Below are 450419 nucleotides of genomic sequence, written 5' to 3'. Positions count from 1 at the left end.
CGCCAAGAAGTCCTTCGAAGACGGCTTTGTCGACAAGGACGGCGTCAAGCACCTGAAGGGTTCCGAAGCGCACAAGGCTTCGGTGACCGGCGACACGGTCGGCGATCCCTACAAGGACACCGCTGGCCCGGCCGTCAATCCGGCGATCAAGATCACCAACATCGTGGCGCTCCTGCTGCTGGCCGTGCTCGCGCACGGCTAAGCAAGCTTCGCTCGAAAACAAAACCCGCGGGGAGCGATTCCCGCGGGTTTTTGTTTGGCTCGGATCAGGCACGGTGCTTCAGCCACCGTTCGGCTTGGCTCCATCGCTCTCGGCAAGCTTGCGGTAGCGGGCCAACAAGTCGTCCAACCCAGGTTCTCGCGAGGGCATCGCCGGCAGGCCGCGTATCTCACGTAGCCTGGTGACGAAGGCGCCGCGCCCGTATTTGCGGCGAAACTCGACGGATCTCGGATGGATACCGCACGCGGCCCAAAGCCTGCGTTTCAGATAGCTGGATTTCTTCAGGCGAGAGGGGGCCGCCGCTGCGGCCAGAACTTTGATGCGCAGATCGTTCGGCATTAGCATGTCGTTGGCAAGTTCTTCCTGTTCCACCGCCGTGTCTTCGACGTAGCTGCCACTGCGCTGGCCGGAGAAGATGCTGAGCACCGTCAGATGTGGCATGGTCGCGATCACGGCTCCCTTTCGCCAGGCCCGGAAGAGCCAGTCCTGCGAACTTTCGCAGGAGCATTCGCTGGCAGGGCGCCAGGGGCCGAGCCAGCCCAGCGATGCCCGCCTGGCCATCTGTGCCGATCCGTATCCGGCTGTGATGACGGGATCATAAAACCCGCCATTGCCCATCCCATAGATTGAGGTCTTGAGAGGATCGCTTTTCGTCCGCGCTGGTTCGATGATGGCTCCGCGAGCAATGACGATATCGGCGCCGGTCGCATCGATCCAGCCGGTCATCGCCGCGAGATGGTCCGGAAACCAGAGGTCGTCATGGTTGAGCAAGGCCACGAACCGGCCGCGTGCCCTGGCAAGGCCGATATTGTTGGGGCCGGATTGCTCGCCGAAATTGACCGGCAGGTCGACATAGACGATGCGCGGATCGCCAAATTCGGCGATGACCGCCGCCGTGTCTGGGCGACAGGCATCGCCAATCACCAGAATTTCAAAGTCCTGCAGGGTCTGGCCCAGCACGCTGCGCAGCGCCTGTCGCAAGGCGGCGGGGCGGTTATGGGTTGCGATCACCACGGAGGCGAGCGGCGTGTTCTGCCCGGTTGCATCGGATTGGCCGGGTCGTTCCACGCTACACCAGCTTATAGGGGATGTGATCCGTGTCCGGCGGCAGGCGCCAATGGTCCGGCGCGTCATACGCATAGGCCTTGTCGACGAGATTGAGCAGCAGGGCGATCTCCGGCCCGAGCGCCGTCACACCATGCCATACGCCTGGCGGGATGACGACGATCGCTGGTCGCAACGCGCCGACGATCTTGTGCCAGACCGTGCCGAAGCTGGGCGAAGCCCTTCGTCCGTCATAGAGCGATATGCGCACACTGCCGACACAACAGAAAAGTCGATCCAGCGTCACCTTGTGTGCATGCCAGCCGGTCACCGCACCCGGATACATCGTGCGCTGGAAGACCTGGCCGACGGGCAATTGATCGAGGTCCCACTCATCCCGGAACACCTCGGTCAGGTAGCCGTTGGATGTCGCGACCGGCCTGATTTCCTTGATCCTGACGCCGTCGATTGGCGGAGGATCGATGGCAAGCCAATCGGATGTCACGATCTGCCGGTCAGGCGTCCCCGTGGCCATCCAGCCGTCCGGTGCTACGCGTTCGCCACTGTTCATTTTCAAAACCCCAAAAGCCCGGGATTTGATACGGGCTTGCCCCATTGCTGGCAAGCCGGGCTTGCCTTGGCCATAACAAAAACCCGCAGGATTGCTCCCGCGGGTTTTTGGTCGCCTGAGATGTTACTGCGTTCCCGAAGGGGAACTTCAGAGTCTGGAGATCAGGGTGTGCCGCCGCCGGGAATGCCGGGGGCCAGCTTGCTGGCGCCGTTGATGATCTGGCTAAGGAAGTTCTGGTCCTTGCCGCCGGTCGGTGTGGTGCGCGAGATGAAATCGAACATCTTGCCATCCTTCAAGCCGTAATTGGCGATCTGGGTGACGCGGCTATCGCTGCCGAAATAGACTGCCAGCACATGTTGGTCGACCAGCCTCGGCTTGTCGAAAGCAACGTAGCGTTTGCGCGTCTGCGAGATGTAATAAAACGCCTCGTTGTCGAACGTGGCCGTGGTCGACGGCGTGCCAAGAGCCAGGATCACTTGCTCGCGGCTGGAGCCGACAGGCACCGAATCGACTGCCTGCTGGTCGATGACGTAACCCTGCGTCAGCGTCTCGCTGGGGCTGAGGTCACCGATCATCTTGTTGGTGTGGCAGGCCGACAGCGCCGAAACAATCACCAGCAGCGAGATTGCGCCAGCGGGCCTGGACGAGAAGGTCGACTTGAAATTCAGCGCGCGCAACAACAACTCCATTACCTGGCCGCAACTTGCGCTGGGCCGCAAAACCGGTAAACCAGCTTGCTTGCCGATGCAACAAGGCCACTTCAACAAACGGTCCCCGGGAGACCATCCCCAATGTTCCAGCGCTTTTTTGGCCGCGAACGCCACGCCAACCGCGCTATCACCGAGGCGCTTTACGCACAAATCGTGGCGGCGGCGCGGCAGACCGTGTTTTATTCCCACTGGAATGTGCCTGACACGCCGCTTGGCCGTTTCGAGATGCTGTCGCTGCACATGTTCCTGTTCCAGCACCGGTTGCGCGGTGAGGCTGGCGTGGCGCAAGAGGTCGCTCAGGTGCTGATCGACGAGTTCTTCCTCGACGTCGATCATTCGCTGCGGGAGTTGGGCATTGGCGACGTTGGCGTGCCCAAACGCATGAAAAAGCTGGCAAAGATGTTTTATGGCCGAACCGCCGCCTATGACGACGCCCTGGAAAGAAACGATCTCGACGGGCTCACCGCGGCCCTTGCCCGCAATGTCCGGCCCGATGCCGGCGCCTGGTCGGAAGCCCCACTGCTGGCCAACTATGTCACCGACGCCTGCAGCCGGCTGGCCGCGCAGACACCCGAATCGATTGTTTCCGGCACGCTGGCCTTTCCCGCCGCCAAGGGAGGTGAACAATGAAGCACGTTGACCCGCAAAGCCCGGTATCCTTCCGCGCCAATGTCACGCGCCTGCCGCAGAAGGGTCTGCCGGTGACTATCGAGGCCGATGCCGCACAGCGTGCGGCACTGGCCGAGGAGCACGGGCTGATTTCGGTCGAATCCTATCGTGCCGAGCTTCTGGTTGCGTCATGGAAGCGCAATGGCGTGAAGATCAGTGGTCGCGTCGAAGCCGACATCACCCAGGCCTGCATCGTCACGCTCGAGCCTGTCGAAGCGCATATCGACGAACCGGTCGAAGCTCTGTTGCTGCCCGAGGACTCCAAGCTTGGACGGCAGGGTTTTGATGGCGGCGGCGAGATCCTGCTCGACGCGGAAGGCCCTGACAGTCCCGAAACATTTTCCGGTGACACGATCGATGTCGGGGCACTTGCCGAGCAGTACTTCGGATTGGCCATCGACCCTTATCCGCGCAAGCAGGGCGCCTCGTTGAATGCCGGCAGCGAGACCGAACCGGCAGAGAATGAATTTCAGCAAAAACTGCGATCCTTGCTGGGAAAATCCTGAAAACCTCGGCCGCGACGGAAAAGTCGGTTGTGCGGCAGCCCAAAACCGTTATTTTCGCCGAACCTTCGCGGTCGCTAAAGCGACCTGCCGCCTAACCGTGAGATAAATACCGCGTGATCAGGATTTCCATCGATGCCATGGGCGGCGATCACGGACCAGCCGTGGTTATTCCGGCGCTCATGACGGTCGCGACCCGCCGTCCCGACATCCGCTTCGTTATCTACGGACGTGAGGAGGTCGTGCGCCCGGAACTCGCCAAGTTCCCCAAGCTCGCCGAGGTCAGCGAGTTCTTCCATTGCGAAATAGCGGTCAGGATGGACGACAAGCCGAGCCAGGCGCTGCGCCACGGCCGCTGGAAGTCGTCGATGTGGAAGGCCGTCGAAGCGGTCAAGGCCGGCACGGCGGACGCCTGCATCTCGGCCGGCAACACTGGCGCGCTGATGGCGATGTCGAAATTCTGCCTGCGCACCATGGCCACCATCGATCGCCCGGCGATCGCAGCCCTTTGGCCGACATTGCGCGGTGAGAGCGTGGTACTGGACGTCGGCGCCACCATCGGCGCCGATGCGCACCAGCTGATCGACTTTGCCATTCTCGGCACCGGCATGGCGCGCTCGGTCTTCGGCATCGCCCGGCCCAGCGTCGGTCTGCTCAATGTCGGGGTTGAGGAGATCAAGGGCCAAGAAGAGGTCAAGGAGGCCGGGCGCATGCTGCGCGAAGCCAATATGGCCTCAATGAACTATCATGGTTTCGTCGAAGGCGACGACATCGGCAAGGGCGTGGTCGACGTTGTCGTCACCGAAGGCTTTGCTGGCAACATCGCGTTGAAGACGGCGGAAGGCACTGTGCGCCAGATCAGTGGCTATCTGCGCGCGGCAATGAGCCGGACTCTGATGGCCAGGATCGGTTATATCTTCGCCAAGGGCGCCTTCGATCGCTTGCGCGAAAAGATGGATGTCGGTCGCTCCAATGGCGGCGTCTTCCTGGGGCTGAACGGCATCGTGGTAAAGAGCCATGGTGGTGCTGATTCGGACGGTTTCGCCGCGGCGATCGAGCTTGGCTACGACATGGTGCGCAACAATTTGCTTGACCGTATCGAGGCCGACCTCGATCTGTTCCATGCGCGCAATCCGCATGCCCAGGCAAACAGGAAATCCGACGTCGTTAGCGACGCAAAGGAATAGGAACGAGCTTTGATCAGATCAGTCGTGCGCGGCACGGGCGCCGCGCTGCCCCGCCGAATCATGAAGAATGCCGATTTCGAAGGCATGGTCGAAACCTCCGACGAGTGGATCGCCCAGCGCACCGGCATTCGCCAGCGCCATATCGCAGCTGATGACGAGACGACGGCTTCGCTGGGAGAGGCGGCGGCGCGTGCCGCCCTTGCCAATGCGGGTCTTACGCCGGCCGACATCGATCTGATCGTGCTGGCGACCTCGACGCCCAACAACACATTTCCAGCCACGGCTGTCGAGATCCAGAACCGGCTCGGCATGCATCACGGCTTTGCCTTCGACATGCAGGCGGTCTGCTCGGGCTTTGTCTATGCGGTAGCCACCGCCGATCTCTACATCCGGGGCGGCCAGGCCAAACGGGTCCTGGTGATCGGCTCGGAAACATTCTCGCGCATCCTCGACTGGAGCGACCGCTCGACCTGTGTGCTGTTCGGCGACGGCGCCGGCGCCTTGATCCTGGAAGCAGGCGAGGGCGCTGGCACGATCGCCGACCATGGCGTCCTGGCGGCCAGCCTGCGCTCCGACGGAACCCACAAGGACAAGCTTTTCGTCGATGGCGGGCCGTCGACCACGGGCACCGTCGGCCACCTGCGGATGGAGGGCCGCGAAGTCTTCAAGCATGCGGTCGGCATGATCACCGACGTCATCGAGGCGACGTTCTCGCAAGCCGGCATATCGGCCGATGATCTCGACTGGTTCGTGCCGCACCAGGCCAATAAACGAATTATTGACGCTTCCGCCAAGAAGCTCGGGATAGCTGAGCAAAAGGTGGTGGTTACGGTCGATTTGCACGGTAACACCTCGGCAGCTTCCGTGCCGCTGGCGCTTTCGGTGGCCGTCGCCGACGGCCGCATCAAGAAGGGCGATCTCGTCCTCCTGGAAGCGATGGGTGGCGGCTTCACCTGGGGCGCTGTTCTGGTTCGCTGGTAAGTGCCGAACGGTCCGGTTTCGGTCCTTGACCTTGCCGGATCAATTACTTAGGCTCTGCCTTTGTTGTGCCGAATTTTATGTTTTGAGCTGATGGGACGGACGCATGGGGGGAAAGACACTTACGCGCGCCGACCTTGCCGAGGCAGTTTACCGCAAGGTCGGCCTGTCGCGCACTGAATCGGCCGAACTCGTCGAAGCGGTGCTGGACGAAATCTGTGAAGCGATCGTCCGCGGCGAGACGGTGAAGCTGTCGTCCTTCGCGACATTCCACGTCCGCTCCAAGAACGAGCGCATCGGCCGCAACCCCAAGACCGGCGAAGAAGTGCCGATCCTGCCGCGCCGGGTGATGACCTTCAAGTCGTCGAACGTGCTGAAGAGCCGTATCCTGCGCTCCCACCAAAGCGGCAAGGCCAAAAGCGGCAAGTAGCCCCACTGCGCGGTTGAAAACCGCCGCCGCCATGACGCCGGGCTTGAATATTGCTTCATAAACCGCTGAAATAAGACCCGATTCGGCAGGATAGGCCGGATCATCGTCCAGCGTGAGGATTCGCCCATGGACAAGAGCCCCGACGCCTTTCGTACCATCAGCGAGGTCGCCGAAGATCTCGACCTGCCGCAGCATGTGCTGCGCTTCTGGGAAACGCGTTTCAACCAGATCAAGCCGATGAAGCGCGGCGGTGGCCGTCGTTACTACCGGCCGCAGGATGTCGAGCTGATCAAGGGCATCCGCCACATGCTCTACGACCAGGGCTACACCATCAAGGGCGTGCAGAAGCTGTTGCGCGAGAACGGCAATCATTTCCTGGTCGCCATCGGCAATGGCGACATGGCCGCCGTCGAGGCGATCTCGCAGCGCAGGCAGGCCGATCAGGTGCCACTGACGCCGGCTGCCCAGCCGCGCGGCATGGACGACGAACTGGTTGGCCAGCCGCGGGTCAAGCCAAGCCGCCGCTTTTTCGGCTTGGGCAAGAGCGACGAGGACGGTCCGGTGCAGCCGGATGCATCGAAACTCTCGCGCGACAATCGGGCCTTGCTGCAGGAGGCGCTGTTCGACCTCCTGGAATGCAAGCGCCTGCTTGACCAGGTGCGCTAAAGCAATTCCAGGAAAAGTGTGAAACGGTTTTCCCGGGAAAAGCGCATAGCGCTTTCCCTTGCGAATTGCGTAAAAAACAAAGAGATGACCCAAGCGACGCCGATATTTCGAAAACCGGAACCCGCCTTCCGGTGGGGCGTTACGTTTTCTTCTGCAAGTGAAGGAAACACATCATGGCATCATTTTCGACCCTCTCGGACATCGATCTCGACAAGCAGGTCGCGGCTCTCACGAAGGAATTGGCCAGCTTGAAGAAGGCCGTGGCCAGGCGTGGTGGCGCCTACTACGAGGACAGTCGCGATGCCGCGCTCGACACCTATTCCGATCTTGCCGGGCGACTGCGCGATGCCATGCCGGCAATCCGCAAACAGGGCAGGGTGATCGAGAAGTCGGCCCGCGACCATCCGGCGGCCGCCGCTGCGGTCGGCCTTGTGGTGGTCGGGCTTGTTGCCAGCCTGCTGTTCAGCCGGCGCTGACGCGTAGGTCCGGTCCTTCGGACTGGGGATACCTGGCCCCGGTTATCCATTGCGGTATCGCGAATTGCCCTCGCGCAAAAGATTTCGCGGTATCGGGATTTGCGCCAAAATCCTCACGTGGTCATTCGACGAACTGGGCGAGCCCGAATCCTGTCGAGCCTCGCGTCGCATTGCCAAGAGAAGGCCAGCCTCGAACAGGAAGCCAAGGCCGGTCTTCTCGTTGGCAGTCTGGTATGCCTAGTAGGTCTTCTTCACCTGGTGATGATGGTGGTGGTGGTGAACGGGGTGGTGGTGATGGTGACGATGGTGGTGGCGATGATGCTTGGTCATCGGGGCCGCATCCGCGCTCGTCGCGCCGATCACCGGCACCGTGAAAGCCAGTGCAACTGCAAGCCCGAGGGCCGAGAGGAGGGACTTCTTCATGGATCGTTTCCTTTTCTTTCGCGGGCGTCTATGAATCGGGGCGATAGCCCGACCGCCGCGAATGGGATTACGCTCCCAATTTTTTTCGTCAGTATTTCCCGATTGTAGAATTTTGTTTCCGGACTGTTTCCGGGGAAGCCGGGGCTGCCACCACCATTCCGCGGCAAGATCGAAGGGCGGCGACGTGGCCGCCCTGTTCGACTACATCGGCGGAACGACACCATTGTTTCCGACCACCACGCGACTGCTGCTCAGCATGCCGCCAGTGTCCCGCTGAGCGGTAACGAAGACCGTAGCGCCCGGCTTGAGGTCGCTCGGTGTGGCCGGCGCGAAGGTGACGACAGGCGTGTTGTCGGGGATCGAAATCTTCTTGGTCTGGCCATTGTCATAGGTCAGCGTGACCGCTCGCCCGCTTATATCGGTGACGTCGGCGACGGTGCCGTTGGTCATCCGGCTGTTTGGCTGCAGGTCCCAGGGGCGGTCACCCTCGCCAGTGCCTTTCAACGCGGCAGGGAAAACCACCACCTCCAGGGCACCGCTGCCGCCATCTGCTTTCGACACGGAGGCGATGCCGAGGAAATCGCCCTGCTTGATGTCCTTTACGGATGCGTTGGCGACGCCTGAGATCTTCCAGTCGGCATTGAGCTTGATTGCCGAAGTATCGCCCTGGCGGGTCTTCACGGTGAGCAGCATTGGCTCGAAACTGACCACCGTGCCGCGCACGCGCTGCGCGTCCGCCGCTTGAGCGCTGCCCACACCGGCAACAGAAAGGCTGGAGATCGTGCCGAGCACGACCATGACTGTCTTCAAGTTCATTGCAGAAATCCTTCCGGGAACGGCTGGCTGGGACCGGATGGTTTTGACGCCAGCGACCTGGGGATAACGAACGAGCGGGGCGAAACTGCCGGCAAAAGCCCAATCGGGCCTTCAAAACAACTTGATCGCGACGTGTGCGCGATCCCGCGTAAGCGCGTAGGCATCCCCACGTAGCGTGCAGGCGGTTGATCGCTCATTTTCAGCATGAATCATGCGGAGAATCCTATGAGCGACAGTATGAGCCATCATCGAACATTCGAGATTTTGACGGCGGAGCCTGTGCCGTCCCGACGCAAGCCGCGCCATCGGTCGGACGAAGAGAAGGCACGGCTTGTCGCCGAAGCGTTCTCGCCAGGGGGCAATGTCTCGGCGGTTGCGCGTTCCGAGGGGCTGGACCCCTCGCAGCTCTATGCGTGGCGCCGCAAGGCGCTTTCGTCGGGCATGGTTGCGCCACTGACGGAGGGAGCGAGCAAGCCGGCGAAGTTCACGCGCTTTGAAGCGGTGGGCAGCGACACGGTGGAAATCGTCATTGGCGACGCAGTGGTGCGCGCCGGCGGCGATGTCGATCCCGATCGCCTGGCGAGGATCATCCGCGCGGTTCGTAAGGCATGATCGCTTCCGGTGTGGTGGTTTACGTGTCGTGCCAGCCGGTCGACTTCCGCAAGGGCGCGGCATCTTTGATGGCGCTGGTCAGGGATGGCGGCCTGGACCCATTCTCGGGGGCACTTCACGTATTCCGTTCGAAGCGTGCGGACCGGGTTCGCATCGTGTGGTGGGACGGCAGCGGGGTTTGTCTTTATTCGAAGACTCTGGAAGATCACAGCTTCTGCTGGCCGGGGATATCGGCCGCGCGCATGCGTCTCGACCACGCCCAGTTGATGGCGCTTCTGGCCGGACTGGACTGGAAAAAGATTCGTCCGGCCAGGGTCAGGCGGCCGTTATCGACGGGCTGAAACCGGCCTGCGGCAAGATGAATCATGCGGCTGGAACGGTTGGGAAAGCGGCTGTTTTTGTGCTCTGTTGCTTGCCATGGTTCTACCGGGTCTTGCCCTTCCCGACGACGTTGATGCGCTGAAGGCGATGATCCTTTCCATGGCTCGCGAGCAGGCTGCAAGCGAGGCCCGGATCGCAGTCGCCGACGCTCGGATCGCAGCATCTGAGGCGGAGGTCGCCCGGCTGAAAGCTGTCGAGAAAAGCGCCAGCGAGCGGATCGCCAATCTCACGTCAATCCTGAAAGTTTTACAGCGCACGCAACATGGCACGCGTTCCGAGCGGCTACGCCTGGCCATCGACGACGAGCAGGCCTCCTTTGCCTTCGAAGAGGTCGAGACCGGCCTTTCGGAAATCCGGAGCGAACTCGACCGCGCGGTCGGGAACAAGCCGAAGCGCGCCCCGCGTCCGCGCAAGGGCTTTGCTGCCCACCTCGAACGCATCGAGGAGGTCGTCGAGCCGGAAATCCCGGCCGACTGCGAGGGGCTTGAAAAGGTTCTGATCGGCGAGGATCGATCCGAGCGGCTGGACGTCGTGCCGCCGAAGTTCCAGGTCATCGTCACGCGCCGTCCCAAATACGCCTTCCGGGGCCGTGACGGCGTGGTCCAGGCTCTGGCGCCGGCGCACATCATCGAAAGCGGCCTGCCGACGGAGCGGCTGCTCGCCTATATCGCCGTCTCCAAATACGCCGACGGCCTCCCGCTTTATCGGCAGGAGGCGATCTATCTGCGCGACGGCGTCGAGATCAGCCGGTCGTTGATGGCGCAATGGATGGGGCATCTGGGCTTCGAGCTGCAGATGCTTGCTGATTACATACTGGAGCGCATCAAGGAGGGCGAAAGGGTCTTCGCCGACGAGACGACCTTGCCCACCCTTGCCCCTGGTTCCGGGAAAACCACGAAAGCCTGGTTGTGGGCCTACGCACGGGATGACCGACCCTATGGCGGAACCAGTCCGCCAATGGTTGCCTATCGTTTTGAAGACAGCAGAGGTGCGGATTGCGTGGCGCGCCACCTCGCCGGATTCAGCGGTATCCTGCAAGTGGATGGCTACTCGGCCTATACCAACCTGGTCAAGGCACGGGCCAAAGCCGGCAGCAATGAAACAATCCGGCTCGCCGGGTGCTGGGCTCACCTGCGGCGCAAATTCTACGACCTGCACATCAGCGGGGTCTCGCAGGCCGCGACGGATTCGATCATCGCCATGACCGAATTGTGGAAGGTCGAGGACGAGGTTCGCGGCAAGGATGCCGGAAGCCGCGCCGCGCTGCGTCAGGAAAAGTCCGTGGCCATTGTCGCGAGCCTCTTCGATCTATGGGAAGCGGAACTGGGCAAGGTCTCCGGAAAATCCAAGACCGCCGAGGCGATCCGCTACGCGCTCACCCGGCGGGAGGCGCTGGAACGCTTTCTGATGGACGGTCGCATCGAAATCGACTCCAATATCGTCGAGCGTGCAATCAGGCCCCAGACGATCACGCGAAAGAATAGTCTATTCGCCGGCAGCCACGGCGGTGGACGAACCTGGGCGACGGTAGCCACCTTGCTGCAAACCTGCAAAATGAACAGCGTCGATCCGCTCGACTGGCTCTCGCAGACCTTGACCCGCATCGCTCAAGGCTGGCCGGCATCCGAAATCGAAATGCTCATGCCTTGGAACTTTAGGCCTGACGTTATCGGCTGACCGCTTACGATCCCGCGGTTCACGATCCCGTGACGGTCCGTTTGGCTCTTGGCAAATCGCTGTCGAGCAGGCATCTTCCCGGTCGTCTCAGGCAACACTCCTCATTTGATCAAACTCTTTCAGTCATGGAGTTGCCAATGCCCCATAATGCGAAAAGCGAAACCCTCTCCGAACCGGCAACCAACGGGAGCGGGCCTGATTACAGCACCCTCAGAGCGATGCGGGAGACCCGCGGCTACAGCGTGGAGAAGCTCTCCCTGACATGCGGTCTGGCGGTCGACGAGATTGAGGATATCGAGAACGGCAGAGTGACGGATCCGTCGAAGCTGCGTCGTATTGTGTCCGCGCTTCGACTTCCCCAGGAGGCCCTGATCACCCCGGCGGCGCCGACGCCGGCGGCGCAAGGTCGATCCCTGGCATAGATCAGCACCAGGCATTCCAGAGAACCCGCCAAGGCCCCTTGGCGGGTTTCTTTGTGCCTGCCGCAGCGTTCTGCTTCAGCCTGGGGCTTGCCGATCTGTCTATCGCACGTGCTTATGCGTGCTGCGGCCCCTGGCTGCCGGACCGTAATCCGCCATCCATCAAGTTTTTGAACCATGGGTTTTTCGATATGAGCCTGGACTCCGTTCGTGCCTTCTTCGCCGCCCACGCACCCGACATCGACGTCATCGTCACGCAGGCGAGCTCGGCGACCGTGGCCTTGGCGGCTGAGGCGCATGGCGTGCTGCCGGCGCAGATCGCCAAGACGATCTGCCTGCGCGTCGGCGACCGCACCATGCTGGTGGTGACCAGCGGCATCGCCAGGCTGGACAACCGCAAGTTCAAGGACCAGTTCGGCGGCAAGCCGCGCATGCTCGACGCCGCGGAGGTTGTCGAAGCGACCAGCCACCCGGTCGGCGGTGTCTGCCCGTTCGGCCTGCCGGCGCCGCTGCCGGTCTATTGCGACGTATCGCTGCGTGAATTCGAAGAGGTGGTGCCTGCGGCCGGCGCCACCAATGCTGCGATGCGGATTGCGCCACAGAGGGTGGTTGAGCTTACCGGCGCTGAGTGGGTGGATGTGTGCCAGGGGTAAGGTCGAATCTCAATCGGTATTGTTCCCCTGGCTAGGCGCGCCAAGGGGGCAACGGCGCTGGAGTGTAGCCGTCGTGAGTCGGCAGTCCCTGAGCGCGTCACCGGACCTACACAGGCTATCTTCTTCAGCATTTCACCTGCAGTTTGTCACGTGCGATCCGAATAGTGACTGGTTTGCCTCTCGCCCGCTTGATTGCAAATTCAAACAGATCGAGCACTTCCTTCAAACGTGTGACGCCTTCTGGTTCCGGGCATGAAAACCCGACGCGGCTGAGGCTCTCATAGCGAGGCGCCAAGAACCGCTGATGATTAAAATCCTTATCCCAGCTGACTAGGATGCGTCTGGCCTCCATCGCAGCTTGAGCAACGACAGGATCTGGGGAGTCCGTGGCCATAAAATCGCGGACCCTCGCAACATCGTGCCCCTTGCTTGATAAAAAATCCCCTACTGAATCCGGCACATTCACATCGGTCATAAATGCGAATACCGGCCGCTTTGGCATCTGCTAGGCTGCGCTGGCCGGAGTGGTGAATTTCTGAGCTGCAATGATGTCCTCTACCGTTAGCAACGGAAATTCCTTGATAATGGCATCAGCAGAATAGCCCGCCGCCAAATATCTCTGTACCGCCGCAACAGGAATTCGGGTTCTATCGAATACAGGCTCGTTCTGCATAACGAACTTCGCCCGTACGATGTTTCCCGTCTCTTTGGCGCCACGAACATTGAGGTCTTGAATGGCCTTCCGAGTATCGGAGATTGCGATCCTCAAGGGGATATCAAAGACACGCTGGCCACTGACCACTTCCTTGCGCTCGTTTGTCCGCGGATCGGTGAAGACAACTCGTCTTCCCAGAACATACAAAGTGGTGGCAGTCCACTTGGCATCACCGAGGTGAGCCAGCGTGTGAGACACTTTCCGCAAGTGCTGCATGGGAACGTTGTAGGTATTGCGGAGCTGTCCCAGGACCCGCAACGATACGATATCCCGAAACGAATATACCCGGCTGTAGGGAAGGTGCCTATTATCGGGAGCATAGCTGGGTTTTAAGAAAGCTGAGCGGTCCCAAAGTTGGAGTTGCCCAACTGACAGGCCGGTGAGTCGAGCGGCGTCTTCCTCGCTGAACGCGCCGATGACGTTGTTGTCGTCCATTGCCCGACTCCTAAAGCGATGTAATCTTCGTCCAACCTGCCAAAAACACAAGAAGTCCTTTTTACAGGACAGTTCTTGACGATTTGGGCGCAGCAACCTGGACCGCGATAAGCACGATTGGCGTCGTATGTGCTGATGAGTAGGACTTTGGGGGAAAGTCCTGCCTAAATTGGTCGGAGTGGCCGGATTCGAACCGACGACCCCTTGACCCCCAGTCAAGTGCGCTACCGGGCTGCGCTACACTCCGGACCGGTCGCGATGTATCGTGATAACCCAGTGCGGGTCAACCGAATTCCGCGACTTTTATCCCGCTGCGATTGCGGGTGCGGATGAGCGCTGCAAGGCAGGCCGCAACAGCCGCTGGTGCCTGTACTCCAGCGCGATGGCGCCCCAGATCAGGCCGAGCAGCAGATAGACGTGGCGCCGGTGGTCGATGTCGATGAATGTTCGCGTGCATTAGAGAGAGAATATATAGTCCACCTGGAACAGTCTCGGGATCTCGGGCGGGGGAGCCAAACAGTGTGCATCAATTGCGACGGTGAAGGGTTTGGCCGGAGGGATTTCCTCAAGCTCGGCGCGGGGTTCCTTGCGATCGGTCTTGCCGGAGCGTCGCGGTCGGCGCGCGCGGCAGAGAGTGTTGCGCCGGGACTGTCGCCCGATGCAGCGCTCGCCGCGCTGAAATCCGGCAATGAGCTCTATGTCAGCCATCCGGAACTCTGCTCGATCGACCTTGCCGCGCAGCGGAACGCCGTCGCCGGGCACCAGGCACCATGGGCCACGATCATCAGTTGCGCCGATAGTCGCGTTCCGCCGGAGCTGATCTTCGGCGGCCATGGCGTTGGGGAACTGTTCGTCGCCCGCAATGCCGGCAATCTCGTCGACACCGCGACACTTGGCACTGTCGAATACGGCGCGGTGGTTCTCGGTTCTCCCTTGATCGTCGTCCTGGCACACACAAGCTGCGGCGCCGTCAAGGCGGCGTGCGACGTGGTCACGAAGAACGCGACCTATCCTGGCGCCATCGGCCCGATGATCGAACCGATCCTGCCCGCGGCGATCTCGGCGCGGAGCGAAGCGGGCGATTTCGTCGACAACACGGCTAGGGAGAGCGCACGCAGGACCGCGAGGCGTCTGACAGCGTCGAGCAAGGTATTGGCTGGTCTCGTCGGGTCGCAGAAGCTGAAGATCGTCGCGGCGATCTATGATCTCCAGACGGGTGCGGTGACCTACATCGACTGACACAATTTCCCGGCCGGTGCGCCAGAAACCCGGCCAGCTCAGCCAAATTTCAAATCGCGTCGGCCTTCACCTTGGGCTTGAACCGGGGCAGGCCGCAACAGCCGCTGGTGCCTGTATTCCAGCGCGATGGCGCCCCAGATCAGGCCGAGCAGCAGGTAGACATGGCGCCAGTGGTCGATGTCGATGAAGGTGCCGAGCCCGATATTGCCTATGAAGGCGACATAGGCGCACAGGAGATAGGGCTGCCACGGCCGGTCGCGCAGCAGGATGCGGAATCCGGCTGCCATCGTCCAGGCGACGAGGGTCAGGAACGACACGAAGCCGAGCCAGCCATAGTCCATCAGCATCTTCAGCCAGATGTCGTGGGTGTCTTCACCAAAGATCGTGCCGAAGACCAGCGGGCCGATGCCGAACGGATGCTCCATCGCCATCTGGAAGCCGATGCCGTAGCGGGCGAAGCGGCCGAGGCGGGCGGTATCGTAGCTCTGCTCGAGATGGGCGCGGTTGGAAAACATCTCCGACACGCCCGGCAGTTGCAGGATGACGATCATGGCGACGACCAGCAGCGCCAGCGCCGCGATCGTCATCACCACCACGCGCAGCCGGAATTTTCCGCTGGCGCTTTGCAGGAACAGGCAGCCGGTGAGCAGGACCGCCGAGACCGCGAACATGCCCCAGGCGCCGCGCGAGAAGGAGAAGAAGATGCCGGCGGCGATGATCAGCAGCGGAACCGCCAGCAGCGGCATGCGCGTCACCGGTCCGGTCAAAAGCAGATAGAGCAGATAGATGCCGGGCAGCACCAGGAACGGTCCGAACACGTTCGGGTCCTGGAAGGCGCCGGCGGCTCGGTCGTATTTGGTGAACATCTCCGCGCCCGGAAAGGCGTGGAAATAGCCTGCAATGCCAAGCAGCGAGGTCGCCACGGCAGAAACCACATAGGCAATGAAGATCAGTCGGTAGAGGTTTGGCCGCACAGCGGTGATCGATGCGAAGAACACCGCGCTGAAGGCGAGAAACAGCGATACGGCGAGATAGAGCGGCGTGTTGGCGAGGTCTGCCATCTGCGTCATGGAGATCATGCCGCCAATGTTCATCGTCACCAGCAGCACCAGGAGCGGCGTTGCCGCGCGGGAAATCCGCAAGCCGAAAAGCGCCCAGATGGCGATCAGCCCGGCCATGTAGAGTTCATAGGGTGCCGGCTCGCTGATGACGAAGCCGGACAGCAGAATGCCGAGGAAGACCGCGCCCGAGGAAATCAGCGCGATCAGCTTGGCGTTGACCGCCGCGCGCGGCACATCATGGCTGATGGCGCTCAATAGGCGTTTTCCGTGTTCAAGAGCCGGAGCGGCGTCAGGAACAGGATCCGCAAGTCGAACAGCAGCGACCAGTTCTCGATGTAATAGAGGTCATACTCCGTGCGCATGCGGATCTTTTCATTGGTGTCCATCTCGCCGCGCCAGCCATTGATCTGCGCCCAGCCGGTGACGCCGGGCTTGACCTTGTGGCGGGCGAAATAGCCGTCGACCACTTCGTTGTAGAGCAAATTGTGCGATTGCGCGGCGATGGCATGCGGGCGCGGACCGACCAGCGACAGCGAACCGAGGAGCGAGTTGAAGAACTGCGGCAGCTCGTCGATCGAGGTCTTGCGGATGAAGCGGCCGACGCGGGTGACGCGCGGATCGTTCTTGGTCACCGTCTGCTTGGCGGTCGGATCGGCCTTGTCCGTATACATCGAACGGAACTTGTAGACTTCGATGATCTCATTGTTGAACCCGTGCCGCTTCTGATGGAACAGCACCGGCCCCTTGCTGTCGAGCTTGATGGCGATGGCGGTCGCCAGCATCACCGGTGAGAACACGACGATGCCGATCAGACTGAAGATGATGTCGAAAGCGCGCTTGGCGACCGAATCCCAGTCGTTGATCGGCTTGTCGAAAATGTCGAGCATCGGCACCGCGCCGATGTAGGAATAGGCGCGCGGGCGAAACTGCAGTGCGTTGGAATGCGCCGACAGCCGGATGTCGACCGGCAACACCCACAGCTTCTTCAGCAACTGCAGCACGCGCGATTCGGCGGTCAGCGGCAGCGACACGATCAGCATGTCGATGCGGGCGATGCGGGCGAACTCGATCAGTTCCGAAATGGTGCCGAGCTTGGGATAGCCGGCGACGATGGGCGGCGAGCGCTTGTCGCCGCGATCGTCGAAGATGCCGCAAATGCGGATATCATTGTAGGGTTGTTTTTCGACCGAGCGGATCAGGATTTCCGCCGCCTTGCCGCCGCCGACGATGACGGCGCGCCGCTCCATGCGGCCATCGCGCGCCCAGGCCCGGATCAGCTTCGACATCACCAGCCTGAGGCCGAAGATGAGAACGAAGCCGGTGACGAACCAGGTGCCGAACAAAAGGCGCGAATAGTCTTCCGACATCTTCATGGCGAACGCGGTCAGCGCCATCAGCGCGAAGGCGCCAGCCCAGGCCAGCAGGATGCGGCTGAAATTGGCGATGGGCCGCATCAAGGCGACGATCTGGTAGCAGTCGGTGACGTCGAGCAGCACCACGGCAAGGAACGACGCGGCCGCGATCGTCAGCGGATATTGCCAGGCGAGATAGTTGAAGAACCCGACAAAATGGAAATAGACGACGAGGCCGGACAACAGCAACAACCCGAATTCGACCATGCGCAGCACGCCGCTGACCATGATCGGCGACATGGTATCGCGCCGGTACTGCGAGGCGACCTGGCGGGCGACATCGTTCATGCCGCTTGGCGTGTCGCCATCGGCCGGGCCGTCGAATTTACGCACCGCCTCTGGTGAAAAGCGGCGCGCTGGGTCGATCTCGTTCATGGGGCTTTCCGCAAGCTTCCCTACGGTGAATAGCAAAAGAGAGCTAAGAAACCCTTGAAACAACCCGTGGCTTTGAAAAGGCTATTGCATGTCGCCCAAAAGTGGCCCCGGTTTTGGGAGAACGACATGCATAAGTACAAAGACCTAAAGCGCGTCGCCTGAGTCCGTTCAAACGCGACGCGCTTTAGGCCTTGCGCCTATTTGCCGAGCGCGGCGAAGTAGGCCTTCTCGATGTCGGCGGCCATCACATCGGCGCCGAAGCGCGCCTTGAGGTCGGCACCGTCGGGCATCAGTTCGCGATAGGCGGCGGGGTCGGCCAGCGCCTGGCTCATCTTGTCGGCAAGCTCGACCGGGTCGGGCCGGATCAGGGCAGGGGAACCGGTGCCGAAGATCTCTGGAATGCCGCCGACCGCGGTGGCAATCATCGGCTTTCCCGCGGCAAGCGTTTCCAGCACGATATAGGGCATGGCTTCGGCGCGCGAGGGAACGATGACGAGCGCCGCCAGCGCAAACGCCTCCCTGGCCGGCATCGGCGGCAGGAAGCGGACATGGCGCTCAATCCCGAGGCGCTTCACTTGCGCGTGGTAGCGCGGCAGGTCGTCGCCGTCGCCGACCATGACCGCGGTCAGCGCGCGAGCGAACTGGGAGCCGGCGAGGGCGAGTGCATCGATGAAGATGTCCGGTCCCTTCAGGTCGCGCATCATGCCGATATAGAGCAGATCGGCCGCGTCGGGCTCGGTGATCGCCGGCTCGAATTCGGTGGCGCGCAGGCCGTTATAGACCAGAGTGTTGGGAATGGGCGGCTCGCCGACCTTCCTGCGATAGGTTTGCCGTTCATAGTCGGAGACAAACAGCAGATAGTCGGTGAAGCGGGCCATGAAGCGCTCGAGCGCGAAGAACAGCTTTCCGGTGGTCGTGTTCTCGTCATAGTGGAGAGAGCCACCATGCGGTGAATAGAGGCGGGCTACGCGAGACCTTGATACCCGCAACAATGAGCCGAACAGACGGGCATAGGCGCCACCCTTGGCGCCGTGCCCGTGCAATACATCCGGCCGCAATTCCTTGATGATCCTGTAGGTGCGCCAAGCCGAGGCAAGGTCGCCGGGACCGACATGACGCTGCATCGGCGTGCGACGGATGCCGAGCGCCAGCATATCCTTCATCTGCTCGAACAGGCGTTCCTCGAACGCGCCACCCGTCGTCGAATCGCAGACGATACCGACGGAATGCCCGGCGGCGACCTGCGCCTCGGTCAGATCGCGCACATGCCGGAAGATTCCTCCGACGGGTGAACGAAAGCAATGGACGATCCTGAGTGTGTCCGCCACTTGGTATCTGTCAGAACAGACGTTCGCGGACGTAGACGGTATCGCCCGGCAGCAGCGGGTCGGAGGTGACCACGCGGCCGGTCATCACCTTGCCGTTGATGTCGCGGGTGATGTCGACGCTTTCCTGATTGGCGCGCGGCGAGAAACCGCCGGCAATGGCGATTGCCTTCTGCACCGTCAGGCCGGGGACGTAAGAGTATTGGCCGGCGGCTCCGACTTCGCCCATGACGAAGATCGGCCGGTAGCGGTCGATCTCGACCGAGACGTCGGGATCGCGCAGGTAGCCTTGCCGCAATTTGTCGGCGATTGCCTTTTCCATCTGCTGCGCGGTGTGGCCGCGCGCCGGTATGGCGCCGACAAGCGGGAAGGAGAGGTAGCCGGATTGGTCGACACTATAGGTGTTGGTCAACCCGTCCTGCTCGAACACGGTGACGCGGACGCGGTCGCCGGCGCCAAGACGATAGGGCTGATCGAGCACCTCATGGAAGGCCGCCGGCGTCGGCCGGTAACTGGAACAGCCGGCAAGCATCGATACGGCAAGCAGAGCGCGAAACAGGGAAGCAGTGCTTTTCATGACCGGACAGGTACCTTCGACTGGCCGCTGCAGCGTCGCAGCAAACATCAGGGATCGAGGTCCGTTATCATCCTGTTAGGGTTAATGGCCGGTAAAGGGAGCGGCTGACACGCGGTGCATCGGCAAGAGTTTTACGATTTTTTGGCGGTTTTGTTTGTCGCCCGCCAGTAAACCCTAACGGAAGCTTACCGCGATCTTAACGGCTGAGTTACCATAGTTGTTTACGGTGCGTGCTGACCCAGTATCGGAGTAGGGATGCATGTCCGTTCAGTCCGCGGCCGCAGATGTCGACGTCGATCTCAGGCAGCTCTTCGCCAGCCTGGCGAGGAACTGGCTGCGTATAGTCGTCGTCGTCCTCGTGGTGACGGGGCTGGCGTTCGCCTTCGCCTCGCTGGCAACCCGGCACTACAAAGCCGAGACGCAGGTTGAGATCGCCCCGCGTGAATCCGTCTATACGCGGCCGGCCAGCAACAACAACGACACCGACAAGCCAATCCTCGACGAACAAGGCGTCGCCACCCAGGTCCAGATAATCTCCTCCAACGAGATCCTCAAGCAGGTCGCGCAAAAGCTTGGTCTGGAAAAACTGCCCGAGTTCGACGAAGCGCTCGATATGTCGCCGTTGAGCCGCGCTCTGGTTCTCGTCGGCTTGAAAAGCGACCCGATGGAAATTCCGACGGAAGAGCGCGTCCTCAAGAAAATGCACGAGAAGCTCAACGTCTATGGCGTCGAGAAGACCCGCATCATTGCCATCGAGTTCTCATCGGAAGATCCCAAGCTGGCGGCCGCCATACCGGACGCCATTGCCGCCGCCTATATAGCCGGGCAGGGGGCGGCCAAGCTGGAATCGAACAACGCCGCCGCCGACTTTCTGGCGCCCGAGATTGCCGATCTGCAACAGCAGGTCAAAGCCGCCGAGGCGAAAGTCGCCGCCTACCGCTCACAGTCCGACCTTCTGATGGGTGGCAACAATTCGGTGCTGGCCACCCAGCAGCTTTCGGAACTGTCGAGCGAACTGTCGAAAGTGCGCGCCAATCGCGCCGCGGCCGAAGCGACAGCTGACGGTGTGCGCAGGGCGCTGCAGAATGGCGGTTCGCTGGATGCCGTGCCGGAGGTTCTGTCATCGGACCTGATCCAGCGCTTGCGCGAGCGGCAGGTCGAATTGCGCTCCAACATCGCCGACCTGTCGACGACGCTGCTTGGCAATCATCCGCGTATTAGGGCGCTGAAATCGCAACTGGCCGATCTCGACGCGCAGATCCGCAGCGAGGCCCAGAAGATCATGAAAGGCCTGTTGATGCAGGCCGAGACGGCAAAGGCCCGCGAGAATCAGCTTGTCGCCGACGTCAACACGTTGAAGGCGGCTTCGGCGCAGGCCGGTGAACAGCAGGTCGATCTCGACGCGCTGCAGCGCGACGCGACCGCCAAACGGCAGCAACTCGAACTGTACCTGACCAACTACCGCGAAGCGGCTTCGCGCCAGGATCGCAACTATCTGCCGGTCGACGCCCGGATCGCTTCAAAGGCGTCGGTTCCCTCGGAGGCCTATTTCCCGAAGGTCGGGCCGATCGTCGGCGCCGCTTTCGCCGCATCGCTGCTGATCATGGCCATCGTGACGCTGCTGCGGGAGCTGTTTTCAGGCCGCGCGATGCGCCCGGCGACCGGTTCCCGCTTCGAACGGATCGATGAGGTCGCGATGCCCCAGGTGGCGCAGGCGCCCGGTGGGGTCGCAATGCCGGTTGTCCGCCAGGAACCTGCCATCCTTCAGGATTCCGTCGTTCGCCAGGAAATGGGGGACCGTCTGGCTGAAGCGGAGGCCGAGCCCTACATGCCCTATCGGGCCGAGGCGCCTGATATGGTCGCGATGCCAGAGGCAACGGCCGAACAGACGGCTGCCGAGCCCGAACCTGTGCGTTCCACCCTGGGCGAGATCGACGTCGAGAAGGCTGCCGAAAAGCTGATCGCCAGCGGTGCGGCGCGCGCCATATTCGTCTCGCCGGAGGGCGACGAGGCAGCCGCATCCGCGGTCCTGGTGGCACGCGAGGTCGCGGACGCCGGCTTGCGCGTGCTGTTGCTGGACCTCACCGCTTCGGGGGCGGCCTCACGGCCGATGCTGGACAGCGGGCTTTTCCCCGGCATCACCAATTTGCTCGCTTCGGAAGCGCAGTTCAGCGACGTCATCCACGCCGATCTCTATTCGGACTGTCACGTCATTCCGGTCGGCACCGCCGATCCGGTCCGCGCCATGCGCGCCGCCGACCGGCTGCCGATCATCATGCAGTCGCTGACCACAGCCTATGATCTGGTCGTGGTCGAGTGCGGGCCGGCCGACGCGCAAGGCATCAGCCGTCTGGCCGGCGATGCCACCGAGGTCTTTCTCTCCATGCTGGAGCCGGACGACGAGGTGACGCAGGCCGCGGTCAGGCTGATCGAGAACGGCTATCCCGACCTGACGCTGGTGACGCCGCTCGGCCACGAACCGCCCAGCAATCCGGTGCCGGGACGGCGCACTGCCGCCGCCTGAGAGGGCCGCGGATCGCTTGGTGGAGGCCTGTTCCGTTTGATCTCTATCCCAGTTCCAGGGTCGTTACGCCGAACAGCCGCTGCAGCCCAAGCTTCGGAGCCGGACCCTTGTACATGCGGGTGGTGGTGAAGGTCGGCGCAAAGCCGGCCACCTCGAGCGCCGCAATGAAGCCGGTGTTCTCGGCGGGAACGTCGATGTGCAGGTCGCCGCCCTCGCAGGCACCGGCCAGCCCGTCCAGCAGCTGCAGAGCGATTTCCAGGTCGTCGGCAAACAGCGGGCCGATCTTGAAGCCGGAACGGCACGGCCGCGCCACCGCGTAGCCGGTGGTGCCGCGCGAACTGATCGCCGCCAGCCCGTGATGCGGCGCCTGCAGCCATCGCCGCAGGAACGCCCGCCGCGGCGCCGGAAAACAGTATGAGTCATAGGCGATGATATCGGGCACGAGCTGCGTCGTTATCATGCGCAACCCATCGGCCCTGACCGCCGGGCCTGCCGTGCGCCCGCTGAAGCGGATGGTCTCGTAAGCCGGCCTGAAACCCTTGCTCCGGTAATTGGCTTGCTGCTCGGCGACGCCGTCGAGGCCGATGGTGCGACCGGCAAGTCTCGTCATTCCAGCGTTCCACACCGCCTTGCCATAGCCCTTGCCGCGTCTGTCCGGCCGGCAGATGTAGAGGCCGATGAAACCAAACGCGCTTCCATAGGCCACTGCCGAGATCGCGGCGACCATTTCGTTGCCGACAAAGGCGCCGATGAAGCCTTCGGGGTCCGCAGCCTGGAACATCGCCGCATCTTCAAGGCCGGGGTTCCAGCCTTCCGCCGCCGCCCAGTCGACGAGAACCGCCAGCTCCTGCAGCGACAATGTGCGGATGGTCGGCTTCATGGCGCTCACTCCGCGGCAACGGCTCCGGGTGAGAAGGATTTCAGCACACCACGATAGGGCTTGGCCAGCGGGCTCGCATAGGCGCCGCGCTTCGATGTCGACAGGCCGAGTGCGATCAGCGCCTCGGCCTGCTTGAGTGCGGCGCCGACGCCGTCGATGACCGGCAGTCCGAATTCCGCTCGCAGCCGGTGCGCAAGATCGGCCATGCCGGCGCAGCCGAGCACGATGGCCTCGGCGCGGTCCTCGTCGATGGCCCGGGCGATTTCGTCGCGCAGCTTGCCGACCGCGCCCGATGCCGGATCTTCGAGCGCAAGCACCGGGATGTCGGCGGCGCGCACACGGGCGCGTCCCGCCATGCCGTAGCGCTGCACCAGTGCTTCGACAGGGACACGCGAGCGTTCCGTGGTGGTGACAACAGTGAAGCGCTGGGCGATGAAGGCAGCCATGGTGAGCGCTGCCTCGCAGATGCCGATGATGGGGATATTGGCCATCGCGCGCGCGGCATCCAGACCGGTATCGTCGAAGCAGGCGATGATGGCAGCCTGCGCGCCGCGCCGTTCGCCGGCGGCGATCTCCATCAAAAGGCCGGGCACGGCCAGCGCCTCGTCATAATAACCTTCGATCGAGGCCGGTCCCATGGACGAGGTGACGGCGATGACCTCCGTCGAGGCGCCAGCGACGCCGCGCGCCGCAGCGCCTATGGTCTCGGTCATGCTGGCCGTCGTGTTGGGGTTCACTATCAATATCTGCACGATCAGGCCCTGGCCCTGCGGCGGCCGACATAGAGGATGGCGCCCAGCGTCGCCAGGATAACCAGGAACGAGAACACGGTCGTCACCGTGCCCAGCGCGTACAGCACCGGTGTCGTCACATTGGTGGTCATGCCGTAGATCTCGAGCGGCAGCGTGTTGAAGGTGCCTGAGGTCATCAGCGTGCGTGCAAACTCGTCGTAGGAGAGCGTGAAGCCGAACAGGCCGACGCCGATCAGGCTGGGCGCGATCATCGGCAGCACGACATGGGCGAAGGTCTGCCAGGAGGTGGCGCCGAGGTCACGTGCGGCTTCCTCATAGGCTGGCGAGAAGCGGTTGAAGACGGCGAACATGATCAGCACGCCGAAGGGCAGCGTCCAGGTCAGATGCGCGCCAAAGGCCGACGTGTACCAGGCCGGGCGCAAGCCGATCTGCTGGAAGACGACGCCGATGCCCAATGAAATGATGATCGAGGGCACGACGAGGCTGGCGACCGCCAGGTAGAACAGCGCGGTGGCGCCGCGAAATTTCCGGCGGAAGGCGAGGCCGGCGAGCAGCGAGACAACGACGGTAACGATCATCACCATGACGCCCAGCACCAGCGAGCGCTTGAAGCTGCCGCCGAAATCGCCGACCGCCTGGCGCTCGAACAGGTTGGCGAACCAGTGCAGCGACACGCCGTTGAGCGGGAAGGTGAGGCCGCCGGTTTCGCCCTGGAAGGACAGGATCAGGATCGCCGACAGCGGGCCATAGAGGAACAGCACGAAGAGCGTGAAGAACACCGCCAGCACATAGAATTCGAAGCTGCGTTTTTCGTGGTTCACGTCAGAGCTCCTTGCGGATGTCGACGATGCGCAGGATGCCGGCGACCATCAAAAGCACCAGCACCAAAAGCACCACCGCGTTGGCGGCGGCGGCCGGATATTGCAGCAGCGACATCTGGTTCTTCATCATCAGCGCGACGGACGCGCTCTGCCCGCCCGATATCACCTGCACGGTGGAGAAGTCGGCCATGACGAGGGTGACGACGAAGATGGTGCCGATCGCCATGCCGGGCTTGGCCAGTGGAAGGATGACGTTCCACAGCACCTGCCAGCCCGAGGCGCCGGCGTCGCGCGCGGCCTCGACCAGCGAGCGGTCGATGCGCATCAGCGTGTTGAAGATCGGCGTCACCATGAACAGCGTGTAGAGATGCACCATGGCCAGCACCACCGCGAATTCCGAATAGAGCAGCCATTCGATCGGCTTCGGCACCAGGCCCAGATGCACCAGCGTCGAGTTGATCAGCCCGTTGCGGCCGAGCACCGGGATCCACGAGATCATGCGGATGATGTTGGAGGTCAGGAACGGTACGGTGCAGACCAGGAACAGCACCATCTGCATGGCCGTGGTGCGGATGTGGAAGGCGAGGAAATAGGCGACCCAGAAGCCGATGAACAAGGTCAGCACCCAGACGATGGCCGCGAATTTGATGGTGTTGAGATAGGTCTTCCAGGTGACCCAGGAGCCCAGCACGTCGGAGTAGTTGGTGGTCAGGAAATCCGGATACATGGCGGCGAAGTCGTAGTCCCAGAAGGAGACGACGACGATCATGAGGATGGGCAAGAGCAGGAATGCGCCGAGGATCAGCGCCAGCGGAGCCGACTGCAGGTAGGGCGTGACGGCGCTGAGGGAGAAGCCACGGCGCCTGGCCGGTTTGGCGGCGGCAATTGCGGGGCGTTCGAGAGCCACGGTCATGCGGGCAACCTTCGCAGTGCGGTGGGAGAATGATTTTTTAGGTTGCGTTCCTTGGCGCCCCCCTCTGCCCTGCCGGGCATCTCCCCCTCAAGTGGGGAGATCGGCAGTTTCGCGGCCGCCGCCACCCTTGCAACGCCAGTGGTTGGCGAAAACGGCATTGAGCGCGCAATCTCCCCCTTGAGGGGGAGATGCCCGGCAGGGCAGAGGGGGGCGCCAAGGAACGAGGCATATCCAGTTAATGCTTTCCCTTACGCCGCGATGAACTCGTTCCAGCGCTTCACCATGTATCGGTCTTCGTCCATGACCGAGTTCCAGCAGGCGACATGGCCCATGCGCTCTTCGAACGAGCCGCCGTCACGCAAGGCACCGGCCTTTTCCATGACCGTGCCGTCGGGCGCCTTGATGTCGCCCTTGGCAGGCTTGCCTTCGATCCAGTAGCCCCACTCGTCCTCGGTCATGAACTTCTTGGCCGAGACCATGTTGGCCGAATAGTAGCCTTGGCGGTTGAGATAACCGCCGACCCAGCCCGACGTGTACCAGTTGATGTACTCATAAGCCGCATCGAGCTGCGCGCCCGAGAGATGTGCCGCCAGGCCGAGGCCGCCGCCCCATGAGCGGTAGCCTTCCTTGAGCGGCTGGAAGCGGCAGGCGATGCCCTTGGAACGGACGGCGGCGACCGCCGGTGACCACATCGACTGGATGACGACTTCGCCCGACGCCATCAGGTTGACGCTCTCGTCGAAGGACTTCCAGAAGGCGCGGAACTGGCCGTCCTGCTTGGCCTTGATCAGGAAGTCGATCGTCTTGTCGATCTCCTCCTTGGTCATGTTGCCCTTGTCGGCATATTTGATGTTGCCCATGGCTTCCATGATCATCGCCGCGTCCATGATGCCGATGGAGGGGATGTTGAGGATCGCGGTCTTGCCCTTGAAGGCCGGATCCATGATGTCGGCCCAGGTGGTGATGTCGCGGCCGACGAGGTCGGGGCGGATGCCCAGCGTGTCGGCGTTGTAGATGGTCGGCACCATGGTGAACCAGTTGGTCGGCGCCTTGGCGAAGACCTTCGAGTCCTGCGCTTCGACAAAGCCGACCGTGTGCGGCGCGGTGCCCTGGGCGATGACGCTGTCGGGCGTCAGCTTGCCGGTTTTGAACAGCGGCACCAGCTCGTCGTAATATTTCAGCTTGCTGACATCCATCGGCTGCAGCACGCCGCTCGGGAACACTTTCTTGCAGATCCAGTATTCGATGTCGGCGATGTCGTAGCTGTCGGGCTGGGTCACGGCGCGCTGGGCGGCCGCGTCTGAATCGGTCGCGGTCATTTCCAGCGTGATGCCGAGGTCGGCCTTGCACTTGTCGGCGATGGCGTTGAGGTTCGACACGCCGGTGCCGAACTGGCGCAGCGTGATGTTGGACTGCGCCCAGATGGTCGGAAAGCCTGTTATGGCGCCTGAGCCGGCGGCCAGGCCGACGGCAGCGGCACCCGTCTTGAGCAACGAACGGCGCGAAATGCCGGTCTTGGTTTCTTTGGTGTTTGTCATAGCTATTCCCCTGTCTTGTTTTGCTTCGTTGACGTCATGAATGAAGGCGGCCGAGGACGATGGCGTCCTCGCAATCCCAGGCCAGCGGTACGGCGTCGCCTATGGCGACGGGTCTGGCGAAGAAGTCGGAATCGTCGACGATGACGGTGAAGTCGTCGATGCCGGCGCCGGTGACGGAGAGTTTTACCGTGGCGCCGCGATATTCGATGTTGGAGACGATGCCGGTGAAGCCGAGGCCGGGCGAGGGCGGCTCGCCGATGCGCACATGGTCGGTGCGGATGGCGATGTCGATCGGCGCCCCCACTTCCTGTGGCTGGCCGCTGGCGGCAAGCGAGGCGCCGCCATTGACGTCGAAGACGACCATGCCGTCGCGTTCACCGGTGACCCGGCCGGAGATGACGTTGTGGTCGCCCATGAAGCGCGCGACGAAGGCCGTCGCCGGCCGCTCGAACACATCGCGCGGCGGGGCCGCCTGTTCGATGCGGCCGTCATTCATCACCACGATCAGGTCGGCGAGAGCCATCGCCTCCTCCTGACTGTGAGTGACGTGGACGAAGGTGATGCCGAGCGAGGTCTGCAGCTTCTTCAGTTCGGCGCGCATGCGGATCTTCAGGAACGGGTCGAGCGCCGACAGCGGTTCGTCGAGCAGCAACGCCTCGGGATCGGTGATCAGTGCACGGGCCAGCGCGACGCGCTGCTGCTGGCCGCCGGAAAGCTGCGCGGGTCGGCGCGTGGCATAGGCCTCCATCTGCATCAGCTTGAGCATGTCCAGCGCCTTGGCACGGCGCTTTTCCTTGTCGACGCCCTTCATCTTCAGGCTGAAGGCGACATTGTCGATCAGGTCGAGATGCGGGAACAGCGCATAGGACTGGAACATCATCGCCGTACCGCGCCTGGCCGGCGGCAGGTCCGTCACCACCACATTGCCGAGGCGGACATCGCCTGATGAAATGCTCTCATGGCCGGCGATCATGCGCAGCGTCGATGTCTTGCCGCAGCCGGAAGGACCGAGCAGACAGCAATAGGTTCCCGCCGGGATCTTCAGGCTGATGGCCTCGACGGCGGTCGTCGTTCCATAGACTTTCGAAACGGACACAATGTCGATTTCGGCGGCTTTGGACATCAGGCTTCCCCGTTTGATCGCATTAACCAATGCATCATGCGTGCCAATCGCGAGATGACCGGCCAAGCACTTGAATCGTCGGGAAAATCAGGATTTCTGGGCGATGCCTATCAGGCGGGCTGCCTTGTGCATTGCACAAATTATGGGCGATTGTTGGCGACATGCACATAAATCGTATGCAATCTTTTTTACCTTCGTATCCACTTTGCCTCTCGTGCTGGCGTCAGGATTAGCGTTAGAAGGGGGACGGAAAGAATTGCCGCCATGAACATCGCCGACCAGATCTATTCCGCGACCGACAGCGCCACGCAGGACCGCGCGCAAGCGATCCGCGACCAGTTGCGCGACGCCATCGTCGACCGCCGGCTGGCCCCAGGCACCAAACTGTCGGAAGGCGAGGTCGGCACGCTGTTCGATGTCAGCCGCACCGTTGCACGCGCGGCCCTGCAAATGCTGTCCTTCGAGGGCCTGGTGCGCACCGAGCGCAACCGTGGCGCCTTCGTCGCCAACCCGTCGCCAGAGGAAGCGCGCCAGGTGTTCGCCTCGCGCCGGCTGATCGAACCAGGCATTGCCATCGCCGCCTGCGGGCGCGTCACCGCCGCCGACATCGCTGCCTTCAAGGCGCAACTCGACGAGGAGGGGCGCTTCATCGCTGAGCGCGGCCCGACCGCGCGGCGTTCCGAAATCAAGGCGTCGGGCGACTTCCACCTGTTGCTCGCCGCCGTTGCCGGCAATGCCATCCTGCAGCGCTTCATGGAGGAGCTGGTGGCGCGCTCGTCATTGGTCATCGCCCTTTACGGACGGTCTGGCATATCGGCCTGTGGGCACAGCGAGCACACGGAAATTGTCGGCGCACTGGGCAGCGGCGATTGCGGGCTGGCGAGCCGGTTGATGCTGCACCACATCGATCACATCGAGGCCGATCTCGATCTGCGTGTCAGGGCCGGTCCGGCGCTCCGGGAAGCCCTCAATTTCTGAGGCCCGGAGCAAGCAAACAGATAGGGCCCCAACCCGATCCCATCGGGATGGGCCCCTAGCTTTCGTCCTCGGCCGCCGCCGCGGTTTGTCCGGCCGCCTTGCGGCGCAGCATCTTGGTCAGCTTCCAGATCGTCGGGCTGTTCTTGATGAAGGCCTTGAGCCGCGCACCTTGCCGAAGTATCAGCGCCAGCGCGCGGCCCTTGACCGTCAAGGGGATCAGCACCTCGAAATGTTGGGTTTCGAGATCGCACCACAGCCGCTTGTAAGGCTCGTCGCCGACGGAGAAATCATAGACCTCGAAACCGGTCTCGCAGGCTTCGTGGATGTTGTCGAAGAACAGGAAATCGCCGGGGCTGGTGTGGCCGAGATCGTCCTCGGCGATGGCGCCGAACTCGCAGATCAGCCGCTTGCCTGAACGGCTCGACCCGGTGATGGCGCGCAGCTTTCCGGCAACCTCGAGCCCATGCAGGACGAAGGAAGGCTCGTCCTCGGCAAGCGCTTGCGCAAACAGCGCGCGGAAGAAGCCGCGCACCTGCCCGTCGCCGAAGACGTTGGCGATGCCCATCTTGCGGAAGCGGAGCTCCTTCATCTCGAAAAAGGCATCGAGCAGCCTGCCCACCTCGTCAGCGGTGCGCGCCTCGATGCGCCGGTGGCTGCCGACAGCCTCGAACTTCCGGATCTGCGAACGGTGCTTCTTGCGCTTGCGTTTGCCGCTGGCGCGCGAAAGCAGCGCATCGAAGCCGCCGGCAAGGTCGACGGCCAGCGACAGATTGGGGCTGGCAAAATGGTCAAGCGCGGCGAGGGGATTGGCGACGCCGTCGAGATCGGGCAGCAACCGTTCCAGCGCGACGAGATCGATGTCGCGACGTGCCTTGGCGATGGCCGTCAGCATCGATCGGATGGCCGCAACATCCGCTCTTGCCAGCCAGTGCGGATCCGCGGCGACGAAGTTGCCATTGGCGTGGCGGCCACCCATGAAGCGGGCGACACGGAACGGACCGCTGGCAGTGACCTCCAGGGCCAGCGAAAAAACCGGCTTGCCTTCGGCGCTCAGCGTCGCGACGAGCAGATCCGGTTCGGCCTCAGCCGCCCAGTTCAGGATCCACGCAGCACTCTGCGGCGGCGCAAACAGGGCCGAACGGCAGAACTCGGCATAGGCCGCGAGCCCGTCCGTCGACACCACTGAAATCGGCAGGCCGGCATGGTCCCGTGGCAAGGCGCGCGACGACGCCTCGGTCGCCGCAAGCCGATTGCCGTCAAATGACGCAGCAGCGTCAACCATACCTCAATCCTTAGGGCGTATTGATCGCGATTTGGGGGTTCGCGCAGGCGCATTCCGTGCTTGGATCAGCCTAGGCGCAAAAGGTGAATGAATGATCGACGGCGGGGAGGCAATCCGGAAACTGGCGCTGAACGTCGCCCGCTATACCGGTCTCGCACCGCTGGCCAAACCATTCATCGGCGGCATTGGCGCCATCCTGATGCTGCACCGCGTGACCGCGACGCCGGAACGGCCCGACAGCGTCAACCGGCACCTCAACATTGCCCCCGGTTTCCTCGACGCCATGATCGCCGACATGAAGGCGCACGGTTATGCCTTTGTTTCCATGGACGAAGCGATTGAGCGCATCAAGGCAGGCGGCAAGGGCGGCGAGTTTGCCACCATCACCGCCGACGACGCCTATCGCGACAACATGACCGAGGCGCTGCCGGTGCTGGAGAAGCACGGCGCGCCAATCACCATCTATGTCGCGCCCGGGCTGATCAACGGCACGGCCGACCTGTGGTGGGATGTGGTTGAGGATGTCGTCAAGGCGCGTGATAGCCTCACTCTGACGCGTCCGAATGGTCCCCTGACGATCGATTGCTCGACACCTGCGAAGAAACTGCAGGCCAATGCACGCCTGCACGCCTATCTCACCTCGGAAGTCCGCGAGGAGGACCTGCAGGGGGTGTTGCGCGATCTGGCTCGCTCGAATGGCGTCGACGCCGACGGCCCGCGCCTGCGGACCTTGATGAACTGGGACGAAATCCGCCGCATCGCCGCGCATCCGCTGGTGACGATCGGCGCCCATACGATCAACCACAGCAATCTGAAGCGGCTTTCCGAAGCCGATGCCCGGCACGAGATCGGCGCCGTGCGCGGCATCTTGCAGGCCGAACTGGGCGAAAAGCCTAGCCATTTCGCCTACCCCTATGGCTATGCCAGCGCTGTCGGCTGCCGCGAAGTCGGCTTTGCCCGCGACGCCGGTTACACCTCCGCGGTGACGACACGCCACGGTGTGCTGCGCGCCGAACATGCCGGCTTCCTGCATGCCTTGCCGCGCATTTCAGTCAACGGCCGCTACCAGAGCCTCGCCCACATCCGCACCATGCTGTCGGGTGTGACGACGCCGCTCGCCAACGCCGGCAAGATGGTCGTCACCATCTGACGGTGGTGGGTTCAGCTCAGCGCTTGGCCCTCGGCTCCAGCATCAGCCATTTGATGATGCCCATCGCCGGCAGCACCCAGAGCAGGCCGCTGAGCAGGAAGAACAGGAAATGCACCCACGGGCCGGACTCTGAGAGCCGGGCGACCGCGAAGATCGATGCGACCAGCGCATAGATGATGACCAGCGCCACCAGCAGGAACATTCCGATCAGCTTTTTCAGGCGCAGGGGCATGGTTGGTCTCCTGGTCGAGGATGCCGGGCAATTCGGACAAGCCGCCCGGCAAGCTCAGGACGTTGGCCTCGCATAGGCCTTGGCGCGAAGCTGTGCAACCGGTGAGGCGCGGCGCGACGGCGTGCCGCGCCGCATGGCCTTGCCAGCACGGGTGCGATGGTCCACCAATCCGCCAAACCAACCTGCCGGGACAAGATCATGGCTGCCATACCAGCTGCCGCGCCATACGTCGCCCGCGACCGTGACCTACGCAACAGGGCGCTGCTGCGCGGCTGGCTCTATGTGGTGCTTCTGGTGCTGTTTGCGCTGGTGCTGGTCGGCGGCGCCACCAGGCTCACCGATTCCGGCCTGTCGATCACTGAATGGAAGCCGATCCACGGCGTGATCCCGCCGCTCAACGACGCCGAGTGGCAGGAGGAATTCCAGCTCTACCAGCAGATCCCGCAATATGCCGAGCTCAACAAGGGCATGAGCATCGAGGCGTTCAAGTCGATCTTCTGGTGGGAATGGGCGCACCGCATCCTGGCCCGCAGTGTCGGCCTGGTCTTTGCTCTGCCGCTGCTGTTTTTCTGGGCGACGCGCCGCGTCGAGCGCGGCCTGGGCCCGAAACTCCTGGGCATTCTCCTGCTCGGCGGCCTGCAGGGCGCCATCGGCTGGTGGATGGTGGCCTCAGGACTGGTCGATCGGGTCTCCGTCAGCCAGTATCGGCTGGCGACGCATCTGACGCTTGCCGCGCTGATCTTCACCGCGACCATGGTCGTGGCGCGAGGACTGGCGCCGCATTCCGAGCCCGCAGCCGATCGGTCGACACAGAGGTTGGCCGGCTTCATCGTGTTTTTGGCGCTGGTCCAGATCTATCTCGGCGGCCTGGTCGCCGGGCTTGATGCCGGCCTGAGCTACAACACCTGGCCGTTGATGGACGGCAAGATCATCCCGGGCGATCTGCTGATCCTCGAGCCGGCATGGCGCAACTTCTTCGAGAGCCCGAAGACGGTGCAGTTCGTCCATCGGCTCGGCGCCTATACGGTTTTCGTCGTGGCCTTGTGGCATATGATCGCCACGCGCCGGCGGCTGCCAGGCTCAACGCATGCGCGGCGCGCGACGCTGCTGTTTCTACTGGTGCTGGTGCAGGCCTCGATCGGCATCGGCACGCTGCTGATGCATGTGCCGCTGCATATGGCGCTGACCCATCAGGGGTTTGCTCTGGTCGTGCTGGGCTTTGCATCAGCCCATTGGCGCGGCACCAAGGGGGCCTATCCCTTGCCGCACGATATCGCGCTCAGGACCTGATCCCGAGCTGATCGGCCAGTCACATCCAGAATTCGCCGGTCACATCCAGAATTCGTTTGAAGATGTCGTCTTCTCGCCGTCGAATTCCGCCTGCCGCAACGCCGCGGCGGATGGAGCGGACTGACCCTGATCGGCCTTGGCTGCCTTGTCAGCGGCCTTGAGCGCATCAAGCTTGGCCTGGGCCACGGCGATATCCTGCTGCACCTGGGCGGCCTTGACCTGATCCGTGATCGCCTTGGCCTGGTCTTCCAGGTCCTGGATCTGCTTTTCGAGCGCGGCCTCCTGGGCTGCATTGCTCGACGAACTGGACGAGGAATACTGGGTTGCCTGGGAGGAACCCGAAATCGCGCTGACCATCACAAATCCCGAAGTGGAGCCGAGACCAGTCAGTAGCCTATCGTGGTGAACAAGCGGTTACCGCGCCGTTGCCTGTGCGATCAGAAGCTTGCCCGCACCGCTCGGACCGCCTCGGCGATCGACAATTCGCGATTCTCCTCGATCGCGTTGTCGTCCTCATGATGCCAGGACGCCGACAGGCATCCGTAAGCGATGGCATGGTCAAGGATCGCTGACGGTGTCTGGCCCAGCGTTTTGGCAAAAATCTCGGCCATATGTGCGATCCGCTCCTGATCAAGGCAAAGGTCATCCCGGTCGAGCGGGTTGTAGAGCATGTTCGCGGCGTCGAAGCCGGGGTCGCCGAGAACGCCCTTGGGATCGATAGTCAGCCAGCCGCGCGGCCCGTGCAGGATGTTTTCGTGATGCAGGTCACCATGCAGGGGCCTGACATCGTGCGGATTGGCCAGCAACCGGTCGGCAATGATGGCGGCCTCGACATAGAGGCTGTCATGGCCCGAATCGCGGTCGGTTGCGGCCTTCTTGAACAGGCTTGAAAACCGTTCTCTCAAGGGCTGAAGTTCGGGCGGGAAGGGGTCTTTCCCAGGCGAAAACAGCTTTGCCATCACATCGGCCGCGATTTCAGTAGCGGCGTTGTCGCCCTGTTCGTCGAGCACCTGCTGCAGCAGGGTTTCACCCGCATATTCGAGCAGCATGCTGTGGCCGTCGCGGCCGAGCAGGCGCACCGCGCCTTCGCCGCGCCGCCAGGCGAGATAATGCTCTCCGCGCAACTCGTCGGCGACATCGTCGAAAGGCTTGAGTGCCTTGACGATCGCCGGCGAGCCGTCTTCGCGCAAAACCTTCCAGATGCGGCTCGAAAAGGTCTCGGCAATGAGTTCGGCCGCGCTGACTTTCCAGCGCGCCGGAAATGCTGGCGTGTCCATCAAAGGCCGAGCATCAGGTCCATGTTCTGCACGGCGGCGCCCGAGGCACCCTTGCCGAGATTGTCATAGACCGCCAGCAGCAGGGCCTGCGCCCGTTTGTCGTTGGCGAAGACATAGACCTTCATCCGGTTGGTGCCGTTGTAGATCTCCGGATCGATCTCCGGCATGCGCTCCGAATGCGCATAGGGCGCCACCTCGACCACACCACCCTTGATGGCGGCGAAATGGTCGGCAATCGCCGCATGCAGTTCCGCACCGGTCGGCACATGGTCGAGGCCGCCAAGCTGCAAGGGCACCACGGTGATCATGCCTTGCGCGAAATTGCCGACCGCCGGCTGCATGATCGGATCATGCGACAGCCTTGCATAGGCCCTCAGTTCCGGCACGTGCTTGTGCTGCAAGGTGAGGCCGTAGGGCAGGAATTCCGAGGCGTCCTCGCCCTTGGCGACATAGTCCTCGATCATCGGCCGTCCGCCGCCCGAATAGCCCGAAATGCCGTTGACGGTGATCGGGAAATCGGCAGGCAACAACCCTGATGTGACCAGCGGCCGCAGCGTTGCGATCGGTCCCTGCGGCCAGCAGCCGGGGTTGGCTACGCGTTTTGCCGAGGCGATCGTCCTAGCCTGCGTCTTGTCCATCTCGGCGAAACCATACGCCCAGCCTTCCGCCACGCGATGCGCCGTCGACGCGTCGATGACCTTGGTTGTGTCGTTGGCGATCAGCGAAACACTCTCCTTCGCCGCATCGTCTGGCAGGCACAGGATCGCGACATCGGCGGCGTTGAGGAACTCGGCGCGTGCAGCCGTTTCCTTGCGACGCTCAGTCGGGATGGAAATGATCTCCAGATCATTGCGCTCAGCCAGCAACGCGCGGATCTGCAGGCCGGTGGTGCCGTGTTCGCCGTCGATGAAGATTTTCGGTTTCATGGATCGATCAAATTCCCTGATATTCTAGGACTATATGCCGTTGCCGTGATTCACTGCGGCACCGTTGTGATGGCCGTTGTTCAGCTCTTCAAGCCGTGCCTTTCGCTCCGCCAGCAGGCCGAGATATTGCATGGCCACCATCGAGCCGGCGATTGCCGTTATATCGGCGTGATCATAGGCCGGCGCAACCTCTACGACATCGGCGCCGACAATATCGATCTGGTTGAGCTGGCGCAGCGTCGACAGGATTTTTGCCGAGGACGGTCCGCCGGCGACCGGCGTGCCGGTTCCCGGCGCATAGGCCGGGTCGAGGCAGTCGATGTCGAAGGTGAGATAGGTCTTCTTGCCGCCGGTGCGGTCGACGATGGCGTAGGCGATATCAGACGCCCGCATCTCCTCGATTTCATGGCCGTAGAGGATCTTGATGCCGAACGTGTCGGGCGCATGGGTGCGGATGCCGATCTGGATCGAACGGTCGGGATCGATGATGCCTTCCTTGACGGCGCGGCCGACGAAGGATCCGTGGTCGATGCGCTTGCCGTCGTCCGGCCAGGTATCCTGGTGGGCATCGAACTGCACCAAAGCGAGCGGACCATGGATGGCGGCATGCGCCTTGAGGAGCGGCCAGGTGACGAAATGGTCACCGCCGAGCGTCAGCAGGAAGGCGCCCGACTTCAGGATCTTGGCCGCTTCGCGCTCGATCGTGCCGGGCGTCTTCTGGTGGTTGCCCGAGTCGAGCAGGCAATCGCCATAGTCGACGACCGCGAGATGCTCGAACAGATCGCGCGAAAACGGATATTGCGGGTCGTTGTCGAGGATCGCCGAGGCGCGGCGAATCGCCTGCGGCCCGAAACGAGCGCCTGGCCGGTTGGTGACGGCGGCGTCGAAGGGAATACCCCACACCACCGCATCCGCGCCCTTCACGTCCTTGGTGTATTTGCGCCGCATGAACGACAGCGCGCCGGAATAGGTCGGCTCGAACGCGGCGCCCGTTTTGGAACGGGCGGTGAAGGCGTTGTCGATGTTGTTGTTCGCCATTACGGATCCTCGTTTTTCATCGGGGTGCAACAACTACAGAACCGGCACGGAAGATGCCAGTCACAGCTTGGCGAGACGCCATGGCGCTGCGCGAGTGCCACGGCAAGACAGGATTTGTATCATCATGACGCAGACGGCGTTTCTCAATCCCACCCGTGCCGCGGCGTCGACCCACACCGGTACGATCGCGGGGGAACGCTTCCTGGTCCTCGATTCGTGGCGTGGCATCTGCGCGCTCCTGGTGGCGCTGTTTCACTTCCCGACCGGTTCGACGGTTTCGCAAAGCGCCTTCATCGGTTCGTCCTACCTCTTCGTCGATTTCTTCTTCGTTCTGTCCGGTTTCGTCATTGCCAGCAGCTACGGTGATCGGCTCAATCAGCCGGAACAGGTCGCGCGCTTCGCCCTGGTCCGTTTCGGCCGCATCTACCCGCTGCACCTGCTCATGCTCGCCGCCTTTGCCGGCTTCGAGCTGCTGCGGCTGATGTTGCCGCAACTGCATGGAACCGGGGCTGCTCCCTTCACCGGCGGCTTCGACCTTAGGAGCCTGCTTGCCAATCTTTTCCTGCTGCAGGGTATCGGCTTCGAGGATCAATTGACCTGGAATGCGCCAAGCTGGAGCATTTCGGCCGAGTTCTTCGCCTATCTCTTGTTTGCCGGCGTGGTCTTCGTCGCCGGCGCGCGCGCCTGGATATGGTTCGTCGCCGCCGCCGTCACCGCGCCGCTGTTCCTGCTCGGCTTCTCGACCCATCATATGGATGTGTCCTTCGATTTCGGCTTCATCCGCTGCCTGTACGGCTTCTCGCTCGGCGCCTTGCTGGCGTGGTTTCAGCATGATTCCATTGCAGGCGCGCGACAGGTCCTCGCCAGAAGCGGCCCACGAATGGACTGGACCCTTGCCGAGATCGTCATGGTGGCCGTCATCGTGCTTTTCGTTTCGCTGGCCGGCGGCAATGATTTCGGCATCGCGGCACCCCTGGTGTTCGCGCTGGCGCTGTTTCTGTTCGCCCATGAGGGCGGCTGGATCAGCGCCTTGCTGAGAGCCCCGTTCATGTTGACGCTCGGCGCGCTGTCCTACTCGATCTACATGGTCCACATCTTCGTCCAGGCACGCCTGATCAACGTCGCCGGGCTCGTCGAGCGCAAGCTCGGTCTCGGCCTGATCGGCGACTTCATGCTGCGCGGCCACCCTGCCACCGGTTTTGGCGCCGGCTGGACGGGAGCGGTGGCGATCGTCGTCATGCTCGCCGCCACCATTGCCGCCTCCTGGATCACCTGGCGTTTTGTCGAGATGCCGGCCATGGCGTGGTTCCGCCGCCTCTCGAAACGCATCTGATGCACCTGCTGCGAGTATTCCGCTAGCCGGCTTCGTTCACCTCCCTGTCACGGGCGTCGCCTATCCCGATTTCGATCCGGCAAGGAGCGATTCTCGATGCGGACCATCTGGCTGAGCCTTCTGCTTTCCGCGATCCTGGCGGCCGCCTCTGGCCAAGCCTTGGCCGGCGAGACCCGCGCCAGACAGATCCTCGACCGCTTCGAGCATGCCAACCAGTGGCGCGACCACGTCATGGTGGCCGCGCATCGCGCCGGCAGCATGCAGGCCGGCAAGACGCTTTACGCGGAAAATTCGATTGCCGCCGTCGAAGGCTCGATCGCCATGGGTGCCGAGATCGTCGAGGTCGATATCAGGCGCTCCAAGGACGGCGAGCTCGTCGTCATGCATGACAGCTGGCTCGACCGCACCACGACCTGCAAAGGCGAGGTGGTCAAGTATACGGTGGCCGAGCTGAGGACCTGTCGGCTGGTGATCGAGGGTACCCGCGCCGTCACCAACGAGAGGGTCTCGACACTGCGCGAGATGCTGATGGCGACCAGGGACAGGATCCTCATCAACCTCGACAACAAGCTCGAAGTCGGCGATCTCCCAGGCATGATCGCGGTCGCCCGCGATCTCGGCATGGCCGAGCAGGTCATCGTCAAGGAGAACCTGTGGAATTCACAGCGGATTTCCACGGTGAAGGCCGCCATGGCCGCCATCGGCGGCGGCTTCCAGTTCATGCCCATCATCGCCGATGACGCGGTGCATGATGCCGGTTTTGCCGAGACGGTCGACCATGCCTTTTCACCGCGCGCGATCGAACTGATCAACTGGCGGGCAGGCGCCGAGACGCTGACCGAGACCGGTGGACCGCTGTTCAGCACGCGCATGCGGGCCGCTGCCGTGCGGGGCAACTGGCACATCTGGGCCGACACCTACGCCATCGTCAACAAGCCGGGCGGCTTTCTCGCCGGCGGCCGCGGCGACGAGCTGGCGGTGCAGGCCAGCCTGCCGCGCGAAAGCTGGGGTTTTTGGGCCGACCGTGGCGCCACCATCATCCAGACCGACGAGCCAAAGGCGGCCATCGACTGGCTGGCGGCGAACGGTTTTCGCGTACCTTATGCCGACGAGGCGCGGCCGGCTGAGCCGGCGAATACGGCGAGTATTAATTAGGAACGCTGGCGCCGTCACCCCACCCGGCGCTACGCGCCGACCTCCCCATCAAGGGGAGGTAGGGCGCCGCACTTCACCTTCATTCGGACCGTTCCAAACGGCTGTTGGGCTTCGCGGAACACGCTGGGAAATGGCGCATTGCCGCGACCTTCTACCTCCCCTTGATGGGGAGGTCGGCGCGTAGCGCCGGGTGGGGTGATAGCCGAACCCTAACAGGCAACCCGTGCCGCGCCCTCAAGCGGCCATTGCCACCCCATCCAACTCCCCGAGCACATCGTCCGAGAGCTCCAGTTCTGCCGCACTGAGGTTCTCCCGCAAATGCCCGACCGAAGATGTCCCGGGGATCAGCAGGATATTGGGCGCGCGGCGCAGCAGCCAGGCGAGCGCGACCTGCATGGGTGTGGCGCCGAGTCGCGCTGCGACTCCCGACAGGGTGGAGGATTGCAGTGGATTGAAGCCGCCGAGCGGAAAGAACGGCACATAGGCGATGCCGTCGCGGGCAAGATCGTCGATCAGGGCATCGTCGCCACGATGCGCCAGATTGTACTGGTTCTGCACGCAGACGATCTCGGCGATCCCGCGTCCTTGCGCGATCTGCGCCGTCGTCACGTTGCTCAGGCCGATGTGCCTGACCAGCCCCTGTTGTTGAAGCCCGGCCAGCACGGTGAGCGGCGCTTCGATCGATCCTTCGGCTGGGCCATGGGTATCGAACATGATGCGCAAATTGACCAGATCGAGCACTTCGAGCCCGAGATTGCTTAGATTGTCGTGCACCGCCTGGGTCAGCGCTTCGGGCGAAAAGGCCTGCAGCCACGATCCATCCGTGCCGCGGCGGGCGCCGATCTTGGTGACGATGACGAGATCGTCCTTGTAGGGCGCCAGCGCCTCGCGGATCAGCCGGTTGGTGACGTGCGGACCGTAAAAGTCGCTGGTATCGATATGGTCGATCCCTTGCGCAACCGCCTCCCGCAGCACGGCCAATGCAGCGTCATGATCCCTCGGCGGCCCGAACACGCCGGGACCGGCGAGCTGCATGGCACCGTAGCCGAGCCGCTTCACGGTATGGCTGCCAAGGGTGAAGGTACCGGCCTGCTGAATATTGGACATGAGTGATCTCCTTTGAGGAGGCAGAGATAGGCGCTGCTCAACCTCGTGATAATCAGGTACAATCCACACAGGCTGTGCGGAATTACGGACAATGATGGACCTTAGCGATCTGAACGCCTTCGTGGCGGTGGCGCGCGCCGGCGGCTTTCGCGATGGCGCACGCGCCAGCGGCGGCAGCGCTTCAGGCTTGAGCGAGGCGGTGCGTCGCCTGGAGACACAGCTCGGCGTCAGGCTGTTCAACCGCACGACACGCAGCGTTGTCCCGACCGAGGCAGGCCTCAGCCTGCTGGAACGGCTCGGCCCGGCGCTGTCGGAGGTGGAGGCGGCGCTCGACGTGGTGAACGGCTTTCGCGACAGGCCGGCGGGGTCGTTGCGTCTCAATGTGCCGGTCAGCGCCGCGCGGCTGATCTTGCCCGACATCGTGCCGGGTTTCCTCGCCGCCTATCCCGGTATCCGGCTGGAGGTGATCGCCGACGAGAATTTTGTCGACGTGCTGGCAGCCGGCTGCGACGCCGGCATCCGCTATGACGAGCGGCTGGAACAGGACATGATCGCGGTGCCGATCGGACCGCGCGTGCAGCATTTCGCAACCGCCGCCAGCCCTGCCTATCTGGCTCGCCATGGGCGGCCGGAACACCCGAGCGACCTACTTGGCCATTCTTGCGTGCGCGGACGCTTTGCCAGCGGTGCGATGCTGCCTTGGGAATTCGAGCGCGACGGTGAGGTGGTGCGGGTCGATCCGACGGGGCCGTTGATCGTGCGGATCGGCGGGGCGACCGATCTTGCCGTCGACGCGGCCATCGCCGGCACCGGCATCATCGGCCTGTTCGAGGGCTGGCTTCGCCCTTACTTCGACAGCGGCGCGCTTGAACCCGTGCTCGAACCGTGGTGGCAAAGTTTCCCAGGACCGTTTCTCTATTATCCCGGCCGGCGCCTGGTGCCGGCCCCGCTGCGCGCGTTCATCGATTTCATCAAGGCCGGCAAGGCCTGACCTGTTTTATGCCGGCGCCATCACCCCACCCGGCGCTACGCGCCGACCTCCCCACCAAGGGGAGGTAGGGCGCCGCGCTCTTCGTTCTGGTGCCTGCCGATTTTGCCGATTTCTCGGCAAGTGGAATTGCGGCGCTCTTCTACCTCCCCTCGATGGGGAGGTCGCGCCGTAGGCGCGGGTGGGGTGACTGCCGTGCCGCAAACGACAAGCCCCAAGCAAAAGGCCGCCCGGAGGCGGCCTTTCGACGATGCAGTTGCGGAACGCTTAGCGCTTCGAGAACTGGAACGAACGACGGGCTTTCGCCTTGCCGTACTTCTTGCGCTCGACGACGCGGCTGTCGCGGGTCAGGAAGCCACCCTTCTTGAGCACGGCGCGCAGCGTCGGCTCGTAGTAGGTCAGCGCCTTGGAGATGCCGTGGCGCACGGCGCCGGCCTGGCCGGAGAGACCACCGCCGACAACGGTCGCGACGATGTCGTACTGGCCGGCGCGGTTGGAGGCGATGATCGGCTGGTTGAGGATCATCTGCAGGACCGGACGCGCGAAATAGGTCGCGAATTCCTTGTCGTTGACGATGATCTTGCCGGAACCCGGCTTCACCCAGACGCGCGCAATGGCGTTCTTGCGCTTGCCGGTGGCATAGGCGCGGCCCGACTTGTCGAGCTTCTGGACGTGGACGGGGGCCGCCGGCTGGGTGTTGGTGTTGCCGGTGGCGGCGCCCAGTTCTGCGAGCGAGGAAAGCTCAGCCATCTTATGCGACCTTCTTGTTCTTGGCGTTCAGCTTGGCCACGTCGAGCACGACGGGCTGCTGGGCGACATGCGGATGCTCGGCGCCTGCATAGACGCGCAGGTTCTTCATCTGGCGACGGCCGAGCGGGCCACGCGGGACCATGCGCTCAACGGCCTTCTCGACGACACGCTCGGGGAAACGACCCTCGAGCAGCTGGCGCGCGGTGCGCTCCTTGATGCCGCCGGGGTGGCCGGTGTGCCAGTAGTAGACCTTGTCGGTGAACTTCTTGCCGGTGAACACCACCTTGTCGGCATTGATGACGATGACGTTGTCGCCGTCGTCGACATGCGGGGTGAAGGTCGGCTTGTGCTTGCCGCGAAGATGATTGGCGATGACAGTGGCCAGACGACCGACGACGAGACCTTCGGCGTCGATCAGGATCCACTTCTTCACCACATCCGCAGGCTTCTGCGAAAAGGTTGTCATGTTTTCTGCTCTCGGTTCTGACCTTCACGAGGGAAGGCGTTTCTTGTTGCTTGGATTGGCGTAAAGCGCTTGCCCGCCGCCAATAACAAAACGGCGGCCTTTGCGGGCCGCTGCTTCGTGAGGGGCTTATAGGCGAGGGTGGATGTGGCGTCAAGGCGCACGGCAAGGCTGATAGCAGGTAAAGTGCTGCGAAAACAATAGCTTATGGAAAAGGTATTATTTTACCACATCGCCATTTCGCTTCGGCGGGATCGAATAGGTGCCGGTGGCGTGCGCCACCGTGTGCCCGTCCGGGCCGGCAACGATGTCGATGTCGAACACCATCAGGCTCTTTCCCAGCTTCAGGATGCGGCAATGGCCGTCGATCGGTCCGGCCTCGGCCTTGCGCACGAAATTGATGTCGAGGTTGACGGTAACGGAAAGCGCGTCCGGCCCGGCATGTGACAGAACGCAGACATAGCCGCCAATATCGGCCAGCGTGAACAGCGACGGGCCGGATACGGTGCCGCCGGGACGCAGGTGCCGCTCGCCGGCATTGAGCCGCACGGTGCAGCCGCCAGGGAACACGTCGATCGCCTCGAAATATTTGAACTGCTCATTGAGCTGCGGATAAACGGTTTCCATCAGCGCATTGACTTGTTGCGCGGTCAGCACCGGCTTCAGGTTGGTTTGGGCGGGCATGTCGGTCTCTCGTTTTGTGCGCACCTGTATGGGCGCAGCGCGGCATTTCTGGCAACCTTCGTCCCCTGGCGCAAGCGATGGGGTGTTGGATGAAACCCGATCCGATATTAGATAGTCTGCCAGCCCCGAGCGGAATCGCGGAGACCTATCCATGGCCGAAATCCTTGCCATCAAGCCTGCTGCCGTTGAGGGTCCGGTTGTCGCACAACTGGACAAGGGCGTGCTGCGCCTCACGCTCGCCAATCCGCCCGCCAACGCCCTGTCGCTGGCGGTGATGGCGGCGCTGACGGCGGAACTCGAGCGTGCCAGGGCCGACAAGGCCGTTCGCGTCATCGTTTTGTCGGCGGCTGGCAAGGTGTTTTGCGCCGGCCATGATCTCAAGGAAATGACCGCGCGCCGCACTGACGCCGATCATGGCAAGGCCTTCTTCGCAGAGACGTTTGCGGCTTGTGCCACACTGATGCAGGCGATCGTGCGGCATCCTTTGCCGGTGATCGCCGAAGTCGACGGCCTGGCCACCGCCGCCGGCCTGCAACTGGTCGCCAGTTGCGATTTGGCGATCGCCTCGCATGAGGCGACCTTCTGCACGCCGGGCGTCAATATCGGCCTGTTCTGCTCGACGCCGATGGTGGCGCTGTCGCGCAACGTATCGCGCAAGCACGCGATGGAGATGCTGCTGACCGGCGAGACCATCGATGCGGCGACCGCCAAGGAGTTCGGCCTGGTCAACCGTGTGGTGCCGCGCGAATACCTGAATCAGATCGTCACCAAATACGCGCAAACCATTGCTTCCAAATCATCTTTGGTGATCAAGACCGGCAAGGAAGCTTTTTACGCGCAGGCCGAGATGGGGCTGGCCGACGCCTATGCCTATACCGGCCGCATCATGGTCGAAAACATGCTCGCGCGCGACGCCGAGGAAGGCATTGGCGCGTTCATCAACAAGCGCAAGCCTGAATGGACGGACGAGTAATCGTGGAGCCGCGCATCTCCATCATAACGATCGCGACCGACGATCTCGACCGCGCGGTGCGATTCTATGAGGCAATGGGGCTCAAGCGCCATGCCGGCATTACCGATGGTGTCGCCTTCTTCCAGATGGGCGGCGTCATTCTTGGCTTGTTCCCGCGCGCCAGTGCTGAAGAGGATTCCGGCATTGCTTTCGCTGGGGCGCCGTCCGCTGTCTACCTCGCCTACAACACCCGCTCCGACGCCGAGGTCGATGAGGTGCTCGCCATGGCGGAAAAGGCCGGCGGCCGCATCGTCAAGCCGGCCGGCCGTGCCTTCTGGGGCGGCTGGTACGGTTATTTCGCCGATGCGGACGGACATGTCTGGGAAGTGGCGCACAATCCGGCCTTTCCGATCGCGAAAGACGGTACGATTTCGCTGCCTGGCTGATGGCCTATCGCAAGCAGCTGACGCGGCTCAAGGCCCCCTATCTCAAGCGCATCCTGCTTGATCCGGCGCGGGTCGAGGATTGGGAAAAATATCCCTGGAACCTGCCGCTGTTTCGCGGTCACGAGTTCGAACTCGAGTTCACCACGCCGATCACCATCATCGTCGGCGAGAACGGCACCGGCAAATCGACACTGCTCGAGGCGATCGGCGCACTGGCCGGCTATGACGAAGCCGGCGGCGGCAAAGGCTACCGGCCGGTCGACCATTCCAGCGCCATCGACAAGAGCGGTGCCGCATTGGCAAACACGTTCCGTGGCCACTGGCTGCCGAAAGTCACCGCCGGCTGGTTCTTTCGCGCTGAATCCTTTTATTCCGTGGCTCGCTATCTCGATCAGGCGGCGCTGGAAGACCCTTTCAGGCCACCGCCGCCGGATTTCCTGTCCTGGTCGCATGGCGAGGGATTTATCCGCTTTTTCGAAGAGCGCTGCCGCAGGCAGGGCATCTACATCCTTGACGAGCCTGAGAGCGCGCTGTCGCCGTCACGCCAGATCGAACTGCTCAAGATGCTGCGGCGCATGGACCAGTCGGGCACCGCGCAAGTGATCATGGCGACGCATTCGCCGCTGCTGATGGCTTGTCCCGGAGCGCGGCTGTTCCGCATCAGCCGCTTCGGGCTGGACCCGACTGATTTCAGCGATACCGATCATTTTCGCATGATGCGCGACTTCTGCACCGATCCGCAGGCCTTTATGGAGGAAGCGCTGAGGGAGGATGACGCGTGAGCGCCGGCGACGATGATCTCAACTGGCGCATCGAGCAGGCGTGCCGCGAAGGCTGGCCCGCGGCGACCGAGACGGTTGTGGATGGCTGGCTTCTGCGGCGATCGGGCGGACGCATCCGCCGCACCAATTCGGCCAATCCCCTGCGCGGCAAGCGCGGCGCGCCTGATGCTGTCATCGACGTCGCCGAGTCCTTCTACATCGGCCACGGCCAGACGCCCTTGTTTCGGGTTCCCGACATCGCTGGCGAGCTCGAAGCAGCACTCGACCATCGCGGCTACCAGCCGGAAGGCGGAACGATCCATCTCTATGCAGGGATCGGAGACCTGGCTGAAGTCCGCGACGAGCAGGTCACCGTGTCGAAGGTGCCGGACGAGGACTGGCTCGCGGCACGCTTTCGCATGGGCGCCTTTGACGACGCCGATCGCCGTATCTTTCGGCAGATGACTGGGCTGATTGTCGGTGAGCGGGCATTCGTGTCGTGTGAACGCGACAGCGAAATTGCCGCCTTGGCCTATGGTGTCGTGCGCAATGGCCTGCTTGTGGTGGAATCGGTTGAAACCGATAGCCGTTTCAGGCAGCAAGGCCTGGGCCGCAAGACCGTCGGCGGCCTCATCGACTGGGCGCGGCGGGCAGGGGCTCACGCCGCATGCTTGCAGGTGGTGGCCGACAACACGCCGGCTCGCGCCCTCTACGCCTCACTTGGGTTCAGCCGTGAACTTTACCGATACCACTACCGCAGGAAGCCGCATGAACCACGATAGCTACGACAACACTTACATCGCCGGCATCCTCAATTCGGTGAAGACCGTCGCGATGGTCGGCGCATCCGCCAACGATGTGCGACCGAGCTATTTCGTGCTGAAATATCTGCTGGCCAAGGGATTTTCGGTATTCCCGATCAACCCTGGCCAGGCCGGCAAGGAAATCCTCGGCCGGATGACCTATTCCAGGCTCGCCGATATTCCAGAGCCGATCGACATGGTTGATATTTTTCGCGCGCCAGCGGCTGTGCCTGGCATCGTCGACGAGGCGTTGCGGCTCGATCCCTTGCCGAAAGTCATCTGGATGCAGCTCGGCGTGCGCCATGACGAGGCAGCCGCGCGCGCCGAGGCCGCCGGCATCAAGGTGGTGATGAACCGCTGCCCCAAGATTGAATATGGCAAGCTGTCCGGCGAGATCGGCTGGACCGGCGTCAACTCCGGCGTGCTGTCGTCGAAGAAGCCGCTGATGCGCGCCGGATTCCAGAGTTTCGGCGTTCGCCAGAAATAGGCGAGGGGCGAAAGCGCAAAATTATTCCGGCAAACGCGGTATTTTCCTGCCGCTTCATAAAAGGTCCTGCACGGAAGGGTATTTTCTTCTTTGCATTCGAGGCCGGGCTTCGCCAAGAATGCCCGGCGAATTTCAGAAGGTTTTTCAGGGAGGTTTTCAGTGACCCGCACGCCAGGTTTCAATACGCTCGCCGTCCATGCCGGCGCCAAACCAGATCCGGCGACCGGCGCACGCGCCACGCCGATCTACCAGACGACCTCCTTCGTCTTTGACGATGCCGACCATGCCGCCTCGCTGTTCGGGCTGAAGGCCTTCGGCAACATCTACACCCGCATCATGAACCCGACGCAGGCGGTGCTGGAAGAGCGCATGGCGGCCCTTGAAGGCGGCACGGCTGCCCTTGCGGTCGCATCCGGCCATGCCGCGCAGGTGATCGTGTTCCACAATCTGATGCAGCCGGGTGACAATTTCGTCGCCGCCAACAAGCTCTATGGCGGTTCGATCAACCAGTTCGGCCACGCCTTCAAGAATTATGGCTGGGAGGTGCGCTGGGCCGACACCAATGACATCTCGACTTTCGAAAGCCAAATCGACGACAGGACCAAGGCGATCTTCATCGAGAGCCTCGCCAATCCGGGCGGGACCTTCGTCGACATCGAGAAGATCGGCGACATCGCGCGCAGGCATGGCCTGCCGCTGATCGTCGACAACACGCTGGCCTCGCCCTACCTGATCCGGCCGATCGAGCATGGCGCCGACATCGTCGTGCATTCGCTGACCAAGTTCATTGGCGGCCATGGCAATTCGATCGGCGGCGCCATCGTCGATGGCGGCACCTTCGACTGGTCGAAATCGGGCAAGTATCCGATGCTGTCGGAACCGCGCCCCGAATATGGCGGCCTCGTCCTGCACGAAACCTTCGGCAATTTCGCTTTCGCCATTGCCGCGCGCGTGCTCGGCCTGCGCGATCTCGGCCCGGCGATCTCGCCGTTCAACGCCTTCCTCATCCTGACCGGCCTGGAAACCTTGCCGCTGCGCATGCAGCGCCACTGCGACAACGCGGTCACGGTTGCCGCCTGGCTGTCCAATCATCCCAAGGTCGCGTCGGTGAATTACCCGGGCCTGCCCAGCGACAAGAACAATGCGCTGCAGAAGAAGTACTCACCACTTGGCGCCGGCGCCGTGTTCACCTTCGCTCTCAAGGGCGGCTATGACGCCGGCGTGAAATTCGTCGAGGCGCTCGAACTGTTCTCGCACCTCGCCAATGTCGGCGACACCAAGTCGCTGGTCATCCACCCGGCCTCGACCACGCACCGCCAGCTTTCCGACGAGCAGAAGGTCAAGGCCGGCGCGGGACCGGACACGGTGCGGCTGTCGATCGGCATCGAGGATGTCAACGACATCGTCGCCGACCTCGAACAGGCACTCGCCAAAGTCTGATCTTTTTACCCTCCCCCAAGGGATCCCAAGTGGGGAGGGTCGGCGCACAGCGCCGGGGTGGGGGTGAGCCGGCGCGAAGCCGGCTCTTTTCATGGAGGCAAGCCTTGTCCGCGCACTACCTGACAATAGCGACTGACGGCGTCGAGCCTGAATCTGGCGCGCCGGCGCCGGATCGGCTGATCTCGGGCGATCCGAAATTCCACACCTGGAATGTCGAGGAGCGCGACGGCGGCCTCTATGCCGGCATCTGGGAATCGACACCCGGCAAATGGCGCATCGTCTATGACGAGTGGGAGTTCTGCCACATCCTGTCCGGCGTTTCGGTGATCGCGGAGGACGGTGGGCAGGCGCGCACCGTCAAGGCCGGCGACAGCTTTGTGCTGAGGCCCGGCTTCAAGGGAAGCTGGGAAGTGCTTGAAACGACTCGCAAGGAATATGTGATCAAGCTCTGAACGGATCAGACGACGCGATCGATATCGCTGTCCGAAAATCCGTATCGCGCCATCATCGGCCGGTGCCAGTCGCTGCCCAGCAACGCTTCAAGGCAGGAATCGATACGCCGGAGCAGGGCGCTGTTGCCCTTGGCGATCGCGAAGGCGCCGGCCGACGGCTGCTTTTCAACCCGGGGAACCTCGACAAGCCCAAGCGGGATATCGGGCCGCTGCGCCAGATAGCCTCGATGCGCCATCGCGACGCTGGCATAGGCGTGCACCGTGCCGTCGGCGACAGCCTGTGCCGCATCCGCCTGGGTAGCAAACATCCTGACCTGCTCAGGCGCGATTCCGTTGTGCAACGCCGTTAGATGCTGAACCTGATCGGTTATGACGCCGATCAACGCCCTCCGGTCCTCGGCGATGGATTGGTAGCCGCGAAAGCCGCGCGGATTGTCTTTCGCGACCAGCAACCCGTCCTGCAATGCCCAGATCGGCCGTGTGAAGTCGACAAGCTGCCTGCGCTCTTCTGAGACGAACAGGCCGGTCGTCATGGTCCAGCGGCCCTCGACCAAGCCTGGCAGCAGTTCAGCGAATTCGGTTTCGATTGGCTCGAAACTCGCCAATCCGAGCATGGCGCCGAGGCGGCGCGCAAGCTCGACGTCGCAGCCGGAAACCTCGCCCGATGTGCCGATGAAGCAGAATGGCGGCTCCTCCAGGAAGGCGAATTTCAACTCGGTCATGTCAGGCAAAGCATCGCCGTCCTATTTTGCTGGAAACTGGCTGAGGCAGGCTTCCGACGCCTTGTCGTGAAAGGCCAGGATGTCGACATCCTGTGCCTCGATATCCGCGTCGGAGATCTCGTCGCGATAATACTGTGCCATGAGATCGAGCCCCTCCTGGCTGATGCCTTGCGTCGGCATCTCGCGGGCAAGGCAGCCGCACAGGCTGAGCGCACGATCCGGTGAGCCGATTTTGTGGTTGGAGAGGATAAAGGTCTGTGCCGGACAGGCATCGAGAAAGTCGACGAAATTCAGCCTCTGTTGCGGCTGGTCGCCATGATTGAAATAGGCTGGCGGCCATTGGCTCTTGCCGCTGGCGACATCGCAGCCGGTGCCGACATCCTTGGCGTTGTTCTGGACGGCCAGCAACGCGGTCCACTTCTCACCCGTCGGATATTCGAAGTTTTCTGCCAGCGACGCGGTGTACATGTCGAGATCGGCCTGACTGAAGCTGGTTACCTGAAACCGGTTGAGCTGGCATTGGCATTCGGTGTTTACGCGTTCCGCTTCGCCTTCCGCCGGTTGCTCGTTGGATTTGCTTTTCTGGCAAGCGGCCAGGAAGGCCGCGCCGTCGAGCGACGAAGCTGGAAAGCTGGAGGCGTCTAGATAGCGCTTGCCGTCCCAACCGATCGTCATCTGGTCGGACTGGATGTCGAGAAAACCGTTCCGCTTGAAGGCGCTGAGCCCGATCTTGTCCTGCGGCACCAGCCTAGCACCCGGAATGTCGCCGAGAACCTCCTGATAGCTGTCGCCTTCCAGGACAAACAGGAAGTTGCCGCAGTTGACGCCATCACAGCCGGGCGCATAGCGATAGGCGAAAATCTCCGGAAAACCGTCAAGGTTGAGATCGACCTCGATGGCAAACGATGTCAGCGGTAGGCCTTTCGACCCGGTCTGCCGCTCCAGCAGGACCGTCGCCATTTTCTGGGCGATGGCCGTGCTGTTTTCCCACGGGATGTTTTCCGGCTGCTGCTGCGCGGCCGCGATCTCAGGGAATGCGCACGCCAGCGCCAGGGCGAACACTATCGCCCGTATCGAAAACAGTCTCATCTCGCAGCCCCAGGCCCGCGATCGTCAGAAGCCGACGGCGAGCGTTTCCAGCCCATGGAAGTGATAAGTGTCGCGGAAGCTCGGCCTTTCGGCAAGATGCAGCCTTGGGTGCCGTTCGAACAGCGTTTTCAGCGACACCTGCAATTCGAGCCGGGCGAGCGGTGCACCGATGCAGAAATGGATGCCGGCGCCGAAGGACACGTTCTTCTGGTCCGCACGGCCGGGCCGGAAGGCGAGGGGGTCGGCGAAGGCGCGCGGGTCATGATTGGCCATGCCGAGCAGCAGCCCGATCGTTTCCCCCGGCTGCACGACGATGCCGGGCGCCACTTCGATCTCCTGATAGGCGTAGCGCGTGAACATATGCAGCGGCGCGTCGAAGCGCAGGCATTCCTCGACCGTTGCCGCGGTCGCTTCGGGTGAGCCGAAGAAGCGGCCGACATCGCCGCCTTGCGCCAGGATCGAGCGCACGGCATTGCCGGTCTGGTGCACTGTCGCTTCATGACCGGCATTGAGCAGCAGGATCGCCGAGGACACCATCTCGTCCTCCGACAGCCTCTGGCCGTCCTCCTGCGCCGAGATCAGCAGCGAAAGCAGGTCGTCGCCGGGGTTCTTGCGCCGCTCGGTGACATGGAAGCGCAGGAAGTCGGAGAACTCGCCCGCGGCGCGGTTGGCCGTTTCCTCGGTTTCGCGGGTGCGGCCGTGGATGTACATGGCGACCATCTGGTGCGACCAGTCGAGCAGTTGCGGCCCCATTTCCACCGGCACGCCGAGCATTTCGGCAATGATGGTGATCGGCAGCGGCGCCGCGAAGGCCGGCAGCAGGTCGACTTCCTTGCCCGGTTCGAACCGATCGATCAGTTCGTTGGCCAGCGCCTCGACACGCGGCCGCAGCCTTTCGACCTGACGCGATACGAAGGCACGATTGACCAGTGTTCGGAGCCGCGTGTGCACCGGCGGCTCGAGCTCCAGCATCGAATTGGCTTCGATGCCGTCGAAGGCCCTGAGATGGCTGCGATCCTCGCCGATGCCGCGGCTGTCGGGAATGCCGGCCGGGTTCTGGCGGCCGAAGCGGCGGTCGCGCAGCAGCCGGTTGACGTCGTCAAAGCCACCAAAGCACCAGGAGCCGAATTCTTCCCAGAAGAATGCGTTCGATGCCCCGTGCAGAAAGGCATAGGCCTCATAAGGGTTTTGAAAAAATCTGTGTCGTGCGGGTCCAGCCGCAGGTGGCGAGTGGCTGGATCAAAGGCCAAGGTGGGTGGCGTCGATTTGCTCATGCCAGACCAATAGCGCGGCTTGCCAGCCGGGTTCCAGACCGTATGTTGGCGCCCGCAACCCAATGCGTTGAGCCAGCCGACCGGCTACTGAACGCGCGGTCGGCCGGCGCGTTGCCGCCGCCGTTGGCGACGGTGACATCGCCGGCCTGAAGGCATGGCTGCGGGCGGAAGTGGCCTGAGTGCTTTCCGGGCCTAATCCTGACAGTGCCTCGGAATATGCACGCGCCGCCAGCCCGAAGACCCTTCGCGGACCAGCACGCGGCGCGCGACGGTCTGGTAAGAGGCGGGAACATCGATGATGCGTCTTTGTTCCGGCTGCACCAGTACCTCCTCGGCGATGCTGTCATACTGTGCGGGAATGACGACACGGCGCGTGCGTTCTGGCTGGATCACCACGGTTTCGGCGACGCGCTCATAGCGCGCTCTGTGCCAGATCTTGCACAACACCTTGCGGCCGTGGATGACACGCCATTCCCAGGAATAGCCGCCGCCATCGACCCGGACCGTCCGGTAGACGGTGCGGGTGACGGCCGGCACGACCTCGTAGGTCACCTGTGCCGGAACGGTCATCACCACGCGTTCGCGGGTGCCGTAGATAGGGGCAACATAATCGACCTGCTGGCCGGGCGGACTGACCATCACGTCTTCATAGACGGTGTCATAGATCGCCGGCGTTCGGACGGGTTCATAGCATTCGACGGCGCGGCCGCCGGCCGCCGTCTGCGAGATCGTGCCGAGCATGGTCAGCCCGGCAATGGTGAAGCATGCGGTTTTCCCAGACATGACACTCCCCCTGTTGAACTCTAGGCATAAGTTCAACGCTGAATTGTAGGGGAAGCCGCCTCGGAGAAAAGCGGTTTCGGCGCATTTCGTTAAGCGATGCGGTTAAGAAATTGCTACGATGGTGACGACACCGCCGAACGATCACGGCACAGGTCGATGAATCCCGTGAAATGTAACCTTGATTCGACTTACCCAGATGGCTAGGAGGGGTCGGCCTTGCACAAGGATGAGCCGGCATCCTATTTACGGAAGAACGATCCAGAACCGATTCTGCCCGATCTGCCAGCATTCCCGGCGCCGGAATCCCACCGCGAGATAAGAGATATCTGATGAAGAACCCCGTCGAAACCTACATGAACCTCGTTCCGATGGTGGTCGAACAGACCAATCGTGGCGAGCGGGCCTACGACATTTTCTCGCGTCTCCTCAAGGAGCGCATCATTTTCATCACCGGTCCGGTCGAGGACGGCATGGCGACACTGGTCTGCGCGCAGCTGCTCTTCCTGGAAGCCGAGAATCCGAAGAAGGAAATCAATCTCTACATCAATTCCCCGGGCGGCGTCGTGACCTCCGGCATGGCGATCTACGACACCATGCAGTTCATCAAGCCGGCCGTCTCGACGCTCTGCATCGGCCAGGCGGCCTCGATGGGCTCGCTGCTCCTGACCGCCGGCCACAAGGACATGCGCTTTGCCACGCCGAACGCCCGCATTATGGTTCACCAGCCTTCCGGCGGCTTCCAGGGCCAGGCGTCCGACATCGAGCGCCACGCCATGGATATCGTCAAGCTGAAGCGCCGCCTCAACGAGGTCTACGTCAAGCACACCGGCAAGAGCTACGAAGAGATCGAAAGGACGCTCGACCGCGACCATTTCATGACCGCCGACGAAGCCAAGGATTTCGGCCTCATCGACAAGGTCATTTCGTCGCGTGAGCCGCCTGAAGGCGCCGTGGCATAAGGGCTTATTGGCAGTTGGCTGGCGGCATCACGCGCTTTTGGGGCGTCTTGCGGCATTTCGGCCACAATTGGCTGTTCCCTCGGGGGACAGGATTGCCTACGTTAAGGCTATGTTGAGTTTCGGCGGCTTAGCTTTATGCGGGGTTGTCGCGAATCATTGCCACGTTTTCTGATTTGTGTTTCGTACGGAATGCGTTGCGGGAGCCGGGACACACTGGCGGCGGCGGATTCCCGCGATAGATAGAGTATGCGCCCTTTCAGCCAGACCATCGGCGGGCGGCCATGAAAGGACATGAAAATGAGCAAGGTCGGCAACAACAGCGGCGATTCCAAGAACACGCTTTACTGCTCGTTTTGCGGCAAAAGCCAGCACGAGGTGCGCAAGCTGATCGCCGGTCCGACGGTCTTCATCTGCGACGAGTGCGTCGAACTCTGCATGGACATCATCCGTGAGGAGAACAAGACCTCGATGGTGAAGTCGCGCGAGGGCGTGCCGACACCGCAGGAGATACTCAAGGTTCTCGACGACTACGTCATCGGCCAGCCCTACGCCAAGCGCGTGCTGTCGGTGGCGGTCCACAACCACTACAAGCGCCTCGCGCATGCCGGCAAGAACAACGATGTCGAGCTGGCGAAGTCCAACATCCTTTTGATCGGCCCGACCGGTTGCGGCAAGACGCTGCTTGCGCAGACGCTGGCCCGCATCATCGACGTGCCCTTCACCATGGCTGATGCCACGACGCTGACCGAAGCCGGCTATGTCGGCGAGGACGTCGAAAACATCATCCTGAAGCTGCTGCAGTCGGCCGACTACAATGTCGAGCGGGCCCAGCGCGGCATCGTCTACATCGACGAAATCGACAAGATTTCGCGCAAGTCGGACAATCCCTCGATCACCCGTGACGTGTCGGGCGAGGGCGTGCAGCAGGCGCTGCTGAAGATCATGGAAGGCACCGTCGCCTCCGTGCCGCCGCAGGGCGGCAGGAAGCATCCGCAGCAGGAATTCCTGCAGGTCGACACCGCCAACATCCTGTTCATCTGCGGCGGCGCCTTCGCCGGGTTGGACAAGATCATCTCGGATCGCGGCCGCAAGACCTCGATCGGCTTCGGCGCCATCGTCGCTTCGCCCGAGGATCGCCGCACTGGCGATGTCTTCCGCCTGGTCGAGCCGGAGGATCTGTTGAAGTTCGGTCTTATCCCCGAGTTTGTCGGCCGTCTGCCGGTTCTGGCGACGCTGGAAGACCTCGACGAGCCGGCGCTGATCCAGATCCTGACCGAGCCGAAGAACGCGCTGGTCAAGCAGTATCAGCGGCTGTTCGAGATGGAGAATGTCGACCTGACCTTCCACGAGAACGCCCTGTCGGCCATCGCCAAGCGCGCCATCGAGCGCAAGACCGGCGCGCGCGGCCTGCGTTCGATCATGGAAGCGATCCTGCTCGACACGATGTTCGAGCTTCCCGCACTCGAAGGCGTGCGCGAAGTGGTGATTTCGGAGGAGGTGGTGACCGGCAGCGCCCGGCCGCTCTACATCTACTCCGAGCAAAAGGAAAAGAAGGGCAATGTCAGCGCCTGACATGAGCCCGCAGCGAAATTCTGAAACGGCGCCGCAAGGCGCCGTTTTGCTGTCGCCCGGGGTTTTGCGGGCGCGCCCGGTGTTGGCGTCGCAAATGTGTCACTTCAGGGCAAGTTGGAGGTGCGGATTTGTGCTCGCCCCTTGATCTTTGTGGATCGTGCATCCAACTAATTGGAGAAGGCCGAGGTGCCCGATTTCTGTGCTGTAAAACTCCCGTCACAAACGGTGGTAGGCGGAACGATCCCCGGTCGTTAATATAAGATTCGCGGTTGGCTGATTGGCGGCCGCGACATGAAAGGTTGGACAATGGCCAAAGTATCCAAGGCACCCAGCGACGGCGTCTTCGCAGTCCTCCCACTGCGCGACATCGTGGTGTTCCCGCACATGATCGTTCCGCTCTTCGTCGGGCGTGAGAAGTCGATCAAGGCGCTGGAAGAGGTGATGGGTCAGGAAAAGCAGATCCTGCTTGCCACCCAGATGAATGCCGCCGACGACGATCCCGAGCCCGATGCCATCTTTGACATCGGCACGCTCGCCAATGTGCTGCAATTGCTGAAGCTGCCCGACGGCACCGTCAAGGTTCTGGTCGAGGGCGCCTCGCGCGCGAAAATCGTCGCGTTCACCGACCGTCCCGACTTCCACGAGGCTCGCGCCGCGGCGCTGGTCGAGCCGGAAGAGGAGGAGGTCGAGGTCGAGGCGCTGGCTCGTTCGGTCGTCACCGACTTCGAGAACTACGTTAAGCTGAACAAGAAGATCTCGCCCGAAGTGGTGGGTGCCGCCAGCCAGATCGACGACTACTCCAAGCTCGCCGACACGGTCGCCTCGCATCTCGCCATCAAGATCCCTGAAAAGCAGGAAATGCTGGCCACGCTCTCGGTAAAGGAGCGGCTGGAAAAGGCGATGGGCTTCATGGAAGCCGAAATCTCCGTCCTGCAGGTGGAGAAGCGCATCCGCTCGCGCGTCAAGCGCCAGATGGAGAAGACGCAGCGCGAATACTACCTCAACGAGCAGATGAAGGCGATCCAGAAGGAGCTCGGCGAGGGCGAGGACGGCCGCGACGAAGCCGCCGAGATCGAAGCGCGCATCAAGAAAACCAAGCTCTCCAAGGAAGCCCGCGAAAAGGCGGAAGCCGAATTGAAGAAGCTCAGGACGATGTCGCCGATGTCGGCTGAATCGACCGTCGTGCGCAACTATCTCGACTGGATCCTCTCGATCCCGTGGGGCAAGAATTCCAAGGTCAAGCAGGACCTGGCTTTCGCGCAGAACGTGCTCGATACCGATCATTTCGGCCTCGACAAGGTCAAGGAGCGCATCGTCGAGTATCTCGCCGTGCAAAGCCGCCAGAAGAAGCTGAAGGGGCCGATCCTGTGCCTCGTCGGACCTCCGGGCGTCGGCAAGACCTCGCTCGGCAAGTCGATCGCCAAGGCGACTGGACGCGAGTTCATCCGCATGGCGCTGGGCGGCGTGCGTGACGAGGCCGAGATCCGTGGCCACCGCCGCACCTATATCGGCTCGATGCCCGGCAAGGTCATCCAGTCGATGAAGAAGGCTAAGAAGTCCAACCCGCTCTTCCTGCTCGACGAGATCGACAAGATGGGCCAGGACTTCCGTGGCGATCCGTCGTCGGCGTTGCTCGAGGTGCTCGATCCCGAACAGAACTCGACGTTCATGGACCACTACCTCGAGGTCGAATATGATCTGTCGAGCGTGATGTTCGTGACGACGGCGAATACGCTGAACATCCCGGCGCCCTTGATGGACCGCATGGAGATCATCCGTATCGCCGGCTATACCGAGGACGAGAAGATCGAGATCGCCAAGCGGCACCTGATGCCGAAGGTGATCCGCGATCACGCGCTGCAGCCGAAGGAGTTTTCCGTCGGTGAGGACGCGATCCGCGCCATCGTTCAGACCTACACCCGTGAAGCGGGCGTCAGGAGCCTGGAGCGCGAGCTGATGAAGCTCGGGCGCAAGGCGGTGACCGAGATCCTGAAGACGAAGAAGAAGACGGTGAACATCACGGCGGCGAACCTCGCCGATTACCTCGGTGTTGAGCGCTTCCGCTTCGGTCAGGTCGAGGCTGACGATCAGGTCGGTGTCGTCACCGGGCTCGCCTGGACGGAAGTCGGCGGCGAGCTGCTGACGGTCGAAGGCGTCATGATGCCCGGCAAGGGCCGCATGACGGTGACCGGCAATTTGCGCGACGTGATGAAGGAATCGATTTCGGCGGCGGCCTCCTATGTCCGCTCGCGCGCCGTCGATTTCGGCATCGAGCCGCCGCTGTTCGACAAGCGCGACATCCACGTGCACGTGCCGGAAGGTGCTACGCCCAAGGACGGACCGTCGGCTGGCGTCGCGATGGCCACCGCAATCGTCTCCGTGCTGACCGGCATTCCGGTCAAGGCGGATGTGGCGATGACCGGCGAGATCACGCTGCGCGGCAGGGTGCTGCCGATCGGCGGCCTGAAGGAGAAGCTGCTTGCCGCATTGCGCGGCGGCATCAAGAAGGTGCTGATCCCGGAAGACAACGCCAAGGACCTGGCGGAGATTCCGGACAACGTGAAGAACGGCATGGAGATCATTCCGGTCGCACGGGTCGGTGAGGTGTTGCGCCATGCATTGGTGCGTATGCCGGAGCCGATCGAATGGGTCGAACCTGTCAATCCTCCGGCCTCGACCGACACCACGGACGATGCCGGAAAGACGCTGGCGCATTAGAGCGCCGTGCGTCCACCTGGACGCGCAAAAGACGCTCTAACGCTTTGGACTTGCGCATGATCCTTTCCGAAAACCGAGCACGGTTTTCGGGGCCATGCGGCGGTTTTCGCCAAGGTTGCAGTGCACAAACAGAGAGCCGGGCCCAGCGCCCGGCTTTTTTCATGTGAAAAACCCCGGAATTCCGGGCTTTTTCCGTCTTTTTCCTGCCTTTTCGACTTGGTTGCGGGAACGCTTCTTTCTAAAGTCCGTTTCCTGCCGGATGAGTCGTTAGTTCCGGTGTTCTCATGGAAGGGAATTTTTATGAACAAGAACGAACTGGTGTCCGCTGTCGCCGACGCCGCGAGCATTTCGAAGGGTGACGCGCAGTCGGCGGTCGATGCGGTATTTTCCGTGATCACCGGCGAACTGAAGAAGGGCGGCGATGTCCGGCTTGTCGGCTTTGGCAATTTCACCGTGTCAAAGCGTGCGGCGTCGACCGGCCGCAATCCTCAGACCGGCGCCGAAGTGAAGATCCCGGCACGCACCGTGCCGAAGTTCTCGGCCGGCAAAGGCCTCAAGGACGCAGTCAACTAAGCGCCTTTTTCTTTTCAGAGACCAGAAAAGCCGGGCTTGCCCGGCTTTTCATTTTCGTGACCTATGCAGGTACACACGACCAGAAAAGCCGGGCTTGCCCGGCTTTTCATTTTTGTGCCCGACGCCGGCGCGAATGGCGGCCGGCTTATGCGGTCGGCGCCTCGGCGCGCATAAGGCCTTGCTTCTTGAGATCGGCCCAAAGCGCCGCGGGCAGTTTCGCATCGAGCAGCGAGCGGTTGCTCTCGACTTCGCTCGGCCGCTGGCCGCCGGGGATCACCGAGACGACCGACGGGTGCAGCAGCGGGAATTGCAGGGCGGCCTCGATCAGCCTGATGCCATGGCCCTTGCAGACGCTCTCGATGCCGGCGACCTGGTCGAGGATGTCCTTCGGCGCTTCGGAATAGTTGTAGTAGGCGCCCGGCTTCGGCCCTGTTGCGAGGATGCCGGAATTGTAAGGGCCGCCGAGAACGATGCCGATGCCGCGTGCCTGGCAGAGCGGCAGGAAGGATGTCAGCGCCTCCTGTTCCAGCAGCGTATAGCGCCCCGCCAGCAGGAACAGGTCGAAGTCGCCGCGCTCGGCCAGCGTCTGCGCAACCTGCCATTCGTTGATGCCGCCGCCGAACGCCTTGATGACGCCCTGGTCGCGCAGCGAGAGCAAGCCGTAATAGCCCGAGCGCATGAACTCCTCGATACGCCGGTCGGACGCTTCCTTACTGCCATGGGTGAAGATGTCGACATCATGCACGAAGAGGATGTCGATGCGGTCGACGCCGAGGCGCTCCAGCGAGGCTTCAAACGAGCGCATGACGCCGTCATAGCTGTAGTCGTACACCTCGCGGCGCGACGGCGTGTCGAAGAACTTGCCGATGCCTGTACGCTCTTCCGGCGGGCAGGCGCGCATGATGCGGCCGACCTTGCTCGACAGCACATAGTCGTCGCGCCTCTTGCCGCGCAGGAACGGGTTGAGCCGCGTTTCCGATAGGCCGAGCCCGTAGAGCGGCGCGGTGTCGTAGTAGCGGCAGCCGGTCGCCCAGGCGGCCTCCAGCGTGGCGTTGGCGTCCTCGTCCGAGACGGCACGATAGAGGTTGCCGAGCGGCGCCGTGCCGAAGCCGAGCTCGGTGAAACTGATGCCGCCATTGCCGATGCGGTCGAAATGCCGTGTCTTCATATCCTGCCGTTTGCCTCGCTAGATTTGTCTGACATGACACTATCATGCCTACGGTCGGGCAAAAGCATTGCTGCGCGTTGGACACGCATTTTCCCGGTTGCTAGCATGACGAAATCAAGCTGTTCGTGGCAGCAAGAGCGGCAAATCCCAGGGTGATTTTTCATGGCAGGATCGCGGTGAGCGACAAGAGCAAAAGCCTGTTCGAGATCGCACTTGAGGAGCTCGGCGGCGTGCTGGCGCGCGTCGACGAGAGCCGGATCGACGCCACCTGCAGGATGCTGGCCGACGCCCGACAGATCGTCGCCTATGGCTGCGGCCGCGAGGCCTTGCAGGTCAAGGGTTTTGCCATGCGGCTCTACCATTTGGGGCTGCCGGTTTCCGTGGTCGGCGACATGACCACGCCGCCCTTGGGGCCGGGCGATGTCTTCCTGATCAGCTCCGGGCCGGGAGAGACTTCGACCGTGCTGACCCTCATGCAGGTCGCGCAGGATGCCGGTGCGACCAACCTGCTGCTGACCGCCCAGGCCGAAAGCAGTGCCGCACGGCGAGCCGATTTCACGCTGCTCATCCCCGCACAGACCATGGCCAACGATCAGGGGGCGCAGAAGACATCGGTGCTGCCGATGGGCTCGGTGTTCGAAGGCGCGCTGTTCCTGCTGTTCGAGGTGATGGTGCTGAAGCTCAGGGAATTGATCGGCGCGTCGCCCGAAGCGATGCGCGCCCGCCACACCAACATGGAATAGATCATGCGCTACGAACTGATGCTGCCACACCAGATCCGCAAGGCGATCGCCGAGAAATGGCCGGTCGCGCTGCCGCTTGGCGTGCTGGAGTACCATGGCGAGCACATGGCCGTCGGCATGGACACGCTGGCCGTCGTCAAGACACTGGAACTGTTCGAAAAGGAGAGGGACGTCGTCATCCTGCCGCCCTTCTACTACGGTGCCGCGAGTTATGCGGTGGCGCCGCCTGAAGGCAGCGGCTCGGTGCAGGTCGGCGGCAATGCGCTGGCGCCGTTCGGCGAGGAGCTGTTCTACAGCCTGCTGCGCATCGGCTTTCGCAACATCCACGCCATCATCCACCACCAGACCGAGAATTTCGCCGCCGGCATGCCGACCGATCTCGCCTTCAAGACCGCCGGCCGGCAGGCGATCTTCCGCTTTCTCGAGAAGGAACGCGGCGAGGGTTGGTGGGGCTCTCAGGCGATGGCCGACTACTATTCGGGACACGCTGCGGGTGAAAACTTCTTCAACTGGGTGCAGGTGCATCCGCTGATGTCGGCCGACACGAACGGCAAGTACCCGTTCGACCATGCCGGCATCGGCGAGACCTCGCTGATGCTGGCGCTATGCCCGGAGGCTGTCGATGCCAATCACTTTGCTGACAATACCGGCTGGTATACGGCGAGCGCCAAGGAGGCATCGGCCGAGCTCGGGCAGAGGGGTGTGGCGATGATCATGGACCACCTGAGAGCGATCCTAGGGCGCTAGTTACGAGATTGTCGGGTGCTTTAGTGTTTTCGTCATCCTAGGGCGAAGCAGGAGCGAAGCGACGTCGCGGAGCTCTAGGATCCATGCCGTGACCGCAGCCAAAGCACGCTACAGCGCAGGAAAAAGCGGTTCGCAGCGGTCTCTGCTGGTGTCAAAGTTCTTCACCGTAGCGGCGCTTCGATGTCACGGCATGGATCCTAGGGTCTGCGCCGCGTCGCGTCGCTCCTTGCTCCGCCCTAGGATGACGAAGAGATGGAGTTGCCGCCTCCCGCTCTACTTCACCGCTCCCGCGGTCATGCCCATGATCAGATAGCGCTCGAGTGCGATGCCGATGACGGCAAGCGGGGCAATCGCCGCTGTCGCGAGCGCCGCCATCGACCACCAGTTGATGCCTTGCGAGCCGGTCTGGCTCGCCACCATGACGGGGATGGTCTTGGCGTCGGTCGAGGTCAAAAGGGCGGCGAAGAAATATTCGTTCCAGCACAGCACCATCGCCAGGATGAAGGCGGCGACCATGCCCGGCAGCGCGATCGGCATGACGATGCGGAAGAAGGCGCCCCAGATCGACAACCCGTCGACAAGGGCTGCTTCCTCGAGCTCGACCGGGATCGAATTGAACTGGTCGCGCATGATCCAGATGACGATCGGCAGCACCATCAGCGTGTAGAGCAAGATCAGCCCAATGCGCGTGTCGAGCAGGCCGACTTCGCGGTAGAGCACCAGGAAGGGCAGCGCCAGCACCACCGGCGGCAGGATCAGCTGCGACAGGAAGAAGAACGAGATGTCTTCATTCTTGAACCAGGCGAAATGATAGCGATAGCGGGTGAGTCCGTAGGCGGCGAGGCTGCCGATGACGATGGCAAGGCTCGACGCGCCGACCGAAGTGATCACCGAATTCATGAAGCGCTTGAGGAACTCCTCGCGCACCGTCGAGGTCTGGAAGATCGAGTCCGGCGACAGGCCGAGCGAACGCCAGCCTTTCCAGTCCGGCTGGAAGTCGACGAAGGGGATGAGATGGCCCTGCGTGACATCGACCGCGGTCTTGAAGGAGGTCGTGATCGTCCAGTAGATCGGGAACAGGCAGATGAACGCCCAGAAGGCCAGCGCCCCATAGATGAAGACGCGGCTGGCAAGGAAGCTCGCCGGCGAGCGGATCTCCGAGGCGACATATTCGGTGGTCTGAACGCTCATCTCAGCTCAATTCACATTGCGGACAAAACGGTTGGCAAATTTCAACAGCCACGTGACGAACACGACGATGATCACCAGATAGGCCATCGCCAGCATGGTTCCGTAGCCGACATTCGAGCGGTCGCGATATTCGCGGTAGATGAAGCTCGACACGGAATCGGTTGCGCCGCCCGGACCGCCCGACGTCACCGTGATGATGATGTCGGCAAGCTTGAGCTTGAAGATGATGCGCAGGATCAACGCCGTCACCGAAACCGGCAGCATCAGCGGGAAGGTGACCTGCCAGAAGGTCTGCCACGCATTGGCGCCGTCGACGCGTGCGGCTTCGAGCACCTCGCGCGACATCGCCTGAAGCCCGGCCAGCAGCATGATCATCATGAACGGAATGAAGGTCCAGGCATCGAGCACCATGATCGAGATGCGGGCGGTGATAGGGTCCGAGAAAAAGGCCGGATTGTCCCAGCCGAGATGGCGCGCCAGCGTGGCGGCCGGCCCAAAGCGGTACTCCATCAGCGATTTGCCGATCATCCACGACACCGCGACCGGCGACAGCATCAGGGGCAAAAGGAAGACGACGCGGAAGAATTTTCGCGCCCGGATCTGCGCGTTGAGCAGCAGCGCCAGGCCAAAGGCGATCACATATTCGACCGCCACCGCCACCACATAGAGCACCATGTTGAACAGCGCATTGCGGTAGTAGGGATCGCCCAGCATCTGCCAGAAATTGTCGAGCCCGTTGAACCTGCGGCCGCTGAAGGAACTGAGGTTCCAGTCGGTGAGCGCGATGTAGAAGCCGAACAGCGTCGGGAAGATCACCATGGCGATGGTGAACAGCAGCGCCGGCAGCAGGAACAGGGCACGCTGGCCGTCTTCGCCGCGCGTCAGCACCTGGCCGACGCCGAGAGCCACACCCCACAACACATAGGCATAGACGACCGGCTGCCAGCTTTCGAACCCGAGTGTGGTGACTTCGCTCTTGTACAGGATCTGCAGCGCGATGACGGCCAGCAGGCCGAGTGTCGCCGCGGCCATCAAGGCAAAACCGAGTCGCTTGCGGCCCGGTGCGATCAGATCCGCTGGACCGCCGTTTGCCGGCCATTCATTGGTGGGCAAGGTCTGTTCGGCCACGCGTCCCGTCCGTTCACAACAAAGACCCTGACCGGCCTCAGGCCGGTCAGGGTTCACTATAGTATCAGGCTACAGGCCGAGCGAGGCCTTGTAGAGTTCGATCTGCTTCTCGCGGCCAATCTGGTCGGTCAACTTCTCCCAGGCGGCGGCGATGGCGTCGGCGCCTTCCTGTGCCTTCATCTTGCCGGCAAATGTGTTGGCCAGGATGTCCTCGGCGGCGCTGTAGTACTGGAAGATGCCGGGGATGCGTGGCTCGATCGCCGCGTTCGGATGGTTGTAGCTGTCGGCTTCCGACTTGAGATAGGACGTGATGAACGCCTCGTCGTAGCCGGCCGCCACCCATTCCGGAATGTTGAAATGGCTGTTGCGATAGGGCTGGAAGCCCGACGGGTACGCCGCGCACCAGAGCGACAGGTCCTTGCCGCCGAGATGGGCAGCTGCCGACCAGGCCGCCTTTTTCTTCTTTTCGTCGCTATCGACGCGAGCCATGACATAGACGCCCCAGCCGATATAGGCGCAGTTCGGCGCATAGTTCGGGCCGCTGGCGAGCTTGTCCCACTTGCCGGTCTTGGAATTGTAGACATCGTCGGAGCCCGGCAGGATCGAGAAGCCTGTGACGTCCCCGACGACCGAGGAGTCACTGGTCTTCGCATTCGAGCCAGCATCTCCCCACCAAGCCAGCATCGAACCAGTGCCGCCCAGGAATTGGGAGAAACAGGTCTGGTTCGGGTCGGCGTTGATTTGGTCTTGCGGTTCGAAAGGCAGTGCGTCGATCACGTCCTGGATCGCCCGCACCCAAGCCGGGTTGTTGACGCGCGGTTTCATCGTATCCGGATCGAACAGCCACGCTTTGTCATCAGGGTGCTTGGCGTAGGCGGTGGCACGGCTGCCGAGGAAGTAGAAGCCGAACCCGCCCCAGGGCTTTGGCGCATCGAGATAGCCGTAAACGTCCTGGCCCTTGAATTTCTTGCCCTTGAGGAACTTGGTTACGGCCTGCACCTGCTGCCAGGTCTTCGGCACGCCCCACTCACCTTCACCGCCGCCGTCTTTCCACGCCTTGGCGAGGTCGGCATCGACGAACACATCGGTGCGGTAATTGAAGTTGTGCGCGTCCCCGTCGACGGTCACGCGGTACTGCTTGCCGTTCCAGGTGCCGACCGGCGGCTTCAGATAGGCCACAATGTCGTCCATATCGATCTGTTTCTTGACCCAGTCCGGCATCTCAGAGGCCAGCCCCTTGCCACAGACGTCGCCCTCGAACGGCGCGCCCATCTCGATGACGTCGAAATCGACGGTGCCGGTGGCGATCGCCTGCTGCAGGCGCGGATTGTAGTCGGCCTGCGCCAGATCGATCCAGTTGAACTTGGCGCCCGTGTAGTCTTCCCACGCCTTCAGGAAGCCGCGGTACAGCACATTGTGCAGGTTCTGGTTGTTAAGACCCATGAAGGTGAGCTCGACACCGGCGAACTCGCCTTGCTTGACGCTGGCCTTGGTGGCGCCAAGGCACATCTCGCCGACCTTCTGGAAATCGGCGTCGGTTGGCTGACCCTTGCCAACGCCCGGGACCTGCAGGATCTGCGCGCGCAGATCATCGGCGGCCGATGCCGGACGCGTCAACGCGCCGAGACCGGCGCTGGATGCTGCCGAGAGCGCGGCCATGCTGGCCGCACCCTTCAAGAGGTCGCGCCTTGTGGCACCGGCACGGATCAGTTGCTCGTAAAGACCTGTTCTCATCGACTATTCCTCCCAGAACATCAGCGTGAATGGATATGACCAACCTTGTCGGACGCTGGAGCGCCAACGATTCTCCCGGCTCGGAAACGAACTGCGCAGGACCCCACCTGCGCGATTGAAGTTCCGATTTTGCGGATCGGGTAACCGGCATTCGGACCAGCATTCGCCACTATTCTCACAACCAAACGCGGTGTCAACGAGAACAGGTTTTTATCTATAAGGGACTGACTTGCCCTGACCGGTCGCGTTGGTTAGCTTCTGCCTACGGCTAATGGAGCCGATGGGGGAGATATGGCGCAAGTCGCGATCAGCAAGGTGGCCAAAGCGTTCGGAACGGTCAAGGTTCTGCACGAAGTCAGCGTCGATATCGCAGACGGACAGTTCGTTGTGCTGGTTGGTCCTTCTGGTTGCGGCAAGTCCACGCTGCTCAGGATGGTGGCCGGGCTGGAAACCGTCTCCGCTGGCACGATTGCCATCGGCGACCGCGTCGTCAACCATTTGCCGCCGGCCAAGCGCGACATTGCCATGGTGTTCCAGAACTATGCGCTCTATCCGCACAAGACGGTCGAGCAGAACATGGCCTTTGCGCTCAAGCTGCGGAAAACCGATCCGGCCGTAGTCGCCGAGCGGGTCAAGCGCGCCGCCGACATCCTCGACCTCAATCCCTATCTGAAGCGCTATCCCCGCCAGCTTTCCGGCGGCCAGCGCCAGCGCGTGGCCATGGGCCGCGCCATCGTACGCAATCCCCAGGTGTTCCTGTTCGATGAGCCGCTCTCCAATCTGGACGCCAAGCTGCGCGTGCAGATGCGCACCGAAATCAAGGAACTGCACCAGCGGCTGAAGACCACCACCATCTACGTCACCCACGACCAGATCGAGGCCATGACCATGGCCGACAAGATCGTCGTCATGCGCGACGGCCGCATCGAGCAGGTCGGCGCACCGCTCGAACTGTTCGACCGGCCGGCCAACCTGTTTGTCGCCGGCTTCATCGGCTCGCCTTCGATGAACCTGCTCAAGGGCGTCATGCGCAAGGGCGACAAGCCCGGTGTCGAGATCGCGGGCACGCTGTTCCCGATTGCATCGGACAATGCCGCGCAGGGCGGCCAGGCCGTCGTCTATGGCGTGCGCCCGGAACATCTCGAGATCCATCCCGATGGCGTGCCGGCGAAGATTTCGGTGGTCGAGCCGACCGGCTCGGAAACGCTGGTGTTCCTGCGCTTCGGCGACGGCGAGATGGTGGCGCTGTTTCGCGAGCGCCACGACTTCAAGCCGGGTGACACGCTGACGCTGAAGCCGCGCCTCGACCAGATCCACCTTTTCGACGCCGAGACCGGCAAGCGTCTCTGATCTCAACTCACGAGGACTATCATGCTCAAAGGCATCAACCCGCTGCTCAATGCCGACGTGCTGCAGGCATTGCGGGCAATGGGCCATGGCGACGATCTGATCATCGCCGACACCAATTTTCCGTCCGATTCAGTAGCGCGCCAGACCGCGCTCGGCCGCGTGCTGCGCATCGATGCCTCGGCCGCCGAGGTGGTTAAGGCGGTGCTGTCGCTCTACCCGCTGGACACGTTCGTCGATGACTCCGCCGCGCGCATGGAGATTGTCGGCAAGCCCGATGAGATCCCGCCCGTACAGAAAGAGGTGCAGAAGGAAGTCGACAGGGCCGAGGGCAAGTCCTGGCCGATGATAGCGGTCGAGCGCTACGCCTTCTACGAGCGCGCCAAAAAAGCCTATTGCGTCATCCAGACCGGCGAACGCCGCTTCTATGGCTGCTTCGCCTTCCGCAAGGGCGTCGTGCCGCCGGATGCGGAGTAACGGCATGACCTCGGGCAAGCCTGTCGTCATCCTGGGTGTCTTCGTCGCCGACACAGCCTACAGGGCGCAGCGGCAGCCGCGCATGGGCGAAACCATCCTCGGCACATCCTTCACGCTGGGTCCGGGCGGCAAGGGCTCGAACCAGGCGGTCGCCGCCGGCAAGCTTGGCGCCGACGTCACCTTCCTCACCCGCCTCGGCGTCGATCCCTTCGCCGACATGGCCAGGCAGACCTGGGCGCAGGCGGGCGTTAAGAATGCCGTCATCGACACGCCGGAAAGCTACACCGGTGCGGCCTACATCTTTGTCGAGGAGACCACCGGCAACAACGCCATCATCGTCAGTCCCGGTGCCGCCATGCTGATCTCGCCAGCCGATATCGAAGCCAATGCCGCGCTGATCAGTAGTGCCGGCGTCTTTGTCACCCAGCTCGAACAGCCGATCGAAGCAGCCATGCGGGCGCTGGAGATCGCGCGCGGGGCAGGGGTGACGACGATCCTCAACCCGGCGCCGGCGGCAAAGCTTCCCGACCGCATCTACACGCTGTGCGACTATCTCACGCCCAACGAGACGGAGACGGAGGAACTGACCGGAATGAAGGTGTCCTCGGTCGACGTGGCGCGCCGCGCTGCCGATAAGCTGCTCGAAAAGGGCGTCGGCACGGTCATCGTCACGCTGGGTGACAAGGGCGCGCTTTTGCACTCGAAGGAGCGCTCCGACCATGTTCCCGTCATCAGTGCCGGGCCAGTGGTAGAGACCACCGGGGCGGGAGACGCTTTCAACGGTGGCTTTGCCGCAGCACTTTCGCGCGGCGTGGAGCCGCTGCAAGCGGTACGCTTCGCTTGTGCCGTCGCCGGCATTTCCGTGACGCGTCCCGGCACCGCGCCGTCCATGCCGACGCTGCAGGAGGTTGAGGCGCTGCTGGCGAAGGGTTGAGCCATTGAGGCTCGCGGAGCCATCAGGCTGTTTCAGCCCTGATGCATGTCGCCCAAAAGTGGCCCCGGTTTGGGAGAACCACAAGACCCAAAGCGCGTCACATGAATCCGCTTCAACGCGACGCGCTTTGGATGTCCCGCAGGCGATGGCCTGACCACTTACTGCCTGATGTAGCAGCGCTTTCTTTGATCAGGCGCGGGATCGCCGAATGTATCGTTGTCGCATTGGACGCCATTGCGGAACACGTCCTGCGTGAATCGGCCGCGCGCCCCGAATCTGACCACCTTGCGGCCATCGAAGTCGCAGAATTCGCCTTCGTCGGCACAGACCGCCCACCTCTCGCGGGGCGGCGCGTCGTAATCGTCATCCGACTGGTCCCGGTCGCGGATGACAATGAAACACGATTTTGGCCTGTTCGGTGCGGGGTCGCCAAAAACGCGATTTGAGCAAGGTACCGCGTTTCGCTCGAAATAGCGCGAGGTTGTTTGGCCCTGGGCGCCATAGACCACCTCGGCGGGATACGGCAGACGGCAGACGCCGCCCTCGCGCGCGCATCGTTGCAGCCGGTCGGCCGACGCGGTCGCCGGGAAAAGGGCTGTGGCGACCGTCGTTACGGCACCCAGGTAAATGAGCGTGAATATCGTGCGCATAGGAATGTTTGGTGCGATTGACACTATAAGTCCTCCATGCCGTTCAGACCGCATACTGGTGCAGCTCCGCTAACTGCGAAATGAATCGAGCGCTTTGTGGGCAAATCCGCAAGCGGAATTCGCAAGACCAAACGCGGCTCAACCCAGACCGAGTCGGTTCAGGAGCTGCTTTTCAGCCTATTGGAGTGACGTCCCGTTTGCCACACCATCACGCATGCATGACGGTTTTTTTGAAGCCGGCTGTGAAGACAGTCGGCCCCTTGCGATTGGCACGGAATGGTCACCGGCCGCAAGGATACCAAGCTGGCGACCAGGCGAAAAGGCCGCCCCTCGACACTTCATTTCTGAAAGTGGACTTTGACAATTCATGTCGACATTTCCCTTGTGCCAAGGGCTTGATACCCTTGAGAGAAATGGCGCGAGTGACGGGGCTCGAACCCGCGACCTCCGGCGTGACAGGCCGGCACTCTAACCAACTGAGCTACACCCGCGCATGGCGAACACGTGTCAGCCGTGTTCGTCGTTGGGGCGCTGGATAAGGGGTTCGCCACCGGGTGTCAAGCGTGACAGGACAGCATAACAGCAAACAGGAGAAGGTTTTTTGACAGCCGGCGTTTTGTTGGCAAAACCGGCGTCCAACCAGGGCGTCGTTCGCTCATTTGGCCTTGCGAAGCCGATCTCGACCGCTTAAAGGTCCGGCCCGGAGCGGGCGATTAGCTCAGTTGGTAGAGCGCTTCGTTTACACCGAAGATGTCGGCGGTTCGAGCCCGTCATCGCCCACCATTCCAACCAAAGAGAGTAGCGCTCCTCCAGTTCCCAAAAACGCTGGTAGTCCGTTGTTTGCGCACATTGCGGCCTTTTGTCGGGCGTCAAACGACCCTACCTGGTTTAGGTGCTCTGCCGCCGAAATTGGATCGAGACACGCCGCGTTGCGACGCCAGTGTGACCGGCTGGTGCGCCGGAACCAACGGAGTCACGAATTCATCGTACAAACTTTAGTCGATGCGAGATTTTGCTACGCGTTCGTTGGCGATAGTCGGATCGCTCAACACACCCGCGATCCAGGGCACGCTGGTCCCGATCGACAGTGACAACCTTTAGCAAAGCTACGGCATCGTTTTTGAACAAGTTCCTCGCGCAAGCCGTTACGTCACCACAGGCTTCGAAGCGGGCGATATGCTGGAGAAGTGTCAACCCGGCTAATGACCGCGTGAGCAAACTTCGCCGCTAATCCCAACAGACTTGCTCGTGAAACCAATATGATCTACCTCCGCCTAACGGAATCCAAAAACCTTTGAGTGGGCGCCTGAGGGTAGGGGCGGTTGCAGTGGGTTCGATCCCCGCCGCCCACACCTTTTGTGAGCCTTCAGATGCAATATTCTTGGATCGTTTTGGCTTGGGTGGGGCCGGATCTCGAAGACCGATTGCTCAAGAGCGATTTGGCTTCTGTTGAGCCAAATCCGGGCTTTTTGAAACCCCTCGGAATTGTGTCTGAACGCGCGTATCGACCGTGGGTGATCAAGCCATATATTGAAGTCTGGCAAGAAATTAGCCGCAAGATAAATCGAGAAACCGACGGCAAGGTTGTTGGACGAAGTTCCCAGCTCACGATACAAGATTCAACTGGTTCAAAGTCTAGGCACTACAATTTCAATTTGCGTTTTTATCGACCTGGCACGCTATGCGTCGAAGTGCATCTGGTTGAAGATATTGGAAAGTCAACGGAAGATTTCTTCAGCGATCGTGACCTTGCTAACCATCCGTTCGTGTCGACGGTGGTGGACTGTCTAATTGGGATTATCAGCACAGGTCAATTGAGCGGTTATCCGACATCCAACTCCTATTCAGCAAAGCCTGCAATGTTGATGCCTGCGCCCGTAGGAGAGAACGATTTCGAGACCTGGAGGGACAATTCAAAAGACAAAATCGTGGGGCTTTTGATAAACAATAAACATTTCGATCACGCGAGCGACTATTTAGTAAAGAAAATATTCGATAAAAATAAGGAAATGGACGTAAAATACGCAAAATCAGTTCTTTCCTTGATAAGCAAGCAGGGTGTCATAACGACATATCCGGCTGAAGGAGGCGATCTGGCGCGTGATATCAAGCGGGAACACGTTCGCAGATTTCGTTTTCTCGAGTACGCTCTTGCGCTTCAAAAGTTCGTTGAGAAATACCGGGAAATTCGCACAGACAACCGGGAAAGAGCTGAGTTTTTACTTTTCCTATGTACGCCGTTTCTAAGTGAAAAAGCAAACATCCCGAAGACAGTTACTGGTACTAATACCTGGAGGATACTGGCTGAAGAGTTTTCTCTAGAGAGATCGGTTGGATCGTTAGAGAAGACGCACACTTCAGAAAGTGAGGCTAAGGAGGAGTACTATATTTCTATTAAGGGGGAGGGTACGACGCTCTGGATTATATGGAAAACGTTTACAGCGTTACGAGGCCAAGCAGAAACTGGATAGTGAAAGATTTCAGTTCGAGTAAGATTGTTCCTTGGGCTATAACCACTTTAGTCGCAGTAATATTTGGCTTATTGAAGTATTTCTTTTAGTCCATATGCCAAGGCAGTGATTTTTGTTAACCCGACCAAATGATAGATTTTCGCACAGAATTTGCGCAGGACTTAGTGTGGGAGATGGCGAGGCAGATAAGCGATCAGTGCTAACACCATCGCCACAATAGCCTGCTGCGCTAATGAACCCCTTGAGATTTTTTCAAATTCCATTCCCCCTACTGGTTTTTGATCGATATGCCGCAAAACCGAACAGGCTGGCAGCAGTATGACCCAATATGTGCGTGGCCGATGGGAAAGGCGTATTTTAGACCGTGATGATTAATTGTGGTCCCTACTTCTTTCCGGCCATCTCCAAAAGGTCTGACAAATTGGGGGGGCGATCTCAGAGTGAGTACTCCCGTCCACCGGGCGGAACAACGCATTGAAGACAATTGCCAACTCAGCCGGCGTTGCGGCTTGATCTGCAGTAAGAGCGCTATAGGTCGCAGCGATTGTTCCTCGGAGGCGGGCGTCGGCACCTAGCGCAAGGTTCTGGACAATAACCCGGCTGACGTGCCGCAATAACCATGCGAAAGCCAGTGTGGGGAGCGTTATGAAAGCAAGCGGCACTAGCGCGAGCAGACCTGGGTCTTGAACGTTCCCGACAATACGCTGATGAGCGTTTGCTACTAGGTCAACACCATAATGTGTGAGCCAGAATGTTCCGAATCCCAAGCCGAGCAGGAATAGCGCCCCGAACCCGAAAGCTATTTTGACGTGGTCGTTTGCCTTCTTCGACCAATAACTTGTCGGTGCCTCTAGAACGAGGCGATTTCGCACCTTGTCCTCAAGTTCCAGTATACGAGCATTGGAGTCGGCTAGGGCCTGAGCTAGCTGCGCTTGCGCAAATTTGACGGCATCGGCAGAGCTTTGACGGAATTTGTTGATATCGGCGCCGGTATCGGTTTGGGTTTTCTCGCGCCAAGTTTCAAAACCGCGCTTCATCTCCTCCGCCTCGTCTCGATGAGCGAGCGCATCGGACACAACGCTAGCCAATTGCTCCGCCTCAGTCTTGGCCGCTTTCACTGGCACCAACTCTAAGATCGCACCCAGCCCGGATAGCCACACTGCCCAGGGAAATGGCTGACGGCCACTGCCTTGATCGGGCCACGGATTGCTGGGGCCAAGGCGGACAGCTATTGCGGCGACAGCACCGGGGTAGAGGTTGGGCTTTTCAGCCTTGAGGTTGCTGAGCAGGCGTCCGTATAAGCCTTCGCTCAATATCGCGCCCCGCTCTTCCACGATCTTGAGTGCCTCTTCCGGATGAGGGCCGGTGTTTAGGGCGTCTTGGAATATCCTGGTTGTGAGGGGGTCTAGAAATTGAAGTCCCTGGGGTCCCGCCGGAAGCGGAAAATGCCTTGGTTGGTTCTGCTCCTCCCAATGCTTGATTTCGGACGTAAGGAACTTCTGCAGATCTTCCTGAGTGCGGAATACCTTACTCCATCGCTGGTTAGGAACACTGAACCTTACCGGATATCCGCCGTCTGTAGACTTGATAGGCATGTTTCCCCCAAAGGCCACTTGTCACCATGGGCTCAAATGCCCAGGAAGCTTTTAGGATATACTGTCACGAAACGTAGCTGATCGCGCAAGCGGCAAGTAGCAGCGAACCAGGTTGCCACCATGCACTGCCGTGCCTAATTCATCGCCTTGCGCCTCCAATCACACAATCCATCCACGGCCCACGTCAATGGCGAAGCCCACGGTGTGGAGTGACTGGCTGTCCATCGGCCGCCGCATCACAAACCCGGCGCAGGTCGGCATGGATGTTTTTGGAGTTCAACAGCTCGGCGGCTTCCGGATAACCCTCGGCCAGCAATGTGGCCACGATCTCGGCTGGGTGGACACCGCCCTCTGCCAAAGCATGAGCCCGCTGGTAGATATGGCTGGTTCTGATTTCGTTGGCCATTAGCAAACATCCCCCTTGATCAGCACTTGGTGAACAACCTTTGAGACGCGAAGTTGTTCCGCTGCAACTTGTGGGGGAATATTGGCAACTAATGCGCGGGCGATGAATCTGTCGCTTGAAGTACGGCTCTCATTCTCGCTTGTCGTCAGGAGTCTCAGCGGTCCATCGCCATCCCTGCAACGATTACGGCGGCAACAGCCGGAAGTCATTGCCTTCCGGCAGCAGCTGGCCGCCGTCGACGATGATGGTCGTGCCGGTGATGTAGCTGGCATCGTCGGAGGCGAGGAACAGGAAGGCGTTGGCGACGTCGCGCGGGCTGCCGAGGCGGCCGAGCGGGATCGAATCCTCCATGTTCTTGATGTAGGCAGCACCGCGATGCAGCTCGATGGCTTCGGTCAGGATGTTGCCGGGCTCGACCCCGTTGACGGTGATGCCGTAGCCGGAGAATTCGAGTGCCGCCGCACGGATGAAGCCGTTGATGCCGGCCTTGCTGGCCGAATAGTGGCCATGGCCCGGGCTGGTGACATGCGGGCCGGTGATGGACGAGGTGTAGAGCATGCGGCCAAAGCCTTGCGCTTTCATCGGCACCAGGGCCGCGCGGCTGGCGTTGAAGGTGCCGCGCAGATTGACCGCCATGACGCGGTCCCAGTCGTCGGCACTGGTGTTCTCGATCAGCTGCCAGGGATAGATGCCGGCATTCTGCACGATGATGTCGAGGCGGCCATGCTGTTTGAGCGCCAGCGCCACGGCGGCCTCGGCATCGGCCATCAGCGAGATGTCGGTGCGGATGAAGGGGACGCCCAACTCGTCGGCGGTCGCTTGCCCGGCCTCGACTTCTGTGTCGGCCAGCACCAGCCTCGCGCCTTCCTCGGCAAAGCGCAGGGCGATGCCCTTGCCGATGCCGCGGGCGCTGCCGATGATCAGCGCCACCTTGTCTTGTAGCCGATTGGTCATGCGAACCGTCCTGTCATGCCAGCCTCTGTCGAATGGTTTGTTTGAAAGCGTCGAGCAGCACGGCGGCCAGCACCAGCAGGCCATGGATCACCTGGGTGAAGTTGGCCGGCAGGCCCATCAAATTGATCGCTGTGTTGATGGCCGAGAGCAGCAGCACGCCGGCATAGACGCCGGGCAGGGTGCCGACGCCGCCTTTCAGGCTGACGCCGCCGATGACGACGGCGGCGAAGGCGTTGAACAGAAGGCCGACGCCGAGATTGGCGGTGGCGCCCGAGGTGCGGATCGCCAGCAGCCAGCCGGCAAGGCCGGCGATGGCACCGGCGAGAACGAAGGCGATGATGAGATTGCGGTTCACCCGGATGCCTGCGCGGAAGGTCGCCGTCTCGTTGCCACCGATCATCACGAGATGCCGTCCGAATGGCGTCTTGGCCATGATCAGCGAGAAGACGACGAAGCAGCCAACCGCGATCCAGGCCGTGAGCGGCAGGCCGACAAGGCGCTGGATGCCGAACCAGCGGATGGCCGGCGCCAGGTCCTGCGCCGAGCGGCCGCCCGAAACGACCAGCACGAGGCCACGCACCCAGATGTAGGACGCCAGCGTGATGATGAAGGCGCTCATCTTCACCCGCACCACCAGATAGCCGTTGAAGGCGCCGATGAGGCCGCCCACGGCCAGCGCCAGCAGCAGCGACACCGGAACCATCAGCCATTCGGGGTGCAACTGCACACCCATGCCGATGCCCGACGAGCAGAACAGGATGCCGACCGCCATGGCGCTGAGTGCTGCGACGGATTCGACCGACAGGTCCATGTGACCGGCGATGATGACCAGCGCCAGGCCGATCGACATCACGCCAAGCACGCTCGACGCCTCGATGATGTTGGCGAAGATGCCGAGCTGGAAATAGTTCGGGACGAAGATGGAAAACACCACCAGCACGAACAGCAGCATGAACCAGACGAGGTTGTCGAGAACGAACTCCAGGGCTTTGCGTGTGCGCGGGTTCATGAGCTGATCCGGTTGGCGCATGACCCCGAAAATCAAGCTGATTTTCGCAAGGATAAGGCGCGGATTCAAATTCGCCACGGCGTCCCTTCGGACGCGGCGTTGTGAAAGGGCAGGCTCCGGGCCGCTACGGCCCGGAGCGCTTTCAAATGACTATTCGACCGGCTTGACGGTGTCCGTCGGCGGCTTCTGGTTGCCCCAGAAGGCCGGGTTGTCGACGTTTTCCTTGCTGATCGCGGCACCGGGGATCTTGATGTTCGGGCCCCAGGCTTCCTTGGTCACGGTCGATTTCAGGCCGAGCACGTCGTATTCGCCGGGCTTGATCTCTTCCTTCTTGGCGATCTTGTCCATGAACATGGCGACAGCGGCGGCCTGCGCGTAGAGCGGCTGCTCGACTTCGACGTTGAGCCAGCCCTTGCGGATCAGGTCGAGGCCGACCGGAGCGCCGTTCGAGCTCATCAGCATGACGTCGCCCGGCTTCTTGCCGGCGGCCTCGAGCGAGGCGACGGCAGCGACCGAAAGGTGCGCGGCATGGCTGAAGATCAGGTCGATGTCCGGGTTGGCCAGCATCTGGTCGGCAACGATGGTGCCGGCATTGCTGGCTTCCCACTGCATGGCCGGAAGCGAGATGATCTTGACGTCCGGAAACGCCTTCATCTTCTCTTCAAAGCCCTTCTGGATGTCGAGCGTGTAGGGGTCGCCCGGATCGCCGAGCACCTGCAGCACCTTGCCCTTCACCGAGCCGTTCTTTGCTTTCAGCAACTTCTCGGCCTGGTCCGCGGCGACATAGCCGATCTCGACCGTTCCTGCGACCGAGGTGAAGTCGGATAGCGTCGACGTGATCTGGCGGTCGAACTCGACCACCGGGATGCCGGCCGCGCGGGCGGCTTCGATGGACGGCTTCAGTGCATTGAAATCGACGGCGGCAAGGATGATCGCCGCCGGCTTCAGCGCGATGACGTCGTTCATCTGTGATTGCTGGGCGTCGGTCTTGTTGTCGGCGTTCAGCGTCTTCATCTCGTAGCCGGTCTGCTTCAGGAACAGTTCCAGCGCGCTCACCGAGCCGGTCTGGAACTCGTCCAGAAGGGTCGGCACGATGTAGTAGACGATACCCTTGGACTGGGCGAATGCCGGCGTGAGCGTGGCAAAGGCCAGTGCAAGGATACCGAAGACAGCAAGAAGTATTCGCTTCATGTCGTTCGCTCCTCTTAAGCCGGACCCCTCTTTTGTCCCTCAGCCTGTCGGTCCGGCACCGGCAAGCGTCTCACCGGTGATCATGTTGATCACCGCGTCGGGACTTGTTTTGTTGCGTGCGACATCGCCGGCCACGACGCCTTGCCGGATCACCACGATCCGGTCGGCGACCTGGAAGGCCTGCTGCATGATGTGAGTGATGATGACGACGCCGATGCCCTGGTTCGCCACCTGGCGGATCATGTCGAGACCGCGCCGCGTCTGTTCGACGCCAAGGGCTGCGAACGGTTCGTCGAGCAGCACCAGCTTGCCGCCCCAATGCACGAAGCGGTTGAGCTCGATGGCTTGCCGCTGGCCGCCGGAAAGGTGCTCGACATTGGCGCGCAGCGAGGGAATGCGGGTGCCGGCACTGGCCAGCGCCTTTCCGACGACGGCTTCCATGGCGCGCTCGTCGAGCACGGGAATGCCAAGAAACTTCCGGGTGATCTCACGGCCCATGAAGAAATTGGCGACCACGTCGACATTGGTGCACAGCGACAGGTCCTGGTAGACGGTCTCGATGCCCGCCGCCTTGGCCTCGGCGGGCGACCGGGCAAGGAATTCCTTGCCTTCGAACAGCATGCGGCCCGAGGTCGGCTCCAGCCCACCAGCGATGATCTTGACCAGCGTCGATTTGCCGGCGCCGTTGTCGCCCAGCAGCGCCACGACCTCGCCCTTGCCGATCGAAAAGCTGATCCCCTTGAGCGCTTCGATCGCGCCATAGTTCTTGGTGACGTTGTCGAGCACCAGCAGGGGTTCGTTCATGCCGCAATCTCCCTGGCCTTGAGAAGGTCGCGCTCGCGCTCGCGTTCGGCAGCGAACATCTGCCCGAAGCGGGGTGACAGCACCCCCGAAACCGCAAGGGCGGCAGCGCCGCGCAACACCGAATGCTGCCCGCCGCGCGCGACGAGAATTCGAGGCGTCGTGCGGTCCTTCCGTGCGGAAACCGAGTTGTGCAGGCCTCCGGCCGAACCAGCCAGCATTTCGAGCAGATCGGGGGATGCCAGCCCGCCGAGGATGACCGTCTCCGGGTCGAACAGGTTCTCGATGATGGCGACGGCATTGTGGAAGATCGGGCCGACTTCAGCCACCCAATCGGCCTCGCTGCCGTTCCAGCGCCGGAGCGCCTCGAGCGAAAGGTATCTTTCGAGACAGCCGCTGTTGCCGCACGGGCAAGCCTCGCCGCCGGGAACGACGGGAATGTGTCCGATCTCGCCGGCATTGCCCCAGGCACCACGCAACGCGCCGCCGTCATGAACCATGACACCGCCAAGGCCGACGCCGAAATAGAGATAGTAGTATTCGGAAAACTGGGCGCCGAGGCCGTAGAGGCGCTCGCCCATGGCCGCTGCCGCCATGTCGGTTTCAAAGAAGGCCGGCAACCCGGTCGAGGCCGCCAGCCGCTCGCGCAGCGCCACATCCTTCCAGCCGGTCATGGTGGTCGGGCCGACAAAACTCATGGATTCGACGCCGAACGGTCCGGGTAGGGCCAGACCGACGCCCAGCACCCGTCCGCCAGCCCGCAGCCTGGTCAATTCGATCACCATCGCCCCGATCAGGTCGAAGGCATGGTCCGGCGCCGCGTTCGGAGCTTCGCGATAGTTGCTCTCGATCACGTCGCCGCTCAGATTGATCAAGGCGGCGCTGATGCCGAGCGGGGTGATGTGGACGCCGACGGCATAGCCGCCCTCGGGGTTGATGCGCAGGGTCGCCGGGGGCAGGCCGCGCCCCTTCGGCTCCTCGCGCAGCGACAGGATGTAGCCCTGGTCTTCCAGTTCGCGAACGATGGTCGACACCGTCTGGACGGTGAGCCCGACACGCCTTGCGATCTCGCCGCGGGCGATCGGTCCATGCAGGCGGATGGACTCAAGCACGATGCGCCGGTTGTACGGCCGCCCGAACTCCTGATTGGTCCCCCGCAGTGCCATGACGTGCGCCCCCTGGAGTGGGTAACTTGGCACCGCTTATTTATTCAGTCAAATGGAATTCAAAAATAAATGGTGGCGAAACCCGAATCCGGGGAAGGCCGTGAAAGGACGCATCCTGCTCAGGACCTGCCTACGCGCCGCCCTGGCTGATTGCCGCCATGTCGAAACCCCTTCAATGGTGAGCCAACCCCGCGACCGTTGATCCGACAAAGCATGGAGCAAAGATGATCGAATTGCCGTTTGCCCGCGACGAGTACCAACAGCGGCTGCGCAAGATCCGCGCCGAGATGGCCAGGCGCGGTCTCGAGCTCCTTGTTGTCAACGACGTTGCCAACCAGCACTACATCACCGGCTATGATGGCTGGTCATTCTACACGCCGCAGGTGGTGCTCGTTCCAGTCGAAGACGTCGAGCCGGTCTGGATCGGGCGCGCCATGGATGCGGCCGGCGGTCTTCTGACAGCCTGGATGAAGCCAGAAAACGTGGTTGGCTTCCCGGAAGATCACGTTCAGCGTGTCGATCGCCATCCCATGGACTGGATCGCGAACTGGATCGTCGCGAAAGGCTGGGGTGTCAGACACATCGGCATCGAACTCGAAGCCTATTATTTCTCTCCAAAAGCACATGCCAGGCTTGTCGCGGGACTTCCCAACGCAAAATGGCATGATGCCGATCTGCTGGTGAACTGGATCCGAGCGGTCAAATCGGCGCCCGAGATCGCCTATTTGCGCAAGGCGTCGACGCTCGCCGAGGCTGCCGTCACGCGGGCCTTCGAGGTGATCGCGCCAGGCGTGCGCGAGTGCGACGCCATTGCCGCCATCCAGGCGGCGCAGATCGCCGGCAGCCCTGATTTCGCCGGCGACATCACCGCGCTGCCGCCAACTATTCTCGGCGGCGAGAACGCTTCCGCGCCGCACATCATGTGGAGCGACAGGCGGTTCGGGGACAACGAGACGATTGCGCTCGAGCTTGCCGGTGTCTGTCGCCGCTATGCCGCCGGGCTGGCGAGAACCCTGCAACTCGGCAAAACGCCGACAAATGTCAGGGATACGGCAAAGGCGGTGATCGAGGGTATGGATGCGGTGCTCGATGCGGTCAGGCCGGGAACATCAGCCGAAGCCGTCGAAGCCGCCTGGCGCAAGGTCATCCAGCGCTACGGACTGAAGAAGGAGTCGCGCATCGGCTACTCCATCGGTGTCGCCTATCCGGCGGATTGGGGCGAACACACGATCAGCCTCAGGCCGGGCGACAAGACTGTGCTTGAGCCGGGCAACGTCGTGCATTCCATCCTTGGCATGTGGATGGACGGCTGGGGCATCGAGATCAGCGAGACCATCCTGGTCACCGAAACCGGCAATGAGACGCTGACGAGGTTCCCGCGAGAAATCCATGTCAAACCCTGAGGGTCCGGTGATGGCAAGCGGTTCCGCGATCCCCGGCACGATCGATATCGATGCCGGAATTCTCGACCGGATGATCGAGATCCGCCGCCATCTGCACCGCAATCCGGAGCTTTCGAACCGCGAAGCCAACACGCAGCGTTATCTCAGGCAGATGCTGGCCGGTCAGGGAATTGCCGACATTCGCGATGTCGCCGGCTTTGGCCTGGCCGTCGACATTGTCGGCACCGGCAAGCCGTCGAATCGAAAGCTGGCCATCCGGGCCGACATCGATGCCTTGCCGATCGAGGAAGAGTCCGGTGTCGATTATGCATCGATCAATCCCGGTGTGATGCATGCCTGCGGCCACGACGCCCACGCATCGATGGCCTTCGCGGTTGCCGCGCACCTTCACCAATCAAGGGACAGTTTCGGCGGAACCGTCCGCCTGATCTTCCAGCCGGCCGAGGAGGACGAACCGTCGGGCGGACGACGGGTTGTGGAAGAGGGGCTTCTCGACGACATCGACGCCGCCATCTGCGTTCACGTCGATCCGTACACGCCGTCCGGCAAGATCGCCGTGAGTTCCGGCCCGTACACTCTGGCCTGCGATACATTTGACGTTGTCGTCACCGGTTCGGCCGCGCATGCGGCAAAGCCGTATGAGGGCGTCGATGCGATTGCCGTGGCGTGCTCCATGGTGAGCGAATTGCAGAAGATCGTTTCGCGCGAGATCGACCCCTACGATCCCCTGGTCATTTCCGTCACGGGCATCAACGGCGGCAACGCCTACAATGTGATCGCCGGCAAGGTCGCGCTGAAAGGGACCATCCGCAGCGGCAGCGACGCCACCCGCGAGCGGGCATGGCGGCGCGTTCGTGCGATATTGGAGGCAATAGCGACGGCCCATGGCGCGAGTGTGCAGGTCGACATCCACAAGGGCGAACCCGGCGTCGTCAACGATGTCGAGATGACCGAGCTGATTGTCGCCAGTGGCAAGGCCTGCATCGGCGCCGACAATGTTCTCAACACGCCTGGCTGGACCATCGCGGACGACTTTGGCTACTACAGCGAGAAACGCCCGTCGGTCTATTTCCGGCTCGGCATCCGCAACGAAGCGGTCGGATCGGTGTTTCCGCTTCACCATGCCAGGTTTCGCGTCGATGAAGCGGCCTTGAAAGTCGGTGCGGCCACATTGGTTTCGGCCGCCATCTCGTTTCTGTCGACAGGAGCGCCTTAGTCAGTCGTCATGATGGTCATCGGCCACATCGGCCAGGAGCACAAAATCGCTCAGAGGTACTGGGCGACTTTCTTGCCGACAGTCAGGAAGCGCAGGGGATCGATCGCTTCGCCATTGTGGCGGACTTCGTAATGCAGGTGCGGGCCGGTCGAGCGGCCGCTGCTGCCGGTCTTGCCGATGACGGCGCCGGCGTCCAGTTTCTCGCCAACGCTCACGTCGATCTCGCTAAGATGCCCGTAGCGTGTCGCAAAACCATTGCCGTGGTCGACTTCCACCATGCGGCCATAGCCGCCGTTCCAGCCGGCCTTGGTGACGGTGCCGGGCGCCGTGACCTTTGCGGCCATGCCGATCGGTGCCCTGAAATCCATGCCGGAATGGAGTGCTGCGGTGCCGAGGATAGGGTCGGTGCGCACGCCGAACGGGCTGGTGACGGAGTGACCCGGCGCGGGGTTGGTCAGCGGCAGCTGGCGTGCTTCCTTCTTGAGGTGGTCGAGCGCGTCAAGCGCTTCGTCCAACTCCTTGACCTTGCTGTCGAACATCATCGAGGAGTCGAGCGGGATCAGCGGTCCGCCGACGTCGCTATCGCCCTTGCCGAAGTCGCTGTCGACGGGCAGTCCGGCCGCCTCAAGCGCCTGGGTGATGGCATCGGCGCTCTTGTAGGCGTTATCGGCAAGCGTGCTGATGCGGGTGAGCTGGTCGCTTTCAATGGATTTCAGCGACTGGTTGATCGACACGAAGAGCTTGTCGGCACGATCGGCGGCTGAATCGTTGGGCAGCGGATCGGAGCGTGTCGACCACAGCGAGAACGGCCTTGTGTCGCCGGCGCCGAGGTCGGCGCTCAGGCTGGCGACCGCATAGTTCTGCGCAGGCTCCTTGATGCTGCCGGTCACTTCGGCGCGTTTGTCCGGCTTCGCAACCGCTGCCGGATCTTCGGCCGGCGCCGCGCCGACTTCGTTTTCGGCGCGTTCGAGCAGCGGGCCAAGCCGACCGTGACGCTGGCTCAGCTGGCTCTGGCGTTCAAGCAGCTCGCTGACCTTGGTTTCCATCAGTTGCTGGTCGAGCAACTGGCGGCTGGTGATGCGGTCGACCTGGGCGCGAAGCGCCGAAATGCGGTCTTCATAGGCCTGCTGCATGCGCGCCTGCCGCGCCGTGGTGGCGCCAATCAAATCGTCGCGTAGCACGAGATAGGAGGTGGCCATCAGGTAACCGATGGCAATGGCGGCGAGCGCCGAGCCGACAAAAGCCACGAGCCAGGGGCGGATCGTGAAGTGCCTGATCTCGTTGCCCCGGGCGATGATGACCGTATGGGGCTCCTTGCGCCTGCCGAAGACTGCGGACTGACCGGTTGCGTTCACGGGACCAAGCTTTCGTTTACGACACCACGACAGCTTGATTACACATTATTAGGGTTAACAAAGGCTTGCGGCGCCGGCTCGCCGGCGGCGATTGCCCGTCAGGCGGGCATAGGGTTGTAGGAAGTCAGCCGTGCCGGCAAAACCTCAAAGCGCCCGAACGGCCTCCAGCACGTCCTCGGCATGGCCCTTGACCCGGACCTTGCGCCAAATCCTGGCGATCCGCCCGTCACGGCCGATCAGGAACGTCGCGCGCTCGACGCCCATGTATTTGCGGCCATACATCGATTTCTCGACCCATAGATGGTAGGCTTCGATCACCTTGCGCTCCTCGTCGGCGGCGAGGTCGATGGTGAGATTGTATTTCGACTTGAATTTGTCGTGCTTTTTGGCGTTGTCAGGTGAGAGGCCGATCACGACGGCACCGGCCTTCTCGAACTCCGGCTTCAACTGCGAAAAGCTTATTGCTTCTTGCGTGCAGCTCGTCGTGTCGTCCTGAGGATAGAAATAGAGCACGACGGGTTTCCCGGACGAGGCCGCGAGGCTGAGCGACCCACCACCATCGCGGGGCAGATCGAATTGCGGCGCCAGATCGCCTACGTCCAGGTCAGCCATATCGATGCCCTTGTTTGTGGTTACGCGCCAAGCCACACCGATATAGTGTCGAACGGGGATTCGTCCACGATCGAGTTCGTACAACGGAAAATTGCGTGGATCAGGAGCAACCGCAGCACGAGAAGATCCGGTTCAGGCGTGATGAGATCACCGACCTGGGGGCCTTTCCGTCCGCCTGCCGCGTGCCGCCGCTCGGTCAGGCGTCGATCGGACGCGGCTTTCGCATCCTGGCAAGGGTATTCGCCGGTTTCGCCAGCCTGGTCTTGTTGGCGGCAGTCGTTGTCTATCTCATTGGCGCCTCCGGCATCGGTTCCGAACGGCTTCGGACGGAAGCGGAAACCGCCATCGAGAAGGTGGCCGGCGTCGATGTCGATGTTTCGGTCGGGCCGGCGCGCATCACCCTTGACGGATCAAGCTTCATAGCGCTCCAGGTCAGCGACGTCAGCCTGAAGACATCAGACGGCAAGCCGATGGCCGATGCCGGCCGCGTGCGCTTTGGCGTGCGCCTGGTTCCGCTGCTGTGGGGCGATGTGCGGCTGACCAGCGCCAGGGTCTCCGATGCCCGCATTGTCGTGGCGGCGATGCCGTCAGGCGGCGACTGGACCGCCGTGCTGCGCAACGAGGACGGCCTCATCGATCCGGAGAAACTGACCACTGCGGTGTTCGGAAACGTCAACCGCGCACTCGATGCCGTGCGGGAAGATTCGCTGCGCCAGATCGATCTTCACAATGTCGAATTCGTGCTGCCCGAAACTGCAACGATCAAGCTGATCAAAATTACCGACGCCACCGTCGTGCAGTCGGGACCGGGCGGCATGCAATTTTCCTCCACGGCGGATGTCGACGGCAGGTCGGTTACCGTTGCCGCTTCCGCCACCCGCGATATCGCGGCACACCGCGTCACGGCGCTGGATGCAAGCATCGATCTGGCGGACGCCGGTGAAACCACGGCCGCTGCCGGCAAGTTGGGCGCGGTCGCGCTGAAACTGACAGGATCGGAAGGGTTCGGCGTGAATGCATCGCGGCTGACGGCCGCCTTGTCATCGACGGGCTCGATCCTCGATCTCGGCACGCGCGGGCTGCTGCCGGCAGACGTCGATGTCAATGCGACGCTGGTTGCCGGCAGCAACAAGGTCCAGGTCGACAGATTGCTGCTGAAGACCGGCCGCTCGACATTCGATTTCGCCGGTTCGATCGGGCCTAAGCCGGCAACCGGAGCGGCGGGTGAGGAACCCTCCTATCGCTACGACCTGACCAGCGACGGTTCGTCGCTTGCACCTTCGGAGTCGCCCGAGCCGGCGCTCACCTTCCTCGCCCGGATTGCCGGTGTCTACAACACGGTGAGCCACAAACTGGTCGCCGAGCAGATCGCGCTTCGGTCCGCTGCCTCCGGCGAGGTGCTTGGCACCGCCGCCGTGGCGTTCGTCGACGGCAAGGCGCCGGGGATCAATCTGGCGTTCAACATCCACAACATGCAGGTCTCTCACGTCAAGCAGCTGTGGCCGTGGTTTTCAGCGCGCAACGCCCGGCTGTGGGTGCTGGCCAATCTGTTCGGCGGCCGCGTCGTCGACGCCAACCTCCAGTTCCAGGTCGTGCCGGGCCGCCTGGGCAACGGCGTGCCGCTTTCCGCCGATGAAGTGTTCGGCCGCTTCCAGATCGAGGGATCGCGCTTCGACACCGCCGGCCGCATCCCGCCGATACGCGACGCGGTTGGCGTCGTCGCCTTCCACGGCAACGATGTCGATATCTCCTTGTCCTCGGGCACCGTCTATATGCCCAGCGGCCGCACCGTGGCGGCCAGCAATGGCACGCTGACGGTCAAGGCGGCCAACCGCCCGCCGGTCGTCGGCGCGCTCGACATCGACGTTGCTGGCGATGCATCCGCTGTTGCCGAGCTCGCATCCTACGAGCCGATCAACGCCATGCGCCATGTCGGCATTCTGCCGGAAGACCTGTCGGGCGGCGTCACCGGCCACGTCAAGGCCGATATTCCGCTGCAGTCCGGCGTCGACGCCTCGAAGCTCGATTGGCTGGTGTCGCTCGACTACACCGGCATGTCGTTGGCCAAGCCTTTCGAGGGGCAGACCGTGACGGATGCCGATGGCTCGATCACGGTCGACCCCGAAAAGGCGGTGATCTCTGCCAAGGCGTTGCTGAACGGCATTCCGGCCGAACTCGATCTGATCGAGCCGCTCGGGGATGACGGGCCGGCGCGCAGCCGCAAGGTGGCCCTGGTTCTCGATGACAAGGTCCGTGCTGCCGCCATGCCCGGCTTGAAGCCGCTGCTCGCCGGAACGGTGAAGGTCGCGATCGACAAGAGCGGCAGCGGCGACCAGAATGTTTCGGCCGATCTGACCGGTGCCCGGCTGGACATTCCCTGGGCGGGTTGGAGCAAGGGGGCAGGGGTGCCCGCCAACGTCACCTTCGTCATGACCAAATCCGGCGACACCACCACGCTGTCCGATTTCAATCTCGACGGAAAGACGTTCTCCATCGACGGCAGCATCGTGCTGGTCAATGGCGCGCTGTCGTCGGCGCGGTTCGGCAAGGTCACCTTGAACAGGGGTGACGACGTTGCGGTGTCGGTGAAGCGATCCGGCAAGGGCTATGCGGTCGACATATCAGGCAACGCGCTCGATGCCCGCTCGCTCATCAAGCAGTTCACCTCGGATGTCGACACGGCCACCAAGACGACCGGTTCCGATGCCATTTCCGTCAGCGCCGATGTCGATCAGCTGACCGGTTTCCATGACGAACAATTGTCCAATCTGAAGCTCGACTACAGCGCGGCCGGTTCGCGGGTGAACGGGCTGAAGGTCAGCGCCACGGCCAGTTCGGGCGCCGCGATCAGCATCAGCAACACCACCGGCGCCGGCCAGCGCGCGCTCAACATGCAGTCCGCGGACGCCGGCGCCATCCTCAGGTTCCTCAACATCTACGAGCATATGGAAGGCGGAGCGATCACCCTGGCGCTGGCGGGGCCGAGCGACGGATCGCTGAGGGGCAAGGTCGATACCAGCAATTTTTTCGTGGTCAACGAGCCGAAGCTGGCCTCCATTGTCTCGACCACGCCGGCCGGCGACAACCGCAGCCTCAATCAGGCGGTCAAGGGCAAGCTGGACACGTCGCGGGTGAAGTTCGAACGTGGTTACGCCGAGATCGACAAGGGCAGCGGCTACCTGAAAATCGCCAATGGCGTGCTGCGCGGCCCGCGCATCGGCACGACCTTCCAGGGCACGCTCTACGACCAGAACAACAACATGGACATGACCGGCACGTTCATGCCGGTCTATGGCCTCAATCGCATCTTCGGCGAATTGCCCATCGTTGGCGCGCTGCTCGGCAATGGCCGCGACCGTGGCCTGATCGGCGTCACCTACCGGCTCAAGGGCAATGCCAACAAGCCGCTGCTGGACGTCAATCCGCTGTCGGTGATCGCGCCTGGAATATTCAGGTCGATCTTCGAGTACCGGTGATCGAGTTCAAACCGGCCGCACCAGGATGTGCTTTTTCCTGCCGAGTGAGAGCTTTACGACGTTTTCCGGACTCAAATCCTGAGGAGTCACCAGCCGGCGCTCGTCGCTGACCGGCTCGTCGTTCAGGCGCACCGCACCGCCCTGCACATGCCGCCGCGCCTCGCCGTTCGACGCCGCCAGCCCGGCGGTGACGAGCAGCGACAGGACGCCGACGCCGGCTACGAGCGCGGCCTTGTCAACCTCGACGGTCGGCAAAGATTCGGCGAGCGCGCCTTCCTCGAATGTCTTGCGCGCCGTATCGCTGGCTTGTTCGGCAGCTGCGCGGCCGTGCAGCAAGGCAGTGATCTCGGTGGCGAGGATCTTCTTCGCCTCATTGATCTCGGAGCCGCCGAGGCGCTCCAACCGCGTGACCTCGTCCAGCGGCAGCGTCGTGTAGAGTTTCAGGAAGCGGGCAACGTCGGCATCCTCGGTGTTGCGCCAGTACTGCCAGAATTCATAGGGGCTCAGCATTTCCGCATCGAGCCAGACCGCGCCCGAGGCGGACTTGCCCATCTTGGCGCCGGACGAGGTGGTGAGCAGCGGCGTGGTCAGCGCGTAAAGCTGCGCGTCCTCCATGCGGCGGCCGAGATCGATGCCGTTGATGATGTTGCCCCACTGGTCGGAGCCGCCCATCTGCAGGCGGCAGCCGAGACGCTTGTAAAGCTCGACGAAATCAAAGGCCTGCAGGATCATGTAGTTGAATTCGAGGAACGACAGCGACTGCTCGCGATCGAGCCGGAGCTTGACGGAATCGAAGGCCAGCATGCGGTTGACGGAAAAGTGACGCCCAACGTCACGCAGGAAATTGACGTAGTTGATCTCCATCAGCCAGTCGGCGTTGTTGACCATGATGGCGTCGTTGGGACCGCTGCCGAATTTGAGGTAGGGCATGAAGTTGCGGCGGATACCGGCAAGGTTGTCGTCGATGTCCTGCGGGGTCAAAAGCTTGCGCGCCTCGTCCTTGAACGACGGATCGCCGATCATCGAGGTGCCGCCGCCCATCAGCGCGATCGGCCGATGACCGGTCTGCTGCAGCCAGTGCAGCATCATGATCTGGATCAGCGAGCCGGCATGCAGGCTCTTGGCAGTCGCGTCGAAGCCGATATAGGCCGTCACCGTCTCCTTGGCGAAGATTGCGTCGAGGCCGGCATCATCCGAAGTCTGGTGAATGAAACCGCGCTCGCTCATCGTGCGCAGGAAGTCGGATTTGAAGGCGGACATTGTTTCTTTCCCGAAAGCGACCGGCCGCTGTGGCTCAGGCGTGCATGAACGCGCGCGTTTAGCACCCAAGCGCGATCAGCAAAAGTGGTTTCCGGTTTTGCGTCTGATCGCGCGCCTGACAAAGGTCCAGCGATCAGCAAAAGTGGTTTCCGGTTTTGCGGCTCGCGCGGATGGCCAGGCCAGTTCTTGCCTCATTCTTTTGGCTGGCGTATTGAGGCGCCGCGCAGGGGCAGGGCCTGAAGCGCCGCGACGGGGCCATCCCGCAGATCAGATCCGGAAAGCTCCGCGATGAACAGGAACTATCTCTTTCTCTTTCTGTTCAGCCTGCTGATGACTTTCAGTGGGCTGGCGAGCCTTCCACCGGTCGATCGTGACGAGTCGCGTTTTGTCCAGGCCACCAAGCAGATGGTCGAAACCTCAGACTATGTCGACATTCGTTTTCAGGATGCCTCGCGCTACAAGAAGCCGATCGGCATCTACTGGCTGCAATCGGCGGCCGTGGCGCTGAGCGGCGAGGGGGCAGCGGCGCCGATCTGGGTCTACCGCCTCGTCTCCATGTTTGGCATTGCCCTGGCCGTCGTCGGCATCGCCTGGACGGGCACGAAGCTCTTCGGGGCCAATGCAGGTCTCGCCGCCGGCCTGATGATGGCGGCGATCTTCGCCACCGCCTTCGAGGGGCGCGACGCCAAGACCGACGCCATGCTGCTGGCCTGCTGCGTGGCGGCGCAAGGCGCGCTCGCCCAGATCTATCTGGCAGCGCGCCGGAACGAACCGGTAGCCAGCCATCTGCCGTGGATATTCTGGGCGGCGCAAGGCCTGGGGATCCTCATCAAGGGGCCTGTCGCTCCGCTGTTGTCGGTGCTGACGGTTGCCACGCTGTTTGCTTTCGAACGCGACTGGCGCTGGCTTTTGAAGCTGAAGCTCGTGCGCGGTGTCGCCCTGGTGCTCCTCATCGTACTGCCCTGGGTCGTCCTCATCACCTGGAAGAGCGGCGGCGCCTTTCTCACGGATGCCGTCGGCAAGGACATGGTGGCCAAGGTCGCCTCGGGCGAGGAGTCGCACGGCCTGCCGCCCGGTTTCTACATGCTGACCTATTCGCTGTTCATGTGGCCCTTCGGCCTGATCGCGGTCGGCGCCGGGCTCCAGGCCCTCAACCGGTTGCGCGACGATCCGCGGCTGCGTTTCTGCCTCGCTTGGTACATTCCGTTCTGGCTTGTGTTCGAACTTATCCCGACCAAGCTTCCGCACTATGTCCTGCCGGCCTATCCCGGCATGGCGCTGCTGATCGGCTGGCTTTTGACATTGTCGCCGCAGGAGGCGAATGCGCCGCTCAGGCGCTGGCAGGATTGGTTGTGGTGGTCGACCGCCTTCGGTCTTGCCGTGGTCAGCCTGGGTTTGGCGGCGGTCTGCATCGGAGCACCGATCTACCTCACCGGCACCTTCTCCTGGTGGAGCATTCCAGCGGCCGCGGCGGCACTGGCGGCGGGCTATTTCGCCTTTTCGCGGCAGCTGCAAGTGCCACTGCGCCGCATCGGCGCCATCGCGGTCTGTGCGGGCATCACCTATGGCCTGTTGTTCGGCGTCATCGCGCCGTCGCTGAAGCCGATCTGGCTGAGCCCGGCGATCGAGGCGGCGGTCAGCGCCAACAAGCCTTGCGACAGCACGGTGCTCGCCTCGGCGGAATATCACGAGCCGAGCCTGGTGTTCCTGGTGGGCACCAAGACCGTCCTGACCGATGTCGATGGCGTCGCCAAACATCTGCTTGGCGATCCGGCCTGCGCGCTGGCGCTGGCACAAATCGGGGACGAGCAGAAACTGAATGGGCTGCTGGCGGCGCAAGGCAAGTCGGCGACCCGCGTTGCCGAAGTCGCCGGCCTCAACTATTCGTCGGGAGACAAACTGTCGCTCGGCCTTTATCGTGTGGCCCCATGACGGCTCGTCGATGCCCGTGACGGCAACAATGCGGTCGAATTTCAAATGCTGGTGAAATCACGCCCTTCCGTTTCCGCTATGCTCCTTGGAGTGGGGCGTCGATCGGTCGACAATTTTCGCGATACGATGCAGATCGCAAGGAAGCGCTTTGCCACTCGCCCGGCCAGATACCCGAACATTTTGTGGTCGGTCTGGGTGTTGGTGTGGGTTTTGCTGACGGCGGCGGCATTTGTCCGCCTCGACACACCTGCCGGAATGCTTCGCGACCAATGGTCGCCGGGGTTCGTCCATCTGGCCGACTTTTTCACGCAGTTCGGCCTGGGTGGCTGGTATCTCATTCCGTCAGTGCTTCTGCTTGTTGCCGCAAACCTGACGGACTGGCGAAGCCTTTCAAGGCGCTCGCTGATGCTCGCCTACAACTGGACCTGTCTGGCTTTTCTGGTGCTGGGCGCCGCCGGCCTGTCCGGCCTGACCGTCAATGTGCTGAAATACGCGATCGGTCGGGCTCGGCCGATGTATTTCAATGAATTAGGGGTGTTGTCGCTGCATCCGTTCGCTTTCGATGCGCGCTTTGCCGGCTTCCCGTCCGGTCATGCAACGACCATGGGCGCCGTGTTCGGGGTCGCCCTGCTGTTGTTCCCAAGGCGCTGGTACATCGCCCTGGCGATCACCGCCTGCATCGCCTCGACGCGGGTCTTCGTCGGCGCGCACTATCCCAGCGACACCGTCGCCGGCTTTGGCCTTGGCTGCGCCTTCGCGCTTGCCTGTGGGCTGGTCTTTGCCCGGCTCGGCTTCATCTTTCGGCCGATGCCGTCAGGGCTGCCGGTCCGCAAGAGGACGTTTCGCTTGGCATGGTTTGGCCAAGCGAAGCAGGTCAGAACCTAAACCATCCAGGGTTTCTTCACTTCTCCATGCCTACGGGCGGCATCCTGGCGGAGTGCATTGGCTTCCAATGCATACGCACGGCGGAGTCGGCTTCGGCAGTGGGCTGGAGCCGAGCTGAAACGTCGCCTTTCCTTCGAATTTGCACGTTGTGTCGTCCCCGAGAACGTACTGGGTGTCATCCACAGCAATCCACAACCTCCTTACGTGATCCTTCCATTGGAAAACCGTAAGCGTTTTATAGGGAACTGACAGATTGGTGTTTGTTCCGGTGCATTGAAGACTACAGCTTGGCGTCTGGCAATCGTATTGGACGATCCCTTGTATTTCGCTGAGTGCCGCAGCTGGACCCGCCAACAGTTCCACAAGAAGAGCTGCAATCAGAATCCTTCTCATGCCTGCCCCCGACTGTGCCTTGCAGGAGAATAGCATAGTGCACTGTGCGGCGCATGTCCCTGAAGCCTTGCTACAGGGACATTGCTAGACGCCGTCCAGACCGCCATAGGATCTGACCAGGCCGGCCATGTCGGGCGACGAGTGCTGCTCGCTTTCGAGCCCCTGCGCAACGCCGACGCGATCGGCCACAGGCCGGTTCTGGCTGACCTTCCACTTGCCGTGGATTTCGCTGATCTCGATTTCCAGCCCGATAATGCCCTTGATCTGCGACTGGATGAAGGGCGCCGGCGCATCGGTCACCGCCCAGGGCGTCGCGCGAGCGCCTTCCTGGGACACGGTCAGATCGGCGATCTGCTGCGCCAGCCAGTCCTGGTCATCCATCACCTTCACGGTGCCGCGAACCTGCACGATGGCATAATTCCAGGTAGGCACCACCTTGCCGGTCTCGCGCTTGGTCTCGTACCAGGATGGCGTCACATAGGCGTCGCTGCCCTGGAAGACGATCAGCACGGGTGAAGCCGGATTGTCGGCCAGCAGGCGCCATTGCGGGTTGGCCCGCGCCAGATGCGCGCGCAGCCTGCCGTTCGGCCCAATTTCGGCGTCGAGCAGGAACGGGATGGCGTTGGCGACCGGCCCCTCGGGCCCGTTGGAAATCAACAGGCCCAGCGGATGCGTCCGGATCAACCCGTGCAGGATCTCCGGCCGCGTTTCCCTGAAATGAGGAGGCTCGTACATCGCCGCCGCTTCTTCCTTTGGCTATCTCAACCGCTTCGGGCGCGGATCCGACAATTCACCGGCCAGCCGGCGGTCGAGATAGTCAGCGCATTCCTCAAGCAGCAGGTCGGCGTCATTGGAGAAGAAATGGTTGGCGCCGGGCAAGGTCTTCTGCGTGATGGTGATGCCCTTTTGCGTGTGCAGCTTGTCGACCAGCCCCTGCACATCCTTCGGCGGCGCCACCTTGTCGGCGTCGCCATGGATGATCAGGCCCGAGGACGGACAGGGCGCCAGGAACGAGAAATCATAGGTGTTGGGCTGCGGCGCGATCGAGATGAAGCCCTCGATCTCGGGACGACGCATCAGAAGCTGCATGCCGATCCACGAGCCGAAGGAATAGCCGGCAACCCAGCAGCTCTTGGAATCCGGGTGCAGCGACTGCACCCAATCCAGCGCTGCGGCGGCATCCGACAGTTCGCCGGTGCCGTGGTCGAACTCGCCCTGGCTGCGGCCGATGCCGCGGAAATTGAAGCGAAGCGTGGTGAAATCCCGCTTCTGGAACATATAGAAGAGGTCGTAGACGATCTTGTTGTTCATCGTGCCGCCGAACTGGGGGTGCGGGTGCAGGACGATGGCAATCGGCGCGCTCTTTTCCTTGGAAGGCTGGTAACGTCCCTCCAGGCGGCCGGCAGGACCGGTGAAAATGACCTCAGGCATGAAATACTCCACTTGGTATACGAATGCGCGGCGCCCGGAACGTGTCTTCCTCTGGCCTTGACGCAGGGCGAGCGTCTTCTTAGAAGCTAGTTTAGAATTGTTCAAAACTGAGTGGCAAGACATCGAGCCCGGCCACCCGCGCCGCAAGCCGCGTAAATAGGACGGCTCGCCTTGGAATTTCAAGGAAATAACGCGATACGACAGCGGAATGGCTTCTAGCAGGACCAACTGGACGAAAATGGCCGCAATACGCGCCTATCTCGACTATAATGCCAGTGCGCCGCTGCTTGCCGCGGCCCGCGAGGCTATGGTCGCGGCGCTTGATGTCGCCGCCAACCCGTCATCGGTCCACGCCGAAGGGCGCGCCGCACGCCGCCTGATCGAGACCGCCAGGCGTGACGTCGCGACACTGGTCAACGCCAAATCGGAGCATGTCGTTTTCACCTCCGGCGCGACGGAAGCCGCCTCGACGCTGCTTGCGCCCGACTGGCAGATGGGGCGCGGCACTGTGCGCATGAGCCGGCTCTACGTGTCCGAGGCAGACCACCCCTGCCTGCTGAACGGCGGACGCTTTCCGGCAGCACAGGTGACGCGGATCGGCGTCGATGCCAACGGCATTGCCGATCTCGGCGCCCTGGCCGCGGCGCTCGGCCGCCATGACAAGGCCGATGGCCTGCCGCTGGTCGCCATCCATGCCGCCAACAACGAGACCGGTGTCATTCAGCCGATCGATCGCATCGCCGGGATTGTCAAGGCTGCGGGCGGCATCCTTGTCGTCGACGCGGTCCAGGCCGCTGGCCGCGTTTCGATCGATCTGTCAGCGGGTTACGCCGATTATCTGATTCTGTCCTCGCACAAGATCGGCGGCCCCAAGGGCGTCGGCGCCATCGTCGCCGCTTCCGACCTGATGATGCCGAAGCCGCTGATCAATGGCGGTGGCCAGGAAAAGGGCCATCGCGGCGGAACCGAAAACCTGGCCGCCATTGCCGGTTTTGGCGCCGCCGCACGCGAGGCGCTTGCCGGACTGCAGGCAATGGATGCGGTGCGCCAGCGGCGCGATGAGATCGAGGCCATCGTGAAAACGCTGGTGCCGGACGCGGAAATCTTTGGAACCGGCGCGCCAAGGCTTGCCAACACGACATTCTTCGCTATTGCGGGCGTCAAAGCCGAAACCGCGCAGATCGCCTTCGATCTGGCCGGTGTGGCGCTGTCGGCCGGCTCCGCCTGTTCGTCGGGCAAGGTCGGGCCAAGCCATGTGCTGAAAGCCATGGGCTACGGTGACAGTCTTGGCGCCTTGCGGGTGTCGATCGGACCGGCGACCGGCGCGGAAGACATCGAGTTGTTTCGCGTTGCGCTGACGGGAATCGCCGCGCGTCGGGCGGACAGAGAAAAAGCCGCGTAAGCGGTTGGACAATTTTGGGCCCTTGGGCCTGGTAGAGCCGTGCGTTTCATGTTGGCCGGGTGAATTTCCGGTCGGGACGCACTATATGGAACTTACGCTGCCGCGAGCGCTCTTCGGCGTTCATTTGGCGGTGCCATAGTTTGAAAACTGTCGGGCCTTGACCCCGGCGTGGATGGAGAACGCATATGCCTGCTGTGCAGGACACGATCGATCGGGTCCGAAAGATCGACGTCGACCAATACAAATACGGATTCCAGACCGAAATCGCTGTCGACAAGGCCCCCAAAGGGCTGAGCGAAGACATCATCCGTTTCATTTCGGCCAAGAAGGACGAACCGTCCTGGATGCTGGAATGGCGTCTGGAAGCGTATCGCCGCTGGCTGACGCTGGACGAGCCGACCTGGGCGCGCGTCCACTACCCGAAGATCGATTTCCAGGACATCTACTTCTACGCAGCGCCGAAGAGCACGCCCGGCCCGACGTCGCTGAGCGACGTCGATCCCGAACTGCTGAAGGTCTACGAGAAGCTGGGTATTCCGCTGCGCGAGCAGGAAATCCTCGCCGGCGTGCAGAAGACCGACGCGTCGGAACTCGAGGAAGTCAGCGACAATGTCTACAAGTCGGGCCGCGTCGCCGTCGATGCCGTGTTCGATTCCGTCTCCGTCGTCACCACCTTCAAGAAGGAGCTGGCGCAGGCCGGCGTCATCTTCTGCTCGATCTCGGAAGCCATCCGCGAGCATCCGGAACTGGTGAAGAAATATCTCGGTTCGGTCGTGCCGACCTCCGACAATTACTACGCGACGCTGAATTCGGCCGTGTTCACCGACGGTTCCTTCGTCTTCGTGCCCAAGGGTGTGCGCTGCCCGATGGAACTGTCGACCTATTTCCGTATGAACGAGAAGAACACCGGCCAGTTCGAACGCACGCTGATCATCGCCGAGGAGGGGGCTTACGTCTCCTATCTCGAAGGCTGCACGGCGCCGCAACGCGACGAGAACCAGTTGCATGCCGCGGTCGTCGAACTGGTCGCGCTCGACGATGCCGAGATCAAATATTCGACGGTGCAGAACTGGTATCCCGGCGACGCCGAGGGCAAGGGTGGCATCTACAACTTCGTCACCAAGCGCGGCGACTGCCGCGGCGACCGCTCGAAGATCTCGTGGACGCAGGTCGAGACCGGCTCGGCGATCACCTGGAAGTACCCGAGCTGCATCCTGCGCGGCGACGATTCCTCGGGCGAGTTCTATTCGATCGCCGTGTCGAACGGCTATCAGCAGGTCGACAGCGGCACCAAGATGATCCATCTCGGCAAGAACACGTCGAGCCGCATCATCTCCAAGGGCATTGCCGCCGGCTTCTCGCAGAACACCTATCGCGGCCAGGTCTCGGCGCATCGCAAGGCGACCAACGCCCGCAACTTCACCAACTGCGACTCCCTGCTGATCGGCGACCAGTGCGGCGCGCACACCGTGCCCTACATGGAAGCCAAGAATTCGACGGCGCAGTTCGAGCATGAAGCGACGACCTCGAAGATTTCCGAGGACCAGAAATTCTACGTCATGCAGCGCGGCATCCCGGAAGAGGAAGCGATCGCGCTGATCGTCAACGGCTTCGTCAAGGACGTCATCCAGCAACTGCCGATGGAGTTCGCCGTCGAGGCACAGAAGCTGATCGGGATTAGCCTTGAGGGCTCGGTCGGCTGACCGGGCAAATATTCAGGAAACAAAAGAATGCTTGAAATCAGAAACCTGCACGCCCGCATCGTCGATGACGGCACCGAAATCATCCGCGGCTTGAACCTGACGGTGAAAGCCGGCGAGGTCGCCGCGATCATGGGGCCGAACGGCTCGGGCAAATCGACGCTGTCCTACATCCTCGCCGGCCGCGAGGACTATGAAGTCACCGAGGGCGACATCCTCTACAACGGCCAGTCGATCCTCGAAATGGATCCGGCCGAGCGCGCAACGTCAGGCATCTTCCTCGCCTTCCAGTACCCGATGGAGATACCGGGCGTGGCGACGATGGAATTCCTGAAAGTGGCGATGAACGAGCAGCGCAAGGCGCGTGGCGAGGAGCCGCTGAAAATCCCGGAATTCCTCAAGCGCGTGAAGGAAGCCGCTGCCTCGCTCAGCATGGACATGGCAATGCTGAAGCGGCCGCTCAATGTCGGCTTCTCCGGCGGCGAGAAGAAGCGCGCCGAGATCCTGCAGATGAAGCTTTTGGAGCCCAAACTCTGCGTGCTCGACGAGACCGATTCCGGCCTCGACATCGATGCGCTGAAGATCGTGTCCGATGGCGTCAACGCGCTGCGTGCGCCCGACCGCGCGTTCCTGGTCATCACTCACTACCAACGCCTGCTCGAACACATCGTGCCGGATACCGTGCACGTGCTCTACAAGGGCCAGGTCATCAAGTCGGGCGACAAGTCGCTGGCGCTCGACCTCGAGGCCAATGGCTACGCCGGCGTGATCGGCGAAGCCGCGTGAGATGCCAGAGGTAATACCGATGAACATGCACACACAACCGCAGCGGACACCGGCCGAAACTGCGTTGATCGACGCGTTCGGCGACCGGCTGTCGCTGCTGCCGGGCGACGGCGCGGTGATGCTGAAACGCGATGATGCCATCGAGGCGATCAAGCACGGCCTGCCGACGCGGCGTGTCGAATCCTGGCACTACACCGACCTCCGCCGGCTGTTGAATGCGGTGCCGGACTTCGATCCGGCCGCCATGGCCAAAGCCATTGCGCCGATCGTCGGCGGCTCCGCCGTGGTGTCGACCCTGAACGGCAAGTCCGATGCGAAGGTGCCGGTCCTCGAAGGCGTCACCTTCCAGCGCCTGTCGGAAAAGCTGACGGACGGCAGCGCAGCACCTGGGCTTGATCCCTACGGCAGCGACGACGCCATCGGCGCGCTGAACACGGCTTTCGTTGCCGACGGTTACTTTGTCGATATCGCCGATGGCGCCGAGCTGGAAAAGCCGATCGAACTGCAGAACCTGCAGGCTGGTGGCCAGACCCATGTGCGCCTGCCAGTGCGTGTCGGCGCTGGCGCCAAGGCCGTTATCGTCGAGCGTCAGACAGGTGACGGGGCGGCTCTGGTCAGCTCGGTCAGCCAGCTGGTGCTGGGCGAGGGCGCTGAGGTGACGTGGCTGATCGTCCAGGAACAGCCGGAAACGGCGACGCATCTGGCGCAGTTCAAGGCGCATCTCGGCAAGAATTCGAAGCTGACCGTGTTCTTCATGAATGCCGGCGGCAAGCTCGTCCGCCAGGAGATCGTGATCAGGACGACCGGCGAAGGCGCAGACTTCAAACTGCGCGGCATCAACCTGCTCGCCGGCGACACCCACACCGACGTGACCATGGTGCTCGACCATGCCGTGCCGCACACGACCTCGACGGAAGTCATCCGCAACGTGGTGACAGGCAAGGCGCGCGGCGTTTTCCAGGGCCGCATCAACGTCCATCAATATGCGCAGAAGACCAACGCCAAGATGGCCTGCAACACGCTGCTTTTGTCGGACGACGGCGAATTCTCGACCAAGCCGGAACTGGAAATCTTCGCCGACGACGTGGTTTGCGGCCACGGCGCCACGGTCACTGAAATCGACCACGACCATCTATTCTACCTGATGGCGCGCGGCGTCGACGAGAAGACCGCGCGGGGGCTCCTCGTAAAAGCCTTCGTTGCCGAGGTGATCGAGGAACTGGACGACGAGATGATCGTCGAGGCGCTGGAAGCGCGGCTCGACGACTGGTTTGTGGCACACGGGTGATCTGATGAACGCACCGGGCAAGATCGGAGATTTCTACGACGTCGAGGCGATCCGCCGCGATTTCCCGATCCTGTCGCGGGAAGTCTATGGCAAGCCACTGGTCTATCTCGACAATGGCGCCTCGGCTCAGAAGCCGCAGGTGGTGCTCGACACCATCCAGCACGCCTATTCCCAGGAATATGCCAACGTCCATCGCGGCCTGCATTTCCTCTCCAACGCCGCGACCGACGCTTACGAAAAGGCGCGCGAGACGGTGCGCCGCTTCCTGAACGCACCCAGCACCGACAACATCATCTTCACCTCGAACACGACTTCGGCCATCAACACGGTCGCCTATGGCTATGGCATGCCCAACATCGGCGAGGGCGACGAGATCGTACTGTCGATCATGGAGCACCACTCCAACATCGTTCCCTGGCATTTCATCCGCGAGCGGCAGGGCGCGAAACTGGTCTGGGTGCCGGTCGACGATCTCGGCGTCTTCCACATCGAGGAGTTCGAGAAGCGGCTGACCGACCGCACGAAACTGGTCGCCATCACGCAGATGTCGAATGCGCTGGGCACGGTGACGCCGATCAAGGAGATCGTGCGCATTGCGCATGCGCGTGGAATTCCCGTACTCGTCGACGGCAGCCAGAGCGCCGTTCATATGCCGATCGATGTGCAGGATCTCGACTGCGACTTCTTCGTTTTCACCGGCCACAAGGTTTACGGCCCGTCGGGCATCGGCGTGCTCTACGGCAAGAAGGACATTCTCCAGGGCATGCGCCCCTTCATGGGCGGCGGCGAGATGATCGAGGAGGTGACGGAAGACATCGTCACCTACAACGAGCCGCCGCACCGCTTCGAGGCCGGCACGCCGCCGATCGTGCAGGCGATCGGGCTTGGCGCGGCATTGGACTATATGGAATCGGTTGGCCGCGAGCGCATTGCAGCCCACGAGGAAGATCTGAAGAACTACGCGCATGAGCGGCTGCGCGCCATCAACTCGCTGCGCATCTTCGGCGATGCGCCTGGCAAGGGCGCCATCATCTCGTTCGAGCTGCAAGGCATTCATGCGCACGACGTGTCGATGGTGATAGACAGGCAGGGCGTTGCGGTCCGCGCGGGCACGCATTGCGCCCAACCGCTGTTGAAACGCTTCGGCGTAACCTCCACATGCAGGGCATCGTTCGGCATGTATAATACCAGGGCCGAAGTCGACGCTTTGGCCGAGGCGCTTGAAAAAGCGCGCAAATTCTTCGGATGACGATTTTTTTGGGTGACGACCATGGATGATGCAAGCATCGCTGCCGAGACCACTCCGGAAACCGCGCCCAATGCGCTGGTTTCAGGATCGGCCATTCCAGCCGACGAACTGGCGCGGCTGACCGACGACATCGTCTCGGCGCTGAAGACCGTCTACGATCCGGAAATCCCGGCCGATATCTACGAGCTTGGCCTGATCTACAAGATCGACATCGAGGACAATCGCTCGGTCAAGATCGACATGACGCTGACCGCGCCCGGCTGCCCTGTCGCCGGCGAAATGCCGGGCTGGGTCGAAAATGCCGTCGGCGCCGTCGAAGGCGTTTCCGGTGTCGAGGTCAACATGACCTTCGACCCGCCCTGGTCGGCCGACCGCATGTCGGAAGAGGCGCAGGTCGCGGTGGGCTGGTACTAGCGTTGGGCCTGGCATACTTGCGCCGGGGGTAAAACTTCACCATTTTAGGTGAGGAATCATTCGGCAGGCCTTGAACCTGCACGGAATGGAAGGAAAAAGAATGGGACGCTTTGCCGTCATCACGATGACCGAAAAGGCCGCCGACCGGGTGCGCGAGATCGTCGCCACCCGCGACAACGCGCACGGCATTCGCCTCGGCATCAAGAAGGGCGGCTGCGCCGGCATGGAATACACAGTCGATCTGGTGACCGAACCCAACACCAAGGACGACCATATCGAGCGCGACGGCGCACACGTCTATGTGGCGCCTGAGGCTGCCCTGTTCCTGTTCGGCACCGAGATGGATTTCGAGCAGACGACGCTGCGCACCGGCTTCACCTTCCACAATCCGAACCAGAGCTCGGCCTGTGGCTGCGGCGAATCCGTCGAACTGAAGCCAGCCGACCTGAAGGCGCTGGCCGAGGCACGCGCCTCGGCCTGAGTTTTTCCTTCGCCTAGTAGAACGGCTGCATTATGCCCACATCTTCTGTGACAGGCGTGACTGATCGGGCCGAGGCTTGATTGCCACGTGGTTCCCCCAATCCGTCGCTGCTTCGCAGCGCCACCTTCCCCCTCCGGAGGGAAAGGAAGGGAGCGTTGCGGGAGGAGCGTTGACGGCAAAAAGCTTGGCGCCTTTCCTCTACCCCGTCGATCGGGGGAGAGGTGGCTCGGCGAAGCCGAGACGGAGCGGGGGTCGACCAGCGCAGCATAAGACAATGCATGCGCCAAGCTGCCATGCACGCTATCGCCAAAGACCAACTGCTTGGAAATGTGCGCATGCCGTAGCGTAGAACGGGGCGAAGAACGCTAATCCACCCACATGCCCGTCCGCTTGTGCCAGTCGGCGATCGATTCCTCGGGATAGACGTCGAAGACCTTGTCGTGCTTGCCAACGACCGGTTCGACCCAGTTCGCCTTGTATTTCAGCATCAGGTGCACCCGGCTCGGCGGTATGGGCAGGTCGTTGTCGATCGCCGAAGCGAAGGGATGCACCAACTCCGGCCAGGTCGGGTCGTAGAGCCACAGTGCCGACCCGCATTTGCGACAAAAATTGCGCTCACCGGTCGAGATCTCGCACTGCGGATGCTCGTCGTCCTCGATCCTGGCCCGGTAGACGCCAAGGCTCCTTTTGCCCCTGATGTTCAACGTCGCGCTGTTGGCGCCGAGATTGATGGCAAAACCGCCCCCGCCCTGTTGTTTGCGGCAGATCGAACAATAGCACAGCATGAATGGCGCAGGCGTGTGGCTCTCCACCTCGAAACGCACGGCATTGCAGCGGCAGGACCCTTTGAGCAAAAGTGGCATGGTAAAAAACTCCGACGGAATGGCTCTCAACCTGTCAGCATGATTTTGGTTGCGGCGATGACAAGGCCAAATGTCGGTGACATGATCGCGGCATGGACAATGAACGCATCGCCGAACTCTTTGAAGGCTTGGGCCCAGTCAGCATCCGCAAACTGTTCGGCGGCAAGGGCATCTATTTCGACGGTGTCATCGTCGCCATCGTGCTGCGTGGCGAATTGATGCTGAAGGCCGACGAGCAAAGCGCGCCCGAGTTCGAGGCCGCCGGTTGCACCCAATGGACCTATACCGGCTCCCGCCACGGCAAGCTGGTCGCTATGCCCTACTGGAGCATTCCCGACAGCGCCTTCGACGATCCCGACGAGATGACGGCGTGGGCACGCCGGGCGTATGAGGCCGGGCGGCGGGCGGGGAAGTAGATTCCCGCAAGCGCGAGGCCGCCCCCTCATCCGGCCGCTTCGCGGCCACCTTCTCCCCGAGGGGAGAAGAGGTCGATGTCGGCGCTGCAAGCTCCTCTCCCCTCGGGGAGAGGTCGGATTGCCCCGAATTGCCGTTTGCAATTCGGTTTTGGCAATCCGGGTGAGGGGGCCTTTGCCGCGTGAAACCTACAGCGCCTTGGCGATCCTCGCCGCCAGCCGCGCATTGTTCTCCACCAGCGCGATGTTGGTCTTCAGGCTCCTGCCACCGGTCAGTTCGAGGATTTTTCCCAGCAGGAAGGGCGTTACCGCCTTGCCGGTCACGTTGAGCGCCTCGGCGGCCTTCTGCGCGGCTTCGATGTAGCCGGCCATTTCTTCAGCGGGGATTTCGTGGTTCTCAGGCACCGGATTGGCGATCAGCATGCCGCCGGCGAGCCCCAGCGCTGCCCTCGTCCGGTAGAAATGCGCGATCTCTTCCGGCCTGTGCAAGGTCAGCGGCGCGCGGAATGGCGAATGCCGCGACCAGAAGGCCGGCATCGTCTCACAGCCATGGCCGATCACCGGCACGCCGCGCGTCTCCAGCACCTCCAGCGTCTTTTCGATGTCGAGGATCGCCTTGGCGCCGGCAGACACGACAATGACCGGCGTGCGCGCCAGCTCATCGAGATCGGCGGAAATATCAAAGCTCTTTTCCGCACCCTTGTGCACGCCGCCGATGCCGCCGGTGGCGAACACTTTTATGCCGACCATATGCGCCGCGATCATCGTGGCGGCGACCGTGGTGCCGCCGGTGCGCCCTTGCGCCACGGCAAAACCGAGGTCGGCGCGCGACAGTTTCATGGCGTCGCCCGTCATCGCCAGCGATTCGCGCTCGCCGTCCGAAAGCCCGATCTTGATGCGCCCGCCGACCACGGCGATCGTCGCCGGCACGGCGCCGCCATCGGTGATGATCTTTTCAACATCGGCCGCCATGGCGCCATTGTCGGGGTAGGGCATGCCATGGGTGATGATGGTGCTTTCCAGCGCCACCACTGGCCGCCCAGTGGCCAGGGCCTGCGCCACCGGCGCGTGGATGTCGATGAAGGGGCGGGCGGTCTCTGGGGTCATCTGGGTCTCCAATCCGGAGTGCGGCGCGCCCATCGGGACGCTCGGCAGCACTGCGGTACTATGAATTTGCCGGTCTCATGCCACTTCCCTGGCATCCGGCACAAGAGCCAGCGCGTCCGCGAAGCTCGCCGCGGTGAAATCCGGAACAGCGTTGGCGCTTTCGATGGCGAGCGTCGCCGCGGCAATGCCTTCGCGCAAGGCCACCCGCAGCGGCAAGCCGCGCAGCAAGGCAGCGACCGTTGCGCCCGCCAGCGCGTCGCCGGCGCCGGTGACGTCAGCGACCTTTCTTGGCGGCGGCGGCAGGATCGAGAAAGCGCCGGCTTCATCGAAGCCCAGCATGGGGCCGCCGCCCGCCGTCACCACGCCACTCCTCAGCCCTGCGCGTCTGAGCCCGGCGACGATGTCTTGCGGGGAAGTCGCAGCGTCCAAATCTGCCAGTGCGATCGCTTCGCGCCGGTTCATGAAGACGACGGCCAGATTGCCCAGCACCGGCTTCAAGCGCACGATCTTGGCTGGCGAAATGGCAATGGCGAAGACGGGCTTGCCGGCGGCAAGCGGAACCAGCCGTTCCAGCGCCGCCGTTGGCAGGTTGGCGTCGCAGAAGATGGCGTCCGCGGCCGCGATCACCTCCCGGACCTTGGAGCGCCTGATCTGCTTGGGAAAGGCCAGGTCATAGAGCGCCATGTCGGCAAAGCCGACGATCAACTCGCCCTCGCTGTCGATCAGCGCCGTGTAGCTTGGCGTAGTGCGGTCGAGGAACACCGCCGACAGGTCGGCAATGCCCGCCTCGGCGATGGCTCGTGAAACAGTGTCGGCGGCGGCATCGCCGCCGCGCACCGACATGAGCGACGCGGAGACGCCACGAAGCACCGCACTGCGCAAAGCGTTGAAGACGCCACCGCCGACATCCTCGCGCATCGTGCCGGGATTGGAGGCGGCGGGCACGTACGGGCCGGACACCTGCCCACGCCGGTCGATATGGGCGCCGCCTATGGCCAGTATTTTCGCGGATTTCAGCATGCCGGCGATATGACCTTTGTTATTCCAGCCGCACAAGCGCTAGGCTGCGTGACGAAGCTTCGCATGCAAGGCAGCGATTCGGCAGATCGAAACAATCGAGCCGTCTGGCCCAATGCGGGATGCATCTCTGCGCGAGGGGATGTATCCCCTTGAAACATGTAAGGGGCAATACCATATAATTTGGTATGAGCAACAAGCTTCCTACCCTTCGCCAGTTCCAAGAGCGCTTCACGACCGAAGACGCCTGCCTTGAACACCTTATGGTGACACGGTACGGCGAGCGTCACTCCTGCGCCAAGTGTCATCGCGTGGCCAAATTCCATCGTGTGAAGGCTCGGCGCTGCTACGAGTGCGATTTCTGCGGTGCACAGGTCTATCCGACCGCTGGCACGCCGTTCGAGGCCACGCGCACGTCCCTGCGCGACTGGTTTACCGTCATGTTCCTGTTCTGCTCATCCCGCAACGGCGTGTCCGCGAAGGAAGTCCAGCGCACCATTGGCGTGACCTACAAGACGGCTTGGCGCATGTGCAACCTCATCCGCCAATACATGGGCTATGTCGATGGCGACAACACGCTGGGCGGCAAGGATGGCGGCATTGTAGAGGCTGACGAAATGTATTTCGGCGGCGTCGACAAGCGCGGCGAAGACGACAAGGCCGTTGTCTTTGGTGCGATTGAACGTGGCGGCGATGTTGTTACTCAGGTCATCCCTAGCCGCAAGGCTCGCCATATCATGCCGGCCATATTGAAGTGGGTTAAGCAGGGTTCGCGCGTCGCGACCGACGAGCTGCTTTCATACGGTGAGTTGATGGAAAACGGCTATATGCACGGCACCGTGAACCATAGCGCTGGCGAGTATGTGAACGGGCAGGTCCACACCAACAACATCGAAGCTTTCTGGTCGCACGTCAGGCGTTCGATGAGCGGGACTTACGTTTCGGTTTCGAAGAAGTGGTTGCAGACCTATCTTTGGGAATTCGAGTACCGGCAGAACCTTCGTCAGGAACCGCACCTGATGATTGATCTCTTGCTGCAATCGTTCCCGCGCCCTGTTGGGAAGTAAGTGGCGGCTTGGTAGCCATCGCTTTTAGCAGGCGGTCAAAGCGGTGGTTAGGGTTGTCGGTCATATCGTGTCCATGTTGCCGTAAAGCTTATTGTACGTGATAGTCGCCGCTAGGGGAAATTGGGGCGGCGTTTTCTACAATGTCTAACCGCAATTGGGTCGCAGGCGCTGCGCTTGGCGTTGTTGTTGGCGTCGGCATTACCCTACTGTTTGTTGCCTGGTCCGACCCTGGGTTTCGTTATCCACCCTATCGCCACATAGGACAGCCACACACCCAAGAAACACGCACCGATGACAGCGAAAGTCAGCCGGTCAAAACCGTGTATTGGGGCTTGTTCACGGCGCAGGATACGTATGCACAATGGATCGCAGCCATTGCCGCTATCGGAAGTGTAGGCGTTAGTATTTGGGCTGTTCGGCTGGTCAGAAACACGCTGGCTGTCAATCAACGAGCGACCGCCGCCGCCGAAGATGCCGTAGCCACTACGCGCGAGATGGGGGAGTTGCAAACCCGAGCCTACCTTTCCGTGACTGGTGGAACGGTCGTCTATTTCGGCAGCAGGGACCCTCAGGTCTATCTCAAGATACGAAACGCTGGAGACTCCCCCGCCTTCGACGTTGTTGCCTGCTATCAGAGGAACAATGCCGTCGAGTTCTACAGCAAGCCCACTGGCAAACATGTTGAAGGCGTTGTGACCAATTCTCCGCTTGCTGTGGTCATACCGCCCCACAGCGAGGCCGAATACCTGCTCGGCGCATTTGGCAAGACTGACGAGCCCGGCCCCGGCATACGAAGCCCGGGATTCAATGTCGACGGCCTGCTGGAATATCAGACCATCTTTGACCGCAAGACAGGCAACGTTGATATGGACTCGACATACCTGTTCTTGTTCGGACCCAGCAGGGCAGCGATCCTCAAGGCGATGCAGGATGGCAAGGAGTTGAGACTTCCTATGCAACTCATGCCGCAATTCAGTTCCGGCTGGATCGTTGATTATCGCCGCATAGTTCGGTCCGCTCGCGAGAAAGAGCGCCGCGAGCAAAATTCCAAGCGGGAACAAGCGGGCGAGTAGCCAGCGCATAGCTTTCTCTTTCGGTCGGAATTTGCGAAGCTTGACGCCTTCCGAATGGGGAAGGAGACGAAGATGGAAGTTGAGTATCAGGACGATGACATAACAGTCATCTCTCGCAACCCGTTGCGGGGCACGCTGACGTTGGTGACATATGATGAAGACGGCGACCCTTCCGACATTGACTTGACGCTGGACAAGGACGCTGCCGAGGCCCTAGTGAGCGCTCTGATGCAATTCCTGATGGCCGGTGAAGGCGAAGACATGCCCAATCTGCAGATCGGACGGAAATCAAAATGAGGGCGCAAGCACGGCTTGGTGCTCTAGCGACATAGGCCCGACCTGCTATCCAACTAGCGCAAGCCTGCGCATTAGCGCACCATCCGAATCGGAGAGGGGCGGAAGGCTTCTTTTCCTAGCAAAATATTTACATGTTCGAACGGCATACATCCGGCGCGAGTTTCTGGTACGAAAAAAGAACAAATCCGGATAGTGATTGTTTTTCAGTTATTTGACCCCTCTTGCCAAACAAGAACAAAAAAGGTACAAAATGGCAGGGATTACGGATTGTCCGGCCTTCATTGACGACCAAGGGGTGATGTATCATGGCTCAGAATTCTTTGCGGCTTGTAGAGGACAAGGCAGTGGACAAATCAAAGGCTCTGGATGCGGCGTTGTCGCAAATCGAGCGGGCTTTCGGCAAGGGCTCGATCATGCGGCTCGGCGCGAACGAGCAGGTCGTCGAGATCGAAACGGTGCCGACCGGCTCGCTTGGCCTCGACATCGCGCTTGGCGTCGGTGGCCTGCCGCGCGGCCGCATCGTCGAGATTTATGGGCCGGAAAGCTCGGGCAAGACGACGCTGGCCCTGCACACCGTGGCCGAAGCGCAAAAGAAGGGCGGCATCTGCGCCTTCGTCGATGCCGAGCATGCGCTTGACCCGGTCTATGCCCGCAAGCTTGGCGTCGATCTCGAAAACCTCCTGATCTCGCAGCCCGACACTGGCGAGCAGGCGCTGGAAATCTGCGACACGCTGGTGCGCTCCGGCGCCATCGACGTGCTGGTGGTCGATTCGGTCGCCGCGCTGACGCCACGCGCCGAAATCGAAGGCGAGATGGGCGATTCGCTGCCCGGCCTGCAGGCCCGCCTGATGAGCCAGGCGCTGCGCAAGCTGACCGCTTCGATCTCGCGTTCCAACACCATGGTCATCTTCATCAACCAGATCCGCATGAAGATCGGCGTCATGTTCGGTTCACCCGAGACGACGACGGGCGGCAACGCGCTGAAGTTCTACGCTTCGGTGCGCCTCGATATCCGCCGCATCGGTTCGGTCAAGGACCGCGACGAGGTCGTCGGCAACCAGACCCGCGTCAAGGTGGTCAAGAACAAGCTTGCGCCGCCCTTCAAGGTGGTCGAGTTCGACATCATGTACGGCGAGGGCGTGTCCAAGACCGGCGAACTGGTCGATCTCGGCGTCAAGGCCGGCGTGGTCGAAAAGTCGGGCGCCTGGTTCTCCTACAATTCGCAGCGTCTCGGCCAAGGCCGCGAGAATGCAAAGCTGTTCCTGCGTGACAACCCCGACACCGCGCGCGAGATCGAACTGGCGCTCAGGCAGAATGCCGGGCTGATCGCCGAGAAGTTCCTTGAGAATGGCGGCTCTGAAGGTGGCGACGACGGTTTCGAGGAAGAATCCGGCGCGATGTAACAGCTTCGTGCGCGATGTCAGCCGGAGTTCGGCCATAATCGCGGTCTATTATTTCGGGCTTATGTAATCGAGTTCCGCGTTATTGCGTTTTGAAACCGCCGGCCTAGCGCCGGCGGTTTTGCGTTTGGGCTGCGAAACCAGGTCGGTTCGAACAGCGGCAAAGGCTGCTGATTGGACCAATTCCGTGTTTCTGGACAGGGTGAAGCGCGGCGGCTAAAAGGCCAAGTCTTATCTTCTAAGACGCAGAGCCCATTTTCCGTCGGCGGGCCCGGCGGCTCTTCCGAAAAGGCAGCATTCATGAGTGGCGTGAACGAAATCCGGTCGACCTTTCTCGACTACTTCCGCAAGGAGGGTCACGAGATCGTCGCGTCGAGCCCGCTGGTGCCGCGCAACGACCCGACGCTGATGTTCACCAACGCCGGCATGGTGCAGTTCAAGAATGTCTTCACCGGCCTGGAGAAGCGGCCCTATTCGCGCGCCTCGACCGCCCAGAAGAGCGTTCGCGCCGGCGGCAAGCACAACGATCTTGACAATGTCGGCTACACCGCGCGCCATCTGACCTTCTTCGAGATGCTCGGTAATTTCTCCTTTGGCGATTACTTCAAGGAGCGCGCCATCGAGCTTGCCTGGAACCTGATCACCAGGGAATTCGGGCTGAACAAGGACAAGCTGCTGGTCACCGTCTATCACACAGACGAGGAGGCGGCCGGCTTCTGGAAGAAGATCGCCGGGTTTTCCGACGACCGCATCATTCGCATCGCCACCTCGGACAATTTCTGGGCGATGGGCGACACCGGACCCTGCGGGCCGTGCTCTGAGATCTTCATCGACCGTGGCGAACACATCTGGGGCGGACCTCCCGGCAGTCCGGAGGAGGACGGCGACCGTTTCCTCGAATTCTGGAACCTGGTGTTCATGCAGTACGAACAGGTGACGAAAGAGGAGCGCATCGACCTGCCGCGCCCGTCGATCGACACCGGCATGGGCCTGGAGCGCATGGCGTCCATCCTGCAAGGGGTGGAAAGCGTCTTCGAGACCGATCTGTTCCGTCATCTGATCGACGCGGCCTCGTCGGCCATCGGGCATGGTCCCGACAAGGAGACGGTCGCGTCCTTCCGCGTCATCGCCGATCATCTGCGCTCGTCCTCGTTCCTGGTGGCCGATGGCGTGCTGCCGTCGAACGAAGGCCGGGGCTACGTCCTACGCCGCATCATGCGCCGCGCCATGCGCCATGCGCAGTTGCTCGGCGCCAACGAGCCGCTGATGTGGAAGCTGGTGCCGGCGCTGGTGCGTGAAATGGGCCAGGCCTATCCTGAATTGCTGCGCGGCGAACAGTTGATCACCGAGACCCTGAAGCTCGAGGAGACCAGGTTTCGCAAGACGCTGGTGCGCGGCCTCGGCCTGCTCTCCGAGGCGACGGAAACGCTGCATGCCGGCGACATGCTGGACGGCGAGACGGCCTTCAAGCTCTACGACACCTATGGCTTCCCGCTCGATCTGACGCAGGACGCTTTGCGCCAGCGCAGCATCTCGGTCGATCTTGCCGGCTTCACCAATGCGATGGAGCAGCAGAAAGCCGAGGCGCGCAAGCATTGGGCAGGCTCCGGCGACGCGGCCACCGAGACCATCTGGTTCTCCGTGCGCGAGAAGGCGGGCGCCACCGAGTTCCTCGGCTATGAGACTGAAGCTGCCGAAGGCATCATCCAGGCGCTTGTCCGGGACGGCAAGACGGTCGACAGCGCCGGCAAGGGCGATGCGGTGGCGATCGTCGTCAACCAGACGCCGTTCTATGCCGAGTCCGGCGGCCAGATGGGCGATACCGGCGTCATCGCGGGCGAAGGCTTCTCGATCGAGGTCTCGGATACGCAGAAGAAGGCTGATGGGCTGTTCGTGCATGTCGGCAAGGTGGCCAGCGGCACGGTCAAGACGGGCGCTGCCGTCGAGCTGAAGGTCGATCACGCGCGCCGCACCAGGCTGCGCGCCAACCATTCCGCGACGCATCTGATCCATGAAGCGCTGCGTGAGGTGCTGGGCACCCATGTCGCGCAGAAGGGCTCACTGGTGGCACCAGAGCGCCTGCGCTTCGACATCTCGCACAACAAGCCGATTTCGGCCGAAGACCTTGAAGAGGTCGAGCGCATGGCCAACGAGATCGTCGTGCAGAACGGGCCGGTGACCACGCGCCTGATGTCGGTCGACGATGCCATTGCCGAAGGCGCCATGGCGCTGTTCGGCGAGAAATATGGCGATGAGGTGCGCGTCGTTTCGATGGGCACGGGCGTGCATGGCGCCAAGGCCAACAGGCCCTATTCGGTCGAGCTCTGTGGCGGCACCCATGTCCGGGCGACCGGCGACATCGGCCTGGTGCGTGTCGTGTCGGACAGTGCGGTCGCCGCCGGCGTGCGCCGCATCGAGGCGTTGACCGGTGAAGCCGCGCGCAAACACCTTGACGAGCAGGACCGGCGTCTGAAGGCGGCCGCGGCCGTGCTGAAGATTTCGCCGGCCGACGTGCCGGCGCGTGTCGAGGCGCTGCTCGATGAGCGCAAGAAGCTCGAAAAGGAACTGACCGAAGCGCGCAAGAAGCTGGCGCTGGGCGGTGGTGCTGCCGCCGGTGCGCCGTCGGAGAACGAGACGGTCGCGGGCGTCGGCTTCCTCGGCAAGGCGGTCTCCGGTGTCTCGCCCAAGGATCTGAAGCCGCTGGCCGATGCCGGCAAGACCTCGCTCGGTTCCGGCGTCGTCGTCTTCGTCGGCGCCGGTGAGGACAACAAGGCAAGCGTCGTCGTCGCCGTCACCGATGATCTGCTAAGCCGCTTCAGCGCTGTCGATCTGGTGCGCGTGGCCTCCGCCGCATTGGGCGGGCAGGGCGGCGGCGGCCGGCCCGACATGGCCCAGGCCGGTGGCCCGGATGCCTCGAAGGCCAATGAGGCGATCGCGGCCGTCAGGGCGGCGCTGGAGGCGGCCTAAAGCCACCCCATGAAGGTGCTTGTCCTTGGCGGCTACGGACTGATCGGCGAAGCTGTCGTCGGTCGCCTGCTTGGCGACGGGCATAAGGTCACGGGTCTCGGCCGTGATACCAGAGATGCCGAACGGCGTTGGCCGGCGGTACGTTGGGTCGAGGCCGACATGACGTGGCTGCTTGCGGCTAAAGACTGGCTGCCGTTGGTTGCGGGCATGGACGCGGTGGTCAATGCGGCCGGCGCCTTGCAGGACGGCCCGCGCGACAGCCTCGACGCCATCCATCGCGGCTCGGTCGTGGCGCTGGTCGCGGCCTGCTAACAGGTTTTCCAGCCTTTGGCGCGGTGCTAGCGATCCTCTGGCTGATGGTGACCCGGCCAGAAATCAGTATCTAGTGCGCGCCTGCCGCCTGGATGTTTCGAAGGCCGGATCCGGAGAAAGATATGCCAACACTGACCATGTATCAGGCCGACGCTTTTGCCGATCGAATTTTTCAAGGCAACCCCGCGGCCGTCCTCATTCTGGAGAACTGGCTGCCGGACGAGGTCATGCAGGCCGTTGCCAACGAGAACAATTTGGCTGAAACCGCCTTCGCACGACCAAACAGCACGGGTTGGGACTTACGCTGGTTCACGCCGGTGCATGAGGCCGATTTCTGCGGCCACGCGACGCTTGCCACGGCGCACGTGCTTGCCGAAGCCTACAACGTGTCGAGCGACATGGCCTTTGCGACGCGGGTAGGTGAGATCAGGGTTTCGCGACATGACGGCGCCTATCGGCTTGACCTGCCATGCTTCCCACCACAGCCGCTCGATGTCGAATTGACGCGCACGCTCCAGGACAGCGTATCGGCTCGGTCGGTCGCGTGCTTTCGCAATTTCGAGAACCTGTTCGTCGAGCTTGCCGATGAAGCGGCCGTGCGATCCTTCGTTCCGGACCTGTTTAAGATCGCGGCCTTCGACCCGCTTGGTGTCGTTGTCACCGCGCGCGGCGGCGGCCACGATTTCGTGTCGCGCTACTTCGCTCCGGCAGCGGGCATTCCCGAGGATCCGGTGACCGGTTCGATCCATGCGACACTGGTGCCGTACTGGTCAGAGAAACTGGGCAAGACCCGGCTTTCGGCGTTCCAGTGCTCGCAGCGCGGCGGCCATTTGCTGTGCGAACTTGCGGATGACCGCGTGCTGATCAGCGGCCGCGCCAAAACCTTTATGAAGGCCGAAATCTATCTTCCCGATTGACGCGCTATTCGGCTTTCCCGGTGCGGGCAAAGCTCGGACGAGCAGCAATGCGCGCGTACCAGCCTTGGATCTCGGCGAACTCCGCCAGCAGCTTTTGCCCTTCGCCGACCTTGACGAAATAGCCGACGATCGGAGCCGCATGCAGATCGGCGAGCGTCAACTGGTCGCCCAGCAACCACGGCCCCGGCGCCTTGAGCGAGGTGAGCACCCTAAGCACCGTCTCCGCCTGCCGCAGCCCGCCGGCGATCAGGGTCTCATCCGGCTCATCCTTTTCCAGCCGCTCGACAGCAACGTCCCAGACCATGGCGCGGTAGCCATAGGCGTCGAGCATGCCGATGATCTGGGACATCCTGGCGCGGCCGCGCGCGTCGGTAGGCTGCAGCGCCGGACCGTTGAACGCTTCGTCAACATAGCGCGCGATCGCATTTGTCTCGAAGAGGCGGAACCCGTCATGCTCGAAGGCCGGGATGCGGCCGAACGGGTGGTGCTCAAGATACCAGGCTGGGACGCCCTCAGCGGCGAAGATGTCGAGTGGCACGAGCTCGTAGTCGATGCCTTTTTCCTCCAGCACCATCCGCGCGATGCGGACGTAAACACTGTAGTCCGCGCCGTAGAGGATTGGCTTGGTCATCGCTGGACCTTCGTCTCGCTCAGATGGGAGCCCCAAAAATGCGAAGGCTCCTTTCGGAGCCTTCGCATTTGGAACTGCGGAACCTACGCCATCGCTTTCTGCAAATTCTCGTCGATCTTGTCGAGGAAACCGGTGGTCGACAGCCAGGGTTGGTCGGGCCCGATCAGCAGCGACAGATCCTTGGTCATGAAGCCGGACTCGACCGTCTGGATACAGACCTTTTCCAGCGTGTCGGCAAAGCGCTTCAATTCGGCATTGTCGTCGAGCTTGGCGCGGTGGGCGAGGCCACGCGTCCAGGCGAAGATCGAGGCGATCGAGTTGGTCGAGGTTTCCTCGCCTTTCTGGTGCTGGCGGTAGTGGCGGGTGACGGTGCCGTGCGCGGCCTCGGCTTCCACCGTCTTGCCGTCCGGCGTCATCAGCACCGAGGTCATCAGGCCGAGCGAGCCAAAGCCTTGCGCGACCGTGTCGGACTGCACGTCGCCGTCATAGTTCTTGCAGGCCCAGACATAGCCGCCCGACCATTTCAGGGCGGAGGCCACCATGTCGTCGATCAGGCGGTGTTCGTACCACAGCTTCTTCGACTTGAATTCGGCCTCGAATTCAGCCTCGTAGACTTCCTGGAAGATGTCCTTGAAGCGGCCGTCATAGGCTTTGAGAATGGTATTCTTGGTCGACAGATAGACCGGATAGTTGCGCAGCAGGCCGTAGTTCAGCGAGGCGCGGGCGAATTCGCGGATCGAGTCGTCCAGATTGTACATGGCCATGGCGACACCGGCGCCCGGCGCGTCGTAGACGTCATGCTCGATCACCTTGCCGTCCTCGCCGACGAACTTGATCGTCAGCTTGCCCTTGCCGGGAAAGCGGAAATCGGTGGCGCGGTACTGGTCGCCGAAGGCGTGACGGCCGACGATGATCGGCTTGGTCCAGCCGGGCACCAGGCGCGGCACGTTCTTCATGATGATCGGTTCGCGAAAGATGGTGCCGCCCAGGATGTTGCGAATGGTGCCATTCGGCGACTTCCACATCTTCTTCAGCTTGAATTCCTCGACGCGCTGCTCGTCGGGAGTGATCGTCGCGCATTTCACGCCGACGCCCCATTTCTTGATGGCGTTGGCCGAATCGATCGTCACCTGGTCGTTGGTGGCGTCGCGGTGTTCGACGCCGAGGTCGTAATATTCGAGCTTGAGGTCGAGATAAGGGTGGATCAGCTTGTCCTTGATGAACTGCCAGATGATGCGGGTCATCTCGTCGCCGTCGAGTTCGACGACCGGGTTCGCCACCTTGATCTTCGCCATGGAAAGAATGCCTCGTTCGAAAGTTGGGTGAAGGCAGGGAAGGGCCCGCCGAGGTTGGGACTTCGCCTATAGCAAAGCGATCCGGGCGGTGCAAACCAGGCGCAAGCTTCCACGACAGCAATCGAGAATAAAAAGCCCGTGCCACATAGGCCTCGGGCCGCTTAACCAGCTTGCTTCGCGCGGTATCCCGCGCGAAGCGTTTTCGTGGCGTGTGTCGTGCCGTTAGTTATTTCGCCGGGATGGTCGGCGGGTTCGGACCATCCGAGGTGTTGCCGTTGATCTGGTTGTTGGCATAGGACGAGATCACGCCGCCATTGACGATGGCGGTGCCAAGGCCATTTCCGGAGATCGTCGATCTGCCGACGCGCACGGTCGCGTTCGCTCCGTCGACACGCAGGCCACCACTTGCTCCGTTGTTGGCCACCACGACACTGTCGATCATGATGTTGATGGCCGGGCCGGCGGCCGGGTTCAGTATGCTGATGCCGGCATTGGTGTTGCCCGAAACGCTGCTGTTCACGATCGTCGTGTTGGAGCCGCCGGTGTTGCTGGTGCCGTCCGCCTTCACCCCGGCAAGGTTGTTGTTCTCGATCCTGCTGTTGTCGATGATGACCTTCGCGACACCGGTTCCGGTCGGCTGAATGCGAACGCCGTCATTGTTGCGGATGATGGTCGAGTTGTGGATATAGAGCTCGGCCGTGCCCGATGGGGAAAAAATAACACCATTGCCGTTCGGCGCGGCGCCGATGCTGCCATGAATGAGACATTCCTCGATATGCAGGGCGGCGCCGGCAAGAAATCTGACGCCATTGAGACCGGGCGAGGTCGGTGGCGCACCGTTGATATCGAGACCGCGAAGAACGACGACATCGGTCGCCGCCGCGTTGATGACCACGCCATTCGTCGATGAATGCAACACGCCCGCCTCGACCTCGGGGCAAGAGATGGTCATTGCCTTGGTGATCGTCACCGCGCCGTAAGCACCCGAGTCGATGCAGTTGATTTCGCCGCCGGCGGCGGTTTTCGAGATTGCGCCGGCGAAGGTCTTGCAAGGCGCGGTGCGGCTGCACGGATTGGCGTCGTCGCCAACGCCGGAAACCCATGTCCGGGTCGCCTGCGCCGAAGCAGGCGTGACGAGACAGGCCATTACTATGCCGACTAAAATTGAAGAGAGTATGTATCCAAGCGCTTTCATCTTTCTATCCCCTAGTTGAAAAAACCGTGAACCCGGCAATCTTGCCGCAACTCCGTTTCGGCTATGTGTCGGCCCCGGCACAGTCAGGTATCATAGTATAGGCGTCGGGAAGACGATCAGTCTTAGGCCGCGGCTTGAACTTCCTCACGATCATTCCGAGCAGGATATCCGAGACCAACATTGCTGAGACGCCAATGAGGTACAGCTATTTAAACGGGATGATTTGGAGGGTTCGGACCATCTGACGTGTCGCCGTTGATTTGGCTGTTGCCATAGGATGAAATCACGCCGCCATTGACGATGGCCGTGCCGAGGGCATTCCCGGAGATGGGCGTTCAAACACCAGAGCGGTTCCGTTTCTTCTGAACCGCTCTGGCCATTTGTTTTGCCGCACACGCGCATACGCCAAATGATCCATTGGCTGTAAATGCTTGGGTCTTGGGGCGACTTGAATTGCAGCTCCGGTGGTCATCCCGCGTGAAGCATTTACCAATAGTTATTTAAGCGGAATGGTCGGCGGATTCGGACCATCAGCGGTGTTGCCGTTGATCTGATTGTTGCCATAAGACGAAATCACGCCACCATTGGCGATGGCTGTGCCGAGGCCATTGCCGGAGATCGACGATCTGCCGACACGGATGGTCGCATTGGCGCCGTCGACACGCAGGCCGCCGCTTGCGCCGTTGTTGGCCACCGCGACACTGTCGATCATGATGTTGATGGCCGGCCCGCCGCCTGGGTTCAATATGCTGATGCCGGCATTGGTGTTGCCGGAAACATTGCTGTTCACGATGGTTGTGTTGCTGCCGCCGGTGTTGCTGGTGCCGTCCGCTTTGACCCCGGCAAGGCTGTTGTCCTCGATCGAAGAGTTCGAGATGACGACCTTGGCCACGCCAGTTCCGGTTGGCTGGATATGAATGCCGTCCCTGTTGCCGGTGATGGTCGAGTTGTTGACATAGAGCTCGGCCGTGCCCGACGGTGAGAACAAGATGCCGTTGCCCTGCCCGGCGCCGGCAGCAATGTTGTCACGAACGACACAATCCTCGACATGCAAGGCGGCGCCGGCAATAAACCTGATTCCATTGAGACCGGCTCCGGCCGTCGCGCTGTCGATGTCGAGACCGCGAAGAACGACAACATCCGTCGCCGCCGCGTTGACGATGACGCCAGTCGTCAACGCATTCAACACGCCGGCCTCGACGTCCTCGCAAGCGATGGTCATCGACTTGGTGATTGTCACCGCGCCGAAGCCGCCCGGATCGATACAGTTGATTTCGCCGCCGGCCGCGGTCTTCGAGATTGCGCCGGCGAAGGTCTTGCAAGGCGCAGTCCGGCTGCATGGATTGACGTCATCGCCAACGCCAGAAACCCATGTTCGGGTCGCCTGTGCGGAAGCCGGCGTAGCAAGACAGAACATTGCCATGCCAATTAAAATTGAAGAGAGTATGTATCCAAGCGTTTTCATCTCTGGAGCCCCCCACTGGAAAACAGCCACTATTTAAGCAAGCGCTTTGAGTTCTAACTCTGTGCCTTCGAAAAGGCAACGAGGCAGGGAACTGGGCCATGATCTTGGGGAACGCGTGCGGTCCGGTCCGCGATGATTTGAACGGACACCGCGATTGGGAGCAAGGCTCGCCCGCGGTCAACAAACCTGGTCTTCGGGGTAGGCTGCTTCAATCGTTCGCTTGGCGCGGGTGTTACCGCGCCAAGCGTTGCTATCGGCTGTTACCAGCAGTCATTTCAGCGGGATGGTCGGCGGGTTCGGACCGTCGGAGGTGTTGCCGTTGATCTGGTTGCTGCCATAGGACGAGATCACGCCGCCATTGACGATGGCGGTGCCAAGGCCATTCCCGGAGATCGTTGATCTGCCGACGCGCACGGTCGCGTTCGCTCCGTCGACACGCAGGCCACCACTTGCTCCATTGTTGGCCACGGCGACACTGTCGACCATGATGTTGATGGCCGGCCCGCCGACCGGATTCAGTATGCTGATGCCGGCATTGCTGTTGCCCGACACACTGCTGTTCGCAATCGTCGTGTTGGAGCCGCCAGAGTTGCCTGTGCCGTCCGCCTTCAATCCGGCAAGGTTGTTGTTCTCAAGCGCAGTGCCGTCGATCATGACCTTCGCGACGCCGGCTCCTGTCGGCTGAACACGAATGCCGTCATTGTTGCCGTTGATGGTCGAGTTGTGGACATAAAGCTCGGCAGTGCCCGACGGGGCGAACAAGATGCCAGCGCCGTTCGGTGCGGCACCGGTGTTGCTGCGAATGACACAATCCTCGACATGCAAGGCAGCGCCGGCAAGAAACCTGATACCATTGAGACCGGGCGTGGCCGACGCACTGTCGATATCGAGACCGCGAAGAACGATGATGTCGGTTGCCGCCGCGTTGATGACCACGCCATTTGTCGATGAATTCGACACACCCGCTTCGACGTCTTCGCAGGCAATCGTGATTGCCTTGGTGATCGTCACCGCGCCGAAACCACCTGGATCGATACAGTTGATTTCGCCGCCGGGGGCCGTTTTCGAGATCGCGCCGGCAAAGGTCTTGCAAGGCGCCGTTCGGCTGCATGGATTGACGTCGTCACCAACGCCGGAAACCCACGTCCGTGGTGCTTGCGCGGAAGCTGGCGCGATCAGGAAGATTGATGCCAGAAGCAACACAGCGAGTGAAAGAAAGAATCGTATGAAGTTCATTTGCCCCTCCTGAGGTTTTGGCCAACGCCCTCGTTGACCGTTGAAATTCATGTCGAAATGCTTGGGGCATGAGTAGATTAAGGAGCGTGCAAGACGCACCTCGTCGTCCAAAGACCATCGATATACATCCAGCCCAAGCGGCTCGGACATTATAGCGTTATAATTTACCTTCCAGTGATGCTATGAGTCATAGTAAATAAATAGCATTCGGATTGCAGATGATTTTTCCCATGCAAGAATATCGATGATAGCAACAGCGAGTACGAGGCGGCGCATATGCCAGACATCTGGGATGCACTGTGGCGCAACACGGCGGGAAATAGAGTTGGATGACTTAGGCCATATGCAAGGAGCGGTTGCGCCCCGCCATTTTTTCGCACGGCGCAGCAAATCATCCGTCGGCACACAAGCGGTCCGTTTTCGAGCCTGCCGGTCAGCGCAACAATAGCGCGGCTGCCCGATACCTCACGTAACCTCAGGCCCGTTACGTAAACCAAGGAAGCGGCAGATGTGCGCCATGGCTATTTGTCGGCAAAATGGCCAACCACTCTTCAAAAAGCCGTATCGATATGGCAGGACGCGAAGACTTCGCAGCGCAATCATCTGGAACACATGGCAGGAACTGACCTTCAGACCGCTGGCCCGGCGATCATCCTGGTCGAGCCGCAGCTCGGCGAGAACATCGGCATGGTCGCTCGCGCCATGGCCAATTTCGGTCTGTCGGAGCTGCGTCTCGTCAACCCTCGTGACGGTTGGCCGAGCGAGAAGGCACGCGCGGCGGCCAGCCGCGCCGATCATGTCATCGACGCTGTCACCGTCTTCGACGATCTGGCCTCGGCGCTCGCCGACCTAAACTTTGTTTTCGCCACCACGGCCAGGCAGCGCGATGGCTTCAAATCCGTGCGCGGGCCGGTGGAAGCGGGCAGGGTGCTGCGGGCCCGTCACGCAATGGGCCAACGCACCGGCATCCTGTTCGGACGCGAGCGCTTCGGCCTCTACAATGACGAGGTCGGCCTTGCCGACGAGATCGTCACCTTCCCGGTCGATCCTGATTTCTCCTCGCTCAACATCGCCCAGGCGGCCTTGCTGATGTCCTACGAATGGATGAAGTCCGGCCTGGAAGACGAGACGAAGACCAATTTTTCCGGCCCGGACATGAAGCCGGCAAGCAAGGAAGAACTGCACGGCCTGTTCGCCTACCTCGAAGGCGCCCTGGAAGCGCGTGGTTATTTCCGGCCGGCGCCGAAGAAGCCGAAAATGATCGACAATCTGCGCGCGGTGCTGACGCGCGCCGGTTTTGCAGAACCGGAGCTCAAGGTGCTGCGCGGCATCATCTCGTCGCTCGACAGGTTTTCGCCGGCGATGCCGCGCGGCGATGGTTCGCCCGGCGATGATCCACGGCGCCTGCCCGCGGCCGCCGCGCGTGCTCGCAAGGCGGAAGTGGGTCGCCAACCGCCCGACGCCAATGGTGACGACAATGACACGCCGCCGCTAGGTGGCAAGGGAACCGACAATGACTGAACGGCCGATCCTGATGTTCGATTCGGGCATCGGCGGGCTTACTGTGCTGCGCGAGGCGCGGGTGCTGATGCCTGACCGCCGCTTTGTCTATGTCGCCGACGATGCGGCTTTCCCCTATGGCGCCTGGGACGAGCCGGCCCTTAACGCCCATATCCTTGGCCTGTTCGGCATGCTGCTGGAAAAATTCAGGCCCGAGATTTCGGTCATTCCCTGCAACACGGCGTCGACGCTGGTGATTGACGCGCTGCGCCAGAAATTCCCCGGTCATCCCTTTGTCGGCACGGTGCCGGCGATCAAGCCGGCGGCGGAACGCACCCGCTCCGGGCTCGTCTCGGTGCTGGCGACGCCCGGCACGGTCAAGCGTCAATACACGCGCGACCTGATCGGCAAATGGGCGCAGAAATGCCACGTGCGGCTGGTCGGCTCGGACCGGCTGGCGCCGCTGGCCGAGATCTATATGCGCCAGGGGTTCGTCGACGAGGAGATCGTGCGCGAGGAGATCGCGCCATGCTTTGTCGAGAAGGACGGCGCCCGCACCGACATCGTGGTGCTCGGCTGCACCCATTATCCGTTCCTGGCCAATCGCATGCGCAAGACCGCGCCCTGGCCGGTCGACTGGATCGACCCGGCCGAAGCGATCGCCCGCCGCGCCATGTCGCTGCTGGCGCCGGTCGATGGACCGCTGCCGACGGGCGAGCCCGACATCGCCGTCTTCACCTCCGGCAAGGTGGACTTCGCTACCAGCCGGCTGATGCAGGGCTTTGGACTGGTCGTGAGCTAGACGGTGACCGAAACGTCTGCCGTTCAGGCAGGTTCGAACACGATGCTGCGTTGATCCGGATCGGCCGAGACCAACCTTAGCGTCAGGCCATCACCCTGTTCGAGCCCGTCGGCCTTCAAATTGGCAACGACAGGCATGTTGGCAAGCTGGACGCGTACGCCATGGTTGACGTCGGTCACGACGGCCTTGAACGTCTCTCCCTCGCGTCCCCTGAGCATGACCGCCTCGGCAAGATCGATGACCGCATGGTTGATCTGCGAAGCGCGGCTATCTGCACGTCCCATCACCTTCGGCAATCCAGTGAATGCATCGGTGACGGCCTGCGGCACGGGCTGGCCATTGGCGATAGCCAGCGCGCAGCGCACGACGTAGCGATCGGCCAGTCGCCTGAGCGGCGCGGTTGCATGAGCATAGGTCGCAGCCATCGCCTCATGCCAGGGGACAACCCCCTCTTTGTAGGGTTGGTAAGATGCGCCGGGGCTTGCATGGCGGATTTCCAGCATCAGCGCCGCCTGTTGCGGATCGGCCGGGTCAAGGGTTCGCTGATAGTCGCGCAAGCTGGTGGAGGCCGGCCAGGACAGTCCCAGAGCCTGTGCCGCGTTGCGCAGTCTTTGCACCTTGAAAGCATCTGGCTCCGACATCACACGGAACAACCCGATATGGTGCGCAAGCATGGCGTCGGCAATCGCCATATTGGCAGCCAGCGAAAGCGCGGCGTTGTCTTGCTCGGATTGCAGCAGCGGTCTGAACGAAAGCCGGAATGTGCCATCGGCGAGCCGTTCCACCTCCTGCTCGGGCGGATCGACGCGGGACGCGCCACGACCCTTTTCGTTCATCGCCATGCGCCGCGCCATTTCGGCGAAGCCTGCCGGGACATCGGAGGCCCGCACGCTGTCATAGGCGAGCTTCGCGCGGCTTTGAATGATTGCCCGCTCCGCACCGTCCAGTTTCACCAGACCGTCCCCCGCGACCCGAACGGTGAAGATGACAGCTGGACGCGGCCCATCCGGCAACAGGCTCGCCGCACCTTCGGCAAGTGCCGGCGGGTAGAGACCGGCCTTGCCGTCCGGCAAGTAAAGTGTCTCGCCCCGCGTCCAGGCCTCGAGATCGATCGCGTCGCCGTCCTCGACGAACCAGGCTACGTCGGCAATGGCATAATGCAGCAGAAGATCGCTGCCGCTCGTCTCGATTGAAAACGCCTGATCAAGGTCGGTGGAAGCAGCCGGATCGAGCGTGACGAAGGGCATATCAGTTCGATCGGCATGCTGGGTGGGCACACGTTTGGCCGCCGCCTCCGCTGCCGCCATCACGACCAATGGAAATCCATCCGGCACGCGGAATTCGGTGCGGATTTTCGCCAGGCCGGTGGAGAGCGCTTGTGAAGGATCGGTCAGTGATTTCATGCAGCCGTCCTACACTGGCGCTCCCGGCACGGGAAGGTTGCCAACGAAAATCGCCGATGCCGATCGCCTGATGGGCTGGCACTAAGGGGACCGGGAACTGAGCCGCTGGCGACGGAACTACTGTCAAAGCGCGGCGTTTCTTCTGGCAGCAAAGGAGTAGCAACCATGCCAGCCACCTCGAAAGCCCAGCAGAAAGCCGCCGGTGCTGCCTTGTCGGCCAAGCGCGGCGAGACGAAGAAGAGCGAACTCCAAGGCGCTTCCAAGGGAATGTACGAATCGATGAGCGAAAAACAGCTCGAGGAATTCGCCGAGACGAAGCGCAAGGGCCTGCCGGACAAGAAATCGAAAGACTAGGGTTAGGCATCCGGAATCAAAAAGCCCGCGGCCAAAACCGCGGGCTTTGAAATGATCTGTCGGCCGCCCTGGGACCGAACCGGAGCTTACCAGCGCCCCCAGCAGCGCTTGATCTTGTAGCGGATGACCTTCTTGTGGCCGTGCCGCCAGATAACCCTCTTTTTGACCACGATGCGGCAGGTCTCGTGATGCCGTTGGCCATGCCAATGCCGCGCCATTGCGGGCTCCGGCGTCATGACCGCCATCGATCCCGCCAACACCGCGGCTCCCGTCAGGGTAAGGAAGAACTTCTTCATGCGAATTGTGGCTCCTCTGCTCCAGTCCCGTCCTAATGCCGTTGGCGCAACCTCCCGCCACGTCCGGCATCGCACTCAACCCACAGACGGTATATCGTCGCCATCGCCAAGGCCAGCCACAAGCTTGACACCGGTTAAATCTCGGTTTAACCAGCCGCCAACGCCGGGCAGCGATGTCCGGTGTTTATTTTGTATACGCAAGACCGTTGCCTTGGTTTCTGGTCTTGTTTGAACTGACGTGTCCCGTGGGTTTTCCGCCGCGTTGCGTGGGAAAACCCTGTCAGGTCTCGAAAACGGAGGCCAGAGGAGGGCGCGTTTCCTTCACCCGGACCATGAGGTTCCGGGTGTGTTTGTTTTGAAAGGGAATGCGATGAGCAAGCGCGAATCCGCGAAGTACAAGATCGACCGCCGTCTCGGCGAAAACATCTGGGGCCGCCCGAAGTCCCCGGTCAACAAGCGTGAATACGGCCCCGGCCAGCATGGCCAGCGCCGCAAGGGCAAGCTTTCCGATTTCGGCCTGCAGCTGCGCGCCAAGCAGAAGCTGAAGGGTCACTATGGCGACGTTTCGGAAAAGCAGTTCCGTAAGGTCTATGAAGAGGCCGATCGCCGCAAGGGCGACACCTCGGAGAACCTGATCGGCCTGCTCGAGTCGCGTCTCGACGCGGTCGTCTACCGCGCCAAGTTCGTGCCGACCATTTTCGCCGCCCGTCAGTTCGTCAACCACGGCCACGTCAACGTCAACGGCAAGCGCGTCAACATCGGCTCGTATCGCTGCAAGCCGGGCGATGTCGTCGAAGTGCGCGAAAAGTCGAAGCAGCTGGTCATCGTTCTCGAAGCGGTCGGCCTGGCTGAACGCGACGTGCCGGATTACATCGAAGCCGATCACAACAAGATGGTCGCGACCTTCTCGCGCATCCCGGGCCTGGCGGACGTCCCGTTCGCCGTGCAGATGGAACCGAACCTGGTCGTCGAATTCTATTCGCGCTAAACGAGCGCGTTTCGCGATACCAAGCAAAGGCCGCCCGTCGAGGCGGCCTTTTCTTTGTCCGCCTTTTCTTTGTCGGCCATCTCCGCTAATTCCGGGCGCAACGAAGCGCCGGACAGTCGTTGCTCCCGGATTTTGGAACTGACGCCATGAACATGCTGCCAGACGCCGAATCGCTTGAACCAGCCGGCGACATCGAGGGCGGCTTTCATCCGCTGTTTGCCGATGTGCCGTCCTCGGTCGAGTTCAACAAATTGCGCAAGCGGCTGCTGCGGCTGACCCGACAGGCGATCGAGGATTTCTCGATGGTGAAGCCCGGCCAGCGCTGGCTGGTTGCGCTGTCGGGCGGCAAGGATTCCTACGGCCTGCTCGCTATGCTGCTCGACCTCAAATGGCGCGGGCTGCTGCCGGTTGATCTTCTGGCCTGCAATCTCGACCAGGGCCAGCCGAATTTCCCCAAACACATCCTGCCGGACTATCTCGACAGCCACGGAATCGCGCACCGGATCGAATATCAGGACACCTATTCCGTCGTCACCGACAAGCTGCCTGCGGGCAGCACCTATTGCTCGCTCTGTTCGCGGCTCAGGCGCGGCCATCTCTACCGCATCGCGCGGGAAGAGGGGTGCTCGGCTCTGGTGCTCGGCCACCATCGCGAGGACATTCTGGAAACCTTCTTCATGAACCTCTTCCATGGCGGCCGTCTTGCGGCCATGCCGCCAAAGCTGCTCAATGACGACGGCGACGTCATGGTGCTGCGGCCGTTGAGCTACTGCGCCGAGGTCGATCTCGAAAAATTTGCTGCGGCGATGCAGTTCCCGATCATTCCCTGCGATCTCTGCGGCAGTCAGGAAGGTCTCCAGCGCAACGCCATGAAGGCGATGCTCGAGGACCTGGAAAAGCGCATGCCCGGCCGCAAGGACACGATGCTGCGCGCACTGTCCAACAGCAGGCCATCGCATTTGCTCGACAGAAAACTGTTCGATTTCGCTGCCCTCAATGAAACCCTCACAGCCAGGCAAGACGTTCCCGATGACATTTGACGATACTGCGATCGACTGGCTTGCCGGCCTTCTGTCCGATGCGGCTAAAGCCGAGATCATGCCGCGCTTTCGCCGGCTGGGCGACGGCGACATCCGCCAAAAAACCTCGGCCGCCGACCTCGTGACGGAAGCTGACGTCAATGCCGAGCGGCTCATCACCGCCAGACTGCGCGAGCGTTATCCCTCGGCGATGGTCGTCGGCGAGGAGGCCTGTTCCGACAATCCAGCGCTGCTCGATGGCCTGGGCGAGGCCGATCTGGCGTTCGTCATCGACCCGGTCGACGGCACTTTCAACTTCGCCTCCGGCGTGCCGCTGTTCGGCGTCATGCTGGCGGTCGTGGTCAAGGGCGAGACCGTTGCCGGCATCATCCACGATCCGGTCGGCAAGGACTGGCTGATCGGCGCCAGGGGCGCCGGCAGCCATATCCGGCATGCGCATGGCAGCATCGAGAGGGTGCATGTCGCCCCACCGGCACCGATCTCGGAAATGACCGGCTCGGTCTCCTGGCAATATATGCCCGAACCCGAGCGGTCGCGGCTGGCGCGCAATCAGACGAAGATCCTGTCGCAATTCGCCTATCGCTGCGCGGCGCACGAATACCGCCTGTTGGCGAGCGGCTATGCCCACTTCGTCGTCTACAACAAGCTGATGCCGTGGGACCATCTGGCCGGTGTGCTGATCCATGCCGAGGCCGGCGGCCATGCCGCGCGCTTCGACGGCAGCGCCTATCTGCCCTCGCATGTCGGCGGCGGTCTACTTGTCGCGCCCGATCGGGAAAGCTGGCACGAATTGCGCCGCGAACTCTGGGCGCAATAGGATCACTTTCCGCGGCGAGCTGAAAGAGCGATACGATCGCGCGCAAATCCGGAGGCTCTCGAATGAAACCTCGATTCGCAATTGTCGCGCTGGTTCTCGTCATCGCCCTGTTTGCCGGCCCCTACGAAGCAAGCTCGCAAGAGCGCGCCTGTCGAAGTCCAGATCCCGTCGACACAATCAAGGAGATGTCGGACGCTATCTATGCGTGTTGGAAACCGCCGCCCGGAACCGCCGGCATGTCCTTGACGCTGCGGTTCTCGCTTCGCCGCAACGGCACACTGATCGGCAAGCCGCGCGCCACATATTCCGATCTGGGGACCGATGCCCAACTCAGCCGGGCCTTCGTGGCTTCCATCCTCAGGGCACTCGACGAAGCTTTGCCATTGCCCTTTTCGGAGAGCATGGGTGGAGCAATCGCGGGGCGTATGCTTTCCCCTCGCTTCACGGCAGCCCTCGAAGGTGCGTCCTAATGCAGGTCGGTGATATGACCTAGAACCGGTGGGTTCTGCGGCTGGAACATCTTGCCGCGCTCGGCGATGAAGATCATCAGCAGCGCTGCGACCGAGACGCTGCAGAAGCCGGCCGCCAGCGGCGTCACCGTGCCGTTGAATGCCTGACCGATCAGCGTGCCGAGAATGCCGCCGAGAAACGTCTGCATGAAACCCAGGATGGACGACGCCGTGCCGGCCAGTTGGCCGAGCGGCTCCATGGCCAGCGCATTGAAATTCGCGCCGAGCGCGCCGAACGGAAGCATGGCGCTGGCAAAGAAGGTGATGAACAGCCAGAGCGGCATCTTCATTTCCAGCGAAACGACCAGCCAGGCAAGGCTGATGACAAGGAACAGCAGCAGCGCGCTCTGCGACAGGCGGCGCATGCCGATACGGCCGACAAGGCGCGAGTTCAGAAAGTTGGAGAAGGCAAGCACGCCCGCAACCCCGGCGAAGATGACCGGGAACATCTCGCCGACGTTGAATATGTCGACATAGATCTGCTGCGCCGAGGCGATGAAGCCGAACATGGCGCCGAAAACGAAGGTGCTGGCGAAGGCATAGCAGATCGCAATACGGTTGGTGAGCACGATGCGAAACCCACCGACAATGGAGTTCACGGTCAGTGGCCGGCGATGTTCGGGATGCAATGTTTCAGGCAGGCGCAGCAGCGACCAGGCAGAGACAAAGAGCGCGCCGACGGCCATGGTGACGAAGATCCAATGCCAGGTCGCAAACAGCATGATGAACTGGCCGATGCCGGGAGCAATGACCGGTATCGCCATGAACACCATGAAGATCAGCGACATCACCTCGGCCATGCGCCGGCCGTCGAACGTGTCGCGCACGATCGAGACGGCGATGACGCGGGTGGCGGCGGCACCGATGCCTTGCACGGCCCGGCACAGCAGAAGTGTCTCAAAGCTTGGCGCAACGGCAGCCGCCGCGGCCGCGGCGACATAGATCACCAGCCCGGCGACCAGCGGCGCGCGACGGCCGAAGCGATCCGAGATCGGCCCGAAGAACAGCTGGCCGCCGCCGAAGCCCAGAATATAGGCGGTGATCACATATTGCCGGTGATTTTCATTTTCGACGCCAAGCGAAGCGCCGATCTGCTGCAAAGCCGGCAGCATAATGTCGATGGCCAGCGAGTTCAGCGCCATCAGCGCCGCGCACAAGGCGATGAATTCCCAGCGTGGAATGGGCAGTTTGCTCGCCGATTGCGGCGCTGATTTTGGCTGGTCCACGGCAAGTCCGATCTTTCAAACGAAAATGCGCCGGCGGGCCGGCGCATTGGCTCGTCTTGGTCCTGGGTTCAGGACATAAAATTGCCGAGGTGGGGCTGCCCTGGCGTTTGGTGCACGTCACCCGAAACTGTACGGCGGTTTCAGGCGGACGACATGCACGAAAACAGAAATCAGGCGGCGCCTTTGACGCTGACGCCCTTTTCGACAAGGAATGTCTGGAGTTCGCCCGCCTGGAACATCTCGCGGACGATATCGCAGCCGCCGACGAATTCGCCCTTGACGTAGAGCTGCGGGATCGTCGGCCAGTTGGAATATTCCTTGATGCCCTGGCGCAGTTCAGCGGAGTCCAGGACGTTCACGCCTTTGTAGTCGGCGCCGATATAGTCGAGGATCTGGACGACCTGGCCGGAAAATCCGCATTGCGGGAAACCGGGCGTGCCCTTCATGAAAAGGACGACGTCGTTGCCCTTCACTTCATTGTCGATGTAGTCGTTCATACCGCTCATGGAATATCCTTTCCCGCCTGTGGGAGTCAGGCTCGAAACATATCCTTCAAATAAACCCAACGATTGCTCGAAACAAGACGTTAGCCGTGCCGTGGCTGAAATGGCGCAAGAGTTGGCGCGACTTGGGCCAAACCAGGTGACAGCCCTATGCGGCGGATCTAGACATTCTGCTGGCCAGCGGCGGCATGCTTGCGAGACCGGCGAAGAGAAAGACCGCGATAACGCTCATCACCAAACGCTGGTGGTGCGGGGCGTATTGGGGCCGGAGGGATGAGCCGAAGCGCCAGATCAACAAAGGATCGCGCCACAAAAACGATAACCTTCCATGCCGCCGTCAAAATCAGCTGTATCGCCCGATCGCCTCCAATGCGCCTGAACAACATGGAAAAGAGGAGATCGGGTATCCAGGTCATGGATTGCTCTCGCCTAGTCAGGAACGCTGGTCTGCAGCGCCAGTGCGTGCAGCACGCCGCCCATATTGCCCTTCAGCGCGTCATAGACCATCTGGTGCTGCTGCACGCGGCTTTTTCCCCGAAAGCTCTCGGCCACCACTTCGGCAGCATAATGGTCGCCATCGCCGGCGAGATCGCGGATCGTCACCTTTGCGTCCGGAATGCCGTCCTTGATCAGTTTTTCGATGTCGTGGGCATCCATTGCCATGGCAAAATCCTGTTTCGAGCGGCCGGTAGCCGGCCATGAGATGAGAGTCGGGCGAGCCTAAAGCCTTTCCGGTCCGGATTGAAGCCGTTCTGTCCCTCCAAGGGCAAGACGGTCCGATGGTTTCAGAGAAAGACTAGACCGGTGGGCTTGCTTCATCCTCGGCAGCATCCTCGCGTGTCGAGAAGGCGCGGCCAAGGCTGAAGGCCAGCACATAGAGCGGAACGTTGATAACCAGGCTGACTATGGGAAGATAACTCGTCATCTGCCAGGCGGGCGAGAAGAACGGTTGGCCGTAACCGTCGCAGACGAGCGACGAACCATACTCCCACAACGCCCCTACGACGACCGCACCGGCAAAAAGCTTGATGCAGGTGACGATATGCCTTGCCCGTGCCGGATCCGGCGCCAGGCGGCCCCAAACCACCAGGCACACGATCGGGACCGCGTAGATGAGGTTCTGCATCACGAGCATCGGGATGGCGCCGTTGGCCGCGGCAAGGAACTGCGCGCGTGTTTCCAGCCGCGTGCAAACCTCGCTCGAGGTCGTCGACAGCAGGAAAAAGACGAATGGCCCGAGAAACCAGAAGAAGAACAGCGACGGCCAGAAGACGACTGCAAGCAGCGCCCGGGCAGCCAGTTCCCTATGATTGAGCATGATCTTTTTCCGAAAACCGGCTTCCACTTTTCGGGATCATGCTCTGGTCAACTGGCCTGATCCATGAAGCGGGGGAACCAGCCTTCGTGAACCGCGGAGAGTTCGCTGACTGGGATTGCCCGCGCCTCGCCAAGCTTCAGCGCGCTGCCGCCGGTCGAGCCGATCCAAGGTGCGAAGATGCCGAGTTCGCTCTGCTGCTTGCGAATGGCGTCCCATTCATCACTATCCGGGTCGATCGACAACGTCAGCAGATAACGGCCCTGATCCTCGCCGAACCAGACCGGGATCGGGTCGGTGCCGACAAGCCCGGGGACCGTCGCACCGATGCCTGACGCCATTGCCATTTCGGCTAGAGCCACGGCAATGCCACCATCGGAAACGTCGTGCGCCGCCGTGATGATGCCGGATGCGATGAGAGCGCGTACATGGTCACCGACGCGCTTTTCATGGTCGAGGTCGACCGGCGGCGGCGGGCCATCCGTGCGGCCGTGAATGTCTCTGAAATAGACCGACTGGCCGAGATGCGTTCCCCAGGAGGCCGGCGCGCCGACCAGCAGGATCATCTGGCCTGGTGCGGCAAAGCCGGTCCGCACCATCTTCGACCAGTCGGCGATCAGGCCGACGCCGCCGATGGTCGGTGTCGGCAGGATGCCCTGGCCGTTGGTTTCGTTGTAGAGCGAGACGTTGCCGGAGACGATCGGGAAGCCGAGCGCGCGGCAGGCATCGCCGATGCCTTTCACCGCGCCGACCAGCTGACCCATGATCTCGGGCCGTTCCGGGTTGCCGAAATTGAGGTTGTCGGTGGCCGCCAGCGGCAGAGCGCCGGTGGCGGTCAAATTGCGCCAGCATTCGGCCACCGCCTGCTTGCCGCCCTCATAGGGGTCAGCCTCGCAATAGCGCGGCGTCACATCGGAGGAGAAGGCGAGCGCCTTGGTCGCATGGCCTTCAACGCGGACCACACCGGCATCGCCGCCGGGAAGCTGCAGCGAATTGCCCTGGATCAGCGTGTCGTACTGCTCCCACACCCAGCGGCGCGACGAGAGATCCGGTCCGCCGAGCAGCTTCAACAGCGCGTCGGCCACATCGGCCTGCGGAACGTCATTGGCGGCAAGTGGCGCCGGTTTCTTGGATTCGACCCACGGCCGGTCATATTCCGGAGCCTTGTCGCCGAGATCCTTGATCGGCAGGTTGGCGACCTCGTCGCCCTGATGCAGCACGCGGAAGCGCAGATCGTCGGTGGTCTTGCCGACAATGGCGAAGTCGAGCCCCCATTTGTGGAAGATCGCCTCGGCTTCCTTTTCCTTTTCCGGGCGCAGCACCATCAGCATGCGCTCCTGGCTTTCGGAAAGCATCATTTCGTAGGCGCTCATGCGCTCTTCGCGCACCGGCACCTTGTCGAGATAGAGCTCGATGCCGAGGTCGCCCTTGGCGCCCATTTCGACCGCCGAGCAGGTGAGGCCGGCCGCACCCATGTCCTGGATGGCGATGACGGCGCCCGAGGCCATCAGTTCGAGGCTGGCTTCCAACAGGCACTTTTCGGTGAAGGGATCGCCGACCTGGACGGTCGGGCGCTTCTCGTCGATCTTGTCATCGAATTCGGCCGAGGCCATGGTGGCGCCGCCGACGCCGTCGCGGCCAGTCTTGGCGCCGAGATAGACGACCGGCAGGCCGACGCCCTTGGCTTCCGACAGGAAGATCGCATCGGTCTTGGCAAGGCCCGCTGCAAAAGCGTTGACCAGGATGTTGCCGTTGTAGCGGGCGTCGAAATTGACCTCGCCACCGACCGTCGGTACGCCGAAGGCGTTGCCATAGCCGCCGACGCCGGAGACCACACCTGAAACGAGGTGCCTGGTCTTGGGGTGGTCAGGCGCGCCAAAGCGCAGCGCATTCATTGCCGCGATCGGCCGCGCGCCCATGGTGAAGACGTCGCGCAATATGCCGCCGACACCGGTCGCCGCACCCTGATAGGGCTCGATATAGGAGGGGTGGTTGTGGCTCTCCATCTTGAAGACGACGCAGTCGCCGTCGCCGATGTCGACCACGCCGGCATTCTCGCCCGGTCCCTGGATGACCTGCGGGCCGGTGGTCGGCAGCGTGCGCAGCCACTTCTTCGAGGATTTGTAGGAGCAGTGCTCATTCCACATCGCCGAGAAGATGCCGAGTTCTGTGAAGCTCGGCTCGCGCCCGACAAGGTCGAGAATGCGCTGATACTCGTCGGGCTTCAGCCCATGTGAGGCAATAAGCTCGGGGGTGATCGGCACGGTATTGGAAATGGTCATGGGCGGCGATTTATATCCAGGGCGTTGGGATTTGAGTCCCGTCTTATCGCAAGCTTGGGAGCCAATACACCCCATCGGATGCTGAAAAACAGCGGAAAGCCACAAGGTGACGACGGGTGCGACGAGATCGCGGCTTTGGTGAGCCATCGATCCGCGCGTAGCGGCAGTCATGGGGGAACGTTGTTGTTTGTTCGTGAGGGCTTGTGCACCGCCATTGGGGAACGGGATGACATCCCGGCCGTTAGGTCTCCAGCCAATCAGGAGATTTGGACCATGGCCACCAAGCAAGGCAAGAACGACAATCGCCTCTCGGACAAGGAGGCTATGCACATCGCGGAGACCACCGACGTTTCGCCTGGGCAGGCCAAAGAGTTGGCTGAGAAGCACGGGAAAGACAAGGCCGAGAAGGAAGCCAAGAACTTCAAGGCAGAGGGCTGACCCGACAACCCTCAGGAGAAGCTGTCGTAGCCGGCACGGCCTTCATCGAGAAGTCGCCGGATCACCGCAACGCCTTCGGCGATATCCTTGCGCTGTCTCGGCTGCGAAACACCGAAGCGGACGCCATGGAAAACCTGCTCGGAACGGCCCGCCTTGAACTCGTCCTCGTCGTCGATCAGCACGCCATGTTCGAGGCAGGCGTTCTTGAATGTGCCGGAAAGCCAGGGGTCGGGGAGGGTGAGCCAGACAAAGGGCACCCTGTCATGTGACTTGAACGCGAAGCCGGCCAAAGTCTCGCGCACGATGGCGATGCGGGCGCCGATTTCGGCGATGCTGCGCTTGCGTATCTCGTCGGCCTGGCCGGACAGCACCAGCCTCGTATTCACCTCCGCCAGCAGGAAGGGCATGCCGCCGGTCATCATCTTATGGGCGACGCGGATGCGATGCCGATAGGCGGGTGGGCAGGAAAGCCAGCCGCCGCGCACACCGGCTGCGACCGACTTCGACAGGCCGCCGGCGACGATGGTTCTCTCAGGGGCATATTCGGCCAGCAATGGCGTCGGATCATCGGTCAAATTGCCATAGAGATCGTCCTCGATGAGGACGACATTGTATTCGCGTGCGACACGCGCGATTGCTTCGCGGCGCGCCGCCGACAAGGTTACCAGCGTGGGGTTCTGCGCCGTCGGCATCAGGAAGATCATCTTCGGATGCTTTTGCGCGCAGACACGCTCGAAATCCTGGGGATCGATGCCTTCGTCGTCCGACGCCACCAGCGCGGTGCGCCGGCCGATCAGGCCGGCGCTGCGCGAAATCTGCGAGTAGGTGAGGTGCTCGAAGGCAACATAGTCGCCAGGGGTGGTGAGCGCCGCGATGGCCGCCATCACCGCGGCATGGGTGCCGAGCGTGGGGACAATGGTATCGGCATTTGGGCGAAACGAATTGCGCGACAGCCAGCGGGCGCCGGCTTCGTACCAGCGGTCGGGAAAATCCCGCGTATAGCTTGAAATCTCATGCGGATGGTCCTGCGCCGTGCGTGACAGCACATCGGCGACATCGGCGCCCTGGCCGATGTCGGGCGCTGCCGTGCTGTCGAAACGCAATTTGCCTCTAGGCGCATCGATGTAGCGTGTGCCTTCCGCGCTGACGTCCGGTGCCAGCAAGTCCGGCTTCGCGCCATCGGCGCGCTGGCCGAGCACATAGGTTCCACGCCCGACTTCGCCGCTCACCAGCCCACGCTCGCGCAGCAATTGATAGGCCCGGCCGACCGTGCCGACAGTGGTGCCGATGTCATAGGCGAGGTCGCGTTGCGGCGGCAGCTTTGCGCCGGCATCGATTATCCCCCGGTCGATGTCCGTTTCGATGGTATCCGCCAGCCGCTGATACAGCGGGCCGGAGCCGGCGGTGAGATCGGGGAGCCAATTTGTCATGGTGACAATTTTCTATATTGCACCCGAACATGAGTCAATACATATCGATTGTGTGCCAAAAAGGGTACAATTTGGAATTCTGGTAGAAAGAAAATGAATACAATCGCTACAATCCGTCATTCGAGAGCCGGTTCGTCTGGCCAATCGACACGTCCATCGGACCGCAGCGGCTTTGTCAGCCGTCTGGTGCGTCTGGTCAGATCGCTGGCGAGATGGATCGACCATCTGTTGGAGCGCCGCCGCAGCCGGCTGGCGCTGCTGGAAATGACCGATGATCAGCTTAGGGATATCGGCGTCACGCGCTGCGATGCTCACAGCGAGGGCATCAGGCCGTTCTGGGACTGAAGGCTAACGGAGTTTCGAAGCCCTGGTGCGTGCAATGCCACGGTCCGCAAGGACGGCGACCACGCACAGCACGAGAAAAAGTCCGGTGATGGCCGCCGCTGAGATCGCGACGCTGGTCCAGCCATTCTTGGCGGCGTCCAGGAACGGGTAGGGCACCTCGCCGGCAAGCGGTGCCCGCGCCAGCGCATAGATCAGATAGGCGACGGGATAGAGCATCCACCAGGAAATGTCGCTCCAGCGCGTCCGGCCGTCGGCGCCTGATATCAGCCACCACAGCACGAACAGCACCGGTGTCACATAATGCAGCAGAACGTCGCAAAGCAGGAACAGTCCCTGCGGCTGCCAGAGTTGTGCCAGAACCGTGGCATAGATGATGAAAACCAGCGCGATCGAAATCGCGACGCCGGCCCGTATCCGTGTCCCGGCGAAGGCTGGCAGCCAGGCATAGCCAGAGGGCGACAGCACCGACGTGTACACCAGCACCGCGCCGATGTTGGTCAGGATGGTGAAAAAGCTGAGAACGAAAATGATCGAGCCGAACAGGCTGCGGCCGGCTTCCATCGACGCCGGAATGCTGATGCAGAACTGCAGGACGAGCCCGGCCAGACCGATGATCAGACCCGCGATCTGCAGGAACCGGCCCATGGCTAGGCCGTTGCGGCGCAGGCCGGATTGCCGGCTTGCCAGCGGGCAATGTCGGAGCCGATGCGGGCGCCAAGCGGATCGTTCATCAGCGGTCCGAACACGTCAACGCGGCTCGAATTGCCTTGCGCCTGCACGACGAGCAGCGGTTTGCCGCCATAATGCTTGGCCGGCACCAGCAGGAAACGCGGCGTGCCGCTGAACGAATTCAGTTCATTGGCCATCTGATATTGCTTGAAGGCCGGATCCTTGCTGGCGATCCAGCATTTGTGGGCCGCGATCGCCACTTGTTCCATGGCCAGCAGCGCCGCACTTTTGCCTGACGGGACAGGCGTGCTCTTAGGGGTCGATTGGCAGGATGCGAGCGCGAAACCCGCGGCGGCAACCAGCGCGATCGTCTTGCCCTTGATCAAGCGGCACCCATCTCAAGCTCGGACAGGAAGATCTTCAAACCGTCGGTCATTTCGCCCCACACCCGCGACAATGCCGGGTGCTGCGAGGCGATCTGCTCATAGGCATCGAATTTGGGATAGGCGTCGAGCAGGTCGTGGCGTCCTGTCATGGCGCGGAAATTGTTGAAGATGAACCGCGTCGGCGTCAGCCAGGCATCGGCGAAACTGATGTCGTCGCCGAGGGCGAAAGGCCCTTGCGCCATGCGCGCCTCGATTGCCGCCAGTCCGTGATGCAGGCGGGCGAATTGGGTGTCGATCTCGGCATTGTTTCGCTTCGGCACGAAATGAAGCTCGAAAAGCTTCATCATCGGCGTGAGCACATCGAGATCGGTGATGCGGGCGAACATGCGCACCAGCGCGCGGTCCTTGGAATCGGGCGGCAGCAGCGCCGGTTCCGGAAAGCGCTCTTCCAGATACTCGGCGATGACCACCGATTCGAGGATGGTTTCGCCCGAGCCGGTGATCAGCACCGGAATCCGGTTCAGCGGCGAGATGGCGCGGAACGCTTCCGGGATCGGAAAACCGGGTGGCGGCGCGATGATCTTGAGCGGCACGTCCTTGATATAGGCCAGCGCCCGCACGATCGACGAGTAGGGCGACAACGGCCGCGAATAGAGTTTCATGACCGTCTCTCTCCCCAATGAATCGGACTTGCCCTAATAAAGAGACAGGAATGTCCGGCTGTTTTCAAGCTGTTCGCTTCGATGATTTCAGGCGGCGATGCCAAGCGCGCTTTCGAACAGTCCACGGCCGTCCGTGCCGCCATGGGCTGCTTCGATCAGGTTTTCCGGATGCGGCATCAGGCCGAGCACATTGCCGCGCTCGTTGATGATGCCGGCAATGTCGTTGATCGAGCCATTGGGGTTGGTGCCCTCAGCATAGCGGAACACCACCTGACCTTCGCCTTCGAGGCGGGCAAGCGTGTCGGCGTCGGCAAAGTAATTGCCGTCATGATGCGCGACAGGCGAGCGGATAATCTGGCCCGGCTGGTAGCGGCGGGTGAACATGGTGTTGGCGTTGGTGATCTCGAGCTTCACCTGCCGGCAGACGAATTTCAGCGAGGTGTTGCGCATCAAGGCGCCCGGCAAAAGGCCGGCCTCGACCAGGATCTGAAAACCGTTGCAGACGCCGATGACCGTGACGCCGGCGGCTGCCTTTTCGGCCACTGCCCGCATGACCGGCATGCGCGCCGCGATCGCGCCGCAGCGCAGATAATCGCCGAAGGAAAAACCGCCCGGAATGGCGATCAGGTCGACATCGGGGATTTCGGTGTCGGTCTGCCAGACGGTCACCGGCGGTGTTCCCGAAATCTTGGTCAGCGCCGCGATCATGTCGCGGTCGCGGTTGAGGCCAGGCAGAAGGACGACGGCTGATTTCATTTCGGTTCGTAAGGCCTTTGTGTTTCGGCGAGTTCGCGCAGGTCCAGACGTCTGTCTATGCGTTCAAGGCGCTCGTCTTGTCGGGCGAGAATGCCATAAACGTTGTGAATATCGCTTTGCGTGGCCACCATGTGACCCCGCATCACATTCAATTCCCGTTTCGTCTCGGAGACATCCTGACGAAGCTCACCGATTTCGTGATGCACGCGCTTCAAAAGCTCGAACATCAATTCATTCGTGACTTCAGGCATAGTGCCTCCGACACAACCTCAGGTAAGTGTCACACTATAATTCTCAATCACCGTGTTCGCCAGCAGCTTGTCGCACATGGCCTTGAGGTCCGCTTCGGCCTTGGCCTTGTCGCTTTCCGCCAACTCGACGTCGAACACCTTGCCCTGCCGCACCGCGCCGACGCTGCCGAAGCCCAAGCCGGACAATGCGTGTTCGATCGCCTTGCCTTGCGGGTCGAGCACGCCGTTCTTGAGGGTGACGGTAATGCGGGCCTTGATCACGCTGGACATGCTCCTGTTCTGAGTATCGGGTTGCAAGCCGCTATCAGTGCGGCTTGCCTTTGAGGCCGTCGGTCGAGGCGACAAGCACCGGGCCGGTCGGGCGCGGCGGCTCGTTCTCGTTCATGATGCCGAGGCGGCGGGCAACTTCCTGGTAGGCCTCGACGAGGCCGCCCATGTCGCGGCGGAAACGGTCCTTGTCGAGCTTGTCCTGCGTCGCCACGTCCCACAGCCGGCAGGAGTCCGGCGAAATCTCGTCGGCGACGACGATGCGCATCATGTCGCCCTCGAACAGACGGCCGCATTCGATCTTGAAGTCGACGAGCTGGATGCCGACGCCCATGAACAGGCCGGAGAGGAAGTCGTTGACGCGGATGGCCAGCGCCATGACGTCGTCGATTTCCTGCGGGCTCGCCCAGCCGAACGCGGTGATGTGCTCTTCCGAAACCATCGGATCGTCGAGCGCATCGGCCTTGTAATAGAATTCGATGATCGAGCGCGGCAAAACCGTGCCTTCCTCGATGCCGAGGCGCTTGGACAGCGAACCGGCGGCGACATTGCGCACCACCACTTCGAGCGGAATGATCTCGACTTCCTTGATCAGTTGCTCGCGCATGTTGAGCCGGCGGATGAAATGGGTCGGAATGCCCATGCGGTTCAAATGGTTGAAAATGTACTCGGAAATGCGGTTGTTGAGCACACCCTTGCCGTCGATGACTTCATGCTTCTTCTTGTTGAACGCGGTTGCATCATCCTTGAAGAACTGGATAAGCGTGCCCGGCTCGGGTCCCTCATAGAGGATCTTGGCCTTGCCTTCATAAATGCGGCGGCGATTTTTCATCTGATTTTTCTCTGGGGTTCCGGACAGGCGGTATCAGACCATTTCCTGTCCGTCTGCCTGAAATAGTGCGGCTACGGTAGGGTTCAATGCCGGGTCTATCCCAATCACATCGTTTGCTCAATCGGCAAATCCTTCCAATCAACCGCTTTCGGGACTGAAATGCCGCAGCGCAGCATGCGATGAAGCGTATTGACCGGGTCGCGACCTTTTGGTTTGTGCTTTGGCAACACACATATTCACTGCCAACGAATCGAATTTGACCCGGAGGGACGCTATGAGCAGCATGAAAGACCGCGAAGAGGGCTTCGAGCGCAAATTTGCTTTCGACGAGGAACTTCGGTTCAAGGCCTCGGCGCGCCGCAACAAGGCGCTTGGCCTGTGGGCCGCCGAAAAGCTCGGAAAGTCCGGCGCCGACGCCGACGCCTATGCCAAGGAAGTGGTTGTTGCCGACATCGAGGAAGCCGGCGACCACGACGTGTTCCGCAAGATCCGCAAGGATTTCGACGCGGCCGGCGTCGACCAGTCGGACCATCAGATCCGCCGCACCATGGACGAGCTGATGGCGCAGGCGATCGAGCAGATCAAGAACACCTGATCCGGGCCGAAGCAGGTTCCGCAAAAGTGTCCCACGGTTTTGCGACAGAGAACCTGCGACAGACGAAGAATGACTGGACCAATCGACCGCCCGGCCTATCCGGGCGGTTTTTCTTTGCCTTTGCCGCGGTTTCCGGCTGAAACTGCGATCGTTAACGAGGAAAGTGTCCATGTCCCTGAAGTCCCGCCTCGCGGCCGATGAAACACTGTTCACCGCATGGTCCGGCGTGCCGGATGCCTTGACTGTCGAGATCGTCGCCAAGCAGGGCTTTGACGCCGTCACGCTCGACATGCAGCATGGCGGCCATCACGAGGACAGCGTCTTGCGCGGCCTGGTGCCGGTGCTTGCTGCCGGCAAGCCGGCGCTGGTGCGCATTCCTGTCGGCCGTTTCGACATGGCGAGCCGCGCGCTCGACTTCGGCGCCGAGGCGGTCATTGCGCCGATGGTGAATTCGGTGGCCGACGCAAAACTGTTCGCCGCCGCCATGAAATATCCGCCGCTCGGCGAGCGCTCCTGGGGCCCGACTTACGCCTTTCCGCGCCACGGCAAGGGCGACCAGGCCGAGTGGCTGCGCGACACCAACCAGCGCACCATGGCTTTCGCCATGGTCGAAACGCGCGCGGCCCTCGATGCGCTCGACGGCATCCTCGACACGCCGGGCATCGACGGCATCTTCCTCGGCCCGTCGGATTTCTCGATCGCCTGGAGCAATGGCTCGACAGTCAATTCGACGCTGGAAAGCATGATGGAAACGGTCGCTTCGGTCGCCGAGCGAACCCGCAAGGCCGGCAAGCATGCGGCGATCTATGTCGTCGAGCCGGCAATTGCCGGCCGGGTCGTGTCGATGGGCTACCGCCTGCTGGCCATGGGATCGGAACACGCACTCATTGGCCTCGGCGCAAAAACCCTGATCAAGAGCGTCAGGGATTCGATCGGCTCCTGACGCACTCAGGCCTTCAGATCCGTCAGGAATTTGGCGAAGGTCATCGAGCCTTCGGGCCACGGCCCGAAGCCTGAATCCGCGTTGAGATGACCGGTCTCGCCGGCGTCGATGAACAGCGAACCCCACGCTCCGGCAATGTCCTCGGCGACATCGAAGGCGCAGAACGGATCGTTGCGGCTGGCGATCACGATGGACGGAAAGGGCAGCGGCTCGCGCGGGTAGGGACCGAAGGTCATCAGATGCCTCGGCTTGATCTTGGGATTGGCGACATCGGGTGGCGCCACGAAGAAGGCCCCGGCAACCGGCTTGCGGAACTGCGGAACGGCTTGCACAGCCGCGGCGACACCAAGTGAGTGCGCGACCAGGACCACCGGCCGCTCGGCCTCGTTGACGGCCCTGGCCACGCTCGCCGTCCAGTCCTCGCGCACCGGCTTCGACCATTCCGTTTGCTCGACGCGGCGCGCCGTCGACAGCTTCGACTGCCAGCGGCTCTGCCAATGGTCGGGGCCGGAGTTGGTGTAGCCCGGCACGATGAGAATATCTGCGTCTCTAACCTTCATGGCGCTGAGATAGCGAGCGGCGCCGCTTCGTGCAACGGGCATGAACACCGCTCTTGATCACAATAGTGAACACGATGTTCGCTTCTTCACGTCTTGTGTGAACGATGCCGATGGACGATCTGTGGTCAGGAAAAGAAACAGCCGTGTGCGGAAACCCTGACTTTGGAACTGACACGACGTACACTGATTGGCGGCGCGGGGCTTCTTGCCTTGGGAGCTTCACCGCAGGCCGGTCGAACGGAGCCTTTGATGAGCGAATTGCCTTTTGCCGCCACCACCCCGGTCAGCGTTGCCCGCGTCGGGTTGAAGGCGCGCGACGCCGAAAGTCTTGCCGCATATTATCGCAGCGTCGTCGGTCTGCAGGAACTGAGCCGTGCCGATGGTGCGATCACGCTGGGCGCCGCCAACCGTCCGCTGCTGGTCATCGAGGCCGATCCTTCGGCCAAGCCGGATGATCCGCGCAGCGCCGGCCTGTTCCATACAGCCTTCCTGCTACCCAGCCGCGCCGATCTCGGCCGCTGGATCAACCACGCCATATCAGACAAGATCGCCATCGAGGGCGCTTCCGACCATCTGGTCAGCGAAGCGCTGTACCTGACCGATCCCGAAGGCAACGGCATCGAGATCTACGCCGATCGCCTTCCCAAGGACTGGAAGTGGAATGGCGACAAGATTGCCATGGCGACAGAGCGGCTGAACATCCCGTCCGTCGTTGCCGAAGTGCCTGCGGGTGACGCCGGCTGGCAGGGCGCGCCGGAAAACAGCATTGTCGGCCACGTCCACCTGCGCGTCGGCAGGCCGGAAGACGCCGAAGCCTGGTGGAACCAGGAATTCGGCTTCGACACGGTGGCCAAATATGGCGGCCAGGCAGTGTTCCTGTCGTCAGGCGGCTATCACCACCACATCGGCGCCAACGCCTGGCAGAGTTCGGGCGCCGGCCGCCGCGATTCCGCCCGGTCGGGCCTTGCCTGGGTCGAAATGCGTTCGGACAATGTGGCTGATGAAACGACCCGCGAGGATCCCTGGGGCACGGTGATCAGGACTGTTCCGGGCAAGGCTTGATTGCCGGTTCGGACAGAGCGTCTTTCTCCCCGTCACTATACGGGGAGAAATGCCCGGCAGGGCAATGAGGGGCAGCGCCAAAGTCGTGAAATTGTCAAAGCGTGAATGGGTGTGATCGTCGCCGAAGTCGGCGCTGCCCCTCATCCGCCTGCCGGCACCTTCTCCCCGTATAGTGACAGGGAGAAGGAAAGCTCGCCTCAGGCTTCCCCGAACACCCGCTTGAAGATCGTGTCGACGTGCTTGGTGTGATAGCCAAGGTCGAATTTCTCGCGGATATCGGCTTCGGGCAGGGCCGCGGTCACTTCCTTGTCGGCCAGTAATTCCTCAAGAAAGTCAGCGCCTTGCTCCCACACTCTCATGGCATTGCGTTGCACCAGCCGGTAGGAGTCCTCGCGCGACAGGCCGGCTTGCGTCAGCGCCAGCATGACGCGCTGCGAATGGACGAGGCCGCGGAACTTGTTCATGTTCTTCAGCATGTTCTCGGGATAGACGAGCAGCTTGTCGATGACGCCGGTCAGCCGTGACAGCGCGAAATCGAGCGTCACCGTGGCGTCCGGCCCGATCATGCGCTCGACCGAGGAGTGCGAGATGTCGCGCTCGTGCCACAGCGCAACGTTCTCCATCGCCGGCAGCGCCATGGAGCGCACCATGCGGGCAAGGCCGGTGAGGTTTTCGGTCAGCACCGGGTTGCGCTTGTGCGGCATGGCCGACGAGCCTTTCTGGCCCGGCGAAAAATACTCTTCCGCTTCCAGCACTTCGGTGCGCTGCAAATGCCGGATCTCGATGGACAGCCGTTCGACCGACGAGGCGATGACGCCCAGCGTGGCAAAGAACATCGCGTGGCGGTCGCGCGGGATCACTTGCGTCGACACCGTCTCCGGCTTCAGGCCGAGCTTTGCCGCGACGTGTTCCTCGACATAGGGGTCGATGTTGGCGAAGGTGCCGACCGCCCCGGAGATCGCACAGGTGGCGATATCCTCCCGCGCGTGCACCAACCGCTCGCGGCAGCGCGAGAACTCGGCATAGGCCTGCGCCAGCTTGACGCCGAAGGTCGTCGGCTCGGCATGGATGCCGTGGCTGCGGCCAATGGTGACGGTGTCCTTGTGCTCGAAGGCACGGCGCTTGAGCGCGGCGAGCAGGCCGTCGATATCGGCGAGCAGGATGTCGCTGGCGCGGGTAAGCTGCACGGCAAAGCAGGTGTCGAGAACATCGGACGAGGTCATGCCCTGGTGGATGAAGCGGGCGTCCGGCCCGACGAATTCGGCAAGATGGGTCAGGAAGGCGATGACGTCATGCTTGGTGACGCGCTCGATCTCGTCGATCGCCTCGACATCGAATTTTGCCGCACTGCCCTTTTCCCAGATGGTTTTGGCCGCTTGCCTGGGGATGACCCCGAGCTCGGCCAGCGCATCGCACGCATAGGCTTCGATCTCGAACCAGATGCGGAACCGGGTTTCGGGCGACCAGATGGCGACCATTTCCGGCCGGGAATAGCGAGGGATCATCGGTCAGTCCTGACGTATCGATAAGTTTGCCCGCGTCCTAACAGAGGCGCGCAAAATGCTCAACGCTGCTGGCGCGCAAACCAGACGCCCGCGGCAAACAACGCGACGAAACCCAGTGGAAAATAGAGCCGGATGCCCAGCACGACAAACTGGTAGAGCGCAATCAACGTCGTGAAGATGAACTGCAAGACCCAGGTGTGGGTGAAAGCGGGTGCATGCCACTCGGCATAATAAGAACGGTACTGCAAGGCAAACAGCCCGCCGGTCAGTCCGACCGTCGCTGCAGCGAGGCACACGAACGCTGCCGCGAAGGCGACTTCCCAGCGCCTGCCCTGCGAGACCAGCCCCGCCGCAAACAGGCCGATCGGAAAGGCCAGCGCAGCTCCCGCCGCGAACAGCAAGGTGACGATGCGGATTTTCGCCGGCGTCTCCCAGTCGTCCAAAAACAGGGTAACGAGCGCGCTGGCGCCCATCGTCACCGCCCACAGCAAGGCGCCGAAAAGCGCGGTGCGCGGCGTCGGCATCGCGTGGCGAAGGCGGTTCAGGGCACGATTGCGCCTGGCGGGTTGAACAAACGGTGTCACAGGCGGCCAGTCACCGCGATCCAGCGAAAGTCCGGCCCTTCGAAGCCGTATTGGCGCACCGCGATCAGCACCGCATAGGCGCTGAGACTGTCCATCGAAAAGGTCTGCACGGCGCCGATGCGATAGCCGTTCGGGCAACCCCGGCTTTTCGGTATCGCCTTGTCCTCGTGCAGCAGCTTGGTGGTGCCGCCATCCTGCGCCTCGATGCGCAGCAACCGAAAGCCATTGATCTCGCCCTGGCTCTCGCAGCCATCGGTGTTGTTCATGCCGAGCTCATCGAGGCGGAACTCGAGCGGTGGGTCTACCGGCGAAAAGATCGGGCGCGGGTTGACCGCCATCCGGTGCGGATCGGCCGAAAGTTCGGTCACCGGGTTGAAACCGGCGGTGATGCCGCGGTTGGCGCTCAACTCGGCCTGGCTGACAATGGCTTCGCCTTTTTGCCGGGCCTGAAGGCGCGCCGCGTCCAGTTTGGCATTCTCGTCCTCGAGCCGCACTCGGATCGGCGTTCCCTCGAGGAAGCTGTCGGTGCTGGTGTCGATGTAGTAGCGGTTGGCATAGGGAAAGCCCGATCCATCCTGCACGCCATATTCCTCGAAGGCGAAGACGCCGCCGTCCTTGGTGAAGCCGAGGATTTCAAGTTCGGCGACATCGCCGGCACGCGCGGCGATCGAGGTCGCAAACTGTGCAAGCAGGCCAACGGCAAACAGAAAGAGCATTCGCATCGGTCTTCATCCCGTGATCGTCTCAATCCCCTAGCACGACAGAATCAAAACGTCGTGCAGTGCGAAAGCGGATGCATCCAATCGGCCCGTCATTTGTTAATGTCGGCAGTCCCGATGGAGAACCACCATGACCGACACCAGCAAAATTCGCGAGCATATGGAAGTCGTCGGCGCCGATGGCGTGCATGTCGGCACCGTCGACAAGGTCGATGGCCAGCGCATCAAGCTGACCAGGGCCGATAGCGGCGAGGGCGCTCACAAGGGCCATCATCACTACATTTCCCTGGCTCTGGTTGCCGAGGTCGATGGCAAGAAGGTGTGGCTGTCCGCGAATTCCGATGTCGCGGTGACGTTCGAGGAAGAAAAGTCCGACCCGGTCTGATCAACGCCTCCGCTTCATCCCAAGCGTGACGACCAGACCGGAAACAAATCGTTCTCGGCAGGCGTTGCCGCATAGACGCCGCGACTGATGGCGCGCGCCATCGTGGCGCCGGCCGCGGCGTAGAGGTCGATTGCGGCATCGGCGGAGAGTTCGATGCCGCTTGTGCCCGTCGCCAGCGCGAACACAAGGTCGCCGTCGGCCGGCGTGTGCGTCGGCCAGATGGCGCGCACGAACCCGTCATGCGCTGATATCGCCAACCGTTTTGCAGCGGCCTTGGTGAGAACAGCATCGGTGGCAATGACGGCGATGGTCGTGTTGCCGCCGGTCTCCATTTGTCTGCCGACGTGTTTGTCGCGATATTTCAAAAGAATCTGCTTCGCGTCGTCCGGCATCGGCGAGGGATAGCCAAGCCCGCCGAATTCGTTGCCGATTTCGAACGGTGCTGCCCAGAAATGGCGGGTTCGGCCTGTTGTCACCGAGCCGGTCGGATTGACGGCGGCCAGCGCACCGATGGTGATGCCACTGTCCAGCAGCGTCGAGGCGGAGCCGAGGCCGCCCTTCAGCCCCGAAGTGAGCGCGCCGGTGCCGGCACCGATCGTGCCGAGTGGGAAATCGGCGGTGGCGGTTTGCGCCGCCTCATAGCCAAGCTCGCGGTAAGGCGGATAGCGGCCCCAATCCTTGTCGCCGCCATTGCGCAGGTCGAACAGGATCGCCGACGGCACGATCGGCACGCGAAAGCCACCGACCTCCAGGCCGATGCCGCGTTCGCGCAGTGCCGCCTGTACGCCGGAGGCCGCGTCGAGGCCGAACGCCGAACCACCCGAAAGCACTACGGCGTGCACCACCTCGACCGAATTGTGCGGCTCGAGCAGATCGGTTTCGCGGGTACCCGGCGCACCGCCCAGGATCTGAACGCCAGCCACCGTCGGCCCATCGCAAAGGATCGTCGTGACGCCGGATTTCAGCCTCGCGTCGGACGCATTACCGACGCGCAGGCCGGCAACGTCGGTGATCAGGTTGCGTGGGCCGGTGCGAGACATCAGTTGCTTTCCAAAGGCGCAAAGCGCGTGCCGTCGAAGCGGAAGACGCGGTAGGGGCTCTGGCTGAGATCGCCTTTCGCGTCGAAGCGGATCGGCCCGATCGCAGTGGTGAAATCCTGTCCGGTCAGGACCTCAGTCAGCGGCTTGCCCGAGCTTTCGGACAAGCCTGACGCCGCTTTGGCGATTTCAACCGCCGCAAAGGCAGGCAGCGTATAGCCGTCAGGCACGACTTTCTGCGTGGCAAAGGCCGCCAACACTTTTGGATCGGCGACATCGGCCCATTCCGGCGGTGCGATCATCAGTGTGCCCACGGCATAAGGCACGTTGCCCGGCGGTGTGCGCAGATTCTCGCCGCCGGCAAAGACGATGCCCGCCTGGAGCTGTGCGGCATCGCGGCCCATGATGGCTATGTCGTCGCCGTCGCCGCCGGCAAAGACATGCGTGGCGCCGGCCTTCTTCAGCCGACCGATCATGCCGATCTGATTGTCGAGCTGTGGCCGGAACGTGTCTGTGAATACCGGTTTCAGCGCCGCCTGCTCGGCCGCAGCCCGCAACGTCTCGGCGATCTCACGGCCATAGATGGTGCCGTCGTCGATGATGGCGAACAGCTCGTTTTGCCACAGATGGGTGAGGGCAGAGGCGACGGTGTTGCGCTCATCGTCGCCGCGTGGCCCGAGGCGATAGACCGGCCAGCCGGTCTTGGCGCGGCGGTCGGTCAGGCTTTCGGTTCGCACGCCAACGGTGATGACTGGAATGCCGGCGTCCTTGAGGATAGGCATCGCCGCCTCGATCGCCTCGGTGCAGAGGAAGCCGACCACGATATTGACCTTGGCGGCTGCGAATTCCCTGGCCGCAGCAGCGCCACCGTCGGCGGTGCAGGCGTCATCCATGGTCTTGAGTTCGATGCCGTTCGCTTCGGCCGCCAGGCCGGTGCCGGCCTCGATCTGCTTGCCGAGAATGGCCGATGGTCCAGACAGGGGCGCGGCGACGCCGACCAGCAGCGTCTGGGCGCTGGCGGCGCTGGCCATGCACAGCCAGAACAGCGCCGCTATTGTTCTTGTCCTGGGTCGCATTCGAGCGATGAAGTCCTCCGTGCCGGTTCTAAGCTCCTGGCACTATTGCCGCCAAGACCTAAAGGCTGCCCGGCCTTGGTGCAACACGCGAATTTCGGGATGTGGCTCAGGCACTTCGCTTGTGGCGGGCTATGTCTGGCCATATATGTCGGTAGGATTCTGACCATGGAAAATTTCCGGTGCTGAAGAAGAATGACATTGGGCCGCAGGCCTATCGCGACGCGATGAGCCACTTTGCCGGCCACGTCCATGTGGTCACCACCGACGGGCCGGCCGGCAAACGTGGTGCGACGGTGATCGCGGCCTGTTCGGTATCGGACACCCCGCCGACCATTCTGGTCTGTCTCAACCGCGAAAATGCCAAGAACGAGCCGTTCGTGAAAAACGGCAGGTTTGCCTTGAACACACTGGCTTCGCACCAGGAGCCCCTGTCGGTCGGCTTTTCCGGCGTCACCGGCCTGCCGGTCGAGGAGCGCTTCGCGCTCGGCGAATGGGACGTGATCTCCACCGGCGCGCCAACGCTGAAGGGCGCGCTCGCCGTGTTCGATTGCGAATTGATCGACACCAAGGACCTGGCCACCCATCGTGTGCTTTTTGGCAAGGTGACAGGCCTGCGGATGGGCGATAATTTGCGGCCGCTGATCTACCACGCCCGCGGCTACCACGTTCTGGAGAGCGGAGCGGCGGCGTTCACGGAGAAAGAATGACCGAGCTGAAACCGCGCGCCGCGCCGCGGACGATCGACGAGACACTCGATCTCCTGACCGGTGCGGATTATGTGGCGGACCGGTCGCTGGCGACCGTGCTGTTCCTGTCGTTGCGTATGAAGCGGCCGCTTTTCCTTGAGGGCGAGGCCGGCGTCGGCAAGACCGAAATCGCCAAGGTGCTGGCGCAGGCGCTCGGCCGGCGGCTGATCCGCTTGCAATGCTATGAAGGCCTCGACGTCTCGTCCGCCGTCTATGAGTGGAACTACGCCGCGCAGATGATCGAGATCCGCATGGAGGAGGCGGCCGGCAAGGTCGAGCGCGCCGCCATGGAGCGCAACGTTTTCTCCGAAAAATACCTGATCCGCCGCCCGGTGCTCGATGCGCTGACCGGCAAGACGGGCGCTGCCCCGGTCTTCCTGATCGACGAGCTCGATCGCACCGACGAGGCGTTCGAGGCTTTCCTGCTCGAAATCCTGTCCGACTTCCAGGTGACGGTGCCTGAACTCGGCACCATCAAGGCGGAAGAACCGCCGATCGTCATCATCACCACCAACCGCACCCGCGAGATTCATGACGCGCTGAAACGGCGCTGTCTCTATCACTGGGTCGACTATCCCAATGCCGAGCGCGAGCTGGAGATCGTGCGCCGCAAGGTGCCACAGGCCAATCAAAGGCTTTCGGCCGAAGTGGTGTCGTTCATCCAGAAGCTGCGCCAGATCGAATTGTTCAAGGTGCCTGGCGTCGCTGAAACCATCGACTGGGCCGGCGCGCTGACCGAGCTCGACAAGGTCGCGCTCGATCCGGAAACCGTATCCGACACGATCGGCGTGCTGTTGAAATACCAGGACGACATTGCCCGCATCGAACAGGGCGAAGGCCGGCGCATCCTCAACGAGGTGAAGGCCGAGCTCTCGGCGGCGGAGTAGGCGATGCCGCGCCCCGAGCCGAAAGAGGCCATGCCGCACGGACGGATCGCCGACAACATCGTCTATTTCGCCCGCACCTTGCGCAAGGCAGGCATGCGGGTCGGGCCGGCCTCGGTCAAGGATGCCATCGAGGCGGTGCTGGTCGCCGGCATCGGTTCGCGCGACGATTTCTACTGGACGCTGCACGCCGTGCTGGTGTCCCGGCATGAGGATCACGCCATTTTCGACGAAGCGTTCCGGCTGTACTGGAAGTCGCGCGAACTGATCGAAAAGATGCTGGCGATGTTTTCGCCGGTGGCGCCGGATGTCAGAGAAAAGCAGAAGCCCCGTCCTGCCGAGAACCGCGTCAGCCAGGCGATGTTCGAGGGCCACCAGAAGAACCAGCCGGCCCAGGAAATCCCCGAGATCGAGGTCGACGCCCGCTTCACCTTCTCCGGCAACGAGGTGCTGCGGGCCAAGGATTTTGCCCAGATGAACGCCGCCGAAATGGCCGATGCCAAGAAGGCGATCGCGCAGCTGCGGCTGCCTTTCGACATGGTGCGGACGCGGCGCTTCAAGGCCGATGCGCATGGCCGCCGCATCGATCCGCGCGCCATGATGCGTTCGGCCGCGCGCACCGGCGGCGAACTGATCCTGCCGAAATTCCGCTCGGCCCGCGAGGTCCATCCGCCGCTGGTTGTGCTGGCCGACATTTCCGGCTCGATGAGCCAGTACACGCGCATTTTCCTGCATTTCCTGCATGCGCTGACGGAGAAACGCCGGCGCGTGCACACGTTCGTTTTTGGCACAAGGCTGACCAACCTGACCCGGCAGATGCGCCATCGCGACCCCGATGCAGCGCTTGCCGACTGTTCGGCGGCGGTCAAGGATTGGTCGGGCGGCACGCGCATCGGCGACACGCTTGCCGAGTTCAACCTGATATGGTCGCGGCGTGTGCTGGGGCAGGGCGCGGTCGTGCTTCTGATCACCGACGGGCTGGAGCGCGACGATGTCGCCGGCCTGTCGGAGGAAATGGAGCGCCTGCACAAATCCTGCCGGCGGCTGATCTGGCTGAACCCGCTGCTGCGCTTTGACGGTTTTCAGGCGCGCGCCCGTGGTGTCAAGGCGATGCTGCCGCATGTCGACGAATTCCGCTCGGTACACAATCTCGATGCGCTTGCCGATCTCTGCGCGTCGCTGGACAAGAAGTCGGCACAATCCGTCGATCCGCGCAAATGGCTGGACGCTGGCGCGAGGCACGCCGCATAACCATATCTTTCCCATCCGGAAAACGATCCCCGAGAAAAACAGACTTCTGGAGAAACGGTCATGGAAAACAGCATTTATCTGGATGAGGCCCGCGATCCGCTGATCATCGCGGAAGGCTGGATGAAGGACGGCAAGGACGTGGCCATCGCGACAGTGGTCGAGACCTGGGGTTCGGCGCCCCGACCCGTGGGCAGCCATCTGGTGATCGACGCCGACGGCAATTTCCACGGCTCCGTCTCGGGCGGTTGCGTCGAAGGCGCTGTGGTGACGGAAGCCATCGACGTCATCGACAGCGGCAAGGCCAGGATGCTGGAGTTCGGTGTCGCCGACGAAACCGCCTGGCAGGTCGGCCTGTCCTGTGGCGGCCGCATCAAGGTGTATGTCGAAAGGCTCGGCTGATCTCGAATGGACCCCTATGCACTGAAAACACTGAACGCCGAACGACGCGCCCGCCGCGCGGCGGTCCTTGTCACCGACCTCGGTGATGGCCGCGACCGGATCGTGCGCGAGGGCGACCAGGTCGCCGGCGATCTCGGCGCCGCGATCGCCAGGGCGTTCCGCACTGGCAATTCCGGTTCGGTCGAGGCCGAAGGGCGGACCTTCTTTCTCAATGCGCATCTGCCGCAGCCGCGTTTGGTCGTGATTGGCGCTGTCCACATCAGCCAGGCGCTGGCGCCGATGGCGAAAATCGCCGGCTACCCCGTGGAAATCATCGACCCTCGCACAGCTTTCGCCACGCCGGATCGCTTTCCCGACGTGGCGCTTCATGCCGAATGGCCGGAGGATGTGCTGAAGCGTCAGCCGCTCGACAGTTACACCGCGCTTGCCGCTGTCACCCATGACCCGAAGGTCGATGATTTCGCCCTGAAGGCGGCGCTCGACGCCAACTGCTTCTATGTCGGCGCGCTCGGCAGCCGCAAGACGCACGCCAAGCGCGTTGAGCGACTGTTGGCGCTGGGGGCGAGCCCCGACCAGATCGCCCGTATCCATGCGCCGATCGGGCTCGACATTGGTGCTGCCAGCCCGGCCGAGATCGCCGTTGCGGTGTTGGCGCAGGCGATCCACGCCTTCCGCTCGCGCGGGCTGGACGCAAAAGGCGCGGCGGCGTGAAATTCGGCCCGATCCCGATTGAGACGGCGGAAGGCGCGGTGCTGGCGCACTCTACCACAGCGGGCGAGCGCCGCTTTCGCAAGGCGCACAGGCTGAGCGCCGAGGATGTGGCGCTGCTGCGGACCGCCGGCGTTTCGCAGGTTGTTGCGGCTGTGTTGGCCGCCGACGACCTCGGCGAGGATGCCGCCGCGCAGGAAATAGCCGAGAGCATGGCCTTTCGCGGCATCGAGGCCAGGCCGGCCGCGACCGGGCGGGTCAACCTCCATGCCAAAGCGTCGGGCATCTTCACGGTCGATGCCGCAGTCATCGACGCCATCAATGCCATCGATCCCGCCATCACCATCGCCACCCTGGCGCAGCATGCGCCGGTCGAGAAAGGCCAGATGGTCGCGACCGTGAAGATCATCCCCTTCGCGGTCAGTTCGGCACTGGTCGACGCCGCGACGAAAATCTGCGCCGGTGGCGAGATCTTTGCCGTCAACGCCTATCGGCCGGTGCGTGTCGGCGTTATCCAGACAGTTCTGCCGGGCATCAAGCCAAGTGTGCTGGACAAGACGCTGCGCGTCACCGAAGCGCGGCTGGCGCGCACCGGCGGCAGGCTGACGGCGGAGCGCCGCACGCCGCATGAGATCGCGCCGGTGGCGGAAGCCGCGGTCTCCCTGGCGCGCGACAACGACATGGTGGTGATCTTCGGCGCCTCGGCAATGAGCGATTTCGCCGATGTCGTTCCAGCCGCGATCGAGAAGGCGGGTGGTACCGTCGTCCGCGCGGGCATGCCGGTCGATCCCGGCAATCTGCTGGTGCTGGGTACACTCAACGGCAAGCGCGTCATCGGTGCGCCGGGTTGCGCCCGCAGCCCGAAGGAAAACGGCTTCGACTGGGTGCTGGACAGGTTGATCGCCGGCCTTGACGTGACCGCCAGGGATATTGCCGGCATGGGGGTCGGTGGGCTGCTGATGGAAATCCCGACGCGGCCGCAGCCGCGCGAGCCGCTGCCGGCCAAAAGCCAGCTCAAGGTCGGCATCGTGCTTCTGGCGGCCGGCCGGTCGAGCCGCATGGGCGGGCCAAACAAGCTTTTGGCGCTCTTCGACGGCCAGCCGCTGGTGCGCCGCACCGCCGAACGGGCGCTCGGCTCGAAGGCTTCCAGCACGATTGTCGTCACCGGCCACCAGCGCGAGCGGGTGCGCGCGGCGCTGGCGGGCCTCGACGTGACCTTCGCCGACAATCCCGATTTTACCGAAGGCCTGTCCACCTCGCTGAAAGCCGGCATTGCCTATCTGCCCGAGGATTCCGCCGGTGTGATGATCGTTCTCGGCGACATGCCTGATATCACGTCCGACGATCTCGACGGGCTGATCGATGCTTTCCGCAAGGCCGGCGGCAATTCGGTGGTCCGCGCCTCGCATGACGGCAAGCGCGGCAACCCTGTTCTGTTGCCGCGCTCGCTGTTCCCGGCGATTGCCCATCTCGAAGGCGACACCGGCGCACGCCATCTGGTCGAGACCGAAGGGCTCGACGTCATCGATGCCGAAATCGGCGCGGCGGCATCTGTCGATGTCGACACACGCGAAGCGCTGGAAGGCGCCGGCGGCGTGCTGCAGGATTGACAAACCCAAGCCGAATTACGCATGCCTTGGGCATGTCTATTCGCCGCCAAATTTTCTGTGCCTTTGCAGTCGCGACCGCGTTGCTGTCTTCGGCTGCGCAAAGTCAGACGCTGTCCTTAAAACCCTTCAAGGACGATCTCTTCGCCTATCCGGCCACTTTGTCGTCCGACACCAATGGTGCCTACACGGTCATCGATTACCGCGAGATGCGCGACATCAATCAGCGTGACCAGGTGCCGGAGCGCCGGGTGAACGCCCAATACACCGACACCAGCGTTCGCAAGGTGCAGCAGGATTTGTTGCTGAAGACCGATGCCGGCGATGTCAGGCATGTTGCCGTCGGCAAGACCGAGGGCGCCGGCATCATCGTGCTTTACCTGCACGGGCAGGGCGGCAGCCGCAAGCAAGGCGTCGACGACTTCACCTTCGGCGGCAATTTCAACCGGCTCAAGAACCTGATGGCCGGCAATGGCGGCCTTTATCTCAGCCCGGATTTTACCGATTTCGGCGACAGGGGAGCGGCGCAGGTTGCGGCGCTGATCGGTCACTATGCCGAAAAATCGCCAGGCGCGAAGATCTTCGTCGCCTGCGGCTCGATGGGCGGTGCGCTGTGCTGGAAGCTTGCCGCCCGCAATGATACCGGCCGGCGCATCAATGGGCTGCTGCTGCTTGGCTCGCTATGGGACGAGAGTTTCCTCGCCAGCCCCGCCTTCAGGCGTCATGTCCCGGTCTTCTTCGGTCAGGGCAGCCATGACGTGGTTTTCCCGGTGGAAAAGCAGGAAGCCTTCTTCCGTTCGATCATCGCCAAATCGAAAGCCTACCCGTATCCGACCCATTTCGTCCGCTTCGAGACGGGCACCCATGGCACCCCAATCCGCATGACCGACTGGCGCGGCACGCTCAACTGGATGCTGTCGAAGGCGCCTTGACCGACACCGCGGGTAAGCCCGTCCAGACTCAGGGCGCGGTGTTGTAGTCGACAACGGTCTGCGGATTTTCCTCGCCGTCATAGGACGCATCGACGTCGTACTGGACCAGCGAGAAATTGCCATTGCGAAACAGATACGTCCCGGCGTCGGACGCATCGCCGACGCCGCGCCACTTGTTGAACGTGGTGATCGTGTGGGCATTCTCGTCATAGTCGGAATTGACCGCCCAGCCGGACGTCTGGAACCCGACGATGGTCATGCCCAGCAATTTGCCGTCGCTGTCATTGTTCTCGTAGCGGATGTCCATCTTGGGTTCGGCGAACTGCAATTGCTGCACGCCCGAGACCTCGTCGGTCATGTAGTAGACCGAGCTTTCATTGTAGGCCGCGGCCGAGCAGGAAAAATGGAACAGCCGTGTCTCCTTGTCGGGATCGCCGGGCTGCGCATCCTTGTCCTTGTATTTGATCGAAAAAACGGTCGGCTCATCGGCGAGAAACTGCTTGTCGCACTGATCGCCATAGGTCGCCAGAAAGGCTTTCTTGGCCTGCTCCAGTGCGGTGTCTTTCTTCGGCGGCGGCGGACCGTCGCCGCAGCTTGGCGGCAGCGCCTCCTCGAAATCGGCGGTGGAGGGTTTCAGCGCGCCTTTTTCGATGTGGATAGGATCGAAGGGCGGCGCCGCCTGGATCTGGGCATTCACCTGGCGCAGCGTATAGCAGCCGGCAAAGACCTTTTCGCCGCCGGTCTTGTCGGTGGCGCGGATGGCGACGGGGACGTTGTAGAAAATGCTCCCGGCGGCACCTTCATCCGAAATGGCCCCGGTCGCGACCTCGACCTTGTCGGTGCCGTCATAGCCTTTGACGAAACTGTCGAAATCCTTTGCCGGCTTAGTATCGCCGAAATACCCCCAGGCGCGGGCGAATTCGTGGCGGTTGATGGCGCTGTAGAGCGAACGGACGACGGCATCGGCGCTCGACCGGTCGTCGACATAGGGCGCTTCGGGTGCATCTTCGGCGGCCAATGCCGTCTGGCCGATCGGGGCAAGGGAGAGAAAGGCAGTCGCTGCGAAAAGGGCGCGTCTCATCGGGAATCTCCGCTCGATAGGGAGATTCTACTATGGCGATTGCGGCAACGTGGTGACGCGGCGTCGGCGGTCTTGAAAAATCCCGCGCGAAGGCGCTACGTCGCGTCCGCCGGCGTTCGGCCGGGCAGGAGATTTGACGTGACGATATCCATGTATGAGGCATCCGTGCCTGTGTTTTCGGCCAGGCTGAAAGCCCTTTCCAATGTGCTGGCGAGCGCCGAACAGAATGCGCTTGACCGCAAGATCGACCCGCAGGTGTTTTTGACGTCACGACTGGCGCCCGACATGTACGCTCTGACCCGGCAGGTGCAGATCGCCACCGATCACGCCAAGGGCGCGCCGTCACGGCTCGCCGGGCGCGACGTGCCGAGATACGAGGACAACGAGGCGAGTTTTGCTGATGTCCAGGCTCGCATCACGAAGACGCTCGACCTTCTCGCGACATTTTCGGCTGCCGAATTCGACGGCTCCGACGACAAGATCATCGAGTTGAAGCTTGGTGGGCGCGAAAGCTCGATGCCCGGCATGCAGTATCTGCTGCACGTGGCCATGCCCAACTTCTATTTCCACCTCACCACGGCTTACGACATCCTTCGCCACAATGGCGTGCCGTTGGGCAAGGCGACGTTCCTGGGAGCGCGCTAGGGAATTGAGGTTTTGGAGATGTCCCGGACTGAGCCGGGACATCTCGCGACTCGATACTTCTAGCGAACGGACATTTCGCGGGCGATGCGGGGGAAGTCGGCCGGCTTGATACCGATGTCGGCGCGGTCGGCATTGCTCATCGAATGAAGCAGTGCGAGCGCCGAGCGGTATCTCAGATGCTCCTGCGGCCGCGGCCGGGCGAACATTTCAGTGAAGAAACCCATGATTCAAGCCCCTGATTGGTCCTCCACGGCAGCCAATATAGGTGAATCGTGACAATTGTGCAGTGCAGCATTTGCATGCCTGCCATGTGTTGGTGATTTCTTTGGCCATATTTCTGCAACGGGGTGAAACTTTTGGCCGACGCGCATCGTAGCCTCGAATGCTGGCTACATGGCCGGTTTTTCCTCGCCACTCCTGGCGAATTCCGGACTGCATGAAAGTGCAGTCCGGCTTTTTGCTTGGGGATTGCTGATGTTCAAGCGGCGCAAGGCAACGGCTAAATTCGTTAAGATCGATGGCATGCATTTTTAACGAGGCGGTTCTATGCTCGGAAGCTTGCACGGTCGGGCAAGGGGGAGGCTGACATCGCTACTGGCGCCAAGCGGGATTTCGCTGCGTTGCTCGACGACCTTTTCGTCGCCTCCGACAAGGGCGACGCAATTGGGGATGACGGGATCGAGGGCGAACAGGCCGGCGCTCGTCCATCCATCCCGTTCGACTATCTCTCGGTGGCCGATGAACTCCATTCCGGCCGCATCAAGGTTTCGGGCAGCGGCTTTGCCACCGAATATCGCGAGGCAGGTGCCGATCTGGCGACCGAATTCGCCGCCTTGCTCGAACACGCCAGGCTGGCTCTCGCCGGCGAAGAGCCAAAGCCCGAGGAAAAGCTGCCGCCGATCGATCCTGAATCCATCGCCGTCGAACTTGGCCTTAACCAGCCCAAGCAAATCGCCGATTTCAGCCGGATGCGCCGCAGCTTTGCCTTCGCCAACCATCCCGACCGTGTCGCCCCGCATCTGCGCCAGCGCGCCATGATCCGCATGCAGGTGGCCAACATGCTGATCGACGAGGCCAAGCGCCGCGCGCTGGCCGGTGCTCGCCGCTAAACGCCACTGGTTCACGCAAAAGTCGGTCTGCCGAGGCTTGGAGAGCGCCTCTGCTTTCCCTATAGATGCGCTTCCTCCCGCGCTTCCGCGCACGCTTTCCCTCCGGAGCAGAATTTCCATGCACAAGCGCCGTCTCGGTCGGACCGATCTTCTTGTTACCCAGATCTGCCTGGGCTCCATGACCTGGGGCCAGCAGAACACCGAGGCCGAGGGCCACGCCCAGATGGACCTGGCCTTTTCGCGCGGCGTCAATTTCATCGACACTGCCGAGCTCTACCCGATCCCGCCCAAGGCGGAGACGCAAGGGCGGACCGAAAAGATCATCGGCAGCTGGATGAAGGCCAACGGCAACCGCGACAAGGTGATCCTGGCCTCAAAAGTCGTCGGCCGCACGGCCAACCGATGGTTTCGCGGCGACAGGCCGTCGCAACTGGTGCGCGCCGATATCTTTGACGCCATCGACAAGTCGCTGGCCAAGCTCGGCACCGACTATCTCGACCTCTACCAGATCCATTGGCCGGAACGCGACATCCCGTGGGGCGCCAACCCGACGCGCGTCGGAGCCGTATCGCCGCGCGCCGATTCTGTCGGCGCGCCGACCGACGAAACGCCGATCGCCGAGACGCTTGCCGTGTTCGACGAACTGGTGAAGGCAGGAAAGATCCGCCATTTCGGCCTGTCGAACGAGAGTTCCTGGGGCGTGATGCGGTTCCTTGCGGAAGCCGACAAGGGGATCGGGCCCCGCGTCGCGTCGATCCAGAACGCCTACAATCTCGTCAACCGCACCTTCGAGGTGAATCTCGCCGAGGTCTGCGAGCACGAGCAGGTGTCGTTGCTGCCCTATTCGCCGCTGGCGCAGGGCTACCTCACCGGCAAATACGACCATGGCGCACGCCCGCAGGGGTCGCGCTCGCAGCTGTTCAATCGCGGCCAGCGCTACGAGACGCCAGGTGCCGCCGAAGCCCAGCTCGAATACAATGAGCTGGCGCGCTCGTTTGGCCTTGAACCGGCGCTGTTTGCCAATGCCTATGTCTCGAGCCGGCCGTTCGTGACCTCGAACATCATCGGCGCAACGACGCTTTCGCAGCTCGACATGGCGCTGTCTTCCGTGGACGTCGTCTGGACGGAGGAAATGCAGAAGGCGGTGGATGCGATCCACCAGCGGGTCGGCAACCCCTGTCCTTGAACGGGATTGGCTGCGGCCGAATACTCGATAATTCCAACGGAGCCGGGCAATCATGAATTTTCCGATAGAGGTGGTCCGCGAACGATTTCCGGCACTGTCCCTGACCGACAAGGGCCGCCGCCGCATCTATCTCGACAATCCGGCCGGCACGCAGGTGCCGCAACAAGTCGCGGACGCCGTGTCGCGCTGCCTCTTGACCACCAACGCCAATCTCGGCGGCTATTTCGAAACGACGATCGCCGCGCAGGCCGTTGTCGACGAGGCGCACCGGGCAATGGCCGATTTCCTCGGTGCGGCTAGCCCTCAGGAAATCATCATCGGCGCCAACATGACGACGCTGACCTATCATATGTCGCGCACGCTCGGCCGCGCGATGCAGCCCGGCGACGAGATCGTCCTCACCCGCATGGACCATGAGGGCAACGTGTCGCCCTGGCTGCAATTGGCCGAGGACCTTGGCCTCGTCGTGCGTTGGCTGCCGTTCGACGAAAAGACCTGGCAGGTCGAAGAGGCAACGCTGGCTGGCCTGCTTTCCGAGAAGACACGGCTGGTCGCGTTGAACTATGCCAGCAATTTGACCGGCTCGATCAATCGCGTGAAGGCGCTGACCGCCATTGCCAGGAATGCCGGCGCCCTTGTCTATGTCGATGCCGTCCAGTTCGCGCCGCACGGCTTGATCGACGTGCAGGATCTCGGCTGCGATTTCCTGATCTGCTCGGCCTATAAATTCTTCGGTCCGCATATGGGCATATTGTGGGGCCGGCGCGACGTCATCGAGACGCTGGAGCCGTACAAGTGCCGCTGTTCATCCAACGGCCTGCCGGAGCGGTTCGAGCTCGGCACGCCGCAGATCGAGCTGATGGCCGGCCTCACGGCGGCGGTCGACTATTTTGCCGACCTGGGTGCGGCGGTGGGCGAGGGTGGCTCGCGCAGGCAGAAGATCGGCAGGGCGTTCGAAGTCGCCATCGCCTATGAAAACCCGTTGGCGCAAAGGCTGATCGACGGTCTGTATGATATCGAGGGCCTGACCATCCACGGCATCACCGATCCGAAGCGGCTTGGTGATCGCGTGCCGACGGTGTCCTTCACCGTCGACGGCATTGTTCCGGAGACGATCACGCGGCAGATGAACGCCGAAAATATCTTCCTGTGGTCCGGCCACAACTACGCCTGGGAGATCGTCCACCAGCTCGGCATTCCGGCCGAGCATGGCGTCGTGCGCATCGGCATTGCCCACTACAACACTACAGCCGAAATCGACGAGACTCTGGAGAGCGTGCACCGGGTCATCGCCATGCTCAGGCAGCAGCGCTCCTGACGCCAGCTTCTATCATCACCGCGTCTTGCCGCCGAAGCCGGTGAGGAACGCAGTGAGATTGTCGCCGAGTTCGTCGCAGAGGTAGCCGCCCTCCTGGACGATGACCGTCGGCAGGCCGAGCTTTGCGATGGCCTCGCCGATGCGCGAGAAGCCAGGCGTCGTCACCGAAAGCCCGCCGAACGGATCGCCTTCGAACGCGTCGAGGCCGAGCGCTACGACCAGCGCGTCCGGCGAAAACGCGCGGATGCGCTGGAACGCCACCTCAAGCGCTTCGAGAAACGCCGCGTCGGCGGATTTGCGCGGCAGCGGGAGGTTGAAATTGTAACCGAGGCCGGGCCCTTCGCCGCGCTCGTCGGCATGGCCCCAGAAGAACGGATAGAAGCGCACCGGATCGGCATGCAGCGAGACGGTCAGCACATCCGGCCGTGCATAGAAGATGCCTTGCGTGCCGTTGCCGTGATGCAGGTCGACATCGAGGATTGCCACGCGTGCGGCCTGTTTGCGCAGAACCTGTGACGCGACGGCCGAGTTGTTGATGAAACAGAAGCCGCCGGCGACATCGGCAAAGGCATGGTGGCCGGGCGGGCGGCACAGCGCGTAGGCGGCCGGCGCGCCTGACATCACCGCCTCGGCCGCATCGACCGCGCTCCACGCGCTCCACAGCGCGCTCTGCCATGTTTCGCCCGAGATCGGGCAAGCGGTGTCGGCCATGTGGTAACCGGCCTGGCCGACCGCCGAGGCCGGATAGGAGCCGTTGCGCGCGATCGGGTGTATGTTTGGAATCACTTCAGCCGACGCGCCTTCGATGCGCTGCCAGCGCGTGTAGATATGCTCGAGGAAATCCAGATATTCGGGCGTATGCACCGCCGAAACTGGGCCGAGTCCATGATTGCGCGGCCGCTCGATCGTGCAACCCGCAGATAATGCGCCGGCTAATAACCTCTCGACGCGCTCCGGCTTTTCCGGATTGGGTTGCGCCGCACCGCTCGAAAGAAAGGCCTTGGGGTCGTGGCGCTTCTGTTCCTCGGCATAGAAGGCTTTCATTCCTGATCCCCATTTTCGGCCGCATCGGCGAAGGCAAAGAAGGCCTCGCCGATGATTTTTTGGGTCTGTTCGTAGCTCGACCAGGCGATGCCCAGCCTTTCATAAAAGGCCTTGGCGCCCTCATTGTCGGTGTCGACGGACAGCCTCAGATACACACCGCCTTCCTTCCGGCACTGCGCCGCAACGTGCCGCAGCAGCCGCTCGCCGATCTTGCGGCCGCGGAACCGGTCCTCGACATAGAGGTCCTGCACATAGACGCCGGGCCGCCCCATCCAGGTCGAAAAGATCGGGAAATGCAGGCAAAGGCCGGCAAATTCGCCGCCGACTTCGGCGATCAAGGTCGAGAAAGCGGGTTTATCGCCAAAGCCGTAAGTTCTGAGATCGTCTGGAGTCGAGATGATGTCCTCGGGCGCGCCGATATGGGTGCCGAGTTTCAGGATCGCCGTGTGGATGGTTTCGACGTCGTCGATCCGGCCGGGTCGGAGGAGAACGTCATTGGATGCTGGATTGATCACGGTCGTCTCTCAAAACGCCACCCGGTCGCCGCCTTTGAGCGCCAGCATGTCGCGCGCTTCGGTGGGCGTTGCAACCTCCAGCGACAGCCCGTCGAGAATGCCACGAATACGGCGCACCTGATCGGCGTTGGATTTCGCCAGCTGGCGTCCGTCATAGAGACTGTCTTCCAGCCCGACCCGGACATTGCCGCCCATCGCCGCGGCGATCGAGATCAGTGGCATCTGCTGACGGCCTGCGGCCAGCACCGAGAACTGATAGCTGTCACCGAACAATTTGTCGGCGATGCGCTTCATATGGATGAGATTGTCCGGGTCGGCGCCTATGCCGCCGAGAATGCCCAGCACGAACTGGATGAACAGCGGTCCCGACACCAGCCCGCGATCGCGGAAATGCGCCAGCGAATAGAGATGGCCAACATCGTAGCATTCGAATTCGAAGCGCGTGCCGCAGCCCTTGCCCAGTCTTTCCAGTACCCCTTCCATATCGGCGAAGGTGTTCTTGAAGATCGTGTCCCGCGTCGCTTCGAGCAGCTTCGGCTCCCATTCGTGCTGCCATTCCCGTGGCTTGTCGAGCATCGGGAACAGCGCGAAATTCATCGAACCCATGTTGAGCGAGCACATTTCGGGTTCGGCCCTGAGCGGTGCCGCCAGCCGCTGGTCCAGCGTCATCAGCGACGAGCCGCCGGTGGTGATGTTGATCACCGCATCGGTCGCCTGCTTGATGCGCGGCAGGAACTGCATGTAGACGTCCGGATCGGCGGTCGGGCGGCCATCGCTGGGGTCGCGGGCGTGCAGATGCAGGATCGAGGCGCCGGCTTCTGCGGCCGCGATCGCGTCGGCGGCGATCTGGTCCGGCGTCACCGGCAGATAGGGCGACATTGACGGCGTGTGCACCGAGCCGGTGACGGCGCAGGTGATGATGACTTTTCGCGAGGCCATGCTTTTACCCTTCGACCGGTAGGTCGAGTTCGGATGCCAGAACCTCCAGCGAGTCGCCGATGATGGAGACGATCTCTCCGACCTGCTCCCTGGTGACGATCATCGGCGGCGCGACCATGAAATTGTCGCCGTCGACGCCGCCCTTGACCCTGCGGCCATAGATGATCAGCCCGCGCTCATAGGCGAGGTCGAGCAGACGCTGCGTGGCTTTCTTGTTCTGGTCGATCGGCCGGAGCGTCTCGGGATCGGCAACCATCTGGGCGCCGGTCAGCAGGCCCTTGCCGCGCACGTCGGCGATGAACGGAAACCGCTTCGCCAGCCCCTTCAGCCCGTCCATCAGCACATCGCCCATGGCAGCCGCATTGGCGATCAGGTCGAGCCGGTCCATTTCACCGAGCACCGCAAGGCCGGCGGCGCAGGCCAGCGGGTTGCCGGCATAGGTGTGGCCGTGCTGGAAACCGCCCGAGTCGAGCAGCGGCTGCACCAGCCGCATCGGGGCGGCGAGCGCGCCAAGCGGCGCATAGCCCGAGCCCAGTCCCTTCGACAGCGCGACGATGTCCGGCTTGCAGTTCCAGTGGTCACCGCCGAGGAATTTGCCGGTGCGGCCGGCCCCGCTCATCACCTCGTCATGGATGAGCAGGATGCCGTAGCGGTCGCAGATCTCGCGGATGCGCGGATAGTAGCTGTCCGGCGCCACCAGGGCCGCGGTCGCAGCACCCCCGATCGGCTCCATGATGAAGGCAACCACGCTGTCTGGACCTTCCGCCAGAATCTTCTCTTCCAGCATGTCGGCATAGCGGATGCCGCGCTGTTCCATCGAGAGATTGTCGCGGTCGCGCCAGGCGTTCGGCGCCGGCACGGTCGGCATCATCCGCATCATCGGCTCGAACGTTTCGGCCAGCGCATCGTCGCCGGTGACTGACAGCGAACCCAGCGTGCCGCCATGATAGGAGGGAAAGCGCGTGATCACCTTCCAGCGGCTGGCCTGGCCGGTCGCGACCGCCCATTGCCGCGCCAGCTTGATGCAGGATTCTGTCGCCTCCGAGCCGCCCGAGACGAAGAAGATGCGGTCCATGCCTTCCGGCAGCTTGCCGGCGAGTTCCCGCGCCAACTCCTCCGCCGGCTCGTTCTCGAAATGCAGCCGGTAGGCGAAGGTGGCGCGGTCCATCTGCCGCTTCATGGCATCCAGCACATTGCGGTTGGAGTGGCCGATATTGGCGACCATCGGGCCGCTCGAGCCGTCGATGAAGCGGCGGCCGTCCTGCGTCCACATATAGATGCCTTCGGCGCGGTCGATCAGCGGCCGGCGCAGGCTGGACAGATAGAACAGATGCGACTCTCGCCGGGCGTCGGTGTCTTGTATGGCGGTCTGGACTTTCGACATGTCAGGGCTTTCCGAGATAACGATCGAGGACATTTTTTGTGACGCGTTCGACCATCGGGTCTTGTCTTAGCAGGCCAGCGACCCATTCGCAGCTTCCGGCGTGGAACACCTCGCCCTTGCCGCGCGGGAAATTGACGATCATGCCGTTGCCGCGTTTGACTTTTTCCAGATTGGCGTCGCTCGCCTCGCCAAACAGCGTCTCGGCGGTGAAGCGGCCATCTTCGTCGGTGAGGAACTGGTCCTCGATCGGAATGTCGGCGCTTTCCTCGACCTGGGATGCCATGCCGACGGCGAGAACCTGCAGGCCATCCGGCGCACCGCTGGTCGCTGTGGGGTAGGGCAGGCCGCCGCGTATCTCGAACTCGAGCCCGTCGACCTCATAGCCGTAGACATGGCTGTCGGCGCCCAGCAGGTCGCCATAGTAGATGCCGGTGCTGGCAAAGGCCCAGTGCTCGGGCCGGTAGACCGGAAAGCCACGCACGCCGCGCGGCGCGCAGCCGCCCCAACCGGCATAGAGGCCACGGGTCGCATTGAGCCCGAAGGTCGCCGATCCGGGCCGGCCGATTTCCGGCGCTTCCCAGGAATTGGTGGCACGGGCGACGTCGCCGCCAGGGAGATAGGCCGGGTCTTCGGCACGCGAGCGATATTTGTAGCAGACCTGCCGGCGGCCCTCGTCCTCAAGCCGCGTCTGCCACATGAAATTGCCGGCAAAGCGCGCCGCATGGCCGCCGCGCTCGACATAGGTGTCAACGGCATCGCGCATTTCCCAGGTCCAGTATTCGTCATGACCGACGAAGACGGCGCAGTCGTAGCCGTCGAGAATTTCGGGCGAAAAATGCAGATCGTGCTGGCTGGCGAGATCGACTTGATAGCCGGCCTGTTCGGCGAAGCGGAAGAAGTGGCTGTCGTAACTGGCCCAGCCCGACGACGCGTATTTCTTCGAATGGCCGGTGGCGAGCGCCCATTCCATATGGGGATAGCGCGGCACGGTCTTGGGCGGCACGGCGACTTCCAGCGGCACGCGCGGCGCATCCTTCGGCAGCACGACGAAGCCACGGCACCAGGGGCGCTGCGTCGACACGATGGGCGAATACTGGTTGCGCTCCGGCCCGGTGATGCCCTGGTAGTGGTTGGAGCCGCCCCAGGTGTTGTAGGCCAGCCATGTCCCCGTCGCCGCCACGTGCAGCACGCGGCCAGGCTTCTTGCCGGGCTTGGGAGAGACAATGAAAAGATGGTGGCTATGGATCGGCTTACCGTCACGGCCGTCTGCGGTCAGCGTGACCCGATAGGCTCCGGACGGCCAGTCATTCTCGATACGGAATTCAAACGACGCTTCCCAGCCGCAGCCTTCAGCCGAACATTGGTCTGGACTTTCCTGCCAGCGCGCCGCGATGCCCGATTTCTCGAACACTTTGGTCTCGTTGCCGCCATCCCGGGTGATTGTCATGCCGAATGTCGGAGCCGTCGAGCTGACATGCAACGCCACCGTTTCGCCGGCGCGATAGGAAAACCGGTCGCTGTAGCACCAGATCTCGCCGCGCTCGCCGTCCATCCCGGGCCACTCGTAATAGTGGCCGCGCACCGCGTGGCGGCGCTGCTCCGGCGTCAGTCCGAAATCGGGGAATTCCGTGTTTGGTCTGGTCATTGTCATACTCAGGCGGAAAGGTATTTCTTGAGGAAGCTGCGCGTGCGTTCCTTCTGCGGCGCGCGGAACATGTCGGCCGGCGGGCCTTCCTCGACGATTACGCCGCCGTCCATGAACAGCACCCTGTCGGCCACTTCGCCCGCAAAGCGCATCTCATGCGTTACGATGAGCATGGTCATATGTTCAGCGGCAAGCTGTTTCATCACCGCGTTGACCTCGTCGACCAGTTCCGGGTCGAGCGCCGAGGTGGCTTCGTCGAACAGCATCACCTTGGGCTGCATCGCCAGCGCACGGGCAATCGCCACACGCTGCTTCTGGCCGCCCGAAAGCCGCGAGGGGTAGGCGTTGATCTTGTCGGCGAGCCCGACCTTGGACAAGAGCCCATGCGCCAGCGCATGCGCGTCACTTTTGGCCATGCCTTTGAGGATGATCGGTCCCATGGAAATGTTCTCGATCACGGTCAGATGCGGGAACAGATTGAAGTGCTGGAAGACCATGCCCATCTGCTGGCGCACCTTGTTGATGTGCCGCTCGAAAGCCTGGCCGTGCAGCTTCTGGTTGACCTGCACGCCGTCGAGCCAGACTTCGCCGCTGTTCAGGGATTCCAGATGGTTGATGGAGCGCAGCAGCGTGCTCTTGCCGGAGCCGCTCGGCCCGATGATCGCGACGATCTGCCCGCGGTCGACCGACAGGTCGATGCCCCTCAGGACCTCGACCGCGCCGAACGATTTGCGTGCGCCGCGAACCTCGACCATTGGCCGCTGCGTGCTCATCGGGAAGCCTCCACATATCTTTCGAACAGGCGCAAACCCGCCTCGAGCACAAGGTTGAGAATGTAGTAGAGCGCCGCCGCGGTGATGTAGAATTCGAACGGGCGGAACGTTTCGCTGATCGCCAGCTGGGCCGAATGGACCAGCTCGGCGATGCCGATGACTGAGACGATCGAGGATTCCTTCAGCAGCGCGATTAGATTGCCGCCGATCGGTGGTGCCGTGTTGCGAATGGCTTGCGGTATCACGACATGGCGCAGCGTCCGCCACTTGCCGAAGCCGATGCTGCGCGCGCCTTCCGTCTGGCCGACATCGACGGCCACGATGCCGGCGCGGATGATGTCGGCATTGTAGACGGCAAAATGCAGGCCAAGCCCGACAATGCCGGCGGCAAGCGCGGGGATGTCGATGCCGATCTGCACCAGGCCGAAATAGATCAGGAACAGCTGCAACAGCAGCGGCGTGCCCATGAACACCCACATGAATGCGCGCACGGGATAGGCAACGATCTTCGGGGCGTAGAGCACGATGACCGCGAACAGGATGCCGCCGACGAAGCTGAGCGCGCCCGCCGAAACGGTCAGCACCGCGGTCCACCAGGCACCTATCAGCAGAAGGTCCCAGTAGGGCGCGACGACGGTGAAATCCAAGCCTTGCATCGTGCTCTCCGGTCAGACGATGGCGAAGCGTTTGTCGAGCAGGTCCACGACCCGCGCCACCGCATAGACCATGATCATGTAGAGCAGGGCTGCAACGCCGAAGATCTCGAACGGCTTGTAGGTGGAGCCGATGAAGCGCTGGGCGGTGTAGGTCAGTTCGACGACTGAAATGGTCGACACCAGTGCGGATCCCTTCAGCAAAGCAACCGTATTGACCCCGAGCGGCCGGATCATCAGCCGCGCGGCCTGCGGCAATACGACCTTGCGCAGCGTCTGGAAACGGCTGAAGCCGATTGTGCGGGCCGCTTCGGTCTGGCCCCTCTCGACCGCGACCAGCGCACCACGGATCGATTCCGCCATATAGGCGCCGATGTTGAGGCCGAGACCGATGACGCCGGCGGCGAACGGCTCCAGATTGATGCCGATCTGCGGGCCGCCGAAATAGAGCACGAAGAGCTGGATCAGGCACGGCGTGCCGCGAAACAGGCTGACATAGAGCGTGCCGATGGTCCGCAGGATCGCCGATCTCGACATCTTGGCGGCCGCGGCCAATGAAGCAGCCGCCAGACCCAGGATCAGGGCCAGCACCGTGATCTCGATCGTCACCAGGGCGGCTTCCACGAAGAACGGGAAGACGCGCTGCATCAAGGAGAAATCCATGAAAGGGTCCAGCAGGAGTGACACCAGGCCTCAGACGGCTTTGGCCGCCTGAAGCCAGGAGGGGTCAGCGTATGTCGCTGCCGACCCACTTCATCGAGATCTTTTCGTAGCTGCCGTCGGCCAGCATGTCGTCCAGCGCCTTCTGCATGGCAGCCTTGAGCTCCGGATTGTCCTTGCGGATGGCGATGCCGATGGCGACAGCGCCGCCTTCGATGTCGGGCGTGTTGAGCTTGCGGACCTTCTCACCCGTCTCCTTGACGGCAACCATGACTGGAATGTTGTCGACGACGATGGCATCGACGCGGCCGGCCCTCAGTTCCAGCAGCAGTTCCGGCAGGCCCTTATAGGTGCGGATGTCCCAGCCGCCTTTTTCGCGCGCCCATTTCTCGTGCGTCTCGCCCAGCGTCACGCCAATGGTCTTGCCCTTGAGGTCGTCGAGGCTCTGCACCTTGGACGCCTCGCTGACGAAAACGGCGCGGCCGGCGTGGTAGTAAGGCCCGACGAAATCGACCACCTTCTCGCGCTCGGGTGTGATCGTCATCGAGCCGACGACGGTGTCGTATTTGTTGGCGAGCAGGCCGGCGATGATGCCGTCCCAGGCCGTGGTGATGATGGCGCCCTTGACGCCGATGCGCTCGGCGATGGCCTTGCCGATATCGGCGTCGAAACCGACGACTTCATTCTGGTCGTTGACGAAGTTGAAGGGCGGATACTGACCGCTCATGGAAATCTTCAACTCGCCCGCCGTCTTGATCTTCTCGAGGTCGTCGGCCCTGGCCGAAACGGCCGTGAAGGTCGACGCAAGCAGCAGGGCCGCAATGGCGATGCCGGAAAATACTCTGTTCATCTGATTTTCTGTCCTCTGGATGGAGCGCAAGGTCTTGTTCTTGGGAGGCGCGGGACGCTTTCCTGACTTCAATGATTGCCTTTGCGGTATCATTGCGCAAATAGATAATGGGAATAGGGAGCATAGATATCAGGAATGGCACTGCCGCGCCCCGAACGGCTGGTCTGGGATCTGGACTGGAACCTTCTGCGGACATTCGTCGTCATCGCGGAGGTCAAGAGCATCACACGCGCCGCCGAGCGGCTGAACCTCAAACAGCCGAGCGTCAGCAATGCGCTGCGGCGGCTGGAAGACCGGGTCGGCCGGCGGCTGGTCGAGCGCGACGCGACGCGCTTCGAACTGACCGAGGTCGGGCGGCTCCTCTACGAGCAGAGCGTTGAGGTGTTCGGCACCATATCGCAACTGCCGCTGCTGATGCGCGGCATCAGCGACGACGTCACCGGCCATGTGATGATCGCGACGGCCAGCCATGTCGTCTCGCCATTGTTCGATAAGGCGCTGTCTGAGTTCCACCGCAACTACCCGCGCGCCAGCATCACCATTTCGGTCGCGGCAAGCACCGAAGTCGCCAAGCAGGTCAGGGAGCGGCGTGCTTCCTTCGGCATCTGCCTGGTCAGCCAGCGCGATCCGGCGCTGGAATACGCGATGGTCTACCGCGAGTTCTTCGGCTTCTTCTGCGGGCCGCAGCACAGGCTCTACGGGCAAACCGGACTGACGCTGGCCGATCTCCGGGGCGAACCCTCGGTATCGTTCCAGACCGACCATATTTCGGACGCGCTGCGGCCGGTCGCGCTGTTGCGCAGCGAAGCCCGGCTGAACGCCGATGTCGTCGGCGTGTCCTCCAGCCTGGAAGAGGTACGGCGCATGATCGTCGCCGGGCTCGGCATCGGTCCGCTGCCGCTGCACGTCGCGCGGCGCGATGTGGCGGATGGAACGCTGTGGCGGCTGCCACCCTATGACGCGCCGCCGGCCATCGACATCTTCCTGCTGGTCAATCCGGACAAGGCGATGAACCGCGCCGAGAAGGCGCTGCTGTCCGGGCTGCAGACGCTGATTGCCGAGACGCCACTGGAGGACCGTATCTACCAAGGCTGACAGGCCGAGACAGGCTCATTCGATCAGCAAGGCCGCCGCGCGGTTCCGCATCGGCTCGTCCAGCGCCACCGAGGCGCGCGCGGCGAGGTCGAAGCGCACGCTGGTCGTCCGGCTCGATGCACGGACGATGCCGTCGAGCGTGCCCGACATCACCTGTTCGAAGGTGATGGAGGTGCGGCCGATTTTCACGACATGCGAATGGATGCTGATGAGCGCCCCTGCTTTCGTTTCGTGCCGATAGTCGATTTCGGTGCGCACATCGGCCCATCCGATCTGCGACGCCTGGTTGTCGTCCTGTCCGGCGATATGGCCAAGAAGCTGGAAGCTGGCATCGTCGAACATCGCCGCGTAGTGACGCACATTCACGTGCCCCATCACATCGCACATCCAGGGATGAGCGACGCCGACAAAGGTGACGAGAGATTTGCTCATGGGGATTTTTGCCTCCGTGGCCATCGACGATCGCGCAGACGCAATATCGAAACGCACGCCGACAGGCAAACGGTCTGCTGTCCCGGCATCTTCAGGCCGAGAATGGCCTTCGGGCTTCGTATTCGTTAGCCGCGCCCTTGGCCGCCTCCATCAAACGGACTATCTCAGGGGAGGCGGCGTTTCCGCCACGGGGGTCGGCATGCTCAGAGTGCAAAAGGTCAAAGTCGACGAGATCTACGTGCCGACGGCGCGCAAGAAGACGCTGCATCCCGAGACCGTCCGCCATCTGGCCGAGGACATCCTGGAAAACGGCATGAAGACGCCGATCCAGGTCCGCCACGACGGCAAGCGACACATCCTCGTCGAAGGCCTGCATCGGCTGGAGGCGGCAAAATGGCTCGGCGAGACCGAGATCGAGGCCTATCTGGTGCAAGCCAAGCGCCACTGACGCGTCGATAGTACATCCAGTTTCTCGACGCAGATATGCTGCTTTGATAAGCCTAATGCCTCGGCGATTGGCGGAAACGCGCCCATCGCTTCGTCATCCACGGGCGGAGCAAGGAGCGCAGCGACGCGGCGCAGACCCGAGTATCCATGCCGCGACTCCAACGCGTCACAACGGTGCAGGATTCTGCTCCGCTGCATTCCTCGACAAGGTCGCGGCATGGATCCTCGGGTCTCCGCGACGTCGCTGCGCTCCTTGCTCCGCCCGTGGATGACGAAGGTGGGCGACGCCTCGGCCCAATCGAAGACGGTGCCGATATTTTTGTCGCCGGCGGTGTCGGTTCGTGTTTGATCCGTTCGTCTTTGGGACGGAAGCCAGATCAAACCGACACCCGAGGACACCATCATGACCACCAAGCTCGACATCGCCCCCACCAATGACCGCGAACTGGTTCTGGCCCGCATCATCGATGCGCCGCGCGAGAACGTCTATCGCTGCTGGACCGACCCGAAACTGGTGACGCAGTGGTTCTCGCCAAAACCGTGGACGACGCCGCGCGCCGAAATGGATGTGCGCACCGGCGGCTCGACCCTTGTCGTCATGGCAGGCCCCGACGGCAACGAATACCCCAACCCCGGCGTTTTCCTCGAAGTCGTTCCCGGCAAGAAAATCGTTCTCACCGACGCCTACACTCAAGCCTGGGACCCGTCGGAAAAGCCGTTCATGACCGTCGTGCTGACCTTCGAGGACGAGGGCAACGGCAAGACCCGCTACGTCGCTCGCGTTCGGCACTGGAGTGTCACTGATCGCGAGCAGCACGAGAAGATGGGTTTCCACGAGGGCTGGGGCCAGTGCACCGACCAGCTCGAAGAACTCGCCAAAACGCTATGATCAGCCAAACGCCTTGATCGGCATGACGCTTTGATATCGGCAGGAGAGGAGATCGATATGTCCAAAACCTTGTTTTTCGCCATTTTTGCTTCGGTCGCAGCGCTTGTTGGCTGCCCGGGCACCACCAATGCAGAGGAGACGAAACCAGCCATGACGACCGCAACGAACGCATTGCCGAAGCCGGAAAAGTCCGGCCTGCTGCCGATCAACGGCCTGAATTACTATTACGCCATCTACGGCAAGGGCGAACCGCTGCTTCTGCTGCATGGCGGTCTTGGCACCACGGACATGTTCGCGCCGATCCTGCCCAAGCTTGCCGAAAACCGTACCGTCATCGGCGTCGACCTGCAGGGTCATGGCCGCACGGCCCTTGGCGACCGCCCATTCAGCGTGGAGGCGATTGGCGATGACATGGCCGATATCGTCAAGGCGCTCGGCTACGACAAGGTCGACGTCATGGGCTATTCGCTGGGCGGCGGCGTCGCTTTCCGCATCGCGGTGCAGCATCCCGAGGTGGTGCGTCGCCTCGTCCTGGTATCGACCGGCTACGCCACGGACGGGTTCTACGACGAGATGCGCTCGCAGCGGGCGCAGGTGAGCGCGGCCGCGGCCGAGTTCATGAAGGACACGCCGATGTACAAATCCTACGTCGCGGTGGCACCGCATCCCGAAGATTTTCCGAAGCTGCTCGATACGCTGGGCAACTTCATGCGTCAGAACCGCGATTACTCCGCCGACGTCGCCAAGCTGAAGATGCCGGTCATGCTGGTCTATGGCGACAGCGACATGTACAAGCCCGAGCACGAGATCAAGTTCTACCAGATGCTCGGCGGCGGGCTGAAGGACGCTGGCTGGATGCGCGAGAACCAGTCGCGGAACCGCCTGGCGATCCTGCCCAACCGCACCCACTATGACACCTTCTTCGCCCCGGAACTGACCGCGGCGGCGCTGCCGTTCCTCAATGGCGAGACCAAGGTGAAGACCTGGGACGAGGTCGTCAGCGAAACGAAATAGCCGGCTACCTATTGCCATCGGCCATCTCAGAGGAGACGGCCGATGGTTTGGTCTATGAAAGTCTGGCGCGGCGCGGCTGCCTGAGATGCTTGATGCCGCTCATCTCGACGAAATTCGTCGCCGCCTCCCAGAGATAGTCGCCATAGAGAAACGGCTCGAAGGGTTCAGCGCCCACCAGCGGCAACGGCGCGATCTCTGCGTCGACGCGCGGTTCGTAGAAGAACGGGATCGAGAAGCGCGCCGTCTTCGGCGCGATCACCCGGTGCCGCGTCGCCCGGACGCGCCCGCCGGTCCAACGCTCCAGCAACTGGCCAAAATTCACCGCCAGCGTGCCGTTGGCCGGCGGTACGTCGATCCATTCGCCGGCGAGGGTCTTTGCCTGCAAGCCCTCGACGCCGTCTTGCGCCAGCAAGGTGACGAAGCCGGAATCGGCATGCTCGCGGCCGATGATGGTGCGGGTCTCGCCCTTGTGGACAACCGAAAATTCCGGGCCGCTGGTGTCGACCCCGGCATTGGCGTCACGCAGGGGATAGCGGATCAGCCGCAGCGTCGAGATGCCGCCTTCGAAATAGGCATCGAAGATGGTTTCCGGCAGCCCAAGCCCGCGGGCGATCGAGCGCATCAGCGCGTTACCCACGGTCTCTATCGCGCGATAGTAATCGGCTGCCGAACCGCGCCAGCCGGGCAAGGCGTCTTCGGCCGGCAAGGGTGTCGGCTCGCACAGCGGATCGTCGGACGCCGGGGCATCAGCCGCATGGGCGAGATCCGGTCCCATATCGATGCCTTCCTTGTAGGAAACAGCTGTCGGCTGCAGCGGGAACCAGCCGCGATAGACATTCTTCTTCGTCCGGTCGAAATTCCAGCGCAGCAGTTTCTGCTTCTCGGCGTCGGCAAGCGCGAAAATGCGCAGCACTTGTGCGCGTTTGTCCGGCGTCAGCCAATCATCACCGGGAAAGTCCCGGACCGCCATGAAGCCGATCCCCGAGGCAGCCGCCATGATCCTGGCGTCGGTACGGTCGCGAGCCGGCGAGGGCGGTCCAAACAGGTCCGCAATGCCGATGGTTTCGATGTCCGCCGTCATGGCCTCAGTTCCACCCGCATCACCATAATCGATGACGTTGTATCAAAGCTTTTCAATTGACCCAATTGGCCCCGCCGCTACCTTGCCGCTTATTCTCTCCACCAATGGATCCCCGTGATGGCAAGATATGAGGGCGGATGCCTGTGCAAGGCGGTGCGCTACCGCGCGGACGCAGGCCCCATCAACGAACGCATCTGCCACTGCCGGGTGTGCCAGAAGGCGATCGGTGCCGCCTTCAACGCACGCGTGTTGTTTCGCATCGACGACGTGACGGTCGATGGGCCAGTGGCGACGATAAACTCCTCGCCGGACCTCAAGCGCGGCTTTTGCCCGAGTTGCGGCACGACGATGTTCTCCCGGCGCGATTCCGCCGGGATTATCGGCATCACCACCGGCTCGCTCGACGACCCCACGGTTTTCAAGCCGCAAATGCATATTTTCACGGCCTCGAAGCAGCCCTGGCTGGTGCTCGATGACGGCCTTCCGCAGCACGAAGGCGCCCCGCCGCCAGGCTAGGCCTTCCCTTCTCTCCTTGTGGGGTGAGCAGCCGGTTCGCGTAAGCGAATTGATCGTGCCGGTGGCACGATGAAAGGCACGCGAACGCCGGGACGCAGCGAAGCAGCGGGGACCCGGCTGGGCGGATCGTCCACCGCCCGGCCCTTCGCAGGCTCAGGGCGTTCGAAGCTCGAAAAGCCAAGCAATTGGCTTTTCGTCCGCTGCGCGGACCGCTTTTCACCCTGACCAAAATTTAATCCAAATCAACACGAGATAGCCGGCAAAGCGTCATTGGCGGGCCATCTTTGTCTCCCTATTTAAGGGTCGCGGGTACGGCATTCGAGGAGACGACGGATGAACGACAGCATCAGCACCCTGGACGAGCTTTTGAGCGATCCGATGGTCCTGCTTGTGATGGAGCGCGCTCGTGTGCGCCCCGAACAGGTGCGCATGCTGCTCGAACGGGCTCGCAATCCTGCGCCCGATAGCGCACGCTCCGATCAGCCGGTCGTTCCGCCGGCCCATATGGTGTCCAGGAGCTGTTTCCAGCAATGGCTGCTTAGTTAGCGCGGTCAGTTGGAGCTGGCCGGCAAATAGCTGTAATGGCTGCGGAAATAGGCGATTCTGAAGCCCATGCGTGCGTAGTTGCGATAGGCCGGGCCGTCGCGTTCCTCGTGCGGCGCCTCGATGTCGGCGACGAACAGTTTCGCGCCGGCCGCAATCCCGTCGCGCACCAGCGCTTCTCCCAGCACCGCGTCGAGATCGAAGCTCGGCGCCATGATGCCGGGCACCGGCGCTTCGATGCCGCTCCAGGCCGCGCCGTCGGGGCCGATGAACAGCGAGCGCACCGCCACCACCGCGCCGTCCCGCTTGGCCATGTAGTGATGCCAGCCCTCCCGGCCGACCAGAGCCATCAGCCAGGGTGAGGTGGGCAGCCGGTAGCTTCTGTCGATGAAGCCGGCCCATTCGCTTGCCAATGCCTTCGTTACACATTCGACTGAAACCCCGTCAGCCATGAAGAGCGGCTCGGACGGCAGCGGTTCCGCCCCGCGATAAATCCGCTCCCAACCGCCCTGGCGCTGCAGGCCGCGCGCCTCGAGCCAGCATCTGAGGCGCGATGGTTCAGTGTGCGGATTGACATAGAACCATGGCCGCGAAATGCCGGCGGCGCGGTAGTGCGACAGCAGCGCGTCGAGCTGGCTTTCGGTGGCCGGGCTGTCGACTCCGAAATTCTTCACGCAGTTGAAATGGACGAACGGGATCGTCGTGCAGGTGGTCCAGGCGAGGCCGCCTTCTTCCGCTATCGAAAGGCCTTGACTTGCGGCGAAATCGGCAGGCGCGGCGGCATAGAGGTCCAGCCAGGCATTCACCTCTGCGTGCTCGATAATACGGCTGAGGTCGCGAGAGACATCTTCGATGGCGATGCCAGGCGGGTACGGTTCGGGCAGGGGCTGCAATTCTGACAGGGCGGTCTGCATGGCTCTCCTCCGTCATTGCCTTACAGTGTAAGATTAGCGAATCTTAATATGAAGGCGCGGCTTGTCAAGCGGCGCCTTACAAATCCGTAAATTGGATTCAGGGGATCGCCAGACTATTGCTCGGCAGGGATCGCCCCCTACGATTGTTCAACAGAAAGGCTCGACATGGCAGACATCTGCACCCAAGGCGTCGACACCGGCTTCGTCGGCTTGGGATTCGCCAAGGTGGCGTTCCTCGGCGTGGTGCAAGGCATCACCGAATTGCTGCCGATTTCCTCGACCGCGCATATGCGCATCGTGCCGGCCGTGCTCGGCTGGCAGGATCCCGGCTCCGCCTTCTCCGCCGCCATGCAGCTCGCGGCCCTTGCCGCGGTGGTCAGCTATTTCTGGAGTGACGTCAGGGATATCCTGTTTGGTTCGCTCGACGCCCTGGCGCGACGCGATTTCGCTGACCGGCATTTCCGGCTGGCGCTCTGGATCATATTGGCGACGATCCCGATCGTCATCGCCGGCGTTGCCCTGTCGGGCGTGCTCAACGCCTGCAATTCGCCGCTGCGCAGCCTGACGGTGATCGGCTGGGCCTGCATCGTCATGGCCATCCTGCTGGCGCTGGCCGAGATTTTTGCACGCCACCGGCGCAGCATGGGCGAAGCCTCGCTGATTGACGCGCTGCTTGTCGGTATCGCCCAGATCGGCGCGCTTATCCCCGGCGTCTCGCGCTCGGGCTCAACCCTGACCGCAGCGCTGGGGCTCGGCTTCAAGCGGGCCGAAGCGGCGCGCTTCTCGTTCCTGCTCGGGCTGCCGGCGATCGCACTCGCCGGTCTCAAGGAACTCTGGGAACTGCACAAGGTCCATCTCGACGCCCATGGCTGGTCGGTCCTCGCCGTCGGGCTTGTCGTCGCATCAATCTCCGCCTTCTTCGCCATATGGGGGTTGATGCGCGTGCTTGAGCGTTTTTCGGCCTGGCCATTCGTCATCTATCGTGGCGTACTCGGCATCGTTTTGTTGTTGAGCGTCGCCATGGGATGGCTTGTCTAAGCGCCTGAGCCTTCCACAGTATCGCTTGAAACGGGCTATATCCGTACCGGACCTTTTCGATTCTCCGGTACGCGCATGGACTTCTTGACCCTCCTGCAATCACTGCCATTGCTGCTGGCGCTGGCCAAGGGTGCGTTGCCGTCGGTGGCGGCATTTGGCATGGGGTTTGGCCAGTGGGTCGCTTCGCTGCCGCCATGCCGGGACTTCGCCTTCGAGGCGACCAGCTATCTCGTGTGCGAGGTTGATCCGAAACGATATCAGGTCGAGCTGTTCTGGAAGGATCCGGCCGGCAAGCCGTTTCAGTCGCTGCACAATCTCCATGTCTCGCAACAGGCGGCCGGGCGCACCATGCTATTCGGCATCAATGCCGGCATGTATCACCCGAACCTCGCGCCGGTCGGTCTCTATGTCGAGCATGGCCAGGAAATGGCATCGGTGAAGACGGGATCGGGAAGCGGCAATTTTTCGCTGCAGCCGAACGGCATTTTCTACATGCGCGACGGCAAGGCCGCGGTCCGCGCCACCAAGGATTTTGTGAAAAGGCGTCCGAGCGTCGACTATGCGACGCAATCCGGGCCGATGCTGGTGATCGACGGCAAGCTGCATCCGAAATTCCAGGCTGACGGCACCTCGCGAAAAACCCGCGACGGTGTCGGAGTGCGAAAGGACGGCGTCGCGGTGTTTGCGATTTCGAACGGCACGGTCACCTTCCATGCCTTCGCCCGGCTTTTCCGCGACGCGCTCGGCTGCGACAATGCGCTGTTCCTCGACGGCACGATATCAAGCCTGTTTGCGCCTGCCATCGGCCGCAATGACGACTACTGGAATCTGGGGCCGATGATCGGCGTCTTCAGGAAGCCCTAGCTTTTCCAACGCGCTTGTCGCTGCGATAGAAGACTTTGACGACGATCGCCGCGATGGCGGCTGCTACAATGGCTGCGATCGCCGCCAGGCCGAACAGGCTCGATGCGCCGAGCTCGGCGAAGCGGTCGGCCCCCTTGGCCACCAGCCATCCCGGCGACAGCACGGCCGGCGCCCACAGGATTGCCGACAGAACATTGGCGATCTGGAAACGCCGCCGGTTCATGCCCATCATGCCGGCGACCAGCGGCACGGTAGCGCGCAGCGGGCCGAAGAAGCGCCCGAGAAAAATCGCGGCGAAGCCGTAGCGCCGGAAGAACAGGCGCGCTTTGGCGATTTCGCGGCGAAAGCGGTTGAGTGGCCATTTGTGGACGACGCCGCGCCCAAGCCATATGCCGAGAAAATAGGAGATGGTGTCGCCCAGCGCCGCTCCGATCATCGCGGCCAGCAGAACGGGCAGCGGCTCGATGATTCCGGCTCCGACCAGGCCGCCGACGATCACCAGAACGGTGGTGCCCGGCAGCAGGATGCCGATCAGGATCAGCGATTCACCGAACGCCAGCAGCCCGACCACGGCGCCGGCCCAGGCCTGATGGGTCTCGATGAAACATACACTTTGATCGATGAACGATTGCACGCCGGCTCCGGGGCAAGACAGATTGCCGTTTCTCAGCTGCCGCTGTCGAGCAGGCTCTTGAGCTCATCCAGTTTGTCGTTGACGAGCCAGCCATAGTAATTCTCGACCGGCAGCTTGCGGCCTTTGCCGCTTCCTGCGGCCGCGCGCAGTTCGGCGGCCCTGCGCCTGGGCTGGCCGACATTGTAGAGCGTCGCCGTGATGCCCGGATTGCCGGAAATATCGAAGCCCTGTTCCTTGTAGGCATCGATGGCGTCCCGCACGATGGCCGCGATGTAGACGATGCTGCGGTCGGGATCCATGACGTCGCGATAGATCGCCTGCGGGTGGTCGGGCGTCAGCCTGTCATAGCCGCTCACCTTGTTGACGAGATCGGTGACCTCAAGCGCTGTCAGCGGACTGATCTGCCCGAGCCCGAATGTCTGGCCGGCGAAGAAGGGTTGGAAGAAGGCCTGCTGGAAGGTCATCGCGGGAAAAGCGACGCCATCGACCGTCTTGCCGCGAAAATGCCGGATCCAGATATCGTCGCGGCAGCTCCACAAGGCGGCACTGCCCTTGGCTTGCGCGCAAGGCTCGAATTCCGGCCGCTCGACGAAGGTCTGCACCGGCATGCCCTTGTAGCGGAAGGCAAAGTCGAGGCCGGAATAGGACAGCGCCTTGACATAATAGGTCTGCACCGAGCCGACGGCGGTCACATTGTAGGTGTGTTCGCCGACCAGCGCGCCGACGATGTGAACCGGATCGATATCATAGGCCGCCGCCACTTCCTTGATGCGCGCCACCAGCGTCTTCTCGCGCTTCAAAAGCGCGATGATCTTCTCGTATTTTTCCTCATAGGTGGTCTTGAACGCGCGCGTTCGCGTTGCCGAGGCATCCGGGATTTCTGGCTGCGTCTCTGATCGATTGCCTGGAGGCACGACAATGAGTGCGCCAGCACGCGCGCCCTGGGCCGCAAGCGCCTCGCCACAGGGGACGGTCGCGAGCAGGAGGGCGAAAAACAGTCGCTGCAATGCAGTCATCAGGATGCCTTCGGGGATGTGTCGGCGGAAAGGGCGGGGAGGCACCTGTCGTCTCAACAGAGACATCGTGGCACTGTCAAGGCCGGCCTGGCGGTTGGCGCCGGCGACCGGATTTCGGTGTTCCGCATGCACGAAAAAAACTTGATTCAAACTTTATTGGTAATTTCTCGTTCATAACTGATCCGGTTTGTCCGTTGGCTGTCGTTTTGCCCTCGGTCTGTTGTGTTTTGAGTACAGGTCCAGATGCGGATTCCGGGCGTCGTCAGTTTTTTGATCGCATCGCTATGCCTTGCCGGCTGCTCGTCAACGGCCGGCGTCGACGCGCTGGATTTGCAGAAACCGTCCAACGAGACCACCAGTTCCGTGATACGGCCGCCGGCGCCGATCACCGCTGCTCCGGCGGCAAGGGGTAACAGGGCGGCAAGGGCCGAATTGGCTCCCATGTCTGACAACGGTCCGGCGGAAAGAACGCGCCCGTTCGGCTTGGCGGAGGAGGAAGAGACGGGGGTGTTTGCCGCGCCCGATGTGCCTGATCCCCAAGTGCCTGATGTCGGCGGGCTGCCGGTCGAGCCGGCAGCCTTGGTGTCGCCGCCCAAGCTGTTGACCCGCGCGGCACCGGCCATGCTTGCCGGGCCGCTCACCCGTTACGGTTTTCGCGATGCCAAGCCGATCAATTTCGGCAAGGCTTCACCCCGCCACCTTGCCGTGCACGGCGTCGACGTCTCGCGCTGGCAAGGCAACGTCAACTGGGACAAATTGCGCGCTCAGGGCGCCAACTTCGCCTACATCAAGGCGACCGACGGCGGCGACCATCTCGATCCGATGTTCATGAAGAACTGGCGCAATGCCGACACTGCCGGCCTGAAGCGTGGCGCCTACCATTTCTTCTACTGGTGCCGCACGGCCGGTGAGCAGGCCGACTGGTTCATCCGCAACGTGCCCAGGGTAGAAGGCGCGCTGCCGCCGGTCATCGACGTCGAGTGGAATGGCGAGTCCAGTTGCAAGCGGCGGCCGTCGCGCGAAAAGGTGCTGGAGAAGATGCAGGTGTTCATGGACAGGCTGGAGCGCTACTACGGCCAGCGGCCCATCATCTACACCGCGCCCGATTTCTACCGCGACAATCTGCGCGGCGCCTTCCTCGATTATCCGTTCTGGCTGCGGGCAGTCGCGCGGCATCCGTCGAAGGTCTACCCCGACCGCAAATGGCTGTTCTGGCAGTATTCCGGCTCCGGCCTGTCGCATGGCGTCACCGGCCGCATCGACCTCAACGTCTTCCATGGCGACGAACGGCAATGGCGCGCCTGGGCTGGCGGACGGCAGACCGTGGCCGACGCCGACTGAGACAGCCGTCAGGTCCGGCGTACTTCGCTCTCCCTGATGTCCGCCGTCTGGGCCAGCACCCAGTCTCGGAACACCTTGATCTTCGGCGTGTTGCGGCGGCTTTCCAGATGCACCAGCCAATAGCCGTCGCCGTCGGAGCCGAGGACTTCGAATGGCTGTATCAACTGGCCCTTTGCCAGAAGCGCGCTGTAGATGTTGCGGGTGAGGATCGCAGCGCCCTGATCGGTCAGTGCCGCCATCGCATCGTAAGCCTGCGAACCTAGCATTGGACCCGCGATGACGCGATCGGGATCGAAGGGCACGCCGGCTGCTTCGAACCAGATTTTCCACCAGGGATCTGTCGCACAGCACAGCGCTACGTTGTAGAGATCCTCGGGGTGGCGAATACCGCCCACGCTCTCGGCCAGCTTGGGGCTGAGCATCGGCGTGTAGTCCGCCTTGAACAGATAATGCGCTGTCAGGCCGGGCCATTTTCCGGTGCCGGTTCTGATCCCGATATCCATGTCCTCGCGCGTGAAATCGACCAGCCGGGCCGATGTATTCACTTTCACGGCAAGATCGGGATGCATCAGCTGGAATGTACCGAGCCATACGGCCAGCCAGTTCGTTGCGAATGTTTCCATGGTCGTGACGGAAAGCACGCCGGTCGCCCCACCCTTGGTGGCGACCCACGCATCCGCCAGGGCCGAGAACGCGCCCGTTGCGTGCGGCGCCAATTGCTGCCCGGCCTCGGTCAGGGCGATCTGCCTTGTTTTTCTTATGAAAAGCGGTGTTCCGGCGCGTTCTTCCAGCACCTTGATCTGATAGCTGGCGGCAGACTGGGTCATGCCGAGTTCTTCGGCGGCCTTGGTGAAACTGCCCAGTCGTGCCGCGGCTTCAAAGACCCTGATAGCGCCTAGCGGCGGCAGCTCCCAACTCATGATGCATCAATCCTCCTGATGCATGCTACGCGACGTTCGATTGGAATCCAAGGCCGGAAACAGGCATGCTCTGTTCATCAACTCGAACCCGGAAGGACACGGCAATGACCACGACCCTCTACAACACGCTTCGTCGCCCGACGCTCGATCTCTTCATCGCTCCGTTCAGGCCCCGCTCGCGCCGCCTGCTCGATCACCGTTCCCTTTCGGACCATTTCCTGCGCGATATCGGCGTGCTCGACGGACATGTTCCCAACGGCAGCATCCGCTGAGGCAAGTCTCTTTGACCGACGTAGAATGCAAGGGAGGGAAAGATGAGCGTGTCATCGGAGGATCTGGCGAAGAGCCGTCAAACGATCAGCGCTTACGAGGATTATGCGGAACAGTATGACGCCATCGTGAGGCATGTTCCCAACGAAAGGGAGCAGGCATCGCTAAAGCGCCTTGTGGCGATCGCCGGCACGGGCGGCCGGATTCTGGAAGTCGGGTCGGGGCCTGGATACGACGCGGACTTTCTGGAGAATTTGGGCGTCAAGGTTCGGCGCACCGACGCGACCAAGCGGTTTCTGGAGCTGCAGGCCGCGCGTGGCAAGCATGGCGAGCTTCTCGATCTCATCACCGATGATCTCGGCGGCCCCTACGACGCGGTCCTGGCCCTGTGCGTGTTGATCCATGTGCCGCGCGACCAGACCGACCAGGTGCTTGCCAAGATAGCCGGGTCGCTGCGGCCGGGCGGCGTCTTCCTCGTCTCGATGCGCAATGGCGACGGCGAGACATCGGGTGAATATCATACGGTGTATTGGCGCAGGGACGACTTCGCGGCCCGTCTCGAAAGCGCCGGGCTGGTTCTCATCAGGGACGATTTCAACGTCGGCCGCAATAGCGAAGAATGGAACACGTTCCTGGCCGTGAAGCCTGCATGACGCGGCGTGGGCTGTTGTTGTTTGCACTGCTCGCCTCTGTCCGCGATGAACAGTCGCCCCATATGCCAACCTTATCTGCGTGGCCGGCGACGCGATTCATCGAGGGTGGCATAGGCCAGGACTGCGGAGAATGATCCGAAACAGAATAGCACTGCGGTGATAACCATGAGGTCGTAAGTCGACACGCTCGTTCTCCCTTCGATCAGTGTCGAGGAGACAGCATGAGCGGTGCGTGTGCGTTGATCTGGATCAACGGAAGACAGTCTTTTCCTTTCTGGAGAGGCGGCTTTCTCGAAAATACAAGACATTGCCGTCGCCTTGCTGTCTATGTGCAGGCTCCTGCACTCCTGGGGGGAGACGAGTTGGAACTCAAGATTATGCTTGTCGGCTTTGCCTGCGTGGTCGCCGGCATGTTGTCGCTCATCACCTTCCTGAAATGGCGAGAGGTGAAGGCACTCAGCCGCTGGCTGCCGGCGCCGGGAAGGATCATCTCCTCGCGCGTCGAAGCCCGTGAAGTGAGGCGCTCGGGCGTTGGCTCGGACAGCACTGACACCACCGAAATGCGCAATTTTCCGGCGATCACCTTTGAATACAAGGTCGGCGGCAAGAAATTTCAAAGCTCGCGCTACAGCGTGAAGGAGAATTTGGGGAATTTCGAAGTCAAGGAGACCCTTGCGCAGTTTCCCCCGCGGCGCGGAGGTGACTGTCTTCTACAATCCGGCCGATCCGAGCAAAGCCGTGATCGAGCGCACCATGCCCGAAGGCGCCTTCAAGTTCATGGTCCAGCTTTCGGCCGGACTGGTGGTCGGCGCGCTGGTGCTGGTGTTTTCCGTCGGCGGTGTCCTGGAGGCGATCGGGCCGCATCTGCCCAAGCCGCAGAACCTCGGCGCGGGAGCGCTGCTGCTGTTCATGGGCCTGTTCATCCTGCGCATGGGTTTCGCCCAGAAATCGTTGGCCGAGCAGGCGGCAAGATGGCCGGTAACTGCCGGCCGCATCGATTCCTCGGGCCTGCAGGCGCTGCGAAGCCATTCAGGCTATCGACGCTGGCGCACCGTTTTCAAATCCCGCATCGTCTACTCCTATGGCGTCGCCGGCCAGCACTACAGCGCCGATCGTGTCACCTTCGGCGCCACCGTGACGGCTTCATTGCCCGGCCTCGTCAGCGGTCAGGCACGGCAGTATGTCGAAGGCAGTAAGGTCGACGTGCACTATGACCCCGCCAACCCCGGCTCGGCGGTGCTCGAATGCCGGGTGCGCGGGCTCTGGTTGCTGTGGATCTGTTCGGCTGGCTTTCTCGGCGGCGCGGCGTTTCTGGTCGGGCTGTTCTGAGCGGGCAATCGCTTCAGGTTCGTACCTCAACCTTTTCCGGACGTTGGCGCCGCCCCTCATCTGCCTGCCGGCATCTTCTCCCCGTATAGTGACGGGGAGAAGGACGCTTTCGCGACGGATTTCGCCAATCTCCAGCGTTGCAGAATGGGTGCCGAGGTTGCGGCCGGCCCCCTTCTCCCCGTCACTATACGGGGAGAAGTGCCCGGCAGGGCGATGAGGGGCGGCGCCGACTTCGACAATTGGTGGTCTCCGCCACAAGCGATCGCCCTGCTGTTCTGAGGCGCTGGACGCCTTCAGCAGCGGACGAGGGGTCCGCTGTCGAAACCAGGCCAGGTGAACCGCAGCGTGGCGCCATGCCTGACGAGACGGATGACACGCGTGAACGGCTCCTCGAGCGACAGGTCAGAGCCGTAGCATTGGCTTGCCCGCACCACCCAGCCGGTAGCCGTCTTGCGAAATGTCGCGTGTTCGCAGCCGAGCTCGGGAAGCGACAGCGACGCCTGATCCACGGTGAAGACAGTCTGGCGCTGGACGTCGGCGGCCGCACTGCAGTTCAGCCTGTCGCTGGACCACGTCCCGACATAGGGCGCCGCCGCCAGTGCCATGCCGCCCGCGAATGCGGACATTGCCATCGCCATTGCCAAACGCCGCATCACCGGTTTCGTCTCCCTTGCCACTGCGCTCGACCATACAGATTGCTGGGATTTGTGCGGGCAAGTTTTCGTCCGGATATGGATAAGGCGGCCCATTCCGGATTTCGCTTATGCTTTTGCGCGGATGATGCGACTGTGCGGCCCCAGGCAACGCTTTCCCAGAGACATTGATGATCACGCGCACACTGGCCTTCGTTTTCCTGGGCCTGCTCGGCCCGGTGCAGGCGGCCTTCGCAAAAGACTGTCTGCTGAGCCACGCCACCTATCGGGAGCCGCGCTCGGGCGCGATCATGCAATTTCGCCCGCTCGCCAACGAACCGGCGGCACTGACGGCGCAGGTGTTTTCGCTGACCGTGCCCAACACCGGCACAAGCCTGCCGGCCGACATCACCTGGACCAACGGCAAGAATTCATTCCCGCTCGGCACCATCCGCCACGCCTGCACCGACGATGACCGCGAAGCGGGGCTGCAGGACGGCAGCGGGCTGTGCAGGATATGGGATGGCCAAGTCTATGCCTTGACCGGCGGTGGCGCCGAGCAGCTGAATTCGCGCGAAGCGACACCCGCGCCGAAAGGGCTGCTTTTGCCCGATTTCGGCGTGGCTTTCACCGAAGGGGTCGATTTCGCCAATGCCAATCCCGACGGCTCGGCGTGGGATGCTTTCACCTTGACAGGATGCAGCGATGAATAGCGCCATGAGATCGATTATCGGGGCCAGCGCCCTGCTTGCATCCGCGACGATAGCCGCCGTGGCGGACGAGCCGGCGCCATCGCGCCCGCCCATCGACAAATGCGTGTGGGAAAGGCTGACGGACAAAAATGTCGGGCTGGCCGCCTGGGCGCAGCGCTGCGACTTCGGCTTCCGCCAGATCCATTTCGAATTCACCGGCAATGCGCTTGCCATCAAATACAGCGATGGCGGCGCGGCCGATCCTCTTGTCGAGGTCTTCGACATCATATCAGGCGAAACCGCCGAGGCTGCCTTGCGGCGCCTGTTCCTGGAAAAGACCGATAAGGCCGTCAGTGCACGCTGCGTGCTGGCGCCTTACACCGAGGGCACAGTACCCGCCGGCGTCAAACGCTACACATTCAGCCCGGATGCCGCCTACGCGAAAGAGTTGAAAGCGCTTGCCGACCCCAACGAGGTTCCGGAGCCGCCCTGCGGCGACTGGGGCGAAATGCCTGACGGCATCCAGTATTTCGAGGTGCCTGCGGGTGAGGGGCGGAAAGTGCTGTTCGTCCGCATCGGTCAGGACGAGCCATTGTTTGACGAGCAGACGCTGCAGGTGTTGCCGGCGGGGTAGACGTCAGGATTTGAGGCTGATCCGGGCAGAGATTGTGGTTCGGATCCATGTCGTGCGCCGTAGCAAGGGCCGGGTGCGTAATTAAGGTAGTCTATCGCAAACGAATTGAGAAACTAGGTCTATGTCCCAACCTCTCTTCATTAAAAAATTTGAGACGGGTACTAGCAGACGACATATCTATCTTTGCCTTTTTGCTTAGAACTAAGGCGCTGGAGCAACCCTCGATCAAATAGTCGGGTGCCATCAGGCATGTTGCAAATATATCGGCCTGTCGCTCGGGGTCCCTATACAATGGGATTCCGCGTATCCGCAATTCATCTATTGAATGAGCTATATTCGTATATTTGAAGTTAAAGTGCGCCGTTCTATTCGAGTAGTCGCTATGAAGAACCGCATGGCCCAATTCATGCGCAAGCAGTATACGCGCCCATCCGTCACCATTGTAGGCGTCTTCATAAAGATTTTCGGTTACATATATAATTTTTTCGGAAAGTGACGTAAACGCGAGCGAAATATCCTTGTCGGAGCTGGCCCCTAGAATTTTCATCATGTCGTTTGAAGAAATTATCGCTAGAGAAAATCCGGGGGCGAATAATTCAAGTTTAAACTCAATCAAATCCAAAATATCTACGGATTCAACGGAGCCTTTATTAACATATTTCCATCTTGAAGCCAGTTGATCCGCCTCTTTTTTTATGGTTCTGTCACTCAAATCAGGACCAAAAAATCTAACGGCTTCCATCGAGCGCCTCAAATTTCGTTCTGATTCGCTACCGTCTGAATACTGCGACCCAATGCAGCCAAGCCAAACCGCTCTCTATCAACTTTGAGCTTGGACTTCGCGGCTGCAACAAAATCTGGCGTAGGCTCACCGCCACGCTCAACGTAGGACACAAGGGCAAGGCTTACTTTGAAGGCGTTCGCTATGTTTTTATAGCTAAGGCCCCTCTCTGTGCGAGCGCGCTTTATCGCCGCCCCATACCCTAGATCATCAAAATAACGCGGCGTCATCCAAGAACTCCCTAGCGTCGATATACCCGGAGATAGCCCTTCATTCGAATCAGCCGATTCGGATACCAACATAACTAAATAGCGCTAAAATGTCCATGATAGATCAATATGGTGGGTTGTTTTTTGTGGGTGACACAACATGTTGTGGCGGCCTGCTTTTTGGTTATCTCGCCTTCCGTGGTCTGTCGGCCACTGCGTTGCGGCCGACAGATTTTAGTTGGCCTCAGTCGGCAACGTCACTTTTTGCGTGGCGGTTCGTTCTTGGTATCGCCATAGCCTGGCTTAGGGACCCGTTCGACCGTGGTCGTGTTCGGACGGCGCTCTGCTTCCTTCACAGGAATGAATTGGCCGCTCTTCGAGCTTCGTCCAATGTCGAAAGTCTTACGTTCGTTGGTGGTCATTTAGACATCTTTCTTCTGGAGTTGCCTGAGCTACCTCGACTCCGAGAACCGACTCCCCATATGATACCCTTGCACAGGAGATGGGATTTCGATCTCGTCGCCCCGCGTGGGCTCCGGCTTATTCGCGGTATCAAAGCCGGCCCAGCTTGGGTCGGCTTTGGTGCTTCTGGCGCAAGTGCGCGATCTAAATGTTTTAGATGAGTTTCCCTTTTTGTTCCGTTTGCCATTCCGGCCCGATCTTACGACCGGGCCGATGATGTTGCGTTTTAGCGCCTCAGAATTTTCTCAGCTGCACCCGCTCGTCGAACCACACGTGTCGCACTTCTCACAGGTCCCATTCCGCACCATCGTGAAATTCTGGCACTCGGAGCAGGAATTGCCGGTGTAGCCCTGTAGCAGTGACCTGGCGCGGCGGTCGTTGGCGAGTTTCTTGGCTTCGGCCGCCTCGACGGCCGCGGCGTCGGTGAACAATCCCGCCGTGGCGTCGGAAGCAACACCCGCCGCGTCCTCGAAGGCGATGTCCTCGGCCAGTTCCTTCGCCCGCTCCTCATAGTCGCGCTTGTAGGCGACCGCTTCGTCGCTGGCGGGCTTCAGCGCCAGCACGTTGGAGCCGGAGAAGGCGGTCGGTGCCGAGCGGGCAGGGGCGCCCGAGGGAGCCGCAAAGCCTTTCGGATCGTTGCCGCTGACGCGCGACACCAGCTTCACCGGCGAGGCGCCACGGGTCAGGCCCTTGGAGACCGCATCCGTCTTGCCCTCGCTGATGCCACGGCCAAGTGCGGTGTTGGAAAAGTCCGACTGGTCGACATGGGCGAGGTCGTTGCGACCGAGATAGGAGATCGCCAGCTCGCGGAACACGTAGTCGAGGATCGACGTCGCGCTCTTGATGGCGTCATTGCCTTGCACCATGCCGGCTGGCTCGAACTTGGTGAAGGTGAAGGCGTGCACATATTCGTCGAGCGGCACGCCATATTGCAGGCCCAGCGAAATGGCGATGGCGAAGTTGTTGAGAAGGCCACGCAACGTCGCGCCTTCCTTGTTCATGTCGATGAAGATCTCGCCGAGACGGCCATCGTCATATTCGCCGGTGCGCAGGAAGATGGTGTTGCCACCGATCTTGGCCTTCTGGGTGTAGCCCTTGCGGCGGCCGGGCAGCTTTTCCTGCTCGCGCGACACGCGCTCGATGATGCGCTCGACGATCCGCTCGGTGATCTGTGCAGCGCGCGCCGCCGCCGGTGCGGCGATCAGCTGCTCGAGGGCTTCGTCCTCATCGTCCTCGCCATCGGCAAGCAGCGAGGAATTGAGCGGCTGCGACAGCTTCGAGCCGTCGCGGTAGAGCGCGTTGGCCTTCAGCGCCAGCTTCCACGACAGCATGTAGGCGCCCTTGGCGTCTTCCACCGTCGCATCGTTGGGCATGTTGATGGTCTTCGAGATGGCGCCGGAGATGAAGGGCTGTGCCGCCGCCATCATCTGGATGTGGCTGTTGATCGACAGCGAGCGCTTGCCGATCTTGCCGCACGGGCTGGCGCAGTCGAACACGGCGAGGTGTTCGGCCTTGAGGAAGGGTGCGCCTTCCAGCGTCATGGCACCGCAGACATGGATGTTGGCGGCCTCGATGTCCTTCCTGGAAAAACCCAGCGCCGGCAGGATTTCGAACGAGAAATCGTTGAGCTGCTCGTCGGTGAAGCCAAAATTCTCCTTCACCCAGTCGGCGCCGAGCGTCCACTGGTTGAAGACGAACTTGATGTCGAAGGCCGACTTCAAGGCTGCATTGAGCGCCGCGATCTTCTCGTCGGTGAAACCCTTGGCCTTGAGCGCGCCGGGGTTGATGGCGGGCGCCTGGTTGAGGTTGCCGTGGCCGACCGCATAGGCCTCCATCTCGCCGATCTGGGCTTCGGAATAGCCGAGCGTGCGCAGCGCTTCCGGCACGGCGCGGTTGATGATCTTGAAGTAGCCGCCGCCGGCCAGCTTCTTGAACTTCACCAGGGCGAAATCGGGCTCGATGCCGGTGGTGTCGCAATCCATGACCAGGCCGATCGTGCCGGTCGGCGCGATCACGGTCGCCTGCGCATTGCGGTAGCCATGCTCCTCGCCAAGCTCGATGGCACGATCCCAGGCGGCCTTGGCATGGGTGGCAAGGTCCTGCTGCTTCAGGTCGGAAGCGACCAGCGGCACCGGGTTGACGGCGAGCTTCTCATACCCCTGCTTCTCGCCATAAGCGGCACGGCGATGGTTGCGCATGACACGCAGCATGTTCTGCGCATTGCGATCGTAATCGGCGAAGGCGCCGAGCTCGCCGGCCATCTCGGCTGAAGTGGCATAGGCCATGCCGGTCATGATGGCGGTGAGTGCGGCGCAGATCGCGCGGCCTTCGTCGGAATCGTAGGGAATGCCCGACGTCATCAGCAGGCCGCCGATATTGGCATAGCCGAGGCCGAGCGTGCGGTATTCGTAGGACTGCTTGGCGATCTCCTTCGACGGGAACTGCGCCATCATGACCGAGATTTCGAGCACGATGGTCCACAGCCGCACGGTGTGTTCATAGGCAGCGATGTCGATGGTGCCGTCCGCATTGCGGTAGGGCAGCAGATTGATCGAGGCCAGGTTGCAGGCCGTGTCGTCGAGGAACATGTATTCCGAGCACGGGTTGGACGCCCGGATCGCACCAGCGGAAGCGCAGGTGTGCCAGTCATTCATCGTCGTGTTGAAATGCAGGCCCGGATCGGCCGAAGCCCAGGCGGCGTAGCCGATCTTTTCCCAGAGATCCCTGGCCTTCAGCGTCTTCAGCACCTTGCCGTCCTTGCGGGCGGTGAGGTGCCAGTCGGCATCGTCCTCGACGGCGCGCAGGAAATTGTCCTTCAGCGACACCGAATTGTTGGAGTTCTGGCCCGAAACGGTCAGGTAGGCATCCGAATCCCAGTCGGTGTCGTAGGTCTTGAACGACATCGACGAATAGCCCTGCTTGGCGAACTGGATGACGCGGTAGATGTAGTTCTCCGGCACGGCGGACTTCTTGGCCGCCTTGATCTCGCGCTTCAGCGCGGTGTTGATGGCCGGGTCGAAGCAGTCGTCGCCATTGCCTTCGCAGTTGACGCAGGCCTTCATGATCGCTTCGAGATGCTTCTTGACGATCTTCGAGCCGGTCACCAGCGAGGCGACCTTCTGCTCTTCATTGACCTTCCAGTCGATGAATTCCTCGATATCGGGATGGTCGGCGTCGACAATGACCATCTTGGCGGCGCGGCGCGTCGTGCCGCCCGACTTGATGGCGCCCGCCGCGCGGTCGCCGATCTTGAGGAAGCTCATCAGGCCGGACGAGCGGCCGCCGCCCGACAGCTTCTCGCCTTCGCCGCGCAGCAGCGAGAAGTTGGAGCCGGTGCCGGAGCCGTATTTGAACAGGCGCGCTTCACGCACCCACAGGTCCATGATGCCGCCCTCGTTGACGAGGTCGTCCTGCACGCCCTGGATGAAGCAGGCATGCGGCTGCGGATGCTCGTAGGAGGACTTCGACTTGGTCAGCTTGCCGGTGAAGGGGTCGACATAGAAGTGGCCCTGGCTCGGGCCGTCGATGCCATAAGCCCAATGCAGGCCGGTGTTGAACCATTGCGGCGAGTTCGGCGCCACGCGCTGCGTAGCCAGCATATAGGCAAGCTCGTCACGGAAGGCGCGCGCGTCGTCCTCCGACGCCTTGAAGTAGCCGCCCTTCCAGCCCCAATAGGTCCAGGTGCCGGCCAGCCGGTCGAAGACCTGACGCGCATCGATCTCGGAGCCGTAGCGTTCGGCCTCGGGCAGCTTGGCAAGCTCGGCCTCATCGGCGACGGAGCGCCACAGGAAGGAGGGGACGTCGTTCTCTTCGATCTTCTTCAGGCGCGCGGGGACACCGGCCTTGCGGAAATACTTCTGCGCCAGGATATCGGCGGCGACCTGGGAGAACTGCGCCGGCACGTCGATGTTATCGAGACGGAACACCACCGAACCATCCGGATTCTTGATCTCCGAAAGCGCCTTGCGGAATTCGATCTCCGCATAGGCTGATTGTCCTGGCTTGGTGAAACGACGCTCGATGCGCATTGGTCCGGTCCCTTTTGTCTATATATAGCGCTTTTCCCCAGGGATTTCTGCCCCCAATGCGAAACGCGCATGTCCGCCGTCTGCCGGCGTCCGAAAACGGCCGGCTCTCCATTTTGCAGTCTCCGCCGGCCCTGCTGGTCAAACTCCTTGCGAAGTGCCTGTCCAACGCGCCGACGAACCCCGCAGGTCCCTCAAAACTGATTTTTTTCCGATTCCCTCGTTCGAGGGAAATTCACACTATCTAGCGTCGAACCTACCTGCAAACACTAAATATAGTATTAACAGACAATTTATTCCAGTCCGACAATTGTCCCTATCGTCCCCAACCGCCCCACAATCCCAACGCTTCCGCCGGCCTCGTAAACAGGCGGAAATGCGAGCAAAAACGCACATAATCCGGGAAAAAGACCGGGCTCAGAACTTTCCGGTCGCACTCTCAACAGGAGCGCATGGCCTATAAAAGGCGACTCGTTTTGCGCCGTCAAGGATTCGTTTGCGTAGCTTTTGTGACCCCAACATCTTGTGTGTCACATATGTGGATAACGGGGATAGAATGCGGTGCAGCGATCGCGATTTTGTCGCTGGCTGGCAACGCAGATGCGGCAACGATCCAAAGTGTCGTCAAGGGTGGGTCCAGGCGCGAGCTTGCCAACCACCGTGTCCTGGCAGGATCAGCCGTAATGCAGCCGGGGTTTTGGCTCGGTGCTGGTGAACTGTACCCCGATGCGATCGTTGCGCCGCCAGCGGACTTCGCACCGATAGGCAACGCCGTCGAGCGGCACATAGAGAAGAAAGTGATCGGGAACCCGGGCTTCCAGCGGCACTTTCAGTTCGGCGCCACCTACGTGCTGATTGCGCAGCGTGCAACCGACTTCCGAATTCGAAATTCCGGTGATGATTGAACCGCCCTTGAGCACGCGCGGACGATGCTCGCGCTGGGGCTCGTCGGATTCGTTTAGACTTGGATTTGCAGGGTTCGCCATCGACCAAAATACCAAAACTGCCGAATCGTACCCCCGATTCCTTAGCAAAGCATTCATGTCGATGCGCGGCAATGTGTCTTGCGTTTGCAAACCAGCCCTGTTTGCAAGGAGCGCGGTGTGGCCGCCCGTCAGGGGAAGCTGTGCGGGTCGGCGCAGAAATAGGCGATGATCTGGCAAAGATCGGGTTCGTTGATCATGCGCACCGCTTCGCTGGAACTGACCCATTTGCGGGTGCGCGAGTGCTTTTCCTTCCAGCGGTCGGCGATCTTGTCGACGTGCAGCGGGAACACCAGGACCTCGCAGGGCACTTCTTCGCCGGAAGCCAGCATCTTGGCGTAGAAGTAACGGCCGGCTTCGAGATGAGAGACACTGCCGCGCAGCCCGGCTTCCTCGCCGGCTTCGCGCGCCGCGGCCTCGCAGAGCGGCTCCCTGGCCTCCGGCCAGCCCTTGGGCAAAACCCAGCGGCCGGTATCGCGGCTGGTGATCAGCATGATTTCGACGCCGTTCCCGGTATCGCGCCAGGGCAGGGCGGCAACCTGCAGGCGACAGGGTGCGGTGCCGAAGAGTCGCCTGACCCTTTCGACCAGATGGTTGTGCGTCGTTGGCCTCGTCAACATCGGAGAAGCTAGCCCCAGCCTCCAGAATCGTTTGCCGTCTTACGAATCTTACGGCGAATTATGAGCAATAAAAGTAAAAACTTTGATCAGGTTGCCGATTTGCGCCAACAGAGGTCGATTTCACAGGATATCTTGCCCCGCGGAGCCATCCGCGAAAGCAAAATATTGTCGTCAGTGGCGGCTTATCTGGAAAAAAGCGGTTCGTTGCGAATCAGCCAGCGTGGTCGTCGGCGATCGGCTTCTGGTAGGTGAAGCCCATGTCCCACGGGAAATAGATCCAGGTGTCCTGGCTGACTTCGGTGACGAAAGTATCGACCAGCGGCCGGCCTTTCGGCTTGGCGTAGACGGTGGCGAAATGCGCCTTGGGCATCATCGCGCGCACGATGCCCGCCGTCTTGCCGGTGTCGGTGAGGTCGTCGATGATCAGCACGCCGGCGCCGTCTTCGGCGAGCAGGGCAGGGGTGATCTCTTTGAGGACCTGCAACTGCCCCTGGCTGGTATAGTCGTGATAGGAGGCGACACAGACCGTCTCGATGACGCGGATGCCGAGTTCGCGCGAGATGATCGCCGCCGGGACCAGCCCGCCTCGCGTGATGCAGACGATCGCTTTCCACTGTCCCTTGTTGGCGCCGGCCAGCCGCCAGGCGAGCGCGCGGGCGTCACGATGGAACTGGTCCCAGGAGACCGGAAAGGCTTTTTCGGGAAGGGACATGTCGCGCACTCCGCAGCACGCGAGGATCGCGTGAGGACATTTGAAGGATGCGCGCGGAATTAGCCGGAAAGCCTAGGCATTGGCAAGTGGCGGAACCTTCGGTCAAATGGGCGTGGCTACTTCCGGCGTCAGCACAGAAGTCGCGGCCGCGATCGCCCGCTTCACATCCTGCTCGCCGGTGCGCCAGTTGACCACGCTGACGCGCATGGCGCGGCGGTTGCGCCATGTCGTGCCGGAGAAGAAGGCTTCGCCTGTCGCGTTGATTTTTTGAATTGTTTCGTCGGTGAAGACGTCATTTTCCTCGGGGGATGCGCCTGGCCGGCCGAACCTTAGCAGACCCTGATTGAGCGTTGGCCTTGCAAGAATCTCGGCGCCCGGCAGTTTGCCAATCCCCTCGACGATGTTGGCACAATGCGCACAGCAGCGATCCACCAAAGCCTCAACACCGTTGCGGCCGAGTTCCTTGAGCGCGGCATAGACGGGAACGCCGCGCGCCCGGCGAGAGTATTCCGGGTTCCAGTCTATCTGGTCCCGCGCGACAGCTACTGGCGCGACATAGGAGGCGTTCGATGTCATCGCAGTCCGATGCGCGTTGCGATCCGCGATGATCGCGATACCGCAATCGAAGGGAACGTTCAGCCATTTGTGGCCGTCGGTCGCCCAGCTGTCGGCCATTTCCACACCGTCGAGCAGGTGGCGGTACGCCCGGCTCGCGCGGGCGAAAAGACCGAATGCGCCGTCGATGTGAACCCAGGCGCCGGCCGAATGCGCCATTGGGATCAAGTCCTTGAACGGGTCGCATGCGCCGATGTTCAAGTCGGCGGCATTCAGCACGAGTATGGCCGGCTTGGAGTTTTCGGAAAGCGCGCCATCGAGAACCGCGGGAGAGACGCGTCCATCCCCCTCCGTTTTCAATTGTTCAATGGCGTTGCGGCCGATCCCCAGAAAGCGCACCGCGCGGTCTATGGTGACGTGCCGCTGGTCGCTCGTCAGCACTCTGATCCCAGGCGCTCCAAACAGCCCGTCCTCTTCCACATTCCAGCCGACGCGCTTGAGCAGCGCCACCCGCGCGGCCGCAAGGCTCGTCATGTGCGCCATCTGGCAACCGCTGGTGAAAGCAAAAGAGGCGTCGCGCGGCAGATCGAGCAGTTCCTTGACCCATTCGCCGGCTGTTTCTTCGATTACTGCGGACGCAGGACTGGCCGAATAGAGCGCTGCGTTCTGATCCCAGGTGGCAACGAGCCAGTCGGCCGCGAGCGCGGATTCCAGCCCACCGCCAACCACCCAGGCAAAGAAACGTCCGCCTGCGCTGCCATGCATCCCGGCGCCGGCGTCTCTGACGAGTGCCTGGATCACGTCCTTCGCGCTGCGGCCATCGATCGGCAACGGACCGGTGAATGACCGCTTGAGGTCCGGTAGGGTGGCCGTGGCCGCCACCGAACGATCATCCAGCCCGTCAATCCATGCCTGTGCTGCATGGTATGCGAGAGCGAGCGCGGTGTTCATTGAGGGGGGCTCCAAGTAATGACAATGCATATGCCAAGATGCCGACGGTCGGCTGCCACGTCCGTTGAACCAGATCGTCCATTTGGATTTACTCAGTTTGGCCGAAGCCGATTGCTCTGAGAAACGAAAAGGACTTACACTGATCATCAGCCAAATTGGCGAATTGGGGCCAAATTGGCGGATTGGGGTTTGCCACGGATGTCGAACCACGCACGGCCGGATTCAGGCGTTCTGTTGGCGCTGGACAGCGCGCTCCTGCGTACTTTGCTGGCGGTTGTCGACACTGGCAGCTTCGTCGGCGCCGCCCGAACAGTGCACCGGACGCCATCTGCCGTCAGCATGCAAATGAAGCGGCTCGAGACGCAGATAGGACAGCCAATCTTTGTGCATCAAGGGCGCTCCATACTGCTGACGTCAGCAGGAGAAGCGCTTCTGACCTACGCGCGCCGTGTTCTTGGGATCGCCGAAGAAGCGATAGTACGGTTCAACCGCCTGTCGGACGGACGCGCTGTGCGGCTGGGAATGACGGACGAATATGCCGTCGCGTTCCTTCCCTCGGTTCTCGCCAGCTATACGGCTGCGTACCCCCTGGTGGAGATCAACGTGACTTGCCGCACGAGCAGCATAGTGTCGCGGATGCTGGATGAGGGCGAGTTGGATATTGCGCTCGTCACCGCTGGTGCGGCAGGTCGAGCCGGATCATCCGAAACGACCATCCACAGAGACCGGCTTGTGTGGGCAGGCCTCGCGCATGGAACCGCCCACCTGCGCCGTCCGCTGGCGGTTGCCGCAGGTCCGGCGAGTTGTATCTGGCGGAAGTCCGCTATCGATGCGCTCGACGCAGCCGGCATCCCCTATCACATCGTTTGTACAAGCGAGAATCTCGCTGGCCAACTCGCACCGGTACGAGCCGGGTTGGCAGTTGCACCGTTGCCGGTTGCGGCCTTGTCGGGCGAACTGGCGCCGTTCGGACTGGAGCACGGCCTTCCGTCCGTCGGCTATTATGACGTCGCTTTGCGACGCAGCCCTCACGCGGCCCATGACCTGACTTCCGCCGTCATCGACCATGTCGGGGCGTATTTCGCTGCGCGCCAGGGATCCTCGATCCACGCATTCTAACGCGACAGGAAGGCTGCCACCGGCGACGTGCGCAGCACCGTGCGAGTCACGCCACCGAACAGAAGCTGGCGCAGCCATGAGTGGCTGTAGGCGCCGAGCACCAGCAGATCGGCGCCGGTCTCCGCGATCCTGGTCTGGATGATGTCATCGATCGAATTGCCACCCGAATGCTGCACCGAGACGCTGACGGTGGCGCCGTGGCGCGATAGCGCGGACGCGATTTCGGCGCCGGCGGCTTCCGGGCTGTCGTCGAGCGTTTCAGGGGGGTCGATGATCAATATGTCGGTCTTCTCGGCTTCGATGATGAAGGGCAGTGCGTCGAAAGCGGCGCGCGCCGCTTCCTTGCTGCCGTTCCAGGCGAGCAGCACGTGTTTGAAGGTGGTGATCAGCGGACCCGCATGCGGCACCACCAGCACCGGTCGGCCGGCGTCATAGACCAGCGTGTCGACATCCGCGCTCGGGTCACCGCCCGTTTCGCGCTGCGCCGCTATGATGAGGTCGGCGGCCCGCACGCTTGAAATCCCGGTCAGCGCACTGTCGCCCGAAAAACTCTCCAGGCTTCGCCACTCGAAGGAAAGACCGGAATTCTCGATATGCCTGAGAAACACGGCCTGCAGCTTCTCGGCCCGCTCCCGGTTCATGTCGGCCGAAACCTGCAGGAACTCGGTGTCGGGAAAGCCTGTGGCAGAGGTGTAGGGCACAGGAAGCGTTTCGGCGTGGATGCCGATCAGATGGCTCTGGAACCGGGTGGCGAGCGGAATGGCACAGTCGAGCACCCGCTCCGCGTCCTGCTCGTTCTGCAGAATAGCGACGATGGTTTTGAATCGCATGATGATCCCTCAATCTACGAGCTACCGAACTCGTGCCGAGGAAACGTTGCAGCGCCGTGCTTGGTTCCGGTCCGGACCGGATCAACCGGGATTGTTGGCGAACCCGGCGACCATCGCCTCGACATCGGCGCGGGCGGCGTCAAGCGCCTCCTGGCTGCGGGCGCGCACGACCAGTTCGGTCCAGAACTTGCCGTCGCCATATTTCGGGTAGGAGCCGATGATCGTGTCCGGATGCGCTTTCTGGATGTCGCCCAGCGGCCCGCCGATGAGGCCTTCGCCGAACGGGCAGGGCACGGTTGCCGACAGCATTTTCGTGCCGGCCTTCAGCGTCGGCACGACATTGTCGAGCATGGCCTGGAAAATCGACGGCACACCGGCCATGACATGGACGTTGCCGATGCGGAAGCCTGGAGCGACCGACACCGGATTGTCGATGAGATCGGCGCCGCGCGGCATCCGTGCCATGCGCTTGCGGGCCTCGGTGTATTCGATGCCGCGCGCGGCATAGCTCGCTTCCAGCATCGCATAGGCCTTCGCATCGTATTCGCAAGGCACGCCAAAAGCCTTGGAAATGGAATCGGCCGTGATGTCGTCATGCGTCGGGCCGATACCGCCGGTGGTGAACACATAGGTGTAGCGGACGCGCACGGCGTTCACCGCGGCAACGATCTCGTCTTCCTCGTCCGGGACGATGCGCACTTCCTTCAGGTCGATGCCGATCGCCGTCATGATGTCGGCGAGATGGCCGATGTTCTTGTCCTTGGTGCGGCCTGACAGAATCTCATCGCCGATGACGAGCATGGCGGCGGTCACGATTTCAGGCATGGGAAGCTCCGGCAAGACGGGTCGCCTGAGATAGCGCGGCGCGGCAGCGGCCGCAATGCCGGCCGAGCGGTGAATGATCCGTGCCCTATGCCGAGATTGCCCGATGAGCAGCCACGCCAGATGCAAGGTTGCAGCGGCACCGGATGCGGCTAAGCTCAACCAGGCTCTGGTCCGGGTGAACAATGCTCCTGTCGATTCTGTCGTGGCTGCTGGTCGTTCTGTTGTTGCTGGCGGTCCTGGGGATCGCCAGTCTGGTGCTGGCGACGCTGTGGATCGCGGCCAAGGCCGAAAGGCTGGTGCCGCCGGTCGGGAAATTCATCGAGATCGACGGCAACCGCATCCATTATGTCGATCAGGGTGAGGGGCGGCCGATCGTCTTCGTGCATGGGCTTGGCGCTCAACTCCACCATTTCCGCCACACTCTGTTCGGCCGGTTCGGCCCAGGCTACCGGCTGATCGCGCTCGACCGACCGGGGGCGGGCTATTCGGTGCGCGCCGGCGGCGCCACCGGTGGCCTGCCCGAACAGGCCGGAATCGTGCGAGGCTTTATCGAAGCGCTTGGGCTGGAAAGGCCGCTGGTGGTCGGTCATTCCCTCGGCGGCGCCATCGCGCTGACCCTTGCCGTGGAGCATCCTGAGGTGATCTCCGGCATCGCCTTGTTGTCGCCATTGACCCACATGGAAGCCGGTGCGCGCGAAAAGCTGGGCTTGCTCTATATCCCGTCACGCCTGTGGCGCCGGGTCATGAGCTATACGCTGGCGATACCGACGAGCCTCAGATACGCGCGGCCGACAATGGAATTCATCTTCGCGCCACAGGCTTTTCCTGCCGACTACATGGTCGACGGAGGTGGATGGCTGGGGCTGAGGCCAACTCATTTCTACGCCACATCCTCCGATGTCGTGGCAGTCGAACAAGATCTCGGCCGCCTCGAGCAGCGCTATGGCGAGATCGCCATGCCGGCCGGCATTCTTTTCGGAACGGCCGATCGGGTTATCGATATCCGTACCCACGGCGAGCCTATGCAAAACAAGATCGAAAGGCTCGAGTTCGAATCTGTCGACGGCCTCGGACACATGCCGCAATTCAACGAGCCGGAACGGGTCATTGCGTTCATCAAACGCATTGCGGCCCGTGCTTTCCGATCCGACATCAACCCGGCTTCACAGCAATTTCAATGAACCATTCGGCTGATTGGCGGGTTTTACCCGTGTCGCACCCAAGGCGGCCAAGACACGGAGTAATTCAGACGATCGGTCTCGCCACATCGGCGATGGCGCAGTCGTCGAACGGCAACCAGCAAGATTGGCTCCATCACAACTGGCTTTTCGGTAACGAGGATTCATCGTCGGTGGACACGACCACGACCGGTAGCATCAATGGCGACAACTCCGGGCTGAACACCCTCGGCAGCACCGGCGCAATCGGACCCTGCGCCTCCAACACCGCCGGTCCCGATGCGAATGCTCAGGGCAACGTCAACGACCAATACTGCGGCAAATAGTCAGAGCATGATCCCGAAAAGTGGGTACCGGTTTTCGGGATCATGCTCAGAAGATAGAGCCGCGGGCTTCTGCTGCCGCGAGACGTCTTCTCTCCGGGCGTCCGCGGTCGGCTTCCTGACGAAGGGTCAGTCGGAAATCTCTGTCTGTGGCCGGTCCCGGCCGTCGGCCAGTTCCTCATGCCATTTGCCATCGGCGTCCTCATACTGGATGCCGTCCGTGGCTCCGGCGACCTGCTGCTCGGCCGAGGCGATTTCGGCGGCGCGCAAGGCGTCCTTATGGGTGGGAAACGTCTCCGAGAAGGTCGCTCCGACCTTGTAGGCCCAGCCGCCGTCATGCTCGACGATCTTGTAAGTCAGCTTCGCCATGAAAACCTCCAGTTGAAAGGTCCGTCTGCTCAATGCAGCCGGTCGTCGGGCAGTCTGTCGTCGGGCACCAGCACTTCCGATTCCTTGGCGGCTTCAATCAGTGCCCGGCGCGCATCCGCGGTCGAACGATAACCTTCCAGCACTTTGAGGCAAGTGTCGAGGGCATCACGATGGCGCGGGCCTCGATTGAGCGGCCACACGGTCATCAGGCACTCCGCCGCCTCCTGGGCGCTGCGGATATGGCGATATTTGCCGACATGGCCAAGTTCGACGACGACCGGCACTTCAAAAGGTTTGTTGTCCATCATGGCCGCAACGCAAAGCAGCCAATTTGGTTGCAACCATGGCCTTCAGCCTGCGCCCAAAAGTCGCGTCGCGTCTGCGACGCGCCTCAGGTCTTTGTTTGATGCATGTCGTTATCCCAAAACCGGATCCACTTTTGGGTGGCATGCATTGATGTCTCAGTAGCCGCAATCGTTGCGCAGCCAGCGTGCGTTTGCCCAGCCGGTCCGGCCGCCGAGTTCGACCTGATACCAGTTGCCGCGCCGATCGAAGATCTCGGTATGATCGCCATTGAACAGCTGCCCGATCATCCGCGATGACGAGTTCGGCCGCGTCCGCACGGCAAGAAAGCCGCTGCCGGTCGCCAGATTGTAGCGGCCGGACAGGCCGTGCACCGTGCCCTCACAATATTGTGCGCCGGCCGGCGTCGATGTGCCGATCCACAGTCCGGCCACAACGGTCAGCGCTGCAACCGGCAAGAATGCCCTGAACGACATGATATCCTCCCAAGCCCGGCCGCGCCCGCCGCAGCCTCACCTAAGGTAACAGTTTGCGGCGAGAATTGAAGCGAAGCCGTGGCGGCTCTGACGTCGTCATGTTTGCGCCCGTCGGCTGGGCCAATCAACACACCGCTATTGCTTCGAAAGGTGAAAGATGAACATCGAGAACAATTCGGATTGGCTAGAGATATCAAGCTTTTTGGTGAATATTCTTGCGGTGGATCTTGACTGTCCCCTCGGCAATGTTGAGCGCATCCGCAATAGCGGCACTGGAGTGTCCCCGCAGGATCAGCGAGGTGACTTCAATTTCGCGCGGTGTCAGAACGCCGCCTGTCATCCTGTTGAGCGTCGCATTCATCGGATCGATCGGCTCGCCGGTTTCCATGGCGCTCAGGCGGGCATTGCTCCAGTTCCGTTCGATCAGCAGGCGGATCACAGGCTCCGCGTCCTGGATGATCTTGAGATCCCGCCGCCCGAAGGCCGGTGACCCCATTGGGCGGGTGAAGCTGAGGACGATGGCCGCACACCCTTCCGGCCGGCAGACGATGCCCACCTCGTCGCGGATCTTGGTCAGGCCGTAGTGCTGGCGAAAATATTCCGAACTGTAGAATTGATCCGGCGCCATTCTTCTCAACTGCCTGACCCCGATGGCCTTGGGGTCTGTCGCCGCGCGATAGAAGGGGTCAAGCAGATAGGGCCCGCTCGCATAGGCGGTGATCACCGTCGCCGCCCGCACCGGGTCGATGTTGTGGTATAGGCAGACCGGCTTCTCCGCGCCTGAATAGGCAAAGATCATCACGATATCGAGGTCGATGACGGCCCTCAGCGCCTCCTCGACGCGTTGCGGGAAATCGGGCGTTCCAACCTCCTGGATTGCTGCTGCAATCTTTCGATTCCACGGCGCGAACCCTGCGGTTACCACGATCTTGTTGTCCTCCAGCCGGGCTTTGGGAGCCTGTTTGAGGCCGTGCCAACTTTCCCGTCCGTCTATCCCTATCGGGATATTTTGTTGCGGGAAGCCCAAGCCTAGCCTCAAGGCGAGAATACTAGGGCGGGCCTATATGTCGACAGTCAATGAAGCCGGCGCAACGTTCGCGTCGTGCCTGGAAAAGCTTGGTGCCAAGGCCGTGCATATCGGCATGATGGACCCGGCTGGCGAATTTCGAGACAAGCTGGTTTCCGCCGACAAGGCCGTCAAACTGGCCGCCAAGGGTTATCCCTTCTGCGAGGTTCTCTATTTCTGGGACATCGCCGAAAAAACCTTCATCGACGGCGCCTTCATCGACCGGCCTGCGGTCCTCGATGCTGCGAGCCTGCGCAAATATCCGTTTGCCGATGACGCGGCGCTCTGCATCGCCGATTTCTCCGGCGATTTTGGCAAGCGCTCGCCGCGCAATCTCTGCCAGAGGCTGATTGCCGAGGCGGCTGATCTGGGCTTCGACGTGTTCTCGGCGTTCGAATACGAGTTCTTCCTGTTCGACGAGACGCCCGAAAGCCTGCGCGCCAAGGACTATCGCGACCTCACCTATTTCGCGCAGGGCAATCGCACCTACTCCCTGCAGACATCGGCGGTTCATGGCGAGCTCCTGCAGGGCCTGCACGACACCATGACGACGATGGGGATCGGCCTCGATGCCATTCACACCGAGCTCGGGCCTGGATGTTTCGAGGCGCCGCTCACTTACGCCAAGGGGCTGAAATCCCCCGATGACGCGGTGCTGTTCAAGAATTTTGCCAAGGGCTATTTTTCCCGTCACGGCCTGACCGCCGGGTTCATGTCAAAGCTTTCACCGTCGCTGCCGGGCCAGTCGGGACACCTGCATGTCTCGATGCGCGACCGGCAAGGCAATGCGGTGTTCGCCGACCCCGCCGCGCGTGATGGCATCAGCAAGCTTGGGCTCCATTTCATCGGCGGCCTGGTCAGGCTGATGCCAGAACTGCTGGCGATGTGCGCCCACACCGTCAATGCCTACAAGCGCCTGGTGCCCGGCGCCTGGGCGCCGACCTCAGCCAATTGGGGCGTCCAGAACCGCACGGCTGCGGTGCGCGTCATCAATGACGAGCCGGAATCCACCCGCGTGGAGTTTCGCGTGCCCTCGGCCGACGCCAATCCCTATCTCGCACTGGCGCTCTGCATCGGCGCCGGCCTTCATGGCATTCGAAACAAGATCGAACCGCCGGCCGGAAGCGGTGAAAACTTCTATGCCGCCACGCCTTCGCCAGAGGCCGTCTTTCCGTCCGATCTCGGCCAGGCGACGGAGCGGCTCGACGCAAGTGCCGTCGCCCGCGAAATCTTCGGCAACGACTTCATCGACAGCTTCGTCACCGGGCGACGCTTCGAATTTGGCGAGTATCAGAAACAGGTAAGCGAATGGGAGATCCGGCGATACCTCGGCATCGTCTGACCGGGAACTGCGACTGACAACAGAAAGGGAACAGGCAAATGAAAAAACAAACAGCAGAAATCGGAACGCGCGGCGTTGATCGCCGCGCCGTCCTGAAGGGCATGGGCGGCCTTGGACTGGCAGCCGCCGGCGCCGGCATCTTCGGCATGCCAAAGGGCGCATCCGCCGCCGAAAGCCTCAACTATATGTGCTGGGAAGGCTACAACGCGCCATCGATCCTGGATCCGTTCCAGAAGCAGAAGGACGTCTCCATTTCCGTCGACCTGATTACCGATTCCGCTGGCGGCTTCGCCAAGCTCGCCGCCGGCGCGTCGAAGGATTTCGACCTCGTTTCATCCGACAGCCCGTGGATCGCGCGCATGGGGCCGGCCGGCATCTGCCGCTACATCGACGACAAGGATTTCGCCGATCAATATGCCGAGTTCTACCCGCAGTTCCGCGCGCCTTTCACGCCGCTGCAGTTCGAGGGCAAGGCCACGGGCCTGCCGACCCGCTGGGGTTGGGTCGGTCCGACGGTCAACACCAAGTTCGACAAGCTCGAAACCTGGTCGAGCTACGCGCCGGTCTTCGATGCCGCCTACAAGGACAAGATCTGCCTGCTCGACTGGGGTGATTGGCCGATCATGCCGCTGGCGCTCTATGCCGGGGTCAACCCCTATGTCGCGCTCGACCAGGCAGCACTCGATGAAGTACGCAAGGTGCTGCGCGCGGCCTTCAAGAACACCCGCGCCATCGTCGCCGACCTGGCGATCGCCCAGAAAGGCCTGATCGACGGATCGTTCCGGGCGCTGATCGGTGGCGGCACCTATGCCACCTCGTCGCTGCGCATGAAGGGGCACGACTACATCCAGTCGATCGTTCCCGAGCCGAAGAATGGCCTCAAGCAGGGCATCATCTGGATGGAGGCGACGGGCCTGATCGAAAACGGCCGCGACTCCAAGGTCGCCGCCGACTTCCTGAAATACATCGTCTCTCCGGACGTGGCCAAGCAGCTGTCGATCACCGAGGCAACCTGCAATCTCGTGCCGAACCAGAAGGCGGAAGCGCTGTTTTCGGACGCCGAAAAGAAGGCGCTGCAGATGGATTATATGTGGGAAGCCTGGGACAAGAGCCAGTTCCACACCGTCGCGCCGAACATCGACGACATGCTGGCGATCTGGCAGGAAGAACTGGCCGCGCGCTGAGCGTTACCCTCAAGGCCCGCGCGTTCCGACGCGCGGGCTCCATGACATTTTCACCCATATTCAGGGCGGCCGAGTTTTGACAACCGCAATCATCAACGCGTCTGACATCGTCAAGGACTATGGCTCGATGCGAGCCTTGCACGGCGTGTCCCTCGATATCGGTGCGGGCGAATTCGTGGCACTTGTCGGCCCGTCCGGCTGCGGCAAGACCACGCTTTTGAAAATCCTCGCCGGCTTCGAGGACCCGACATCAGGCGTGTTGCAAATCCAGGGCGAAAACATGCAGGGCGTGCCGGCGGCCAAACGGCCGACCCGCATGGTCTTCCAGAAGCTGGCTCTGTTTCCGCACAAGACCGTGTCGGACAATATCGGTTTTCCGCTCAAATTGCAGAAGGTGGCCAAGGCGGAGATGGATCAGCGCATCGCCGCCATGCTCGATCTCATGCATCTCAAGCGCGAATATCTGACGCGCTATCCCGTCCAGCTTTCCGGCGGCGAACAGCAGCGCGTGGCGCTGGCCCGCGCCCTGATTTCACGCCCGAGCGTGCTGTTGCTCGACGAACCGATGAGCGCGCTCGACGCCAAGCTGAAGAAATCGCTGCAGGCCGAGCTGAAGAAGCTGCATCGCGAACTCGGCACCAGCTTCGTGCTCGTCACGCATGACCTGGAAGAGGCCATGATGCTGGCCGACCGCATCTGCGTCATGCGCGCCGGCGAAGTCGTGCAATTGGGCACGCCATCTGACATCTACTACCGGCCGGCCAACATGTTCGTCGCCGGCTTCATCGGCGAAACCAACTTCCTGCCGGTCGCCGTCTCGCGCGATGGCACCGGGGCCAAGGTCACCTCGCCACTGACCGGTGACGATGTCGCGGTCATCGCCGGCGAGCAGGTCTCGCCCTTCCTGGGCAGCAGCCAGACAGCGCTGCTGGTTCGTCCCGAAACCATACGCTTTGTCACCAGCGCGGCCGAGACCGGCGAGTGGGTGCTGAACGGCACCGTCGAGGAATACTTCATCAAGGGCTCGTCGACGCAGTATCGCGTCCGTGTGCCCGGCCTGGAAAAGGCCGTCGTCATGGATCTCGCCGGCTCGCTCGATTTGCCGGCAAAAGTCTCCGACAGCGTCAGGATCGGCTTTCATCCCACCCGCTGCTTCCTGCTTTCGGAGTGACCCGTGCGAACCGATAGCAAGCGCTGGGGTGATCCGATACTGGTGGCAACGGTGGCGCCGCTTGCGATCGTGATGCTGTTGTTCTTCATCATTCCGCTGGTCATGACGGTGATCCTGTCGTTCCAGACGACGCAATTCTATCGCCTGTCCTGGACCTGGGACCTCAAGGTCTGGACCGAGGTGTTCTCCAAGCCGCATTACTGGACGATCATGGCGCGAACCGTCGCCATGGCGCTGGTGTGCGTGGTCGTCTGCGTGCTGATCGCCTTTCCGGCCGCCTATGCGCTGGCGACGCGGCTCAGGGCCTACAATGCGCAGATCCAGATCCTGATCATCTTCGCCTTCCTGACGGACGCGGTGCTGAAAACCTTCGGCTGGATCCTCGTGCTCGACAAGAGCGGCGTTGCCAACTGGCTGCTCGCGCATCTCGGTCTTGGTCCGGAAGCGCTCAATCTCCTCTTCACGCCGACAGGCACGATGATCGGCATGGTCTATGGCCTGGTCGTCTATCCGATGTTCACCATTTACCTCTCGCTGGCGCGCATCGACCGCGACCTGGTGCTGGCCGCTTATGATTCCGGCGCATCGCGACTGCGCGCCTTCTTCGAAGTGACCTTGCCGCTGGCTCGTCCCGGCCTCTACTGTGGCGCCGTGCTGGTCTTCGTGCTCAGCCTCGGCGCCTTCCTCGAACCCAAGGTTCTGGGCGGCGGCACCTCGCCTTTGGCTTCCGAACTGATCCGCCAGAGTTTCGAGACACGCGTCAACTGGCCGCTGGGTGCCGCACTGACGCTGGTGCTGATCGTCATCGGCGCCCTGTCGCTGGCGCTCGCCGCGGTCGTGCTGATGCGCGGCAATCGCGGGAGGACTGTCCAATGATCCCGGAACGGCTCAAGGACAGGTTTGTCGACATTTTCCTCGTCAGCATCGTGGCGCTGCTGATCCTCTTCTTCTACGTGCCGATCCTGACGCTTGTGGTGTTTTCCTTCACCAGCAGCCGGGTGCTGACCTTCCCGATCGAGGGCTTTTCGCTCGAATGGTATGGCGAGCTGTTCCGCAAGCCCGACTTCCTGCCGGCGGTGGCAAATTCCGCGATCGTGGCAATGATCTCGACGGTCTTCGCCACCGTGCTCGGCTCGGCAGGCGCGGTCGCGTGGATCCGCTATCGCTTCCGCTTCCAGAACATTTTTCGGGCCGTGAGCTTCCTGCCGCTGCTGTTTCCCCAGCTGTTGCTGGGCGTGGTCATGCTGCTGTGGTTCTCGGTGCTCGGCAATTGGCTCGGCTTTTCAACTGGGCTGGCGACGGTGATCATCGGCCACATCGTCTACATCACCCCGTTCGCGCTGGTGATCGTGGCCGTGCAGGTCTACGGCTTCGACGAAACGCTGGAGGACGCAGCGCGCGATGCCGGGGCCACCGGCTGGGAGGTCTTCCGCGAAATCACCTTCCCGCTGCTGTGGCCCGGCATCCTCTCCGCCGCGACCTTCGCCTTTCTGCTCTCCTGGGGAAATTTCTACGTCTCCTACTCGCTGGCGGGCACGGCGCGCACACTGCCGATCTTCGTCTACAGCGGCATCGCCGTCGGCTCCTCGCCGATCTATCCGGCACTCGCCACACTCAACTTCATCCCCGCGCTGATCCTGGTGTTCCTGGCCGATTTCCTGCGCCGCCGCGCGCTCAAGCGACAGAAGCTGGCACCGGCCTGATTTCCAGACAATTCCCCAGCCAATTCAAGGTAATGATCCCATGACCGCTTTCACCCCGGCCGTCTCCAGCAACTGGAGCTTTCCGACCTCCGTGCGCTTCGGCAATGGCCGGATCAGCGAACTGGCTGATATCGTGCGCGAACTCGGCGCGAAGCGGCCGCTGGTGGTTACCGATGAGGGCCTCAAGACGCTTTTTCCGGTACAGCGCACGCTTGAAGTCCTCAAAGCTGGCGGCCTCGACCTGGGCTTCTTCCACAACGTCAAGCCGAACCCGACCGGCGGCAATGTCAGGGATGGTGTGGCGTTTTTGAGAGAGGGGCAGCACGACCTTGTCGTTGCCATCGGCGGCGGCAGTGCTCTCGATGCCGCCAAGGCGATCGCGCTGATGGCGACGCAGTCCGTCCCGATGTGGGATCTCGAGGATATCGGCGACAATTGGAAGCGGGTCGACACGTCCCGCCTCATTCCCGTCATCGCCATACCGACCACTGCCGGCACTGGCTCCGAGCTAGGCCGCTCCTCGGTCATCACCAACGAGACGGAAAAGCGCAAGGTCATCGTCTTCCATCCGCGCATGTTGCCGGACGTGGTTCTGATGGACCCGGAACTGACCACCGGACTGCCCGCCCACATCACCGCGGCCACAGGCATGGACGCGCTTTCGCACGCGCTGGAAGCCTATTGCGCCCCGAGCTTCCATCCGATGGCCGAGGGCATCGCACTCAACGCGCTGCGGCTGATCAAGACCTGGCTGCCGATCGCCGTCGAAGACGGACAGAACATCGAAGCAAGGGCGCAGATGCTGATCGCGTCCGGCATGGGTTGTGTCGCCTTGCAGAAGGGCCTTGGCGCGATCCACGCGCTTGCCCACCCGCTCGGCGCCCTGCACGACACCCACCACGGCCTGCTCAATGCCGTGCTGATGCCCTATGTCGTCGAGTTCAACGCGCCGGTGCTGGAAGAAAAACTCAGCCTGCTCGCGCGCTTCCTCGATCTGCCGACCCACGATACTCCAGCGGTTCTCGATTGGATCATCGGTCTGCGCGCCCGCTTGAACATCCCCGCCACGCTGCCGGGCATCGGGCTGACCAACATCGACGAAGAGCGCGTCGCCGCGATGGGCGAGAGCGACCCTTGCGCGGGCGGCAACCCGATCAAGCTCGATCGCGACAAGCTGCGCACGATCCTGCGGGCCGCCATCTCAGGCTAGAGCAATTCCGTCCGGAATTGTGTCAAAACAAAGAGTTAGAGCGGTTCGCCGTTTCCGTGAAACGGTGAACTGCTCTAGCCCGCAAGCGGCCGGTCAGACTGCCGCCTTCATCCAATGCTGCATCGTGGTCACCGAGCGGGCAAGCTGCGGCGCCGGGTGGATCGTCTCGCTGAACGTCGCCGCCGCACGCCATCCCCAGCGCGGATCGGCCAGGAAAGCGCGCGCCAGCGCCACCATGTCGGCGCGGCCCTCCGAGACGATCGCCTCGGCCTGCTTGGGGTCGTCGATCAGCCCGACCGCACGGGTCGGAATGCCGGCACCCTTGCGCACGGCCTCGGCCAGATGCACCTGGTAGCCGGGGCCGGTGGGCAATTTCTGCAGCGGTGAATTGCCGCCACTCGAACAGCAGAGATAGGCGATGCCGACGTCCTTGAGGGCTTTCGCGACTTCGATTGCGTCTTCGACATCGAAGCCGCCATCGACCCAATCCGTCACCGACAGCCGCGCGCCGAGCATCAACTTTGGCACCGCCTTGCGCACCGCCTTGGCGATCTCGACGACAAGACGCATGCGGTTTTCCAGCGAGCCGCCCCAGCGGTCCGTGCGCTGGTTGGACAAGGGCGACAGGAACTGGAAGATCAGATAGCCGTGCGCGGCATGCAGTTCGAGGAAGTCGAAGCCGGCGCGTTCGGCCCGCCTTGCCGCATCAGTGAAGCGTTCGATGAGCTGCAGGATCTCCTCGTCATCCAGCGCGTGCGGCACGTTCCAGCCGGTGTCATAGGCGATGGCCGAGGCCGAGACGGTCTGCCATGGATCCTCGTCTGGCTGCAGCGGTCCGCCGCCCTGCCACGGCTTGCGGTTCGAGGCCTTGCGTCCGGCATGGGCAAGCTGGGAGCCGAATTTCGTGCCGGGTGCGGCGACGCGTCTTGCGGCATCCAGCGTCCGGCGGGCGGCGGCTTCATTGTCTTCGGAATAGAGGCCGAGGCAGCCATGCGTGATGCGCCCGCGCCGCTCGACATCGGTCATCTCGACCGTGACCATGCCGGCGCCGGACATTGCGAGATTCATCCAATGGTAGAGATGCCAGTCGCTCGCCGAGCCGTCTTCGGCGGAATATTGGCACATCGGCGCAACGGCGATGCGGTTGGGGAAGGTGAGGCCGTCGAGGGTGATCGGCTGGAAAAGCGATGCTGTCATGAAAAAAACTCCGGGGAGGGGTTAGCAGCTATTTAGGCAACCGATCGAGCCTGCACCAGACACGGGGCGGTGAAACGGCTTCTGGACCAATCACTGACGGCATTGCCGAAACGCCGGTTCACGACTAGGCCTCGACCCTATAGCCCAATAGCATGGAGACAATGATGGAAGATCGCATTCGCATCCGTTCGGAAGAGATCCTCTCCGACGACTGGGCCGTCCTGAAGAAGACCGTCCTCGACTACCGCCGGCGTGACGGCGAGTGGGAGACGCAGGTGCGCCAGACCTATGATCGCGGCGACGGCGCGGTGATCCTGCCTTACGATCCCGCGCGTTCGACCGTGCTTCTGGTGCGCCAGTTCCGCTATCCCGCCTACGTCACCGGCCACCGCGAGCCGCTGATCGAGGCCTGTGCCGGCCTGCTCGACGAAAACGATCCCGAGACCGCCATCCGCAAGGAAGCCGAGGAAGAGCTGGGTTATCGGCTGAAGGATGTGGAGCGGCTGTTTTCGCCCTATATGAGCCCGGGCAGCGTCACCGAACGGCTCTGGTTCTTCATCGCCCGCTATTCGCCCGCCGACCGCATCTCGGCCGGCGGCGGCGCGCCGGAAGAGGGCGAGGACATCGAGGTGCTGGAAATGCCGCTCGACGAGGCGCTGGCCGGCATCGCCGACGGCCGCATCATCGATGCCAAGACCATCATCCTGATCCAGCACCTGAAGCTCAATCCGATCGTTGCTTGACCCTCGGCGGCTATCCGGCGCCTTGCCGGCATCGGAGCGCCAGGAACGCAGGCGTCATCAAAGCAGGCCATGGATGGCCGCGAGGGCGCTTCTCGAGGACAGAACAGGCGAGGCGGGCTGTCGGCTTTGCTTTTTGGGAACCATTTTAGTGATAGCTAATTGATTCATGGTTTTGCGAGTCAGGCATGCGTTTGAAGTCCATCAACCGTTCACTGCTGGATTTACGGGAAGAAGAGCGCCATGATCCCCATTGATCCGCCGATAGAGCGACGCTCTCACGCTCGTGGGATTGTCCTGAAGGATGCGACCATCATCACGGACGATGCGAAGATCGGTTGCTCCGTTAGAAATCAACACGCTCATGGTGCGGAATTGCGGGTGGACCCCGGCGTCACAATTCCCGACCGTTTCGTCCTGCAAGTGCCTGAAGATGACGCCAGCTATCGAGCTGTGGTGAGGTGGCGAAGGCGTGAGCGCCTTGGCATTCAAATATACTGAGTTGGGAGGTCGTGTGCCTATTCGGAGAAAAGCAACGGAAGCTGGGATCTTTGATCCATCCGAACTGGCCTTGTTGGGGCGCGTTTTTTGAGCAGCTTAAGCTCAACCACCAATCGACTGAAGCGCGCAACGCGCTCGCGTCTCGGATCATCGCAAATTACATGGCCGGCGTGACTGACGAGCTGGAGCTGGTTTCGCTCTCCAGGTACCCCTTGGGCCGCTAGGGCCGGCAGGACTTCAGTCTTAATTGAGCTATGGCTAATATACATGTACGCTGGTCGGTGCGGGGGAAAATCCCAAACCAAGCCCACCCGCAACGGCCCGGCACGACCCCAACGTCCCCCCGACTGCGAGCGTGCCGGGCCGTTTGTTATCTGTCACGCAGCCATCTAGCGCGTGCCCCTGCGGTTCGGCCTGTTTGCCGTTGATTTTGATTTCTGAGAATGCAGTTATCAAAGCCGATAGACCGCAAATCACAGCAGTGGTGCGGACGACGGGAATCGAACCCGTACGATCAGAGATCGAGGGATTTTAAGTCCCTTGCGTCTACCAATTCCGCCACGTCCGCAGGCCAGCCCTTTTCAGACGCCAGACACAGGCCGTCAAGTCGTGTTCTTGGGTCTTGCCGAACCTGCAAACAGACCGGGCGGCTTGGTGATACTGGCGCGATCACGGAATTACCGGCGCCGCGGGTACTGGTACGATGCCTGTATGGTGGATTTGATCCGCCAAGGCCGGCGCCTCTCAGGCCCAACCCATTCCCCCCGCCCACTGGGAGCGTCGGCCGCCCCCATTCCCACCCGAAGTCCGTCCCGGCCTCCAGCGTCACAACAACGGGCTGGTTCAGAACTTGTAGCTCAAATTGATGCCGACGGTGTTCAGCTTCACATCCTGATCGCGGTCCACAAAGGCATCAGGCACGTCATAGTGCTCGGAGCCGAAATCATAGTAGCGATACTGCGCGCCGACGACGAACTTGTCGGTCAGCGCGTAGTCGACGCCGGCCCCGACGGTCCAGCCGACGCTCGTGCGCGTGCTGGCGAACGCCGGACCCGCGACTTGCGATGTTTCGATGCCGGCAAAGGCGACGCCGCCAATGCCGTAGACCAGCACGCGATCCACCGCGTAGCCGGCCTTGGCGTTGACCGACCCGAACCATTTGACGTCGGTGCCAAATGTGCTTCCAAGGCCGGATACCGTCGTGCCGCCGATCGAGGAATAGTTGAGGTCTGCCTCGGCGCCGAGTACCGCCTGGTCGAACTGCCACAGGCCGGCGACATGGCCGCCGACGAAGCCGCCGTCAATGTCGGGCGAGATTGAAAAGGGCTCGCCCTCTGTCCCTGATATGTCGGATCGGCCCCAGCCATAGCCGGCCTGCATGCCGGCATAGTAGCCTGTCCAGTCGAAGCCGGGCGCGGTCATCGGCACGTCGACCGTCGGGTCGGCTGCGAAAGCCGGCACGGCCAGAGCGGCAAGGAAACCGGCACTTGCGACCACCAGGCGACGCATCGAACTCCCCGAAATGACGATTCAGAAAGGTCCCTGGAGGGGAAGGTAGCCTGATTTGCCGTGAAACGGAATTCCATTTCTGACTGCGACCGGTTTGTGGTGAAGACGGCGTAATCAGGTGATCAACAGCCACGCAGACCGTTCAGTGCTGGTCAAAACCACACCGGCTTGGCACAGTCGGGCAAACAGGAGTCTCTCATGGCAAAGAAGCCGTCGGCGCATACGACGAAACCCAAACCCTGGACCGAGATGGCGACACATCTGGTCGATGTCGCCATGGGGCGCAAACCCGCTGACCTGGTCGTGCGCAACGGCCGATGGGTGAATGTCCATTCGGGCGAGATCATCGCCGGCACCGACATCGCCATTGCCGGCGGGCGCTTCGCCTATTGTGGGCCCAATGCCAGCCATGCCATCGGCCAGGGCACCAAGGTGGTCGACGCCGGCGGGCGCTATCTGGTGCCCGGCCTCTGTGACGCGCACATGCATGTCGAAAGCGGCATGGTGACGGTGACCGAATTCTGCCGCGCCGTCATTCCGCACGGCACCACCTCGATGTTCATCGACCCGCATGAGATCGCCAATGTGCTCGGCCTGCCCGGCGTGCGGCTGATGCATGACGAGGCCGTTGCCATGCCCATCAACGTGCATGTGCAGATGCCGTCCTGCGTGCCTTCTGCGCCGGGACTGGAGCATGCCGGCGCCGAGCTGACGGTCGCCGATGTCGCCGAGGCGATGACCTGGGAAAACATTATCGGCCTTGGCGAAGTGATGAATTTCCCCGGCGTCGCCGCCAACGATCCAGTGATGTCGGGCGAGATTGCCGCGACGGTGAAAGCGGGGAAAACGGTCGGCGGCCACTATGCCTCGCGCGATCTCGGCCTGCCGTTTCATGGCTATGTCGCCGGCGGCCCCGAGGACGACCACGAGGGCACGCGAGCCGAGGACGCCATTGCCCGGGTGCGCCAGGGCATGAAGGCGATGTTGCGGCTGGGTTCGGCCTGGTACGACGTCGCCTCGCAGATCAAGGCGGTGACGGAGAGCGGCATCGATCCGCGCAACTTCATCCTGTGCACCGACGACAGCCATTCCGGCACGCTCGTCCAGGAAGGCCATATGGACCGCGTGGTGCGCCACGCCATCAGCCAAGGCTTGAAGCCGGTGACGGCGATCCAGATGGCGACGTTGAACACCGCCCAGCATTTCAAACTGGAGCGCGAGATCGGTTCGATTGCGCCGGGGCGACTGGCCGACCTGCTGATCGTCTCGGATCTCGCCGCAATGACCATCGACGAGGTCTATGCGCGCGGCGTCAGGCTGGCCAAGGGCGGCAAGCTCGAAATCGACATTCCGGCCTATGATTACCCCCGGACGGCGAAGAACACCGTCAAGCTCGGCAAGAAGCTCAAGGCTGGCGACTTCGACATCGCCGCCCCCAAGGGCGCCAATGAAGTCCGGGTGCGCGTCATCGGCGTCATCGAGAACCAGGCGCCGACGCGCGCACTGGAGGCCGATCTGCCGGTAGAGGACGGACTGGTGGCCATGGATCGCCGCAACGATATCTGCCAGATCGCGCTGGTCGAGCGCCACCGGGGCACGGGCGGCGTCACCAACGCCTTCGTCTCCGGCTTCGGCTACATGGGCGACTGCGCCCTGGCGTCCAGCGTGGCGCATGACAGCCACCACATCATCTGCGTCGGCACCAACAAGCAGGACATGGCGCTGGCGGTAAACCGTCTGGGCGAGGTCGGTGGCGGCGTCGTGCTGTTCTCCAAGGGCAAGGAACTGGCGCTGGTCGAAATGCCGATCGCCGGCCTGATGTCGGACGAGCGGGCCGAAATCGTCGCCGCCAAGGCCGAAAAACTCACCGAGGCGATGCGCAAGATGGGCTGTTCATTGAACAACGCCTATATGCAGCACTCGCTGCTGGCGCTGGTCGTCATTCCCGAACTCAGGATTTCCGATGTCGGCCTGATCGACGTGACGACGTTCCAGAAGGTGGATTTATTCGTTTAGGGGTATGTTGATATTCGGGTGAGGCGGGCCTGACCGAATATCAACTAATCCTGGCGCCTGTTGATGGCATTCATCCACCGGTGGCGATGGTCAGCACCTTGAATGGCGTCGTGATGACGATCTCGGCGACCGAGCCGACGGCCTTGCCGAGGCCTTGGCCGAGATTGTTGAGCTGTGTCGGATCAGGTTCGTCCGAGGCGAGGCCGGCCGGCGCCCGCAGCCGGTCGCCGAGCAGTTGCACGAGGAACGGGTTGTCGGCGAACTTGGCGTGGTTCAGCTGGTCGCCGCCCTTGGTCTTGGTCAGGTCGACCACCGACACGCCATAGGCGGCAAGGTCCGCCGCGTTGCCATAGTCGCCGACCCGCGGCTTGTCGCCGGAGATGAAAGACGAGAGTTTCAAAGCCCGGTCGTCGCCTGAAAGCAGGATGGCGAAAGGCCTGGTGGGTTTGCCGTAGCGGATCATCTGCTTCTTGAAGACATCGACATCGATGTCCGGCGAGGCGAGGATGACGTAACCCAGCTTGCCGCCGAGGTCGCGGTCGCCGGTGATCGAAAGCTGGCGCAGGGCCTCCATCGTCACCCAGTTTCCCATCGAGTGCGCGATGATGTCGATGCTCTTGACCTTGGTCTTGGCAAGCATCCGCAGCGTCGCTTCAAGGTCGTCGCGGGCTGCTGTGGCGCTGTCCTTATCATAGAGATAGCCCGTCGTCTTGGCGCTCGAGGCCCAGGAAAACAGCACCGCCGTGCCCGGATATTTGGTGTCGTGGACAATCTGCGTCACGCGATAAATGCCGTCATCGAACCCGTTGTTGAAGCCGTGCACGAAAACCAGCGCACGGTCGCCGCGCATGGAGATGTCGGCGCCGACCGCCTTGGCGAACTGCGGCGCGCCTTCGTAGAAGGTGACATCCTTGGCGGTAAAATCCTTGGCCGGATTGCTGTTTGCCGATCCCTTGGCCCGCTCGATGGCGCCGACCTGATGGCTTTTTGGAACGGTGACGTCGACACGGGCAAAGCTGGTGGTCAGCGAGCGATCGCCGTCGAACACCTGTCGCGGTTCCTTGGTTGCCCTCTGGCGTGTCGTGGCGACGAAGATCTCATGCGTGGCCGCGATGTCGGAAGCGGGCACCGAGACCGTCGTCTTGTTGAGCAGGTCATGCGTATTCCCGCCGGCGCAGCCGGTGACAGCGAGCGCGAATGCAACGACGAGGTAACTCTTCGAACGCACGGTCACACGCTGGCTCCCGCGAAGGGGGACGTCAAACGCATGACGTCGCTGGCTATTCCGATAAAGCCAGAGGCCGACGCGGTCCAGTTCAAAGTGAGTCCATACGTCCGCGATGGTGAACAGGCACGGCGAAAACCGCGAGACCGCATCTATTGTCCAAGCAGGCCGATGCGATCCGTCACGTCACGGTCGCTGGCAAAGCCGTCATCCTCGCGCAGCCGCTGGCCGATCATCTTCACCAGCGTCGGATTGTCGGCGAATTTCGTATGGTTGAAGCTGTCCGATCCCTTGACCTTGGAGAGGTCGACGACCGTCACGCCGTAGGAGGCAAGGTCGGCGGCATCCTTGTAGTCGCCGACGCGCGGCCGCGAACCGGCGATCAGGCCGGAGAGCCTGAGCGCCCGATCGTCGTCGGACAACAGCAGGATGAACGGCTTGTCGGGCTTGCCGTAGCGCCGCATCTGGCTCTTGAACACGTCGACATCGATGTCGGGCGAGGCCAACACCACGTCGCCCAGCTTGCCGCCGAGATCGCGGTCGCCGGTGATGGCCATCTGGCGCAGCGTTTCCATGGTGACCCAGGTTCCGAGCGAATGCGCGACGATGTCGATGCGCCGGGCGCCCGACTGCTCCAGCATCCTGAGCGTCACTTCCAGCTGGTCGCGGGCAGCACTGGCGCTTTCCTTGTCATAGACATAATCGGTGGTCCTGGCGCCCGATGCCCAGGAAAACAGCACAGGCGTGCCGGGATAGCCGGAATCATGGACGATCTGGGTCAGGCGATAGACGGCGGCGTCGAAGCCGGTGTTGTAGCCATGCACGAAGACCATGACGCGGCCGCCACGCGCCGCGATGTCGGCGTTGAGCGCGCTGGAGAATTTCGGTTGTGTGTCGTAGCCGACGACTTCCGAAGCCATGAAATATTTCGCCGGGTCGTCCGACTTGCCGCGCGAGCGCCGCTCGATCTGGCCGGTCTGGTGGAGCCCCGGGACGGTGACGTTGACGCGGGCGTAGTTCAGCGTGGCCGAGCGCTCGCCGTCGAAAACCTTGTTGGGATCGTCGGACTTCTTGCGCGTCGTGGCGATGAAGATGCTGTGATTGCCTGCGATCTCCGTCACCGGAGCGGACACCATGGCGCTACCCAGCAGTTCCTGTGTTTGCGAGCCTGCGCAGCCGGCGACGAACAAGGCTAGGACAACGGTAAAGATCTTCTTCAAAGGCACGCCTGAAATTCCAACTCCGGCCGAAAGGCCTGTCTACCCCCGCGACACCTCCCGGACAGGGAGAGTGCGGCAGAACTAAGTCGTGTCCAGTCGAAATGTGACCAGCGCCCGGTTACAGCCGTCGCACTGTTGCGCGAAAGCCAAAATGGCGGGAGAAACGCCTGCGTGGTGGCGCAACGAGCGGCTTCACCGTCAGCTCGGCGATTCCGGCAAGGACATGGATTTCAGGCCGACCGATGCCGCGGGCATGAACAAACGCCTCCAAGTGTTTGCAGGGGTTTTACGAATGCCCGTTACGGGAGAGCATGAATGGGCGGACAATGGCGCCGCGAGGACGGATATGCAATAGGCTGAGCCGGCTGCGCGAAGGCCGGGCGCGCCACAAAGCCGGCGCGCGGCCCGAACAATGATAGAGGTCCGCACACGACATGCGGCGCGAGGTGGTTTGCGATGAACAGTTTCTCTTCCCGTGTCGCTGCCGCCGCCGCCGCGATCCGCCAGATCTTCCCGGAAACGCCGCTGCAGGAAAACGACTATCTGTCGAAAAAGACCGGAGCGCGGGTGCTGTTGAAGCGCGAGGATCTGTCGCCGGTCCGCTCCTACAAGATCCGTGGCGCCTTCAACTTCTTCCGCAAGACACTGGCGGCCGGCAACGAGGCCGAACTGTTCGTCTGCGCGTCCGCCGGCAACCATGCGCAAGGCTTTGCGTTCGTCTGTCGCCATTTCGGCAGACGAGGCGTTGTGTTCATGCCGGTGACGACGCCGCAGCAGAAGATCGACAAGACCAGGCTGTTCGGCGGCGATTTCATCGAGATCAGGCTGGTCGGCGACTTTTTCGACGACTGCTATCGCGCCGCCTTCGAATTCACCGAAAGCTCTGGCGCCCATATGGTGCCGCCCTTCGACCACAAGGACATCATCGAGGGCCAGGCAACCGTTGCCTATGAGATCGCGGACCAGATGCCGGGCGCCCGCATGCCCGATATCATCATGCTGCCGGTCGGCGGGGGTGGGCTTGCTGCCGGCGTCACCCACTATTTCGCTGATCAGGGCCGGGAAGCACGCTTCGTCTTCTGCGAACCGGCCGGCGCGCCGAGCCTGCGCGAGAGCCTCGCCGCGGGAAAACGCCTGAAACTCGCCAAGGTCGACAATTTCGTAGATGGCGCGGCCGTGGCTGAGATCGGCCGCGAACCGTTGCGGCATCTCAAGGATTTTCCGGCTGACACGGTGCGGCTGATCCCGGAAAACCGGCTGTGCGCCACCATGATCGAGATGCTCAACGTCGAAGGCGTCGTGCTGGAGCCGGCCGGCGCGCTGGCGATAGATGCGCTCAAGGATTTCTCCAGGAAGGAGATCAGGGGCAAGACCATCGTTGCCGTGGTTTCAGGCGGCAATTTCGATTTCGAGCGGCTGCCGGACGTCAAGGAGCGGGCGCTGCGCTTCGAGGGCCTGAAGAAGTACTTCATCATCCGCTTCCCGCAGCGGCCAGGCGCGCTGCGCGACTTCCTCGAACTGCTCGGGCCCGACGACGATATCGCCCGCTTCGAATATCTGAAGAAATCGGCACGCAACTTCGGTTCGGTGCTGATCGGCATCGAAACCAAGGACCGCCGCAATTTCGATCTGCTCAAGGCGAATTTCGAGGCCGAGGGCGTCCAGTATCAGGACATCACCGACAACGAGACATTGGCCGGGTTCATCATATGAGCGGCGCCTGCAAAATTTTCGTTGCGCTGTTTTCCGGCATCAATGTCGGCGGCAACCGCATCGTCAAGATGGCGGAGTTGCGATCGTTCTTCGAGGATCTCGGCTTTTCCGATGTCGCCACCTATGTGCAGAGCGGCAATGCCGTGTTCCGGGCTGACAAGGGCGACGCGGCGACGCTGACGAAACAGATCGAAGCAGCCTTCGAGAAGAAATGGGGTTTTTATTCGCGCATCATGGTGCGCGATCTCTCATGGTTCGAGCGGTTGGTGGGCGAAAATCCCTATCCGGAAGTTGCCGCGGACCACACCAAGCTGCACGCCTATGTGCTGGAGCGCGAGCCGACCGCCGATGAGGTGGCGCGGCTGGCTGAAAAGTGCACTGGCCCCGAACGCTTCGAGATCAAGGGCGATGTGCTCTACCTCAGCGCGCCGGACGGGCTGGGCAAATCGGTGTTTGCCGGGCTGATCCCGCGCACGCTGAAAGTGCCGGGCACCGCGCGCAACTGGCGCTCGGTGCAGGCGCTGCTGGCGATGGCCGCTCAGGCCGGTGAGAAGTAAGTCGCTGACTAGGCCGCCGGAGCGGGCTTCCAGTCGAAGGTCAGTTCTTCGCGGAAAGCAAAACGCTTGATGTGATCGGCGACGACGCTTTCCAGGCGCTCGAGCGATCCACCCTCGTCAGTCGTAACCGCGATATGAAGCGCGGTCGCATCGGCATCCATGACGGTGCGGCCCATTGAGAGATCGATGGTGCCATGGTTGGGATCGAATTCGACCGGGAATTTGTGCGCCCAGTGCTTGCAGAGCTGCTGCAGGTAGCGGCTGGCATGTTCGGTGGCGACATCGGCATGGCTGGTCGGCATGAATGAATTCTCCAGGGGACAAGTGCCCATTTGACGATGCGCTGGCGCAAGGCCGGCGCGACAGTCCGACAGATAGGCGTCGTTTTGTCGAATGCCAAAGGCTGCCGGGCAATTTTACGCCCGGCGTCCGGTCGAGCCTACCAGCTTCCGGTGTTCGCCATCGAAGCCCACGGTTCGGCCTTGGCCTTGGCCGGGCCCTTCTGCAAAAGCTCGATCGAAATGCCGTCCGGCGACCTGATGAAGGCCATGTTGCCGTCGCGCGGTGGCCGGTTGATGATGACGCCATTGTCCATCAGATGCTGGCAGGTGGCGTAGATGTCGTCGACCTCATAGGCGAGGTGGCCGAAATTGCGCCCGCCCTTGTAGTCTTCCGGATCCCAATTGTAGGTCAGTTCGACCAGTGGCGCCTTGTCGGCGATGCCGCTTTGCTCGTCTTCGGAGGCCGCGAGGAAGATCAGCGTGAAGCGGCCTTGCTCGTTTTCGTAGCGGCGCACTTCCTTGAGGCCGAGCTTGTTGCAGTAGAAATCGAGCGAGGCATCGACGTCGGCGACGCGGACCATGGTGTGCAGATAGCGCATGTGATTTCCTCGATAATTGCGTTGCGGTGCAACATAGGGTCGGCGCTTTCAAAGGGCAATCATGCGGCAGTGCGCAATGCCGGCAAAGAACAAATCCGGTATTCCCCCAATGAAGCGTGAAAAAAGGCACGGCAGGTCTTGCACACACCGGAAGCCGCGGTGTTAATCTGGTGTCAAGAATCAGTTGCGGTGTTCTTGAAAAAAGGGGGCATTCTTATGGGGGAAAAGGCCTCCTTCACGGGGCGGGACGGAACCCTTGGCGACGCCTTGCAGCGTGACGAAGGCGGCGACGCCGCTGACCTGCTCGAAGTAGCCGGCGCCATAAAGTGGTTCGATGTGGCCAAGGGTTATGGTTTCATCCTCCCGGATGACGGCATCTCGGGCGACATTCTCCTCCATGTGACATGTCTTCGAAGGGACGGCTTTCAAACGGCCCTGGAGGGCGCACGCGTGGTCTGTCTCGTCAAGCATGGCGACCGCGGATTGCAGGCCTTTCGGGTGCTCTCCATGGATGTCACCACGGCGGTTCATCCCGCCGAGATGCAGGAGCAGCGCACCCATATCGCTGTGACGCCGGAGAGCGGTCTCGAACGCGCCCTGGTGAAATGGTTCAACCGCACCAAGGGGTTTGGTTTCCTCACCCGTGGCGAGGGCACCGAGGACATCTTCGTCCACATGGAGACCTTGCGCCGTTACGGCATCACCGAGCTTCGGCCTGGGCAGGTCGTGCTGGTTCGTTTCGGACGCGGCGACAAAGGCCTTATGGCCGCCGAAATTCACCCCGATATGGGGACCTTGCCGGTCTCGCACTAGGACGATTTCCGGCCGAGGATCTCGAATGGCTCATAGGAACTGGCTGACTGCGGGTGTGATATGCGCCGCAATTGCCGTGGCCGTCGCCGCCGGTGCTTACTTCTATTCCGAAAAACCGACCTCGGCGGACAGCCGGGCGATGATCCTTCCGGCCGATCCGGCGCCGCTGGTCGTGGTGACGAAAGGCGGCGATCGCTCCTTTTCCATTGAAGTCGCCGACACCGCCGCCGAGCGCGAGGCCGGCTTGATGTATCGCCAGGACATGGCGGACGACCACGGCATGCTGTTCGTCTTCGAGGTCCAGCAGCAGGTTGGCTTCTGGATGCACAACACGCCGATGCCGCTTGATCTGGTCTTTGTCGGCCAGGACGGCAAGATCCGGGCGGTCAAGCACGGCGAGCCGCAATCCGATGCCGTTATTTCGCCCGGTGTGCCGGTGCGTTTCGTGCTCGAACTCAAGGCCGGCACGGCCGCCAGGAACGGCATCGAGTATGGCGACCTGCTGCGCCATCCGGCCGTGGGCACAGTGTCTGGCCCGAGCATGCCGCCCGCCGACAATGGCGACGCACCCAATGGCGGCGCCGGTTGAGTGGGCAGGCGGGATCGCTGATGCAGTTTTTCACCCATGACGGCTTCGACCTTGCCTTCCTCGACCGCCAGCCGGCATCGGGCGGGGGCGATCCCGTGCTCATGATCCACGGCTTCGCTTCGAGCCACTATGTCAATTGGGTGTCGCCCGGCTGGTTCAAGACGCTGAACGATGCCGGCTACCGCGCCATTGCCTTCGACAATCGCGGCCACGGCTCGTCGTCCAAGAGCTATGAGGAGGCCGACTACACGCCGGTCAAGATGGCCTCGGATGCCGCCGCCTTGCTCGACCATCTCGGCATCGAGCGCGCCCAGGTCATGGGCTATTCGATGGGCGCGCGCATCGCGGCATTCATGGCACTGTCCGATCCGGACAAGGTGGCGACGCTGGTTTTCGGCGGCCTCGGCATCGGCATGATCGACGGTGTCGGCGATTGGGATCCGATCGCTGCGGCCCTGCTTGCCGACGATCCGGCCGCGACCAGCCATCCGCGCGGCCGGTCGTTTCGCGCCTTCGCCGACCAGACCCGCAGTGATCGCCGTGCCTTGGCCGCTTGCATCGCCAAGTCGCGCGAATTGCTGAGCGAGCAGGATATTGCCCGCATTGCCCAGCCGACGCTGGTCGCCGTCGGCACGACCGACGACATTGGCGGTTCGCCCGATGAACTCGCGGCATTGATGCCGAATGCCAGGGCCTTTCACATCGAAGGCCGGGACCATATGCTGGCCGTCGGGGACAAGACCTTCAAACAGCGCGTGCTGGAGTTCTATGCCGAAAATCCGCTCTGAGCGGACGGCGAGGGGGAGTGGCAGCACCGGCGCGTTGGGGGCGAAATCTCGCCGTCGTCGCGCCGGGTATTTGGCGCTTGCTCAGTCCGGCGCTCTTGCTGCCTGAACCGCCTTCGCCATCACGCAGAGCAGCTCGAACATCATCGTCGCGCCGGCGAGCGCCGTCATTCCACCCAAGTCGAAAGGCGGCGCCACCTCGACGACGTCGGCGCCGACAATGTTCAATCCGTCGAGCAGGCGGACCATCTCCTGCGCCTCACGGGTGGTGAAGCCGCCCAATTCGGGCGTACCGGTCCCGGGGGCCATCGACGGGTCGATGCAGTCGATGTCGAAGGTCACATAGACGGGTGTGTTTCCGACGATGCCGCGCGCCTCTTCCATGACGCTGGCCGCGCCGCGCCTGACGAACTCCTCCATGTAGATGATGCGGATGCCCTGGGCGACCGCCCAGTCATGTTCGCCGGGTTCGTATATCGAGCCGCGGATGCCGATCTGGACGACGCGCTTGGGATCGAGCAGCCCCTCTTCGATGGCGCGGCGGAATGGCGTGCCATGCGTATAGGGATTGTCGCCGAAATAGCGGTCGTTGGTGTCGGAATGCGCGTCGAAATGGATCATGCCGATGGGCGCCTTGCGGGCCACGGCGCGCAGCACCGGCAACGTCGTCAGATGATCGCCGCCCGCAGCAAGCGGAATGGCGCCCGCCGCGACGATCGCCGCGATGCCGTCCTCGATGCGCTTCAATCCGTCCATGAGGTTGATCGGATTGACCGAGAGATCGCCGACATCGGCGACATTGGCGATACTGAAGGGCTCTGTTCCCGAGACGTGATGGGCGCGCCGCATCAGGCTCGACTGGTTGCGGATCTCGCGCGGGCCGTGCCGTGCACCGGCGCGGTTGGTGGTGCCACCGTCCCACGGTATGCCGACGAGCGCGATGTCGAGCCCCTCCGCGCTTGCCACGGCAGGCAGTCTCATGAAGGTCGAAAGTCCGGCGAAGCGAGGAACGGCGGAAGCGTCGATCGGCTGGAAGAAATTGCTGCTCATGGTGTCGGCACCTCAGAAAAATTCACGTTTGACGATTTCCGCAACGCGGGTCTCGCAGTCGTCGAGCAGCCACCGGCCCTTTTCCGCCGATGAGCCCTCGGTCAAGGACAGCACGCCGGACGGTGGCACTTCCTCCGCCGGCCTGGGATAGCGGTCGTAGGGCCTGAACTGCGCGGGACCGTCATGCAGCGCCTTGCCGAGATCGACGAGCTCGGGGCGCAGCGCCATCATCATCGAGGTTTCGATGACGCTCGCATGTTCGAGTTCGATGCCGGGGTAACCGTCAGGGAAGACTTTCGCCAGCGTCTCTGTGCGCACCATTTCCCAATGGTCGATGCGCAGGATCGTCAGATCCGCCGCCCGCTCGCGGCCGATGGCGTCGAGCGCCAGTTCAATGCCCTCGATCGACGGGCCGATGTTCTCGTAGTGACCGTTGATCACAACGATGCGCCGGACCTTCTGGCGATAGAGATCGCAGATCACATCCTTGACCAGCAGCGAAAACGTATGCGCCGTGATGTTGATCGTGCCGGGGAAGGCCGGGCCGCCACCTGTTCTTGGCTGCGAGCGGTTGCCGTAGGCGATGGTCGGCGCGACGAGGCCGCCGACCTGCTTAGCCACCGTCTCGGCGATGGCGGTGGGAAGCACGACATCGACATTCATCGCCATGTGGTGGCCGTGCTGCTCGGTCGCGCCGAGCGGCAGGAAGATGGGGGCGCCGGCGGCGATCCTCTTCTCGGCTTCGGGCCATGGCAGTTCAGCGAGGAAAACTCGGTCTTTCATGATCATCTCATTTCAAAGCATCGCCGCGCCACCATTGGCGCCCAGGCATTGTCCGGTGAAGAAGGTCGCGCCGGGGCCGGCCAGGAAGACCACCGCGCAGGCGATCTCATCTGGCCGGCCGATCCGCCCCAACGGGTGTGTCGTTTCAAGCGCGCGCTGGCTCTCGCTCAGCGCCTCGAAGCCGAGAAGCGGCGTGTCGGTCGGCCCCGGCGCCACGGCGTTGACCAGGATGCGAGGCGCGAGCTCGCGCGCCCAGGAGCGGGTCAGGCCGAGCAATGCCGCCTTGGTCGCGCAATAGACCGAGGCGCTCGCTCGGCCGAGATAGGCGAGCTCGGAGGCGATGTTGACGATGCGGCCGCCATTGGGAAGGTGCGGCAGGACTTCCCGCGCCACGATGATGGCGCCGCGCACGTTGACGGCGAACATACGGTCGACGTGGTCGAGCGAAATCGCCTCAAGCGGCGCTTCCTGGAGGATGCCGGCATTGTTGACCAGGATGTCGTAGCCGCCGATCCGTTGCGCGCCCTGCCTGACCGCGGCAATGATGTCGGCCTCGTTGGCAAGGTCGCAGGCAAGGATCGGGATATCGCCTTCGGATGCCTTGAGATCGAACCCCAGAACCGTGGCTCCGGCGTCCCGCAAGGCGAGCGCGGTCGCGCGGCCGATGCCGCTGGCCGCGCCGGTGACCAGCGCGCGTTTTCCGTGCAGCGGGGTTACCAAGGCACTTCTCCCCTGTCGACGCCGAGCGACTGCCCGGTGATGTTGGCCGCGAGGCTAGATGCCAGGAACAGATAGGTGCCGGCCATGTCGGCCGGCTCCATCAGGCCGGGCAGGGCTTGCGCGCCGACGATGTCTTCGAGCAGCGCTGCTTCGCTGATGGCGCTTTGCTCGGCCATCCGGCCAAGCGAGCGCATCGATGCCTCCGTGCGGACCCATCCGGGACAGACCGCATTGACGCGAATGCCCCTCGAGCCAAGTTCCTTGGCCCAGGTTTTCGTCAGACCGATGATGGCGTGCTTGGAGGCGACGTAGGCGCCGAACCGCGCTTCGGCGACGCGGCCCCAGATCGATGCGGTGTTGATGATCGAAGCGCCGGCCTGCATGCGCGGCAAGGCGCGCGCGGTGACCAGCGCCGTACCGATGATGTTGATCTCGATGATGCGCCGGAAGGCGGCTTCGGCCTCGTCGCTGCTGTCGGTGATCGGCGTCATCAGCTCGAGGCCGGCATTGTTGATGAGCACATCGATCCGGGAGAGCGGTTCGAGTGCCGCCCTGACCGCCTCGCGGTCGGCGATGTCGGCCTCCATGCCGATGGCGCCCAATTCATGGGCCCGTTCGTGTACGGCCGCGTCGTTGGCAATGAGGTGCAGGTTGGCGCCGGCCTGGGCGAAGCCCTTGGCGATGCCGAGCCCGATGCCACGGCTCGCTCCGGTGATCACCACCGTCTTTCCGGAAAAGGAGAGGCTCATACGGCCACTCCGGTTTCGTTGCGGATCAGATGCAGGACCTTGTTGCGCAGTTCGAAGAATTTCTGGGTTTCCCGGATCTCCAGCGGCCGGTCCGGGCCAAGCTCTGTCGCCACGTCGATATCGGCGACGATCGAGGCCGGGCGGCGTGAGAACAGGATGATCCGGTCGGCGAGAAACACCGCTTCTTCCACGTCATGGGTGACGAAGATGATGGTCTTTTCCTCGCGGATCTGGATCTGCCGCAGCTCGACCTGAAGCCGCTCGCGCGTCAGCGCGTCGAGGGCGCCGAACGGCTCGTCCATCAACAGCACGTCCGAACCCGCGGCGAGCGTGCGGGCTATGGCCACGCGCTGGCGCATGCCTCCCGAGATCCGGTTTGGATAGGAGTCGGCAAAGTCGGCGAGCCCGAACAGCTTGAGATAGTGGCTGATACGCTCGGCCCTTTCGGCTGCGCCGAGGTCCTTCCTGTAGCGCATGCCGAAGGCGATGTTGTTTTTGACCGTCAGCCAAGGAAACGACGAATAGGACTGGAACACCATGCCGCGCCGACGGTCCGGCCTGACGACCTTTTCCCCACCAAGCAGGATCGAGCCCGAACTCGGTTCGTCGAGGCCGCCGACCATGCGCATCAAGGTGGTCTTGCCGCAGCCCGACGGACCAAGGAAGACGACCAGTGAATTGCGGTCGAGGCCAAGGCTGGTCTTGCGCACGACATCGACGGGGCCGAAGGACTTGGCCGTGTCAACGAATTGAACGTATCCGGTCATGTCATGCCCTCACAGATACCGGAACAGCCGGCGGTGAAGCAGGCGAAGAAGCTGGTCGGTGACCAGGCCGATCAAGCCGATGACGACGACGCCGGCCATGACTTCCGGCGTCTTGACGAAGCGCCGAGCTGTCCAGATCACATAGCCGATGCCGGAATCGGCGGCGACGATCTCGGCGATGATCAGATAGGTCCAGCACCAGCCAAGGGTGATGCGCAGATTGTCGAGCAGCGTCGGCCCCATCCAGCGCAGGGCGACGTCGATCATGACCTGCCTCGAATTGGCGCCGACGGTGCGGGCGACCTCGACGAACTCCTGCGGCACGCGCCGCATGTCGTCGGCGACCAGCAGCACGAGCTGGAAGAACGTGCCCAGCCAGAGCAGGAAGATCTTGGTTTCCTCGCCGACGCCGAACCAGATGATGGACAGCGGCACGAGTGCGGGAACGGGCAGATAGCGGATGAAATCGATCATCGGCTCCAGGGCGGCGCCGACGATCCGGTAGCTGCTCATCATGATGCCGATGGGGATCGCCATGACGGCGGCCAGCAGGAAGGCAATCCAGACACGGGTGGTCGAAACCGCGACGTGCCAGAGCAGGTTTTGCTCGGTCAGCATTGTCCACAGGGCGATGACAACGCGGCTCGGCGACGGCAGGAACTGTGGCGCAATGATGCCCGCGCGCGCCGCCAGCTCCCACAGGGCAATGACGAGCACGGCCGCCGCGACGCTGACGGCGAACTCCAGCATAGGCGACGCGCGACCGCGGAAGACAAACAGGCTGCTGAACAAATCACTATCCCCGGATGATCGAAAGAACGGCGGTCACCGGCGGCAAGCCGGAACGACATCGCTGCCGACCGCCGAACGTGGCTGCCGGCCTGGCTATGCGACCGTTATTTTGCCGGGACCTTGTTGATTGCCGAATTGTCGATCTGGTCGGCCGCCACCAGTTTGTTGTCGGCGGCGCCGTTCTCCAGGTTGAGATCCATCACCGTGTCGAAGATTCCGTGCAGCGTGCCTTTTTCTCCCGGCTTGCCCATATAGGCGAGGGATTCGGCAAGCGTCGTATAGGACAGGCTGGAGTTGACGATGTCGGTCACTTCGGCAGGCGTCAGGCCGAAATGCTTGGATGCCATGTCGGCGAATTTTTCCGGTTCGGCCTTGATGAAGTCGACCGCCTCATAGATGCAGCCGAGGAATTTTGTGTACTTGTCCGGGTTTGCCTTGAAGTCGTCGTTGCGGGCGATGATCGCGTCGATGATGATGCCGCGATGATCCTTGGACGAGATCAGCATGCGGGCGCCGGGGCGGGTCGAGGCCTTCAGCGCCTGCGACATGAACGGTTCGTAGGTCGCGATCGCGGCGATCGATTCATCGACGAAAACCGCGCCCGTATCGGCCGTCGCGATGTCCTTGATCTGGAGATCCTTCAACGACAGACCGGCCTGCTTCAGCTCCATCTGCAGCAGCAGGCGTGAGGGAATGTTGGGCTCGGCCGCGACGACCTTGCCCTTGAGATCGGCCACTGACTTGATCTTCTCGTCGGTGATGACGCCGTCGCCGCCGACGGATTCATCGATCGTGCCGATGATGATGCCGGGCGTCGAGGCATCGCGCGGGCGCCCCTGATATTCGCCGACCGAGCGCATCTGCATCTCGATGTCGCCGCGCGCCATCGCTGCCATGACGTTGGTCAGGTCGTCCTCGAATTTGATGCTGACGTCGAGGCCCTTGGCCGTGAAGCAGCCGAGGTCGCTGGCGATATGGACAGGCGCGAATCCCAGCCATGTCGGCGCCAGGATGCGTATTTGGTCGGCGCTGAGGGCGAGCTGCGAACTGGCGAGTAGGAGGGCTGCGGACAAGGCGGTGCCGAGTAGCGGTTTCATGATTGTTCCCCAATTTTGTTCCGCGCAGGCTCGCGATTTCTTACATTGATGTAAATGAGTTTATTTAGAACGATACATCGAATAATGTCGATGTATCGTTCCGTGCATCATGGGGGACTGGCATGCGCCGGCTGGACAACATCGATATCCGCCTGCTGCGCGTTTTCGTGGCGCTGGCCGATTCAGGCGGGTTCGCCGCCGCGCAAATCACCCTCAACCTGTCGCAGCCGACGCTCAGCACGCATCTGGCGGAACTGGAGAAACGCATCGGCGCCCAGCTCTGCCATCGCGGGCGCAAGCAATTCCGGCTGACCGAGGTCGGACAGGCGACCTATGACGCGGCGCAGAAGCTGTTCCGTGACCTTGACGATTTCGGGCATCGCATCAATGCAGCCAGCGGCAGCCTGTCGGGCCGCTTGCGGGTCGGAACGTCGGACGGTGTCTTCACCAGCCGTGAACTGGGTATCCAGCACGCTCTCAGCCGCTTCATGGGCCCGGATTCCGACGTGTTCATCGACCTTTCGGTGGGCACGCCGTCCGAACTCGAGCAGCAAGTCGCCGATGGCGGCCGCGACATCGTCATCGGGCCGCTGTCGCAGAAGGCGCCCGGCGTCGTCTATCGGGATTATTGCGGCGAACCGCATCTTCTCTATTGCGGCCGCCGGCACCCGCTCTTTGCGGTGCCCGATTCAAGGATCGATCAAGGCGCCGTCGACGCTGCGCGGTTCTCGGTGCGCAGCTATCGACATTTCGACGACCTCTACCTTGTCGGCCATCCCAGGGCGAGTGCATCGGTCGTTCACATGGAAGCGCAGTTGATGCTGATCCTGTCGGGCAACTTCATCGGCTTTCTGCCGTGCCATTTTGCCGATCCCTGGGTCGCCGCCGGAGACATGCGGGCCATCAAGCCAAGGGCCTATGCGTTCAGTTCCATACACCGCGTCGCCTATCGCAAGACCGACGCCCAGCGCTCGCTAGTTCAGGCGTTTCTCAGCGCATTGTTCGATGCAACGCCCGTGCCAGGATAGGGCCAAGAGCAAGCGCGCCTCCGGTGAAGATCATGACGGGGTTTGCAAGGCCTGCAATGACCGCGTCATGTTTTCCCGGGCCTGCGGTTCGAAACGCTGGCGAAATTCTTGCGTGTGGAAGATGTGGGGGCGGGCGAGGAAACTCTGCAGGACCGCACTGCGTCCGGCCCGCCACATCGGCTCTTCCACCCAACGATACTCGCGCCGCACGGCGCGCTCATAGGCGTCGAAGGCAGCCGGCGCGGCACCCAGGATCGACAGATCCATGTCGAGGAAAAGACTTGCGTCCCGTGTGGCCGTGGCGTCGTCGAACGGCGGCACCTGGTGCGTGGCGGTGGCGACGATCATCGCCGAGATGCGGTTGAGACGTGAAGGATCCGCGCGGCCCGCCAGCCGTTTCTCGGCAAGGGTAGCGCTTTGCGCCTCGTTGTCCTTGGCCTTGCTGTCATAGATGGCATCGTGGAACCAGATCGCAGCGTCGATCGCCTCGGGATCGCCGAGCGACCCTCGATAGTCGCCTGCCAGCGCCAGCATCGCCTCGATATGGGCAAGGTTGTGGTAGTGGCGGCCTGGCGCCCGGTAAAGCGCCGAGAGCTCGCTTTTCAGCGCGTCGTCGATCAAGGGTTCGGTTTCCATGGCTGCTTGAATTCCCGCGAACCAAATCCATTTGACAATGCACTAAGGAAAATTGAGTTCAATCGTGCTATGATCTGGCTTATATGTGCGGCCGGACAACAGGCAAGCGCAACAGGCAAGCCCGGCAGGGCGCAGGACGAGACGGCGATGAACAGCATCAGCATTTCCCGACACAGCGCATTGCAGCCGGTCGATCCGATCTGGCGTTCGATCCGCGACGAGGCGATGGAGGCGGTCAATCGCGACCCGCTGCTCGCCGCATTCCTCTATTCGACCATCCTCAACCAGGACAGCCTGGAGGAAGCGGTTATCCATCGGCTGGCCGAGCGGCTGGACCACCAGGACATCGGCTCCGATCTCATCCGCCAGACGTTCAAGTCCATGCTGGCCGACGACAAGGACTGGCCAACGACCGTGCGTGTCGACATCCAGGCCTATTACGATCGCGATCCGGCCTGCGACCGCTTCATCATGCCGGTGCTCTATTTCAAGGGTTTCCACGCTATCCAGACCCATAGGCTGGCGCATTGGCTGTGGAACCAGGGCCGCAAGGATTTCGCCCTCTATCTGCAGAGCCGCTCGTCCTCGGTGTTCCAGACCGACATCAACCCGGCCGCCCGCATCGGCAAGGGCATCTTCATCGACCACGCCACCGGCCTTGTCGTCGGCGAGACGGCGGTCATCGAGGATGACGTGTCGATCCTGCACGGCGTGACGCTGGGCGGCACCGGCAAGGCCGGCGGCGACCGTCATCCCAAGATTCGCTACGGCGTGCTGATCGGCGCCGGCGCCAAGATCCTCGGCAACATCGAAATCGGCCATTGCTCGAAGATCGCGGCAGGCTCGGTGGTGCTGTCGCCGGTGCCGCACAACAAGACGGTTGCCGGCGTGCCGGCCCGCGTCGTCGGCGAGACCGGCTGCGATCAGCCGTCGCGCCAGATGGACCAGCTTCTGCCGTCGCAGACGATGGATCAGGTCGTCAGCTTCGACATCTGATTTTCACGAGGCCGCCGCCTGCTGCCGGATTCCGGCCGCTTGCATGAGCGGGTGGTTGTCTCGTCTTATCAGGCCGCTTGCCTTTACATCGCCATTGTCGACGTGCCAGAAGCGCGTTCGAACGAGCAAGCCCGATGATCGGAGAAGACTGTTGAAGCCGGACGAAATCAGAAAGCTGGACGCGTATTTCAAGCGCGTCTTCCAGAACCCCAAGATCGAGGTCAAGGCACGGCCGCGCAAGGACGATTCGGCCGAGGTCTATGTCGGCGACGAATTCCTCGGCATCGTCTTCAAGGACGAGGACGACGGCGACTACAATTTCTCGATGGCGATCCTCGACATCGATCTGGCCTGAGCCAGCAATCTTGCGCTTGATCGGACCTGCTTTGATGCAGGTCGATCAACACATACGGCTCTACGAAGGATTGACGCGTGTTCGTGCGGCCCGAGTGTATAGTTGGTTTTGGGGATCACCGTGAAAGATATTTATCGCGGCTGGGTCCATTTGCGCTTTACCTACTTTGGCTCGGAGCGTTCCGTTTGAGTCGGACGCAGTCATAGGCGACAGTCTCTCGCGCGCACTGATTGATCCAGCCGTTGCATCAATTGAAGCACACGGGTGGGCAGGCGAAGCATCTCGGACTGGTGCTATTTCTCATGTCGCGCGGCTTCTCGGTCGCACTGTAACAATTGCCAATTACAAATACAATTTCGAGGACAAACGCGGGGAACTGGGAAGTGAGCCTCGACCGGCGTTGACAAATAACAATCCGCCGCCTGGTGCTACGAGAAGTGACGCGTAGACAAACATACTGTAAGGTGTTCCAGATACGCGCCGCAAAATAGGTGACTCCTGTGCACGCTCTGCTCTTCAGTGTCGGGTTCCTCTTGGTTATCCCCTTGGGACACGCTAGTGCGCAGGAGGTCGAAGAGAGCCGCGGGCAGAGCAACAACCAAGTGCTCGGACCAATTCCCGCCGAACAAGTAAAGAACTATTGCTTCTTCGGCGGTCGGCCTTTCAGCCCAGGTATTTTTATCTGCGTTGCACAGGGGGTCGGAGCGGATTGCTACGCGGCGGAGACCATGGTGCCGGATGCTGACGCTCGTGACCCTGCAAAGAAAGCGGCAAAGCAAAATCGAGCCTATTGGAATACCATATTTGAGATGACGGCTTGCAAAGGGAATCCGGGAGTTTCCCCCTAGGAAATATGCTCACACATGCAGAGTCGAATGCGCTGTCCTCTCTTAGCAACCCTTGCGTTGTTGATATCGATTGCCAACTCGAACGCTGAGGGGCGACAGCCAATTGAAGGGAACAGCGTCGGCAACGATGTCATCGGGCGCTGGATTTGGGAATATGCAATGTTCGCCGAACAGCACAAGGACGCGGACACAATGATAGAAGCTGCGATCAATGCGATGATGACAGATCCGGAAACTGCTGGCGTAGATCGTTTTGTGGAAAATATGGAGCAGCTGGGGAAGTCCCTTGCCTCTGAGGGCCTCGAGCGAGTTCGCCAGGAAAGCGCTCGCGAAGATAGGAAAATCAAATCGGAAGCAGACGAAAGCAAGCCTCACGGGGGCGATTTACCTATGACTCATGATGACATCCCTCAGGGTACGGTTACAGTGATCGAGGGTCCTTCCAACCCTGAAAAACCTAAAGATGTGGAGTTTTCTCCGAATCTAAATTAGCCGGCGATTTTGCGAGACTGGGGTCGGTGAATACTCCAGCTACATTGTCGATGTTGGATGAACTGTTGCCTGCACGTGCTGGCATGCGGATGCGCACGCGGGAAGGGGCTATTTGGCCAATCCCCAAGTCCAGTTGTGGTCGTACCTGGGGTGCGGGCCCAACGCTGTTTGTCGGGAGGGCAAATCTAGTGTCCTGTCTTCAGGATGCGCGCAGCCGCCGTGGCGATTGCGGCGTCGAGCGCCTGCCAATCACCCAGAAACTCCCTTGGAAAGCGATAGGTGAGGCTGAGCTCGTCGCCGACCTGGATGTCGCGCTCGCAGGGCGCCAGCGATTGCTCGGCACTCGGCCCGCTCAGGCAGCGGGCCACGAACGGCTCCTTGCCGGGGCGCTTGCCGACAACCAGTACCTCGTTCAGATAGCCTGATTTCTCATTGAATGCGTACACCGTCGTGCCGCCGGGCCCCGCAATGCCGGGTTGGGTGATCAACGCGCTGTAGATCGGCGCGAAGCGACCACTCATGTCACGCGACATCATCTGCTGTTCGAAGGACAGGAAGATGATGTTCTTGGCAGCGCCTGTATGGTTGAAATCGTCGCGCGCGGCCTCGCTGTAACCGTCCATCCGGGGATAGCGCAGATAGAGGTCGAGCCGCGAGGCGATGCCGTCGCGCCGGGCCTGGGCGAAACGGATGGCGTTGGCCGGCACGGCAATGACATTGTTGCCGATCACCACCTGGTGGACCGTTGCGTCGTCGGTGTATCCGGCCATGGCGATCGAATGGCCGAACCATTTGCCGCCAAGGCTGATCGCCACCGACAGCAGGGCCAGCGCCGCAAATCCGTAGAACACCCGCTTCATCAGTCTCGAATCGACCACGGTGAGTTCGGGGCCGTTGGCGAGCGTTGCCTGCTTCATCTCAGTCCTCGGATCTCGGGCCGCCTGGCCGCCACTGGTGTCCCTGGGCGGCACACATCGCACGGCACGGCTTTTGCAGCCTTCATGGAACGACTGTGCAATTTCATGGTAAATGGAAAGTTAAGATGGGACCGCTGGAACTCACACTCTACGCTTTTGTCGTTGGGCTGACGGCCTGCGGGCTGGCCGGATCGGCCATGGAGCTGGTGTCGGGCCGCAAGGTCGCCTTCACCGAACCCTATGTGTCGCCGTCACATGTCTTGCGATCGCTGCTCGCCACTGCTTGTGCCGGGCCCTTCATGCTGGTCAACGATGCCGTCGATGCCTGGCGCGAGCACCGCATTTCGATGATGGCGCTGATGTCCTGCGGCTGCACGGCGATTGCCTGGTCCTTGGCGCTGGGCGTCGTCGTGCTTGCCATTGCCTCATGGACGGTCCGTCTCCTAGGGTCCGAATTGCCAGCCTGAGACGATTCTGGAGACCAAAGAATGCCGCTCTATGCGATCGATGGAACGGAGCCCAGCTTCGCGGATGCGGACTCGAACTGGATCGCGCCCGATGCGACCCTGATCGGCGATGTGCGCGTTGGCCGCAATGCCGGCTTCTGGTTCGGCACCGTCATTCGCGGCGACAATGAGCCCATCATCATCGGTGCCGACACCAATGTGCAGGAGCATACGGTGATGCACACCGATCCCGGCTTCCCGCTGACCATCGGCGAGGGCTGCACGATCGGCCACCGCGCCCTCCTGCATGGTTGCACGATCGGCGACAACAGCCTGATCGGCATGGGCGCCATCGTGCTGAACGGCGCGAAAATCGGCAGGAATTGCCTGGTCGGCGCCGGCGCGCTGGTAACCGAAGGCAAGGAATTCCCGGACAATTCGCTGATCGTCGGCTCACCTGCCAAGGCAATCAGGGTGCTGGACGACGCGGCCGTGGCAAGGTTGCGCGGCTCGGCGGCGCACTATGTTGCCAACGGCAAGCGCTTCAAGGCGGGGTTGAAGAAGGTCTGAGGCCAGCTTTGGCCGATCCCTGTCGCCGGCGGTTTCATCGCGGGCCCACTCATTGTCCGTTAGAGCCGCGCTTGGCCATCGCATCGCGCAGCAATGAAGCACCGGCTTCAAAGCCGGCAAGCTCGGCTTCCTCGGTGGCTGTCCTGTAGTCATCGATGCGGGTTTCGAGCGCCGGGTCGGCGCCCGCCGCCAAAAGCAGGCGGATCGCATCGACACTGCGGATGACCACCGAATAGTGAAGCGGCGTCCAATCGTTCACGCCCCGCATGTTGGGGTCGGCACCGCCGTCGATCAATATCCGCACGATGTCCAGCCTGTCGGCCCGGTCGGTGGACAGCGCCGCAATGATCGACGGAAACCCGCCATGGTCCTGATAGTTCGGATCCGAGCCGGCATCCAGCAGGGTCGAAATGAAGCCGACCGGGCTCCAATAGATCGCATATTCCAGCGGATGCCCAAGGCCGAGCTCAAACGGCATGCGCTCGTCGAACCAGCGGGAAGAGCCGCCTAGCGCTTTGCCAAGGCCATCGAAGTCACCGGCCTTGAAAGCATCGTCGATCGCCTTGAACAGGCGATGACGTTCGCACCGATCTTCCGGGATTTCCAACATCGCGGTGATCCAGAAGGCGAAACTGACGGCCTATAGTGCCCCGATCCCCTGCGCTTGGGAAGGCGGTCGTCCGATGCGTCCAGGCGGTGAACCCATAGTCTGCCGGTCAGTCAGCTTGCCAGAGTCCGCTATGCTCCGATAGCGACCCATCCGCAGCACAGCGAAATGATGCGATGGGCCAAAACCGGAAGTCGTCAACTCACCAGGAATACCGCGCCATGCCCTTGCCGGCATAGCTGGTGGTGACGTCGGAGAACTCGCCCTCGAAGGTGGCAGCGGCGGACCAGCCGTTCAGCCATTTCTTTTCGGCAGAGACGGTGACGAGCGCGGAGTCGCTGGCCTGCGCGGCGCCGCCAACGACAAAGGATGCGCCCGGCAATGTCTGGAACGTCGCACCGATATTGCGGTCGGGGTTGAAATCATGCGCCCATGCCAGGCGCCCCCGCAGCGTGAAGATTCCGTCCGGCATCGCATATGATTTGTCGCCGCGAAGGCCGAGTTCACTGCGCGTATCAGTGACACTCTTTGATGCGTAGGTCAGCGCAAAGGTGTTGACGCCGGTTGCCGCCTGCTCGGCATAGGCAGGCAGGTCGAAGGTCGTGAACTGTCCTGCTGCGTAGGGCGTGATGCCGATGCCGCCCATCCACGGGCTAACAAAGCGATAGCCGCCTTCGACGCGGCCCGAGAAGGCATTGGCGTTGAACTGCGCGCGCAACTGGTCGATGCCGGCCACCGTCACGGTGCGGTTGGTTGTGATGTCCTGCCAGCCATAGGCCAGCGCGCCGGAGAAATACGCGGCACCAGCATCGTGCCGGATGAAGGCGCCGGCCTGGAACATATCAGATCGGCCAGAGCCGCCATTGGCGACGCTGAAGTTCGTACCACCGCCGGCCAGCGCAAAGCCTGCCAGCGTATTCGGCGAGATACGGTAATCGGCGCCGACCGCGATGCCTGCGATGCGGCTGGTCGTGTCGTTGGAGCCGAGTGTCGTGTTGCCGTCCGTGGTCTGCGAGCCGCCATAGCCTGCCGCCCACACGCCCCAGCGCTGCGCGAGCGGATCGGCCATCACGGGCGCCTTGGCGAACATCGCATTGGCGTCCCGCGCCGCACTGGAGCGCGGCTCCTCCGTCGAGGCGTAGGCCGATGCGCCCGCCGATGATCCCGCTGAAACCGGATCGCCGCGACCGTCGATGAAGGGATCGGTCAGCAATCCCAAGAACAGGTTCATCGCGTTGAAGGTCGTCTGCTGCGAGCCGGTCGCGGTCTCGCCGGAGGTTTGCGACAGCGCGGCTGAGAGATTGCCTCCGCTCAATCCGAACAGACTGACGAAGCCTGGCGGCAGCGCGCCGCCATTGTTGAAGAAGTTGTTGAGCGTGGATGCGACGGCCTGCGGATTGCCCGGCAGCGAGGTGCCGGCGCCGAGCGAGGCCGTGAGGTTCAGCAACACATCGGACGGCGTGTAGCTCAGGCCGACGTTGAAACCGGGCAAACCGCCGCTCACGCCGCTGAAGGTGGTGCCGCCGAGGCCGTCGGCCGCCGACAGGATGGTGTAGCTTTTGCCGACATAGGTTCCGGGCAGGAACGTGGTCTGCACGGTGCCGCCGGTCAGGCTCGCGATGCCCGTGACGTTGGTGCGGTCGGCGGCCGATGGCGAGACCTCTACGCGGTAGACGCCGCCGGCGCCGAACGCCAGATTGCCGCCGACCGTCAGCGTGCCGATCGAATTGCCGGGCGCGAGCACGCCGCCGGCGTTGATGGTGGTATTGCCGACGGTGCCGTTGCCGCCGAGCGTGCCACCGGCATTGACCGTCACCGCCGAATTGGCGATGGAACCGTTGACCGCCAGCGTGCCGCCATTGACCACGGTCGCCCCGCTATAGGTGCTGGTTGCGGTCAGGATGGTGGTGCCGTTCTCTACCGTCACCGACCCCGCGCCGGAGATAATCGGGGCGAAGTCGTAGTTCGAGGCGGTGTGGTTGAAGACGATGCGGCCGGTGCCTGCCCCGAACGCGACCGAGGGCGTGGTCAGCGTGCCCGGCGCGGCCGCCGCCTGACCGGAGGCGGCGCCGATATTGAGCGTGCCGGTCGAGCCGGCAAAAGCGGCGATCTGCATGCCCGAACCTGCCGAGACGGTGCCGCCATTGGCGATCGTCAGCATGCCGGTGCCGTATTGGCCGACGACGAGCGTGTCGGAATTGGTCCAGGCCGAGCCGGTGCCATCAACCGTCACGGTGCCGGTCGAGCCGGGAACCAAGCCGATCCAGCTGCTGACGCTGCTCACCTTGCCGCCGTTCTGGATCGTCAGCGTGCCGGTGCCGCCACTGGCAACAACGAGCCCGGCGGAATTCCAGACCGAGCCGGCGCCATCAACCGTCGCCGTGCCGGTCGAGCCGACATCGGTGCCGATCCAGCCGATGCCGGCGTTGCTCACCTTGCCGCCGTTCTGGATCGTCAGCGTGCCGGTGCCGCCACTGGCAACAACGAGCCCGGCGGAATTCCAGACCGAGCCGGCGCCATCAACCGTCGCCGTGCCGGTCGAGCCGACATCGGTGCCGATCCAGCCGATGCCGGCGTTGCTCACCTTGCCGCCGTTCTGGATCGTCAGCGTACCGGTGCCGGAATCGCCGACATAGAGGTCGCCGGAATTGATCCACGACGAACCGACGCCATCAACCGTCACGGTGCCGGTCGAGCCGACCTTGTAGCCGAGGAAGCCGTTGCCGAGGTTGCTCACCTTGCCGCCGTTCTGGATCGTCAGCGTGCCGGCGCCGCGATTGCCGACATAAAGGGAGCCGGAATTGGTCCAGGCAGAGCCGGCACCAACAACCGTCACGGTGCCAGTCGAGCCGGCATTGGCGCCGAGATAGCCGTTGGTGGCGCTCACCTTGCCGCCGTTCTGGATCGTCAGCGTGCCGGTGCCGCCCCTGCCGACATAAAGGGAGCCGGAATTGGTCCAGGACGAGCCGGCGCCATCAACCGCCACGGTGCCGGTCGAGCCTGAATTGTAGGCGAGGAGGCCGTTGCCGACGTTGCTCGCCTTGCCGCCGTTCTTAATCGTCAGCGTGCCGGTGCCGCTAGTGCCGACACCGAGGTCGCCGGAATTGGTCCAGGACGAGCCGGCGCCATCAACCGTCGCGGTGCCGGTCGAGTCGGCATTGATGCCGAGGATGCCGGTGACGTTGCTCACCTTGCCGCCGTTCTGGATCGTCAGCGTGCCGGTGCCGCCATTTCCGACGTAGAGGTCGCCGGAATTGGTCCAGGACGAGCCGGCGCCATCAACCGTCGCGGTGCCGGTCGAGCCTGAATTGTAGCCGAGGAAGCCGCCGGTGGTGCTCATATTGCCGCCGCTCTGGATCGTCAGCGTGCCGGTCGAGCCCGCATTGACGCCGAGATGGCTGGTGGTGGTGCTCACCTTGCCGCCGTTCTGGATCGTCAGCGTGCCGGTGCCGTTATAGCCGACATGGAGCGTGTTGGAACTCGTCCAGGACGAGCCGGCGCCATCAACCGCCACGGTGCCGGTCGAGCCTGAATTGTAGCCGAGGAAGCCGAGGCCGGAATTGCTCACCTTGCCGCTGTTCTGGATTGTCAGCGTGCCAGTGCCGCCATTGCCGACAGCGAGGTCGCCGGAATTGGTCCAGGACGAGCCGGCGCCGTCAACCGTCACGGTGCCGGTCGAGCCGACGTTGTAGCCGAGATTGCCGGTGGTGGCGCTCACCTTGCCGCCGTTCTGGATCGTCAGCGTGCCGGTGCCGCCATAGCCGACAACGAGGTCGCCGGAGTTGGTCCAGGTCGAGCCGGCGTCACCAACCGTCGCGGTGCCGGTCGAGCCGGCATTGAGGCCGAGATAGCCGTTGGTGGTGCTCACCGCGCCGCCGTTCTGGATCGTCAGCGTGCCGGTGCCGCCATTTCCGACAGCGAGGTCGCCGGAATTGGTCCAGGTCGAGCCCGCGCCATCAATCGTCGCGGTGCCGGTCGAGCCCGCATCGACGCCGAGATTGCCGGCGGTGGTGCTCACCTTGCCGCCGCTCTGGATCGTCAGTGTGCCGGTCGAGCCCGCATTGATGCCGAGATAGCCGGTGGTGGCGCTCACCTTGCCGCTGTTCTGGATCGTCAGCGTGCCGGTGCCGCCATAGCCAACAGCGAGGTCGCCGGAATTGGTCCAGGTCGAGCCCGCGCCATCAACCGTCGCGGTGCCGGTCGAGCCGGCATTGAGGCCGAGATAGCCGTTGGTGGCGCTCACCGCGCCGCCGTTCTGGATCGTCAGCGTGCCGGTGCCGCCATTGCCGACAGCGAGGTCGCCGGAATTGGTCCAGGTCGAGCCCGCGCCATCAACCGTCGCGGTGCCGGTCGAGCCCGCATCGACGCCTAGATTGCCGGCGGTGGTGCTCACCGTGCCGCCGCTCTGGATCGTCAGTGTGCCGGTCGAGCCCGCATTGACGCCGAGATCGCCGGTGGTGGCGCTCACCTTGCCGCCGTTCTGGATCGTCAGCGTGCCGGTGCCGCCATAGCCGACATAGAGGCCGCTGGAACTGGTCCAGGACGAGCCGGCGCCATCAACCGTCGCGGTGCCGGTCGAGCCGGCATTGAGGCCGAGGATGCCGGTGACGTTGCTCACCTTGCCGCTGTTCTGGATCGCCAGCGTGCCGGTGCCGCCATAGCCGACGTAGAGGTCGCCGGAATTGGTCCAGGACGAGCCGGCGCCATCAACCGTCACGGTACCGGTCGAGCTGGCATTAAGACCGAGATAGCCGGTGAGACCGCTCAGGTCGCCGCCGTTCTGGATCGTCAGCGCGCCGGTGCCGGAATCGCCGACAACCACACCGTACGCTTGCGCGCCGGTCGCTCCGACCACCGTGGCATTGGGCGCGACCGTGTCGATATACGCGTCCGTAGCGGTTGGAACGCCGGACGACCAGTTGGTGGCGGTGAACCAGTCGGTTGAGGTAGCGCCGGTCCAGTCGGTGGCGCGCGATGGCGTCGATGTCGCCAGGACCAGTCCGAGCGCCACCATGGAGCTGGTGCCCAGCAGGCGACGGAACAACGCGGTCAAGGTCAGCGCCGCAAAGCGGCTATTCGATCGCTTGCGCGCAACAACGGCCGCACCGGTTTCCAGCGCGCCTTCAGACGCTACAAAATAAGACAAGCCAAATCCCCCCGCAGCCCAGATAGCGACACTTGAAATTTCGTTGCGCCTTTGTGGCGCCGGTCGCGCATGGACCCGTTGAGCGGGGCTCTGCAGTATCAGGTTTAGCGGAGGAACATCGCGGAGTCCGACCAATATCGGTCATCCGACAAAGCGCGCGCCATATTTGGCCGACTGCGTCATTAATATCACAGGAGGAACGCGGACAGGATATGAACGTCACCAGTTGGCCTAAGGGGTGAGGTCCGTTGCGGGTCATTCGCGACCGGGTCGAACCAGTTAGCGGCGCCTCGCAGGGCCAATGCGGCTTGATGGTATCACCGCGGACATGAATACCAAGGCCATGCGCATCACCAGGGCGCAGCAGCAGCACGTGATGCGGTGAAAAAGGAAGCCCTGCGACGTGCTGGCATCAGTTACCATGAGATCGTCGGCGGTCACACGACACCTTCGGAGCTCAGGCGACTGGTTGAGAAGCTCGTGGACAAGCCCGCGGCGCCGCAATAGCTGGCCTTTGCAATGTGGATATCTCGGAACCTGATCGGTTTTCGAGCCTCCGCCAGAAATGGCGGAGCCGGCCCGGGGACGGGGCCGGCTCCTTTGACCCGGTCGTTGGGGACGGGGAGGGTGGGGACTCGACCGGGTTTCTCCTGAAGCGCCTCGCACTCATGCGACGCGCTTGATCTCTGTTTTAGCGGACGCTGGCGACCGCGTCGGAGCGGCCGTCGTTGATCGTCACCCAAACGCCGGAATTCTGGTCCGACTGGCGCTTGAGATAGGTGTAGTCGGTGTCCGTCCAGGACATGACCTTGGTCTCCAGATTGTCGAGGATGAATTCGCCCAGGCTGGTGCGCACGGTCAGCACCGCGTGGCCGTCGCCATTCGGCTGGCGTGCGACCGTCATCAGCAGGTTGCCGGCGGGCACGCCCGCATCCATCAATTCGCGGCGCTTCTCCAGCGCGTAATCCTCGCAATCGCCATAGCCATTGTCGGGATAGGCCCAGTATTCCTCGACACCGTAGTTTTCCATGTCGGTGCGCGGCTTGATGCGGGTATTGACCGAATTGTTGATGTTGACGATCGTCGCCCACAGTTTACGGGTCAGTTCGACCGGCGCGCCCTTCGGGGTCCGTTCGCTGCATTCGCCGGGAATGCGCTGGCAGAATTCATAATGGCCAACAGGCTGCGTGGTGCGTCCGCCGGTGTGCATATAGGCCGGTCCCGCGGCATATGCTGATCCCCAAGCGGAAAGCTGCATCGCCATTGCCGCCAGCAACAGCTTGCCCCTCGTTTTCTTCATTGTTGTAGTCTCCCCGTTCGAAGGAGACATTGCCACATGTGGATTTATTTGACGCAAAAGCGCGAAGTAGATTTTGAGTAAAACGCCAGTAGAATAAACATAAAATTTGAATCATTTGAGTATTAAATCGTTTGGGATTTTGAAGTCTCGACTTTCATGCATTGATGTCACGCAGGCTTCGCCGGGGCAGCCGAGGCGCGACGGTCGTGGGCATAAAAACAAAAAACCGGCCGCAAAGGCCGGTTTTCTGAAGTTGCTGCCGGGCCTTGTCAGGCGCGTGGCGTGTTGAATTCGGAATCGAGTGTCTCGGGGCGCTGGATGACGGCGAATTCGATGGCGACGCCGTCCTCGAAATGGCGCACGACCTGCCCGCGCATGGTGCCGAGCATGACCTGGACGCCGATCGCCGGCTTGACGTCGATCTCGACGGCCGCGCCGGAAAGCGACAGGTCGATGATGCGGCACTGATACTGACGCCCATCGGCGAGCTGCAGCACGCTGGTCGGATTGCGTGGCGCGACGCGCTCATGGCGGCGGTCCTCCGGCAGGTCGAGTTCGTGCTTGTTCGCAAGCCAGGTCAATTGCGCGGCAAGCTTGTCCTTCTTGCGATCCGACGCGATGACGGTCATCGCGAAACCGTCCTGCAAGGTGCGCGTGACGACACCTTCGATGCGGCCGATATGATCGATGTAGGCGATAATCTTTTCGCCTGGCATGCCGATGCGGTCGGTGCGAAACGCGACATTGCCCGGCGACATGTCGACGACCTGGCAGGGGTGCTCTGTGCGGTCTTCCAGCATGAAGCGCCCGTAAATCTTGACCCGGACGCGCTGAAAGTTACGCCTTTCAGCTTGGGACGGTGCGTAGTCGACCGCCGCTGACCTCATGACTGCCTACACCCCGTTTGGCATCCCACGCATCGATGCGAGGAACTTCATCGCAGAAGTACAACAAAGCGGGTTAACAAAGGGGAAAAGCGGGCGCTTCAGCGCGTTTGTTTTGTGCACCAAGCCGCGGAATTGCGGACTATTCCTCGCGCCCGCCATCGAAGACGACGAGATGGCGGATGCGGCGGGCCCGGCCGAGCGCCGAGATCGTCTCGGGTGCCCCGAGTTCATCGGGAACGAGCGAGGGAACATCGATCGCCGGGCGGTTGTTCAGCAGCTCCTTCTCCGGATCGATGACGCGGATCGAATCGATCAATGCGTCGGTGATCGGATCGGCGCCAAGCCAGAAGGGCTTCTCCACGGCGCTGATGACGCCCAGGCAGCGCGGATTTTCGACGCCGCCGTCAAGCGGCAAGGCAAGCAGCTCGAATTTGTTGGAGCGTCCGTTTCGGCTGAAGCCCTCATAGCTGATGAGCACGACCGACTTCTGGTCGAAGACGCCATGGATCAGCCGCGAAACGAGCCGCTGATCCTTCTCGCGCCACAGCGACGGAAAGGAAAAACCCTTGAGCTCGCGGCCATAGCAGGCGCAAAGCCTTGTGCCGGCGAGCCGGAATACGGCTTGCCCGCGCGTGTCCCGTTCCAGGATAAAGGTGTCGGCCAGCAGCGACTTGATGTCGGCCGGCTCGACCTCCGAACGCTTCGGGGCAGGGCGTCCGTCACGCAGGCGGTTCCAATATTGGAACAGCGTGATCGATCCGTTCTGGTTCATGCTATGCTGCTCCGCGCGATCTGTCGTCTGATGTCCCATCGGTGAACAGAAGGGCGCCCTCCGATGACCTACATGCGTTGCAGAGCAGGAAGCGTGCCAGCGTCGTTAACACTTGTTCACGGGTCGGGGCCGTTAAGGTTAACAAGTGGTTTACATTGCATCGAAGCCAGCCTCGTGGCACATAAAAACCACTCCAGAAGCGGTCGTTTCGCGACGATCGGCAGCACTTCAGTCAAGAGTTTTAGGGGAGCAGGGGGCTCGACCAGCCGTTCAAGGGAAACCTTGAACGGCTTCTTTTTGATTCGCGCCCAGCGATTCGCGGTTTGCTGTTCGGTCCGCGGTGATCTAGATGCTCGAACCCCTAATCCCGCAGTGAGTGCAATTTCAAATGAGTGAACCGGTAACTCCCTCGGAACTCGACCCGGTCGAGGACGCGCCGCCACAGCGGCGCGAGCCGGTGTTCAATCTGCCGCCGGTCGTGCTGGCGGTGATCGGCATCTGCGTGGCCGTCTATCTGCTGCAGCAGTATGTGTTGAGCGAGACCCAGCAGATGACGCTGCTGTATGACGGGGCCTTCATCCCTGTTCTCTACACCGGCCAATACGGCTTCGACTGGTTCCTTTTTTCCCGGCCCTTCACCTATGCCTTCATGCATGGTGGCCTTGCCCACATTGCCATCAACATGGTGTGGCTCGCCGCTTTCGGTTCGCCGTTGGCAAATCGCCTGGGCACGCTCTGGTTCGCTCTGTTCTTTGCCGTAACGGGGTTGGCTTCGGTCGCGCTTTTCTGGGCGATGCATCCTTACGGAGAAGCGCCGCTGGTCGGCGCTTCCGGCGCGATTTCGGGCATGATGGGGGCTGCGGCGCGTTTTGGTTTTCGCACCGACCGTTCGGTCGGCAAGGCTGCCTTCGCCGGTCCTGTGCTGCCGATCGCATTCGTATTGCGCTTGCGCGGTGTCGTCATCTTCCTCGCCATGTGGATGATCATCAACCTGGCCACCGGCCTTCTCGGCTTTGCCCCGGGGGTAGACGGCCAGATCGCCTGGGAGGCCCATATTGGCGGCTTCGTCGCGGGCTTCTTCGGCCTGCGCTGGTTCGACAGGCGATGGCAGGCGCCCGAGTGGGAGACGACCGACCACCGCACTTGAAATGCAACCGATCACGGCGCACGATGTTCACTCTTATGTGAAGGCCGGTCAGGGCAGGAACCGGCAGGCAAAGCAGAGGAGGACGCCATGACGGTTAAGGCAATTCTCGAGAAAAAAGGCCATGACGTGTTCACGCTCGGGCCGAACGAAAAGCTGAGCGAAGCCATCCGCATCCTGGCAGAGCACAAGATCGGCGCGCTGGTCATCACCAATGGCGATCGCAAAATCGTCGGCATCCTTTCGGAGCGCGACATCGTGCGGGTAGTCGCGCGCGAAGGTGGAGCCGCGCTCGATATTGCCGTGCGCTCGGCGATGACGCCGAAGGTGAAGATCTGCAACGAAAACCACACCGTCAACGAGGTGATGGAAATCATGACCCGAGGCCGTTTCCGCCATCTGCCGGTGGAAAAGGACGGTATGCTCGATGGCATCGTATCCATCGGCGACGTGGTCAAGCGCCGCATCGAGGATGTCGAACGCGAGGCCGACGAGATCAGGGCCTACATCGCCACCGCCTGAGCGGTGAAGGGAACCGCCGGCCGGAGGACCGACCGGCGGAGCCGTATTCTACCTGTTGTCGAGTTCGGAACGGACGAGTTCGAGCCCGCGCCGGGTGATGCGGTAGGGTCCGCCGCCCGACGAAGAAACAGCCTTCTTCCGCTTCAGCTTTCGAAACATGTCGAGATCGACATCCGGATAGTGCCAGCCGTCGCGGGTCAGGCATTTGACGGAGGCGATCCGCTTCTTTTCGTTCTTTTCGATTTCAATGCGTCCGCCCTGCGCGAGCAGGTGCAGGATGCGCTGTTCAGTGCGCGAAATATCCATGGGAGAGTTTCCGGGAAAACAAAAAATGCCGCCGCCGCGAAGCTTCGCGGCACGGGGTTTCAGGTCTTCTGCCCTGCCTCGCTAGGAGGTCAGGGCCTTACCGGGACTGAGCGTAAGTGGACATCCACTCTCCATTGGAATGGGCGTCCTATAGGCGAAAACAGCTGAAAAGGCCAGTCCGTGGCTTTGCGCTTGTCTCGTTGACCGGTTTGCACTAGCGAAGTTGCACACCAAAATATGCGTAACGCATAATCCGTAGTTCCAATACGCAGGCCACTATGTCCCTCATCGACACCCGCACGCTCGACGCCAAGCGCCTTGTTTCCGGTGCCACCGGCGACTGGGAGATCATCATCGGCCTCGAGGTCCATGCGCAGATCACCTCGGAAGCAAAGCTGTTTTCCGGCGCCTCGACCGCCTTCGGTGCCGCACCCAACGCCAATGTCAGCCTGGTCGACGCGGCTATGCCGGGAATGCTGCCCGTCATCAACGAGGAATGTGTCAAGCAGGCGATCCGCACCGGCCTTGGGCTGAAGGCGCAGATCAACCACAAATCGGTCTTCGACCGGAAAAACTATTTTTATCCCGACCTGCCGCAGGGCTACCAGATATCGCAGTTCAAGCAGCCGATCGTCGGCGAGGGCACGGTGATCGTCTCGGTCGGCCCGGACCGCCAGGGCGAATTCGAGGACATCGAGGTCGGCATCGAGCGGCTGCATCTGGAGCAGGATGCCGGCAAGTCGATGCACGACCAGCATCCGACCATGTCCTATGTCGATCTCAACCGCTCCGGCGTGGCGCTGATGGAGATTGTCTCCAAGCCGGACATGCGCTCGGCCGACGAAGCCAAGGCCTACGTCACCAAGCTGCGCACCATCGTGCGATATCTCGGCACTTGCGACGGCAACATGGACGAAGGTTCGATGCGCGCCGACGTCAACGTCTCGGTTCGCAAGCCGGGCGGCGAGTTCGGCACGCGCTGCGAGATCAAGAACGTCAACTCGATCCGCTTCATCGGCCAGGCCATCGATTACGAGGCGCGCCGGCAGATCGCCATCCTCGAGGATGGCGGCAAGATCGACCAGGAAACGCGGCTGTTCGACGCCGTCAAGGGCGAGACGCGCTCGATGCGCACCAAGGAAGAGGCGCACGACTATCGCTATTTCCCCGATCCCGATCTTCTGCCGCTGGAATTCGACCAGGCCTATGTCGATGCGCTGGCCAAGGAATTGCCGGAACTGCCCGATGACAAGAAGGCGCGGCTGATCGCATCGCTCGGCCTGTCGACCTACGACGCGTCGATCCTGGTGTCGGAAAAGCCGATCGCCGACTATTTCGAGAAGGTGGCCGCCGGCCGCGACGGCAAGCTCGCCGCCAATTGGGTCATCAACGATCTGCTCGGGCAACTGAACAAGGCCGGAAAAGACATTGAAAACGCCCCGGTTTCGCCCGATCAACTCGGCGCGGTCATCGACCTGATCAAGGATGGCACCATCTCCGGCAAGATCGCCAAGGACCTGTTCGAGATCGTCTGGAACGAGGGCGGCGATCCGCGCCAGCTGGTCGAGAGCCGTGGCATGAAGCAGGTCACCGACACCGGCGCCATCGAGAAGGCTGTCGACGAGGTGATCGCAGCCAACCCGGACAAGGTCGAACAGGCGCGCGCCAAGCCGAGCATGGCCGGCTGGTTCGTTGGCCAGGTGATGAAGGCGACCGGCGGCAAGGCCAACCCGCAAGCGGTCAACGACCTCGTCAAGGCCAAGCTGGGCATCGAGTAGGGCCGTGTTCGTCCGCACCGCAGGCGAACGCGACCTTGCCGCTGTGCGGACGCTGCTGGTGGAAACCTGGCATGCGACCTATGACGCCATTTATGGCGCTGCAAAAGTCACCGAGATCACCGATGAATGGCACTCGATTGCCTCGCTCCGCTCACGGCTGACACGGCCGAACTCGGAATTCCTGGTGGCCGATGATGGCAAGCGCATCGGCGGCATGGCTTTCGCCGCCGCAACCGCGGATGCGAAAATCATCCTGCTGAACCAGCTCTACGTCCATCCGGACTGCCAAAGGCGAGGGATCGGGCAAGCACTGCTCGACGAGGTCGAAACCAGTTTCCCGGAAGCGCGAACGCTGCGCATCGAGGTCGAGGAGGCCAATGGCGCCGCCATTGCTTTCTACCGATCGAAAGGGTTTTTGCCCGTCAGCGCTGCCGCGAAGTCCCATGAAACCTCAAAGCCGACGACGCTGAGTTTCGAGAAGCCGCTCGGATAGACAGCCCCCGGCCAGCAATTGTCTCGCGTTTTTGATTTGACCGCTCCCTGCAGCCGTATCAACGCTGCCTGAGCCCGCGACCGCATGCAAGGGACGCGACGGCCGAGGGGGATGTTCATGCCAAGCTTGCCGGAATTGATGCCGACACAGGTGTCGGACGAGACCTTTGGCGGCGTTACCTATCACATAGCGGGCGAGCTGGTGCCGGTGCTTTCGGTCGATGTCACGCGCATGCCGGTCTATTTCGAGCACCACATCCTGCTGTGGAAGAATTCCACCATCACCATCGGCCTGAAATCACTGAAGGGTGCGCTGAAGCGCATGATGGCCGGCATGCAGATCTTCGTCACCGAGGCGTCGGGGGCGGGCATCATTGCCTTCAGCCGCGATGGGCCGGGCCACATCGTGCCGATCCATCTGAGGCACGGCGAGGAGATCCAGGTGCGCGAGCACCAGTTTCTCGCGGCCACCGGCAATGTCGACTACACTTTCGAGCGTGTGCGCGGCCTGGCGACGATGCTGTTTGGCCAGAGCGGCTTCTTCATCGACCGTTTTCGCGGCGATTCTGGCGACGGCATCGTCTGGCTGCACGGCTATGGCAACGTCTTCGAAAAGACGCTCGCCGCCGGCGAAACCATCGACATCGAACCGGGTGGCTGGCTGTTCAAGGATGTCTCGGTCAGGATGGAAACCAAGGTCGACCGCCTGTCGAGCGGCTTCTTCGGCGCCAACATGAATTTCATCGTCAACCGCTTCACCGGGCCGGGCAGGGTCGGCATCCAGTCGATGTATCTGCATATGCCGACCGAGGAATAGTTCGACGAAGGTCACTGGCGGGCAGCACCGCATGGCGGCACCGGTCCGGCCATGCGTCATCCCGGCATTTGCTGTGCCGGCTCACGACGGATATGCAAGACTATGACCAAACTGTCCCGGACCGCAGCGCTGGCGCTGCTCGCCATCATCATTTTCGCGACCTTGTCGCCGATCCAGATGCGGCCACACATCGCCGAAGCGAATGTCGAGCGTGCCTTGGCTTATGTCCTGTTGGGCTTCGCCCTGGCGCTCGGCTTCCCCAACCGACTCTATCAAGCCGTGATCTTTGTGGCTGTGACCGCCGGCATGCTGGAGCTGCTTCAGATCATTGATCCCGGTCGTCACGCACGCCTCATCGATGCATTGGTGAAAGCCTTTGCCGGGGTGGTTGGGATCGTCGCGGGACACCTGATCGTCAGGGCCGGTGGACAAAAGAGCGAGAGGTAGGCGCGGCAGCAATCCGCCGCGGAGGATCGAGCCCTCCGCGCTAGTCAGAAGGAACCTCCACATTGTCGATCAGCCTGGTCTTGCCGAGCCAGGCGGCTGCCAGCAGGCGCCCTTCGCGGTCCTGACGCCAAGGTGCCAGCGTCAGGCTTTCGCGGGCCTCGACATAGTCGACTTTTTGGAAGCCGGCGGCGATGAGGGCGCGGCTGGCCTCTTCGGTTGCGTCGCTCTGGTCGGCGCCTGCCGCCAGGGCCACTGCTGTGTTGCGCAATATCACGTTGAGCTGGCGAGCGATCTTCAGTTCGGCCTCACTGAGATAGGCATTGCGTGACGACATGGCGAGACCATGCGCGTCGCGTATCGTCGGTGCGCCGATGATCTCGACGGGCAGGTCGAGGTCGCGGCAGAGTTGCCTGACGACGCAAAGCTGCTGGTAGTCCTTCTCGCCAAAGACCGCACAGTCGGGCGTTGCCTGCAGGAGGAGTTTTGCCACCACGGTGGCGACGCCGTCGAAAAAGGTTGGCCGAAAATCTGATTCGAGCCCGACGGAGGGGCCGCCGACCGAGATTTTCGTGGTGAAGCCGGCAGGATACATCTCGCCAACCGTCGGTGTGAAGGCAAGATCGGCCTTTGCCACGCCCAGCCTGTCGAGGTCGCTGGCGAGCTGGCGCGGGTATTTGTCGAGGTCTTCGGTCGGCGCGAACTGCGTCGGGTTGACGAAGATCGACACGACGCAGCGCTCGGCCCTTTCGAGCGCGATCCTGACCAGCGAGATATGCCCGTCATGCAACGCGCCCATGGTCGGCACCATGGCGACACGGAGGCCATCGCGCCGCCAGTCGTGGATTTGCGCGCGAAGTGCGGCAACGCTGTCGACGACGGGTTGGTTCATACGTCGTCCCTGCTCTTTGTCGCCGAAAAGACATGGCCGGGGCCGGGGAATGTCCGGCTTCGCACCTCCGCTGCATAACTTTCGGCGGCATGCGAGATCACGCTGCGCAGATCGGCATATTCCTTGACGAATTTAGGCACGCGGTCGACGGTGAGCCCGACCATGTCGTCGATGACCAGGATCTGGCCGTCGCAGTCGCCGCTGGCGCCGATGCCGATGGTTGGAATGGCGAGGCGGCGGGTGATATCGGCGGCGGCCGTCTCGACCGTGCCTTCGATGACCACCGAGAAAGCCCCGGCATTCTCGACGGCAAGCGCATCGCGAAGCAAAGCCGCGACATTCTCGTCGGTGCGACCCTTGATCTTGTAGCCGCCTTCCTTCTCCACCGATTGCGGCAGCAGGCCAATATGTCCCATGACCGGAATGCCGGTGGCGACGATGGCCGCGATTTGCGGGATCATGTCGACGCCGCCTTCGAGTTTCACCGCCTGGCAGCCGGTTTCGTCGATTACCCGCCGCGCCGAGGCAACGGCTTGTGCCGCCGAATCCTCATAGGCGCCAGCCGGCAGGGTCGACGACGACGCAGGCCCTGGTCGAGCCGCGCATCACCGCCTGGCCATGCGCGATCATCATCTCCAGCGAGGCGCCCAGCGTCGTCTTGTGGCCATGCAGGACCATGGCCACGCTGTCGCCGACCAGAAGCAGGTCGACATGGTCGTCGAGCAGACGGGCGACGGGATAGGTGTAGGCGGTCAGGCAGACAATCGGCGTGCCGCCCTTGCGGCGGCGAATCGCCTCAGCGCTGATGCGGATGTCGGTGGTCGGCAATTCCGTGGCCAATCGTCACCTCTTCGGCCTGCAGCCGGGTTGGATACCCCGCATGGCGCGCAGAGCTTTAGAAAGACCGCAAAGGCTTGGCAAGCGCCCATCCTGTCGTCCGGAAGGATCACGGGTTTGTGTCGGGTTTCCGGCAAGCCATTTGCAAGCTCCCCGTGGCAAAACCCTTGCCTTCGGCAAGGCCTGACGCCATAAGCAGGAAACGGGCGCCGCCGGCGCGAGGGTTTTGTGATGAAGACTTTCCTTACGCAGTTTTTCACCTGGTGGAACAGCCAGACGCTGGGAACGCGCCTGCACACCTGGCGGCATGGCAAGAAGGTCGGACAGGACGAAACTGGCAACGTCTATTACGAGGGTGGCATCGATTCGGAAGGGCGCACGCGCCGCTGGGTCATCTACCGGAACTATTCGGAAGCCTCCGCGATCCCGCCTGGCTGGCACGGCTGGATCCATCACCGTGTCGACGTCGCGCCGTCCGGCGAAGACTACAAGCCGCGCGACTGGCAGAAGTCGCATCAGCCCAATCTGACCGGCACTCCGGCAGCTTATCGCCCGAAGGGTTCGGTGCTGACCAATCAGCATCGCCCGCAGGTCACGGGTGACTATGACGCCTGGACACCTGGGTCGTAACGGCCCCGGCCTGTAACGGCGCAAGGTGCAAGCCGGTCCTTTATCGCCACAATTGGTGTTTAGCTGCTTGCTGATCAGAAAACGGCGACTAGCCTTGGCGATCGACAGAATCACCCCGGCGCGAACCACCGGTATCCCTATATGAGCTTTTTCAACCTGACATCGACGGCCGGCCTGACATTGGCCGCCAGCCTTGCCGTCGGCACCGCGGCCTTTGCCGCTTCGCCCGAACCCGCCGCACCGGCGCCGGCGCCCCCCGCGGGATCGGAGCGGGTCACCAATCCCATCGCCGAGTTTGCCGGCATCGACAAGATCACCGGCCGCATCATCACTTTCGATGTCTATATCGACGAGACTGTGCAGTTCGGTGCTTTGCAGGTGACGCCGCGCGTCTGCTATTCGCGGCCGCAGACCGAAGAGCCGAAAACCGATTCCTTCGTCGAGGTCGACGAGATCACGCTCGACCGCAAGATCCGCCGCATCTTCACCGGCTGGATGTTTGCCGAAAGCCCCGGTCTCAACGCCGTCGAGCATGCCGTCTATGACGTCTGGCTGAAGGAATGCAAGCAGAAGTCGGATGTGCCGGCGCCCGATGGCGCCAAGGCCGACGCAACCAAAGCCGACGCTCCCAAGCCCGCTGCGGCCAAACCGAAGCCTGCAGCCACTCCGGATGTGACAGAGCCTGATGTGACAGAGCCGGACACTTCGGAACCCGATACGACCAACTGATCCTCCGGAACCGTCCTGGCCACCACGCGTTGGCCATGGACGACAGCGCATTTGTGCGCAGGGAGGATCTTCCGATGTCAGACAGCAAGCGCATCACGGCCGGAAAGGCCGAATTACTGGAACTCGAAAAGGGGTTCTGGACGGGCGACGCGGCCTACTATGCGGCCAATGCCGACACCGAATGCCTGGTGGCATTTCCGCAGATGGCCAAGGCAATGGACAATGCCGATCTCGCCAAGACCGCAACCAAGCCCAACCGCTGGCGGGACCTGAAGATCGACCTCAAGGGTATTATCGAGCCGGGCAGCGACATCGTCATGCTGACTTACGAGGCGCATGCGACACGCGAGAATGGCGAACCCTACGCGGCACTGGTCAGCACCGGTTACGTCCATCGCGTCAACGGCTGGAAGATGATGTTCCATTCGCAGACGCCGATGGAAGCCGCTGCTGGGAAGTAAGGGCTCGATCGTCAGGGATAGAATACAGCCTCGCCCTTCAGCGCGTCGGCCAGCATCTTTTCATATTTGCCGCGCGGCACGTCGACCGCGCCGAAGCGTTTGAGGTGCTCGGTGGTGAACTGCGTATCAAGCAGGGCAAAGCCGCGCGCCTTCAAGCGCTCGACGAGATAATAGAGGCAGGTCTTGGAGGCGTCCGTCTCCCTGGCGAACATGCTCTCGCCGAAAAACACCCGGCCAAGCGACACGCCATAGAGACCGCCGACCAGCCGGTCCTCGCGCCACGCTTCGACCGAGTGACAATGCCCTATCCGATGCAGTTCGACATAGGCTTCGCGGATCGGCGCATTGATCCAGGTCGACCTCCGCTCCGCGCGCTTTTCGGCGCAGCCGTCGATGGTGGCTTCGAAATCGAAATCGAAACGAATGTCGAAAGGGTGCTTCTTGATCGTTTTCCGGAGGCTTTTCGGTGCGTGGAACCCATCGAGCGGAATGATGCCGCGCGTCTCCGGTCGCACCCAGAACACTTCCGGGTCGCCGGCGCTTTCGGCCATCGGGAACACGCCCGAGGCATAGGCCTTGAGCAAAAGGTCGGTGGGGATGCGATAGCCGGGCGCGTAGGGGCGGGTCATCGCGTTCCCGCGCTACTCTTCCTTGGCCAGATATTTTTCCAGCCAGTGGATGTCATAGTCGCCATTGGCGATGTCGGCATTGCCGACGAGATCGCGAAACAGCGGCAGCGTCGTCTTGATGCCGTCGACGACGAATTCATCGAGCGCGCGGCGCAGCCGCATCATGCACTCGACGCGGTTGCGCCCATGCACGATCAGCTTGCCGATCAGGCTGTCGTAATAGGGTGGGATCTTGTAGCCGGAATAGACGCCGGAATCGACGCGGATGCCGAGACCACCCGGCGTGTGGAAATGGGTGATCGTGCCGGGCGAGGGGGTGAAGGTGCGCGGGTCCTCGGCATTGATGCGGCATTCGATGGCGTGGCCGTTGAACTTGATGTCCTCCTGCTTCACCGAAAGGCCGCCGCCGGAGGCGACGCGGATCTGCTCGTGCACAAGGTCGATGCCGGTGATCGCTTCCGTCACCGGATGCTCGACCTGCAGGCGCGTGTTCATCTCGATGAAATAGAACTCGCCGTTCTCGTAGAGGAATTCGATGGTGCCGGCGCCGGAATAGCCGAGATCGGCGATCGCCTTGGCGCAGATGCCGCCGATACGGGCGCGCTCTTCGGCATTGAGGGCCGGCGAGGGCGCCTCTTCCCAGACCTTCTGGTGGCGGCGCTGCAAGGAACAGTCGCGCTCGCCGAAATGCACGCCGCCGCCAAAGCCGTCGCCGAACACCTGCACCTCGATGTGGCGCGGCTTTTCCAGATATTTCTCGATGTAGACGGCATCGTCGCCGAAGGCCGCACCGGCTTCCGTGCTCGCCGTTTGCAAGGCGATCTCAAGATCAGCCTCGGTAAGCGCGACCTTCATACCGCGCCCGCCACCGCCGGCCGATGCCTTGATGATCACGGGATAGCCGATCTCGGCGGCAATGCGCCTGGCTTCCTTTTGATCGGTGACGGCGCCGTCCGAACCGGGCACGACCGGAATGCCGAGGCGCTTTGCGGTGCGCTTGGCTTCGATCTTGTCGCCCATGATGCGGATGTGATCGCCGGACGGGCCGATGAAGGTGATGTTGTGCGCGGCCAGGATGTCGGCGAACTTGGCGTTCTCCGACAGGAAGCCGTAACCCGGATGCACGGCGTCGGCGCCGGTGATTTCGCAGGCCGCGACGATCTGATGGATGTTGAGGTAGCTGTCGCGCGATGGCGGCGGGCCGATGCAGACGCTCTCGTCGGCGAGCCGCACATGCATGGCGTCGGCGTCGGCGGTCGAATGCACCACCACCGTCTGGATGCCGAGTTCCTTGCAGGCGCGCAGGACCCGGAGGGCGATTTCGCCGCGATTGGCGATGAGGATCTTCTGGAACATCAGGTCCGCTCTACTCGATCACGACGAGCGGCATGCCATATTCGACCGGCTGCGAATCCTCGAACAGGATCGCCGTCACCGTACCGGCGCGCGGCGAGGGGATCTGGTTCATCGTCTTCATCGCTTCGATGATCAGCAGTGTCTGGCCTTCCTTGACCTTCTGGCCGACCTCGATGAACGCCTTGGCGTCCGGCGACGGCGCCAGATAGGCGGTGCCGACCATCGGCGAGGTGACCGCATTCTTGGAAAGGTCCGCCACAACGGGCACGGCAACGGCGGCAGCTTGCGCTGCTGCCGGCGCATAGGCCGGCTGCGGCGCTGCGATCGCATGAACGGCCGGCGCCTGCCGCGATACGCGCACCTTCAGGTCACCCAGTTCAACCTCGATCTCGGTGAGGTTGGTGTCGTTCAGTATGCCCGCCAGATCGCGGATCAGCTGCTGGTCAACACCGGTCTTCTTTATCGACATTTTCGAGCCTTCTGTTTGTTGGCCGGTCATAGGCGTGCTGCCAGCGCCTGCAATGCCAGCGTGTAGCCGAGCGGCCCAAAGCCACAGATCATGCCGACGGCGACCGGCGCGACCATGGAGACGTGGCGGAATGGTTCCCGCGCATGGATGTTGGAAAGATGAACTTCGGCGACGGGCAGCGGCGCGATGGCGCGGATGGCGTCGTGGATGGCGATCGAGGTGTGGCTGTAGGCGCCCGGATTGATGACGATGCCGACAGCCTTGTCGCCGGCTTCCTGGATCCAGTCGACAAGGTCGCCCTCGTGGTTCGACTGGCGGAAATCGATCTCGAGCCCGAGCGCCGTGCCGGCCGCCTTGCAGTCGTCCGCGATGGCGGCAAGCGTCTTGCCGCCATAGATGCCCGGCTCGCGCTTGCCGAGCGCGTTGAGATTGGGACCGTTCAGGACGAAAACCGTTTTCAAAAAAGCCGACCTTTCCCCGCGCCGACATCAAGCCGGCGCGCTGGGCCCTCTATAATGGGCATAGCCGCCCGCGGAAAGAGCGCAAGTGCGTTCTTTCACTGTCCACAACAGGCGGAAATGTGCCCGTGAGAAATATGCTGGTGAGCAAGATCAAAGCGCGGCCTTCGCCGCCTCGATCTTTTCCGCCAGCACTTCCTGCCCGAGCGCCCCGAACACCACCTCGTTGCCGACCACATAGGACGGCGTTCCGGTGATGGCCAGCTTGTTGGCAAGGTCATAGGTCTTGGCGAGAGCCTCGTTGATTGTCGGGTCCTTCATCTTCTCGCGCAGCACGGCTTCGTCGGCGCCGAGCGACAGCGCGACCTTGATGGCCGCCGCCTCGGTGGCGCGTCCCTGGCCGCCGAGCAGCGCATTGTGGAACTCGCCGTACTTTTCCGGGTGCATCAGGTGGAAGGCCATCGAAACGACGCTCGCCTTCTGCGAATCCGGTCCGAGGATGGGGAATTCCTTGAGCACGAAGCGCAGGTCTTGATCGGACTTGGTCAGCGCCTTCATGTCGTCGATGGCGCGTTTGCAGAAGCCGCAATTGTAGTCGTAGAACTCGACGATGGTGACCTTGCCGTCCGGATTGCCGACAACGCCGTCGAAGGCCGAATTGAAGATTTGATCCTTGGCATTCTTGATCACGCCGAGATGAGCGATGCGCTGCTCTTCCTTCTGCTTCGCCTCGAGCGCATCCTGGACCTCCAGAAGGACTTCCGGGTTCTTCAACAGATAGTCGCGGATGATGCCTTCGACCTCGGCGCGGTCGATCTTGGTGTCGGCCGCAGCCGTCTCGACGGGCTGCGCCGTGCCAGCCCTGGCAGTCTGTGGGCTTCCGGCCACGAATCCGAAAGCCAGCATGGCCAGGGCGACCGCAACCCCCGTGGTGCCCAGCAGCAGTGCCTTTTTCATCGTTCCTGTTCCTTCTACCTGTTTTCCGGTCTGGCTGTGTCGCAGCGCGCGACCGGAAGGTTCACTTGATCTTGGTTGATGCTTTGTAGTTTATGATATCCTGGGCGCGAAGCCAGCGTGGCTCGCCACGCTTCATCTCTTGTTGCGCCCGCATGGCGAAAATCTTCGCATCCTTGTAGTTGCCGGAATAGAAGTGGCCCTCGGCGGTGGCGAGTTCGGCGCCCGGTATGTCGCCCAGCTCGCCATAGGCCTGCGCCAGATAGCGATACCCGGCCGAATTTTCCTTGTCGCGCCCGAGGCCATTGTTGATCTGCACGACGGCTTTCTTGAGCGAGTCGGGTGTGCCGACCGCCATCAGAGCCTGACCAAGCGAGACAGGCAGCAGTCCGGATCGCGCCGGATCGAGGCTGACCGCCTTGGCGTAGGCGTCGGCCGCATCCTTGGGCTTGTTTGCCTTCATCAGGATGTCACCGCGCAGTTCCTGGAAATACGCGTTCTTCGGCTGTGCCTTGATCAGTGCATTGGTCTTGGCGAGCGCGGCGGCGATACTGCCGAACAGGTAGGTCGACTGGGCATCGCCATATTGCGCGGCAAGGGTCCCTTGCATCTTTCGCATCAGCCGCGATGCGGCGGCCTGGCCTTCCATGTAGACGGCGATCTTCACCCGCATCATGTCATGGCGCTGCTGCAGCGCGGGCGGGTCCAGCCTGTCGACATTGGGGCTCTGTTTCACCAGCACTTCGAGATTGGCGATGCGGTCCTGCGGCATCGGATGGCTGATCCGGTAGGGATCGACCTGGGCGCCCGACAGCGACAGCGCCGTCTGGAAGCGGTGGAACGTCTTCAGCATGCCCATGCCGGACTGGCCGGTGGCGTTGAGATAGGTGATCGCCGAGCGGTCGGCGGTCATCTCCTCAGTGCGCTGATAGGCGAGGATGCTGCGCTGTGCCATCTCGCCGCCGCCAGCCGCCACGCCCATGCCGGCGCCGGCGAGGCCGCGGCTGTTGGTGGTCGCACCGGCGACGATGGCGCCCGCACCAAGCAATGTTGCGATGATGGCCATCGTCTTGGCGCGTTCGAGTTGGTCGCGCAGCTTCTGCTGGTGGCCGCCGGCGATATGGCCGGCTTCGTGGGCAATGACGCCGATGATCTCGTTGGGCGTTTCGGCCGTCATCAGCGCGCCGGTGTTGATGAACAGCCGGCGCCCGGTGACAAAGGCGTTGAAACTCTGGTCGTTGACCAGAACGATGTCGATGCCATCATTCGCCAGGCCCGCCGCCCTGAAGATCGGCCGCGCGTAATCGCGCACCAGCGCCTCGATCTCGGCGTCGCGCACCACCGGCATGTTCTGGGCGAAGGCGCTGACCGAACTCGCCATTGCAACGGCAACGCCAAGCGAAAGCGTCGCGAAGACGCGCGCTGCCTGGGCAATCGTCGATCTGGGTCGGCTCAACATGATGGCTCCACTGGTAGACGAGCGGGCGAAAGATGAAAAGTCGGCGCCGGAAACTTCCTCAACTTGTGATCCTCACATCAATCGGGCATTTGTGCGGCGCATGCGCCAGTGCTTGGCGCCGTCAGTCATCGGGAATACTGGTTAAATGGTCGTTTCGCTCTCACGCCGTGGCAATGTCGAGCCCTTCCATGCCATGGACATTCTGGCCGAGGCAAACCGGCTGAAAGCCCAGGGCGTGCCGGTTGTTTCGATGGCCGTCGGCCAGCCCTCCGATCCCGCGCCGGTTCTGGTTCGCGCGGCTGCAGCCAAGGCGCTGCAGGACGGACGCATCGGCTACACCGACGCGCTCGGCCTCGCTGCCTTGCGCAAGGCGATCGCCGGACACTACGCCGATCACTACGGGCTTGATATCGAGCCCGGCCGGATCGCGGTGACGACCGGGTCGTCGGCCGCCTTCAATCTCGCCTTCCTGGCGATGTTCGATCCGGGTGACCGCGTCGCCATCGCGGCGCCCGGCTATCCCGCCTATCGCAACATCATGGCCGCACTCGGCATCGACGTGGTCGAGATCGAGCTTGGCGACGCCGCCTACCTGCATGCCGGCCATCTGGAGACCGCGCATCGTGAAAAGCCGCTGAAGGGTGTTCTGTTCGCCAGTCCGGCCAATCCGACCGGGGCGGTCATTCCGGCCGATGAACTGGCGGCCCTGGTGAGGACGGCACAAGAACTCGGCATCGCCGTCATCTCCGACGAGATCTACCATCGGCTGGCCTATGCCGCCCCCGACACCACCGCACTTGCCTATGGCGGCGACGTGACGGTGATCAACTCGTTCTCGAAATACTATTGCATGACCGGCTGGCGCATCGGCTGGATGGTGTTGCCGCAAGACTTGGTGCGGCCGGTCGAGCGCGTCGCCCAGAGCCTCTACATCTCGCCGCCGGAACTGTCGCAGATTGCCGCGATCGAGGCGTTCAGGGCGACTGACGAGCTCGAGGCGGTGAAAGGCCGTTACGCCTGGAACCGGGAACTCCTGATGAAACGCCTGCCGGAACTCGGCTTTCCGTTGGCAGCGCCCATGGACGGCGCCTTCTATGCCTTCTGCGATGTCACCAGGCATACCAACGACAGCATGGCCTTCGCACGCAAGATGCTGGCTGAGGCGCATGTGGCGGCGACACCCGGCCGCGACTTCGATACCCAGGCGGGGCATCGGACCATGCGCTTCTCCTACGCCGGCAGCCACGACGACATGGTCGAGGCGATGGCGCGCATCGAACGCTGGTTGAGGTAGCGCCATGCCGGAACTCGAACAGGCCCTCAAACTTGATCAGGCATTGGCCGAAGTCGCAGCCGAAATGGCCGATCGCACCGATCGCGGTGACGTCGCTTCCTACATTCCGCAGCTGGGCAAGGTCGATCCGAAGAAGTTCGGTATTGCCGCCGTCACCAATGACGGCCGCGTGCTGACAGCAGGCGATGCCGATCAGGCCTTTTCGATCCAGAGTATCTCGAAGGTGTTCACGCTGACGCTGGCGCTCGGCAATGTCGGCGACGCGCTGTGGCAGCGGGTTGGGCGCGAACCGTCAGGCAATCCGTTCAACTCGATCGTGCAGCTCGAGCACGAGAACGGCATTCCGCGCAATCCGTTCATCAATGCCGGCGCCATCGTCATTTCCGACATCCTGCTTGCCGGCCACCAGCCGCGCGAAGCGATCGGCGAAATCCTGCGCTTCATCCAGTTCCTGGCCGACGACGAGACCATCATCATCGACCGCGAGGTCGCGGCGTCTGAACGGGCCACCGGCTATCGCAACTTTGCGCTTGCCAACTACATGAAATCCTTCGGCAATCTTCACCATGCGCCGGAGCTGGCGCTGGGCGTCTATTTCCACCACTGCGCCATCGCCATGAGCTGCCGGCAACTGGCGCTCGCCGGTCGCTTCCTCGCCAATGGCGGCAAGAACCCGGCGACCGGGCATAGCGTGGTGTCGGCCGAGCGGGCACGCCGCATCGGCGCCATGATGCTGACCTGCGGCCACTATGACGGTTCCGGCGATTTCGCCTTCCGCGTCGGCATCCCCGGCAAGAGCGGCGTTGGCGGCGGCATATTGGGTATCGTGCCGGGCGTGGCGTCGCTTGCCGTCTGGTCGCCCGGTCTCAATGCCAACGGCAATTCCAAGCTGGGTTCGATCGCGCTGGAAAAACTGGCCAGGATGATGAACTGGTCGATCTTCGCGCCGTAGCTCTCACGGTCCATCGGAACGCCAGGTATGAAAAATCCCGCGCCATCTTTCGATGGCGCGGGATTCTTCTTGTCAGAAAATCACTTCAAGTGACTGAAAGGCTTAGAAAAAGCCTTTCCGCTGCCACCAGCCGGCGCGCTTCGGCTTGTCCTCGGTCTTGGCCGCGGGCTCTTCCGCAACGGTCGAAGACACCACCGGCACGACCGGCGCATCGACGGCCGCCGGCTTGCGCCGTGACGGGCGGGCCTTCGGTGCATCCTTGACGGAAGCGACGGCTGTTTCGTCGGGTGCGGCGGCCGGCGTCTCGACCGGTACTTCCGCGACCACTTCGGCAGCCGGCTCTTCGGCGACGATTTCGGCCGCGGCCTTCTTCGGCTTGGCGGCACGACGGGGCTTCTTAGGCTTTTCAGCGATCGGCGCGTCGTCATTGGCCGGCGCAAGCACCACCGGCTCTTCGGCCGGTGCGGCAACGACCGGCTCGGTGGCGATCACCTCGGTTGCCGAGACTTCGACTTCAGATGCGTCGGCTGTTTCGCCGGCGCTTGCCTCGGCCTCGCCTTCACCGTCTTCGCGGCGGTTGCGTTTGCCGCCGCGCTTGCCACGCCGGCGCTTCTTGCCCTGGCCTTCGTCCGAAGTGCCTGGGCCTTCATCCGAAGTGCCCTGGCCTTCGTCCGACGCCTCAACCGTTTCCGATGTTTCGGCGACACCAACGGGGGCGTTGTCGTCCGCTTCCTCCTCGCCGTCCGCCGAGTCGGAGAACTCGCCAGCCGGAGCGGAGACGGAAGTCCCGTCCGCAGGGGCGCCATGTTCGCGGTCGCGGTCCTTGCCGCCGCGACGACGCCGACGCTTGCGGCGCTTGCGGTCGCGGCCTTCGCCGTCCTCACCACCGGCAGCGGGCCGAGGCTGTTGTTGCTGCGGCTGCTGGCGCGGCTGTTCGGCCTGCACCGGCGCCTCGTCGTCTTCCTCGACGACGACGATCTCGTCCTCGGGCTCTTCCGGCTCGACATAGGCCGGGAAGCTGCGTGCCTCGACGAAGCCTTCCGGCTTTTCAGCCAGCGCGCCGCGGAAGATCGCATAGTGCTGCGCACCGACCGAATCGTCGGCCTCGACGGTGATCGTCAGCCCAAAGCGGCTTTCGAGTTCCACCAGCGTGCCGCGCTTGTGGTTGAGCACGTAGAGTGCGGTCGCCGCCGGCGTCCGCACTGTGATGTGGCTGCGCGAATCCTTGAGCAGGAATTCCTCGATCGCCCGCACCACCATCAGCGCGACCGACGAATCGGAGCGCACATGGCCGGTGCCGCCGCAATGCGGGCAGGGCTTCATGGTCGATTCCAGCACGCTGGCGCGGATGCGCTGGCGTGACATCTCCATCAGGCCGAAATGCGAGATACGGCCGACCTGGATGCGCGCACGATCGTTCTTGAGGTGATCCTTCAGCCGCTTTTCGACGGAGCGGTTGTTGCGGTTCTCCTCCATGTCGATGAAGTCGATGACGATCAGGCCGGCGAGATCGCGCAGCCTGAGCTGACGCGCGACTTCCTCGGCCGCCTCCAGATTGGTGTGGAGTGCGGTGTCCTCGATCGAGTGCTCCTTGGTGGAGCGGCCCGAATTGACGTCGATGGCAACCAGCGCCTCGGTCTGGTTGATGATGATGTAGCCGCCGCTCTTCAGCGTCACCTGCGGCTGCAGCATGCGGTCGAGCTGAGCCTCGATGCCGTTGCGCACGAAGATCGGCGTCGTGTCGCGGAACGGCTGAACCACCTTGGCGTGGCTCGGCATCAGCATGCGCATGAAGTCCTTGGCTTCGCGATAGCCTTCCTCGCCGGAGACAAGAATCTCGTCGATATCCTTGTTGTAGAGGTCGCGCACGGAGCGCTTGATCAGGCTGCCTTCCTCATAGACCAGGGCAGGGGCCGTGGACTGCAAGGTGAGATTGCGGACATTTTCCCAAAGCCGCATCAAATATTCGTAGTCGCGCTTGATCTCGGCCTTGGTACGGCTCTCGCCGGCGGTGCGCAGGATGACGCCCATGCCCTGCGGCACTTCGAGATCGGCAACGACTTCCTTCAGGCGCTTGCGGTCCACCGCGCTGGTGATCTTGCGCGAAATGCCGCCGCCGCGCGCCGTGTTCGGCATCAGCACCGAATAGCGGCCGGCAAGCGACAGATAGGTGGTGAGGGCCGCGCCCTTGTTGCCGCGCTCTTCCTTGACGACCTGCACCAGCAGGATCTGCCGGCGCTTGATCACTTCCTGGATCTTGTACTGGCGGCGCACCGGCTTGCGGCGATTGCGCACTTCTTCCAGCGCATCCTCGGCACCGACCGATTCGACCTCGTGATCGTCCGGATGCGAGGACTGTACTTCTTCCAGCATGCCGCGATCATTGTCGCCGGATGTGGCTTCGCTGCCCTGTTCGGCCTGCGGGACGGGTTCGGAAATCACATCGCCTTCGACCACGGCGGCGATCGATGTCGGGCCACCCTCGCGGGTTTCCGTTTCGTCCTGGTCAGCCGAAGCTTCGTCATGCTCGGACGCGCCGGCGTGCCCCGAGGCATCCGAATGTTCCGATGTATCGGCTGCGTGTTCGATGATCTCGGAGGTGTGGGAGATCTCCTCGACAACGATGTCGCCATTTTCGCTGCCTTCGCCTGCCTCGTCGGAATCGGCTGCATCGCGCTTGTGCTCACCGCGGTCGCGGGGCTTGCCGCCGCGCCGGCGGCCGCGCCGCCCACGATCGCGGCTCTGGCGATCATCGCCGTCGCCGTCCTCGTTCTCTTCGTCCTCAGCCTCCTGCGCTTCCGCGCGCAGCAGTGCCTGACGATCGGCGACCGGGATCTGGTAGTAGTCGGGGTGTATTTCACTAAAGGCGAGGAAACCGTGACGGTTGCCGCCATACTCGACAAAGGCTGCCTGAAGGGAGGGCTCTACGCGCGTTACGCGGGCCAGGTAGATGTTTCCTTTGAGCTGCTTCTTGTCCTGGGATTCAAAGTCGAATTCTTCAATACGGTTACCGCGAACGACGACAACGCGTGTTTCCTCCGGGTGGGAGGCGTCTATCAGCATTTTGTTGGGCATTATTTCGTTTCCCCCGGCAGCCGTCAGCCGCAGCTTGCGAGGCAAAGCCTGCTGCTGCGTGTCTGGAATGTGGGTGCCGGATATTTGAACGTCCGCCGGCCGCCGCTTGAGCGCCATGGCGGTGCCGCCCGCAGCCATACTGGCGCGGTTTGATGCGGACCTTTCCATGATTGCGCTTGAAGCCATCGTCACCAGCAGAACCTTTTGAACCAAAGCCCGGACGAACCGGACCAGCTTGTTTGCTCATACAGAGCCGGCACGGGGACAAACCCGGCCGTTTTCCTCACGCAGGCGATTCCCCCGCCACGGGAGCACGCCTGCGAAATTCGTCGCGATCACCTGAACCCTTTTCGCGTGAAGCGAAAGGAGCCGCCTTTACATCTGACCCTGTAGCAAGAAGCTGCGGAGGAGGGCGGTTCCAGGATTGCAGTGATCCACCATCGCTTTTATGATTTGGCGGGGTGGAAGGCAACCCCGATTTCCGATGCCGGCAAAAAGCAGTTCCGTGACGTAAGTCTGGGTTACGACCTGCATGAAAAGGCTTGGTTAACCTTCTCTGGATACCAATCGTTAATCGAGTTCGCGGCCTAACCGGCATTTCGACAAAAACGACCGGGCGCCTGGCGCCAAACCGGGAGCGACTGGAAGAGAGATGGGACTGGCAGACTTCACAGACAAGGGATGTCGTGTTGGCGGCCGGATTCTCGGCGCTTTCTGCCTCTTGCTGCTGGCGATCTGTTCGGGCTTTTCCTCAGTCGCCAATGCCGCCGACGCTCCGCTGGTGGCAAAAGGCTACAAGATGGCCGGCGATGCCACCAAGATGCGCATCGTCATCGATTTCGATCGCGAACCCGATATCAAATGGTTCCTGTTGCGCGGCCCCAGCCGCCTTGTCATCGATCTCGCCAATACGAGATTCGCCATTGACGCCAAGGATTTGAAGGCGCGCGGCCTGGTCAAGGGTGTGCGCCTGGGCCAGCTCGGCGAGGGCGTTTCGCGGCTGATCCTCACCGGCAAGGGGCCGTTCGCCGTCGACAAGCTCGATGTGCTCAAGAACGAGGACGGAACCGGCTACCGCATTGCCATCGACATGTCGGCGGCCTCCGCACGCGAATTCGATGCCGCACTTGCCAATCAGGCGCTGACCACCGGATCGACGGTTTCGACCGACAAGGGAGGGCGGGTCGGCACCGGGCCGGTCTCCAATCCGGGCCATCGTTTCACCGTCGTCATCGACCCCGGCCATGGCGGCATCGACGGCGGCGCCGAGGGCCTGAACGGCACGATCGAGAAGAACGTCACGCTGGCCTTCGCCACGGAGCTGCGCGACAAACTCGCGGCCGTCGGCAATTACGATGTGTTCATGACGCGCGACACAGACGAATTCCTGCGTCTGGACGACCGCGTGCGCATTGCCCGGCAGCATGAGGCCGACCTGCTCATTTCCATCCATGCCGACACGATCAGCGTCAAGGGCATTCGCGGCGCCACCGTCTACACCGTCTCCGACAAGGCTTCGGACCCCGAGGCGCAGGCGCTTGCCGACCGGGAAAACCTCTCCGACCAGTTCGCCGGCATGGAGATCAAGAACGACAGCAAGGAAGTCACCGACATCCTGATCGACCTGATCCGTCGCGAAACGCACAATTTCTCGATGAGTTTTGCCCACACGCTGGTCGGCCAGTTGTCGACCAGCGTCGGCCTTATCAACAATCCCCAGCGTTCGGCGGGCTTCAAGGTGCTCAAGGCGCCCGATGTGCCATCCGTGCTGGTCGAACTCGGTTATCTCTCGAACGCCAAGGACGAGGCGCAGCTGCTCAACGCCGACTGGCGGGGCAAGGCCGCCCAGAGCATAACCAATGCCGTCGCGCTTTTCGCTTCAGCCAAGGCCGGACCGGGAACCGGAGGCTGACATGCAAGGCGGCGGCTGCAACCAGAGGCAGCGTTGCGCGACGACAACACCCGGTGCTTTTATTTCCGGCTCGCGGCCGCGAAATCCGGCATTGCCGTATTTTGTCCACATGGTGGCGACAAGGGTTTTCGATTACGGATTGGGACCGGCTCGAAAGCTTGCGCGAAAGGCGGCTTCGTTTAGGAAATTCCCGAACCAAGGACTGGAGCGGGTATGATTCGTCTCATTGGCTATTTTTTCGGCATCGGCACGACGCTGGCCCTTCTGGTCGCGGCGGGCGTTGCCATTTACATCGGCCATTTGTCGAAGGATCTGCCCGACTACGAGGTGCTGGCCAAATACGAGCCGCCGGTGACCACCCGCATCCATGCGTCCGACGGCGCGCTGATGGCCGAATATGCGCGCGAACGGCGCCTGTATTTGCCGATCCAGGCCATACCGGACCGCGTCAAGGCGGCCTTCCTGTCGGCGGAAGACAAGAACTTCTACAACCATCCCGGCATCGACGTGACCGGCCTTGGCCGCGCCATCATCGTCAACCTGCAGAATCTCGGCTCGGGCCGGCGTCAGGTCGGCGCCTCGACGATCACCCAGCAGGTGGCGAAGAACTTCCTGCTGTCCTCGGACCAGACCTACGAGCGCAAGATCAAGGAGATGATCCTCGCCTTCCGCATCGAGCAGGCCTATCCCAAGGATCGCATTCTCGAGCTCTACCTCAACGAAATCTTCTTCGGCTTCGGCGCCTATGGCGTCGCCGGTGCGGCGCTGACCTATTTCGACAAGTCGGTCAACGAACTGTCCGTGGCCGAGGCCGCCTATCTGGCCTCCCTGCCGAAGGGACCGAACAACTACCACCCCTTCAAGCATGCCGATCGCGCGATCGAGCGCCGCAACTGGGTCATCGACCAGATGGTCGAGAATGGCTACGTCACGCGGGAGGAAGGCAACAAGGCCAAGGCCGAGCCACTGGGCGTGACGCCGCGCCGCAGCGGCACCTATCTGTTCGCCGGCGAGTACTTCACCGAAGAGGTGCGCCGCCAGATCATCGCCCGCTACGGCGAGAATGCGCTCTACGAAGGCGGCCTTTCCGTCCGCACCACACTCGATCCGAAGATCCAGCTCATTGCCCGCAAGTCGATGCAGAACGGGTTGATGAAATACGACACGCTGCGCGGTTATCGCGGGCCGGTGAAATCGATCGACGTGTCGGGCGACTGGGGCGTGCCGCTCGGCGACGTCAAGGGGCTGGAGGATGTTCCCGAATGGTCGCTCGCCGTCGTGCTCGACAGTTCGGCGACAGGCCTGTCGATCGGCCTGCAGCCCGCGCGCCAGGCATCCGGCGACATCGTCAAGGAACGCGTCGAAGGCACCGTCAGCAAGGACGACATGGGTTTTGCCATGCGCCATGTGGTCGACGGCAAGACCGTCAAGGCCAAGTCGCCGGCCGAGGTGTTGAAGCCGGGCGACGTCATCTTCGTGCAGAAGAACGATGGCTCCGATGGCGCCTACAGCCTGCGCCAGGTTCCCGAGGTCGAGGGCGGCCTGATCGCCATGGATCCGCATACCGGCCGTGTGCTGGCCATGGTCGGCGGCTTCTCCTACGCGCAGTCCGAATTCAACCGCGCGACGCAGGCCATGCGCCAGCCGGGCTCCTCGTTCAAGCCGATCGTCTATTCGGCGGCGCTCGACAATGGCTATACGCCGGCTTCGGTGATCATGGACGGGCCGATCACCATCCAGAGCGGCAACACGACCTGGACGCCGAAGAACTACGACGGCACCGTCGCTGGTCCGGCGACCCTGCGCTCGGGCATCGAGAAGTCGCGCAACCTGATGACGGTGCGATTGGCAAATGACATGGGCATGAAGCTGGTCGTCGAATATGCCGAGCGCTTTGGCGTCTACGACCATCTGGCACCCTATCTGCCGATGGCGCTGGGCTCCGGCGAAACCACCGTGATGCGCATGGTGTCGGCCTATTCGATCATGGCCAATGGCGGCAAGTCGATCAAACCATCTCTCATCGACCGCATCCAGGATCGCTACGGCAAGACGGTGTTCAAACAGGATGAACGTGGCTGCCAGGGCTGCAATGCGCCCGAATGGCAGAACCAGCCGGAGCCGGAACTGGTCGACAATTCCGAGCAGGTGCTCGATCCGATGACGGCCTACCAGATCACCTCGATGATGGAAGGTGTCGTGCAGCGCGGCACCGGCGCCACCATCGGTGAACTCGGCCGCCACATCGCCGGCAAGACCGGAACGACGAATGACGAAAAGGACGCCTGGTTCATCGGTTATACGCCCAACCTCGTCGTCGGCCTCTACATGGGCTACGATACTCCGCGCGGCCTTGGCCACGGCGCCACCGGCGGCGGTCTGGCGGCGCCTATCTTCAAGGACTTCATGCGGGTGGCGCTGGACGGCACGCCCAATGTCGACTTCAAGGTGCCCGAAGGCATGAACCTGGTCGCCATCAATCGCAAGACCGGCATGCGTGCCGCATCGGGCGATCCGGGCACCATTATCGAAGCCTTCAAGCCGGGCACTGGTCCTGCCGACAGCTATTGGGTGATCGGCATGGGCGCCGACGGCTCCAATGCCACCGGTGGCGCGCTGTCGCCGCAGGCCAATCAAGCCATCCAGTCCGGCGGCGGCGGCCTCTACTGACGATTTTCAGGAGCGGATGGGCTGGCCTTGCGCCAGCCCATTTTGCTTTACAGCCGGCGGCGGCCTCCCTATGTATCGCGCCGACCGATTTCAGCAAACAGGACAGAACAGCCAGCCATGCGCGCGGAAACGCAGAATATTGTCGACGAGATCAGGCAGGCGATAACCCTGCTGAGGAGGCATCTTTGACTGGGATCAGGCCATAAAGCGGCTTGAATACCTCAATGTGCGCGCCGAGGACGCCAGCCTCTGGAACGAACCGCTGGAAGCGCAGAAGCTGATGCGCGAACGCCAGGGCCTCGAAGAAGGCATCGCCTCGGTGAAAGGTCTGACGCAGGCGCTGGAAGACAATATCGGCCTGATCGAACTCGGCGAGGAAGAACGCGACGAGGGCGTCATCGCCGAGGCTGAAGCCGCGATCCGTTCGATGCAGGGCGAAGCGAAGGCCCGCCAGGTCGAGACGCTGCTGTCGGGCGAAGCCGACTCAAATGACACCTACCTCGAAGTCCATGCCGGCGCCGGCGGCACCGAAAGCCAGGACTGGGCCTCGATGCTGCTGCGCATGTACACGCGCTGGGCCGAGCGGCGGCGCTTCAAGGTCGAGGTGCTGGAAATGCATGACGGCGAAGAAGCCGGCATCAAATCCGCCACGCTGCTGATCAAGGGCCACAACGCCTATGGCTGGCTGAAGACGGAGTCCGGCGTGCATCGCCTGGTGCGCATTTCGCCCTATGACAGCAATGCGCGCCGCCATACGTCCTTCTCCAGCATCTGGGTCTATCCAGTCGTCGATGACAGGATCGAGATCGACGTCTCGGAATCCGACGTGCGCATCGACACCTATCGCTCGTCCGGTTCGGGCGGCCAGCACGTCAACACGACGGATTCAGCGGTCCGTATCACCCATATCGCCACGGGCATCGCGGTCGCCTGCCAGGCCGAACGCTCGCAGCACAAGAACAAGGCCAAGGCCTGGGAAATGCTGCGCTCGCGGCTCTACGAGGAAGAGCTGAAGAAGCGAGAAGCGGTGGCCAATGCCACCGAGGCGTCGAAGAGCGACATCGGCTGGGGTCACCAGATCCGCTCCTATGTGCTGCAGCCCTATCAGCTGGTGAAGGATCTCCGCACCGGCGTCGAGAGCACCAGCCCGTCGAGCGTGCTCGATGGCGACCTCGACGATTTCATGGAAGCCTCGTTGTCGCAGCGCATCGAAGGCGGCGCGGGTGAAGCGGTGGCGGACCTGGACTAGAATCGGGACATACCTGGCGTGGAGGCAAAGGAGGAACGGGTGCCCAGCAAGCTCACCGGAAAGTGCTTTTGCGGCGCGGTTCACTACGAGGTCGCCGACGAATTCGTCTATGCCGCGAATTGCCATTGTTCGAACTGCCGGCGCACCACCGGTTCGGCCTTCAAGCCTTTCGCCGGCATCGAACGCGGCAAGTTTGCCCTCACCGCCGGGCATGACGAACTCCTGATTTTCGGCGACGAAAGCGGCCATGACGCGCATTGCGGCCGCTGCGGCTCCTTGCTTTATTCGCTCGTGCGCGACGGCGCCTACGTTCATGTCGCCATGGGAACCCTTGTCGACGATCCGGCCATTCGTCCAACCGCGCATATTTTCGTCGGCTCGAAGGCCGGCTGGTTCACCATCACCGACGATCTGCCGCAGTATGAAGAGCACGTCGTGGCTGCCGGATCCGTCGGCGAATAGGCTGCGGCCGGCCACACAGCAATTTCTTGCGCCGACTCACATTTGCGCTCACCATCCATGCATTGAGGGGAGACAAAAAGCATTTATGGCCGGTCGCGGCATATCTGCAAGCTGACGATCTGGCCGCTGGGAAGACACGTTCCGGGAACGGGCAAGCGAAACGCTTGACGCTCGTTTGAAAGGAACGTTTCCATGTCTGCCACATCCAGATCGGCCAATGCCGTTCAACCGGCTGGCCGACTTTTGTTTTCCCTGTTGGCAATCGGCGCGACCGCAATGCTGACGGCATCTGCCTTGGCGCACGACGCCACGCCGACGGCGGCAAAGCCGCAAGGCTGGAGTTACCCATTCGCCTGCTGCGCCAACTATGATTGTCGCACCACCCATACCGGCGAAGTGTTGGAGAAACCCGAGGGCTATGTCATCGCCGGGACGGGTGAGGTCGTTCCGATGAGCGACAAGCGTGTCAAGGACAGCCCGGACGGCGAGTTCCACTGGTGCGCGCATCAGGCCGGTCTCGACGCTGGCAAGACGATCTGCCTGTTCGTGCCGCCGCGCTCCTATTGACGACGGGACGGCGGTCGGACATCCACGGTCGCGTGTGACGGGGGCCGCAGTTCGGGTTTGTGCGCTTCGGTGGACGCCTGCTGACAGACAGTTGTCAGGAGCACCTCTTTATGCTGCCTTTGCCGCACAGGGCGGGCGACAGGAGGAATTCGTTGATGACCATCAAGGCAAGCTGTCATTGCAAGGCGACGACATTCGAGGTTTCGCAGGCACCGCAGACGGTGACGCAATGCACCTGTTCGTTCTGCTCGAAACGCGGCTCGCTCTGGGCCTACTACATCCCATCGCAATTCAAGCTCACCAGCCCAGCTGAAAACGTTTCTGTCTACCAGTGGGGATCGAAAACCGTAAAGCACGGTTTTTGCGCCACCTGCGGCTGCGGCACGTTCACGCAAACGCCGGATTGGTCGACCGGCGAGCCGGATTTCGACAATCCCAAGATCAGCGTCAACGCGCGGCTGTTCGACGATTTCGATCTCGACAAGGTCGAACTGGTGATCATCGACGGCAAGAATCTCTGGTAGCCCAGTTCAGGCCATCCCAGCACGAAGATGCGCAATCACGCCGAGGAATTGGCCCTCCGGGAAAAGCCGTGGGCGGCGCTTTTGCCGTTCCGCTTTTCGCCGCATTTCATGGTACAAGTCGCGGGAAGGGCTGATTTGGCGCCACCGCAAGGCGTGACTTGGAGAGGGACGATCCTATGAAAAAGACTGTGCTCGTCGTCGTGGCGACGGCTGTGCTCGTGAGTGCCTGCACCACCACCGATCCGTATACCGGCGACCAGAAGATTTCCAACACGGCGGCCGGCGCCGGCCTTGGCGCCCTGGCGGGTGCCAGCCTTGGCCTGCTTGCCGGCGGCAATGACCGCCGCAACGCGCTGATCGGCGCCGGCATCGGCGCGCTGGCCGGCGGCGCCATCGGCGCCACCATGGACCAGAACGAAGCCGAACTGCGCCGGCAGCTCGAGGGCACCGGCGTCAGCGTCACCCGCAGCGGCGACCAGATCATCCTCAACATGCCGTCGGACATCACCTTCAACTCGGATCAGGATGCGGTGAAGCCCGGCTTCTACCAGGTGCTGAACTCGGTTGCGCTGGTGCTGAAGAAGTTCAAGCAGACCACGGTCGACGTCTTCGGCCACACCGATTCGACCGGCGGCGACCAGCACAATTTCGACCTGTCGCAGCGCCGCGCTCTGGCGGTCGCCAACTATCTGTCCGGCCAGGGCGTCGATCAGCGCCGCTTCGCCGTCACCGGTTTCGGCAAGACGCGTCCCGTCGCATCCAACGCCACGTCCGAAGGCCGCGCCCAGAACCGTCGCGTCGAGATCCAGTTGTCGCCGCTCACCTGAGCTGTTCGGCAAGTCAATGCGAAACGGCCCCCCGATGGGGGCCGTTTTCGTTTGAGCTGATGCCGCCGCTCTTCGATAGGACATCATAAGATTAGCTATTGCTAAAATATAGCTTTCCCGCAGCCATGGAAAGGAATAGCATCATCGCTGTTCCAGAGGGGATGAGGCGGTACAACTGGCCGCGAAATCAGCATTTTTCCGCCTCGGTCTTGCACGGCCAGATCAGTAGTCTGGGAGGAATGCATGGCAAGAACAGCCACCCTTGGGCGCTGCGGCGTCCTCGCTTTTACAAGTCTCGCAAGCGCATGGTTGGGCATCGCTACGGCCCTGGCCGAGGACGCCAACAAGGCCGACATCGATGCCTTGAAAAAGTCCCTCGCCAAATATGAGGACTACACCGCGGCCGTCCGCGACCTTTATCTGTCGACAGTCGGCTGCGTCTATTTCAGCGGCGAAAAGATACCGGGCGCGATGGATTACCCGAAGGGCGCCATGGGTATCCATTTCGTCAATGTCCCGAGTGTCGGCCAGAAACTCGACCCGATGCACCCCAATGTGCTGATTTACGAGCCCACGAAAAAGGGTCTGCGCCTGGTCGGGGTGGAATGGCTCGTGCCGCTGACGCCGGACATCAAGGCGCCGCCGAAGCTGTTTGGCCAAACCTTCATGGGCCCGATGGAGGGACACTACCCGCTCATCCCGAAGGAGTTCGTGCACTATGATCTTCACGCCTGGTTCGGCGACAACCCGAACGGCATGTTCAGTCCGACGAACCCGAACGTGAAATGCAGCAAGGCCGAGTTTCCGATGCTGGAAAAGCCGACCAAGATGATGCCCGGGCCGATGTAACGGGCGAGTCAGGCATGGTTAGATCAAACACGTATGTCTGCTTCCGAGGCGAAGCGGCCATTTTCGGCTACCGTTGCCATGCCCGCCGCCAGCAAGCCCTTGTTCTAAGATAAACCCGTCATGGAACCCTCATCAGAGAGGATACAATGATCAAGCGGGGGCGCATGTGGGTGATAAGGGCTTCGTGGGTCCTGTGGCTTTTTACACTGCCCGCCCAGGCGAGCGACTTAGGTGACCTTGTCAGGAATGGCGACGTCGCAGCGGTGACGTCCGCCTTGGACAAAGGCGCGGCTGTCAACGAAATTGACGGTGTCACGGCGCTCTACATCGCCTGCGAAGCCGGACATGTCGAGTTGGCAAAACTTCTGATCAATCGTGGGGCGGACGTTAACCTGCCCGTCAGTTGGCAAAGAACGCCACTCTACGCCGCCAACAAGGGTGGGTACGCCGACATCGTAAAGCTGTTGCTCGACAATGGGGCTAATCCAAATCAGGTGGCTAAAGCCCAGACCCCGCTGCACGTGGCTGCCGAGAATGGCTGCCTTCAATGCGTCATCCATCTTGTGGATGCCGGAGCAGAGGTCAATGCACTGACATCGAATGGAAATCCGCCCATACATTTGGCCAAGCTCAGTGGTCACGACGACGTCGTGGCCTACTTGCGCAGGCATGGCGCCGCACGGCCGGCCCTAGCGCCGATTTCGCCACGACTTGCATCGGCAAACGCTGAATCGGGCAAAGAAATTTTCGGCAGAACGTGCGGGGTTTGTCATCTTGCAGCGCCGGGGGTCAAGGTTTCCAAAAAAGCCAGTCTGTGGGGCATCGTAGGGCGGCGGAAGGCTTCGCAAAGCGATGTCGAGTATTCGTCAAGCCTGAAGGACGCCGGCGGCGATTGGACTTTCGAGGAACTCAATTTTTTTATCTCAAACCCCGCACTTACTTTGCCTGGAACAGATATGATTTTCCCGGGTCTGCAGGACGAGAAGCAGCGAGCAGACGTCATCGCTTACCTGCGGACCTTGAGTGACACGCCGCTGCCGCTTCCCGACTGATTGCTCCTGTCTGGCGGGTACTGTGATCCGTAGATAACTTGCAGCGGCGCGAGCGGAATCGAGCCACCCCAAGATCAAAAACACACGCGGATGCGAACGTGGCCCTAGGAGCGGGCGGGCTGATCGACGATCATTGCGACGATCCGGCGTACGATTGGAAGGACCATCAGCAGGCTTGGAAACGCGACAAGCCATGATGCTCCCCCACGCATACGACCAAGTCGCCACGAAACCGCTCGCCCAGCCCGTGCCTATTGCGGTCGAAACCGCGGAGACAATGCAGGACATGAGGATTGAAAGAACGAACGGCATCACCACCACGCCGTAGGAAGGCGGTAGTTTTCTCAATTTCAAAACCTTATCGCGTGACATGAAAATCTCCTGGTCAGAAAATGTGAATGGAGCCGTTGTGACGGCGATCAGGCGGCGTGCGCCGTTCGCAGGGTCAGTTCGCGAATGAAGCTTTGCAAAGAGCGTGGCTCGCGGCCCAGGGCGGCACGCAACGCCAGGCTGTTTCCGCCAAGGCCATATTGAGCGTAGTGGGCGTGTACCTTGGCCAGCAACTGCATCTGGCAGTCGCTGTAGGGGGAGGCGGGCATTCGCCGCCCATTCTTCAAACGTCGGCTCGCCGGCAGAGATCGGGCGGCCAAGTTCCTCACCCATCATTGAAACGATCTCGTCGCGGCTGTGCGTACCGGCGCAAAGTTCAAGCGTTGCATAGGACAGTCGCGATTCGGTCAACGCGATCGCAGCCACTTCGGCGACATCGCGGTAATCGACACGCGCCACCTTTGCTGTCGTTGGAAACGGTTCCGAGAAGACGCTATGCTCGATGACCGACGGCCAGGCCGCCTCGATGTTCTGCATGAAATTGGCTGGGTGCAGAATGGTGTATTCCATGTCAGTCGAGTAGAGAGCGGCTTCGACCGGCACTTTGCTCGCGTGGTTTTCCAGTCTCGTATTGGTAGGCTGGATCACTGACGAGAAGACGAATTTTCGAACGCCTGCCCGGCTCGCCGCTTCAACCATGGCAACACCCATCGCGGCTTCATCGGGAGCAAAAGCCGGCCCGATGTGAAAGACGCCGTCGACGCCCTCGACGGCGCTTTCCAGACTCTGATGGTTGCGCAAATCTCCGATCGCGACCTCGGATGCTCCGAGCTTCCTGGCCTTTTCGATGTTGGCGGGATGGTCGCGAACGAGCGCTCGAACATTGGCATTGCGGCGGACAAGTTCAGGCACGACCAGTCCGGCAAATCGACCTGTGGCGCCGACAACCAGGACAGTCGAATTGGGTGCTCGCATGACATTTCCTTCCATCAAGCCTGCCCTTTCGGGCCTTCTTGCTGGGACAATAAAATCTCGCGAACCGCGTTACAATTCATCGATACTGCGATAGATTCTCTCGATCTTCGGGAGAATTCATGAGCCGGATAGATGATTTTGAAGCTTTCATGGCGGTCATCGACCTGGGAAGCCTTACGGCTGCCGCACGCCGGCTGAACCGCTCACTGCAGTCCATCAGCCGCTCCTTGGCGACATTGGAAGACTCCGTCGGGGTCGAACTTGTGCATCGGACAACGCGCCGCTCGACACCAAGCGAAGCCGGAGCGGCCTTTTTCCACCGCGTCAAACCCGCCATCGAGGAAATCAATGAAGCCCGGCTGCAGGCAGCCAACCAGCGATCGGAGCCATCAGGCATCCTGCGCGTGAGCGCACCGGTTCTGTTCGGCCCGGATTTCCTCGTACCTGTCATCGCCGATTACATGCGAACATATCCTCGGGTCGAGGTTGACCTCCAGCTCTCCGATGGATTTGTCGATCTAGGTGCCGAAGGCCTCGATTTGGCGATACGAATCGGCGATTTGCCGGATTCCAGCTTGCGAGCGAAACGCCTGGGCGCGTTGCGGCGCGTCGTATTCGGCGCACCTTCCTACTTTGGACACCGCGGCCGCCCGGCCCATCCCTTTGAACTGAGTGCGCATAGCTGCATCGTTCGAACCGTTGACGAGCGTCCGGGTGAATGGATGTTTCAGATCGAAGGCAAGCCTAGGGCGGTCAAGGTCGCCGGCGCATTTCGGTCCAATTTGATGACGTCCATCTATGCCGCCGCAATCCACGGATTGGGCTTGGGCTACTCGCCCCTTTGGCAGATAGGACATTTGGTGGACGAGGGTCGCGTGGAACTGGTTTTGACGGAATTTGAGCCGGTGCCGGTGCCGATACACGCCTTGTGGCCGGAAGGCAGATCATCTTCCGCCAAGGTTCGCGCGTTCCTGGATTTGTTGGCGGCGCGCCTGGAGCTCAAAAACCTTTAGCGCCGGATCGCTTTCACAATCGGCTATACGCTTTGCGCGTCCAAAAGGACGCGCCGCAATATCAGACCTTGGCGACGATCCGCATGAAGGCCGGCATGTCATCGCCGAAGCCGACGGTGGAATCGTTATCTTCCTGGTGGCGTTGGCGGGCAGGGCGGTTGCTGTCGCGCTGCGGCCTGGTGTCGCCGCGCTCCGGTGCGCGCTGCTCGTTGCGATCGGATGATTTGCGCTCGGTGTTTTCCGAACGGATCGCTTCCTTGCGCGAGCGCCGTTCGCCGATATCGGCGACCGCGGTCTCGGCCACTTCAGGCTGCTCCGCGCGTACCGTTGCCGGTGCCGCATCTTCGCTTGGCTTCGCGTGGCGTTCGCCGCGCGGTTTGCGCTCGCCCCTGTCCTTGCGATCATCGTCCTTGCGGCCGGCACGGCGCGGCGCGCCCTTGCCACGGCGCGGAGCATCGTCCTCGCCGCCTTCGCTGGCAACCACTGTCGACAGGTCACCGTCATGCCATTCGATCTTGTTGCCGATCAGCCGCTCGATGGCATCGATATACTTGGTGTCCGACTTGGTCGCGATGGTGAAGGATTTTCCAGAGCGCCCGGCGCGGCCGGTACGGCCGATGCGGTGGACATAGTCCTCGGCATGGATCGGCACGTCGTAGTTGAAGACGTGGCTGACATCGGGGATGTCGAGGCCGCGCGCGGCGACGTCGGAAGCGACGAGGTAACGCAGCTTGCCGTCGCGGAAATTGGCCAGCATCTGCATGCGCGCGCGCTGGTCCATGTCGCCATGCAACGCACCGGCGTCGAAATCATACTTCAGCAGCGACCGGAACAGCTCCGACACTTCGACCTTGCGGTTGCAGAAGATGATGGCGTTCTTCAGCTCTGCGTCTTCGGCCTTGATCAGGTTGCGCAGCGTCTCGCGCTTGTCCCATGGCTTGGAACCGGACTTGACCAGGCGCTGGATGATGTTGGTCGCGGCGGACGCGGCCTTCGAGACCTCGACGCGCACCGGCGCATGCAGGAACTTTTCGGTGAGCTTGGTGATCTCCGGCGGCATCGTCGCCGAGAAGAACAGCGTCTGCCTGGTGAACGGGATCATCTCGCAGATGCGCTCGATGTCGGGAATGAAGCCCATATCGAGCATGCGGTCCGCTTCGTCGATGACGAGGATCTCGACGCCGTTGAGCAACAGCTTGCCGCGTTCACGGTGGTCGAGCAGGCGGCCGGGCGTCGCGATCAGCACGTCGACGCCGCGCTCCAGCTTCTTGTTCTGTTCGTCGAAGGAGACACCGCCGATCAAAAGCGCGATGTTGAGCTTGTGGTTCTTGCCGTATCGGATGAAATTCTCTTCGACCTGTGCGGCGAGCTCGCGCGTCGGCTCCAGGATCAGCGTGCGCGGCATACGGGCGCGGGCCCGGCCGTTTTCGAGGCGGGTCAGCATCGGCAGCACGAAGGAAGCCGTCTTGCCGGTGCCCGTCTGGGCGATGCCCAGAATATCCTTGCCGAGCAAGGCGTGCGGGATCGCACCAGCCTGGATCGGCGTCGGCTGGGTGTAGCCGGCGTCGGTGACTGCGGAAAGGACCTTCGGCGACAGGCCGAGGTCTGCGAAGGTCAACGCTTCTTGAGCGGTCGTGGTGTCTGAGGACAAGTGTTGTTGTCTTTGGCTGGTTCGGGGAAGCGCAACGGCGTCTGTCGCGGCAAGCGCCACGCGCCTGCAAGATTGGTATTGCGATTAGGCGCAAGCCCGCGATTTGTCAACAGAAACGGGCGGCATTGGCGCGATTGTGAAGTTGTAACCTTAATCGGGATGCTTAATCGAGGTGTTGGTCACTGCGCCGGCTCAATAGCGGAACTGCTCGGCGAGAATGCGCTCGTTCCAGGAATGATTGGGATCGAACAGCAACGTTGCTGTCGCCGTTGGTGATTCCCTGACCGTCACCGAGGTCACCGCCTTGACCTCGGTATGGTCGGCGGCGGCGTTCACCGGCCGCTTTTCCGGCTCGAGAATGTCGAAGCGCACGGTCGCCTTGTTGGAGAGCAGCGCGCCGCGCCAGCGGCGTGGGCGAAAAGGGCTGACCGGGGTCAGCGCCAGCAGTGGCGCATCGAGCGGCAGGATCGGCCCGTGCGCCGAAAGATTGTAGGCGGTGGACCCGGCAGGCGTCGCGATCATCACACCGTCGCAGCTCAGTTCCTCGAGCCGGACCTGCTCGTCGACGGTGATGCGGATCTTGGCCGTCTGATAGGATTGGCGCCACAGCGCCACCTCGTTGATCGCCAGCGCCGAAACCGTTTCGCCTTCCGAGGTGACGGCCAGCATCTCCAGCGGGCGGATCGTTTCGGCGACGGCGGCCGCGAGACGCTCGGTGAGGCCACCGGACCGGTATTCGTTCATCAGGAAACCGATGGTGCCACGGTTCATGCCGTACACCTTCTTGCCGGTCCCCATCGTGTCGCGCAGGGTCTGCAGCAGGAAGCCGTCGCCGCCGAGCGCGACGACGATTCCGGCATCCTCGACGGAGGACTGGCCATAGCGCGCCGACAGGCTTTCGAGCGCCGTCTTGGCGTCAGCGGTGTCGGACGAGACGAAGGCGATGCTGCTGGCGGCTTTGCTCATGGCTCCCCGATGACGACCGGTTGGCGGCGGCCGGTTGCTGGGCCGCGCCAGCGCCGGGGTAGCATGGGCGGGGTGCGTCTGCAAAGGGAGCCGCCATTCCGGATGGCAACGCCATCCCTGATGGTACGCCCATCCCGAATGGCAAGACGACCGCGGAGCGGCGAGATGCGGACTTGCCGTTCGCGTATCATGTCAAAGGCGACGCGAATGTGATGGTTAAGACCGGGCTTAAACTCTCGTAAAGCCGGATCGGTCATGTTAGCCGGCAGTGGATGGGTGGCGTGGGGCCTAGCCATTAGAGGCCGACATATTGCCGGTAACACGCCTGATCATCGTCTTCCTGATGCTGGGAAGCTTCGCGCTTCTCTTTGCCGAACTGGTGCGCCAGTCCGAAGAGACGAGCTTCCGGCCTCAGCCCACGGCGTCGCGCTGTGGTGACGCCGCCGGAGCGCCATGCCCGCAAAGGGCCCTGTAACTCCCGAAGGCATACGGATCATCGGCCTGATGACCAGCGGCGTCGGCGCCTACGCGGCCGAGTATCTGACTGCAAAGAACGGTCGTTCACCGCGCCACCACCTGCAGGTTGGCGTTGCCGTAGAACGTGTAGGCAAGATAGGTCGGGTCGCCGGTTTCATAGAAGCGCTTGCGCACCACTTGCAGCATCTCGGCCAGATAAACCGGTCCGTTCTTGAGGCGCGTACTGATGCCACCATAGAAATCGCTCGAGAAGGCGGCGGCCGCTCGGTCGGTCAACGGCCACATGCCGCCGATGAACCCTGACGCGCCTCCGGCCAGCACCGCCGGACCCCAGCCCTGCACGAAACCGCCGAGCAGCCGAGACTTGCCCGTGTCGCAGGCATTGAAGAAATAGAACGGATTGCCCTTGCCGTGCGCGGCCATGACCAGCGCGCGCCAGGTGTCGGGGTCGAGCGACTGATCGACCAGATCGATGGCAAAGACCGGCCTGCCGCTGCTCGGCTGGTTGACCTCGCCATGGCCGGAAAAATGGATGAAGCCGGTCGAGATCTCGCCGACCAGCCTTTCGAAGGAGACGAAATCACCATCGAAGCGGCGATAGCCGGAGAGCTTGCTCAGAGCTTGGATTTCGACCTCCTGGAACGGCAGCGACTGCTTGTCGACATAGGAAGGAGCCACAGTCGCGACGCCGGTGAAAGCCATCCGATCGAGCGGATTGTCGAGCTGCGAGGAGGTGCTGCGCGGCGCCCAGCGTGCAAGCCGGTAGCTCATGCCGAGGAAACCATCGCGGGTTGCGCCATCCACGCTTTGCGGGCGGATCAGCTCCCAGGGCAGAACGGGGCTGTTCGAAGTGATCTGGATCGAATGCAGTTCGCCCTTGTCGCGCAGCGACCAGAACACATCCTTGAACGCCTCCGGCACATAGTCGCGGTAGAGCGCGTCGCCAAAGCCTTCGGCGGCCAGCGTGACAAAGCGCTTCTGCGCGTCAGGGTCGCTGTTCGCGGCAGGCTGCTGCAGCGACACCGCGCCGCGCAGGTTGAGGCCGAGCTGCAGCAGCCGCAGATATTGCGAGTCCAGCCATGCCGCCATTTGCGGTGGCGTCGAGAACGTATCGGTCACCGGGCCGGCCAGATGCGGCGAATGGATGATGATTTGCCCGGCGCCCAGTCCGCTCGGGTCGTCATAAAGGATGGTGACATCGAGATCGGGGACATCGTCGGGGCTGGCATTGCCAAGCTGGACGCTGCCGGTCAGCGCCGGCTGCGGCGGGGCGGAGGCGAGCATCAGCATGGCAGGCGCGGCAGCACGATTGGCTGTCGCGCTCGGCGCGGCCGCCTCTGCAGGCGCCGTTCGGCGAATGGTCACGGGCCGCGACGCCGATCCCAGGAATTTTCCGGCGCTGTAGATGCGGGCGATGAGCTGGCCTGGCTTGCTGTCCTTTGCAATGGGCCGCGCCTTGAGGTCGAAGCGGACGAAGTCGCTGTCGCCTTCGCGGTAAAGCGTGGTCTGCCGGCTCCATTTGCCGCCATCGGCGAGATCGAAGCCGGAGGCGAACAGATCGATGTCGATGGGCCATTGCTCTGCCCCTGCCGGCATTGCCATGGCCAAGGCGCCATCTTCTGTCACCGACGAACCCGGCGCTGCCTTGACCTTCACTTCGGGCGTCAATTGCTCTTCGGTCAGGGCGATCGAAACAGTCACCGTGTCACCGGCAACTATCTCATCCGGCGCATCGATGGTCGGGTGGCGCACGATTTCGACCGAATTGTTGTCGACGGGTGGAGAAATCGCGACAGCAGGCGACTCCAGTGGCGGCGCTGAAGGCGCATCGGCCGCCACGTCGGGCAAAGGGGAAAGCGGCACAACGACAGGCGGCGGGCCGGGCGCTGGCTCCGGGGCGGGCGGCAATGCCGCCGGAGGTTCTTCGGATGTCGCGGTGTCACGCGGCGGGGCAGGTGGCTCCATCGTCGATGGCGCGTCGGGAGGCGGGGCTGGCTCCGCGCCGCTAGCTTCGCCGTCGCTCTGATAGGGCTCGCCGAGATTGTTCTGCGCAGCGGCCGCGGCCTTGGCGGACTCGTCGTATTGCTGTCGAGCCTGCTCCTCATACTGCTGACGCTGCAGCTCCTGGCGCTTGTATTCCTCGTATCGGGCAGCCTCGTCGGCGCCGTTTCCCGTCGAGGCGTCGGGATTGCCGGTCCCCGGCGCCACATCCATCGGATAGGGCGCCTGGCTGCTGCCATCGGAACCGCCGGAGCCGTATTCACTGCCGTTGTCGCCGCCGCTTGGTAAATCGTAGCCGCTCGGCGGGCTGTCATAGCCGCTGCCGTCCGCGCTCGTCGGCGGCGGTGCCGGCTGCGGCGCGGCTGTCTCGGGCGGCGCCTCGGTTGGCGCCGGTGCAGCGGCGGCCGGCTGGTCCGGCGTCAGCACAAAATTTGTGTCTGCCGAACGGCCATAGGCCACCCATGGCCACTGCGTACCGAATGTCCTTTCGTAAACGGATTGCCTGACAGAGGCGAGGATGGTGCGGATGCCCATGCCTCGCCTGGTCAGCGCTGCCGTGAGCGCATCGGCAAACACCGTGACCGGGCTGGTTTCTTTCAGCGCGACGCTTCCCGGCTTGGCGGAAAGGGCGACGATGGCGTGGGAGAGCGGATCGACGACCGACAGACCTTGCATCACGCCTGGGGTGGGGTTGTTTCCATCGCCGGGATTGTCGAGCAGAACCAACTTCAATGTCGGTGTGGCCTCGAGCGCTTGCATAAACAGATCGAGAGGCAATGCCGTCTGGTCCACGGCTTCCTTCGAATCGGTTCGCGCCCCGCGCGTCAGCAGATAGTTTCGGTCATTGGCCTGAGCCGTATGGCCGACATAGTAGAAGACGCCAACGGAATCGGCGGCGCTCAGCGACTTGGCGAAATCATACATGGCATGCGCCACATCGGCGCGGTCGCCATCGGACACTTGCCGGACGGTGAAGCCAAGCGACCTGAGACATGTTGCAACGAGTTCGGCGCTGAGCTCGGCGTTGGCGATGGCCGATGCGCCCTCATAGGCCGGATTGGCGACGACCAACGCAATACGCTCCTCGCCGCGCGCGGCGGAGAAGAGCGCCATCGTCATCAGCAGCGCGGCCGCCAGAAATAGGCGCATGACCCTGATCCAAGCCCTGCAGGCCGTGGCGATCACGCCACAAACTTGCCCCAATTCATAATGGCCTCGTCCTTGACCATATCATGACGGGTTCACCGGCGCATCGGCCACATCATCGCTGGTCGTGCCGTGGCCATGCTTGCAAAAAGATATTGACTGTATGTTTAGTCATAGTTATTCCTGAGATCGAGGATTGAGTTGGACAGCCGGCGTCAGCCGGTGAATGGCCACCAAGGAGAGGGGAATATCTTGACAGCCATGCGGCCCGCCGTTGAGGCGAAGGGCGTCACCAGGGTCTTTCGGGGAACCGGCCAGGATTCGGTCAGAGCGCTCGACAACGTCTCCGTCGCGATCCGCGAAAATGAATTCTTCACGCTGCTTGGTCCATCCGGCTGCGGGAAGACGACGCTGCTCAGGCTGATTGCCGGCTTCGACTTTCCGACCGACGGCGAGATCTTGCTCTATGGCCAGGACATCGCGCCGCTGCCGCCGTTCAAGCGGCCGGTCAACACTGTCTTCCAGTCCTACGCGCTGTTCCCGCACATGACGGTCGCCGACAACATCGGCTTCGGCCTGAAGATGCTGGGCAGGCCGAAAGCCGAGATCGAAGCGCGTGTCGACGCGATGCTGAAACTCGTCCACATGCAGGATTTGAAGAGCCGCCGCACCAGCCAGATCTCCGGTGGCCAGCAGCAGCGCGTGGCGCTCGCCCGGGCGCTCGCACCGCAGCCGAAAGTGCTGCTGCTCGACGAACCCTTGTCGGCGCTCGACTACAAGCTGCGCAAGGAAATGCAGATCGAATTGAAGCGGCTGCAGCACGAGACCGGCATCACCTTCATCTTCGTCACCCACGACCAGGAAGAGGCGCTGACCATGTCGGATCGCATCGCGGTGATGTCGTCGGGCAACATCCTGCAGGTCGGCACGCCATGGGATGTCTATGACCACCCGGCGGAACGCTTCGTCGCCGACTTCATCGGCGAGACGAACTTCCTGACCGGCACGGTCGAAAATGCCGGCAATGGCCAGGCGCAGGTCGCCTTGCGTTCGGGTGCGAAGATACGCGCGACCGCCGCCGTGGACTTCCGCGCCGGCAGCAACGCAACGCTGATGGTCCGGCCCGAACATGCGAAGCTCGTCGAAGGCCGCGGCGATCTCAGCGGCACGATCGAGAACATCGTCTATTTCGGTACCGACACGCATATCCATGTCCGGCTGGACGAAGGCGATGTCTTCATGGTGCGCCAGCAGAATTCGCGCAGCGCCGGCTGCGGTTTCGAAAACGGCACCAGGGTTGGCATTCAGATCGGCGACAATGCCGCGCAGTTGCTGAAGGATTAGTGGCCATGGCAACCGCGAGTGAGGTCGCCGAAAAGGTCGAACGTGACGATATCCGGTTGCGCTGGCTGCTTTCGGCCCCGGCGCTGCTGATCGTCTTCCTCGCGGCGCTTGGGCCGCTGCTGATCGTGGTCGTCTATTCCTTCCTGACGCCAGGCAATTACGGCGATGTGAAATGGCAGTTCTCGACCGACGCCTGGGTGAGCGTGCTGTTCGAACGCGATGTCTTCGACGACACGCTGTCCTTCGCCACTGCCTATCTGTCGATCTTCTGGCGCTCGGTGTCGCTGTCGCTGGCAACCACTGTGCTGACCCTGATCCTGGGCTTTCCCACCGCCTATTTCATCGCCACGCGGCCGGATCACCGGCGCGACATCTGGCTCTTCCTGATCACCATACCGTTCTGGACGAACCTTCTGATCCGCACCTTCGCCATGCAGGAAGTGCTGCGCAATGACGGCATCATCAATTCGGCGCTGCAGCTGCTTGGCATCACCGACCATCCCGTCCAGCTGATGTACACCAATTTCGCCGTGCTCGCCGGCATGGTCTACGTCTTCCTGCCGCTGATGGTGCTGCCGCTCTACGCCAGCATGGAGAAGATCGACTTCCGCCTTGTCGAGGCGGGCTATGATCTCTACGCGACGCGGTTCGAGGTGCTGAGGCGCATCATCATCCCGCTGGTCACGCCGGGCATCGTCGCCGGTTCGATCCTCGTCTTCATCCCTTCGCTTGGCGCCTATGTGACGCCGCGCGTGCTGGGCGGCGGCACCAATCTGATGATCGGCAATCTGATCGAGCTGCAGTTCGGAGCAGGTCGCAACTGGCCGCTCGGTGCGGCGCTGTCGATCACCTTGATGGTGATCGTCATGGTGGCGCTGCTCTTCTATGTCCGCAACACGGCAAGGTCGGATGGCGCCCATGGCTAAGCGCTTCGACGTCCGGCGGCAGAGCGGCTTCGTCAGCCTGGCGATACTGTGTTTCTTCCTGCTCTATTTGCCGATCGCCACGCTGGTGGTCTACGCCTTCAACGACAATGACTCGCTGGCGATCTGGAAGGGCTTTTCGCTGCGCTGGTTCCATGTGGCCTGGAACAACGGGCTGGTCATCGAATCGTCGCTCCGCTCGTTCCAGATCGCGGCCGTCGCCGCGCTGCTGGCGACGATCTCGGCGACCATGGCGGCGCTGGCGACGACCCGGACCAAACCCTATCGCGGACTGACCTTCAAATACGCCTTCATCAACCAGCCGCTGATGGTGCCGGAGATCGTCACCGCCGTGGCGCTGCTGATCGTGTTTTCGCGCATCAAGATCTGGACCGGCTATTCCGGCCTCGGCTACCTCGTCGCCGCGCATACCGCTTTCTGCGTGCCCTTTGCCTATCTGCCGATCCGGGCACGGCTCGAAAGCATGGATCTGGCGCTCGAAACCGCGGCCGCCGACCTCTATGCGACCAAATGGAAGACGTTTTGGCACGTGACTTTGCCGCTGCTTTGGCCGGGCATTCTGGCCGGGCTGATGCTCGCCTTCGTCGTCTCGCTGGATGACGTCGTCATCACCGAATTCGTCAAATCCGGCGGCCAGGACACGCTGCCCACCTACATGCTCGGCCAGATCCGCCGCGGCGTTACACCCGAGATCAATGCAATCTCGACGGCCTTCCTCGTGCTGTCGATCGGCATCGTCACGGCTTTCTTTTTCGTCAGCAGGAAACGGACCTGAGGCCGTAACGCCGCCGGTCCCAACAATGGGAGCATGGAGCATGAACTGGAAATTGACCGCGACGGCCATCGGGTTGTCGCTGCTGGCTGGCACGGGCGTGGCCCGTGCCGACGGCGAGCTCAACATCTACAATTGGGGCAACTACACCAGCCCCGATCTGATCAAGAAGTTCGAGGAGACCTACAAGGTCAAGGTCACCGTCACCGACTTCGATTCCAGCGACACGGCGCTGGCCAAGATCCGCCAGGGCGGCGCCGGTTTCGACATCGTTGTGCCTTCGGCAAGCGTCGTTCCGATCTGGATCAGTGAAGATCTGCTGCTGGAGACCGATCCCAACAAGATGGAGAATTTCAAGAATATGGACCCGAAATGGGTCGATGTGCCATTCGATCCGGGCCGCAAATACACCGTTCCGTGGCAGTGGGGCACGACAGGCGTGTCGGTCAACAAGTCGGTCTATTCCGGCGACATCAACACGTCCGCGATCTTCCTCGACCCGCCGCCCGAGCTCGTCGGCAAGATCAATGTCGTCCCCGAAATGGGTGACATCATGTTCCTCGCCATCGCCTATGAAGGTGGCCAGTACTGCACGGCCGACAAGGTGGTGCTGAAGAAGGTGCGCGACAAGCTGGTCGAGGCCAAGGCGAAATGGCTGTCCTTCGACTACGGCGCCGTCGACGGCCTGGGCAAGGGCGACATCGCAGCCGGCGTCAACTGGAACGGCATATCGCTGCGTCAGCGGTTGCAGAACGACAAGATCGCCTATGGCTATCCCAGGGAAGGCTACCCGATCTGGATGGACAATGTCGCGGTGCTGAAGGACGCCAAAAACGTCGAAAATGCCAAGCTCTTCCAGAATTTCGTCATGGATCCGCAAAATGCCGCGATGATCTCGGCCTTTGCCCGCTATGCCAACGGCATCAAGGGCTCGGAAGCTTTCATGCCCGCGGACATGAAAGGCGCGCCGGAAGTCGATGTTCCCGCGCAATTCGCCGCCAAGGGCCAGTTCATGCAGGCCTGCCCGTCGGATGTGCAGGCGCTCTACACGAAAATCTGGACCGACCTGCAGAAGTAACCTGATCCGGGTTCTCCGCGCCGCGACACGCGGCGCGGCCACCTCCCGTCCATGCCAAACGCGATCCGCCGATCGCAGGAGACTTCCCATGACCGATCTCGACCTTTGCTACATGCCGGCCAGCGAGGCGCTGCGGCTGTTCAAGGCGAAGAAACTTTCGCCTGTCGACCTGATGCAGGCCACCATCCGCCGCGCCGAGGCAACCAAGCCGACGATCAACTGCTTCACCTTCACGCATTTCGACGAAGCCATGGATCTGGCCAGGAAGGCAGAGGCGAAATATGCCAAGGGCGCCCGCACCGGGGCGCTCGAGGGGCTGCCCATCGGCATCAAGGACGAGAGCTACATCAAGGGCAAGCCGACATCGAACGGCTCGCTGCTGTCGAAGGATGCCGTCGGCGGCCATACCTCGACGATGAACGAACGCATCATCAAGGCCGGCGGCATCGTCCATGCCCGCACGGCGACGCCTGAATTCAGCTGCGCCGGCTACACCTGGTCGAGACGCTGGGGCGTGACGCGCAATCCGTGGAATCGCGATTTCACCCCGGGCGGTTCGTCGGGAGGTTCCGCGGCGACGCTGGCTTCCGGCACGTCGTCGATCGCCACCGGTTCGGACATTGCCGGATCGATCCGTATTCCCGCGTCGGCCTGCGGTCTTGTCGGCTTCAAGCCGCCTTACGGCCGCAATCCGGACGAACCGCCGTTCAACCTCGACTTCTACTGCCACACCGGACCGCTGGCGCGAAACGTCGGGGATGCCATCCTGCTGCAGAATGTCATGTCCGGACCGAGTCCGCTCGACATCGCCACGCTGCGCCCGAAACTGCGCCTGCCGCTCGACTACAAGCCGATCAAGGGCTGGAAGATTGCGTTCTCGATGGACCTCGGCTCCTTTGAAGTCGACCCGGACGTGCGCAAGAACACGCTCGCGGCCTGCGATGTGTTCCGCTCGCTAGGCGCCACGGTCGAGGAAGTCGATCTGGGCTGGGGTGATGACGTGCTGAAGGCCGGCATGGCCTATCTCGAACACCTCTTCGGCGCCTCGCTGTCGCAACTGCTCAAGGAGCACGGCAAGGATATGACGACCTATGCGCGGCAGTTCGCCGAGGACGGGCAGAAGTCCAAGGCCGTGGATTTCGTCGGAACCCTCGACGTCGCGGCCAGAATGTACCAGACGCTGGGGCCGCTGCTGGAGACCTACGATGTGCTGATCTGCCCGACCAACGCGCTGCCCTCTGTGCCGGCGGAGTTCGATCAGACCACGGGTACGGTCGAGATCAACGGCAAGCAGGTGAACCCGTCGCTGGGCTGGGTGATGACGACGCCGTTCAACATGCTGAGCCGCTGTCCGGTTCTGTCCGTGCCGTCGGGCCGGGCGGCAAGCGGCGTGCCGACAGGCATCCAGATCGTCGGCCGCACCTACTGCGATGCCGATGTTTTCCGCGCCGCCATGGCCTATGAGACGGCCAAGGGACAATGGTACACAAACACCAAAACGCGCCCTTCGCTTTAACTGGGCGATGCGGCCCTTGCCGCGAGGGTGCTTGATCTCCGGCTTCGCTTGTGGTGAGCCGACGCCGGACACCTCGAATACACGGATCTGTGGCGGCGCCAGCGATCGCCGCCATAAGGTTCGAAAGGAACTGGACGAAGATGGCGCAACGCAAGGCGACAGCGGCAAAACACAAAGGCGCAATGGCCAAGGACGGGGTTTCGGCAAACGATGCCGCGCCGCCCAAGGACCGTCGGCGCGAACGCGGCGAAGCGAGCGTCCAGCGCATCATCGACGCCACCATCGAACTCATCGCGGAGGAGGGGCTGGCAAGCGTCACCATGCAGCGCATCGCCGAACATGTCGGCTCGTCCAATGCCTTGGTCGTCTTCCATTTTCGCAGCAAGGAGAACCTATTCCGGGCCGTCCTGCAGTATCTCAGCGATCGATACGATGAGCTGTGGGTTACGCTGGTGCGGGCGCCCGGCCTGTCGCCGGTCGAGCGCCTGCTCGGAGCGGTCAACTGCGCGCAAAACTTCGCCCGGCAGCATCCCAAATGGGTTTCGGTCTTTGTCGTGTTCTCCAGCGACCGCAAGAGCATGCAGATCTACAACGAGATCGGCCTGCCGAGCGACCTTGCCTACACCGCCGAGGCGCGCGAGCTGCTGATCGAGATTTCGCGCAGCGGCGGTTATACCGGCGTCGACATAGACACGCTGTCGGAGAGCCTGAACTATCTGGTTCATGGCGCCTGGTATTGGGATCACCTGAACCCTCGCGGCCGTGACACCAACGTGCTGCGCAAGACCATGCTGCTTCTGCTGCATCAGGCGTTTCCGCGGCATTTCGAACTGATGCGCTAAATCCTTAGACGCCCTGCCGCAGATGGCAGCCGGCTTGCCGCTTCTGTTCCAGATACTCGTCGACAAGCTGGCGGTAGCGCACCTTGCCGAAACTCGGAAAATGGCCGCCATGCACGACCGAGACATCGAGGTCCCGCAGGCGCAGCAGCGTTGCCATGTAGTCTAATATGTCCGAGTGGTAGACATCGTCGATCAGTGGGCCGTCATAGATGATGTCGCCGGATAACAGGATGCCCGTCCTGTTTTCGTAGAGCGCGATGCCGCCGGGTGAATGGCCGGGCGTGTGGATCACCTCGAAGGCACGGTCGCCGAGATCGACGACATCACCATGCTCAAGCAGGCGGTCGGCGGGCGCCGGCAGGATGCTGTAGCGCGCATCGTCCCAGCCGTCCGGCTGGCGATCGAACATCTCCTCGGCGGTATAGCTGCCGGCAAACGTCCACTCGTTGCGCGGATCGGCGAGGATCTCAGCCTCGGCCGGGTGCACGCAGCGGTCGGGAAATTCGTGGTGGCAGCCGATATGGTCGAAATGCGTGTGGCTGGCGACGCAGGTCAGCTTGCGCTCGCTCACCAGCGGTACGTGGCGCCTGAGGCTGAAATGACCAAGCCCGGTGTCGAACAGAAGGTCGCGGTCGCGGCCGCGCACATGCCACATGTTGCAGCGGAAGAACGGCTTTATCCATGGCTCGTGGATCAAGGTCACGCCATCGCTCATGCGGATGGTCTCGTACCAGTCTGGTGCCTCGATGAGCGGAAGTGTTGCCATGCTCAATCCGTCAGCAGGATGATCTGGTCGGTATCGCAGGAAATCGCGACCGTGTCGCCCGGCTGGACGGTCGCCGTCGCCGGCAGCCTGGCGATGAAGTGCATCGAAGGATCCTCGACGGAAACCGCAAGCACGCGCTTGAAGCTGCCCTGGAAAACGACGTCGCTCACCCCAGCCGTGCCGAGCTTGACGGCGCCCGCGGCCATGCCGAAGACAAGATGCTCCGGCCGTATGGCCAGCGCAACGGTGGAGCCCACCGGCAAGGCACCCGGCAGCGAAACCGGCCCAACCGGCGTCGCGACAATGCTTGTCCTGTCCTTCGCCTCCGTAACCGTGCCGGCGAGGATCGTGCTTTCGCCCATGAAGGTGGCGGAAAAGCGCGTCGCCGGCCGCGCATAGACGCGCTCGGGCGGACCTTCGTCCTCGATGCGCCCGTCATTCATCACCACGCAATGGTCGGCCAGCGCCATCGCCTCTTCCTGGTCGTGCGTGACATGGATGAAGGCGGTGCCGACGCGCTTCTGGATCGCCTTCAATTCATCCTGCATCTGCCGGCGCAGCTTCAGGTCGAGCGCGCCGAGCGGCTCGTCGAGCAAAAGCACCGCCGGTTCGATCACCAGCGCACGCGCCAGCGCCACGCGCTGCCGTTGGCCGCCGGAGAGCTGGTGCGGCTTCTTGTCGAAGGCGGAGGCCAGTCCAACCAGCGCCAGCGCCTCGCGCGCCTTTGCAGCTCGGGTAACGCCATCGACGCCCTGCATGCGCAGGCCGAAGCCGACATTGCTGCCGACGCTCATATGCGGAAACAGCGCATAGTCCTGGAATACCGTGGTCGTCGGGCGCTTCGCCGGCGGCACCGAAGTGCAGTCCTCGCCGCGGATGAACACCTTGCCTTCGCTGGGCGTGACGAAGCCGCCCAGAATGGAGAGCAGCGTCGTCTTGCCGGAGCCCGAGGGCCCGAGCAGGATCGTATAGCTGCCGGGCTCGATCTGCAGCGAGACATCCTTCAGCACGGTGTGCTGGCCGAAGCGATGCGAGACACTGCTGATGTCGACGAGGGGCGCGCTCATGCCGGCTTTCTCCGCAGCAATGTCAGTTCAAAAAACACCACCAGCACGATGGAGACGGCGAAGACCAGCGAGCCGACGGCGTTGGTCTTCGGGTTGAGGCCGGAACGCAGCAGGTTCCAGATCTCAACCGGCAGCGTGGTGTCGAAGCGGGTGAGCAGGAAGGAGATCACGAACTCGTCCCAGGAAAAGGTCATCGACAGGAAGAAACCGGCGAAGATGGCAGGCGCCATGACCGGCACGGTGATCAACAGCAGCACCTTCCATTCCGGGGCGCCGAGGTCGCGCGCGGCGCGCTCGATGTTGATCTGGTGGTCGCCCATCTGGCTGTAGATGATGGCAAAGCACAGCGGCAGGTTGATCACGACATGGCCGATGCCGGCGGCGAGCAGCGATTTTGGCACGCCGGCCCAGTTGAACAGCACCAGCAGCCCCATGCCGATGATGAGATAGCTGACCGTCAGCGGCAGCGTGATCAGCCCGCGCAGCAAGCCCGAGCCCGGCAGGACGAAGCGCGCAAAACCCCAGGCGGAGAGGAAGCCGAGCGTGACGGCGGCGAGCGACGAGATGGACGCGACCAGCAGCGAATTGACCAGCGCCGAGGTCAGTCTGACGTCGGACAGAACCGCTTCGTACCAGCGCAGCGACGGGCCGGTGAAAGGCGGAATCGGGAAGGAGGTAGACTGTAGGGAGAACAGCACCAGCACGACCACCGGCAGGAAGATGAAGCCGTAGACGGCGATCGCGTAGAGCCAGGAGGCGATGCGGACGATCCTGCGCATCTCAGGCCCGCTCGATCTTCAGCCAGCGGGCGCAGGCGAGGTAGGCGATGGTGACCACCGCCATCAGGATGATCGACAGCGCCGAGGCCAGCGGAAAATCGCCGCGCCGGCCGATCTGCATCATCACCAGCTGCGGCATCAGCAGCTCGTTGTTACCGCCCAGGATCTGCGGCGTGATGTAATCGCCGATGCACAGCACGAAGGTGAGGAAGGCGCCGACCATGATGCCGGGCAAGGTCAGCGGCAGCACGACATGCAGGAAGGTGCGCACCGGTCCGGCGCCGAGATCGGCGGCTGCCTTGCGGTAGCTCGGGCTGAGTTGTTTGAGGTTGGCGAAGATCGTCAGCGTCAACAGCATGACGAAGAAATGCACGAAGCCGGTGACGGTGGCGAAACGTGTGTTGGCGAGCTGCAGCGGCTCGCTGATGAGGCCGGAGCCGGTCAGCGCCCGGTTGACGACGCCGTTCTGCGCCAGCACCAACAGCCAGGAGTAGGAGCGCACGACATAGGATGTCCAGAACGGCAGCACCGCCAGCATCAGTGCCAGCCGCTGCCAGCGCTCCGGCACCTGTTCGGCCAGGATCCAGGCAAAGGGATAGGCGAGCAGCACCGAGATCGCGGTGACGATCGCCGTTACTTGCAGCGAATTCACCATCGCCTGCCAGTAGGAAGGGTTGGTGAAGAACTGGCTGTAGTTGGACGCCGTGAGGCCGCCGCCCTCATGCGCCGTCAGGCTGGAAAACCCCATGGCGATGAAGGGCAGCACGAAGAACAGCAGCGTCCAGCCGAGCGCCGGCGTGACCAGCGCCCAGGGCAGGGCCGCCCGGGGCAGGGGGGTGTTTGCCGAAGTGCTCATGAGCGCTATCGGCTCATTTCGCTTGCAGCATTTCGGTCCACATGTCCTGCATCTTCTTGTCGAGATCGGCGTTCGGCGCCGGATAGGCCTGGGCGCGCGCGAGGAAGCCCGGCTGCTCGTCGAAGCGCAGGACCTTCTTCTGGTCGTCGGTGAGTGCTGCCTTGGTGTTGGCCGGCATGCCCCAGTAGCAGGACGAGGTGGCAAGGCGCGCCTGGCCCTCCGGGCTCATAATGTACTGGATGAATTTCAGCGCCATGTCCTTGTTTTTGGAGTCCTTGAACATGGCCAGCGACTGCGACCACAGCACCGCACCCTCCTTGGGAATGGAGAAGTCGAGCGCCGGGTTCTCCTTGGCCAGCCCCGCCGTCACCCATTCGCCGCCGCCGACCAGGATGTCGACTTCGCCGGTCGCCAGCGCCGTCTGGCTGGCGGTCACTTCGCCGACCAGCTTGGCATTGGCCTTCATCTTGAGAAGCTCGTCCTTGAGGGCGGGAAGATCGGCTTCGGTGAGATCGGCCGTCCTCTTGCCGATGGCGAGTGCGGCCATGCCGATGACCGGCAGGTAGTAGTCGTAGATGGCAACCTTGCCCTTGTACTTGTCGCCGGTCAGCGCCGCCATCGACTGCATGTCGGCCGGATCGACCTTGGTCTTGTTGTAGCCGATCGTGTTGTAGCCGAACTTTTCGGTGATGCCGTAGCGCTTGCCGCCGACCACGGTGGAGCCGTCCATCTTTACCTGCGGGAACAGGTCGGCCAGTGGCAGTTTGTCTTCCGGCAATGGCTCGAACAGGCCCTTTTCGACACCGCGCGGCACGTCGATCGAGTCGATCACCATCACGTCCCAGTCGCCGGGCTGCGACTGTTCGACGATGGCGAGGCCTGCGCCGGTGCCCTCGAACTCCTTGACGTTGACCTTGACGCCATTGGCCTCCTCGAACGGCTGCAGCAGCGCCGGATCGGCATGGTCGCACCAGATCAGCGCGTTGAGGTCGGCGGCCTGGGCAGCGCTGCCGGCCCCGAGCAGCAGCGCCGTGGCGGCGCACGCCGCATGCAGATGGCTTTTGAGAATGGAAAGCGGATTCCTGGATGCGGATATTGCGGACATCGAGTGTTCTCCCTTGCCTTTGTGGCTTCTTGCAAAAAATTGAACCAATTCTAAAATTGAGTCAATTCTGTTTTTATGGCAAGAGGCTGAGATGAGCGGATTGCGGGCAAGGCAAAAGGCGGACCGGCACCGGCGCATCATCGAGGCGGCGGCGGAACTGTTTCGCGAGGCCGGCTATGAAGGCGCCAAGATCGAGGCGATCGCCGCGCAAGCCGAGGTCTCGGTCGGCACCATCTACAATTACTATGAGAACAAGGGCGACATCCTCGGCGCCATCGTCTCGCTGGAGGTCAACGAGGTGCTCAATGCCGGGCAAGGCGTCGTCGCCAAGCCGCCGGCCAATGTCGGCGACGCGCTGGACACGCTGATCGGCATCTATATCGAGCACTCGCTGCACTATCTCAGCAAGGAGATGTGGCGGCAGGCGATGGCAATCTCGACGCAACTGCCCGACAGCCCGTTCGGCCAGGCCTACACCGCGCTCGACCGCGCGCTGACCGAACAGATCCGCGCCCTGATCGCGAGGCTGCAGGCGCTCGGCCTGGTGCGCCAGGACATCGACGGCGCAGCACTCGGCGAACTGATCTTCAACAACATGAACATGATGTTCATCGAGTTCGTGAAGCGCGACGCGGCGAAGATTGCCGAACTGCGCGCGGCGATACGGAGGCAGAACCGGATTCTGGTGGCGGCGATTGCGGTGTGAGGGAGTCAGGAGCAGGCAGGAGAATCGTCGCTTCCGCATAAGATCTGGTTTCAGACGATGGCCGCCTCTTGAGTTGAGTTTGAAATCTGGTACAACCTAGGAGGGTATAAATGGGGGAGGGGTAAATGGGGGCGTTTTCCATCTGGCATTGGGCGATTGTGCTGCTGTTGATCGGCGTGCCTGTTTTCTTTGCTGTTCGATCAGCCGCGAAGCCGTCACGCAATCCTGAGGCTCTTGTGGGCTTCGGCGGCTGGCTGATGCTGCTGGCGATCGGTCAGACATTGTCACCGCTGCGCACACTCGCCGACTTCGCCAATTCGGCGGACGGCTACCAGCAACTCATGACCCTCTCGAATGGGCCGCTGGCGGTGTATGGCGAGCTTGCTCTCAATCTGGCATTTCTGGCGCTTCAGCTGGTTGTGCTCGTTTCGATGCTGCGGCGAAGCCACCGTTTTCCGCAATTGTTTCTGCTCCAGTGGCTCGCCATCCCTGTCGTTTTCGTGCTGGACACGATCTGGGTTGCGTCAGTTCTGGGCGTTCCGGTGAGCCTGGTGCTCGCAGGCGATGCGCTGGTGGCGCCCATAGCCTCGTTTGTGCTGACAGGACTCTGGGTTGCCTACGTCTACAACTCGGTCAGGGTGCGGAACACGTTCACCAGGGTTGGGGCATCCGCCCAGGTTGCGAGCGCGTCGTAGAAGGCGGCACAACTTGGAATATTTTGAGCATCAGCACTCGGCGAACTGATTTTCAACGGCATGAACATGATGTTCATCGAATTCGTGAAGCGCGATGCGGCGAAGATACCGGAGCTGCGCACGGCGATACGAAGGCAGAACCAGATATTGGTGGCGGCGATTGGGGTGTGAGGGAGCAAGAAATCAATAGATATGCAGATCTGGCTTCGATTTCCCTAGCTTTCCGTCCTAGGAAACCTTCTTTCAGCGGCCACGTTTGTCGTCGTCCGTCCCATTTTTTTTACAGACTCCTCAATGACAACAGTTCTGTGTGAGCACCAAATACCCGAACAGAAGCCGGCCCGGTCGCACGGTCGACAAATCGCAACGAATTCAACGATCAGGGTTGCGATCAGCGCAAAGGGGTGGGGCAGGGGTATTCGCAGGGGTTTAACGGCGGAACCAGTCAACCAGCGGCGTTCCCAACGTGCTGTTTTGATAGATCGTCTGACCAAACGTTCCAGCTCCCGCATTTCGAAAGAATCAAAAGCCGCACCACGCTTTGAACGTTGTACACCTCGTAGGGGCCTAAGAGGCGCGCCTTGTCCCCAAACGCATGAGCAGTCATAAAATTTCGCAAGTAGCTGCAGGCGCTAATTGCATCGGTCAGCGAGAATTCAATATCGCGAATTGAACGACCATCGCTATGCCGCGCCAACGTGTTTCGTTTCGGGTGGATTGCAGGTTCGGTCTCATCGCCTCGGACAATCCAATCGACTTTTCTCTTCGGATCGATTCCGGCCTTGTCCAAGCGGGCTTCAATGTCAGCCAAGACTTTTGGGTTCCACTCGAAGGTATCATTGTCCAACCATCGAGGGTTTTGCTGACTTGATCTTATCTCCAAGCCGAGTTCCTCAATTGCAGAATAGGCAAGATTTATGGCAATTGAAGTGCGAACATGATCATGAAATTGTTCAGAATGTTTAGAAAAAATCTGCCCATATCTAGGGTGCATTGACCATGGTGTTATGCTTTCTGTGTCGTAACTACGTGAAAGTTTGTGAATTGCGTACACAAGTTGCTTATCAGGCCACGCTTTGGCGGCGATGGCCACCGCCACAGGCATTTCGCGTTGATAGGTGAATTTCTCAAAGAAACCTCTAGTTTGAAATACATGTTTGAATATGTCGGCTTGTTCCGATGTATCGCTGGGTAACTCGAACCCCGAAAGCGAACGGTTGTCCCTATCTGCAAACCCCTCAACGATGACATAAGCTGAGCTTATCAAGCTGATTATATTGTCGGATTCGCCTTCTGTGCCGTGCAATACTAACAACTGGCCCCGCTTATCCCCCCTTCTTCAGGGCGCTCATTTCACTCAATGCGTGTGGATCTGTAATTTGAGAATAGCCAGTTGCATGAAATTTAAATCGCTTAGAGGGGTCGGGAATAAAGCTGGAATTCCACCCGGCCTGCGAACAGAGGGACGTTACAAGGTCAGTCTGTCTCGGCTCAAATACAAGGAAGCTGCAAAATGACGCCATACACCGCTCGCCTGAAAAACATCCTTCAACAGCTTACATCATTTGCGAGCGGGCAGGGGGAATCGCCGAGGTAAATTCTCCGCCACTGGCGAACCGCGTTTCGTTGATGCACATTCGAAGGCATGTGCAATCTTTACAACATCACCACCAGCCAAGACGCCATCCGCGAATGGACGCGCGCTTTGCGGGACATCATGGGCAACCTTGAACCTTCCGTTGATGTCTACCCGAATATGCCGGGACCAGTTGTGCGCAACGCACCGGACGGCGAGCGCGAGCTAGCGAGGCTGCTTTGGGGAATGCCCACGCCGATAGAACGAGTGAAGGGCAAAGCCGACTATGGCATGACCAACATTCGCAACCCGCAATATGCTCATTGGCAGCAATATGTTGGCGTGAACAATCGTTGTGTCGTGCCAGTGACAAGCTTCGCGGAGCCTAGTCCAACACCCAACGACAAAGACCCGGAGACGGGCATACAGCGCAATTATTGGTTTGCCCGTCCCGACAGATCGCCCTTCTTCTTCGCCGGCATGTGGACGCCGTGGCACGGTGTTCGCCGGGTCAAAGACGGTCCCGGCGACTTCGAACTCTACGGCTTCATGACGACCAAGCCGAACGCGCTGATTGCACCAATCCATGAAAAGGCAATGCCGGTGATCCTGACCACAGCGGACGAAGTGGATGCCTGGCTAACCGCACCGTGGTCCGAAGCACGGCATATGCAACGGACTGCCCCGGATGATGCCTTGGTGATAGTTGAGAAGCCAGCAACGCAGATCAAGTTTCCGCAGCAAGCGCCGGCCCAAGGATCGCTGTTCTAGACGTATGGCGGCCTTCGAGTACTGTTCGACGTTGCGCCGTGGTTCACGCTTGCACTTCTGCTGGCGATTTTGGTCATAGTGATCGTTCGTCGCGTGCGCCGCTAGTCGTCGCGCCAGACGGGGCTTTTCCGAACCTGTATCTTAACCAGACGGCGCACGGTCATCCGCTCGCGCTGGGCTGCGATAGGCACGATGACATCGCATTCCATGTTGTCGTTTCGACCGCACTGCTCGCATTTCATCGCGCGGCTGAGGCGGTTCACGTCGGCATCGCCAAAGAGCTTCATGAGGTCGCCGGGATCGTAATAGCGCCGACCGTACCGGTCATGGCAATACCCGCAATCAACCCATACCAACTGCCCGTTCTGGACCGCGGAACTAAGGAGCAAGATCGTTGTTCGGCGCTTAGGCGGTTGCTCGGGCATGAGATACGAATAGGAACGTATTCCTTGCGGGTCAATTCGACCTTGACAATTTTGTTCCGTTTTTGTTCACTGCAACGATGGACACATTAGGAGTGTTGAAAATGGACCGCATTGTTAGGCTCGACAGCCGTCAAGAGGCGGCACTGCAAGCGACTGCCGACAAGTTCATTGCGCTTCACAAGGGCGATTCCGTGAAGGCGCTAAAGGAAATGATCGTGCTCAATGGGCACCTTCAACAGCGGCTCGATGCGCTTTCAGGATCACGGCAAAAGCCATCGCACGGATGAGCGACGAAATCAGATTGCCGCAACCGGAATTTTCAACGCAGTCCGGCGTACAGCATCATTTCTGCGAACACACAGGCTGCGGCAAGAATGCCGGTTGGGGATTTGCCAAACCGAAGCAGACACCGCATTGGTTCTGCTTCGAACACCGCGATGAAGGCGAAAAGTACCTTTGACGAAGCCATGGGGGGCGAGATGGTTGTATCAATCGGGGAAACTGCACGGGACAATTTCATTATCGGCATCGGGATATGGGTCATTACCGCCTTGAAAACCCGTGTCTATGACATGATGCCGGAACGGCTGATGGCTCACACGGGACAAGAGAACGTTAACATAGCGATTGACGTTATGGTTCAGCAACACCCGACCATCTACACGCTCATGGCCTTCATATTGGTTGGCTTGGTCTACAGCTTTTTCGCTGCTTTCACTTTGAGCTATTTTTTGTGGTCGCAGACGCCTTGGTACGACCAAATGGCGTCTGAAATTTTCCAGCTTCCACGTAACCAAGAAGAAGGCTTGTTTTGGGTAAGGGTGTTTTTCGGAATCGTCACGGTTCCGGTGGTTTTTGTGATTCTTGCCGGACTATATCAACTCGCCAAGCTCGGGCTGTGGCTGGTTTTCTGGTGATCGCCGGGTGGATGGTGCCGCGTGCAGGAATCGAACCCGCAACCTTCGCTTTACAAAAGCGCTGCTCTACCAATTGAGCTAACGCGGCACATTTACCCGTACGTATACCCCTGAAACTCGGCTTTGAAAAACATTGAGGCTTTTCAACACCGTGGCTGATTGATCCAGCGAATTACAAAACCGCTGCTCTACCAGCTGAGCTACAAGGGCACGGCGCTCCGGTTAGCATATTTGTTGCGCCAGTAAAGACAAAACTCCGTTTTTTCCCGGCATGCCGTATGGGCTGTCGGGGAGGGCATCCTGAAAAGCGCCGGATTGCTTCCTACATCTAGGAAGGTGCAATCGCTTCGAGCAGGGGTGTCGCATGATCAGATTTGTCATCATTCTCCCGATCATCTTCGTGGCCTGGATGCTGCTGGTGAAGATCATCAGCGATGTGAAGTAGGCCAATGTCGACTGGACCGGCGTCACCACCATCATCGGCTTCATCGCGCTCGCCTTCTGGCTTCGCCATGTCACGGGGATGGGGTGAGGGGATAGGCAGTAGGCAGTAGGCAGTAGGGCGTAGGGAGTTGCATCGTTCGTATGCGCATGGTGCCTTTCACTACTGCCTACTGCCTACTGCCTACTGCCCCCTCTGAAAAAATCCTCGGCCCTTCGAACCTTTTCCCGCGCTGCGCCGACTGATCTCCGGGGCGAATGGGTCGCCTCGATCAAGGATCCAGGAGATCATCATGTTCAAGCGCACTCTCACCTCAGGCCTCGTCGCCATTTTCGTCGCCACCGGCGCGCTCGCCGGCACTGTCGGCACGTCGTCCGCCCACGGCATGCACGGCCATCATCATCACCACCATCACAAGAAGCACTTCAAGAAATTCTGGTGGAAGCACTACAACCACCACCACAACCATCATCACCACAGGCATGGCAGGGTGATCATTTTCCTTTGATGGAGGGACCCATTCTTCCAAGAGGGCGGCTTCGGCCGCCCTTTTTGCATTGGCGATCACCTTGTGAAGGGGGACGGCAAAGCTGCCGATCTCCCCCCGCTACGGCATGCACACATTTCCAAGCAACTGGTCTTTGGCGATAGGGGGCATGGCAGCTTGGCGCATGCATTGTCTTATGCGGCGCTGGTCGACCCCCACTCCGTCTCGGCTTCGCCGAGCCACCTCTCCCCCGATCGACGGGGTAGAGGAAAGGCGCCAAGCTTTTGCCGTCAACGCTCGTCCAGCAACGCTCCTTTCCTTTCCCTCCGGAGGGGGAAGGTGGCGCTGCGAAGCAGCGACGGATTGGGGGAACCACGTGGCAATCAGGCCTCGGGCCGATCAGCCACCTCAGTCACAGCAGATATGTGCATAGCGTAGCCCCCGCAAGGAGGGAGATCAGCTGCATCAACCTCCTCGCCAAGCTCTCGCAGGTCGCCGTCGCCAAGACCTTGGTCAATCCGACTTCCTCGGCTCCAGAAAAATCGAAAAAAGATTCGAACCTTTTTCCTGGCCGCGACGACTGATGATCAAGAGGCGGATGTCGTCTCGGTCAACGAAGCAAGGAGATCATCATGTTCACACGCACACTCGTTTCCGGCGTCATCGCCACCACCGTCGCCGCCACCATGCTGGTCGGCACCGTCCAGCCCTCGGCCGCCCACAGCCATCACCACAACCGCGAAATCGGCATCGGCATTGCCGCCGGCGTCGGTGGTTTCGTCCTCGGCAGCCTGCTCGCCCAGCAGCCCCGCACCGTCTATGTCGATGAAGACGGTGGTTCGTGGCACGTCCGCCGCTGCTACGATCGCTACGCCAGCTACGACGTGGACTCCGACACCTATCTCGGCCACGACGGCTATCGTCACTACTGCCGGCTCTGAGAGGAGGTGGCGTTTCAATCAGCTGAAAGAGGGGGCTCACGCGAGCCCCTTTTCTGTTGCTTCGATGGTAGCGGGAGCTTGCTCCATCGGTCGACTTTCAACGTCGGTAGCACAGAGCTGAAGCGATTGCCTTTGGCGGCACACCTGGGCGGTGTACAGCGATTTTCCGAGCGTCTATTCTGACCGCGAAACGCGGGGAGAGACCCTTGGACGAGCAGGACCCCAGGGAAGACCTGGTCGAAACGGTTTTCCGCAACGGCACCATCACCACCGTCGGCATCCTGCTGGCGTTTTCGCTGGGCTTCATTACCCATTGGGCCGCCAACCCGATCCCGTGGCAAACCTACCACCTTGTCGCCGTCCTGCCGATCCTGGCCGGCATTGCCTTGCAGATGCGGGCGCTCTCGTTGCTGCTCGACACAAAATGCCTGCAGCGGCGCATCTATGAACGTGCGAACCGCATCTTCATGGCCGGCCTGATATTCACCGCCTGCGGCGTCGGCATGGCCATCCTTCTCGATTTCTTCCATATCGCGACCAGGAGCGCGCTGCCCGGGGCAGGCTGATCAGCCTGCCTTCACGCCGCCGATCATCCTGGTCACCTCGGCGGCGGCATCGCGCACCAGCGGGCCGATCTCGGCCAGCCGCTCCGGCGTCACCCGCACCGTTGGTCCCGACACTGAAACGCCGCCGATCGGCTCGCCGAATTCGTTGAAGATGGCGGCCGCTACGCAGCGCATGCCGGGGTGCCGCTCCTCGTCGTCGACCGACCAGCCGCGCAGCTTGATTCTCGCCAAATCGTGGGCAAGCGCCGAAATGTCGGAAAGCGTCCTGTCGGTGAAGCGCTGCAGGCCGGCCTTGCGCAGGATGGCTCCGACACGCTCCGGCTCGAGATGCGCCAGCACCGCCTTGCCGATGCCGGACGCATGGAAGGGGCTGCGCGTGCCCGGCCGGAAGAAGGCGCGGATCGCCTGATGCGTCTCGACCTGGCTGACGAAGACCACGCAATCATCCTCGGCGACACCGAGATTGGCGGTCTCGCCTGACCTCTCCATCAATTCCTGCATGACGACGCGGGCGCGGTCGACCAGCTTGCGGCGGCGCAGGAAGGCCGCGCCCATGCGGTAGGTCTCGACGCCGATCGACCACAGCTGGTCTGATGTGTCGAATTCGACCATGCCGTGGTTTTGCAGCGTCGTCAGCATGCGGTAGGCGGTGGAGGCGGCCAAGCCGCTCTGCGCCGATATCTCGCTCAGCGACAGGCCGCTGCCTTCCGCGACAATGGCCAGGATGCGCAGCGCCCGATCGAGCGACTGCACCGAACTGGCCTCGGATGGCCCGTTGAAAGCACGCGGCCGGCCGCGCTGGCGTTTTTCGGTCGTGTCCATGGCGCCATTCTCGACCGATTTCGCCAAACGCACAATGAAAAAGTTTTTCATTCGGACAACGAGGTGAATTACTGGAAAACGGAAAATCCAATAAAATCAGAATTCTGACGCCGTTTTCTAGAAATGAAAAAATATTCTGAAAAAATTGAAAAATAGCCGGCTTGCTGACATCCTCAGCCATCCAACAATGACAAACCCCGTGGAGGGCTGGAAAATGGCCAGGATGCGCGCTGTCGATGCCGCGGTTCTCGTTCTCGAAAAGGAAGGCATTTCCTGCGCTTTCGGCGTGCCGGGCGCGGCGATCAATCCGTTCTATTCGGCGCTGAGGGCGAGGGGGACGATCCGCCACGTGCTTGCCCGCCACGTCGAGGCCGCCTCGCACATGGCGGAAGGCTACACCCGCGCCAAGGCAGGCAATATCGGCCTGTGCATCGGCACTTCGGGTCCGGCCGGCACCGACATGATCACCGGGCTCTATTCGGCGGCGGCCGATTCCATTCCGATCCTGTGCATCACCGGCCAGGCGCCGCGCGCGCGGCTGAACAAGGAGGATTTCCAGGCCGTTGACATATCAGCCATCGCTGCCCCCGTCGCCAAATGGGCGGTCACCGTCATGGAGCCCTATCTCGTCCCCATGGCGCTGCAGAAGGCATTTCATCTGATGCGCTCGTCGCGGCCGGGCCCGGTGCTGATCGACCTGCCGGTCGACGTCCAACTGGCCGAGATCGAGTTCGACATCGATGCCTATGAGCCGCTGACGCCGTTCAAGCCGGCGATGACGCGCGCCCAGGCCGAAAAGGCGTTGACCATGCTCAACGCAGCGGAGAAGCCGCTGATTGTCGCCGGCGGCGGCATCATCAATGCCGATGCGTCGGATCTGCTCATCGAATTCGCCGAGATTTCAGGCGTGCCGGTCATCCCGACCTTGATGGGCTGGGGCGCGATCCCCGACGACCACCGGCTGATGGCCGGCATGTGCGGGCTGCAGACCTCGCACCGCTATGGCAATGCGACGATGCTGGAAGCCGACTTCGTCTTCGGCATCGGCAACCGCTGGGCCAACCGTCACACCGGCTCCGTGGATGTCTACACCAAGGGGAAAAAATTCATCCATGTCGATATCGAGCCGACGCAGATCGGCCGTGTCTTCGCACCAGACCTCGGCGTCGTTTCGGATGCCGGTGCGGCGCTGAAAATGCTGCTCGACGTCGCCACCGAGTGGAAGACGGCCGGCAAACTGCGCGACTGGTCCGGCTGGGCGAAGGAATGCCAGGCCCGCAAGAAGACCATGAAGCGCAAGACGCATTTCGACCAGGTGCCGCTGAAGCCGCAGCGTGTCTATGAGGAGATGAACAAGGCGTTCGGCCGCGACGTCACCTATGTCACCACGATCGGCCTGTCGCAGATCGCCGGTGCGCAGTTCCTGCATGTCTACAAGCCGCGCAACTGGATCAATTGCGGCCAGGCCGGCCCGCTCGGATGGACCTTGCCGGCAGCGCTTGGCGTGCGCGCCGCCGATCCCGACCGCACCATCGTGGCGCTGTCGGGCGACTATGATTTCCAGTTCATGATCGAGGAATTGGCGGTCGGCGCACAGCACAAATTGCCCTATCTGCATGTCGTCGTGAACAACGCCTATCTCGGCCTGATCCGCCAGGCGCAGCGCGGCTTCTCGATGGACTTCGAGGTCGACCTCGCCTTCGAGAACATCAACCGGTCGGGCGATCCCGAGGCCGGCTATGGCGTCGACCACGTTGCCGTTGCCGAAGCCATGGGCTGCAAGGCGGTCAGGGTGCGCAAGCCCGAAGAGTTCGCCGGTGCCTTCAAAGAGGCACAGCGGCTGATGAAAGAGCACCAGGTGCCGGTCGTGCTCGAATTCATCCTCGAGCGCGTCACCAACATCTCTATGGGCACCGAGATCGACAAGATCACTGAATTCGAGGACCTTGCCGAGAGCCACGAAGATGCGCCGACAGCGATCGTCATGCTCGATTAGGCTTGGCGGAGAAAAGGAGAAAAAGAATGCCGCGTTTTTCAGCCAATCTCTCGATGCTCTTTGGCGAGCATGAGTTCCTCGACCGCTTCGATGCCGCCGCCCGTGCCGGTTTCAAGGGCGTCGAATATATCGGCCCCTATGACCATGCGCCCGAGGTCGTCGCGGCCCGGTTGAAGAAGAACGGCCTGACCCAGGTGCTGTTCAACCTGCCGGCGGGCGACTGGGGCAAGGGCGAGCGCGGCATTGCGGTGCTGCCGGACCGGGTGCCGGAGTTCCGCCAGGGCATCGCCAAGGCGATCACCTATGCGCAGGCGCTCGGCTGCCAGCAGGTCAATTGCCTGGCCGGCATCGCGCCCGCCGGCGCCGATCGCAAGGTGCTGGAGGATGTCTTTGCCGAAAACCTCGCCTTCGCGGCGGAAAAGCTGGAACAGGCCGGCATCAGGCTGCTGATCGAGCCGATCAACACGCGTGATATCCCGGGCTTCTTCCTCAACTATTCCGACCAGGCGCTGGCGCTGATCGACCGCGTCGGCTCGAAAAACCTGTTCCTGCAATACGACATCTATCACATGCAGATCATGGAGGGGGATCTCGCCCGGAAAATCGAGGCAAACCTTAACCGCATCGCGCATATCCAGCTTGCGGACAATCCCGGCCGTCACGAGCCGGGGACGGGCGAGATCAATTTTCCTTTCCTGTACGAGCACATCGACCGCATCGGCTATTCCGGCTGGGTCGGGGCTGAGTACAAGCCGAAGGCGGGTACAGAGGCTGGGTTGGGATGGTTTCGGGAATTGGCCGGGCTGGGTAGTGCGGCGGCGTAGTCGCTGAGGCTAACAAACTAAATTCGCGTTCCTTCGCGCCCTAACAGAAGACGGAGAACGAAAATGGAAACCATCGGTTTCATCGGCCTCGGCATCATGGGCGCCCCGATGGCGGGGCATCTGCTCGATGCCGGCTACAAGGTCATCGCCAGCAACCATCGATCGAAACCCTCGGCGGACCTCGTCGCCAAAGGGCTGAAGTCAGTCTCCGGCCATGCCGCAGTGGCCAAGGCTGCGGACATCATCATCACCATGGTGCCCGACACCCCGCAGGTGGCCGATGTGCTGTTCGGCGAGAATGGCGTCGCATCGGGATTGTCGAAGGGCAAGCTGGTCATCGATATGAGCTCGATCTCGCCGATCGAGACCAAGATTTTTGCCAGGAAGATCAACGATCTCGGCTGCGACTATCTCGATGCCCCGGTCTCGGGCGGCGAGGTTGGCGCCAAGGCGGCGTCGTTGACCATCATGGTCGGCGGTGAGGAAAAGCCGTTCGACCGCGCCAAACCCATCTTCGAGAAGATGGGCAAGAACATCACCCTGGTCGGGCCGAACGGCGTCGGCCAGACCACCAAGGTGGCCAACCAGATCGTCGTCGCGCTGACCATTGAAGCCGTCGCCGAAGCGCTTGTTTTTGCATCGAAAGCCGGCGCCGATCCGGCCAAGGTCAGGCAGGCGCTGATGGGCGGGCTGGCGGCCTCGCGCATTCTGGAAGTGCATGGCGAGCGCATGGTCAAGCGCACCTTTGCGCCGGGCTTCCGCATCGAACTGCACCAGAAGGATTTGAACCTAGCGCTGGAGGGCGCGAAAGCGCTCGGCGTGTCACTGCCCAATACCTCGACCACGCAGCAGCTGTTCAACTCCTGCGCGGCCAATGGCGGCGCCAAGGAAGATCATTCGGCTTTGGTCAGGGCGCTGGAGCGGATGGCCAATTTCGAGGTCGGCGGCGAGGCCGCCGGCACCCGGGGCAAAGCGGCATAGGTCAGGAGAGGGCGGCGCAACGTTCCCAAGCCGCCAACTCTTGGCCCATCGAAGAACGGGTTCCGGCGTCAGTCGCTGGAACCCGTTTCTCGTTTCGAGATGTTTTTGGCTTAGCCGCGCTTCAAAAATGTCCGCGCCACGTAGAGGCTGATCGCCGCGGCATTCGATACGTTGAGCGAATGGATGGCGCCGGGCATGTCGAGCCGCGCCAGCGTGGTCACCGTCTCGCGTGTCTTCTGGCGCAGGCCCTTGCCCTCGGCGCCGAGCACCAGGGCGATCTTTTCTCCGGCAAAGCTCTTTTCGAGTTCGGCTGGCGCGTCCGAATCAAGCCCGATGGTGCGGAAGCCCGCCTCGTGCAGCTGGCCGAGCGCGTCGGCGAGGTTCTTCACCTCGATCTGGTCGATGTGCTCCAGCGCGCCGGAGGCGGATTTCGCCAGCACGCCCGATTCCTGCGGGCTGTGGCGGGCCGTGGTGATCAGCGCGCCGGCGCCAAAGGCGACCGCCGAGCGCAGGATGGCGCCGACATTGTGCGGGTCGGTGACCTGGTCGAGCACCAGAACCAGCTTTGCATCGCCAAGAGCGTCAAGCCGCTTCGGCTTCAGTGGCTCGGCCTCGATCAGCACGCCCTGATGCACGGCGTCCGATCCGGTGATCTTGTCGATGTCCCTGGGTTCCACCAGCTCCGTCTTGAAGGGCAGGGCGGCGAGATCGGAGATTTCCAGGCGCTCGGCCGCATTGCGCGTCACCAGCATCCTTCTGATCTTGCGGCGCGGATTGTCGAGTGCGGCGCGCACCGTGTGCAGGCCATAGAGCCGCACCAGGCCGTCCGCGGCATTTTCGCCCGGCGGAACCGGCTGTCGGGGCCTGAACGCCGGCGCGCCGCCGCTTTTCTCGTCGCGATAGGCGCGGCGCAGCTTGGCGTAATGGGTGTCTTTGGGAGTGTTGGTTTTATCGCTCATGGCTGGCTTCTATAGCCGTGTCCTCCGGCCAAGGATATGGCCCGTCGCCGCAGCCGGCGAACAACATCGAAAAACCCTGGCTGCGCGGTTGACACCCAATGGGCTTGCCGCCATAAGGCGCTGCGCTGGTTTCGGAGAAGACACAACTCGGGTCCGGATTGGCGCGAATGCCTCGTTGCATGGCTCCGGCGGCAGACTGGAGAGGTGCCCGAGTGGTTAAAGGGGACGGACTGTAAATCCGTTAGCTTAGCTTACGTTGGTTCGAATCCAACCCTCTCCACCACTGCCGGCCCGGAAGCCCTGAAACGCGAAAAGAATCGGACCGAAAAGTGCATGGCGCTTTTCGGGTGAATCCGGTACTTCAGGTAAGGCGCGGGTATAGCTCAGTGGTAGAGCAGCAGCCTTCCAAGCTGAATATGCGGGTTCGATTCCCGCTACCCGCTCCAATTCCCGTAATTTTCCGGATAGGCACTACCCCACCACTAGGTGAACCGTAGAAATTAGCTAATTCAGTCACTTAATTCAGATTCATTGATATTTCGCAAAAAAATACGTATTATATGGATATGACGGATTATCAGGATAACGCCATGTCGGTGATTAGCTCCGTAGAATTTCAGCGCAATCTGGGACGCTATCAAGATAAGGCTCTGGCCGAACCCGTGACCATCACGAAAAATGGCCGCGAAAGGCTGGTGCTGTTGTCAGTCGACGAATATCAGCGCTTAAAGAGGCATCGTGACGATGCTAGTGCGAGGCCTGATAACGCTAATCCTCCCGCTTTGGGAAACAGGCTACAATTTTCGGCCAAGTCCCAGGTTCTAACCGAGCCTCTGAAGGAATCGCTATCGCCCTACTTTCATTCCATCAAATCCGCCTTTGTGTACGGCTCAATCGCCAAAGGTACGGACACTGAGCGCAGCGATATCGATTTGATGGTGGTCGGTGACAACCTAAACTTCTCTGAACTTTACTCAGCTGCCCAAAATGCCGAATTGAAATTGGGACGCAAAGTCAGCCCGACTTTTCTGTCGCCGCAGGAGTGGCAACGAAAGGCTTCACAAAAAGGCTCATTCGTTCGTAGGATAAGTACTCTTCCGAAGATTTTCCTCATAGGCTCGGAGAAAGAGTTGCAGGCGTGGGCAAGCAAGAACTCGACAACCTCGTAAAATACAATCTGATGAAGAAAGAGCCGCCCTCGCGGAGCGAGTATGACGGCATGCTGGATGTCGCCCGCAAGAATTTGGCCGATGCCCAGAAGGACCTTGATCCCGACAGTCAATTCACGCTGGCTTATGGGGCCGCGCATCGTCTAGCTTTGGCAAGTTTGCGCCGCGAAGGGTATCGGCCGGAAAATCGATACTCGATATTTCAGGCGCTCGTTCATACGGTCGGAACAAGCAACGCTGACCTTCAGATATTTCTCTCGGCGCACAACGCTCGAAACCTCTCTGAATACCAAGGCAGCACAGATGTCGACCCCAAACTGCTCGCTGATCTTATTAACTGCACGAAGAGGCTCGAAGTTGCGGTAGCCAAATTGGAACCACCAAAAGAAGACGAGTGATCGGCACGTTCGGCAAAGGCGACACCCTTGACCGTCATGGCCTAACGTCCAATATTCAAAAACACCGCGCGGCAATGCGCGCAGTGTTTCAACTGTGTGGTGTCCGCGCCGCGCTAGCTGTTGAACGCGGATGCGACCTGGTGCTGCTGCGGCACCTGGCCGTTCGGCGTCAGCTTGTCGACGATGCCGGGCAGGGCCGTGGACAGTTGCTTGAGCAGTTCCTGCTCGTCCATTCCGGTCCGTTGCGCGATCTCGCGAATGATCTGCGGGCCGATTGCGGTGCCGAGATCATTGGGGTTGATCGACTGGTTCTGCCCGGTGCCGACCCAGGAGTCCGCGGCATTGCCGTGGCCGGCATTTCTGAGCTTGTCGAGCAGGCCGCCCAATCCGCCGACCAGGCCGCCATCGGCGGACGTGGTTTCCGTCGGAGCGGGGCCGGTCGGAGCAGGAGAGGGAGACTGCTCGGGCTGTTCGGCATTTCTGCCGCTCAGCATTTTTCCGACCAGCAATGCGCCGAGCGCGATCATCAGTGGTTTGGTGATGTTGCCGCCGGGAACGGCATTGTCAAAAAGTCCCATAGTGGATCCTCCATAACGACCAAGCCCGACCCGTCCTCAACAATGGAGCATTCGGGCGGAATTTCAAGTTGGCTTGAGGTTTTGACAATCATATGAAAATGTTCGGCTGGCGTGGGATGGAGAGGAAAAAAATGGGTATCATCAGCTGGATCATTCTCGGCGTGGTCGCCGGCTTCATCGGCAGCAAGATCGTCAACAAGACCGGCCAGGGCATGATCATGGATATCGTGCTCGGCATCGTCGGCGCCATTGTCGGCGGCCTGATCTTCAGCGCCTTCGGCGCGTCAGGCGTCACCGGCCTCAACATCTACAGCCTGATTGTCGCGGTGGTTGGCGCGGTGGTCGTCCTGTGGGCCTACCATCAGTTCAGCGCAAGGCGGACGCTTTAGGCGCCTGTCAGGTCGTCTGAGATTTCGAATTTCTGCTGAGGCAAGACCGGCTTCGGGCCGGTATGTGCAGCGGCTCGCCTATGGCATCAACACGGCGTCGGCGGCGGCGAAAAAGATCAGCGTTCCCGCGATGAACACCGCCCAGCCGACAAGCGACTTGCGGATGGCGGCCTTGTGCTCGGCATCGGAGTTCTTGTCCTGGTCAAAATCGGTCATGGGGAACTCCCTTGGCTGATTGATCATGTCGTCGTCGATTGGACAGGTCTTCGCCGAATAGACGATCTTTTTCGGCTCGGCAACGGCTCGTGAGCGCCTGCCTGGATGCCGAGGCTCTAGGTCTTTGTTTTATGCATGTCGTTCTTCCGAAACCGGGGCCACTTTTGGGCGACATGCATTAGGCGACGACGGCCAGCCGGCGCTGACGCTGATCCAGCGAGACGATGGTCAGCCCGCTGCTGACAACCAGCAGGATGCCGCAGACCGCCAGCGTGTTGGGGAATTGCCCGAACACCAAAAGGCCTGAAATGACCGCCCAGACGGTGAAGCTATAGTAGAACGGTGCCACGGCGCTGGTCGGTCCGACGCGATAGGCCATGAAGATGAAGAAGTGGCCGAAGATCAGGAAAAATCCAGCACCGGCAATCAAAAGCAGGTGGTGCGTCCCGGGCATGACCCAGCGCTCGGAAACCAGATGCGCGGCACCGGCGCCGATCAGCACCACCACGACGGCGGAAATCGCCACGATCATCCCCGGCACCTCGGCCGCGACCCGCCTGCCGGCAAGATCGCGCGCCGCCGCAAGTGCTGCGTTGCCGAGCGCCAGCAGCGCGTAGACCGAAATGCCTTGCATGGTCGGCTGCGCCACCATCAGGGCGCCGATGAAGCCGAGCCCGATCAGCGCCATGCGCTGGCCGCCGATCCGCTCGCCAAACAGGATCGAGGAGCCGACCAGCATCAACAGCGGCGTGATCTGTCCGAGCGCGGTGGAATCGGCGATCTGCATGTTGGCGAGTGCGACGACATAACAAAGGATCGCCGCCATCTCGAGCAGGTTCCTGCGTAGCACTTGGCCGTCGAAGATCAGCGGGATCTGCTTGCCGTAGCCCAACGCGAACAACAGCGGGAAGCCCCAGAGCGCTGCCGCCACGCCGCGCAGAAACAGCACTTCATAGGATGGCAGGCCTGCCGTCGCGAGTTTCATCATCGTGTCGTTGACGAGATACGACCCCGTCGAAACGATCATGAACAGCGGGCCGCGGATGGAGGCAGGGATGAAATGCATTCGATCAGGAGAGCAGACCCCGGTTGCGGCCGCAATGGGCCATGGCCCGGCCTTGAATCAGACAGGGCGGGCGGGCAAGCCAGCGCTATCACGGCTTCGATGCATCGGTCTGTCACCCATTTCAATTCGTCTCCAGCGTTCCTATATCAGCGCCACATCCCCGCAATCGGATCGATGGTTCGGACTGAGTGAGACGGCACCCGGCCAAAAGACGCTTGTGTTTTTTGGCCTTTGTCGCTAATCGCCCCGCATTCGACTGAACTGAAGGTCCAGGCCGTCCAAGGAAAGATACTATGGCAAAAGGTAAATTCGAGCGTAACAAGCCTCACGTGAACATCGGCACGATTGGCCACGTCGACCATGGCAAGACGTCGCTGACGGCGGCGATCACCAAGTATTTTGGCGAATACAAGCGCTACGACCAGATCGACGCTGCCCCTGAAGAAAAGGCGCGCGGCATCACGATCTCGACGGCGCACGTCGAATACGAGACGGCCAACCGCCACTACGCTCACGTCGACTGCCCCGGCCACGCCGACTATGTGAAGAACATGATCACCGGCGCCGCGCAGATGGACGGCGCGATCCTGGTCGTCTCGGCTGCCGACGGCCCGATGCCGCAGACCCGCGAGCACATCCTGCTCGCCCGTCAGGTCGGCGTGCCGTCGATCGTTGTGTTTTTGAACAAGGTCGACCAGGTCGACGACGCCGAGCTGCTCGAACTGGTCGAGCTCGAGGTTCGCGAGCTTCTGACCAAGAACGAGTTCCCCGGCGACGACATTCCGATCGTCAAGGGTTCGGCTCTGGCTGCCTTGGAAGATTCGGACAAGAAGATCGGTGAAGACGCGATCCGCGAGCTGATGGCTGCGGTCGATGCCTACATCCCGACGCCGGTTCGTCCGCTCGACAAGCCGTTCCTGATGCCGATCGAAGACGTGTTCTCGATCTCGGGCCGCGGCACGGTCGTGACCGGTCGCGTCGAGCGCGGCATTGTCAAGGTCGGCGAGGAACTCGAGATCATCGGCATCCGTCCGACGACCAAGACGACCTGCACGGGCGTCGAGATGTTCCGCAAGCTGCTCGATCAGGGCCAGGCTGGCGACAACATCGGCGCGCTGCTGCGCGGCGTTGATCGTGAAGGTGTCGAGCGCGGCCAGGTTCTGGCCAAGCCCGGCACGGTGAAGCCGCACAAGAAGTTCGTGGCTGAAGCCTACATCCTGACCAAGGACGAAGGTGGCCGTCACACGCCGTTCTTCACCAACTACCGTCCGCAGTTCTACTTCCGCACGACGGACGTGACCGGCATCGTGTCGCTGCCGGAAGGCACCGAGATGGTGATGCCGGGCGACAACATCACGGTCGATGTCGAGCTGATCGTGCCGATCGCCATGGAAGAGAAGCTGCGCTTCGCTATCCGTGAAGGCGGCCGCACCGTCGGTGCCGGCATCGTCGTCACCATCAAGGAATAATCGACGCCGGCCTGTGCCGGATCGGTTCGAAACGGAAAGGGCGGTCCTTGGGGCCGCCCTTTTCTTTGCGCCGAGGATCGGTGCCCCGCGTTGTCGCCGGACCCTGTTGCAAGCCTTTGGACCTCGTCTAGTATAGGTTGCATCAAGGGGCTTTTTCCAAATGGTTCCAGGGCGCCTTTTCCATCGTCGGGCATTGTGGTCGCTGCGGCTGATCTGTCTGCTGGCGTTGCTTGTCACAGGGCGTGCCTTTGCGGCGGATACGGCCCCGGATCTCGGCCCGACGATGCGGTTTGGCATTGTCCGCAGCAATGCACCGGGGTGCGAGCCGATCTGCCCGGAGTGGATCTCGGCGGAAGGCTCGATAGAAGCCGGAACGCCGGCCCTGTTCAAACGCATGCTGAAGACGCTTGGCGGGCGAAAGCTGCCTGTTGTCGTCAATTCTCCCGGCGGCAATGTCGAGGCGGCGCTGGCGCTTGGCCGGCTGATCCGCAAGAACAAGCTCGATATTGCCATCGGCAAGACGGTGTTCTCCGGTTGCCAGCCCGACGCGAACGGTTGCCCGGACCGTGACAAGAATGGCGCCCGCTACTTCGGCAATGCCCTTGCCTATAGTGCGATGTGCAATTCCGCCTGCCCCTTGATGTTTGCCGGCGGTGTCCGGCGTCTGGTCGGCGAATGGGCCTATCTCGGCGTCCATCAGATCACCACAACCTACATCCGCACGAAACTGCAATACCGGACCACCTACCGCATCGTGGGCGGCAAGAAGAAGGTCCTCAACACAAAGATCGTCAGCCGTAAGAACGCCGGCAGCTACAAGACCTACGAGATGAGCAAGTCGGTGGAGAAAAGACTGGCGGCCTATCTCGACGAGATGGGTATCGAACAGAGCGTGCTCGAAACGATGAAGAGCACCCCGGCCAGCGAAATCCACCAGATCGCCCTCGACGACATGCTGGCGATGAAGTTGGTCACCGGTGCGGACGCCGTAGACCTGTTGACCGCCGCAAGCCTGTGCAGGCCGGACCGGTTGGCCGCGAATTGCCGCGAAATACCGGGGAACAAGCCAGCCGATGGCCCGACGGCCGCAGTCAGGCCCACCCCGCTACCGGTGGAGCCCGAGGGCGTGCAGCGCGATGAAGACATGCGCTTTGTCGTGGTTCGCGGCAGCAACCCGCTCTGCAATCCCGACTGCCCGGAATGGATATCGGCGGAAGGCGCGATCACACCTCGGACCCCGCAGAAGCTGCGCCAATTGCTCGCCACGCTCGGCAACCGGCAACTGCCTGTCGTGATCAGCTCAACGGGAGGCGACCTGTTCAGCGCTCTGGCGGCGGGACGGCTTATCCATGAAAAGAAGCTCGACGTCGCCGTTGGCCGCACCGATTTCGTCGGCTGTGACCCGGGAGAGTGGAGTTGCCTGGCCAAAGAGGGCGCCTATGCCGGGCTGAGCACCGATGCGGGCGTGGAGTGCGATTCGGCCTGCGCGCTCATGCTTGCCGGTGGCGTCCGGCGGCTTGTCGGTCCCCGGGCGCGGCTTAGCCTGTATCCGATGGGGCAAAAGCAGATGGTCAAGGCTTATCTCGAGGAGATGGCGATCGATCCCGCTCTGTTCGCAGCCATCGAGCGGCGTTCGGTCGAGCGCCAGCTGGAACCCGACATGATGCTGAAGGTCGGGCTGACGACGGGCCTGCAATCGGTCGACGCGCTGACCGGCGCCACCATCTGCGAGGCGGTCCCGAAACCGCAGAATTGCCGGATCCGGCCGTCCGCCAATGCCGAGGCTGACGCGCCCGCCAAATTGTAGAGCGCGGCGGCGTCGGAAACTGGCCATCGAGGCAGGTTGAGACACTCTCGATCTTTCCGCTATCGTCGTTGCTTGCGGCGCCGGGGCTGGCGGAGGATCGAGAATGAGCCAGGATATCCCGACACTCTACGAGTGGGCCGGCGGCAGCGAGGCCTTGAACCGGCTGACCCAGACTTTCTATGACAAGGTGGCGCAGGATCCGATCGTCGGGCCGGTGTTCAAGACCATGTCGCCGGATCATCCCGCCCATGTCGCGGCCTTCATCGGCGAGGTTTTCGGCGGACCAAAAACCTACAGCGAGCAATTTGGCGGCCACCGCGAGATGGTCATGCACCATCTGGGCAAGCATCTGAGCGAGGAGCAGCGCCGCCGCTGGATCGACCTCCTGGCCGATGCCGCCGACGCGGTCGGCCTGCCCGACGATCCGGAATTCCGTTCGGCCTTCATGGGCTATGTCGAATGGGGATCGCGGCTGGCCAAGATGAATTCCAATCTCGGCGAGACCTGCGATCCCGAGACGGAACCGATGCCGGCCTGGGGCTGGGGCGTGCCGGGCGGCCCCTATCGAGTGCCGGACGCCAAATAGCTCCGGCCGTCCCATCAGGAGGTGCGCGAAGAGGGCAGGCGACATCGCTATGAATCGCGTGTCAGCGACTTCAGGCGGGAACTTGAGATCGACCGCGACGGGCTGGTTGTCAGCTATCCCGATTTCTGGCGCAGGGGTTAAGGCGCCTTTGCTTGCAAACCGCTCTTTACAGAGCGTGCGGAAGCTTTTAGGAAGCGCCTGCTGCGCCGACACGCGCACGATACGGGCATAGCTCAGTTGGTAGAGCGGCGGTCTCCAAAACCGCAGGTCGTAGGTTCGAGCCCTGCTGCCCGTGCCATTTCTCGAAATGGCACTCGACGTGATGTTTCGCCATTTCTCGAAATGACGTTTCAAAACGATATTTCTACGGTCTGCCCTTTGAAAATCGGCGACCCGCTTGCCATATTAGCTCTCTTGGGGCATAAGGGCGCCATAGCCGGGACGGAACGACTGGATGGTTCCGAGGCGGCGTTTGGTCATAAAGCGGACACTTGCCACTTGCGTGGATCAAGAATCGGTTTTATGTAGACGAAACAGACACGCGACGCGTGGAGCTGGGAAGCCGGCTTTACGCGTCTGATTTGCATGGGCGAAATGATTGCGCTGATTCGGCGCGAGATTGGGCTCAGGCGGCACGTCCCGGCCAGCGGGATCATCCAGGAGACCCGGCCAACGGGTCTTGAAGACAGAGCGGCATATGGCTTCGAAAACCACAAATCCTTTCGTCTTTCTCCAGCAGGTCCGCGCGGAGACCGCCAAGGTGACTTGGCCGTCGCGGCGCGAAACGATGATCTCGACGGTGATGGTTCTGGCCTTCGCAGTGATCGCGATGATCTTTTTCTTCACCGCTGATCAGCTCATGGGCCTTGCGGTCGAACAGATTCTGGGCATCGGACGCTAAGTCCGGCGATTACGGAGAAGTCTTGAAATGACCGCGCGCTGGTACATCGTCCACGCCTATTCGAACTTTGAAAAGAAGGTCGCAGAGGATATCGAGAACAAGGCCAAGCAGAAGGGTCTGTCCGCCGATATCCATCAGATCGTGGTTCCGACCGAGAAGGTCGTCGAAGTCCGTCGCGGCCGCAAGGTCGATGCCGAGCGCAAGTTCTTCCCGGGCTATGTGCTCTTGAAGGCCAACCTGACCGACGCTGTGTTCTCGCTGGTCAAGAACACGCCGAAGGTCACAGGCTTCCTGGGTGACTCCAAGCCGGTGCCGATCACCGAGGCGGAAGCGCAGCGCATCCTGAACCAGGTGCAGGAAGGCGTCGAGCGGCCCAAGCCCTCGGTCACGTTCGAGATCGGCGAAGCGATCCGCGTTTCGGATGGTCCCTTCGCGTCGTTCAACGGTTTCGTCCAGGAAGTGGACGAGGAGCGGGCGCGGCTCAAGGTGGAAGTTTCGATCTTCGGGCGCGCCGTGCCTGTCGATCTGGAATTCGGACAGGTCGAAAAGGGCTGATCCGAAATCCCGCCGCCAAGCGCGGCAGGGAAGGGCGGCGCGGAGATCGCGCGGCTTTATAAGAACGGTGGGAGACGAGTGCGGCTTTAGCCGGCCGCATGGATCGCACCACCAGACTGCAACCGCCGGGTTTCCCAGACAGTGGGGGTCGGCATAGACAAAGGCAGGAAAAGAGATGGCTAAGAAAATTGCAGGCCAGCTCAAGCTCCAGGTGAAAGCGGGATCGGCCACGCCGTCTCCCCCGATCGGCCCGGCGCTTGGTCAGCGTGGCATCAACATCATGGAATTCTGCAAGGCGTTCAACGCGCAGACCCAGGAAATGGAAAAGGGATCGCCGGTTCCGGTCGTCATCACCTACTATCAGGACAAGTCCTTCACCTTCGTCATGAAGACGGCGCCGGTGAGCTACTTCCTGAAGAAGGCGGCGAACCTGACGTCTGGTTCCAAGGAGCCGGGCAAGGTCAAGGCTGGCACGGTTTCGCGTGAAAAGGTCCGCGAGATCGCCACCGCCAAGATGAAGGATCTGAACGCAAACGACGTCGAAGCGGCCATGCGCATGGTCGAGGGCTCCGCCCGCTCGATGGGTCTGGAAGTGGTGGGCTAAGATCATGGCAAAGATTGCAAAGCGTGTATCGAAGACCCGCGAAGGCATCGATCCCAACAAGGCTTATGCCCTGGGTGATGCGCTGAAGCTGCTCAAGGACCGTTCCTCGGTCAAGTTCGATGAGACCATCGAAGTCGCCATGAACCTCGGCGTCGACCCGCGCCATGCCGACCAGATGGTCCGCGGTGTGGTCAACCTGCCGAACGGCACTGGCCGCTCGGTGCGCGTCGCTGTGTTCGCACGCGGCGACAAGGCTGACGAAGCGCGCGCCGCCGGCGCCGACATCGTTGGTGCCGAGGATCTGGTCGACATCGTCCAGAAGGGCACGATCGATTTCGATCGCTGCATCGCCACGCCGGACATGATGCCGCTCGTCGGCCGTCTGGGCAAGGTGCTCGGCCCGCGCGGCATGATGCCGAACCCGAAGGTCGGCACCGTCACCACCGACGTTGCCGCCGCCGTCAAGGCATCCAAGGGCGGCGCCGTCGAGTTCCGCGTCGAGAAGGCCGGCATCGTTCATGCCGGCGTCGGCAAGGTCTCCTTCGACGTCAAGGCCCTGGAAGAGAACATCCGCGCCTTCGCCGATGCCGTGACCAAGGCAAAGCCGGCTGGCGCCAAGGGCAACTACGTCAAGAAGGTGTCGGTCACCTCGACGATGGGCCCGGGCCTCAAGCTCGACGTCGCGACGCTCACAGCGTCCTGATACGAACATTTGGATCGGTCGCTAAAGGGCTGATCCGCAAGTGAATTCCGGGCCTCCGACTTGTCGGCGGCCCGGTACCGGAAGCCGAGAGGTTTCCGGACATCCTGTCCGAGATTGCAGGCGGCCCAGAAGCCTTAATTCGATTTGGGCCTGCATGAGACGGGTGAAGACCGGACAACGGAGCGATTGCTCCAATGAAAGGTTCGAACCGTGTTTGCCTTTTGTCTGCGCATCGCCGGCTTGGCCGTCGATGTGGCGAAAGGGGGCAGGATCCTCGAGCGTCGTTCGGGAGATCCGTTACTGGATGGCCCGGCCGACAAAGGCAACCCGACGCCTGTCCCCGTTAATGGGGCAGGGGTCAACTGGAGATAGGCAGTGGACAGAGCGGAAAAACGCGAACTCGTCACGGGCCTGAACGGTGCGTTCTCGAACGCAGGTTCAGTGGTCGTGGCCCACTACGCCGGTATCACCGTCGCGCAAATGAACGACCTTCGGTCGAAAATGCGCGCTGCCGGTGGCACCGTCAAAGTCGCGAAGAACCGTCTCGCCAAAATCGCTCTTCAGGGCACGGACTCCGCATCGATCATCGAGCTGTTCAAGGGACAGACGCTGATTGCTTATTCGGAGGATCCGATTGCGGCGCCGAAGGTCGCGTCCGATTTCGCCAAGGGAAATGACAAGCTCGTCATTCTCGGTGGCGCAATGGGCACCACCTCGCTCAACGCCGACGGTGTGAAGGCACTCGCCACACTTCCGTCGCTCGATGAGCTGCGCGCCAGGCTGGTTGGCATGATCGCCACGCCGGCAACCCGGATCGCCCAGATCGTCAATGCGCCAGCGGCCTCGGTCGCGCGCGTCATCGGCGCTTACGCCCGGAAGGACGAGGCGGCATGAGGCCGTTCCTCGCTATCACAAACACACGTTCGAACCTTATGAAGGAATACAACAATGGCTGATCTCGCAAAGATCGTAGACGACCTTTCGAAGCTGACCGTCCTCGAGGCGGCCGAGCTGTCGAAGCTTCTGGAAGAAAAGTGGGGCGTTTCCGCTGCTGCTCCGGTGGCGGTTGCCGCTGCTGGCGGCGCTGCGGCCGCTGCTGCTCCGGCCGAGGAAAAGACGGAATTCGACGTCGTCCTCACCGAGGCAGGCGCTCAGAAGATCAACGTCATCAAGGAAGTCCGCGCCATCACCGGTCTTGGCCTCAAGGAAGCCAAGGATCTGGTCGAAGCGGCTCCGAAGCCGGTCAAGGAAGCCGTTTCCAAGGCCGACGCTGACAAGTTCAAGGCCCAGCTGGAAGCAGCCGGCGCCAAGGTCGAACTGAAGTAAGCGTAAAAGCGGCGGGCGGCCTCGCGCCGTCCGCCACTCCCTTCGCTGGAAGGGAGGACGCGTAGCGCGAGACGTACGAGAACCTCTTTCCTGAGGGCCGAAAACCGGCCTTCAGGAAACGGGTTTTCTCCCGTTCTAGCCGGCCGCCGACAGGCGCCGGGAAAACAGACAGAGGGTTGCCGCCAAGGTGGCCCAGCATGCAAGGCGAGCCGCGGCGAGGCTCGTCCCGAGTTTAGAGCTAAGGAGCGACGATGGCCCAGACCCAGACTTTCAATGGCCGCAGACGCGTACGCAAGTTCTTCGGAAAGATCCCGGAAGTTGCGGAGATGCCGAACCTGATCGAGGTTCAGAAGGCATCCTATGACCAGTTCCTGATGGTGGCGGAGCCCAAGGGTGGGCGTCCGGACGAGGGACTGCAGGCCGTTTTCAAGTCGGTCTTCCCGATCTCCGATTTTTCCGGCTCCTCGATGTTGGAGTTCGTGAAGTACGAGTTCGAAGGACCGAAATTCGACGTTGACGAATGCCGTCAGCGCGACCTGACCTATGCCGCGCCGCTCAAGGTGACGCTGCGCCTCATCGTGTTCGATATCGACGAGGACACCGGCGCCAAGTCCATCAAGGACATCAAGGAGCAGGATGTCTACATGGGCGACATGCCGCTCATGACCTTGAACGGCACCTTCATCGTCAACGGCACCGAGCGCGTCATCGTTTCGCAGATGCACCGTTCGCCGGGCGTCTTCTTCGACCATGACAAGGGCAAGTCGCACTCGTCGGGCAAGCTTCTGTTTGCCGCGCGCGTCATTCCCTATCGCGGTTCGTGGCTCGACATCGAGTTCGATTCCAGGACGTCGTGCACGCCCGCATCGATCGCCGCCGCAAGATTCCGGTGACGTCGCTGCTGATGGCGCTCGGCATGGATGGCGAAGAGATCCTGTCGACCTTCTACAACAAGATCACCTACAAGCGCGCCGGCGACCATTGGCGCATTCCGTTCAACGTCGAGCGTTTCCGCGGCCTCAAGGCTGTCGGCGACCTGGTCGATGCCGATACGGGCGAAGTCGTTGTCGAAGCCGGCAAGAAGATCACCGCACGCCAGGCACGGGCGCTTGGCGAAAAGGGTCTCAAGGCGATCAAGGCGACCGACGAGGATCTGCTCGGCAACTATCTGGCCGAGGACATCGTCAACTACGGCACCGGCGAGATCTTCCTCGAGGCCGGCGACGAGATCGACGAGAAGACGCTGAAGGTTCTGCTCGGCACCGGCGAAGACGAGATCAAGGTTCTCGACATCGACCACGTCAATGTCGGCGCCTATATCCGCAACACGCTCAACGTCGACAAGAACGAAAGCCGCCAGGACGCGCTGTTCGACATCTATCGTGTCATGCGCCCCGGCGAGCCGCCGACGCTTGAAACCGCCGAAGCCATGTTCAACTCGCTGTTCTTCGACAGTGAGCGCTACGATCTGTCGGCCGTTGGCCGCGTCAAGATGAACATGCGTCTCGAGCTCAAGGCCGAGGACACCGTGCGCGTACTGCGCAAGGACGACATCCTGGCCGTGGTCAGGACGCTGGTCGAACTGCGTGACGGCAAGGGCGAAATCGACGACATCGACAATCTCGGCAACCGCCGCGTGCGTTCGGTCGGCGAGCTGATGGAAAACCAGTACCGCGTCGGCCTGCTGCGCATGGAGCGCGCGATCAAGGAGCGTATGTCCTCGATCGAGATCGACACGGTCATGCCGCAGGACCTGATCAACGCCAAGCCGGCGGCCGCCGCCGTGCGCGAATTCTTCGGTTCCTCGCAGCTATCGCAGTTCATGGACCAGACCAACCCGCTGTCGGAGATCACCCACAAGCGCCGTCTCTCGGCACTTGGACCGGGCGGTCTGACCCGCGAGCGCGCCGGCTTCGAGGTGCGCGACGTGCACCCGACGCATTACGGCCGCATCTGCCCGATCGAGACGCCGGAAGGCCCGAATATCGGTCTGATCAACTCGCTGGCCACCTTCGCACGCGTCAACAAGTACGGCTTCATCGAGAGCCCGTACCGCAAGATCGTCGACGGCAAGCTGACCAATGACGTCGTCTATCTCTCGGCGATGGAAGAGGCCAAGCACCATGTCGCGCAGGCCAACGCCGAGCTCGACAAGAACGGTGGTTTCGTCGACGAATTCGTCATTTGCCGCAGCGCCGGCGAAGTGATGATGGCGCCGCGCGAAAACGTCGATCTGATGGACGTGTCGCCCAAGCAGATGGTGTCTGTGGCCGCGGCCCTGATCCCGTTCCTGGAAAACGACGACGCCAACCGCGCTCTGATGGGCTCGAACATGCAGCGTCAGGCCGTGCCGCTGGTGCGCGCCGAGGCGCCGTTCGTCGGCACCGGCATGGAGCCGATCGTCGCCCGTGACTCGGGCGCCGCCATCGGCGCCCGCCGCGGCGGCATCGTCGACCAGGTGGACGCGACGCGTATCGTTATCCGCGCCACCGAGGATCTCGATCCGGGCAAGTCCGGCGTCGATATCTACCGGCTGATGAAGTTCCAGCGTTCGAACCAGAACACCTGCATCAACCAGCGTCCGCTGGTTCGTATGGGCGACCGGGTCAACAAGGGCGACATCATCGCCGACGGTCCGTCGACCGAGCTCGGTGATCTGGCGCTCGGCCGCAACGTGCTGGTCGCGTTCATGCCTTGGAACGGCTACAACTACGAGGACTCGATCCTCTTGTCCGAACGCATCGTCGCCGATGACGTCTTCACCTCGATCCATATCGAGGAGTTCGAGGTCATGGCGCGCGATACCAAGCTCGGGCCGGAGGAAATCACGCGCGATATCCCGAACGTCTCGGAAGAAGCGCTGAAGAACCTCGACGAAGCCGGCATCGTCTATATCGGTGCGGAAGTTCAGCCGGGCGACATCCTGGTCGGCAAGATCACGCCGAAGGGCGAAAGCCCGATGACGCCGGAAGAGAAGCTTCTGCGCGCCATCTTCGGCGAAAAGGCATCCGATGTGCGCGACACCTCGATGCGCATGCCTCCGGGCACCTTTGGCACCGTCGTCGAGGTGCGCGTGTTCAATCGCCACGGTGTGGAGAAGGACGAGCGCGCCATGGCGATCGAGCGCGAGGAGATCGAACGCCTCGCCAAGGACCGCGACGACGAGCAGGCCATTCTGGACCGTAACGTCTACGCGCGTCTTTCGGACGTGCTCGTCGGCAAGGAAGCGATCGCTGGACCGAAGGGCTTCAAGAAGGGCTCGACGCTGTCCAAGGATACGCTCGACGAGTATCCGCGTTCGCAGTGGTGGCAGTTTGCCGTGGAGAACGAAAAGCTCCAGAGCGAACTCGAAGCCCTGCGTGGCCAGTACGACGACTCCAAGAAGGCGCTCGAACAGCGTTTCATGGACAAGGTCGAGAAGGTCCAGCGCGGCGACGAAATGCCTCCGGGCGTCATGAAGATGGTCAAGGTCTTCGTGGCCGTGAAGCGCAAGATGCAGCCCGGCGACAAGATGGCCGGCCGTCACGGCAACAAGGGTGTCGTGTCGCGGATCGTTCCGGTCGAGGACATGCCTTTCCTCGAGGACGGCACGCATGCCGATATCGTGCTCAACCCGCTGGGTGTGCCGAGCCGCATGAATGTCGGCCAGATCCTGGAAACGCATCTGGGCTGGGCATGCGCGGGCATGGGCAAGAAGATCGGCGAGCTGATCGACGCGTACAAGGTGGCGGGCGACATCAAGCCGCTGCGCAAGACGCTCGAGAGCTTCATCCCGGCCAACGACCGCAACGAGCCGGTTCGCGAATATGACGACGAGAGCATTGTTCGCCTCAGCGAGCAGATGCGCCGCGGCGTCTCCATCGCGACCCCGGTGTTCGACGGCGCGCATGAGGCTGACATCAACATCATGCTGGAGCAGGCGGGCCTGCACACCAGCGGTCAGTCGCAGCTCTATGACGGACGCACGGGCGAACCGTTCGATCGCAAGGTGACGATGGGCTACATCTACATGCTCAAGCTTCACCATCTCGTGGACGACAAGATCCACGCGCGTTCGATCGGTCCGTACTCGCTCGTCACCCAGCAGCCGCTGGGCGGCAAGGCGCAGTTCGGTGGCCAGCGCTTCGGCGAGATGGAGGTCTGGGCGCTCGAAGCATACGGCGCCGCCTACACGCTGCAGGAAATGCTGACGGTGAAGTCGGACGACGTCGCCGGCCGCACCAAGGTCTACGAGGCGATCGTCCGTGGCGACGACACCTTCGAGGCCGGCATCCCCGAGAGCTTCAACGTTCTCGTCAAGGAAATGCGGTCTCTCGGCCTCAATGTCGAGCTGGAGAACACCAAGCTCGACGACAACCCGATCCGGCTGCCCGACGCGGCCGAGTAAAAACAAGACATCCGGTCGCGGGCTCCCGCGACCGGATGCACGAAATTCTTCGGCCAGTGGGCCGACAAGACGGCGGGCGTTTGGCTCGCGACTAGATGCAAGGGGTTTTCGAGGACCCCGAAAAGGAGAACGGCATGAACCAAGAGGTCATGAATCTCTTCAATCCGCAGGCGCCTGCGCAGGTGTTCGATTCCATCCGGATATCGCTTGCCAGCCCTGAGAAGATTCTGTCCTGGTCTTTCGGCGAGATCAAGAAGCCGGAGACCATCAACTACCGCACCTTCAAGCCGGAGCGTGACGGTCTGTTCTGCGCGCGCATTTTTGGCCCGATCAAGGACTATGAGTGCCTGTGCGGTAAGTACAAGCGCATGAAGTACAAGGGCGTCATCTGCGAGAAGTGCGGCGTCGAAGTCACGCTGTCGCGCGTTCGCCGCGAGCGCATGGGCCATATCGAACTGGCCGCGCCCGTCGCCCATATCTGGTTCCTGAAGTCGCTGCCGTCGCGCATCGGCACGCTGCTCGACATGACCCTGAAGGACATCGAGCGCGTCCTCTACTTCGAGAACTACATCGTCACCGAACCTGGCCTCACCGCGCTGAAGGAGCACCAGCTGCTCAGCGAGGAAGAGTACATGATCGCCGTCGACGAGTATGGCGAGGATTCGTTCACCGCCATGATCGGCGCCGAGGCCATTCATGACCTCCTGGCCGGCATGGACCTGGAGAAGATCGCCGGCGACCTGCGTTCGGAACTGGCTTCGACCACCTCCGAGCTGAAGCAGAAGAAGTATCTGAAGCGGCTCAAGGTCGTCGAGAACTTCATGGAATCCGGCAACCGTCCGGAATGGATGATCATGAAGGTGGTCCCGGTGATCCCGCCGGACCTGCGCCCGCTTGTCCCGCTGGACGGCGGCCGCTTCGCCACGTCGGATCTGAACGACCTCTATCGCCGTGTCATCAACCGCAACAACCGTCTGAAGCGGCTGATCGAGCTGCGCGCCCCCGGCATCATCGTGCGCAATGAAAAGCGCATGCTGCAGGAAGCCGTCGATGCGCTGTTCGACAACGGCCGTCGCGGCCGTGTCATCACCGGCGCCAACAAGCGCCCGCTGAAGTCGCTGTCCGACATGCTCAAGGGCAAGCAGGGCCGGTTCCGTCAGAACCTGCTCGGCAAGCGCGTCGACTATTCCGGCCGCTCGGTCATCGTCACCGGTCCGGAGCTCAAGCTGCACCAGTGCGGCCTGCCCAAGAAGATGGCGCTCGAACTGTTCAAGCCCTTCATCTACGCCCGTCTCGACGCCAAGGGTTATTCCTCGACCGTCAAGCAGGCGAAGAAGCTGGTCGAAAAGGAACGTCCGGAAGTCTGGGATATCCTCGACGAGGTCATCCGCGAGCATCCGGTGCTGTTGAACCGTGCGCCGACGCTGCACCGTCTCGGCATCCAGGCGTTCGAGCCGATCCTGATCGAAGGCAAGGCGATCCAGCTGCATCCGCTGGTCTGCACGGCCTTCAACGCCGACTTCGACGGTGACCAGATGGCCGTTCACGTGCCGCTGTCGCTGGAAGCGCAGCTTGAAGCCCGCGTGCTGATGATGTCGACCAACAACATCCTGCACCCGGCTTCCGGCGCGCCGATCATCGTGCCGTCGCAGGACATGGTTCTGGGTCTCTACTATCTCTCGATCGTCAACCAGAACGAGCCGGGCGAAGGCATGGTGTTTGCCGACATGGGCGAACTCCAGCACGCGCTCGAGACCAAGGCGGTGACGCTGCACTCCAAGATCAAGGGTCGTTTCCGCACGGTCGACGCCGAAGGCAAGGTCGTGTCGAAGATCCATGACACCACCCCTGGCCGCATGATCATCGGCGAGCTTCTGCCGAAGAACGTCAACGTGCCTTACGAGACCGCCAACCAGGAGATGACCAAGAAGAACATCTCCAAGATGATCGACACCGTCTACCGCCACTGCGGTCAGAAGGAGACGGTCATTTTCTGCGACCGCATCATGGCACTCGGCTTCAGCCATGCCTGCCGCGCCGGCATTTCGTTCGGCAAGGACGACATGCTGATCCCGGACGCCAAGATCAAGCTGGTCTCCGACACCGAGGCTTTGGCCAAGGAATACGAGCAGCAGTACAATGACGGTCTGATCACGCAGGGCGAGAAGTACAACAAGGTCGTCGACGCCTGGGCCAAGTGCTCGGAAAAGGTCGCCGACGAAATGATGGCCCGCATCAAGGCGGTCGAGTTCGAGGACAATGGCCGTCAAAAGCCGATGAACTCGATCTACATGATGTCGCACTCCGGTGCGCGTGGCTCGCCCACCCAGATGCGTCAGCTTGCCGGCATGCGCGGCCTTATGGCCAAGCCGTCGGGTGAAATCATCGAGACGCCGATCATCTCGAACTTCAAGGAAGGCCTGACCGTGCTCGAGTACTTCAACTCGACCCACGGCGCCCGCAAGGGTCTGGCCGACACCGCCTTGAAGACGGCGAACTCGGGTTACCTCACCCGTCGTCTGGTCGACGTGGCGCAGGATTGCATCGTCAACTCCGTCGACTGCGGCACCGACAAGGGCCTCACCATGCAGCCGATCGTCGATGCCGGTCAGGTCGTCGCTTCGGTCGGCCAGCGCGTGCTGGGTCGTACGTCGCTCGACGACATCACCCATCCGGTGTCGGGCGAGATCCTGGTCAAGGCCGGAACGCTGATGGACGAGCGTGACGTGGAACAGATCGAAAAGGCCGGCGTCCAGTCGGTCCGCATCCGCTCGGCATTGACTTGCGAAGTCAGGGTTGGCGTCTGCGCGGTCTGCTACGGTCGCGATCTTGCCCGCGGCACCCCGGTCAACCAGGGTGAAGCTGTCGGCGTCATCGCGGCGCAGTCGATCGGCGAGCCGGGCACCCAGCTCACCATGCGCACCTTCCACATGGGCGGTACCGCGCAGGTGGTGGACAGCTCGTTCCTTGAAGCCTCGTATGAGGGCAAGGTCGAGATCCGCAACCGCAACGTGGTGCGCAACTCCGACGGCCAGCAGATGGTCATGGGCCGCAACATGGCGGTGCTGATCCTAGACGAAGCCGGCAAGGAGCGTGCCTCGCACCGTCTCACCTATGGTTCGCGCATCTTCGTGGACGATGGCGACAAGGTGAAGCGCGGCCAGCGTATCGCCGAATGGGATCCCTATACCCGTCCGGTCCTCACCGAAATCGAGGGCAGGGTGTCGTACGAGGATCTGGTCGACGGCATTTCCGTCCAGGAAACGGCCGACGAGTCGACCGGCATCACCAAGCGTGAGGTCATCGACTGGCGCTCGACGCCACGCGGCAACGATCTGAAGCCGGCGATTGCCATCCAGGACTCCAAGGGCAAGGTCGGCAAGCTGTCGAAGGGTGGCGACGCCCGCTTCCTGCTCTCGGTCGAGGCCATTCTTTCGGTCGAGCCGGGCTCGCAGGTTCGCCCCGGCGACGTGCTGGCGCGTATTCCGATGGAAAGCGCCAAGACCAAGGACATCACCGGCGGTCTGCCGCGTGTTGCCGAACTGTTCGAGGCCCGTCGTCCGAAGGATCACGCCATCATCGCCGAGATCGACGGCACGATCCGTTTCGGCCGCGACTACAAGAACAAGCGTCGCATCATCATCGAGCCGCATGACTCGACGCTTGAGCCGGTCGAATACCTGATCCCGAAGGGCAAGCCGTTCCATCTCCAGGACGGCGACGTCATCGAGAAGGGCGACTACATCCTCGACGGCAATCCGGCGCCGCACGACATCCTGGCGATCAAGGGCGTGGAGGCACTTGCTTCCTACCTCGTCAACGAGATCCAGGAAGTCTACCGTCTGCAGGGCGTGTCGATCAACGACAAGCACATCGAGGTGATCGTTCGCCAGATGCTGCAGAAGGTCGAGATCACGGTGCAGGGCGACTCGACCTACATCCCGGGCGATCATGTCGACGTGATCGAGCTGGAAGAGGTCAACGAGCGTCTGGTCGAGGACGGCAAGAAGCCGGCCGAAGGCCTGCCGGTGCTGCTCGGCATCACCAAGGCATCGCTGCAGACGCCGTCCTTCATCTCGGCCGCCTCCTTCCAGGAGACGACCCGAGTGCTGACGGAAGCCGCTGTTGCCGGCAAGACCGACATGCTGCAGGGCTTGAAGGAAAACGTCATCGTCGGCCGGCTGATCCCGGCTGGCACCGGCGGCACGATGAGCCAGATCCGGCGCATCGCCACCTCGCGCGACGAACTGATCATCGACGAGCGCCGCAAGGCCTCCGGTGTGGAAGTCGCCGAGCCGATGCTGGCCGACATGACAACCGCCGCGCAGTAAGCGCGGCGGCCAAAAAAAAGATAGAGCGGTTCATCGTTTCGATGAACCGCTCTAGGAATCTCAGGCAACAAGGCCGTCGGGGCAACCCGGCGGCCTATTTGTTTGTGCTATTCGGACTGCCTCTCGAAGCGAAGCAGATCGCCCGGCTGACAGTCGAGGTAGTCGCAGATGCGCTCCAGCGTGTCGAACCGGATACCCTTGACCTTTCCCTGCTTCAAAAGGGAAAGATTGGCCTCGGTGATGCCGACATATTCGGCCAGGTCCTTTGACTTCACGTTTCGTTCGGCGAGGACGACATTGAGCCTGACCCTTATGGGCATGAGCTGATCCTCATCAGATGAACTGCGCGTTTTCTTCGGCGAGTGCCGATGCCTCGGCCATGACCCAGGTGATGACAGCGACGATGCAAGCTGCCAGCAAGGCCAGCATCGTGTCGCTGTCGAGACCGAGCGTCAGCCGGTGCTGGCCGGCAGGCGCGTCCCAGCTCAAGAGAACGGACAATGCCGCCGCCGAAACCGGTTTCAGCAAGGCGGATGCCAGCAGGCCGAGGCCAAAGTATCGCAAATTGCTGATGGCGCCCTGACCGAAGAAGTTTCCGGACGCGAAAGCGCCGAAGCAGCGTCTGACGGCCATGAGCGCGAAGACAAGGCAAGCGAGCGGCACGAACGAGATCGCGAACCCGATCAGTCTTCGACCGAGGCCAAGCTCGCTCAGCCATTCCTGCGGGATCTGCGCATCGGCCGCGATCGAACCGGCGGAAACGCTGAGCCAGTAGAACAGCAGACCAATGGTCAGCAGCATGGCGAGGACGACAAAACACCTCGCCAGCACCAGGCTGAAAAGGCGGATGCGTTTCAATCTGGCTTGGCGGGCAGGATCGGCGGCGGCAGCCGTGATGGCGGGTTCAATCATTGGAAGTCTCGCTCTATCGAAAGAAATTATCGTTTTACAACAATTAATTTATGCACAATGATGATTCTTGTCAATTCCACCTCACAGGAGAAACCTATGCCTTCGTTCAAACGCGAGATTGCGGTGGCCGCCATTGTTGTTGTGACGGCGTTCATGACGCCTTTTGCCGCCGTCGCCCTTCCATCGACCGCGACAGGTCGGATATCGGTGGGGCAGGTGATGGAGATGATCGACAAGGCCGGTACGAGCCCGATCGCCAGGCAAACGCTTGTCGCCTATGTCGCCGGGGTTGGCGAAGCCGCCGGCGTGATCGTCGACACGATCGGCAAGGGCGGCCTCGTCTCCTGCAAGAGTTCTTTCAGCCTGGATACAGGCGCGGTGCGCGCCGCCCTTGAAGCGGGCGCGCCCCGTCAGGGCGACTGGTCCCAGACACCGGCCACGCCATTGATCATTGCCGACATGGTCAAGCGCGCCGGTTGCAGGACCAAGATTTGAGTCAAGCGATCCGCTGGATCTCAGTCGCGCGACAATCCGGTCGCGCGACTATCAGGACCAACTCGGTCGTACTCACTTGTCATCGGCTGTTCGTTCGACGACCGGCTTCCCCCAATCCGTCGCTGCTTTGCAGCGCCACCTTTCCCCCTCGGAGGGAAAGGAAGCCGCGTCGGACGAGCGTTGGTGGCAATAGGTTCGCGCCCTTCCTCTACCCCGTCGATCGGGGAGAGGTGGCTCGGCGTAGCCGAGACGGAGTGGGGGTCGACCTGGCACGAGCGTGCATTCACGCCAGGTCCGCGATCCCGTCGCGTGCACAAATCAATCGAAAAACGCCTCCACCACGTTGCGCTTGCCGAGCATGAAGGCGTCAGCGACATGCTGGAGCGGGGCCAGATCGACATCGGAGACGCCAGCGCGCACGATTTCGGCAAAGCGCCGGTAGAGCATCGGGTACTCGGCCTCCGGCTCGTCATGAACCACCTTGCCATCAACGGCGAGCTTGGTGCCGCCGCCCGAAAGCACCATCGCGCCCTTGTCGGTGTCGGCCAGGATGTCCCAGCTTTGCGGACCTGTTTGCAGCCAGTCGAGGTCCATAGTCACCGGCAACCCATTCGAGGTGCGGAAGGTGACGCGCGCGGCAACCGGGGATGCGCGGTTTTCGGGGAAATCCAGAACCGCCGAAATGATGAACATCGGCGGCAGGATATGGGTGGCAATCGACAGCGCGTTGATGCCGGGATCGAAGACGCCGAAACCGCCGGGGGTCCAGATCCACTCCTGGTTCGGGTGCCAGCGGCGCACGTCTTCCTTCCAGTTGATGGCGGCCGACCTGATCTTGGTCGAGTTCAGGAAGGCACGCGCCGCCTCGACCGCCGGCGCATAGCGCGAGTGCCAGCTGGCGAACAGCGAGACGCCGTTCTGCGCGGCCAACGCCTTGAGGTCCTCGACCTCGCTGACAGTGGCGCCTGGCGGCTTCTCCAGGAAGACATGCTTCTTCGCCATCAGCGCCGTCCGCGCCGCGTCGTAGCGGAACTGCGGCGGCATGCAGAGCGATACGGCCTCGAGCTCGGGCACGGCGTCTAGCATGGCTTCGATATCAGGGAAATTCGGGATGTTTTCCACCTTGCCATGCCGGCTGGCGGCGGCGATGAGGCGATAGTTCGGGTCTTTCGCCAGGGCCGGCAGGTGCTGGTCGCGGACGATCTTGCCGACGCCGACGATGCCTATCTTGATGGGCTGGGACACGGTCGCTCCGTCTGTTGAGTGAGGAAGAGCGTTTCTTATCAGAACACTTGCTCCGGGCAAGCCGGAGCCGGCACGCTTAAGCCGAAAGGTCAGCCCCAGCTTTCCTCGAACTGCAGCGCCAGCTTTTCGCCGGCTAGAAAGGCCTCGATGGCCGCTTCGAAATGAGAGGGGTCGAGGCCGTTCGCGCCCAGCCAGTCGTCGGAATAATAGGTGTTGGCATAGCGGTCGCCCGAATCGCAGATCAACGTCACCAGCGAGCCGGCTTTCCTCGCCTCAACCATGCGCGCCGCCTGAAAGCACATGGCGACGAAGTTGGTGCCGGTCGACCCGCCGACACGGCGGCCAAGCCGGCGCGACAACACCCGCATCGCCGCCAGCGACATCGCGTCCGGCACCCGCAGCATGTGATCGATGACGCCGGGGACGAAGGATGGTTCGACGCGCGGCCGGCCGATACCCTCGATGCGCGACGGCTGCTCGCAGCGGCAGTCACGGTCATGCGTGGCAAAGCTGTCGAAGAAGGCCGAGCGCTCGACGTCCGCGACCGACAGCCGTGTTGCATGCCGCTTGTAGCGCAGATAGCGGCCGATCGTGGCGGTGGTGCCGCCGGTGCCGGCGCTCATGACGATCCAAGTCGGGATCGGATGCTGCTCCTCGCGCATCTGACCGAAGATGGAATCGGCGATGTTGTTGTTGCCGCGCCAGTCGGTGGCGCGCTCGGCATGGGTGAACTGGTCCATGAAATGACCGCCAAGCCGTGCCGCGAGTTCAGCCGACTCGGCATAGATGCGACGGCCGTCGTCGATGAAATGGCACTTGCCGCCATAGTGCTCGATCGCGGTGATCTTTTCGCGCGAGGTCGCTCTCGGCATCACGGCATAGAACGGCACGCCGATCATGCGGGCGAAATAGGCTTCCGATACCGCCGTCGAGCCCGACGACGCCTCGATCACTGGCGAGCCTTCACGGATGAGGCCGTTGCACAGCGCATAGAGGAACAGCGAACGCGCCAGCCGATGCTTCAGGCTGCCGGTCGGATGGGTCGATCTCGTCCTTGAGGTAGAAGTCGATGCCAGCCAGTGCCGGCAGGTCCAGCTTCCAGAGATGCGTATCGGCCGAGCGGTGCTGGTCGGCTTCGATCGCGGCGACCGCCCGATCGGCCCAGGCCCGGGAGGCAGGTCCAACAGCTCTTGATCCTGCCATGATCGGCGCCCTGGTTTCAGATCGGCACGTCGAAGGTGACGATCGACACTTCACCTTCGAGCGCGCCCTGGAAGGCGGAGATATGCGGCTCTTCGTCGGGTATGCCGTCCATGTCGCCGATCTGGTCGAGTTCGGCCTCGGCGTAACCTTCGGCCGCAAGCGATTCGAGTGCCCGGCGCACCGCCGAATCGTCATCGGGCGCGACCAGCATCACATGCACGCCTTCCGGCTTGCCGCCTTTTTTCTTCCACACCCGGCCGGTGATGATGGTGACCGGGCGTTCGTCATTGTCGTTCACGGGTCGATTCCTCTTGGCAAGATTCGGGCGGGCGAGGGGCCTTTGACTGCTCATGCGGCCTTTTCGCATGAAGCAGGGCCGTGCAACAGCCAGAAGCCGGTCACTTTCTTCCTCGTCCTTGCAAAACGGCGAAAGAAAATTACATGCGGTTTTCGCATGGCTGCCAAGCCCCGGCTTCAATGCAATATTTGCCGCGCCGGGCTTGACGGTTCATGGGCTTGCTAGTAGAAGCCGCCCAGTCAGAACCGATGTGAGGCTCTCCCTTCCGAAGCGACACGCTTTGGAGTTTGCCTCAAACAGGGTTCGTTTTACGAGCGAAAAGACATTTCCGGCGTGCACGAAGCGGCTTCCGCTTCCTCTGCCATTTGTTCGGGCAAGACCGCGAGGCGCGGTTTATGGCCCGAATTTGCGTATGGAAATGACGCTTTGAGCGGCCCTGACCGGGCGAGACACGGAATTGAGAGACAAGAGGGTTGAATGCCTACCGTCAACCAGCTGATCCGCAAGCCGCGCATTGCGCCGGTGAAGCGCAACAAGGTCCCGGCCATGCAGCAGAACCCGCAGAAGCGGGGTGTTTGCACGCGCGTCTATACAACGACGCCGAAGAAGCCGAACTCGGCGCTGCGCAAGGTGGCCAAGATCCGCCTGACCAATGGTTTTGAAGTGATCGGGTACATCCCCGGCGAAGGCCACAACCTTCAGGAACACTCCGTGGTGATGATCCGCGGCGGCCGCGTCAAGGATCTTCCGGGCGTTCGCTACCACATCATCCGCGGCGTGCTCGACACGCAGGGTGTGAAGAACCGCAAGCAGCGCCGTTCGAAGTACGGCGCCAAGCGTCCGAAGTAAGATTTTCCGGCCTTGGCGCTCCTTGAGTGCGTCGGGCTATGAGATTGAGAGACAAAAGCCATGTCGCGTCGTCACAGTGCAGAAAAGCGTGAGATCAATCCGGACCCGAAGTTCGGCGATCTGATCGTCACCAAGTTCATGAACGCCGTCATGTATGACGGCAAGAAGTCGGTCGCCGAGACCATCGTCTACGGCGCGCTCGACCAGGTTCAGTCGAAGACCAAGCAAGAGCCGGTCACCGTCTTCCATCAGGCGCTCGACAATGTCGCGCCGCATGTGGAAGTGCGTTCGCGTCGTGTCGGCGGCGCCACCTACCAGGTTCCGGTCGACGTGCGCCCCGAGCGCCGTCAGGCATTGGCCATTCGCTGGCTGATCGCCGCGGCTCGCAATCGCAACGAGACCACGATGGTCGACCGCCTCTCCGGCGAGCTGATGGACGCGGCCAACAACCGCGGCACGGCCGTCAAGAAGCGTGAAGACACCCACAAGATGGCTGAAGCCAACCGCGCTTTCGCGCACTACCGCTGGTAAAGCGCGAACGAGACTGAGAGGCAGCTACGATGGCCCGCGAATACAAAATCGAAGACTACCGCAATTTCGGTATCATGGCGCATATTGACGCCGGCAAGACGACGACCACCGAGCGCGTCCTCTATTACACGGGCAAGTCGCACAAGATCGGCGAAGTCCACGACGGCGCTGCCACCATGGATTGGATGGAGCAGGAGCAGGAGCGCGGCATCACCATCACGTCCGCCGCGACCACGACCTTCTGGAAGGGTCGCAGCGGCAAGATGTACCGCTTCAACATCATCGACACCCCCGGCCACGTCGACTTCACCATCGAAGTCGAGCGTTCGCTGCGCGTTCTCGACGGCGCCATAGCGCTGCTCGATGCCAATGCCGGTGTCGAGCCGCAGACGGAAACCGTCTGGCGTCAGGCCGACAAGTATCGCGTTCCGCGCATGATCTTCTGCAACAAGATGGACAAGATCGGCGCCGACTTCTACCGCTCGGTCGAGATGATCGGTTCGCGCCTCGGTGCGCATGCCGTTGTCATGCAGCTGCCGATCGGCGCCGAGACCGAGTTCAAGGGTGTTGTCGACCTCGTCGAGATGAACGCGCTGGTCTGGCGCGACGAGACGCTGGGCGCTGCCTGGGACATCGTCGAGATCCCGGACGACCTCAAGGCTCGTGCCGAAGAATACCGCGAGAAGATGATCGAGGCCGCCGTCGAAATGGACGAGACGGCGCTTGAGAATTACCTCGAAGGCAAGATGCCGTCGAATGACGAGATCCGCGCGCTGATCCGCAAGGGCACCATCGCGGTGAAGTTCTACCCGATGTTCTGTGGCTCGGCCTTCAAGAACAAGGGCGTACAGCCGCTGCTCGACGCCGTCGTCGAATATCTGCCGTCGCCGGCCGACGTTCCGGCCATCAAGGGCGTCGATGCCAAGACCGACGCCGAGATCGAGCGTCATGCCGACGACAACGAGCCGCTGTCGATGCTCGCCTTCAAGATCATGAACGACCCGTTCGTCGGTTCGCTGACCTTTGCCCGCATCTATTCGGGCAAGCTCACCAAGGGCATCTCGGTCGACAACACCGTGAAGGGCAAGAAAGAGCGCATCGGCCGCATGCTGCAGATGCATGCGAATTCGCGCGCCGACGTCGAAGAGGCTTTTGCCGGCGACATCGTTGCTCTTGCCGGTCTCAAGGACACGACCACCGGCGACACGCTCAGTGATCCGCTGCATCCGGTCATCCTCGAGCGCATGGAATTCCCCGATCCGGTCATCCAGATCGCCATCGAGCCGAAGACCAAGAACGACCAGGAAAAGATGGGCCTCGCCCTTCACCGCCTGGCCGCCGAGGATCCGTCCTTCCGCGTCAAGACCGACGAGGAAAGCGGCCAGACCATCATTTCCGGCATGGGCGAACTTCACCTCGACATCATCGTCGACCGCATGCGTCGCGAGTTCAAGGTCGAGGCCAATGTCGGTGCGCCGCAGGTGGCCTATCGCGAGACGATCACCCGCAAGCATGAGCAGGATTACACGCACAAGAAGCAGACCGGCGGTACCGGTCAGTTCGCTCGCGTCAAGATCGTCTTCGAGCCGAACCCGGACAGCAGCGAGTTCGAGTTCGATACCAAGATCGTCGGCGGCGCCGTGCCGAAGGAATACATCCCGGGTGTCGAAAAGGGCATCAACAGCGTCATGACCTCGGGTCCGTTCGCGGGCTTCCCGATGATCGGCGTCAAGGCGACGCTGATCGACGGCGCTTACCACGATGTCGACTCCAGCGTTCTGGCCTTCGAAATCGCCGGCCGCGCCTGCTTCCGTGAAGCAGCACCCAAGCTTAGTGTGCAGCTGCTCGAGCCGATCATGAAGGTCGAAGTCGTGACGCCGGAAGACTACGTCGGCAGCGTCATCGGCGATCTGAACGGTCGTCGTGGCCAGATCCAGGGCCAGGAAGCGCGTGGCGTTGCAGTGGTCATCAACGCGATGGTGCCGCTCGCCAACATGTTCAAGTACGTCGACAATTTGCGCTCGATGAGCCAGGGCCGTGCGGCCTACACGATGCAGTTCGATCACTACGAGCCGGTCCCGACCGCAGTGGCCCAGGAAGTCCAGAAGAAATACGCGTAAGGGTTCCTTAGCCACCGGGTCGCGCCCCTCGCGCGGTGCCGGATCTGAAGAGCGAATAACAATTTCCCCCAAGCGGGTAGAATAGACGGAGAACGATTATGGCCAAAGGTAAATTCGAGCGTAACAAGCCTCACGTGAACATCGGCACGATTGGCCACGTCGACCATGGCAAGACGTCGCTGACGGCGGCGATCACCAAGTATTTTGGCGAATACAAGCGCTACGACCAGATCGACGCTGCCCCTGAAGAAAAGGCGCGCGGCATCACGATCTCGACGGCGCACGTCGAATACGAGACGGCCAACCGCCACTACGCTCACGTCGACTGCCCCGGCCACGCCGACTATGTGAAGAACATGATCACCGGTGCCGCGCAGATGGACGGCGCGATCCTGGTCGTGTCGGCTGCCGACGGCCCAATGCCGCAGACCCGCGAGCACATCCTGCTTGCCCGTCAGGTCGGCGTGCCGTCGATCGTGGTGTTCCTCAACAAGGTCGACCAGGTCGACGACGCCGAGCTGCTCGAACTGGTCGAGCTCGAGGTTCGCGAGCTTCTGACCAAGAACGAGTTCCCCGGCGACGACATTCCGATCGTCAAGGGTTCGGCTCTGGCTGCTCTTGAAGACACCGACAAGAAGATCGGTGAAGACGCGATCCGCGAGCTGATGGCTGCGGTCGATGCCTACATTCCGACGCCGGTTCGTCCGCTCGACAAGCCGTTCCTGATGCCGATCGAAGACGTGTTCTCGATCTCGGGCCGCGGCACGGTTGTCACGGGTCGCGTCGAGCGTGGCATTGTCAAGGTCGGCGAGGAACTCGAGATCATCGGCATCCGTCCGACGACCAAGACGACCTGCACCGGCGTCGAGATGTTCCGCAAGCTGCTCGATCAGGGCCAGGCTGGCGACAACATCGGCGCGCTGCTGCGCGGCGTTGATCGTGAAGGTGTCGAGCGTGGCCAGGTTCTGGCGAAGCCCGGTACGGTGAAGCCGCACAAGAAGTTCGTGGCTGAAGCCTACATCCTGACCAAGGACGAAGGTGGCCGTCATACGCCGTTCTTCACCAACTACCGTCCGCAGTTCTACTTCCGCACGACGGACGTGACCGGCATCGTGTCGCTGCCGGAAGGCACCGAGATGGTGATGCCGGGCGACAACATCACGGTCGATGTCGAGCTGATCGTGCCGATCGCCATGGAAGAGAAGCTGCGCTTCGCCATCCGTGAAGGCGGCCGCACCGTCGGTGCCGGCATCGTCGTCACCATCAAAGAGTAATTTGGACTTAAACCGATCTGTCGCGGGCGCGGGAGTTGCCCGCGCCGCGCCAGAACAAGGAAGTGACGCATGAACGGACAGAATATCCGCATCCGCCTGAAGGCGTTTGACCACCGCGTGCTCGACGCCTCGACGAAGGAAATCGTGTCGACGGCCAAGCGTACCGGCGCAAACGTCCGCGGCCCCATTCCGCTGCCGACGCGGATCGAAAAGTTTACGGTCAACCGGTCGCCTCACGTCGACAAGAAGAGCCGCGAGCAGTTCGAGATGCGCACGCACAAGCGTCTGCTCGACATCGTCGATCCGACCCCGCAGACCGTCGATGCTTTGATGAAGCTCGATCTGGCCGCCGGCGTCGACGTCGAGATCAAGCTCTAAGGGAATGAGAGCGCGGTAAGGGGCGGTGCCCCTGGCCCGGAACTCTAAAGGAATTGAACCGATGCGTTCAGGTGTGATTGCAAAGAAGGTGGGAATGACCCGCATCTACAACGATGCCGGGGAACATGTTCCCGTCACCGTTCTCCTGATGGAGAACTGCCAGGTCGTGGCCCAGCGCACGCAAGAGAAGAATGGCTACACCGCCGTTCAGCTCGGCGTTGGCCTGGCCAAGGTGAAGAACACGTCGAAGGCGATGCGCGGCCATTTCGCGACCGCTTCCGTCGAGCCGAAGGCGAAGGTCGCCGAGTTCCGCGTCTCCGCCGACAACATGATCGATGTCGGCGCCGAGATCACCGTCGAGCACTTCGTCGCCGGCCAGAAGGTCGATGTGACGGGCACGACGATCGGCAAGGGTTTCCAGGGCGTCATCAAGCGCCACCACATGGGCGGTGGCCGTGCAACGCACGGTAACTCGGTTTCGCACCGTACGCACGGTTCGACCGGCCAGCGCCAGGACCCGGGCAAGGTGTTCAAGGGCAAGCATATGGCTGGCCACATGGGCGACGTCAGGGTCACCACGCAGAATGTCGAGATCGTATCGACCGACGCCGACCGCGGCCTGATCCTGATCCGCGGTGCGGTTCCCGGATCGAAGGGCGCCTGGATCCTGGTCCGCGATGCGGCCAAGGTGGCACTGCCGGCCAATGCGCCGAAGCCTGCCGCGATCCGCGCCGTTGCTGCCGAAAGTGGCGCCAAGAACGAGGCTCCGGCCACAGAGGGAGCGGAATAATGGATCTCAAGATCACAACGCTGGGCGGCAAGGACGCCGGCAAGCTGGAACTCTCCGACGAGATTTTCGGCCTTGATCCGCGCGAAGACATCCTGCAGCGCGTCGTGCGCTGGCAGCTTGCCAAGAAGCAGCAGGGCACGCACAAGACCAAGGGTCGCGCCGAGATCGCGCGCACCGGCGCCAAGATGTACAAGCAGAAGGGTACGGGCCGCGCCCGTCACCATTCGGCACGCGCTCCGCAGTTCCGCGGCGGCGGCAAGGCCCACGGCCCGGTCGTTCGCAGCCACGAGCACGAACTGCCGAAGAAGGTTCGTGCGCTCGGCCTCAAGCATGCTCTCTCGGCCAAGGCCAAGAGCGCGTCGATTATCATCATCGACGAGCTGAAGCTGACCGAGGCCAAGACGAAGGCGCTGATCGCGAATTTCGCGACGCTGGGCCTGACCAACGCTTTGCTGATCGGCGGCGCCGAGCTTGACAAGAACTTCAAGCTGGCGGCGACGAACATCCCCAACATCGACGTGCTGCCCATCCAGGGCATCAACGTCTACGACATTCTGCGCCGCGGCACGCTGGTCCTTTCGAAGGCCGCCGTCGAGGCTCTCGAGGAGCGCTTTAAATGACCGACCTTCGTCACTACGACGTGATCGTCTCGCCGGCGATCACTGAAAAGTCGACCATGGCCTCCGAGCAGAACCAGGTCGTCTTCAACGTCGCCAAGAAGGCGTCGAAGCCGGAAATCAAGGCCGCCGTCGAAGCGCTGTTCGGCGTCAAGGTGATGGCCGTGAACACGCTTGTCCGCAAGGGCAAGATCAAGCGCTTCCGTGGCACGGTTGGCCGCCAGAGCGACGTCAAGAAGGCGATTGTGACGCTGGCCGATGGCCAGTCGATCGACGTCGCGACGGGTCTCTGAGCAAGGCCGCGAGGACAGAACAATGGCACTGAAAAAATTCAACCCGGTAACGCCCAGCACCCGTCAGCTGGTCATCGTCGACCGCTCGGGCCTCTACAAGGGCAAGCCCGTCAAGGGTCTGACCGAAGGCCTGACCAAGTCGGGCGGCCGCAACAACCACGGCCGCATCACCGCCCGCTTCATCGGCGGTGGTCACAAGCGTTCGTACCGCATCATCGACTTCAAGCGCCGCAAGTTCGACGTTGTCGGCACGGTCGAGCGTATTGAATACGATCCGAACCGCACCGCCTTCATCGCGCTGATCAAGTATGACGATGGCGAGCTGTCCTACATCATCGCTCCGCAGCGTCTGGCTCCCGGTGACAAGATCGTGTCCGGTGAATCGGTCGACGTGAAGCCGGGCAATGCGATGCCGCTGGCTTCGATGCCGGTCGGCACCATCGTCCACAACATCGAGCTGAAGCCGGGCAAGGGCGCTCAGGTCGCCCGTTCGGCAGGTGGTTATGGTCAGCTGGTCGGTCGTGACCAGGGCATGGCGATCCTGCGCCTCAACTCGGGCGAGCAGCGTGTCGTTCACGGCTCCTGCATGGCCACTGTCGGCGCCGTGTCCAATCCGGACCACGGCAACATCAATGACGGCAAGGCCGGTCGCACGGTTTGGCGTGGCAAGCGCCCGCACAATCGCGGCGTGACCATGAACCCGGTCGACCATCCGCACGGCGGCGGCGAAGGCCGCACCTCGGGTGGCCGCCATCCGGTTTCGCCCTGGGGCAAGCCGACCAAGGGCAAGAAGACGCGGTCCAACAAGGCGACCGACAAGTTCATCCTGCGCTCGCGCCATCAGCGCAAGAGCTAAGAAGAGGTAACGCCAAGTGACTCGTTCGATTTGGAAAGGCCCCTTCATTGACGGCTACCTTCTCAAGAAGGTGGACAAGGTTCGTGAAGGTGGTCGCAATGAGGTGATCAAGATGTGGAGCCGTCGCTCCACCATCCTGCCGCAGTTCGTCGGCTTCACCTTCGGTGTCTACAACGGCCAGAAGCATGTTCCCGTCTCGGTGAACGAGGACATGGTCGGTCACAAGTTCGGTGAATTCGCTCCGACCCGGACCTATTACGGTCACGGCGCGGATAAGAAGGCGAAGAGGAAATAATCATGGGCAAGGCCAAAGCTCCGCGCAGGCTTGCTGATAACGAAGCGCGCGCCGTATTGCGCACGATCCGTATCAGCCCGCAGAAGCTCAACCTGGTTGCCGCGCTGATCCGCGGCAAGAAGGTCGCGACAGCGCTTTCCGATCTCGAATTCTCGGCCAAGCGGATTTCCGGCACGGTCAAGAAGACGCTGGAATCGGCAATCGCCAACGCGGAAAACAACCACGACCTGGATGTCGATGCACTGATCGTGGCGGAAGCCTATGTCGGCAAGTCGATCGTCATGAAGCGGTTCCATGCTCGTGGCCGTGGTCGCGCCAGCCGTATCGAGAAGCCGTTCTCGCACCTCACGATCGTTGTTCGTGAAGTCGAAGAAAAAGGGGAGGCCGCATAATGGGCCAGAAAGTCAATCCGATCGGTCTTCGCCTCGGCATCAACCGCACCTGGGATTCGCGCTGGTTCGCGAACACCGGCGAGTACGGCAAGCTGCTGCATGAGGACATCAAGATCCGCAAGTATCTTGAGAAGGAACTCAAGCAGGCTGCCATTTCGAAGGTCGTGATCGAACGTCCGCACAAGAAGTGCCGCGTCACCATCCACGCCGCGCGCCCGGGTCTGATCATCGGCAAGAAGGGCGCCGACATCGAGAAGCTTCGCAAGAAGCTGATGGAGATGACGAAGTCCGAGACGCACCTCAACATCGTTGAAGTGCGCAAGCCGGAAATCGACGCGACCCTGGTCGCTCAGTCGATTGCCCAGCAGCTCGAGCGTCGTATCGCGTTCCGCCGCGCCATGAAGCGTGCCGTTCAGTCGGCGATGCGCCTCGGTGCCGAAGGCATCCGCATCAACTGCGCCGGCCGTCTCGGCGGCGCCGAGATCGCGCGCATGGAATGGTATCGCGAAGGCCGCGTGCCGCTGCATACGCTGCGTGCGGACGTCGACTACGGCACGGCCGAAGCGCACACCGCTTATGGCATCTGCGGCGTCAAGGTCTGGGTGTTCAAGGGCGAGATCCTTGAGCATGACCCGATGGCTTCGGAGCGTCGGGCCAGCGAAAGCGATGCAGCGCATGGCGGTGGTGGTGATCGCGAACGCGGTCGTCGTCGCGAAAACGCCTGAGACATTTAGGAATTTGGAGTTAGAACGATGCTGCAGCCAAAGCGCACAAAGTTCCGCAAGCAGTTCAAGGGCCGTATCCATGGTACCGCAAAGGGCGGCACCAACCTGGATTTCGGTGGTTTCGGGCTGAAGGCGCTTGAGCCGAACCGCGTCACCGCACGTGAGATCGAGGCGGCCCGCCGCGCGATCACGCGTGAAATGAAGCGCGCTGGTCGCGTCTGGATCCGTATTTTCCCGGACGTGCCGGTCACTTCGAAGCCGACCGAAGTCCGCATGGGTAAGGGCAAGGGCGCGGTCGATTACTGGGCGGCGCGCGTCAAGCCGGGCCGCATCATGTTCGAGATCGACGGCGTCAATGAAGAAACCGCCCGTGAGGCACTGCGTCTCGGCGCGGCCAAGCTCTCGGTCAAGACGCGCTTCGTGCAGCGCATCGCAGAATAAGGACGGGCTGATATGAAAGCCGAAGACATCCGGACCAAGACCCAGGACCAGCTGACCGACGACCTGGCCAGCCTGAAGAAGGAGCAGTTCAACCTGCGCTTCCAGAAGGCCACCGGCCAGCTCGAGAAGACCGCGCGCGTGAGACAGGTCCGTAAGGACATTGCGCGTATCAAGACCATCGCTGCGGAAAAGTCCGCGGCTAAGAAGGCTTAAGGACGAAAACCATGCCAAAGCGCATTCTGCAGGGCACCGTCGTCAGCGACAAGAACGAGAAGACGGTTGTCGTCAAGGTCGAACGGCGCTTCACGCATCCCGTGATGAAGAAGACCGTGCGCATGACCAAGAAGTACAAGGCGCACGACGAGAACAACGCCCACAAGGTAGGCGATCAGGTGTTCATCCAGGAATCGAAGCCGATTTCCAAGGATAAGCGCTGGATCGTCGTGTCTTCGGACCAGGCGTAAACAACGAATTTTGGACAGACCGGGGAGGGGCTTTGAGCCCATCCCGTTAGAAGAGAAGAAGGCGGCCAGTCATGATTCAGATGCAAACAAACCTCGACGTCGCGGATAATTCCGGCGCCCGTCGTGTCATGTGCATCAAGGTGCTGGGCGGCTCGAAGCGGAAATACGCTTCCGTGGGCGACATCATCGTGGTGTCGATCAAGGAAGCCATCCCGCGCGGCCGCGTGAAGAAGGGCGATGTGATGAAGGCGGTCGTGGTTCGCACGGCCAAGGACATCCGCCGCCCGGACGGCAGCGTGATCCGTTTCGACAAGAACGCGGCCGTTCTCGTCGACAACAAGAAAGAGCCGATCGGCACGCGTATCTTCGGACCGGTTCCGCGCGAACTCCGCGCCAAGAACCACATGAAGATCATCTCGCTCGCGCCTGAAGTGCTGTAAGGAGCCGGACCAATGCAAAAGATTAGAAAAGGCGACAAGGTCGTCGTGCTGGCCGGCAAGGACAAGGGCCGTTCGGGCGAAGTCCTCTCGGTACAGCCGAAGGAAGACACCGCGCTGGTGCGCGGCGTCAACATGATCCGCCGTCACCAGAAGCAGTCCCAGTCCCAAGAGGGCGGGATCATCACCAAGGAAGCGCCGATCCAGCTGTCGAACATCGCGCTGGCCGACCCCAAGGATGGCAAGCCGACCCGAGTCGGTTTCATCTTCCAGAAGGACGGCAAGAAGGTGCGCGTCGCCAAGCGCTCGGGAGAAGTCATCAATGGCTAAGGCTCAAACCACGAAGCCCAAGGCTGAAAGCAAACAGTCCAAGGCTCAGAACACGCCGCGCCTCAAGCAGGTCTACAACGAGACCATCCGCAAGGCGCTGCAGGAACAGTTCGGCTACGACAACGAGATGCAGGTTCCGCGCATCGACAAGATCGTGCTGAACATGGGCGTTGGCGAAGCGACCGCCGATCTCGAAGAAGCCTTCGATCGCGGCCGAAGACCTGGCGATGATCGCCGGCCAGAAGGCCGTCGTCACCCGCGCCCGCAACTCGATCGCCGGCTTCAAGGTCCGCGAGAAGATGCCGATCGGCGCCAAGGTCACGCTGCGCAAGGAACGCATGTACGAGTTCCTCGACCGCCTCGTGAACATCGCACTGCCGCGCGTCCGCGACTTTCGCGGACTGAATCCGAAGAGCTTCGATGGCCGTGGCAACTACGCCATGGGCATCAAGGAACACATCGTGTTCCCGGAGATCAACTACGACAAGGTTGATCAGATCTGGGGCATGGACGTCATCGTTTGTACGACTGCGAAGACGGACGACGAAGCCAGGGCATTGCTCAAGGCCTTCAACTTCCCCTTCCGCCAGTAACGGCAGCGAGAAAAGGAAAAATCTGAAATGGCAAAGACCAGCTCAGTCGAGAAGAACAACAGGCGCCGCAAGCTTGCCGACCAGTACGGTCCCAAGCGCGCTGCCCTGAAGGCGATCATCATGGATCAGTCCAAGCCGATGGAGGAGCGCTTCCGCGCTCAGCTCAAGCTTGCTGCCCTGCCGCGCAACTCGGCCAAGATCCGCATCCGCAACCGCTGCGAAGTCACCGGCCGTCCGCGCGCCTACTATCGCAAGCTCAAAGTATCGCGCATCGCGCTTCGTGATCTCGGCAACAACGGCCAGATCCCGGGCCTGGTCAAGTCGAGCTGGTAAGGAGGACATAACATGTCATTGAGCGATCCTCTCGGCGATATGCTGACCCGCATCCGCAACGCGTATGGCCGCAAGAAGTCGAGCGTTTCGACGCCGGCGTCGCGTCTACGCACCCGCGTCCTCGACGTGCTGAAGGCTGAAGGCTATATCCGCGATTACAGCCAGACCGACTTCGACAACGGCAAGTCCGAAATCGAAATCGAGCTGAAGTATTTCGACGGCGCGCCGGTTGTGCGTGAAATCGCCCGCGTCTCGAAGCCAGGCCGCCGCGTCTATGTTTCGGCCAAGTCGATTCCGCAGGTCGCCAACGGCCTCGGCATCGCCATCCTTTCGACACCGAAGGGCGTGATGGCCGACCACGAAGCACGTGAACAGAACGTCGGCGGTGAGATCCTCTGCCAGATCTTCTGATCTGGCAGTTGACCGCAAAGTGGAATCCGGTCTTCGGATCGTTCCCGAAGACAGAGACCTGAAACAAGAGAAGTGACGAGGACAACAAAATGTCTCGTATTGGAAAGAAACCCGTTTCGCTGCCGCAGGGCGTGACCGCGACCGTCAACGGCCAGACCGTGACGGCGAAGGGCCCCAAGGGTGAGCTGAAGTTCGTGGTGAACGACGAAGTCCTGGTCAAGATGGAAGGCAGCGAGATCGCTGTCCAGCCGCGCGACCAGACCAAGACCGCCCGCTCCAAGTGGGGCATGTCGCGCACGCAGATCGTCAACATCCTGCAGGGCGTCAAGGACGGTTTCGAGAAGAAGCTCGAGATCACCGGCGTCGGCTATCGCGCCGCACTTCAGGGCAAGAACCTGCAGCTGGCACTTGGCTTCAGCCATGACGTCGTCTACGAGACGCCGCAGGGCATCACCATCACGGTGCCGAAGCCGACCGAAATCACCGTGGCCGGCATCGACAAGCAGCAGGTCGGCCAGGTTGCGGCCGAGATCCGCGAGTATCGTGGTCCCGAGCCCTACAAGGGCAAGGGCGTCCGCTATGCTGGCGAGAAGATCGTCCGCAAGGAAGGCAAGAAGAAGTAGTGGGCTTGGCCCCGAAAAGTTGAAGACTTTTCGAAAAGGACCAAGCTGAAGAAGTGCAACGCCGCGGGGAGCGGTCGCGGGAGGCGCATTCGCCTACCGCATATGGCGGCCCCCGTTTTTTGAAGGCAAGGAACTATCATGGCTACCAAGGGATCCATCCAGCGCCGCGCGCAGCGCGTCCGCCGTCAGATCAAGAAGGTCGCCGGTGAGCGTCCGCGTCTGTCGGTCCACCGCACGTCGAAGAACATCTACGTGCAGGTCATCGACGACGCCAAGGGCCACACCATCGCTGCCGCTTCGACGCTTGAGAAGGACCTCAAGGGTTCGCTCAAGACCGGCGCCGACACCGCCGCCGCCGCCGCGATCGGCAAGCTGATCGCCGAGCGCGCCACCAAGGCCGGCGTCAAGGAAGTCGTCTTCGACCGCGGCGCCTACATCTATCACGGCCGCGTCAAGGCGCTCGCCGAAGCTGCCCGTGAAGGTGGCTTGAGCTTCTAAGCATGATCCCGAAAAGTTGCAGACTTTTCGGATAAAGATTATGCGAAGGAAATGATTTCGCCCCCGGTGACCCACAGAGGCACCGGATCTTATCAGCAACCGTGCTTCCGGAAAAAAACAAGGAACAGGATATGGCACAGGAACGTAGGGATGGCGGCCGCGGCCGCGATCGTGAAGAACGCGATGACGGCATGGTGGACAAGCTCGTCCACATCAACCGCGTCGCCAAGGTCGTCAAGGGCGGCCGTCGCTTCGGTTTTGCAGCACTCGTCGTCGTCGGCGACCAGAAGGGCCGCGTCGGCTTTGGTCACGGCAAGGCGCGCGAAGTGCCGGAAGCTATCCGCAAGGCAACTGAATCGGCCAAGCGCGACATGATCTTCGTGCCGCTGCGCTCGGGCCGTACGCTGCATCACGACGTCGAAGGACGCTGGGGCGCTGGACGCGTGCTGCTGCGCGCTGCCAAGCAAGGTACCGGCATCATCGCCGGTGGCCCGATGCGCGCTGTCTTCGAGACGCTCGGCATGCATGACGTGGTCGCTAAGTCGATGGGTTCGTCGAACCCCTACAACATGGTTCGCGCCACCTTCGACGCGCTGAAGAGCCAGATGCATCCCAAGGATGTGGCTGCTGCTCGTGGCATCAAGTATTCGACCCTTCAGGCCCGCCGCGGCACCGCCGTTGCGGCTGAAGAATAGTCGATCTGACCAGGGATTTTGACCATGGCCAAGAAAGCAACCAAGACCATCACCGTTGAGCAGATCGGTTCGCCGATCCGTCGTCCGAAGGAACAGCGCGCGACGCTGGTCGGCCTCGGCCTCAACAAGATGCACAAGCAGCGCACGCTGGAAGATACGCCCTCCGTGCGCGGCATGATCGCTGCCGTCCAGCATCTCGTCCGCGTCGTGGACGAGGGCTGAGCCAGAGCGCAGGAGAACTCAGATGAAACTCAACGATCTGCGTGACAAGGACGGCGCGACGCACTCCAAGAAGCGTCTCGGCCGTGGTATCGGCTCCGGCTCCGGCAAGACCGGCGGTCGCGGTGTCAAGGGCCAGAAGGCACGCTCCGGCGTCGCCATCAACGGCTTCGAGGGTGGTCAGATGCCGCTCTACCGGCGCCTGCCGAAGCGTGGCTTCAACAACATCTTCGCCAAGAGCTTCACCGTCGTGTCGCTGGCCCGCATCCAGGTGGCCATCGATGCCAAGAAGCTCGACGCCAAGGCAACCGTGACGGCTGAATCGCTGGTTGCCGCCGGCGTCATCCGCCGCGTCAAGGACGGCGTGCGCATCCTCTCGGACGGCGAGATCAAGGCTAAGCTCGCCTTTGACGTTGCCGGCGCCTCCAAGGCCGCGATCGAGAAGATCGAAAAGGCCGGCGGTTCGGTCAAGCTGCCGCAGGAAAAGGCAGCTGCCGAGTAACGGCAATTTGAAGCGCGATCGGCAAGAGTGGGATCCGTTTTTGCTCACGATTGCGCTTTGATCTGCTCAACGAGGCGGCCGCGTCAACGCGGCCGCTTGCATGTTTAGAGCCCGGAGCTTATCTCGTGAGCTTCGGTGAAACGCGCCGCCTGACCTCAAGGGCCATCAAGCGTTACCAAGCGGAGAATCAGGCATGGCTTCGGCTGCTGAACAATTAGCCTCGAATCTGAATTTCTCGGCCTTCGCCAAGGCGGAGGATCTGAAGAAGCGCATCTGGTTCACGATCGGCGCGCTGCTCGTCTATCGCCTCGGCACCTACATCCCGCTTCCCGGAATCAATCCCGACGCCTTCGCCCAGGCCTTCTCCTCGCAGAGCAAGGGCGTGCTCGGCATGTTCAACATGTTCGCCGGCGGCGCCGTGCAGCGCATGGCGATCTTTGCGCTCGGCATCATGCCTTACATCTCCGCCTCCATCATCATGCAGCTGATGACCTCGGTCATCCCGTCACTGGAAGCGCTGAAGAAGGAAGGCGAACAGGGGCGCAAGGTCATCAACCAGTACACGCGCTACGGCACCGTGCTGCTTGCGCTGGTTCAGGCCTATGGCATTTCGGTCGGTCTGGAAGGCGGCAACGGCATCGTCAGCGATCCCGGCATGTTCTTCCGCATCTCGACCGTCGTCACGCTGGTCGGCGGCACCATGTTCCTGATGTGGCTGGGCGAGCAGATCACCGCCCGCGGCATCGGCAACGGCATTTCGCTGATCATCTTCTCCGGCATCGTCGCCGGCCTGCCGCACGCCATCTCCGGCACGCTGGAGCTTGGCCGCACCGGCGCGCTGTCGACCGGCCTGATCCTGGCGATCATCGTGCTCGCCATCGTCGTCATTGCGCTCATCGTGTTCTTCGAGCGCGCCCAGCGCCGCTTGCTGATCCAGTATCCGAAGCGTCAGGTCGGCAACCGGATGTTCCAGGGCGATACCTCGCATCTGCCGCTCAAGCTCAACACATCGGGCGTCATTCCGCCGATCTTCGCCTCGTCGCTGCTGCTGCTGCCGGCCACCGTCGCCGGCTTCTCGCAGACGACCAACTTGCCGGCCTGGGCAAGCACCGTGCTCGCCTCGCTCGGCCACGGCCAGCCGCTCTACATGCTGTTTTATGCGGCGATGATCGTGTTCTTCGCCTTCTTCTACACCGCGATTGTCTTCAACCCGAAGGACACCGCCGACCAGCTCAAGAAGCATTCGGGCTTCATCCCCGGCTATCGTCCGGGCGAGCGCACCGCCGATTACATCGATTACGTTCTCACCCGCATCACCGTCGTCGGCGCCATCTATCTGGTGCTGGTGTGCTTGCTGCCGGAGTTCCTGATCTCGGCGACTGGCGTACCGTTCTACCTTGGTGGCACATCGCTTCTGATCGTGGTCAGTGTCACGCTCGATACGGTTGCGCAGATTCAGGGCCACCTGATTGCGCACCAGTATGAAGGCCTGATCAAGAAGTCGAAGCTGCGCGGGGGAAGAAAGCCAGATGAGGTTGATATTGCTTGGGCCGCCAGGAGCGGGCAAGGGGACACAAGCACAAAGACTGGTAGAAAAACACGGCATACCCCAGCTTTCGACGGGCGACATGCTGCGTGCTGCCGTGCAGGCAGGCACCGAAGTCGGCAAGCGCGCCAAGGCGGTGATGGATGCCGGTGAACTGGTCTCCGACGCCATCGTCAACGCGATCGTCGCCGAGCGAATCGATCAGGCAGATTGCGCCAAGGGGTTCATCCTCGACGGATATCCGCGCACCCTGGTGCAGGCGGATGCGGTTGAGCTGATGCTTTCGGATCGCTCGCAGGGCCTCGACGCCGTCATTGAACTTGTCGTCGACGACAAGGCGCTGGTTGGCCGTATAGTCAAGCGCGCCAACGAGGCACAGGCTGCCGGCCTGCCTGTTCGCAAGGACGACAATCCGACCGTGTTCGAGGAGCGTCTGAGAGAATACTACAAGAAGACGTCGCCGCTGATTGGCTACTACTATGCCAAGGGCAAGCTCCGCAGTGTCGACGGCATGGCCGACATCGATGCTGTGACGGAACAGATCGAAGCGGTGCTCAAGGACGCAGCGCGGGGAAATTAACGATTGCACTTGACGGAAGCGGTTCGCTGCGGTATGGCGGCCCGTCTTCCTATCAGGCATGGGCTTTGCTTGTCCGCAAGGGCAAGGCAGCCGCTTTGAACTGGAAACTCCCGCAAGGGCCGGCCTCCACCGGACGCGGGGCAACTTAAGATAGCGCCGGGCCCGCCTTGTTTAGAAGGTTGGCCGGCTCAGATGGAGAAGAGAAGAACATGGCTCGTATAGCCGGCGTCAACATTCCGACCAACAAGCGCGTTGTCATTGCGCTTCAGTACATTCACGGCATTGGCAAGAAGTTCGCCCAGGAGATCGTCGACAAGGTCGGCATCCCGGCCGAGCGCCGCGTCAACCAGCTGACCGACGCGGAAGTGCTGCAGATCCGCGAAACCATCGACCGCGACTACCAGGTCGAGGGCGACCTGCGCCGCGAAGTCTCGATGAACATCAAGCGGCTTATGGACCTCGGCTGCTACCGCGGCCTGCGTCACCGCCGCTCGCTGCCGGTCCGCGGCCAGCGCACGCATACCAATGCGCGCACCCGCAAGGGCCCGGCCAAGTCGATCGCCGGCAAGAAGAAGTAATTTAGGGGAATATGGGAGTAGGGGAGTAAGGCAGTAGGGAATGCCCGGCAATCGGGTGGCATTTTTCCCTACTCCCTTACTGCCCTATTCCCTTACTCCCTTACGAAGAAGGTGGAGCCGCTGGCATTACGGCGGTGTAGAGATCAACTGAAAGGACTATCATGGCCAAGGAAGCCGCTCGTGTTCGCCGTCGCGAACGCAAGAACATCTCGTCGGGCGTTGCCCACGTCAATTCGACCTTCAACAACACGATGATCACCATCACCGACGCGCAGGGCAATTCGATTGCCTGGTCGTCGGCCGGTGCCCAGGGCTTCAAGGGTTCGCGCAAGTCGACCCCGTTCGCTGCCCAGATGGCTGCCGAGGATGTTGCCAAGAAGGCCCAGGAACACGGCATGCGCATGCTCGAAGTCGAGGTCTGCGGACCTGGCTCCGGTCGTGAATCGGCACTGCGCGCCCTGCAGGCGGCCGGCTTCACCATCACCTCGATCCGTGATGTGACGCCGATCCCGCACAATGGCTGCCGCCCGCGCAAGAAGCGTCGCGTCTAAGCAATTTACCGAACGTCGCGCGAGCGCCCTTAGGGTGCGCTCCTCCACGGCATTCCAGGTCGCCCGCCACGATTGGATGGTGGCGGGTCAACGGAAGGAAAGCATCATGATCCAGAAAAATTGGCAGGAACTGATCAAGCCGAACAAGATCGAGTTCTCGTCGAAGAAGAAGACGCTGACCACGCTGGTCGCCGAGCCGCTCGAGCGTGGCTTTGGCCTGACGCTGGGCAACGCGCTGCGCCGCGTGCTTCTGTCTTCGCTGCGCGGTGCGGCTGTTACCGCCGTGCAGATCGACGGCGTTCTGCATGAATTCTCGTCCATCGCCGGCGTGCGCGAGGACGTGACCGACATCGTCTTGAATATCAAGGAAATCGCTATCCGTATGGAAGGCGATGGCCCCAAGCGCATGGTCGTTCGCAAGCAGGGACCGGGTGCGGTTCTCGCCGGCGACATCCAGACGGTTGGCGACGTTGAGATCCTCAACCCCGACCACGTCATCTGCACGCTGGACGAAGGCGCCGAAATCCGCATGGAATTCACCGTCGACACCGGCAAGGGTTACGTGCCGGCCGACCGGAACCGCGCCGAAGACGCGCCGATCGGCCTGATCCCGGTCGACAGCCTCTATTCGCCGGTCAAGAAGGTCTCCTACAAGGTCGAGAACACCCGCGAGGGCCAGGTTCTCGATTATGACAAGCTGACCATGACCATCGAGACCGACGGTTCGATCACCGGCGAGGACGCGGTGGCTTTCGCCGCCCGCATCCTGCAGGACCAGCTCGGCCTGTTCGTCAACTTCGACGAGCCGCAGAAGGAAGTCGCCGCCGAGGCCGTCACCGAGCTCGCCTTCAACCCGGCGCTGCTCAAGAAGGTCGACGAACTCGAGCTTTCGGTGCGTTCGGCCAACTGCCTGAAGAACGACAACATCGTCTATATCGGCGACCTGATCCAGAAGACCGAAGCCGAGATGCTGCGCACCCCGAACTTCGGCCGCAAGTCGCTGAACGAGATCAAGGAAGTCCTCGCGGCGATGGGCCTGCACCTCGGCATGGAAGTGCCGGACTGGCCGCCGGAAAACATCGAAGACCTCGCCAAGCGTTACGAAGACCAATATTGAGCATGAATTCCAAGGATCGGCGGCGTGGGCCGCTCGATCCGACGGTCATGCGGAAAACCATCAGAGGCCGCGGCCTCTTGAGCAACTGAAGAAGGAAAAGAGCCATGCGCCACGGTTTCAAAGGCCGTCGCTTCGCCCGAAGCATTAGCCATCGCAAGTCGATGTTCGCCAACCTCGCCGTGTCGCTGCTCGAGCATGAGCAGATCGTCACCACCTTGCCGAAGGCGAAGGATTTGCGTCCGATCGTCGAGAAGCTGGTGACGCTCGGCAAGCGCGGCGACCTGCACGCCCGCCGCCAGGTGATCGCGCAGATCGGTAACGAAGGCGTCGTCAAGCGCCTGTTCGACACCATCGCCCCGCGCTATGCCAACCGCAATGGCGGCTATCTGCGCATCATGAAGGCGGGCTTCCGCCACGGTGACAACGCCGCGATGGCCGTCATTGAGTTCGTCGATCGCGACGTCTCGGCCAAGGGCGCCGGCGACCGCGCTCGCATCGAAGCCGAAGGCACCGACGCGGACGCCGCAGCCGCATAAGGCTCGGTTTTCCGGATTGAATTCAAAGGGGCCTACGGGCCCCTTTTTTGTTTTCTGGAAGCAGTAAATTGCGGCCAAAGCCGATCTTCTGGCCAGAACCAAGGGCGTTTGCCCAAAATATTCGGATTTCAGCGGCTTAGCCTTTCATTTTGCACAATCGTCGGGACAATGCCCCCGAACTTGCCTTGGAGGATTCGTGAATGCGCGCCAACCGACTGTCCCTTGTTCTGCTCTTCGCCATGCTGGCGTTTGCGGCCGCACCGGTGGCCAGGCAGGCATTGGCCGAGGAGACCAAGACCGATCCCGGCCTGTCGGACGTGCTGACCGACCTGCTGCATGGCGTGGAAGGCGAGAACGCCACCTCCGGCCCCGACAAGCGCGTACCGTTCGGCCGTGAGGAGGTGCAGCTGTCGTTTGCGCCGCTGGTCAAGCAGACGGCGCCGGCGGTGGTCAACGTCTATGCTTCGCAGACCGCCAAGGTGACATCGCCTTTCGACGGCGATCCCTTCTTCGAGGAATTCTTCGGTCGTTCGCAGCCCCGTGCTCAGTCTTCGCTCGGCTCCGGCGTGTTGGTCGATCCGACCGGCGTCGTGGTCACCAACTACCACGTCATCAAGGATGCAGATCAGGTCAAGGTGGCTACCGCGGACGGGCGTGAGTTCGACAGCAAGGTGCTGCTCAAGGACGAGACGCTCGACCTTGCCGTACTCAAGATCACCTCGGACAAGCCGTTTCCGGTTATTGCCATCGGCGATTCCGACGCGCTCGAGGTCGGCGATCTGCTGCTGGCCATCGGCAACCCCTTCGGCGTCGGCCAGACCACCACCAGCGGTATCGTCTCGGCATTGGCCCGCAGCCATATCGGCGTTTCCGACTCAAGCTTCTTCATCCAGACCGACGCCGCCATCAATCCCGGCAATTCCGGCGGCGCGCTGATCAACATGGGCGGCCAGCTGGTCGGCATCAACACGGCCATCTACAGCCGCAGCGGCGGTTCGATCGGCATCGGCTTTGCCATTCCCTCGAACATGGTTCGTGCCTTTGCCGACGCGGCCAAGGCAGGGCTCGACTTCTTCGAACGGCCCTATATCGGCGCCGAATTCGAAGCGGTGACGCCGCAGATCGCCGAATCGCTCGGCATGGAAAAGCCGACCGGTGCGCTGGTCTCGTCGGTCGAAGCGACCGGGCCGGCCGCCAAGGCAGGGCTCAAGCCCGGCGACGTCGTGCTGCAGCTCAACGGCAAGCCGGTCGAGAGCATCGAGGCGCTGGATTACCGGATGGCGACACTGTCGATCGGCACCACTGCCAATTTCGCGGTTCTGACCAAGGGCCAGCAAGCGGCGATGGACATCGCACTGGAGCGCGCTCCGGAAGGCATGAAGGCTGCTGAAGTGACGCTGCATGGCCGCAGCCCGTTCTCGGGCGCCAAGGTCGCGGAACTGTCGCCCCGGCTCGCCCAGCGGCTTGGCCTGCGCACGGACCTCAAGGGTGTCACCGTGGTCGACATCAACCGCGATTCTCCGGCCGCCGATTTCGGCTTCCAGCCGGGCGACATCGTGCGCGAGGTGAACGGCACCGCCATCGACACTGCGGCGACCCTGGAGCAGGCGGCCAAGACGGATACACGCTGGTGGCGCTTTACCGTCGAGCGTGGCGGGCAGATACTGCGTCAGGTGTTGCGTTATTAGGGCAGAGCCCGTCCATTCGGGCTCATGCTCCAACGAAAAAGAAGTGCATGGCCGATCTGTTCAGCGTCGATGAACCGGAAAAGGTGCCGCCCGGGCGGCCGCTGGCTGACAGGCTGCGGCCGAAGAATCTTGGCGAGGTCGTCGGCCAGGAACACCTGACCGGCCCTGACGGCGCGCTGACCCGGCTGATCGGTTCCGGTTCGCTCGGCTCGATGATCTTCTGGGGCCCGCCCGGCACCGGCAAGACCACCGTGGCGCGGCTGCTCGCAGGCGAAACCAGCCTGGCCTTCGAGCAGATATCGGCTGTCTTTTCCGGCGTCGCCGATCTGAAGAAGGTGTTCGAATCGGCCAAATTGCGTCGCGCCAATGGTCGCCAGACCTTGCTGTTCGTCGACGAGATCCATCGCTTCAACCGTGCCCAGCAGGACAGTTTCCTCCCGGTCATGGAGGACGGAACCGTCGTGCTGGTTGGCGCTACGACCGAAAACCCCTCCTTCGAACTGAATGCCGCTTTGCTGTCGCGCGCGCGCGTTCTGGTCTTCCATTCGCTGGGCGAGGAGAGCATCGCCAAGCTGATGGCGCGGGCCGAGGAAACCGAGGGCAGGGCGCTGCCGCTCGACGACGAGGCGCGGGCCATGCTGATCCGCATGAGCGATGGCGATGGCCGCGCGTCGCTTACCCTCGCAGAGGAAGTCTGGCGGGCGGCAAAGCCCGGCGAAGTCTTCGATCAGGAGGGACTGCAGCGCATCGTCCAGCGTCGCGCGCCGATCTACGACAAGGGCCAGGACGGCCATTACAACCTGATCTCGGCGCTGCACAAATCGGTGCGTGGTTCGGATCCCGATGCGGCGCTCTATTATCTCGCGCGCATGTTCGATGCCGGCGAGGATCCGCTCTATCTCGGCCGCCGGCTGGTGCGCATGGCGATGGAGGATATTGGCCTTGCCGACCCGCAGGCGCTTGTTGTCGCCAACGCCGCCAAGGATGCCTACGACTATCTCGGCTCACCCGAGGGCGAACTCGCCTTTGCCGAGGCCACCGTCTATCTCGCCACCGCACCCAAATCCAACGCCGTCTACAACGCTTTCAAGGCGGCCACGCGGGCCGCGAAAGAACACGGCTCGCTGCTGCCGCCCAAGCACATCCTCAACGCACCGACCAAGCTGATGAAAGAGGAGGATTACGGCGCCGGCTATCGTTACGACCATGACGAGCCGGATGCCTTTTCGGGGCAGGACTATTTTCCCGAAAAGATGGGCCGCCAGACCTTCTATGATCCGCCCGAGCGCGGCTTCGAGCGCGATATCAGGAAGCGGCTCGATTATTGGGCGAAGCTGCGCAAAGAGCGGGAATAGCAGGCTTGCGTGACCCGGTCGTCGTCACGCTTCGAAACGAGGCTTCGCCTTGGGGCATTTCCGCCGCGTTCGCTCTCCATGTGCTTCTGGCCGCGATGCTGGCCCTGATGCCGTTGCCGAAACCGCCGAAACGGCTGGAGGAGGAGCGGGTGTCGGTCGACATCCTGACGCCGCACCAGTTCGAAGCCTCAACCAGACCGCTGCCTGCTCCCGTGTCGCCGACAGTGCCCGAAGTGCTCGCAGCGGTGCCGCCGCCCGCTGCGACCCCGCCCGCACCCCAATCGCCCGCCGCGCCGGCGATGATCCGGCCGACCGAGATGCTGTCGGCCAAGACGCTGGCCGATCCGCGCAGCCGGCAGGCGCGCGCCGATCTCGCCACTTTTGCGTCCGACGAGCGCATGGTGCAGTTGTGCAATCTCGAAGCGATGGATCAGATCCGCCGATGGCGCACGGATTATCAGCCGGAGCGGGTCGTACCCTATGCGACGGCGCGGGAAAAAATCACTGGAACGACGATCGCCGCGAATGGTGCGGCTTTCCGCAGTCGCAGAAACTGGTATGGTCTGAAGTTCAGATGCCAACTGGCTGGCGACGGCGAAAGCGTCGTCGGCTTCGAATTCCTGGTTGGCGATCTGGTTCCCAGGGACAAATGGGACGAGCTTGGCCTGCCGGCGGTGCATTGACCTGATACCGGCAGGCTTCATCAGGCAGCCAGCCGGCCGCGATAGCGCGGCCGTTGTGTGGTGACCCAAAAAACCTTATCAAGGCGCACGGCCGGGCGGTGGTCGTTGCCGCGATTTTGGCACCTCATTCGCAACAGGATCGCGCTCCGCGCGTGGAAAAATGACAAAAACCCTTCGCAAATCCCTTCGCAAATTCGCTATTGCCATCCCGCTTCTTGCCCTTGGCTTCTATTTTGTTCCCATCCTGACGACGATCTTCATCGTTTGCGGCCTGATCGACGTGCTGCGCAACGACAGGAGGGATTTGTCGCTATTCTCGGGTTATTTCCTCGGCAACGGCCTGTTCACCTGGCTGCTTTCGCCGTTCAACCTGCTGGTCGACCTCTTGTGCTACAGAAATCCAGGCGTGTGGAAGCTGGAGCAGTTTCCCGCCGACTATCAGCGCGAGGTCAATGAGGTCCTGGACATCTTCAAGGCGCGCAAGGACGAGATCATCGCCGACATCGACGCCAATTTCGGCGCCGGCCGGCGCGGCATGTATGTCTATCAGTGGTACGGCAAGCACAGGATCGACAACGTCGCCGAGTTCAACAAGGATTTCAAATACATCAAGACCATTGCCGTCTCCGTCTTCAGCAAGCGCGAATCGACCTCCTGGCACTTCGGTCCGCTGCGGCTCAGCCTGCGCATTCTCTACAATCTGATCCCGGTGAAATCGGAGATTTTCGTCGAGTGCGGCAACGTCAAGAACTACTGGTACGACAACCCGCTGTTCATCTTCGACGACACGCTGCTGCATCGCTCGGTCAACGAGTATGACGGACGCCGCTACTGCGTGTTCATGGACATCATCCGTCCATCCCCGGTTCCCCGCCTCATCGCAGGCATGCTCGCCGTCGTCTCGGTGAGCGTCGAGCGCATCAATTCCATGTTCTACAAGAACTGGAAGATGATCGGTTCGACCAAGAAGAAGGCCGGGACGACCTGAGGCAAGTCCTCCAATGCAGCCGGCGCTGCAGACCGCATTTCCTTGAATAGGTATGGCAAGCGACGATGTTCAATCTGCTTCTCGTTGTGGTCGGTGGCGGCATCGGCGCCGGTATCCGCCACCTGACCAATATGGGCGCACTGCGCCTTGTCGGCCCCAACTATCCCTGGGGCACGATGGCCATCAACATCGTCGGTTCTTTTGCCATGGGCCTGTTCATCGCCACTTTGGCGCGCCGCGGCGGATCGAACGAGCTCAGGCTGTTCGTTGCCACCGGCATCCTCGGCGGATTCACCACTTTTTCCGCGTTCTCGCTCGATTTCGCGACGCTTTGGGAGCGGGGAGCCACGCTGCCGGCGTTTGGATATGCCCTTGCCAGCGTCATTGGCGCCATTATCGCCCTGTTTCTGGGACTTTGGCTCGCAAGAACCGTTTCATAATGCTATTGCCGCGCCGAGAGCAGGCCGAGCCCTGCTCGGGAAACGGATAAGCGAAAAGATATGGCAGGCGTTGAACAGATTACGGTGGAGGCCGGCGAGGCGGGCATGCGGCTCGATCGCTGGTTCAAGACCCACTTCCCAGGCCTTGGTTTCGGCCACCTGCAAAAGCTGCTGCGCTCCGGCCAGATCCGCGTCGACGGCGGCCGCGTCAAGGCCGACAGCCGTGTCGAGCCGGGCCAGGTGGTGCGCGTGCCACCGCTCGAGGTCGACAAGAAGGGCGAGAGCGCGCTGACCGGTCACTCGATCCGCAACCAGGGCGATGCCGACGTCCTGGCGAAAATGCTGATCCACGAGGATCCCAAGGTTTTCGTCTTCAACAAGCCGGCGGGCCTTGCCGTGCAGGGCGGCTCGGGCGTCACCCGCAATGTCGACGACATGCTGGAGGCCTGGCGCAACCAGAAGGGCGAGAAGCCCAGGCTGGTGCACCGGCTCGATCGCGATACCTCGGGCGTGCTGGTCGTCGCCCGCACCCGCCTTGCCGCCATGAAGCTCGCCGAAGCGTTTCGCGCCCGCGAGACCAAGAAGACCTATTGGGCGCTGGTCAAGGGCGTGCCGCCCAAGCGCGAGGACAAGATCTCGACCTGGCTGATCAAGGAGCCGACGCCGGACGGCGACCGCGTCCGCGTTGCCGCGCATGGCGAAAAGGGCGCCGACCACGCCGTCTCCTATTACCGCATCATCGAACAGGCGGCGCAGACGATGACCTGGCTGGAAATGGAGCCCTATACCGGCCGCACCCACCAGCTTCGCGTCCATGCCGCTTACATCGGCTGCCCGATCCTCGGCGATCCGAAATATTTCGAGGCCGACACCAACTGGGATTTTCCCGGCGGCATTCAAAACCGCCTGCATTTGCATGCGCGCCGCATCATCATTCCGCATCCCGACAAGGGCGTTATCGATGTCACCGCGCCAATGCCGCCGCATATGCGCCAGAGCTGGAACCTGATCGGCTTCGACGACGCCAGCGCGGAGGATTGATCGTGAGCGGCGTCGCCGACACGCTCGACCGGCGCGACACGGTCGACCTGGCGGCCGCCGCCATCATGGTCGGCCTGACCTTTTCCTGGGGGCTGAACTACGTCGCCGCCAAGATCTCCTATGCCGGCTACGACCCGGTCTTCCTGTCGATCGCGCGATCGATCATCGGCGGCCTTTGTGTCTTCGCCTGGTGCCGGTGGCGCGGCATAGCGCTTTTCACCCGTGATGGAACATTGCTCGCCGGCATCATGGTGGGCACGCTTTTCGGCATCGAGTTCCTTTGCCTTTATGTCGGTCTGGAGCACACCACCGTTGCCCGCAACACGCTGCTGGTCAACACAATGCCGTTCTGGATGCTGCTCGGCGGCCATTTCCTGCTCGGCGAGCAGATCACCCTGCGCAAGTTCCTTGGCCTGCTGCTGGCGTTTGCCGGCCTTGCCGCGGTTTTTTCCGACAAGCTCGGTGGTGGCGGAGACATGTTGTTCGGCGATCTCCTGAGTCTTGGCTCCGGATTTTTCTGGGCCTTGACCAACATCCTCATCAAACGCTCGAAGCTGGTCGAGGCGAGTGCTGAAAAGCTTCTGCTCTATCAGCTCGCCGGTGCTGCAATCGTCGGCATTTTGGTGCTGCCTCTCGCCGGTCCGCCTGTGCGCGACCCGACCGTGCTGCCGACCTTGGCTCTGCTTTTCCAGGCGGTCTACATCGTCGCCTTCACCTATGTGCTGTGGTTCTGGCTGCTGCGGCGCTATCCGGCGTCCGGCCTGTCCAGTTTCACCTTCCTGTCGCCGGTTTTCGGCGTTTTGTGCGGCGCCATGTTCTTGAATGAGCCGCTGACCATGCGCATTTTTCTGGCACTTGGCCTGATTGCCGCCGGCCTGATCATCGTCAACCGGCCGGTGCGCAAGCTGACGCCGGTGTGAGAGAGACTTTCATGCGTGATATCCTCAACGACCTCGAAGCGGGCAAATATCTTTCCGATCCCGATCCGGTGCGTCGCGCCCAGATCCAGATGAAGACGCATCTGCCGAAGCGGTTCTACAAAACCGTCTCGGTCGTGCCGGCGGACGATGGTTTTGCCGTGCATCTCGACGGCAAGCCGGTGCGCACGCCGGGCAAGGCGCTGCTGGCGCTGCCGACCGAGGCGGCGGCAGCACTGGTCGCCGACGAGTTCGCCGCACAAATCGAGACTATCGATCCGGTGACCATGCCGGTGATGCGCCTGGTGAACACCGCCATCGATGGTGTCGCCAGCGACCCGCAGGCGGTGCTGGAAGACATCCTGCGCTTCGCCTCGTCCGATCTGCTCTGCTACCGCGCCGACGCGCCGCAGGGGCTGGTGGAGCGGCAGAACCAGCATTGGGACCCGGTGATCGACTGGGCGAGGGCGACGCTCGGGGCTCGCTTCAATCTCGCCGAGGGGATCATCCATGTCGAGCAGCCGCGCGAAAGCATTGCCGTGCTGGGCAGCCATCTCGCCCAGCGCGCCGAGCCGCTGCGGCTCGCCGCCATCCACGTGATGACGTCGCTGACCGGTTCGGCGCTGCTGGCACTGGCTGTCGATTTCGGCGAGCTCGACGCTGAGGCTGCCTGGGCAGCCGGCCATGTCGACGAGGACTGGCAGATCGAGCAATGGGGGCAGGACGCCGAGGCTGTCGCGCGCCGCTCAGGCCGCAAGCGCGATATGATGGCCGCTATCGGCCTGCTCGAAGCGCTCAAGGGCTGACGGGTTTCGCCGCTCGCTCCGCTTCATCCCGCAGCGCACCTAATACCAAAGTCATAATCCCAAAGACGCGCTGCCTTTGGCGGGCGCTTTCTGTCATTTTTTCCGTGATGACTGTCGTTGAGTCCGTGCTCGGAGGAGAGCGCGGACGGGTGTCGCGCAGCATCGAGGGCAACGGGTCTCACGGGAGGACAATTCAATGGCAATGGCATCGACCGCCGGCGGAACCAGCCGCGGCATGACGCGGGAGGAGAAGAAAGTCATCTTCGCTTCCTCGCTCGGCACCGTTTTCGAATGGTACGATTTTTATCTCTACGGCGCATTGGCCGGAGCGATCGGCGCCACATTCTTCGCCTCTTATCCCGAGTCGACGCGCAACATCTTCACGCTGCTGGTTTTCGCCGCCGGCTTCCTGGTGCGCCCGTTTGGCGCGCTGGTGTTCGGTCGCGTCGGCGATCTCGTCGGCCGCAAATACACATTTCTCGTCACCATCCTGATCATGGGCCTGTCGACCTTCCTGGTCGGCCTGCTTCCCGGCTCGGCGAGCTGGGGCCTTGCGGCGCCCATCATCCTGGTCGGGCTGCGTATGCTGCAGGGCCTGGCGCTCGGCGGTGAGTATGGTGGTGCGGCGACCTATGTCGCCGAGCATGCTCCCGACGATCGCCGCGGCTTCTATACGTCGTGGATTCAGACGACGGCGACGCTCGGCCTGTTCCTGTCGTTGATCATCATCCTGATCGTGCAGAATTCGCTGAGCAAGGAGGATTTCGCGGCCTGGGGCTGGCGTATTCCGTTCCTGCTCTCGGCCATACTGCTCGGCATATCGGTCTGGATCCGCCTGTCGCTTGCCGAATCGCCGACCTTCCAGCGCATGAAGGACGAGGGCAAGGGCTCCAAGGCGCCGCTGACGGAAGCCTTCGGCCAGTGGAAGAATGCCAAGATCGCGTTGCTCGCGCTGTTCGGCCTCACCGCCGGCCAGGCCGTGGTCTGGTACAACGGCCAGTTCTACGCGCTGTTCTTCCTGGCGAATGTGCTCAAGGTCGACCCACAGTCGGTCAACATCATGATCGCGATTGCGCTGGCGCTCGGCGCGGTCTTCTTCGTGGTGTTCGGCTGGCTATCCGACAAGATCGGCCGCAAGCCGATCATCATGGCCGGTCTCGCGCTGGCGATCGTCACCACCTTCCCGCTGTTCAAGGCGCTGACATGGGCCGCCAACCCGGCGCTCGCCACCGCCCAGCAGAACACGCGTGCGACGGTGACCGCTGCTCCGGGGGACTGCAAGTTCCAGTTCAATCCAACCGGAACACGCAAGCCTCTCACCTCGTGCGATATTGCGACGGACTTCCTGGCCAAGAGCTCGGTGCCCTATGACATCGTCACGACAGCGGCAGCGGGAACAGCGGCCAGCGTCAAGATTGGCGCCGAGACCGTGACGTCCTACGACGCCGTGGCGGCCGCTGATAAGGCTGCTCCAAGCGATGCGGCTTTCAAGAAGGCGATCAACCTGGCGCTTCAGGACGGCGGTTATCCGTTGAAGCGTGCTGCCGCCAAGGTTGCTGACCAAAAGCTCGACGCCTTTGTCGCGGCCAATCCCGAACTGAAGCTCGACGCGGCAGCTATTCGCACCGGTGAAAAGGCCACTGTCCCGCTCGCCCAGGCGGTCAAGGACAAGCTGCTGACGGCCGATGACGCTGCCGGCGCCACGGACGTGACCGTCTACAGTGTTCCGGCGGCCGGTGCGTTCGCGATGTTTGCCGACCCGGCGGCGGTCAACTGGGCAAAGGTCATCGGCATCCTGTTCATCCTGGTCCTCTACGTGACCATGGTCTACGGGCCGATCGCGGCGATCCTGGTCGAGATGTTCCCGACCCGCATCCGCTACACCGGCATGTCGCTGCCCTATCACATCGGCAATGGCTGGTTCGGCGGCCTGCTGCCGGCGATCGTGTTCGCGCTCAGCGCCTCCAAGGGCGATATCTACTACGGCCTCTGGTATCCGGTGGTGATCGCGGCGATGTCGCTGATCATCGGAATGATCTTCGTCAGGGATACGCTGGGAACCAACCTGCACGACAAGCAGTAGCTGACAGCTCCAGCATACAAAGAAAAAGCCCGGCGCGAGCAATCGCGCCGGGCCTTATCTTTTCAGGCCAGTTTGTTGACGAGGGCCGGTTGCCCCTGTTGTCAGCTCTTGTGGCCCTGGGCCTCTTCCTCGATGGCCGCATCGTGGTACCAGCCGTCGCCGAAATCCGTCCGCACACCGCGCAGCGAGGCAAGCTCTGCCGCAAACTTAGCCTTGCCGCTCAAATTTGAGGCAGTGACGCGCGCTGCCGCCGGGAACATCAGAATTTTGGCCGACGGTTGCGTGGAAATGATTTCCATTGTCGGGTTCCTTTCTTCTGCCGAACCTTGTCGATTCAACTTGTTTCGAAGATAGGGTCTGCAATCAAGATAGGCAATATGCCTACGAAAAGATCAGTATTTGCCTATTATTTGTGCTTGTAGCGACTATGATCGATCCGAGCGCATTGCTTAGGCGGCTTGCCAACTTCAAGCGAATGCCGCGTCAATTTTGCCGCACCCTCCGCGCGAAGAATGGCACACGAATTGCATTTTAAGGATCCGGCAGGGCCGGCTGCTGAGGGCAGACGCATGTCGACGCCGTTCAGTGTTCGGTGATCAAGCAACGAGAGGCTAGAATGACGAAATACAAGCTCGAGTACATTTGGCTCGATGGATACACCCCGGTCCCCAACCTTCGCGGCAAGACGCAGGTCAAGGAATTCGCCGAATTCCCCACACTCGAGCAGCTGCCGCTGTGGGGCTTCGATGGTTCCTCGACCCAGCAGGCCGAGGGGCACAGCTCCGACTGCGTGCTGAAGCCGGTTGCCGTCTATCCGGATCCCGCCCGCACCAACGGCGTGCTGGTCATGTGCGAAGTGATGATGCCCGATGGTGTCACGCCGCATGCCTCCAACAAGCGCGCCACCATCCTCGATGACGAGGGCGCATGGTTCGGCTTCGAGCAGGAGTACTTCTTCTACAAGGACGGCCGCCCGCTCGGCTTCCCCGAGAGCGGCTATCCCGCGCCACAAGGCCCGTACTACACCGGCGTCGGCTATTCCAATGTCGGCTCGGTCGCCCGCCAGATCGTCGAGGAGCATCTCGACCTCTGTCTCGCCGCCGGCATCAATCACGAAGGCATCAACGCCGAAGTGGCCAAGGGCCAGTGGGAATTCCAGATTTTCGGCAAAGGCTCCAAGAAGGCCGCCGACCAGATGTGGATGGCCCGCTACCTGATGCAGCGCCTGACCGAGAAATACGGCATCGACATCGAATACCACTGCAAGCCGCTCGGCGACACCGACTGGAACGGCTCGGGCATGCATGCCAACTTCTCGACCTCCTATATGCGCGAAGTCGGCGGCAAGGCCTATTTCGAAGCGCTGATGGCGGCTTTTGACAAGAACCTGATGGATCACATCGCCGTCTACGGCCCGGACAACGACAAGCGCCTGACCGGCAAGCACGAGACCGCGCCGTGGAACCGGTTCAGCTATGGCATCGCCGACCGCGGCGCCTCGATCCGCGTGCCGCATTCCTTCATCAAGAGCGACTACAAGGGCTATCTGGAAGATCGTCGTCCGAACTCGCAGGGCGACCCCTACCAGATCGCCTCGCAGATCCTGAAGACGATCGCTTCGGTGCCGGCCAGCGCCCAGGTTTCGGCCGCGGCATAAGCATTTCGGTATAGATGACAAGAAAGCCCCGGCGTTCGCGCCGGGGCCTTTTTGTTTGCAACTGCCAGGTAGGCTGACGGAATGGCGCGTGGGCCGGCCTTAGGCGGCGATGGCACCACGCGCCTTCAGCGCAGCAACGACCCTGTCATGCGGCAGGGCAGGCGTGCGGTTGCCGTCGCGGCCGATCATCGCCTGGTTGGCGACCATGGCATTCAGCACGGCCTCCTCGGTCGCCTGCACCACGGCGGCGTAGAAAGCGTCCATGCGCCCCCAGGGAATGAAGTCCATATGGCCGTAGCTCTCTTCGGTGGCCGGGCCTTTCGGGAAGCGGCCGTTGAGCGCATCGGGATTGCCTGTCGAGAAGGCAAGAAAGATGTCGCCGGAAAAATGCGAGCCTGTGGTGCCGGTCCGCGCCAGACCGAGCGGAACCCTGCGTGCCAGCGCCTTGCATTGGCCAGGCAGCAACGGCGCATCGGTGGCGACGATGCCGATGCAGGAGCCGGCGCCTGTCGGCTGGCCGCTGAAATAGGCTTCCATCGGATTGTCGGCCGCCAGTTCCTGCCCAAGCGGCACACCGGCGATGGCGAGTTCGTGGCGTGAACCGAAATTGGCCTGCAGGAACACGCCGACCGTGTAGTCGCGGTGGCCGTAGCCGATCACCCTCGAGGCGGTGCCTGAGCCGCCCTTGAAGGCGTAGCAGTTCATGCCGGTGCCGCCGCCGACTGAGCCCTCCTCGATGCCGCCGGCGGCCGCACTGTCGATCGCCGCCATGGCGTGGTCGACGGTGACATGCGAGCCGTTGATGTCGTTGAGGTAGCCGTCCCAGGTTTCCGCCACCACGGGCAGCAGCCACTGGTTCGCCAAGGCAGGCTTGTTGCGCGCGACCCAGTCGACCACGCCGCGATGGCAGGTGCCGACGGCATGGGTGTTGGTGATCAGGATCGGCAGGCTGAGGCTGCCGGCCTCCTCGATCCAGGATGCGCCGGTCATTTCGCCATTGCCGTTGAAGGAATGATAGCCGGCAGCACAGGCGAGACCGACGCCGTCGCGGCCGAACGGCAGGATCGCCGTCACGCCGGTGCGCACCGGTCCGTGGCCGAGGCTGAGCTTGCCGTCACCCTCGACAATTGTCGAATAGCCGACGAGAACGCCATCGACATCGGTGATGGCGTTGGCGTGTCCGGGCTTGCCTTGCAGGGGATGCCAAGCGCCCGGGCGCGCTGCTTGCCGGCGGGCGTCATGTTGAGAACGGCTCTTTGGTTCATTGTGGTGATGCATCCCTGTGGCGGTGCCGGGTTCAGTCGAGGCGACAGCCCGTCGCAAGCTCGGCATAGTTGGTGAGGATTGTCAGGGCAGCCTGATGATCGACCGCCGGCACGATGTTGGTGAGGTGGAGGCCGAGCCCGTCCTCGAGCGCCACCAGGCTGCGGGCGATGGTGTCGCTGCCGCTTTGCAGCTTGAAGATACCGGTGGCGGCGCCGGCTTCGAGGATGCCGACGTAGATTGCCACCTGTCGCTCGAACAGCGTTATGTGGCGGGCAGCATAACTCGCGTCCGACCGCGAATAGGCGCCAAGCTCGAGCAGCAGGCGGCAGAGCTGGTCGTCCTTGTCGACCGGCAGCCCGCTCTCGATCATCGCCTTCAGTCGTGCGCGGGGATCGCCAATCGCGGCTACCGATGCGGCGCGCAGCGTGCAGAACCGCTCGACCGCCTTGCGCTGCACGTCGTCCAGCAGATCCTTCAATCCGGGATAGTAATAGAGCAGGGCGCTCGAACTCATCCCCGCCTCGTTGGCGACGTCACGCAAAGTGACCTCGGCCAGCCCGCGCCTGGCGATCATCGATTCCGCGGCTGCGACCAATGTCAGGCGGCGGTCGGTCTGTGTTTTGGGTCTGCCCATTTCATGTTTCCTGAATTAAATTCAGTTTAAAACCGGTGCGTGAAATTTTGCAAGCACACATACACCATATTCGTTGACGATTTACGATCGTGTCGATAGGTTCCGCTGCGGAGGATAATTTTTATCTTATTAAAAAAAGGGGAGGACAATGTCTACAAACGAAGCGACTACAGCGGCCAAGGCCGCGCCGGCCGCCAAAGGGCTGGACCGGGCGCTCAACGCGCTGGGCACACTCATGATCGTGCTGTCGGCGGTGACGCCGGCATCATCGGTGTTCATCATCGTGCCGGGCGTCATCGCGCTGGCCGGCACCGGCTCATTTCTCAGTTTTGTCATTGCCGCGGTCATCGGGCTGTTCATGGCGTTCGTCTATGCCGAACTGTCGTCGGCCTATCCGATGGCCGGCGGCGAATACACCATGATCGGCCGCACGCTCGGCCGCTTCTGGGGCTTCGTCACGCTGGTGTTGGTGTTCATCTCGATCGTGCTGATCGTCGCCGTCATCGCGCTCGGCGTCGGCACCTATCTCGGCGTCCTCATTCCCAATCTCAGTCCGCAATGGGTCGGCGTGGTGACGATCGCGCTTGCCGGTACGGTCGCGGCAATGCGCATCAAGCTCAACGCTTTCGTCACCGGCATCTTCCTCGGCATCGAAATGCTGGCGCTGCTGATCCTGACCGGTCTCGGCTTCGCCCATATCGAGCGCCCGCTCTCCAGCCTGTTCACCGCACCGCAGCTGCTCGATGCCACCACCAACTCGCTGGTGCCGGCATCGGCCGGCATCGTGCTGGCGGCAACCGCGGTTGCCCTGTTTGCGTACAATGGCTACGGTGCCGCCGCCTATTTCGGCGAGGAGACGCATGACGCCAAGCGCAACATCGGCAAGGTCGTGGTGTGGGCGCTGGTCATCACGGTTGCGGCCGAACTGATCCCGCTGACCGCGGTGCTGCTTGGCGCGCCGGATCTGGTTGCCTTGCTCGCCGCGCCGCAGAAGATCGAGTATTTCCTCGAGGCACGCGGTGGCCATGCGTTGACGGTGCTGATCAGCCTCGCCATCGCCGTTGCCATCTTCAACGCGGTGATCGCCATCATCCTGCAGGCGGCCCGGCTGCTGTTCAGCTCCGGGCGCGACAAGACCTGGTTCGGCCCGATCAACGCCGCCGTCGCCTCGGTCCATGGCAGCTACGCCTCGCCCTGGATCGCCACCATCGTTGTGGCGGTGCTGGCGGCCGTCGCCTGCTTCATCGACATCAACCTGCTGCTGGTCGTCAGCGGCACATCGCTGGTGGTCATCTATGCCTTGCTGTGCGTGGCGGCGTTTGTCGGTCGCCGCAGCGGCACCACCGATGGCGGGCACTATCGCATGCCGCTCTTCCCTGTCCCGGCCGTCCTCGCCTTCGTGGCGCTGATCTACGTCGCTTACCAGAACTATCTGGACGTCGCCTTCGGCCGTCCGAGCCTGATCGCGACAGGGCTGATCGTGGTCGTGGCGGCGATCTATTACCTGCTGGTCCTGGCCAGGCGAACGGACTGGAACCTGCACGGTCCCGACGAGCTTGCAGGGTAGATCCACGTCCCTCCGACGGTCTGCTCTTGCAAGAACCCCGGCGAAGGCCGGGGTTCTTTTTGCCGCTACCCGGCAGATCGCATCTCGGGCCAAAAGCACCCAGAAAAAGTCAGGCAATTCTGGCGGTCGCGAATCTACCGGAGTCCGGTTCGTCGCCGTGTCCGTTTCCAGTGATGGCTTGTCAGAAAAGCCCGGAAAACAGCCTTTTCCAGTACTTATTTGTGACCTCGGCCCTTCCATAAGCATCTGTTCATGCAACGAAATCGGCCATCCACAGCCCGGTTGGCGGCGTTGACAGGTTGCAGCGCAGCATGCGTATTCGCAGGACTTGGGGTTACGTCACGCAATGCTGTTCGGACGGGCGGGGTTTTCTTGAACGGCGGCATTGGCGGGGGCGCCGGACGAGCGGTCACTGTAGCCTGAGACAGTGCTCCGCTCGCTCCTGGCTTCATGTTGTGATCGAACAGTGATCCGCTTTCCATCCATCGGACTTTGCCGAGCCTGGGACTGACGTCACCGGATTGAGGTGTCGTGTGTGCCAGTGGATCGCGCGCCTATGAACCCAGGCATACGCACGATCGTCGAAAACTCAACGCGGATACGCTGCTTATGTCGCGGCGGCACGCTCTCGCGCGCCGATCGGCAGGCACGCCCCATCCGAGCGCAGCAAAAAGCCCTTGAAAGAGGGAAATCTTTCAAGGGCTTGAATATAATATTGAATCTTAGTCTGAGATTGAGTCTCAGACCGAATAGTACATGTCGTACTCGACCGGGTGCGGGGTCATTTCGAAGCGCATCACCTCGGCCATCTTCAGCTCGATATAGCTGTCGATCTGGTCGTCGTCGAACACGCCGCCGGCTTTCAGGAAGCCGCGATCCTTGTCGAGGCTCTGCAGCGCTTCGCGCAGCGAACCGCAGACGGTCGGGATCTTCTTCAGTTCCTTCGGCGGCAGGTCGTAGAGATCCTTGTCCATCGGCTGGCCGGGATGGATCTTGTTCTTGATGCCGTCGAGGCCGGCCATCAGCAGCGCGGAGAAGGCGAGGTAGGGGTTCGCGCCCGGATCGGGGAAGCGGACCTCGACGCGCTTGGCCTTCGGCGACGAGCCGAACGGGATACGGCAGGAGGCCGAGCGGTTGCGCGCCGAATAGGCGAGCAGCACCGGCGCTTCATAGCCAGGAACCAGACGCTTGTAGGAATTGGTCAGCGGGTTGGTGAAGGCGTTGATCGCCTTGGCATGCTTGATGACGCCGCCGATGAAGAACAGGCAGCTTTCCGACAGGCCGGCATATTCATTGCCGGCGAAGGTTGGCTTGCCGTTCTTCCAGATCGACATGTGGACGTGCATGCCCGAACCGTTGTCGCCGAAGATCGGCTTCGGCATGAAGGTGGCCGTCTTGCCGTAGGCATTGGCGACCTGGTGCACGACGTACTTGTAGATCAGCATCTTGTCGGCGTTGCGCACCAGCGCGTCGAACTTGATGCCGAGCTCGTGCTGGGCAGCCGCCACTTCGTGGTGATGCTTTTCGACGCGCACGCCCATTTCGGCGAGCACGGTCAGCATTTCGGAGCGCATGTCCTGCGCGCTGTCGATCGGCGGCACGGGGAAATAGCCGCCCTTGACGCGCGGACGGTGGCCGAGATTGCCGGTTTCATAGTCGGTGTCGTCGTTCGACGGCAGTTCGGTGGAGTCGAGCTTGAAGCCGGTGTTGTAGGGGTCGGCCTTGTACTTCACATCGTCGAAGACGAAGAACTCGGCTTCCGGGCCGACAAAGATGGTGTCGCCGATGCCTTCCGCCTTCATGTAGGCCTCGGCCTTCTTGGCCGTACCGCGCGGATCGCGGTTGTAGGATTCCCCCGAAACCGGATCGAGGATGTCGCACAGGATGACCATGGTCGACTGCGCGAAGAACGGGTCCATGTGGACCGTGTCCGGATCGGGCATCAGCACCATGTCGGACTCGTTGATGGCTTTCCAGCCGGCAATCGACGAGCCGTCGAACATCACGCCATCGGCGAACATGTCTTCCTCGACCTCGATGACATCCATCGTCACGTGCTGCAGCTTGCCCTTCGGGTCTGTGAAGCGCAGGTCGACGAATTTCACGTCGTTGTCCTTGATCTGCTTCATGATGTCTTTGGCTGTCGTCATGTCATGTATCCCTGTGTGATGACGTTTTTTGATGATGACGTTTTCAGGAGGATGACCGGGTCAGGTCAGACCGCGTCCATGCCCGTTTCGCCGGTGCGGATTCGCACGACTTCCTCGATATTGGAAACGAAAATCTTGCCGTCGCCAATACGGCCGGTCTGGGCCGCCTTGCGGATGGCCTCGATCGCGCCTTCGACCGCATCGTCGCCAAGCACGACCTCGATCTTCACCTTGGGCAGGAAATCGACGACATATTCGGCGCCGCGGTAGAGTTCGGTATGACCCTTCTGACGACCGAAGCCTTTTGCTTCGGTGACAGTGATGCCCTGCAGTCCGGCCTCCTGAAGCGCTTCCTTCACTTCGTCCAGCTTGAATGGCTTGATGATCGCTTCGATCTTTTTCATGTAAAAAGTGGCCTCCACTGCCAAAAAAACGGGTTGTGACCCCCGCTTGCGCCTCCATCAAGCACGAACTGTGCCAATTGGACGGATTCGAAGCGGTCTTATACGATTTCAAAGCCGCGCCGCGCCGGGATGCAAATTCGCGTCATTCGCTGTACCGGAAGCGGCATGGACTGCTGGAGCCTACACAGCGCCAGCAGCGGCGTCCGCACAAAAATTAGGCATATCGCCTATCCCTCAGGCAATTTCGTGCCTGCAATGCCCTCATGCCGACGATATGGCCGCAAATCTCGGCAACTCCCTTTGTTTGCTTCGGATCGAAAATTGGACAATGCTTGATCGCATGCGGATCGGCAATCCATGAGTAACGAACTTCTTACCTCCGCCGAAATGAGCGAGGCCGATCGGCTGACGATCGCCGCCGGTCCAACCGACGGCATCGGCCTGATGCGGCGCGCCGGTGAAGCGGTCGCGGCTGAGATTCTCACGCGTTATCCCTCGGCCACGCACGTCCATGTGCTGTGTGGCCCCGGCAACAATGGCGGCGATGGCTATGTCGTCGCCCGCATCCTGGCCGACAGCGGCGTTAGCACAACGATCTGGGCATCCGGAGCGCCGAGGCCGGAAAGCGATGCGGCGCTCGCCGCCGCGGAATGCCCGATCAAGCCCCGGCCGCTGTCTGATTTCGACGCCGAGCCTGGCTCGATCGTGATCGACGCGCTCTACGGGGCAGGGCTGTCCAAGCCGCTGTCCGGCGATGTCGCGAAAGCCGTCGATACCGTAACAGCCCTGGGTCTGCCTGTGGTCGCGGTCGACCTGCCGTCGGGTGTCTCAGGAACCAGCGGCGACATATTGGGCAGGGCGTTTCGCGCCGAACTCACCGTCACCTTCGCACGGAAAAAGCCTGGCCACTTGTTGCTGCCGGGACGCGGGCAATGCGGTGAAATCGTGCTCGCCGATATCGGCATCGCAGACGGCATGATCGCCCGGCTCGCTGTCTCGACCTTCGAGAATGTGCCGGACCTGTGGTTGAGGGATTTGCCCGTGCCGGCGGTCGATGCGCACAAATACAAGCGTGGTCATGTTGGCGTCTTTTCCGGCGACCCGAGCGCGACCGGTGCGGCGCGGCTGTCGGCTCTCGCCGCTGCAAGAAGCGGGGCAGGGGCGGTCACCGTGCTGTCGCCAGGCAATGCCATGCAGGTGAACGCCATGCATCTGACCTCGATCATGCTGCGAGAAGCGGGATCGCTTGAGGAGGTGCAGGAGTTTCTGACGGCGCGCCATCCCGAAGCGCTGGTGTTCGGACCTGGGCTCGGTCCCAAGCCCAAGGTTGGCGATTTTGCCCTGCAGCTGATCAAGGCTTTGGCGGATGATGCACGCGCATCGGCGGCCGCAAACCACGTCAGCGCAATCGTGCTGGATGCCGACGCCATCACCTCTCTGGCCCATCAGCCCCCGGCGCTGTTCGAAGCTGCCCGTCAGCCGAACGCTCCTGCTTTGGTGATCACACCACATGAGGGTGAATTCGGCCGACTGTTTGCTGATATCGCAGGCGACAAGACCCTGTCGAAACTGGCCAAGGCGCGTGCCGCCGCCGCGCGGGCCAATGCAACGCTCGTCTACAAAGGCGCCGACACGGTCATAGCCGCACCTGATGGCAAAGCGGCGATCAATTCCAACGGCGCGCCGTGGCTGGCCACGGCCGGGTCAGGCGATGTGCTGTCGGGCATCATTGCCGGTCTGCTCGCACAGGGCATGCCGCCCTTCGAGGGCACCTGCGCGGCGGTGTGGCTGCATGCCGAAGCCGGCAGCCGGTTCGGACCCGGTCTGATCGCCGAGGATCTGCCGCTGGCGCTGGTGCCGGTGTTGCGCGAACTCTTCGACGCGCGCACGGCTGCTCCATGAACCGCGCCCTGACCCTGTTGTTTGCCACTCTCTTTGCTGCCTTCGTGGCGTCGATGGCGCGCGCCGAAGGTCCGGTGACGATCGTCGACAATCCGGCGGTGCTCGCCGCGCTCGATGCCAGGGGTTTCGGCTTCGCCGACGTGTTCGGGGTCGACGGCGAGGACGATCTGAAGACGCTCTACGACGAGGCGCCAGCCTATCACGCCGTCGTCGAAACGGTAGCCTCAGATGTTGCGGTACTGCGCGCTGACATGAAGGCCGGGGGGCGGCCGCTCTACGAGGTCACCGACGGCAATGTCGGCCGCATCATGGACATGCGCTGGCTGAAGACCGATGCGGCGCGTTTCCGGCTGGTCGGCGTCGTCAATCGGCTCGACCGTCGCGACTTCGCCGTGCTGCAGGGCGACAAGAGCTGCGGCGAGGTGCGCTTCATCTACCGCCTGGCCTACAGTTTTCGCAAAAACGGCAAGCAGCTGGCGTCGCGCCTGCCGTTCAATTTCAATGCCGTCTACAGTGCCGCACCCGATGCCGATGGCGGCTGCGTCGGCACTGCCGGGCGCTGGACGCCCCAGCTTGACGAGAGCGTCGATGCCGGCTGGCTGACCGGCGGACCGCTGGAGAGGTCCGGGCTGACCTTCAAGCAGCTGGAGCTCAACGCACAGGTGGTGCGCTTTCCCTCCGGCCAGGAAACCGAGTTCGGCGGGCAGGCTGCCTATCTCATGCGGATATTCGGCATCGATGGCGCTGCTACCAGCGAGAAGCCGCTGGAGAACACGCCAGACACCGTACGGCTCTCGCAGGACGCGGCGCTGAAAGCACGGCTCGCCGCTTATGTCGGCGCCAACCTGCCGGCGGTCGACGAAGGCGTCTATCAAATCCCCGACGAGTTCCTGGCCAGGAAAATCATCTCATGGTCGACCTTCGGCAGTGCGCGGCAGGCCAATCATCCGTTTACGCAACAATTCCAACCCAAGGAATTCGCATCGCTCGATTATTCCACGATGAAACTGGTGCGCACGCCGGAAGCGCTTGTCGAGCGGTTGGACAATGGCGCCTGCCAGGGTTGTCATCAGGCCGGCTCCACCGCCGGCTTCCATTTCATCGGCCTCGACGACAAGACCACGTCACCGTTGAACCGCATCGAGGTCGGCATTTCACCGCATCTTCATGCCGAGATTCCGCGCCGCCAGGCCTGGTTGCGTGCCATCGCCGAAGGCAGGCAGCCGAACCGCTTCCGCCCGCTCTCCTTTGCGCCGCCGGCGGCCTGGACGGACGCTGGCGCGGTCGATTATGCGCCGGCCGAGATGGCGATGCCGTGCCTGACGCCTGAAGATGGCGCTCGCTTCGGCGCGACCTGGCAATGCGGCAGTGGCACCGTCTGCACGCCGCTGGCCACAGCGTCGGGCGTGCGGACCAAGCTCGCGCAATGCCTGCTGCCGAAGGATAGCCCGGAGATATTTTCCGGCCATCCTTGCCTGACCGGCTCGATCGCCAGCAACGCGGCGCAGCCTTTCAATGACCGCTACAGCATATCGGGCCAGTTCGCGGCCTTCGCACCGGAGGTCTCGCGCACCGCCTACACCTGCCGCCCGCCGAAGATCGGCGTGCCCGGTGGCATCGCCTATCGCGGCTGCGATGACAAGGATCGTGCCTTCGCGGCGTTCAAAGCCGGCAAGCCGATGCCGAACGAGATCTGCGGCCTGGTCGGCGGCAAGAAGTTCGACATCTGCGTGGCCACCAACAATTTCGACCAATGTCTTGGCGGCGCCGTCAATCGCGGCAACCGGCCGGCCTGTTCGGCCGATCATTTCTGCCGTGAGGACTATATGTGCCAGTCGCTGCCACCGGACACGCCAGGCATCGGCAAAGTGAAAGGCATCGGCTTCTGCTCGCCGACCTACTTCATCTTCCAGATGCGCATCGACAATCACGCGACGCCATGGGGCAGCCCCGTCCGCGCCACCATGGGGGCGGGATTTGGCGCGGCGGAAGAGGAGTAAGCTGCCGACACCTCACAGCGGGATGTTGTCGTGCTTCTTCCAGGGGTTCTGCATGTCTTTGTTGCGCAGCATACGCAGCGCGCGCGCAATGCGGCGGCGGGTCGAGTGCGGCATGATCACCTCATCGACATAGCCGCGTTCGGCGGCGACGAAGGGCGACAGGAAGCGATCCTCGTAAGCCTTTGTATGGGCTGCGATCTTTCCGGCGTCGCCGATGTCTTTGCGGTAGATGATCTCGACCGCGCCCCTGGCGCCCATCACCGCGATCTGCGCCGTCGGCCAGGCATAGTTCATGTCGCCGCGCAGATGTTTTGAGGCCATCACGTCATAAGCGCCGCCATAGGCTTTGCGGGTGATGACGGTGATCTTCGGCACGGTGGCCTCGGCATAGGCGAACAGGAGTTTGGCGCCATGCTTGATCAGCCCGCCATATTCCTGCGCCGTGCCGGGCAGGAAGCCGGGGACATCGACGAAGGTGACGATCGGGATCGAAAAACAGTCGCAGAAGCGCACGAAGCGCGCTGCTTTGCGGCTGGCGTCGGAATCGAGCACGCCGGCCAGCACCATCGGCTGGTTGGCGACGAAGCCGACCGTGCGGCCCTCGACGCGCCCGAAGCCGGTGACGATGTTCTTGGCAAAATTCTGCTGGATCTCGAAGAAATCGCCTTCGTCGGCAACCTTCAGGATCAGCTCCTTGATATCATAGGGCTTGTTGGCGTTGTCAGGGATCAGCCGGTCGAGCGACAAATCGTGGTCGGTGACCGACTGGTAGCATTCGATCTCAGGAAGTTCCGAAGTGTTGGAGGCCGGCAGCAGGTCTACCAGCCGGCGCATCTGCAACAGCGCTTCGACGTCATTGTCATAGGCGCCGTCGGCGATCGAGGATTTGGTCGTGTGAACCGAGGCTCCGCCGAGGCTCTCGGCGGTCACCGTCTCGTTGGTGACGGTCTTCACCACATCCGGCCCGGTGACGAACATGTAGGATGTGTCGCGGACCATGAAGATGAAGTCGGTCATGGCAGGCGAATAGACGTCGCCGCCGGCGCAAGGCCCCATGATGACGGAGATCTGCGGAATGACGCCGGAGGCGAGCACGTTGCGCTGAAAGATCTCGGCATAGCCGCCGAGTGCCGCGACGCCCTCCTGGATGCGCGCGCCGCCTGCATCATAGAGGCCGATGATCGGCGCACGGTTGCGCAGCGCCATCTCCTGCACCTTGATGACCTTCTCGGCATGGGCTTCGGATAGTGAGCCGCCGAACACGGTAAAGTCCTTGGCGAAGAGGTAGACCGGGCGGCCGTTGACCGTGCCCCAACCGGTGACGACGCCGTCGCCGGCGATCTTGGACTTCTCCATGCCGAAATCGGTCGAACGATGCTCGACAAACATGTCGAATTCCTCGAACGAGCCCTCGTCGAGAAACACCTCGATGCGTTCGCGCGCGGTGAGCTTGCCCTTCTTGTGCTGGGCATCGATGCGAGCCTGGCCGCCACCCATGCGGGCGATCTCGCGGCGCCGCTTGAGTTCCTTCAGAACGTCTTTCATGGCTGATCCCCCGCGACGCGCGAAATTTCTTGGCAGGCATTCGCCTGATATGGCAGACTAACCTCATGAAGAACAACATAGAAATATCCGAGGATTTGAACCGCCGGATCGAAATGTTGACCTCGCGCTCGACCCTGACCCGCGATCAAATCATTGAGGATGCGCTGTCCCATGGCCGTTCTCTGGCCTGGCAAGAAAAATGGGTCGCCGGCGTTCAGGCGGGAATCGAGACCGCCGATCGTGGCGACTTCGCGACCGAGGAAGAGATCGCGGCCGTTCTCAACAAATACAGTCAGGCATAACGCCCTGTGCGAATTGTCTGGACCCGACACTATCTGATCGAGCTTGCATCAATCAGCGACTACATCGGCCAACACAATCCGCGGGCCGCTGCCCGGGTCGTCAACGACATTCATTCCAAGACCGCTCGGCTGTTGTCCGCCAATCCGTTCATCGGACGCATCGGTGAGATCAAAGGCACGCGTGAGCTGGTGATTCCCGGTACGCCGTACATTGTCGCGTATCGGGTGAAGGACACTCAAATAGAAATTCTGTTCGTCCAACACGGTGCAAGGAAATGGCCGGATGAAGTTTGAGCGGGCATCCTTGGCCACTCTCTAGTCGGGTTTTGCTGCGCTGCAACATGAAGCCCCTTGCAATTGGGGGCGAACTCAGCCATATGCAGCCCATAGGCGCTTGGGCCGGGAACGAATCCGGCCTTCTCGACGAATGAGACTGGTTGCGTCTGTTTTCCCTCTTTCCGGTATATCGGCCTCTCTTTCCGGTAAATCACAAAGCGGCGAAAAAGCCCCGTGGCATGATGCCTGCGGGCACGACAGCGCAGCCGAGTGGACGTTACTGTCCGCCCGCCTTGTCGTTCCATATCAATTTTTTCGACGGCAGGTTGCGCCCTGCCGCCATCGATGTTTGCGGCCAGAAGCCGCGTGAAAGAAGATTATTTTGACCAACGAAAACACTTTGCCCGGTAGCAACACTGCGGAACTCACCGGTTTCGCGGCACTGGGTATTACGGGCGCGCTGCTCAAGGCCACCCACAACGCCGGCTTCACCGAACCGAAGCCTATCCAGGCGCAGGCGATCCCGCCGCAGATGGAAGGCCGTGACATTTTCGGCATCGCCCAGACCGGCTCCGGCAAGACCGCGGCCTTCGCGCTGCCGATCCTGTCGAAGATCATTGCGCTCGGCACCAAGCGCCGGCCGAAGACGGCGCGTGCGCTGATTCTGGCGCCGACGCGCGAACTCGCCGTGCAGATCGAAGACACCATCAAGATCCTCGCCAAGGGCGCGCATGTCTCGACCGCGCTCGTGCTCGGGGGTGTCTCCCGCTTCAGCCAGGTGAAGAAGGTTGCTCCCGGCGTCGACATCCTGATCGCAACGCCCGGCCGGTTGACCGACCTGGTGCGTGAAGGCGACCTCGTGCTTGCCGACACCAAATGGCTGGTGCTTGATGAAGGCGACCGCATGCTCGACATGGGCTTCATCAACGACGTCAAGCGCATCGCCAAGGCGACCGCGCCCGATCGTCAAACGGTGCTGTTCTCGGCGACCATGCCCAATGAAATCGCCGAACTGGCCAAGGGCCTGCTGAAGAACCCGATCCGCGTCGAAGTCGCGCCGCAAAGCACGGCAGCGGCCGAGATCGTGCAGGGCGTCGTCTTTGCCCGCACCAAGCAGAAGCGCCAGGTGCTGTCGACGATGCTCGCCGATGAGGCGATGAAGTCCGTCATCATCTTTTCGCGCACCAAGCATGGTGCCGACAGGGTGACCAAGGACCTCGAGCGCGACGGCTTCAAGGCCGCCGTCATCCACGGCAACAAGTCGCAGAACGCCCGTCAGAAGGCGCTGAACGATTTCCGCGAGGGCTCAGTGCGCATTCTGGTGGCGACCGACATTGCGGCGCGCGGCATCGACGTGCCCGGCATCAGCCATGTCGTGAATTTCGATCTGCCGGACGAAGCGGAAAGCTACGTCCACCGCATCGGCCGCACCGGCCGCAACGGCATGGACGGCATTGCGATCACGCTTTGCGATCCTTCCGAAAACAGCAAGCTGCGCCAGGTCGAGCGCATCATCCGCACCAAGCTGCCGATCGTTGCCGACCATCTCGGCAGCCCGGATCCGGTGCGCAATCCGGCTGAAAAGAACGAGCGCTTCGAGCCGGCCAATGACCGCAACGACCGCAATGGCCGTCGCGACGGCAGGCGGCCCGGTGGCGAGAACAAAGGCAACGGCTTTGGCAAGAAACGCTTCGGCGACAAGCCGGCCTTCGCTGGCGAGCGCAAGCCGGAAGGCGCCAAGCCGGCCTTCAAGGGCAACAACAAGCGTCGCTTCGGCGGCAAGCGTCCGGCCGCGCGGGCGGCGTAAGCCAGACCGCGTTGCAATCAGTCACGCTCAGGCTGGCTGATTGCCGAGACCGACATAGGAAAGGGCGGCTGAAGCGATGCTTCGGTCGCCCTTTCTCATTTGCTACTTCACCACTGCCTCTACCCAGACGGCAATCCTCTGCGCGAGAAAAGTCGTGGTCGACGGCGACAGCGCGTCACCGGCGATGACGTGGTTGTCCGGATCGCCGGTGTCGTCGACCGGAACCAGTTCATGCGGCGCGCCCCAGCGCCCGGCAATCTCCCGGGTGCGATCGGGCCGCACCACTTTGTCTGAATCCGAGAAGATGAACAAAGCAGGGATCGTCGCCTTCTCCACCGGCGCGCCATAGGCAAGCTCGGTCAGCGCCTGCATCGGCAACGTCGCCTCGATCGGATAGCGGGTGGTCCAGAATCTTTCATTCAGCGCGTTGCGCGGCACGAAGCTGTGTTCCTTGCCGGCGACCAGCCTTGCGATCTGTTTGCCCCACGGCATGGTCAGGATTTCGGCGCCCGAAGCCTTCACGCCGAAATTCGGCGAGATGAACGCGATCGCGGCGACGCCGTCCGAAGCGCCCGGCTGCGTCGCGGCCCATACCGCCAGCGAGCCGCCGGTCGAGGTGCAGATGACGATCACCTTGTCGCCGATCGCCCGGCCGATGGCGAGCGCTTCCTCATAGTCGTTGACCCAGGCATTGATGCTGCCTTGCGTCATCGCCGCGCCGTCCTGCCCGTGACCGGTGAGGCGGGTGTAGAAGAGATTGGCGTCGAGCTGGTCGGCCACGTCGTCGGGCAGCGGGCGGACCTCGCCCTTCGATGCGGAAAAGCCGTGGATGTAGACGATCGACAGCGGGGTCTTGGCATGCACCATCGGATTGGCCCAGACGATCTCCTTCTCCAGGCCGTCACGGATTCCGGGCACCGCAGCTTCCACCTTTGCCACATAGGCCTGCGGGTCGTCGCCTATGATCGAGGGATCGAAACGGATCGTGGTGTCGACGGGAACGCGTGGGCCGAGCACGAAGGCCAGTGCGAGGATGGCGACAAGGCCCAGCACAGCAAGCACGATCCGTCGCCCCATCGCAGACTCCACGCAACACTAACTCAACCTATGGCAGCGGCCACCAACAGGCTAACGGCGGCCTGAAGCAGGGCGCGCCGGCCAACTTCGTCAACGCACCTATTCGATTGGCGGCTTGCGGTCGTAGTGCAACGGCCGCGCCTTCCAGCTGGTCGTCAGGCTGATCACCCCTCTGCACAGCGGTCTCGGCAGCAGGCTGAGCAGCTTCAGAGGCCAGCTTGTCCGGCGCGGGAAGGTAACTTCGAAGCCGCCGGACTTGATGCCCCGCGCCATGCGGCGCGACGCGCGGCTGACCGGCATCAGCCCCGGCATCGGCAGCATGTTCTTCTCGGTCAGCGGGGTGTCGATGAAGCCAGGATTGAACACCTGGATGCGCACGTTCATCTTGTCGAAATCATACTTCAGCGACTCGGCCAGGATGTTGATGGCCGCCTTCGTGCCGCCATATGCGGCCGTCGTCGGCCAGCCGAAATAGGACGTGACGGAGCCGACCAGCACGACATGGCCGCGCGCCCGCACACGCATGCGTTCGACGACGGGCACAAGACCATTGATGATGCCGAAATAGTTGACCTCGAAGGACCGTCGGAAGTCGCTGACGACGAGATTTTCACCCGGCGTCGAAATGTAGTTTCCAGCATTGAAGATGGCGAGCACGATGGGACCGAGCTCCTTCTCGATCGCGGCGACGGTTCTTGCCATGCGCGGCTCGTCGGTGACGTCGCAGGGAAAGGCCGTGACGCTGCCCGGCATCTGCGCGGTCTCGACGACAAGCGTGTCGATCGGGTCGTCGTCGAGCGCTGTCACCGCCACGGCATAGCCCTGGGACGCAAGATCCCTGGCCAGCGCTCTGCCGATACCGCTTGAGCCGCCCGTGATCCAGGCGACGCCGTGCTTCGGGTTGGCCCGATAGAGTGTCATGCTGCGCCCTGTCGACTTGTTGGTGCTTTGCTCTAGCGGTGAAGAAATCGAATGAAAAGAGTGCTTTTCATCGCCATGTGGAAATGAACTGTGGGGCATGAAGGCGATGTTGAAAAGCGCCGACGCAACAACAGCACCGTAAATGCGACTGGACCAGACAAATTCTTGCCTTGAAACCGAAGCTTCGGGTTTCTAGGGTTTCGGCGCACCTACACAAGGAATCTTGAATGCCCCGTTCTGTGATCGACGCGATCGGCAACACGCCTCTGATCCGCCTCAACAAAGCTTCTGAACAAACCGGCTGCGAGATCCTGGGCAAGGCCGAATTCATGAATCCGGGCCAGTCGGTCAAGGATCGCGCGGGGCTGTTCATCATCCGCGACGCCGAGCAGCGTGGGCTGCTGAAGCCGGGCGGCGTCATCGTCGAAGGGACGGCCGGCAACACTGGCATCGGGCTGACGCTGGTCGCCAAAGCGCTCGGCTACCGCACCGTCATCGTCATTCCGGACACACAGAGCCAGGAGAAGAAGGACACGATCAAACTGCTCGGCGCCGAGCTGATCGAGGTGCCTGCCGTGCCCTACAAGAATCCCAACAATTACGTGAAACTGTCGGGGCGGCTGGCCGAGCAACTGGCGCGGACGGAGCCGAACGGCGCCATCTGGGCCAACCAGTTCGACAATGTCGCCAACCGCGACGGCCATATCCGCACCACGGCGGAGGAAATCTGGAACCAGACCGGCGGCAAGGTCGATGGTTTTGTCTCGGCGGTCGGTTCGGGCGGAACGCTGGCCGGCGTCGCCTTCGGGCTGAAGGCGAGGAGCAAGCAAGTCAAGATCGCTCTCGCCGATCCGCTGGGGGCCGCGCTCTACTCCTTCTACACCAGCGGTGAGCTGAAGTCCGAAGGCAGCTCGATCACCGAAGGCATCGGGCAGGGGCGCATCACCGCCAATCTCGAAGGGTTTACGCCGGACTTTTCCTTCCAGATCCCCGATGAGGATGCGCTGCCGATCGTCTTCGACCTGATCCAGGAAGAGGGCCTTTGCGTCGGCGGTTCGACCGGCATCAACATTGCCGGCGCGATCCGTCTGGCCAGGGAATTAGGCCCCGGCCACACCATCGTGACCATTCTTTGCGACTACGGCACACGCTATCAGTCCAAACTGTTCAATCCGGAATTCCTGCGTGAGAAGCAACTGCCGGTGCCGGGCTGGATGGAGCTGAAGAGCGAGATTTCGGTGCCGTTCGAGAAAGTCGCCTGATGGCGCACAAGACGGAAGCGCTGTTTCGCGACGATGCGTATCTTCGCACGGCGGATGCGACGGTTGTTGCCGTCAACGATCGCGGCGGCATCATTCTCGACCGGACGATCTTCTACGCCACGTCAGGCGGTCAGCCGGGCGATACTGGTTATCTCGAACGCGGTGACGGCAGCCGCATCGCCATTGCCGCCACTATCACCGGCGAGACCAAGGACGAGATCATCCATGTGCCGGCGCCGGAGCAAGCGGTGCCACAGGTCGGCGAGAAGGTGAGCCTGGCGATCGACTGGGAACGCCGGCATCTCCTGATGCGCATGCACGCGGCTTGCCATCTGCTCACCGTCGTCTGCCCGTTCCCGATCACCGGTGCTTCGGTTTCCGAGGACGACAGCCGCGTCGATTTCGACGCCCCGGATGCCGGCTTCACCAAGGAGGACATCACCGCCGCGCTGATGGACCTGGTGCGGGCCGACCACCCGATCTTTGTCCGGCTGATCAGTGACGAGGAACTGGCCGCCAACCCCGGCCTGGTGAAATCCAAGAACGTCCGGCCGCCAGTCGGCACCGGCAAGATCCGCCTGGTCTGCATCGGCGACAACGCTTCGGTGGACAGCCAGCCCTGCGGCGGCACCCATGTCAAAAGCACCGGCGAAGTCGGCGAAATCCACATCGGCAAGATCGAAAAGAAGGGACGCGAAAACAGACGCTTCCGCATCCGCTTCGGCCCGATGCCGGCGGTCTAAACAGACAGTGATCGCCAAAAGGCGAGCAGGAGAACAAGAATGGCCCAAGACAGTCCTTTCACCATCGACGCAGACTGGCTGCAGCAGCGTCTCGGCGAGCCGGGCCTGACGATTGTCGACGCGTCCTGGTATCTTCCGGCGCAAAAGCGCGATGCGCGCGGTGAATACGAGGCGGCGCACATTCCGGGCGCACGGTTCCTGGATCAGGATGCTGTTTCTGACCCGAATTCGTCCCTGCCGCATACGTTGCCGTCGCCGCGGCATTTCGCCCAGTATGTGGGCGCCATGGGCGTCTCGGCCGATGACACCATCGTCGTCTATGACGGTCCGGGTTTCTTTTCGGCGCCTCGGGCATGGTGGATGTTCCGGGTGATGGGCGTCTTCCAGACCTATATTCTGGATGGCGGCTTCGATGGCTGGAGAGCCGCCGGCCGGCCGGTAACGGCCGAACGGACAAAGATCGCGCCAAGCGTGTTTCATGCCGATTTTGACGCGGATCGTGTCGCCAGCCTCGCTGACATGCGCCGGATCGTTGACACCAGGGCAAGTCAGATCGCCGACGCCCGTGGGCCGGGCCGCTTCACCGGCACCGAGCCTGAGCCGCGCGCGGGGATCCGCTCCGGCCATATGCCTGGCGCGCGCAATTTGCCCTATTCGGCGCTGTCGGAAAAGGGCGAGCTGTTGTCGAAGGACCGCCTGCGCAAGGTGATCGAGGAGGCCGGCATCGATCTGTCGAAGCCCGTTGTCACCTCATGCGGTTCCGGCATTACAGCGGCGGTGGTGACGCTGGCGCTGGAAACGCTTGGCCATACCAACAACAGGCTTTACGACGGCTCATGGACGGAGTGGGGTGGGCTTTCCGACACGCCTGTCGTGACCGGCAAGGAATGAAGACGATGGAAAACGGCGTGCTGGAAGACATCGACGTCACGGTGACGTTCCTTGAGATGCATGTGCCGCCGGCCTATTCGCCGCCTGTGCCCTACAACCGTCAGGTCGCCCTGCTGAAGACCAAGGACATTCCGCTGCATTTCTACCGCTATCTGATGGACCGGGTGGGGCGCAAATGGCACTGGGTCAATGTACTGCGACTGGATGATGACGAGCTTTCTGCCGGCATCCACCGCGAGGACCGTGACATCAGGGTGCTCTATCTCGACGGTGCGCCGGCCGGCTTCTTCGACCTCAAGCCGCATCTGCCGGAAGAAGTCGAACTTGCCTATTTCGGCATGATGGAACACGCGACCGGGCAAGGCATCGGCCGCTGGTTCCTGGGCTCCGCGATTTCAGCCGCATGGTCGTACGCTCCGAAGCGGGTGACGGTGCAGACCTGCACACTCGATCATCCGGCCGCTCTGCCGCTTTATCAGAAGCTCGGCTTTGCACCGGTGGCGCAGAAGAAGGAAATCGTGCATCCGCTGCCGTTCGCCGAGCGCTCGGCCAGCGTCATGCGGCCGTGACACCAGCCCGAATCTGACATCAGCCGGAATCTGAACCCGCCGTTCATCGGTGCTTCAGGCTGCCTTTGGCATGTTGCCCGCACCATCAATGCGGCCGAGGCCGAAGGAGACGAAGACATGCTGAACCGCCGTACACTTGCCGCCGCGCTGATCGCGGCCATTGCCATGCCGAGCCTTGCCGCCGCGCAGGCGAGCACGCCTTCGGCCGCGACGATCGAGCGGAAGCTCGAGGCGGCACCGCGCGTGAAGCTGCGGCCGAACGAGCGTGTCACCATCCGCGAATTCAAGCGGCGCCCGGATTTGCGCCGTATGGCCCGCTCGATCGATATCCAGTCGATCAACTTCGCCTTCGGTTCGGCAGCCATTTCCAATTCGCAATACGACAAGATCGAAAACATCGCCGATGCGCTGCGGCGCATCCTGCGCCGCGATCCAGGCGCCCGCGTACTGATCGAGGGCCATACCGATGCCGTCGGCTCCTTCCAGTCGAACCAGGCCCTGTCCGACCAGCGCGCCGCCTCGCTCAAGCGCACACTGGTGCGCGAATTCGGTGTGCCTGGCTATGCACTCGAGACGGTCGGCTATGGTGAAGAGTTCCTGCTCGTGCAGACGCAGAACGAGAATTGGCAGAATCGCCGGGTGACGCTGCGCCGCTTCGACGATTTCATCCGTTGAGTGGCAAAGCTCCGGTGGTTTAATTAGCCGGCTTTGTGACTCCTGACAGAACTTGATGAGGGCCGGTCGCCGAGCGGCGGTCGGTCCTTTGACGCTTGGCAGGAATCGGGTGGGAGGCGAGGGTTCAAGGGCATAGTTTCCGGGAGACGACACCGGAGATTTCACCATGACCATTCAGTTCAAAGCCTTGCCGACCGACAATGTCAGAGCGCTGCAGCGCGGCGGTGCTGATGCCTATGGAAATACGCCCGAGCGAAAGATCTCCGATGGTGACGGCATGCCTTGCCGGCACTGCCTGAAGAACATCGCGGCCGGCGACGCTTACCTCGTCCTGGCCTACCGGCCATTTCCGGCGCTTCAGCCCTATGCCGAAACCGGGCCGATCTTCCTGCATGCCGAGGAATGCGACCGTGCCGTCGGGAGCGAAGCACTTCCCGAAATTCTCGAAAGCCCTGACTATATCGTGCGCGGCTATGGCAGGGATGATCGTATCGTCTATGGCAGTGGTGGTGTCATCCCGACTGGAGACGTCGCCGCACGGGCCGAGACCTTGTTCGAACGCGACGATATCGCCTACGTCCATGTCCGTTCAGCGCGCAACAATTGCTACCAGTGCCGCATCGAGCGCGCATAGGCGCCAACAGCGCTGACTGTCGTACTCCCGTCGCATAGAAGCGATAGAAAGCCATTGTCGATTGATTTGCCGACCGCGGATGAACCGGCGGCAAATCTCGATATCGAGGAAGCGGGGCTTTGGCTCCGCTTTTTTGTTGCCTGCTTCTACCCCAAAGAAAAACCCGCCGGCATGAACCGGCGGGTGAGACGGGAGGAAGCTGTCTTTTCGTGAAATCAGGCCGCGAGAACGGCTTTCGGCTCGACCAGTTCGTAGCCGAGCGCCTCGGCGACAGCCCGGTTGGTGATCTTGCCCTTGTGGACATTGAGGCCGTTGCGCAAATGATGATCGTCGATCAGCGCCTTCAGGCCCTTGTCGGCAAGCTGCAGGCCATAGTGAAGCGTCGCGTTGTTGAGCGCATGGGCCGACGTGACCGGCACCGCGCCCGGCATATTGGCGACGCAATAGTGGATGACGCCATCGACCTCGTAGGTCGGATCGGCATGGGTGGTGGCATGCGAGGTCTCGAAGCAGCCGCCCTGGTCGATGGCGACGTCAACCAGCACCGAGCCCTTCTTCATGCCCGAGAGCATTTCGCGCGAAACCAGTTTTGGCGCCGCGGCGCCGGGGATCAGCACCGCGCCGACGACGATGTCGGCCGAAAAGCACTCTTCTTCCAGCGCCTCGACGGTCGAGTAACGGGTGTGGACGCGGCCGGCGAAGAGGTCGTCGAGCTGGCGCAATCTCGGGATCGAACGATCGATGATGGTGACATCGGCGCCAAGGCCCGCCGCCATCCTGGCAGCATGCAGGCCGACGACGCCGCCGCCGAGCACGGTGACCTTGCCGGGCAGCACGCCGGGAACGCCGCCCAGCAGCACGCCGCGGCCGCCATTGGCCTTCTGCAGCGCCGTGGCGCCGGCCTGGATCGACAGACGTCCGGCGACTTCCGACATCGGCGCCAAGAGCGGCAGGCCGCCACGATCGTCGGTCACGGTCTCGTAGGCGATTGCCGTCACGCCGGACGCAAGCAGGCCCTTGGTCTGCTCCGGATCCGGGGCAAGATGAAGATAGGTGTACAGGATCTGGCCTTCGCGAAGCTGCGCCCATTCGTTGGGCTGCGGTTCCTTGACCTTGACGATCATGTCCGACTTGGCGAACACGTCGGCGGCCGTCTTGGCAATCGTGGCGCCGGCGGCGCGATAGGCGTTGTCATCGGCGCCGATGCCGGCCCCGGCGCCGGTCTCGACCAGCACTTCGTGGCCATGGGCGACATATTCGCGGACCGAGCCGGGGGTGAGGCCGACGCGATATTCGTGGTTCTTGATTTCCTTGGGGCAGCCGACGCGCATTTTCTTCTCCTGATCCGGCCCTTTTGGGCTCGTTCCCTGTATGGATGGAGTGAACCACGAATCGGTGCGAAGGTGTTTGCGAATGCGCTTGCGCCGGCAGGCGAGTTTCGATAATCGTTGCGCCAAATAACCGTATTTTCGCAGGATTCACGAAAAATGCCGCTCGACAGGATTGATATCGCCATTCTCGAGACTCTGCAGAAAGATGGCAGGATACCCAATGCGGCACTGGCCGAGAAGGTTGGCCTGTCGCAGTCGGCTTGTTCACGCCGGCTCGACAATCTGGAGAAATCCGGAACCATCCGCGGCTATCACGCCCGGCTTTCCAATGCCGCACTTGGCCACCAGATGACGGCGATCGTGCACATATCGCTGTCGGGACAATTCGAGAAGACGCTGTCGGATTTCGAAGCGGCGATCAAGCGCTGCCCGAACGTGCTGTCCTGCCATCTGATGTCGGGCGAATATGACTACATCCTGCGCATCGCGGCAAAGGATCTCGTCGACTATGAACGCATCCACAAGGAATGGCTGTCGGCGATGCCGCATGTGACGAAGATCAACTCGTCTTTTGCGCTACGCGAAATCGTCGACCGGACTGCGATGGGCATGAAGCCGGAGATGGCTTAACGCCAAAGGCACACCCGGACGTCCTTCCCGACATAGCATGCGCCTTCGCGGCGAAGGTCACCCCAATCTCCTGGTTCACCGTGCGTTTCGCGAATGTCCGAGTTCCCATAGCCTTCCCAGACATCACCGTCCTTGTAGACAACTGCCCAGTAATCCTTGGACATTTCACCAGCCCCACTATGCGTATCGGGGTAGTCGATACCTGCAAAAACTTGCCGAGGGCCCTGGATGCTGAAATCGCCACCCGTCTCGATTTGATAGGAGCATTTTCCGGATATGCGGGTCTGACCGTCAACAACAAGCAGGCAACGGCCCCATTTGTAGCCGCTCGGCAAACGATGCTGTGGTTGCGCATGCGAAGGCGAAATGGAAAACGCTATGGCTAGGGCAGCCGCTATAGTTCGTCCGATCATCTTGTCATCCGCTGTGAAGCAGCCAACCTGAGAGCGACCAGGCACTGTTGGATCCGCCCAGAGCGCATATCGAAACAGCCCGCGGCAGCATGGTCCGCTTAAGGTCATAGTATCGACCAAGCCGGATTTTTGTCACATGACATTTGCGCTACTACACGGCGGGAAACAGGCTCTTAGGCCTCGGTGACGACCCGATCCATCGGAATGTCATGCGGCTGCGGATAGATGGTGGCGATGCGCTGCAATGCGTAGCCGACACCGATGACCAGCGGCTTGAACGGCATCGCCGCCAGCGTGCGGTCGAAAAAACCGCCGCCATAGCCCAGGCGGTAGTTCCCGGGATCGATACCGACGATCGGCGAGATGACGATGTCGGGCAGCACCGGATCGCCTTCGGCCGGGATCGGGATGTTCCAGATGCCTTTCTCCAGCCGGTCGCCCTGTTTGTAGGCACGGAAGATCAGCGGTTGCCCTTTCTCCACGACGATAGGCAACGCTGTGCGGCCGCCGCGCTCATCGACGGATGCCATCCATGGCCGCAAATCCGGCTCACCGCGAAACGGCCAGTAAAGGCTGACCATGCGGCCGGCGATCTCGCCGATGATCGCGTCGAGCCCTTCGGCAATACGCTGAGACATCGCCGTCCGCGCATCGGCGGAAACTGCCAGCCGCGCCGCGATCAGCCGTTCGCGCTCGGCCTTGCGCCAGCGCCTCACATCGGTCCAGTCGGATAGCGGCGCCCGGAATTCCGGATCGAGCTCGTGCATGAAGCAAGGCGGCGAGGAATACTGCGCCGGCCCATCGTGATCCTTGGCGCCGTCATGTTCGTTGGCCATGCCTCACCTCGTTGTACTGCTGAGCAAGGCTATACCTTGTCCTTGTGCACGACATGCGCATTCACGACATCGAGCGGCGAGTCCCAGGCAGTTGCACCAGATCCGGCCATTGTTGCGCTGCACAAAAATGCCTACATCAGGGTCGGCGAATTGCTCGCCTTGGTGGAACGAAATGAACCAAGCCAGCCATCAAATTGTTGTTGTCGGCGCGGGTTTCGGCGGCCTCGAATTCACCCGCGCGCTTGGCGGCGCACCAGTGCGCATAACCATGATCGACAAGCGCAACCATCATCTTTTCCAGCCGCTGCTCTACCAGGTAGCGACGACGGCGCTGGCAACCTCCGAAATTGCCTGGCCGATCCGCCACCTCCTGCGCAAGCGCAAGGACGTGACGACGCTGCTGGCCAACGTCACCGGCGTCGACCGTGCCGGCAAACGCGTGTTGCTCGATGACGGCAGCGCCGTCGCCTATGACACGCTGGTGCTGGCCACCGGCGCTCGCCATGCCTATTTCGGTCACGACGAATGGGAGCCTTTCGCGCCAGGTCTGAAGACGCTGGAAGACGCCACCACCATTCGGCGACGCATTCTCTTGGCCTTCGAGCAGGCCGAGCGGGAAACCGATCCCGCCAAACGGCAGGCGCTGCTGACCATTGCGATCGTCGGCGGTGGGCCGACCGGCGTGGAACTGGCCGGCACCATCGTCGAGCTGGCGCACGACACACTGCGCGGCGAGTTCCGCAACATCGACACGCGGCAAACGCGCGTGGTGTTGATCGAGGCCGGTGACCGTATCCTGGTCAATTTCGCACCGAAACTTTCCGATTATGCCTCGAAGGCACTCGAGCGGCTCGGTGTGACGGTCGAACTCGGGCGAGCTGTCACGCGCTGCGATGCCGAGGGCGTCGTCTTTGGCGACAGGCAACTGGCGGCCCGAACGATTCTGTGGGCGGCAGGCGTTGCCGCTTCGCCCGCCGCCGAATGGCTGGGAGCGAAGGCGGACCGCGCGGGTCGGGTGCTCGTCGAACCTGACCTCAGCGTGCCCGGCAGCCCGGAGATTTTTGTCATCGGCGACGCCGCCCTTGTGCTGCGGCCCGATGGACGGCCGGTGCCCGGCGTGGCGCCTTCCGCCAAGCAGGAGGGCCGACATGTCTCGGCTATCATCAAGGCCAGACTCGGCGGCGACACGACCGCGCGTCCCTTCCACTACAGGCATGCCGGCGATCTGGCGACGGTCGGCAAACGCGCCGCCGCGATCGATTTCGGCTGGATCAAGCTCACCGGCTGGCTCGCCTGGTGGCTGTGGGGGATTGCCCACATCTATTTTCTGATCGGCTTCCGCAACCGGCTTGCGGTTTCCCTGAGCTGGCTATGGATCTACGTCACAGGCCAGCGCAGCGCACGGCTGATCACCCAGGGCGACGACGACAAGACCTGACTTTCTTCATCCGGATCGTTCATCCGCCCGTCATCTGTTGCTGATCGACTGATGTTCGATGCGCGCGATTTCTTGAATGGACTCGGATGAATTTCAGCGCGAAGTTCGCTTCGGGGCAGGGCTGGTAACGTCGTCGAGGAGAAAACATGTCGCAACTGCTCCACCCAGTCTCCCGCCGCGGTTTCCTCGCTGGCACCGCCGCCACAGGGGCGCTGATCATGCTGCATCCGTTCTCCGCTCGCGCTCAAGGTAACCAGGCGCATCTCCGGATCATGGAGACCACCGATATCCATGTGAACGTGCTGCCTTACGACTACTACGCCGACAAAGCCAACGACACGATGGGCCTGTCGCGCACGGCTTCCCTGATTGACGCGGTGCGCAAGGAAGCCGTCAATTCGATGCTGATCGACAATGGCGACCTGCTTCAGGGCAATCCGATGGGCGACTATATCGCCTATGAGAAGGGCCTGAAGGACGGCGACCTGCATCCGATCATGAAAGGCATGAACCTGCTCGGCTACGAATGCTCGACGCTGGGCAACCACGAATTCAACTACGGTCTGTCGTTCCTGGACAAGGTGCTGGCCGGCGCCAATTTTCCGTTCGTCTGCGCCAATCTGATCCGCGGCACTGAGCTTGCCGCGAACCCGCGCGACGACAAGCTCTATCTCAAGCCCTATGTCATCCTCGACAAGAAGCTCAAGGATGGGTCCGGCGCGGAGCAGCCGATCAGGATCGGTATCATCGGCTTCGTGCCGCCGCAAATCATGGTCTGGGATCTCAAGAACCTCGAAGGCAACGTCAAGACGCGCGACATCGTCGAGGCGGCCAAGGCCTGGGTGCCGCAGATGAAGGAGGAGGGCGCCGACATCGTCATTGCGCTCTCGCATTCCGGCATCGAGGTGAAGCAGGGCGACATGATGGAGAACGCTTCGTTCTTCGTCGCCGGTGTCGCCGGTGTCGATGCTGTGTTCACCGGTCACCAGCATCTGGTATTCCCCGGCAAGAAGGATTTCCAGTCGCTTGAAGGTGTCGACACGCAGAAAGGCACGCTGCAGGGCAAACCTGCCGTCATGGGTGGCTTCTGGGGCTCGCATATGGGGCTGGTCGACCTGATGCTGGAACGCGACGGGTCGAAATGGAAGGTCGTCTCGGCGACTTCCGAAGCGCGGCCGATCTTCGAACGCGTCGACAACAAGAACAAGCCGACCGTCCCTGACGACAAGCGCATTATCGCAGCGCTCGAACAGGACCATCAGGCGACACTGGCCTATGTGCGCCGCCCCGTCGGCAAGACCTCCGCGCCGCTCTATTCCTATTTCGCGCTGGTCGCGGACGACCCGTCGGTGCAGGTCGTCAGCCAGGCGCAGACCTGGTACCTCAGGGATATTCTGAAGAACACGCAATGGAAGGATGTGCCGCTGCTGTCGGCGGCCGCCCCCTTCAAGGCCGGCGGGCGCAACGGCGCCGACTACTACACCGACGTGCCGGCCGGCGATATCGCCATCAAGAACGTTGCCGACCTCTATCTCTATCCCAACACCGTGCGTGCGGTCGAAATCACCGGTGCGCAGGTCAAGGAATGGCTGGAAATGTCGGCTGGCATCTTCAACCGGATCGAGCCGGGGAAGGCCGACCAGGCCCTCATCAACACCGACTTCCCATCCTACAATTTCGACGTCATCGACGGCGTCACCTACAAGATAGATCTGTCGCAGCCGCCGAAATACGATGCCAAGGGCGGGCTGGCGAATGCCGGTGCCAACCGTATCGTCGATTTGAGTTTCGATGGAAAGCCAATTGATCCCAAACAGAAATTCGTCGTGGCCACCAACAATTACCGGGCCGGCGGCGGCGGCAATTTCCCCGACATCGATGCCTCGAAGATCATCTATGAGGCGCCGGACACCAATCGCGACGTCATCGTTCGCTACATCATCAGCGAGGGTACGATCAACCCGTCCGCCGACGACAACTGGTCGTTCGCGCCGCTGCCTGGAACCAGCGCCGTATTCGAAACCGGCGCCAGGGCCAAGGATTTCATTGCGCAGTTGAAATCGCTGAAGATCGAGCCGGCGGGCGAGGGCGAGGCAGGCTTCGCGAAATACCGCATCCTGCTTTGATCACTGCTGTTCGAAGGGCTCGGTTCCACGCCGTCACGGCGGCGTCGGCCTACGCCTTGTAGACCACCTGGCGCACGTCGATGTAGCTGGCGCGGAATCCGGCCTCGCAATAGTGCAGGTAGAATTCCCAGAGCTTCTTGAAGCGGTCGTCGAAGCCGAGCGGGACGATCTTCTCCCATGACGCCCAGAACCGGTGGCGCCATTCGGCGAGCGTACGCGCGTAATCGTCGGGAAACACGCGCTCGCGCAGATGGGCAAGGCCATGATCCTTGCCGAGTGCTTTCAGGATCGACGGTGTCGGCAGCATGCCGCCGGGGAAAACGTAGCGTTGGATGAAATCCGGCCTGGCCCGATAGGTGTCGTATGCGGCTTCGTTGATGGTGATGATCTGCAGGCCGGCGGTGCCGCCGGGCCTCAGGCAGGCCTTCATCTTGCCGAAAAACACCGGCCAGTATTTCTCGCCGACCGCCTCGAACATCTCGATCGAGGCGATGCGGTCATAGGTGCCGGTTTCGTCGCGATAGTCTTGCAGCTTGATGTCCACCTTGTCGGCAAGTCCGGCCTTGGCGATGCGCGCCTTGGCGAAGTCGTGCTGCTCGCGGCTGATCGTCAGCCCGGTCACCCGGCAGCCGATCTCGCGTGCCGCGAATTCGGCGAAGCCACCCCAGCCGCAGCCGATTTCCAGCACATGGTCCTTCGGGCCGATGCCTGTGTCCTTCGCCAGCGCGCGATATTTGGCGGCCTGCGCGCTTTCCAGGTCGTTGGCGCCTGTCGTGTAGAGCGCCGAGGAATAGGTCATGCTCGGATCGAGCCATTCCTTGTAGAAGGCGTTGCCGAGGTCGTAATGCGCCGAGATGTTGCGCTTCGAGCCGGTGCGCGTGTTCTGGTTGAACCAGTGACGGATGCGCTGGACGGTGTTGATCAGCCAGCTGGTGCCGCCCGCGATACGTTCGCCGATGACCGAATTGATCACGAACAGTTCCAGGAAGCTGGTCACGTCAGGGCTTTCCCAATCGCCGTCCATATAGGATTCGGCAACACCGATCGTGCCGCCCGAAAAGGCGCGGCCGGGCAAGCGCCAGTTCTTCAGCACCAGTTCGGCATCCGGGCCGGGTCCCTTGCCGCCGACGAGGACGGCGCGGCCGTCCGGCAGCCTGACCTTGAGTGAACCGCGCGGCAGGTTCATCGCCGCCGACAGCACCATGCGCGCCTTGGCTGGCAGGCCTTTGACGATCTCTGCGAAATTGAATTCGTCGAGCCTGACCGCGTCGCTCAACGCTATGCCAAAATGTTCCTTGTGTGCCATCTCACGCCCCTGGATTTCCGAGGCGTCGGCGCAAATTGCCGGGCCACGGTTCTCTTGGATCATTCGCCGGGTTCGAACGCCGTTGCCTCATCCCGAGTGCTGGCCGGCTCGGTGATGGGCGGGCTCGAACGAAAGCGCGCGCCTCTTAAACAGAGCTTTAGCACTTTCCCAGTGAATCCCTGCCACAATCTTCCACGTCATGAGGGGGGACTTCAAGGGGCAGGCTGCAAGCGGGGCTGTGCCAAGCGGATTGTGCCCTCGCTGGCGTGGATCTGCCTTTTGCACAGCAAAGGCCGGACGCGCCAAAAACGCCTATGGCTGCTCCCTTGCTTGTGCGATAGATTTAGCCATGCGTTATGTAGTCGTCATTGCCGCCATCACCTTTTTCCTGATCTGGGACGGCCTATACAATCAGGGCCGGTATCTGGACTCCACGGTGAGGGGTGTCTCGCACGTCGTGCGATCCGTCACCGGCTAGCGTCCATTCGAACGATTGGCAGCCGCGACATCCTTGTCGATTGACGCCACCGTCCTGCCGTCACAAAAGACCCCAGCATTTTGATCGAGGAGGCGGGGTTGATCCGGCATATCGTTTTCTTCAGCGCGCGGCGTAAAGAGGATGTAGAGGCTGTGCGTACCGGTCTGTTGGCGCTCGGCAACATCCCCCATTCCAGCCTTTTCGAGGTCACCTTGAACACCAAGGTCGATCCGCTGTCGGATGAAGTCGACGTGGTCGTCTATGCGGAGTTCGCCGATGACGCCGCGCTGGCCGCCTACAAGGCGCACCCCCTCTACGCGCAGACCACCAGCAAGGTCAAACCAATGCGCGAACTGCGTTATTCCGCCGATGTCGTGGCCGGCAACTGATCGAGGACTTGCTCCAGCGGATGCTTTTTTCGGCGTCGGTGAACGGTGGGGCGAACTGGCCGGGATCGCGATCAAGCCTTGAACCGGTTTGCGGAATGATGCACATCGCGCTTGCATGACCCGAACCACAGCCACCGGCACCCATCCGCTCGATCATCTGGTGCTGCCGACGCAGGGCCTTGAGGTGGCGCGAGCCCGGCTCACCGCGCTTGGCTTCGTCGTTGCCCCAACCGGGATCCACCCCTTCGGGACTGAAAATTGCTGTGTGTTCCTCGCCGACGGCGCCTATCTCGAGCCGCTGGCGATCGGTGATGAACAGGCCGCGATGCAGGCCATTGCAGAGGGCAATACGTTCGTCACGCGCGACCGCATCTATCGCGACAAGTGTGGCGACGAGGGATTCTCCGCGGTGGTCCTGGGTACCAGCAACGCGGATGCCAATCATGCGCGCTACCTCGAAGCCGGCATCTCGGCGGGAGGCATGCTGAGCTTCTCGCGCGCCTTCACGGACACGGCGGGCAAAAGCGACATCGCATCGTTCAAGCTCGCCTTCGCGGCCGGAGCCGGGGCCACGGACGCCTTCCTGTTTGCCTGCGAGCGGGTCAACGCGCCTGATGTGGACCGCGCGGCTTTGCAGGCCCACGCCAACGGCGCCACCGGAATCGTTGAAGTGGTGGCGGTCAGCGACCGGCCGGCCGAACAGCACGGATTGATTTCCGTGGCCGTCGACGATCCGATCGCCAATGGGCCGGGCGGCGCGTTTCACTTGCCGAATGCGGATTTGAGCGTGCTTGACCCCGCGTCTTTCACCGCACGCTTTGGCCTGCCGGCTAGGGCGCCGACAGACCTGCGCTTCGCAGCCGTGGTCTTTTCGGTCCGGCGAGCCGATGTGACATCGAGGCTGCTTGCAGCCAATTCCGTCCAACACGATATAGCGGGCAATGATATTGTCGTGCGGCCTGCACCCGGACAGGGCGCGGCCTTCATCTTCCGGGAGATCCCATGAGCAAGCCGCAAGCGTCCAATTCGATGGCGCCCAATTCGTCGGTAACCGTCGGCAATGTCGTCTTCGACAACAATGCGGCGCTGTCGCTGATCGCCGGCCCATGCCAGTTTGAATCGCGCCAGCACGCCTTCGACATGGCCGGCGCGCTGAAGGAACTGACCGGCAAACTCGGCATAGGCCTCGTCTACAAGACCAGCTACGACAAGGCCAACCGCACCTCGCTGTCGGCGACCCGGGGTGCCGGCATGGATGCGGCCCTTCCCGTCTTCGACGAACTGCGCAAGGAATTTTCGCTGCCCGTGCTGACCGATGTACACACCGAGGAGCAGTGCGCCATCGTCGCGCCGCATGTCGATGTCCTGCAGATCCCGGCTTTCCTGTCGCGCCAGACCGACATGCTGGTTGCCGCCGCCAAAACCGGCAAGGTGATCAACGTGAAGAAGGGGCAGTTCCTCGCGCCCTGGGACATGAAGAACGTCGTCGCCAAGATCACCGGTTCCGGCAACGCCAATGTGCTGACCACCGAGCGCGGCGCGTCCTTTGGCTACAACACACTGGTGTCCGACATGCGCGCTCTGCCCATCATGGCGGAAATCGGCGCGCCGGTGATCTTCGACGCCACGCACTCGGTGCAGCAGCCGGGCGGGCAGGGCGGGTCCTCGGGTGGTGAACGCCGCTTTGTCGAGACGCTGGCCCGCGCGGCTGTCGCTGTCGGCGTTGCCGGCGTGTTCATCGAGACCCATCAGGATCCGGATAATTCGACCTCTTCCGACGGCCCGAACATGCTGCCGTTGAAGGACATGCCAGCTCTGCTCGAGCGGCTGATGGCATTCGATCGCATCGCCAAGGGCCTCTGAAACGTCCCGAGGGATACTTCCGGCATCGTATCAGTTGTTCTGGCTCGACCGCCTCATGTCGATCGCGAACACCGCATAATAGTCGACGCCCGGCATCGGCGCCGTGACCGTCAGGATCCAGCGGACATTGCCGTGCTGGCGCTCGTAGACCGGCGGTCCGTTGGATGGCAGCGCGTCCGCCGGGATTGCGAACGCAAAGGGGATGCCCGCGCTCGACTGCACCGAACCACGCGGGATGACGAGCTTTTCCTGGTATTTGAGTTCTTCCTTGTAGGTCGATTTGTCCTCCGCGATGGTGTTCACAATCGGTCCGCCGACGCGGTAGGTGCGAATGCAACGAAGTAGGACGGTGTAGTCGCCGCTGGGGCTGAGGTCGCGGCTGGAGCGAACCATGCCCTCGAAGCGTCCGCCGGGTCTTGCCGGGCCGGCCTGCAGCGTCGTCGCGCCGAATTTGCGCACGCGCAGCGTATCGCGGACCGCCTTCAGCAATGCGTAGAGGCCGATCACCGCGAACACGACCGGCACGAAGACGAGCGGATTGAATTCGCGGTCGGTGACAGCGAAGTTGAGCGGCAGCTCGAAATACCACGGGATCAGGACGGCGATCAGCACCATGGCGCCGGCAAAGAAGTAGCCGCTGGACGCGTTGGCGGCATTGGCGTCGACCACCGGCGGCTGCGCCGCTGCTGGCTGCTGACTGCGCCTTCGGGCCATTGCCGCCTCCCCAAACGACCGGACGCCCCTTCAATGCCACGCCGGGCGGCGGCATGACAATGGCCCCAGGGTCGCCGGCGCTTGTGGAAGGCATAAGCCGGCTGTACGCTCGCCCGGCAAATGAGCGTTTTGGCAGGAGGAAGCCATGTCCGTCGCCCGCGTCACCGAAATCACATCGTCGTCGAAGAAGAGCTTTCAGGACGCCATCGAAAAGGGAATCGCGCGCGCATCCAAAACCCTGAAGAACGTCGAAGGCGCCTGGATCCAGGATCAGAAGATCGTCGTCGAGGACGGTAAGATCGCCGCCTATCGCGTCAACATGAAGGTCACCTTCATCCTCGCGGAATGATCGGCTGTCGCCAAAAAAGTCGGGAACTTTCGCCCGCGGCCCTCATTGTCAAAGCATAGATCAACGACAATGAGGAGCACATCATGACAACCCAGACAGGCCACACCCAAGCCATTGCCGCTTCGCGAGTCATCGGCACGTCGGTCTACAACACCGAGGGCACGAGCATCGGCAGCATCGAGGACGTCATGCTCGATAAGACGTCGAACGGCATCATGTTCGCGGTGATCGGTTTCGGCGGCTTCCTCGGCATCGGCGAAAAATATCACGCCATTCCGTGGGCAAGCCTCGACTATGACGAGGACAAGGGCGGCTATGTCGTGCCGTTCTCCAAGGAGCAGCTGAAGGCGGCGCCTGCCTATTCGATCAACGAACTGGCCGGCGCGGATGGCGAGACCGCTCGCGACGCCTCCTATGACTACTACAAGGTCACGCCTTACTGGCACTGACGGCCCAAGCCAAAATGGCCCCGTCTCGACGGGGCCATTTTGGTTCGATGCGGCAGCTATTCGCTGATGTGCAAGGGTGCCATCGCCTTGGGTGGCGACTGCTGATTGTCGCACGACGTCAGGAACGCAGCCGCGATCAGGAACAGACTCACGATACCACTCAACTGGGACATGGCGAAACTCCTCCTGTTTCGCCCCGCGCCCCCGCACCATAGCCGGAAGCCGGTCTGCCGCACATGACTTATGATGACAGCGATATGCGCTTCGTGAATCGCCTGATGCATGTCGCCCAAAAGTGGTCCCGGTTTTGGGAGAACGACATGCTTGAAAACAAAAACCTAAAGCGCGGCGGACTGAATCCGTTCAAATGCGACGCGCTTTAGGCTGACGCCACGGCAATAATTGCGAACCGGCCGATTGCCTTTTGCGGCACTTTGGCTAAGACGTGCGCGACATCAGTCAGATCAATCGAGGACATCGCAATGACCGCCATCATCGACATTGTCGGGCGTGAAATCCTGGACAGCCGTGGAAATCCGACCGTCGAGGTCGATGTCATTCTCGAAGACGGCTCGATGGGCCGCGCGGCGGTGCCGTCCGGCGCTTCGACCGGTGCCCACGAGGCCGTCGAACTGCGCGACGGCGGCGCCCGCTATCTCGGCAAGGGCGTGCTCAAGGCCGTCGAAGCGGTGAACGGCGAGCTGTTCGAGGCGATCGGCGGCATGGAAGCCGAAAACCAGATCCATATCGACCAGACCATGATCGAGCTTGACGGGACACCCAACAAGAGCCGGCTCGGCGCCAACGCCATTCTCGGTGTGTCGCTGGCGGTGGCGAAGGCGGCGGCCGATGCTTCCGGTCTGCCGCTCTACCGTTATGTCGGCGGCACCAAGGCGCATGTCCTGCCGGTGCCGATGATGAACATCATCAATGGCGGCGCACATGCCGACAACCCGATCGACTTCCAGGAATTTATGATCCTGCCGATCGGCGCGCCGACGCTGCGCGAAGGCGTCCGCTGGGGTTCGGAAATCTTCCACACGCTGCGCAAGAAGCTGAAAGATGCCGGCCACAACACCAATGTCGGCGATGAGGGCGGCTTTGCCCCGAATTTGAAAAGCGCGCCGGTGGCGCTCGATTTCATCATGGAATCGATCGAGCAGGCCGGCTTCAAGCCGGGCGAAGAAATCGCGCTCGGCCTCGATTGCGCCGCGACCGAGTTCTTCAAGGACGGTAACTACGTCTATGAGGGCGAGAAGAAGACGCGTGACCCCAAGGCGCAGGCCAAATACCTGGCCAAGCTTGCCGCCGACTATCCGATCATCTCGATCGAGGACGGCTTGGCCGAAGACGACTGGGAAGGCTGGAAGTGCCTTACCGACCTGATCGGCAAGAAGACCCAGCTGGTCGGCGACGATTTGTTCGTCACCAACACCGCACGGCTGCGCGACGGCATCCGCATGGGCGTTGCCAATTCGATCCTGGTCAAGGTCAACCAGATCGGCTCGCTGACGGAAACGCTCGACGCCGTCGAGACCGCCCACAAGGCCGGCTACACCGCCGTCATGTCGCATCGCTCGGGCGAGACCGAGGATTCTGACCATCGCCGATCTCGCGGTCGCCACCAATTGCGGACAGATCAAGACCGGCTCGCTGTCGCGCTCTGACCGCATGGCCAAGTACAATCAGCTGATCCGCATCGAGGAAGAACTCGGCAAGCAGGCAAGCTATGCCGGCAAGTCGGTGGTCAAGGGCTGATCCGCAACACTCGGATATCGGATGAAAGGGCGGGAGTATTCCCGCCCTTTTTCATTTCGGCTCGTCAAACCGGTCACCCGTAACCGTCCGTTAAGCACAATCGGGCGAAAAAGATCGTGAGCCGCCTGAGTTCGCGGCCTAGAGCCGGATGATTTCAGGTCTGTTCGACCTGAAATCTGAATCCGACTCTAAATCAAAGAGATAGAGCATGATGTCGTCCGAAAACCGCTTCACACTTTTCGGCATCATGCTCTAGAGGAATCGGGCGATGTGGACGCGTCAGCACAAGCAGAGAAACACTGGCCGCCTAATCATTCCCTCGCTCTGCGTGGCGTTCCTGGCCTATTTCGGCTTTCATGCCTATCACGGTGAATTCGGCATCTATTCGAAATATCAGCTGGAAGCCCAGACGGTTACGCTGCAAGCCCAGCTCGATGCGATCAAGGCGCGCCGCATGGAACTCGAGCGCCGCGTTCGGCTTATGCATGAAGGCACGCTGGAGAAGGACATGCTCGACGAGCAGGCGCGCAAGGCGCTCAATCTGTCCCAGGCTGATGAAATCACCATCATGTTGCCGGCCTCGACGAAATAACCGACATTCAGTTAATCGCCAATATTTTCAATGATTTTAATCGCTTAGGCGCATGCCAGCTATGCAAATTCGGCATGGCGCAACGCTCTGACGCGTGTTAGCCTTCCTGAAATCGGTGGGGAGGAGCTGATCTCCCCAGAGCAGATTTGATCCTGCTCTAATGTCCACAAAGAGACGCCAACAGGGAGTGATGCATGGCCACCGCCGCCAGAAAAGCGCCTGCCAAATCCAAATCCGACGGCAAATCGGGGCTTTCCGCACCCAAGCCTGCCGAATTCACCAGGGACGAAGAGCTTGCCGCCTACCGGCACATGCTGCTTATCCGCCGCTTCGAGGAAAAGGCCGGCCAGCTTTATGGCATGGGTTTCATCGGCGGCTTCTGCCACCTCTATATCGGCCAGGAAGCGGTCGTCACCGGTATGAAGATGGCGCTGATCGACGGCGACCAGATGATCACCGCCTATCGCGACCACGGCCACATGCTGGCGATGGAACTGTCGCCGCGCGGCGTCATGGCCGAGCTGACCGGGCGTCGCGGCGGCCTGTCGCGGGGCAAGGGCGGCTCCATGCACATGTTCTCCAAGGAAAAGCACTTTTACGGCGGCCACGGCATCGTCGGCGCGCAGGTGTCGCTCGGCACCGGCTTGGCCTTCGCCAACCGCTACCGCGACAACAACAATGTCTCGCTGACCTATTTCGGCGACGGTGCGGCCAACCAGGGCCAGGTCTATGAAAGCTTCAACATGGCCTCGCTGTGGAAGCTGCCGGTGATCTACATCATCGAGAACAACCGCTATGCCATGGGCACCTCGGTCTCGCGCTCGTCGGCGGAGACCAACTTTTCGCACCGTGGCGCCTCGTTCAAGATCCCCGGCATCCAGGTCGACGGCATGGATGTCCGCGCCGTCAAGGCAGCCGGCGACCAAGCGACCGAATGGTGCCGCGCCGGCAACGGGCCGATCATTCTCGAAATGCAGACCTACCGCTACCGCGGTCACTCGATGTCCGACCCGGCAAAATACCGCTCGAAGGAAGAAGTGCAGAAGATGCGATCGGACCATGACCCGATCGAACAGGTCAAGGCGCGGCTGATCGAGAAGAAGTGGGCGACCGAGGACGAACTCAAGACCATCGACAAGGAGGTCCGCGACATCGTCGCCGACGCCGCCGAATTTGCCCAGAACGACGCAGAGCCGGATCCGTCCGAGCTCTGGACCGATATCGTATTGTAACGGGAGGGCAAGGACATGCCGATCGAAATTCTCATGCCCGCTCTCTCGCCGACCATGGAAGAGGGCAATCTTTCCAAGTGGTTGAAGAACGAGGGCGACAAGGTCGTCGCCGGCGACGTCATCGCCGAGATCGAGACCGACAAGGCGACGATGGAAGTCGAAGCTGTCGATGAAGGCACGCTTGCCAAGATCGTGGTTCCTGCTGGCACAGAAGGCGTCAAGGTCAATGCGGTGATCGCCGTGCTCGCGGTTGACGGCGAAGACGTCGACAAGGCTGGCGAAGGCATCGGCGAAGAGCCTGCCAAGGCTGAAACAGCGGCGCCTGCGCCGGCGCCGGCTCAAAGCGAGGCCTCAGCGCCGGTCGCGGCGGCGCCGAAGACGGAAATCGCCGCCGATCCGGACATTCCGGCCGGCACCGAGATGGTCTCGACCACGGTTCGTGAAGCGCTGCGTGACGCGATGGCCGAGGAAATGCGCCGCGACGGCGATGTCTTCGTCATGGGCGAGGAAGTCGCCGAATACCAGGGCGCCTACAAGATCACGCAAGGGCTGCTGCAGGAATTCGGACCTCGGCGCGTCGTCGACACGCCGATCACCGAGCATGGCTTTGCCGGCGTCGGCGTTGGTGCCGCGATGGCCGGCCTGAAGCCGATCGTCGAGTTCATGACCTTCAACTTCGCCATGCAGGCGATCGACCAGATCATCAACTCCGCCGCCAAGACGCTCTATATGTCGGGCGGCCAGATGGGCGCGCCGATCGTATTCCGGGGACCGAACGGCGCTGCCGCGCGCGTCGCCGCCCAGCATTCGCAGTGCTATGCCGCCTGGTACAGCCACATTCCGGGCCTGAAAGTGGTGATGCCCTACACGGCGGCCGACGCCAAGGGCTTGCTCAAGGCTGCAATCCGCGATCCCAATCCGATCATCTTCCTCGAGAACGAAATCCTTTACGGCCAGTCCTTCGACGTGCCGAAGCTGGATGATTTCGTGCTGCCGATCGGCAAGGCGCGCATCCACAAGACAGGCAAGGACGTCACCATCGTCTCGTTCGGCATCGGCATGACCTATGCGGTGAAGGCGGAAGCCGAGCTGCGCGGCATGGGCATCGATGTCGAGATCATCGATCTCAGGACCATCCGCCCGCTCGACCTCGACACCATCGTCGCCTCGGTCAAGAAGACCAACCGGCTGATCGTTGTCGAAGAGGGATATCCGCAAAGTTCGGTCGGTGACCATATCGCCAACCAGGTGTCGCAGCGCGCCTTCGATTTCCTCGACGCGCCGGTCATCACCATTGCCGGCAAGGACGTGCCGATGCCCTATGCGGCCAACCTCGAGAAACTGGCTCTGCCAAACGTCGGCGAAGTCATCGAGGCGGTCAAAGCCGTCACGTATCGCTGAACCGGGCGGGAGGACAAAATGCCAATCAACATCACCATGCCGGCCCTGTCGCCCACGATGGAAGAGGGCAATCTGTCCAAGTGGCTCGTCAAGGAAGGCGATAAGGTTTCACCGGGCGATGTCATCGCCGAGATCGAGACCGACAAGGCGACGATGGAAGTCGAAGCTGTCGATGAGGGCACGGTTGCAAAGCTGGTCGTTCCCGCCGGCACCGAAGGCGTCAAGGTCAACGCGCTGATCGCAGTGCTCGCCGCCGAAGGTGAGGATGCAGGCGCTGCCGCCAAAAGCGGTGGCGGTGCTGCACCAGCGAAAGCCGAGGCCAAGCAAGACAAGGCGCCAATCTCCCCCCCGTGGGGGAGATGTCGACGAAGTCGACAGAGGGGGGCGCTGTCCCGCCAACGTCTCATTCTGTCGCGCCCCCCTCTGGCCTGCCGGCCATCTCCCCCCACGGGGGGGAGATCAGCCAATCACTGGCTGGCGAGCGTACCTTCGCCTCGCCGCTCGCACGCCGCATCGCCAGGGAAGCCGGCGTCGATGTCTCTGCGATGACCGGCACCGGCCCGCATGGCCGCGTGGTGAAGGCCGATGTCGACGCGGCGATTGCCGGTGGCGGTGCCAAGCCAGCCGCCAAGGCGGCACCCGCTGGCGCAGTGGCTCCGGCCGCTGCTGCCCCTGCCGTGAAGGCGATGTCCGACGATCAGGTGCTGAAGCTGTTCGAAGCTGGCTCCTACGACCTCGTCCCGCATGACAATATGCGCAAGACCATTGCGCGGCGCCTTGTCGAGGCCAAGACCACCATCCCGCATTTCTACCTGACGCTCGACTGCGAGCTCGATGCGCTCTTGGCGCTGCGCACGCAGATCAATGCGGCGGCCCCGGTGAAGAAGACCGACAAGGGCGAAGCACCGGCCTACAAGCTGTCGGTCAACGACATGGTGATCAAGGCGATGGCGATGGCGCTGAAGGCGGTGCCGGATGCCAATGCCTCATGGACCGAAACCGCCATGGTCAAGCACAAGCATGCCGATGTCGGCGTCGCCGTGTCGATCCCCGGCGGCCTGATCACGCCGATCATTCGGCATGCCGATGAAAAGACGCTGTCCACCATCTCCAACGAGATGAAGGATCTGGCCAGCCGCGCGCGCAGCCGCAAGCTGAAGCCGGAAGAGTATCAGGGCGGCACCACGGCGGTGTCCAACCTCGGCATGTTCGGCATCAAGGACTTTGCCGCCGTCATCAACCCGCCGCACGCGACGATCCTGGCGGTCGGTGCCGGCGAGGAGCGGGCGGTGGTCAAGAATGGCGAGATCAAGATAGCGACCGTGATGTCGGTGACGCTGTCGACCGACCATCGCGCCGTCGATGGTGCGCTGGGCGCCGAATTGCTGGTCGCCTTCAAGCGGCTGATCGAGAACCCGATGGGCATGCTGGTCTAGGAAGGGAGAGGGCGGTGCGGAAATTCTTCACCAGCCTTTTCGCTTTTTTCATTTCCGGCCTTGCCGGCGGGCTGGCCGCGCAATGGTTGGCCATCGCCACTGGCGCGGAGGAAGAATTCATCCTCGTTTTCATGGTCTCGGTGCTGGTGACGTTGATCGTCACCTTCGTCTTCTTCGTGGCGCAATTCATGGCCGATCCGGTCGCGGCTGTGGCCAGGACCGGTAAGTGGTTGCTGATCGTGTTCGTGGTGCTGCTTGCCCTGCTGGTTGCCTTGATCCTCTACACCGACAGTAGTTCCGCGGTGGTGAAGAAGGATATTCCTATGGTTGCCGGCCTCGGCCTGCCGGGTCTGGTGACGATTGTCATTCACTGGCTGTTCGTGCGCTGGCGGGTGGGACGCGGTTTGGTCAAGGCACAGGTGGGCGCATGAAGACTGTTCTTTGTTACGGCGACTCGCTGACTTGGGGCTACGATGCCGAGGGCGGCCGCCATGCGTGGGAAGACCGCTGGCCGAGCGTGCTACAGGCTAGCCTCGGTGGCGGCGTTCAGGTTATCGCCGACGGTCTCAATGGCCGCACCACGGCTTTCGACGATCATCTGGCCGGTGCCGATCGAAATGGTGCACGGGTGCTGCCGACGGTGCTGACGACGCATGCGCCGATCGACCTGATCGTCATCATGCTCGGCGCCAACGACATGAAGCCGTGGATCCACGGCAATCCGGTAGCGGCCAAGCAAGGTATTCAGCGGCTGATCAACATCGTGCGCGGCCACGACTATCCGTTCGACTGGCCGGCGCCGCAGATACTGATCGTTGCGCCGCCCGCCGTCAGCCGTACCGACGATGCTGAATTCAAGGAAATGTTTGCAGGCGGCGACGAGGCATCGGCCCGGTTGGCGCCGCTCTATGCCGCGCTCGCCGATGAAGCCGGCTGCGGCTTCTTCGATGCCGGCAGTGTGGCGCAAACCACCCCTCTCGACGGCGTCCATCTCGACGTCGAAAACACGCGAAACATCGGCGAGGCGCTGACACCAGTCGTGCGCGTCATGCTGGAACTGTGAAGGAGAAAACCCGTGGCTGAGAACTACGACGTCATCATCATCGGCTCCGGCCCCGGCGGCTATGTCACGGCGGTGCGTTCCGCCCAGCTTGGCTTCAAGACGGCGATTGTCGAGCGCGAGCATCTCGGCGGCATCTGCCTCAACTGGGGCTGCATCCCGACCAAGGCGCTGCTGCGCTCGGCCGAGATTATGCACTATTCGGACCATCTGAAGGATTACGGGCTGAAACTCGACGGCAAGGTCAGCGTCGACACATCGGCCGTGGTCGACCGCTCGCGAAAAGTCTCGTTGCGGCTCAATGGCGGCGTCGCCTTCCTGATGAAGAAGAACAAGGTCGACGTCATCTGGGGCGAGGCCAAGCTTTCGAAGCCCGGCGAGGTTGCCGTCTCGAAGACGGCCAAGAAGCCGATGGAGCCGCAGCCACCGGTGCCGAAAGGTGTCAAGGGCGAGGGCACCTACACCGCCAAGCACATCATCCTGGCGACCGGTGCGCGGCCGCGCGCGCTGCCCGGCATCGAGCCGGACGGCAGACTGATCTGGACCTATTTCGAGGCCATGGTTCCGAAGGAGATGCCGAAGTCGCTGCTGGTCATGGGATCAGGCGCCATCGGCATCGAATTCGCCTCCTTCTACCGCACCATGGGCGCCGAGGTGACCGTGGTCGAACTGCTGCCGGCGGTGATGCCGGTCGAGGACGCCGAAGTCTCGAAATTCGCGCAAAAGCAATTCGAGAAGCAAGGCATGAAGATCATCCTCGAAGCCAAGGTGACCAAGGTCGAGAAAGGCACGAACTCGGTCACCGCGCATGTCGAGATGAAGGACGGCAAGGTCGAGAAGATCACCGCCGACCGCATGATCTCGGCCGTCGGCGTGCAGGGTAATATCGAGGGCCTCGGGCTTGAGGCGCTCGGCGTGAAGACCGAACGCGGCTGCATCGTCATTGATGGCTACGGTAAGACCAATGTGCCGGGCATCTACGCTATCGGCGATGTCGCCGGCCCGCCGATGCTGGCGCACAAGGCGGAGCATGAGGGCGTGGTGTGCATCGAGAAGATTGCTAATTTTCCCGGTGTGCATGCCACCGACAAGCTCAAGATTCCGGGCTGCACCTATTGCAATCCGCAGGTCGCCTCGGTTGGCCTGACCGAAGCCAAGGCCAAGGCCGAGGGCAAGGATATCCGGGTCGGGCGCTTCCAGTTCGCCGCCAACGGCAAGGCCATCGCGCTCGGCGAGGACCAGGGCTTCATCAAGACCATCTTCGACAAGAAGACCGGTCAACTGCTCGGCGCGCATATGGTCGGCGCCGAAGTGACCGAACTGATCCAGGGCTTTGTCGTGGCGATGAACCTGGAGACGACCGAGGAAGAACTGATGCACACCATCTTCCCGCACCCGACGCTGTCGGAGATGATGAAGGAAAGCGTGCTCGACGCCTATGGCCGCGCGCTCAACGCGTGATAGATTGAAAGCGCTGCTAGAGATGGAACCCGGCGGCCAGGTACTTCGTTTGCGGATGCACTTTCACCCATCACCCAAGGAGAAGGCATATGCACTTGAATGGCGTCGGCTGGATTGCAGCCATCATCATTGGCGGCCTGGCAGGCTGGTTCGCCGAAATGGTCATGAAGAGCAACACCGGCATCTTGATGAACATTGTTATGGGCATCGTTGGCGCGGTCGTGCTGAACGCCATTCTGCAGGCGCTCAATTTCGGCCCGTTCGGCGTCGGCTGGACTGCCTATCTGATCACCGGCTTTATCGGCGCCTGCCTGCTGATCTGGGCAGGGCGCCTGGTGCGCCGTTAACATCACTGAAGAGCTGCTATGCGAAAAAGGCTGTTGCGGCATGCGCCGCCGCGGCCTTTTTCTTTGCGTTGAAAAGTCTTAGATGAACTTATGACAGCGAGCGCCTGACTGGCGGTCGCGAATGAACCAGGTTTCCCGATGGTCACTGTCCTCGATACGATCGCCAACGCACCGCGCTTGCGGCATCCGGAAAAGGCGCACAAGCCTGATCAGGATGTGCTGCGCAAACCCGACTGGATCCGCGTCAAGGCGCCGATGTCGAAGGGCTATGCCGAAACGCGCGAAATCGTGAAGTCGCACAAGCTGGTGACGGTCTGCGAAGAGGCCGGCTGCCCCAACATCGGCGAATGCTGGGAGAAGAAGCACGCCACCTTCATGATCATGGGCGAGATCTGCACGCGCGCCTGCGCCTTCTGCAACGTCGCCACCGGCATTCCGACAGCGCTTGATGCCGATGAGCCGGCCCGCGTGGCGCATGCGGTCAAGCAGATGGGCCTGACCCATGTCGTCATCACCTCGGTCGACCGCGACGATCTCGCCGATGGCGGTGCGCAGCATTTCGCCGAGGTCATCCGCGCCATCCGGGCGGCAACGCCGTTGACGACGATCGAAATCCTGACGCCCGACTTCCTGCGCAAGGAGGGCGCGCTGGAGATCGTCGTGGCGGCCAAGCCGGACGTCTTCAACCACAATCTGGAAACCGTGCCGTCGAACTATCTGACGGTTCGTCTGGGCGCCCGCTATTTCCACTCGATCCGGCTGTTGCAGCGGGTCAAGGAGCTCGACCCGTCGATCTTCACCAAGTCCGGCATCATGGTGGGTCTGGGCGAAGAACGGAATGAGATCCTGCAGCTGATGGACGATCTGCGGTCGGCCAATGTCGACTTCATGACCATCGGCCAGTACCTGCAGCCGTCGAAGAAGCACCATCCGGTGATCCGTTTCGTCACCCCGGAGGAATTCAAGTCCTTTGAGACGATCGGCCGGACCAAGGGTTTCCTGCTGGTGGCGTCGAGCCCGCTGACGCGCTCGTCGCATCATGCCGGCGACGATTTCGCCCGGTTGCGGGCGGCACGGGAAGCCCAGCTCAAGAAATCAGCTTAATCAGCTGGTTTCATGCCGAAATTCGAAGCCACCCGCCGCGTATCCCACACCCCGGAGCAGATGTTCGCGCTGGTCGCCGACATCGAATCCTATCCGCAATTCCTGCCGCTTTGCGAAGCGCTGACGGTTCGCTCGCGCAAGGAGCGTGACGGACGCACTGTTCTCCTCGCCGACATGAGCATTGGCTACAAGGCGATCCGCGAAACCTTCACGACGCAGGTGCTGCTGAAGCCTGACGAGAACACCATCGACGTGAAATACATCGACGGCCCGTTCAAATATCTGAGCAATGTCTGGCGTTTCGAAGCGGACGGCGCCGGCTGCGCCGTCCGCTTCTTCATCGACTACGAGTTCAAGAGCCGTATTCTCGGCGCGGTGATGGGAACCATGTTCGACCGCGCCTTTCGCATGTTCGCCGAGGCTTTCGAGAAGCGTGCGGATGTCATTTACGGCGCAAAACCCTCGGCCTGAAGCTGGCCAAGCGCGCGCAGACCCAGTTCCAGTGCATGCCTGACTGTCTCCCGGCGGATGAAATCGCGCCCTTTGTCGGCGAACAGTCTGTGTTCGGCGGTTACGGCCTGGTCGTCCAGGCCGACGCCGAACCACACGAGGCCGACCGGCTTTCCCGCCGAACCGCCGCCTGGTCCGGCAATGCCGGTGACCGCCAGGGTGAGCCCGGCGCGCGAACGGGCCAGCGCGCCTGTTGCCATTTCGATCGCCGTCTCGCGCGAAACCGCGCCATGCGCCTCGAGCGTGGCGGTGGAAACGCCGAGCATGTCCATCTTGGCTTCGTTGGAATAGGTGATGAAGCCGCGATCGACCACGGCGGAGGAGCCGGCGATGTCGGTCAGCGCCGCGATGATCATGCCGCCAGTGCAGCTTTCCGCCGTCGCCAGCATGATGCCGCGCTTCTGGCAGGCTTGCAGCAGGGCATTTGCCAGCCCGTTGTTGCTCATTCCGGCACCTCGCCGGGAAACACCACGCTGGCGGTGGCGATCGCCGCAATGCCTTCCTCGCGCCCGACAAAGCCGAGCTTCTCATTGGTTGTCGCCTTGATCGAGATGCGATCCGGTGAAATTGCCAGCATCCGCGAAAGGGCTGCGGTCATGGCCTCGCGGTGCGGACCGACGCGCGGCGCCTCGCAGATCAGCGTGATATCGGCATTGGCGATGCGGCCGCCGCGCTCGCGCACCAGTCTTGCCGCATGCTCGACGAAGATCCGGGAGGCAGCCCCTTTCCACTGCGGGTCGGAGGGCGGAAAATGCGTGCCGATGTCGCCGGCGCCGCAAGTCGCCAGCAGCGCATCGGTCAGGGCGTGCAGGCCGACATCGGCGTCTGAATGGCCGGACAGTTTCTTGTCATGCGCAATGGCAACGCCACACAGGGTGACATGGTCGCCGGGCTCGAAGGCGTGGACGTCGTAGCCATTGCCGGTACGGATGTCGGGAAAGCGCACACGTTCGCCGGAAAGCCGCTGGTCCGCCATCGCAATATCCCGTGCCCAGGTGAGTTTGACATTGTCCGGCGAGCCCGGAACGATCTTGACCGGAATATGCGCCCATTCGGCGATCGCGGCGTCGTCGGTAAAATCCATTTTTCCCAGATGATGGGCTTTCTCATGCGCGGCAAGGATGGGCCAGAATGGAAAGCCCTGTGGCGTTTGCGCCGCGTGAAGCCCGCTGCGCGAAACGGTTTCGCCAACCACACCAGAGGCCGACTCGCGCTTCAGCGTGTCGGCGACGGGCAAGGCGGGCAACGCGCCCTCGCGCTCGCCGATGGCGGCGATTGTCCGGTCAATCAACTCCGCATCGACAAACGGACGCACGGCGTCGTGGATCAGAACCTGCGCCGGCGCGTGACCTCTCAGGGCAAGCAATCCGAGGCGGACGGACTCCTGCCTTGTCGCCCCGCCCATGACGGCGGTGACCCGCTCGGCGTTGGCGCCCGCCGCCTGCCGGAACAGCTCGTGGTCGTCGGCATGGATGGCGACGACAATCTCGCTCGTTCGTGGGTGAGCCAGAAAGATTTCCAGCGTGTGCGCGATGACGGCAAAGCCGCCAATGTGTTGATATTGCTTCGGCCCGTTGGCCTGTCCGGCGCGCGCGCCACGGCCGGCCGCAACGATCACCACCGCGACCTTGCCATCCGCACTCGAAACGTGATTTTCACTTGCGTCAGTCATTGAAGATTGGTCCTAGCGCACGATCCCGAAAAGTGTAATCGGTTTTCGGAAAAGATCGTGCGCCAATATGAAGTTCCAAAGCGTCCTTTGCGCGTCCCGAGGGACGCGCGGCGCTTTGGTCGCGGCCAATCCCGAAGGCCAGCATTTTCCCAATTGCGCCTTAATGTGGCGTCATTCCGCGTTGCACATTGCGGCGGTTCTGGCTAGAGAATGTGCAACGAATGAACATGCTTGGTTTTTGTGCATGGTTAACTTGACCAAATTGGCCGCGCCGCTCGATGTCGGTGGTGTGAGAATCCGCAATCGCGTGTTCCTCGCGCCGATGTCGGGCATTACCGACGAGCCGTTCCGGCAGCGCGCCCACGCGCATGGCGCGGGCCTGGTCGTGTCCGAAATGGTGGCCAGCGGCGAGCTTGCCAAAGGCAGGGCCGGTTTCAACCTGCGCATACGCCACTCCGGCCTGCCGGTCCATATGGTCCAGCTTGCCGGCCGCGAGGCGGCGCACATGGCCGAAGGTGCGCGTATAGCCGCCGGCGAGGGCGCCGACATCATCGACATCAACATGGGCTGCCCGGCCAAGAAGGTCACCGGCGGCTACGCCGGCTCGGCATTGATGCTGGATCTCGACCATGCACTGTCGCTGATCGACGCCGTTGTCGGCGCGGTCGACGTGCCGGTAACGGTCAAGATGCGGCTCGGCTGGGACGAAGGCGCGCTCAACGCCCCGACGCTGGCGCGCCGCGCCGAGCAGGCCGGCGTAAGCATGGTGACCGTGCACGGCCGCACGCGCTGCCAGTTCTATCAGGGCAAGGCCGACTGGCGCGCCATCGCCCGCGTCAAGCAAGCCGTGTCCATCCCGGTCGTCGCCAATGGCGACGTTTCTTCGCCAGAGGAAGCGGCCGACATTCTCGATCAATCGGGCGCCGATGCCGTGATGGTCGGCCGCGCGCACTATGGCGCGCCGTGGATCGCCGGCGGTATCGCTGCGGCAGCGGCAGGCGAGACGGCGACCAACGTCCCGCAAAGCCCGACGGCACTGGCTGACTATGTCGTCGCTCACTACGAGGACATGCTGGCGCTCTACGGCGTTGAGAGCGGCCTGCGCCAGGCGCGCAAGCACCTCGGCTGGTATCTTGATCGTCATGCCGACGATGTCGCTGACGACAGCCGAAAGGCCATACTGACCGCATTCGAGCCCACTCGCGTCATTGCCTTGCTGCGCGATGTGTTTTCGCGCGATCCGCAACCCTTGAACCTACGGAGCGCCGCATGAACGCCGCCGCTGGCCAAGGCGCTGAAATGGCGGATGCCGCCCAGATCGTGCTCAACACCATCCGCCGCCCGGTGATCATGATCAGCGAGCAAGGGTTCATCACCTACGCCAACGCCGACGCCGAAGACTTCTTTCGCTCGAGCGCAACCATGCTCGCCCGCAACACGCTGTCAAAACTCATTCCCTTCGGCAGCCCGCTGCTGACGCTGGTTGATCAGGTGCGCGAGCGTCGGGCTCCGGTCAACGAGTACCGCGTCGATGTGTCGTCGCCGCGCCTCGGCATCGAAAAGGTCGTCGATCTCTACGTCGCCCCGGTGCCGGAATATCCGGGCTCAGTCGTCGTGATGTTCCAGGAACGGTCGATGGCCGACAAGATCGACCGGCAGATGACGCATCGTGGCGCGGCACGCTCGGTCACCGGCCTGGCGGCGATGCTTGCCCATGAGATCAAGAACCCGCTCTCCGGCATCCGCGGTGCCGCCCAGTTGCTGGAACTGTCGGCCTCCGACGAGGACCGCGCGCTGACGCGGCTGATCACCGACGAGACGGACCGCATCGTATCGCTGGTCGACCGCATGGAGGTGTTTTCCGACGAGCGGCCGATCGACCGCTATCCCGTCAACATCCATGTCGTGCTCGACCATGTGAAGGCCATCGCCAAAAACGGTTTTGCCAAGAGAATCAAGATAATGGAGGATTATGATCCTTCGTTGCCTCCGGTGTTTGCCAACCGTGACCAGCTCATCCAGGTGTTCCTCAACCTGGTCAAGAATGCCGCCGAGGCGATCGGTAGCGACCCGCAGGGCGAGATCGTGCTGTCGACCGCCTTCCGGCCCGGCATCCGCGTTTCCGTTCCGGGTACGCAGGATCGCGTATCGCTGCCGCTGGAGTTCTGCGTGCGCGACAATGGCTCCGGCGTCTCGGAAGATATTTTGCCGATCCTGTTCGATCCGTTCATCACCACCAAGCCGAACGGCTCTGGGTTGGGTCTTGCGCTGGTCGCCAAGATCGTCGGCGAGCATGGCGGCATCATCGAATGCGAATCGACGCCGCGCGGGACCACATTCCGCATCCTGATGCCGGCCTGGAAAGAAGCGCCATACGGCGCCGATGAAGACGGTGAAGGAGACCGCAAATGACCGTTCGCGGCAATATTCTCGTCGCCGACGACGATGCGGCGATCCGCACCGTCCTCAATCAGGCGCTTTCGCGCGTCGGTCACGAGGTGCGCGTCACCTCCAACGCTTCGACGCTGTGGCGATGGGTGGCGGCGGGCGAGGGCGATCTGGTCATCACCGATGTGGTGATGCCGGACGAAAACGCCTTCGACATGCTGCCGCGCATCAAGAAGGCGCGGCCGGAACTGCCGGTCATCGTCATGAGCGCCCAGAACACCTTCATGACGGCGATCCGCGCATCCGAAACCGGCGCCTATGAATATCTGCCCAAGCCGTTCGACCTGACCGAGCTGCTCAACATCGTCAACCGGGCGCTTTCAGAACCGCGGCGGCCGAAGATCGATGCGCGGCCGGAAGAGCAGCCCGACGCGATGCCGTTGGTCGGCCGCTCGGCGGCCATGCAGGACATCTACCGCATGCTGGCGCGCATGATGCAGACCGACCTGACGGTGATGATCTCGGGCGAATCCGGCACCGGCAAGGAACTGGTGGCGCGCGCGCTGCATGAATATGGCCGCCGTCGCGGCGGCCCGTTCGTCGCCATCAACATGGCGGCGATCCCGCGCGATCTGATCGAATCGGAACTGTTCGGCCACGAGAAGGGCGCCTTCACCGGCGCGCAGAATCGTTCGACAGGGCGCTTCGAGCAGGCCGAAGGCGGCACATTGTTCCTCGACGAAATCGGCGACATGCCGATGGAGGCGCAGACGCGCCTGCTGCGCGTCCTGCAGCAGGGCGAGTACACGACGGTTGGCGGCCGTACGCCGATCAAGACCGACGTGCGCATCGTCGCCGCCACCAACAAGGATCTGCGCACGCTGATCAACCAGGGGCTTTTCCGCGAGGATCTTTTCTATCGCCTCAACGTCGTGCCGCTCAGGCTGCCGGCGCTGCGCGAGCGCTCCGAGGACGTGCCGGATCTCGTCCGCCACTTCTTCAAGCTTGGCGAAATGGAAGGTCTGCAGACCAAGCGCATCTCGTCCGGTGGCATCGAACTGATGAAGCGCTATCCGTGGCCGGGCAATGTGCGCGAGCTGGAAAACCTCGTTCGCAGGCTCGCAGCGCTCTATTCGCAGGACGAGATTTCCGCCGAGATCATCGAGGCCGAACTCAAGACCGGCGAACGTCCAGTGGTGCCGGGCGGCGGCAATCTCATTCCCGACGATTTGTCGATCGGCCAGGCGGTCGAGCACTTCCTGCAGCGTTACTTCGCCTCGTTTGCCGGCGATCTGCCACCTGCCGGGCTTTATCAGCGCATCCTGTCCGAGGTCGAGTTTCCACTCGTCCTGGCCTCGATGACGGCAACCCGCGGCAACCAGATCAAGGCCGCGGAATTGTTGGGGCTCAACCGCAACACGCTGCGCAAGAAGATTCGCGAGCTCGGCGTCAACGTCTACAAATCATCGCGCCAGGGCTGAACCGTCGGGCTCTTTTCGGGGGACGGCTCGCGAAAGATTTCCGTCTCGGTCACACTTGTTGCATAATCGCCACAATGCGTTGCATACATCCGACGCAATCATGGCACTAGACGGCGACATGGCTCCGCAGGCACCGACAGCAAACCAACCGCTTTTCAGCGAACCCGGCACGCGTGACGGGCGCCGGCTGCTTGCGCTGCCAGGCGTGGTCGCGGTGGTGGGCGCGCTGGTGACGGCGGCGATCTCGTTCACCATCCTTGTCGGCGCGACGCCGATCACACCCAACGAATCGACGACGCTGGCGCTGATTGCCCTCAACGCGGCTTTCGTCCTGTTCCTTATCGCGCTGGTCGGACGCGAAGTGCATCGCATCCTGATGGCGCGCCGGCACGGCAAGGCCGCCTCGCGACTACATGTGCGCATCGTCGCCATGTTCGCTCTGGTCGCCGCCATTCCCGCCATCATGGTGGCGATCATCGCGTCGATCACGCTCGACATCGGTCTCGACCGCTGGTTCGAGATCCGCACCAAGACGATCGTCAATTCGTCGCTGTCGATCGCCGACGCCTATGTCCAGGAAAACGCCCGCAACCTGCAGGGCACGACGCTGTCGATGGCCTATGATCTCGATGCGTCGCGCGCACTCTACGGCCTTGATCGTACTGGCTTTCTCGACCTGATGAACAAGGAAGCCGCGGGCCGGTCGCTGGCCCATGCGGCACTGATCAAGCCGGATGGCTCGTTCGTCATGAGTGCCAAGACCAAGACGGACTTCGCCATGCCCGAGCCGCCGGAAGGCGCGGTGTCCAGCGCCACCGACGGCAAGCCGGTGCTGATCGAGCCGAAAACGCGCAACATCATGGGCGCCATCGTCAAGCTGCGCGAGATCGAAGGGCTCTATCTCTACACCATTCGCCTGGTCGATCCCGAAGTGATCAAGGCGCGGCAGATCGTCAGGTCCAACACCGATGAATATCGCGGCCTGGAAGATAACAGGCGCACCTCGCAGGTGGCCTTCGCACTGCCCTATCTGTCGCTGACGCTGATCATCATCCTGTCCGCCATATGGACCGGCATTGCCGTTGCCGACCGTCTGGTGCGGCCCATTCGCCAGCTCATCGGTGCCGCCGACGAGGTGGCGACCGGCAATCTCGACGTTGCGGTTCCCGTCAGGCCATCGGACGGCGATGTCGCTTCGCTCGGCGATACCTTCAACAAGATGCTTCTGGAGCTGAAATCACAGCGCAACGAGATCCTGTCGGCCAAGGACCTGATCGACGAACGGCGCCGCTTCTCGGAAGCCGTGCTTGCCGGCGTCACCGCAGGCGTGATCGGCGTCGATCCCTACGGCATCGTCACCATCGTCAACCGCTCGGCCGAGGCGATGCTGGCCATTTCAGCCAGCGCTGCCCTTGGCCAGAACCTCTCCGCCGTGCTGCCGCATGTCGGCCGGGTTTTCGAGATCGGCCGCAAGTCCGGCAAGCCTGTCTACCGCGAGCAGGTGACCTTCTATCGCGCCGGCGCCGAGCGGACCTTCAACGTACAGATCACCATCGAAGCCGGCGACGATGGCTCGGAAGAAAAAATCCTATGTCGTGACGGTCGACGACATCACCGATCTGGTTCAGGCGCAGCGCTCCTCCGCCTGGGCCGACGTGGCGCGGCGCATCGCCCACGAGATCAAGAATCCGCTGACGCCGATCCAGCTTTCGGCCGAGCGCATCAAGCGACGCTTCGGCAAGGTCATCACCGAGGATCGCGAGATTTTCGATCAATGCACCGATACCATCATCCGGCAGGTCGAGGACATCGGCCGCATGGTCGACGAATTCTCCGCTTTCGCGCGGATGCCGAAGCCCGAGATGAAAGCCATCGACCTGCGCGAATCGTTGCGCGAGGCCTCGTTCCTGGTTGAAGTCAGCCGCGCCGACATTGCTTTTGAACGCGTGTTCGGCAACGAGCCGCTCAAGGGCACCTTCGACAGCCGCCTGATGGCGCAGGCTTTCGGCAATGTGATCAAGAACGCCGCCGAGGCGATCGATGGTTTGGAACAGAAGGACGGTTCGCACGGCATAATCCGGATTCAAGCCGGGCGCCAGAATGGCGCGATTCGCATCGATGTCATCGACAATGGCAAAGGCCTGCCGCGCGAGAATCGCCAACGGCTTCTCGAGCCCTATATGACCACACGCGAGAAGGGCACCGGGCTCGGTCTCGCTATCGTCAAGAAGATCGTGGAGGACCATGGTGGCAGGCTGGAACTTCATGATGCCCCTGCGGATTTCCACAACGGGCGCGGCGCGATGATCAGCATCATCCTGCCGCCTGCGGCCGCTGCGTCTCCACGCGGCGAAAGCAGGACGGAAAACGAAAGAGAAACTGAAAAGGTCGGTAATGGCGTCTGATATTCTCATCGTCGATGACGAGGAAGACATCCGTGAACTCGTCGCGGGCATCCTGAGCGACGAAGGTCATGAAACCCGCACGGCATTCGATGCCGACAGCGCGCTCGCTGCCATAGCTGATCGCGCGCCGCGGCTGATTTTCCTCGACATCTGGCTGCAGGGCTCGCGTCTGGACGGGCTGGCGCTGCTCGACGAGATCAAGACGATGCACCCGACCTTGCCGGTGGTGATGATTTCAGGCCACGGCAACATCGAAACGGCGGTCTCCGCCATCCGTCGCGGCGCCTATGACTTCATCGAAAAACCGTTCAAGGCCGACAGGCTGATCCTCATTGCCGAGCGTGCGCTCGAGACCTCGAAATTGCGGCGCGAGGTTTCGGACCTCAAGCTGCGCAGCGGCGAAACCTTCGATCTGATCGGCATGTCGTCGGCGATGAGCCAGTTGCGCCAGACCATCGAACGCGTCGCGCCCACCAACAGCCGCGTCATGATCATCGGCCCGTCAGGCTCGGGCAAGGAACTGGCCGCGCGTGCCATCCACACGCTGTCGGCGCGCAAGAACGCACCATTCGTGACGCTGAGCGCCGCCAACATCACGCCCGAGCGCATGGAGATCGAGCTGTTCGGCACCGAATCGAACGGCGTCGAGCGCAAGGTCGGCGCGCTCGAGGAGGCTCATCGCGGCATCCTCTACATCGATGAAGTCGCCGACATGCCGCGCGAGACGCAAAACAAGATCCTGCGCGTGCTGGTCGAGCAGCAGTTCGAGCGGGTAGGGGGCACCAAGCGGGTCAAGGTCGATGTCCGCATCATCTCCTCGACCTCGCAGAACCTCGAAGCGATGATCGCCGACGGCCGTTTCCGCGAGGATCTCTATCATCGCCTGGCGGTGGTTCCGGTCATGGTGCCGGGACTGGCCGAGCGGCGCGAAGACATTCCCTATCTCGTCGACAATTTCATGAAGCAGATCGCCCGCCAGGCCGGCATCAAGCCGCGCCGCATCGGCGACGACGCTCTGGCCGTGCTGCAGGCGCATAATTGGCCGGGCAACGTTCGTCAGCTGCGCAACAATGTCGAGCGCCTGATGATCCTGGCCCGCGGCGACGACGTCGATGCGCCGATCACCGCCGACCTTTTGCCGGCCGAGATCGGCGATGTCATGCCGCGCACGCCGAATCAATCCGACCAGCACATCATGGCGCTGCCCCTGCGCGAGGCGCGCGAACAATTCGAGAAGGACTATCTGATAGCCCAGATCAATCGGTTCGGCGGCAACATCTCGAAAACCGCCGAGTTCATCGGCATGGAGCGCTCCGCGCTGCACCGCAAGCTGAAGTCGCTGGGCGTCTGAGGTCTGACGCCCAGTCAGCCGCGCGTGGGCTAAGCATTTGCCGGTTACGGCCGCTGTGGAATCGCATAAGAAAGCCCCGAGAATTTCCTAGAGGTTGCCCATGCCGCGCATTGCCTATGTCAACGGGCGCTATGTCACGCACGCCGATGCCGCCGTGCATATCGAGGATCGCGGCTATCAGTTCGCCGACGGCGTCTACGAGGTCTGCGAGGTGGCGCGTGGCTTCATCGTCGACATGCCGCGCCATCTGGCCCGGCTGAACCGCTCGCTAACTGAATTGTCGATCGCCTGGCCGGTTACCTCTCACGTGCTGCCGCTCATCCTGCGCGAGGTGGTCAACCGCAATCATGTCGCCAATGGCCTGGTCTATGTCCAGGTGACGCGCGGCGTTGCCAGCCGCGACTTTGTCTTCCCGTCCGCCGACACCAAGCCAGCCCTGGTGGTGACGGCCAGGAAGGCCGATCCGGCCGCCGGAGCAAAGCGAGCCGAGACCGGCATCGCCGTCATCACCGTGCCCGAGAACCGCTGGGACAGGGTCGACATCAAGACCGTCGGACTGCTGCCCAATGTATTGGCCAAGCAGAAGGCAAAGCAAGCGGGCGCCCAGGAGGCCTGGTTCGTCGACACCGATGGTAACGTCAAGGAAGGCGGCTCGTCCAACGCCTGGATCGTCACCAGGGACGGCGTCCTGGTCACCAGGCCGGCCGAGCATGGCATCCTGCGCGGCATCACCCGCACGACCATGTTTGAAGTGGCGGCCAAGCTCGGCCTGAAGATCGAGGAGCGCGGCTTTTCCGTCGCCGAGGCCAAGGCGGCACGTGAGGCGTTCATCAGTTCCGCAACGACAATTGCCATGCCGGTGGTGGCCATCGATGGCGATACGGTCGCCAATGGACACCCCGGCTCAATAACACTTTCGTTGCGGCAGGCCTTTTTTGACATTGCGGAAAAAAGTCCAGCCTGATAACCGCACAGGTGGAATGAACATCAATATATCTCGTTCTGCTTGTCGTTACTGACGACAAGACGGTGTTTGCGAGCTTGACATGCGCCCGTTAATTTGGCGCATTGGCTTGCAAACCGAAGGGGATCGGCGAAAGACAAGAACAATGGCGGAACGATCGCAAAACCTTCAGGACCTGTTCCTGAATTCAGTTCGCAAGAGCAAGAACCCACTCACCATCTTCCTCATCAACGGCGTCAAGCTGACCGGCGTGGTCACTTCGTTCGACAATTTCTGTGTGCTGCTGCGCCGTGACGGTCACTCCCAGCTCGTCTACAAGCACGCCATTTCCACGATCATGCCGAGCCAGCCGGTTCAGATGTTCGATGGCGAGGAAAGCCAGGGCGCCTGATTGGCACGTGAGAAAGACGCGGACGCCACCGTTCGCGGAAAACCAGCGCATCATCCCGGGACGGAAGCCAAGGGCCCGACCCGGGCCGTTGTCATTGTGCCCGTCCTTACCCGCCACCAGCGCAACGACGACGAGACCAACCGCCCACGGCTGATGCGTTCGGCTGACGCTCGCCACGACGAGGCCGTCGGTCTTGCCCGCGCCATCAACCTTGACCTGATCCACACAGCGGTGGTGACCGTCAACGATCCGCGCCCGGCGACATTGCTCGGCAGCGGCAAGGTCGCCGAGTTCGCCGAAATCGTCAAAGAGGGACATGCGGAAGTGGTCGTCGTCGACCATCCGCTGACCCCGGTGCAGCAGCGCAATCTGGAAAAAGAGCTGAACGCCAAGGTGCTGGATCGCACCGGGCTGATCCTCGAGATATTCGGCGAGCGCGCGCGCACCAAGGAAGGCACGCTGCAGGTCGAGCTCGCCCATCTCAACTACCAGAAGGGCCGCCTCGTGCGTAGCTGGACCCACCTTGAGCGTCAGCGCGGCGGCGCCGGCTTCCTCGGCGGCCCCGGCGAAACGCAGATCGAATCCGATCGACGGCAGCTGCAGGAAAAGATCATCAAGCTGAAGCAGGAGCTGGAAACCGTGCGGCGCACGCGCGACCTGCACCGCGCCAAGCGCAGGAAGGTGCCGTTCCCGGTGGTGGCGATCGTCGGCTATACCAACGCCGGCAAGTCGACGCTGTTCAACCGGCTGACCGGCGCGGATGTGCTGGCGCAGGACATGCTGTTCGCCACGCTCGATCCGACGCTGCGCCGCGTACGCCTGCCGCATGGCACGCCGATCATACTTTCGGACACGGTCGGCTTCATCTCGGACCTGCCGACGCATCTGATCGCCGCTTTCCGCGCCACCTTGGAAGAGGTGGTCGAGGCCGATCTCGTGCTTCATTTGCGCGACATTTCAGATCCAGACACGGCCGCTCAGGCCGAGGATGTCGAGCGCATCCTCGCCGACCTCGGTGTCGATGCCGGCGATGCCAAGCGGGTTATCGAAGTGTGGAACAAGATCGACCGGCTGGACGAGGGCAACCGCAGCCGGCTGCTTGCCGATGGCGCAGACGCCAGCAAAGCGCCGCCGATTGCCGTGTCGGCGGTGACCGGTGAGGGTATCGATGCGCTGAAGGCGATCATCGAAACGCGGATGGCGGGCGAGCTCGAAGACCTCACCGTGACGATCGAGCCGGCACAGTTCGGCCTTGTCGACTGGCTCTATCGCAATGGCGACGTCGTTTCTCGGACCGACAATGATGACGGCAGCGCCACCATCTCGCTCAAGGCCACGCAAAGCGCCCGCGAAGAGATCCAAAGCAGATTGCGTCGTAAGAACAACGGGTAACCCGGAGCAATTCCAGGAAAAGTGTATAGCGGTTTTCCGTCCGGAATTGCCCGAAAAGAGAGACTACTTCGCGGTCTTTGCTTCCTGCCACAGCGCTTCCATCTCGACCAGATCAGCCCTTTCCAGCGTGCTACCGGATTTTTCCAGGGCCTGTTCGACGTAGTGGAAGCGTGAGCGGAATTTTTCGTTGGTGCCGCTCAGCGCTGCTTCCGAATCGAGCTTGAGATGACGGCCGAGATTGACGACGGCAAACAGCGTGTCGCCGAACTCGTCTTTGATCGAGGCGGTGTCGCCCTTGGCCAGCGCCTCGCGCAACTCGCCGATCTCTTCCTCGATCTTGTCGAGTATGGGCGCCGCCTCGCTCCAGTCGAAGCCGACGCGGGCGGCCTTCTCCTGAAGTTTCAGTGCCCGGGTCAGGGCGGGCAGGGCAACCGGCACGCTGTCCAGAAACCCCTTGCCGTTGTCTTCGGGATCGAGACCGCGGGCGAGGCGAGCGCTTCGCTTCTCCGCCTTCTCTTCGGCCTTGATCTTTTCCCACATGCCCTTGGCCATGCCGGCGCTGCGGGCCTTTTCGTCGCCGAAGACATGCGGATGGCGACGGATCATCTTCGTTGTGATGGCTTGCACCACATCCGGGAAGGCAAAATCGCCAGCCTCCTCGGCCATTTGCGCGTGGTAGACGACCTGCAGCAGAAGGTCGCCGAGCTCGTCGCGCAGATCGTCGAGGTCACCGCGCGCGATGGCATCCGCCACCTCATAGGCTTCCTCGACCGTATAGGGCGCGATGGTCGAGAAATCCTGTTCGATGTCCCAGGGGCAGCCGGTCTTCGGCGCCCGCAGCGCCGCCATGATCTCGATCAGCCGGGAAATGTCTTTCGATGGCGTCATGATGCGGATGCTATCCCGCCGCCCGCCGCGCCGCCAACACTGTCAGTCGGTGGGGGCGCCTTGTCCACAGCTGCTGGATTGCCAGCCTATCAATCAAGAACCGAGACGATCGCCTTGGCGAGGTCGTCCATCCCATCCTCCGGCAGCCCGGCGACATTGATGCGGCTGTCGCCGACCATGTAGATGCCGTGCTCGGCACGCAGCCGTTCGACCTGCGCTTCCGTGAGGCCAAGGCGGGAAAACATGCCGCGATGGCTGGCGACGAAATCGAAGCGGTCGGAATTGGACTGCCGGCGCAGCGCCTCGGCGAACTGGACACGGAGCCTCAGCATGCGCAGGCGCATCTCTTCGAGTTCGGCCTCCCAGTCCGCGCGCAAGGCGGCATCTTCCAGCACGATGCGCACCGCGGCAGCGCCATGGTCCGGCGGCATCGAATACATGGCGCGTGCCGCCGAGAGCATCTGGCTCATCGCCACATCCGCCTGGGCGCCATCCCTGGCCAGGATCATCGCCGCGCCGACACGGTCGCGGTAGACGGCGAAATTCTTCGAGCAGCTCGAGGCGACGACCATTTCTGGAACTTTCGCGGCCAGCAGGCGCAAGCCGAGGGCATCGGCCTCGAGGCCATCGCCAAAGCCCTGATAGGCGATGTCGACAAACGGCAGCAGCTCGCGCTCGACGACCAGATCGACAATGGCTGCCCACTGGGCGGCATCCAGATTGGCGCCGGTCGGGTTGTGGCAGCAGCCATGCAGCAGCACGACGTCGCCGCTCTTTGCCGTCCGCAACGCCGCCAGCATGTCGTCGAAGCGCACAGCGCCCGATGCAGCATCGAAATAAGCGTATTCGCGGATCTGCAAGCCGGCGGCGCGCATCACCGGCATGTGGTTCGGCCATGTCGGGTCCGACACCCAGATGGTTGCATCGGAGCGTGTCCGCTTGAGCAGTTCCGCCACCAGCCGCAGCGCGCCGGAGCCGCCGGGCGCCTGTGCGGCGCGGATGCGCGTCATGTCGGCGCCTGGACCGAAGGCGAGCTTGGCCATCACCGTGTTGAAGCCGGTATCGCCGGCAAGGCCGAGATAGGTCTTGGTGTCCTGACCCTGCAGCAGCCGCTTTTCGGCTTCGCGAACGGCGCGCATGACCGGCGTCTTGCCGTCGCGATCCTTGTAGACGCCGACGCCGAGGTCGACCTTGTTGGGGCGCGGATCGGCGCGATAAAGGCCGATCAGGGCCAGGATCTTGTCGGCGGGGGCGGGCTGCAGGGCTTCAAACATCGATACGGCTCCAATGGCGGCGGAGTGATACGCAAATCGGTCACATTTCGCCAGCGCTTTTCCTGCGACCTCAGCCTGTGCAATGTCATCTCGGTTTACGGTTCAAGGGGGATCGCTGCCCGATGCTCGTACGTCTGACGATGATCTGCAACGGCGCCACGGCGGCAACCCGGCAGGGGTCGTTTCCGCTGGATGAGCCGCTCGAGCCGCGCTCGATCACCCTTGCGCAGACGATGCGCGCAACACTGCGTCGCGCCGACCGCGTTTGGACAAGTCCAGCACTTCGCGCCCGCCAGACTGCCGCGGCGCTGTCGTTGGATGCATCGGCCGAACCGCTTCTGGCGGACCAGGACCATGGAAGCTGGGCCGGCAAGCGTTTTGACGAGATCCAGGCCGAACACCCCGAGGGCATCGCCGCCTGGCTCACCGATCCCGATGCAGCTCCGCATGGTGGCGAGTCGCTGGCCGACGTCGCGCGCAGGGCCTCGAACCTGATGGGCGGATTGATCGCCGAGCGCGGCCACACCGTCGCGATAACCCATGCCAACGTCATCCGCACAGCGATCCTGCACGTTCTCGGTGCACCACTTGCCGCCTGTTGGAAGATCGACATCGAGCCGCTCAGCATCACCGATTTCCGCAGCGACGGCCGCAGGTGGGTGTTGCGCGCCTGCGGTGTAACGGCGCCGAAACCGGCAAAACGACCTCTGGCCTGAGAAAGGCGGGATACCTTCTCACGGCCGCAGCGAAAAAACTGGCAGCGCAGGGATTAAAATCCCCACATGCTTCGTAAACAGGGCATGAAACGGTCGATGCCACGCTTTGACATCATAGGACAGCTCGGTTCGCTGCGCCGCTACGCGCGCTCACTGACGCGGAACAGCACGGACGCCGAGGATCTTGTCCACGACGCGCTGGTGCGCGCCTATGAGCGGCGCGGCACCTTCCGCTCCGGTGGAAACCTGCGTGCGTGGCTGCTGTCGATCGTCCACAACACCTTCATCGACAAGATGCGGTCGCGCAGGTCCGAAGCCGCGCGCGTCGAACAGGCCGGATACCTGGCCGAGGGCAGCACACCGGCGCCGCAGGAACATTCGGTGCGCCTGGCGCAGGTGCGCGAGGCCTTTTTCAGCCTGCCGGAAGAACAGCGTTCAGCGCTGCACCTCGTCGCCATCGAAGGCCTTTCCTACAGCCAAGCCGCCGATGCCAGCGGCGTGCCGCTGGGCACGCTGATGTCGCGCATCGGCAGGGCGCGCGCCGCACTGCGCGAGATGGAGGCGGCTCCCGCAAAGGCGAAGAACCATCTCAAGATCGTTGGAGGCCCGTCATGACAGCAACTGTCGATCCCGTGGCCGATATCGACCTCGACGCCTATGTCGACGACCAGCTCGACGTCACCCGCCGCATCGAGGTCGAGGCGTTTCTATCCGCCCGGCCGGAGGCCGCGGCGCGCGTGATGTCGGATCTGAGGACCCGCGATGAGTTGCGCGTGGCGCTTGCCGGCTCCAAGGGCATGGCGCGGCCCACGACCGCCGATGCCGCGCGACGGCTGGAGAGGGGGCTTACCCGCGGCCGCATCTTCGGTGTGCTGCAACGCGCGGCGGCGGTCGCCGCCTTCGTCGCCGCCGGCTGGCTGGCGAACGGCATCGTCGGGCCGATGTCGGTGACCAAGGTCGTCGCCTCGCCGCAGCCGCCTGCCTATGTCGACGAGGCAGTGCGGGCCCACAGAACGACGCTGGTGCGCGAGAGCATGCTGTCGCAGTCCGAAGCGCCCAACTACAACGCCGGCGAGATCCGCGCCGCGACCGCCATCGTCATGCCGTCGCTGCCGACGGACTGGAAGGTCCGCGACGTGCAGATCTATCCGTCGCGCTTTGGCCCGAGCGTCGAGATGGCGGTCGAGACGAAAGACATGGGGCTGGTGTCGCTGTTCGCGATCCGGCCCGGAACCTTCGACGTCGTCAAGCCGACCATCGCGCCTTCGGGCGACATTTCCTCGGCCTATTTCCAGATCGGCGAGGTCGCCTATGCGGTGGTCGGTCGAAGCGAGGTCCACGACCTCGACCGCGCCGCCGAGACGCTCGCCAAGACGCTTTACTAGCAGACCACGCTTTACTGATCGATCCAGCCTTTACTGACCGATCCACAAAGGAGACTAGAAATGAACACCCCCAATCTGGGATACCGCGTGGGCGCCGGCGCCCAAACCGGAGCCATCTTCGACGAGGGCCTGCGCCAGCACATGCTGCGCGTCTACAACTACATGGGCGTCGGCCTGGTGGTCACCGGCCTGGTTGCCTTCATGATCTCGTCGACGCCGGCGCTCTACGTGCCGATCTTCTCCAGCCCGCTGAAATGGGTGGTGATGCTGGCGCCGCTCGCCTTCGTCATGCTGTTCTCGTTCAAGATGCAGACCATGTCGGCGGCCAGCGCCCAGACGATGTTCTGGGCTTTCTGCGCGGTCATGGGCCTGTCGCTCGCCTCCGTGTTCCTCGTCTTCACCGGAACCAGCATCGCGCGCACCTTCTTCATCGCCGCCACCATGTTCGGCGCCACCAGCCTCTTCGGCTACACGACCAAGCGCGACCTGACGCAATTCTCGTCGTTCATGATCATGGGCCTGATCGGCGTGGTGATCGCCAGCATCGTCAACATCTTCCTCGGCTCGACCGCGCTGCAGTTCGCCATCTCGGTGATCGGCATTGCCGTGTTCATCGGCCTGACCGCCTGGGACACGCAGACGATCAAGGAACAGTATGCCGAGAACTTCGACGCGGAATCGCGCCAGAAGCTTGCCGTCTTCGGCGCCTTCTCGCTCTATCTGAACTTCATCAACATCTTCCAGCTGTTGCTGAATTTCACCGGCGAACGCGAGTAATCCGGACCGTAGCAGGCAACATTTCGCATCTTGCCGTGGCCGGAGGGCGACCTCCGGCCACGGTTTTTCATTTGAGGCAGCATTTGCCATATGTGTGGTGGATCGTTCATCACAGTCGAGTGAGGTTCGATATCGTCCGCCGCTCTTGAGTTCAGGCGTTGCCCTTTGCTAGCCTGCCGGTCACGCCTGACAGCCACGAGGACGCATGGAACAAGACAGCCTGACGCTTCACGGTGACGGCATCTCGGCGACTGTGGTCGGGCAGGGCGCCGAACTGGTCTCCCTGCGCGATGCCGGCGGCACAGAGTTTCTATGGCAGGCCGGGCCGGAGTGGCGGCGTCACTCGCCGGTGCTGTTCCCGATCGTCGGCCGGCTGAAAGGCGACCGGTTGCACCATCAAGGCCAGACCTATCCGATGACCCAGCACGGCTTCGCGCGGGACAAGCCGTTTGGCTGGGCGCATAGGGGGCCAGGGTCCTGCACGCTGGTCCTCACCGATGACACCGATACCCGCGCGCGCTATCCCTTCTCCTTCCGGCTTGAAGTGACCTACGCGCTGGACCGCAAGCAACTCAGTGTGAGCTTCGACATCACCAACACCGGCGACGAGCCGCTGCCGGCATCGGTCGGGGCGCACCCGGCGTTCAATTGGCCCTTGCTGCCGGATCTGGCCAAGACGGATTACCGGCTGACCTTTGCCGATGACGAGCCGGCGCCGATCCGCCGGCTGAAGGAGGGTTTGCTGTTGCCGACGCCGCAGCCGACGCCCGTCGAAGGCAACGTCCTCGCATTGTCCGAACGGCTGTTCGACGAGGACGCCGTGATCATGGACCAGCCAGCCAGCACCAGCGTGCGCTACGCCGCCGAGCGTGGTCCGGCGATCGAGATGTCGTGGCAAGGGGTTCAGGAGTTGGGCGTCTGGTCAAAGCCGGGTGGCGCGCCATTCCTGTGCATCGAACCTTGGCACGGCATAGCAAGCCCGGTCGATTTCGACGGCGATTTTGTCGACAAGCCGGGCCTGATGCTGATCGCGCCCGGGGCGAAGCGTGTGATGAGCTATCAGATACGGCTGCTGTGACGCTCTTGGTCTACAGTTCCAGCCACGCCGGCGGTGCCCGATGAAGCTGTATTTCAGCCGCAATCCCAATCCTCGACTCGCGGTCGCGGTGGCACGTTATCTCAATGCGAAAGTCGACTTTGAATTCGCCTCGCCATTCGCTCCCGGGCAAGCGGAGAAATATCGCCCGTTAAATCCCAACCTCTCGCTGCCTATCCTTGTGGAAGGCAACGGGAAAAGCCTCTGGGAGGCAGACGCCATAGCCTGCAGGCTCTCGCGTCACGCGCATTCGGATTTCTGGCGCACCGGCGATGACGAACCCGAGATGATCCGGTGGCTCAGTTGGGGCAAGGAGCACTTCGCATTCGCTTGCGACACGGTGCATTTCGAACGTGGCACCAAACAGCGCTACGGCATAGGCCCGATCGATCAGGAACGGGTGGAAGAGGGGCTAAAACAGTTCCGCACGGCCGCCGTGATACTGGAGGCCGTGCTCGCCGAGCGGCAATGGCTGGTCGGAAATTCGGTTTCCTATGCCGACTTCCGAATGGCGACCTTTCTGCCGTTCAACGATGCCGCCCAATTGCCGCTCGATGATTATCCCTCTGTCAGCCGCTGGTATCGTCGGCTTGAAGAGATCGACGCCTGGAGCGACCCTTTCAGGGGACTGGATGCGCCTGAATTGCCGCCAGTCCGAGGGTGAGGCCGAGCGGCGGTCAGGGAGCTGGCTCTCGCCGCCCGGCTCAATCGGGCAGGCCGGCTAGCCGCAGTGCCTCGACATATCTGACGAAATAGGCCGGCCTGATCTGCCCCACCCGGTGCCTGAGGTTGGAGAGGGTCAATTCGGGATCGAGCTGCCGCGACAGCGCGATGTGCTTGCTCGCGGCATCCAGCCTGCCGGCCATGGCGTTGCTGGCTGCGGCCACGCGTAGACCGGTGAGATAATAGGGCTGCGCGCGGGATGCCGCCTCCGCGATCGGCCAGGCGGCATCATAGCGGCCGGCCACGAAATGGGCGAAGGCCGTGAAGCACTGCATGAAGAAAGTCAGCGGATCGAGCGGGCTCAGCCGCCTTGCCCGAGACAGATGCTCGATCGCGATGTCCGGGTCGTCATGGCAGGCTTTCAGGCAGCCGCTGGCGCTCCAAGCGGCAGCGCAGTTGGGGTTAAGCACAAGCGCCCGGTCGGCCAGTGCCGAACCGGCCTCGTAGTCGCCGATGACATAGCCCAGTGCAAGGCCGCTGAAAGCCAGCGCTACCGCGTCGTCCTGGCCGGCTATGGTGACGTTGCCGACCAGCCGGGAAACCTCGGCGGTCTCCTTCTGCCGGTCCGTCATCCAGCCGTTCGCCATCCGCCAGAAGTAGCACCAAGCGGCAGCGCCTTGCGCGGCGGTAAAGTCAGGGTCGAGCTCAATGGCCTTGTAGAAATGCGGCAGCGCCTCTTCCAGTCCCGCTCTCGTCCAGCGGTAAAGGCTCGCCATGCCGCGTAGGTAATTGTCGTAGGCGTCGAGACTCTCGGTCGGCTTGCGCTTGGCCCGCGCTATCTCGGCCTGTTCGAGCCTGGGCGAAATCGCACCTATGACGCTGGAGGCGACGAGGTCCTGCAATTCGAACACGTCGGCGACGTCGCCCTCGAAACGGTCGGCCCACAGGCTCGCGCCCGTTGCTACCTCGATCAGCTGGCCCGCGACGCGGAGCCGGCTGCCCGCCTTGCGCACGCTGCCCTCAACCACGTAGCGCACTCCCAGCTCCCGCGCCGCGCGCTTTATATCGACCGCCTGGCCCTTATAGGCGAAGGCGGAATTCCGCGCGATCACGAACAGCCAGCTCACATGCGACAGCGCCGTGGTGATCTCCTCGACCACGCCGTCGGTGAAATAGTCCTGCTCGGCGTCGCCGCTCATGTTCTGGAACGGCAGCACCGCGATCGACGGCTTTTCCGGTATGGAAACGGCGGCGCGCGCCGGTTCCGCCACCGTTTCCCGCCGCGGCGCCCTGGTTTCGGGCGGGCCGGCGCTGCTGGGCGCCTGCTCGTGCCGATGCTCTGCCCCAGGCGCCTCGATACGCTCGACCAGCGCCTGCGTCGCCTCCTCAGGGGCGACGCCGAGTTCGCGCTTCAGCGCCTCCTTGCAGGCCAGGAACTGGCGGAAGGCGTCATTGGTTTTGCCGCGACGGCGGAAGATGCGGATAAGCGCCCGGTGGGCCTGCTCGGCGCATGGATCGAGTGCCACCAGCCGCTCCGCCAGCCTTTCGCAAGCCATTTCCTCGCTGGCGTCCGTCTCCGGCAGAAGGCTCAGCCGCTCGGCGAGATCCAGCGCCTTGCGGGCATAGTTCGCCCGAAGCGGCGCAAGCCATTCGTCGATCTCGCCGGGAAACGACAGACCGTCGAGCAAGTCGCCCCGGTAGAGGTTCGCCGCTGTCGCGAGGCTGGCGCCGTCACTGGCTTGGATATTCCGGTCGAACATCCAGATGTCGGCCTCGTCGGCATTTGCCGCCAGCCATATGGTGTGGGCATTGCCTTCGACGCGTATGGCCTCGTCGCCGATGGTCGGAAACAGCCGCCTGATGTCGACCAGCGCCTGGCGCAGGCTGTTGCGCGCCTGTTGCTCGCCGCTGCCGGCCCACAGCATCGCCGCCACCCTCTCGCGGCGAAGGCCCTTGGGCCCGGCCAGAACGAGCGCGGCAAACAGCAGCGACGTCTTGCGCGTCGCGAAGTGCAGGGGTTGCCCGCCTGAAGAGGCAACCTCGATACCGCCAAGCAATCCGATGTGCACCCCGGCCCCCATGTAACAGCCTTGGGTAGAATATCACTTCCCGCCGCCGAATTAACGACGATTTAGCGGCTTCGGTAATGGTTTCTCCTCCGGTTTCACGCCTGGATGAACATCGACAAAGCGCGCCGGTGGGACACTGCCCTCATGAATTCGAAACGAGGGAGAATAAAAATGACCTTCATCAGCCTCAGCACCTTCCAGCCGACCTCCCGTTTTGCCGGTTTGCTCGCCGGGCATATCGCGCGCGTCTTCGCAGGGTTTCGACGCCGATATCAGGATTTCCGGCAGCGCAGGGCACTTGCCGGCCTGTCTCTGCCGGAACAAAAGGACCTCGGCTATCCGGCGGATGAGGCGCCGGCGGATGTAGTTGCGGTCCGAGGGTGAGGCCCGAGTTTGGGTATCCTCTCGGCAGCGGATGCAACCTTGTCGGGCCGTCATGCTACGAGAGGAAGCCGGCTTTCACACCTGCCGCACGATGGTGCCGACAACGTTGACCAGAACGCGCGACGCGGTCAGGGCCGACAGGCCGTCAATGTCGGCGGGGGGATAGAACTCGACAAGGTCGAATCCCGCGATCCTGGCCCGCCTGCCGAGGCCGGCGATCAGGTCGATTGCCTGGGTGTAGGTGAGGCCGCCGGGCGTGCGCGCCGCCACGCCCGGCATGATGCTTGGATCGAGGCTGTCGCAGTCGAGGGTGACGACGACCCGCGCGCCTTCCGGAATATGCCGGAGTGCGGCTTCGACGCCCTGGGCGTGGACCTCGCGGGCGGTCACGAAGCGGCTGCCAAAGTGCTGCGCCGCTTCGATTTCGGTGAAGCGCGCGCTGCCGACGCTACGCAGACCGACCTGCACGATGCCGGCGACATGCGCCATCTCGCTCGCCCGGCGCATCGGGCTCGAATAGCCGTAGCGTTCGCCATGCACCTCGTCACGCCAGTCGATATGGGCGTCGATCTGCAGGACCCAGACCGGCCCGTGATCCGCAAAGCCGGTGAGGAAGGGGATGGTCACGGAACAGTCGCCGCCGAGCAGGATCGGCACGGCCGGCAATGCCAGGATTTCGCGCATTTTCGCTTCGATCCGAGCCCGGTTGCCGGCATTGTCATACATGGTGGTCAAGATATCGCCGGCGTCGATGCATGAGACCGGCTTGCCGTCGAACAGCGGGCCACCGAGATCGAAATCCCAGTGCTCGATGAGCGCGGCATCGTCCTGGCTGGCAGCGCGGATAGTGTCGGCGGCCAAGGCATGGCCGCTGCTGTCCTTGCCGGGATAGGTGCTGCCGTGACCGGCCCCGAAGATCACCGCACGGGGCACCTGGCCATCTGCGAGGCGGTCGGGAAAGCCGAGAAAGGGAGGCGAGGCGGTCATGTCTTGATGGTCCTGATCTTGATGGTCCTGATGATGGTGGACAGGGGAGGTTATCTGCTCCGGAACGAAGTGCCTACCACCGCGAATCGGAACCTTATCTTGGCGAGAGGCCATCGAGCAGGAAGTCGAGGCCTTTCCGGAAGGCGCCATCCCAATCATTATCCAACAGCAGACGAGAGTGTTCGATTGTCGGGTAGTGTTCGCTGAGAATTGTAAGGCGCTGCTGCGCGGCGGCCCTCTCGTCGTCCGAGAGGTCGAAGCTCGCCCGGGTGACGGTGGCGCCCATCACATAGTTCCAGAGCGACCATATCGCGACGTTCAGATCTGCGTCCGCTACACCGGCTCTGGACAAGGTCTTGCTCAGCAGTTCCAGGCGACTGAGGATGTTCGGGCCAAGCGCCCGGCGCGGCAATAGCGATGCCGACCAGGGATGGCGCAACATAATGGCACGCCAGTCTTCAAGCATATGAACGACGTCTCCGCGCCAGTCTTGAGACTCAACTGTTTCAGGCGGTCCGCGATATTCGAGCACCGAATCGAGCGCCAGATCAAAGACATCCTCCTTGTTGTCGACGTGCCAATACAGGCTCATCACGCCCGAGCCGAGGCGATCGGCCAGCCGACGCATCGTCAATCCGTCTATGCCATGGGCGTCCAGCAGCTCCACCGCGGTCGCCACGATACGGTCCCGAGAGAGCGGCGATTCACCGCTCGCTTCCTGCACGGGTTGGAGCTTTGTCCGTTGCGATCGTTTGCTGGCACTGCGGGGCTTGGCTGCCATCTGTCTTCCTTGCTGGCCGAACGTCGATTTTGGCAGGCACCGTCAGGAATGTCGACGCTGATAGCTTGACTAGTACGGTGTACCATACGATGACTCGTACATCGCACGATTCACCGTATTGGCGATCTGGTTAAAGTTCAATCATGCCGGCCGCGAGTGCGTTGTTCGCGTCCGCGGCGCCAGGGGAAAATCATGTCACGCGCAATCAAGCATCTGCTTACCGGAGGGCTAATCATCATGACCATGGCAGTTTCCACTGCGGCGACAGCGACTGGGAACGATCTCAAGCTGACCATCGTCAATCCGCAGAATCTCTACGACCCGTCGCCGAATGGCTACAGCACGGCGGTGATCACGCCCCGCGGAGCCCGGGTGGCTTACATCTCCGGGCAGGGCGGCCAGGACAGCATGGGCGGCTTGTCGCCCGACTTCGCTGTCCAGGTTGCGCAGGCCTACGCAAACTTGCGCACCGCGCTCGACGGGATCGGCGCCAGACCCAATCAGGTCGCCAAGCTCACGATCTTCGTGGTCGACCACGACATGTCCAAGCTCGAGGTGTTGACCAGGAACGTCAAGGAAATGTTCGGCGAGACGCTGCCGGCGCAAACTCTGGTTCCCGTTCCCAAGCTCGCAATCGACCCCATGCTCTTCGAGGTGGAAGCCACCGTCATTCTGGAATAGCAAGGGCGGCGCTCTTGGCCCGATCGCTCGAGTTGACCCGATCGCTCGAATTGAAAAGAGTCGAGCGCGCTGCCGACAGCTGTGCGCCGACAATATCGGACGGCCATTTCGAAGCCTCCAGGTTGAAGCCGCCAAACTTCCTTGCCAGATTTCGTGTTGACGGGAACCGGAGACGTGAAGTCGGGGACCGCCGTATCCCATACGGCCCACCACGCCAGAAAGTCGCATAAGATAGATTATGGAACTGACGCGTTGGCCAGGAACTGGAAATTGCTTCTGATTTTCATAGGCTTGAGCCAATTGTAGCGTATTGCCTTGAGCGGATAGCCAACGCTAGGCTGTCGAAATGAAGATGGCAAACAGCGAGATCGAAGCGGCCGTCGGCGTGTTCGTGCATGGCTTCAGCGCCGACAGAAGCCGCACCTTTCCTTACGAGGCCAGCCGCGTCGGACCCTTGTGGCTGATGCGCGACGCCGAGCGCAAGAATCCTCGCGACTACCGCGGCGAAGAATGGGTCGTCCACGACGTCGCTGCTCACGAGGCCGACGCCATGGTCCGGCAGCATGCACGGCCGGGCTTTGCCATTTCCGTTGTGGTCGCGAACGAGGATCCGGACGGGCCGACACGAACCGCCTACAAAGCTCTCGGCTACCGGCTGCTTCGGACCGAAGGCTTTTTCGTCCACCGATTGCGCCGGATTCCGAGCCCGCCAGCGGTTGCTGTTGCTTCGGTCGAACGCGTGCGGACAGCCGAACGGGCGGCGCAGTTGGCAAAGATCATCCGCAGGCAGCCGATCGCGGTCGATTTGCTCGGCGACAGCGCTCCGTTCCGTCAGTATGCGGCAGTCGATGGCGCCGATATCGTCGGGCGCGTGCGCAGCTTGGATGCCGTGGGAGCCACGTGGTGTTCGAGCATGTATGTCGAGCCTTCGCACCGGCGTCGCGGCATTGGCCAGGCTCTGATGTCGAAAATGTTGCACGACGATCGGGCGCGTGGGTCGAGGTGCTCGGTGCTGGCTGCAACCCATGCCGGGGCGCTGCTTTATCCCCGGATGGGCTACGAGCGGATCGGAACGCTGCTGATATTTGCGCCAAGGAGCCGAAAGCCCTCATGAAGGTCTATTCGCATCACGCTGATTCGTAAGGGATTTCGATCACCATCCCATCATAGGCCGGCTCGACGTTGGCTGGTGTCTCGGCCATCACCGTGGCGTAGTCGAGCGGTACATGCATATGCGTCAGCACGGCATGTCCCGGCGCCAATCGCTCGATCCATTCAAGCGCTTCTGCAAGGGACAGGTGGCTTGGGTGCGTCCGGTACTGCAGCGCGTCGATGATCAGCATGTCGAGGCCGCGCAGCCGGTCGGCGGTGGTCTCCGGAAAGCCGCTGATGTCAGGGCAATAGGCGAGCGCGCCGATGCGGAAGCCGAGCGATATGATGTCGCCATGGATCTGCGGCAACGGCTCGAGGGTGAGGGCACCCCCCTCTCCTTCGATGACAACCGGCCTGGCGTGGTCGATGAGATGCGGCTTGACGATCGGCGGATAGGAGCTGCCTTGCGGCGTCTCGAAACAATATCTGAACGCTTCCCGCAGCCGAAGCATCGTTGCCTTGTCGGCATGGACATCGATCAGCTGGCGCTGATCGAGGACGAAACCACGCAGATCGTCGATGCCGTGAATATGGTCGGCATGCGGGTGCGTGTAGACGACCGCGTCGATGCGTTTGACGCTGGCCAGCAGCATCTGCTGCCGAAAATCCGGTCCTGTGTCGATGACGACAGTCGTGCGGCCGCCATTCGCCGCGATCCGCTCGACGAGCGCGGCGGTGCGCATGCGCCGGTTCTTCGGGTTCTCCGGATCGCAATTGCCCCAGTCGCCAGTGATGCGCGGCGTACCTGGCGACGAGCCGCAGCCGAGAATGGTGAGGCGCAGGCGGTCAGTCATCGTTCAGGCACTTTGCTCGGGCCAAGCATTTTGCTCGGGAGGTCGCGGCATCTTGCCGAACAGGCGGAAGAAATTGTTCGTCGTCAGATCGGCGATTTCAGCCTCGCCGACGCCGATTGTTTCAGCCAGCACCCTGGCGGTATGGGCGACATAGGCCGGCTCGTTGCGCTTGCCGCGAAACGGCACGGGCGCCAGATAGGGCGCGTCGGTCTCGACCAGCAGGCGGTCATGCGGCACATCGGCGGCAATGGCGCGCAACTCAGCTGAATTCTTGAAGGTCAGGATGCCCGAAAAGGACACGTAGCCACCGAGCACGACGCCCACCTCGGCTAGTCGGCGCCCGGAGGAAAAGCAATGCAGGATAAAGGGGAAGGCGCCCTTCCCTGTTTCGTCCTCGAGAATAGCAGCCATATCGTCATCGGCATCGCGCGAATGGATGACCAGCGGCAGCCCGGTCTCGCGTGCGGCGGCGATGTGATTGCGAAACCCCTGCGCCTGTGAATCGCGCGGCGCCTTGTCGTAGAAATAGTCTAGGCCGGCCTCGCCGATCGCTACCACCTTGGGGTGGGCAGCCAGCCGCACCAGATCGGCTGACGTCACGTCCAGCTCTTCTTCGGCATTGTGCGGATGGGTGCCGACCGAACAGTATACCTCATCAAAAGTATCTGCGATTTCAAGGATTTGCTGAAACCGCTTCACGCGCGTCGAGATCGTCACCATGCGGCCGATACCGGCCGCCTTGGCGCGGGCGACAATGGAAGCCAGCTCCTCGGCGAAATCTGGAAAATCCAGATGGCAGTGGCTGTCGACAAGCATCAGATTTTCGCGTCCGGCTGTTCGACATAGCGCGGAAACACCCCTTCGGGCACGGGCAACGCGGTGCCCGGCACCAGCGCATGGTCCGCATGGACATGCGCGAAATCGCGCCTATCCGCCGGGACCGCAAGCAGATCGAGCAGTTTGCTGGCCGAGCTCGGGACGAAGGGCTGACACAGCACCGCCACGCGACGCACGACCTCGGCGGTCGTCCACAACACGGTTTCCATGCGCGCCGGGTTGGTCTTTTTCAGAGCCCATGGCGCCTCGCCGGCGAAGTAGCGATCGGCCTCCGCCACCACGCCGAAGATCGCAGCCAGCGCCAGATGGATGCCCTGCTCGGCCATCGCCTTGCGTGCGGTGTCGAGAGCGGCGGCGGCCTGGTCCAGGATCGCGCTGTCGGCCTCCGTCAGCTCGCCGCGTTGCGGCACCACGCCGCCGCAATTCTTGGCGATCATCGACAGCGAGCGCTGCGCCAGGTTGCCGAGACCATTGGCAAGATCGGCATTGGTGCGGTTGACGATCGCTTCATGGCTGTAGCTGCCGTCGTTGCCGAACGGCACCTCGCGCAGGAAGAAGTAGCGCACCTGGTCGAGACCGTAGTGCTCGACCATGGTGAACGGATCGACGACGTTGCCGACCGATTTCGACATTTTCTCGCCGCGGTTGAACAGGAAGCCATGCGCGAAAACGCGCTTTGGCAACTCGATGCCGGCCGACATCAGAAAGGCCGGCCAATAGACCGCATGGAAGCGGACAATGTCCTTGCCGATGATATGCGTGGCCGGCCAATAGCGCCATTGCTCGGCCTTTGTGTCGGGATAGCCGGCGGCGGTGATGTAATTGGTCAAGGCATCGACCCAGACATACATCACATGCTTGTCGTCGCCTGGCACCGGCACGCCCCATTTGAAGGTCGTGCGCGAGATCGACAGATCCTTCAGCCCGGATTTGACGAAGCTGAGCACCTCGTTGCGGCGTTCGGTCGGCCCTACGAAATCAGGCTGGCTCTCATAAAGGGCCAGCAATTTGTCCTGATAGGCGGAAAGCCGGAAGAAGTAGCTTTCTTCCTCGTTCCATTCGACCGGCGAGCCAAGCGGTTCGCGACGCACGCCATCCTCGCCGAGCGTCGTCTCGCCTTCGTCGAAATAGGCTTCCTGGCGGACCGAATACCAGCCGCTATAGCGGTCGAGATAGATGTCGCCATTGGCGGCCATCGCTTTCCAGATCGCCTGGCAGGATTCGTAGTGGCGCGGTTCCGTCGTGCGAATGTACTCGTCATTCGAGCCGCCCATCGCCTCGGTCATCGCGCGGAAAATCGCCGAATTGCGGTCGGCCAGCGCCAGAGGCGTTATGCCTTCCTTCTCCGCCGTCTGCTGCATCTTGAGGCCATGTTCGTCGGTGCCGGTCAGGAAGAACACGTCCTTGCCGTCCAGGCGCTGGAAGCGGGCCAGCGCGTCGGTTGCAATGACCGTATAGGCGTGGCCGATATGCGGCTTGCCGTTCGGATAAAAGATCGGGGTGGTGATGTAGAATCTGTCGCGTGACATGAATGAACCGTCATGAATGTCTGAATGGAAAGGCGTGGCGGTGGATATCGCATCGGGGCGGCATTTGCCATCCCGGTGGAGCCGTCACATTCGCATCGCAGAATTCAGGCGGTCGATCATGGTCAAAGCGTGCTGCTTCTTGTCTAGATTGTAGGTGTCAGTCTCAGATATAGCGTCCAGCGCCTCATGCCAAGTGTCCGACAGTGTTTTGGCCCGTTCGAGATCGCCCGCCAGTGCTGCCTGGCTTGCCGCGTCCGACAACAGGTCCAGCGCCCGGCGGTTGAAGATATCGAACTGGATCGCCTGGTCGCGGCCGGCCACGGCTTCGGCAAGGCGAAAAGCGCCGCCGACATCGCTCTTTCTTCCCGCGACCAGGGCGTCGAGCGTCGAGGCGATCTCCAGCCCGCCATACTGCGTCAACAGGATGGCGTTGCGGGCACTGCCCCCTGCCCGCTCGACGAGTGCCGCGCGCGCCGCCGGATCGTCGGGCGGCGGCGGTTCCGCCGTTTCCAGCACCGCCATCAGCTCGTCGGCGTCGAGTGGGGTCAATCGCACCACCTGGCACCGCGACCGGATCGTCGGCAGCAGGCTGCCCGGCGCATGGACGATCAGGACGAACAGGGTCCGTGCCGGCGGCTCTTCGAGATTCTTCAGCAAGGCATTGGCGGCATTGGTGTTCATGTCATCGGCCGGGTCGACGATGACGACCCGGTAGCTGCCGTCATGCGAGGTCAGTGACAGGAAGCGGTTGACCCTGCGGATTTCATCGACGGTGACGACGGTCTTGAAGCTCTTGGTCTTGTCGTTCGGCGGCCGGGTCAGATGCAGCACGCCGGGATGCGCCCCGGTGGCGATCTGGCGAAACAGCGACGAAGCCGGATCGGGAGTGGCAAGGCTTTCCGGCGCCTGGGCGAAATTCGGGTGCTTCAGGAGGTGATGCGCAAGATGGAAGGCGAGTGTCGCCTTGCCGATGCCGACCGGCCCGGAGAAGATCAGCGCATGCGGCAGCTTTCCCGCGCGATAGGCAGCAGTAAGCATATCAGCGGCCTGGCTGTGCCCGACCAGACGTCGCGTTTCGGATGGCTCGGGCACGCCGTCCAGCGTGTCGTGCTGCTCGGGCGCGATGCGCTCAAAAATCATGCCGGTGTCGCCTGCCTGTCGCGCGCCGGCGTTCTTGCCTCCAGCGCCGCGAACACGGCCGCGGTGACGACATTCTCGACCGCATCGGGATCGGCGGCGGCATCGACCACGATACAGCGTTCCGGCTCGGTCGCCGCAATCGCCAGAAACGCCTCGCGGCGGGCCTGGTGGATCGCCAGCGTCTCCTTTTCGAAGCGGTCGGCGTCTGCGTCCGCACCGCGCCGCAGCGTTGCGCGCCTCAGGCCTTCCGCCGGGTCGATGTCGAAGATCAGCGTCATGTCCGGCATCATGCCGTTGATGGCGACCTGCTCCAGCGTATCCATGAACACCGGGTCGATACCGCCGGTGACGCCCTGGTAGACGCGCGAGGAATCGAGGAAGCGGTCGCAAAGCACGACGGAGCCACGCTCGACCGCCGGCCGGATGACCTGCTCGACATGGTCGGACCGCGCGGCGGCGAAAAGCAGCGCTTCCATCTTCGGCCCGAACGGTTCGGCGGCACCCGAAAGCAGCACGTGCCGGACCGCTTCGGCGCCCGGCGAGCCGCCCGGTTCACGGGTAAGGAGGACATCATATTTCTTGGCGCGCATCTTCCTGGCCAGCCGCTCGATCTGCGTCGACTTGCCTGCTCCTTCGCCGCCCTCGAAGGTGATGAAAAATCCGCGCGCCAATCGAGAGGCCTTTATCCTTAGATGAGTGGATTGATGTAGCGCTCTAGATAGTCCGCGTTCGGGAAAACGTCCATGCCATCGATTTTTTGCTTTTATGCATGTCGTTCCCGCCAAAACCGGGGCCACTTTTGAGCGACATGCATCAGCGCAGCCAGCCGATCGCCAGTTCCTTGACGGCATCGAGCGCGCGCTGCGGCAGCGTGCCGACGCCGATCGATTCGGCGGCGAAAAGCGGCGTCTCCTGGCTCAGCGTGTCGCCGATCCAGACGCGCAGCGCCCCCACCGGCTGCCCCTCCTCCACCGGTGCAGCAATGGGGCCGTTGTAGACGATCCTGGCCGTCAGCTTGTCGCGGTTGGTGATCGGCAGGAAGATGTCTATCGGGCCCTTGGCCTTCAACGTCACGCCGGATTTCGCGCCGCCGAAAACCTGGGCCTCGCCGACCACTTCGTCCTTGGCGAAGATCTCGGTCTTCTCGAAGGAGCGGACGCCCCAGTCGAGCAGCTTTCGCGCCTCCTCGGCGCGCTCCTTGTCGTTGGCCAGTCCGCTCATCGCCGCGATCACCCGCGTGCCGTTGTGGCTGACCGAACCGACGATGCCGAAACCCGACGCCTCGCTCGCGCCGACCGCCAGGCCGTCGGCGCCGATGTCCATCGCCAGCAGCGGATTGCGGTTCCTCTGCGAGATCTTGTTCCAGGTAAAATCCTTCTGGCTGTAATAGCGATAGAAATCCGGATAATCGCGCCACAGGTGCACAGCAAGCTGCGCAAGCTCGCGCACGGTCGTCTGCTGCCCATCCGCCGGCAGGCCGGTCGAATTGACGAAAGTCGAGGTCTTGAGACCGATCTGGCGGGCGCGTTCGGTCATCTGCGCGGCAAAATTTTCTTCGGATCCGGACATGCCTTCGGCGATGACGATGCAGCCGTCATTGGCCGCCTGCACGGTCACGCCCTGGATCAGGTCATCGAGCCGCATCGATGATTTGAGCTTGGCAAACATCGTCGATGTTCCCGAAGGCGCGCCGCCCTTGCGCCAGGCGTTTTCGCTGACCACGAACGTATCGTCGAGCTTCAGGCGGCCGGCCTTGATGGCGTCGAACACCACCTCCATGGTCATCAGCTTGGCCATCGAGGCCGGCTGTATCGGCTTGTCGGCATCCTTCGAAAACAGCACCGTACCGGTCTCGGCGTCGATCATGAAGACCTGCGCGGCCTTGGTCTCGAAAAGCTGCGCACGGGCTGGAGCCTGGGACAACAGCAGCAGGCCAAAAACCAGAAGCCCGGCGAGAGGCGGGAGCAAGCGCAATTGCATGATATTCGACCCGTTGGCCGGCACGGCCGGCAAGCCCGCGAAAAGTATCAGGCTTTTCCCGCGGCGGATCAACCGCGCAGCGGAAATCCGACCCGGCTTGCGCTCAGTTGCGCACAGCCAGTGCATCGGGCGCGCCGTGCGACCAGGCTGCCTGCAGCAAATCATCCAGATTGCGGTGGCCATCGGGATAGAGATTGACCGAATACCAATCCTTGCCATCGAGTTCCGAACGCTGGATCTCGATCTTGCCATACGCGGCAAGCTGAGCGGCGATGCGCCTGGCCTCCGCTGCATCCTCGAACGAACCAGCCGCGACGTAGTCGGTGGATAGACCGGCCGGTGGCGGCTGCCGCTTCCACGATTGGAGCACGTCGGCAGGCGACATGCCATCGCCACCCAGCGCGGCAAGGGCATTGGAGGCGCGTTCCACCCGCTCGTCCGCATAGGACAGCGAGGCCACCGCAAACGGTGATTGCCGCGGCAGACCGATTTCCGGGCGCTCCGGTACGATCGGGCCGAAATCGGGCAACGCCAGATCGCCAAAGGCGGGCGATTGCGCCGACATCACCGGCTGGACCGAGCCTGAATCGGTCAACTGACCCGGAAACGGCACGGCAGCGGTGCCGGCAGGCAGGCTTGGCGACGGCCCGTTCATGGCGACCATGACGCCGGTCGGCAGCCCGTCCGACGGATCCGGTGCCCTGTTGCCGGGGTGGTAGGAGGCCATCAGATACTGGTCGTCATCGCCGTCGAGCGGTGCGCGGCCGACATACTCGACCTTCACTTGAGCGGTGCCGATGTTGGCATAGTCAAGCATTTGCGCGGCGCGCTCCGACACATCGATGATGCGGCCCTCGTGATACGGGCCGCGATCGTTGACGCGAACGATGACCGAACTGCCGGTCTTGAGATTGGTGACGCGGGCATAGCTTGGCAGCGGCATGGTCGGGTGCGCAGCCGTCAGATGGGTCATGTCGTAGACTTCGCCATTGGCGGTAAGCCGGCCGTGGAAGGCATCGCCATACCAGGAGGCCAGGCCGACCTTGGCGTAGCGCTTGTCTTCCTTCGGGTAATACCACTTGCCGCGGACCTGATAGGGCTTGCCGAGCTGATCCCTGCCGCCGCCACGCTGGATGCGGCCGTTCTGGGAGAACACACGCGGGCTTGCCTTCACGCCATATTCGGATTCGGCGAAGTATTCCTTGGAGCGGGTCTTCTTGTAGACCATCGCTTTGGGCTCAGGCTGCGACGCGCAAGCCGCCAGCAAGGCGGCCGACACGGCCAACAACGCGACTGTAGCAGCGCGACGAAGACGCGGGTGCGTCACAGCCTGCATTTTCCTGATGTCCCCTTCAGTCTCAACTCAAGGCGCCGCGTTCAACCATCAGAGGAGCCAAAACACTCACCCGACAAATGCTAACGACGCCTAAAACCCCGATCCTTTGTGCGCAGGAATTGTTTATCACGGTATTAACCGATTGTGGCCGGAACCAGGCAAGATTGTGACGTCGCCGCCGTGCGGAGCACCCTGAAAAGTCACCGCTTGTCGTTCTTCTGCGCGAGGCTCATGTAGTGGCTCCGGCCACAGAGCGCCTTGGCTTCGCTTCTCCCGGGCACTGTCTGCCGGTTGACAGGTCTTTGTCGGGCACACTAGAGCAGTGGACCGCGACTGCTAAGTCCTTGTCTGTCAAGGCGTTACGCCACCCACGGGCGCCTATTGTGCGACAATGCCCCGTCTCATCCCGTAGCGTTGCGTTGCAAAAAGCGTAGCAAGTCGTTCGCTGGCTGTTCTGAGTGCTTTCTCTGGTCGGCGAGGCCTTGCAGATGATCGGCGAGGATGTCGAGCGGATCGGTCACGCGGCACCCGCTTCGCCCGACATCAAGGAACGATTCCGCCCGCCATATGTTTGAAGCTCATGATGAACACCATCAAACCCCACGGAATCGGGATGGCGTCCGATGTCGCCAATGCCAAGCAGCGCATCGAACGGGCCGAGCTCGCGATTGAACGCACGGAAAAGATGGTGGCCGAAAACATTGAGCGGTCCGGCAGGATTCGACGTCTGGTCGAGGCCGCCATACAAGATCGATAGCCCCAAATGACAATGCTGTTTGAGCCACTGGACTGGTCAAAGCGCTCGGCCAGGCCGTGACGTGGGGGAGGCTGTCTCGCAATCCTGCATTGAAACAACCGCGCCCAAGATCGAACGACAAAAGATGCTCGCCTACGACGTCAGCCAGACGGCCACGTTGCTTGAGACCCTTCGGCCGACGCGGATGTTTATCCCGATCCTGCTGGCAGTGACGTGCGGTTTGCGTCGCGGCGAAATCCTTGCCCTTCGCTGGCGCCACCTGGAGCTTGGAGACAATCGCCGGCAGATGTCGATCGAGGAAAGCGCGGAGCAGACCAACGACAGCGTGAAGTACAAGGAGCCGAAGTCAGGGCGGGCGCGCACCGTGGCGGGCTTTTCATTTGGCTGTGGGGACTAGGCGGGATTGGCGGGAAAATGCTGTCGCTTTCGAGTGTCAGCAGATGTGGTAAGGTTGATTGTCGGCGAGGAGCAGAGGTCCAGCAACAATGACTTTGAGACGAACCAGAGCTTACGGCACATCCGGCTTGGTTCTAGCGGTTTGCATTGTATTTGCTTGGCAGAATGCCACTGCCGCTCAAAATTGCGACGCAGCCGCGACGCCTGGCGTCAATTGGCAGGACTGTGACAAAAAGCTTCTCATCCTAAAAGGACAGGACCTGAGCGGGTCGAACCTGATCGGTGTTGATTTCACTTCGACCGACCTCAGGAACAGCAATCTCCTTGCGGCAAATTTTGAGAAGGCAACGCTTGTGCGTGCTTCCCTGGCCGACTCGACCGCCAAAGGCGCCCGGTTCGACAAAATCGAGGCCTACAGGACCGACTTCAGCCATATGGACGCGCAGGGCGCTGTGTTTACGAGCGCGGAAGTGCAGCGCTCGAATTTCCAGGACGCCAATCTGACCAATGTTGATTTCACAAAGGCGGAATTGGGGCGAGCGCAGTTCAATGGCGCCGATATCAGCGGCAGCCGCTTTTCGTTTGCCAATCTCGCGCGGGCGGACTTCCGAGGAGCGACGTTCACCGCGCCGATAGACTTTGACCGCGCTTTTTTCTTTCTGACCCGTATCGAAGGCCTCGATCTTTCCAATTCGGCGGGTCTATCCCAGTGGCAGCTCAACATGGCTTGCGGAGACGCCCGGACCGAGTTGCCTTCTGGCTTGACGAGGCCTGAAGACTGGCCCTGTAGCGAGCCATAGGCTCGGCGCCGTGTCGCTGCCGGGGGCTGAAATCGTCAAGCGCGCCCTTGCGGGGGCGAAGCTTGCGCGTAATGGTTCGGACGATGGAAGAACCTTTCAGCTTGCCCGATGCATCGGACGATCCATTTGCCGTCTTGGCAACGACATCGTTGATTGGCTTTATCTCGATCAGAGATCACAACAACGAAATTGCACGCGAGCATCACTCCCTTGGTTCCGGCACTTTGGTGAGGATGCCAGGCGATAAATTCGGTGTGCTGACCGCAGCGCATGTGCTCGACGATCTGCCCGACACAGGGAAGCTGGGATATTTGACATTCAACAGACAAGACAGCTTTCAGCAGGCAAAGATCGACGCAGGACTGACCAAGAAGGTTTATGCCCCGGGCTGGGTGTCCGGCGCTGTGGTTCCTGACTTAGGCTTCCTTCAGATTTTCGACACGGACGCGTTGAACGCCATGCACGCGCGGGGCTGCTCCTTTTACAATTTAGACCGCGAACGAGAGATAAAGGGTCTGACGTCGAACGGTCTAGCTTTGGAATACATCGCAACTGGCGTCGTGGCCGAGACGCGCGTCGAGGTTCCCGCCGGTGAAGATGGCGCGCCCCAGCGCACTGGATTTACCGCCATCGCTGGCTACTGCTCGGAACCGGAGCGATTGGCCGAGATCGATGACTTTGTCATCCTTAGCGTAGTGATCGACGTTGAACGCCACCCAACGACATACGGGGGAGTCAGCGGTGGAGGTTTGTGGATCGTTGCTGCTCCGAATGGGGATGTTAAGCGACTGCAGCGTTTTTTGCGTGGCGTCATCTTCTTCGAAACAGACGCAGATGCTGATGGGGTTCGCGTTCTCAGAGTGCATGGCTTAGAAGACTTCGAAGGGCTTCTGATCTCACAATTTCGCTAGGCGCCGTTCCAGCGCGCGTTCACCCTTTGCCCGCTGTTCAGCATCGTATGGGCGCTATACGTCTCCGCGCGGCTCGTGGTCGAGTTGCGACGGCATCGCAAGGAACTGGCCGAGCACCGCCTGAAGCTTGGCATGGGCAAGGACGAGAAGGATCTGGCGTTCCCGACATGGGACGGCCGCATTCGGACCCCTCGCCCGTTCTCGAAGGAGTTCGCTCGAGAAGCCGAAACCGCGGGCGTTCCCCAAGTTACCTTCCATGGGCTCCGGCATACCCACATTACGCACCTGTTGCGCGGCGGCGTCCCTGTGCATGTGGTGTCGGCCCGAGCCGGCCACGCCAACCCGTCGGTCACGCTGAACATTTATGCTCACCTGTTACCAGGACAGCAGGAAGGTGCCGCTGCGGTGGTTGACGCGGCCCTCAATGCCGCACTACAGGAATGAAGCGCGAACCAGTCGGGAACGCCTTCGGTGCCAATCCGGTGCCAACAGGCTAAGACCAGCCGGCAGCGCACTACCTAAGTGGTTGAAAAATCACAATGGAGGAATGGCCGAGCGGTTTAAGGCACCGGTCTTGAAAACCGGCGTGGGTGCAAGCTCACCGTGGGTTCGAATCCCACTTCCTCCGCCATTTGCCACGTGTGCCCGACCCAGAGACATGGGTACCAGTCTGTACCTAAGACATGGGTGACAACCTCGTGCCGAACGGGTTGTCGATTGGTTGCAAGGTCCTCTGTTCCAGGTCGATGTATCCGAGATCAAGAGCCAAATGCGTCGTCGACCTCGGTGATACCGAGCCTCTGTCCTGGATAATGGCTGGAGGAAGTGGTCGTTGATCATGCCGGCCGCCCTGCATTCAGGCATGGGCGGCCGTCTTGTGGAGCGGGGATGACGCGGCTCGATAAGCAGTCAGCGTGTTGGCGCTGGATCGCTCAAAACTTTCGTCACCCCATCCAGCTCAGCCCGCGGTGCTCGGCGCCGGCGTGTTGAGCAGCTGCTGCTCCCAGAGGTACGCGATGCCGCTGCCGCCGAAATGCTGGATGAGAATCTCGGTCAGCTCCTCGACATGCTCGGTGCGCGCCCAATCGCGTTGCCATTCGCCAGCGAGCGCCATCACGGTCATCACGTTCGCGCCGGCCGCGATCATCCGCTGGATGGCAACTTCGTGAGACTCCTTCGAAATCCCGCCCGACGCGTCGGTGATCACGGTCACGTCCCAGCCTTCGCCGGCTGCCTGGATCACAGGCATTGCGACGCAGACCTCGGTCCACAGGCCGGCAATGATCAGCTGCTTGCGGCCGGTCGCCTTGACGACGTTCACCACATTCTCGTCCTGCCAGGTGTTCACCCAGGTGCGATCGATGACTTCCTGGTCCGGAAATACCTCGGTGATCTGCTTAAAGAGAAGTCCACCGCGCGCCGCGATCACGCTGGTGAGAATGGTCGGAACATTGAAGGCTTTTGCTAGCTTCGCCAGCGCGGTCGTGTTGTTGACCACCATGTGCGGATCGTGGCTGTTCAGGTTTGCGAGCTGGTAAGGCTGGTGGTCGATCAGAACGAGGACCGAATCCTCGGGGCGAAGAAGTGAATCAAGGCCGTTACGAAAGGTCATAAAGACATCCTTTCTCCGTCGCGATGGACGGCAATGGGTTCATGGGAGACATGCGCCGGCGGGCGACGTTGCCTGGAAGCAATTTGCTGTTCCTCTTGGTGATGCGGTAGTGCTATATTCAGGCAAGCTGTGTCGCGAAACGAGGAACGCCGAGTTGGACATCGAAGATCTACAGACATTCGTCGCAGTGGCCGATGCAGGGGGCGTATCGGCCGCCGCGCGGCGCCTAGGCGTCTCCAAGTCAATCGTCAGTCGGCGGCTCTTTCGGGTTGAAGCGGAACTTGGCGTCCAGCTGCTTGCACGAACGACCCGCGGCGCCTCGCTCACAGAAGCGGGCATCACGTTCAGAGACCATGCGGCCCGAGCCAGCGCCGAGATCGATACGGCTAGGGAAACGATCCTCCCCGCCGGTGAGCTGCGCGGCCGCCTGAGGGTTGCCATGCCGCTTACTTTCGGCGCGACCCATTTCGCCCCCGTGTTAGCGGAAATGGCGCGTCTGCACCCGAAGCTTCACATCCATACTTCTTACAGCGATCGCTTCGTCGATCTCATCGCAGAGGGTTTCGATTGCGCGATCCGGGGCGCCTACCTTCAGGACTCAAACCTAATCGCGAAGCGCGTCGGGCCGATCCATGGAAAGCTTGTCGCGAGCCCGGATTACATCAAAGCGCACGTGTCACCCGAGACTCCGGACGAACTCGTCACCCATCAGGCCCTCATGCAGGGAACGGAAGCCTGGCAGTTCATGGATGGCGACAAGATTGTTACGGTCCAGCCGCAGGGCAGGTTCAAGGCCGACAGCGCCACGGCGCTTGCCGCTGCGGCGGCGGCAGGTCTCGGCATCGCCTGGCTCCCCGATTGCATCACACATGAATATGTGGCCTCCGGTGCGCTGGTCCCGATCATGACACGCTATCCGGTGCCTCCGGGAGCCGCGTATGTCGTCCGCCCGCCTGGTCAGCATCCTACGCGGAAAGTGCGGGTGCTCACCGAGATGCTGATTGAATATTTCAAACGCAACCCGGATCTTTGGGGGCTTGACGGCTAGGACACGAACGCGTCGGCGCCCTTACGCAAAAACGGCAGAGCCTTTAGCCCTTTGGAAAGGGAGATGTGGTTCTTCTCAGAGGCGCAGACGGCGCGCCGGGGCGAATGGATGGATATCTTTGGTATCAAGGCACTTTTGATCTGCGCGCTGATCTTCATTCCGTTCGAACATCTGTTTGCCGAGCGGCCGCAGAAGATTTTTCGCAAGGGTCTGGCTGTTGACCTGATCTATCTGCTGTTCAACGGCTTCATCGTAAAAGTTGCCATCGTCATGATAGCGGCCGGTGCCCTCGGCGCCGCTGCGATCCTGGTCCCGCAAGCGATAACGCAAGCCGTCAGTGGTCAGCCCGTCTGGCTGCAGGTTGCGGAAATCATCGTGATCACCGACATCGGCGTCTATTGGGCACATCGGGCCTTCCACAAAATCCCCGCGCTTTGGAAATTTCATGCAGTTCACCACGGCATCGAGGAACTGGACTGGCTCGGTGCTTTCCACAATCACCCGGTCGACATCATCGTCACGAAGGCAGTATCGCTGACGCCGGTCTATTTCCTCGGCTTCTCCGACGCCTCGATCGCCCTTTTCTCGATGATCTACTTTGGCCACACGATGCTTGTTCATTCCAACGTGCGCATTCCGTTCGGCCCTTTGAAGTGGCTGATCGCCAGCCCGCAGTTCCATCGCTGGCACCATGCCAACCAACGTGAAGCCTATGACAAGAATTTTGCAGGGCAGTTGCCTGTCCTCGACATGCTGTTCGGAACTTACAATCCCACCGGCGACAAGGTGCCGGAGAAGTACGGCGTCGACGATCCGATCCCCTCCACCTATTTCGGCCAGGTCGGTTATCCGTTCCTGCCTCGCAGGAAGTCATCGAATCAAGCAGCGCCGAGCACGGAAACACCACCGGAAGGCTTTTCGCCTCGAATCGGCTAAACCTTCGAGGCATGAACGAGACCTCACTCTATGCGCCGGTGAAGCGGTTCCTCGAAAACCTGGATTTCGTCGTGAAAGGCGAAATCGGCGGCTGCGATATTGTTGCATTGCGCGAGGGGGAGCCGCCTGTCGTCGTCATCTGCGAACTGAAGCTGCAGTTCAATCTGGAACTGGTGCTGCAAGGCGTCGATCGCGCGGCCGCCTGTGACGAGGTGTGGCTTGCCGCGCGCCTATCGGCCCGCGGCAAGGGACGCGAGAGCGATGCCAGGTTCCGCAATCTCTGCCGCCGCCTTGGCTTCGGTCTGCTTGGCGTGACCGTGACGGACCGGGTCGAGGTGCTTCTCAGCCCGATCGCGCCGACGCCGCGCAACAATGCACGCCGGCGCTCTCGCCTGGTCGACGAGCACCAGCGCCGTCGCGGCGATCCCGTTGTGGGAGGAGGATCGCGCAATCCGATCATGACGGCCTATCGCCAAAGCGCCCTCGCCTGCGCTGCCGCCATGATGGACGGACCCAGGCGCCCGCGCGATCTGAAGGCGCTGACGCCGATCGCGCCGAAGATCCTGCAGCACAATGTCTATGGCTGGTTCGCGCGCGTCGACCGTGGTCTCTACGATCTCACCGATGCCGGCCGCGCCTCGTTGGTCCGTTGGCCACAGGCTTCGCACGATGAATCCCGACACGCAATTTTGAACGCATCGGCCATTTGATTGATGACGCCTGCGGGGTCCTAGCCGGTCCCGTTAGTTGATTTCTCCGACAAAATATGTTGCTTGTCCCGCCCATGAAGAAGCTCTGCATGACCGCCCTGGCGTCCGTGGCACTGAGTTTTCCAGCCAACGCAATGGACAGTGCATTGCGCGCCGGCTTGATGAAACTCGATCCCCAAACCCGCCTTGAACAGCGTTGTGACGCTGAAGTTCTTGACCGGATCACCCACGACGATCGCAAGTTCAAAGCCGATCGCGTCGTCGCCTATGCCTTCGCGACGCCCGAGATGGGCGCGGATGCAATCAGGAGCCCGGGTGCTGCGTTTCGCAGCAAGGGCCAATGGTACCGGCTGAAATTCAAGTGCCAGACGGCGCCCGACCATATGGAAATTTTGCAGCTCCGCTATCGGATCGGCGACGAGATTCCGGAAGCCGATTGGGCAAAGTACAATCTCTACGATTGATTTGTGATCGGCCGGGGTGGTTCTTGCCCGGCTGCTGGCGAGTGCAACGAAGCCTTCGGTCTGGCTTTGACGTAGCGATGCTTCGGTGAGGTCACCACGAGTGATCCCTTGACGCCAAGGGACCACCAAGTTAGGGCCGTCTGGATAATCGACGAACACTCGGCAAACCAGCAAGGGCTTCCGGTCGATGGACATTTTCAGCGCTGCCAGCCTGACCGCCCTGCTCCAGGTCATCGCCATCGACCTCGTGCTTGCCGGTGACAATGCGATCGTCATCGGCCTTGCCGCTGCCGGCCTGCCGGCCGAACAACGCAAGAAGGCGATCCTTATCGGCGTGCTGGCGGCAACGGTGCTGCGCATCGGTTTTGCCGCGGTCACCGTCAAGCTGCTGGCGATCGTCGGCCTGTTGCTGGCCGGCGGTATCTTGCTGCTGTGGGTCTGCTGGAAGATGTACCGCGAACTGCGCACGTCCCATGCCGACGAGCTGGAAGCGACCGAGGCGCTGTCGAACTCCGATCTCAACAGCGACAATGCGGTGGCCGGCAAGGCGAAGCGCAAGACGCTCGGCCAGGCCGCCTTGCAGATTGTCGTCGCCGACGTGTCGATGTCGCTCGACAACGTGCTGGCGGTCGCGGGTGCCGCGCGCGATCATTTTCCGGTGCTGGTCATCGGCCTCGTGCTGTCGATCGCGCTGATGGGCCTCGCCGCGACGTTCATCGCCAAGCTGCTGCATCGCCACCGCTGGATCGCCTATGTCGGCCTGCTGATCATTTTCTATGTCGCTGTGGACATGGTCTATCGCGGCGCGGTGGAAGTCTGGCCGCATCTAAACGGCGTGGTCAGCTGAGGCTGCCGGCCAGCCGAGTTTTCGATCCACAAAGCAAGGTCCGCAGCGCAATCGCCGTGCGTTTTGCCGCATCGCAGGCCTGCCCATACCAATGCCGCAATAAGTGTGGTACTGCGCCGGCAATCCTGAAAAGCCCGGAAACCCTCTATGTCCGCTCCTCGCGTGAGTTTTGTCAGTCTTGGATGCCCGAAAGCCCTAGTGGATTCGGAACGCATCATCACGCGCCTGCGCGCCGAAGGTTACGAGATCGCCCGCAAGCATGACGGCGCCGACCTTGTCGTCGTCAACACCTGCGGCTTTCTCGATTCCGCCCGCGACGAGTCGCTCAACGCCATCGGCTCCGCGCTTTCGGAAAACGGCAGGGTCATCGTCACCGGTTGCCTCGGCGCCGAACCGGACGTCATTCGCGAAAAACACCCCAATGTGCTGGCGATCACCGGGCCGCAGGCCTATGAGAGCGTGATGGCCGCCGTGCATGAGGCCGCACCACCTTCGCACGACCCCTATGTCGATCTCTTGCCGCCGCAGGGCGTCAAGCTGACGCCGCGCCACTACGCCTATCTCAAGATTTCCGAAGGCTGCAACAACCGCTGCACCTTCTGCATCATTCCCGCACTGCGTGGCGACCTGGTCTCGCGGCCCGCCGCCGATGTGCTGCGCGAGGCCGAGAAACTGGCCAAGGCCGGCGTCAAGGAGCTCCTCGTCATCTCGCAGGACACCAGCGCCTACGGCATCGACATCAAGTACCAGACATCAATGTTCGGCGACCGCGAGGTGCGCGCAAAATTCCTCGATCTCTCCGAGGAACTGGGCAAGCTCGGCATCTGGGTGCGCATGCACTATGTCTATCCCTACCCGCATGTCGCCGACGTCATTCCGCTGATGGCGGAGGGCAAGATCCTCCCCTATCTGGATATTCCGTTCCAGCATGCCTCGCCCCAGGTGTTGAAGAACATGCGCCGGCCGGCGCATGGCGAAAAGACGCTCGAGCGCATTCGCGGCTGGCGCGAGGTCTGCCCGGATCTCGCCATCCGCTCGACCTTCATCGTCGGCTTCCCCGGCGAGACGGACGACGATTTCGAGATGCTGCTCGATTGGCTCGATGAGGCCAAGATCGATCGCGCCGGCTGCTTCAAATACGAGCCGGTCCGGGGCGCCCGTTCCAACGATCTCGGTCTCGAACAGGTCCCGCAGGAGATCAAGGAGGCGCGCTGGCACCGCTTCATGCAGCGCCAGCAGAAGATTTCGGCAACGCAGCTGGCCAAGAAGGTCGGCAAGCGCCTGCCGGTGCTGATCGACGAGGCGCACGGCACATCGGCAAAGGGCCGCACCAAATACGATGCGCCCGAGATCGATGGCTCGGTGCATATCCAGTCGCGCCGTCCGCTGCGCCAAGGCGATATCGTCACCGTCAAGATCGACCGTGCCGACGCCTACGATCTCTACGGTTCGGCGGTCTGACGGGGCCGTATTTACTACATCTAGCGATAATTCAGCCGTCTTAACCCGCTCAGCCGCGATCCGCTCTATGGTTTCTGGATCGTAAAAGCGGGAATTCGGATGAACACCAGACCTGCTGGGCAGGATTACATCGCAACGCTGGACCTGCTCAGGCTGGCGGCTGCACTTGCCGTTGTGTTCTTTCACTATTTCTTCCGTGGCGCGGCGGCCGAAGGTTACCTTGCCAAGGGCTATCCGCTTGCCGCACCGGTGGCTCTCTACGGCTATCTCGGCGTCAATTTGTTCTTCCTGATCAGCGGCTTCGTCATTGCCTGGTCGGCGGAAAACCGCAGCTGGGACCAGTTTGCGATCGCGCGGTTCGTTCGCCTCTATCCGGGCTTCCTGCTCTGCATGACGATCACCTTCGTGATTGTCGCCCTTGCCGGCTCACCGCTGCTGCCGGTCTCTTTTGTCCAGTATGCAGCCAATCTCTCAATGTTTGCACCGGCCTTCGGCCAACCCTTCATGGACGGCGTCTACTGGTCGATCGTGCTTGAACTGGTTTTCTACGGTTGGGTGACGCTGGCCCTGTTCACCGGGCTCTTCCAGAAACGCAAGCTGGAGCTGATCTTCATCTGGCTGGCGATCTCGGCCTTGAACGAATTCTTCGTCGGCAGCGGCGCCGCCAGGCTGCTGTTCATCACCGAATTCGGGCCGTTCTTCGCCGCCGGCGTGCTGGTCCACCACCTCCACGCGCATGGCCGTTCACTGGCGGCCTTGCTGCTGCTTGCCGCCGCGTTCCTGATCTCGTGTGGAACGCTGTCGGTGACGCAGCATTGGATGCTTGGCCACTACGGCATTGCCGTTTCGTCGGCCAATCTGGTCGTTGCCAATGTCGTCATGCATGGCACGCTGATTGGGGCGGTCCTGCTGCGCAACCGTGTCAGGCCATCGGCGCTCACTCTGGCGCTGGGCGGTTTGACCTATCCGCTTTACCTGCTGCACCAGGACATCGGCTATCTCGCTATCAATGCCGCAGCACCGCTGGTCGGGAAATGGTTTGCCGCCTTTGGCTGCGTCACTCTCATGCTCTTCGCTTCGTGGGCGATCTGGCGCAGCTGCGAACGACCCGCGCAGCGGCTGCTGAGGATTTGGCTCGGCCGCGCGGTCGATGCCGGACGGGCGCGATTTCGCCGCGTCTCTGCCGGAGCGCAGCCCGCCGAATGAAAAAGGGCGCCTCGCGGCGCCCTCCTCATTTCGATCTCTTGCGCTGCTTACTGCGGCAACTTGTCGTCGACGCCCTTCACATAAAAATTCATGCCGAGCAGCGTGCCGTCATCGGCGACTTCGCCGTCCTTCAGCCAAGGCGTGCCGTCCTGCTTGGCCACCGGTCCGGTGAAGGGGTTCCAGCCGCCGGCGATCTTCTTCTCGGTTGCTTCGGCCATCGCCTTCACATCGTCGGGCATGTTGGTGAACGGGGCGAGCTTGACCGCGCCGTCCTTGATGCCGAGCCAGACATTGTCCGGCTTCCAGGTGCCGTCGAGGGCTGCCTGGACCCGGCTGATGTAATAGGGACCCCATTCGTCGGTCAGCGAGGTCAGCTGTGCATTCGGCGCGAACTTGATCATGTCGGAGGACTGGCCGAAGCCGTGCAGCTTGCGCTCCTCGGCCACCTGCAGGGCAGCGGTCGAATCGGTGTGCTGGACGATGATGTCGGCGCCCTGGTCGAACAGCGCCTTGGCGGCGTCGGCTTCCTTGCCCGGGTCGAACCACGAGTTCACCCAGACGATCTTGGCTTTGAAGTTAGGGTTGATCGACTGTGCGCCGAGCATGAAGGAGTTGATGCCCATCACCACTTCGGGGATCGGGAAGGAAACGATGTAGCCGGCAACGCCGGCCTTCGATTCTTTGGCGGCGATCTGGCCGAGCACGTAGCGGCCTTCGTAGAAACGCGCATTGTAGATGCCGAGATTGTCTGATGTCTTGTAGCCGGTGGCGTGCTCGAACATCACCTTGGGGAATTTCTTGGCGACCTTCACTTCCGGGTCCATGAAGCCGAAGGACGTGCCGAAGATGATCTTGCAGCCTTCGCGCGCCAAACGCTCGAAAGCACGGTCGGCGTCGGGGCCTTCCGAGACGTTTTCGAGATAGGCGGTTTCGACCTTGTCGCCGAGCGCCTTCTCCACTTCGAGACGGCCCTGGTCGTGCTGGTAGGAATAACCGAAGTCGCCGATCGGGCCGGTGTAGACCCAGCAGGCCTTCAGCTTGTCCGCAGCCTCGGCGGTCGCTGCCAGCGACATTGCCGCGGTCGTGGTCATCAGGGCAATAAGCAGTTTTTTCATTGTGTTACCTCTCTGAGTTAAGCCTTGGAGCTTCCCGTTTGTTTTTATTGTCAACGATCCGGAACGAATGGCTGCCCCAAGGAAGCCGGCGTGTTCATCATCGTCAGACGCTTGTTGCGCGAGATTAGAACGAGAACCACGACGGTTGCCAGATAGGGCAGCGAAGAAAGGAACTGCGAAGGCACTGGAATGCCAAAAGCCTGTGCATGAAGCTGTCCGATCCACACCGCGCCGAAGATGTAGGCGCCGGCCAGCACCCGCCATGGCCGCCACGAGGCGAACACCACCAGCGCCAGTGCGATCCAGCCGCGGCCGGCACTCATGTTCTCCACCCATTGCGGCGTGTAGACGAGCGACAGGTGGCCGCCGGCGAGGCCGGCACAGGCGCCGCCGAAGATCACCGCGAGATACCGGTAACGGATGACCTTGATGCCAAGCGCATGCGCCGACGTGTGGCTGTCGCCGATCGAGCGAAGCGTCAGTCCGGTACGCGTCTTGAACAGGAACCACATGACGGCGGCGGTGAGCGCAATCGAGATGTAGAAGATCGGATCCTGGCCGAACAGCAATCTGCCGATGACCGGGATCGAGGTCAGGCCGGGAATGTCGAGGTTGGGCAGCCGTTCGCCGGGCTGGCCGACGAAACTGGTGCCCATCATGCCGGACAGGCCAAGGCCGAGCAGCGTCAGCGACAGGCCGGTCGCCACCTGGTTGGTGGCCAGCGACAGCGTCATGACGGCAAACAGCAGCGAGAACACCGCGCCCATGGCGATGGCCGCCAGCAGGCCGATCCAGGGCGAGCCCGTGAGGTAGCTGGCGCCGAAGCCGCCGACGGCGCCCATGATCATCATGCCTTCGACGCCGAGATTGAGCACGCCTGAGCGCTCGACGACCAGCTCGCCGATCGCCGCGATCAGCAGCGGCGTTGCTGCCGTGGCGATGGTCAGAAGGATGTTTACGGTGATGTCCATCAACGGGCTTCCTTCAGCTTTGGCGTGGCTTCGAGTTTCGCGGCGCCCTGCGGTTTGGTCAGCGCCAGGCCGATCACGCGGATGCGATAGTGAATGAGCGTGTCGCAGCCGAGCACGAAGAACAGCAGCATGCCCTGGAACACCCGCGCCACCTTGTCGGAAATGCCGAGCGCGCTCTGCACCGCTTCGCCGCCGAGATAGGTCAGCGCCAGCACTAGGCCGGCGGCAACGATGCCGAGCGGATTGAGGCGGCCAAGAAAGGCCACGATGATGGCGGTGAAGCCGTAGCCGGGCGAAATGACGGGCTGCAGCTGGCCGATGGCGCCAGAGACTTCCGAGATGCCGGCAAGCCCTGCCAACGCACCCGACAGCAGGAAGGCGAAGAACACCATCCGGTTGAGCCCGAAGCCGGCGAAGCGCCCTGCCCGCGGGCTTGAGCCCAGCACGCGCACCTCGAAACCTTTCAGCATGCGGCTCATCAGGATCCAGACCAGCACCGCGGCGACCAGCGCGAAGACAAAACCCCAGTTTGCCCGTCCGGCATCCGGCATCAGTTCCGGCAACACGGCCGAATCGCCGAACTGGATCGTCTGCGGGAAGCCATGGCCCTGCGGATCGCGCCACGGTCCGCGCACCAGCCAGTCGAGGAAGAGTTGCGCGACATAGACCAGCATCAGGCTGGTCAGGATCTCATTGGTGCCGAAGCGCGTCTTCAGCAGAGCCGGGATCGCCGCATAGGCCGCGCCGCCGATCATGCCGAGCAAAAGCATCAGCGGCAGCACCAGCGGGCCTTCGAACTGCGGAAACAGCACCGGAATGATCGAACCGACAATGCCGCCGAGGATGAACTGGCCTTCGGCGCCGATGTTCCAGATGTTGGCCTTGTAGCAGACCGACAGGCCGACGGCGATCAGGATGAGCGGCGCTGCCTTGATCGCCAGCTCATGCAACTGCCAGACCTGGCTGATCGGCTCGATGAAATAGATATTGAACGCGGTCAGCGGATTGACGCCGAGCAGCGCGAACATGATGGCACCGGCGACGATCGTCAGCGCGAAGGCGATGAACGGCGACAGGGCCGAAAACAGCGCGGAGCGCTGCGGACGTTTGACCAGTTCGAGGCGCATCATGCCGTCTCCAGCGTGTGTTCGGCGTGACCGGGTTCGGCGCCGCCCATCAGCAAGCCGACCTTCTCGAAGGTCGCCTCGGCGATCGGCATCGGCTTCGACAGCGCGCCATTGTGCATGACCGCGATCGCATCCGATATCTCGAACAGCTCGTCGAGATCCTGGCTGATCACCAGCACCGCCGATCCGCTGCGTGACAACTCTATCAAGGCCTGGCGGATGTGGGCGGCAGCGCCCGCATCGACGCCCCAGGTCGGCTGGTTGACCACCATGACGCTTGGCCGGCGGTCGAGTTCGCGGCCAACGATGAATTTCTGCAGATTGCCGCCCGAAAGGGCTGCTGCTTCAGGATCCGGCGCGCTCTTGCGCACATCCATCGCCTCGATGATGCGTTGGGCGGCGGCGTAGATGGCGGCGCTCTTGACCATTCCCCCGGTGCCGACAAACGCCTTGCCGTCGGTTGCGTGGCGCGACAGCAGCAGGTTCTCGGAAAGCTTCATGCGTGGCGCGGCACCGTGGCCGAGGCGCTCTTCCGGTACGAAGGCGGCACCCAGCAGGCGCCGTCCGGTGATGGTGAGGCCACCTGCGTCCTTGCCGCGGATGCGAACCGAGGCGGCATCCTGCTGCAACACCTCGCCGGAGACGGATTCAAAAAACTCGCCCTGGCCGTTGCCGGCGACGCCCGCGATGCCGATCACCTCGCCTGCCCGGACATTCAGGTTGATGCCCTTGAGCGGGATCGAGAACGGCGTTGCCGGCTTGCGGCTGAGGTTGCGGATTTCGAGCAGCGGCTGCGCCTTGTCGATGCCCTCGACCGGCGCGCGCACCACGGCCTGCACCTCGTTGCCGACCATCATGCGGGCCAGCGAAGACGCGGTCTCCTCGCGCGGGTTGCAGTGGCCGACCACCTTGCCATGCCGCAGCACGGTGGCGCGGTCGCAGATGCGTTTGACCTCTTCGAGTCGGTGCGAAATGTAGAGGATGGATTTGCCTTCCGAGCGCAGACGCTCCAGCGTCTCGAACAGCTTGTCGGCTTCCTGCGGCGTCAGCACCGAGGTCGGTTCGTCCAGGATGATGAGCTGCGGTGTCTGCAAAAGGCAGCGGATGATCTCGATGCGCTGGCGCTCGCCCACCGACAGGTCGCCGACCAGCGATTCAGGATCGAGCGGCAGGCCATAGCTGAAGGAAAGTGCCCTCGCCTTCGCCGCGATGCTGCTGATCGGCGAGCCGTCGTCCAGCGACAGCGCGATATTTTCGGCCGCGGTCAGCGCCTCGAACAGCGAAAAATGCTGGAACACCATGCCGATGCCGAGTTTTTTCGCGACGCCGGGGCTGGAAATCCTGACCGCCTGGCCGTTCCAGAAGATCTCGCCGGAATTGGGCTCCAGCGAGCCAAACAGCATCTTGACCAGCGTCGACTTGCCGGCGCCGTTTTCGCCGAGCAAAGCGTGGATTTCACCCCTGGCGATGTCGAGATCGATATGATCGCACGCCGTCAGCGTGCCGAATATCTTGGTGAGGCCACGGACCTCAAGCAGGTTCGTGCCGTCCTGATTTGCACTCACAGTGCCTCCCATCTGGTTAGCCAGATATGTTCTGTGTTCCCGCAAGCATGGTAGGCGCGGCCGGCTCTCATCGGAAAGCGGCACGCGTCTTGAAAGAGCTTCAAGAATTTCAGCGGAAATTCAAGGGATAGCAAGGCATAACGGACTAAGAGACTGTTTTGAAATTCGCTCTGGCGAGTCATATGGGGGTGGTTTCGAGAACCGGAGCGCAGCGGACGTTCGCGTCCGTGAGCTCAGTTCTACTGCGACGCAGTAGAACGGGGAAGCGCAGAAAACGCCCTCAGATGGCCGCCAGAGTAGAGTTTCTAACCAGTCTCTAAGGAATGAGAATGGTCGTCCCTGTCGTCCTGCGGCCCTCGAGATCGGAATGCGCCTTGCCCGCGTCCTTGAGCGCGTAGCGCTGGTTGATCTTGATCTTGACGGCGCCACTGAGCACGACTTCGAACAGGGCTGCGGCGGAGGCCTCGAGTTCCTCGCGTTTCGCATTGTAGACGAACAGCGTCGGCCGGGTTGCGAACAACGAACCCTTCTGGGCCAGCAATGACATGCTGAACGGAGGGATCGGTCCGGAGGACTGGCCGAAGCTGACGAACATGCCAAGCGGCCTCAGGCAGTCGAGCGAGGCCGGAAACGTGTCGTTGCCGACCGAATCGTAGACGACGTCGCATTTCCTGCCGCCGGTGATGGCGGCGACGCCGACGACGAAATCCTGTTCCTTGTAGTTGATGACATGGTCGAAACCATGCGCCTTGGCGAGCTCGATCTTGTCGGACGAGCTGGCGGTGCCGATGACGGTGGCGCCGAGGTGTTTTGCCCACTGGCCGAGGATCAGCCCAACGCCGCCGGCCGCGGCATGGAACAGGATCGTGTCGCCTGCCTTCACCTTGAACGTCCGGCGCAGCAGATATTCCGCGGTCATGCCCTTCAGCATCATCGCGGCGGCCTGTTCGTCGCTGATGCCATCCGGAACCTTGACGACGCGGCTGGCATCGATGACGCGCTCTTGCGCGTAGGCCCCCGTCGTCACGGCATAGGCGATGCGATCGCCCGGCTTCAGCCAGTCGACGCCTTGGCCGACCTCCAGCACCACGCCGGCGGCTTCACTGCCGGGCACGAGCGGGAAGCCGCCGGGCGGCGGATAAAGGCCCGAGCGATGATAGACGTCGATGAAATTGAGGCCGATCGCCGTGTGCCGGATCAGGATATGTCCCGATCCCGGCTGGCCGGGTTCCGCGTCCTCATAGGTCAGGACTTCCGGGCCGCCATTGGCGTGGATGCGGATCGCTTTGGACATAGTCAGGCTTCCTTGAGAAGAGTGGCTGATCAGGCCTTTTTGGCACCGAGGTTGGGAAAGAACTGCATGACGCCACCGATGCAGGCAAGGTAGAGCCCGGTGATGGTGATGCCGATCTTGGTGAAGGTGCTGACCTGTTCGCCCAGCACGCCGATCTGATCGTAGAAGGCGGCGAGTGCCGCCTGCGCCAGGGCAAGCGCACCGAAAGCGCACCACAAAAGGGTCATCGCGAGATTGATGCGCCGCAGCCGCACCACACGCACCGGATGGATGAAGTTGATCGGCACGAAGGTCAGAATGCCGGCCACCACCACCACCGCGAACGAAACCCATTGTCCGGGCTCGATGACGAACAGCGTGAACACCACCATGTTCCAGACCACCGGGAATCCCTTGAAGAAATTCTCCTTCGTCTTCATGCCGGTGTCGGCATAATAGATGGC

General features: G+C 62.2%; 457 protein-coding genes, 9 tRNA genes and 18 pseudogenes (2 of these 484 cut by a window edge). 283 read left to right on the top strand and 201 right to left on the bottom strand.

Annotated elements, in window-relative coordinates; all coding sequences use genetic code 11:
* Positions 1-202, top strand: partial view of a sodium-translocating pyrophosphatase gene (locus HB777_15790; GenBank protein ID QND65215.1) — the end only. Its footprint begins 1940 nt before the window's first position; the window shows 202 of its 2142 coding nt (coding positions 1941-2142); its start codon lies off the left edge, out of view; the stop codon is at positions 200-202.
* Positions 203-280: 78 nt separating this feature from the next.
* On the opposite strand, the gene HB777_15785 is transcribed toward HB777_15790, so the two are convergent.
* The 3 genes from HB777_15785 to HB777_15775 form a co-directional block, all read right to left on the bottom strand.
* A complete protein-coding gene (locus tag HB777_15785; GenBank protein QND65214.1) occupies positions 281-1354 on the bottom strand; it encodes a glycosyltransferase family 2 protein in 1074 nt (357 codons plus the stop codon).
* Positions 1290-1835, bottom strand: coding sequence for a dTDP-4-dehydrorhamnose 3,5-epimerase (locus tag HB777_15780; GenBank protein ID QND65213.1), 546 nt, complete (start codon positions 1833-1835; stop codon positions 1290-1292). Before HB777_15780 ends, HB777_15785 begins: the two co-directional genes overlap by 65 nt.
* A 161-nt stretch (positions 1836-1996) precedes the next feature.
* Positions 1997-2512, bottom strand: coding sequence for an outer membrane protein assembly factor BamE (locus tag HB777_15775; GenBank protein ID QND65212.1), 516 nt, complete (start codon positions 2510-2512; stop codon positions 1997-1999).
* A 114-nt stretch (positions 2513-2626) separates the two neighbouring features.
* On the opposite strand from HB777_15775, the gene HB777_15770 reads away from it, so the two are divergent.
* The 7 genes from HB777_15770 (at position 2627) to HB777_15740 (ending at position 7454) form a co-directional block, all read left to right on the top strand.
* Positions 2627-3175: a ubiquinol-cytochrome C chaperone gene (locus HB777_15770; GenBank protein QND65211.1), complete on the top strand. Its 549-nt coding sequence runs from the start codon at positions 2627-2629 to the stop codon at positions 3173-3175.
* The gene (locus HB777_15765) at positions 3172-3720 is read left to right on the top strand and encodes a DUF177 domain-containing protein (protein QND65210.1); all 549 of its coding nucleotides are present in this window, start codon (positions 3172-3174) and stop codon (positions 3718-3720) included. Before HB777_15770 ends, HB777_15765 begins: the two co-directional genes overlap by 4 nt.
* A 113-nt stretch (positions 3721-3833) precedes the next feature.
* Entirely contained in the window at positions 3834-4904 is a 1071-nt protein-coding gene (gene plsX, locus HB777_15760) for a phosphate acyltransferase PlsX (protein QND65209.1), read from the top strand.
* A 9-nt stretch (positions 4905-4913) separates the two neighbouring features.
* Positions 4914-5885: a ketoacyl-ACP synthase III gene (locus tag HB777_15755; protein QND65208.1), complete on the top strand. Its 972-nt coding sequence runs from the start codon at positions 4914-4916 to the stop codon at positions 5883-5885.
* Positions 5886-5988: 103 nt separating this feature from the next.
* Positions 5989-6312, top strand: a complete 324-nt coding sequence (locus tag HB777_15750) for an integration host factor subunit alpha (GenBank protein QND65207.1) — start codon at positions 5989-5991, stop codon at positions 6310-6312.
* A 126-nt stretch (positions 6313-6438) separates the two neighbouring features.
* Positions 6439-6978: a MerR family transcriptional regulator gene (locus HB777_15745; protein ID QND65206.1), complete on the top strand. Its 540-nt coding sequence runs from the start codon at positions 6439-6441 to the stop codon at positions 6976-6978.
* A gap of 173 nt (positions 6979-7151) precedes the next feature.
* Complete coding sequence (locus HB777_15740) at positions 7152-7454, top strand: hypothetical protein (protein QND65205.1); 303 nt, start codon at positions 7152-7154, stop codon at positions 7452-7454.
* Positions 7455-7691: 237 nt separating this feature from the next.
* Here the strand turns inward: HB777_15740 and HB777_15735 are convergent, their stop codons facing one another.
* Together HB777_15735 and HB777_15730 are read right to left on the bottom strand one after the other, a co-directional pair.
* Positions 7692-7877, bottom strand: a complete 186-nt coding sequence (locus HB777_15735) for a hypothetical protein (GenBank protein ID QND62436.1) — start codon at positions 7875-7877, stop codon at positions 7692-7694.
* A 201-nt stretch (positions 7878-8078) separates the two neighbouring features.
* Positions 8079-8693, bottom strand: a complete 615-nt coding sequence (locus HB777_15730; protein QND65204.1) for a hypothetical protein — start codon at positions 8691-8693, stop codon at positions 8079-8081.
* A gap of 225 nt (positions 8694-8918) precedes the next feature.
* Between HB777_15730 and HB777_15725 the strand changes: the two genes are divergently transcribed.
* The 5 genes from HB777_15725 to HB777_15705 all read left to right on the top strand — a co-directional run bounded on the left by HB777_15725 (position 8919) and on the right by HB777_15705 (position 12435).
* On the top strand, positions 8919-9305 hold the full coding sequence (locus HB777_15725; GenBank protein QND65203.1) for a transposase: 387 nt from the start codon (positions 8919-8921) through the stop codon (positions 9303-9305).
* Complete coding sequence (tnpB, locus tag HB777_15720; protein ID QND65202.1) at positions 9302-9646, top strand: IS66 family insertion sequence element accessory protein TnpB; 345 nt, start codon at positions 9302-9304, stop codon at positions 9644-9646. The genes HB777_15725 and tnpB overlap by 4 nt, the downstream gene beginning before the upstream one ends.
* 76 nt (positions 9647-9722) lie before the next feature.
* Positions 9723-11363, top strand: coding sequence for an IS66 family transposase (locus HB777_15715; protein QND65201.1), 1641 nt, complete (start codon positions 9723-9725; stop codon positions 11361-11363).
* Between the two features lie 137 nt (positions 11364-11500).
* Positions 11501-11785, top strand: a complete 285-nt coding sequence (locus HB777_15710; protein QND65200.1) for a helix-turn-helix transcriptional regulator — start codon at positions 11501-11503, stop codon at positions 11783-11785.
* 188 nt (positions 11786-11973) lie between these two features.
* On the top strand, positions 11974-12435 hold the full coding sequence (locus HB777_15705) for a YbaK/EbsC family protein (GenBank protein ID QND65199.1): 462 nt from the start codon (positions 11974-11976) through the stop codon (positions 12433-12435).
* 124 nt (positions 12436-12559) lie between these two features.
* On the opposite strand, the gene HB777_15700 is transcribed toward HB777_15705, so the two are convergent.
* From HB777_15700 to HB777_15690, 3 genes are all read right to left on the bottom strand, one after another.
* Positions 12560-12910 (bottom strand): DUF5615 family PIN-like protein, encoded by a 351-nt coding sequence (locus HB777_15700; GenBank protein QND65198.1) that lies wholly within the window; start codon positions 12908-12910, stop codon positions 12560-12562.
* A gap of 30 nt (positions 12911-12940) precedes the next feature.
* Positions 12941-13585, bottom strand: coding sequence for a DUF433 domain-containing protein (locus tag HB777_15695; protein QND65197.1), 645 nt, complete (start codon positions 13583-13585; stop codon positions 12941-12943).
* A 170-nt stretch (positions 13586-13755) separates the two neighbouring features.
* Positions 13756-13832, bottom strand: a tRNA-Pro gene (locus tag HB777_15690).
* A 272-nt stretch (positions 13833-14104) separates the two neighbouring features.
* On the opposite strand from HB777_15690, the gene HB777_15685 reads away from it, so the two are divergent.
* Positions 14105-14824 carry a carbonic anhydrase gene (locus HB777_15685; GenBank protein QND65196.1) on the top strand — a complete coding sequence of 240 codons (720 nt, stop codon included), beginning with the start codon at positions 14105-14107 and terminating at the stop codon, positions 14822-14824.
* A gap of 38 nt (positions 14825-14862) precedes the next feature.
* Here the strand turns inward: HB777_15685 and HB777_15680 are convergent, their stop codons facing one another.
* The 4 genes from HB777_15680 to HB777_15665 form a co-directional block, all read right to left on the bottom strand.
* A complete protein-coding gene (locus tag HB777_15680; protein ID QND65195.1) occupies positions 14863-16140 on the bottom strand; it encodes an O-antigen ligase family protein in 1278 nt (425 codons plus the stop codon).
* Positions 16137-17672, bottom strand: coding sequence for an undecaprenyl-phosphate glucose phosphotransferase (locus HB777_15675; GenBank protein QND65194.1), 1536 nt, complete (start codon positions 17670-17672; stop codon positions 16137-16139). The genes HB777_15680 and HB777_15675 overlap by 4 nt, the downstream gene beginning before the upstream one ends.
* A gap of 197 nt (positions 17673-17869) precedes the next feature.
* A complete protein-coding gene (locus tag HB777_15670; GenBank protein ID QND65193.1) occupies positions 17870-19000 on the bottom strand; it encodes a glycosyltransferase family 4 protein in 1131 nt (376 codons plus the stop codon).
* Positions 19001-19010: 10 nt separating this feature from the next.
* A complete protein-coding gene (locus HB777_15665) occupies positions 19011-19574 on the bottom strand; it encodes a polysaccharide export protein (protein ID QND65192.1) in 564 nt (187 codons plus the stop codon).
* 259 nt (positions 19575-19833) lie between these two features.
* On the opposite strand from HB777_15665, the gene HB777_15660 reads away from it, so the two are divergent.
* Positions 19834-22098: a chain-length determining protein gene (locus HB777_15660; protein QND65191.1), complete on the top strand. Its 2265-nt coding sequence runs from the start codon at positions 19834-19836 to the stop codon at positions 22096-22098.
* A 43-nt stretch (positions 22099-22141) separates the two neighbouring features.
* Here the strand turns inward: HB777_15660 and HB777_15655 are convergent, their stop codons facing one another.
* The 6 genes from HB777_15655 to HB777_15630 form a co-directional block, all read right to left on the bottom strand.
* Positions 22142-22978 (bottom strand): GNAT family N-acetyltransferase, encoded by an 837-nt coding sequence (locus HB777_15655; GenBank protein QND65190.1) that lies wholly within the window; start codon positions 22976-22978, stop codon positions 22142-22144.
* Between the two features lie 5 nt (positions 22979-22983).
* Positions 22984-23730, bottom strand: coding sequence for an aspartate/glutamate racemase family protein (locus HB777_15650; GenBank protein QND65189.1), 747 nt, complete (start codon positions 23728-23730; stop codon positions 22984-22986).
* Positions 23731-23732: 2 nt separating this feature from the next.
* A complete protein-coding gene (locus HB777_15645; GenBank protein QND65188.1) occupies positions 23733-24551 on the bottom strand; it encodes an ABC transporter permease in 819 nt (272 codons plus the stop codon).
* Position 24552: 1 nt separating this feature from the next.
* Positions 24553-25464: an ABC transporter permease gene (locus HB777_15640; protein ID QND65187.1), complete on the bottom strand. Its 912-nt coding sequence runs from the start codon at positions 25462-25464 to the stop codon at positions 24553-24555.
* A 248-nt stretch (positions 25465-25712) separates the two neighbouring features.
* The gene (locus tag HB777_15635) at positions 25713-27002 is read right to left on the bottom strand and encodes an extracellular solute-binding protein (GenBank protein ID QND65186.1); all 1290 of its coding nucleotides are present in this window, start codon (positions 27000-27002) and stop codon (positions 25713-25715) included.
* Positions 27003-27036: 34 nt separating this feature from the next.
* Positions 27037-28125: an ABC transporter ATP-binding protein gene (locus HB777_15630; GenBank protein QND65185.1), complete on the bottom strand. Its 1089-nt coding sequence runs from the start codon at positions 28123-28125 to the stop codon at positions 27037-27039.
* A 264-nt stretch (positions 28126-28389) separates the two neighbouring features.
* Here HB777_15630 and HB777_15625 point away from each other — a divergent pair, with 264 nt between their 5' ends.
* Positions 28390-29103 carry a GntR family transcriptional regulator gene (locus HB777_15625; protein QND65184.1) on the top strand — a complete coding sequence of 238 codons (714 nt, stop codon included), beginning with the start codon at positions 28390-28392 and terminating at the stop codon, positions 29101-29103.
* 55 nt (positions 29104-29158) lie between these two features.
* Here HB777_15625 and HB777_15620 read toward each other — a convergent pair whose 3' ends face one another.
* On the bottom strand, positions 29159-30385 hold the full coding sequence (locus HB777_15620) for a GNAT family N-acetyltransferase (protein QND65183.1): 1227 nt from the start codon (positions 30383-30385) through the stop codon (positions 29159-29161).
* A gap of 91 nt (positions 30386-30476) precedes the next feature.
* On the opposite strand from HB777_15620, the gene HB777_15615 reads away from it, so the two are divergent.
* Positions 30477-31535 carry a polysaccharide deacetylase family protein gene (locus tag HB777_15615; GenBank protein ID QND65182.1) on the top strand — a complete coding sequence of 353 codons (1059 nt, stop codon included), beginning with the start codon at positions 30477-30479 and terminating at the stop codon, positions 31533-31535.
* 16 nt (positions 31536-31551) lie between these two features.
* Here HB777_15615 and HB777_15610 read toward each other — a convergent pair whose 3' ends face one another.
* Positions 31552-31767, bottom strand: a complete 216-nt coding sequence (locus HB777_15610; protein ID QND65181.1) for a DUF2842 domain-containing protein — start codon at positions 31765-31767, stop codon at positions 31552-31554.
* A gap of 156 nt (positions 31768-31923) precedes the next feature.
* Between HB777_15610 and HB777_15605 the strand changes: the two genes are divergently transcribed.
* Entirely contained in the window at positions 31924-33057 is a 1134-nt protein-coding gene (locus tag HB777_15605; GenBank protein ID QND65180.1) for a heme A synthase, read from the top strand.
* A gap of 39 nt (positions 33058-33096) precedes the next feature.
* Here the strand turns inward: HB777_15605 and HB777_15600 are convergent, their stop codons facing one another.
* The 4 genes from HB777_15600 to speB (HB777_15585) all read right to left on the bottom strand — a co-directional run bounded on the left by HB777_15600 (position 33097) and on the right by speB (HB777_15585) (position 36298).
* Positions 33097-33414 carry a hypothetical protein gene (locus HB777_15600; protein ID QND65179.1) on the bottom strand — a complete coding sequence of 106 codons (318 nt, stop codon included), beginning with the start codon at positions 33412-33414 and terminating at the stop codon, positions 33097-33099.
* An 80-nt stretch (positions 33415-33494) separates the two neighbouring features.
* The gene (locus HB777_15595) at positions 33495-34334 is read right to left on the bottom strand and encodes a phosphotransferase (protein QND65178.1); all 840 of its coding nucleotides are present in this window, start codon (positions 34332-34334) and stop codon (positions 33495-33497) included.
* Positions 34334-35260: an N-acetyl-gamma-glutamyl-phosphate reductase gene (gene argC, locus HB777_15590; GenBank protein QND65177.1), complete on the bottom strand. Its 927-nt coding sequence runs from the start codon at positions 35258-35260 to the stop codon at positions 34334-34336. Before argC ends, HB777_15595 begins: the two co-directional genes overlap by 1 nt.
* A gap of 30 nt (positions 35261-35290) precedes the next feature.
* Complete coding sequence (speB, locus tag HB777_15585; protein ID QND65176.1) at positions 35291-36298, bottom strand: agmatinase; 1008 nt, start codon at positions 36296-36298, stop codon at positions 35291-35293.
* A gap of 124 nt (positions 36299-36422) precedes the next feature.
* On the opposite strand from speB (HB777_15585), the gene HB777_15580 reads away from it, so the two are divergent.
* Positions 36423-37631: an acyltransferase gene (locus HB777_15580; GenBank protein ID QND65175.1), complete on the top strand. Its 1209-nt coding sequence runs from the start codon at positions 36423-36425 to the stop codon at positions 37629-37631.
* A 96-nt stretch (positions 37632-37727) separates the two neighbouring features.
* Entirely contained in the window at positions 37728-38786 is a 1059-nt protein-coding gene (locus HB777_15575) for a glycerophosphodiester phosphodiesterase family protein (GenBank protein ID QND65174.1), read from the top strand.
* Between the two features lie 234 nt (positions 38787-39020).
* On the opposite strand, the gene HB777_15570 is transcribed toward HB777_15575, so the two are convergent.
* Positions 39021-39893: an aldo/keto reductase family oxidoreductase gene (locus tag HB777_15570; protein QND65173.1), complete on the bottom strand. Its 873-nt coding sequence runs from the start codon at positions 39891-39893 to the stop codon at positions 39021-39023.
* 91 nt (positions 39894-39984) lie between these two features.
* Here HB777_15570 and HB777_15565 point away from each other — a divergent pair, with 91 nt between their 5' ends.
* Positions 39985-40884 (top strand): LysR family transcriptional regulator, encoded by a 900-nt coding sequence (locus HB777_15565; protein QND65172.1) that lies wholly within the window; start codon positions 39985-39987, stop codon positions 40882-40884.
* Positions 40885-41148: 264 nt separating this feature from the next.
* Here the strand turns inward: HB777_15565 and rpsI are convergent, their stop codons facing one another.
* The 3 genes from rpsI to HB777_15550 all read right to left on the bottom strand — a co-directional run bounded on the left by rpsI (position 41149) and on the right by HB777_15550 (position 42778).
* Positions 41149-41631 (bottom strand): 30S ribosomal protein S9, encoded by a 483-nt coding sequence (gene rpsI / locus HB777_15560; GenBank protein QND65171.1) that lies wholly within the window; start codon positions 41629-41631, stop codon positions 41149-41151.
* A gap of 1 nt (position 41632) precedes the next feature.
* Entirely contained in the window at positions 41633-42097 is a 465-nt protein-coding gene (gene rplM, locus HB777_15555) for a 50S ribosomal protein L13 (protein ID QND65170.1), read from the bottom strand.
* A gap of 216 nt (positions 42098-42313) precedes the next feature.
* Positions 42314-42778 carry a PaaI family thioesterase gene (locus HB777_15550; GenBank protein ID QND65169.1) on the bottom strand — a complete coding sequence of 155 codons (465 nt, stop codon included), beginning with the start codon at positions 42776-42778 and terminating at the stop codon, positions 42314-42316.
* 151 nt (positions 42779-42929) lie between these two features.
* Here HB777_15550 and HB777_15545 point away from each other — a divergent pair, with 151 nt between their 5' ends.
* The 7 genes from HB777_15545 (at position 42930) to HB777_15515 (ending at position 48119) form a co-directional block, all read left to right on the top strand.
* Entirely contained in the window at positions 42930-43751 is an 822-nt protein-coding gene (locus tag HB777_15545) for an enoyl-CoA hydratase (protein ID QND65168.1), read from the top strand.
* Between the two features lie 2 nt (positions 43752-43753).
* Positions 43754-44176, top strand: a complete 423-nt coding sequence (locus tag HB777_15540; protein QND68784.1) for a VOC family protein — start codon at positions 43754-43756, stop codon at positions 44174-44176.
* Complete coding sequence (locus tag HB777_15535) at positions 44176-44958, top strand: AAA family ATPase (protein ID QND65167.1); 783 nt, start codon at positions 44176-44178, stop codon at positions 44956-44958. Before HB777_15540 ends, HB777_15535 begins: the two co-directional genes overlap by 1 nt.
* Entirely contained in the window at positions 44955-45719 is a 765-nt protein-coding gene (locus tag HB777_15530; GenBank protein QND65166.1) for a GNAT family N-acetyltransferase, read from the top strand. The genes HB777_15535 and HB777_15530 overlap by 4 nt, the downstream gene beginning before the upstream one ends.
* Complete coding sequence (locus HB777_15525; GenBank protein QND65165.1) at positions 45706-46227, top strand: CoA-binding protein; 522 nt, start codon at positions 45706-45708, stop codon at positions 46225-46227. Before HB777_15530 ends, HB777_15525 begins: the two co-directional genes overlap by 14 nt.
* A 159-nt stretch (positions 46228-46386) precedes the next feature.
* Complete coding sequence (locus HB777_15520) at positions 46387-47667, top strand: O-acetylhomoserine aminocarboxypropyltransferase (protein ID QND65164.1); 1281 nt, start codon at positions 46387-46389, stop codon at positions 47665-47667.
* A 104-nt stretch (positions 47668-47771) separates the two neighbouring features.
* Positions 47772-48119, top strand: a complete 348-nt coding sequence (locus tag HB777_15515; GenBank protein QND65163.1) for a cupin domain-containing protein — start codon at positions 47772-47774, stop codon at positions 48117-48119.
* Positions 48120-48124: 5 nt separating this feature from the next.
* Here HB777_15515 and HB777_15510 read toward each other — a convergent pair whose 3' ends face one another.
* The 4 genes and pseudogenes from HB777_15510 to HB777_15495 all read right to left on the bottom strand — a co-directional run bounded on the left by HB777_15510 (position 48125) and on the right by HB777_15495 (position 51987).
* On the bottom strand, positions 48125-48841 hold the full coding sequence (locus tag HB777_15510) for a transporter substrate-binding domain-containing protein (GenBank protein ID QND65162.1): 717 nt from the start codon (positions 48839-48841) through the stop codon (positions 48125-48127).
* Positions 48842-48862: 21 nt separating this feature from the next.
* The gene (locus HB777_15505; GenBank protein ID QND65161.1) at positions 48863-49930 is read right to left on the bottom strand and encodes a hypothetical protein; all 1068 of its coding nucleotides are present in this window, start codon (positions 49928-49930) and stop codon (positions 48863-48865) included.
* Between the two features lie 24 nt (positions 49931-49954).
* Positions 49955-51204 (bottom strand): annotated as a pseudogene (locus HB777_15500) (cytochrome P450).
* A gap of 192 nt (positions 51205-51396) precedes the next feature.
* A complete protein-coding gene (locus HB777_15495) occupies positions 51397-51987 on the bottom strand; it encodes a hypothetical protein (protein QND65160.1) in 591 nt (196 codons plus the stop codon).
* Positions 51988-52316: 329 nt separating this feature from the next.
* On the opposite strand from HB777_15495, the gene clpP reads away from it, so the two are divergent.
* From clpP to HB777_15475, 4 genes are all read left to right on the top strand, one after another.
* On the top strand, positions 52317-52946 hold the full coding sequence (gene clpP, locus HB777_15490) for an ATP-dependent Clp endopeptidase proteolytic subunit ClpP (GenBank protein ID QND65159.1): 630 nt from the start codon (positions 52317-52319) through the stop codon (positions 52944-52946).
* A gap of 297 nt (positions 52947-53243) precedes the next feature.
* Positions 53244-54518 (top strand): ATP-dependent Clp protease ATP-binding subunit ClpX, encoded by a 1275-nt coding sequence (gene clpX, locus HB777_15485; GenBank protein QND65158.1) that lies wholly within the window; start codon positions 53244-53246, stop codon positions 54516-54518.
* Positions 54519-54824: 306 nt separating this feature from the next.
* Complete coding sequence (gene lon / locus HB777_15480; protein QND65157.1) at positions 54825-57236, top strand: endopeptidase La; 2412 nt, start codon at positions 54825-54827, stop codon at positions 57234-57236.
* A 300-nt stretch (positions 57237-57536) separates the two neighbouring features.
* Complete coding sequence (locus tag HB777_15475; GenBank protein QND65156.1) at positions 57537-57809, top strand: HU family DNA-binding protein; 273 nt, start codon at positions 57537-57539, stop codon at positions 57807-57809.
* Between the two features lie 145 nt (positions 57810-57954).
* On the opposite strand, the gene HB777_15470 is transcribed toward HB777_15475, so the two are convergent.
* Positions 57955-58977, bottom strand: a complete 1023-nt coding sequence (locus HB777_15470) for an aldo/keto reductase (protein QND65155.1) — start codon at positions 58975-58977, stop codon at positions 57955-57957.
* A 176-nt stretch (positions 58978-59153) separates the two neighbouring features.
* Here HB777_15470 and HB777_15465 point away from each other — a divergent pair, with 176 nt between their 5' ends.
* Both HB777_15465 and HB777_15460 read left to right on the top strand, forming a co-directional pair.
* On the top strand, positions 59154-59720 hold the full coding sequence (locus tag HB777_15465; protein ID QND65154.1) for an SIS domain-containing protein: 567 nt from the start codon (positions 59154-59156) through the stop codon (positions 59718-59720).
* A gap of 3 nt (positions 59721-59723) precedes the next feature.
* The gene (locus tag HB777_15460; GenBank protein ID QND65153.1) at positions 59724-60467 is read left to right on the top strand and encodes a creatininase family protein; all 744 of its coding nucleotides are present in this window, start codon (positions 59724-59726) and stop codon (positions 60465-60467) included.
* 273 nt (positions 60468-60740) lie between these two features.
* Here the strand turns inward: HB777_15460 and HB777_15455 are convergent, their stop codons facing one another.
* The 3 genes from HB777_15455 to HB777_15445 all read right to left on the bottom strand — a co-directional run bounded on the left by HB777_15455 (position 60741) and on the right by HB777_15445 (position 64520).
* Positions 60741-61658 carry a carbohydrate ABC transporter permease gene (locus HB777_15455; protein QND65152.1) on the bottom strand — a complete coding sequence of 306 codons (918 nt, stop codon included), beginning with the start codon at positions 61656-61658 and terminating at the stop codon, positions 60741-60743.
* Between the two features lie 6 nt (positions 61659-61664).
* Complete coding sequence (locus HB777_15450; protein QND65151.1) at positions 61665-62786, bottom strand: sugar ABC transporter permease; 1122 nt, start codon at positions 62784-62786, stop codon at positions 61665-61667.
* A gap of 69 nt (positions 62787-62855) precedes the next feature.
* On the bottom strand, positions 62856-64520 hold the full coding sequence (locus HB777_15445; GenBank protein QND65150.1) for a sugar ABC transporter substrate-binding protein: 1665 nt from the start codon (positions 64518-64520) through the stop codon (positions 62856-62858).
* A gap of 291 nt (positions 64521-64811) precedes the next feature.
* Here HB777_15445 and ugpC point away from each other — a divergent pair, with 291 nt between their 5' ends.
* From ugpC to rbsK, 3 genes are read left to right on the top strand one after another with little or no spacing between them, the layout of a single operon-like run.
* Positions 64812-65870, top strand: coding sequence for a sn-glycerol-3-phosphate ABC transporter ATP-binding protein UgpC (gene ugpC, locus HB777_15440; GenBank protein ID QND65149.1), 1059 nt, complete (start codon positions 64812-64814; stop codon positions 65868-65870).
* A gap of 21 nt (positions 65871-65891) precedes the next feature.
* Positions 65892-66344: a ribose ABC transporter gene (locus tag HB777_15435; protein QND65148.1), complete on the top strand. Its 453-nt coding sequence runs from the start codon at positions 65892-65894 to the stop codon at positions 66342-66344.
* Positions 66345-66348: 4 nt separating this feature from the next.
* Entirely contained in the window at positions 66349-67278 is a 930-nt protein-coding gene (rbsK, locus tag HB777_15430) for a ribokinase (protein QND65147.1), read from the top strand.
* 158 nt (positions 67279-67436) lie between these two features.
* Here the strand turns inward: rbsK and HB777_15425 are convergent, their stop codons facing one another.
* Together HB777_15425 and HB777_15420 are read right to left on the bottom strand one after the other, a co-directional pair.
* Complete coding sequence (locus HB777_15425) at positions 67437-67982, bottom strand: hypothetical protein (GenBank protein ID QND65146.1); 546 nt, start codon at positions 67980-67982, stop codon at positions 67437-67439.
* Between the two features lie 360 nt (positions 67983-68342).
* A tRNA-Asp gene (locus HB777_15420) sits at positions 68343-68419 on the bottom strand.
* Positions 68420-68635: 216 nt separating this feature from the next.
* Here HB777_15420 and HB777_15415 point away from each other — a divergent pair.
* Together HB777_15415 and HB777_15410 are read left to right on the top strand one after the other, a co-directional pair.
* Positions 68636-68711: transfer RNA gene (locus tag HB777_15415), tRNA-Val, on the top strand.
* Between the two features lie 587 nt (positions 68712-69298).
* Complete coding sequence (locus HB777_15410; protein ID QND65145.1) at positions 69299-70399, top strand: hypothetical protein; 1101 nt, start codon at positions 69299-69301, stop codon at positions 70397-70399.
* Positions 70400-70770: 371 nt separating this feature from the next.
* Here HB777_15410 and HB777_15405 read toward each other — a convergent pair whose 3' ends face one another.
* The 7 genes from HB777_15405 to HB777_15375 all read right to left on the bottom strand — a co-directional run bounded on the left by HB777_15405 (position 70771) and on the right by HB777_15375 (position 77521).
* Positions 70771-71994 (bottom strand): hypothetical protein, encoded by a 1224-nt coding sequence (locus tag HB777_15405; protein QND65144.1) that lies wholly within the window; start codon positions 71992-71994, stop codon positions 70771-70773.
* Positions 71995-72178: 184 nt separating this feature from the next.
* On the bottom strand, positions 72179-72400 hold the full coding sequence (locus HB777_15400; protein ID QND65143.1) for a hypothetical protein: 222 nt from the start codon (positions 72398-72400) through the stop codon (positions 72179-72181).
* A 183-nt stretch (positions 72401-72583) separates the two neighbouring features.
* On the bottom strand, positions 72584-73354 hold the full coding sequence (locus HB777_15395; GenBank protein QND65142.1) for an SDR family oxidoreductase: 771 nt from the start codon (positions 73352-73354) through the stop codon (positions 72584-72586).
* 13 nt (positions 73355-73367) lie between these two features.
* Positions 73368-74363: an ABC transporter permease gene (locus HB777_15390; GenBank protein QND65141.1), complete on the bottom strand. Its 996-nt coding sequence runs from the start codon at positions 74361-74363 to the stop codon at positions 73368-73370.
* 150 nt (positions 74364-74513) lie between these two features.
* Positions 74514-75554 carry a sugar ABC transporter substrate-binding protein gene (locus tag HB777_15385; GenBank protein ID QND65140.1) on the bottom strand — a complete coding sequence of 347 codons (1041 nt, stop codon included), beginning with the start codon at positions 75552-75554 and terminating at the stop codon, positions 74514-74516.
* Between the two features lie 39 nt (positions 75555-75593).
* Positions 75594-76358 carry a sugar ABC transporter ATP-binding protein gene (locus tag HB777_15380; GenBank protein QND65139.1) on the bottom strand — a complete coding sequence of 255 codons (765 nt, stop codon included), beginning with the start codon at positions 76356-76358 and terminating at the stop codon, positions 75594-75596.
* Entirely contained in the window at positions 76355-77521 is a 1167-nt protein-coding gene (locus HB777_15375) for an ROK family transcriptional regulator (GenBank protein ID QND65138.1), read from the bottom strand. Before HB777_15375 ends, HB777_15380 begins: the two co-directional genes overlap by 4 nt.
* A gap of 224 nt (positions 77522-77745) precedes the next feature.
* On the opposite strand from HB777_15375, the gene HB777_15370 reads away from it, so the two are divergent.
* A complete protein-coding gene (locus HB777_15370) occupies positions 77746-78924 on the top strand; it encodes a M24 family metallopeptidase (protein QND65137.1) in 1179 nt (392 codons plus the stop codon).
* On the top strand, positions 78911-80140 hold the full coding sequence (locus HB777_15365; GenBank protein QND65136.1) for an amidohydrolase: 1230 nt from the start codon (positions 78911-78913) through the stop codon (positions 80138-80140). Before HB777_15370 ends, HB777_15365 begins: the two co-directional genes overlap by 14 nt.
* Before the next feature lie 50 nt (positions 80141-80190).
* Here the strand turns inward: HB777_15365 and HB777_15360 are convergent, their stop codons facing one another.
* Both HB777_15360 and HB777_15355 read right to left on the bottom strand, forming a co-directional pair.
* Positions 80191-81495: a peptidoglycan DD-metalloendopeptidase family protein gene (locus HB777_15360; GenBank protein QND65135.1), complete on the bottom strand. Its 1305-nt coding sequence runs from the start codon at positions 81493-81495 to the stop codon at positions 80191-80193.
* 144 nt (positions 81496-81639) lie between these two features.
* Positions 81640-82107 (bottom strand): peroxiredoxin, encoded by a 468-nt coding sequence (locus tag HB777_15355; GenBank protein ID QND65134.1) that lies wholly within the window; start codon positions 82105-82107, stop codon positions 81640-81642.
* Positions 82108-82202: 95 nt separating this feature from the next.
* Here HB777_15355 and HB777_15350 point away from each other — a divergent pair, with 95 nt between their 5' ends.
* Positions 82203-85583, top strand: a complete 3381-nt coding sequence (locus HB777_15350) for a hypothetical protein (GenBank protein ID QND65133.1) — start codon at positions 82203-82205, stop codon at positions 85581-85583.
* Between the two features lie 6 nt (positions 85584-85589).
* Here the strand turns inward: HB777_15350 and HB777_15345 are convergent, their stop codons facing one another.
* Complete coding sequence (locus tag HB777_15345) at positions 85590-86843, bottom strand: tyrosine--tRNA ligase (protein ID QND65132.1); 1254 nt, start codon at positions 86841-86843, stop codon at positions 85590-85592.
* A gap of 288 nt (positions 86844-87131) precedes the next feature.
* Here HB777_15345 and HB777_15340 point away from each other — a divergent pair, with 288 nt between their 5' ends.
* Together HB777_15340 and HB777_15335 are read left to right on the top strand one after the other, a co-directional pair.
* Positions 87132-88775, top strand: coding sequence for a glycosyltransferase family 39 protein (locus HB777_15340; GenBank protein ID QND65131.1), 1644 nt, complete (start codon positions 87132-87134; stop codon positions 88773-88775).
* 45 nt (positions 88776-88820) lie between these two features.
* Entirely contained in the window at positions 88821-89660 is an 840-nt protein-coding gene (locus tag HB777_15335; GenBank protein ID QND65130.1) for a phosphatase PAP2 family protein, read from the top strand.
* Positions 89661-90137: 477 nt separating this feature from the next.
* Here HB777_15335 and HB777_15330 read toward each other — a convergent pair whose 3' ends face one another.
* Together HB777_15330 and HB777_15325 are read right to left on the bottom strand one after the other, a co-directional pair.
* Complete coding sequence (locus tag HB777_15330; GenBank protein QND65129.1) at positions 90138-90788, bottom strand: FMN-binding negative transcriptional regulator; 651 nt, start codon at positions 90786-90788, stop codon at positions 90138-90140.
* Between the two features lie 21 nt (positions 90789-90809).
* A complete protein-coding gene (locus HB777_15325; protein QND65128.1) occupies positions 90810-91484 on the bottom strand; it encodes an alpha/beta hydrolase in 675 nt (224 codons plus the stop codon).
* A gap of 238 nt (positions 91485-91722) precedes the next feature.
* On the opposite strand from HB777_15325, the gene HB777_15320 reads away from it, so the two are divergent.
* The 7 genes from HB777_15320 to sufA all read left to right on the top strand — a co-directional run bounded on the left by HB777_15320 (position 91723) and on the right by sufA (position 98804).
* Positions 91723-92886, top strand: a complete 1164-nt coding sequence (locus HB777_15320) for a cysteine desulfurase (protein ID QND65127.1) — start codon at positions 91723-91725, stop codon at positions 92884-92886.
* Positions 92887-93071: 185 nt separating this feature from the next.
* Positions 93072-94589 (top strand): Fe-S cluster assembly protein SufB, encoded by a 1518-nt coding sequence (gene sufB, locus HB777_15315; GenBank protein ID QND65126.1) that lies wholly within the window; start codon positions 93072-93074, stop codon positions 94587-94589.
* 27 nt (positions 94590-94616) lie between these two features.
* A complete protein-coding gene (sufC, locus tag HB777_15310; protein ID QND65125.1) occupies positions 94617-95372 on the top strand; it encodes a Fe-S cluster assembly ATPase SufC in 756 nt (251 codons plus the stop codon).
* Between the two features lie 19 nt (positions 95373-95391).
* Complete coding sequence (gene sufD / locus HB777_15305) at positions 95392-96660, top strand: Fe-S cluster assembly protein SufD (GenBank protein QND65124.1); 1269 nt, start codon at positions 95392-95394, stop codon at positions 96658-96660.
* Between the two features lie 4 nt (positions 96661-96664).
* Positions 96665-97909, top strand: a complete 1245-nt coding sequence (locus HB777_15300) for a cysteine desulfurase (GenBank protein ID QND65123.1) — start codon at positions 96665-96667, stop codon at positions 97907-97909.
* A 21-nt stretch (positions 97910-97930) separates the two neighbouring features.
* Entirely contained in the window at positions 97931-98323 is a 393-nt protein-coding gene (locus tag HB777_15295) for an SUF system Fe-S cluster assembly protein (GenBank protein QND65122.1), read from the top strand.
* Between the two features lie 100 nt (positions 98324-98423).
* Positions 98424-98804 (top strand): Fe-S cluster assembly scaffold SufA, encoded by a 381-nt coding sequence (sufA, locus tag HB777_15290; protein QND65121.1) that lies wholly within the window; start codon positions 98424-98426, stop codon positions 98802-98804.
* A 365-nt stretch (positions 98805-99169) separates the two neighbouring features.
* On the opposite strand, the gene HB777_15285 is transcribed toward sufA, so the two are convergent.
* The gene (locus HB777_15285) at positions 99170-99667 is read right to left on the bottom strand and encodes a GFA family protein (GenBank protein ID QND65120.1); all 498 of its coding nucleotides are present in this window, start codon (positions 99665-99667) and stop codon (positions 99170-99172) included.
* 92 nt (positions 99668-99759) lie between these two features.
* Here HB777_15285 and HB777_15280 point away from each other — a divergent pair, with 92 nt between their 5' ends.
* A complete protein-coding gene (locus HB777_15280) occupies positions 99760-100083 on the top strand; it encodes a TfoX/Sxy family protein (GenBank protein ID QND65119.1) in 324 nt (107 codons plus the stop codon).
* 186 nt (positions 100084-100269) lie between these two features.
* Here the strand turns inward: HB777_15280 and HB777_15275 are convergent, their stop codons facing one another.
* Together HB777_15275 and HB777_15270 are read right to left on the bottom strand one after the other, a co-directional pair.
* Positions 100270-101187 (bottom strand): pseudouridine-5'-phosphate glycosidase, encoded by a 918-nt coding sequence (locus HB777_15275; GenBank protein ID QND65118.1) that lies wholly within the window; start codon positions 101185-101187, stop codon positions 100270-100272.
* Between the two features lie 75 nt (positions 101188-101262).
* A complete protein-coding gene (locus HB777_15270) occupies positions 101263-102207 on the bottom strand; it encodes a carbohydrate kinase (protein QND65117.1) in 945 nt (314 codons plus the stop codon).
* A gap of 185 nt (positions 102208-102392) precedes the next feature.
* Between HB777_15270 and HB777_15265 the strand changes: the two genes are divergently transcribed.
* The 7 genes and pseudogenes from HB777_15265 (at position 102393) to HB777_15235 (ending at position 110237) form a co-directional block, all read left to right on the top strand.
* Positions 102393-103271: an IS1595 family transposase gene (locus HB777_15265; GenBank protein QND65116.1), complete on the top strand. Its 879-nt coding sequence runs from the start codon at positions 102393-102395 to the stop codon at positions 103269-103271.
* 140 nt (positions 103272-103411) lie between these two features.
* Positions 103412-104344, top strand: a complete 933-nt coding sequence (locus tag HB777_15260) for a hypothetical protein (protein QND65115.1) — start codon at positions 103412-103414, stop codon at positions 104342-104344.
* A 72-nt stretch (positions 104345-104416) separates the two neighbouring features.
* The gene (locus HB777_15255; GenBank protein ID QND65114.1) at positions 104417-104641 is read left to right on the top strand and encodes a hypothetical protein; all 225 of its coding nucleotides are present in this window, start codon (positions 104417-104419) and stop codon (positions 104639-104641) included.
* 305 nt (positions 104642-104946) lie between these two features.
* Positions 104947-106044 carry a recombinase RecA gene (gene recA / locus HB777_15250; protein ID QND65113.1) on the top strand — a complete coding sequence of 366 codons (1098 nt, stop codon included), beginning with the start codon at positions 104947-104949 and terminating at the stop codon, positions 106042-106044.
* Between the two features lie 297 nt (positions 106045-106341).
* The gene (gene alaS / locus HB777_15245) at positions 106342-109008 is read left to right on the top strand and encodes an alanine--tRNA ligase (protein ID QND65112.1); all 2667 of its coding nucleotides are present in this window, start codon (positions 106342-106344) and stop codon (positions 109006-109008) included.
* 9 nt (positions 109009-109017) lie between these two features.
* Positions 109018-109317: pseudogene (locus HB777_15240) on the top strand (NAD-dependent epimerase/dehydratase family protein).
* 125 nt (positions 109318-109442) lie between these two features.
* A complete protein-coding gene (locus HB777_15235) occupies positions 109443-110237 on the top strand; it encodes a PhzF family phenazine biosynthesis protein (protein ID QND65111.1) in 795 nt (264 codons plus the stop codon).
* A 4-nt stretch (positions 110238-110241) separates the two neighbouring features.
* On the opposite strand, the gene HB777_15230 is transcribed toward HB777_15235, so the two are convergent.
* From HB777_15230 to HB777_15210, 5 genes are all read right to left on the bottom strand, one after another.
* Positions 110242-110868 carry a glutathione S-transferase family protein gene (locus tag HB777_15230; GenBank protein ID QND65110.1) on the bottom strand — a complete coding sequence of 209 codons (627 nt, stop codon included), beginning with the start codon at positions 110866-110868 and terminating at the stop codon, positions 110242-110244.
* A gap of 83 nt (positions 110869-110951) precedes the next feature.
* Positions 110952-112163: an NADP-dependent isocitrate dehydrogenase gene (locus HB777_15225; GenBank protein QND65109.1), complete on the bottom strand. Its 1212-nt coding sequence runs from the start codon at positions 112161-112163 to the stop codon at positions 110952-110954.
* 226 nt (positions 112164-112389) lie between these two features.
* Positions 112390-113358, bottom strand: coding sequence for a right-handed parallel beta-helix repeat-containing protein (locus HB777_15220; GenBank protein QND65108.1), 969 nt, complete (start codon positions 113356-113358; stop codon positions 112390-112392).
* 496 nt (positions 113359-113854) lie between these two features.
* Positions 113855-114823 carry a right-handed parallel beta-helix repeat-containing protein gene (locus HB777_15215; GenBank protein ID QND65107.1) on the bottom strand — a complete coding sequence of 323 codons (969 nt, stop codon included), beginning with the start codon at positions 114821-114823 and terminating at the stop codon, positions 113855-113857.
* A gap of 270 nt (positions 114824-115093) precedes the next feature.
* Positions 115094-116059 carry a right-handed parallel beta-helix repeat-containing protein gene (locus tag HB777_15210; GenBank protein ID QND65106.1) on the bottom strand — a complete coding sequence of 322 codons (966 nt, stop codon included), beginning with the start codon at positions 116057-116059 and terminating at the stop codon, positions 115094-115096.
* A gap of 612 nt (positions 116060-116671) precedes the next feature.
* Between HB777_15210 and HB777_15205 the strand changes: the two genes are divergently transcribed.
* Positions 116672-117580 carry an RNA methyltransferase gene (locus HB777_15205; protein ID QND65105.1) on the top strand — a complete coding sequence of 303 codons (909 nt, stop codon included), beginning with the start codon at positions 116672-116674 and terminating at the stop codon, positions 117578-117580.
* A complete protein-coding gene (locus HB777_15200) occupies positions 117573-118361 on the top strand; it encodes a glutamate racemase (protein QND65104.1) in 789 nt (262 codons plus the stop codon). Before HB777_15205 ends, HB777_15200 begins: the two co-directional genes overlap by 8 nt.
* Before the next feature lie 23 nt (positions 118362-118384).
* Here the strand turns inward: HB777_15200 and HB777_15195 are convergent, their stop codons facing one another.
* Complete coding sequence (locus tag HB777_15195) at positions 118385-119764, bottom strand: RNB domain-containing ribonuclease (GenBank protein QND65103.1); 1380 nt, start codon at positions 119762-119764, stop codon at positions 118385-118387.
* Positions 119765-119929: 165 nt separating this feature from the next.
* Between HB777_15195 and HB777_15190 the strand changes: the two genes are divergently transcribed.
* On the top strand, positions 119930-120118 hold the full coding sequence (locus HB777_15190; GenBank protein QND65102.1) for a DUF3008 family protein: 189 nt from the start codon (positions 119930-119932) through the stop codon (positions 120116-120118).
* Between the two features lie 86 nt (positions 120119-120204).
* Here the strand turns inward: HB777_15190 and HB777_15185 are convergent, their stop codons facing one another.
* Positions 120205-120414, bottom strand: a complete 210-nt coding sequence (locus HB777_15185) for a hypothetical protein (protein ID QND65101.1) — start codon at positions 120412-120414, stop codon at positions 120205-120207.
* Positions 120415-120784: 370 nt separating this feature from the next.
* Between HB777_15185 and rpsD the strand changes: the two genes are divergently transcribed.
* The 4 genes from rpsD (at position 120785) to HB777_15165 (ending at position 123729) form a co-directional block, all read left to right on the top strand.
* Complete coding sequence (gene rpsD, locus HB777_15180; protein ID QND65100.1) at positions 120785-121402, top strand: 30S ribosomal protein S4; 618 nt, start codon at positions 120785-120787, stop codon at positions 121400-121402.
* A gap of 146 nt (positions 121403-121548) precedes the next feature.
* Positions 121549-122442 carry a tRNA 2-thiocytidine(32) synthetase TtcA gene (ttcA, locus tag HB777_15175; protein ID QND65099.1) on the top strand — a complete coding sequence of 298 codons (894 nt, stop codon included), beginning with the start codon at positions 121549-121551 and terminating at the stop codon, positions 122440-122442.
* Complete coding sequence (locus tag HB777_15170; protein ID QND65098.1) at positions 122432-123259, top strand: inositol monophosphatase; 828 nt, start codon at positions 122432-122434, stop codon at positions 123257-123259. The genes ttcA and HB777_15170 overlap by 11 nt, the downstream gene beginning before the upstream one ends.
* Before the next feature lie 62 nt (positions 123260-123321).
* Complete coding sequence (locus HB777_15165; GenBank protein QND65097.1) at positions 123322-123729, top strand: hypothetical protein; 408 nt, start codon at positions 123322-123324, stop codon at positions 123727-123729.
* Here the strand turns inward: HB777_15165 and HB777_15160 are convergent.
* The 6 genes from HB777_15160 to purL form a co-directional block, all read right to left on the bottom strand.
* Positions 123726-124949 carry a multidrug effflux MFS transporter gene (locus tag HB777_15160; GenBank protein ID QND68783.1) on the bottom strand — a complete coding sequence of 408 codons (1224 nt, stop codon included), beginning with the start codon at positions 124947-124949 and terminating at the stop codon, positions 123726-123728. The two genes, HB777_15165 and HB777_15160, sit on opposite strands and share 4 nt — an antisense overlap.
* Positions 124950-125164: 215 nt before the next feature.
* Positions 125165-125500 (bottom strand): Grx4 family monothiol glutaredoxin, encoded by a 336-nt coding sequence (gene grxD / locus HB777_15155; protein QND65096.1) that lies wholly within the window; start codon positions 125498-125500, stop codon positions 125165-125167.
* Positions 125501-125658: 158 nt separating this feature from the next.
* The gene (locus HB777_15150; protein QND65095.1) at positions 125659-125913 is read right to left on the bottom strand and encodes a hypothetical protein; all 255 of its coding nucleotides are present in this window, start codon (positions 125911-125913) and stop codon (positions 125659-125661) included.
* A 13-nt stretch (positions 125914-125926) separates the two neighbouring features.
* Positions 125927-126160, bottom strand: a complete 234-nt coding sequence (locus tag HB777_15145; protein QND65094.1) for a BolA family transcriptional regulator — start codon at positions 126158-126160, stop codon at positions 125927-125929.
* A 133-nt stretch (positions 126161-126293) separates the two neighbouring features.
* Positions 126294-126815: a hypothetical protein gene (locus HB777_15140; protein QND65093.1), complete on the bottom strand. Its 522-nt coding sequence runs from the start codon at positions 126813-126815 to the stop codon at positions 126294-126296.
* 47 nt (positions 126816-126862) lie between these two features.
* On the bottom strand, positions 126863-129094 hold the full coding sequence (gene purL / locus HB777_15135; protein QND65092.1) for a phosphoribosylformylglycinamidine synthase subunit PurL: 2232 nt from the start codon (positions 129092-129094) through the stop codon (positions 126863-126865).
* A gap of 273 nt (positions 129095-129367) precedes the next feature.
* Between purL and HB777_15130 the strand changes: the two genes are divergently transcribed.
* Complete coding sequence (locus HB777_15130) at positions 129368-129532, top strand: hypothetical protein (GenBank protein ID QND65091.1); 165 nt, start codon at positions 129368-129370, stop codon at positions 129530-129532.
* A gap of 11 nt (positions 129533-129543) precedes the next feature.
* Here HB777_15130 and HB777_15125 read toward each other — a convergent pair whose 3' ends face one another.
* Entirely contained in the window at positions 129544-130962 is a 1419-nt protein-coding gene (locus HB777_15125; GenBank protein QND65090.1) for a PLP-dependent aminotransferase family protein, read from the bottom strand.
* Between the two features lie 93 nt (positions 130963-131055).
* On the opposite strand from HB777_15125, the gene HB777_15120 reads away from it, so the two are divergent.
* Positions 131056-131307, top strand: a complete 252-nt coding sequence (locus HB777_15120) for a DUF1127 domain-containing protein (GenBank protein ID QND65089.1) — start codon at positions 131056-131058, stop codon at positions 131305-131307.
* A 3-nt stretch (positions 131308-131310) separates the two neighbouring features.
* On the opposite strand, the gene HB777_15115 is transcribed toward HB777_15120, so the two are convergent.
* The 7 genes from HB777_15115 to HB777_15085 all read right to left on the bottom strand — a co-directional run bounded on the left by HB777_15115 (position 131311) and on the right by HB777_15085 (position 135130).
* The gene (locus HB777_15115; protein ID QND65088.1) at positions 131311-131952 is read right to left on the bottom strand and encodes a Pr6Pr family membrane protein; all 642 of its coding nucleotides are present in this window, start codon (positions 131950-131952) and stop codon (positions 131311-131313) included.
* Between the two features lie 2 nt (positions 131953-131954).
* Positions 131955-132362 carry a hypothetical protein gene (locus HB777_15110; protein QND65087.1) on the bottom strand — a complete coding sequence of 136 codons (408 nt, stop codon included), beginning with the start codon at positions 132360-132362 and terminating at the stop codon, positions 131955-131957.
* Positions 132359-133024, bottom strand: a complete 666-nt coding sequence (locus HB777_15105; GenBank protein ID QND65086.1) for a glutathione S-transferase family protein — start codon at positions 133022-133024, stop codon at positions 132359-132361. Before HB777_15105 ends, HB777_15110 begins: the two co-directional genes overlap by 4 nt.
* 87 nt (positions 133025-133111) lie before the next feature.
* On the bottom strand, positions 133112-133780 hold the full coding sequence (gene purQ / locus HB777_15100) for a phosphoribosylformylglycinamidine synthase subunit PurQ (protein ID QND65085.1): 669 nt from the start codon (positions 133778-133780) through the stop codon (positions 133112-133114).
* Positions 133777-134031, bottom strand: coding sequence for a hypothetical protein (locus HB777_15095; protein QND65084.1), 255 nt, complete (start codon positions 134029-134031; stop codon positions 133777-133779). Before HB777_15095 ends, purQ begins: the two co-directional genes overlap by 4 nt.
* Before the next feature lie 18 nt (positions 134032-134049).
* Positions 134050-134292: a phosphoribosylformylglycinamidine synthase subunit PurS gene (purS, locus tag HB777_15090; protein ID QND65083.1), complete on the bottom strand. Its 243-nt coding sequence runs from the start codon at positions 134290-134292 to the stop codon at positions 134050-134052.
* A gap of 43 nt (positions 134293-134335) precedes the next feature.
* Positions 134336-135130 carry a phosphoribosylaminoimidazolesuccinocarboxamide synthase gene (locus HB777_15085; protein QND65082.1) on the bottom strand — a complete coding sequence of 265 codons (795 nt, stop codon included), beginning with the start codon at positions 135128-135130 and terminating at the stop codon, positions 134336-134338.
* A 274-nt stretch (positions 135131-135404) separates the two neighbouring features.
* On the opposite strand from HB777_15085, the gene HB777_15080 reads away from it, so the two are divergent.
* Complete coding sequence (locus tag HB777_15080) at positions 135405-135725, top strand: DUF1476 domain-containing protein (GenBank protein ID QND65081.1); 321 nt, start codon at positions 135405-135407, stop codon at positions 135723-135725.
* A 169-nt stretch (positions 135726-135894) separates the two neighbouring features.
* Positions 135895-136668 carry an HpcH/HpaI aldolase/citrate lyase family protein gene (locus HB777_15075; protein QND65080.1) on the top strand — a complete coding sequence of 258 codons (774 nt, stop codon included), beginning with the start codon at positions 135895-135897 and terminating at the stop codon, positions 136666-136668.
* Between the two features lie 5 nt (positions 136669-136673).
* Here the strand turns inward: HB777_15075 and HB777_15070 are convergent, their stop codons facing one another.
* Positions 136674-137228 carry a serine hydrolase family protein gene (locus HB777_15070; protein QND68782.1) on the bottom strand — a complete coding sequence of 185 codons (555 nt, stop codon included), beginning with the start codon at positions 137226-137228 and terminating at the stop codon, positions 136674-136676.
* Positions 137229-137477: 249 nt separating this feature from the next.
* Between HB777_15070 and HB777_15065 the strand changes: the two genes are divergently transcribed.
* Positions 137478-138290, top strand: coding sequence for a VOC family protein (locus HB777_15065; protein QND65079.1), 813 nt, complete (start codon positions 137478-137480; stop codon positions 138288-138290).
* A gap of 197 nt (positions 138291-138487) precedes the next feature.
* Here the strand turns inward: HB777_15065 and HB777_15060 are convergent, their stop codons facing one another.
* From HB777_15060 to HB777_15050, 3 genes are read right to left on the bottom strand one after another with little or no spacing between them, the layout of a single operon-like run.
* Positions 138488-139795 carry an adenylosuccinate lyase gene (locus HB777_15060; protein ID QND65078.1) on the bottom strand — a complete coding sequence of 436 codons (1308 nt, stop codon included), beginning with the start codon at positions 139793-139795 and terminating at the stop codon, positions 138488-138490.
* 59 nt (positions 139796-139854) lie between these two features.
* Positions 139855-140319, bottom strand: coding sequence for a hypothetical protein (locus tag HB777_15055; protein QND65077.1), 465 nt, complete (start codon positions 140317-140319; stop codon positions 139855-139857).
* A 56-nt stretch (positions 140320-140375) separates the two neighbouring features.
* Positions 140376-141101, bottom strand: coding sequence for a DUF2259 domain-containing protein (locus HB777_15050; GenBank protein ID QND65076.1), 726 nt, complete (start codon positions 141099-141101; stop codon positions 140376-140378).
* 127 nt (positions 141102-141228) lie between these two features.
* Between HB777_15050 and HB777_15045 the strand changes: the two genes are divergently transcribed.
* Complete coding sequence (locus tag HB777_15045; GenBank protein ID QND65075.1) at positions 141229-141483, top strand: DUF2171 domain-containing protein; 255 nt, start codon at positions 141229-141231, stop codon at positions 141481-141483.
* Positions 141484-141497: 14 nt separating this feature from the next.
* Here the strand turns inward: HB777_15045 and HB777_15040 are convergent, their stop codons facing one another.
* A complete protein-coding gene (locus HB777_15040) occupies positions 141498-142523 on the bottom strand; it encodes a P1 family peptidase (protein QND65074.1) in 1026 nt (341 codons plus the stop codon).
* On the bottom strand, positions 142523-143596 hold the full coding sequence (locus tag HB777_15035) for an ABC transporter substrate-binding protein (GenBank protein QND65073.1): 1074 nt from the start codon (positions 143594-143596) through the stop codon (positions 142523-142525). Before HB777_15035 ends, HB777_15040 begins: the two co-directional genes overlap by 1 nt.
* Before the next feature lie 179 nt (positions 143597-143775).
* Here HB777_15035 and HB777_15030 point away from each other — a divergent pair, with 179 nt between their 5' ends.
* From HB777_15030 to HB777_15000, 7 genes are read left to right on the top strand one after another with little or no spacing between them, the layout of a single operon-like run.
* Positions 143776-144303, top strand: coding sequence for a flavin reductase (locus HB777_15030; GenBank protein ID QND65072.1), 528 nt, complete (start codon positions 143776-143778; stop codon positions 144301-144303).
* On the top strand, positions 144300-145229 hold the full coding sequence (locus HB777_15025; protein QND65071.1) for a MoxR family ATPase: 930 nt from the start codon (positions 144300-144302) through the stop codon (positions 145227-145229). The genes HB777_15030 and HB777_15025 overlap by 4 nt, the downstream gene beginning before the upstream one ends.
* Before the next feature lie 3 nt (positions 145230-145232).
* The gene (locus HB777_15020; GenBank protein QND65070.1) at positions 145233-146477 is read left to right on the top strand and encodes a VWA domain-containing protein; all 1245 of its coding nucleotides are present in this window, start codon (positions 145233-145235) and stop codon (positions 146475-146477) included.
* A gap of 60 nt (positions 146478-146537) precedes the next feature.
* The gene (locus HB777_15015) at positions 146538-146876 is read left to right on the top strand and encodes an XdhC family protein (GenBank protein QND65069.1); all 339 of its coding nucleotides are present in this window, start codon (positions 146538-146540) and stop codon (positions 146874-146876) included.
* Between the two features lie 6 nt (positions 146877-146882).
* Positions 146883-147587, top strand: a complete 705-nt coding sequence (locus HB777_15010; protein QND65068.1) for an XdhC family protein — start codon at positions 146883-146885, stop codon at positions 147585-147587.
* Positions 147584-149194 (top strand): NTP transferase domain-containing protein, encoded by a 1611-nt coding sequence (locus tag HB777_15005; protein QND65067.1) that lies wholly within the window; start codon positions 147584-147586, stop codon positions 149192-149194. The genes HB777_15010 and HB777_15005 overlap by 4 nt, the downstream gene beginning before the upstream one ends.
* 32 nt (positions 149195-149226) lie before the next feature.
* Positions 149227-150123 (top strand): alpha/beta hydrolase, encoded by an 897-nt coding sequence (locus HB777_15000; protein ID QND65066.1) that lies wholly within the window; start codon positions 149227-149229, stop codon positions 150121-150123.
* A gap of 28 nt (positions 150124-150151) precedes the next feature.
* On the opposite strand, the gene HB777_14995 is transcribed toward HB777_15000, so the two are convergent.
* A complete protein-coding gene (locus HB777_14995) occupies positions 150152-151204 on the bottom strand; it encodes a DUF1176 domain-containing protein (GenBank protein ID QND65065.1) in 1053 nt (350 codons plus the stop codon).
* Positions 151205-151342: 138 nt separating this feature from the next.
* Between HB777_14995 and HB777_14990 the strand changes: the two genes are divergently transcribed.
* Positions 151343-151849: a DUF1993 family protein gene (locus HB777_14990; protein QND65064.1), complete on the top strand. Its 507-nt coding sequence runs from the start codon at positions 151343-151345 to the stop codon at positions 151847-151849.
* 59 nt (positions 151850-151908) lie between these two features.
* Here the strand turns inward: HB777_14990 and HB777_14985 are convergent, their stop codons facing one another.
* Positions 151909-152073 carry a hypothetical protein gene (locus HB777_14985; GenBank protein ID QND65063.1) on the bottom strand — a complete coding sequence of 55 codons (165 nt, stop codon included), beginning with the start codon at positions 152071-152073 and terminating at the stop codon, positions 151909-151911.
* A 396-nt stretch (positions 152074-152469) separates the two neighbouring features.
* On the opposite strand from HB777_14985, the gene HB777_14980 reads away from it, so the two are divergent.
* The 3 genes from HB777_14980 (at position 152470) to HB777_14970 (ending at position 155462) form a co-directional block, all read left to right on the top strand.
* Positions 152470-152958: a hypothetical protein gene (locus HB777_14980; protein ID QND65062.1), complete on the top strand. Its 489-nt coding sequence runs from the start codon at positions 152470-152472 to the stop codon at positions 152956-152958.
* Between the two features lie 118 nt (positions 152959-153076).
* Positions 153077-154144, top strand: coding sequence for an aldo/keto reductase (locus HB777_14975; GenBank protein ID QND65061.1), 1068 nt, complete (start codon positions 153077-153079; stop codon positions 154142-154144).
* A gap of 52 nt (positions 154145-154196) precedes the next feature.
* Positions 154197-155462, top strand: coding sequence for a cysteine desulfurase-like protein (locus tag HB777_14970; GenBank protein QND65060.1), 1266 nt, complete (start codon positions 154197-154199; stop codon positions 155460-155462).
* 15 nt (positions 155463-155477) lie between these two features.
* Here the strand turns inward: HB777_14970 and HB777_14965 are convergent, their stop codons facing one another.
* The 9 genes from HB777_14965 to HB777_14925 form a co-directional block, all read right to left on the bottom strand.
* Positions 155478-156506, bottom strand: coding sequence for a histone deacetylase family protein (locus HB777_14965; protein QND65059.1), 1029 nt, complete (start codon positions 156504-156506; stop codon positions 155478-155480).
* Entirely contained in the window at positions 156503-157018 is a 516-nt protein-coding gene (locus tag HB777_14960; GenBank protein ID QND68781.1) for a GNAT family N-acetyltransferase, read from the bottom strand. Before HB777_14960 ends, HB777_14965 begins: the two co-directional genes overlap by 4 nt.
* A gap of 12 nt (positions 157019-157030) precedes the next feature.
* Positions 157031-157960 (bottom strand): 3-keto-5-aminohexanoate cleavage protein, encoded by a 930-nt coding sequence (locus HB777_14955; protein ID QND65058.1) that lies wholly within the window; start codon positions 157958-157960, stop codon positions 157031-157033.
* Between the two features lie 4 nt (positions 157961-157964).
* Entirely contained in the window at positions 157965-159344 is a 1380-nt protein-coding gene (locus HB777_14950; GenBank protein QND65057.1) for an aspartate aminotransferase family protein, read from the bottom strand.
* Position 159345: 1 nt separating this feature from the next.
* Positions 159346-160989, bottom strand: a complete 1644-nt coding sequence (locus HB777_14945; protein ID QND65056.1) for a ThuA domain-containing protein — start codon at positions 160987-160989, stop codon at positions 159346-159348.
* 8 nt (positions 160990-160997) lie between these two features.
* Entirely contained in the window at positions 160998-161744 is a 747-nt protein-coding gene (locus HB777_14940; GenBank protein QND68780.1) for an amino acid ABC transporter ATP-binding protein, read from the bottom strand.
* A 14-nt stretch (positions 161745-161758) separates the two neighbouring features.
* A complete protein-coding gene (locus tag HB777_14935; protein QND65055.1) occupies positions 161759-162418 on the bottom strand; it encodes an amino acid ABC transporter permease in 660 nt (219 codons plus the stop codon).
* Between the two features lie 12 nt (positions 162419-162430).
* Positions 162431-163078: an amino acid ABC transporter permease gene (locus HB777_14930; protein ID QND65054.1), complete on the bottom strand. Its 648-nt coding sequence runs from the start codon at positions 163076-163078 to the stop codon at positions 162431-162433.
* Between the two features lie 64 nt (positions 163079-163142).
* Positions 163143-163925 (bottom strand): transporter substrate-binding domain-containing protein, encoded by a 783-nt coding sequence (locus HB777_14925; GenBank protein ID QND65053.1) that lies wholly within the window; start codon positions 163923-163925, stop codon positions 163143-163145.
* A 135-nt stretch (positions 163926-164060) separates the two neighbouring features.
* Between HB777_14925 and HB777_14920 the strand changes: the two genes are divergently transcribed.
* Positions 164061-165020 carry a LysR family transcriptional regulator gene (locus tag HB777_14920; GenBank protein QND65052.1) on the top strand — a complete coding sequence of 320 codons (960 nt, stop codon included), beginning with the start codon at positions 164061-164063 and terminating at the stop codon, positions 165018-165020.
* Between the two features lie 15 nt (positions 165021-165035).
* On the opposite strand, the gene HB777_14915 is transcribed toward HB777_14920, so the two are convergent.
* Positions 165036-165452, bottom strand: coding sequence for an acyl-CoA thioesterase (locus HB777_14915; protein QND65051.1), 417 nt, complete (start codon positions 165450-165452; stop codon positions 165036-165038).
* A gap of 199 nt (positions 165453-165651) precedes the next feature.
* Between HB777_14915 and HB777_14910 the strand changes: the two genes are divergently transcribed.
* The 3 genes from HB777_14910 (at position 165652) to HB777_14900 (ending at position 167802) form a co-directional block, all read left to right on the top strand.
* The gene (locus HB777_14910) at positions 165652-165900 is read left to right on the top strand and encodes a ParB N-terminal domain-containing protein (protein QND65050.1); all 249 of its coding nucleotides are present in this window, start codon (positions 165652-165654) and stop codon (positions 165898-165900) included.
* Between the two features lie 402 nt (positions 165901-166302).
* Positions 166303-166788: an SRPBCC family protein gene (locus tag HB777_14905; GenBank protein QND65049.1), complete on the top strand. Its 486-nt coding sequence runs from the start codon at positions 166303-166305 to the stop codon at positions 166786-166788.
* 57 nt (positions 166789-166845) lie between these two features.
* Positions 166846-167802 carry an alpha/beta hydrolase gene (locus tag HB777_14900; protein QND65048.1) on the top strand — a complete coding sequence of 319 codons (957 nt, stop codon included), beginning with the start codon at positions 166846-166848 and terminating at the stop codon, positions 167800-167802.
* Between the two features lie 52 nt (positions 167803-167854).
* Here the strand turns inward: HB777_14900 and HB777_14895 are convergent, their stop codons facing one another.
* A complete protein-coding gene (locus HB777_14895; GenBank protein QND65047.1) occupies positions 167855-168883 on the bottom strand; it encodes an isopenicillin N synthase family oxygenase in 1029 nt (342 codons plus the stop codon).
* Between the two features lie 117 nt (positions 168884-169000).
* Here HB777_14895 and HB777_14890 point away from each other — a divergent pair, with 117 nt between their 5' ends.
* Both HB777_14890 and HB777_14885 read left to right on the top strand, forming a co-directional pair.
* The gene (locus HB777_14890) at positions 169001-169399 is read left to right on the top strand and encodes a GFA family protein (GenBank protein ID QND65046.1); all 399 of its coding nucleotides are present in this window, start codon (positions 169001-169003) and stop codon (positions 169397-169399) included.
* A 333-nt stretch (positions 169400-169732) separates the two neighbouring features.
* Complete coding sequence (locus HB777_14885) at positions 169733-169945, top strand: hypothetical protein (protein QND65045.1); 213 nt, start codon at positions 169733-169735, stop codon at positions 169943-169945.
* 5 nt (positions 169946-169950) lie between these two features.
* Here the strand turns inward: HB777_14885 and HB777_14880 are convergent, their stop codons facing one another.
* On the bottom strand, positions 169951-170856 hold the full coding sequence (locus tag HB777_14880; GenBank protein ID QND65044.1) for a hypothetical protein: 906 nt from the start codon (positions 170854-170856) through the stop codon (positions 169951-169953).
* Between the two features lie 165 nt (positions 170857-171021).
* Here HB777_14880 and HB777_14875 point away from each other — a divergent pair, with 165 nt between their 5' ends.
* Complete coding sequence (locus HB777_14875; GenBank protein QND65043.1) at positions 171022-171894, top strand: undecaprenyl-diphosphate phosphatase; 873 nt, start codon at positions 171022-171024, stop codon at positions 171892-171894.
* Positions 171895-171969: 75 nt separating this feature from the next.
* Entirely contained in the window at positions 171970-172758 is a 789-nt protein-coding gene (locus tag HB777_14870) for a phosphodiester glycosidase family protein (GenBank protein QND65042.1), read from the top strand.
* On the opposite strand, the gene HB777_14865 is transcribed toward HB777_14870, so the two are convergent.
* Positions 172745-173392, bottom strand: a complete 648-nt coding sequence (locus tag HB777_14865) for a DedA family protein (GenBank protein QND65041.1) — start codon at positions 173390-173392, stop codon at positions 172745-172747. The genes HB777_14870 and HB777_14865 overlap by 14 nt on opposite strands.
* A 32-nt stretch (positions 173393-173424) precedes the next feature.
* Positions 173425-174408, bottom strand: a complete 984-nt coding sequence (locus HB777_14860) for a DUF1402 family protein (protein QND65040.1) — start codon at positions 174406-174408, stop codon at positions 173425-173427.
* 243 nt (positions 174409-174651) lie between these two features.
* Here HB777_14860 and HB777_14855 point away from each other — a divergent pair, with 243 nt between their 5' ends.
* Positions 174652-175749 (top strand): glycoside hydrolase family 25 protein, encoded by a 1098-nt coding sequence (locus HB777_14855; GenBank protein QND65039.1) that lies wholly within the window; start codon positions 174652-174654, stop codon positions 175747-175749.
* Positions 175750-175757: 8 nt separating this feature from the next.
* On the opposite strand, the gene HB777_14850 is transcribed toward HB777_14855, so the two are convergent.
* Positions 175758-176669, bottom strand: a complete 912-nt coding sequence (locus HB777_14850; GenBank protein ID QND65038.1) for a LysR family transcriptional regulator — start codon at positions 176667-176669, stop codon at positions 175758-175760.
* Positions 176670-176773: 104 nt separating this feature from the next.
* Between HB777_14850 and HB777_14845 the strand changes: the two genes are divergently transcribed.
* The 3 genes and pseudogenes from HB777_14845 to HB777_14835 all read left to right on the top strand — a co-directional run bounded on the left by HB777_14845 (position 176774) and on the right by HB777_14835 (position 178921).
* The gene (locus tag HB777_14845; GenBank protein ID QND65037.1) at positions 176774-176941 is read left to right on the top strand and encodes a hypothetical protein; all 168 of its coding nucleotides are present in this window, start codon (positions 176774-176776) and stop codon (positions 176939-176941) included.
* Between the two features lie 42 nt (positions 176942-176983).
* Complete coding sequence (locus HB777_14840; protein QND65036.1) at positions 176984-177592, top strand: class I SAM-dependent methyltransferase; 609 nt, start codon at positions 176984-176986, stop codon at positions 177590-177592.
* Positions 177593-177969: 377 nt separating this feature from the next.
* A pseudogene (locus tag HB777_14835) lies at positions 177970-178921 on the top strand (DUF3592 domain-containing protein).
* A gap of 293 nt (positions 178922-179214) precedes the next feature.
* Here the strand turns inward: HB777_14835 and HB777_14830 are convergent.
* Positions 179215-179574, bottom strand: coding sequence for a hypothetical protein (locus tag HB777_14830; protein QND65035.1), 360 nt, complete (start codon positions 179572-179574; stop codon positions 179215-179217).
* A gap of 170 nt (positions 179575-179744) precedes the next feature.
* Between HB777_14830 and HB777_14825 the strand changes: the two genes are divergently transcribed.
* Both HB777_14825 and HB777_14820 read left to right on the top strand, forming a co-directional pair.
* Entirely contained in the window at positions 179745-180266 is a 522-nt protein-coding gene (locus HB777_14825; GenBank protein QND65034.1) for a hypothetical protein, read from the top strand.
* Positions 180259-180879, top strand: a complete 621-nt coding sequence (locus HB777_14820) for a hypothetical protein (GenBank protein QND65033.1) — start codon at positions 180259-180261, stop codon at positions 180877-180879. Before HB777_14825 ends, HB777_14820 begins: the two co-directional genes overlap by 8 nt.
* Before the next feature lie 91 nt (positions 180880-180970).
* Here HB777_14820 and HB777_14815 read toward each other — a convergent pair whose 3' ends face one another.
* The 8 genes from HB777_14815 to HB777_14780 all read right to left on the bottom strand — a co-directional run bounded on the left by HB777_14815 (position 180971) and on the right by HB777_14780 (position 190177).
* Positions 180971-181621 (bottom strand): hypothetical protein, encoded by a 651-nt coding sequence (locus HB777_14815; protein ID QND65032.1) that lies wholly within the window; start codon positions 181619-181621, stop codon positions 180971-180973.
* Positions 181622-181629: 8 nt separating this feature from the next.
* Positions 181630-181890 carry a helix-turn-helix domain-containing protein gene (locus HB777_14810; protein QND65031.1) on the bottom strand — a complete coding sequence of 87 codons (261 nt, stop codon included), beginning with the start codon at positions 181888-181890 and terminating at the stop codon, positions 181630-181632.
* A 236-nt stretch (positions 181891-182126) separates the two neighbouring features.
* Complete coding sequence (locus tag HB777_14805; protein QND65030.1) at positions 182127-182291, bottom strand: hypothetical protein; 165 nt, start codon at positions 182289-182291, stop codon at positions 182127-182129.
* Between the two features lie 285 nt (positions 182292-182576).
* Positions 182577-186359 (bottom strand): vitamin B12-dependent ribonucleotide reductase, encoded by a 3783-nt coding sequence (locus HB777_14800; protein QND65029.1) that lies wholly within the window; start codon positions 186357-186359, stop codon positions 182577-182579.
* A 671-nt stretch (positions 186360-187030) separates the two neighbouring features.
* Positions 187031-187342, bottom strand: coding sequence for a PilZ domain-containing protein (locus HB777_14795; GenBank protein ID QND68779.1), 312 nt, complete (start codon positions 187340-187342; stop codon positions 187031-187033).
* 128 nt (positions 187343-187470) lie between these two features.
* Positions 187471-187959 (bottom strand): NUDIX hydrolase, encoded by a 489-nt coding sequence (locus HB777_14790; protein QND65028.1) that lies wholly within the window; start codon positions 187957-187959, stop codon positions 187471-187473.
* Positions 187960-188170: 211 nt separating this feature from the next.
* Positions 188171-188671, bottom strand: a complete 501-nt coding sequence (gpt, locus tag HB777_14785) for a xanthine phosphoribosyltransferase (protein ID QND65027.1) — start codon at positions 188669-188671, stop codon at positions 188171-188173.
* Positions 188672-188773: 102 nt separating this feature from the next.
* On the bottom strand, positions 188774-190177 hold the full coding sequence (locus tag HB777_14780; GenBank protein QND65026.1) for an aspartate aminotransferase family protein: 1404 nt from the start codon (positions 190175-190177) through the stop codon (positions 188774-188776).
* 234 nt (positions 190178-190411) lie between these two features.
* On the opposite strand from HB777_14780, the gene HB777_14775 reads away from it, so the two are divergent.
* A complete protein-coding gene (locus tag HB777_14775) occupies positions 190412-191296 on the top strand; it encodes a LysR family transcriptional regulator (GenBank protein ID QND65025.1) in 885 nt (294 codons plus the stop codon).
* On the opposite strand, the gene HB777_14770 is transcribed toward HB777_14775, so the two are convergent.
* The gene (locus HB777_14770) at positions 191293-192126 is read right to left on the bottom strand and encodes a universal stress protein (protein ID QND65024.1); all 834 of its coding nucleotides are present in this window, start codon (positions 192124-192126) and stop codon (positions 191293-191295) included. The two genes, HB777_14775 and HB777_14770, sit on opposite strands and share 4 nt — an antisense overlap.
* A gap of 81 nt (positions 192127-192207) precedes the next feature.
* Complete coding sequence (locus tag HB777_14765) at positions 192208-192951, bottom strand: competence/damage-inducible protein A (GenBank protein ID QND65023.1); 744 nt, start codon at positions 192949-192951, stop codon at positions 192208-192210.
* A 182-nt stretch (positions 192952-193133) separates the two neighbouring features.
* Here HB777_14765 and HB777_14760 point away from each other — a divergent pair, with 182 nt between their 5' ends.
* Together HB777_14760 and HB777_14755 are read left to right on the top strand one after the other, a co-directional pair.
* The gene (locus HB777_14760) at positions 193134-194132 is read left to right on the top strand and encodes an alpha/beta fold hydrolase (GenBank protein ID QND65022.1); all 999 of its coding nucleotides are present in this window, start codon (positions 193134-193136) and stop codon (positions 194130-194132) included.
* A 92-nt stretch (positions 194133-194224) separates the two neighbouring features.
* Positions 194225-194455, top strand: coding sequence for a hypothetical protein (locus HB777_14755; GenBank protein ID QND65021.1), 231 nt, complete (start codon positions 194225-194227; stop codon positions 194453-194455).
* Between the two features lie 126 nt (positions 194456-194581).
* Here the strand turns inward: HB777_14755 and HB777_14750 are convergent, their stop codons facing one another.
* From HB777_14750 to HB777_14735, 4 genes are all read right to left on the bottom strand, one after another.
* Positions 194582-194821 (bottom strand): DUF2188 domain-containing protein, encoded by a 240-nt coding sequence (locus HB777_14750; GenBank protein QND65020.1) that lies wholly within the window; start codon positions 194819-194821, stop codon positions 194582-194584.
* A gap of 29 nt (positions 194822-194850) precedes the next feature.
* Entirely contained in the window at positions 194851-195129 is a 279-nt protein-coding gene (locus HB777_14745; GenBank protein QND65019.1) for a DUF982 domain-containing protein, read from the bottom strand.
* Between the two features lie 153 nt (positions 195130-195282).
* Positions 195283-195600, bottom strand: coding sequence for an SH3 domain-containing protein (locus HB777_14740; GenBank protein QND65018.1), 318 nt, complete (start codon positions 195598-195600; stop codon positions 195283-195285).
* Positions 195601-195793: 193 nt separating this feature from the next.
* Complete coding sequence (locus HB777_14735; protein ID QND65017.1) at positions 195794-196627, bottom strand: hypothetical protein; 834 nt, start codon at positions 196625-196627, stop codon at positions 195794-195796.
* Between the two features lie 37 nt (positions 196628-196664).
* Here HB777_14735 and HB777_14730 point away from each other — a divergent pair, with 37 nt between their 5' ends.
* The 6 genes from HB777_14730 (at position 196665) to HB777_14705 (ending at position 203276) form a co-directional block, all read left to right on the top strand.
* Positions 196665-198008 carry a glutamine synthetase gene (locus HB777_14730; protein QND65016.1) on the top strand — a complete coding sequence of 448 codons (1344 nt, stop codon included), beginning with the start codon at positions 196665-196667 and terminating at the stop codon, positions 198006-198008.
* Between the two features lie 38 nt (positions 198009-198046).
* Positions 198047-199192: an extracellular solute-binding protein gene (locus HB777_14725; protein QND65015.1), complete on the top strand. Its 1146-nt coding sequence runs from the start codon at positions 198047-198049 to the stop codon at positions 199190-199192.
* A 76-nt stretch (positions 199193-199268) separates the two neighbouring features.
* Positions 199269-200363 (top strand): ABC transporter ATP-binding protein, encoded by a 1095-nt coding sequence (locus HB777_14720; protein ID QND65014.1) that lies wholly within the window; start codon positions 199269-199271, stop codon positions 200361-200363.
* A gap of 3 nt (positions 200364-200366) precedes the next feature.
* Positions 200367-201239, top strand: coding sequence for an ABC transporter permease (locus HB777_14715; GenBank protein ID QND65013.1), 873 nt, complete (start codon positions 200367-200369; stop codon positions 201237-201239).
* A complete protein-coding gene (locus tag HB777_14710) occupies positions 201236-202066 on the top strand; it encodes an ABC transporter permease (protein QND65012.1) in 831 nt (276 codons plus the stop codon). Before HB777_14715 ends, HB777_14710 begins: the two co-directional genes overlap by 4 nt.
* A 40-nt stretch (positions 202067-202106) precedes the next feature.
* On the top strand, positions 202107-203276 hold the full coding sequence (locus tag HB777_14705; protein QND65011.1) for an iron-containing alcohol dehydrogenase: 1170 nt from the start codon (positions 202107-202109) through the stop codon (positions 203274-203276).
* Between the two features lie 93 nt (positions 203277-203369).
* Here the strand turns inward: HB777_14705 and HB777_14700 are convergent, their stop codons facing one another.
* Complete coding sequence (locus HB777_14700; protein QND65010.1) at positions 203370-204473, bottom strand: NADH:flavin oxidoreductase/NADH oxidase; 1104 nt, start codon at positions 204471-204473, stop codon at positions 203370-203372.
* Positions 204474-204637: 164 nt separating this feature from the next.
* On the opposite strand from HB777_14700, the gene HB777_14695 reads away from it, so the two are divergent.
* Positions 204638-205216 (top strand): NUDIX domain-containing protein, encoded by a 579-nt coding sequence (locus HB777_14695; GenBank protein QND65009.1) that lies wholly within the window; start codon positions 204638-204640, stop codon positions 205214-205216.
* A gap of 980 nt (positions 205217-206196) precedes the next feature.
* On the opposite strand, the gene HB777_14690 is transcribed toward HB777_14695, so the two are convergent.
* Together HB777_14690 and HB777_14685 are read right to left on the bottom strand one after the other, a co-directional pair.
* Positions 206197-206282 (bottom strand) — tRNA-Leu (locus tag HB777_14690).
* Between the two features lie 275 nt (positions 206283-206557).
* The gene (locus tag HB777_14685) at positions 206558-207223 is read right to left on the bottom strand and encodes a porin family protein (protein QND65008.1); all 666 of its coding nucleotides are present in this window, start codon (positions 207221-207223) and stop codon (positions 206558-206560) included.
* 198 nt (positions 207224-207421) lie between these two features.
* Here HB777_14685 and ade point away from each other — a divergent pair, with 198 nt between their 5' ends.
* Entirely contained in the window at positions 207422-209239 is a 1818-nt protein-coding gene (gene ade / locus HB777_14680) for an adenine deaminase (protein ID QND65007.1), read from the top strand.
* Between the two features lie 70 nt (positions 209240-209309).
* Here ade and HB777_14675 read toward each other — a convergent pair whose 3' ends face one another.
* The gene (locus HB777_14675) at positions 209310-210473 is read right to left on the bottom strand and encodes an alpha/beta hydrolase (GenBank protein ID QND65006.1); all 1164 of its coding nucleotides are present in this window, start codon (positions 210471-210473) and stop codon (positions 209310-209312) included.
* A 143-nt stretch (positions 210474-210616) separates the two neighbouring features.
* Positions 210617-211690 (bottom strand): alpha/beta hydrolase, encoded by a 1074-nt coding sequence (locus tag HB777_14670; GenBank protein ID QND65005.1) that lies wholly within the window; start codon positions 211688-211690, stop codon positions 210617-210619.
* A 145-nt stretch (positions 211691-211835) separates the two neighbouring features.
* Here HB777_14670 and HB777_14665 point away from each other — a divergent pair, with 145 nt between their 5' ends.
* From HB777_14665 to HB777_14655, 3 genes are all read left to right on the top strand, one after another.
* Positions 211836-212039 (top strand): hypothetical protein, encoded by a 204-nt coding sequence (locus HB777_14665; protein QND65004.1) that lies wholly within the window; start codon positions 211836-211838, stop codon positions 212037-212039.
* Positions 212040-212140: 101 nt separating this feature from the next.
* On the top strand, positions 212141-213397 hold the full coding sequence (gene ilvA, locus HB777_14660; protein QND65003.1) for a threonine ammonia-lyase IlvA: 1257 nt from the start codon (positions 212141-212143) through the stop codon (positions 213395-213397).
* Entirely contained in the window at positions 213394-213954 is a 561-nt protein-coding gene (locus tag HB777_14655; protein ID QND65002.1) for a DUF1697 domain-containing protein, read from the top strand. Before ilvA ends, HB777_14655 begins: the two co-directional genes overlap by 4 nt.
* Before the next feature lie 8 nt (positions 213955-213962).
* Here HB777_14655 and HB777_14650 read toward each other — a convergent pair whose 3' ends face one another.
* On the bottom strand, positions 213963-214256 hold the full coding sequence (locus tag HB777_14650) for a DUF2218 domain-containing protein (protein QND65001.1): 294 nt from the start codon (positions 214254-214256) through the stop codon (positions 213963-213965).
* A gap of 137 nt (positions 214257-214393) precedes the next feature.
* A complete protein-coding gene (locus tag HB777_14645; GenBank protein QND65000.1) occupies positions 214394-214834 on the bottom strand; it encodes a lactoylglutathione lyase in 441 nt (146 codons plus the stop codon).
* 216 nt (positions 214835-215050) lie between these two features.
* Here HB777_14645 and HB777_14640 point away from each other — a divergent pair, with 216 nt between their 5' ends.
* Genes HB777_14640 through HB777_14630 form a run of 3 tightly spaced genes read left to right on the top strand, consistent with a single transcriptional unit; the run spans position 215051 to position 217024 of the window.
* The gene (locus HB777_14640) at positions 215051-215647 is read left to right on the top strand and encodes a cold shock domain-containing protein (GenBank protein ID QND68778.1); all 597 of its coding nucleotides are present in this window, start codon (positions 215051-215053) and stop codon (positions 215645-215647) included.
* Between the two features lie 25 nt (positions 215648-215672).
* Positions 215673-216236 carry a DUF192 domain-containing protein gene (locus tag HB777_14635; protein QND64999.1) on the top strand — a complete coding sequence of 188 codons (564 nt, stop codon included), beginning with the start codon at positions 215673-215675 and terminating at the stop codon, positions 216234-216236.
* Between the two features lie 20 nt (positions 216237-216256).
* Positions 216257-217024 (top strand): alpha/beta hydrolase, encoded by a 768-nt coding sequence (locus HB777_14630; GenBank protein ID QND64998.1) that lies wholly within the window; start codon positions 216257-216259, stop codon positions 217022-217024.
* 81 nt (positions 217025-217105) lie between these two features.
* On the opposite strand, the gene speB (HB777_14625) is transcribed toward HB777_14630, so the two are convergent.
* From speB (HB777_14625) to HB777_14595, 7 genes are all read right to left on the bottom strand, one after another.
* On the bottom strand, positions 217106-218071 hold the full coding sequence (gene speB / locus HB777_14625) for an agmatinase (protein QND64997.1): 966 nt from the start codon (positions 218069-218071) through the stop codon (positions 217106-217108).
* Between the two features lie 12 nt (positions 218072-218083).
* The gene (locus HB777_14620; protein QND64996.1) at positions 218084-218854 is read right to left on the bottom strand and encodes a creatininase; all 771 of its coding nucleotides are present in this window, start codon (positions 218852-218854) and stop codon (positions 218084-218086) included.
* 12 nt (positions 218855-218866) lie between these two features.
* Complete coding sequence (locus tag HB777_14615) at positions 218867-219574, bottom strand: SDR family oxidoreductase (protein QND64995.1); 708 nt, start codon at positions 219572-219574, stop codon at positions 218867-218869.
* A complete protein-coding gene (locus HB777_14610) occupies positions 219568-220323 on the bottom strand; it encodes an SDR family oxidoreductase (protein QND64994.1) in 756 nt (251 codons plus the stop codon). The genes HB777_14615 and HB777_14610 overlap by 7 nt, the downstream gene beginning before the upstream one ends.
* The gene (locus HB777_14605; GenBank protein ID QND64993.1) at positions 220320-221090 is read right to left on the bottom strand and encodes an ABC transporter ATP-binding protein; all 771 of its coding nucleotides are present in this window, start codon (positions 221088-221090) and stop codon (positions 220320-220322) included. Before HB777_14605 ends, HB777_14610 begins: the two co-directional genes overlap by 4 nt.
* 9 nt (positions 221091-221099) lie before the next feature.
* Positions 221100-221840 (bottom strand): ABC transporter permease, encoded by a 741-nt coding sequence (locus tag HB777_14600; protein QND68777.1) that lies wholly within the window; start codon positions 221838-221840, stop codon positions 221100-221102.
* Between the two features lie 146 nt (positions 221841-221986).
* A complete protein-coding gene (locus tag HB777_14595) occupies positions 221987-222979 on the bottom strand; it encodes an ABC transporter substrate-binding protein (GenBank protein QND64992.1) in 993 nt (330 codons plus the stop codon).
* A gap of 122 nt (positions 222980-223101) precedes the next feature.
* Between HB777_14595 and HB777_14590 the strand changes: the two genes are divergently transcribed.
* Positions 223102-224007 carry a LysR family transcriptional regulator gene (locus HB777_14590; GenBank protein QND64991.1) on the top strand — a complete coding sequence of 302 codons (906 nt, stop codon included), beginning with the start codon at positions 223102-223104 and terminating at the stop codon, positions 224005-224007.
* A 30-nt stretch (positions 224008-224037) separates the two neighbouring features.
* On the opposite strand, the gene HB777_14585 is transcribed toward HB777_14590, so the two are convergent.
* Positions 224038-224643 (bottom strand): hypothetical protein, encoded by a 606-nt coding sequence (locus HB777_14585; protein QND64990.1) that lies wholly within the window; start codon positions 224641-224643, stop codon positions 224038-224040.
* Between the two features lie 147 nt (positions 224644-224790).
* Between HB777_14585 and cysE the strand changes: the two genes are divergently transcribed.
* The 3 genes from cysE to HB777_14570 all read left to right on the top strand — a co-directional run bounded on the left by cysE (position 224791) and on the right by HB777_14570 (position 227334).
* The gene (gene cysE, locus HB777_14580; protein ID QND64989.1) at positions 224791-225639 is read left to right on the top strand and encodes a serine O-acetyltransferase; all 849 of its coding nucleotides are present in this window, start codon (positions 224791-224793) and stop codon (positions 225637-225639) included.
* A gap of 151 nt (positions 225640-225790) precedes the next feature.
* Entirely contained in the window at positions 225791-225994 is a 204-nt protein-coding gene (locus HB777_14575) for a DUF3126 family protein (protein ID QND64988.1), read from the top strand.
* A gap of 875 nt (positions 225995-226869) precedes the next feature.
* Positions 226870-227334: a hypothetical protein gene (locus tag HB777_14570; GenBank protein ID QND64987.1), complete on the top strand. Its 465-nt coding sequence runs from the start codon at positions 226870-226872 to the stop codon at positions 227332-227334.
* A gap of 185 nt (positions 227335-227519) precedes the next feature.
* Here HB777_14570 and HB777_14565 read toward each other — a convergent pair whose 3' ends face one another.
* Positions 227520-228251 carry a hypothetical protein gene (locus HB777_14565; protein QND64986.1) on the bottom strand — a complete coding sequence of 244 codons (732 nt, stop codon included), beginning with the start codon at positions 228249-228251 and terminating at the stop codon, positions 227520-227522.
* A 125-nt stretch (positions 228252-228376) separates the two neighbouring features.
* Here HB777_14565 and HB777_14560 point away from each other — a divergent pair, with 125 nt between their 5' ends.
* Both HB777_14560 and HB777_14555 read left to right on the top strand, forming a co-directional pair.
* The gene (locus HB777_14560; protein QND64985.1) at positions 228377-228718 is read left to right on the top strand and encodes a hypothetical protein; all 342 of its coding nucleotides are present in this window, start codon (positions 228377-228379) and stop codon (positions 228716-228718) included.
* 21 nt (positions 228719-228739) lie between these two features.
* Positions 228740-229267 carry a gamma carbonic anhydrase family protein gene (locus tag HB777_14555; protein ID QND64984.1) on the top strand — a complete coding sequence of 176 codons (528 nt, stop codon included), beginning with the start codon at positions 228740-228742 and terminating at the stop codon, positions 229265-229267.
* A gap of 49 nt (positions 229268-229316) precedes the next feature.
* On the opposite strand, the gene HB777_14550 is transcribed toward HB777_14555, so the two are convergent.
* Both HB777_14550 and HB777_14545 read right to left on the bottom strand, forming a co-directional pair.
* Positions 229317-229877, bottom strand: coding sequence for an ankyrin repeat domain-containing protein (locus HB777_14550; GenBank protein ID QND64983.1), 561 nt, complete (start codon positions 229875-229877; stop codon positions 229317-229319).
* Positions 229878-230076: 199 nt separating this feature from the next.
* Positions 230077-235020 (bottom strand): autotransporter outer membrane beta-barrel domain-containing protein, encoded by a 4944-nt coding sequence (locus HB777_14545; GenBank protein QND64982.1) that lies wholly within the window; start codon positions 235018-235020, stop codon positions 230077-230079.
* Positions 235021-235350: 330 nt separating this feature from the next.
* Between HB777_14545 and HB777_14540 the strand changes: the two are divergent.
* Positions 235351-235527 (top strand): annotated as a pseudogene (locus HB777_14540) (DUF2726 domain-containing protein).
* A 184-nt stretch (positions 235528-235711) separates the two neighbouring features.
* Here the strand turns inward: HB777_14540 and HB777_14535 are convergent.
* From HB777_14535 to HB777_14525, 3 genes are all read right to left on the bottom strand, one after another.
* The gene (locus HB777_14535; protein QND64981.1) at positions 235712-236320 is read right to left on the bottom strand and encodes a transglutaminase-like cysteine peptidase; all 609 of its coding nucleotides are present in this window, start codon (positions 236318-236320) and stop codon (positions 235712-235714) included.
* Positions 236321-236589: 269 nt separating this feature from the next.
* Positions 236590-237207 (bottom strand): PilZ domain-containing protein, encoded by a 618-nt coding sequence (locus tag HB777_14530; protein ID QND64980.1) that lies wholly within the window; start codon positions 237205-237207, stop codon positions 236590-236592.
* 139 nt (positions 237208-237346) lie between these two features.
* A complete protein-coding gene (locus HB777_14525; protein QND64979.1) occupies positions 237347-237979 on the bottom strand; it encodes a PAS domain-containing protein in 633 nt (210 codons plus the stop codon).
* A gap of 388 nt (positions 237980-238367) precedes the next feature.
* Here HB777_14525 and HB777_14520 point away from each other — a divergent pair, with 388 nt between their 5' ends.
* Together HB777_14520 and HB777_14515 are read left to right on the top strand one after the other, a co-directional pair.
* Positions 238368-239126, top strand: coding sequence for a rhomboid family intramembrane serine protease (locus HB777_14520; protein ID QND64978.1), 759 nt, complete (start codon positions 238368-238370; stop codon positions 239124-239126).
* 87 nt (positions 239127-239213) lie between these two features.
* Positions 239214-239645: a CBS domain-containing protein gene (locus tag HB777_14515; protein QND64977.1), complete on the top strand. Its 432-nt coding sequence runs from the start codon at positions 239214-239216 to the stop codon at positions 239643-239645.
* Between the two features lie 48 nt (positions 239646-239693).
* Here the strand turns inward: HB777_14515 and HB777_14510 are convergent, their stop codons facing one another.
* A complete protein-coding gene (locus HB777_14510; GenBank protein QND64976.1) occupies positions 239694-239951 on the bottom strand; it encodes a hypothetical protein in 258 nt (85 codons plus the stop codon).
* 278 nt (positions 239952-240229) lie between these two features.
* Here HB777_14510 and gatB point away from each other — a divergent pair, with 278 nt between their 5' ends.
* The 4 genes from gatB (at position 240230) to HB777_14490 (ending at position 243485) form a co-directional block, all read left to right on the top strand.
* Positions 240230-241729: an Asp-tRNA(Asn)/Glu-tRNA(Gln) amidotransferase subunit GatB gene (gene gatB / locus HB777_14505; protein QND64975.1), complete on the top strand. Its 1500-nt coding sequence runs from the start codon at positions 240230-240232 to the stop codon at positions 241727-241729.
* Positions 241730-241733: 4 nt separating this feature from the next.
* Positions 241734-242222 carry a GNAT family N-acetyltransferase gene (locus HB777_14500; protein ID QND64974.1) on the top strand — a complete coding sequence of 163 codons (489 nt, stop codon included), beginning with the start codon at positions 241734-241736 and terminating at the stop codon, positions 242220-242222.
* Between the two features lie 117 nt (positions 242223-242339).
* Positions 242340-243038: an AIM24 family protein gene (locus HB777_14495; protein ID QND64973.1), complete on the top strand. Its 699-nt coding sequence runs from the start codon at positions 242340-242342 to the stop codon at positions 243036-243038.
* 102 nt (positions 243039-243140) lie between these two features.
* The gene (locus HB777_14490) at positions 243141-243485 is read left to right on the top strand and encodes a hypothetical protein (protein ID QND64972.1); all 345 of its coding nucleotides are present in this window, start codon (positions 243141-243143) and stop codon (positions 243483-243485) included.
* 40 nt (positions 243486-243525) lie between these two features.
* On the opposite strand, the gene HB777_14485 is transcribed toward HB777_14490, so the two are convergent.
* Positions 243526-244374 carry a pantoate--beta-alanine ligase gene (locus HB777_14485; GenBank protein QND64971.1) on the bottom strand — a complete coding sequence of 283 codons (849 nt, stop codon included), beginning with the start codon at positions 244372-244374 and terminating at the stop codon, positions 243526-243528.
* Positions 244371-245214 (bottom strand): annotated as a pseudogene (panB, locus tag HB777_14480) (3-methyl-2-oxobutanoate hydroxymethyltransferase). Before panB ends, HB777_14485 begins: the two are co-directional and overlap by 4 nt.
* A gap of 228 nt (positions 245215-245442) precedes the next feature.
* Here panB and HB777_14475 point away from each other — a divergent pair.
* From HB777_14475 to HB777_14465, 3 genes are all read left to right on the top strand, one after another.
* Complete coding sequence (locus tag HB777_14475; GenBank protein QND64970.1) at positions 245443-245841, top strand: NADH:ubiquinone oxidoreductase subunit NDUFA12; 399 nt, start codon at positions 245443-245445, stop codon at positions 245839-245841.
* 141 nt (positions 245842-245982) lie between these two features.
* Positions 245983-246570: a DUF2155 domain-containing protein gene (locus tag HB777_14470; protein QND64969.1), complete on the top strand. Its 588-nt coding sequence runs from the start codon at positions 245983-245985 to the stop codon at positions 246568-246570.
* 74 nt (positions 246571-246644) lie between these two features.
* Positions 246645-247031 (top strand): hypothetical protein, encoded by a 387-nt coding sequence (locus HB777_14465; GenBank protein QND64968.1) that lies wholly within the window; start codon positions 246645-246647, stop codon positions 247029-247031.
* 11 nt (positions 247032-247042) lie between these two features.
* Here the strand turns inward: HB777_14465 and HB777_14460 are convergent, their stop codons facing one another.
* The 6 genes from HB777_14460 to HB777_14435 form a co-directional block, all read right to left on the bottom strand.
* Positions 247043-247660, bottom strand: a complete 618-nt coding sequence (locus HB777_14460; protein QND64967.1) for a leucyl/phenylalanyl-tRNA--protein transferase — start codon at positions 247658-247660, stop codon at positions 247043-247045.
* 12 nt (positions 247661-247672) lie between these two features.
* The gene (gene accC, locus HB777_14455) at positions 247673-249016 is read right to left on the bottom strand and encodes an acetyl-CoA carboxylase biotin carboxylase subunit (GenBank protein QND64966.1); all 1344 of its coding nucleotides are present in this window, start codon (positions 249014-249016) and stop codon (positions 247673-247675) included.
* Positions 249017-249026: 10 nt separating this feature from the next.
* On the bottom strand, positions 249027-249485 hold the full coding sequence (locus HB777_14450) for an acetyl-CoA carboxylase biotin carboxyl carrier protein (GenBank protein QND64965.1): 459 nt from the start codon (positions 249483-249485) through the stop codon (positions 249027-249029).
* A 26-nt stretch (positions 249486-249511) separates the two neighbouring features.
* On the bottom strand, positions 249512-249946 hold the full coding sequence (gene aroQ / locus HB777_14445; protein ID QND64964.1) for a type II 3-dehydroquinate dehydratase: 435 nt from the start codon (positions 249944-249946) through the stop codon (positions 249512-249514).
* A 150-nt stretch (positions 249947-250096) separates the two neighbouring features.
* Positions 250097-250900, bottom strand: a complete 804-nt coding sequence (locus tag HB777_14440; GenBank protein QND64963.1) for a DsbA family protein — start codon at positions 250898-250900, stop codon at positions 250097-250099.
* Between the two features lie 61 nt (positions 250901-250961).
* The gene (locus tag HB777_14435; protein ID QND68776.1) at positions 250962-252359 is read right to left on the bottom strand and encodes a M48 family metallopeptidase; all 1398 of its coding nucleotides are present in this window, start codon (positions 252357-252359) and stop codon (positions 250962-250964) included.
* A 142-nt stretch (positions 252360-252501) separates the two neighbouring features.
* Here HB777_14435 and HB777_14430 point away from each other — a divergent pair, with 142 nt between their 5' ends.
* Together HB777_14430 and HB777_14425 are read left to right on the top strand one after the other, a co-directional pair.
* On the top strand, positions 252502-253650 hold the full coding sequence (locus tag HB777_14430; protein QND64962.1) for an aminotransferase class I/II-fold pyridoxal phosphate-dependent enzyme: 1149 nt from the start codon (positions 252502-252504) through the stop codon (positions 253648-253650).
* A 4-nt stretch (positions 253651-253654) separates the two neighbouring features.
* On the top strand, positions 253655-254602 hold the full coding sequence (locus HB777_14425) for a glutaminase (protein QND64961.1): 948 nt from the start codon (positions 253655-253657) through the stop codon (positions 254600-254602).
* 102 nt (positions 254603-254704) lie between these two features.
* On the opposite strand, the gene HB777_14420 is transcribed toward HB777_14425, so the two are convergent.
* Positions 254705-257677 (bottom strand): Rne/Rng family ribonuclease, encoded by a 2973-nt coding sequence (locus HB777_14420; protein QND64960.1) that lies wholly within the window; start codon positions 257675-257677, stop codon positions 254705-254707.
* Positions 257678-258329: 652 nt separating this feature from the next.
* Between HB777_14420 and HB777_14415 the strand changes: the two genes are divergently transcribed.
* The 9 genes from HB777_14415 (at position 258330) to HB777_14375 (ending at position 267789) form a co-directional block, all read left to right on the top strand.
* Positions 258330-259589: an N-acetylmuramoyl-L-alanine amidase gene (locus HB777_14415; GenBank protein QND64959.1), complete on the top strand. Its 1260-nt coding sequence runs from the start codon at positions 258330-258332 to the stop codon at positions 259587-259589.
* Between the two features lie 213 nt (positions 259590-259802).
* Entirely contained in the window at positions 259803-262259 is a 2457-nt protein-coding gene (locus tag HB777_14410) for a penicillin-binding protein 1A (GenBank protein QND64958.1), read from the top strand.
* Between the two features lie 117 nt (positions 262260-262376).
* Positions 262377-263508, top strand: a protein-coding gene (locus tag HB777_14405) for a peptide chain release factor 2 (protein QND64957.1) whose coding sequence is annotated in 2 segments (ribosomal slippage) — positions 262377-262442 and positions 262444-263508 — 1131 coding nt in all. Because the reading frame shifts where the segments join, the coding sequence is not laid out codon by codon here.
* 39 nt (positions 263509-263547) lie between these two features.
* Positions 263548-263970 (top strand): GFA family protein, encoded by a 423-nt coding sequence (locus HB777_14400; protein QND64956.1) that lies wholly within the window; start codon positions 263548-263550, stop codon positions 263968-263970.
* 192 nt (positions 263971-264162) lie between these two features.
* Entirely contained in the window at positions 264163-264537 is a 375-nt protein-coding gene (locus HB777_14395; GenBank protein ID QND64955.1) for a hypothetical protein, read from the top strand.
* 155 nt (positions 264538-264692) lie between these two features.
* On the top strand, positions 264693-265061 hold the full coding sequence (locus tag HB777_14390; GenBank protein QND64954.1) for a GFA family protein: 369 nt from the start codon (positions 264693-264695) through the stop codon (positions 265059-265061).
* A 176-nt stretch (positions 265062-265237) separates the two neighbouring features.
* Positions 265238-265888: an OmpA family protein gene (locus HB777_14385; protein QND64953.1), complete on the top strand. Its 651-nt coding sequence runs from the start codon at positions 265238-265240 to the stop codon at positions 265886-265888.
* A gap of 243 nt (positions 265889-266131) precedes the next feature.
* Positions 266132-266737, top strand: coding sequence for a hypothetical protein (locus HB777_14380; protein QND64952.1), 606 nt, complete (start codon positions 266132-266134; stop codon positions 266735-266737).
* A gap of 146 nt (positions 266738-266883) precedes the next feature.
* Positions 266884-267789 (top strand): c-type cytochrome, encoded by a 906-nt coding sequence (locus HB777_14375; GenBank protein QND64951.1) that lies wholly within the window; start codon positions 266884-266886, stop codon positions 267787-267789.
* A gap of 104 nt (positions 267790-267893) precedes the next feature.
* Here the strand turns inward: HB777_14375 and HB777_14370 are convergent.
* Both HB777_14370 and HB777_14365 read right to left on the bottom strand, forming a co-directional pair.
* Positions 267894-268161 (bottom strand): annotated as a pseudogene (locus HB777_14370) (DUF2798 domain-containing protein).
* 47 nt (positions 268162-268208) lie between these two features.
* Positions 268209-269094 (bottom strand): annotated as a pseudogene (locus HB777_14365) (NmrA/HSCARG family protein).
* A gap of 119 nt (positions 269095-269213) precedes the next feature.
* On the opposite strand from HB777_14365, the gene HB777_14360 reads away from it, so the two are divergent.
* Positions 269214-270107, top strand: a complete 894-nt coding sequence (locus HB777_14360; GenBank protein QND64950.1) for a LysR family transcriptional regulator — start codon at positions 269214-269216, stop codon at positions 270105-270107.
* A 61-nt stretch (positions 270108-270168) separates the two neighbouring features.
* Here the strand turns inward: HB777_14360 and HB777_14355 are convergent, their stop codons facing one another.
* From HB777_14355 to HB777_14345, 3 genes are all read right to left on the bottom strand, one after another.
* Complete coding sequence (locus HB777_14355; GenBank protein ID QND64949.1) at positions 270169-271758, bottom strand: DEAD/DEAH box helicase; 1590 nt, start codon at positions 271756-271758, stop codon at positions 270169-270171.
* A 192-nt stretch (positions 271759-271950) separates the two neighbouring features.
* On the bottom strand, positions 271951-272724 hold the full coding sequence (locus HB777_14350) for an NAD kinase (protein ID QND64948.1): 774 nt from the start codon (positions 272722-272724) through the stop codon (positions 271951-271953).
* Between the two features lie 561 nt (positions 272725-273285).
* A complete protein-coding gene (locus HB777_14345; protein ID QND64947.1) occupies positions 273286-276351 on the bottom strand; it encodes a CHAT domain-containing protein in 3066 nt (1021 codons plus the stop codon).
* Positions 276352-276609: 258 nt separating this feature from the next.
* Here HB777_14345 and HB777_14340 point away from each other — a divergent pair, with 258 nt between their 5' ends.
* The 6 genes from HB777_14340 to HB777_14315 all read left to right on the top strand — a co-directional run bounded on the left by HB777_14340 (position 276610) and on the right by HB777_14315 (position 282844).
* Complete coding sequence (locus HB777_14340; GenBank protein ID QND68775.1) at positions 276610-277692, top strand: ABC transporter ATP-binding protein; 1083 nt, start codon at positions 276610-276612, stop codon at positions 277690-277692.
* A 5-nt stretch (positions 277693-277697) separates the two neighbouring features.
* Positions 277698-278618, top strand: a complete 921-nt coding sequence (locus tag HB777_14335; GenBank protein QND64946.1) for an ABC transporter permease — start codon at positions 277698-277700, stop codon at positions 278616-278618.
* On the top strand, positions 278611-279411 hold the full coding sequence (locus HB777_14330; protein QND64945.1) for an ABC transporter permease: 801 nt from the start codon (positions 278611-278613) through the stop codon (positions 279409-279411). Before HB777_14335 ends, HB777_14330 begins: the two co-directional genes overlap by 8 nt.
* A 40-nt stretch (positions 279412-279451) precedes the next feature.
* Positions 279452-280486, top strand: coding sequence for an extracellular solute-binding protein (locus HB777_14325; protein ID QND64944.1), 1035 nt, complete (start codon positions 279452-279454; stop codon positions 280484-280486).
* Between the two features lie 88 nt (positions 280487-280574).
* Positions 280575-282002 (top strand): amidase, encoded by a 1428-nt coding sequence (locus HB777_14320; protein QND64943.1) that lies wholly within the window; start codon positions 280575-280577, stop codon positions 282000-282002.
* A gap of 140 nt (positions 282003-282142) precedes the next feature.
* Positions 282143-282844 carry a TetR/AcrR family transcriptional regulator gene (locus tag HB777_14315; protein QND64942.1) on the top strand — a complete coding sequence of 234 codons (702 nt, stop codon included), beginning with the start codon at positions 282143-282145 and terminating at the stop codon, positions 282842-282844.
* Between the two features lie 4 nt (positions 282845-282848).
* On the opposite strand, the gene HB777_14310 is transcribed toward HB777_14315, so the two are convergent.
* The 5 genes from HB777_14310 to HB777_14290 are packed head-to-tail and all read right to left on the bottom strand — an operon-like array spanning position 282849 to position 287417.
* Positions 282849-283610: an MBL fold metallo-hydrolase gene (locus HB777_14310; protein QND64941.1), complete on the bottom strand. Its 762-nt coding sequence runs from the start codon at positions 283608-283610 to the stop codon at positions 282849-282851.
* 2 nt (positions 283611-283612) lie between these two features.
* The gene (locus tag HB777_14305) at positions 283613-284677 is read right to left on the bottom strand and encodes an ABC transporter ATP-binding protein (GenBank protein QND64940.1); all 1065 of its coding nucleotides are present in this window, start codon (positions 284675-284677) and stop codon (positions 283613-283615) included.
* Positions 284674-285456 (bottom strand): ABC transporter permease, encoded by a 783-nt coding sequence (locus HB777_14300; protein ID QND64939.1) that lies wholly within the window; start codon positions 285454-285456, stop codon positions 284674-284676. The genes HB777_14305 and HB777_14300 overlap by 4 nt, the downstream gene beginning before the upstream one ends.
* A 1-nt stretch (position 285457) precedes the next feature.
* Positions 285458-286312 carry an ABC transporter permease gene (locus HB777_14295; protein QND64938.1) on the bottom strand — a complete coding sequence of 285 codons (855 nt, stop codon included), beginning with the start codon at positions 286310-286312 and terminating at the stop codon, positions 285458-285460.
* Positions 286313-286325: 13 nt separating this feature from the next.
* Positions 286326-287417 carry a spermidine/putrescine ABC transporter substrate-binding protein gene (locus HB777_14290; GenBank protein QND64937.1) on the bottom strand — a complete coding sequence of 364 codons (1092 nt, stop codon included), beginning with the start codon at positions 287415-287417 and terminating at the stop codon, positions 286326-286328.
* Between the two features lie 91 nt (positions 287418-287508).
* Between HB777_14290 and HB777_14285 the strand changes: the two genes are divergently transcribed.
* The 3 genes and pseudogenes from HB777_14285 (at position 287509) to HB777_14275 (ending at position 288989) form a co-directional block, all read left to right on the top strand.
* A complete protein-coding gene (locus HB777_14285; protein QND64936.1) occupies positions 287509-288123 on the top strand; it encodes a TetR/AcrR family transcriptional regulator in 615 nt (204 codons plus the stop codon).
* A gap of 125 nt (positions 288124-288248) precedes the next feature.
* Positions 288249-288818, top strand: a complete 570-nt coding sequence (locus HB777_14280) for a DUF2569 family protein (GenBank protein QND64935.1) — start codon at positions 288249-288251, stop codon at positions 288816-288818.
* A gap of 30 nt (positions 288819-288848) precedes the next feature.
* Positions 288849-288989, top strand: a pseudogene (locus HB777_14275) (TetR/AcrR family transcriptional regulator).
* A 274-nt stretch (positions 288990-289263) separates the two neighbouring features.
* On the opposite strand, the gene HB777_14270 reads toward HB777_14275, so the two are convergent.
* Entirely contained in the window at positions 289264-290133 is an 870-nt protein-coding gene (locus HB777_14270) for a hypothetical protein (GenBank protein QND64934.1), read from the bottom strand.
* Positions 290134-290463: 330 nt separating this feature from the next.
* Between HB777_14270 and HB777_14265 the strand changes: the two genes are divergently transcribed.
* Positions 290464-291165, top strand: a complete 702-nt coding sequence (locus tag HB777_14265; protein QND64933.1) for an SOS response-associated peptidase — start codon at positions 290464-290466, stop codon at positions 291163-291165.
* 101 nt (positions 291166-291266) lie between these two features.
* Here the strand turns inward: HB777_14265 and HB777_14260 are convergent, their stop codons facing one another.
* Entirely contained in the window at positions 291267-291452 is a 186-nt protein-coding gene (locus tag HB777_14260; GenBank protein ID QND64932.1) for a hypothetical protein, read from the bottom strand.
* A 239-nt stretch (positions 291453-291691) separates the two neighbouring features.
* On the opposite strand from HB777_14260, the gene HB777_14255 reads away from it, so the two are divergent.
* The 3 genes from HB777_14255 to HB777_14245 are packed head-to-tail and all read left to right on the top strand — an operon-like array spanning position 291692 to position 292507.
* Positions 291692-291877 carry a hypothetical protein gene (locus HB777_14255; GenBank protein ID QND64931.1) on the top strand — a complete coding sequence of 62 codons (186 nt, stop codon included), beginning with the start codon at positions 291692-291694 and terminating at the stop codon, positions 291875-291877.
* Complete coding sequence (locus tag HB777_14250; GenBank protein ID QND64930.1) at positions 291874-292050, top strand: hypothetical protein; 177 nt, start codon at positions 291874-291876, stop codon at positions 292048-292050. Before HB777_14255 ends, HB777_14250 begins: the two co-directional genes overlap by 4 nt.
* Positions 292028-292507 (top strand): hypothetical protein, encoded by a 480-nt coding sequence (locus tag HB777_14245; GenBank protein QND64929.1) that lies wholly within the window; start codon positions 292028-292030, stop codon positions 292505-292507. The genes HB777_14250 and HB777_14245 overlap by 23 nt, the downstream gene beginning before the upstream one ends.
* Before the next feature lie 12 nt (positions 292508-292519).
* Here the strand turns inward: HB777_14245 and HB777_14240 are convergent.
* Both HB777_14240 and HB777_14235 read right to left on the bottom strand, forming a co-directional pair.
* Positions 292520-292595, bottom strand: a tRNA-Thr gene (locus HB777_14240).
* A gap of 240 nt (positions 292596-292835) precedes the next feature.
* A complete protein-coding gene (locus tag HB777_14235; GenBank protein QND62435.1) occupies positions 292836-293021 on the bottom strand; it encodes a hypothetical protein in 186 nt (61 codons plus the stop codon).
* Between the two features lie 220 nt (positions 293022-293241).
* On the opposite strand from HB777_14235, the gene HB777_14230 reads away from it, so the two are divergent.
* From HB777_14230 to HB777_14220, 3 genes are all read left to right on the top strand, one after another.
* A complete protein-coding gene (locus tag HB777_14230; protein ID QND64928.1) occupies positions 293242-293457 on the top strand; it encodes a hypothetical protein in 216 nt (71 codons plus the stop codon).
* Positions 293458-294068: 611 nt separating this feature from the next.
* On the top strand, positions 294069-294377 hold the full coding sequence (locus HB777_14225; GenBank protein QND64927.1) for a BA14K family protein: 309 nt from the start codon (positions 294069-294071) through the stop codon (positions 294375-294377).
* A gap of 206 nt (positions 294378-294583) precedes the next feature.
* Positions 294584-294943: a hypothetical protein gene (locus tag HB777_14220; protein QND64926.1), complete on the top strand. Its 360-nt coding sequence runs from the start codon at positions 294584-294586 to the stop codon at positions 294941-294943.
* Here HB777_14220 and HB777_14215 read toward each other — a convergent pair whose 3' ends face one another.
* Positions 294944-295765 (bottom strand): IclR family transcriptional regulator, encoded by an 822-nt coding sequence (locus HB777_14215; GenBank protein QND64925.1) that lies wholly within the window; start codon positions 295763-295765, stop codon positions 294944-294946.
* Between the two features lie 214 nt (positions 295766-295979).
* Here HB777_14215 and gcl point away from each other — a divergent pair, with 214 nt between their 5' ends.
* The 3 genes from gcl (at position 295980) to HB777_14200 (ending at position 299566) form a co-directional block, all read left to right on the top strand.
* Positions 295980-297761, top strand: a complete 1782-nt coding sequence (gcl, locus tag HB777_14210; GenBank protein ID QND64924.1) for a glyoxylate carboligase — start codon at positions 295980-295982, stop codon at positions 297759-297761.
* Between the two features lie 26 nt (positions 297762-297787).
* Positions 297788-298585 (top strand): hydroxypyruvate isomerase, encoded by a 798-nt coding sequence (gene hyi, locus HB777_14205; GenBank protein QND64923.1) that lies wholly within the window; start codon positions 297788-297790, stop codon positions 298583-298585.
* A 63-nt stretch (positions 298586-298648) separates the two neighbouring features.
* Positions 298649-299566, top strand: a complete 918-nt coding sequence (locus HB777_14200) for a 2-hydroxy-3-oxopropionate reductase (protein QND64922.1) — start codon at positions 298649-298651, stop codon at positions 299564-299566.
* 110 nt (positions 299567-299676) lie between these two features.
* On the opposite strand, the gene HB777_14195 is transcribed toward HB777_14200, so the two are convergent.
* Entirely contained in the window at positions 299677-300525 is an 849-nt protein-coding gene (locus HB777_14195; protein ID QND64921.1) for an RNA methyltransferase, read from the bottom strand.
* Positions 300526-300723: 198 nt separating this feature from the next.
* Between HB777_14195 and HB777_14190 the strand changes: the two genes are divergently transcribed.
* The 4 genes from HB777_14190 (at position 300724) to HB777_14175 (ending at position 302092) form a co-directional block, all read left to right on the top strand.
* A tRNA-Tyr gene (locus tag HB777_14190) sits at positions 300724-300808 on the top strand.
* An 89-nt stretch (positions 300809-300897) separates the two neighbouring features.
* Positions 300898-300971, top strand: a tRNA-Gly gene (locus tag HB777_14185).
* A gap of 144 nt (positions 300972-301115) precedes the next feature.
* Positions 301116-301694: a type II toxin-antitoxin system prevent-host-death family antitoxin gene (locus HB777_14180; GenBank protein QND64920.1), complete on the top strand. Its 579-nt coding sequence runs from the start codon at positions 301116-301118 to the stop codon at positions 301692-301694.
* An 11-nt stretch (positions 301695-301705) separates the two neighbouring features.
* The gene (locus HB777_14175) at positions 301706-302092 is read left to right on the top strand and encodes a hypothetical protein (protein QND68774.1); all 387 of its coding nucleotides are present in this window, start codon (positions 301706-301708) and stop codon (positions 302090-302092) included.
* A 113-nt stretch (positions 302093-302205) separates the two neighbouring features.
* On the opposite strand, the gene HB777_14170 is transcribed toward HB777_14175, so the two are convergent.
* A complete protein-coding gene (locus tag HB777_14170; GenBank protein ID QND64919.1) occupies positions 302206-302670 on the bottom strand; it encodes a YidB family protein in 465 nt (154 codons plus the stop codon).
* 131 nt (positions 302671-302801) lie between these two features.
* On the opposite strand from HB777_14170, the gene HB777_14165 reads away from it, so the two are divergent.
* Complete coding sequence (locus HB777_14165; GenBank protein ID QND64918.1) at positions 302802-303059, top strand: GlsB/YeaQ/YmgE family stress response membrane protein; 258 nt, start codon at positions 302802-302804, stop codon at positions 303057-303059.
* Between the two features lie 78 nt (positions 303060-303137).
* On the opposite strand, the gene HB777_14160 is transcribed toward HB777_14165, so the two are convergent.
* Together HB777_14160 and HB777_14155 are read right to left on the bottom strand one after the other, a co-directional pair.
* The gene (locus HB777_14160) at positions 303138-303275 is read right to left on the bottom strand and encodes a hypothetical protein (GenBank protein QND62434.1); all 138 of its coding nucleotides are present in this window, start codon (positions 303273-303275) and stop codon (positions 303138-303140) included.
* Between the two features lie 178 nt (positions 303276-303453).
* Entirely contained in the window at positions 303454-304341 is an 888-nt protein-coding gene (locus HB777_14155) for a DMT family transporter (GenBank protein QND64917.1), read from the bottom strand.
* Between the two features lie 293 nt (positions 304342-304634).
* On the opposite strand from HB777_14155, the gene tuf (HB777_14150) reads away from it, so the two are divergent.
* From tuf (HB777_14150) to rpoC, 13 genes and pseudogenes are all read left to right on the top strand, one after another.
* Complete coding sequence (tuf, locus tag HB777_14150) at positions 304635-305810, top strand: elongation factor Tu (protein QND64916.1); 1176 nt, start codon at positions 304635-304637, stop codon at positions 305808-305810.
* 160 nt (positions 305811-305970) lie between these two features.
* Positions 305971-307617, top strand: coding sequence for a hypothetical protein (locus HB777_14145; GenBank protein ID QND64915.1), 1647 nt, complete (start codon positions 305971-305973; stop codon positions 307615-307617).
* A 103-nt stretch (positions 307618-307720) separates the two neighbouring features.
* Entirely contained in the window at positions 307721-308203 is a 483-nt protein-coding gene (locus HB777_14140; GenBank protein ID QND64914.1) for a globin, read from the top strand.
* Between the two features lie 27 nt (positions 308204-308230).
* Positions 308231-308344, top strand: a pseudogene (locus HB777_14135) (hypothetical protein).
* 81 nt (positions 308345-308425) lie between these two features.
* Positions 308426-308501, top strand: a tRNA-Trp gene (locus HB777_14130).
* Positions 308502-308900: 399 nt separating this feature from the next.
* Positions 308901-309104: a preprotein translocase subunit SecE gene (gene secE, locus HB777_14125; GenBank protein QND64913.1), complete on the top strand. Its 204-nt coding sequence runs from the start codon at positions 308901-308903 to the stop codon at positions 309102-309104.
* A gap of 27 nt (positions 309105-309131) precedes the next feature.
* A complete protein-coding gene (nusG, locus tag HB777_14120; protein ID QND64912.1) occupies positions 309132-309659 on the top strand; it encodes a transcription termination/antitermination protein NusG in 528 nt (175 codons plus the stop codon).
* Between the two features lie 175 nt (positions 309660-309834).
* Complete coding sequence (rplK, locus tag HB777_14115) at positions 309835-310263, top strand: 50S ribosomal protein L11 (protein QND64911.1); 429 nt, start codon at positions 309835-309837, stop codon at positions 310261-310263.
* 4 nt (positions 310264-310267) lie between these two features.
* On the top strand, positions 310268-310966 hold the full coding sequence (gene rplA / locus HB777_14110) for a 50S ribosomal protein L1 (GenBank protein QND64910.1): 699 nt from the start codon (positions 310268-310270) through the stop codon (positions 310964-310966).
* A 375-nt stretch (positions 310967-311341) separates the two neighbouring features.
* Positions 311342-311860 carry a 50S ribosomal protein L10 gene (gene rplJ, locus HB777_14105; GenBank protein QND64909.1) on the top strand — a complete coding sequence of 173 codons (519 nt, stop codon included), beginning with the start codon at positions 311342-311344 and terminating at the stop codon, positions 311858-311860.
* 54 nt (positions 311861-311914) lie between these two features.
* Positions 311915-312292, top strand: a complete 378-nt coding sequence (gene rplL, locus HB777_14100) for a 50S ribosomal protein L7/L12 (GenBank protein QND64908.1) — start codon at positions 311915-311917, stop codon at positions 312290-312292.
* Between the two features lie 251 nt (positions 312293-312543).
* Positions 312544-316679: pseudogene (gene rpoB, locus HB777_14095) on the top strand (DNA-directed RNA polymerase subunit beta).
* A gap of 134 nt (positions 316680-316813) precedes the next feature.
* Positions 316814-321010: a DNA-directed RNA polymerase subunit beta' gene (gene rpoC, locus HB777_14090; GenBank protein ID QND64907.1), complete on the top strand. Its 4197-nt coding sequence runs from the start codon at positions 316814-316816 to the stop codon at positions 321008-321010.
* A 107-nt stretch (positions 321011-321117) separates the two neighbouring features.
* On the opposite strand, the gene HB777_14085 is transcribed toward rpoC, so the two are convergent.
* Both HB777_14085 and HB777_14080 read right to left on the bottom strand, forming a co-directional pair.
* Positions 321118-321330, bottom strand: coding sequence for a helix-turn-helix transcriptional regulator (locus HB777_14085; protein ID QND64906.1), 213 nt, complete (start codon positions 321328-321330; stop codon positions 321118-321120).
* A 13-nt stretch (positions 321331-321343) separates the two neighbouring features.
* The gene (locus HB777_14080) at positions 321344-321922 is read right to left on the bottom strand and encodes a DUF2975 domain-containing protein (GenBank protein QND64905.1); all 579 of its coding nucleotides are present in this window, start codon (positions 321920-321922) and stop codon (positions 321344-321346) included.
* 96 nt (positions 321923-322018) lie between these two features.
* Between HB777_14080 and HB777_14075 the strand changes: the two genes are divergently transcribed.
* Positions 322019-322417 (top strand): chlorophyllide reductase, encoded by a 399-nt coding sequence (locus tag HB777_14075; GenBank protein ID QND64904.1) that lies wholly within the window; start codon positions 322019-322021, stop codon positions 322415-322417.
* 318 nt (positions 322418-322735) lie between these two features.
* On the opposite strand, the gene HB777_14070 is transcribed toward HB777_14075, so the two are convergent.
* From HB777_14070 to HB777_14060, 3 genes and pseudogenes are all read right to left on the bottom strand, one after another.
* Entirely contained in the window at positions 322736-323662 is a 927-nt protein-coding gene (locus HB777_14070; GenBank protein QND64903.1) for a Gfo/Idh/MocA family oxidoreductase, read from the bottom strand.
* Between the two features lie 89 nt (positions 323663-323751).
* A pseudogene (locus HB777_14065) lies at positions 323752-324865 on the bottom strand (PLP-dependent cysteine synthase family protein).
* A gap of 16 nt (positions 324866-324881) precedes the next feature.
* Entirely contained in the window at positions 324882-325163 is a 282-nt protein-coding gene (locus HB777_14060; GenBank protein ID QND64902.1) for a transcriptional regulator, read from the bottom strand.
* A 477-nt stretch (positions 325164-325640) separates the two neighbouring features.
* On the opposite strand from HB777_14060, the gene HB777_14055 reads away from it, so the two are divergent.
* From HB777_14055 to HB777_13860, 40 genes and pseudogenes are all read left to right on the top strand, one after another.
* Positions 325641-326012, top strand: a complete 372-nt coding sequence (locus HB777_14055) for a 30S ribosomal protein S12 (GenBank protein ID QND64901.1) — start codon at positions 325641-325643, stop codon at positions 326010-326012.
* A gap of 60 nt (positions 326013-326072) precedes the next feature.
* A complete protein-coding gene (gene rpsG / locus HB777_14050) occupies positions 326073-326543 on the top strand; it encodes a 30S ribosomal protein S7 (GenBank protein ID QND64900.1) in 471 nt (156 codons plus the stop codon).
* Positions 326544-326572: 29 nt separating this feature from the next.
* The gene (fusA, locus tag HB777_14045) at positions 326573-328663 is read left to right on the top strand and encodes an elongation factor G (GenBank protein ID QND64899.1); all 2091 of its coding nucleotides are present in this window, start codon (positions 326573-326575) and stop codon (positions 328661-328663) included.
* Between the two features lie 98 nt (positions 328664-328761).
* Positions 328762-329937: an elongation factor Tu gene (gene tuf, locus HB777_14040; protein ID QND64898.1), complete on the top strand. Its 1176-nt coding sequence runs from the start codon at positions 328762-328764 to the stop codon at positions 329935-329937.
* A gap of 69 nt (positions 329938-330006) precedes the next feature.
* Positions 330007-330315 carry a 30S ribosomal protein S10 gene (rpsJ, locus tag HB777_14035; GenBank protein QND64897.1) on the top strand — a complete coding sequence of 103 codons (309 nt, stop codon included), beginning with the start codon at positions 330007-330009 and terminating at the stop codon, positions 330313-330315.
* A gap of 61 nt (positions 330316-330376) precedes the next feature.
* Positions 330377-331105 carry a 50S ribosomal protein L3 gene (gene rplC / locus HB777_14030; protein QND64896.1) on the top strand — a complete coding sequence of 243 codons (729 nt, stop codon included), beginning with the start codon at positions 330377-330379 and terminating at the stop codon, positions 331103-331105.
* Positions 331105-331725, top strand: a complete 621-nt coding sequence (rplD, locus tag HB777_14025) for a 50S ribosomal protein L4 (GenBank protein ID QND64895.1) — start codon at positions 331105-331107, stop codon at positions 331723-331725. The genes rplC and rplD overlap by 1 nt, the downstream gene beginning before the upstream one ends.
* On the top strand, positions 331722-332015 hold the full coding sequence (locus tag HB777_14020; GenBank protein QND64894.1) for a 50S ribosomal protein L23: 294 nt from the start codon (positions 331722-331724) through the stop codon (positions 332013-332015). Before rplD ends, HB777_14020 begins: the two co-directional genes overlap by 4 nt.
* A 22-nt stretch (positions 332016-332037) precedes the next feature.
* Entirely contained in the window at positions 332038-332871 is an 834-nt protein-coding gene (rplB, locus tag HB777_14015) for a 50S ribosomal protein L2 (GenBank protein QND64893.1), read from the top strand.
* Between the two features lie 16 nt (positions 332872-332887).
* The gene (gene rpsS, locus HB777_14010; protein ID QND64892.1) at positions 332888-333166 is read left to right on the top strand and encodes a 30S ribosomal protein S19; all 279 of its coding nucleotides are present in this window, start codon (positions 332888-332890) and stop codon (positions 333164-333166) included.
* Positions 333167-333168: 2 nt separating this feature from the next.
* Positions 333169-333558, top strand: coding sequence for a 50S ribosomal protein L22 (rplV, locus tag HB777_14005; protein QND64891.1), 390 nt, complete (start codon positions 333169-333171; stop codon positions 333556-333558).
* On the top strand, positions 333558-334283 hold the full coding sequence (rpsC, locus tag HB777_14000; GenBank protein QND64890.1) for a 30S ribosomal protein S3: 726 nt from the start codon (positions 333558-333560) through the stop codon (positions 334281-334283). The genes rplV and rpsC overlap by 1 nt, the downstream gene beginning before the upstream one ends.
* A 27-nt stretch (positions 334284-334310) precedes the next feature.
* Positions 334311-334724, top strand: coding sequence for a 50S ribosomal protein L16 (gene rplP, locus HB777_13995; protein ID QND64889.1), 414 nt, complete (start codon positions 334311-334313; stop codon positions 334722-334724).
* A gap of 12 nt (positions 334725-334736) precedes the next feature.
* Positions 334737-334937 (top strand): 50S ribosomal protein L29, encoded by a 201-nt coding sequence (gene rpmC, locus HB777_13990; protein QND64888.1) that lies wholly within the window; start codon positions 334737-334739, stop codon positions 334935-334937.
* Between the two features lie 11 nt (positions 334938-334948).
* Positions 334949-335188, top strand: a complete 240-nt coding sequence (gene rpsQ, locus HB777_13985) for a 30S ribosomal protein S17 (GenBank protein ID QND64887.1) — start codon at positions 334949-334951, stop codon at positions 335186-335188.
* 71 nt (positions 335189-335259) lie between these two features.
* Positions 335260-335628 carry a 50S ribosomal protein L14 gene (gene rplN / locus HB777_13980; protein ID QND64886.1) on the top strand — a complete coding sequence of 123 codons (369 nt, stop codon included), beginning with the start codon at positions 335260-335262 and terminating at the stop codon, positions 335626-335628.
* Between the two features lie 12 nt (positions 335629-335640).
* Positions 335641-335955, top strand: coding sequence for a 50S ribosomal protein L24 (gene rplX / locus HB777_13975; GenBank protein ID QND64885.1), 315 nt, complete (start codon positions 335641-335643; stop codon positions 335953-335955).
* Positions 335948-336548 (top strand): annotated as a pseudogene (gene rplE, locus HB777_13970) (50S ribosomal protein L5). The gene rplX and the pseudogene rplE overlap by 8 nt, the downstream one beginning before the upstream one ends.
* A 27-nt stretch (positions 336549-336575) precedes the next feature.
* Positions 336576-336881: a 30S ribosomal protein S14 gene (rpsN, locus tag HB777_13965; GenBank protein ID QND64884.1), complete on the top strand. Its 306-nt coding sequence runs from the start codon at positions 336576-336578 to the stop codon at positions 336879-336881.
* 12 nt (positions 336882-336893) lie between these two features.
* Positions 336894-337292, top strand: a complete 399-nt coding sequence (rpsH, locus tag HB777_13960; GenBank protein QND64883.1) for a 30S ribosomal protein S8 — start codon at positions 336894-336896, stop codon at positions 337290-337292.
* Between the two features lie 89 nt (positions 337293-337381).
* The gene (gene rplF, locus HB777_13955) at positions 337382-337915 is read left to right on the top strand and encodes a 50S ribosomal protein L6 (GenBank protein ID QND64882.1); all 534 of its coding nucleotides are present in this window, start codon (positions 337382-337384) and stop codon (positions 337913-337915) included.
* 138 nt (positions 337916-338053) lie between these two features.
* The gene (gene rplR, locus HB777_13950) at positions 338054-338413 is read left to right on the top strand and encodes a 50S ribosomal protein L18 (protein ID QND64881.1); all 360 of its coding nucleotides are present in this window, start codon (positions 338054-338056) and stop codon (positions 338411-338413) included.
* A 131-nt stretch (positions 338414-338544) separates the two neighbouring features.
* Positions 338545-339108 carry a 30S ribosomal protein S5 gene (gene rpsE, locus HB777_13945; GenBank protein QND64880.1) on the top strand — a complete coding sequence of 188 codons (564 nt, stop codon included), beginning with the start codon at positions 338545-338547 and terminating at the stop codon, positions 339106-339108.
* Positions 339109-339132: 24 nt separating this feature from the next.
* Positions 339133-339330: a 50S ribosomal protein L30 gene (gene rpmD, locus HB777_13940; protein ID QND64879.1), complete on the top strand. Its 198-nt coding sequence runs from the start codon at positions 339133-339135 to the stop codon at positions 339328-339330.
* Positions 339331-339352: 22 nt separating this feature from the next.
* Entirely contained in the window at positions 339353-339829 is a 477-nt protein-coding gene (locus HB777_13935) for a 50S ribosomal protein L15 (GenBank protein ID QND64878.1), read from the top strand.
* Positions 339830-340022: 193 nt separating this feature from the next.
* Positions 340023-341354, top strand: a pseudogene (gene secY, locus HB777_13930) (preprotein translocase subunit SecY).
* A 4-nt stretch (positions 341355-341358) separates the two neighbouring features.
* The gene (locus HB777_13925; GenBank protein ID QND64877.1) at positions 341359-341955 is read left to right on the top strand and encodes an adenylate kinase; all 597 of its coding nucleotides are present in this window, start codon (positions 341359-341361) and stop codon (positions 341953-341955) included.
* 209 nt (positions 341956-342164) lie between these two features.
* Positions 342165-342533 (top strand): 30S ribosomal protein S13, encoded by a 369-nt coding sequence (gene rpsM / locus HB777_13920; GenBank protein QND64876.1) that lies wholly within the window; start codon positions 342165-342167, stop codon positions 342531-342533.
* A gap of 161 nt (positions 342534-342694) precedes the next feature.
* Positions 342695-343084 carry a 30S ribosomal protein S11 gene (gene rpsK, locus HB777_13915; protein QND64875.1) on the top strand — a complete coding sequence of 130 codons (390 nt, stop codon included), beginning with the start codon at positions 342695-342697 and terminating at the stop codon, positions 343082-343084.
* A 106-nt stretch (positions 343085-343190) separates the two neighbouring features.
* Complete coding sequence (locus HB777_13910; GenBank protein QND64874.1) at positions 343191-344201, top strand: DNA-directed RNA polymerase subunit alpha; 1011 nt, start codon at positions 343191-343193, stop codon at positions 344199-344201.
* A gap of 104 nt (positions 344202-344305) precedes the next feature.
* Positions 344306-344737: a 50S ribosomal protein L17 gene (gene rplQ / locus HB777_13905; protein QND64873.1), complete on the top strand. Its 432-nt coding sequence runs from the start codon at positions 344306-344308 to the stop codon at positions 344735-344737.
* A gap of 200 nt (positions 344738-344937) precedes the next feature.
* The gene (locus tag HB777_13900; protein ID QND64872.1) at positions 344938-346425 is read left to right on the top strand and encodes a DegQ family serine endoprotease; all 1488 of its coding nucleotides are present in this window, start codon (positions 344938-344940) and stop codon (positions 346423-346425) included.
* A 47-nt stretch (positions 346426-346472) separates the two neighbouring features.
* Positions 346473-347780, top strand: a complete 1308-nt coding sequence (locus HB777_13895; GenBank protein ID QND64871.1) for a replication-associated recombination protein A — start codon at positions 346473-346475, stop codon at positions 347778-347780.
* Positions 347781-348079: 299 nt separating this feature from the next.
* Positions 348080-348463: a DUF930 domain-containing protein gene (locus HB777_13890; protein QND68773.1), complete on the top strand. Its 384-nt coding sequence runs from the start codon at positions 348080-348082 to the stop codon at positions 348461-348463.
* A gap of 160 nt (positions 348464-348623) precedes the next feature.
* Positions 348624-349451, top strand: coding sequence for an aspartyl/asparaginyl beta-hydroxylase domain-containing protein (locus tag HB777_13885; GenBank protein ID QND64870.1), 828 nt, complete (start codon positions 348624-348626; stop codon positions 349449-349451).
* A gap of 65 nt (positions 349452-349516) precedes the next feature.
* Positions 349517-349891 (top strand): fluoride efflux transporter CrcB, encoded by a 375-nt coding sequence (crcB, locus tag HB777_13880; GenBank protein ID QND64869.1) that lies wholly within the window; start codon positions 349517-349519, stop codon positions 349889-349891.
* Between the two features lie 60 nt (positions 349892-349951).
* On the top strand, positions 349952-350932 hold the full coding sequence (locus HB777_13875; GenBank protein ID QND64868.1) for an RluA family pseudouridine synthase: 981 nt from the start codon (positions 349952-349954) through the stop codon (positions 350930-350932).
* A gap of 2 nt (positions 350933-350934) precedes the next feature.
* Positions 350935-351852 carry a DMT family transporter gene (locus HB777_13870; protein ID QND64867.1) on the top strand — a complete coding sequence of 306 codons (918 nt, stop codon included), beginning with the start codon at positions 350935-350937 and terminating at the stop codon, positions 351850-351852.
* An 11-nt stretch (positions 351853-351863) separates the two neighbouring features.
* A complete protein-coding gene (locus tag HB777_13865) occupies positions 351864-352655 on the top strand; it encodes an ATPase (protein ID QND64866.1) in 792 nt (263 codons plus the stop codon).
* Between the two features lie 196 nt (positions 352656-352851).
* Positions 352852-354738: an MHS family MFS transporter gene (locus HB777_13860; protein QND64865.1), complete on the top strand. Its 1887-nt coding sequence runs from the start codon at positions 352852-352854 to the stop codon at positions 354736-354738.
* A gap of 101 nt (positions 354739-354839) precedes the next feature.
* Here HB777_13860 and HB777_13855 read toward each other — a convergent pair whose 3' ends face one another.
* Positions 354840-355037 carry a DUF2735 domain-containing protein gene (locus HB777_13855; GenBank protein QND64864.1) on the bottom strand — a complete coding sequence of 66 codons (198 nt, stop codon included), beginning with the start codon at positions 355035-355037 and terminating at the stop codon, positions 354840-354842.
* A gap of 317 nt (positions 355038-355354) precedes the next feature.
* On the opposite strand from HB777_13855, the gene HB777_13850 reads away from it, so the two are divergent.
* A complete protein-coding gene (locus HB777_13850; GenBank protein QND64863.1) occupies positions 355355-356395 on the top strand; it encodes a glutamine synthetase in 1041 nt (346 codons plus the stop codon).
* Between the two features lie 99 nt (positions 356396-356494).
* Here the strand turns inward: HB777_13850 and HB777_13845 are convergent, their stop codons facing one another.
* Together HB777_13845 and HB777_13840 are read right to left on the bottom strand one after the other, a co-directional pair.
* Complete coding sequence (locus HB777_13845; protein QND64862.1) at positions 356495-357673, bottom strand: P1 family peptidase; 1179 nt, start codon at positions 357671-357673, stop codon at positions 356495-356497.
* 19 nt (positions 357674-357692) lie between these two features.
* Entirely contained in the window at positions 357693-358295 is a 603-nt protein-coding gene (locus HB777_13840) for a TetR/AcrR family transcriptional regulator (protein QND64861.1), read from the bottom strand.
* 148 nt (positions 358296-358443) lie between these two features.
* On the opposite strand from HB777_13840, the gene HB777_13835 reads away from it, so the two are divergent.
* Entirely contained in the window at positions 358444-359862 is a 1419-nt protein-coding gene (locus HB777_13835; protein ID QND64860.1) for an APC family permease, read from the top strand.
* A 740-nt stretch (positions 359863-360602) separates the two neighbouring features.
* Here HB777_13835 and glnA read toward each other — a convergent pair.
* Together glnA and HB777_13825 are read right to left on the bottom strand one after the other, a co-directional pair.
* On the bottom strand, positions 360603-362012 hold the full coding sequence (gene glnA, locus HB777_13830; GenBank protein QND64859.1) for a type I glutamate--ammonia ligase: 1410 nt from the start codon (positions 362010-362012) through the stop codon (positions 360603-360605).
* Positions 362013-362077: 65 nt separating this feature from the next.
* Positions 362078-362416, bottom strand: coding sequence for a P-II family nitrogen regulator (locus HB777_13825; GenBank protein ID QND64858.1), 339 nt, complete (start codon positions 362414-362416; stop codon positions 362078-362080).
* Positions 362417-362773: 357 nt separating this feature from the next.
* On the opposite strand from HB777_13825, the gene HB777_13820 reads away from it, so the two are divergent.
* Positions 362774-364318: an NAD(P)H-hydrate dehydratase gene (locus tag HB777_13820; protein ID QND64857.1), complete on the top strand. Its 1545-nt coding sequence runs from the start codon at positions 362774-362776 to the stop codon at positions 364316-364318.
* A complete protein-coding gene (locus HB777_13815; protein ID QND64856.1) occupies positions 364315-366318 on the top strand; it encodes a hypothetical protein in 2004 nt (667 codons plus the stop codon). Before HB777_13820 ends, HB777_13815 begins: the two co-directional genes overlap by 4 nt.
* A gap of 12 nt (positions 366319-366330) precedes the next feature.
* Here HB777_13815 and HB777_13810 read toward each other — a convergent pair whose 3' ends face one another.
* Entirely contained in the window at positions 366331-367863 is a 1533-nt protein-coding gene (locus HB777_13810) for an acyl-CoA carboxylase subunit beta (protein ID QND64855.1), read from the bottom strand.
* Positions 367864-367928: 65 nt separating this feature from the next.
* Here HB777_13810 and HB777_13805 point away from each other — a divergent pair, with 65 nt between their 5' ends.
* From HB777_13805 to HB777_13795, 3 genes are all read left to right on the top strand, one after another.
* Entirely contained in the window at positions 367929-368165 is a 237-nt protein-coding gene (locus HB777_13805) for a transcriptional regulator (protein QND64854.1), read from the top strand.
* Positions 368166-368171: 6 nt separating this feature from the next.
* Positions 368172-368459 (top strand): type II toxin-antitoxin system RelE/ParE family toxin, encoded by a 288-nt coding sequence (locus tag HB777_13800; GenBank protein QND64853.1) that lies wholly within the window; start codon positions 368172-368174, stop codon positions 368457-368459.
* A 364-nt stretch (positions 368460-368823) separates the two neighbouring features.
* Positions 368824-370248, top strand: a complete 1425-nt coding sequence (locus tag HB777_13795; protein QND64852.1) for a DEAD/DEAH box helicase — start codon at positions 368824-368826, stop codon at positions 370246-370248.
* Between the two features lie 102 nt (positions 370249-370350).
* Here HB777_13795 and HB777_13790 read toward each other — a convergent pair whose 3' ends face one another.
* Positions 370351-371325 (bottom strand): alpha/beta hydrolase, encoded by a 975-nt coding sequence (locus HB777_13790; GenBank protein QND64851.1) that lies wholly within the window; start codon positions 371323-371325, stop codon positions 370351-370353.
* 99 nt (positions 371326-371424) lie between these two features.
* On the bottom strand, positions 371425-372246 hold the full coding sequence (locus tag HB777_13785; protein ID QND64850.1) for an SDR family oxidoreductase: 822 nt from the start codon (positions 372244-372246) through the stop codon (positions 371425-371427).
* A 227-nt stretch (positions 372247-372473) separates the two neighbouring features.
* Here HB777_13785 and HB777_13780 point away from each other — a divergent pair, with 227 nt between their 5' ends.
* From HB777_13780 to HB777_13750, 7 genes are all read left to right on the top strand, one after another.
* Positions 372474-373508 (top strand): cysteine synthase A, encoded by a 1035-nt coding sequence (locus tag HB777_13780; protein QND64849.1) that lies wholly within the window; start codon positions 372474-372476, stop codon positions 373506-373508.
* Positions 373508-374251, top strand: coding sequence for an alanyl-tRNA editing protein (locus HB777_13775; protein ID QND64848.1), 744 nt, complete (start codon positions 373508-373510; stop codon positions 374249-374251). The genes HB777_13780 and HB777_13775 overlap by 1 nt, the downstream gene beginning before the upstream one ends.
* Positions 374252-374290: 39 nt before the next feature.
* Complete coding sequence (sseA, locus tag HB777_13770; protein ID QND64847.1) at positions 374291-375142, top strand: 3-mercaptopyruvate sulfurtransferase; 852 nt, start codon at positions 374291-374293, stop codon at positions 375140-375142.
* A 5-nt stretch (positions 375143-375147) separates the two neighbouring features.
* Positions 375148-375711, top strand: coding sequence for a GNAT family N-acetyltransferase (locus tag HB777_13765; GenBank protein QND68772.1), 564 nt, complete (start codon positions 375148-375150; stop codon positions 375709-375711).
* Positions 375712-375828: 117 nt separating this feature from the next.
* Positions 375829-376386: an OmpA family protein gene (locus HB777_13760; protein ID QND64846.1), complete on the top strand. Its 558-nt coding sequence runs from the start codon at positions 375829-375831 to the stop codon at positions 376384-376386.
* A 166-nt stretch (positions 376387-376552) separates the two neighbouring features.
* Positions 376553-377020 (top strand): DUF1203 domain-containing protein, encoded by a 468-nt coding sequence (locus tag HB777_13755; protein ID QND64845.1) that lies wholly within the window; start codon positions 376553-376555, stop codon positions 377018-377020.
* A 54-nt stretch (positions 377021-377074) separates the two neighbouring features.
* On the top strand, positions 377075-377233 hold the full coding sequence (locus tag HB777_13750; protein QND64844.1) for a hypothetical protein: 159 nt from the start codon (positions 377075-377077) through the stop codon (positions 377231-377233).
* A gap of 2 nt (positions 377234-377235) precedes the next feature.
* On the opposite strand, the gene ald is transcribed toward HB777_13750, so the two are convergent.
* Positions 377236-378351: an alanine dehydrogenase gene (ald, locus tag HB777_13745; protein QND64843.1), complete on the bottom strand. Its 1116-nt coding sequence runs from the start codon at positions 378349-378351 to the stop codon at positions 377236-377238.
* 156 nt (positions 378352-378507) lie between these two features.
* Between ald and HB777_13740 the strand changes: the two genes are divergently transcribed.
* The gene (locus HB777_13740) at positions 378508-378981 is read left to right on the top strand and encodes an Lrp/AsnC family transcriptional regulator (protein ID QND64842.1); all 474 of its coding nucleotides are present in this window, start codon (positions 378508-378510) and stop codon (positions 378979-378981) included.
* A 586-nt stretch (positions 378982-379567) separates the two neighbouring features.
* On the opposite strand, the gene HB777_13735 is transcribed toward HB777_13740, so the two are convergent.
* Positions 379568-380161: a 5-formyltetrahydrofolate cyclo-ligase gene (locus HB777_13735; GenBank protein QND68771.1), complete on the bottom strand. Its 594-nt coding sequence runs from the start codon at positions 380159-380161 to the stop codon at positions 379568-379570.
* A gap of 241 nt (positions 380162-380402) precedes the next feature.
* Between HB777_13735 and HB777_13730 the strand changes: the two genes are divergently transcribed.
* Both HB777_13730 and HB777_13725 read left to right on the top strand, forming a co-directional pair.
* Positions 380403-381668: an NAD(P)/FAD-dependent oxidoreductase gene (locus HB777_13730; protein ID QND64841.1), complete on the top strand. Its 1266-nt coding sequence runs from the start codon at positions 380403-380405 to the stop codon at positions 381666-381668.
* A 146-nt stretch (positions 381669-381814) separates the two neighbouring features.
* Positions 381815-383794, top strand: a complete 1980-nt coding sequence (locus HB777_13725; GenBank protein ID QND64840.1) for a bifunctional 2',3'-cyclic-nucleotide 2'-phosphodiesterase/3'-nucleotidase — start codon at positions 381815-381817, stop codon at positions 383792-383794.
* 49 nt (positions 383795-383843) lie between these two features.
* Here the strand turns inward: HB777_13725 and HB777_13720 are convergent, their stop codons facing one another.
* Positions 383844-385100, bottom strand: coding sequence for a class I SAM-dependent methyltransferase (locus tag HB777_13720; GenBank protein QND64839.1), 1257 nt, complete (start codon positions 385098-385100; stop codon positions 383844-383846).
* A gap of 576 nt (positions 385101-385676) precedes the next feature.
* Between HB777_13720 and HB777_13715 the strand changes: the two genes are divergently transcribed.
* From HB777_13715 to kdsA, 3 genes are all read left to right on the top strand, one after another.
* Positions 385677-385967, top strand: coding sequence for a Dabb family protein (locus HB777_13715; GenBank protein QND64838.1), 291 nt, complete (start codon positions 385677-385679; stop codon positions 385965-385967).
* Between the two features lie 115 nt (positions 385968-386082).
* Positions 386083-386973, top strand: coding sequence for a VOC family protein (locus HB777_13710; protein QND64837.1), 891 nt, complete (start codon positions 386083-386085; stop codon positions 386971-386973).
* Entirely contained in the window at positions 386970-387830 is an 861-nt protein-coding gene (gene kdsA / locus HB777_13705) for a 3-deoxy-8-phosphooctulonate synthase (GenBank protein QND64836.1), read from the top strand. The genes HB777_13710 and kdsA overlap by 4 nt, the downstream gene beginning before the upstream one ends.
* Positions 387831-387860: 30 nt before the next feature.
* On the opposite strand, the gene HB777_13700 is transcribed toward kdsA, so the two are convergent.
* Positions 387861-388544, bottom strand: coding sequence for a hypothetical protein (locus tag HB777_13700; protein QND64835.1), 684 nt, complete (start codon positions 388542-388544; stop codon positions 387861-387863).
* A gap of 145 nt (positions 388545-388689) precedes the next feature.
* Here HB777_13700 and HB777_13695 point away from each other — a divergent pair, with 145 nt between their 5' ends.
* The 13 genes and pseudogenes from HB777_13695 to HB777_13635 all read left to right on the top strand — a co-directional run bounded on the left by HB777_13695 (position 388690) and on the right by HB777_13635 (position 400204).
* Positions 388690-388893, top strand: a complete 204-nt coding sequence (locus tag HB777_13695; GenBank protein QND64834.1) for a dodecin domain-containing protein — start codon at positions 388690-388692, stop codon at positions 388891-388893.
* An 83-nt stretch (positions 388894-388976) separates the two neighbouring features.
* Positions 388977-389342: a PRC-barrel domain containing protein gene (locus tag HB777_13690; protein ID QND64833.1), complete on the top strand. Its 366-nt coding sequence runs from the start codon at positions 388977-388979 to the stop codon at positions 389340-389342.
* Positions 389343-389824: 482 nt separating this feature from the next.
* A pseudogene (gene eno / locus HB777_13685) lies at positions 389825-391100 on the top strand (phosphopyruvate hydratase).
* A gap of 268 nt (positions 391101-391368) precedes the next feature.
* Complete coding sequence (locus tag HB777_13680; GenBank protein QND64832.1) at positions 391369-391692, top strand: septum formation initiator family protein; 324 nt, start codon at positions 391369-391371, stop codon at positions 391690-391692.
* Between the two features lie 194 nt (positions 391693-391886).
* The gene (gene pdhA / locus HB777_13675; GenBank protein QND64831.1) at positions 391887-392924 is read left to right on the top strand and encodes a pyruvate dehydrogenase (acetyl-transferring) E1 component subunit alpha; all 1038 of its coding nucleotides are present in this window, start codon (positions 391887-391889) and stop codon (positions 392922-392924) included.
* Positions 392925-392939: 15 nt separating this feature from the next.
* A complete protein-coding gene (locus HB777_13670) occupies positions 392940-394325 on the top strand; it encodes a pyruvate dehydrogenase complex E1 component subunit beta (protein QND64830.1) in 1386 nt (461 codons plus the stop codon).
* Positions 394326-394343: 18 nt separating this feature from the next.
* Positions 394344-395761: pseudogene (locus tag HB777_13665) on the top strand (pyruvate dehydrogenase complex dihydrolipoamide acetyltransferase).
* 14 nt (positions 395762-395775) lie between these two features.
* Entirely contained in the window at positions 395776-396192 is a 417-nt protein-coding gene (locus tag HB777_13660) for a hypothetical protein (GenBank protein QND64829.1), read from the top strand.
* Entirely contained in the window at positions 396189-396824 is a 636-nt protein-coding gene (locus tag HB777_13655) for an SGNH/GDSL hydrolase family protein (GenBank protein QND64828.1), read from the top strand. Before HB777_13660 ends, HB777_13655 begins: the two co-directional genes overlap by 4 nt.
* Positions 396825-396836: 12 nt before the next feature.
* The gene (lpdA, locus tag HB777_13650; protein ID QND64827.1) at positions 396837-398282 is read left to right on the top strand and encodes a dihydrolipoyl dehydrogenase; all 1446 of its coding nucleotides are present in this window, start codon (positions 396837-396839) and stop codon (positions 398280-398282) included.
* An 89-nt stretch (positions 398283-398371) separates the two neighbouring features.
* Complete coding sequence (locus HB777_13645; protein QND64826.1) at positions 398372-398629, top strand: GlsB/YeaQ/YmgE family stress response membrane protein; 258 nt, start codon at positions 398372-398374, stop codon at positions 398627-398629.
* A gap of 138 nt (positions 398630-398767) precedes the next feature.
* A complete protein-coding gene (gene lipA, locus HB777_13640) occupies positions 398768-399733 on the top strand; it encodes a lipoyl synthase (protein QND64825.1) in 966 nt (321 codons plus the stop codon).
* Between the two features lie 12 nt (positions 399734-399745).
* On the top strand, positions 399746-400204 hold the full coding sequence (locus HB777_13635) for a type II toxin-antitoxin system RatA family toxin (GenBank protein ID QND64824.1): 459 nt from the start codon (positions 399746-399748) through the stop codon (positions 400202-400204).
* Here HB777_13635 and HB777_13630 read toward each other — a convergent pair.
* Both HB777_13630 and HB777_13625 read right to left on the bottom strand, forming a co-directional pair.
* Positions 400180-400689 (bottom strand): CinA family protein, encoded by a 510-nt coding sequence (locus HB777_13630; GenBank protein QND64823.1) that lies wholly within the window; start codon positions 400687-400689, stop codon positions 400180-400182. The genes HB777_13635 and HB777_13630 overlap by 25 nt on opposite strands.
* On the bottom strand, positions 400686-401915 hold the full coding sequence (locus HB777_13625; GenBank protein QND64822.1) for a bifunctional 2-C-methyl-D-erythritol 4-phosphate cytidylyltransferase/2-C-methyl-D-erythritol 2,4-cyclodiphosphate synthase: 1230 nt from the start codon (positions 401913-401915) through the stop codon (positions 400686-400688). The genes HB777_13630 and HB777_13625 overlap by 4 nt, the downstream gene beginning before the upstream one ends.
* 244 nt (positions 401916-402159) lie before the next feature.
* On the opposite strand from HB777_13625, the gene dusB reads away from it, so the two are divergent.
* The 8 genes and pseudogenes from dusB (at position 402160) to hflX (ending at position 412287) form a co-directional block, all read left to right on the top strand.
* Positions 402160-403188 carry a tRNA dihydrouridine synthase DusB gene (dusB, locus tag HB777_13620; protein QND64821.1) on the top strand — a complete coding sequence of 343 codons (1029 nt, stop codon included), beginning with the start codon at positions 402160-402162 and terminating at the stop codon, positions 403186-403188.
* Positions 403185-404327 carry a nitrogen regulation protein NR(II) gene (locus HB777_13615; GenBank protein ID QND64820.1) on the top strand — a complete coding sequence of 381 codons (1143 nt, stop codon included), beginning with the start codon at positions 403185-403187 and terminating at the stop codon, positions 404325-404327. Before dusB ends, HB777_13615 begins: the two co-directional genes overlap by 4 nt.
* The gene (gene ntrC, locus HB777_13610) at positions 404324-405784 is read left to right on the top strand and encodes a nitrogen regulation protein NR(I) (GenBank protein QND64819.1); all 1461 of its coding nucleotides are present in this window, start codon (positions 404324-404326) and stop codon (positions 405782-405784) included. Before HB777_13615 ends, ntrC begins: the two co-directional genes overlap by 4 nt.
* Positions 405785-405902: 118 nt before the next feature.
* Positions 405903-408189, top strand: a pseudogene (locus tag HB777_13605) (PAS domain-containing sensor histidine kinase).
* Positions 408179-409540, top strand: a complete 1362-nt coding sequence (locus tag HB777_13600) for a sigma-54-dependent Fis family transcriptional regulator (protein QND64818.1) — start codon at positions 408179-408181, stop codon at positions 409538-409540. The pseudogene HB777_13605 and the gene HB777_13600 overlap by 11 nt, the downstream one beginning before the upstream one ends.
* A gap of 100 nt (positions 409541-409640) precedes the next feature.
* Positions 409641-410504, top strand: coding sequence for a D-amino-acid transaminase (locus HB777_13595; GenBank protein QND64817.1), 864 nt, complete (start codon positions 409641-409643; stop codon positions 410502-410504).
* A 145-nt stretch (positions 410505-410649) separates the two neighbouring features.
* A complete protein-coding gene (gene hfq, locus HB777_13590; GenBank protein ID QND64816.1) occupies positions 410650-410895 on the top strand; it encodes an RNA chaperone Hfq in 246 nt (81 codons plus the stop codon).
* A complete protein-coding gene (gene hflX / locus HB777_13585; GenBank protein QND64815.1) occupies positions 410896-412287 on the top strand; it encodes a GTPase HflX in 1392 nt (463 codons plus the stop codon).
* Between the two features lie 63 nt (positions 412288-412350).
* Here the strand turns inward: hflX and mazG are convergent, their stop codons facing one another.
* Together mazG and HB777_13575 are read right to left on the bottom strand one after the other, a co-directional pair.
* On the bottom strand, positions 412351-413175 hold the full coding sequence (mazG, locus tag HB777_13580) for a nucleoside triphosphate pyrophosphohydrolase (GenBank protein ID QND64814.1): 825 nt from the start codon (positions 413173-413175) through the stop codon (positions 412351-412353).
* An 89-nt stretch (positions 413176-413264) separates the two neighbouring features.
* Positions 413265-414449 (bottom strand): aspartate/tyrosine/aromatic aminotransferase, encoded by a 1185-nt coding sequence (locus HB777_13575; protein ID QND64813.1) that lies wholly within the window; start codon positions 414447-414449, stop codon positions 413265-413267.
* A 122-nt stretch (positions 414450-414571) separates the two neighbouring features.
* Here HB777_13575 and HB777_13570 point away from each other — a divergent pair, with 122 nt between their 5' ends.
* The 6 genes from HB777_13570 (at position 414572) to HB777_13545 (ending at position 419087) form a co-directional block, all read left to right on the top strand.
* The gene (locus tag HB777_13570) at positions 414572-415165 is read left to right on the top strand and encodes a histidine phosphatase family protein (GenBank protein QND64812.1); all 594 of its coding nucleotides are present in this window, start codon (positions 414572-414574) and stop codon (positions 415163-415165) included.
* 66 nt (positions 415166-415231) lie between these two features.
* Positions 415232-415780: a sigma-70 family RNA polymerase sigma factor gene (locus HB777_13565; protein QND64811.1), complete on the top strand. Its 549-nt coding sequence runs from the start codon at positions 415232-415234 to the stop codon at positions 415778-415780.
* Entirely contained in the window at positions 415777-416550 is a 774-nt protein-coding gene (locus HB777_13560; protein QND64810.1) for an anti-sigma factor, read from the top strand. Before HB777_13565 ends, HB777_13560 begins: the two co-directional genes overlap by 4 nt.
* 60 nt (positions 416551-416610) lie before the next feature.
* Complete coding sequence (locus HB777_13555) at positions 416611-417327, top strand: Bax inhibitor-1/YccA family protein (GenBank protein QND64809.1); 717 nt, start codon at positions 416611-416613, stop codon at positions 417325-417327.
* A 205-nt stretch (positions 417328-417532) separates the two neighbouring features.
* A complete protein-coding gene (locus tag HB777_13550) occupies positions 417533-418405 on the top strand; it encodes an aldose 1-epimerase family protein (GenBank protein QND64808.1) in 873 nt (290 codons plus the stop codon).
* A 40-nt stretch (positions 418406-418445) separates the two neighbouring features.
* The gene (locus HB777_13545; protein QND64807.1) at positions 418446-419087 is read left to right on the top strand and encodes a glutathione S-transferase family protein; all 642 of its coding nucleotides are present in this window, start codon (positions 418446-418448) and stop codon (positions 419085-419087) included.
* Positions 419088-419127: 40 nt separating this feature from the next.
* On the opposite strand, the gene HB777_13540 is transcribed toward HB777_13545, so the two are convergent.
* Positions 419128-421155 (bottom strand): adenylate cyclase, encoded by a 2028-nt coding sequence (locus tag HB777_13540; protein ID QND64806.1) that lies wholly within the window; start codon positions 421153-421155, stop codon positions 419128-419130.
* Between the two features lie 171 nt (positions 421156-421326).
* Between HB777_13540 and HB777_13535 the strand changes: the two genes are divergently transcribed.
* Complete coding sequence (locus HB777_13535; protein ID QND64805.1) at positions 421327-421539, top strand: hypothetical protein; 213 nt, start codon at positions 421327-421329, stop codon at positions 421537-421539.
* 75 nt (positions 421540-421614) lie between these two features.
* On the opposite strand, the gene HB777_13530 is transcribed toward HB777_13535, so the two are convergent.
* Both HB777_13530 and HB777_13525 read right to left on the bottom strand, forming a co-directional pair.
* Positions 421615-422526, bottom strand: a complete 912-nt coding sequence (locus tag HB777_13530; GenBank protein QND64804.1) for an agmatinase — start codon at positions 422524-422526, stop codon at positions 421615-421617.
* A gap of 94 nt (positions 422527-422620) precedes the next feature.
* On the bottom strand, positions 422621-423307 hold the full coding sequence (locus tag HB777_13525; protein ID QND64803.1) for a TetR family transcriptional regulator: 687 nt from the start codon (positions 423305-423307) through the stop codon (positions 422621-422623).
* A 192-nt stretch (positions 423308-423499) separates the two neighbouring features.
* On the opposite strand from HB777_13525, the gene HB777_13520 reads away from it, so the two are divergent.
* Both HB777_13520 and HB777_13515 read left to right on the top strand, forming a co-directional pair.
* The gene (locus HB777_13520) at positions 423500-423988 is read left to right on the top strand and encodes a RidA family protein (protein QND64802.1); all 489 of its coding nucleotides are present in this window, start codon (positions 423500-423502) and stop codon (positions 423986-423988) included.
* Between the two features lie 346 nt (positions 423989-424334).
* Positions 424335-425102 carry a GNAT family N-acetyltransferase gene (locus tag HB777_13515; GenBank protein ID QND64801.1) on the top strand — a complete coding sequence of 256 codons (768 nt, stop codon included), beginning with the start codon at positions 424335-424337 and terminating at the stop codon, positions 425100-425102.
* Positions 425103-425115: 13 nt separating this feature from the next.
* On the opposite strand, the gene HB777_13510 is transcribed toward HB777_13515, so the two are convergent.
* The 7 genes from HB777_13510 to HB777_13480 all read right to left on the bottom strand — a co-directional run bounded on the left by HB777_13510 (position 425116) and on the right by HB777_13480 (position 432756).
* Complete coding sequence (locus tag HB777_13510) at positions 425116-425934, bottom strand: MBL fold metallo-hydrolase (protein ID QND64800.1); 819 nt, start codon at positions 425932-425934, stop codon at positions 425116-425118.
* Between the two features lie 3 nt (positions 425935-425937).
* Positions 425938-426750 (bottom strand): TatD family hydrolase, encoded by an 813-nt coding sequence (locus tag HB777_13505; GenBank protein QND64799.1) that lies wholly within the window; start codon positions 426748-426750, stop codon positions 425938-425940.
* On the bottom strand, positions 426750-428300 hold the full coding sequence (locus tag HB777_13500; GenBank protein QND64798.1) for a methionine--tRNA ligase: 1551 nt from the start codon (positions 428298-428300) through the stop codon (positions 426750-426752). Before HB777_13500 ends, HB777_13505 begins: the two co-directional genes overlap by 1 nt.
* A gap of 84 nt (positions 428301-428384) precedes the next feature.
* Positions 428385-429440 carry a DNA polymerase III subunit delta' gene (locus HB777_13495; GenBank protein ID QND64797.1) on the bottom strand — a complete coding sequence of 352 codons (1056 nt, stop codon included), beginning with the start codon at positions 429438-429440 and terminating at the stop codon, positions 428385-428387.
* Entirely contained in the window at positions 429437-430111 is a 675-nt protein-coding gene (locus HB777_13490) for a dTMP kinase (GenBank protein ID QND64796.1), read from the bottom strand. Before HB777_13490 ends, HB777_13495 begins: the two co-directional genes overlap by 4 nt.
* Positions 430112-430253: 142 nt before the next feature.
* Positions 430254-431420: a D-alanyl-D-alanine carboxypeptidase gene (locus tag HB777_13485; GenBank protein ID QND64795.1), complete on the bottom strand. Its 1167-nt coding sequence runs from the start codon at positions 431418-431420 to the stop codon at positions 430254-430256.
* A 103-nt stretch (positions 431421-431523) separates the two neighbouring features.
* On the bottom strand, positions 431524-432756 hold the full coding sequence (locus HB777_13480) for a septal ring lytic transglycosylase RlpA family protein (protein ID QND64794.1): 1233 nt from the start codon (positions 432754-432756) through the stop codon (positions 431524-431526).
* Positions 432757-433339: 583 nt separating this feature from the next.
* On the opposite strand from HB777_13480, the gene HB777_13475 reads away from it, so the two are divergent.
* From HB777_13475 to HB777_13450, 6 genes and pseudogenes are all read left to right on the top strand, one after another.
* A complete protein-coding gene (locus tag HB777_13475; GenBank protein QND64793.1) occupies positions 433340-433513 on the top strand; it encodes a hypothetical protein in 174 nt (57 codons plus the stop codon).
* Between the two features lie 32 nt (positions 433514-433545).
* A pseudogene (locus HB777_13470) lies at positions 433546-433883 on the top strand (site-specific integrase).
* Between the two features lie 115 nt (positions 433884-433998).
* On the top strand, positions 433999-434709 hold the full coding sequence (locus HB777_13465) for a pentapeptide repeat-containing protein (GenBank protein QND64792.1): 711 nt from the start codon (positions 433999-434001) through the stop codon (positions 434707-434709).
* A gap of 83 nt (positions 434710-434792) precedes the next feature.
* The gene (locus HB777_13460; protein QND64791.1) at positions 434793-435620 is read left to right on the top strand and encodes a hypothetical protein; all 828 of its coding nucleotides are present in this window, start codon (positions 434793-434795) and stop codon (positions 435618-435620) included.
* Between the two features lie 75 nt (positions 435621-435695).
* Positions 435696-436064 carry a tyrosine-type recombinase/integrase gene (locus HB777_13455; protein ID QND64790.1) on the top strand — a complete coding sequence of 123 codons (369 nt, stop codon included), beginning with the start codon at positions 435696-435698 and terminating at the stop codon, positions 436062-436064.
* A 97-nt stretch (positions 436065-436161) separates the two neighbouring features.
* Positions 436162-436251, top strand: a tRNA-Ser gene (locus HB777_13450).
* A 45-nt stretch (positions 436252-436296) separates the two neighbouring features.
* On the opposite strand, the pseudogene HB777_13445 reads toward HB777_13450, so the two are convergent.
* Positions 436297-436426: pseudogene (locus HB777_13445) on the bottom strand (IS481 family transposase).
* Positions 436427-436578: 152 nt separating this feature from the next.
* Positions 436579-437232 carry a hydrolase gene (locus HB777_13440; protein ID QND64789.1) on the bottom strand — a complete coding sequence of 218 codons (654 nt, stop codon included), beginning with the start codon at positions 437230-437232 and terminating at the stop codon, positions 436579-436581.
* A gap of 154 nt (positions 437233-437386) precedes the next feature.
* On the opposite strand from HB777_13440, the gene HB777_13435 reads away from it, so the two are divergent.
* The 7 genes from HB777_13435 to HB777_13405 all read left to right on the top strand — a co-directional run bounded on the left by HB777_13435 (position 437387) and on the right by HB777_13405 (position 443904).
* Positions 437387-438280 carry a LysR family transcriptional regulator gene (locus HB777_13435; protein ID QND64788.1) on the top strand — a complete coding sequence of 298 codons (894 nt, stop codon included), beginning with the start codon at positions 437387-437389 and terminating at the stop codon, positions 438278-438280.
* A 108-nt stretch (positions 438281-438388) separates the two neighbouring features.
* The gene (locus tag HB777_13430) at positions 438389-439216 is read left to right on the top strand and encodes a sterol desaturase family protein (GenBank protein ID QND68770.1); all 828 of its coding nucleotides are present in this window, start codon (positions 438389-438391) and stop codon (positions 439214-439216) included.
* Positions 439217-439227: 11 nt separating this feature from the next.
* Positions 439228-439926, top strand: coding sequence for a DUF2161 domain-containing phosphodiesterase (locus HB777_13425; GenBank protein QND64787.1), 699 nt, complete (start codon positions 439228-439230; stop codon positions 439924-439926).
* Positions 439927-439982: 56 nt separating this feature from the next.
* Entirely contained in the window at positions 439983-440390 is a 408-nt protein-coding gene (locus tag HB777_13420) for a DUF930 domain-containing protein (protein ID QND64786.1), read from the top strand.
* A gap of 187 nt (positions 440391-440577) precedes the next feature.
* A complete protein-coding gene (locus HB777_13415) occupies positions 440578-441237 on the top strand; it encodes a TerC family protein (GenBank protein QND64785.1) in 660 nt (219 codons plus the stop codon).
* A 147-nt stretch (positions 441238-441384) separates the two neighbouring features.
* Positions 441385-442698: a 30S ribosomal protein S12 methylthiotransferase RimO gene (gene rimO, locus HB777_13410; protein QND64784.1), complete on the top strand. Its 1314-nt coding sequence runs from the start codon at positions 441385-441387 to the stop codon at positions 442696-442698.
* Between the two features lie 99 nt (positions 442699-442797).
* Positions 442798-443904, top strand: a complete 1107-nt coding sequence (locus HB777_13405; protein ID QND64783.1) for an acyltransferase — start codon at positions 442798-442800, stop codon at positions 443902-443904.
* 47 nt (positions 443905-443951) lie between these two features.
* Here HB777_13405 and HB777_13400 read toward each other — a convergent pair whose 3' ends face one another.
* The 6 genes from HB777_13400 to HB777_13375 all read right to left on the bottom strand — a co-directional run.
* Positions 443952-445019, bottom strand: a complete 1068-nt coding sequence (locus tag HB777_13400; GenBank protein ID QND64782.1) for a BMP family ABC transporter substrate-binding protein — start codon at positions 445017-445019, stop codon at positions 443952-443954.
* A 50-nt stretch (positions 445020-445069) separates the two neighbouring features.
* A complete protein-coding gene (locus tag HB777_13395) occupies positions 445070-445990 on the bottom strand; it encodes an ABC transporter permease (protein QND64781.1) in 921 nt (306 codons plus the stop codon).
* Positions 445990-447120, bottom strand: coding sequence for an ABC transporter permease (locus HB777_13390; protein QND64780.1), 1131 nt, complete (start codon positions 447118-447120; stop codon positions 445990-445992). The genes HB777_13395 and HB777_13390 overlap by 1 nt, the downstream gene beginning before the upstream one ends.
* Positions 447117-448694, bottom strand: a complete 1578-nt coding sequence (locus HB777_13385; protein ID QND64779.1) for an ABC transporter ATP-binding protein — start codon at positions 448692-448694, stop codon at positions 447117-447119. The genes HB777_13390 and HB777_13385 overlap by 4 nt, the downstream gene beginning before the upstream one ends.
* Positions 448695-448998: 304 nt before the next feature.
* Positions 448999-449976, bottom strand: coding sequence for a quinone oxidoreductase (locus HB777_13380; GenBank protein ID QND64778.1), 978 nt, complete (start codon positions 449974-449976; stop codon positions 448999-449001).
* 29 nt (positions 449977-450005) lie between these two features.
* Positions 450006-450419: the 3' portion of a phosphatidylcholine/phosphatidylserine synthase gene (locus HB777_13375; protein QND64777.1), read on the bottom strand. It continues 405 nt past the right edge of the window; 414 of the gene's 819 nt are visible here — the last part of the coding sequence; its start codon lies beyond the right edge, outside the window; it ends in the stop codon at positions 450006-450008.

It is taken from the genome of Mesorhizobium loti (assembly GCA_014189435.1).
Classification (GTDB): Bacteria; Pseudomonadota; Alphaproteobacteria; order Rhizobiales; family Rhizobiaceae; genus Mesorhizobium; species Mesorhizobium loti_G.
The sequence above is the reverse complement of the archived record's forward strand: the minus strand, read 5'-3'. Positions and strand labels throughout refer to the sequence as shown.

Coding starts and splice junctions, on each gene's coding strand:
- HB777_15785 (QND65214.1), bottom strand. CDS start 1,354: ATGACGCGCCGGACCATTGGCGCCTGCCGCCGGACACGGATCACATCC.
- HB777_15780 (QND65213.1), bottom strand. CDS start 1,835: ATGAACAGTGGCGAACGCGTAGCACCGGACGGCTGGATGGCCACGGGG.
- HB777_15770 (QND65211.1), top strand. CDS start 2,627: ATGTTCCAGCGCTTTTTTGGCCGCGAACGCCACGCCAACCGCGCTATC.
- HB777_15765 (QND65210.1), top strand. CDS start 3,172: ATGAAGCACGTTGACCCGCAAAGCCCGGTATCCTTCCGCGCCAATGTC.
- HB777_15750 (QND65207.1), top strand. CDS start 5,989: ATGGGGGGAAAGACACTTACGCGCGCCGACCTTGCCGAGGCAGTTTAC.
- HB777_15745 (QND65206.1), top strand. CDS start 6,439: ATGGACAAGAGCCCCGACGCCTTTCGTACCATCAGCGAGGTCGCCGAA.
- HB777_15740 (QND65205.1), top strand. CDS start 7,152: ATGGCATCATTTTCGACCCTCTCGGACATCGATCTCGACAAGCAGGTC.
- HB777_15735 (QND62436.1), bottom strand. CDS start 7,877: ATGAAGAAGTCCCTCCTCTCGGCCCTCGGGCTTGCAGTTGCACTGGCT.
- HB777_15730 (QND65204.1), bottom strand. CDS start 8,693: ATGAACTTGAAGACAGTCATGGTCGTGCTCGGCACGATCTCCAGCCTT.
- HB777_15725 (QND65203.1), top strand. CDS start 8,919: ATGAGCGACAGTATGAGCCATCATCGAACATTCGAGATTTTGACGGCG.
- tnpB (QND65202.1), top strand. CDS start 9,302: ATGATCGCTTCCGGTGTGGTGGTTTACGTGTCGTGCCAGCCGGTCGAC.
- HB777_15715 (QND65201.1), top strand. CDS start 9,723: ATGGTTCTACCGGGTCTTGCCCTTCCCGACGACGTTGATGCGCTGAAG.
- HB777_15710 (QND65200.1), top strand. CDS start 11,501: ATGCCCCATAATGCGAAAAGCGAAACCCTCTCCGAACCGGCAACCAAC.
- HB777_15705 (QND65199.1), top strand. CDS start 11,974: ATGAGCCTGGACTCCGTTCGTGCCTTCTTCGCCGCCCACGCACCCGAC.
- HB777_15700 (QND65198.1), bottom strand. CDS start 12,910: ATGACCGATGTGAATGTGCCGGATTCAGTAGGGGATTTTTTATCAAGC.
- HB777_15695 (QND65197.1), bottom strand. CDS start 13,585: ATGGACGACAACAACGTCATCGGCGCGTTCAGCGAGGAAGACGCCGCT.
- HB777_15675 (QND65194.1), bottom strand. CDS start 17,672: ATGAACGAGATCGACCCAGCGCGCCGCTTTTCACCAGAGGCGGTGCGT.
- HB777_15665 (QND65192.1), bottom strand. CDS start 19,574: ATGAAAAGCACTGCTTCCCTGTTTCGCGCTCTGCTTGCCGTATCGATG.
- HB777_15660 (QND65191.1), top strand. CDS start 19,834: ATGTCCGTTCAGTCCGCGGCCGCAGATGTCGACGTCGATCTCAGGCAG.
- HB777_15655 (QND65190.1), bottom strand. CDS start 22,978: ATGAAGCCGACCATCCGCACATTGTCGCTGCAGGAGCTGGCGGTTCTC.
- HB777_15640 (QND65187.1), bottom strand. CDS start 25,464: ATGACCGTGGCTCTCGAACGCCCCGCAATTGCCGCCGCCAAACCGGCC.
- HB777_15635 (QND65186.1), bottom strand. CDS start 27,002: ATGACAAACACCAAAGAAACCAAGACCGGCATTTCGCGCCGTTCGTTG.
- HB777_15630 (QND65185.1), bottom strand. CDS start 28,125: ATGTCCAAAGCCGCCGAAATCGACATTGTGTCCGTTTCGAAAGTCTAT.
- HB777_15625 (QND65184.1), top strand. CDS start 28,390: ATGAACATCGCCGACCAGATCTATTCCGCGACCGACAGCGCCACGCAG.
- HB777_15620 (QND65183.1), bottom strand. CDS start 30,385: ATGGTTGACGCTGCTGCGTCATTTGACGGCAATCGGCTTGCGGCGACC.
- HB777_15615 (QND65182.1), top strand. CDS start 30,477: ATGATCGACGGCGGGGAGGCAATCCGGAAACTGGCGCTGAACGTCGCC.
- HB777_15610 (QND65181.1), bottom strand. CDS start 31,767: ATGCCCCTGCGCCTGAAAAAGCTGATCGGAATGTTCCTGCTGGTGGCG.
- HB777_15605 (QND65180.1), top strand. CDS start 31,924: ATGGTCCACCAATCCGCCAAACCAACCTGCCGGGACAAGATCATGGCT.
- HB777_15600 (QND65179.1), bottom strand. CDS start 33,414: ATGGTCAGCGCGATTTCGGGTTCCTCCCAGGCAACCCAGTATTCCTCG.
- HB777_15595 (QND65178.1), bottom strand. CDS start 34,334: ATGGACACGCCAGCATTTCCGGCGCGCTGGAAAGTCAGCGCGGCCGAA.
- argC (QND65177.1), bottom strand. CDS start 35,260: ATGAAACCGAAAATCTTCATCGACGGCGAACACGGCACCACCGGCCTG.
- speB (QND65176.1), bottom strand. CDS start 36,298: ATGGCGAACAACAACATCGACAACGCCTTCACCGCCCGTTCCAAAACG.
- HB777_15580 (QND65175.1), top strand. CDS start 36,423: ATGACGCAGACGGCGTTTCTCAATCCCACCCGTGCCGCGGCGTCGACC.
- HB777_15575 (QND65174.1), top strand. CDS start 37,728: ATGCGGACCATCTGGCTGAGCCTTCTGCTTTCCGCGATCCTGGCGGCC.
- HB777_15570 (QND65173.1), bottom strand. CDS start 39,893: ATGTCCAATATTCAGCAGGCCGGTACCTTCACCCTTGGCAGCCATACC.
- HB777_15565 (QND65172.1), top strand. CDS start 39,985: ATGATGGACCTTAGCGATCTGAACGCCTTCGTGGCGGTGGCGCGCGCC.
- rpsI (QND65171.1), bottom strand. CDS start 41,631: ATGGCTGAGCTTTCCTCGCTCGCAGAACTGGGCGCCGCCACCGGCAAC.
- rplM (QND65170.1), bottom strand. CDS start 42,097: ATGACAACCTTTTCGCAGAAGCCTGCGGATGTGGTGAAGAAGTGGATC.
- HB777_15550 (QND65169.1), bottom strand. CDS start 42,778: ATGCCCGCCCAAACCAACCTGAAGCCGGTGCTGACCGCGCAACAAGTC.
- HB777_15545 (QND65168.1), top strand. CDS start 42,930: ATGGCCGAAATCCTTGCCATCAAGCCTGCTGCCGTTGAGGGTCCGGTT.
- HB777_15535 (QND65167.1), top strand. CDS start 44,176: ATGGCCTATCGCAAGCAGCTGACGCGGCTCAAGGCCCCCTATCTCAAG.
- HB777_15525 (QND65165.1), top strand. CDS start 45,706: ATGAACCACGATAGCTACGACAACACTTACATCGCCGGCATCCTCAAT.
- HB777_15510 (QND65162.1), bottom strand. CDS start 48,841: ATGACCGAGTTGAAATTCGCCTTCCTGGAGGAGCCGCCATTCTGCTTC.
- HB777_15505 (QND65161.1), bottom strand. CDS start 49,930: ATGAGACTGTTTTCGATACGGGCGATAGTGTTCGCCCTGGCGCTGGCG.
- HB777_15495 (QND65160.1), bottom strand. CDS start 51,987: ATGTCTGGGAAAACCGCATGCTTCACCATTGCCGGGCTGACCATGCTC.
- clpP (QND65159.1), top strand. CDS start 52,317: ATGAAGAACCCCGTCGAAACCTACATGAACCTCGTTCCGATGGTGGTC.
- clpX (QND65158.1), top strand. CDS start 53,244: ATGAGCAAGGTCGGCAACAACAGCGGCGATTCCAAGAACACGCTTTAC.
- lon (QND65157.1), top strand. CDS start 54,825: ATGGCCAAAGTATCCAAGGCACCCAGCGACGGCGTCTTCGCAGTCCTC.
- HB777_15475 (QND65156.1), top strand. CDS start 57,537: ATGAACAAGAACGAACTGGTGTCCGCTGTCGCCGACGCCGCGAGCATT.
- HB777_15470 (QND65155.1), bottom strand. CDS start 58,977: ATGAAGACACGGCATTTCGACCGCATCGGCAATGGCGGCATCAGTTTC.
- HB777_15460 (QND65153.1), top strand. CDS start 59,724: ATGCGCTACGAACTGATGCTGCCACACCAGATCCGCAAGGCGATCGCC.
- HB777_15455 (QND65152.1), bottom strand. CDS start 61,658: ATGAGCGTTCAGACCACCGAATATGTCGCCTCGGAGATCCGCTCGCCG.
- HB777_15445 (QND65150.1), bottom strand. CDS start 64,520: ATGAGAACAGGTCTTTACGAGCAACTGATCCGTGCCGGTGCCACAAGG.
- ugpC (QND65149.1), top strand. CDS start 64,812: ATGGCGCAAGTCGCGATCAGCAAGGTGGCCAAAGCGTTCGGAACGGTC.
- HB777_15435 (QND65148.1), top strand. CDS start 65,892: ATGCTCAAAGGCATCAACCCGCTGCTCAATGCCGACGTGCTGCAGGCA.
- rbsK (QND65147.1), top strand. CDS start 66,349: ATGACCTCGGGCAAGCCTGTCGTCATCCTGGGTGTCTTCGTCGCCGAC.
- HB777_15425 (QND65146.1), bottom strand. CDS start 67,982: ATGCGGTCTGAACGGCATGGAGGACTTATAGTGTCAATCGCACCAAAC.
- HB777_15410 (QND65145.1), top strand. CDS start 69,299: ATGCAATATTCTTGGATCGTTTTGGCTTGGGTGGGGCCGGATCTCGAA.
- HB777_15405 (QND65144.1), bottom strand. CDS start 71,994: ATGCCTATCAAGTCTACAGACGGCGGATATCCGGTAAGGTTCAGTGTT.
- HB777_15400 (QND65143.1), bottom strand. CDS start 72,400: ATGGCCAACGAAATCAGAACCAGCCATATCTACCAGCGGGCTCATGCT.
- HB777_15395 (QND65142.1), bottom strand. CDS start 73,354: ATGACCAATCGGCTACAAGACAAGGTGGCGCTGATCATCGGCAGCGCC.
- HB777_15390 (QND65141.1), bottom strand. CDS start 74,363: ATGAACCCGCGCACACGCAAAGCCCTGGAGTTCGTTCTCGACAACCTC.
- HB777_15385 (QND65140.1), bottom strand. CDS start 75,554: ATGAAGCGAATACTTCTTGCTGTCTTCGGTATCCTTGCACTGGCCTTT.
- HB777_15380 (QND65139.1), bottom strand. CDS start 76,358: ATGAACGAACCCCTGCTGGTGCTCGACAACGTCACCAAGAACTATGGC.
- HB777_15375 (QND65138.1), bottom strand. CDS start 77,521: ATGGCACTGCGGGGGACCAATCAGGAGTTCGGGCGGCCGTACAACCGG.
- HB777_15370 (QND65137.1), top strand. CDS start 77,746: ATGATCGAATTGCCGTTTGCCCGCGACGAGTACCAACAGCGGCTGCGC.
- HB777_15365 (QND65136.1), top strand. CDS start 78,911: ATGTCAAACCCTGAGGGTCCGGTGATGGCAAGCGGTTCCGCGATCCCC.
- HB777_15355 (QND65134.1), bottom strand. CDS start 82,107: ATGGCTGACCTGGACGTAGGCGATCTGGCGCCGCAATTCGATCTGCCC.
- HB777_15345 (QND65132.1), bottom strand. CDS start 86,843: ATGTCCGCCTTCAAATCCGACTTCCTGCGCACGATGAGCGAGCGCGGT.
- HB777_15340 (QND65131.1), top strand. CDS start 87,132: ATGAACAGGAACTATCTCTTTCTCTTTCTGTTCAGCCTGCTGATGACT.
- HB777_15335 (QND65130.1), top strand. CDS start 88,821: ATGCTGGTGAAATCACGCCCTTCCGTTTCCGCTATGCTCCTTGGAGTG.
- HB777_15330 (QND65129.1), bottom strand. CDS start 90,788: ATGTACGAGCCTCCTCATTTCAGGGAAACGCGGCCGGAGATCCTGCAC.
- HB777_15325 (QND65128.1), bottom strand. CDS start 91,484: ATGCCTGAGGTCATTTTCACCGGTCCTGCCGGCCGCCTGGAGGGACGT.
- HB777_15320 (QND65127.1), top strand. CDS start 91,723: ATGGCCGCAATACGCGCCTATCTCGACTATAATGCCAGTGCGCCGCTG.
- sufB (QND65126.1), top strand. CDS start 93,072: ATGCCTGCTGTGCAGGACACGATCGATCGGGTCCGAAAGATCGACGTC.
- sufC (QND65125.1), top strand. CDS start 94,617: ATGCTTGAAATCAGAAACCTGCACGCCCGCATCGTCGATGACGGCACC.
- sufD (QND65124.1), top strand. CDS start 95,392: ATGAACATGCACACACAACCGCAGCGGACACCGGCCGAAACTGCGTTG.
- HB777_15300 (QND65123.1), top strand. CDS start 96,665: ATGAACGCACCGGGCAAGATCGGAGATTTCTACGACGTCGAGGCGATC.
- HB777_15295 (QND65122.1), top strand. CDS start 97,931: ATGGATGATGCAAGCATCGCTGCCGAGACCACTCCGGAAACCGCGCCC.
- sufA (QND65121.1), top strand. CDS start 98,424: ATGGGACGCTTTGCCGTCATCACGATGACCGAAAAGGCCGCCGACCGG.
- HB777_15285 (QND65120.1), bottom strand. CDS start 99,667: ATGCCACTTTTGCTCAAAGGGTCCTGCCGCTGCAATGCCGTGCGTTTC.
- HB777_15280 (QND65119.1), top strand. CDS start 99,760: ATGGACAATGAACGCATCGCCGAACTCTTTGAAGGCTTGGGCCCAGTC.
- HB777_15275 (QND65118.1), bottom strand. CDS start 101,187: ATGACCCCAGAGACCGCCCGCCCCTTCATCGACATCCACGCGCCGGTG.
- HB777_15270 (QND65117.1), bottom strand. CDS start 102,207: ATGCTGAAATCCGCGAAAATACTGGCCATAGGCGGCGCCCATATCGAC.
- HB777_15265 (QND65116.1), top strand. CDS start 102,393: ATGAGCAACAAGCTTCCTACCCTTCGCCAGTTCCAAGAGCGCTTCACG.
- HB777_15260 (QND65115.1), top strand. CDS start 103,412: ATGTCTAACCGCAATTGGGTCGCAGGCGCTGCGCTTGGCGTTGTTGTT.
- HB777_15255 (QND65114.1), top strand. CDS start 104,417: ATGGAAGTTGAGTATCAGGACGATGACATAACAGTCATCTCTCGCAAC.
- recA (QND65113.1), top strand. CDS start 104,947: ATGGCTCAGAATTCTTTGCGGCTTGTAGAGGACAAGGCAGTGGACAAA.
- alaS (QND65112.1), top strand. CDS start 106,342: ATGAGTGGCGTGAACGAAATCCGGTCGACCTTTCTCGACTACTTCCGC.
- HB777_15235 (QND65111.1), top strand. CDS start 109,443: ATGCCAACACTGACCATGTATCAGGCCGACGCTTTTGCCGATCGAATT.
- HB777_15230 (QND65110.1), bottom strand. CDS start 110,868: ATGACCAAGCCAATCCTCTACGGCGCGGACTACAGTGTTTACGTCCGC.
- HB777_15225 (QND65109.1), bottom strand. CDS start 112,163: ATGGCGAAGATCAAGGTGGCGAACCCGGTCGTCGAACTCGACGGCGAC.
- HB777_15220 (QND65108.1), bottom strand. CDS start 113,358: ATGAAAGCGCTTGGATACATACTCTCTTCAATTTTAGTCGGCATAGTA.
- HB777_15215 (QND65107.1), bottom strand. CDS start 114,823: ATGAAAACGCTTGGATACATACTCTCTTCAATTTTAATTGGCATGGCA.
- HB777_15210 (QND65106.1), bottom strand. CDS start 116,059: ATGAACTTCATACGATTCTTTCTTTCACTCGCTGTGTTGCTTCTGGCA.
- HB777_15205 (QND65105.1), top strand. CDS start 116,672: ATGGCAGGAACTGACCTTCAGACCGCTGGCCCGGCGATCATCCTGGTC.
- HB777_15200 (QND65104.1), top strand. CDS start 117,573: ATGACTGAACGGCCGATCCTGATGTTCGATTCGGGCATCGGCGGGCTT.
- HB777_15195 (QND65103.1), bottom strand. CDS start 119,764: ATGAAATCACTGACCGATCCTTCACAAGCGCTCTCCACCGGCCTGGCG.
- HB777_15190 (QND65102.1), top strand. CDS start 119,930: ATGCCAGCCACCTCGAAAGCCCAGCAGAAAGCCGCCGGTGCTGCCTTG.
- HB777_15185 (QND65101.1), bottom strand. CDS start 120,414: ATGAAGAAGTTCTTCCTTACCCTGACGGGAGCCGCGGTGTTGGCGGGA.
- rpsD (QND65100.1), top strand. CDS start 120,785: ATGAGCAAGCGCGAATCCGCGAAGTACAAGATCGACCGCCGTCTCGGC.
- ttcA (QND65099.1), top strand. CDS start 121,549: ATGAACATGCTGCCAGACGCCGAATCGCTTGAACCAGCCGGCGACATC.
- HB777_15170 (QND65098.1), top strand. CDS start 122,432: ATGACATTTGACGATACTGCGATCGACTGGCTTGCCGGCCTTCTGTCC.
- HB777_15165 (QND65097.1), top strand. CDS start 123,322: ATGAAACCTCGATTCGCAATTGTCGCGCTGGTTCTCGTCATCGCCCTG.
- grxD (QND65096.1), bottom strand. CDS start 125,500: ATGAGCGGTATGAACGACTACATCGACAATGAAGTGAAGGGCAACGAC.
- HB777_15150 (QND65095.1), bottom strand. CDS start 125,913: ATGACCTGGATACCCGATCTCCTCTTTTCCATGTTGTTCAGGCGCATT.
- HB777_15145 (QND65094.1), bottom strand. CDS start 126,160: ATGGCAATGGATGCCCACGACATCGAAAAACTGATCAAGGACGGCATT.
- HB777_15140 (QND65093.1), bottom strand. CDS start 126,815: ATGCTCAATCATAGGGAACTGGCTGCCCGGGCGCTGCTTGCAGTCGTC.
- purL (QND65092.1), bottom strand. CDS start 129,094: ATGACCATTTCCAATACCGTGCCGATCACCCCCGAGCTTATTGCCTCA.
- HB777_15130 (QND65091.1), top strand. CDS start 129,368: ATGGCCACCAAGCAAGGCAAGAACGACAATCGCCTCTCGGACAAGGAG.
- HB777_15125 (QND65090.1), bottom strand. CDS start 130,962: ATGACAAATTGGCTCCCCGATCTCACCGCCGGCTCCGGCCCGCTGTAT.
- HB777_15120 (QND65089.1), top strand. CDS start 131,056: ATGAATACAATCGCTACAATCCGTCATTCGAGAGCCGGTTCGTCTGGC.
- HB777_15115 (QND65088.1), bottom strand. CDS start 131,952: ATGGGCCGGTTCCTGCAGATCGCGGGTCTGATCATCGGTCTGGCCGGG.
- HB777_15105 (QND65086.1), bottom strand. CDS start 133,024: ATGAAACTCTATTCGCGGCCGTTGTCGCCCTACTCGTCGATCGTGCGG.
- purQ (QND65085.1), bottom strand. CDS start 133,780: ATGAAATCAGCCGTCGTCCTTCTGCCTGGCCTCAACCGCGACCGCGAC.
- HB777_15095 (QND65084.1), bottom strand. CDS start 134,031: ATGCCTGAAGTCACGAATGAATTGATGTTCGAGCTTTTGAAGCGCGTG.
- HB777_15085 (QND65082.1), bottom strand. CDS start 135,130: ATGAAAAATCGCCGCCGCATTTATGAAGGCAAGGCCAAGATCCTCTAT.
- HB777_15080 (QND65081.1), top strand. CDS start 135,405: ATGAGCAGCATGAAAGACCGCGAAGAGGGCTTCGAGCGCAAATTTGCT.
- HB777_15075 (QND65080.1), top strand. CDS start 135,895: ATGTCCCTGAAGTCCCGCCTCGCGGCCGATGAAACACTGTTCACCGCA.
- HB777_15070 (QND68782.1), bottom strand. CDS start 137,228: ATGAAGGTTAGAGACGCAGATATTCTCATCGTGCCGGGCTACACCAAC.
- HB777_15065 (QND65079.1), top strand. CDS start 137,478: ATGAGCGAATTGCCTTTTGCCGCCACCACCCCGGTCAGCGTTGCCCGC.
- HB777_15060 (QND65078.1), bottom strand. CDS start 139,795: ATGATCCCTCGCTATTCCCGGCCGGAAATGGTCGCCATCTGGTCGCCC.
- HB777_15055 (QND65077.1), bottom strand. CDS start 140,319: ATGCCGACGCCGCGCACCGCGCTTTTCGGCGCCTTGCTGTGGGCGGTG.
- HB777_15050 (QND65076.1), bottom strand. CDS start 141,101: ATGCGAATGCTCTTTCTGTTTGCCGTTGGCCTGCTTGCACAGTTTGCG.
- HB777_15045 (QND65075.1), top strand. CDS start 141,229: ATGACCGACACCAGCAAAATTCGCGAGCATATGGAAGTCGTCGGCGCC.
- HB777_15040 (QND65074.1), bottom strand. CDS start 142,523: ATGTCTCGCACCGGCCCACGCAACCTGATCACCGACGTTGCCGGCCTG.
- HB777_15035 (QND65073.1), bottom strand. CDS start 143,596: ATGCGACCCAGGACAAGAACAATAGCGGCGCTGTTCTGGCTGTGCATG.
- HB777_15025 (QND65071.1), top strand. CDS start 144,300: ATGACCGAGCTGAAACCGCGCGCCGCGCCGCGGACGATCGACGAGACA.
- HB777_15020 (QND65070.1), top strand. CDS start 145,233: ATGCCGCGCCCCGAGCCGAAAGAGGCCATGCCGCACGGACGGATCGCC.
- HB777_15015 (QND65069.1), top strand. CDS start 146,538: ATGGAAAACAGCATTTATCTGGATGAGGCCCGCGATCCGCTGATCATC.
- HB777_15010 (QND65068.1), top strand. CDS start 146,883: ATGGACCCCTATGCACTGAAAACACTGAACGCCGAACGACGCGCCCGC.
- HB777_15000 (QND65066.1), top strand. CDS start 149,227: ATGTCTATTCGCCGCCAAATTTTCTGTGCCTTTGCAGTCGCGACCGCG.
- HB777_14995 (QND65065.1), bottom strand. CDS start 151,204: ATGAGACGCGCCCTTTTCGCAGCGACTGCCTTTCTCTCCCTTGCCCCG.
- HB777_14985 (QND65063.1), bottom strand. CDS start 152,073: ATGGGTTTCTTCACTGAAATGTTCGCCCGGCCGCGGCCGCAGGAGCAT.
- HB777_14975 (QND65061.1), top strand. CDS start 153,077: ATGCACAAGCGCCGTCTCGGTCGGACCGATCTTCTTGTTACCCAGATC.
- HB777_14970 (QND65060.1), top strand. CDS start 154,197: ATGAATTTTCCGATAGAGGTGGTCCGCGAACGATTTCCGGCACTGTCC.
- HB777_14965 (QND65059.1), bottom strand. CDS start 156,506: ATGAAAGCCTTCTATGCCGAGGAACAGAAGCGCCACGACCCCAAGGCC.
- HB777_14955 (QND65058.1), bottom strand. CDS start 157,960: ATGGCCTCGCGAAAAGTCATCATCACCTGCGCCGTCACCGGCTCGGTG.
- HB777_14950 (QND65057.1), bottom strand. CDS start 159,344: ATGTCGAAAGTCCAGACCGCCATACAAGACACCGACGCCCGGCGAGAG.
- HB777_14945 (QND65056.1), bottom strand. CDS start 160,989: ATGACCAGACCAAACACGGAATTCCCCGATTTCGGACTGACGCCGGAG.
- HB777_14940 (QND68780.1), bottom strand. CDS start 161,744: ATGGTCGAGGTTCGCGGCGCACGCAAATCGTTCGGCGCGGTCGAGGTC.
- HB777_14935 (QND65055.1), bottom strand. CDS start 162,418: ATGCAAGGCTTGGATTTCACCGTCGTCGCGCCCTACTGGGACCTTCTG.
- HB777_14930 (QND65054.1), bottom strand. CDS start 163,078: ATGGATTTCTCCTTGATGCAGCGCGTCTTCCCGTTCTTCGTGGAAGCC.
- HB777_14925 (QND65053.1), bottom strand. CDS start 163,925: ATGAACAGAGTATTTTCCGGCATCGCCATTGCGGCCCTGCTGCTTGCG.
- HB777_14920 (QND65052.1), top strand. CDS start 164,061: ATGGCACTGCCGCGCCCCGAACGGCTGGTCTGGGATCTGGACTGGAAC.
- HB777_14915 (QND65051.1), bottom strand. CDS start 165,452: ATGAGCAAATCTCTCGTCACCTTTGTCGGCGTCGCTCATCCCTGGATG.
- HB777_14910 (QND65050.1), top strand. CDS start 165,652: ATGCTCAGAGTGCAAAAGGTCAAAGTCGACGAGATCTACGTGCCGACG.
- HB777_14905 (QND65049.1), top strand. CDS start 166,303: ATGACCACCAAGCTCGACATCGCCCCCACCAATGACCGCGAACTGGTT.
- HB777_14900 (QND65048.1), top strand. CDS start 166,846: ATGTCCAAAACCTTGTTTTTCGCCATTTTTGCTTCGGTCGCAGCGCTT.
- HB777_14895 (QND65047.1), bottom strand. CDS start 168,883: ATGACGGCGGACATCGAAACCATCGGCATTGCGGACCTGTTTGGACCG.
- HB777_14890 (QND65046.1), top strand. CDS start 169,001: ATGGCAAGATATGAGGGCGGATGCCTGTGCAAGGCGGTGCGCTACCGC.
- HB777_14885 (QND65045.1), top strand. CDS start 169,733: ATGAACGACAGCATCAGCACCCTGGACGAGCTTTTGAGCGATCCGATG.
- HB777_14880 (QND65044.1), bottom strand. CDS start 170,856: ATGCAGACCGCCCTGTCAGAATTGCAGCCCCTGCCCGAACCGTACCCG.
- HB777_14875 (QND65043.1), top strand. CDS start 171,022: ATGGCAGACATCTGCACCCAAGGCGTCGACACCGGCTTCGTCGGCTTG.
- HB777_14870 (QND65042.1), top strand. CDS start 171,970: ATGGACTTCTTGACCCTCCTGCAATCACTGCCATTGCTGCTGGCGCTG.
- HB777_14860 (QND65040.1), bottom strand. CDS start 174,408: ATGACTGCATTGCAGCGACTGTTTTTCGCCCTCCTGCTCGCGACCGTC.
- HB777_14855 (QND65039.1), top strand. CDS start 174,652: ATGCGGATTCCGGGCGTCGTCAGTTTTTTGATCGCATCGCTATGCCTT.
- HB777_14850 (QND65038.1), bottom strand. CDS start 176,669: ATGAGTTGGGAGCTGCCGCCGCTAGGCGCTATCAGGGTCTTTGAAGCC.
- HB777_14845 (QND65037.1), top strand. CDS start 176,774: ATGACCACGACCCTCTACAACACGCTTCGTCGCCCGACGCTCGATCTC.
- HB777_14840 (QND65036.1), top strand. CDS start 176,984: ATGAGCGTGTCATCGGAGGATCTGGCGAAGAGCCGTCAAACGATCAGC.
- HB777_14830 (QND65035.1), bottom strand. CDS start 179,574: ATGCGGCGTTTGGCAATGGCGATGGCAATGTCCGCATTCGCGGGCGGC.
- HB777_14825 (QND65034.1), top strand. CDS start 179,745: ATGATCACGCGCACACTGGCCTTCGTTTTCCTGGGCCTGCTCGGCCCG.
- HB777_14820 (QND65033.1), top strand. CDS start 180,259: ATGAATAGCGCCATGAGATCGATTATCGGGGCCAGCGCCCTGCTTGCA.
- HB777_14815 (QND65032.1), bottom strand. CDS start 181,621: ATGGAAGCCGTTAGATTTTTTGGTCCTGATTTGAGTGACAGAACCATA.
- HB777_14810 (QND65031.1), bottom strand. CDS start 181,890: ATGACGCCGCGTTATTTTGATGATCTAGGGTATGGGGCGGCGATAAAG.
- HB777_14805 (QND65030.1), bottom strand. CDS start 182,291: ATGACCACCAACGAACGTAAGACTTTCGACATTGGACGAAGCTCGAAG.
- HB777_14800 (QND65029.1), bottom strand. CDS start 186,359: ATGCGCATCGAGCGTCGTTTCACCAAGCCAGGACAATCAGCCTATGCG.
- HB777_14795 (QND68779.1), bottom strand. CDS start 187,342: ATGGCGAACCCTGCAAATCCAAGTCTAAACGAATCCGACGAGCCCCAG.
- HB777_14790 (QND65028.1), bottom strand. CDS start 187,959: ATGTTGACGAGGCCAACGACGCACAACCATCTGGTCGAAAGGGTCAGG.
- gpt (QND65027.1), bottom strand. CDS start 188,671: ATGTCCCTTCCCGAAAAAGCCTTTCCGGTCTCCTGGGACCAGTTCCAT.
- HB777_14780 (QND65026.1), bottom strand. CDS start 190,177: ATGAACACCGCGCTCGCTCTCGCATACCATGCAGCACAGGCATGGATT.
- HB777_14770 (QND65024.1), bottom strand. CDS start 192,126: ATGCGATTCAAAACCATCGTCGCTATTCTGCAGAACGAGCAGGACGCG.
- HB777_14765 (QND65023.1), bottom strand. CDS start 192,951: ATGCCTGAAATCGTGACCGCCGCCATGCTCGTCATCGGCGATGAGATT.
- HB777_14760 (QND65022.1), top strand. CDS start 193,134: ATGCTCCTGTCGATTCTGTCGTGGCTGCTGGTCGTTCTGTTGTTGCTG.
- HB777_14755 (QND65021.1), top strand. CDS start 194,225: ATGGCGCAGTCGTCGAACGGCAACCAGCAAGATTGGCTCCATCACAAC.
- HB777_14750 (QND65020.1), bottom strand. CDS start 194,821: ATGGCGAAGCTGACTTACAAGATCGTCGAGCATGACGGCGGCTGGGCC.
- HB777_14745 (QND65019.1), bottom strand. CDS start 195,129: ATGATGGACAACAAACCTTTTGAAGTGCCGGTCGTCGTCGAACTTGGC.
- HB777_14740 (QND65018.1), bottom strand. CDS start 195,600: ATGTCGTTCAGGGCATTCTTGCCGGTTGCAGCGCTGACCGTTGTGGCC.
- HB777_14730 (QND65016.1), top strand. CDS start 196,665: ATGTCGACAGTCAATGAAGCCGGCGCAACGTTCGCGTCGTGCCTGGAA.
- HB777_14725 (QND65015.1), top strand. CDS start 198,047: ATGAAAAAACAAACAGCAGAAATCGGAACGCGCGGCGTTGATCGCCGC.
- HB777_14710 (QND65012.1), top strand. CDS start 201,236: ATGATCCCGGAACGGCTCAAGGACAGGTTTGTCGACATTTTCCTCGTC.
- HB777_14705 (QND65011.1), top strand. CDS start 202,107: ATGACCGCTTTCACCCCGGCCGTCTCCAGCAACTGGAGCTTTCCGACC.
- HB777_14700 (QND65010.1), bottom strand. CDS start 204,473: ATGACAGCATCGCTTTTCCAGCCGATCACCCTCGACGGCCTCACCTTC.
- HB777_14695 (QND65009.1), top strand. CDS start 204,638: ATGGAAGATCGCATTCGCATCCGTTCGGAAGAGATCCTCTCCGACGAC.
- HB777_14685 (QND65008.1), bottom strand. CDS start 207,223: ATGCGTCGCCTGGTGGTCGCAAGTGCCGGTTTCCTTGCCGCTCTGGCC.
- ade (QND65007.1), top strand. CDS start 207,422: ATGGCAAAGAAGCCGTCGGCGCATACGACGAAACCCAAACCCTGGACC.
- HB777_14665 (QND65004.1), top strand. CDS start 211,836: ATGGCGGGAGAAACGCCTGCGTGGTGGCGCAACGAGCGGCTTCACCGT.
- ilvA (QND65003.1), top strand. CDS start 212,141: ATGAACAGTTTCTCTTCCCGTGTCGCTGCCGCCGCCGCCGCGATCCGC.
- HB777_14655 (QND65002.1), top strand. CDS start 213,394: ATGAGCGGCGCCTGCAAAATTTTCGTTGCGCTGTTTTCCGGCATCAAT.
- HB777_14650 (QND65001.1), bottom strand. CDS start 214,256: ATGCCGACCAGCCATGCCGATGTCGCCACCGAACATGCCAGCCGCTAC.
- HB777_14645 (QND65000.1), bottom strand. CDS start 214,834: ATGCGCTATCTGCACACCATGGTCCGCGTCGCCGACGTCGATGCCTCG.
- HB777_14640 (QND68778.1), top strand. CDS start 215,051: ATGGGGGAAAAGGCCTCCTTCACGGGGCGGGACGGAACCCTTGGCGAC.
- HB777_14635 (QND64999.1), top strand. CDS start 215,673: ATGGCTCATAGGAACTGGCTGACTGCGGGTGTGATATGCGCCGCAATT.
- HB777_14630 (QND64998.1), top strand. CDS start 216,257: ATGCAGTTTTTCACCCATGACGGCTTCGACCTTGCCTTCCTCGACCGC.
- speB (QND64997.1), bottom strand. CDS start 218,071: ATGAGCAGCAATTTCTTCCAGCCGATCGACGCTTCCGCCGTTCCTCGC.
- HB777_14620 (QND64996.1), bottom strand. CDS start 218,854: ATGAAAGACCGAGTTTTCCTCGCTGAACTGCCATGGCCCGAAGCCGAG.
- HB777_14610 (QND64994.1), bottom strand. CDS start 220,323: ATGAGCCTCTCCTTTTCCGGAAAGACGGTGGTGATCACCGGAGCGAGC.
- HB777_14605 (QND64993.1), bottom strand. CDS start 221,090: ATGACCGGATACGTTCAATTCGTTGACACGGCCAAGTCCTTCGGCCCC.
- HB777_14600 (QND68777.1), bottom strand. CDS start 221,840: ATGCTGGAGTTCGCCGTCAGCGTCGCGGCGGCCGTGCTCGTCATTGCC.
- HB777_14595 (QND64992.1), bottom strand. CDS start 222,979: ATGAAACCGCTACTCGGCACCGCCTTGTCCGCAGCCCTCCTACTCGCC.
- HB777_14590 (QND64991.1), top strand. CDS start 223,102: ATGCGCCGGCTGGACAACATCGATATCCGCCTGCTGCGCGTTTTCGTG.
- HB777_14585 (QND64990.1), bottom strand. CDS start 224,643: ATGGAAACCGAACCCTTGATCGACGACGCGCTGAAAAGCGAGCTCTCG.
- cysE (QND64989.1), top strand. CDS start 224,791: ATGAACAGCATCAGCATTTCCCGACACAGCGCATTGCAGCCGGTCGAT.
- HB777_14570 (QND64987.1), top strand. CDS start 226,870: ATGCGCTGTCCTCTCTTAGCAACCCTTGCGTTGTTGATATCGATTGCC.
- HB777_14565 (QND64986.1), bottom strand. CDS start 228,251: ATGAAGCAGGCAACGCTCGCCAACGGCCCCGAACTCACCGTGGTCGAT.
- HB777_14560 (QND64985.1), top strand. CDS start 228,377: ATGGGACCGCTGGAACTCACACTCTACGCTTTTGTCGTTGGGCTGACG.
- HB777_14555 (QND64984.1), top strand. CDS start 228,740: ATGCCGCTCTATGCGATCGATGGAACGGAGCCCAGCTTCGCGGATGCG.
- HB777_14550 (QND64983.1), bottom strand. CDS start 229,877: ATGTTGGAAATCCCGGAAGATCGGTGCGAACGTCATCGCCTGTTCAAG.
- HB777_14535 (QND64981.1), bottom strand. CDS start 236,320: ATGAAGAAAACGAGGGGCAAGCTGTTGCTGGCGGCAATGGCGATGCAG.
- HB777_14530 (QND64980.1), bottom strand. CDS start 237,207: ATGAGGTCAGCGGCGGTCGACTACGCACCGTCCCAAGCTGAAAGGCGT.
- HB777_14525 (QND64979.1), bottom strand. CDS start 237,979: ATGAACCAGAACGGATCGATCACGCTGTTCCAATATTGGAACCGCCTG.
- HB777_14520 (QND64978.1), top strand. CDS start 238,368: ATGAGTGAACCGGTAACTCCCTCGGAACTCGACCCGGTCGAGGACGCG.
- HB777_14515 (QND64977.1), top strand. CDS start 239,214: ATGACGGTTAAGGCAATTCTCGAGAAAAAAGGCCATGACGTGTTCACG.
- HB777_14510 (QND64976.1), bottom strand. CDS start 239,951: ATGGATATTTCGCGCACTGAACAGCGCATCCTGCACCTGCTCGCGCAG.
- gatB (QND64975.1), top strand. CDS start 240,230: ATGTCCCTCATCGACACCCGCACGCTCGACGCCAAGCGCCTTGTTTCC.
- HB777_14495 (QND64973.1), top strand. CDS start 242,340: ATGCCAAGCTTGCCGGAATTGATGCCGACACAGGTGTCGGACGAGACC.
- HB777_14490 (QND64972.1), top strand. CDS start 243,141: ATGACCAAACTGTCCCGGACCGCAGCGCTGGCGCTGCTCGCCATCATC.
- HB777_14485 (QND64971.1), bottom strand. CDS start 244,374: ATGAACCAACCCGTCGTCGACAGCGTTGCCGCACTTCGCGCGCAAATC.
- HB777_14475 (QND64970.1), top strand. CDS start 245,443: ATGAAGACTTTCCTTACGCAGTTTTTCACCTGGTGGAACAGCCAGACG.
- HB777_14470 (QND64969.1), top strand. CDS start 245,983: ATGAGCTTTTTCAACCTGACATCGACGGCCGGCCTGACATTGGCCGCC.
- HB777_14465 (QND64968.1), top strand. CDS start 246,645: ATGTCAGACAGCAAGCGCATCACGGCCGGAAAGGCCGAATTACTGGAA.
- HB777_14460 (QND64967.1), bottom strand. CDS start 247,660: ATGACCCGCCCCTACGCGCCCGGCTATCGCATCCCCACCGACCTTTTG.
- accC (QND64966.1), bottom strand. CDS start 249,016: ATGTTCCAGAAGATCCTCATCGCCAATCGCGGCGAAATCGCCCTCCGG.
- HB777_14450 (QND64965.1), bottom strand. CDS start 249,485: ATGTCGATAAAGAAGACCGGTGTTGACCAGCAGCTGATCCGCGATCTG.
- HB777_14440 (QND64963.1), bottom strand. CDS start 250,900: ATGAAAAAGGCACTGCTGCTGGGCACCACGGGGGTTGCGGTCGCCCTG.
- HB777_14430 (QND64962.1), top strand. CDS start 252,502: ATGGTCGTTTCGCTCTCACGCCGTGGCAATGTCGAGCCCTTCCATGCC.
- HB777_14425 (QND64961.1), top strand. CDS start 253,655: ATGCCGGAACTCGAACAGGCCCTCAAACTTGATCAGGCATTGGCCGAA.
- HB777_14420 (QND64960.1), bottom strand. CDS start 257,677: ATGCCCAACAAAATGCTGATAGACGCCTCCCACCCGGAGGAAACACGC.
- HB777_14415 (QND64959.1), top strand. CDS start 258,330: ATGGGACTGGCAGACTTCACAGACAAGGGATGTCGTGTTGGCGGCCGG.
- HB777_14410 (QND64958.1), top strand. CDS start 259,803: ATGATTCGTCTCATTGGCTATTTTTTCGGCATCGGCACGACGCTGGCC.
- HB777_14395 (QND64955.1), top strand. CDS start 264,163: ATGTCTGCCACATCCAGATCGGCCAATGCCGTTCAACCGGCTGGCCGA.
- HB777_14390 (QND64954.1), top strand. CDS start 264,693: ATGACCATCAAGGCAAGCTGTCATTGCAAGGCGACGACATTCGAGGTT.
- HB777_14385 (QND64953.1), top strand. CDS start 265,238: ATGAAAAAGACTGTGCTCGTCGTCGTGGCGACGGCTGTGCTCGTGAGT.
- HB777_14380 (QND64952.1), top strand. CDS start 266,132: ATGGCAAGAACAGCCACCCTTGGGCGCTGCGGCGTCCTCGCTTTTACA.
- HB777_14375 (QND64951.1), top strand. CDS start 266,884: ATGATCAAGCGGGGGCGCATGTGGGTGATAAGGGCTTCGTGGGTCCTG.
- HB777_14360 (QND64950.1), top strand. CDS start 269,214: ATGAGCCGGATAGATGATTTTGAAGCTTTCATGGCGGTCATCGACCTG.
- HB777_14350 (QND64948.1), bottom strand. CDS start 272,724: ATGAGCAAAGCCGCCAGCAGCATCGCCTTCGTCTCGTCCGACACCGCT.
- HB777_14345 (QND64947.1), bottom strand. CDS start 276,351: ATGCGCCTATTTCTGGCGGCCGCGCTGCTGATGACGATGGCGCTCTTC.
- HB777_14340 (QND68775.1), top strand. CDS start 276,610: ATGCGGCCCGCCGTTGAGGCGAAGGGCGTCACCAGGGTCTTTCGGGGA.
- HB777_14335 (QND64946.1), top strand. CDS start 277,698: ATGGCAACCGCGAGTGAGGTCGCCGAAAAGGTCGAACGTGACGATATC.
- HB777_14330 (QND64945.1), top strand. CDS start 278,611: ATGGCTAAGCGCTTCGACGTCCGGCGGCAGAGCGGCTTCGTCAGCCTG.
- HB777_14325 (QND64944.1), top strand. CDS start 279,452: ATGAACTGGAAATTGACCGCGACGGCCATCGGGTTGTCGCTGCTGGCT.
- HB777_14320 (QND64943.1), top strand. CDS start 280,575: ATGACCGATCTCGACCTTTGCTACATGCCGGCCAGCGAGGCGCTGCGG.
- HB777_14315 (QND64942.1), top strand. CDS start 282,143: ATGGCGCAACGCAAGGCGACAGCGGCAAAACACAAAGGCGCAATGGCC.
- HB777_14310 (QND64941.1), bottom strand. CDS start 283,610: ATGGCAACACTTCCGCTCATCGAGGCACCAGACTGGTACGAGACCATC.
- HB777_14305 (QND64940.1), bottom strand. CDS start 284,677: ATGAGCGCGCCCCTCGTCGACATCAGCAGTGTCTCGCATCGCTTCGGC.
- HB777_14300 (QND64939.1), bottom strand. CDS start 285,456: ATGCGCAGGATCGTCCGCATCGCCTCCTGGCTCTACGCGATCGCCGTC.
- HB777_14295 (QND64938.1), bottom strand. CDS start 286,312: ATGAGCACTTCGGCAAACACCCCCCTGCCCCGGGCGGCCCTGCCCTGG.
- HB777_14290 (QND64937.1), bottom strand. CDS start 287,417: ATGTCCGCAATATCCGCATCCAGGAATCCGCTTTCCATTCTCAAAAGC.
- HB777_14285 (QND64936.1), top strand. CDS start 287,509: ATGAGCGGATTGCGGGCAAGGCAAAAGGCGGACCGGCACCGGCGCATC.
- HB777_14280 (QND64935.1), top strand. CDS start 288,249: ATGGGGGCGTTTTCCATCTGGCATTGGGCGATTGTGCTGCTGTTGATC.
- HB777_14265 (QND64933.1), top strand. CDS start 290,464: ATGTGCAATCTTTACAACATCACCACCAGCCAAGACGCCATCCGCGAA.
- HB777_14260 (QND64932.1), bottom strand. CDS start 291,452: ATGAAGCTCTTTGGCGATGCCGACGTGAACCGCCTCAGCCGCGCGATG.
- HB777_14255 (QND64931.1), top strand. CDS start 291,692: ATGGACCGCATTGTTAGGCTCGACAGCCGTCAAGAGGCGGCACTGCAA.
- HB777_14250 (QND64930.1), top strand. CDS start 291,874: ATGAGCGACGAAATCAGATTGCCGCAACCGGAATTTTCAACGCAGTCC.
- HB777_14245 (QND64929.1), top strand. CDS start 292,028: ATGAAGGCGAAAAGTACCTTTGACGAAGCCATGGGGGGCGAGATGGTT.
- HB777_14235 (QND62435.1), bottom strand. CDS start 293,021: ATGGCGAAGCCAGAAGGCGAGCGCGATGAAGCCGATGATGGTGGTGAC.
- HB777_14230 (QND64928.1), top strand. CDS start 293,242: ATGTTCAAGCGCACTCTCACCTCAGGCCTCGTCGCCATTTTCGTCGCC.
- HB777_14225 (QND64927.1), top strand. CDS start 294,069: ATGTTCACACGCACACTCGTTTCCGGCGTCATCGCCACCACCGTCGCC.
- HB777_14215 (QND64925.1), bottom strand. CDS start 295,765: ATGGACACGACCGAAAAACGCCAGCGCGGCCGGCCGCGTGCTTTCAAC.
- gcl (QND64924.1), top strand. CDS start 295,980: ATGGCCAGGATGCGCGCTGTCGATGCCGCGGTTCTCGTTCTCGAAAAG.
- hyi (QND64923.1), top strand. CDS start 297,788: ATGCCGCGTTTTTCAGCCAATCTCTCGATGCTCTTTGGCGAGCATGAG.
- HB777_14200 (QND64922.1), top strand. CDS start 298,649: ATGGAAACCATCGGTTTCATCGGCCTCGGCATCATGGGCGCCCCGATG.
- HB777_14195 (QND64921.1), bottom strand. CDS start 300,525: ATGAGCGATAAAACCAACACTCCCAAAGACACCCATTACGCCAAGCTG.
- HB777_14180 (QND64920.1), top strand. CDS start 301,116: ATGTCGGTGATTAGCTCCGTAGAATTTCAGCGCAATCTGGGACGCTAT.
- HB777_14175 (QND68774.1), top strand. CDS start 301,706: ATGAAGAAAGAGCCGCCCTCGCGGAGCGAGTATGACGGCATGCTGGAT.
- HB777_14170 (QND64919.1), bottom strand. CDS start 302,670: ATGGGACTTTTTGACAATGCCGTTCCCGGCGGCAACATCACCAAACCA.
- HB777_14165 (QND64918.1), top strand. CDS start 302,802: ATGGGTATCATCAGCTGGATCATTCTCGGCGTGGTCGCCGGCTTCATC.
- HB777_14160 (QND62434.1), bottom strand. CDS start 303,275: ATGACCGATTTTGACCAGGACAAGAACTCCGATGCCGAGCACAAGGCC.
- HB777_14155 (QND64917.1), bottom strand. CDS start 304,341: ATGCATTTCATCCCTGCCTCCATCCGCGGCCCGCTGTTCATGATCGTT.
- tuf (QND64916.1), top strand. CDS start 304,635: ATGGCAAAAGGTAAATTCGAGCGTAACAAGCCTCACGTGAACATCGGC.
- HB777_14145 (QND64915.1), top strand. CDS start 305,971: ATGGTTCCAGGGCGCCTTTTCCATCGTCGGGCATTGTGGTCGCTGCGG.
- HB777_14140 (QND64914.1), top strand. CDS start 307,721: ATGAGCCAGGATATCCCGACACTCTACGAGTGGGCCGGCGGCAGCGAG.
- secE (QND64913.1), top strand. CDS start 308,901: ATGGCTTCGAAAACCACAAATCCTTTCGTCTTTCTCCAGCAGGTCCGC.
- nusG (QND64912.1), top strand. CDS start 309,132: ATGACCGCGCGCTGGTACATCGTCCACGCCTATTCGAACTTTGAAAAG.
- rplK (QND64911.1), top strand. CDS start 309,835: ATGGCTAAGAAAATTGCAGGCCAGCTCAAGCTCCAGGTGAAAGCGGGA.
- rplA (QND64910.1), top strand. CDS start 310,268: ATGGCAAAGATTGCAAAGCGTGTATCGAAGACCCGCGAAGGCATCGAT.
- rplL (QND64908.1), top strand. CDS start 311,915: ATGGCTGATCTCGCAAAGATCGTAGACGACCTTTCGAAGCTGACCGTC.
- rpoC (QND64907.1), top strand. CDS start 316,814: ATGAACCAAGAGGTCATGAATCTCTTCAATCCGCAGGCGCCTGCGCAG.
- HB777_14085 (QND64906.1), bottom strand. CDS start 321,330: ATGCCCATAAGGGTCAGGCTCAATGTCGTCCTCGCCGAACGAAACGTG.
- HB777_14080 (QND64905.1), bottom strand. CDS start 321,922: ATGATTGAACCCGCCATCACGGCTGCCGCCGCCGATCCTGCCCGCCAA.
- HB777_14075 (QND64904.1), top strand. CDS start 322,019: ATGCCTTCGTTCAAACGCGAGATTGCGGTGGCCGCCATTGTTGTTGTG.
- HB777_14055 (QND64901.1), top strand. CDS start 325,641: ATGCCTACCGTCAACCAGCTGATCCGCAAGCCGCGCATTGCGCCGGTG.
- rpsG (QND64900.1), top strand. CDS start 326,073: ATGTCGCGTCGTCACAGTGCAGAAAAGCGTGAGATCAATCCGGACCCG.
- fusA (QND64899.1), top strand. CDS start 326,573: ATGGCCCGCGAATACAAAATCGAAGACTACCGCAATTTCGGTATCATG.
- tuf (QND64898.1), top strand. CDS start 328,762: ATGGCCAAAGGTAAATTCGAGCGTAACAAGCCTCACGTGAACATCGGC.
- rpsJ (QND64897.1), top strand. CDS start 330,007: ATGAACGGACAGAATATCCGCATCCGCCTGAAGGCGTTTGACCACCGC.
- rplC (QND64896.1), top strand. CDS start 330,377: ATGCGTTCAGGTGTGATTGCAAAGAAGGTGGGAATGACCCGCATCTAC.
- rplD (QND64895.1), top strand. CDS start 331,105: ATGGATCTCAAGATCACAACGCTGGGCGGCAAGGACGCCGGCAAGCTG.
- HB777_14020 (QND64894.1), top strand. CDS start 331,722: ATGACCGACCTTCGTCACTACGACGTGATCGTCTCGCCGGCGATCACT.
- rplB (QND64893.1), top strand. CDS start 332,038: ATGGCACTGAAAAAATTCAACCCGGTAACGCCCAGCACCCGTCAGCTG.
- rplV (QND64891.1), top strand. CDS start 333,169: ATGGGCAAGGCCAAAGCTCCGCGCAGGCTTGCTGATAACGAAGCGCGC.
- rpsC (QND64890.1), top strand. CDS start 333,558: ATGGGCCAGAAAGTCAATCCGATCGGTCTTCGCCTCGGCATCAACCGC.
- rplP (QND64889.1), top strand. CDS start 334,311: ATGCTGCAGCCAAAGCGCACAAAGTTCCGCAAGCAGTTCAAGGGCCGT.
- rpmC (QND64888.1), top strand. CDS start 334,737: ATGAAAGCCGAAGACATCCGGACCAAGACCCAGGACCAGCTGACCGAC.
- rpsQ (QND64887.1), top strand. CDS start 334,949: ATGCCAAAGCGCATTCTGCAGGGCACCGTCGTCAGCGACAAGAACGAG.
- rplN (QND64886.1), top strand. CDS start 335,260: ATGATTCAGATGCAAACAAACCTCGACGTCGCGGATAATTCCGGCGCC.
- rplX (QND64885.1), top strand. CDS start 335,641: ATGCAAAAGATTAGAAAAGGCGACAAGGTCGTCGTGCTGGCCGGCAAG.
- rpsN (QND64884.1), top strand. CDS start 336,576: ATGGCAAAGACCAGCTCAGTCGAGAAGAACAACAGGCGCCGCAAGCTT.
- rpsH (QND64883.1), top strand. CDS start 336,894: ATGTCATTGAGCGATCCTCTCGGCGATATGCTGACCCGCATCCGCAAC.
- rplF (QND64882.1), top strand. CDS start 337,382: ATGTCTCGTATTGGAAAGAAACCCGTTTCGCTGCCGCAGGGCGTGACC.
- rplR (QND64881.1), top strand. CDS start 338,054: ATGGCTACCAAGGGATCCATCCAGCGCCGCGCGCAGCGCGTCCGCCGT.
- rpsE (QND64880.1), top strand. CDS start 338,545: ATGGCACAGGAACGTAGGGATGGCGGCCGCGGCCGCGATCGTGAAGAA.
- rpmD (QND64879.1), top strand. CDS start 339,133: ATGGCCAAGAAAGCAACCAAGACCATCACCGTTGAGCAGATCGGTTCG.
- HB777_13935 (QND64878.1), top strand. CDS start 339,353: ATGAAACTCAACGATCTGCGTGACAAGGACGGCGCGACGCACTCCAAG.
- HB777_13925 (QND64877.1), top strand. CDS start 341,359: ATGAGGTTGATATTGCTTGGGCCGCCAGGAGCGGGCAAGGGGACACAA.
- rpsM (QND64876.1), top strand. CDS start 342,165: ATGGCTCGTATAGCCGGCGTCAACATTCCGACCAACAAGCGCGTTGTC.
- rpsK (QND64875.1), top strand. CDS start 342,695: ATGGCCAAGGAAGCCGCTCGTGTTCGCCGTCGCGAACGCAAGAACATC.
- HB777_13910 (QND64874.1), top strand. CDS start 343,191: ATGATCCAGAAAAATTGGCAGGAACTGATCAAGCCGAACAAGATCGAG.
- rplQ (QND64873.1), top strand. CDS start 344,306: ATGCGCCACGGTTTCAAAGGCCGTCGCTTCGCCCGAAGCATTAGCCAT.
- HB777_13900 (QND64872.1), top strand. CDS start 344,938: ATGCGCGCCAACCGACTGTCCCTTGTTCTGCTCTTCGCCATGCTGGCG.
- HB777_13895 (QND64871.1), top strand. CDS start 346,473: ATGGCCGATCTGTTCAGCGTCGATGAACCGGAAAAGGTGCCGCCCGGG.
- HB777_13890 (QND68773.1), top strand. CDS start 348,080: ATGATCCGGCCGACCGAGATGCTGTCGGCCAAGACGCTGGCCGATCCG.
- HB777_13885 (QND64870.1), top strand. CDS start 348,624: ATGACAAAAACCCTTCGCAAATCCCTTCGCAAATTCGCTATTGCCATC.
- crcB (QND64869.1), top strand. CDS start 349,517: ATGTTCAATCTGCTTCTCGTTGTGGTCGGTGGCGGCATCGGCGCCGGT.
- HB777_13875 (QND64868.1), top strand. CDS start 349,952: ATGGCAGGCGTTGAACAGATTACGGTGGAGGCCGGCGAGGCGGGCATG.
- HB777_13865 (QND64866.1), top strand. CDS start 351,864: ATGCGTGATATCCTCAACGACCTCGAAGCGGGCAAATATCTTTCCGAT.
- HB777_13860 (QND64865.1), top strand. CDS start 352,852: ATGGCAATGGCATCGACCGCCGGCGGAACCAGCCGCGGCATGACGCGG.
- HB777_13855 (QND64864.1), bottom strand. CDS start 355,037: ATGGAAATCATTTCCACGCAACCGTCGGCCAAAATTCTGATGTTCCCG.
- HB777_13850 (QND64863.1), top strand. CDS start 355,355: ATGACGAAATACAAGCTCGAGTACATTTGGCTCGATGGATACACCCCG.
- HB777_13845 (QND64862.1), bottom strand. CDS start 357,673: ATGCATCACCACAATGAACCAAAGAGCCGTTCTCAACATGACGCCCGC.
- HB777_13840 (QND64861.1), bottom strand. CDS start 358,295: ATGGGCAGACCCAAAACACAGACCGACCGCCGCCTGACATTGGTCGCA.
- HB777_13835 (QND64860.1), top strand. CDS start 358,444: ATGTCTACAAACGAAGCGACTACAGCGGCCAAGGCCGCGCCGGCCGCC.
- glnA (QND64859.1), bottom strand. CDS start 362,012: ATGACGACAGCCAAAGACATCATGAAGCAGATCAAGGACAACGACGTG.
- HB777_13825 (QND64858.1), bottom strand. CDS start 362,416: ATGAAAAAGATCGAAGCGATCATCAAGCCATTCAAGCTGGACGAAGTG.
- HB777_13820 (QND64857.1), top strand. CDS start 362,774: ATGAGTAACGAACTTCTTACCTCCGCCGAAATGAGCGAGGCCGATCGG.
- HB777_13815 (QND64856.1), top strand. CDS start 364,315: ATGAACCGCGCCCTGACCCTGTTGTTTGCCACTCTCTTTGCTGCCTTC.
- HB777_13810 (QND64855.1), bottom strand. CDS start 367,863: ATGAAAGACGTTCTGAAGGAACTCAAGCGGCGCCGCGAGATCGCCCGC.
- HB777_13805 (QND64854.1), top strand. CDS start 367,929: ATGAAGAACAACATAGAAATATCCGAGGATTTGAACCGCCGGATCGAA.
- HB777_13790 (QND64851.1), bottom strand. CDS start 371,325: ATGGGGCGACGGATCGTGCTTGCTGTGCTGGGCCTTGTCGCCATCCTC.
- HB777_13785 (QND64850.1), bottom strand. CDS start 372,246: ATGACACTCTATCGGGCCAACCCGAAGCACGGCGTCGCCTGGATCACG.
- HB777_13780 (QND64849.1), top strand. CDS start 372,474: ATGCCCCGTTCTGTGATCGACGCGATCGGCAACACGCCTCTGATCCGC.
- HB777_13775 (QND64848.1), top strand. CDS start 373,508: ATGGCGCACAAGACGGAAGCGCTGTTTCGCGACGATGCGTATCTTCGC.
- sseA (QND64847.1), top strand. CDS start 374,291: ATGGCCCAAGACAGTCCTTTCACCATCGACGCAGACTGGCTGCAGCAG.
- HB777_13765 (QND68772.1), top strand. CDS start 375,148: ATGGAAAACGGCGTGCTGGAAGACATCGACGTCACGGTGACGTTCCTT.
- HB777_13760 (QND64846.1), top strand. CDS start 375,829: ATGCTGAACCGCCGTACACTTGCCGCCGCGCTGATCGCGGCCATTGCC.
- HB777_13755 (QND64845.1), top strand. CDS start 376,553: ATGACCATTCAGTTCAAAGCCTTGCCGACCGACAATGTCAGAGCGCTG.
- ald (QND64843.1), bottom strand. CDS start 378,351: ATGCGCGTCGGCTGCCCCAAGGAAATCAAGAACCACGAATATCGCGTC.
- HB777_13740 (QND64842.1), top strand. CDS start 378,508: ATGCCGCTCGACAGGATTGATATCGCCATTCTCGAGACTCTGCAGAAA.
- HB777_13735 (QND68771.1), bottom strand. CDS start 380,161: ATGCACGAGCTCGATCCGGAATTCCGGGCGCCGCTATCCGACTGGACC.
- HB777_13730 (QND64841.1), top strand. CDS start 380,403: ATGAACCAAGCCAGCCATCAAATTGTTGTTGTCGGCGCGGGTTTCGGC.
- HB777_13725 (QND64840.1), top strand. CDS start 381,815: ATGTCGCAACTGCTCCACCCAGTCTCCCGCCGCGGTTTCCTCGCTGGC.
- HB777_13720 (QND64839.1), bottom strand. CDS start 385,100: ATGGCACACAAGGAACATTTTGGCATAGCGTTGAGCGACGCGGTCAGG.
- HB777_13710 (QND64837.1), top strand. CDS start 386,083: ATGACCCGAACCACAGCCACCGGCACCCATCCGCTCGATCATCTGGTG.
- kdsA (QND64836.1), top strand. CDS start 386,970: ATGAGCAAGCCGCAAGCGTCCAATTCGATGGCGCCCAATTCGTCGGTA.
- HB777_13700 (QND64835.1), bottom strand. CDS start 388,544: ATGGCCCGAAGGCGCAGTCAGCAGCCAGCAGCGGCGCAGCCGCCGGTG.
- HB777_13695 (QND64834.1), top strand. CDS start 388,690: ATGTCCGTCGCCCGCGTCACCGAAATCACATCGTCGTCGAAGAAGAGC.
- HB777_13690 (QND64833.1), top strand. CDS start 388,977: ATGACAACCCAGACAGGCCACACCCAAGCCATTGCCGCTTCGCGAGTC.
- HB777_13680 (QND64832.1), top strand. CDS start 391,369: ATGTGGACGCGTCAGCACAAGCAGAGAAACACTGGCCGCCTAATCATT.
- pdhA (QND64831.1), top strand. CDS start 391,887: ATGGCCACCGCCGCCAGAAAAGCGCCTGCCAAATCCAAATCCGACGGC.
- HB777_13670 (QND64830.1), top strand. CDS start 392,940: ATGCCGATCGAAATTCTCATGCCCGCTCTCTCGCCGACCATGGAAGAG.
- HB777_13655 (QND64828.1), top strand. CDS start 396,189: ATGAAGACTGTTCTTTGTTACGGCGACTCGCTGACTTGGGGCTACGAT.
- HB777_13645 (QND64826.1), top strand. CDS start 398,372: ATGCACTTGAATGGCGTCGGCTGGATTGCAGCCATCATCATTGGCGGC.
- lipA (QND64825.1), top strand. CDS start 398,768: ATGGTCACTGTCCTCGATACGATCGCCAACGCACCGCGCTTGCGGCAT.
- HB777_13635 (QND64824.1), top strand. CDS start 399,746: ATGCCGAAATTCGAAGCCACCCGCCGCGTATCCCACACCCCGGAGCAG.
- HB777_13630 (QND64823.1), bottom strand. CDS start 400,689: ATGAGCAACAACGGGCTGGCAAATGCCCTGCTGCAAGCCTGCCAGAAG.
- HB777_13625 (QND64822.1), bottom strand. CDS start 401,915: ATGACTGACGCAAGTGAAAATCACGTTTCGAGTGCGGATGGCAAGGTC.
- dusB (QND64821.1), top strand. CDS start 402,160: ATGGTTAACTTGACCAAATTGGCCGCGCCGCTCGATGTCGGTGGTGTG.
- HB777_13615 (QND64820.1), top strand. CDS start 403,185: ATGAACGCCGCCGCTGGCCAAGGCGCTGAAATGGCGGATGCCGCCCAG.
- ntrC (QND64819.1), top strand. CDS start 404,324: ATGACCGTTCGCGGCAATATTCTCGTCGCCGACGACGATGCGGCGATC.
- HB777_13600 (QND64818.1), top strand. CDS start 408,179: ATGGCGTCTGATATTCTCATCGTCGATGACGAGGAAGACATCCGTGAA.
- HB777_13595 (QND64817.1), top strand. CDS start 409,641: ATGCCGCGCATTGCCTATGTCAACGGGCGCTATGTCACGCACGCCGAT.
- hfq (QND64816.1), top strand. CDS start 410,650: ATGGCGGAACGATCGCAAAACCTTCAGGACCTGTTCCTGAATTCAGTT.
- mazG (QND64814.1), bottom strand. CDS start 413,175: ATGACGCCATCGAAAGACATTTCCCGGCTGATCGAGATCATGGCGGCG.
- HB777_13575 (QND64813.1), bottom strand. CDS start 414,449: ATGTTTGAAGCCCTGCAGCCCGCCCCCGCCGACAAGATCCTGGCCCTG.
- HB777_13570 (QND64812.1), top strand. CDS start 414,572: ATGCTCGTACGTCTGACGATGATCTGCAACGGCGCCACGGCGGCAACC.
- HB777_13565 (QND64811.1), top strand. CDS start 415,232: ATGCTTCGTAAACAGGGCATGAAACGGTCGATGCCACGCTTTGACATC.
- HB777_13560 (QND64810.1), top strand. CDS start 415,777: ATGACAGCAACTGTCGATCCCGTGGCCGATATCGACCTCGACGCCTAT.
- HB777_13555 (QND64809.1), top strand. CDS start 416,611: ATGAACACCCCCAATCTGGGATACCGCGTGGGCGCCGGCGCCCAAACC.
- HB777_13550 (QND64808.1), top strand. CDS start 417,533: ATGGAACAAGACAGCCTGACGCTTCACGGTGACGGCATCTCGGCGACT.
- HB777_13545 (QND64807.1), top strand. CDS start 418,446: ATGAAGCTGTATTTCAGCCGCAATCCCAATCCTCGACTCGCGGTCGCG.
- HB777_13535 (QND64805.1), top strand. CDS start 421,327: ATGACCTTCATCAGCCTCAGCACCTTCCAGCCGACCTCCCGTTTTGCC.
- HB777_13530 (QND64804.1), bottom strand. CDS start 422,526: ATGACCGCCTCGCCTCCCTTTCTCGGCTTTCCCGACCGCCTCGCAGAT.
- HB777_13525 (QND64803.1), bottom strand. CDS start 423,307: ATGGCAGCCAAGCCCCGCAGTGCCAGCAAACGATCGCAACGGACAAAG.
- HB777_13520 (QND64802.1), top strand. CDS start 423,500: ATGTCACGCGCAATCAAGCATCTGCTTACCGGAGGGCTAATCATCATG.
- HB777_13515 (QND64801.1), top strand. CDS start 424,335: ATGAAGATGGCAAACAGCGAGATCGAAGCGGCCGTCGGCGTGTTCGTG.
- HB777_13510 (QND64800.1), bottom strand. CDS start 425,934: ATGACTGACCGCCTGCGCCTCACCATTCTCGGCTGCGGCTCGTCGCCA.
- HB777_13505 (QND64799.1), bottom strand. CDS start 426,750: ATGCTTGTCGACAGCCACTGCCATCTGGATTTTCCAGATTTCGCCGAG.
- HB777_13500 (QND64798.1), bottom strand. CDS start 428,300: ATGTCACGCGACAGATTCTACATCACCACCCCGATCTTTTATCCGAAC.
- HB777_13495 (QND64797.1), bottom strand. CDS start 429,440: ATGATTTTTGAGCGCATCGCGCCCGAGCAGCACGACACGCTGGACGGC.
- HB777_13485 (QND64795.1), bottom strand. CDS start 431,420: ATGCAATTGCGCTTGCTCCCGCCTCTCGCCGGGCTTCTGGTTTTTGGC.
- HB777_13480 (QND64794.1), bottom strand. CDS start 432,756: ATGCAGGCTGTGACGCACCCGCGTCTTCGTCGCGCTGCTACAGTCGCG.
- HB777_13475 (QND64793.1), top strand. CDS start 433,340: ATGAACACCATCAAACCCCACGGAATCGGGATGGCGTCCGATGTCGCC.
- HB777_13465 (QND64792.1), top strand. CDS start 433,999: ATGACTTTGAGACGAACCAGAGCTTACGGCACATCCGGCTTGGTTCTA.
- HB777_13460 (QND64791.1), top strand. CDS start 434,793: ATGGAAGAACCTTTCAGCTTGCCCGATGCATCGGACGATCCATTTGCC.
- HB777_13440 (QND64789.1), bottom strand. CDS start 437,232: ATGACCTTTCGTAACGGCCTTGATTCACTTCTTCGCCCCGAGGATTCG.
- HB777_13430 (QND68770.1), top strand. CDS start 438,389: ATGGATATCTTTGGTATCAAGGCACTTTTGATCTGCGCGCTGATCTTC.
- HB777_13425 (QND64787.1), top strand. CDS start 439,228: ATGAACGAGACCTCACTCTATGCGCCGGTGAAGCGGTTCCTCGAAAAC.
- HB777_13420 (QND64786.1), top strand. CDS start 439,983: ATGTTGCTTGTCCCGCCCATGAAGAAGCTCTGCATGACCGCCCTGGCG.
- HB777_13415 (QND64785.1), top strand. CDS start 440,578: ATGGACATTTTCAGCGCTGCCAGCCTGACCGCCCTGCTCCAGGTCATC.
- rimO (QND64784.1), top strand. CDS start 441,385: ATGTCCGCTCCTCGCGTGAGTTTTGTCAGTCTTGGATGCCCGAAAGCC.
- HB777_13405 (QND64783.1), top strand. CDS start 442,798: ATGAACACCAGACCTGCTGGGCAGGATTACATCGCAACGCTGGACCTG.
- HB777_13400 (QND64782.1), bottom strand. CDS start 445,019: ATGAAAAAACTGCTTATTGCCCTGATGACCACGACCGCGGCAATGTCG.
- HB777_13395 (QND64781.1), bottom strand. CDS start 445,990: ATGGACATCACCGTAAACATCCTTCTGACCATCGCCACGGCAGCAACG.
- HB777_13390 (QND64780.1), bottom strand. CDS start 447,120: ATGATGCGCCTCGAACTGGTCAAACGTCCGCAGCGCTCCGCGCTGTTT.
- HB777_13385 (QND64779.1), bottom strand. CDS start 448,694: ATGGGAGGCACTGTGAGTGCAAATCAGGACGGCACGAACCTGCTTGAG.
- HB777_13380 (QND64778.1), bottom strand. CDS start 449,976: ATGTCCAAAGCGATCCGCATCCACGCCAATGGCGGCCCGGAAGTCCTG.